At 69.6% G+C, this 396275-nt stretch carries 395 protein-coding genes, 5 tRNA genes, 1 other RNA gene and 2 pseudogenes (1 of these 403 cut by a window edge); 255 read left to right on the top strand and 148 right to left on the bottom strand.

The features are described 5' to 3' along the window. From AC07VM_RS04730 to AC07VM_RS04715, 4 genes are all read left to right on the top strand, one after another. The coding region (locus AC07VM_RS04730; protein WP_494910180.1) for a hypothetical protein at positions 1 to 185 on the top strand (185 nt) is incomplete at its 5' end. Positions 186 to 381: 196 nt separating this feature from the next. Beyond that, a complete protein-coding gene (locus tag AC07VM_RS04725) occupies positions 382 to 1410 on the top strand; it encodes a DUF3800 domain-containing protein (protein WP_494910179.1) in 1029 nt (342 codons plus the stop codon). Between the two features lie 456 nt (positions 1411 to 1866). After that, positions 1867 to 2772: a hypothetical protein gene (locus tag AC07VM_RS04720; RefSeq protein ID WP_494910178.1), complete on the top strand. Its 906-nt coding sequence runs from the start codon at positions 1867 to 1869 to the stop codon at positions 2770 to 2772. Between the two features lie 24 nt (positions 2773 to 2796). Continuing rightward, positions 2797 to 3420, top strand: coding sequence for a uracil-DNA glycosylase (locus AC07VM_RS04715; RefSeq protein WP_494910177.1), 624 nt, complete (start codon positions 2797 to 2799; stop codon positions 3418 to 3420). A gap of 14 nt (positions 3421 to 3434) precedes the next feature. Here the strand turns inward: AC07VM_RS04715 and AC07VM_RS04710 are convergent, their stop codons facing one another. From AC07VM_RS04710 to AC07VM_RS04695, 4 genes are all read right to left on the bottom strand, one after another. Then, the gene (locus AC07VM_RS04710; protein WP_494910176.1) at positions 3435 to 4124 is read right to left on the bottom strand and encodes an HNH endonuclease; all 690 of its coding nucleotides are present in this window, start codon (positions 4122 to 4124) and stop codon (positions 3435 to 3437) included. Continuing rightward, positions 4121 to 5218: a hypothetical protein gene (locus AC07VM_RS04705; RefSeq protein WP_494910175.1), complete on the bottom strand. Its 1098-nt coding sequence runs from the start codon at positions 5216 to 5218 to the stop codon at positions 4121 to 4123. Before AC07VM_RS04705 ends, AC07VM_RS04710 begins: the two co-directional genes overlap by 4 nt. 144 nt (positions 5219 to 5362) lie before the next feature. Further along, a complete protein-coding gene (locus tag AC07VM_RS04700) occupies positions 5363 to 5746 on the bottom strand; it encodes a hypothetical protein (protein ID WP_494910174.1) in 384 nt (127 codons plus the stop codon). A 36-nt stretch (positions 5747 to 5782) separates the two neighbouring features. Continuing rightward, on the bottom strand, positions 5783 to 6217 hold the full coding sequence (locus AC07VM_RS04695; protein WP_494910173.1) for a hypothetical protein: 435 nt from the start codon (positions 6215 to 6217) through the stop codon (positions 5783 to 5785). Positions 6218 to 6747: 530 nt separating this feature from the next. On the opposite strand from AC07VM_RS04695, the gene AC07VM_RS04690 reads away from it, so the two are divergent. Together AC07VM_RS04690 and AC07VM_RS04685 are read left to right on the top strand one after the other, a co-directional pair. Next, complete coding sequence (locus AC07VM_RS04690) at positions 6748 to 7287, top strand: hypothetical protein (RefSeq protein WP_494910172.1); 540 nt, start codon at positions 6748 to 6750, stop codon at positions 7285 to 7287. Further along, positions 7280 to 7669, top strand: a complete 390-nt coding sequence (locus AC07VM_RS04685) for a UCP033725 family protein (protein ID WP_494910171.1) — start codon at positions 7280 to 7282, stop codon at positions 7667 to 7669. Before AC07VM_RS04690 ends, AC07VM_RS04685 begins: the two co-directional genes overlap by 8 nt. Positions 7670 to 7685: 16 nt before the next feature. On the opposite strand, the gene AC07VM_RS04680 is transcribed toward AC07VM_RS04685, so the two are convergent. Continuing rightward, complete coding sequence (locus AC07VM_RS04680; protein WP_494910170.1) at positions 7686 to 8627, bottom strand: LysR family transcriptional regulator; 942 nt, start codon at positions 8625 to 8627, stop codon at positions 7686 to 7688. A gap of 124 nt (positions 8628 to 8751) precedes the next feature. Here AC07VM_RS04680 and AC07VM_RS04675 point away from each other — a divergent pair, with 124 nt between their 5' ends. The 6 genes from AC07VM_RS04675 (at position 8752) to AC07VM_RS04650 (ending at position 12854) form a co-directional block, all read left to right on the top strand. Beyond that, positions 8752 to 9744 (top strand): DUF1852 domain-containing protein, encoded by a 993-nt coding sequence (locus tag AC07VM_RS04675; protein ID WP_494910169.1) that lies wholly within the window; start codon positions 8752 to 8754, stop codon positions 9742 to 9744. 20 nt (positions 9745 to 9764) lie between these two features. Continuing rightward, positions 9765 to 10802 (top strand): methionine synthase, encoded by a 1038-nt coding sequence (locus AC07VM_RS04670; protein WP_494910168.1) that lies wholly within the window; start codon positions 9765 to 9767, stop codon positions 10800 to 10802. A 67-nt stretch (positions 10803 to 10869) separates the two neighbouring features. Continuing rightward, positions 10870 to 11418 (top strand): TetR/AcrR family transcriptional regulator, encoded by a 549-nt coding sequence (locus AC07VM_RS04665; protein ID WP_494910167.1) that lies wholly within the window; start codon positions 10870 to 10872, stop codon positions 11416 to 11418. Continuing rightward, entirely contained in the window at positions 11415 to 12002 is a 588-nt protein-coding gene (locus AC07VM_RS04660; RefSeq protein WP_494910166.1) for a dihydrofolate reductase family protein, read from the top strand. The genes AC07VM_RS04665 and AC07VM_RS04660 overlap by 4 nt, the downstream gene beginning before the upstream one ends. Before the next feature lie 32 nt (positions 12003 to 12034). Then, positions 12035 to 12526, top strand: a complete 492-nt coding sequence (locus AC07VM_RS04655; protein WP_494910165.1) for a hypothetical protein — start codon at positions 12035 to 12037, stop codon at positions 12524 to 12526. 58 nt (positions 12527 to 12584) lie between these two features. Next, a complete protein-coding gene (locus AC07VM_RS04650; RefSeq protein WP_494910164.1) occupies positions 12585 to 12854 on the top strand; it encodes a hypothetical protein in 270 nt (89 codons plus the stop codon). Here the strand turns inward: AC07VM_RS04650 and AC07VM_RS04645 are convergent. The 3 genes and pseudogenes from AC07VM_RS04645 to AC07VM_RS04635 all read right to left on the bottom strand — a co-directional run bounded on the left by AC07VM_RS04645 (position 12812) and on the right by AC07VM_RS04635 (position 14800). Next, positions 12812 to 13303 carry an SRPBCC family protein gene (locus AC07VM_RS04645; protein ID WP_494910163.1) on the bottom strand — a complete coding sequence of 164 codons (492 nt, stop codon included), beginning with the start codon at positions 13301 to 13303 and terminating at the stop codon, positions 12812 to 12814. The genes AC07VM_RS04650 and AC07VM_RS04645 overlap by 43 nt on opposite strands. Positions 13304 to 13322: 19 nt before the next feature. Beyond that, a pseudogene (locus AC07VM_RS04640) lies at positions 13323 to 14272 on the bottom strand (manganese catalase family protein). A 123-nt stretch (positions 14273 to 14395) separates the two neighbouring features. Further along, a complete protein-coding gene (locus AC07VM_RS04635; protein WP_494910162.1) occupies positions 14396 to 14800 on the bottom strand; it encodes a GNAT family N-acetyltransferase in 405 nt (134 codons plus the stop codon). A gap of 150 nt (positions 14801 to 14950) precedes the next feature. On the opposite strand from AC07VM_RS04635, the gene AC07VM_RS04630 reads away from it, so the two are divergent. Further along, a complete protein-coding gene (locus tag AC07VM_RS04630; protein WP_494910161.1) occupies positions 14951 to 16354 on the top strand; it encodes a DUF1254 domain-containing protein in 1404 nt (467 codons plus the stop codon). Positions 16355 to 16459: 105 nt separating this feature from the next. Here AC07VM_RS04630 and AC07VM_RS04625 read toward each other — a convergent pair whose 3' ends face one another. The 3 genes from AC07VM_RS04625 to AC07VM_RS04615 form a co-directional block, all read right to left on the bottom strand. Then, complete coding sequence (locus tag AC07VM_RS04625) at positions 16460 to 16612, bottom strand: hypothetical protein (RefSeq protein WP_267415914.1); 153 nt, start codon at positions 16610 to 16612, stop codon at positions 16460 to 16462. A gap of 105 nt (positions 16613 to 16717) precedes the next feature. Continuing rightward, positions 16718 to 17083 (bottom strand): DoxX family protein, encoded by a 366-nt coding sequence (locus AC07VM_RS04620; protein WP_494910160.1) that lies wholly within the window; start codon positions 17081 to 17083, stop codon positions 16718 to 16720. Between the two features lie 132 nt (positions 17084 to 17215). Then, entirely contained in the window at positions 17216 to 18016 is an 801-nt protein-coding gene (locus tag AC07VM_RS04615) for a TSUP family transporter (protein WP_494910159.1), read from the bottom strand. Between the two features lie 83 nt (positions 18017 to 18099). Between AC07VM_RS04615 and AC07VM_RS04610 the strand changes: the two genes are divergently transcribed. After that, the gene (locus AC07VM_RS04610) at positions 18100 to 18888 is read left to right on the top strand and encodes an AraC family transcriptional regulator (RefSeq protein WP_494910158.1); all 789 of its coding nucleotides are present in this window, start codon (positions 18100 to 18102) and stop codon (positions 18886 to 18888) included. A gap of 49 nt (positions 18889 to 18937) precedes the next feature. Here AC07VM_RS04610 and AC07VM_RS04605 read toward each other — a convergent pair whose 3' ends face one another. Continuing rightward, positions 18938 to 19729: a hypothetical protein gene (locus AC07VM_RS04605; RefSeq protein ID WP_494910157.1), complete on the bottom strand. Its 792-nt coding sequence runs from the start codon at positions 19727 to 19729 to the stop codon at positions 18938 to 18940. Positions 19730 to 19894: 165 nt separating this feature from the next. Here AC07VM_RS04605 and AC07VM_RS04600 point away from each other — a divergent pair, with 165 nt between their 5' ends. Continuing rightward, positions 19895 to 21661: an RNA polymerase sigma factor gene (locus AC07VM_RS04600; RefSeq protein ID WP_494910156.1), complete on the top strand. Its 1767-nt coding sequence runs from the start codon at positions 19895 to 19897 to the stop codon at positions 21659 to 21661. Between the two features lie 129 nt (positions 21662 to 21790). Here the strand turns inward: AC07VM_RS04600 and AC07VM_RS04595 are convergent, their stop codons facing one another. Continuing rightward, a complete protein-coding gene (locus AC07VM_RS04595) occupies positions 21791 to 23194 on the bottom strand; it encodes a threonine/serine exporter family protein (protein WP_267415909.1) in 1404 nt (467 codons plus the stop codon). Between the two features lie 70 nt (positions 23195 to 23264). Further along, on the bottom strand, positions 23265 to 23540 hold the full coding sequence (locus tag AC07VM_RS04590; RefSeq protein WP_494910155.1) for a hypothetical protein: 276 nt from the start codon (positions 23538 to 23540) through the stop codon (positions 23265 to 23267). A gap of 188 nt (positions 23541 to 23728) precedes the next feature. Between AC07VM_RS04590 and AC07VM_RS04585 the strand changes: the two genes are divergently transcribed. Beyond that, positions 23729 to 24049 carry a DUF7882 family protein gene (locus AC07VM_RS04585; protein WP_267415907.1) on the top strand — a complete coding sequence of 107 codons (321 nt, stop codon included), beginning with the start codon at positions 23729 to 23731 and terminating at the stop codon, positions 24047 to 24049. A 72-nt stretch (positions 24050 to 24121) separates the two neighbouring features. On the opposite strand, the gene AC07VM_RS04580 is transcribed toward AC07VM_RS04585, so the two are convergent. The 7 genes from AC07VM_RS04580 to AC07VM_RS04550 form a co-directional block, all read right to left on the bottom strand. Further along, positions 24122 to 24418, bottom strand: coding sequence for a hypothetical protein (locus AC07VM_RS04580; RefSeq protein ID WP_494910154.1), 297 nt, complete (start codon positions 24416 to 24418; stop codon positions 24122 to 24124). A 290-nt stretch (positions 24419 to 24708) separates the two neighbouring features. Beyond that, the gene (locus AC07VM_RS04575; protein WP_267415905.1) at positions 24709 to 24834 is read right to left on the bottom strand and encodes a hypothetical protein; all 126 of its coding nucleotides are present in this window, start codon (positions 24832 to 24834) and stop codon (positions 24709 to 24711) included. A 122-nt stretch (positions 24835 to 24956) separates the two neighbouring features. Then, positions 24957 to 25586 (bottom strand): TetR/AcrR family transcriptional regulator, encoded by a 630-nt coding sequence (locus tag AC07VM_RS04570; RefSeq protein WP_494910153.1) that lies wholly within the window; start codon positions 25584 to 25586, stop codon positions 24957 to 24959. A gap of 29 nt (positions 25587 to 25615) precedes the next feature. Further along, on the bottom strand, positions 25616 to 27796 hold the full coding sequence (locus tag AC07VM_RS04565) for a YhgE/Pip family protein (protein ID WP_494910152.1): 2181 nt from the start codon (positions 27794 to 27796) through the stop codon (positions 25616 to 25618). Continuing rightward, positions 27793 to 30753 (bottom strand): YhgE/Pip family protein, encoded by a 2961-nt coding sequence (locus AC07VM_RS04560; RefSeq protein ID WP_494910151.1) that lies wholly within the window; start codon positions 30751 to 30753, stop codon positions 27793 to 27795. The genes AC07VM_RS04565 and AC07VM_RS04560 overlap by 4 nt, the downstream gene beginning before the upstream one ends. 39 nt (positions 30754 to 30792) lie before the next feature. Next, the gene (locus AC07VM_RS04555; RefSeq protein WP_494910150.1) at positions 30793 to 31479 is read right to left on the bottom strand and encodes an NADPH-dependent F420 reductase; all 687 of its coding nucleotides are present in this window, start codon (positions 31477 to 31479) and stop codon (positions 30793 to 30795) included. Between the two features lie 11 nt (positions 31480 to 31490). After that, positions 31491 to 32591 carry an LLM class flavin-dependent oxidoreductase gene (locus tag AC07VM_RS04550; RefSeq protein WP_494910149.1) on the bottom strand — a complete coding sequence of 367 codons (1101 nt, stop codon included), beginning with the start codon at positions 32589 to 32591 and terminating at the stop codon, positions 31491 to 31493. A 97-nt stretch (positions 32592 to 32688) separates the two neighbouring features. Here AC07VM_RS04550 and AC07VM_RS04545 point away from each other — a divergent pair, with 97 nt between their 5' ends. Then, the gene (locus AC07VM_RS04545) at positions 32689 to 33165 is read left to right on the top strand and encodes a MarR family winged helix-turn-helix transcriptional regulator (protein WP_267415899.1); all 477 of its coding nucleotides are present in this window, start codon (positions 32689 to 32691) and stop codon (positions 33163 to 33165) included. Here the strand turns inward: AC07VM_RS04545 and AC07VM_RS04540 are convergent. Next, entirely contained in the window at positions 33138 to 34205 is a 1068-nt protein-coding gene (locus AC07VM_RS04540) for an alpha/beta hydrolase (RefSeq protein ID WP_494910148.1), read from the bottom strand. The two genes, AC07VM_RS04545 and AC07VM_RS04540, sit on opposite strands and share 28 nt — an antisense overlap. Before the next feature lie 113 nt (positions 34206 to 34318). Here AC07VM_RS04540 and AC07VM_RS04535 point away from each other — a divergent pair, with 113 nt between their 5' ends. From AC07VM_RS04535 to AC07VM_RS04520, 4 genes are all read left to right on the top strand, one after another. Further along, positions 34319 to 35356 carry an AraC family transcriptional regulator gene (locus AC07VM_RS04535; RefSeq protein WP_494910147.1) on the top strand — a complete coding sequence of 346 codons (1038 nt, stop codon included), beginning with the start codon at positions 34319 to 34321 and terminating at the stop codon, positions 35354 to 35356. Between the two features lie 121 nt (positions 35357 to 35477). Further along, positions 35478 to 36815 carry a flavin-containing monooxygenase gene (locus AC07VM_RS04530; protein WP_494910146.1) on the top strand — a complete coding sequence of 446 codons (1338 nt, stop codon included), beginning with the start codon at positions 35478 to 35480 and terminating at the stop codon, positions 36813 to 36815. Further along, the gene (locus AC07VM_RS04525; protein WP_267415893.1) at positions 36812 to 37687 is read left to right on the top strand and encodes an SDR family NAD(P)-dependent oxidoreductase; all 876 of its coding nucleotides are present in this window, start codon (positions 36812 to 36814) and stop codon (positions 37685 to 37687) included. The genes AC07VM_RS04530 and AC07VM_RS04525 overlap by 4 nt, the downstream gene beginning before the upstream one ends. Beyond that, complete coding sequence (locus AC07VM_RS04520) at positions 37684 to 39096, top strand: aldehyde dehydrogenase family protein (RefSeq protein ID WP_494910145.1); 1413 nt, start codon at positions 37684 to 37686, stop codon at positions 39094 to 39096. Before AC07VM_RS04525 ends, AC07VM_RS04520 begins: the two co-directional genes overlap by 4 nt. 61 nt (positions 39097 to 39157) lie before the next feature. Here AC07VM_RS04520 and AC07VM_RS04515 read toward each other — a convergent pair whose 3' ends face one another. Then, a complete protein-coding gene (locus tag AC07VM_RS04515) occupies positions 39158 to 39463 on the bottom strand; it encodes an NIPSNAP family protein (RefSeq protein ID WP_494910144.1) in 306 nt (101 codons plus the stop codon). A gap of 60 nt (positions 39464 to 39523) precedes the next feature. On the opposite strand from AC07VM_RS04515, the gene AC07VM_RS04510 reads away from it, so the two are divergent. Together AC07VM_RS04510 and AC07VM_RS04505 are read left to right on the top strand one after the other, a co-directional pair. After that, positions 39524 to 40435: a formylglycine-generating enzyme family protein gene (locus AC07VM_RS04510; RefSeq protein WP_494910143.1), complete on the top strand. Its 912-nt coding sequence runs from the start codon at positions 39524 to 39526 to the stop codon at positions 40433 to 40435. An 87-nt stretch (positions 40436 to 40522) separates the two neighbouring features. Next, on the top strand, positions 40523 to 42022 hold the full coding sequence (locus AC07VM_RS04505) for an arylsulfatase (RefSeq protein WP_494910142.1): 1500 nt from the start codon (positions 40523 to 40525) through the stop codon (positions 42020 to 42022). 39 nt (positions 42023 to 42061) lie between these two features. Here the strand turns inward: AC07VM_RS04505 and AC07VM_RS04500 are convergent, their stop codons facing one another. Beyond that, complete coding sequence (locus tag AC07VM_RS04500; RefSeq protein WP_267415889.1) at positions 42062 to 42364, bottom strand: hypothetical protein; 303 nt, start codon at positions 42362 to 42364, stop codon at positions 42062 to 42064. 190 nt (positions 42365 to 42554) lie between these two features. Between AC07VM_RS04500 and AC07VM_RS04495 the strand changes: the two genes are divergently transcribed. Next, positions 42555 to 43871, top strand: a complete 1317-nt coding sequence (locus AC07VM_RS04495; RefSeq protein WP_494910141.1) for an MFS transporter — start codon at positions 42555 to 42557, stop codon at positions 43869 to 43871. Between the two features lie 3 nt (positions 43872 to 43874). Here AC07VM_RS04495 and AC07VM_RS04490 read toward each other — a convergent pair whose 3' ends face one another. The 3 genes from AC07VM_RS04490 to AC07VM_RS04480 are packed head-to-tail and all read right to left on the bottom strand — an operon-like array spanning position 43875 to position 47201. Beyond that, complete coding sequence (locus tag AC07VM_RS04490; protein ID WP_494910140.1) at positions 43875 to 45077, bottom strand: LCP family protein; 1203 nt, start codon at positions 45075 to 45077, stop codon at positions 43875 to 43877. Between the two features lie 58 nt (positions 45078 to 45135). Beyond that, positions 45136 to 46539 (bottom strand): sensor histidine kinase, encoded by a 1404-nt coding sequence (locus tag AC07VM_RS04485; protein ID WP_494910139.1) that lies wholly within the window; start codon positions 46537 to 46539, stop codon positions 45136 to 45138. Beyond that, a complete protein-coding gene (locus tag AC07VM_RS04480) occupies positions 46536 to 47201 on the bottom strand; it encodes a response regulator transcription factor (protein WP_494910138.1) in 666 nt (221 codons plus the stop codon). Before AC07VM_RS04480 ends, AC07VM_RS04485 begins: the two co-directional genes overlap by 4 nt. A gap of 139 nt (positions 47202 to 47340) precedes the next feature. Here AC07VM_RS04480 and AC07VM_RS04475 point away from each other — a divergent pair, with 139 nt between their 5' ends. Beyond that, entirely contained in the window at positions 47341 to 47709 is a 369-nt protein-coding gene (locus tag AC07VM_RS04475) for a hypothetical protein (RefSeq protein ID WP_267415884.1), read from the top strand. Positions 47710 to 47737: 28 nt separating this feature from the next. Beyond that, entirely contained in the window at positions 47738 to 48574 is an 837-nt protein-coding gene (locus tag AC07VM_RS04470) for a hypothetical protein (RefSeq protein WP_494910137.1), read from the top strand. 32 nt (positions 48575 to 48606) lie between these two features. Here AC07VM_RS04470 and AC07VM_RS04465 read toward each other — a convergent pair whose 3' ends face one another. Continuing rightward, positions 48607 to 49326, bottom strand: coding sequence for a GDSL-type esterase/lipase family protein (locus tag AC07VM_RS04465; RefSeq protein ID WP_494910136.1), 720 nt, complete (start codon positions 49324 to 49326; stop codon positions 48607 to 48609). 85 nt (positions 49327 to 49411) lie between these two features. Here AC07VM_RS04465 and AC07VM_RS04460 point away from each other — a divergent pair, with 85 nt between their 5' ends. After that, a complete protein-coding gene (locus tag AC07VM_RS04460; protein WP_267415881.1) occupies positions 49412 to 50173 on the top strand; it encodes a glycosyltransferase family 2 protein in 762 nt (253 codons plus the stop codon). 1 nt (position 50174) lies between these two features. Here AC07VM_RS04460 and AC07VM_RS04455 read toward each other — a convergent pair whose 3' ends face one another. Both AC07VM_RS04455 and AC07VM_RS04450 read right to left on the bottom strand, forming a co-directional pair. Next, complete coding sequence (locus AC07VM_RS04455) at positions 50175 to 51065, bottom strand: alpha/beta fold hydrolase (protein WP_494910135.1); 891 nt, start codon at positions 51063 to 51065, stop codon at positions 50175 to 50177. Positions 51066 to 51136: 71 nt separating this feature from the next. Continuing rightward, the gene (locus AC07VM_RS04450; RefSeq protein WP_494910134.1) at positions 51137 to 51751 is read right to left on the bottom strand and encodes a TetR/AcrR family transcriptional regulator; all 615 of its coding nucleotides are present in this window, start codon (positions 51749 to 51751) and stop codon (positions 51137 to 51139) included. Positions 51752 to 51785: 34 nt separating this feature from the next. Between AC07VM_RS04450 and AC07VM_RS04445 the strand changes: the two genes are divergently transcribed. From AC07VM_RS04445 to AC07VM_RS04430, 4 genes are all read left to right on the top strand, one after another. Beyond that, positions 51786 to 52733 (top strand): DMT family transporter, encoded by a 948-nt coding sequence (locus AC07VM_RS04445; protein WP_494910133.1) that lies wholly within the window; start codon positions 51786 to 51788, stop codon positions 52731 to 52733. Positions 52734 to 52872: 139 nt separating this feature from the next. Then, positions 52873 to 54174 (top strand): aspartate--tRNA(Asn) ligase, encoded by a 1302-nt coding sequence (aspS, locus tag AC07VM_RS04440; protein ID WP_494910132.1) that lies wholly within the window; start codon positions 52873 to 52875, stop codon positions 54172 to 54174. 163 nt (positions 54175 to 54337) lie between these two features. Continuing rightward, entirely contained in the window at positions 54338 to 55378 is a 1041-nt protein-coding gene (gene trpS, locus AC07VM_RS04435) for a tryptophan--tRNA ligase (protein ID WP_494910131.1), read from the top strand. A gap of 157 nt (positions 55379 to 55535) precedes the next feature. After that, positions 55536 to 57344, top strand: coding sequence for an oleate hydratase (locus AC07VM_RS04430; protein WP_494910130.1), 1809 nt, complete (start codon positions 55536 to 55538; stop codon positions 57342 to 57344). Positions 57345 to 57395: 51 nt separating this feature from the next. On the opposite strand, the gene AC07VM_RS04425 is transcribed toward AC07VM_RS04430, so the two are convergent. The 10 genes from AC07VM_RS04425 to AC07VM_RS04380 all read right to left on the bottom strand — a co-directional run bounded on the left by AC07VM_RS04425 (position 57396) and on the right by AC07VM_RS04380 (position 69364). Further along, positions 57396 to 59771, bottom strand: coding sequence for an arylsulfatase (locus AC07VM_RS04425; RefSeq protein WP_494910129.1), 2376 nt, complete (start codon positions 59769 to 59771; stop codon positions 57396 to 57398). Positions 59772 to 59844: 73 nt separating this feature from the next. Beyond that, on the bottom strand, positions 59845 to 60951 hold the full coding sequence (locus tag AC07VM_RS04420) for a Gfo/Idh/MocA family protein (RefSeq protein WP_494910128.1): 1107 nt from the start codon (positions 60949 to 60951) through the stop codon (positions 59845 to 59847). Further along, the gene (locus AC07VM_RS04415; protein WP_494910127.1) at positions 60936 to 61640 is read right to left on the bottom strand and encodes a ThuA domain-containing protein; all 705 of its coding nucleotides are present in this window, start codon (positions 61638 to 61640) and stop codon (positions 60936 to 60938) included. Before AC07VM_RS04415 ends, AC07VM_RS04420 begins: the two co-directional genes overlap by 16 nt. Then, complete coding sequence (locus tag AC07VM_RS04410) at positions 61637 to 62509, bottom strand: aldose epimerase family protein (RefSeq protein WP_494910126.1); 873 nt, start codon at positions 62507 to 62509, stop codon at positions 61637 to 61639. The genes AC07VM_RS04415 and AC07VM_RS04410 overlap by 4 nt, the downstream gene beginning before the upstream one ends. Next, positions 62506 to 63792: an ROK family transcriptional regulator gene (locus AC07VM_RS04405; protein ID WP_267415871.1), complete on the bottom strand. Its 1287-nt coding sequence runs from the start codon at positions 63790 to 63792 to the stop codon at positions 62506 to 62508. Before AC07VM_RS04405 ends, AC07VM_RS04410 begins: the two co-directional genes overlap by 4 nt. Continuing rightward, on the bottom strand, positions 63789 to 65045 hold the full coding sequence (locus AC07VM_RS04400) for an enolase C-terminal domain-like protein (protein ID WP_494910125.1): 1257 nt from the start codon (positions 65043 to 65045) through the stop codon (positions 63789 to 63791). The genes AC07VM_RS04405 and AC07VM_RS04400 overlap by 4 nt, the downstream gene beginning before the upstream one ends. A 27-nt stretch (positions 65046 to 65072) precedes the next feature. After that, positions 65073 to 65957 carry an NAD-dependent epimerase/dehydratase family protein gene (locus AC07VM_RS04395; RefSeq protein ID WP_494910124.1) on the bottom strand — a complete coding sequence of 295 codons (885 nt, stop codon included), beginning with the start codon at positions 65955 to 65957 and terminating at the stop codon, positions 65073 to 65075. After that, positions 65954 to 66949, bottom strand: coding sequence for a carbohydrate ABC transporter permease (locus tag AC07VM_RS04390; RefSeq protein WP_267415868.1), 996 nt, complete (start codon positions 66947 to 66949; stop codon positions 65954 to 65956). The genes AC07VM_RS04395 and AC07VM_RS04390 overlap by 4 nt, the downstream gene beginning before the upstream one ends. After that, a complete protein-coding gene (locus AC07VM_RS04385) occupies positions 66946 to 67911 on the bottom strand; it encodes a carbohydrate ABC transporter permease (RefSeq protein ID WP_494910123.1) in 966 nt (321 codons plus the stop codon). The genes AC07VM_RS04390 and AC07VM_RS04385 overlap by 4 nt, the downstream gene beginning before the upstream one ends. A gap of 73 nt (positions 67912 to 67984) precedes the next feature. Further along, positions 67985 to 69364: an ABC transporter substrate-binding protein gene (locus AC07VM_RS04380; protein WP_494910122.1), complete on the bottom strand. Its 1380-nt coding sequence runs from the start codon at positions 69362 to 69364 to the stop codon at positions 67985 to 67987. Positions 69365 to 69562: 198 nt separating this feature from the next. On the opposite strand from AC07VM_RS04380, the gene AC07VM_RS04375 reads away from it, so the two are divergent. The 3 genes from AC07VM_RS04375 to AC07VM_RS04365 are packed head-to-tail and all read left to right on the top strand — an operon-like array spanning position 69563 to position 72350. Continuing rightward, the gene (locus AC07VM_RS04375) at positions 69563 to 71281 is read left to right on the top strand and encodes an MDR family MFS transporter (protein WP_494910121.1); all 1719 of its coding nucleotides are present in this window, start codon (positions 69563 to 69565) and stop codon (positions 71279 to 71281) included. Positions 71282 to 71285: 4 nt separating this feature from the next. After that, a complete protein-coding gene (locus AC07VM_RS04370; protein ID WP_267415864.1) occupies positions 71286 to 71738 on the top strand; it encodes a MarR family winged helix-turn-helix transcriptional regulator in 453 nt (150 codons plus the stop codon). Between the two features lie 54 nt (positions 71739 to 71792). Further along, positions 71793 to 72350, top strand: coding sequence for a MarR family winged helix-turn-helix transcriptional regulator (locus AC07VM_RS04365; RefSeq protein ID WP_494910120.1), 558 nt, complete (start codon positions 71793 to 71795; stop codon positions 72348 to 72350). Here the strand turns inward: AC07VM_RS04365 and AC07VM_RS04360 are convergent. Then, the gene (locus AC07VM_RS04360; protein WP_494910119.1) at positions 72333 to 73058 is read right to left on the bottom strand and encodes a MerR family transcriptional regulator; all 726 of its coding nucleotides are present in this window, start codon (positions 73056 to 73058) and stop codon (positions 72333 to 72335) included. The genes AC07VM_RS04365 and AC07VM_RS04360 overlap by 18 nt on opposite strands. A 104-nt stretch (positions 73059 to 73162) precedes the next feature. Between AC07VM_RS04360 and AC07VM_RS04355 the strand changes: the two genes are divergently transcribed. From AC07VM_RS04355 to AC07VM_RS04345, 3 genes are read left to right on the top strand one after another with little or no spacing between them, the layout of a single operon-like run. After that, a complete protein-coding gene (locus AC07VM_RS04355; protein WP_494910118.1) occupies positions 73163 to 74326 on the top strand; it encodes a PrsW family intramembrane metalloprotease in 1164 nt (387 codons plus the stop codon). A gap of 8 nt (positions 74327 to 74334) precedes the next feature. Continuing rightward, entirely contained in the window at positions 74335 to 75423 is a 1089-nt protein-coding gene (locus tag AC07VM_RS04350; RefSeq protein ID WP_494910117.1) for an alkene reductase, read from the top strand. Between the two features lie 36 nt (positions 75424 to 75459). Beyond that, positions 75460 to 75636: a hypothetical protein gene (locus AC07VM_RS04345; protein ID WP_494910116.1), complete on the top strand. Its 177-nt coding sequence runs from the start codon at positions 75460 to 75462 to the stop codon at positions 75634 to 75636. Positions 75637 to 75695: 59 nt separating this feature from the next. On the opposite strand, the gene AC07VM_RS04340 is transcribed toward AC07VM_RS04345, so the two are convergent. Beyond that, on the bottom strand, positions 75696 to 77213 hold the full coding sequence (locus AC07VM_RS04340; protein ID WP_494910115.1) for a glycoside hydrolase family 76 protein: 1518 nt from the start codon (positions 77211 to 77213) through the stop codon (positions 75696 to 75698). Between the two features lie 197 nt (positions 77214 to 77410). On the opposite strand from AC07VM_RS04340, the gene AC07VM_RS04335 reads away from it, so the two are divergent. The 5 genes from AC07VM_RS04335 to AC07VM_RS04315 all read left to right on the top strand — a co-directional run bounded on the left by AC07VM_RS04335 (position 77411) and on the right by AC07VM_RS04315 (position 83189). Beyond that, complete coding sequence (locus AC07VM_RS04335) at positions 77411 to 78736, top strand: glycoside hydrolase family 125 protein (RefSeq protein ID WP_494910114.1); 1326 nt, start codon at positions 77411 to 77413, stop codon at positions 78734 to 78736. Between the two features lie 110 nt (positions 78737 to 78846). Then, positions 78847 to 79698, top strand: a complete 852-nt coding sequence (locus AC07VM_RS04330; RefSeq protein WP_494910113.1) for a carbohydrate ABC transporter permease — start codon at positions 78847 to 78849, stop codon at positions 79696 to 79698. Next, entirely contained in the window at positions 79698 to 80651 is a 954-nt protein-coding gene (locus AC07VM_RS04325; RefSeq protein WP_494910112.1) for a carbohydrate ABC transporter permease, read from the top strand. The genes AC07VM_RS04330 and AC07VM_RS04325 overlap by 1 nt, the downstream gene beginning before the upstream one ends. Positions 80652 to 80733: 82 nt before the next feature. Continuing rightward, complete coding sequence (locus AC07VM_RS04320) at positions 80734 to 81981, top strand: ABC transporter substrate-binding protein (protein ID WP_494910111.1); 1248 nt, start codon at positions 80734 to 80736, stop codon at positions 81979 to 81981. Positions 81982 to 82076: 95 nt separating this feature from the next. Next, positions 82077 to 83189, top strand: a complete 1113-nt coding sequence (locus tag AC07VM_RS04315) for a glycoside hydrolase family 76 protein (RefSeq protein ID WP_494910110.1) — start codon at positions 82077 to 82079, stop codon at positions 83187 to 83189. Positions 83190 to 83249: 60 nt separating this feature from the next. On the opposite strand, the gene AC07VM_RS04310 is transcribed toward AC07VM_RS04315, so the two are convergent. Both AC07VM_RS04310 and AC07VM_RS04305 read right to left on the bottom strand, forming a co-directional pair. Further along, positions 83250 to 84353 carry a GntR family transcriptional regulator gene (locus tag AC07VM_RS04310; RefSeq protein WP_494910109.1) on the bottom strand — a complete coding sequence of 368 codons (1104 nt, stop codon included), beginning with the start codon at positions 84351 to 84353 and terminating at the stop codon, positions 83250 to 83252. 102 nt (positions 84354 to 84455) lie between these two features. Further along, positions 84456 to 85241 carry a DNA/RNA non-specific endonuclease gene (locus AC07VM_RS04305; RefSeq protein WP_494910108.1) on the bottom strand — a complete coding sequence of 262 codons (786 nt, stop codon included), beginning with the start codon at positions 85239 to 85241 and terminating at the stop codon, positions 84456 to 84458. Positions 85242 to 85482: 241 nt separating this feature from the next. Here AC07VM_RS04305 and AC07VM_RS04300 point away from each other — a divergent pair, with 241 nt between their 5' ends. The 6 genes from AC07VM_RS04300 (at position 85483) to AC07VM_RS04275 (ending at position 92427) form a co-directional block, all read left to right on the top strand. Continuing rightward, positions 85483 to 86571, top strand: a complete 1089-nt coding sequence (locus tag AC07VM_RS04300; RefSeq protein ID WP_494910107.1) for a LacI family DNA-binding transcriptional regulator — start codon at positions 85483 to 85485, stop codon at positions 86569 to 86571. Then, entirely contained in the window at positions 86568 to 88193 is a 1626-nt protein-coding gene (locus AC07VM_RS04295) for an FAD-dependent oxidoreductase (RefSeq protein ID WP_494910106.1), read from the top strand. The genes AC07VM_RS04300 and AC07VM_RS04295 overlap by 4 nt, the downstream gene beginning before the upstream one ends. Positions 88194 to 88257: 64 nt before the next feature. Further along, entirely contained in the window at positions 88258 to 89565 is a 1308-nt protein-coding gene (locus tag AC07VM_RS04290) for an ABC transporter substrate-binding protein (RefSeq protein ID WP_494910105.1), read from the top strand. A 4-nt stretch (positions 89566 to 89569) separates the two neighbouring features. Beyond that, positions 89570 to 90511, top strand: a complete 942-nt coding sequence (locus AC07VM_RS04285; RefSeq protein ID WP_494910104.1) for a carbohydrate ABC transporter permease — start codon at positions 89570 to 89572, stop codon at positions 90509 to 90511. Continuing rightward, positions 90501 to 91436 carry a carbohydrate ABC transporter permease gene (locus tag AC07VM_RS04280; protein ID WP_494910103.1) on the top strand — a complete coding sequence of 312 codons (936 nt, stop codon included), beginning with the start codon at positions 90501 to 90503 and terminating at the stop codon, positions 91434 to 91436. Before AC07VM_RS04285 ends, AC07VM_RS04280 begins: the two co-directional genes overlap by 11 nt. A gap of 19 nt (positions 91437 to 91455) precedes the next feature. Further along, the gene (locus AC07VM_RS04275; protein WP_494910102.1) at positions 91456 to 92427 is read left to right on the top strand and encodes an acetylxylan esterase; all 972 of its coding nucleotides are present in this window, start codon (positions 91456 to 91458) and stop codon (positions 92425 to 92427) included. 8 nt (positions 92428 to 92435) lie between these two features. Here the strand turns inward: AC07VM_RS04275 and AC07VM_RS04270 are convergent, their stop codons facing one another. Both AC07VM_RS04270 and AC07VM_RS04265 read right to left on the bottom strand, forming a co-directional pair. After that, entirely contained in the window at positions 92436 to 93143 is a 708-nt protein-coding gene (locus AC07VM_RS04270) for a cache domain-containing protein (RefSeq protein ID WP_494910101.1), read from the bottom strand. Between the two features lie 37 nt (positions 93144 to 93180). Beyond that, positions 93181 to 93972, bottom strand: a complete 792-nt coding sequence (locus AC07VM_RS04265) for a FadR/GntR family transcriptional regulator (protein ID WP_494910100.1) — start codon at positions 93970 to 93972, stop codon at positions 93181 to 93183. A gap of 116 nt (positions 93973 to 94088) precedes the next feature. Here AC07VM_RS04265 and AC07VM_RS04260 point away from each other — a divergent pair, with 116 nt between their 5' ends. The 10 genes from AC07VM_RS04260 (at position 94089) to AC07VM_RS04215 (ending at position 104499) form a co-directional block, all read left to right on the top strand. Further along, a complete protein-coding gene (locus tag AC07VM_RS04260) occupies positions 94089 to 95156 on the top strand; it encodes an ABC transporter ATP-binding protein (RefSeq protein ID WP_267415855.1) in 1068 nt (355 codons plus the stop codon). A 60-nt stretch (positions 95157 to 95216) separates the two neighbouring features. Beyond that, entirely contained in the window at positions 95217 to 96398 is a 1182-nt protein-coding gene (locus AC07VM_RS04255) for an extracellular solute-binding protein (RefSeq protein WP_494910099.1), read from the top strand. Then, positions 96365 to 97300, top strand: a complete 936-nt coding sequence (locus tag AC07VM_RS04250) for an ABC transporter permease (protein WP_494910098.1) — start codon at positions 96365 to 96367, stop codon at positions 97298 to 97300. The genes AC07VM_RS04255 and AC07VM_RS04250 overlap by 34 nt, the downstream gene beginning before the upstream one ends. A gap of 7 nt (positions 97301 to 97307) precedes the next feature. Further along, positions 97308 to 98120: an ABC transporter permease gene (locus AC07VM_RS04245; RefSeq protein WP_267415852.1), complete on the top strand. Its 813-nt coding sequence runs from the start codon at positions 97308 to 97310 to the stop codon at positions 98118 to 98120. 117 nt (positions 98121 to 98237) lie between these two features. Beyond that, on the top strand, positions 98238 to 99629 hold the full coding sequence (locus AC07VM_RS04240) for a flavin monoamine oxidase family protein (protein WP_324170117.1): 1392 nt from the start codon (positions 98238 to 98240) through the stop codon (positions 99627 to 99629). A 118-nt stretch (positions 99630 to 99747) separates the two neighbouring features. Beyond that, complete coding sequence (locus AC07VM_RS04235) at positions 99748 to 101109, top strand: aminotransferase class I/II-fold pyridoxal phosphate-dependent enzyme (RefSeq protein WP_494910097.1); 1362 nt, start codon at positions 99748 to 99750, stop codon at positions 101107 to 101109. Next, positions 101106 to 102356 carry a pyridoxal phosphate-dependent aminotransferase gene (locus AC07VM_RS04230; protein WP_494910096.1) on the top strand — a complete coding sequence of 417 codons (1251 nt, stop codon included), beginning with the start codon at positions 101106 to 101108 and terminating at the stop codon, positions 102354 to 102356. The genes AC07VM_RS04235 and AC07VM_RS04230 overlap by 4 nt, the downstream gene beginning before the upstream one ends. Before the next feature lie 11 nt (positions 102357 to 102367). Then, positions 102368 to 102438 (top strand) — tRNA-Cys (locus AC07VM_RS04225). Positions 102439 to 102482: 44 nt separating this feature from the next. Beyond that, complete coding sequence (locus tag AC07VM_RS04220) at positions 102483 to 103595, top strand: DegT/DnrJ/EryC1/StrS family aminotransferase (RefSeq protein ID WP_494910095.1); 1113 nt, start codon at positions 102483 to 102485, stop codon at positions 103593 to 103595. A 124-nt stretch (positions 103596 to 103719) separates the two neighbouring features. Continuing rightward, positions 103720 to 104499 (top strand): hypothetical protein, encoded by a 780-nt coding sequence (locus AC07VM_RS04215; RefSeq protein ID WP_494910094.1) that lies wholly within the window; start codon positions 103720 to 103722, stop codon positions 104497 to 104499. Positions 104500 to 104514: 15 nt separating this feature from the next. On the opposite strand, the gene AC07VM_RS04210 is transcribed toward AC07VM_RS04215, so the two are convergent. Further along, complete coding sequence (locus AC07VM_RS04210; protein WP_494910093.1) at positions 104515 to 105366, bottom strand: AraC family transcriptional regulator; 852 nt, start codon at positions 105364 to 105366, stop codon at positions 104515 to 104517. 123 nt (positions 105367 to 105489) lie between these two features. Here AC07VM_RS04210 and AC07VM_RS04205 point away from each other — a divergent pair, with 123 nt between their 5' ends. Next, positions 105490 to 106035 carry a carboxymuconolactone decarboxylase family protein gene (locus tag AC07VM_RS04205; protein WP_494910092.1) on the top strand — a complete coding sequence of 182 codons (546 nt, stop codon included), beginning with the start codon at positions 105490 to 105492 and terminating at the stop codon, positions 106033 to 106035. Positions 106036 to 106091: 56 nt separating this feature from the next. On the opposite strand, the gene AC07VM_RS04200 is transcribed toward AC07VM_RS04205, so the two are convergent. Continuing rightward, positions 106092 to 106835 (bottom strand): glutamine amidotransferase, encoded by a 744-nt coding sequence (locus AC07VM_RS04200; protein WP_494910091.1) that lies wholly within the window; start codon positions 106833 to 106835, stop codon positions 106092 to 106094. A 58-nt stretch (positions 106836 to 106893) separates the two neighbouring features. Between AC07VM_RS04200 and AC07VM_RS04195 the strand changes: the two genes are divergently transcribed. After that, positions 106894 to 107571, top strand: a complete 678-nt coding sequence (locus AC07VM_RS04195; RefSeq protein WP_494910090.1) for an HAD-IA family hydrolase — start codon at positions 106894 to 106896, stop codon at positions 107569 to 107571. A gap of 4 nt (positions 107572 to 107575) precedes the next feature. Here the strand turns inward: AC07VM_RS04195 and AC07VM_RS04190 are convergent, their stop codons facing one another. Then, the gene (locus AC07VM_RS04190; RefSeq protein ID WP_494910089.1) at positions 107576 to 108910 is read right to left on the bottom strand and encodes an aminotransferase class III-fold pyridoxal phosphate-dependent enzyme; all 1335 of its coding nucleotides are present in this window, start codon (positions 108908 to 108910) and stop codon (positions 107576 to 107578) included. An 81-nt stretch (positions 108911 to 108991) separates the two neighbouring features. Between AC07VM_RS04190 and AC07VM_RS04185 the strand changes: the two genes are divergently transcribed. Continuing rightward, complete coding sequence (locus AC07VM_RS04185) at positions 108992 to 109771, top strand: YggS family pyridoxal phosphate-dependent enzyme (RefSeq protein ID WP_494910088.1); 780 nt, start codon at positions 108992 to 108994, stop codon at positions 109769 to 109771. A 6-nt stretch (positions 109772 to 109777) separates the two neighbouring features. Continuing rightward, on the top strand, positions 109778 to 110650 hold the full coding sequence (locus tag AC07VM_RS04180) for a heme o synthase (RefSeq protein ID WP_494910087.1): 873 nt from the start codon (positions 109778 to 109780) through the stop codon (positions 110648 to 110650). A 30-nt stretch (positions 110651 to 110680) separates the two neighbouring features. On the opposite strand, the gene AC07VM_RS04175 is transcribed toward AC07VM_RS04180, so the two are convergent. Both AC07VM_RS04175 and AC07VM_RS04170 read right to left on the bottom strand, forming a co-directional pair. Further along, on the bottom strand, positions 110681 to 110887 hold the full coding sequence (locus tag AC07VM_RS04175) for a CDGSH iron-sulfur domain-containing protein (RefSeq protein WP_494910086.1): 207 nt from the start codon (positions 110885 to 110887) through the stop codon (positions 110681 to 110683). Next, positions 110884 to 111933, bottom strand: a complete 1050-nt coding sequence (locus AC07VM_RS04170) for an iron-containing redox enzyme family protein (RefSeq protein WP_494910085.1) — start codon at positions 111931 to 111933, stop codon at positions 110884 to 110886. Before AC07VM_RS04170 ends, AC07VM_RS04175 begins: the two co-directional genes overlap by 4 nt. A gap of 296 nt (positions 111934 to 112229) precedes the next feature. On the opposite strand from AC07VM_RS04170, the gene AC07VM_RS04165 reads away from it, so the two are divergent. From AC07VM_RS04165 to AC07VM_RS04145, 5 genes are read left to right on the top strand one after another with little or no spacing between them, the layout of a single operon-like run. Beyond that, on the top strand, positions 112230 to 112604 hold the full coding sequence (locus tag AC07VM_RS04165; RefSeq protein ID WP_494910084.1) for a DUF427 domain-containing protein: 375 nt from the start codon (positions 112230 to 112232) through the stop codon (positions 112602 to 112604). A gap of 29 nt (positions 112605 to 112633) precedes the next feature. Continuing rightward, entirely contained in the window at positions 112634 to 114187 is a 1554-nt protein-coding gene (locus tag AC07VM_RS04160; RefSeq protein ID WP_494910083.1) for an ABC transporter substrate-binding protein, read from the top strand. A gap of 3 nt (positions 114188 to 114190) precedes the next feature. Continuing rightward, the gene (locus AC07VM_RS04155; RefSeq protein WP_494910082.1) at positions 114191 to 115234 is read left to right on the top strand and encodes an ABC transporter permease; all 1044 of its coding nucleotides are present in this window, start codon (positions 114191 to 114193) and stop codon (positions 115232 to 115234) included. A 1-nt stretch (position 115235) separates the two neighbouring features. After that, positions 115236 to 116156, top strand: coding sequence for an ABC transporter permease (locus AC07VM_RS04150; protein WP_494910081.1), 921 nt, complete (start codon positions 115236 to 115238; stop codon positions 116154 to 116156). Continuing rightward, positions 116153 to 117715: an ATP-binding cassette domain-containing protein gene (locus AC07VM_RS04145; protein WP_494910080.1), complete on the top strand. Its 1563-nt coding sequence runs from the start codon at positions 116153 to 116155 to the stop codon at positions 117713 to 117715. The genes AC07VM_RS04150 and AC07VM_RS04145 overlap by 4 nt, the downstream gene beginning before the upstream one ends. Positions 117716 to 117801: 86 nt before the next feature. Here the strand turns inward: AC07VM_RS04145 and AC07VM_RS04140 are convergent, their stop codons facing one another. From AC07VM_RS04140 to AC07VM_RS04130, 3 genes are read right to left on the bottom strand one after another with little or no spacing between them, the layout of a single operon-like run. Continuing rightward, entirely contained in the window at positions 117802 to 119040 is a 1239-nt protein-coding gene (locus tag AC07VM_RS04140; RefSeq protein ID WP_494910079.1) for a catalase, read from the bottom strand. A 4-nt stretch (positions 119041 to 119044) separates the two neighbouring features. Next, positions 119045 to 119434 (bottom strand): DUF427 domain-containing protein, encoded by a 390-nt coding sequence (locus AC07VM_RS04135; protein ID WP_494910078.1) that lies wholly within the window; start codon positions 119432 to 119434, stop codon positions 119045 to 119047. Next, positions 119431 to 120459, bottom strand: a complete 1029-nt coding sequence (locus AC07VM_RS04130; RefSeq protein ID WP_494910077.1) for a DMT family transporter — start codon at positions 120457 to 120459, stop codon at positions 119431 to 119433. Before AC07VM_RS04130 ends, AC07VM_RS04135 begins: the two co-directional genes overlap by 4 nt. Before the next feature lie 179 nt (positions 120460 to 120638). Between AC07VM_RS04130 and AC07VM_RS04125 the strand changes: the two genes are divergently transcribed. From AC07VM_RS04125 to AC07VM_RS04105, 5 genes are all read left to right on the top strand, one after another. Further along, on the top strand, positions 120639 to 121673 hold the full coding sequence (locus AC07VM_RS04125) for an LLM class flavin-dependent oxidoreductase (protein ID WP_494910076.1): 1035 nt from the start codon (positions 120639 to 120641) through the stop codon (positions 121671 to 121673). Next, positions 121670 to 122998, top strand: a complete 1329-nt coding sequence (locus tag AC07VM_RS04120) for an LLM class flavin-dependent oxidoreductase (protein WP_494910075.1) — start codon at positions 121670 to 121672, stop codon at positions 122996 to 122998. The genes AC07VM_RS04125 and AC07VM_RS04120 overlap by 4 nt, the downstream gene beginning before the upstream one ends. After that, positions 122995 to 124335: an NtaA/DmoA family FMN-dependent monooxygenase gene (locus AC07VM_RS04115; RefSeq protein ID WP_494910074.1), complete on the top strand. Its 1341-nt coding sequence runs from the start codon at positions 122995 to 122997 to the stop codon at positions 124333 to 124335. The genes AC07VM_RS04120 and AC07VM_RS04115 overlap by 4 nt, the downstream gene beginning before the upstream one ends. A gap of 11 nt (positions 124336 to 124346) precedes the next feature. Then, positions 124347 to 125189, top strand: a complete 843-nt coding sequence (locus AC07VM_RS04110; protein WP_494910073.1) for a helix-turn-helix domain-containing protein — start codon at positions 124347 to 124349, stop codon at positions 125187 to 125189. A gap of 89 nt (positions 125190 to 125278) precedes the next feature. Continuing rightward, a complete protein-coding gene (locus tag AC07VM_RS04105) occupies positions 125279 to 126130 on the top strand; it encodes a phytanoyl-CoA dioxygenase family protein (RefSeq protein ID WP_494910072.1) in 852 nt (283 codons plus the stop codon). Positions 126131 to 126152: 22 nt separating this feature from the next. Here the strand turns inward: AC07VM_RS04105 and AC07VM_RS04100 are convergent, their stop codons facing one another. From AC07VM_RS04100 to AC07VM_RS04080, 5 genes are read right to left on the bottom strand one after another with little or no spacing between them, the layout of a single operon-like run. Further along, a complete protein-coding gene (locus tag AC07VM_RS04100; RefSeq protein WP_416383349.1) occupies positions 126153 to 126980 on the bottom strand; it encodes an endo alpha-1,4 polygalactosaminidase in 828 nt (275 codons plus the stop codon). Next, the gene (locus AC07VM_RS04095; protein WP_267415826.1) at positions 126977 to 127672 is read right to left on the bottom strand and encodes a DUF899 domain-containing protein; all 696 of its coding nucleotides are present in this window, start codon (positions 127670 to 127672) and stop codon (positions 126977 to 126979) included. The genes AC07VM_RS04100 and AC07VM_RS04095 overlap by 4 nt, the downstream gene beginning before the upstream one ends. A 58-nt stretch (positions 127673 to 127730) precedes the next feature. After that, complete coding sequence (locus AC07VM_RS04090) at positions 127731 to 129128, bottom strand: MFS transporter (protein ID WP_267415825.1); 1398 nt, start codon at positions 129126 to 129128, stop codon at positions 127731 to 127733. A gap of 38 nt (positions 129129 to 129166) precedes the next feature. Beyond that, complete coding sequence (locus AC07VM_RS04085) at positions 129167 to 130291, bottom strand: carboxylate-amine ligase (RefSeq protein WP_494910071.1); 1125 nt, start codon at positions 130289 to 130291, stop codon at positions 129167 to 129169. A gap of 8 nt (positions 130292 to 130299) precedes the next feature. Then, the gene (locus AC07VM_RS04080) at positions 130300 to 130566 is read right to left on the bottom strand and encodes a DUF7218 family protein (protein WP_494910070.1); all 267 of its coding nucleotides are present in this window, start codon (positions 130564 to 130566) and stop codon (positions 130300 to 130302) included. Positions 130567 to 130687: 121 nt separating this feature from the next. On the opposite strand from AC07VM_RS04080, the gene AC07VM_RS04075 reads away from it, so the two are divergent. Continuing rightward, entirely contained in the window at positions 130688 to 130852 is a 165-nt protein-coding gene (locus AC07VM_RS04075; RefSeq protein ID WP_017201713.1) for a hypothetical protein, read from the top strand. A gap of 74 nt (positions 130853 to 130926) precedes the next feature. On the opposite strand, the gene AC07VM_RS04070 is transcribed toward AC07VM_RS04075, so the two are convergent. Then, positions 130927 to 131133, bottom strand: a complete 207-nt coding sequence (locus tag AC07VM_RS04070) for a CsbD family protein (protein ID WP_494910069.1) — start codon at positions 131131 to 131133, stop codon at positions 130927 to 130929. A gap of 249 nt (positions 131134 to 131382) precedes the next feature. Between AC07VM_RS04070 and AC07VM_RS04065 the strand changes: the two genes are divergently transcribed. Beyond that, positions 131383 to 131739 carry a four-helix bundle copper-binding protein gene (locus AC07VM_RS04065; protein ID WP_494910068.1) on the top strand — a complete coding sequence of 119 codons (357 nt, stop codon included), beginning with the start codon at positions 131383 to 131385 and terminating at the stop codon, positions 131737 to 131739. Positions 131740 to 131772: 33 nt separating this feature from the next. On the opposite strand, the gene AC07VM_RS04060 is transcribed toward AC07VM_RS04065, so the two are convergent. Next, entirely contained in the window at positions 131773 to 132120 is a 348-nt protein-coding gene (locus tag AC07VM_RS04060; RefSeq protein ID WP_494910067.1) for a hypothetical protein, read from the bottom strand. Positions 132121 to 132417: 297 nt separating this feature from the next. Between AC07VM_RS04060 and AC07VM_RS04055 the strand changes: the two genes are divergently transcribed. Continuing rightward, complete coding sequence (locus tag AC07VM_RS04055; protein WP_267415819.1) at positions 132418 to 132903, top strand: FBP domain-containing protein; 486 nt, start codon at positions 132418 to 132420, stop codon at positions 132901 to 132903. A gap of 4 nt (positions 132904 to 132907) precedes the next feature. Here the strand turns inward: AC07VM_RS04055 and AC07VM_RS04050 are convergent, their stop codons facing one another. Genes AC07VM_RS04050 through AC07VM_RS04035 form a run of 4 tightly spaced genes read right to left on the bottom strand, consistent with a single transcriptional unit; the run spans position 132908 to position 138360 of the window. Continuing rightward, on the bottom strand, positions 132908 to 135232 hold the full coding sequence (locus tag AC07VM_RS04050; RefSeq protein ID WP_494910066.1) for a beta-xylosidase/alpha-l-arabinosidase: 2325 nt from the start codon (positions 135230 to 135232) through the stop codon (positions 132908 to 132910). A 44-nt stretch (positions 135233 to 135276) separates the two neighbouring features. Further along, on the bottom strand, positions 135277 to 136155 hold the full coding sequence (locus AC07VM_RS04045) for a carbohydrate ABC transporter permease (RefSeq protein WP_494910065.1): 879 nt from the start codon (positions 136153 to 136155) through the stop codon (positions 135277 to 135279). Then, positions 136152 to 137090 carry a carbohydrate ABC transporter permease gene (locus tag AC07VM_RS04040; protein ID WP_494910064.1) on the bottom strand — a complete coding sequence of 313 codons (939 nt, stop codon included), beginning with the start codon at positions 137088 to 137090 and terminating at the stop codon, positions 136152 to 136154. Before AC07VM_RS04040 ends, AC07VM_RS04045 begins: the two co-directional genes overlap by 4 nt. Next, complete coding sequence (locus AC07VM_RS04035) at positions 137071 to 138360, bottom strand: extracellular solute-binding protein (RefSeq protein ID WP_494910063.1); 1290 nt, start codon at positions 138358 to 138360, stop codon at positions 137071 to 137073. Before AC07VM_RS04035 ends, AC07VM_RS04040 begins: the two co-directional genes overlap by 20 nt. A 167-nt stretch (positions 138361 to 138527) precedes the next feature. Between AC07VM_RS04035 and AC07VM_RS04030 the strand changes: the two genes are divergently transcribed. Next, entirely contained in the window at positions 138528 to 139529 is a 1002-nt protein-coding gene (locus tag AC07VM_RS04030) for a LacI family DNA-binding transcriptional regulator (RefSeq protein ID WP_494910062.1), read from the top strand. On the opposite strand, the gene AC07VM_RS04025 is transcribed toward AC07VM_RS04030, so the two are convergent. The 6 genes from AC07VM_RS04025 to AC07VM_RS04000 form a co-directional block, all read right to left on the bottom strand. Then, positions 139498 to 140340, bottom strand: a complete 843-nt coding sequence (locus AC07VM_RS04025) for a PaaX family transcriptional regulator (RefSeq protein WP_494910061.1) — start codon at positions 140338 to 140340, stop codon at positions 139498 to 139500. The two genes, AC07VM_RS04030 and AC07VM_RS04025, sit on opposite strands and share 32 nt — an antisense overlap. Next, complete coding sequence (locus AC07VM_RS04020; protein WP_494910060.1) at positions 140330 to 141604, bottom strand: kynureninase; 1275 nt, start codon at positions 141602 to 141604, stop codon at positions 140330 to 140332. The genes AC07VM_RS04025 and AC07VM_RS04020 overlap by 11 nt, the downstream gene beginning before the upstream one ends. 1 nt (position 141605) lies before the next feature. Beyond that, a complete protein-coding gene (locus AC07VM_RS04015) occupies positions 141606 to 142565 on the bottom strand; it encodes an amidohydrolase family protein (RefSeq protein ID WP_494910059.1) in 960 nt (319 codons plus the stop codon). Continuing rightward, positions 142565 to 143416, bottom strand: a complete 852-nt coding sequence (locus tag AC07VM_RS04010) for a tryptophan 2,3-dioxygenase (protein WP_267415811.1) — start codon at positions 143414 to 143416, stop codon at positions 142565 to 142567. The genes AC07VM_RS04015 and AC07VM_RS04010 overlap by 1 nt, the downstream gene beginning before the upstream one ends. 72 nt (positions 143417 to 143488) lie before the next feature. After that, positions 143489 to 144544 carry an alpha/beta hydrolase gene (locus tag AC07VM_RS04005; RefSeq protein WP_494910058.1) on the bottom strand — a complete coding sequence of 352 codons (1056 nt, stop codon included), beginning with the start codon at positions 144542 to 144544 and terminating at the stop codon, positions 143489 to 143491. Between the two features lie 72 nt (positions 144545 to 144616). Then, positions 144617 to 145141 (bottom strand): TetR/AcrR family transcriptional regulator, encoded by a 525-nt coding sequence (locus AC07VM_RS04000; protein WP_494910057.1) that lies wholly within the window; start codon positions 145139 to 145141, stop codon positions 144617 to 144619. An 80-nt stretch (positions 145142 to 145221) separates the two neighbouring features. On the opposite strand from AC07VM_RS04000, the gene AC07VM_RS03995 reads away from it, so the two are divergent. After that, positions 145222 to 145932 carry an MBL fold metallo-hydrolase gene (locus AC07VM_RS03995; protein ID WP_494910056.1) on the top strand — a complete coding sequence of 237 codons (711 nt, stop codon included), beginning with the start codon at positions 145222 to 145224 and terminating at the stop codon, positions 145930 to 145932. Positions 145933 to 145951: 19 nt separating this feature from the next. Here the strand turns inward: AC07VM_RS03995 and AC07VM_RS03990 are convergent, their stop codons facing one another. The 3 genes from AC07VM_RS03990 to AC07VM_RS03980 all read right to left on the bottom strand — a co-directional run bounded on the left by AC07VM_RS03990 (position 145952) and on the right by AC07VM_RS03980 (position 149323). Further along, positions 145952 to 146539, bottom strand: coding sequence for a cysteine hydrolase family protein (locus tag AC07VM_RS03990; RefSeq protein ID WP_494910055.1), 588 nt, complete (start codon positions 146537 to 146539; stop codon positions 145952 to 145954). Continuing rightward, positions 146536 to 147978 (bottom strand): purine-cytosine permease family protein, encoded by a 1443-nt coding sequence (locus AC07VM_RS03985; protein WP_267415806.1) that lies wholly within the window; start codon positions 147976 to 147978, stop codon positions 146536 to 146538. The genes AC07VM_RS03990 and AC07VM_RS03985 overlap by 4 nt, the downstream gene beginning before the upstream one ends. Positions 147979 to 148039: 61 nt before the next feature. Next, positions 148040 to 149323 (bottom strand): M18 family aminopeptidase, encoded by a 1284-nt coding sequence (locus AC07VM_RS03980; RefSeq protein ID WP_494910054.1) that lies wholly within the window; start codon positions 149321 to 149323, stop codon positions 148040 to 148042. Positions 149324 to 149592: 269 nt separating this feature from the next. On the opposite strand from AC07VM_RS03980, the gene AC07VM_RS03975 reads away from it, so the two are divergent. Together AC07VM_RS03975 and AC07VM_RS03970 are read left to right on the top strand one after the other, a co-directional pair. Next, positions 149593 to 150456: an EamA family transporter gene (locus AC07VM_RS03975; RefSeq protein WP_494910053.1), complete on the top strand. Its 864-nt coding sequence runs from the start codon at positions 149593 to 149595 to the stop codon at positions 150454 to 150456. A 109-nt stretch (positions 150457 to 150565) separates the two neighbouring features. After that, positions 150566 to 151771, top strand: a pseudogene (locus AC07VM_RS03970) (DUF222 domain-containing protein); the annotation flags it as partial. Between the two features lie 255 nt (positions 151772 to 152026). On the opposite strand, the gene secA2 reads toward AC07VM_RS03970, so the two are convergent. Together secA2 and AC07VM_RS03960 are read right to left on the bottom strand one after the other, a co-directional pair. Beyond that, a complete protein-coding gene (gene secA2, locus AC07VM_RS03965) occupies positions 152027 to 154363 on the bottom strand; it encodes an accessory Sec system translocase SecA2 (protein WP_494910052.1) in 2337 nt (778 codons plus the stop codon). Between the two features lie 20 nt (positions 154364 to 154383). Then, positions 154384 to 155040, bottom strand: a complete 657-nt coding sequence (locus tag AC07VM_RS03960) for a response regulator (RefSeq protein WP_267415802.1) — start codon at positions 155038 to 155040, stop codon at positions 154384 to 154386. Positions 155041 to 155338: 298 nt separating this feature from the next. On the opposite strand from AC07VM_RS03960, the gene AC07VM_RS03955 reads away from it, so the two are divergent. Then, positions 155339 to 156409 carry a sensor histidine kinase gene (locus AC07VM_RS03955; RefSeq protein WP_494910051.1) on the top strand — a complete coding sequence of 357 codons (1071 nt, stop codon included), beginning with the start codon at positions 155339 to 155341 and terminating at the stop codon, positions 156407 to 156409. A gap of 251 nt (positions 156410 to 156660) precedes the next feature. Here the strand turns inward: AC07VM_RS03955 and AC07VM_RS03950 are convergent, their stop codons facing one another. Further along, positions 156661 to 157404: a GntR family transcriptional regulator gene (locus tag AC07VM_RS03950; RefSeq protein ID WP_267415800.1), complete on the bottom strand. Its 744-nt coding sequence runs from the start codon at positions 157402 to 157404 to the stop codon at positions 156661 to 156663. A 169-nt stretch (positions 157405 to 157573) separates the two neighbouring features. On the opposite strand from AC07VM_RS03950, the gene AC07VM_RS03945 reads away from it, so the two are divergent. The 6 genes from AC07VM_RS03945 to AC07VM_RS03920 all read left to right on the top strand — a co-directional run bounded on the left by AC07VM_RS03945 (position 157574) and on the right by AC07VM_RS03920 (position 164140). Next, entirely contained in the window at positions 157574 to 158503 is a 930-nt protein-coding gene (locus AC07VM_RS03945) for a phosphate/phosphite/phosphonate ABC transporter substrate-binding protein (RefSeq protein WP_494910050.1), read from the top strand. Positions 158504 to 158622: 119 nt separating this feature from the next. After that, positions 158623 to 159447 carry a phosphonate ABC transporter ATP-binding protein gene (gene phnC, locus AC07VM_RS03940; RefSeq protein WP_267415798.1) on the top strand — a complete coding sequence of 275 codons (825 nt, stop codon included), beginning with the start codon at positions 158623 to 158625 and terminating at the stop codon, positions 159445 to 159447. Then, a complete protein-coding gene (gene phnE, locus AC07VM_RS03935; RefSeq protein WP_494910049.1) occupies positions 159444 to 161201 on the top strand; it encodes a phosphonate ABC transporter, permease protein PhnE in 1758 nt (585 codons plus the stop codon). The genes phnC (AC07VM_RS03940) and phnE (AC07VM_RS03935) overlap by 4 nt, the downstream gene beginning before the upstream one ends. After that, positions 161198 to 162337 carry a TIGR03364 family FAD-dependent oxidoreductase gene (locus AC07VM_RS03930; RefSeq protein ID WP_494910048.1) on the top strand — a complete coding sequence of 380 codons (1140 nt, stop codon included), beginning with the start codon at positions 161198 to 161200 and terminating at the stop codon, positions 162335 to 162337. The genes phnE (AC07VM_RS03935) and AC07VM_RS03930 overlap by 4 nt, the downstream gene beginning before the upstream one ends. Next, entirely contained in the window at positions 162334 to 163041 is a 708-nt protein-coding gene (locus AC07VM_RS03925) for an HAD family hydrolase (RefSeq protein ID WP_494910047.1), read from the top strand. The genes AC07VM_RS03930 and AC07VM_RS03925 overlap by 4 nt, the downstream gene beginning before the upstream one ends. 10 nt (positions 163042 to 163051) lie before the next feature. After that, the gene (locus AC07VM_RS03920) at positions 163052 to 164140 is read left to right on the top strand and encodes an alcohol dehydrogenase catalytic domain-containing protein (RefSeq protein ID WP_494910046.1); all 1089 of its coding nucleotides are present in this window, start codon (positions 163052 to 163054) and stop codon (positions 164138 to 164140) included. An 8-nt stretch (positions 164141 to 164148) separates the two neighbouring features. Here the strand turns inward: AC07VM_RS03920 and AC07VM_RS03915 are convergent, their stop codons facing one another. From AC07VM_RS03915 to AC07VM_RS03905, 3 genes are read right to left on the bottom strand one after another with little or no spacing between them, the layout of a single operon-like run. Then, positions 164149 to 164691, bottom strand: a complete 543-nt coding sequence (locus AC07VM_RS03915; protein WP_494910045.1) for a CinA family protein — start codon at positions 164689 to 164691, stop codon at positions 164149 to 164151. Then, the gene (locus tag AC07VM_RS03910; protein ID WP_494910044.1) at positions 164688 to 165101 is read right to left on the bottom strand and encodes a CBS domain-containing protein; all 414 of its coding nucleotides are present in this window, start codon (positions 165099 to 165101) and stop codon (positions 164688 to 164690) included. Before AC07VM_RS03910 ends, AC07VM_RS03915 begins: the two co-directional genes overlap by 4 nt. Beyond that, the gene (locus AC07VM_RS03905; protein WP_267415790.1) at positions 165098 to 165577 is read right to left on the bottom strand and encodes an FHA domain-containing protein; all 480 of its coding nucleotides are present in this window, start codon (positions 165575 to 165577) and stop codon (positions 165098 to 165100) included. Before AC07VM_RS03905 ends, AC07VM_RS03910 begins: the two co-directional genes overlap by 4 nt. Before the next feature lie 152 nt (positions 165578 to 165729). Here AC07VM_RS03905 and AC07VM_RS03900 point away from each other — a divergent pair, with 152 nt between their 5' ends. The 3 genes from AC07VM_RS03900 to AC07VM_RS03890 all read left to right on the top strand — a co-directional run bounded on the left by AC07VM_RS03900 (position 165730) and on the right by AC07VM_RS03890 (position 168162). Further along, positions 165730 to 166077, top strand: coding sequence for a DUF7882 family protein (locus AC07VM_RS03900; RefSeq protein ID WP_267415789.1), 348 nt, complete (start codon positions 165730 to 165732; stop codon positions 166075 to 166077). A gap of 223 nt (positions 166078 to 166300) precedes the next feature. Continuing rightward, positions 166301 to 167185 (top strand): SDR family oxidoreductase, encoded by an 885-nt coding sequence (locus tag AC07VM_RS03895; protein ID WP_494910043.1) that lies wholly within the window; start codon positions 166301 to 166303, stop codon positions 167183 to 167185. A gap of 59 nt (positions 167186 to 167244) precedes the next feature. Beyond that, positions 167245 to 168162, top strand: coding sequence for an EamA family transporter (locus tag AC07VM_RS03890; protein WP_267415787.1), 918 nt, complete (start codon positions 167245 to 167247; stop codon positions 168160 to 168162). On the opposite strand, the gene AC07VM_RS03885 is transcribed toward AC07VM_RS03890, so the two are convergent. Together AC07VM_RS03885 and AC07VM_RS03880 are read right to left on the bottom strand one after the other, a co-directional pair. Beyond that, positions 168134 to 168913, bottom strand: a complete 780-nt coding sequence (locus tag AC07VM_RS03885) for a YidC/Oxa1 family membrane protein insertase (RefSeq protein ID WP_494910042.1) — start codon at positions 168911 to 168913, stop codon at positions 168134 to 168136. The genes AC07VM_RS03890 and AC07VM_RS03885 overlap by 29 nt on opposite strands. Positions 168914 to 168976: 63 nt before the next feature. After that, complete coding sequence (locus tag AC07VM_RS03880) at positions 168977 to 169249, bottom strand: DUF6412 domain-containing protein (RefSeq protein ID WP_494910041.1); 273 nt, start codon at positions 169247 to 169249, stop codon at positions 168977 to 168979. A gap of 97 nt (positions 169250 to 169346) precedes the next feature. Here AC07VM_RS03880 and AC07VM_RS03875 point away from each other — a divergent pair, with 97 nt between their 5' ends. Further along, positions 169347 to 170453: an NAD(P)H-dependent flavin oxidoreductase gene (locus AC07VM_RS03875; RefSeq protein WP_494910040.1), complete on the top strand. Its 1107-nt coding sequence runs from the start codon at positions 169347 to 169349 to the stop codon at positions 170451 to 170453. On the opposite strand, the gene purU is transcribed toward AC07VM_RS03875, so the two are convergent. Then, on the bottom strand, positions 170443 to 171294 hold the full coding sequence (gene purU / locus AC07VM_RS03870; RefSeq protein ID WP_267415782.1) for a formyltetrahydrofolate deformylase: 852 nt from the start codon (positions 171292 to 171294) through the stop codon (positions 170443 to 170445). The genes AC07VM_RS03875 and purU overlap by 11 nt on opposite strands. Positions 171295 to 171380: 86 nt before the next feature. Between purU and AC07VM_RS03865 the strand changes: the two genes are divergently transcribed. Both AC07VM_RS03865 and AC07VM_RS03860 read left to right on the top strand, forming a co-directional pair. Further along, positions 171381 to 172595, top strand: a complete 1215-nt coding sequence (locus tag AC07VM_RS03865) for a cation:proton antiporter (RefSeq protein ID WP_494910039.1) — start codon at positions 171381 to 171383, stop codon at positions 172593 to 172595. After that, positions 172592 to 173062, top strand: coding sequence for a glutaminase (locus tag AC07VM_RS03860; RefSeq protein WP_494910038.1), 471 nt, complete (start codon positions 172592 to 172594; stop codon positions 173060 to 173062). The genes AC07VM_RS03865 and AC07VM_RS03860 overlap by 4 nt, the downstream gene beginning before the upstream one ends. A 16-nt stretch (positions 173063 to 173078) precedes the next feature. On the opposite strand, the gene AC07VM_RS03855 is transcribed toward AC07VM_RS03860, so the two are convergent. Genes AC07VM_RS03855 through AC07VM_RS03840 form a run of 4 tightly spaced genes read right to left on the bottom strand, consistent with a single transcriptional unit; the run spans position 173079 to position 176520 of the window. Beyond that, complete coding sequence (locus AC07VM_RS03855) at positions 173079 to 173795, bottom strand: glutamine amidotransferase-related protein (protein WP_494910037.1); 717 nt, start codon at positions 173793 to 173795, stop codon at positions 173079 to 173081. Between the two features lie 40 nt (positions 173796 to 173835). After that, entirely contained in the window at positions 173836 to 174576 is a 741-nt protein-coding gene (locus tag AC07VM_RS03850; RefSeq protein WP_494910036.1) for a LysR family transcriptional regulator substrate-binding protein, read from the bottom strand. 10 nt (positions 174577 to 174586) lie between these two features. Then, positions 174587 to 174913 carry a hypothetical protein gene (locus AC07VM_RS03845; protein ID WP_267415777.1) on the bottom strand — a complete coding sequence of 109 codons (327 nt, stop codon included), beginning with the start codon at positions 174911 to 174913 and terminating at the stop codon, positions 174587 to 174589. Then, positions 174910 to 176520, bottom strand: a complete 1611-nt coding sequence (locus AC07VM_RS03840) for a PspC domain-containing protein (RefSeq protein WP_494910035.1) — start codon at positions 176518 to 176520, stop codon at positions 174910 to 174912. Before AC07VM_RS03840 ends, AC07VM_RS03845 begins: the two co-directional genes overlap by 4 nt. Positions 176521 to 176634: 114 nt before the next feature. Here AC07VM_RS03840 and AC07VM_RS03835 point away from each other — a divergent pair, with 114 nt between their 5' ends. Next, entirely contained in the window at positions 176635 to 177882 is a 1248-nt protein-coding gene (locus AC07VM_RS03835; protein WP_494910034.1) for an ATP-binding protein, read from the top strand. Next, on the top strand, positions 177875 to 178534 hold the full coding sequence (locus tag AC07VM_RS03830) for a LuxR C-terminal-related transcriptional regulator (RefSeq protein WP_494910033.1): 660 nt from the start codon (positions 177875 to 177877) through the stop codon (positions 178532 to 178534). Before AC07VM_RS03835 ends, AC07VM_RS03830 begins: the two co-directional genes overlap by 8 nt. Before the next feature lie 22 nt (positions 178535 to 178556). On the opposite strand, the gene AC07VM_RS03825 is transcribed toward AC07VM_RS03830, so the two are convergent. The 5 genes from AC07VM_RS03825 to AC07VM_RS03805 form a co-directional block, all read right to left on the bottom strand. Next, the gene (locus tag AC07VM_RS03825) at positions 178557 to 178964 is read right to left on the bottom strand and encodes a DapH/DapD/GlmU-related protein (RefSeq protein ID WP_183150821.1); all 408 of its coding nucleotides are present in this window, start codon (positions 178962 to 178964) and stop codon (positions 178557 to 178559) included. Between the two features lie 80 nt (positions 178965 to 179044). After that, the gene (locus AC07VM_RS03820; RefSeq protein ID WP_494910032.1) at positions 179045 to 179818 is read right to left on the bottom strand and encodes a DNA-formamidopyrimidine glycosylase family protein; all 774 of its coding nucleotides are present in this window, start codon (positions 179816 to 179818) and stop codon (positions 179045 to 179047) included. Next, a complete protein-coding gene (locus AC07VM_RS03815; protein ID WP_494910031.1) occupies positions 179818 to 180693 on the bottom strand; it encodes an EI24 domain-containing protein in 876 nt (291 codons plus the stop codon). The genes AC07VM_RS03820 and AC07VM_RS03815 overlap by 1 nt, the downstream gene beginning before the upstream one ends. A gap of 22 nt (positions 180694 to 180715) precedes the next feature. Continuing rightward, positions 180716 to 185296 carry an ATP-dependent helicase gene (locus tag AC07VM_RS03810; protein ID WP_494910030.1) on the bottom strand — a complete coding sequence of 1527 codons (4581 nt, stop codon included), beginning with the start codon at positions 185294 to 185296 and terminating at the stop codon, positions 180716 to 180718. 148 nt (positions 185297 to 185444) lie between these two features. Beyond that, positions 185445 to 187049, bottom strand: a complete 1605-nt coding sequence (locus tag AC07VM_RS03805; RefSeq protein WP_494910029.1) for an ABC-F family ATP-binding cassette domain-containing protein — start codon at positions 187047 to 187049, stop codon at positions 185445 to 185447. A 294-nt stretch (positions 187050 to 187343) separates the two neighbouring features. Here AC07VM_RS03805 and AC07VM_RS03800 point away from each other — a divergent pair, with 294 nt between their 5' ends. Next, complete coding sequence (locus tag AC07VM_RS03800) at positions 187344 to 187622, top strand: glycine zipper domain-containing protein (protein WP_494910028.1); 279 nt, start codon at positions 187344 to 187346, stop codon at positions 187620 to 187622. On the opposite strand, the gene AC07VM_RS03795 is transcribed toward AC07VM_RS03800, so the two are convergent. Further along, a complete protein-coding gene (locus tag AC07VM_RS03795) occupies positions 187623 to 188279 on the bottom strand; it encodes an alpha/beta hydrolase (RefSeq protein WP_494910027.1) in 657 nt (218 codons plus the stop codon). It lies immediately after the preceding gene. Positions 188280 to 188351: 72 nt separating this feature from the next. Here AC07VM_RS03795 and AC07VM_RS03790 point away from each other — a divergent pair, with 72 nt between their 5' ends. The 8 genes from AC07VM_RS03790 to AC07VM_RS03755 all read left to right on the top strand — a co-directional run bounded on the left by AC07VM_RS03790 (position 188352) and on the right by AC07VM_RS03755 (position 197749). Next, the gene (locus AC07VM_RS03790; protein ID WP_267415760.1) at positions 188352 to 188957 is read left to right on the top strand and encodes an NUDIX hydrolase family protein; all 606 of its coding nucleotides are present in this window, start codon (positions 188352 to 188354) and stop codon (positions 188955 to 188957) included. A 227-nt stretch (positions 188958 to 189184) separates the two neighbouring features. Continuing rightward, positions 189185 to 190672: an APC family permease gene (locus AC07VM_RS03785; RefSeq protein ID WP_494910026.1), complete on the top strand. Its 1488-nt coding sequence runs from the start codon at positions 189185 to 189187 to the stop codon at positions 190670 to 190672. A gap of 30 nt (positions 190673 to 190702) precedes the next feature. Then, on the top strand, positions 190703 to 191476 hold the full coding sequence (locus tag AC07VM_RS03780) for a gamma-glutamyl-gamma-aminobutyrate hydrolase family protein (protein ID WP_494910025.1): 774 nt from the start codon (positions 190703 to 190705) through the stop codon (positions 191474 to 191476). A gap of 23 nt (positions 191477 to 191499) precedes the next feature. Beyond that, a complete protein-coding gene (locus tag AC07VM_RS03775; protein ID WP_494910024.1) occupies positions 191500 to 192264 on the top strand; it encodes an SDR family NAD(P)-dependent oxidoreductase in 765 nt (254 codons plus the stop codon). After that, entirely contained in the window at positions 192261 to 193634 is a 1374-nt protein-coding gene (locus tag AC07VM_RS03770; RefSeq protein ID WP_494910023.1) for a glutamine synthetase family protein, read from the top strand. The genes AC07VM_RS03775 and AC07VM_RS03770 overlap by 4 nt, the downstream gene beginning before the upstream one ends. A 1-nt stretch (position 193635) precedes the next feature. After that, positions 193636 to 195078 carry an aldehyde dehydrogenase family protein gene (locus AC07VM_RS03765; RefSeq protein WP_494910022.1) on the top strand — a complete coding sequence of 481 codons (1443 nt, stop codon included), beginning with the start codon at positions 193636 to 193638 and terminating at the stop codon, positions 195076 to 195078. Between the two features lie 14 nt (positions 195079 to 195092). Continuing rightward, positions 195093 to 195815: a FadR/GntR family transcriptional regulator gene (locus AC07VM_RS03760; protein WP_267415754.1), complete on the top strand. Its 723-nt coding sequence runs from the start codon at positions 195093 to 195095 to the stop codon at positions 195813 to 195815. Positions 195816 to 195958: 143 nt separating this feature from the next. Beyond that, positions 195959 to 197749 (top strand): sunset domain-containing protein, encoded by a 1791-nt coding sequence (locus AC07VM_RS03755; protein WP_494910021.1) that lies wholly within the window; start codon positions 195959 to 195961, stop codon positions 197747 to 197749. A gap of 87 nt (positions 197750 to 197836) precedes the next feature. On the opposite strand, the gene AC07VM_RS03750 is transcribed toward AC07VM_RS03755, so the two are convergent. After that, positions 197837 to 198904, bottom strand: a complete 1068-nt coding sequence (locus tag AC07VM_RS03750; protein ID WP_267415751.1) for a threonine aldolase family protein — start codon at positions 198902 to 198904, stop codon at positions 197837 to 197839. Positions 198905 to 198986: 82 nt separating this feature from the next. Here AC07VM_RS03750 and AC07VM_RS03745 point away from each other — a divergent pair, with 82 nt between their 5' ends. Continuing rightward, positions 198987 to 200444: an MFS transporter gene (locus AC07VM_RS03745; protein ID WP_494910020.1), complete on the top strand. Its 1458-nt coding sequence runs from the start codon at positions 198987 to 198989 to the stop codon at positions 200442 to 200444. A gap of 25 nt (positions 200445 to 200469) precedes the next feature. Here the strand turns inward: AC07VM_RS03745 and AC07VM_RS03740 are convergent, their stop codons facing one another. Beyond that, a complete protein-coding gene (locus tag AC07VM_RS03740) occupies positions 200470 to 201129 on the bottom strand; it encodes an SDR family NAD(P)-dependent oxidoreductase (protein WP_494910019.1) in 660 nt (219 codons plus the stop codon). Positions 201130 to 201260: 131 nt separating this feature from the next. Beyond that, the gene (locus tag AC07VM_RS03735; protein ID WP_494910018.1) at positions 201261 to 202700 is read right to left on the bottom strand and encodes a DUF6421 family protein; all 1440 of its coding nucleotides are present in this window, start codon (positions 202698 to 202700) and stop codon (positions 201261 to 201263) included. Positions 202701 to 202772: 72 nt separating this feature from the next. On the opposite strand from AC07VM_RS03735, the gene AC07VM_RS03730 reads away from it, so the two are divergent. From AC07VM_RS03730 to AC07VM_RS03720, 3 genes are all read left to right on the top strand, one after another. Further along, positions 202773 to 203231: an Lrp/AsnC family transcriptional regulator gene (locus AC07VM_RS03730; RefSeq protein WP_267415747.1), complete on the top strand. Its 459-nt coding sequence runs from the start codon at positions 202773 to 202775 to the stop codon at positions 203229 to 203231. A gap of 122 nt (positions 203232 to 203353) precedes the next feature. Next, a complete protein-coding gene (locus tag AC07VM_RS03725) occupies positions 203354 to 203644 on the top strand; it encodes a DUF4287 domain-containing protein (protein WP_267415746.1) in 291 nt (96 codons plus the stop codon). A gap of 51 nt (positions 203645 to 203695) precedes the next feature. Further along, positions 203696 to 204670: a 1,4-dihydroxy-2-naphthoate polyprenyltransferase gene (locus AC07VM_RS03720; protein ID WP_494910017.1), complete on the top strand. Its 975-nt coding sequence runs from the start codon at positions 203696 to 203698 to the stop codon at positions 204668 to 204670. Positions 204671 to 204700: 30 nt separating this feature from the next. On the opposite strand, the gene AC07VM_RS03715 is transcribed toward AC07VM_RS03720, so the two are convergent. Both AC07VM_RS03715 and AC07VM_RS03710 read right to left on the bottom strand, forming a co-directional pair. After that, positions 204701 to 205006, bottom strand: coding sequence for a DUF4229 domain-containing protein (locus tag AC07VM_RS03715; protein WP_267415744.1), 306 nt, complete (start codon positions 205004 to 205006; stop codon positions 204701 to 204703). A gap of 9 nt (positions 205007 to 205015) precedes the next feature. Then, a complete protein-coding gene (locus AC07VM_RS03710) occupies positions 205016 to 205933 on the bottom strand; it encodes a hypothetical protein (protein ID WP_494910016.1) in 918 nt (305 codons plus the stop codon). 358 nt (positions 205934 to 206291) lie between these two features. On the opposite strand from AC07VM_RS03710, the gene AC07VM_RS03705 reads away from it, so the two are divergent. From AC07VM_RS03705 to AC07VM_RS03685, 5 genes are all read left to right on the top strand, one after another. After that, positions 206292 to 207272, top strand: a complete 981-nt coding sequence (locus AC07VM_RS03705; RefSeq protein WP_494910015.1) for a glycosyltransferase family 2 protein — start codon at positions 206292 to 206294, stop codon at positions 207270 to 207272. Next, entirely contained in the window at positions 207269 to 208639 is a 1371-nt protein-coding gene (locus tag AC07VM_RS03700) for a polysialyltransferase family glycosyltransferase (protein WP_494910014.1), read from the top strand. The genes AC07VM_RS03705 and AC07VM_RS03700 overlap by 4 nt, the downstream gene beginning before the upstream one ends. Before the next feature lie 25 nt (positions 208640 to 208664). After that, positions 208665 to 209825, top strand: coding sequence for a cytidylyltransferase domain-containing protein (locus AC07VM_RS03695; RefSeq protein ID WP_494910013.1), 1161 nt, complete (start codon positions 208665 to 208667; stop codon positions 209823 to 209825). Between the two features lie 94 nt (positions 209826 to 209919). After that, the gene (locus AC07VM_RS03690; RefSeq protein ID WP_267415738.1) at positions 209920 to 210792 is read left to right on the top strand and encodes an N-acetylneuraminate synthase family protein; all 873 of its coding nucleotides are present in this window, start codon (positions 209920 to 209922) and stop codon (positions 210790 to 210792) included. After that, on the top strand, positions 210789 to 212183 hold the full coding sequence (locus AC07VM_RS03685; protein WP_494910012.1) for a DUF6716 putative glycosyltransferase: 1395 nt from the start codon (positions 210789 to 210791) through the stop codon (positions 212181 to 212183). Before AC07VM_RS03690 ends, AC07VM_RS03685 begins: the two co-directional genes overlap by 4 nt. An 80-nt stretch (positions 212184 to 212263) precedes the next feature. Here the strand turns inward: AC07VM_RS03685 and AC07VM_RS03680 are convergent, their stop codons facing one another. Together AC07VM_RS03680 and AC07VM_RS03675 are read right to left on the bottom strand one after the other, a co-directional pair. Further along, positions 212264 to 213043 carry an ABC transporter permease gene (locus tag AC07VM_RS03680; protein WP_494910011.1) on the bottom strand — a complete coding sequence of 260 codons (780 nt, stop codon included), beginning with the start codon at positions 213041 to 213043 and terminating at the stop codon, positions 212264 to 212266. Beyond that, positions 213040 to 214095: an ABC transporter ATP-binding protein gene (locus AC07VM_RS03675; protein ID WP_494910010.1), complete on the bottom strand. Its 1056-nt coding sequence runs from the start codon at positions 214093 to 214095 to the stop codon at positions 213040 to 213042. The genes AC07VM_RS03680 and AC07VM_RS03675 overlap by 4 nt, the downstream gene beginning before the upstream one ends. Before the next feature lie 63 nt (positions 214096 to 214158). Here AC07VM_RS03675 and AC07VM_RS03670 point away from each other — a divergent pair, with 63 nt between their 5' ends. Continuing rightward, positions 214159 to 215145: a helix-turn-helix transcriptional regulator gene (locus tag AC07VM_RS03670; RefSeq protein ID WP_494910009.1), complete on the top strand. Its 987-nt coding sequence runs from the start codon at positions 214159 to 214161 to the stop codon at positions 215143 to 215145. Positions 215146 to 215232: 87 nt separating this feature from the next. Beyond that, positions 215233 to 215308 (top strand) — tRNA-Met (locus AC07VM_RS03665). A gap of 54 nt (positions 215309 to 215362) precedes the next feature. Here the strand turns inward: AC07VM_RS03665 and AC07VM_RS03660 are convergent. Continuing rightward, positions 215363 to 215584, bottom strand: coding sequence for a tyrosine-type recombinase/integrase (locus AC07VM_RS03660; protein ID WP_494910008.1), 222 nt, complete (start codon positions 215582 to 215584; stop codon positions 215363 to 215365). 792 nt (positions 215585 to 216376) lie between these two features. On the opposite strand from AC07VM_RS03660, the gene AC07VM_RS03655 reads away from it, so the two are divergent. The 5 genes from AC07VM_RS03655 (at position 216377) to AC07VM_RS03635 (ending at position 220989) form a co-directional block, all read left to right on the top strand. Beyond that, a complete protein-coding gene (locus AC07VM_RS03655; protein WP_494910007.1) occupies positions 216377 to 217177 on the top strand; it encodes a DUF8453 domain-containing protein in 801 nt (266 codons plus the stop codon). Between the two features lie 106 nt (positions 217178 to 217283). After that, positions 217284 to 217646 carry a hypothetical protein gene (locus tag AC07VM_RS03650; RefSeq protein WP_494910006.1) on the top strand — a complete coding sequence of 121 codons (363 nt, stop codon included), beginning with the start codon at positions 217284 to 217286 and terminating at the stop codon, positions 217644 to 217646. 571 nt (positions 217647 to 218217) lie between these two features. Continuing rightward, the gene (locus tag AC07VM_RS03645) at positions 218218 to 219210 is read left to right on the top strand and encodes an Abi family protein (protein ID WP_494910746.1); all 993 of its coding nucleotides are present in this window, start codon (positions 218218 to 218220) and stop codon (positions 219208 to 219210) included. Positions 219211 to 219330: 120 nt separating this feature from the next. After that, positions 219331 to 220821 carry a YopA family protein gene (locus AC07VM_RS03640; protein ID WP_494910005.1) on the top strand — a complete coding sequence of 497 codons (1491 nt, stop codon included), beginning with the start codon at positions 219331 to 219333 and terminating at the stop codon, positions 220819 to 220821. A gap of 92 nt (positions 220822 to 220913) precedes the next feature. Beyond that, positions 220914 to 220989, top strand: a tRNA-Thr gene (locus AC07VM_RS03635). Positions 220990 to 221016: 27 nt separating this feature from the next. On the opposite strand, the gene AC07VM_RS03630 is transcribed toward AC07VM_RS03635, so the two are convergent. The 9 genes from AC07VM_RS03630 to AC07VM_RS03590 all read right to left on the bottom strand — a co-directional run bounded on the left by AC07VM_RS03630 (position 221017) and on the right by AC07VM_RS03590 (position 230904). Next, positions 221017 to 221208, bottom strand: coding sequence for a hypothetical protein (locus tag AC07VM_RS03630; RefSeq protein ID WP_494910004.1), 192 nt, complete (start codon positions 221206 to 221208; stop codon positions 221017 to 221019). Between the two features lie 332 nt (positions 221209 to 221540). Further along, a complete protein-coding gene (locus AC07VM_RS03625; protein ID WP_494910002.1) occupies positions 221541 to 222431 on the bottom strand; it encodes a siderophore-interacting protein in 891 nt (296 codons plus the stop codon). After that, the gene (locus AC07VM_RS03620; RefSeq protein WP_494910001.1) at positions 222428 to 224221 is read right to left on the bottom strand and encodes an ABC transporter ATP-binding protein; all 1794 of its coding nucleotides are present in this window, start codon (positions 224219 to 224221) and stop codon (positions 222428 to 222430) included. Before AC07VM_RS03620 ends, AC07VM_RS03625 begins: the two co-directional genes overlap by 4 nt. Then, on the bottom strand, positions 224214 to 225851 hold the full coding sequence (locus AC07VM_RS03615) for an ABC transporter transmembrane domain-containing protein (RefSeq protein ID WP_494910000.1): 1638 nt from the start codon (positions 225849 to 225851) through the stop codon (positions 224214 to 224216). The genes AC07VM_RS03620 and AC07VM_RS03615 overlap by 8 nt, the downstream gene beginning before the upstream one ends. Further along, entirely contained in the window at positions 225848 to 226636 is a 789-nt protein-coding gene (locus tag AC07VM_RS03610; protein ID WP_267415731.1) for an ABC transporter ATP-binding protein, read from the bottom strand. The genes AC07VM_RS03615 and AC07VM_RS03610 overlap by 4 nt, the downstream gene beginning before the upstream one ends. 11 nt (positions 226637 to 226647) lie before the next feature. Next, positions 226648 to 227751: a FecCD family ABC transporter permease gene (locus tag AC07VM_RS03605; protein WP_494909999.1), complete on the bottom strand. Its 1104-nt coding sequence runs from the start codon at positions 227749 to 227751 to the stop codon at positions 226648 to 226650. Next, a complete protein-coding gene (locus AC07VM_RS03600) occupies positions 227748 to 228821 on the bottom strand; it encodes a FecCD family ABC transporter permease (protein WP_267415729.1) in 1074 nt (357 codons plus the stop codon). The genes AC07VM_RS03605 and AC07VM_RS03600 overlap by 4 nt, the downstream gene beginning before the upstream one ends. An 8-nt stretch (positions 228822 to 228829) precedes the next feature. Next, the gene (locus AC07VM_RS03595) at positions 228830 to 229891 is read right to left on the bottom strand and encodes an iron-siderophore ABC transporter substrate-binding protein (protein ID WP_494909998.1); all 1062 of its coding nucleotides are present in this window, start codon (positions 229889 to 229891) and stop codon (positions 228830 to 228832) included. A gap of 170 nt (positions 229892 to 230061) precedes the next feature. Next, a complete protein-coding gene (locus AC07VM_RS03590; protein ID WP_494909997.1) occupies positions 230062 to 230904 on the bottom strand; it encodes a helix-turn-helix transcriptional regulator in 843 nt (280 codons plus the stop codon). A gap of 116 nt (positions 230905 to 231020) precedes the next feature. On the opposite strand from AC07VM_RS03590, the gene arfB reads away from it, so the two are divergent. Then, complete coding sequence (arfB, locus tag AC07VM_RS03585; protein ID WP_494909996.1) at positions 231021 to 231461, top strand: alternative ribosome rescue aminoacyl-tRNA hydrolase ArfB; 441 nt, start codon at positions 231021 to 231023, stop codon at positions 231459 to 231461. A 1-nt stretch (position 231462) separates the two neighbouring features. Here the strand turns inward: arfB and AC07VM_RS03580 are convergent, their stop codons facing one another. After that, complete coding sequence (locus tag AC07VM_RS03580) at positions 231463 to 232341, bottom strand: TetR/AcrR family transcriptional regulator C-terminal domain-containing protein (RefSeq protein ID WP_267415723.1); 879 nt, start codon at positions 232339 to 232341, stop codon at positions 231463 to 231465. 69 nt (positions 232342 to 232410) lie between these two features. Here AC07VM_RS03580 and AC07VM_RS03575 point away from each other — a divergent pair, with 69 nt between their 5' ends. After that, positions 232411 to 233622 carry an FAD-dependent monooxygenase gene (locus AC07VM_RS03575; protein ID WP_494909995.1) on the top strand — a complete coding sequence of 404 codons (1212 nt, stop codon included), beginning with the start codon at positions 232411 to 232413 and terminating at the stop codon, positions 233620 to 233622. 13 nt (positions 233623 to 233635) lie between these two features. Here the strand turns inward: AC07VM_RS03575 and AC07VM_RS03570 are convergent, their stop codons facing one another. Next, positions 233636 to 234250, bottom strand: a complete 615-nt coding sequence (locus tag AC07VM_RS03570) for a TetR/AcrR family transcriptional regulator (RefSeq protein ID WP_267415721.1) — start codon at positions 234248 to 234250, stop codon at positions 233636 to 233638. A 71-nt stretch (positions 234251 to 234321) separates the two neighbouring features. Here AC07VM_RS03570 and tet(42) point away from each other — a divergent pair, with 71 nt between their 5' ends. Then, positions 234322 to 235608, top strand: coding sequence for a tetracycline efflux MFS transporter Tet(42) (tet(42), locus tag AC07VM_RS03565; protein ID WP_494909994.1), 1287 nt, complete (start codon positions 234322 to 234324; stop codon positions 235606 to 235608). 3 nt (positions 235609 to 235611) lie between these two features. Here tet(42) and AC07VM_RS03560 read toward each other — a convergent pair whose 3' ends face one another. From AC07VM_RS03560 to AC07VM_RS03545, 4 genes are all read right to left on the bottom strand, one after another. Next, a complete protein-coding gene (locus AC07VM_RS03560; protein ID WP_494909993.1) occupies positions 235612 to 236427 on the bottom strand; it encodes a nucleotidyltransferase family protein in 816 nt (271 codons plus the stop codon). A 72-nt stretch (positions 236428 to 236499) separates the two neighbouring features. Continuing rightward, positions 236500 to 236928, bottom strand: a complete 429-nt coding sequence (locus AC07VM_RS03555; RefSeq protein WP_494909992.1) for a phosphatidylglycerol lysyltransferase domain-containing protein — start codon at positions 236926 to 236928, stop codon at positions 236500 to 236502. Beyond that, the gene (locus AC07VM_RS03550; RefSeq protein ID WP_494909991.1) at positions 236883 to 238580 is read right to left on the bottom strand and encodes a phosphatidylglycerol lysyltransferase domain-containing protein; all 1698 of its coding nucleotides are present in this window, start codon (positions 238578 to 238580) and stop codon (positions 236883 to 236885) included. Before AC07VM_RS03550 ends, AC07VM_RS03555 begins: the two co-directional genes overlap by 46 nt. Before the next feature lie 56 nt (positions 238581 to 238636). Continuing rightward, on the bottom strand, positions 238637 to 239443 hold the full coding sequence (locus AC07VM_RS03545; protein WP_494909990.1) for a tyrosine-protein phosphatase: 807 nt from the start codon (positions 239441 to 239443) through the stop codon (positions 238637 to 238639). 83 nt (positions 239444 to 239526) lie between these two features. Between AC07VM_RS03545 and AC07VM_RS03540 the strand changes: the two genes are divergently transcribed. Then, positions 239527 to 241329 (top strand): glycerophosphodiester phosphodiesterase family protein, encoded by a 1803-nt coding sequence (locus AC07VM_RS03540; protein ID WP_494909989.1) that lies wholly within the window; start codon positions 239527 to 239529, stop codon positions 241327 to 241329. A gap of 140 nt (positions 241330 to 241469) precedes the next feature. Here the strand turns inward: AC07VM_RS03540 and AC07VM_RS03535 are convergent, their stop codons facing one another. Further along, positions 241470 to 242123 (bottom strand): DsbA family protein, encoded by a 654-nt coding sequence (locus tag AC07VM_RS03535; protein ID WP_494909988.1) that lies wholly within the window; start codon positions 242121 to 242123, stop codon positions 241470 to 241472. Positions 242124 to 242195: 72 nt separating this feature from the next. Further along, complete coding sequence (locus AC07VM_RS03530; RefSeq protein ID WP_494909987.1) at positions 242196 to 242624, bottom strand: hypothetical protein; 429 nt, start codon at positions 242622 to 242624, stop codon at positions 242196 to 242198. A gap of 74 nt (positions 242625 to 242698) precedes the next feature. On the opposite strand from AC07VM_RS03530, the gene AC07VM_RS03525 reads away from it, so the two are divergent. From AC07VM_RS03525 to AC07VM_RS03515, 3 genes are read left to right on the top strand one after another with little or no spacing between them, the layout of a single operon-like run. Further along, entirely contained in the window at positions 242699 to 243049 is a 351-nt protein-coding gene (locus AC07VM_RS03525) for a PLD nuclease N-terminal domain-containing protein (protein WP_267415713.1), read from the top strand. Between the two features lie 14 nt (positions 243050 to 243063). Then, complete coding sequence (gene menD / locus AC07VM_RS03520; RefSeq protein ID WP_494910745.1) at positions 243064 to 244713, top strand: 2-succinyl-5-enolpyruvyl-6-hydroxy-3-cyclohexene-1-carboxylic-acid synthase; 1650 nt, start codon at positions 243064 to 243066, stop codon at positions 244711 to 244713. Between the two features lie 16 nt (positions 244714 to 244729). Beyond that, a complete protein-coding gene (locus tag AC07VM_RS03515) occupies positions 244730 to 245572 on the top strand; it encodes a PPK2 family polyphosphate kinase (RefSeq protein WP_267415712.1) in 843 nt (280 codons plus the stop codon). Positions 245573 to 245685: 113 nt separating this feature from the next. On the opposite strand, the gene AC07VM_RS03510 is transcribed toward AC07VM_RS03515, so the two are convergent. Then, on the bottom strand, positions 245686 to 246927 hold the full coding sequence (locus AC07VM_RS03510; RefSeq protein WP_494909986.1) for an isochorismate synthase: 1242 nt from the start codon (positions 246925 to 246927) through the stop codon (positions 245686 to 245688). 56 nt (positions 246928 to 246983) lie between these two features. Here AC07VM_RS03510 and AC07VM_RS03505 point away from each other — a divergent pair, with 56 nt between their 5' ends. The 5 genes from AC07VM_RS03505 to AC07VM_RS03485 are packed head-to-tail and all read left to right on the top strand — an operon-like array spanning position 246984 to position 251873. After that, positions 246984 to 247547, top strand: a complete 564-nt coding sequence (locus AC07VM_RS03505; RefSeq protein ID WP_267415710.1) for a DUF402 domain-containing protein — start codon at positions 246984 to 246986, stop codon at positions 247545 to 247547. After that, positions 247544 to 248263 carry a class I SAM-dependent methyltransferase gene (locus tag AC07VM_RS03500; protein ID WP_494909985.1) on the top strand — a complete coding sequence of 240 codons (720 nt, stop codon included), beginning with the start codon at positions 247544 to 247546 and terminating at the stop codon, positions 248261 to 248263. The genes AC07VM_RS03505 and AC07VM_RS03500 overlap by 4 nt, the downstream gene beginning before the upstream one ends. Positions 248264 to 248309: 46 nt before the next feature. After that, complete coding sequence (locus tag AC07VM_RS03495; RefSeq protein WP_494909984.1) at positions 248310 to 249371, top strand: polyprenyl synthetase family protein; 1062 nt, start codon at positions 248310 to 248312, stop codon at positions 249369 to 249371. Positions 249372 to 249431: 60 nt separating this feature from the next. Beyond that, the gene (locus AC07VM_RS03490; protein ID WP_267415707.1) at positions 249432 to 250805 is read left to right on the top strand and encodes an FAD-dependent oxidoreductase; all 1374 of its coding nucleotides are present in this window, start codon (positions 249432 to 249434) and stop codon (positions 250803 to 250805) included. 60 nt (positions 250806 to 250865) lie between these two features. After that, a complete protein-coding gene (locus tag AC07VM_RS03485; protein WP_494909983.1) occupies positions 250866 to 251873 on the top strand; it encodes an alpha/beta hydrolase in 1008 nt (335 codons plus the stop codon). Positions 251874 to 251879: 6 nt separating this feature from the next. Here the strand turns inward: AC07VM_RS03485 and AC07VM_RS03480 are convergent, their stop codons facing one another. Continuing rightward, entirely contained in the window at positions 251880 to 252512 is a 633-nt protein-coding gene (locus tag AC07VM_RS03480; protein WP_267415705.1) for a GntR family transcriptional regulator, read from the bottom strand. A gap of 238 nt (positions 252513 to 252750) precedes the next feature. Continuing rightward, positions 252751 to 253239 (bottom strand): YajQ family cyclic di-GMP-binding protein, encoded by a 489-nt coding sequence (locus tag AC07VM_RS03475; protein ID WP_267415704.1) that lies wholly within the window; start codon positions 253237 to 253239, stop codon positions 252751 to 252753. 188 nt (positions 253240 to 253427) lie between these two features. Here AC07VM_RS03475 and AC07VM_RS03470 point away from each other — a divergent pair, with 188 nt between their 5' ends. The 12 genes from AC07VM_RS03470 (at position 253428) to AC07VM_RS03415 (ending at position 263669) form a co-directional block, all read left to right on the top strand. Beyond that, positions 253428 to 254639, top strand: coding sequence for a sugar ABC transporter substrate-binding protein (locus AC07VM_RS03470; RefSeq protein WP_494909982.1), 1212 nt, complete (start codon positions 253428 to 253430; stop codon positions 254637 to 254639). A gap of 70 nt (positions 254640 to 254709) precedes the next feature. After that, complete coding sequence (locus AC07VM_RS03465; protein ID WP_267415702.1) at positions 254710 to 256314, top strand: ABC transporter permease subunit; 1605 nt, start codon at positions 254710 to 254712, stop codon at positions 256312 to 256314. A 1-nt stretch (position 256315) separates the two neighbouring features. Beyond that, positions 256316 to 257254, top strand: a complete 939-nt coding sequence (locus tag AC07VM_RS03460) for a sugar ABC transporter permease (protein WP_494909981.1) — start codon at positions 256316 to 256318, stop codon at positions 257252 to 257254. A 37-nt stretch (positions 257255 to 257291) separates the two neighbouring features. Beyond that, complete coding sequence (locus tag AC07VM_RS03455) at positions 257292 to 258149, top strand: chitosanase (RefSeq protein WP_494909980.1); 858 nt, start codon at positions 257292 to 257294, stop codon at positions 258147 to 258149. Between the two features lie 44 nt (positions 258150 to 258193). Then, complete coding sequence (locus tag AC07VM_RS03450; RefSeq protein ID WP_267415700.1) at positions 258194 to 258526, top strand: PadR family transcriptional regulator; 333 nt, start codon at positions 258194 to 258196, stop codon at positions 258524 to 258526. Beyond that, positions 258523 to 259176 carry an HAAS signaling domain-containing protein gene (locus tag AC07VM_RS03445; protein ID WP_494909979.1) on the top strand — a complete coding sequence of 218 codons (654 nt, stop codon included), beginning with the start codon at positions 258523 to 258525 and terminating at the stop codon, positions 259174 to 259176. The genes AC07VM_RS03450 and AC07VM_RS03445 overlap by 4 nt, the downstream gene beginning before the upstream one ends. 49 nt (positions 259177 to 259225) lie before the next feature. Then, positions 259226 to 259378, top strand: coding sequence for a hypothetical protein (locus tag AC07VM_RS03440; RefSeq protein WP_267415698.1), 153 nt, complete (start codon positions 259226 to 259228; stop codon positions 259376 to 259378). 114 nt (positions 259379 to 259492) lie between these two features. Then, a complete protein-coding gene (locus AC07VM_RS03435) occupies positions 259493 to 260521 on the top strand; it encodes an ABC transporter (RefSeq protein WP_494909978.1) in 1029 nt (342 codons plus the stop codon). Next, positions 260521 to 261018, top strand: coding sequence for a DUF6121 family protein (locus AC07VM_RS03430; RefSeq protein WP_494910744.1), 498 nt, complete (start codon positions 260521 to 260523; stop codon positions 261016 to 261018). Before AC07VM_RS03435 ends, AC07VM_RS03430 begins: the two co-directional genes overlap by 1 nt. 91 nt (positions 261019 to 261109) lie before the next feature. Then, entirely contained in the window at positions 261110 to 261757 is a 648-nt protein-coding gene (locus tag AC07VM_RS03425; protein WP_267415695.1) for a spermidine/putrescine ABC transporter substrate-binding protein, read from the top strand. Positions 261758 to 261840: 83 nt separating this feature from the next. After that, entirely contained in the window at positions 261841 to 262839 is a 999-nt protein-coding gene (locus AC07VM_RS03420) for an ATP-binding cassette domain-containing protein (protein ID WP_267415694.1), read from the top strand. Further along, the gene (locus tag AC07VM_RS03415; protein ID WP_267415693.1) at positions 262836 to 263669 is read left to right on the top strand and encodes an ABC transporter permease; all 834 of its coding nucleotides are present in this window, start codon (positions 262836 to 262838) and stop codon (positions 263667 to 263669) included. The genes AC07VM_RS03420 and AC07VM_RS03415 overlap by 4 nt, the downstream gene beginning before the upstream one ends. A gap of 27 nt (positions 263670 to 263696) precedes the next feature. On the opposite strand, the gene AC07VM_RS03410 is transcribed toward AC07VM_RS03415, so the two are convergent. Further along, on the bottom strand, positions 263697 to 266906 hold the full coding sequence (locus tag AC07VM_RS03410; protein WP_494909977.1) for an ATP-binding protein: 3210 nt from the start codon (positions 266904 to 266906) through the stop codon (positions 263697 to 263699). Between the two features lie 233 nt (positions 266907 to 267139). On the opposite strand from AC07VM_RS03410, the gene rpsL reads away from it, so the two are divergent. The 37 genes from rpsL (at position 267140) to rplQ (ending at position 296874) form a co-directional block, all read left to right on the top strand. Continuing rightward, positions 267140 to 267508 (top strand): 30S ribosomal protein S12, encoded by a 369-nt coding sequence (gene rpsL, locus AC07VM_RS03405; RefSeq protein ID WP_017201609.1) that lies wholly within the window; start codon positions 267140 to 267142, stop codon positions 267506 to 267508. Between the two features lie 5 nt (positions 267509 to 267513). Then, positions 267514 to 267984 (top strand): 30S ribosomal protein S7, encoded by a 471-nt coding sequence (rpsG, locus tag AC07VM_RS03400; protein ID WP_017201608.1) that lies wholly within the window; start codon positions 267514 to 267516, stop codon positions 267982 to 267984. Positions 267985 to 268071: 87 nt separating this feature from the next. Continuing rightward, on the top strand, positions 268072 to 270186 hold the full coding sequence (gene fusA / locus AC07VM_RS03395; protein ID WP_494909976.1) for an elongation factor G: 2115 nt from the start codon (positions 268072 to 268074) through the stop codon (positions 270184 to 270186). A 160-nt stretch (positions 270187 to 270346) separates the two neighbouring features. After that, complete coding sequence (gene tuf, locus AC07VM_RS03390) at positions 270347 to 271537, top strand: elongation factor Tu (protein ID WP_017829210.1); 1191 nt, start codon at positions 270347 to 270349, stop codon at positions 271535 to 271537. Between the two features lie 152 nt (positions 271538 to 271689). Beyond that, positions 271690 to 271902 (top strand): hypothetical protein, encoded by a 213-nt coding sequence (locus tag AC07VM_RS03385; RefSeq protein WP_045264638.1) that lies wholly within the window; start codon positions 271690 to 271692, stop codon positions 271900 to 271902. A 224-nt stretch (positions 271903 to 272126) separates the two neighbouring features. Further along, positions 272127 to 279083 (top strand): DUF5979 domain-containing protein, encoded by a 6957-nt coding sequence (locus tag AC07VM_RS03380; RefSeq protein WP_494909975.1) that lies wholly within the window; start codon positions 272127 to 272129, stop codon positions 279081 to 279083. Between the two features lie 804 nt (positions 279084 to 279887). Further along, positions 279888 to 280196 carry a 30S ribosomal protein S10 gene (gene rpsJ, locus AC07VM_RS03375; protein WP_017201594.1) on the top strand — a complete coding sequence of 103 codons (309 nt, stop codon included), beginning with the start codon at positions 279888 to 279890 and terminating at the stop codon, positions 280194 to 280196. An 8-nt stretch (positions 280197 to 280204) separates the two neighbouring features. Beyond that, positions 280205 to 280864: a 50S ribosomal protein L3 gene (gene rplC, locus AC07VM_RS03370; protein WP_267415688.1), complete on the top strand. Its 660-nt coding sequence runs from the start codon at positions 280205 to 280207 to the stop codon at positions 280862 to 280864. A 2-nt stretch (positions 280865 to 280866) separates the two neighbouring features. Beyond that, complete coding sequence (gene rplD, locus AC07VM_RS03365) at positions 280867 to 281529, top strand: 50S ribosomal protein L4 (protein WP_021201122.1); 663 nt, start codon at positions 280867 to 280869, stop codon at positions 281527 to 281529. After that, positions 281526 to 281849 carry a 50S ribosomal protein L23 gene (gene rplW / locus AC07VM_RS03360; RefSeq protein WP_017829206.1) on the top strand — a complete coding sequence of 108 codons (324 nt, stop codon included), beginning with the start codon at positions 281526 to 281528 and terminating at the stop codon, positions 281847 to 281849. Before rplD ends, rplW begins: the two co-directional genes overlap by 4 nt. A 20-nt stretch (positions 281850 to 281869) precedes the next feature. Beyond that, a complete protein-coding gene (gene rplB / locus AC07VM_RS03355) occupies positions 281870 to 282709 on the top strand; it encodes a 50S ribosomal protein L2 (protein WP_017201590.1) in 840 nt (279 codons plus the stop codon). A gap of 12 nt (positions 282710 to 282721) precedes the next feature. Continuing rightward, the gene (rpsS, locus tag AC07VM_RS03350) at positions 282722 to 283003 is read left to right on the top strand and encodes a 30S ribosomal protein S19 (protein ID WP_017201589.1); all 282 of its coding nucleotides are present in this window, start codon (positions 282722 to 282724) and stop codon (positions 283001 to 283003) included. Then, positions 283003 to 283401 carry a 50S ribosomal protein L22 gene (gene rplV / locus AC07VM_RS03345; RefSeq protein ID WP_144874271.1) on the top strand — a complete coding sequence of 133 codons (399 nt, stop codon included), beginning with the start codon at positions 283003 to 283005 and terminating at the stop codon, positions 283399 to 283401. Before rpsS ends, rplV begins: the two co-directional genes overlap by 1 nt. Continuing rightward, positions 283401 to 284156 (top strand): 30S ribosomal protein S3, encoded by a 756-nt coding sequence (rpsC, locus tag AC07VM_RS03340; RefSeq protein WP_017201587.1) that lies wholly within the window; start codon positions 283401 to 283403, stop codon positions 284154 to 284156. Before rplV ends, rpsC begins: the two co-directional genes overlap by 1 nt. Then, entirely contained in the window at positions 284156 to 284575 is a 420-nt protein-coding gene (gene rplP / locus AC07VM_RS03335) for a 50S ribosomal protein L16 (RefSeq protein WP_017829203.1), read from the top strand. Before rpsC ends, rplP begins: the two co-directional genes overlap by 1 nt. Beyond that, positions 284575 to 284892 carry a 50S ribosomal protein L29 gene (rpmC, locus tag AC07VM_RS03330; protein WP_017829202.1) on the top strand — a complete coding sequence of 106 codons (318 nt, stop codon included), beginning with the start codon at positions 284575 to 284577 and terminating at the stop codon, positions 284890 to 284892. The genes rplP and rpmC overlap by 1 nt, the downstream gene beginning before the upstream one ends. Continuing rightward, complete coding sequence (rpsQ, locus tag AC07VM_RS03325; RefSeq protein ID WP_267415684.1) at positions 284892 to 285224, top strand: 30S ribosomal protein S17; 333 nt, start codon at positions 284892 to 284894, stop codon at positions 285222 to 285224. The genes rpmC and rpsQ overlap by 1 nt, the downstream gene beginning before the upstream one ends. Further along, positions 285221 to 285589 (top strand): 50S ribosomal protein L14, encoded by a 369-nt coding sequence (gene rplN / locus AC07VM_RS03320; RefSeq protein ID WP_017201583.1) that lies wholly within the window; start codon positions 285221 to 285223, stop codon positions 285587 to 285589. Before rpsQ ends, rplN begins: the two co-directional genes overlap by 4 nt. A gap of 2 nt (positions 285590 to 285591) precedes the next feature. Beyond that, positions 285592 to 285951, top strand: coding sequence for a 50S ribosomal protein L24 (gene rplX / locus AC07VM_RS03315; protein WP_017829200.1), 360 nt, complete (start codon positions 285592 to 285594; stop codon positions 285949 to 285951). Continuing rightward, complete coding sequence (rplE, locus tag AC07VM_RS03310) at positions 285951 to 286541, top strand: 50S ribosomal protein L5 (RefSeq protein WP_267415683.1); 591 nt, start codon at positions 285951 to 285953, stop codon at positions 286539 to 286541. Before rplX ends, rplE begins: the two co-directional genes overlap by 1 nt. A 132-nt stretch (positions 286542 to 286673) precedes the next feature. Continuing rightward, positions 286674 to 287072, top strand: a complete 399-nt coding sequence (gene rpsH, locus AC07VM_RS03305; protein ID WP_017829198.1) for a 30S ribosomal protein S8 — start codon at positions 286674 to 286676, stop codon at positions 287070 to 287072. Between the two features lie 6 nt (positions 287073 to 287078). After that, on the top strand, positions 287079 to 287615 hold the full coding sequence (rplF, locus tag AC07VM_RS03300) for a 50S ribosomal protein L6 (protein ID WP_017829197.1): 537 nt from the start codon (positions 287079 to 287081) through the stop codon (positions 287613 to 287615). 2 nt (positions 287616 to 287617) lie between these two features. Then, positions 287618 to 287977 carry a 50S ribosomal protein L18 gene (gene rplR, locus AC07VM_RS03295; protein ID WP_017201578.1) on the top strand — a complete coding sequence of 120 codons (360 nt, stop codon included), beginning with the start codon at positions 287618 to 287620 and terminating at the stop codon, positions 287975 to 287977. Continuing rightward, a complete protein-coding gene (rpsE, locus tag AC07VM_RS03290) occupies positions 287974 to 288672 on the top strand; it encodes a 30S ribosomal protein S5 (protein WP_416383321.1) in 699 nt (232 codons plus the stop codon). Before rplR ends, rpsE begins: the two co-directional genes overlap by 4 nt. Continuing rightward, on the top strand, positions 288672 to 288857 hold the full coding sequence (gene rpmD / locus AC07VM_RS03285; protein ID WP_017201575.1) for a 50S ribosomal protein L30: 186 nt from the start codon (positions 288672 to 288674) through the stop codon (positions 288855 to 288857). The genes rpsE and rpmD overlap by 1 nt, the downstream gene beginning before the upstream one ends. Then, a complete protein-coding gene (gene rplO, locus AC07VM_RS03280) occupies positions 288857 to 289477 on the top strand; it encodes a 50S ribosomal protein L15 (protein WP_494909973.1) in 621 nt (206 codons plus the stop codon). The genes rpmD and rplO overlap by 1 nt, the downstream gene beginning before the upstream one ends. Positions 289478 to 289660: 183 nt before the next feature. Then, complete coding sequence (gene secY, locus AC07VM_RS03275) at positions 289661 to 290983, top strand: preprotein translocase subunit SecY (RefSeq protein ID WP_267415680.1); 1323 nt, start codon at positions 289661 to 289663, stop codon at positions 290981 to 290983. After that, complete coding sequence (locus tag AC07VM_RS03270) at positions 290980 to 291585, top strand: adenylate kinase (protein ID WP_494909972.1); 606 nt, start codon at positions 290980 to 290982, stop codon at positions 291583 to 291585. Before secY ends, AC07VM_RS03270 begins: the two co-directional genes overlap by 4 nt. Position 291586: 1 nt before the next feature. Further along, positions 291587 to 292438: a type I methionyl aminopeptidase gene (map, locus tag AC07VM_RS03265; protein ID WP_494909971.1), complete on the top strand. Its 852-nt coding sequence runs from the start codon at positions 291587 to 291589 to the stop codon at positions 292436 to 292438. Then, positions 292438 to 293097: a DsbA family protein gene (locus AC07VM_RS03260; protein WP_494909970.1), complete on the top strand. Its 660-nt coding sequence runs from the start codon at positions 292438 to 292440 to the stop codon at positions 293095 to 293097. Before map ends, AC07VM_RS03260 begins: the two co-directional genes overlap by 1 nt. A 320-nt stretch (positions 293098 to 293417) precedes the next feature. Next, positions 293418 to 293567 (top strand): hypothetical protein, encoded by a 150-nt coding sequence (locus tag AC07VM_RS03255; RefSeq protein ID WP_494909969.1) that lies wholly within the window; start codon positions 293418 to 293420, stop codon positions 293565 to 293567. A 245-nt stretch (positions 293568 to 293812) separates the two neighbouring features. Next, complete coding sequence (infA, locus tag AC07VM_RS03250; protein WP_017201569.1) at positions 293813 to 294034, top strand: translation initiation factor IF-1; 222 nt, start codon at positions 293813 to 293815, stop codon at positions 294032 to 294034. Positions 294035 to 294098: 64 nt separating this feature from the next. Beyond that, positions 294099 to 294215, top strand: coding sequence for a 50S ribosomal protein L36 (gene rpmJ / locus AC07VM_RS03245; RefSeq protein WP_005050492.1), 117 nt, complete (start codon positions 294099 to 294101; stop codon positions 294213 to 294215). Between the two features lie 148 nt (positions 294216 to 294363). Further along, positions 294364 to 294738 carry a 30S ribosomal protein S13 gene (gene rpsM, locus AC07VM_RS03240; protein ID WP_017201568.1) on the top strand — a complete coding sequence of 125 codons (375 nt, stop codon included), beginning with the start codon at positions 294364 to 294366 and terminating at the stop codon, positions 294736 to 294738. Positions 294739 to 294769: 31 nt separating this feature from the next. Further along, positions 294770 to 295168, top strand: coding sequence for a 30S ribosomal protein S11 (gene rpsK, locus AC07VM_RS03235; RefSeq protein WP_017829189.1), 399 nt, complete (start codon positions 294770 to 294772; stop codon positions 295166 to 295168). A 131-nt stretch (positions 295169 to 295299) separates the two neighbouring features. Next, positions 295300 to 296289, top strand: a complete 990-nt coding sequence (locus tag AC07VM_RS03230; RefSeq protein ID WP_017201565.1) for a DNA-directed RNA polymerase subunit alpha — start codon at positions 295300 to 295302, stop codon at positions 296287 to 296289. Between the two features lie 33 nt (positions 296290 to 296322). Further along, complete coding sequence (gene rplQ / locus AC07VM_RS03225) at positions 296323 to 296874, top strand: 50S ribosomal protein L17 (protein WP_494909968.1); 552 nt, start codon at positions 296323 to 296325, stop codon at positions 296872 to 296874. A 100-nt stretch (positions 296875 to 296974) separates the two neighbouring features. Here the strand turns inward: rplQ and AC07VM_RS03220 are convergent, their stop codons facing one another. Both AC07VM_RS03220 and AC07VM_RS03215 read right to left on the bottom strand, forming a co-directional pair. Further along, positions 296975 to 298549, bottom strand: a complete 1575-nt coding sequence (locus AC07VM_RS03220) for an AMP-binding protein (RefSeq protein WP_267415674.1) — start codon at positions 298547 to 298549, stop codon at positions 296975 to 296977. A gap of 92 nt (positions 298550 to 298641) precedes the next feature. Beyond that, positions 298642 to 299862, bottom strand: coding sequence for a PAS domain-containing protein (locus AC07VM_RS03215; protein ID WP_494909967.1), 1221 nt, complete (start codon positions 299860 to 299862; stop codon positions 298642 to 298644). Positions 299863 to 300025: 163 nt separating this feature from the next. Between AC07VM_RS03215 and AC07VM_RS03210 the strand changes: the two genes are divergently transcribed. Genes AC07VM_RS03210 through AC07VM_RS03175 form a run of 8 tightly spaced genes read left to right on the top strand, consistent with a single transcriptional unit; the run spans position 300026 to position 306472 of the window. After that, positions 300026 to 301045: a Bug family tripartite tricarboxylate transporter substrate binding protein gene (locus tag AC07VM_RS03210; protein WP_267415672.1), complete on the top strand. Its 1020-nt coding sequence runs from the start codon at positions 300026 to 300028 to the stop codon at positions 301043 to 301045. A gap of 1 nt (position 301046) precedes the next feature. Further along, positions 301047 to 301616, top strand: coding sequence for a tripartite tricarboxylate transporter TctB family protein (locus AC07VM_RS03205; RefSeq protein WP_494909966.1), 570 nt, complete (start codon positions 301047 to 301049; stop codon positions 301614 to 301616). After that, positions 301616 to 303163, top strand: coding sequence for a tripartite tricarboxylate transporter permease (locus tag AC07VM_RS03200; protein WP_494909965.1), 1548 nt, complete (start codon positions 301616 to 301618; stop codon positions 303161 to 303163). The genes AC07VM_RS03205 and AC07VM_RS03200 overlap by 1 nt, the downstream gene beginning before the upstream one ends. Positions 303164 to 303199: 36 nt before the next feature. Then, on the top strand, positions 303200 to 303997 hold the full coding sequence (locus AC07VM_RS03195; RefSeq protein WP_267415669.1) for a sulfite exporter TauE/SafE family protein: 798 nt from the start codon (positions 303200 to 303202) through the stop codon (positions 303995 to 303997). A gap of 30 nt (positions 303998 to 304027) precedes the next feature. Continuing rightward, positions 304028 to 304495: an FAS1-like dehydratase domain-containing protein gene (locus AC07VM_RS03190; RefSeq protein WP_267415667.1), complete on the top strand. Its 468-nt coding sequence runs from the start codon at positions 304028 to 304030 to the stop codon at positions 304493 to 304495. Then, positions 304495 to 304896, top strand: a complete 402-nt coding sequence (locus AC07VM_RS03185) for a MaoC/PaaZ C-terminal domain-containing protein (protein WP_494909964.1) — start codon at positions 304495 to 304497, stop codon at positions 304894 to 304896. Before AC07VM_RS03190 ends, AC07VM_RS03185 begins: the two co-directional genes overlap by 1 nt. A gap of 10 nt (positions 304897 to 304906) precedes the next feature. Further along, a complete protein-coding gene (locus AC07VM_RS03180; RefSeq protein WP_494909963.1) occupies positions 304907 to 306040 on the top strand; it encodes a UDP-N-acetylmuramate dehydrogenase in 1134 nt (377 codons plus the stop codon). Between the two features lie 30 nt (positions 306041 to 306070). Further along, positions 306071 to 306472 (top strand): VOC family protein, encoded by a 402-nt coding sequence (locus AC07VM_RS03175; RefSeq protein WP_267415664.1) that lies wholly within the window; start codon positions 306071 to 306073, stop codon positions 306470 to 306472. Here the strand turns inward: AC07VM_RS03175 and AC07VM_RS03170 are convergent. From AC07VM_RS03170 to ald, 4 genes are all read right to left on the bottom strand, one after another. Further along, complete coding sequence (locus AC07VM_RS03170) at positions 306430 to 306867, bottom strand: hypothetical protein (protein WP_494909962.1); 438 nt, start codon at positions 306865 to 306867, stop codon at positions 306430 to 306432. The genes AC07VM_RS03175 and AC07VM_RS03170 overlap by 43 nt on opposite strands. Positions 306868 to 306939: 72 nt before the next feature. Further along, the gene (locus AC07VM_RS03165) at positions 306940 to 308139 is read right to left on the bottom strand and encodes a pyridoxal phosphate-dependent aminotransferase (protein WP_494909961.1); all 1200 of its coding nucleotides are present in this window, start codon (positions 308137 to 308139) and stop codon (positions 306940 to 306942) included. A 119-nt stretch (positions 308140 to 308258) separates the two neighbouring features. Next, positions 308259 to 308408, bottom strand: a complete 150-nt coding sequence (locus AC07VM_RS03160; protein ID WP_494909960.1) for a hypothetical protein — start codon at positions 308406 to 308408, stop codon at positions 308259 to 308261. A 53-nt stretch (positions 308409 to 308461) separates the two neighbouring features. Then, positions 308462 to 309556: an alanine dehydrogenase gene (gene ald, locus AC07VM_RS03155; protein ID WP_494909959.1), complete on the bottom strand. Its 1095-nt coding sequence runs from the start codon at positions 309554 to 309556 to the stop codon at positions 308462 to 308464. Positions 309557 to 309661: 105 nt separating this feature from the next. Between ald and AC07VM_RS03150 the strand changes: the two genes are divergently transcribed. After that, on the top strand, positions 309662 to 310180 hold the full coding sequence (locus tag AC07VM_RS03150) for an Lrp/AsnC family transcriptional regulator (protein WP_494909958.1): 519 nt from the start codon (positions 309662 to 309664) through the stop codon (positions 310178 to 310180). A 25-nt stretch (positions 310181 to 310205) separates the two neighbouring features. Here the strand turns inward: AC07VM_RS03150 and AC07VM_RS03145 are convergent, their stop codons facing one another. From AC07VM_RS03145 to aceA, 3 genes are all read right to left on the bottom strand, one after another. After that, a complete protein-coding gene (locus AC07VM_RS03145; protein ID WP_494909957.1) occupies positions 310206 to 310637 on the bottom strand; it encodes a hypothetical protein in 432 nt (143 codons plus the stop codon). A gap of 94 nt (positions 310638 to 310731) precedes the next feature. Next, positions 310732 to 312387: a malate synthase A gene (aceB, locus tag AC07VM_RS03140; RefSeq protein ID WP_494909956.1), complete on the bottom strand. Its 1656-nt coding sequence runs from the start codon at positions 312385 to 312387 to the stop codon at positions 310732 to 310734. Between the two features lie 49 nt (positions 312388 to 312436). Next, positions 312437 to 313777 (bottom strand): isocitrate lyase, encoded by a 1341-nt coding sequence (aceA, locus tag AC07VM_RS03135; RefSeq protein WP_267415654.1) that lies wholly within the window; start codon positions 313775 to 313777, stop codon positions 312437 to 312439. A 133-nt stretch (positions 313778 to 313910) separates the two neighbouring features. Here aceA and AC07VM_RS03130 point away from each other — a divergent pair, with 133 nt between their 5' ends. Together AC07VM_RS03130 and AC07VM_RS03125 are read left to right on the top strand one after the other, a co-directional pair. Then, a complete protein-coding gene (locus tag AC07VM_RS03130) occupies positions 313911 to 315362 on the top strand; it encodes a helix-turn-helix domain-containing protein (protein WP_494909955.1) in 1452 nt (483 codons plus the stop codon). Between the two features lie 65 nt (positions 315363 to 315427). After that, positions 315428 to 315898 carry a sporulation delaying protein family toxin gene (locus AC07VM_RS03125; RefSeq protein WP_494909954.1) on the top strand — a complete coding sequence of 157 codons (471 nt, stop codon included), beginning with the start codon at positions 315428 to 315430 and terminating at the stop codon, positions 315896 to 315898. 39 nt (positions 315899 to 315937) lie between these two features. Here the strand turns inward: AC07VM_RS03125 and AC07VM_RS03120 are convergent, their stop codons facing one another. Further along, positions 315938 to 317671, bottom strand: coding sequence for a sensor histidine kinase (locus tag AC07VM_RS03120; RefSeq protein ID WP_494909953.1), 1734 nt, complete (start codon positions 317669 to 317671; stop codon positions 315938 to 315940). A 184-nt stretch (positions 317672 to 317855) separates the two neighbouring features. Here AC07VM_RS03120 and AC07VM_RS03115 point away from each other — a divergent pair, with 184 nt between their 5' ends. From AC07VM_RS03115 to AC07VM_RS03090, 6 genes are all read left to right on the top strand, one after another. Further along, a complete protein-coding gene (locus AC07VM_RS03115) occupies positions 317856 to 318503 on the top strand; it encodes a response regulator (RefSeq protein WP_267415649.1) in 648 nt (215 codons plus the stop codon). A gap of 337 nt (positions 318504 to 318840) precedes the next feature. Beyond that, complete coding sequence (locus AC07VM_RS03110) at positions 318841 to 319944, top strand: ABC transporter substrate-binding protein (protein ID WP_494909952.1); 1104 nt, start codon at positions 318841 to 318843, stop codon at positions 319942 to 319944. After that, positions 319944 to 320741: an ABC transporter ATP-binding protein gene (locus AC07VM_RS03105; protein ID WP_267415647.1), complete on the top strand. Its 798-nt coding sequence runs from the start codon at positions 319944 to 319946 to the stop codon at positions 320739 to 320741. Before AC07VM_RS03110 ends, AC07VM_RS03105 begins: the two co-directional genes overlap by 1 nt. Beyond that, on the top strand, positions 320734 to 321582 hold the full coding sequence (locus AC07VM_RS03100) for an ABC transporter permease (RefSeq protein WP_494909951.1): 849 nt from the start codon (positions 320734 to 320736) through the stop codon (positions 321580 to 321582). Before AC07VM_RS03105 ends, AC07VM_RS03100 begins: the two co-directional genes overlap by 8 nt. A 110-nt stretch (positions 321583 to 321692) precedes the next feature. After that, positions 321693 to 323072, top strand: a complete 1380-nt coding sequence (locus AC07VM_RS03095; RefSeq protein WP_494909950.1) for an NtaA/DmoA family FMN-dependent monooxygenase — start codon at positions 321693 to 321695, stop codon at positions 323070 to 323072. After that, positions 323065 to 323949, top strand: coding sequence for a ribokinase (locus AC07VM_RS03090; protein ID WP_494909949.1), 885 nt, complete (start codon positions 323065 to 323067; stop codon positions 323947 to 323949). Before AC07VM_RS03095 ends, AC07VM_RS03090 begins: the two co-directional genes overlap by 8 nt. A gap of 3 nt (positions 323950 to 323952) precedes the next feature. Here the strand turns inward: AC07VM_RS03090 and AC07VM_RS03085 are convergent, their stop codons facing one another. Continuing rightward, positions 323953 to 324558 carry a PadR family transcriptional regulator gene (locus tag AC07VM_RS03085; protein WP_494909948.1) on the bottom strand — a complete coding sequence of 202 codons (606 nt, stop codon included), beginning with the start codon at positions 324556 to 324558 and terminating at the stop codon, positions 323953 to 323955. A 103-nt stretch (positions 324559 to 324661) separates the two neighbouring features. On the opposite strand from AC07VM_RS03085, the gene AC07VM_RS03080 reads away from it, so the two are divergent. Together AC07VM_RS03080 and AC07VM_RS03075 are read left to right on the top strand one after the other, a co-directional pair. Continuing rightward, complete coding sequence (locus tag AC07VM_RS03080) at positions 324662 to 325171, top strand: flavin reductase family protein (protein WP_494909947.1); 510 nt, start codon at positions 324662 to 324664, stop codon at positions 325169 to 325171. Then, positions 325168 to 325572, top strand: a complete 405-nt coding sequence (locus tag AC07VM_RS03075) for a riboflavin kinase (protein WP_494909946.1) — start codon at positions 325168 to 325170, stop codon at positions 325570 to 325572. Before AC07VM_RS03080 ends, AC07VM_RS03075 begins: the two co-directional genes overlap by 4 nt. Here AC07VM_RS03075 and AC07VM_RS03070 read toward each other — a convergent pair. Next, positions 325569 to 326222: an amino acid deaminase gene (locus AC07VM_RS03070; RefSeq protein WP_494909945.1), complete on the bottom strand. Its 654-nt coding sequence runs from the start codon at positions 326220 to 326222 to the stop codon at positions 325569 to 325571. The genes AC07VM_RS03075 and AC07VM_RS03070 overlap by 4 nt on opposite strands. Positions 326223 to 326340: 118 nt before the next feature. Here AC07VM_RS03070 and AC07VM_RS03065 point away from each other — a divergent pair, with 118 nt between their 5' ends. From AC07VM_RS03065 to AC07VM_RS03040, 6 genes are read left to right on the top strand one after another with little or no spacing between them, the layout of a single operon-like run. Beyond that, positions 326341 to 326979, top strand: coding sequence for an HAD family hydrolase (locus tag AC07VM_RS03065; protein ID WP_494909944.1), 639 nt, complete (start codon positions 326341 to 326343; stop codon positions 326977 to 326979). Positions 326980 to 327021: 42 nt separating this feature from the next. Continuing rightward, positions 327022 to 328011, top strand: a complete 990-nt coding sequence (gene phnD, locus AC07VM_RS03060; RefSeq protein ID WP_267415637.1) for a phosphate/phosphite/phosphonate ABC transporter substrate-binding protein — start codon at positions 327022 to 327024, stop codon at positions 328009 to 328011. A gap of 1 nt (position 328012) precedes the next feature. Further along, complete coding sequence (gene phnC / locus AC07VM_RS03055; RefSeq protein ID WP_267415636.1) at positions 328013 to 328837, top strand: phosphonate ABC transporter ATP-binding protein; 825 nt, start codon at positions 328013 to 328015, stop codon at positions 328835 to 328837. After that, positions 328834 to 329646 carry a phosphonate ABC transporter, permease protein PhnE gene (gene phnE / locus AC07VM_RS03050; protein ID WP_494909943.1) on the top strand — a complete coding sequence of 271 codons (813 nt, stop codon included), beginning with the start codon at positions 328834 to 328836 and terminating at the stop codon, positions 329644 to 329646. Before phnC (AC07VM_RS03055) ends, phnE (AC07VM_RS03050) begins: the two co-directional genes overlap by 4 nt. After that, entirely contained in the window at positions 329643 to 330455 is an 813-nt protein-coding gene (gene phnE / locus AC07VM_RS03045; protein WP_494909942.1) for a phosphonate ABC transporter, permease protein PhnE, read from the top strand. Before phnE (AC07VM_RS03050) ends, phnE (AC07VM_RS03045) begins: the two co-directional genes overlap by 4 nt. Beyond that, positions 330442 to 331308, top strand: a complete 867-nt coding sequence (locus AC07VM_RS03040) for a MurR/RpiR family transcriptional regulator (RefSeq protein WP_494909941.1) — start codon at positions 330442 to 330444, stop codon at positions 331306 to 331308. Before phnE (AC07VM_RS03045) ends, AC07VM_RS03040 begins: the two co-directional genes overlap by 14 nt. A 9-nt stretch (positions 331309 to 331317) precedes the next feature. Here AC07VM_RS03040 and AC07VM_RS03035 read toward each other — a convergent pair whose 3' ends face one another. Next, positions 331318 to 332826 carry a PucR family transcriptional regulator gene (locus tag AC07VM_RS03035; protein ID WP_494909940.1) on the bottom strand — a complete coding sequence of 503 codons (1509 nt, stop codon included), beginning with the start codon at positions 332824 to 332826 and terminating at the stop codon, positions 331318 to 331320. Between the two features lie 96 nt (positions 332827 to 332922). Between AC07VM_RS03035 and gabT the strand changes: the two genes are divergently transcribed. The 6 genes from gabT to AC07VM_RS03005 all read left to right on the top strand — a co-directional run bounded on the left by gabT (position 332923) and on the right by AC07VM_RS03005 (position 341089). Next, on the top strand, positions 332923 to 334290 hold the full coding sequence (gene gabT / locus AC07VM_RS03030) for a 4-aminobutyrate--2-oxoglutarate transaminase (RefSeq protein ID WP_494909939.1): 1368 nt from the start codon (positions 332923 to 332925) through the stop codon (positions 334288 to 334290). A gap of 106 nt (positions 334291 to 334396) precedes the next feature. Further along, positions 334397 to 335779 (top strand): flavin monoamine oxidase family protein, encoded by a 1383-nt coding sequence (locus tag AC07VM_RS03025; protein WP_267415630.1) that lies wholly within the window; start codon positions 334397 to 334399, stop codon positions 335777 to 335779. Then, the gene (locus AC07VM_RS03020) at positions 335779 to 336663 is read left to right on the top strand and encodes a universal stress protein (RefSeq protein WP_267415629.1); all 885 of its coding nucleotides are present in this window, start codon (positions 335779 to 335781) and stop codon (positions 336661 to 336663) included. The genes AC07VM_RS03025 and AC07VM_RS03020 overlap by 1 nt, the downstream gene beginning before the upstream one ends. After that, entirely contained in the window at positions 336663 to 338210 is a 1548-nt protein-coding gene (locus tag AC07VM_RS03015; protein WP_267415627.1) for an APC family permease, read from the top strand. Before AC07VM_RS03020 ends, AC07VM_RS03015 begins: the two co-directional genes overlap by 1 nt. A 22-nt stretch (positions 338211 to 338232) precedes the next feature. Beyond that, entirely contained in the window at positions 338233 to 339699 is a 1467-nt protein-coding gene (locus AC07VM_RS03010) for an NAD-dependent succinate-semialdehyde dehydrogenase (protein WP_494909937.1), read from the top strand. A 25-nt stretch (positions 339700 to 339724) separates the two neighbouring features. After that, the gene (locus tag AC07VM_RS03005) at positions 339725 to 341089 is read left to right on the top strand and encodes an NAD-dependent succinate-semialdehyde dehydrogenase (protein ID WP_494909936.1); all 1365 of its coding nucleotides are present in this window, start codon (positions 339725 to 339727) and stop codon (positions 341087 to 341089) included. A 72-nt stretch (positions 341090 to 341161) separates the two neighbouring features. Here the strand turns inward: AC07VM_RS03005 and AC07VM_RS03000 are convergent, their stop codons facing one another. After that, complete coding sequence (locus AC07VM_RS03000; protein ID WP_494909935.1) at positions 341162 to 342235, bottom strand: DUF4062 domain-containing protein; 1074 nt, start codon at positions 342233 to 342235, stop codon at positions 341162 to 341164. A gap of 325 nt (positions 342236 to 342560) precedes the next feature. Between AC07VM_RS03000 and AC07VM_RS02995 the strand changes: the two genes are divergently transcribed. Next, positions 342561 to 342998, top strand: a complete 438-nt coding sequence (locus AC07VM_RS02995; protein ID WP_494909934.1) for a pyridoxamine 5'-phosphate oxidase family protein — start codon at positions 342561 to 342563, stop codon at positions 342996 to 342998. 64 nt (positions 342999 to 343062) lie between these two features. Further along, positions 343063 to 344787: a ubiquinone-dependent pyruvate dehydrogenase gene (poxB, locus tag AC07VM_RS02990; RefSeq protein ID WP_267415623.1), complete on the top strand. Its 1725-nt coding sequence runs from the start codon at positions 343063 to 343065 to the stop codon at positions 344785 to 344787. Between the two features lie 7 nt (positions 344788 to 344794). On the opposite strand, the gene AC07VM_RS02985 is transcribed toward poxB, so the two are convergent. After that, complete coding sequence (locus AC07VM_RS02985; RefSeq protein ID WP_494909933.1) at positions 344795 to 347593, bottom strand: hypothetical protein; 2799 nt, start codon at positions 347591 to 347593, stop codon at positions 344795 to 344797. 23 nt (positions 347594 to 347616) lie between these two features. Then, a complete protein-coding gene (locus tag AC07VM_RS02980) occupies positions 347617 to 349440 on the bottom strand; it encodes an HSP90 family protein (RefSeq protein ID WP_494909932.1) in 1824 nt (607 codons plus the stop codon). A gap of 193 nt (positions 349441 to 349633) precedes the next feature. On the opposite strand from AC07VM_RS02980, the gene AC07VM_RS02975 reads away from it, so the two are divergent. The 9 genes from AC07VM_RS02975 to AC07VM_RS02935 all read left to right on the top strand — a co-directional run bounded on the left by AC07VM_RS02975 (position 349634) and on the right by AC07VM_RS02935 (position 355317). Continuing rightward, a tRNA-Trp gene (locus AC07VM_RS02975) sits at positions 349634 to 349706 on the top strand. A gap of 40 nt (positions 349707 to 349746) precedes the next feature. Beyond that, on the top strand, positions 349747 to 350019 hold the full coding sequence (gene secE / locus AC07VM_RS02970) for a preprotein translocase subunit SecE (RefSeq protein ID WP_267415619.1): 273 nt from the start codon (positions 349747 to 349749) through the stop codon (positions 350017 to 350019). Positions 350020 to 350061: 42 nt separating this feature from the next. Beyond that, entirely contained in the window at positions 350062 to 351099 is a 1038-nt protein-coding gene (gene nusG, locus AC07VM_RS02965; protein WP_267415618.1) for a transcription termination/antitermination protein NusG, read from the top strand. Positions 351100 to 351323: 224 nt separating this feature from the next. Next, the gene (gene rplK / locus AC07VM_RS02960; protein WP_091027467.1) at positions 351324 to 351755 is read left to right on the top strand and encodes a 50S ribosomal protein L11; all 432 of its coding nucleotides are present in this window, start codon (positions 351324 to 351326) and stop codon (positions 351753 to 351755) included. 11 nt (positions 351756 to 351766) lie between these two features. After that, a complete protein-coding gene (gene rplA, locus AC07VM_RS02955) occupies positions 351767 to 352456 on the top strand; it encodes a 50S ribosomal protein L1 (RefSeq protein ID WP_267415616.1) in 690 nt (229 codons plus the stop codon). A gap of 175 nt (positions 352457 to 352631) precedes the next feature. Beyond that, positions 352632 to 353453, top strand: a complete 822-nt coding sequence (locus AC07VM_RS02950; RefSeq protein WP_494909931.1) for an amino acid ABC transporter substrate-binding protein — start codon at positions 352632 to 352634, stop codon at positions 353451 to 353453. A 3-nt stretch (positions 353454 to 353456) separates the two neighbouring features. After that, positions 353457 to 354122, top strand: coding sequence for an amino acid ABC transporter permease (locus AC07VM_RS02945; RefSeq protein WP_267415614.1), 666 nt, complete (start codon positions 353457 to 353459; stop codon positions 354120 to 354122). Beyond that, complete coding sequence (locus AC07VM_RS02940; protein ID WP_494909930.1) at positions 354109 to 354912, top strand: amino acid ABC transporter ATP-binding protein; 804 nt, start codon at positions 354109 to 354111, stop codon at positions 354910 to 354912. The genes AC07VM_RS02945 and AC07VM_RS02940 overlap by 14 nt, the downstream gene beginning before the upstream one ends. Before the next feature lie 48 nt (positions 354913 to 354960). Further along, entirely contained in the window at positions 354961 to 355317 is a 357-nt protein-coding gene (locus AC07VM_RS02935) for an iron chaperone (RefSeq protein WP_494909929.1), read from the top strand. A 6-nt stretch (positions 355318 to 355323) separates the two neighbouring features. Here the strand turns inward: AC07VM_RS02935 and lysE are convergent, their stop codons facing one another. Further along, positions 355324 to 355983: an L-lysine exporter gene (gene lysE, locus AC07VM_RS02930; RefSeq protein ID WP_494909928.1), complete on the bottom strand. Its 660-nt coding sequence runs from the start codon at positions 355981 to 355983 to the stop codon at positions 355324 to 355326. Between the two features lie 70 nt (positions 355984 to 356053). Here lysE and AC07VM_RS02925 point away from each other — a divergent pair, with 70 nt between their 5' ends. Further along, positions 356054 to 356998 carry a LysR family transcriptional regulator ArgP gene (locus AC07VM_RS02925; protein ID WP_494909927.1) on the top strand — a complete coding sequence of 315 codons (945 nt, stop codon included), beginning with the start codon at positions 356054 to 356056 and terminating at the stop codon, positions 356996 to 356998. On the opposite strand, the gene AC07VM_RS02920 is transcribed toward AC07VM_RS02925, so the two are convergent. Both AC07VM_RS02920 and AC07VM_RS02915 read right to left on the bottom strand, forming a co-directional pair. After that, positions 356937 to 357425, bottom strand: a complete 489-nt coding sequence (locus AC07VM_RS02920; protein WP_494909926.1) for a MarR family winged helix-turn-helix transcriptional regulator — start codon at positions 357423 to 357425, stop codon at positions 356937 to 356939. The two genes, AC07VM_RS02925 and AC07VM_RS02920, sit on opposite strands and share 62 nt — an antisense overlap. Further along, a complete protein-coding gene (locus AC07VM_RS02915) occupies positions 357412 to 359133 on the bottom strand; it encodes an MDR family MFS transporter (RefSeq protein ID WP_494909925.1) in 1722 nt (573 codons plus the stop codon). The genes AC07VM_RS02920 and AC07VM_RS02915 overlap by 14 nt, the downstream gene beginning before the upstream one ends. Positions 359134 to 359411: 278 nt before the next feature. Here AC07VM_RS02915 and AC07VM_RS02910 point away from each other — a divergent pair, with 278 nt between their 5' ends. From AC07VM_RS02910 to AC07VM_RS02890, 5 genes are read left to right on the top strand one after another with little or no spacing between them, the layout of a single operon-like run. After that, positions 359412 to 359969: a SipW-dependent-type signal peptide-containing protein gene (locus tag AC07VM_RS02910; RefSeq protein ID WP_494909924.1), complete on the top strand. Its 558-nt coding sequence runs from the start codon at positions 359412 to 359414 to the stop codon at positions 359967 to 359969. Continuing rightward, positions 359936 to 360601, top strand: a complete 666-nt coding sequence (locus tag AC07VM_RS02905) for a SipW-dependent-type signal peptide-containing protein (protein WP_494909923.1) — start codon at positions 359936 to 359938, stop codon at positions 360599 to 360601. Before AC07VM_RS02910 ends, AC07VM_RS02905 begins: the two co-directional genes overlap by 34 nt. 8 nt (positions 360602 to 360609) lie before the next feature. Then, positions 360610 to 361197: a signal peptidase I gene (locus AC07VM_RS02900; RefSeq protein ID WP_494909922.1), complete on the top strand. Its 588-nt coding sequence runs from the start codon at positions 360610 to 360612 to the stop codon at positions 361195 to 361197. Further along, positions 361194 to 361844, top strand: coding sequence for a hypothetical protein (locus AC07VM_RS02895; protein WP_494909921.1), 651 nt, complete (start codon positions 361194 to 361196; stop codon positions 361842 to 361844). Before AC07VM_RS02900 ends, AC07VM_RS02895 begins: the two co-directional genes overlap by 4 nt. After that, positions 361841 to 362383 carry a hypothetical protein gene (locus AC07VM_RS02890; protein WP_494909920.1) on the top strand — a complete coding sequence of 181 codons (543 nt, stop codon included), beginning with the start codon at positions 361841 to 361843 and terminating at the stop codon, positions 362381 to 362383. The genes AC07VM_RS02895 and AC07VM_RS02890 overlap by 4 nt, the downstream gene beginning before the upstream one ends. A gap of 12 nt (positions 362384 to 362395) precedes the next feature. Here the strand turns inward: AC07VM_RS02890 and AC07VM_RS02885 are convergent, their stop codons facing one another. Continuing rightward, on the bottom strand, positions 362396 to 363076 hold the full coding sequence (locus AC07VM_RS02885) for a YqaJ viral recombinase family protein (protein WP_494909919.1): 681 nt from the start codon (positions 363074 to 363076) through the stop codon (positions 362396 to 362398). A 304-nt stretch (positions 363077 to 363380) separates the two neighbouring features. On the opposite strand from AC07VM_RS02885, the gene AC07VM_RS02880 reads away from it, so the two are divergent. The 3 genes from AC07VM_RS02880 to rplL all read left to right on the top strand — a co-directional run bounded on the left by AC07VM_RS02880 (position 363381) and on the right by rplL (position 365668). Beyond that, positions 363381 to 364355: a hypothetical protein gene (locus AC07VM_RS02880; RefSeq protein ID WP_494909918.1), complete on the top strand. Its 975-nt coding sequence runs from the start codon at positions 363381 to 363383 to the stop codon at positions 364353 to 364355. A 392-nt stretch (positions 364356 to 364747) separates the two neighbouring features. Next, positions 364748 to 365236: a 50S ribosomal protein L10 gene (gene rplJ / locus AC07VM_RS02875; protein WP_017829129.1), complete on the top strand. Its 489-nt coding sequence runs from the start codon at positions 364748 to 364750 to the stop codon at positions 365234 to 365236. Positions 365237 to 365284: 48 nt separating this feature from the next. Beyond that, a complete protein-coding gene (gene rplL / locus AC07VM_RS02870; protein WP_017829128.1) occupies positions 365285 to 365668 on the top strand; it encodes a 50S ribosomal protein L7/L12 in 384 nt (127 codons plus the stop codon). Between the two features lie 145 nt (positions 365669 to 365813). Here rplL and AC07VM_RS02865 read toward each other — a convergent pair whose 3' ends face one another. Further along, on the bottom strand, positions 365814 to 366818 hold the full coding sequence (locus tag AC07VM_RS02865) for a LacI family DNA-binding transcriptional regulator (protein WP_267415596.1): 1005 nt from the start codon (positions 366816 to 366818) through the stop codon (positions 365814 to 365816). A gap of 286 nt (positions 366819 to 367104) precedes the next feature. Between AC07VM_RS02865 and AC07VM_RS02860 the strand changes: the two genes are divergently transcribed. The 8 genes from AC07VM_RS02860 to AC07VM_RS02825 all read left to right on the top strand — a co-directional run bounded on the left by AC07VM_RS02860 (position 367105) and on the right by AC07VM_RS02825 (position 376225). Next, complete coding sequence (locus tag AC07VM_RS02860) at positions 367105 to 368445, top strand: ABC transporter substrate-binding protein (RefSeq protein WP_267415595.1); 1341 nt, start codon at positions 367105 to 367107, stop codon at positions 368443 to 368445. A 124-nt stretch (positions 368446 to 368569) separates the two neighbouring features. After that, positions 368570 to 369703: a carbohydrate ABC transporter permease gene (locus AC07VM_RS02855; protein WP_267415594.1), complete on the top strand. Its 1134-nt coding sequence runs from the start codon at positions 368570 to 368572 to the stop codon at positions 369701 to 369703. Then, entirely contained in the window at positions 369703 to 370662 is a 960-nt protein-coding gene (locus tag AC07VM_RS02850; protein WP_494909917.1) for a carbohydrate ABC transporter permease, read from the top strand. The genes AC07VM_RS02855 and AC07VM_RS02850 overlap by 1 nt, the downstream gene beginning before the upstream one ends. Before the next feature lie 80 nt (positions 370663 to 370742). Continuing rightward, entirely contained in the window at positions 370743 to 372131 is a 1389-nt protein-coding gene (locus AC07VM_RS02845) for a cystathionine beta-synthase (RefSeq protein WP_494909916.1), read from the top strand. Positions 372132 to 372217: 86 nt separating this feature from the next. Continuing rightward, positions 372218 to 373372 (top strand): cystathionine gamma-synthase, encoded by a 1155-nt coding sequence (locus tag AC07VM_RS02840; protein ID WP_494909915.1) that lies wholly within the window; start codon positions 372218 to 372220, stop codon positions 373370 to 373372. Positions 373373 to 373529: 157 nt separating this feature from the next. Next, positions 373530 to 374930: a multidrug effflux MFS transporter gene (locus AC07VM_RS02835; protein WP_494909914.1), complete on the top strand. Its 1401-nt coding sequence runs from the start codon at positions 373530 to 373532 to the stop codon at positions 374928 to 374930. Positions 374931 to 374961: 31 nt separating this feature from the next. Next, entirely contained in the window at positions 374962 to 375591 is a 630-nt protein-coding gene (locus AC07VM_RS02830; protein WP_494909913.1) for a phosphatase PAP2 family protein, read from the top strand. A gap of 31 nt (positions 375592 to 375622) precedes the next feature. Next, entirely contained in the window at positions 375623 to 376225 is a 603-nt protein-coding gene (locus AC07VM_RS02825) for a GNAT family N-acetyltransferase (protein WP_494909912.1), read from the top strand. A 136-nt stretch (positions 376226 to 376361) separates the two neighbouring features. Here the strand turns inward: AC07VM_RS02825 and AC07VM_RS02820 are convergent. Beyond that, positions 376362 to 376449 (bottom strand) — tRNA-Ser (locus AC07VM_RS02820). A 203-nt stretch (positions 376450 to 376652) separates the two neighbouring features. Between AC07VM_RS02820 and mpaB (AC07VM_RS02815) the strand changes: the two genes are divergently transcribed. The 13 genes from mpaB (AC07VM_RS02815) to trhO all read left to right on the top strand — a co-directional run bounded on the left by mpaB (AC07VM_RS02815) (position 376653) and on the right by trhO (position 387306). Next, positions 376653 to 377711, top strand: coding sequence for a daptide biosynthesis RiPP recognition protein (gene mpaB, locus AC07VM_RS02815; protein WP_494909911.1), 1059 nt, complete (start codon positions 376653 to 376655; stop codon positions 377709 to 377711). Then, on the top strand, positions 377711 to 378760 hold the full coding sequence (gene mpaB / locus AC07VM_RS02810; RefSeq protein WP_494909910.1) for a daptide biosynthesis RiPP recognition protein: 1050 nt from the start codon (positions 377711 to 377713) through the stop codon (positions 378758 to 378760). The genes mpaB (AC07VM_RS02815) and mpaB (AC07VM_RS02810) overlap by 1 nt, the downstream gene beginning before the upstream one ends. Beyond that, on the top strand, positions 378757 to 380019 hold the full coding sequence (gene mpaD, locus AC07VM_RS02805; protein ID WP_267415584.1) for a daptide-type RiPP biosynthesis aminotransferase: 1263 nt from the start codon (positions 378757 to 378759) through the stop codon (positions 380017 to 380019). Before mpaB (AC07VM_RS02810) ends, mpaD begins: the two co-directional genes overlap by 4 nt. Then, the gene (gene mpaC, locus AC07VM_RS02800) at positions 380016 to 381218 is read left to right on the top strand and encodes a daptide-type RiPP biosynthesis dehydogenase (protein WP_494909909.1); all 1203 of its coding nucleotides are present in this window, start codon (positions 380016 to 380018) and stop codon (positions 381216 to 381218) included. Before mpaD ends, mpaC begins: the two co-directional genes overlap by 4 nt. Next, positions 381205 to 381336, top strand: a complete 132-nt coding sequence (gene mpaA1 / locus AC07VM_RS02795) for an MpaA1 family daptide-type RiPP (protein WP_267415581.1) — start codon at positions 381205 to 381207, stop codon at positions 381334 to 381336. The genes mpaC and mpaA1 overlap by 14 nt, the downstream gene beginning before the upstream one ends. Positions 381337 to 381370: 34 nt before the next feature. Then, entirely contained in the window at positions 381371 to 381496 is a 126-nt protein-coding gene (gene mpaA2 / locus AC07VM_RS02790; protein WP_324170138.1) for an MpaA2 family daptide-type RiPP, read from the top strand. A 34-nt stretch (positions 381497 to 381530) separates the two neighbouring features. Continuing rightward, positions 381531 to 381650 (top strand): MpaA3 family daptide-type RiPP, encoded by a 120-nt coding sequence (gene mpaA3, locus AC07VM_RS02785; RefSeq protein ID WP_324170113.1) that lies wholly within the window; start codon positions 381531 to 381533, stop codon positions 381648 to 381650. 63 nt (positions 381651 to 381713) lie between these two features. Continuing rightward, positions 381714 to 382541 (top strand): daptide-type RiPP biosynthesis methyltransferase, encoded by an 828-nt coding sequence (mpaM, locus tag AC07VM_RS02780; protein ID WP_494909908.1) that lies wholly within the window; start codon positions 381714 to 381716, stop codon positions 382539 to 382541. Continuing rightward, complete coding sequence (gene mpaP, locus AC07VM_RS02775; RefSeq protein ID WP_494909907.1) at positions 382528 to 384189, top strand: daptide biosynthesis intramembrane metalloprotease; 1662 nt, start codon at positions 382528 to 382530, stop codon at positions 384187 to 384189. The genes mpaM and mpaP overlap by 14 nt, the downstream gene beginning before the upstream one ends. Before the next feature lie 18 nt (positions 384190 to 384207). Further along, positions 384208 to 384930 carry an ATP-binding cassette domain-containing protein gene (locus AC07VM_RS02770; protein WP_494909906.1) on the top strand — a complete coding sequence of 241 codons (723 nt, stop codon included), beginning with the start codon at positions 384208 to 384210 and terminating at the stop codon, positions 384928 to 384930. Beyond that, positions 384927 to 385655, top strand: coding sequence for an ABC transporter permease (locus AC07VM_RS02765; RefSeq protein ID WP_494909905.1), 729 nt, complete (start codon positions 384927 to 384929; stop codon positions 385653 to 385655). Before AC07VM_RS02770 ends, AC07VM_RS02765 begins: the two co-directional genes overlap by 4 nt. After that, complete coding sequence (locus tag AC07VM_RS02760) at positions 385652 to 386386, top strand: hypothetical protein (RefSeq protein WP_267415575.1); 735 nt, start codon at positions 385652 to 385654, stop codon at positions 386384 to 386386. Before AC07VM_RS02765 ends, AC07VM_RS02760 begins: the two co-directional genes overlap by 4 nt. A 29-nt stretch (positions 386387 to 386415) precedes the next feature. After that, positions 386416 to 387306 carry an oxygen-dependent tRNA uridine(34) hydroxylase TrhO gene (gene trhO / locus AC07VM_RS02755; protein ID WP_494909904.1) on the top strand — a complete coding sequence of 297 codons (891 nt, stop codon included), beginning with the start codon at positions 386416 to 386418 and terminating at the stop codon, positions 387304 to 387306. Positions 387307 to 387327: 21 nt separating this feature from the next. On the opposite strand, the gene AC07VM_RS02750 is transcribed toward trhO, so the two are convergent. The 4 genes from AC07VM_RS02750 to AC07VM_RS02735 form a co-directional block, all read right to left on the bottom strand. Beyond that, a complete protein-coding gene (locus tag AC07VM_RS02750) occupies positions 387328 to 389589 on the bottom strand; it encodes a transglutaminase TgpA family protein (RefSeq protein ID WP_494909903.1) in 2262 nt (753 codons plus the stop codon). Further along, the gene (locus tag AC07VM_RS02745; RefSeq protein WP_494909902.1) at positions 389576 to 390766 is read right to left on the bottom strand and encodes a DUF58 domain-containing protein; all 1191 of its coding nucleotides are present in this window, start codon (positions 390764 to 390766) and stop codon (positions 389576 to 389578) included. The genes AC07VM_RS02750 and AC07VM_RS02745 overlap by 14 nt, the downstream gene beginning before the upstream one ends. Positions 390767 to 390777: 11 nt before the next feature. Then, on the bottom strand, positions 390778 to 391767 hold the full coding sequence (locus tag AC07VM_RS02740; protein ID WP_267415571.1) for an AAA family ATPase: 990 nt from the start codon (positions 391765 to 391767) through the stop codon (positions 390778 to 390780). 115 nt (positions 391768 to 391882) lie between these two features. Continuing rightward, complete coding sequence (locus AC07VM_RS02735; RefSeq protein ID WP_494909901.1) at positions 391883 to 394819, bottom strand: DEAD/DEAH box helicase family protein; 2937 nt, start codon at positions 394817 to 394819, stop codon at positions 391883 to 391885. A 67-nt stretch (positions 394820 to 394886) separates the two neighbouring features. Here AC07VM_RS02735 and ffs point away from each other — a divergent pair. The 3 genes from ffs to AC07VM_RS02720 all read left to right on the top strand — a co-directional run. Then, positions 394887 to 394983, top strand: an RNA gene (ffs, locus tag AC07VM_RS02730) — signal recognition particle sRNA small type. Positions 394984 to 395071: 88 nt separating this feature from the next. Continuing rightward, positions 395072 to 395683: a rhomboid family intramembrane serine protease gene (locus AC07VM_RS02725; protein ID WP_494909900.1), complete on the top strand. Its 612-nt coding sequence runs from the start codon at positions 395072 to 395074 to the stop codon at positions 395681 to 395683. Further along, positions 395680 to 396275: the 5' portion of a hypothetical protein gene (locus AC07VM_RS02720; protein WP_494909899.1), read on the top strand. The gene runs 121 nt beyond the window's last position; 596 of the gene's 717 nt are visible here — the first part of the coding sequence; the start codon lies at positions 395680 to 395682; the stop codon falls past the right edge of the window. The genes AC07VM_RS02725 and AC07VM_RS02720 overlap by 4 nt, the downstream gene beginning before the upstream one ends.

The following is a 396275-nucleotide window of genomic DNA, read 5'->3' as shown; positions in this document are numbered from 1 at the left end:
TGATGCTGATGCTGATGCTGATGCTGATGCTGATGCTGATGCTGATGCTGATGCTGATGCTGATGCTGATGCTGATGCTGATGTGGAAGCGAGGCCCGAAGTCAGCACAGATGCGGGTCCGAAGTCGTAGCCCTGGCTTCGTCGATTCGTCACGATTCAGGCTCAAAGGTCCGCCAACCGGGTAGGACGTCAATTAACCACCTCCCCGGACGTTGCCGACAGCCGGATTCGCCTTCCACCCGAGTGGTCGCGGGAAGGAAGTACTCTGAAAGCGAGGGTCACCGAGAGTATCTCAGTGAAACTGGGTGATGTCGGCATTCTCGGGACAAGTCACGGTGAAAGATGAGGTGAGTCAGATTGACCGCACCAATACCTCTTGAGGTGGCTTGCGATGAATCTGGCAACGACGGCGAAAACGTCCTCTCCGGAGAATCGCCTGTTTTCGCGCATGCGAGCGTGACACTATCGCGTGGCGCTGCTTCAGACTTGATCGATGAGATTCGAGAGCGCACTCGTAGCCAGAGTGCGGAGCTGAAGTCCAGGACAATCCTTCAGCCTAGGCATCAGGCTACAGCTAGATGGTTGCTCACACATCCGCTGGTCGAGCATTGCGCGTCCGTGCACCTCACCCACAAGAAATACTTCCTGGTATCGAAGCTCTACGATTCTACAGCGGAAGAACTTGCTCACGAGCACGGCCACGATATCTATGCGACCGGGATCGCGCTGGCGGGGGCGAATTTGCTGTTCTTCCTCGGCCCGGAAAGTTACGGCGAAGAATGGGAGCGACTCCTGATGTCGTTCCAACGCTTCATGCGCGCAAGTGATGCAAGCGAGGCACAGGTTCTGTTGGCGCGGCTGGTGCAGATCACGAGGGGGCTGCTCGCCAATGAAACCGCGATTGTGCGGAGCGTTCTGGACGCAGTTTTCGCTGGGTTCGGTCACCTTGCCTCACTCTCGCAACTTCAACTCGGGGAAGGCCTGGAAGAGCGGCTTCGCACGACGGACCCACTTATCTCAGCAGTTGGTGCGGCCGTGCGTTATTGGGCTTCAACCTCGGGAAAGCCCGTGATACTAGTCCACGACGCGGCGAAGGAGCTGACGCCGGTGAAGATCGAGTGGGCGAAGCAGTCCCTGGCGCACCCGGAGGAGGTGATCCCGTCGCGACGGGACTTGTCCAGCAAACTTGAAGACGTTCTACTTGTCGACTCGAAACAGGATCCTCGAGTCCAGGTGGCGGACTTACTTGCTGGCATTGGCCGAGTGGTCGCAGAATCTATGGCGGACCATCAACAGCATCCGCTGCTTGCGAGTCTTGCACCGCTCGTGAGTGGCGCAAGTATCTGGCCGATCCCCGCGAACATGAACGTTGAGAATGCTCGTGAGGCGATATCTTCTCAGTTCTCGTAGGTGAAGATCTCGGCGGCTCTGAGCGCGCTCGGACGTCGCCTAGCTGGCCTACCTAACGTTCACGGTACTTGCGATTAGCCGCCTCACTCGCGCTGGCTAGTGGCTCAAGCTGAGCGAGTCCGAGTCCCGAGGGTGCTGAGGGTAGCGCGAGTTCTAAGCCGACCTCCCTCCCGAAGAACCAGTGTCCTTGAAGTTGCCTACCGCCAGGAAGCGAAGTCCAGCCTGGGCGTAGTTGGAAGGATCCCGGAGAACTGACGCTAGTCAAGTCGACTACAGTCACCGGGAATGTATCAGAACTCAGCGGGATCGCAGCAGGCCTCATTTTGGGGTAGGCGCGACTGAAGGATTCCCGGTTGACATATTCGGCGAACTGTACAGCCAAGCGGTCACCGTTCTTATGGCGAACATCAAGCGAGCGCCCACCGGGTTTGCAGATCACCTGATCGAGCTGGTCCTGTGGCACTTCCCAACCTCATGGAACACTGTTTGTTCGCGGAGGTCGACTCGCAGCTGGGGTGCGACCTAGATCGCAAAGAGGCGGCCCTGATCGAGGTGCCGGCGAAGCTCTCAGCGGAAGCGTTCGATGACTGGGCCTCCGATGAGCGACGCAAATCGTTAGGCGTCTTCGCCCGCGGGAGCGAGCTGTACGAACGCCTTCACCGGCTCCAGCCTTTCCACCGCCGAGATGTGGACGTGCACCCCATGAGACGTCTCGCAGAGCACACGAACTTTGCGAAGCATCGAGAGCCGAGCGTCACGCTGACCCGAGTCGGTCGGGTCGACCTCGAGGACGGATCACACAGCGCATTGCGCGCCGGCGAGCAACAGGTCGCTGAAGTTGGCAGCGTTCTTGCTTCCGTTCCCCGAGGTATGAAGATGGGCGTCTCTATCTGGCCGGGGGTGGTTGTCCGAAGACCTCACACCGGCACAGTGCACACCCTCATGCACGAACTTGGACAGCTGGAGGAATGGGTCCGAGAGCAGTCTGTTCCAATCCTGGTGAGAGGTCGCGCAGACCTACCGAAGATCCCGCCGAACCTGGATCTGTCGCGCGGACACGCGTCGTTCTCCGAGGCGTGGAATGCCGCCAGTCGGGACGCAGCCCACACGCGCCTCACCCGACGTATGGCCGGTGAAGGAGTCAGACGCGATCTCCTCGAGATGATGGCCGATTTCTGCGGCGACGATAAGCGACCAGCCTTCGCGGGCTGGCTCAGCACCCTTGACGAGTCGGACGTGCTGGCTCTTTTCACGCCCGTCAGCGAAGCAGCGCTTCGGGGGGATCATTTGACCAGCGAGCATCACCTTCAGCTCTGGCGAGAGCGAGCTGGCGTCGAGATCGACGACGACTCCAAGACGTGAGCGGCACACCGCTACGGTCAGGCCATGCCGAAGCAGATGGCCATCGAGGCGTTCCGGGAACAGCAGTGGGTTGATCGCTATGCGCCACACATCGCGCCGGTGAACGAGTACGTCGACGAGCTGCGCGAGGCGGGACGAGGCTGGGCGCCGTACGTCGCACCCCTTCACGGTGGTGTCGAGGCCCGGGTGCTGAGCATCCTGCGCGACCCGGGGCCGGCGACGCAAGATGAGGTCGGCAGTGGGTTCATCTGTGTCGAGAACAACGACGGCAGCGCCGAGCTGCAGGCGGTCTTGCTCGAGGAGGCCGGGATCTCGCCCTTCGAGTTGCTCCCGTGGAACGCCTACCCCTGGTACATCAACCGTGCCGCGAAGGCGTCAGAGCTGGATGCCGGAGTCGAGACGATCCTCCATTTGCTGGAGCTCGCGTCGAAGGTGAGGGTCGTTCTGCTTCAGGGCGGTGACGCAGACCATGCGTGGCGCCGGCTGTTGCGCATCGCGCCGAACATCGAGCGGGATCGTGGGCTCATGGTCGTGCGCACGTTCCATCCGTCGCCGCAGGCGCTGTTCGTGCGAGATGTCGAGGAGCGGGCAGGCCGTGTGGCGCGTCGACGCGAGGCATTCCACGAGGTGGTGGCGCTGCTTGCCTGATCGTCGCGAGGGTGTCAGCGCGAGGTCGAGGCCTCGCGTACTCTCGCGGCGTCCGCATGGCGGTCGAAGCGCTGCAGCCACTGGAGGTGGTAGCCGGAGGCTGAGTGACGGCGACCGCGGTGGTTGCCCGCGATGACGATGTCGGCGTATCGCGAGAGGAGCCCGTCCCAAGGGATCTCGGCGGCCGGCGGGACGAGCTGCGCCTGGGGGAGTGACTCTGCAGCGAGGCTCGACTTCCGGGTGTTGCACATCGCGTGCAAGGTGGTGAGGTTGTCGACGTCGCTTGAGCCGCCGCTGGCGTGGGCGAGCTTGTGGTCGGCTTCGGGGGCGACGGCCCAGTAGGCCGGGTGCACAGTTCCGCGGCGGTAGTGGGCGTAGTAGGGGAGCGCTTCGGGGAAGACGTCGCTGATCGCGACGAGGATGCAGCGCGGGATCGTCCGGCCGCCGCAGTAGGTGCAGCGGAATCCGTCTCGGAGGAACACCTGCGCTCTCGTGCGGTCGGAGACACGGCGCGACGAGCGATCGGTGATGCCGGCGGCGGTCGCGCCGTGGAACGTCAGCGCACCTGTCCACACTTCGCCGGCGATGGGGGCAAGGCGTTGCTCAGCCAATTCGAGCGACGGCAGAGCCTCGGCGACGCCGGCGAGAGTCTCGCTGTACAGGGCGACGGCGTCGTAAGGCAGAGCGTCAACCGCGACCGTCACGCGGGATCCAGCTCTGTCGTCGAGGGGTCATCCGTCGCGAATTCGCGGGATCGCATGACGGCACCGACTCCGAGGAAGCCCGCAAGACGGACGACGTCGTTGCCTCCCATGACGCGGTTCAGCGTGAATTTGTTCGGGAACTGCTCAAGGAGCTGGTTCTCGCCGTCGAACGCGCGCTCGTTCTTGAGAGCGAAGATGCGGGTGGTGTCGAGGGCCCGGAAGCTGTCGATGGAGAGAATCGATGAGGTGACGTTACCCCAGATGAGGCGGTCGAACTGCTTCTGGGTGGTCCAGTGCTGGCGGATGCGCTTCGCGATCCCCGTCGACGAGTTGGCCACGCCGACATAGACCTGGCAGTACTCGTCGAGCACCATGATGTAGAGCCCGGCCGCGCCGTCCCACTTCGGCAGATCCGTGACTTCGACCGTGCCGCGTCGGCTGGCGACAGCTGACTGCAGAGCGCGTTCGAACTCCTCGCGATCGAGGGAGGCGAAGTGCGCCATGTTCAGGTCGAAGTTCTGCAGCGCTCTCTCGCGATGCTCTTCGCACCATTCGTCGGAGTGGAAGCGGTGTTCGGCGTCTTCGTACGACCAGTCGAGGGAGTCCCACAGCTCTGGGTTGTCCTCACGGTGCCACCGAGGGAGCGATGAGCGCTTGTTGATCGTCGCGTAGACGTCGCGGGAGATGCGCAGACCGAGTCCGCAGGTGCTGCGGACGGTGGTGCCGAAGTGCGTCGCGGTCTCGGTGCCGCCGGCGCGCGGTCTGCCTCGGCGGGGGATCGCCACGGGGACACCCCAGACCTTCCGAGAGAGCCGTGTCTGCCAGCGATGCCAGATCAGTGTGTGGCCGGAGTCGACGAGTGCATGCAGGGTCGCGTTCGCATCAGCGCCGATGCCGACGTCGAAGATGCGCGCGGGGTCGAACTCGAGGTGCTCGCCGTCAGGGATGAAACCTGCGTTCTCCAGGCCCCACTGGTCAGCGTCGCGGACGAGGTAGCCGGCCTCGGTGAGTTCCCGGCGCAGCCCCTGCGACGTCTGGGGACGCGGCACCCACACGTGGGTCTCGCGGGGCGTGACGGTGATCTCGAGTTCCATGGTCGTTTCGTCCGAGTCATGCTCGGTCAAGGTCTCGCCCCCCAGTGGGTACGCCTATCGCGACCGCCGTGAAAGGCGGGTGGAGGCCTGTCACAGAGCGCATGCTCCGACCCTATCGAGGGACCGGGGAGCCACGAAGCGGTGTTAGAGGAACACCACGACCCAAGTGAGCAGCGTCAGCGCAGCGGGAATGAGCGCGGCGAGAATGCTGCGCGGCCGTCGACCTCGAATCGCGAGCACGGTCATCCAAACAATGATGAGGGTCGCAACGCACGCGACGATGGTTGTGATCCAACCGGTCTGATAGGTCAGAGCTTCGCCCGAAGCATTCTCCCACTCGCAGTACCTGCCGGCGGGGAAGGCTGTCTTATGCCCTTCGGTGAGCGACACCTCTCCTCGGGGCACCACGTTCGGCGGCACCGGGCCTGTGATGCACGCGTACTCAGCGTTGCCGGAGACGCTGAAGTACTGGAGGACAGGCATCGCCAGCACGGGCAGCACAGCGAGGCAGGCGATGATGAAGTACACGAGGGAACTTCGGGGCGTTGCGTCTCGGGACATCGCTCAGTGGATTGCGGCGTTGGTCCAGATTCCAATCCAGCCCAGACCGAGGAAAAACACCGCTACACCAGGGAGGAGGCGCCGCATCGGAGTGAGTCGTTTCCAACGTGTCCATGCAGCGATAGCGGCGATAAGACACAGCGTCGTACCGATGATCGCAAGTGCCGTTACAGCCAGACCTGTCTGCACGGTGACGATTCCGCCGGTTGTGGCTTCGTAGACGCACGCTCGCCCGATTGGCATGAATGTCACGTCCGTCACGACCTGCGGATATTCACCGATGTATGCAGCGGTGTCCGGCGCACTGCGGAAGCATGCGCGATCTATCTCGCGAGAGTCGCCGTACTGAGACACGAAAGCGACCCAGACCGCCAATTGGCTGAGGAGGCTCACGATTATGAGCCATGTCGCCTGGGCCGTCTGAGTCGCCTTCGTCATCTGACCAGTGTTCACGCACGAACCTGTGAGGTCGCACCCCTACGGATCCTGCCGCCACGCCCATGCAGTCCGTGTTGGACAGCAGCGGAGCATCCTCGCACCAGGATTCGTTGACGGACTGGACGACCCCGCTGACCGGACCAGTGTTGTCCAGACCGCGAGGCGCATCAATAGTGATGAGCAGTTCGGTGATGCCCGAGGGATTCGCGGGCAGTGCCTGCGGTGTGCGGAGTCCGATCGCCATCGAGTTGATGTCGCACTCGTTCAAGGCATCGTTGTAGTCGGCGGGATGAGCAGTGATGCCGTCGCAACGCTGCGCCGCGGTCTGATGCCGATGAGGGAATGAGGCGCGACGTGCATCGCGAGGCCGAGCTGGTCGCCCTCCGGACGCTCCCGCTCTTGGCTACGCTGAGTCGGATGAACGGTTCCGTGTCGTGAGTTTCACTCCGCTGCAATCCCGATCCCGGTCACTGGGAGCCTGGTTCCGTACGCACCCGGAGCGGTTCGTCGCGGAACGGTCCCGGCGGCAGATGCTGATCTGGATGGTCGTGGCCGCTGCCGCGGTCGTGGTCGCCCTGCTGGTCTACCTGAACCAGGACGCGACGGTCGAGCTCTTGGGTGGTCGCGTGCGATCCGGGCTGGCGGTCGCCGGGGCCTTCGTCTTGCCGCCGGTGATCTTCGCGGTGTGCATCGTGATGATCCTTCGGCCGTCGCAGCACTGGCGGGTCCGTGGGGGTGGTGTGCTCGCGAACCCGGTCGTGGTCGGCGTGGATGCGACATTCCCGGTCGGATCTCTGGTCTCGGCGATCCGTGAAGGTACCGACGAGGAGATCGTGTCGGGGCTCACGGCCGCGCACCGGCGCGTGGCCGACTCCCGGGTGCTGACCGTGTTCTCGTCCGAGGCGGACGAGGTGATGTACATCGGGGTTCTGCGCGTGGACGGCAAGACCGTGTGGATCGACGAGGAGCCGGTGCGCGTGGACCGGTTCGTGGACCTGAAGCGGTTGAACGCGCTCGCGCTTCGCGCATCGGGGAGACGTCCCGAGCAGAAGGGCACTGCGGATGGATGATCTGAAGTCGGGTCTGTTCGCCCTGCTCGACGGCGCGGAGTACGAGGTCGTCAGCACGTTCGGCTGGTCACTCCGGTCGTGGACGCCGGCGCCGGGATTCACCAAGAGAGCGGGGAAGACCGGCTACTTCCGGGCCATCGATCGGCAGGAGGGTCTTGCCGTCTTCCGCATTGCTCACGGAGGGACGTATGCCGGCGTCCCGATCCAGATCGCCTCGAGCGGTGACGGCCGAGTCGTCGCGGCCTCCCACGACCCCGGTGCCGGTGACGCGGGGTTCACACAACACGGCCGCAGCGAGTGGTACAAGACGATCGACCGCTCCGACCCGAAACTGCGGATCGAGACGACGCGGACACCGGTCCGCGCCCCCTGGCTCGCATAGAGCCGCGCGCGCACGCTCAGCCGAGCAGTTCCACCCCGAAGCCCGACACGACGGTCCGCAGCTCGGCGAGGTAGCGCTGTGCCTGCTCCGTGAGCGGGATCGCGGAGTGGCCGATCCAGCCGATCTCGATGCGCTCGTCGATGTCGAGCGGGATGGCGACGATCTCGGGGTCGAGGTCATCGCTGATGATGCCCGTCGAGATGGTGTAGCCGTCGAGCCCGATCATCAGATTGAAGATGGTCGCGCGGTCGGACACGCGGATATCGCGCGGGCTCGAGAGGGTGGAGAGGATCTCCTCGGCGAAGTAGAAGGAGTTGTTCGCGCCCTGGTCGAAGGTGAGCCTCGGCACGTCGGCGAGATCGGCGAGGGTCACGCGATCTCGAGTGGCGAGGGGGTTCTTGCGGGAGATGAAGATGTGCGGTTCCGCGACGAAGAGCGGGTGGAACGCGAGCCCGGAGTCGCGGAGCAGCTTGTCGATGACGTTGCGGTTGAAGTCGTTCCGGTAGAGGATCCCCAGCTCGCTGCGGAGGGTGCGGACGTCTTCGATGATGTCCCACGTCCGCGTCTCCCGCAGCGAGAACTCGTACTCGGCCGCCGAGGTCGCCTTCACCATCCGCACCAGAGCGTCGACCGCGAACGAGTAGTGCTGCGTCGACACCCCGAGCAGGCGCCGTGACGGTGGTCGGCCGAGGTATCGCTGTTCGAGGAGTGCGACCTGCTCGACGACCTGCCGGGCGTACCCGAGGAACTCCACGCCGTCCGTGGTGAGGGTCACGCCCCGGGCGGAGCGGAGGAGGAGCACGCGGCCCACCCGGCTCTCCAGGTCTTTCATCGCCGCCGACATCGTCGGCTGAGCGACGTAGAGCAGATCGGCGGCGGCGCTGATCGATCCCTCCGCGGCGACCTCGATGTAGTAGGTGAGCTGCTGCAGCGTGATGCCGCTCGAACGCTTGTCCATAGTTGCAGACTATGCCATCGCATAGTCAGAGCACATTTCTCGATAGGGGCCCTCGGGTCGCACCATGGAGGTACCCCCTTCCGCGAGGCCGAGCCCGGCCGATCAGCACACCGATTGGCCCCTCATGGCACATGAATTCACGTTCCGCATCACGACGACCCGGTTCGACGAGGACTACTCGCCGTCGGACAACTCCCGGATCACCACGAACTTCGCCAACCTCGCACGGGGGGAGCACCGTCAGCAGAATCTCCGCAATGCCCTGACGATGATCGACCGTCGGTTCAACGATCTGGCGCGCTGGGACAACCCGGGCGGGGACCGCTACACCGTCGAACTCGAGATCGTCTCGGTGGCGGTGCAGTTCGCCGCCGAGGGTGAGGACAAGGAGTTCCCGCTGCTCGAGGTGCTGGACATCCAGGTCGTCGACCGTCTCACCGGGAAGCGCAGCCACGGGATCGTGGGGAACAACTTCTCGTCCTACGTCCGCGACTTCGACTTCAGTGTGCGACTGCCGGCGGCCAGCGAGGCCGCAGGAGGGTTCAGCGTCCCGGCCGACTTCGGCGACCTGCACGGCAAGCTCTTCCAGCACTTCCTGGACTCGGAGACCTATCGGGAGCGCTTCACCGTGTCGCCCGTGATCTGCATCAGCGTCTCGACGAGCAAGACGTACCGTCGCACCGAGAACCACCACCCGATCCTCGGTGTCGAGTACGAGCAGAAGGACCCCTCCCTGACCGATGAGTACTTCGGCAAGATGGGGCTCGCGGTCCGGTACTTCATGCCCCGCGGCAGCGTCGCGCCGCTGGCGTTCTACTTCCGCGGCGATCTGCTCGGCGACTACACGAACCTCCAGCTCATCGGCACGATCAGCACGATGGAGACGTTCCAGAAGATCTACCGACCCGAGATCTACAACGCCAACTCGGCCGCCGCGAGCATCTATCAGCCGAGCCTCGAGCAGCAGGACTACTCGGTGACGAAGATCGCCTACGACCGCGACGAGCGCAGTCGGCTCGCGGCCGAACAGGGGAAGTACGCGCACGAGCACCTCGTGAAGCCGCACGGACACATCCTCGAACAGTGGGCCGCCACCTACCCCGTTCCTGTCGGATGACCACCGGAGAATCACCGCTCATGAACACTCTTCTTCCCACCTCGATCGTCGGCAGCCTGCCCAAGCCGTCCTGGCTGTCCCAGCCCGAGACCCTCTGGTCCCCGTGGAAGCTGGAGGGCGATGCCCTGGTCGAGGGTGTGCAGGATGCGCTCCGCATCACCGTCGACGAGCAGCGCCAGGCCGGCATCGACATCATCAGCGACGGCGAGCAGTCCCGCCAGCACTTCGTCACGACGTTCATCGAGCATCTCTCCGGCGTCGACTTCGACCAGCGGGAGACCGTCCGGATCCGCGACCGGTACGACGCCAGCGTGCCGACGGTCGTCGGTGCCGTGAGCCGCGAGAAGCCCGTGTTCGTCGAGGACGCGAAGTTCCTCCGCCAGCTGACCGATCAGCCCATCAAGTGGGCCCTGCCCGGTCCGATGACGATGATCGACACGCTCTACGATCGCCACTACAAGAGCCGCGAGAAGCTGGCCTGGGAGTTCGCGACGATCCTCAATCAGGAGGCGAAGGAGCTCGAGGCGGCCGGGGTGGACATCATCCAGTTCGACGAGCCCGCATTCAACGTCTTCTTCGACGACGTGCGGGACTGGGGCGTGGCGGTGCTCGAGAGGGCGGCCGAAGGGTTGCGCGCGGAGACCGTGGTGCACATCTGTTACGGGTACGGGATCAAGGCCAACACGGACTGGAAGGCGACTCTCGGAGCGGAGTGGCGGCAGTACGAGACCTCGTTCCCGCTGCTGCAGCAGTCGAGCATCGACACGATCTCGCTGGAGAGCCACCACTCGCACGTCCCCCTGGACCTCATCGAGCTCATCCGGGGCAAGAAGGTGATGCTCGGAGCCATCGATGTGGCCAGCGACGTGATCGAGACTCCGGAGGAGGTCGCCGAGACGCTCCGGAACGCGCTCCGTTTCGTCGACGCGGACAAGCTCATCCCGAGCACGAACTGCGGCTTGGCGCCGTTGTCACGTGACGTCGCCCGCGGCAAGCTGCGAGCGCTCAGCGCGGGCGCCGCCCTCCTTCGCGAGGAGCTCGCTTCCGCGAAGCGCTGAGGTCCTCGCTGGGTTCCGACGATCCCACCGCGGATCCGGGATTAGTGAACTGCGATTTACTAATGGGGTGAGCCGCCCTCCTCGTTCCTCCGATGCCGAGCTGCTGGAGCGCATAGACGACGCACTTCGTCGTCGCGCCTCGACCGATCCCTGGGGACTCGGTGACGTCGCGCCCGCCGCGGGGATCAGCGCGGCAGGGCTGATCAAGCGGTTCGGGTCGAAGGAGCGCCTGCTGCATGCGCTCTCCCGGCACTGGATCGACGGGATACCGGTGGCGCCCATCGATCCAGAGCATGCACGGGATGAGCTCCACGCGTACGGTCGAGCGCACTTCGCGACGGCCTCGTCATCGGCGGCGGTCACGGGACTCGGAGAGTTGATGCGCGACCTGTGGTCTCCCCAGGGCGGCGAACTTCTCCGTGAAGGGTGGGATCGGCAGGCCCGCTACTTCGAGGCGCTGCTCCGGCACCTGCCGCTCCGCGACGACGTCGACTGCCGGGCTGCGGCCCTGACCTTGCTCGACGCCCTGCACGGCAGCCTCTACCGGCAGGCGGTGTCGCTCGAACCCACTTCGCCGGAAGACACCATCGACCACCTCGTGAAAGGCTGGACATGACCCTCGAACGCACCTGGCGCGGATGCGCCTTCATCGGAGTGAGCCTCGACGGCTACATCGCCAAACCCGACGGAGACCTCGCCTGGCTCACCGACCCCGAGCCCCGTGGGCACACCGCCGAGACGGGTGCGCACCCCGGGCTGGTCTGGGAGACCTTCTTCCCGACGGTCGACACCATCGTCATGGGGCGGACCACGTACGACACCGTGTCGGGCTTCGAGCAATGGCCCTTCGAGGGCAAGACGGTCGTCGTGCTCAGCTCGACGCTCGACGCGAGTCCGCGTGCGCAGGTCGCTCATTCCGTGGAGCACGCCGGCGGCATCCTCGCGGCGACCGGCGCGAAGCGCGTGTACGTCGATGGCGGTCGGACCATCCAGTCCTTCCTCGCAGCGGGGCTCATCGACGAGATCACGGTGTCGATCGCACCGGTGCTGCTCGGCCGTGGAAGTCGCTTGTTCGGCGAACTCGACCGTGACGTCCTCCTCACCCTTCGCGGCCACCACTCCACCCCGGGCGACGGTCTCCTCCGAGTCACGTATGACGTGGCGCGGCCGGAGGCGCCGAGCATGGCCGCGCCGCACTGAGCAGGCCTTGCCCTCGTGGGAGGATCGAGCCCATGACAGCCACGGAACACCTCCGGCGCGAAGAGCCGTCCTTGACCGTCGGCGTCCGCAACGTGCGCACGGCGCTGTGGGCACTGGCCCTCTCATGGCTCGCGGGATCCGCGGTTCAGCTGGGCGTCGTCGTGCACGAACTGCCCTTCGACCTCGAAGCGGCCTTCGGCGTCATGGTGTGGTACCAGCTGTTCAGCATCCCTCTCGCCGTGTGGTCCGTCCTCGTGGTCCTGCTCGCGGTGCTCGCGAGCGCTCGATCGGGCCGCCGTTGGATCGTCGTGGTCGTCAGTCTCCTCGCGGCGCTGATCGGACTGGGACTCAGCATCGTGGTGATCGTGCAGCTCACCCTCATAGGGTCCGATACGACGACGTTCTCGACTCTCCCCGAAACAGTCGTCGCGCTGGCAGCGTTCCACCTCATCGCCTGGGGTGTCTTCGCAGCGGCGCAGTCTGTCGCCCCGCCATCTCACACGCCGTCGACGCGCGGCGGCTGATCACGCACGATGAGGGCGTGATGGCCGTCGTGCGGCAGCCATCGGCTATGGTTCGGCTATGCGCGCACGGTCGATGATCGATATCAAGGAATCGGATCGAGACGAGCACCCCTGTTACCGAGTCGACTTCTGGGCGCGACCGGCGCCCGGCTACGCATGGAACAGCGACATCTGGCTGATCGACGATGCGGAGAGCGTCTCGAGCGTCATCGAGTGGGCCGAGGCTCACGCCGAAGGCCGCAGGTACGAGCTGCTCGTCAAGAATCGCTCCACTACCGAGGACAGCTACGTGCTGCTGGCCGGCAGCAACCCCAACGTGGGCTCGTAGCCCGTCGCGGCACGAGGCCGGTTGCCCTCGGCGATGTAGGCGAGGCGGCGGAGCGTCTCGGCGTTGCGCACACGGAGCATCGGAGTGGTCGGGAAGCGGGGGATGAGCGTCGCCGGACCGCTGCGGGGTTCCTCATCGATGCGCACCACACAGCCGTCCTCGTCGGAGCGGACGCGGATGGTGATATCGGCCTCGCCGAACGGCCAGCCTCGCGCGATGAGTCGCATGCGGTGAGGAGGGTCCCAATCCACGCTCCGCGTGGTGTCGTCGAGGACGAAGGGCCAAGACCCCACCGTGTGGTGGAGCTCGGCGTCAGGGCGGGGCCAGGCGTCATCCACCTCGCGCATGCGCGTGGCGCCGACGACCCAGCTCGGGTAGAGCCAGCCGTCCTGCAGCACGCGGAACACGTCCTGTGGTGCGCACCTCATCCGGCGGGTGTTGGTCGCCATCACACGCCTCGATCCGTCGTCATTTCATGCGCCCGAAGGTCGCATCGATGTCGGCCATCTCCATGGCGGCCGTCGCCTCGATCAGTGCCCGGAGCTCGTCGTCCGCACCGGGAGCGAACTCCTCGAAGCGCTCCGGCGCGATCGTCATGGGATGCCCGACCGGTGCCTGCTCGCTGGCGTCGAGCTCTGTCCCGTCGTTCGACGGCGACGCCCCCTGGAAGATCTTGCCGGCCTCGGACTGGGCCGTGAGATCGAACGAGTACTGCTTGCTCTGCAGACCGAGATCGAGGAGCTTCTTCACCTCGGGGAACTGCTCGGCATTCGTCTTCGGGATCGGCAGGGAGGTGCGCCAGTTCACGCCGAGCGTCTCGAGCGCCTTGGCGTAGGCGTTCTCGTGCGCCTGATCCCGCACGATGAGGTACGAGATCGTGCTCCGGGCCATCTTGTTGTCCGTCATCTCGTACAGGCGACACTTCTGCAACCGGCCGGTGGATTCGAGCATGAGGTTGTAGAGCAGATCGAGCACGAGGTTGCCCGAGTTGTAGACGTAGCTGCCAGACCACGGGTTCCGACGGCGTCGACGGGAAGAGCTCCCTGAGCTCCGACGAGATAGTGATGGATGTTGCTCGTGTCGACAGCGATGCGCAGGGGTGTCGCGCCGCCCGCACCCGGCTCATCCAGGGAGTCGGTCGGCGTGCCCTGATACTGCGGGGAGCCGTCGAGGAGGCGGGAGATGGTCGTGCCGATGAGTTCGACATGACTGATCTCCTCGGTGCCGATCCCCTGGATGAGGTCCTTGTACGCCTTGCCGTCCGGCCCCCGGAAGTTGATGCTCTGGAAGAGGTACTGCATCATCGTCCGCATCTCACCGAACTGACCACCCAGCCCTTCCTGAAGCGCATTCGCCGCAGCGGGGTCCGGCTCGTCGTGAGCGATCGCGTTGATGAACTCCTGGACGTGGAAATACATGTCGGCCTCCGGTGCGTGAGTCGTGCGGTGTGGAGTCACACTGCACCCGGGGACGGCTTTCTCCGCCTCCCTCGACCAATCGCGAAGTCAGACGTACTATGCGGAGCTTTTCGCAGCAGACCGCTAGGGGTGAGGGGTGGAGATGTCCATCCCGGGAGCGTCGGAGGGGCGGCGGCTGAAGCCGTTGCGCTCATAGAATTCCGCGCGGCCGCGTGCGGCGAAGAGTTGGATGTCGTCGACGCCTCGTGTCTTCGCGGCGGCGACGAGAGCATCGAGGATGAGAGCGCCCGTTCCGTTGCCGCGCGCATGCTCGGTGACGAGCATCTCCGCCACGAAGGCGTGCAGGGCTCCGTCGCTGATCAGGCGGCCCATACCGAGCAGCGAGCCGTCGGCCTCACGTGCGGTGCACACGATCCAGGTCCCGGCCAGTGCGGATTCGAACGTCGAGAGGGGGATGTCCGCCCAGCCCGTCTCGTCGTAGAGGGCCTTGAACTCCGCGGCTGACGGCGGGGTGAGTGACAGATCCACGTGAGGAGCCTAGCGCTGCCCATGACCGTCTCCTCGGGCCGCTGGGTCGCGATACCGGGGGTCGGCCGCGAGAGGGTTCCGATTCGCCGTCGACACCCTCGACGCGCGGGGGTAGCGTCTCTCGCAACGGTCCGCGCAGAAGGGGATGTCATGTTCGACGAGGCGAGGTACGTGATCGAGGGCGGTTTTCCGACGGCCGAGACGGCAGCCGTCGCCTTCGATGAGGCTGACCTGGTGCGGGCGTTGCACGCGTATCGGTTCTTCTACCCGACGGTTTCCTTCGAAGCGACATGGCGCGGCAACCTCGCCGGTGGCGTGGTTCCGAATCATGTGTTCCCCGCGTTGAAGGGAACACCACGACAGTTCGTCTTCACCCCGAATTCGGACACGCCCTACGGCGCGGTGGCGCTCGACCTGTCCGACGGCCCGATCGTGTTGGAGGTCCCGCCGGGACCGATCATGGGTACCTTCAACGACCTCAATCAGCTGTGGGTGATGGACTACGGTCTGCCGGGTCCGGCGAAGGCTGAGGGCGGAAGGCATGTCGTGCTGCCTCCCGGATGGACCGGCGAGGTGCCGGACGGGATGTACGCAGCGCACGCGACGACCAATCGTGTGCTCGGACTGATCCGAGCGATGCCGATCGGCGGCGACATGGATGCTGCGGATCGGCTGATGCAATCGGTCAGGGTCTACCCGCTCCAGCCGCGCGACGAGTGGCCCGAGACCACGTGGGTGGACCTCTCCGTTCTGGACGGAGCGGATTTCACCCCGGTGCGATGGGAGACGAACCTCGAGTTCTGGCGGGTGCTGCACGACACCCTGCAGCAGGAACCTCCGAACCCCGCGTACCGCTATGAGTACGGCGAGCTCGCCCAGCTCGGCATCGCCCGCGGTCTGTCATTCGAGCCGGATGATCGGCTGGTCGGTATCCTCGAGAAGGCGGCGGTGATCGGGCATGCGCATCTGCTGGCACAGTCGTTCGCGGACCGGAGCGCCTCGAAGCAGGTCTGGGCGGACACCCAGTGGGAGTGGGCTGTGCTGCAGTCGCAGAACGGAACCTTCGACACCGCTGACTACACCGACCTCTACGCCCGGGAGAAGTGGTTCTATCAGGCCCAGGTCGAGTCGCCCGCGATGTTCGCTCGCGCACCCGGAGCCGGCTCCCTGTATTGGCTCGGGCTGCGTGACGCCGAGGGCGAGTATCTCTACGGGCAGAACTCCTACAGCCTCGACGTTCCGCTGCCGGTGCCCGCGACACTCTTCTGGTCGGTCACCGTCTACGACGCCGAGACCCGCAGCGAGATCCTCACCGAGCAGAACTCTGCCGCACTCCGCTCGATGTACGAGCTGACCGACCTCGTCGGCGACACCGTTCGACTCCACTTCTCGCCCGAGCGTCCTGACGAGGACGCCGAGGCCGCGCATTGGATCAAGACGAAGCCCGGTAGCGGATGGTTCGTCTACTTCCGCATCTACGGTCCTGAGCCGGCCGCATTCGACGGTACCTGGCAGCTGCCGGACTTCGAGCTCCGCTCCCGACCGCGGAGTTGATGCGCGAGCCGTTCATGCACCCGGAGTCGGGAGCGCGCGCCGCGTAGCCGGTGGTTCAGGAGCGGCCGGGAGGTCCTCACCGGCCGCTCTCCGCTCGATTCCTGCTCACCCGCCGGAAGGGTTCTCCAGGGGCTTGCCGTTCTCGTCGGTGGTCTCCTCCTCGAGCACCTTGTCGGTGTCGTCGGGGGCGCCGCCGGATGCGGTGTCTGCCTCTTCCTCGGGTCCGGGCGTGCCCTGGGTGTTCTTCGGATCGCTCATCGTGTCTCCTTCATTCGTTCCGGTGACCGTACGCCCGCTCGCCCCGACCCGTCAGGGGGTTGACCTCGGGCGCCCGGGCCTCCGGTTCGGTTTCGGGCCGTCCGTCTAGAGAGCGATGAAGCGGAAGACCGCGACGAACGCCGCGAGCAGCAGGAGCGTGGCGTTGAACGGCACCGACTTCGCCTCGCCGATGCGGATGTGCACCACGATCGCGCCCGCCTGGAGGAGCACGAGCCCGACGGCCGCGATCGGCGTCAGGATCGGGACGATGCCGGTGAGCCACGGCAGGATCAGCCCGACAGCCCCCAGGATCTCGAGGATGCCGACGGCCTTGATGACCCCGGGCTTCGCGGAGCGGGTCCAGCTCATCGTGGGCGCCAGCGCCTCCTTCGAGCGGAGGATCTTCGTGCCGCCCGTGAACACATAGAGGAGGGCGAGCAGGCCGGACACGATCCAGACGGCGATGTTCATCGAGGTCCCTGCTTCCGTGGTCGCGGTGAGGCCGATGGCCTCAGCGTGAGTATCGTCCCCCACCCTCGGCTCGCGCAATCACCGTGTTCTTCGAGGAGATCGATGCCCCGGGCGCCGTCCGCTTCGCGCGCGCTATCCGGCGACCGCGACGGTGGTCGCCGCCGTGGCGAGGAGCGCGACGTAGGTCCAGGAGTGGACGCGATCGGGGATCCGAGGCGGACGCCGACGCAGCAGGATGACGACGGGGATGGAGCCGAGGAGAAGCGCCGCCGCGGAGACGACGTCCACCGATCCGATCAGGCCCTCGGAGTGGGGGAGGGCTCCGGACGTGCACAGCGACACGATCAGCGCGGGGAGGACGATCGCGAGAGTGAGCGGATTGGCCAGAGCCGCGGCGATCTGCATGCTGGCGCCGGCCCGGCGCATCATCGGCACGGTCATGACGCTTCCGCCGACACCGAGGAAGGCCGCAACCGTCCCGATGGGGAGGCCGAGCCAATCCGGAACGCCGCCCGTGCGCACAGCTGCGCCCGCGATGCGGTGCGGGGGGAGGGGTCGGAGGAAGCCGGGACGGACCACGAGATCCGCGATCGTGAGAACGATGTAGGCCACGAAACCCCACTTGAGGAGCGCGACCGGTGCGAATCGAGAGGCCGCGGCTCCCGCCGCCCCGCCGACCGCGAGCAGCGCGAACAGTCCTCGCCGTCCGCCGAGACCGCCCAGTACCGAGCGGGAGGTCGCGGCGGTCGCGACGACGGCGTTGACGAGCATCACGAGAGCCGAGGTCGCGGTCGCCACTCGCACGCCGTCGCCGCCGAGCGAGGCGTCTATCAGGGTGATGACCGGGACCGTGACGAATCCACCGCCGAAACCGAAGAGAACCGTGGTGATGCCGACAGCGAGGCCGACGAGGAGGAGAAGAGCGAAGGACACCACTCCAGTCGATCGCGTCGAGCTCCGGCCGACAATCTCGTATCGGCCGATGACTATAGAGTCTCAGCCAATAGGATCGGAGGGTGAGAAACGTCCGGCTGGAGAGATATGACGCGCTCCCCGTCGACGTCCTCCCGATCGGCACGGACTATCCGCCCGACCACCTGCTGGCGCATCACGCGCACCGCCGGGCCCAGCTCCTCTACGGAGCCACGGGCATCATGCAGGTGGAGACCCTCGACGGGTCCTGGACCATCCCCACCAACCGCGCCGTCCTCATCCCTCCGCAGACCTCCCATCAGGTGCGGATGCGGGATGTCACGACCTGGAGCCTCTACATCGAGCCGAGCGCCGTGCCGTGGTGGCCCGCCTCCTGCACGGTGATCGAGGTCGAGCCGCTCCTCCGAGAGCTCCTGCGGGAGGCGAACGACTTCGATGCCGGATATGACGCCTCCGGCCGTGATGGTGCCGTCGTCCAGCTGATCCTCCAGGAGCTGCAGCGGGTGACTCCGCTTCCGCTCTCCGTGTCGCTCCCTCGGGCGGAGCCGTTCCGATCCCTGTGCACGGAGTACCTCGGGCGCCCCGACGTCGCCCTCACGAACGTCGACTGGGCGCGCGCAGCGATGATGAGCACGAGGAACTTCGACCGCCGTTTCCGGGAGGCCACCGGGATGAGTCCGTCGATGTGGCGCACGCGGGCCCGGCTGTTGGCGAGCATCACACTCCTGCGCCGGATGCCGGTGGCCCAGGTGGCGGGCGACCTGGGCTACGCGTCTCCGGCTTCGTTCACCGCCGCGTTCACTCGCACGTTCGGTGCACCGCCTTCGAGCTTCCACGAGCGTCGGACACCGCGCTCGCAGACGCACGGCTGAGACCCCGCAGGGGAACGGCCCTGCGGGGTCTCGCCCTACTCCGTCCCGGTCAGAGGGCGCAGGCCGGGTTCAGCGCGGTGAAGCTGAACGGCCCGACCCAGATGTTCTGGTTCGGGCGCTCTCCGAGGGCACGGCCGGAGTTGTTGGCGGCGAAGGTGAGGCTGAACGCGCTGGCGGATGTCGCCGTGACATCGACGTTTCCAGCCGCGCTGCCGGGCGCGACCTCCGCGTTCGGCGATCCGGTGAAGGGACGCCAGGGGTTCGTCCCCGTGCCCTGGCCGCGGATCCAGTCCGCGTTGTAGGTGCCGGTGCCCGCCCCGTCGGACAGGTAGACCCGCTCCGCGCCGCCGAGCCCGTCGACGGCCTGCATGCCGTCGATGTCCTTGATCTTGTAGGACAGGTTCTCGACCGTGGTGGGCACACCGTCGAGGGCGAAGCTGAAGGTCACCCGCTGGCCGCCGCCGATGTTGCGGAGGTCGGCGGTGTCGAGCGACAACCGCACGCTGGGCTCTGCCTCCCCGCCCTGCTGGCTGCTTTCCAGCACGAAGTTGTTCGCCTGGTTGAGGGTCATGTTGTTCGCGCCGTTGGGGACGGTGGTGAGGGTCAGCGTCAGATCCTTGCCGTCTCCGAACACGTCTCCCCAGGTGAACACCGATGAGGTGGCGCTGAGTCGCGAGTATGTCGCGGTGCTGGTGCTGATCGTCGCGGTGCACAGGACGGATGCCGCGGCCAGCGGTGTCGCGACGGCGGCGGCGATGACCGGCAGCGACCAGGCCGCGCCCTTCACGACAGACCTCCGGGACAGGCCACCCACCTGGGCCGTCGTGTCATTCTCATTCATCGGTTCGAACTCCCCTCAATCGGACGGATATGCGTCGTTGCAGAGGTAAGGAGTCGGCAGGCCGTGAAAGGTGACGCGGGATTCCTCCGTGTCGCCGAGCAGAACCGCGGACCCCGTGGATGCCCTACGTTGGTCCTGACGGAGAGTGCGAGCGGGGGAGACGGCGTGTCGGACGCGCGCAGCGATGCGGAACTTCTTCACGGTCTGCGCGGCGGAGATGCCCGCAGTTACGAGGCGCTGTGGCGTCGCCATTCCGGTGCGGCGTACCGCTACGCCCACCGGCTCTTCCCCTCGCGCGCCGACGACCTCGTGTCCGAGTCGTTCCTCGCGATCTACCAGCAGGTCACAGCGACGGACAAGGGTCCGCGGTATGCGTTCCGCTCGTACCTGAAAGCCGTGATCCGCAACCTGGCGATCAAGTGGAACCGGGAGGCCGAGCGCGTCCTGAGCGCCGAGGACCTGGATCAGGTCGACCCGCACGATGGCCTCAGCCGGCTGGAGCAGCAGTCCGATTCGGCAGAGGTGATCTCGGCATTCCGCGAGCTGCCCGAGCGATGGCAGCGCGTGCTCTGGCTCGCCGAGGTCGACGACCGGAGCCGACCGGAGATCGCCAAAGAGCTCGGGATCAGACCCAACGCGGTGTCCGCCCTGCAGCGGCGAGCGCGGGCGGGACTGAAGTTCCAGTGGCTCAGCACACAGATCCCCCTCGCGCTCCGCGAGGACGTCGCCCACGTCGCGCGGCTGTTCCCGCAGTACGTGACCGAGCCGCGGAACGCCGCGCTGGCCGTCGAGGTCGACACCCACCTGACGATCTGCGACAGCTGCCGAGACCTGCTCCACAGCCTGCGCGGCGGATCCGCACGTCTCGAGGGCAAGACGCTCGCGATCCTGCTGGGATCCGCCGGGCTGGGCGTGCCGTCGCTGGCATCCCTGACCTCGGGGACGACCGCCGCTGCCGTCGCCGCGGTGACCGCCGGCGCCGGGCTCACGGGCTGGCTCATCGCCGGGGGCCTGAGCGTCCTCACGGTGAGCGGGGTCATCGTCTCCACGCTTCTGCTCCCTCCCGCCCCGTCGCCGGCTGTGGCGGGAGTGGACCCGACGACCGCCCCGAGCGTGATCCGGGTGGTCGTCCCGCAGACGCCGGCGCCGACGACCCCGCGGGCCGAACCGGTGGAGCCGGCCATCGGGCCGGGCGTGAACGATCCCCGCATCCCCGTGGTGGAGCTCACCGACGACCCCGACAGGCAGGGTCCGATCGCCCCCACCCGTCCGGGTCCGGCCGGCCCCGACACCCCCGGCCCCGGTATCGACCCCGCGACGGGAGGATCCCCCGGGGTCACTACTCCCTCCGCCCTCTCGGGATACCTGGCGCCCGTCGTCCAGGGGAAGACGACACCGGGGCGCGCCGTGGTGGTCGAGCTGGGGGCGCAGCGCTACACGCCACCGGTCGCCGGCGACGGGAGCTGGAGCTTCGATGCGCGCGGGCTCGAGCTCGAACCGGGCGTCTACGACTATCGGGTCTGGACGTACGACGCCGTGTCGCCGTCGGCAGCCATGTCGGGCACCTTCACCGTGCTGCCCCTGACCGTGCAGGGGTTCGAGCACATCGAGGGGTTCGAGGACATGCTCCTGAGCGAGGCGCAGACCACGGGTGTCGTGATCGCGATCACCGGCCCCGCGAACGGCACGGTGTTCGTCGACACGATGCAGGGCGTCTCCGCGACGATCACGCTGGACCAGAGCGGATACACGCGCAAGCGACTCGTGATGAACGGCGTGGGCTGGTACCACTTCACCTTCCGTGCCCTCGACGGCGACGGATTCTGGGGACCAGCCCACGAGACCTCGGTCGACGTGTACGACCCGGACGTGATCTGGGGCCCCTGGGGTCCGGACGCGGAGGACATGACGTTCGACCTCGTCGACCCGTAGGACGGTGAGGCCCGCTGTCTGATCAGCACCTGGTGTGCGCCAGCCTCACGGCGATCGACGACTATCTGGAACGCACATGCACCGTCGCGACCTAGGGCATGTCCGCCCGCTCCCGGGGCGGAGAACTGCTCAGCGCCGCACGCGGGCGCGGGTCTTCGCGACGCTCGCGAGCGTCGCCCGCACCGGGGTGCCGAGGTACAGGCCGAGGGAGGCGCCGGACGCGAGACCGATGCCGATCACCGCGGCGTCGATGAGCGATCCGCCCGACACCAGCACGCCCGCGGAGGAGGTGCCGGCGGCGTGCACCATCTCCAGCAGCCCCTGGAACACCGCGACACCGGGGACGAGCGGCACGATCGCCGCGGTCGTCACCGCCACCGACGGCACGTGCAGGTTCCGGGCGATCAGCATCCCGAGGAAGCTCGCGAGCAGGGCGCCGATCGCGCTCGCCGCGGCGGGGTGCACGTTCAGCGCGATCGTGGCGGAGTAGCCGGCGAGGGTCACGGCACTGAGCAGTGCGCTCACGAGGATGATCCGGATGCCGGCGCCGTTGAACACGGCCACGGCCACCGCGACGATGATCGCGCCGACGAACTGGTTCAGCAGCGGACCGAACGGCGCCGGGTCGTCGGGCAGGTCCATCGTGAAGCCCAGGGCGCTGCCCAGCTCGAGTCCGACGAGGATGCCGATGACGACACCGAGCGTCTGCATCGTGAGGTCGAGGATGCGCCCGCCCGCCGTGAGAGCGAAGCCGTCGATCGCGTCCTGCGCGGCGCCGACCACGGTGAGGCCGGCGAGCATCAGCACGATTCCCGAGGCCACGATGATCGACGGGCGGATGCCCACGAACGGCTCGATGCCCGCGGCACCGAGCGCCGACACCGCGAGTGCCACGACCGTCGTGACCAGGCCTCCCGCGATCTGGCTGAAGAACAGCGGGACCCGGAGCCGGGCGAGCCCGGCCTGCGTCAGGGCCGCACCGAGCGCGGCGACGAACGTGAGGCCGACAATGATCGGCGAGGCGCCGAGCATGATGCTGACGCCGACCGCGAGCAGCGCTCGGGCCACGATCACGACCGGCTGCTGGTAGCGGAACGGCATCCGACGGATCGCGCGGAACGTCGTGCGGGCGGATTCGAGGTCGAGCCCGTCGTCGATGTCGGCGACGAGAGCCTGCACCCGCTGCAGCTTCGCGTGATCGGGAGCTGTCACCCGGACGACCCGGACGAGGGTCTCCGGCCAGACCTCGCCGCTCAGGTGGAACGACACCGTGATCGAGTTGTACGTGACGTCGACCTGCACGCCCCGCATCCCGTACGCATCGCAGACGCGCGTGATCGCGAGCGTGACCTCGTGGGCGGAGGCGCCGACCGCGAACATCGACTCTCCGATGCGCGTCGCGAGATCGAGCACCCGGGGGACGGTGCGCTCGTCGATGACGGGCATGGCCTCGGTGTGCGCGACGGCCGAGGGGTCGGTGTGCAGCAGCCTTCGCACGGAGGAGAGGAGCGGCCGACGGGATCTCGCGGACATGTCCTCCATTCTCCCGTCCGCGCCGACACTCCGTCACGAGGGGCGGGGCGCGTCCGCGAGCCCGAACCGTTCAGGCGGTGGCCAGCGGCGGACGGTGCGGAATGGGGATCGGGCGACCGGCACGGCGCGGTGTATGGAACCGCTGCACGTCCTCGAGCACGTCCATGGCGGACATGTAGCAGTTCGCCAGCGGGAGGTCCCGGAGCCACAGGACCTCGACCTCGACGGCATCCACCTGGTAGACGCAGGCGACCGTCTGCCGAGAATCGTTCGACGCGTACCGGTGGTCGAGGATCAGCCACTCGGTATCGGTGATCTTCCGAAGCTCGAACCGGGGATCGGGCATCGCAGACATCTCAACACTCCCATCAGTCAGCCTTGGCTGCCGAGGAGCGCACCGCACCCGAGGGGGCAGAATCCTGCACCGCCTGGTCGAACGGGCGCCCGTCAGCCCGCCAGAATTCACCAGAATTGTACGACGTGCCGAGGGGCTCCTCAACTCGGTCGTCGGTCGATTCCGGCTAGGGTTCTGACATGGGAACGGTCCAGTACGGCAGCGGTGACGAGATCCATATCGAAGACCGGGCGCTCGCTCATCTGAAGGTGGTCATCGCCACCAAGCTGCGTCGCAACGAGAGCTTCACCCTCTCGTGGAAGCACCCCGAGGGCGACCCCGTCGGCCGTTCCACGATCTGGCTGCACCCGTCGATCCCGCTCCGCTTCACGTTCGACGAGCCGGAGACGCCGCAGCTCAACGTGCGATGGATCGAGGAGCTCATGCACTCCGCCAACTCGACCGGCGGCATCATGCTCGTCGACGAGGTGCTCGACACTCCGGACGGCTCTGAGAGCTGACCGCCGCCACCCGGTGTCGGCCCGGATGCACTCACCGGCGGGCGCTTCCGATCGGACGTCGGACCGACGACGTCAGTCGCGCGTCGTGATGGTTGCCGCCCAGGTCTGGCCCGCTTCGGACCGGATACCGACCCGGAACTCGTCGTACTCGCTGACCTGGAACTGATTCTCTGACGCGAGCGTCGTCGCGCATTCCAGGGGGAAGGTTCCCACTGGATCGATCTCGATCACGACGATGCCCTCGCCGGTGCAGGTGAGGTAGACCACGGCGTTCTTGTGCGTCACAGGGAACACGCCGATCTGGTTGGCTGCCTGCTGGTTGTCCACGCTCGCGAGGATGTCCTCGCCATCGGGCACGTAGTGCACCACGTCTGTCGGTGTCGGTGTCGGTGTCGGTGTCGGCGCCGCCGTCTCGCCGGCCCGCGGGGACGCGCTCGACGTCACCGTCGGGCTGGGGCTCGCTATCGCCTCACCCGTGCACCCGGTCATGGTCGAGCTGAGCAGAAGCAGTCCGCCGATGGCGGTGACTGCGGCGGTTGCCCTGGCCGACCCGGGACTTCCCTCCCCGAGTCGACGCACGATACCCCCCGGTTGTCGCCCTGTTCGAGCGTGTGGGACCTCATCCTGGTGCAGGGGATGAGTGCGCGTCAAGGCGCGCGTCAGGCGTCGGCGTCGTCGTCCTCGTCGGGATCGGTCGAGCCGTCGTCGGTCGACGGGAAGTCGGGGTCGATGCCCTCCGCTTCCACTTCGCTCTCGCCGTCGGGGTATGCCTGAGCGTCTGACATGGGAGTCTCCAATCGCTGGGGTGGGTGACGAGTCTCCCTCCGGAGCCGGCGTCTCCGCCAGGCGTTGACACGGGCGAGGGCAGGTCTGAGAATGGGCGACCCGCGCCGCCCGACCGGAGAGGTCAGTCCTGGGCGAAGATCTCGGGGTGTGCGCGGAGGAGCTCGGCCTGCTCGGTCCAGGAGAGGCCGACGATGCTCAGCACGACGCGGACGACGGTCGAGTCGGCGTCGTCCGTGGTCAGACGCAGCTCGCGCAGCGTGGCCCGCGCGGTCTCCTCGATGAGGAACGCCAGGAGGACGGGAGGCATGTCGCCGCGGAACGCCCCCGACTCCACACCGGTCTTCGTCAGATCGCGGATGCGGCGGCGCAGTGGTGTGAGGGCGAGCACGGTGTCCGCGAGATGAGCGTCATCGAGGGCGATGTTGGCCGAGGCGCGCACCGCGGAGGCCTCCCGCCACAGGCGCGTCGCCATGCGGGCCAGAGTCACCCGCGGATCGGGGTCGTCGGTGGTCTCGGCGATCGTGTTGAAGCGTTGTGCGCCCACGGCGATCACCTCCCGCAGGAGGCTGTCGCGGTCGGCGAAGTGGCCGTAGACGGCTCGTCGCGTGAGCCCGGCTGCCTGCGCGATCGCATCGAGGGAGGCATGCGGGTTCGTGGCGAGCACGGCCTGCGCCGCGCGCAGCAGCGCCTCGCGGTTCGCCAGAGCATCGCGCCGACGGCCGCGGGGGGCCGGAGTGTTCGCGGCGGTCACAGCGGGGTCCTTTCCCGCAGGCGCACCGGTCACGACATCACCTTGGTCGAGGCGAGTGCTTCGACGAGCTTGCGGTTGTAGGTCATCAGCGGGCGCCGGAGCACGAGGCCGAGGAGCAGCGCCGGGATGATGAACAGCGCGAGCGCGCCCAGGGACAGCCAGAAGTCGCCCTGATAGACGCCGGCGATCGCCGACCGCACCATGTTCACCGCGTAGGTTGCCGGGAGGAAGGGGCTGATGCTCTGGAACCATTCGGGCAGCAGCTGCAGCGGGTACGCACCGCCGGAGCCCGAGATCTGGATCACCAGGAGCAGCACCGCGAGCGCCTTGCCGGCGTTGCCGAACGCGACGACCGCCGTGTAGACGATGAGGGTGAACACGGTCGAGATCACCCATCCGGCCAGGATGAGCAGGAAGGGATGGGCGGGTTGCACCTGCACGAACAGGATCAGTCCGAGCGTCAGGAGCGTGCTCTGCGCGAGGCCGACCAGCCCGAAGATGCCGTAGCGGCCGAGGTACTTCTGCGTCGGGGTGAGCTCCGGCCGGTCGGGCAGCGTCTCGGCGTTCACGTCGACGCGGATCGTCACGGTCATCAGCAGCGCGCCCACCCACAGCGCGAGGATCATGTACAGCGGGGCCATGGCCGCGCCGAAGCCCGCCACGGGGAAGACGGCCGTGCGGTCGAGGCGCACCGGCTCGGCGAGGGAGGTGGCGAGCACCCCGGGGTCAGCACCGATCAGCTCGCTGAGGTCGCCGGTGTCCGCGGCCTTCGCCATCGCCTGCTGCACCTCGTCGAACCGGTCGGCCATCGTGTTCAGCGAGGTGGACAGCTGCGTCGTCGCCTCCTGCGCCCGCGACAGCGTCGACCGCACGGAATCCGAGGCGCCGGAGAGGCCGGACGTGATCCCGGACAGGTCGGAGCGAATCGCCGACACGTCGGAGCCGATCTGCGTGAGCGTGGACGACAGGGCGTCCAGCTGCGTCTTCAGACCGTTGTCATAGGTGCTCCGCGCATCCGCGATCGCCTTCTTCGCATCCGCGATCGCGGCCTTGATCTCCTGGTGGGAGCTCTGCGCCGCGTCGTTGCCCGCCGCGATCTCGGTCGCCGACTTCTGCAGCTGCTCCTGCAGCGCCTGCTGCCGGGCGATGGCCTCGTCGAGCCGCGAGATCACGGCGGCGAAGGCCGGCTGTGCCGACTCGGGAAGCTGCGGCCCGACTTGCGTCTCCAGCGTGTCCTTGAGCGCGGTGTACTGATCGATCTGCTGCTGCACCCGCTGCGCGAGCGTGGTGATCGCCTGCACCTGGCTGCCGCTCAGCGAGTCCGCTCCGGCATACAGCTCGTCGATCCGCCGGCCGACCGCGTCGTAGCTGTCCGAGGTCGCCGCGAGGGCATCCGCCAGGGACTGCGTCGCCGACTGCAGGGTCGACTTCAGCGTGCCCGCTGCGTCGACACCGCTGCCGAGAGCGCCCGACGTGTCCCGGAACGCCTCGCCGGCCGTGCCGACGAGGGCCGAGGCGCTGTCGAGCAGCGGTTCGCTCGCCTCGATCAGGGCGGTGAACGAGTCGGCCGTGTGGGCGCCGGAGCGCAACTGGTCGGCCACGCTCCCGAGGCGCGCCTCGACGCGGGTCAGCGCCGCCTGCGTGTCCTCGTCGGTGAGGTAGTCCGACATCGACGAGATGAGGCCGAGGGCGACGTCGCCGAGCGTCTGGGTGAACTCCTCGCTGATCGCGGAGGAGACGCCCTCCGCGCCCTGGCCGGTGATCTTCGGGGCCAGCGCGTTCTTCTTCTCGTTCGTGTAGAGCGCGATGTGCGTCCGGTCGCCGCCGTCCGCGTAGAACGTCAGCATGTCGGCGCTGAACGTCTCCGGCAGCACGATGGCGGCGTAGTACTCGCCCGACTTCGTCCCGTCGATGGCGTCGTGCTCGTCGGTGATGATCCAGTCGAGCTGGTCGTTCCCGCGGAGCTGGGAGAGGACCTGCTCGCCGACGTTGATGCGGATCGGGACGAGGTCGCTCTCGTATCCGGCGTCCGTGCTGGCGACGGCGATCTTCAGGTCCTTGGTGTTCGCGAACGGGTCCCAGCTGGCGATGACGTTGAACCAGGTGAACAGCGAGGGGATGACGACGAGACCGAAGACGACGATGCAGGCCATCACGTTCTGAGTCGCGTGACGCACGTCGCGGAGCGTCAGTTGCAGGATGTTCTTCACGCGCGGTGCTCCCCTTCTTCCGTCTGTCCCTCTTCGTCCGGTTCTTCCGGGTGCTCCGGGGTTTCCGGGGCTTCCGGTTCGTCCGGGGCTTCCGCCGACTCGGGCGCATCCGCCTCCTCCGGCGACGTCGTCTCTGCCCGTGACGTGGTCTCCGGCGCGGACTGGTCGTCGGATTCGGGCTCGGGCTCGGACTCGGGACCGGACTCGGGCTCGGACTCGAACCATTCGGTGAGCAGCGCGTCGGCGTCCGTCCCGGAGGCCGGGTCGTCCGGCTCCGCCGCGACGATCGTCGTGACGCGGGTGGTGGCCTCGGCGGCGACGGCGTCATCCGCCGTCGGGTCGTCGATGAGCAGCGGGCGAGTCGCCGCCTCCGCCTGCGAGGGGAGGGGAGCGGACGCCTCCGACGGCAGGACCGCATCGCGGCCCGCGCGGCCGGCGAGAGCGAGGTCGCGCAGATCGGCGTCGTCGAGTGTGGCGATCTCCTCGCCGCTCTCGAAGCTGTGCTTGATGTACTCGATCGTCACGAGGAACCCGATGACGAGCAGGATCCAGAGGGTCCACAGGCCCAGCAGCAGCGCCTTCGATCCGGGCAGCGCCCAGGTGATCACGCCGAGCACGACGAGTCCCGCGACGCCCGTGAGCACCGTCGCCTTCAGCAGCACCGGGTACCGCCGTGTGAACAGCTCGGCGCGCTGAGCCAGGTCCGCGCGGTACTCCCCGCGGTTCGACAGGGCGCGGATCACATCGGTGAGCCGGTACCCGCGACCGACGACCTGCACCTTCTCGCCGATCAGCAGGTCGGTCGAGAGGACCTGGCGGTTGAAGAGCAGGTTGAAGTTCGCGAGCCGGCGCCGCAGCACGAGGCCGAGGAGGAACGCGAGCGCGACGAACACCGCCAGGGCACCCAGGAAGCGCCAGTAGTGGGCGCCGTAGAAGCCGCCGATCGTCTCGCGCAGGGCGTCGATGCCGTAGGAGAACGGGAGGAGCGGATAGATCGCGCGGAAGAATCCGGGCATCAGCTCGATGGGGTACAGCCCGGATGCGCCCGGGATCTGCATGATCACCAGGAGGATGCAGAGGCCGCGGCCCACGTGTCCGAACGCCACGCAGAGCGCGTAGATGATGCTCACGTAGGCGAGGGCGATGAGCACGCCGGTGCCGACGAAGGCGAGCGCGCTGACGGTCTGCACGCCGATGATGAGGTTTCCGATGCACACGATCAGCGCCTGGCCGATGGCGAGCGTCGCGAAGAGGAAGAAGCGTCCGAGGTACGCCTCGCGCACCGTGACGCCCTCGACATCCTCGGTGTCGACCTCGACCCGGAAGATCACCATGAGCACGAAGGCGCCGATCCACAGCGACAGGTTCGTGAAGAGCGCGGCCATCGCCGACCCGTAGGTGGCGACGGGGAACACGAGGTGCTCGTCGACCTCGACGGGCGAGGCGACGAACTGCGCGATCTGCGCGGGGTCCAGGTCGGTGAGGGTGCCGAGCAGGCCCCACTCGGATGCGGCGCTGAGCGCGACGACGTCGGTGCGCGACGAGCGCACGCCCTCCTCGATGCCGGCGAGATCGCTGTCGAAGCTCTGCAGGGACGACGAGGTGGCGACGAGCTGCGCGTCCAGCCCGGCCAGCAGCTGGTCGGCCTGCGCGAGCACGTCCTTCTGCGCCCCCAGTGCCGCCGAGAAGGAGCCGACGCTCGCCGACAGCTGCGACATCGCGGCGTTCAGCGAGGGAACGGTGCCGGTGAGGATGTCGCGCATCGCCGAGGAGGCGTCCCTCGTGTCCTGCATCGCCTTGTCGACCGCATCCGCCGTCGCCTGGACGGAGCGGACCGTGTCGGACGCGCCGGCCTTGAGGTCGGTGAGGTCGGCGAGCAGCTGCTGGTCGGTGGCGTTGCGCTCCTGCAGGGAGGCGGTGACCTCGCTCAGACGCTGCTTCGTCTCGTCGCTCAGATCGGTGTCGTCGAGCAGGGTCTGCAGACGGTCGACCGCGGCCTCGTTCGCCTCGAGCACCTTCGAGACGTCCTCGATCCCGGCGTCGATGCGCACACCGGCCTGTTCGAGGCTCTGGGTGAGACGGGTGATCGAGACGTTCGCCTTCGACGAGGCGTCGGCGAGCAGGGTGGTCCCCTTGAGGAAGGCGGTGGTGGCGCTGTCGGTGAAGGCGATCACCTCCTTCTGCGTCTCGGCGATGATCGACTGCGTCTGGACGAGCGACTTCTGAACGTCGCCGAGTGACCGGTCGACGTCGGCCAGCGTGTTCCGGGCGGAGGAGAGCGTGCCGCGCGACGAGGACAGGCCGTCCTGCACCTCGGCGAGGTTCCCCCGGGCCGAGGTCAGCGTCTCCGTCGCCTTGTCGAAGGCGTTGAGGGTGCTGTCCCTGGCGTTCAGCAGGCGCAGCTCGGTGGAGTCGCCGACGTCCTTGAGCGCGTTCGTCGCCGCGAGGGCCACCTGCTCCTTGAAGGCGCTGGTGATCTGCTTGTCGAGCTCGGAGGCGCCGACGTCGGTGATTTTCGGTGCGATCGCCCCGGCCTTCTCGTTCACGTAGTACTGCAGCGCGGGCTGCGTGAAGTCGCCGCTGGTGATGCTGAGCAGGTCTTCGCTGAACTGCGCGGGGATGACGATGGCGGCATAGACGTCGCCCGTCCTGACCGCCTCCTGTGCCTCGTCCTCGCCCATGAAGGTCCAGCCGAGCTGGTCGTTGTCCTGGAGCTGGTCGGTGACCTGATCGCCGATGTTGATGCGACCGGTGAGATCGGACGTGGCGCCGTGGTCGAGATCGACGACGGCCACGCGGATGTTCGCGGTGTTGGCGTAGGGGTCCCAGAACGCGTTGATGTTGAACCAGGCGTACAGGGCGGGGGTGATCAGCACCCCGATGATGATGATCCAGGCCTTGGGTACGCGGGAGAGTCTCTTGACGTCGCGCTTGTAGACTCTCCAGCTCTGTTTCACAGGACGAGTTTACACAATACGTGCACACCAACGTGCAAGTTAGCTGAGGGGAAGCGGATCTCCCTCCGTCGCGGGCGACGCGATGCCGATCAGGCCCCGCAGCTCCGCGGCGGTGACGTCGGCGCCGAACGCGGGGTTCCCGGGCTGGAGCACCGCGCCGGCGGCGAGGGCGTCGAGGGGGAGGGCGTCGAAGCCGAGCCGATCGATCACGTCCGCGACCACCGCGACGTCGGCGGGTCGGTCTCCCGCGATCGCGATCGCCTTGCGCCCCTCGGTGCCGGAGGCCCGGGACTCGTCTTCCAGGTCGTGATAGCCCATGTGGTTCAGGGCCTTCGCGACGCGCGACTCGGGCAGGAACTCCTGCACCAGCTCGCTGGTCGAGGTGCGCGGATCGCTCAGGTCGTCGCGGATGCCGTCGGTCTCCCACCAGTAGTTCATGGCGTCGAGCACCAGCTTTCCGCGCAGCTGCTCGACCGGAAGCGTGCGGTACTTGCCGAGCGGGAGCGCGAGGATCACCGCATCCGCCCCGGCGGCGGCCTCCTCGGCGCGCACCGCGGTGGCCCCCGGCGCGAAGACGTCGATCGTGAGCGCGATGCGCTCCGGTGCCCCCGAGCCGGCGATGAGCACCCGGTATCCCGCGGCGAGGGCGAGGCGGGCGATGGTGGTGCCGACCTTCCCTGCGCCGAGGATGCCGATGGTCTCGATGGTCTCGATGGTGTCGTTCATGCGTGCCCTCCTCAGGCGTGGACGGCCTTGCCGTCCTTCGTGATCCGCGCGAGGCCGGGGTCGCCGAACGCGCCTTCGCCCGGTTCCTCGGCGAGGAGCTCGCGCACGCGCGGGGCGACCTTCTCTCCGAAGAGGCGGATGCTGCGTTCGCGCGCGTCCTTCGGCAGGTGCAGGAGGTCGTACTTCAGATCGAACCGGGACAGGTGGTTGAAGCGCACGGCTGCGGCGAGCTTCCGCGCGACCGTCTCGGGAGAGCCGACGTAGAGGGCTCCCGTGTCGACCTCCTCTTCATAGCGCTCGAGTGTGGGCGGGTAGAAGCCGCGCTCCTTGCTCATCTGCGTCACGACCGGCTCCCAGTGCTTCCAGTGCACGTTCTTCGCCTCGTCATCGGTGTCGGCGATCAGGCCGAGGGAGTGCTGCCCGATCGGGAGCTCCGGACGCCCGAACTGCTCCAGGGCACGCAGGTACAGGCGGGCGTGACCGGCGAAGCGCTCGGGGCGCCCGCCGATGATCGCCATCATCAGAGGCAGCCCGTGCTCGGCGGCGCGGATGACCGAGTCGGGGCTGCCGCCGATGCCGATCCAGGCCGGGATGCCGCCCTCCGGCATCCGCGGCTGCAGTCGCACGTTCTCGAGGGGGCTGCGGTAGGAGCCGCTCCAGGTGACGCGCTCCTCCCGCATGAGACGCAGGAACAGGTCGAGCTTCTCCTCGAAGATCTGCTCGTATTCGGCGATGTCGTACCCGAACAGCGGGAAGGACTCGATCGCCGACGCCCGGCCGAGGATGAGCTGCGCCCGTCCGTCCGAGAGTCCGTCGACCGTCGCGAACTCCTGGTAGAGCCGCACCGGATCCTGTGTCGACAGCACGGTCACCGAGGAGCCCAGTCCGATCGTCGAGGTGGCCTGTGCCGCGGCCGCCAGCACGACCGGCGTCGCGGAGTCCATGTGACCCTCGCGATAGTGCTCGCCGATGCTGAACACGTCGAGCCCGACCGACTCGGCCAGCTGCGCCTCCTCGACGAGCAGCCGCAGCGTCTCGCCGTCCGACATCACGCGGTCGCCGTCCGTCGCCAGCTCGCCGAAGGAGTTCAGCCCGAACTCGACTTCCGTCATCTCCACCACGACCCTTCTGCACGCCCCGGTGTCTCCGGATTGACGTATCACCTCGATGCAACCGTACAATTGACATATCAATTCCCGGGAGGGCGAGATGACCGCAGAGCACCGCCGCAGCACGCCGACGCCCGATCAGCTGCGGGTCTGGCGGAGCTTCATCGAGACGTCGGAGACGCTGCGGGCGCGCCTCGCCGCACAGCTGCAGGCCGAGTCGTCCCTGTCGTCCGGTGACTACCAGGTGCTCCTCGCCCTGAGCGAGGCCGAGGGGCACACGGCCCGGTCATCCGCGCTGGCGGCCCTCATCGACTGGGAGCGCAGTCGCCTGTCGCACCACCTGGGGCGGATGGAGAAGCGCGGTCTGGTTCGACGTGTTCCGTGCGCGGACGGGGTGCACGGGGTCGACGTGCTCCTCACCGACGCCGGAGCCGAGGCCTTCCGTGCCGCGAACGTGCCGCACCTCCGCGCCATCCGCGCCCTGTTCGTCGACGCACTCTCCGCCGAGCAGCTCGCTCAGGTCGATGACATCACCGCGGCCCTGCGGAGTCACCTCGGACTCGATGCCGACGTCTGAGCCGGACCGCCCATTCCCCGCACGAGCGCCTGCGCGGATTCGGCGAGGGCGCGGGAGCTGTGCCGCCCCACGCCGGTCGCGTTGACGAACGCGTGGATGTGCCCCTCGACCAGCTGCGTCGTCGTCGGCACCCCGGCGCCCCGCAGCGCCTCCGCGTAGGCCAGTCCTTCATCGCGCAGCACGTCGAATCCGGAGAGGGCGACATGGGCCGGCGGATGCCCGTTCAGGTCGGCGAACAGGGGAGACGCGCGAGGGTCGGTCCGGTCCTCCGGGTTCGGCAGGTAGTGGTCGATGTACCAGTCCATCTGAGCGGCGGTGAGGAAGTAGCCGTCGGCGAAGAGCTCGTAGGAGCGGGTGCGGCGGGAGGCATCGGCGACGGGGAAGAAAAGGAGCTGGAAGTCGGGGCGCCCTGACTCGTCCGCGATGGTCTCGGCGCACACCACGGCACTCAGGTTGCCACCCGCGCTGTCGCCGGCGACGGCCACCGGGAGCTCGGGGGCGGTCGGCGTGCGGACCCAGCGGAACGCGTCGACCGCGTCGTGCACCGCTGCGGGGAAGGGGTGCTCCGGCGCCAGGCGATAGTCGACCGAGTAGATCTCCAGCCCCGTGCGCGCGGCCAGGAACCGGCAGACCGCATCGGTCGAGGTCAGCCCGCCGACGACCCAGCCCCCGCCGTGGAAGTAGGTGACGGCACCCCAGGGCCGCGTCCCGGCGGCGTGCTGGTAGCGACGGGCGCCGACCGACCCCGCGCGCGTGGGGATCCGCAGCTCCTCGACGATGTCGACGTGCTCCCGGTCTCCGAAGATCAGTGCTTCGGCGTCGACCTGCGCCCGCGCATCCGCCAGCGGCAGCTCCTCGAAGCTCGATCCGGGCAGAGCGTTGAGCAGGCGCAGTGCCATCTGCACCTCGGTGAGCAGCGACTGCCCGTCGATCTGCACGGGCTTGCCGGCGATCAGGCGCTGCGCGGGTTCGGGCAGGGCGCCGAGCGTCTTGATCACGAGCCGGATGATGCGCTGCTGCGCCGTGAGCGTCTCCGCCATGGCCGCCCTTTCGTCGTCGAGGAGGGGAACCGCCAGGATAGGGCTGCCCCTCGGGGGGACCCGGACGCGGGGCGTCCGTTGACCGGACATCATCGGACAGCCAGACTGTCCAGATGCCCACCCTGCCGAGCCCGCCGGCGCCCTCGGCGACGATCAGCCCGCACGTCATCCGGTATCTCGTGCAGGAGGCGGAGCGTCGCGGCATCTCCCTGGAGCGGCCGCTGCGCGAGGCGGGGCTGACACCGGAGGTGCTGGATGCGCCGTCGCTGCGCGTGTCGTTCCGGCAGGGCAGCGCCGTGATCGACGCGGCCCTCCGGCTGTTCGACGATCCCGCCGCGGGGCTCGCCGTCGGCGGTGCGCAGCCCATCACCGCATCGGGGGTGCTGGGGCTGGGGATGATGAGCAGCCCGCGCGTCGTGGACGCCATCCACCTCGGCCTACGGTTCCAGAACCTGGCGGGCTCCATGGTGCGGTGGTCGACGGCCGCGCGCGGCGACCAGCTGTCGGTCGTCGCCGAGGTGGCCGAGGGGGACGATCGCGTCGGCGCCTTCCTCATCGACGAGGGATTCGCGAACATCACGCGGATGGCGCGCGACGTGACCGGGAAGCGGTTCCACCCCGTCCGTGTCGAACTCGCCCGGCCGGCCCCCGCGGACGCCGCACGCCACGGCCGCTGGTTCGGATGTCCGGTCGAGTTCGGGGCGCACCGCAACGCCTGGACGCTGTCGGAGGATCAGTGGCGTCTGCCGAGCCCGTTCGCCGACGAGTGGACGCTGCGTGCCGCGCTCGCCCTGCTGGAGGAGGAGTCGGCGGGCGTGGTCGACCGCCAGGAGCTGGCGGCGGTCCTCGCCGCGCGTATCGATGCCGATCTGCCCGAGATCGCCCCGCTGGGCCACCATGCGAGGGCACTGGCGCTGAGCGAGCGCACCCTGCGTCGCCGGCTCGCGGATGTGCAGGCCACGTACTCCGCTCTGGTGGACGACGTCCGCCGACGGGCGGTGACCCGGATGCTCGCGCAGGGTGCGCTGCCGATCAGCGACGTGGCGGCCGCGGCCGGATACGGAGACGACCGCTCGCTGCGACGCGCCGCGCGCCGCTGGTTCGGATGCTCGCCCGCCGCGATGCGCGAAAGGCTCCAGAGCGGCCATTGAGGATGGCCGCTAGCGTCCGGTGAGCTGGCTCTCCGGGCCCGTGCCGCACCGCACCCGAATCGTAGGCTCACGGAATCCGCCGCACCATCCGACGGATCCCCCGCCTACGAAGGAGTCTGCGATGTCCTCGCCCATCTGCGTCATCGGCGCCGGCCCCGCCGGTCTCGCCGTCGCCCGTGCCCTCACCGAGCGCGGTCTCGACTACGTGCATCTCGAACGACACAGCGGCGCCGGCGGAGCGTGGGACATCGACAACCCGGGCGGGCCGATGTACGACTCGGCGCATTTCATCTCCAGCCGGACCGTCTCGGGCTTCAGCGGGTACCCGATGCCCGATGACTATCCCGACTATCCCGGCCACGCCCAGATCCTGCAGTACCTGCGGGCCTTCGCCGACGCCTACGGGCTCACGGAACGCATCCGCTTCGACAGCGAGGTGACCGACATCGCCCGGGACGGAGCGCTCTGGCGCGTCACCACGGCGGCGGGGGAGGAATCCCTGCATCAGAGCGTGATCGTCTGCACCGGTGCGCAGTGGCATCCGAACATCCCCGAGGTGCCGGGCACCTTCGACGGCGAGGTCCGACACAGCCAGAGCTTCCGGTCGGCATCCGAGTTCGCGGGCAAGCGCGTGCTGATCGTCGGCGGGGGCAACTCCGCGTGCGACATCGCCTGCGACGCCGCGCGCACAGCGGAGTCCGCGAGCATCAGCATGCGGCGCGGCTACTGGTTCATCCCGAAGCACGTGTTCGGGGTTCCGAGCGACATCGTGGGCGGGAAGGGCTCGTTCCTGCCCAAGCGCCTCGAGCGGGCCGTGCTGCAGCCGCTGCTGCGTCTGCTCGTGGGCGACCCGACGCGCCTCGGCCTGCAGAAGCCCGACCACAAGCTGTTCGAGACGCACCCGGTGCTCAACTCCCAGCTCATGCACTACCTGCAGCACGGCGACATCACCGCCCGCCCCGGCATCCGCGACACCGCCGGCCGCACGGTCACCTTCACCGACGGCACGTCCGACGAGTTCGACCTCATCCTCCTCGCGACCGGCTACCGGCACCGCGTCCCCGTCGCGCAGGAGTACTTCGGCGACGAACAGCACCCCGATCTGTACCTGAACTTCGCCTCGCGGGAGCATGCGGGCCTCTTCGGAGTGGGCTTCATCGAGACCAACAGCGGCGCCTACCAGCTGTTCGACCAGCAGGCGCACCTGATCGCGGCGTTCCTGGCGGACAGTGCGACCGGCAGCGGGGCGGCCCGTCGGTTCCAGGAGCGGATCCGCGCGGATCACCCCGACATGTCGAACGGTCTGCGCTTCGACTCGTCACCCCGGCACCGCGGCTACGTGGACTCCGACGCCTATGCGAAGTACCTGCGCACGCTGTCGCGCGAGCTGGGATGGCCGCTGCAGTCACCGCCGTTCTCCGGAACCCCGGTCGGCGATCGCACGGCGGTGCGCGCATGAGCTTCGACTTCCGCGGCACGGTGATCGTCGTCACGGGCGGGGCCGGTGACATCGCCCGCGCGTTCAGTGCGCGGGCGGCCGCGGCCGGGGCCGTGCTCGCGCTCGTGGACCGGCGCGAGGGTGCCCTGCAGGCGGCGGTCGACCTGCTGCCGGGAGCCGGACACAGCACGCACCTCTGCGACCTGACCGACGAGAGCGCGGTGCGCGCCCTGGTCGACGACATCGGACGCGTCCACGGTCGCATCGACGTGTTGGTCAACAACATCGGCATGACGAACTCGGAGCGGTTCGATCAGCGCAGCGTCGACAGCATCCGGCAGGAGATCGAGGTGAACATGGTCTCGCCCCTCGTGCTCACCCGCCTGGCGGTGCCGCTGCTGCATCGGTCCGACGACCCCCGGGTGGCGACCACCGTGTCGCTGGGTGGGATCTTCCCGCTGGGGGAGACGCCGATCTACACCGCGAGCAAGTTCGGACTCCGCGGCGCGATGCTGTCGATCGGCCTCGACCTGCGTGCCCGCGGCATCATCGCGGGGTCGGTGATGCCGTCGGCGACGGATACCCGGATGCTGCGGCAGGAGGCCATCGACGGCGGCAACTCCCTGCAGTTCCAGGATCCTCCGCAGCCGCCGGACGCGGTGGCCCGTGCTCTGGTCTCCCTGCTGGATCGCCCGCGGCTGGAGGTCTACCCGCGCCGCGGCGAATCCGTGCTGCTGCGCGTCGCGATGCTGTTCCCCAACGCCCTGCCCCGGCTGATGGCGCTGTTCCGTCGACGCGGCGAGCGGGGCCTGGCGACCTACCTGCGTCAGCTGGAGGATGCAGGACACATCGTGCGCCGCGACGGCGTGCCCGAACTGGTGGAGACCCCGTGACGAACACCGACACCCTGACCATCCGCAACCCCGGCGACGGCACCGAGATCGCCCGGATGCCGGTGACCACGGCCGCCGAGGTCGCCCGCCACACCGCGGATGCGCTCGAGGTGCATCGCTCCGGCGTCTGGTCGGGTGCGTCGCCGCGGGAGCGCGCCGCCGCGCTGCTGCGCCTGGCCGAGCTGATGCAGCGCGACGCCGAGACGCTGGCCCGTCTCGACAGCGAGGATGCGGGCAAGCCGATCATGGAATGCCGTGACAACGACGTGCCCGGCGCGATCGAGTCCATCCGCTGGTTCGCGGAGGCGCTCGACAAGCAGTACGGACGGGTCTCGACGACCGCCGCCGACGTCCTGGCCTTCACCGAGCGCGAGCCGTACGGCGTGGTGGCGGCGATCCTGCCGTGGAACTATCCCCTCGCCATGGCGTGCTGGAAGATCGGTCCGGCGCTCGCCGCCGGGAACGCGCTGATCCTGAAACCGGCCGACGCGACGCCCCGCTCGACGCTTCATCTCGCCGGGCTCGCCGAGGAGGCCGGCATCCCCCGCGGCGTGCTGCGTGTGCTTCCCGGTACCGGGGCGGAGACCGGGGCGGCGCTCGCCGCGGATCCGATCGTGGAGGCGATCTCGTTCACCGGATCGACGGCGACCGGACGGAAGATCCTCGCCGCGTCCGCGGCCACGAACCTCAAGCGGGTCAGCCTCGAGCTGGGCGGGAAGAGCCCGCAGGTGCTGATGGCCGATGCGCTCTCCTTCGGCGACCGGCTGATCGAGGGGCTCGTGGAGGCGGCGTTCCTCACGGCGGGGCAGAACTGCACGGCGGGTTCGCGGATCCTCGTGCACGAGTCGATCCATGACGACGTCGTCGAGCGGCTGAGCGCCGCCGCCTCGGCATTGCGGATCGGGTCACCGGCCGACGAGGCCACGCAGATCGGCCCAGTGATCGACGACGTCGCGGCGACCCGCATCCTGCGCGCGATCGACGAGGCGGTCGCCGCGGGTGCCCGCCTCGCGACCGGGGGCGTCGAGGTCGCCGTGGGGTCGGGTGGACGGTACATCGCCCCGACCGTGCTGACGGACCTTCCGGATGACGCCGCGATCCTGCGGACGGAGATCTTCGGGCCGGTGGTCACGGTGCAGCGCTTCGCCGCGCGGGACGAGGCCATCGCCCTCGCCAACGCCGTCGACTACGGGCTGGCCGCCTCGGTGTGGACCAGGGACCTGGACGACGCGCTCGCGCTCGCCCGCGGCATCCGTGCGGGTCTCGTCTCGGTCGGCGCCTACAGCGAGGGCGACATGACGGTGCCGTTCGGCGGATGGCGTCAATCGGGCTTCGGCGGGGTGGAGAAGTCCCTGCAGGCGTTCGCCCAGTGGAGCCGCGAGAAGACGATCTGGGTGCAGACCGCATAGGCGGAGACCGCGCGGTCGGCCCGTGCGAGCGATGCACCGGCCGACCGACGCCGGGCTCCCGCTACTCGAAGACCGGGGTGAGGAAGCGGCGCTCGTAGCGGCGGATGCACTTCGTCGTGCGCGCGAACTCGAACGCGGCGATGCATTCGGGGTCGGTGCGCGACGCCGTCCGGTAGGCCTCGTACTCGGCCAGGGAGGGGAACGTGAACAGGGCGAACGCCTCGTCGCTGTCGCCCTCGCTCGGCATGAAGTAGCCGTGGTGGTCGCCGCCCAGCTTCTCCACCAGCCGGATCCAGGTCCGTCCGTACTCGGTGAACTCGTCGAGCTTGTCGGGGTCGATCTCGTAGCGCAGGTGAACGGTGATCATGCGGATGATCTTCCCAGATCAGCCCACCCGGCGGGGAACCCCGACACTACGCTGAGTCCCGTGACGAACTCTCGCGACATGGTCCTCATCCCCGGGGGAAGGTTCCTGATGGGGTCGGACGACTTCTACCCCGATGAGCGGCCCGTGCACGAGCGGGAGGTCGCCTCCTTCTTCATCGACCGCTACGAGGTGACGAACGAGCAGTACGCCGAGTTCGTCGACGCGACCGGGTATGTGACGGTCGCCGAGCGTCAGCTCGACCCCGCGGCCTTCCCCGGCGCCGATCCTGCCGACCTCGTTCCGGGAGCGATGGTGTTCACCACCACCGCCGGCCCCACCGACCTGGGCGACTGGCGCAACTGGTGGCGATGGCAGCCCGGAGCGTACTGGCGTCGTCCGTTCGGACCCGACTCCTCGATCGACGATCGGCTGCGGCATCCGGTCGTGCACATCGCCTTCGAAGACGCCGTCGCCTACGCGGACTGGGTCGGGATGCGGCTGCCCACCGAAGCCGAGCACGAGTACGCCGCGCGCGGGGGAGTGGAGGGTGCACCGTTCGCGTGGGGCGACGAGCCCTACCCGGACGGCATCGCCCAGGCGAACTCCTGGCTGGGGCGCTTCCCCTACGACAACCAGGGCGTGGGCGGCACGGCTCCCGTCGGCTCCTACCCGCCCAACGGCTACGGCCTGTACGACATGATCGCGAACGTGTGGGAGTGGACGACCGACTTCTACACCCCGCGGCACATCCGTCTCTCGGACGCCCCGGTCGACGCGGGCAAGCGGACGAACCTCCTCGCGGCCGCCAGCGCCCAGGAGGGGTTCCCGGACATTCCGCGTCGCGTCCTCAAGGGCGGCTCGCACCTGTGCTCGCCGGACTACTGCCTGCGCTTCCGACCGGCCGCGCGCTCGCCGCAGGCCGAGGATACGGGCATGTCGCACATCGGATTCCGCCTCACCCGTTCCGAGTGAGGTGCCCCTGGGCGCACCCGTGAGGGAGTGCTTGGCTTCGACCGAGGGCGATCGCCCCCGTCTCACGCGTCGAAGCAAGGAGTCGGTATGTCCGAGAAGCCCAACATCCTCATCATCTGGGGCGACGACATCGGCATCGCGAACCTCAGCACGTACTCCGACGGCCTCATGGGCTATCGGACGCCGAACATCGACCGGATCGCCGACGAGGGCGTGAAGTTCACCGACTACTACGGCGAACAGAGCTGCACCGCGGGGCGCGCGGCCTTCATCACCGGCCAGAACCCGTACCGGACGGGGCTCACCAAGGTGGGCATGCCCGGCGCGAAGCTGGGGCTCCAGCCCGAGGACCCCACGATCGCCGATGCGCTCAAGCATCACGGCTACGCGACCGGGCAGTTCGGCAAGAACCACCTCGGCGACCGCGACGAGCATCTGCCGACCGCCCACGGCTTCGACGAGTTCTTCGGGAACCTGTACCACCTCAACGCGGAGGAGGAGCCCGAGCACCCGGACTACCCCACCGATGCGGAGTTCCCCGGGTTCAGTGAGAAGTTCCGTCCCCGCGGCGTCATCCACTCCTGGGCGAACGACGACGGCACGCAGCGGATCGAGGACACCGGTGCTCTGACCAAGAAGCGGATGGAGACCGTCGACGAGGAGTTCCGCGATGCGGCGGCGGACTTCATCCGTACGCAGGCGGCCGACGACACCCCCTTCTTCGTCTGGTTCAACTCGACGCACATGCACTTCCGCACCCACGCGAAAGAGGAGAGCAAGGGGCGGGCCGGGCGCTGGCAGTCGGAGTACCACGACACGATGCTCGACCACGACGACGTCGTCGGGAGTCTGCTCGATCTGCTCGACGAGCTCGGACTGGCCGAGAACACCATCGTCATGTACTCCACCGACAACGGGCCGCACATGAACAGCTGGCCGGATGCCGGCATGACCCCGTTCCGAAATGAGAAGAACTCCAATTGGGAGGGCGCGTACCGGGTGCCCGCGATGGTCCGCTGGCCCGGGCGCATCCCGGCGGGAACCACGCTCAACGGGATCGTGAGCCACAACGATTGGTTCGTCACGCTGCTGGCCGCGGTGGGCGACGACGACATCGCCGAGCGTCTGGCCTCCGGTGCCGAGCTGCACGGCACCGAGTACAAAGTTCATCTCGACGGACACGACCAGCTCGACTACATCACGGGTGCCGTCGAGCAGAGTCCGCGTCGGCACTTCTTCTACGTCTCGGACGACGGCGACCTCACGGCCCTGCGCTTCGACAATTGGAAGCTCGTGTTCCTGGAGCAGCGTGCGGCCGGAACCCTGCAGGTCTGGCAGGAGCCCTACATCGAGCTGCGGTTCCCGAAGCTCTTCAACCTGCGCACGGATCCGTTCGAGAGGGCCGACATCACGTCGAACACCTACTGGGACTGGGTGCTCGACCACGTCTTCCTGTTCGTGCCCGCGCAGGCCTACGTCGGAAGGATGCTCGGCACGCTGGCGGAGTTCCCGGCGCGGCAGAAGTCGGCGTCGTTCACGATCAACCAGGTCATGGCGAAGCTGGAGTCGACGGTCGGCAGCTCCTGAGTCTCCCGCTCCTCGGCGGAGGCTGCGACCGTCGGGCTGTCAGGCGCTGCGGTCCCGGAGTGCGACTCGCCGATTGTGCAGGGCGAGCGCCACGAACGCGATCCCCGGAACGGCGAGCACGATCAGCACCGGCCACCACCAGCCCTCAGCGGTGAGCATCACGGCTCCGAAGACCAGGAAACCCGCGCCGATCGAACGCATCGCGACCGAGCCGACGGGGGTCACGACCGGGTTGCGCCAGAACGGCACCGTGCTCGTCGCATTCGCACGCAGCGTCATCGCCAGGGCGGTCAGGAAGAGGATCGAGCCGGCTACGGACAGGAGCACACCGAACACGTTCATGCCTCGAACGTATCAAGGACGTCGCGAGGGCCGGTCGTAGAGGGTGGAGCGACGGCGCGGAGGGGGCTCGCGCTCGGGCGTCTCGCCCGTCCCGCCACCGGCTGAGACCCGACCAGGCGAGTCCACTGCCGGGCCACCTTGATACATTGGGAGTTCCCCCTCTCTCCCCGGCAAGCAAGGACGGTTCCGCGTGGCGGCTCAGCAGTCAGGAACCGCCGATGCTGCGGGCCGACCGGAATCCGCATCGCGGTACATCCTCCGTTCGCGGCTGCTCCGTGGGGCGTTCCTCAGCCTGGTCATCTCGGGGATCGGGATCTCGATCACGGTTCCGCAGATCACGCTGTTCCTCGTCGACGAGCTGCACCTCTCCATCGCGCAGGCGGGGCTGTACTTCCTCACCAACCTGACCGCGCCCATCGCCGGCTACGTGGTCGGTTCCCTGTCCGATCGTGCAGGGTCGCGGCTGCTCGTGTTCCGGCTGTGCGCTCTCGCCGGCTTCCTCGGCTGGGTGCTGATGGCGTTCGCGATGCAGCCCTGGATGCCGTTCGCGATCAACATGCTGCTCCTCAGCATGGCCGGCGCGGGTGCCGCCCAGCTGCAGGCCGCGGTGCGCGATGAGCTGAACCGGACGCCCACTCCCGCCGACAACGAGGTCGTCGCGGTGATGCGGATGGCCATGGCGTTCGGATGGATCGTCGGCCCGGTCATCGGCGCGGTGCTCGGAGCCGTGCTGGGCCTTCGTCCGCTCCTGCTCGTGACCGGGATCTCCGTGCTGATCTCGATCCTGCCTCTGATCGGGGCGAAGGCGCCGTCCCTCGCGGAGCGCAGTGCGGCCGTGACGCGCCTCCGGCATCCGGACGACGCGACGGCGGCGGGCGAACCCGGCGTCGCCCCCACGCGGCCGGCCGTCAGGCGCGACGCGTCGATGCTGCCGCTCCTCGTCTTCACCGGCATCTACGTGCTGATCATGTGCGGCGAGACGGTCAAGCTCGCCTACCTGCCGCTGTACATGGACGGCGAGCTCCGCGTCGATGCCGGCGTCCGCGGCGCGATCATCGGGTTGCAGCCGCTCATCGAGCTCCTCCTCATGCCGTTCGCGGCGCGGCTGGCGAGCCGGTTCGGGGTGATGCGCGTGCTCTTCGTCGGCGCCCTGATGGCCGTCGCCGCCCATGTGTCCTACGCCTCGGCGGACTGGGTGGAGCCGCACCTTGTTATGCTCGTCGTGGGGCAGCTGCTCATGGCGGGCGTGATCGCCTCGTTCGGCGTGCTCGGGATCACCGTGGCGCAGCGACTGGTCCCGACGCGGGTGGGGATGGCGACCAGCGTGTTCCTCAGCGCCTACGCGATCAACGCCGCCGTCGGAGGTTTCCTCGGCAGCGTCGGGTCGGCGTGGCTGGGACTGCCTCTGCTCTTCTGGATCCCCGCCGCGATCGCTGCCGTGGGAGCCATCGCGCTCGTCGTGCTCAACGCGCGGGTGCCGCTCGGCGCGCCGCCGCGCGCCCGCTGACCGCTAGCCGCCGTAGGGGCGCACGCAGGTGTCCTGCGCCGCGCTCTGGCCGTCGAGGTTCTCGGGGAGCGGGTCGGCGTCGGCCGGCGGTCCCTCCTCGGTCGCACCGTCGTCGGGCTCCGTGGTCGGCGGGGCGGCGTCTTCGGACAGCTCGCTGCCGCGGCCGGTGCGGTCGGCGCTGATCGACACGGTCTCACCGGCGCGCACCCGCTCCAGCAGCGCGGCCGCGGCGGCCTCGTCGGGGACCACGCGGTCGCCCGCGGGCAGGTGCGGGTACGACACGAAGGCGATGTTCTCGAGGGGGAGGTCGCTGAACACCTTCGCCATCGACGTCAGCGTGCCCAGGTTGGCCAGCTGTGTCGACAGGGTCATGCTCCGCGTCGCCGCATCGGCGATGCCGTAGAGCTTCACCGGATCGGTCAGGGTCGACTGGTCGCGCAGTGTGCGCACGAGCGAGGACAGGAACACCTGCTGGGTGGAGATGCGGGCGAGGTCGCTGCCGTCGCCGACGCCGTAGCGGGAGCGCAGGAGCGCCAGGGCCTGCTCGCCGCTCAGGTCGTACGTCCCCGCGGCGGGGATCTCCAGCCCGGAGTGCCGATCGTGGATGGGGCCGGCGAAGCAGATGGGGATGCCGCCGACGGCGTTCGAGGCCTCGATGACGCCGGTGAAGCTGATCTCCGCTGCGTAGGCGAGGTCGATGCCGGTCAGCGCGGTGACGGTGGAGGCGACGCATCCGAGTCCGCCGCGGGCGAGCGATTCGTTGAACTGCACCCGCCAGCCGGCGTTCCAGGTGCTCCCCGTCTCGGGGTCGGTGCACGCGGGGATGTCGACGAGCAGATCGCGCGGGAAGGAGATGACGGTGGCGGCGTCGTGCGCCTCGTTCACGTGCAGCAGGAGGGTGACGTCGTTCCGGCTGCCTTCGACGTCGCCGCCCTCCCCGTACTGGGCGCCCTGCCCGGCGCGGCCGTCCGATCCGACGAGCAGCACGTCGAACTCCCCGTCGAAGTCGGCCACGGCGGGAGGCTCCTCGCTGTCGCGTACCGGCTGCAGCTCGACCGTGGTCACGTTCTGGGAGAGCCGGATCGCCGCGATCGCGACCGTGCCGCCGGCGATGACCAGGATCCCGATGACGGTCAGCGTGAGGAACCTCCGCAGGCGACGCCGACGTCGCCGACGGGACGAGGGAGCGGGTGGGGGCAGGCTCATGGGAGGACCTCTCGACATCGGCGAGCAGCCAGTGTCGGCGAGGAATGTCACACGAGTGTCACACGCGGGGGAGCGTCACCCGGAACGTCGCTCCGGACATGCCGGGCAGCAGCACCAGATCACCGCCGAGCAGTCGGGCGTTGTCGCGGGCGATCGCGAGTCCGAGACCGGTGCTGACGCCGTCGGAGCGGGAGCGGTCCGAGGTGACGAAGCGGTCGAACACCCGCTCGGCGTCGGCCGCCGCGACGCCGCCGCCGCTGTCGGAGACGTCGATGTGCACGGCCTCGCCCTCCTCGTGCACGCGGAGGGTCACCGGCGGGCTGCCGTGCCTGGCGGCGTTCGTCAGGAGGTTCGCGACCACGGTGTGCAGCCGGCTCGGATCGGTGCGGATCCGCAACCGGGGCGCGACCACCCGCTCGGCCACGTCGACGCCGGTCGCATCCACGACGTCGGTCAGCAGCTCCGCGAGCACGACGGTCGTGCGGTTCACGCGCGCGACCCCCGCGTCCAGCCGGGAGAGTTCGAGCAGGTGCTCGGTCAGGGTGTGCAGGCGGCGGGTCCCGGTGCGCACGACGGCCGCGGCGACCGCCCGCTCCTCCGGGGTCGTCTGCTCGTCCTCGTCGAGGAGCTCGTCGACCGCCAGCATCGAGGTGAGGGGTGTGCGCAGCTCGTGCGCGACGTCGCTGACGAGCTGCCGCGACTCCGCCTCGCGACGCTGGAGCTGCGCGATGGTCGCGTTGAGCCGGTCCGAGGAGAGATGCAGCGCCTCGGCCACACGGTCCACATCGTCGAAGGACGGCGTCCACGCGGGTGGGCCCTCGCCGGAGCCGACCGCGTGCGCGGTGTCGACGAGTCGGCGGAGCGGACGCGTGAGGGCACCGCCGAGCAGACGCTCCAGCAGGACCACCACGACGACGACGCCGGCGCTGAGGAGGATGCCGGAGACGACGAGCTCGCGCACCTGGATCTGCTGCGGCTCCATCGAGTAGGCGGTGACGACGGCGAGCCGGGCGCCCGGATCCTGCGCGAGATCGTCTCGCACGACGGAGACGAAGAACACCTCACGTCCGTCGAGCGTGGTGCGCAGCGAGGTCAGCTCTCCGGGGGAGCGAGAGCCGTCGAGGTCGAGGTCGTCGGGGACCTGATCGGGGCGGAGCTCGCCGGCGCTGCGGCCGCTGTCGAGATCGATGATGACCGTCTCGCCGGGAAGGATCTCCGCGTAGTACTTCCACGTCTCCTCGGGGGACGCGGTGGAGATGGAGGTGAACAGCGCATCCGCGGTCGTGGAGAACTCGTCGAGGAGCCCCTGCTGGCGTGACTCGAACACGATCCTGCTGGCCGTGAACACGACCACCCCCGTGACGATGACGGACACCGCGATCGTGCTGCCGACGAGGGCGAGGGCGATCGCCGCACGGAGGGTGAGGCGGTGACGGGTGAGGCGGTGACGGTGAGCGGTCATCGAAGCCGGTAGCCGATCCCGCGGACCGTCTCCAGCTGCGGCGAGGAGATCTTCGCCGCCGTCAGCTTCGCGCGCAGCCGCTGGACGGCGGTGTCGACGACCCGCGGGGTGTCCGGCGGCGACTGCGCCCACACCGCGTCGATGAGTCGCGAACGGCTCAGGGCGTGCCCGTCGTTGAGGGCGAGCTCGTGCAGCAGGCGGAACTCCGTGGCGCTCAGCGGCAGCACCCGGCCCGCGGCCTTCGCCTCGACCGAGGCCTCGAGGAGCTCGAGCTCGCCGACGCGCAGGGCCTCGCCGGCCGGACGGGCGCTGCGGCGGAGCACGCTGCGCAGCCGGGCTTCCAGCACCGCGACGCTGACCGGCTTGGAGATGTAGTCGTCGGCGCCGGCATCCAGTCCGACCACGATGTCCGCGTCCTCGTCCCGGGCGGTGAGCATGACGGTCGGGAACCCCCACCGGGCACGGATCTCGCGGCACAGCGCGAACCCGTCGCCGTCGGGGAGCATGACGTCGATGATGGCGACGTCGGGCGTCGACCGTTCGGCGAGCAGACGGGCAGAGGCGACGTCCTCCGCCGTCTCCACCGCGTGGCCGCGACGCCGCAGCGCGGTCGTGAAGCCGAGACGGATGTCCGCATCGTCATCCACGAGCATGACCTTCATCAGGCGCCCACCTCCCCGGCATCCGCGCGCTTGCGATGATAGACGGCCGCGCCCGTGCAGGCCCTGTCAGCCGGGTCTGTGACCGGGGATCAGGGCTGAGGTGCATGATGCCCTCAGGCCGAGCGGCTACCCTCGGGGCATGCGTCGAATCGTCGTCCTGCCCGTCGTCCTCGCCATCGGTCTGCTCGCGGGATGCTCGCAGGTGACGCAGATGGCCGGTGACGCGCTCGGCGTCGACGTGCAGGCGACCTGCTCGACGATCGACGACGCCTACACGCAGTATCAGTCCCTGCTCGACCAGGGGCAGGTGTCGGCCGAGCAGGCGGATGCGGCGCGCGACGACCTCGTCGCCTCCCTCGATGGCCTCGCGACGAACGTCGACGGACAGCTCGGCGACCTCATCCGTTCCGGTGCCGAGAAGATCGGCGGGATGACCGACCTGCAGGCTCCGGAGACCATCGAGGCGATCGACCAGCTCAAGGACTCGGTCTCGGCGTTCTGCGGCTGACCGTCCGGCTCGTGAGACGATGCCGGGGATGAGTACTGCTGCCGACGAGGAACTCCGCGTGCTGCGGGCTCGCGCGTATGGACCGAAGGCGGACATCGAGAGCGATCCGGCGGCGCTCGAGCGTCTCCGGCACCTGGAGGAGCAGCGTCAGGGGCGGCCGTCTGATGTCGACGCACCGCTGCCGGACGCGACGGCCGCACCGGTGATGCAGGAGGCGGCGGAGCCGGACCCCGGTGCGCGCGCCCCCGGCGCCGACTCCGACGCGCGGGAGCACCCGTTCGTCGCGCTCGATCTGCCGATGCCGGAGCAGACCTCAGCGGAGGGGGAACCCGCGACACGAGCGTCGTCGTCCCGGACGCCCGCGCGGATCGGCAGGATCCTGTGGGTGGCCGCGATCGTGGCGGCTGCCGCCGCGGCCTCGGCGGTCACGTACGCGCTGGTGGCGATCTCGCCCATGCCGGCCTCCTCCGGTGCTCCGCAGATCGACACGCTGGAGGCGTCCTCGACCCTGGAGATCCCGAGCGGGTGGATGGGGGCGGGCCCGAGCTCGGCGGTCTTCGACTTCTTCGGGCTGGCCCTCGTGCAGACGGCCGGCGGGTACATCAACGGCTCCACCGGAACCGACTGTCTCACCGTCGTCCGCGCCGACCAGGTGCCGGACAAGGGCGAGTATGACTCGTCTTCGGGGTGGAGTTCCAATGGACCCGTCTACGCGGCCTGCGGCGTCGGCGTCTTCCCCGCGACCGTCGAGGTTCCGATCGACAGCGACGTCCCGAAGGAGCTGAGCGAGCGCTTCCCCGGCGGACGGGCCCTCCAGTTCGTGTTCGACGGCGAGCGCGTCGGCGTCTTCCTCGACAGCGAATAGGTCGACGGCGGGCGGATCGCGACCGCCCCGCGTCAGCGCAGCGCGGCCGCCACCGTCTCCGCGACCAGACGGCTGGAGCGGGCGTCGAGGTGGATGCCGTCCGGGTGGCTCCTCACGGAGCGCGCGGTGACGTCGAACACGTCGATCAGATCGACGCCGAGGGACTCGGCGACACGTCGCACGATGGGAGCGACCTCCTCCTCGATGATCCGCGCCGAGACGCCGCCGCGGTTCGCGAACGCCACCGGTGGGGTGAGCAGGTGGACGGCGGCACCGTGCGAGCGGTACCTCTCGACGAAGTCGATGAGCTCGGCCTCGTACCGTTCCGCGTTCCAGTTGTCTCCGCGCGCGTCGTTCGAGCCGAGCATGATGAGCACGATGTCGGGGCGGGCGCGGAGGGAGGCATCGGCGAACGGCGTCGCGTCCCAGGGCCAGTCGCCCTCCTGCTGCAGGGTGCAGCGGTTCACGCCGTAGTTGAGGACCTGGTGGCGCTCCCCGAGGATCCTCCCGAGCTGCGCGGGATAGGAGCGTCGATGGCGGCCGAGGAGGAGCACGCCCGCGCCGTAGGTGTTGCTGTCGCCGATCGCGGCGACCCTGATCCGGTCGGATCGCGGACGAGGCGGCGGCGGATACATGATGCGCAGGAAGAGGATCGAGCCGACACCCGCGAGGAGGCCGATGACCGCGGCGGCGACGGCGAGCAGTGTCCGCGCGCCTCGCCCGTCGAGTGCGGGACGGAGGGAGCGGATCATCCGTCCATCCTCTCTCAATCGGCGCCGGCGGGGGCCGAGCGGTGGAGACTGTCCCTGAGAGCGTGATGTGCAGAACAGGAGAGCGATGACGACCGTCTTCCCGCGTTCCGTGTCCGTGGTGATCCCGGTGCGGAACGACGCCGTCCTCCTCGAACGCTGTCTGCGCGCACTCGAGGGCCAGACGCGCAGACCCGACGAGGTCGTCGTGGTCGACAACGGCAGCAGCGATGCCACGGTCTCCGTCGCCGAGAGATTCGGCGCGCGCGTCGTGTCCGAGCCCATCCAGGGGATCCCGCGCGCCTCCTCGGCCGGCTATGACGCGGCGACGAGCGACATCATCGCGCGGCTGGACGCCGATTCCCTGCCGGGACGGGACTGGATCGAACGGATCGAGCGCACGTTCCGCGACCGCGACGACCTCGACTTCCTGACCGGTGATCCGCGGTTCTACGGATCGACGCCGCTGGTGCATTGGATGGGGGAGCACCTGTACATCGGCGGCATGTATGCGGTGATGACGCCGTTGCTCGGTCATGCGCCGCTGTTCGGGTCGAACATGGCGATGCGCGCCGCCACGTGGCGGAGTCTGAGCGGCGAGGTGCATCGTGAGGAGCAGAACATCCATGACGACTTCGACCTGTCGTTCCATGTGCGCCCGGGGATGACGGTGCTGCGCGACCGGAGCCTCGTCGTCGAGGTGTCGGCGCGCCCGTTCCAGGACTGGGCGTCCCTGCGCCGGCGGCTGAGCTACGTGCTGCCCACCGTGCGGCTGCATCTTCCGCAGCAGGCGCCGCACCGCCGCCGGCAGGCCCGGCGGGAGGCGACCGCGTCCACGGTCGAAGGGTGACTCAGGTGCGGGCTCGCGCGTAGAGCTCGAGCAGATCGGCCGTCAGCTGATGCGGGGTGGTCTCGCTCGGACTGTGGCCCGTCGCGTAGGCGCGGAACTCGGCATCGATGTCGCGGGCGTATCGCTCGTGGGCCGAGAGCGGCCAGAGGTCGTGCGAGCCGGCGGCGACCAGCTTCGGCAGGGCCAGCTCCCGCACGTCGCGGCGCAGGTCGGGCGACGCCATCATCAGGCCGATGATCTCGTCGACGCTGCGGCGGCTCGTGAACGCGAACCGCGAGCGGACGAACTCGAGCCGCCGCGGCGGGACCCGGTTCTTGTTCGTCACGATGCCCCAGATCATGAGCCCGGCGCCGCGGTGCGGGCTGGCGATCGGGGCCACCGGGCCCAGCCACTTCATGCTCGCGAAGACGTTGCCGCTGCCCGGCGGAGTGGTCAGGAGCGCGAGGGAGAGTACGAGGTCCGGGCGACGCACGGCCACGATCTGTGCGATCGTCCCGGCGAACGAATAGCCCAGCAGATGCGCGGGTGCTCCGGCTTCGAGGAAGGCGATCAGGTCGGCGATGAACAGCTCATGGGTGTACGGCCGGTCCGCGCCGGCCGCATGCGACTGGTACTGCCCGGCGAGGTCGAACGACTGCACGAAGTAGCCCTCCTTCGCGAGGAGAGGCAGCATCAGGGCGAAGTCCTCCTTCGACCCGGTCGCGCCCGGCACCAGCACCACCCGGGGATGCGCGGGGTCGCCGAGCGACACGACGGCCAGGTCCCCACTCGGCGCGGAGAACCGCGAGCTCGTCGATCCGGTCGGTGCCACCGTCCAGTCGATGTCGCCGATGGCCGCGTCCAGGGATGCCGGGGCGATGGGCGCCCGTCCGCTCCTCGAATCTGTCGACACGCTCACAAGCTACCCCTCGCCTGCCGCCCGCAGAAGGATCGCGCGCCGCCGTGGACGGATGCCCGTGACGATCAGCGGGACGGCGTGCGCAGCCCCGGGTCCTGCTCCAGCATCGTGCGCGCGAGACCCCGAGCGACCTCGAACGGCTGGGAGAACGTCTCCATGCCGACCGTGACGATCGCTCCTTCGTAGAGCAGCATCATCGCCCGCGCCATGAGGTCGGCATCCGCGGCGCCCGCCTCGGCGCACAGGTCGGTGAAGAGCTCGAGCAGCCAGGTCTTCTGGCGCGAGACCTCGGGGAACACGGGATGACCGTCGTGTCCGTCGCCGATCTCCGCGCGGGCATTGATCGCGCTGCACCCCTTCGGGCTGTTCTCGTCCGACCACGCGATGGCCGCGGTGAACACGGTGAGGATGCGGTCGACGCCGGGCTCGGGCACGCAGGAGAGGTGCTCGGCCACGTGGGCGCGCCACCGGGCGTCCCGATGCTGCAGATATGAGACGACGAGCGCCTCCTTCGAGCCGAAGCGGTCGTAGAGGGTCTTCTTCGTGACGCCCGCGGCCTCCGCGATCGTGTCGACGCCCACCGCATGGATGCCGCGCTCGTAGAAGAGCAGCGACGCGGCGTCGAGGACGCGGGTGGCGCCCGGCGTGAGGGGGGCGAGTTCGGGGACGGGAACGGCCATGGCATCGAGTATACCAACCTGTATAGTCGAACAGATGAGTAAACAGATCGGTGTACTTCGCCTGGGTGTGACCGTCGGGGCCGCGGTGGCGTTCGTGGTGACCTGGAGCTCCGGCTTCCTCGTGCCCGCGATCGCCGTGGTCGACGTCTCGCCGCTGACGCTGCTCGTGTGGCGGTTCGTCCCGCTGGCCGTGATCCTGATCGTGATCGTCGTGAGCAGCGGCGCCTCGCGAGGGGTGACCCGAGCCGACGTGCGACGACAATCGCTCATCGGCCTCTTCGCCCAGTTCGGGTACTGCACCGCGGTCTACGCGGCGATCGCGTCCGGTGTCGCCACGGGGACCACGGCGCTGATCGACGCCGTGCAGCCCCTCATCGTCGCCGTCCTCGTCGGCCCGTTGCTCGGGTTGAAGGTGCGCGGGGCTCAGTGGGCGGGGCTCGTCGTCGGGGCGGGAGGGGTCCTGCTGGTCGTGCGCTCGCAGCTCGACGACTCCGTGGCGCATCCCGCCGCGTATCTCTGGCCCGCGCTGGCGATGGGCTGCCTCATCGTCGGCACCTTCCTCCAGCGGCGCTCCGAGCCGCGGACCGGAACGCTCGTCACCCTCACCATCCACGTCACCGTGACCGCCGTGGCGCTCGTACCGGTCGCCGCCGTCTTCGGGGCGCTCGTGCCTCCGGCATCCGTCTCGTTCTGGCTCGCCACCGGCTTCGCCGCCGCGTTCCCGACGCTCGCGGCCTACGGCCTCTACTGGTGGCTGCTGCGTCGCGTGGGCATCACCGCGCTGAACGCTCTGCTCTTCCTGATCGCCCCGACCACGGCGCTCGCCGGAGCGCTCCTCCTCGGAGAGCCCCTCACGATCGTGACGCTCCTCGGCTTCGCCCTCTGCGGCGCGGGTGTGGCGGCCGTGCTCGTGAGCGAGGCACGGGCCGGACGTGAGGCCCGCGGCGGTGTTAGCATGACGGCGGTATCTGTGGGGGAGTGACGCCCCTCGGCTCTCGGGCAGGCAGGACCCGCGCGTCCGGCGTATCGACGTGAGGCCGATGAACGATCGGCGAAGGTGTGGTGGCACCGCGATCTAGCCCCCGCCCGCACCTCCAGGGCTTTCGCCATCTGGAGGAATCATGTCGCCATCCGACCCCGTCCGCACACTCGCCGCCCAGCTCGCCGACACGCCACCGGGGAACAGGATCACCCTCCTGGGGCACGTCCATCGCCGCAGAGAGCTCGCGAAGGTCTCCTTCCTGATCGTCCGCGACCGCTCGGGCCTCGCCCAGGTCGTGGTCCGTCCGGACGAGATCCCGATCGACGGCCTCCCCGGCGAGGAGACGGTCGTGCGCATCGACGGCACCGCGACGGCGAACCCGCATGCTCCCGGCGGCATCGAGGTGACGGCTCCCGAGGTCTCCCTCCTCTCGGAGCCCGCTCGCACCCCGGTCGTCGAACTCTGGCGGCCCACGCTCGACGCCGCCCTGCCGACCGTGCTCGACCATGCCGCGGTGACCTGGCGCCACCCGACGCAACGGTCGAAGTGGGAGCTGGCCGCAGCGAGCCTGCGTGGCTTCCGTCGCACGCTCGACGCCGCGGGATTCACCGAGATCCATACGCCGAAGCTCGTCGACTCCGTGACCGAGTCCGGCGCGAACGTCTTCCCCGTCGACTACTTCGGGACGACCGCGTATCTCGCGCAGAGCCCGCAGTTCTTCAAGCAGCAGCTCGTCGGCGTCTTCGAGCGCGTCTACGAGACGGGGCCCGTGTTCCGAGCGGAACCGCATGACACGGTCCGGCACCTCGCCGAGTACGTGTCCCTCGACGCAGAGCTCGGCTTCATCCGCGACCACCGCGATGTGCTCGCCGTGCTGCATCAGGTGCTGCTCGGCATGCTCGACAGCATCCGCAGCGAGAGCGGGGACGCCGTCGAGCGACTCGGGGTGGCGCTGCCGGCCATCGCCGACGAGATCCCGGTGATCCACTTTCAGGACGCGCTGCGCCTGGTCGGTGCGCCGGAGGACGAGCCCGACCTGGCACCCGCGCACGAGCGCGCGCTCGGCGAATGGGCCCGGGAGAAGCATGGCAGCGACGTGCTCGCGGTCGAGGGCTATCCGATGCGCAAGCGCCCCTTCTACACGCACCCCCAGCCGGACGACCCGCGATGGAGCAACAGCTTCGACCTGATCTTCCGAGGGCTCGAGCTCGTCACTGGCGGGCAGCGGCTGCACCGGCACTCCGACTACGTCGCCGCGATCGAGGCACGCGGTGAATCGCCGGAGGCCTACGCCGCGTACCTCGACGCGTTCGCGCACGGGATGCCGCCGCACGGCGGGTTCGCGATCGGCCTCGAGCGCTGGGTGTCCCGCCTCATCGAGGCATCCAACATCCGGGAGGTCACGCTCTTCCCGCGCGACCTGCACCGGCTCTCGCCGTGAGTCCGGTGGTCGCGTCGAGCGATAGCATCGGTTCCATGAACTTCAACCGCTCCGCATGGTGGTGGCTGCGATAGCAGCCGGTTGAAGCATGTTCACGGGCTGCACGGCAGTTCGTGACAGCACCCGAGAACTCCGTGTGGCTCCCGATCGTTGGGAGAGACAGATGGATTCATTCACCACCACGGCGCGGCGCTCGACAGAGGTCGCCGCCGCGGTCGCCGCGCATCCGGAGCGATTCCGAGTGCTCACGGGTGAGCGGCCGACCGGTGCGCTGCACCTGGGGCACTACTTCGGCACCATTCGAGAACGGGTGCGTCTGCAACGAGCCGGGGTGGAGACGTTCCTCGTCCTCGCCGACTACCAGGTCATCACCGACCGGGACACGACCGCGAACGTCCGCGACAACGTGTACGGGGCTGTGCTCGACTACCTCGCCGCGGGGATCGACCCGGAACGGACGACGATCTTCACACACTCGTCGATCCCTGCACTGAACCAGTTGCTGCTGCCGTTCCTCAGCCTCGTCACGGAGGCGGAGCTGCATCGGAACCCGACGGTCAAGTCCGAGTTCGAGGCTTCGGGTCGCGCGCTGAGCGGACTGCTGCTGACCTATCCGGTGCACCAGGCCGCCGACATCCTGTTCTGCAAGGGCAACCTCGTCCCCGTGGGGAAGGACAATCTGCCGCACGTGGAGATGACGCGGGTGATCGCCCGGAGGTTCAACGAGCGTTACGGGGCGATCTTCCCCGTTCCGGATGCGCTGATCACCGCCACCCCCGAGGTTCCCGGTCTGGACGGGCGGAAGATGTCGAAGAGCTACGGCAACGCGATCTCCCTGTCGATGACGGCGGATGAGACGGTGGCAGCGATCCGTCGCACGCGAACGGACCCGGACCGACGGATCACGTTCGACCCCGAAGGACGGCCGGGCGTCTCGGCGCTGCTGACGACGGCCGGGCTGTGCCTGGACGAGGCGCCGGAAGGGGTCGCCGACCGCATCGGCGACGGAGGCAGCAGTGCGCTGAAAGCCGTGACGGCGACGGCGGTCAACGAGTTCCTGACCCCGCTGCGGGAACGGCGTCGGGAGCTCGCTGCGGATCACGAACTCGTGCGGTCCGTCCTCGCGCGGGGCAACGAGCACGCCCGCGCCATCGCGGACACGACCCTCGCCGAGGTGCGGGAGGCGATGGGGACCGTGTACTAGGAGCACAGACCGGCTCGTCACAGAGGACGGTGTCGACGGCGATCCGCTGATCCACCTCGGTCTACTACGGGTGAGATGACGTGCTCCGCCTTCCGTTCCTCGCGGTCCTGCGGTCTACTGGACGCGAATCGACCGGTGGGTGGGAAGGAAGATCCAGATGTATCGCAGCAACGGAAACTACGAAGCGTTCGCACGGCCCCGCAAGCCCGAGGGGGCGGACGACAAGACCGTGTGGTTGGTCGGGGGAGGGCTCGCCGCGATGGCGGCGGCGATCTTCCTGATCCGCGACGGGCAGATCGCGGGGGAGAGGATCGCGATCCTCGAAGAGCTCGGGCTTCCCGGCGGAGCTCTCGACGGCATCAAGTATCCGGAGAAGGGGTTCGTGATCCGCGGCGGACGCGAGCTCGAGGACCACATGGAGTGTCTGTGGGACCTGTTCCGCTCGGTGCCGTCGCTCGAGATCGACGGCGCCAGCGTGCTCGACGAGTTCTACTGGCTGAACAAGGACGATCCGAATTCGTCGCTCTGCCGCGTCACCGAGAAGCAGGGGCAGGACGCGCACACGAACAAGCTGTTCACCCTCTCCGAGAAGGCGCAGAAGGACATCATCGACGTGATCCTCGCCACGCGGGAGCAGATGGAGGGCAAACGCATCGATGAGGTGTTCGGCGAGGAGTTCCTCGCGAGCAACTTCTGGCTCTACTGGCGCACTATGTTCGCCTTCGAGGAGTGGCACTCGGCTCTGGAGATGAAGCTGTACCTGCACCGCTTCATGCACCACATCGGCGGACTCCCCGACCTGTCGGCGCTCAAGTTCACGAAGTACAACCAGTACGAATCGCTCGTGCTCCCGATGCGGAAGTACCTCGACGATCACGGGGTGCGGTTCCGCTTCCATCACACCGTCACCGACGTGCACTTCGACATCACGGACGGGCGCAAACAGGCGACGCGTATCGACTGGATCGCGGACGGCGAACCGGGAGGCGTCGACCTCGGGCCCGATGACCTGTGCCTCATGACGATCGGGTCGCTCACGGAGAACTCCGACAACGGCGACCAGGACACGGTACCGCGGCTCCTCGACGGCCCCGCCCCCGCGTGGGACTTCTGGAAGCGGGTCGCGGCGAAGTCGCCCGACTTCGGCCGCCCCGAGGTTTTCTGCAACGACATCGACAAGACGAAGTGGGAATCGGCGACGGTCACCACGATCGACGAACGCATCCCCGCGTACATCGAGAAGATCGCGCAGCGTGATCCCTTCTCGGGCAAGGTCGTCACCGGCGGCATCGTCACCGCGAAGGACTCGTCCTGGCTGATGAGCTGGACCGTGAACCGGCAGCCGCACTTCAAGTCGCAGAAGCCCAACGAGATCGTGGTGTGGGTGTACGGGCTGTTCGTCGAGACGCCGGGCGACTTCATCAAGAAGCCGATGCAGGACTGCACGGGTGAGGAGATCGCGCAGGAGTGGCTGTACCACCTGGGCGTCCCCGTCGCGGACATCCCCGAGCTCGCCGCCTCCGCCGCGAAGACGGTGCCGGTGATGATGCCGTACGTCACCTCGTTCTTCCTGCCGCGCAAGGCCGGCGACCGCCCGCAGGTGGTTCCGGAGGGCAGCGTGAACTTCGCGTTCCTCGGCCAGTTCGCCGAGACGACCCGTGACACGATCTTCACGACCGAGTACTCGGTGCGCACCGCGATGGAGGCGACCTATCAGCTGCTGGACATCGAGCGCGGTGTGCCGGAGGTGTTCAACTCGACCTACGACATCCGATACCTGTTGAAGGCGACAGCTCGGCTGCGGGACGGCGAGGCGGTGCACATCCCCGGACCGAACTTCGTGAAGGGCAAGCTGCTCGACAAGCTCGACAACACCCAGATGGGTGAGCTCCTCACCGACTTCGGGTTGATCCCCGCGCACGGGAGCACGACGAAGCGGGAGCGCGCGGACGACGCCATCGAGTGATCCGCTCCGGGGAGCGAGGCATCGGCCCCGCTCCCCGGAGACACTCGCGCCCTACTGGGTGCCGAAGGCGACCGTGAGGTGCAGCTCGTGCTCTGCGGCGTGGTGCTGCGGGTCGAGGTCGCCGGTGTCGATCTGCGCCCAGGCGATCGCGCCCGTGAACGAGTTGCCCCTGGCTCCGTAGTCGGGGCTGACGGGGGAGCCGGTGTCGATCCCGACGTCGAGGGTCTCGTCGGCCGAGAAGCGCCCGGGCTCCGTGCGCTCGACCCGTCCGGAGCCGACCGCGACCTCGTCGACGAACAGCGTCACGGTGCCGCCCTTCGCCAACCCGCCGCCGTCGTAGTCGAACTCGAAGCGCAGCAGGTGATCGCCGGGCGTGAGGGGGCTCTCGGCGCGGACGATGCTGTGGTCGATGCCGAAGAAGTTGTAGCAATACGTCAGTGCGCCGTCGTGCGCGTACAGGGCCCAGCCGCCGGCCACACCGCCCTGCGCGATCACCACGCCTTCCGCGCCGGCATCCGGAACCGTGACCTGCGCGGTCACCGCGTGCGAGCGGTTCTTGATGTTGAGCACGGCCTCTTCCGTCAGCCGCGTCATCCGACCGCGCAGGCGCTGCGTCGTGCCGTCGACGAGCTTCGGGCGCCCGGCGAGGTCAGGGTTGGCGCGCTCGGCGAATCGGTCGTCGAGCGGGAGCACGTTGTACTTGACCGCCTCGATGAGCCATAGCCGCTGCAGCTCGTGCAGGCGCTCGGGGTGCTCGGCGGCGAGGTCGTTCGCCTGGCTCCAGTCGACCGTCGTGTCGTACAGCTCCCACACGTCGTCGTCGAAGGCGGCGAGTTTCTCCTCGCCGGTCTCCCACGGGGTGCGGTGCTTCGTGACCGCGGTCCACCCGTTGTGGTAGATCCCGCGGTTGCCGACCATCTCGAAGTACTGGGTGGTGTGACGCTCGTCGGCGTCTCCGTCCTCGAACGTGTAGGCGAGGCTGACGCCCTCGTAGGGCTTCTGCGTCACGCCGTGCACGGACGTCGGCTCAGGGATGCCCGCCGCTTCGAGGATCGTGGGGGCGATATCGATCACGTGGTGGAACTGGTTGCGCACCTCGCCGCTCGCCGCGATCGCCGCGGGCCAGCGCACGATCGTGCCGTTGCGGGTTCCGCCGAAGTGGGACGCCACCTGCTTGGTCCACTGGAAGGGGGTGTTCATCGCGTGGGCCCAGCCGACCGCGTAGTGGTTGTACGAGGCGGGGGTGCCGAGCTCGTCGATGCTGGCGGCGAGACGTTCCGGCGTCTCGAGGGCGCCGAAGCCGTTGAGGGTGATCATCTCGTTCAGCGTCCCTTGCAGGGTGCCCTCCGCGGAGGCGCCGTTGTCGCCGATGATCGCGATGACCAGGGTCTCGTCGAGGATGCCGAGGTCTTCCAGGGAGTCGAGGACGCGGCCGATGTGGTGGTCGGTCTGCTCCATGTACCCGGCGTAGACCTCCATCTGGCGCGCGAGCACGGGCTTCATCGCCTCGTCGACGTCCTCCCAGGCGGCGATGCCCTCGGGGCGTTCGGTGAGCACGGTGTCCGCCGCGACGACGCCCAGCTCCTTCTGACGAGCGAGCGTGTGCTCGCGGACGGCATCCCATCCCCCGTCGAACTGGCCGGCGTAGCGGTCCGACCACTCGGCCGGCACATGGTGCGGCGCGTGCGTCCCGCCGGGTGCGTAGTAGAGGAAGAACGGCTTGTCCGGCGTCAGGGACTTCTGGCGCTCGATGTACGCGATCGCGTGATCGGCGAGGTCCTCGTTCAGTGTGTAGCCCTCTTCCGGCGTGCCGCTCGGCTCGACCGGGTTCACGTTCTCGTAGAGAGCGGGGTAGTACTGGCTGGTCTCGCCGCCGAGGAAGCCGAAGAAGTACTCGAACCCGCCGCCGGGGTGCGGCCAGCGGTCGAACGGTCCCACCGGGCTCGTCTCCCACACCGGCACCTCGTGGCACTTGCCGAACTGCGCGGTCGAGTAGCCGTTCAGGCGCAGCGTCTCCGCGACGGGCGCGCAGGTGTTCGGCCGCACGCTCGTCTGACCGGGAGCGGATGTCGCGCCCTCGGTGATGCCGCCCATGTTCACCGAGTGGTGGTTGCGACCGGAGAGGAGGGCCGCCCTGGTCGGCGAGCAGAGGGCCGTGGTGTGGAACCGCGTGTACCGGAGTCCCTCGCCGGCGATCCGCTCGAGGTTCGGGGTGGCGCACGGGCCGCCGAAGACGCTCGACGAGCCGTAGCCCGCGTCGTCGATCAGCACGACGAGCACGTTGGGGGCGCCGGCCGGAGGGCGCACCTGCTCGATCGGCGGATGCGCGGCCTCAGGGTCCTTCGCGTCGTACACCGTGAGGTGCGGTCGGTCCAGATCCGGAACCGGAAGGACGTTTCTGAACACGGAGTCCTGGCCAAGAGTCATGCTGCACCTTCCCGTCGTGGTTGCTCTCACGATACGAGCGCGCGCGGCGCGGCTCTCCGGCCCGGAGAGGGAATCACCCTGGCGACTTTGCCGACCTCTGCCGTGCTTCCGTCAGCGGCACGAGGGCGGGGCGCTCGCAGGTGCTGGTGACCTCGACGGTCTCGCCCGAGTCCGCGGCGGCCAGGAGCGAGGTCATCACATCGAGCACATGGAGGGCGAGATCGCCGTTGGCCCGGCCGCCGGTCCCCGGCTCCGCCGCGGCGAGGTCGGCGACGCCGAAGCCGCGTCCCGCTCCGACGTATCCTGCGCTCGGCTCGACCGTCGTCCACTCGCCACCCAGCGGGTGCAGCAGCACGTCGCCCGCGAAGCCGTTCGGGTCCGGCACCTTCATCGATCCGTGCTCGCCGTGCACCTCGATGTTCGACGCGTGCGTGGCGACCGTGTCGAAGCTCATGACGATCGTCGACAGGGCGCCGGAGGTGTGCCGGAGCACGCCGGTGACGTGCGTGAAGATCTCCACGGGCACGGTCTCCCCGGCGCGCGGGCCGGAGCCGATCGTGCGGGTGTCGCGGCTGCGGCTGGCGGAGCCGACCACCGACTCGACGGGGCCGAGGAGGGTGATCAGCGTCGACACGTAGTACGGCCCCATATCGAGCAGCGGGCCGCCGCCGGGCAGGTAATAGAAGTCCGGGTTCGGATGCCAGCGCTCGTGGCCGGGCGTCACCATCGTGGCGGTGGCGGCGATCGGACGGCCGATCGCTCCGTCGTCGATGGTCTTGCGCGCGGTCTGCACGCCCGTGCCCAGGACCGTGTCGGGCGCGCACCCGAGCGAGACCCCGGCGCGACGAGCGGCGTCGACCACCTCGCGGGCCTGGTCGATGGTCGCGGCGAGCGGCTTCTCCCCGTAGGTCGCCTTGCCGTGCGCGATCGCCTTGAGCGCGATCTCCGCGTGCGCCGCCGGGATGGTCAGGTTCAGGACGAGATCGACCTCGGGATCGGCGACCAGCTCGTCGACGGTCAGCGCGCGGACGCCCTGCTCGGCAGCCACCTCCGCGGCCCGCGACTCGACCATGTCGGCCACGGCGACGAGCCGCACGGTGTCGAGCGTCGCGAAGGTCTCGAGATACTGGCCGGAGATCGCTCCGAGTCCGACGATGCCCACGTTCAACGGCTTGCCCACAGGATGCCCCTTTCGATGATGGTTCTGACGTTCGTGTCCGCGAGCGTGTGGAGGTCGTGACCCGGGGTCGCGACGAAGATCCGCCCGTCGCCCCAGCGGCGGGTCCAGATCGCCGGGACGACGATCTCGCTCTGCCACGGCTCGAAGTCGGGCGCCGCGACCGTGGTGGTGGCGAGCACGTCGTTGTAGGAGTCGGAGAGCACCCAGTACTGCTCGGTCGTGAGGTCGAAGTCGGCGATCCCCGTGACGATCGGGTGGTCCGCCTTGGCGGGGTCGATCACGATGCGGTAGTCGACGAAGCAGTCGGTGCCGTCACCGGGGAGGTCTGCGGGTGCGGCCTTCGCCCGATGCGTGGCGAACTGGCCGCCGGTGAGCTGGAGGTACTCGCTCGACGCGCGGTACGAGTCGACGATGCCGCCGTGCCATCCGGCCAGCCCGGTGCCGGCGCGGACGGCGGCGGCCAGGCCGCGCACCTGCTCGGTCTCGATGGTGGACATCGTGACGCACTGGACGATCACGTCGACGGTGCGCAGGTAGGCCGCATCCTCGTAGATCGCCGGGGAGTCCTCGACGCGCACGTCGTAGCCGTGGTCCCGGAGGAACGGCACGAACGAGTCCGTCGCCTCGACCGGATGGTGACCGTCCCAGCCTCCGCGCACGATGAGCGCGGTCTTGGATGCGGTGGTCATGGATTCTCCTTCGTGGGGGATGGGGTGATGTCGAGGAGGAAGGCGGTCTCGATCTCCTCGCCGGCGGGGAGGACGATCGGTCCGAGCAGATCTCCGGTCTCGGCGTAGGGGCGGGAGGCCGGTTCGAGGGCGACTGTGTCGGCTCGTCCCCACCACGGGAACGTCTGCGTCTGGCGGTGCTCCTGCCACACGTGCAGGTGGGGGAGCAGGACGGGATCCCAGCGCAGGGTGACGGTCCAGGCCGGGGCCGCGATGACGGCGGATCCGCGCCCGCCGACGGGGAGCGAGCGGAACGCGCCGTGCCGATGGCCGGGCTCGGGGAACATCACGGTGAGCTGCTCGTCGCCGAGGAGTACGCGCGTCGCCGGGTCGACGACCGCGGACGAGAAGGCCGGATGCTCCGTCCAGGTGAAGGCGACCGGCTGCGCGGCCGTGTTGAGCACCCGCTGCCGGACGTGCAGTCCCTGCTCGGTCACCGTGGTGGTGCGGCTGACCCGCAGCGGGACGGTCCGCAGCGCCAGTTCGAGCGTCACGGCGTCCGACTGCACCGTCGTCGTGGTCCATCGTCGCCAGGCGGCCTCGCCGTGGAACGGGTGGTCGACCCCGTCGATCGTGCGGTGGTCGCCGGCATTTGGCACGAGGGTGTGCCAGCCGCCCGCGTACCGCTCATGCCATTCGCGGTTCGAATCGGAGGCGCCGGGTGCGACCGGTGTCTCGACGTCACGCCCGTCCACACGGAACAGCAGCTCCGTCCCGCTCTCCGCATGCACGAGCGACGCGATGCGCGCGCCGGTCTCGTCGACGGCCGCGAGGAACGAGCCGTGCGGGGAGTGCAGGGTGTGGCGGCGTCCGGCGGTGCCCCCGGTCACCGGAGATCGTACGGTCGCGTGCGACGCACGACCGGGGCGAAGGAGGCGTGGAAGATGGTGGATGCCGCGCCGACGGCTCCCGCTTCCCCGGACACGACCGACCGCTCGACGCTCACATGCCGGGCACGATGCGCGGTCGGGAACGTGTTGACCGCACGGTCGATCGTCTCCATGACCATCTCGCGCAGCTCCGGCTCGAACGTGGGACCGCCGACGACCACCATGGGCAGGTCGAGCAGATCGATGAGCGCAGCGGCGCCGAGCGCGATGACGTCCGCCACCTGCTGCACGGCGGCGATCACGGTGGCGTCGCCCGCTGCGACCTCGGCGCAGAACTCCCGGTACGTGCGGGCGGGGCCGTCGTAGCCGAGCTCGCGCGCGATCTCCGGGATCGCCACGGTCGGGTTGCACTCCCGGACGAGCTCGGGGCGCCCGTCGCCGTCGGTCCGCCCGAGGCGGACGGCGCAGAGCTGGCCGAACTCGCCGGCGTTCCCGCTCATGCCGCGGAACGCCTCGCCGTTGAGCACGAGGCCGGAGCCCATGCCGGTGCCGAAGTAGAGGTACGCGAAGTCGGTGGACCGCGCCGTGCGACCGAGCCAGCGCTCGCCGACCGCCGCCGCCGTCCCGTCCTTCTCCACCACGACCGGGTAGGGCAGGCGCTCCTCGAGCATCCGCTCGAGCGGGACGTTGCGCCACACCTCCGACAGCGGCAGGTCGAGCAGCGAGCCGTCGCCCGTGATCGGACCGGGAACGGCCACGCCGACGCCGAGGAACGTGGTACGGTCGACGGCCGCGGCCTCGAGCACCTCCTCGACCTGCGTGGCGATGAACTCCACGAGCCCGGTGGGGGAGACCTCGTGGTCGAGCCGCACGCTCCGGTGCTCCAGCACGCGCCCGTCGAGGTCGACGAGCACCACCGAGATGACCTCGGGGTCGACGAGGATGCCGGCCGCGTGGGCGGCCTCGGGGCGCAGCCGCACGGGGGTGCGCGGCTTGCCGAGCCGTTCGGTGCGCTGCTGCTCGCCCTCCGCGAGCAGGCCGCGCTCCAGCAGGACGCGCAGGATACGGGAGACCGACTGCTGGGTGAGTCCGGTGCGCTCGGCGATCTCCGTGCGGCTGATGGTGCCCGCCTGCCGGATGGTCTCGATGATGGCGACCTCGTTGAACGAACCGAGGTCGTGCTGGTTCGCGCCCGGACGGTCGCCCACCGAACGGGGATCGCGCGTCGAGTACGTCCGCGCCTCCGCCCGCCGCGGAGCGATCGGTTCGGTCGTGTCGGTCACGGTGCCTCCAATGCTCCGTCGGGTCGGCGCACACCGGCGGCCCACTCGTCGTGTCCCGAGAGTTCGGCGGGATAGCGCGCAGCGGCATCCTCGTCGATGTCGATGCCCCACCCGGGGGCGTCGTTGGGTGTCAGCCAACCGTCCACGATCCGAAGCGTACCGGGGAAGACCTCGTGCGTCGCCTCGGCGTAGACGTGTCCTTCCTGGATGCCGAAGGCGGGGGAGACCACGTCGAGCGTGACGTTGGCCGCCGCGCCGATGGGCGAGGTGTCGCCGGGGCCGTGCCAGGCGGTGCGCACGCCGCACAGCTCCGCGAGATCCGCGATCTTCTTCGCGGGGGTGAGTCCGCCGATGTCGGAGACGTGGCTGCGGATGAAGTCGACGCCGCCGTCGCGCACGAGGCGCACCGCGTCGGTCAGCGAGGTCGTGAGCTCACCGACCGCGATCGGGGTCGCGGTCGCGGCGCGCACCTCGGGGAGACGGTCCCAGTGCTCGGGCGGCAGGATGTCCTCGAGGAAGAACAGGCGGTAGGGCTCCAGGGCCTTCGCCAGCCACAGCGCCTCCTTCGGGGTCAGCCGCGAGTGCACGTCGTGCAGCAGCTCGATGTTCGCGGGGAGCTGTTCGCGAGCGGCCTCGAAGAGCTCCGGTGTGCGGCGCAGGTAGTCGCGCGCACTCCAGCCGTTCCGATAGGGGGAGTCGGGGTAATCGGTGGGCACGGCGGGGGCTCCGTAGCCGCCGCCTCCCGGTGTCGACATCTGCAGGCGGATGTGGCGCCAGCCCTGCGCGATCAGCTCGTGCGCGTGATCGAGGGTCTCCTCGATGGTGCGGCCGGACGCGTGCAGGTAGGTGTCGGCCGCGGCGCGGACCTTGCCGCCCAGCAGCTCGTACACGGGCATCCCCGCCCGCTTGCCCGCGATGTCCCAGAGCGCCTGGTCGATGCCGGAGATGGCGTTGTTCGTGACCGGGCCGCCGCGCCAGTATCCGGAGAAGGCCGCGAGCCGGGTGAGGTCGCCGATGTCGCCGGGGTAGCGGCCGATGAGGAGCCGGGCGAGGTGCTCGTCGATGAACGTCTTGACCGCCTTCCACCGCTGGGTGAAGGTCGCACACCCCAGGCCGTACAGTCCCGGCACGTTCGTGTCGATCCGCACGACGACGAGGGCCGTGCCGAACGGTGCGGTCGTGATCGCCCGCACCGACGTGATGCGGATGTCCTCCCGGGGCTGCCAGGGGTTGGCGAAGGTGTCGATGGGCATCGGGGTGCTCCTGTCTCCAGTCATGGGTCAGACGTCGTCCGGCAGGTCGAGCGTGGGGAGGTCGATCTCGTGCTGCGCGGCGAACCCGATCAGTTCGCGTGCCGGGGTGAGATCCATCGGGACCTCGCGCTCGACGAACCGCCGCAGACGCGGGGTGCCGGGGGCGAAGCGGTCCAGCATCTCCTCGGTGCGGTACGGCGCGAGGGTGCGGTCCGCGGCGAGGAAGAACGCGTGCGCGCCGGTGGTGGAGGCGGTCAGCCCGAGTTCGATCGCCCGCGCGGCATCCCGCACGTCGAGGTACGACCACGCCTCGGTGACTCCCGTGCGGGGATTCGCGCGGAGGCCGTCGGCGACCTCGCGCAGGCGCTCCGCCGTGTTCACGTGCGGGAACCGCAGGGTCACGATGTCGATGCCCCAGTGCCGTGCGGCCATGCGGCTCGTCGCCTCGTCGTTGCGCTTGGACAGCGAGTACCAGTCCGCGATGTCGGAGGGGATGTCGGTGTCGAGCGGGAAGTACGCCGGCACGAGCCCGGGGTGGATGTTCTGCGGCAGCCCGTACGCGTTGATCGACCCGGCCACCACGGCCCGGCGCACGCCCGCCGCCCCCGCCTGTGCGAGCACGTTGAAGGTGGACACCACGTTCGTGGAGTACACGTCGTACGCCGGGGCGATGTCGCGGTGGGCGAGGGCGGCGAGGTGCACGACCAGGTCGACGCCGTCGAGGGCGTCCGCCACGTCGGCCTCGGAGGTGGTGTCGCCGACCAGCACGCGGTCGGCCTCCAGGTGGTCGCTCGGACCGGCCGAGAGCGTCGTGACGTGGGCGCCGCTGTGCCGCAGGAGTGCGGTCGTGACCGTGCCGATCCGGCCGGATGCGCCCGTGACCAGCACCCGGCTTCCGTGCAGAGCGCTCATCCCTTGATTCCTCCCGCCGTGCCGACTCCGCGGAGGAACTGCTTCTGGAAGATGAGGAACAGCACCACGGGGATGAGAAGGGTGAGGAACACCGCCGCCATCTGCACGGCCAGCGGGGTGGGGCCCTTGGCCAGGGCGGGCAGCACCACGGAGACGGGCTGCAGCAGCGGGTCGGGGAGCACGAGCATCGGCCACAGGAAGTCCTTCCAGGCGGCGATGGCCGCGAGGAGGGAGACGACGCCGACGATCGGTCGCGAGAGCGGCAGGACGATGGTCCAGAGGATCCGGAACGGGCCGGCTCCGTCGATCTTGGCCGCTTCGAGGATCTCCCGGGGGATGGAATCGAAGAACCGCTTGAGGACGACGACGTTGAACGCGCTGGCGCCGGCGGGCAGCCAGACCGCCCAGAAGGTGTTCAGCAGGCTGACCCCGAAGACGGGGAGGTCGAGCACGGTCAGGTAGAGCGGGACGAGCGAGATCACCCCGGGGAGGAACAGTGTCGCGAGGATCGCCCCGCTGAGGACGGGGGCCCACTTCGGCTTGAGCACCGACAGGATGAACGCCGCGAGGATCGAGATGACGAGCGTCGAGATCGTCGCGCCGACCGCCACGAAGACGGTGTTCCGCAGGGACTGGCCGATCTCCGCGCCGTTCCAGGCGAGGATCAGGTTGCCCCACTCGTTGGGGGCGAAGAAGATGCCCATCGGGTCGGTGATGATGTCCTGCGTCGAGGTGATCGACGCCTTGGCGGACCAGATCAGCGGGCCGAGGCCGGCGAAGATCAGCCCGGCGAGGGCGAGGGACTGGATGATCCGGAGCCAGATGCGCACGGTGCGGCGCTTGCGGTCGGCGAAGGAGATGACCCCGCGTTCCTTCGCTTCGGCGGGGCCGCGGCGGCCGAACCGTCGGCGTCCTCGTCGGGCCTGCGTCTCCTCGGCGATCACGAGGGTCGCGGTGTCGCTGGCGGGCGCGGCGTCGTGGAGGTAGCTCATGACGGGCTCCATCTCTTCGTCGCCCACAGATACACGGCGGAGAGCAGGCAGAGGAATGCCGCCAGCATCACGCTCAGCGCGGTCGCTGCACCGAAGTCGCCGTAGACGAAGGCGTAGTTGTAGATCTTCAGCAGGATGGTCTGGGTCGCGTTGTTCGGGCCGCCTCCCGTGAACAGGAACGGCTCGGTGAAGATCTGGAACGTGCCGATGAGCTGGAGGAGCATCATCACGAGGATGACTCCCCGCAGCTGCGGCACGGTGACGCTCCACATGCGACGCCAGATGCTGGCCCCGTCGATCTCGGCGGCCTCATACAGCTCGGTGCTCACCGTGCGGAGGGCGGCGATGTAGATGATGGCCGTGGAGCCGGCGCCCGCCCAGGTCGCATAGAGAACGATCGATGGCATCGCGAGGGCTTCGGAGTTCAGCCACGGCAGGGGGCCGAGCCCGATCCAGCTGAGCATGGTGTTGAACATGCCGGTCGTCGACGGATCGTAGAAGAACTTCCACAGCAGGATGGCCGCCACCGGTGGCACGATCGCCGGCAGGTAGGCGAGGGCGTTGTAGACGCCGTCGTATTTGCGCAGCTCGTTGATGAGCACCGCGAGGATGATCGGAACGGGGAACCCGAACACGAGCGCGAGGAACGCGAAGTAGACGGTGTTCAGCACGGCCTGTCCGAGGCCGGGATCGCTGAGCACGTACTCGAAGTTGGACAGACCGACCCAGCTCGGCTCCGCGACCAGGTTCGTCTTCTGGAAGCTCAGGACGAGTCCCTGCAGGATCGGGCCCCAGCTGAAGTACGTGAAGATCAGGACGACCGGTATCGCGAACAGGACCGAGGTGAGGCCGCCGCCGTGGAACCACGTGGAGGGGGTCCGCTTGCGTCGGGGGGAGGGCGGGGGCGTGGCCGGGGAGGGGGATTCCTGCGGCGGCGTCGCGGCGTGGACAGTGGTGCTCATATGAACCTCGATGCTCTCCGCGGGTATCGGACTCGGACTCCCGAGGAGCGGAGTCCGATACCCGCGTTGATGATCAGCGTCCGGCCTGGGCGATGATTCCGTCGACGGTGGTGGTCGCCTCGGCGAGCACCGCATCGATGTCCGCGTTCTCGTCGGTGAGGATCTTCTGCACCACCGGGTCGAGTGCGGCATACGTCTGCTGCGTGGCCGTCGGCGGCTCGGCGATCAGCGGGAGGGTGGACGTGATGTACCCGTCGAAGTGCTCTCGCGGCACGTCGATGTAGTCCTTGATCCATCCGAGGTAGCGCTCGTCGATGTCGTTGGCGACGGGAGGCAGACCCGGGATGCCGACGGGGTTGCCCGCCGCCTGGTCGCTCTTCGCACGGGCGACGGCGTCCGCTTCGTCGAAGTACTTCTGGAACTCGTAGAACTTGATCCACTTCGCGGCGGCGAGCAGCTCGTTGGGGGAGGCCTTGACGTTGAACAGCTTCAGTGTGCCGCCGGTGAGGGTGCCGTTGGTGCCGTTCGCCTGGGGCAGGGCGCCGACACCGAGGGCGTCCTTGTCCATGCCGTACGTCTGGATCGCCGGCTGGTAGATGTCCGGCGCCTGGAGGACGATGCCGATCTTGCCCGCGGCGAAGTCCTGTCGCACCGCGTCCTGGTCGTAGAGGAACTGCTCGCCCATCGAGTTGTCCTCCCAGCGCATGTCGTGGAGGAGCTGGAGGGCCTGCTTGGTCGCGTCGCCCATGACGGACTTCGTTCCCGCGTCGTCCTGGATGCTGCCGCCCATCGAGTACGTCATGGTCGTGAGCATCCAGCCGCCCGTGTTGTTCTTCGTCATCTGCGCGTAGCCGGTGACGCCGGGGACCTTGTCGGAGATGGTCTTCGCGTACTCGCGGACCTCGTCCCACGTGGTGGGCGGGGCATCCGGGTCGAGCCCGGCCTTCTCGAAGAGCTCCCGGTTGTAGGCGACGCCGACCGAGAAGAGCCCGGTGGGGATGGCGTAGATCTTGCCGGAGTCGTCGGAGACGTTCTTGAGGGCGAGCGGGTTGAGGTCCTTCACGAGGTCGAGTTCCTCGAGGTACGGAGTCATGTCCGGCACCTTGTTGTTCGAGATCAGCTCGTGCGCGTAGGTGAGGGAGACGCCCATGACGGTCGGCAGCGTGCCGCCGGCGAGCTTCGCCTGGAAGGTCTGCGCATCCCACGTCTCGGTCGACGGCTTCAGCGTGATGTTCGGATTCGCCTTCTCGAACAGTTCGATCTGCTCGTCGAAGGCGGCGCGTTCCTCGGGCTTGTCGGCCGTCGGGTAGTCGCCGATCGTGATGGTGACATCGGCCTTCGGGTCGAGGTCACCGCCTGCGTCGGGGGTGGTGCCGGTGGAGCACGCGGTCATCGCGGTGAGTGCGACGATCGTGCCCAGCGCGGTCGTCGCGCGGAGTGCTTGTTTCCTCATTGAAACTCCCATCGTGGTTGCAAGGTGGTGCGGATCGTGCAGGCATCGATGCCTTGCAGAGACTATAAAACCAAGAGTGTTATTAAGTCAACGATGGTTTCGGAATGCTTGTGGTGCAGTCCGGGCCGATAGTTGCGCTTTCGCAACTATCGGCGTATGGTTGACCTCGATCAACTTTCTACGCAGGAGCGTTTCCCCTTGACAGACATCTCATCCGCAGCCCCCGAGACCACGCGCTCGGCACGCGAGGTCTTCACCGCGATCTCCGGCCTCATCGTCGGCATGTTCGTCGCCGTGCTCTCCGGCACGGTCGTGTCGACCTCGATGCCGGTCATCATCGCCGACCTCGGCGGCACCCAGTCGCAGTACACCTGGGTCATCACCGCGAGCCTGCTGGCCACCGCGGTCTCCACCCCGATCTGGGGCAAGCTGGCCGACCTCGTCGACCGCAAGGTCCTGGTCCAGATCTCCCTCATCCTCTTCACGGTCGGTACCGTGATCGCCGGCTTCTCGACCGACACGAACATGCTCATCGCGGTCCGCGTCATCCAGGGCATCGGCGTCGGCGGCCTGATGTCGCTCGTCATGATCGCCGTGGCCCTCATCATCTCCCCGCGTGAGCGCGGTAAGTACATGGGCGTCGTCGGCGGCATCATGGCCCTCGGCACCATCGGCGGCCCGCTGCTCGGCGGCCTCCTCACCGATGTGTGGGGCTGGCGCTCCAACTTCTTCGTCGGCGTGCCGTTCGCGATCCTCGCCCTCGTGCTGCTGCAGTTCACCCTGCACCTGCCGAAGCCGCAGCGCGACACCAAGGTCTCGATCGACTACTTCGGCATCGTGCTCCTCGCCGTCGGCGTCTCGACCCTGCTCATCTGGGTCTCCATGGGCGGCAACCAGTTCGACTGGGACTCCTCGACGAGCATCATGCTCGCCGTCACCGCCGGTGTCGCGATCGCGGCCTTCATCGCGGTCGAGTTCTTCGTCAAGGAACCGATCGTCCCGATGTCGCTGTTCCGCAACCGCACCTTCACGCTGTCGGTCATCGCCTCGATCGCGATCGGCGTCTCGATGTTCGCCACCTCGGTGTTCCTCGCGCAGTACTTCCAGCTCGCCCGTGGCGCCACGCCCACCGAGTCCGGCCTCATGACCATCCCGATGATCATCGGCCAGATGGGTGCGTCGATCATCATCGGCCAGCTCGTGAGCCGCTTCGGCAAGTGGAAGGGCTGGATGCTGACCGGCTCGGTCCTCGCGACGGTCGGTGTGAGCCTCATGGCCACGCTCCGCTACGACACCCCGTTCCCGCTCGTCGCCGTCTACATGTTCGTGCTCGGTGCAGGACTCGGCATGGTCATGCAGAACCTGACCCTCATCGTGCAGAACGACACGGCTCCGCAGCAGCTGGGCGCGGCCTCGTCGAACGTGAACTTCTTCCGCACGATCGCCGGCACCATCGGCGTGACCGTCATGGGCTCGCTGCTGTCCACCAGCGTCGCGACGTACATCACCGACGGGCTCGACGGTTTCACGCCGACGTCGCCCGCCGAGCTCGAGGCGCTGAAGCACCTGGCGTCGGGTGACGTCCCGAAGGTCGGCCAGCTGCCCGACACGATCCGCGCGATCGTCGAGAGCGCCTACGGGCACGGCATCGCCGACGCCTTCATCATCGCCATCCCGCTCGCCGTGATCGCCATCATCGCCATCGCGTTCATCAAGAACAAGCCGCTGTCGACGAAGAACGCCGCCGAGCAGCTGCGCGAGCAGGCCGAGGAATCGATGATCGAGGTCTCCGAGGCCGAGGTCGGCGTCCCGCTCTCCACCGGATCCATCCGGCTCGAGGGCACGGGTTCCGCCCCCGCCACCGGATCGGTGCGCGTGCTCGAGCGTGAGCGCGAGGACCGGGACGGGGAGCGCTGACATCATGGCCCCTGCCGCGGTCGTGCCGACGGATGTCGACAGCGCGCTCGGCGACCTCCAGGCGCACCTGAACCTCATCTTCGCGAGGACCAGGTCGCTGTGGAAGGAGTCGGCGGCCCGGGTCCACCCCGAGCTGCAGGTCGCCGGGTACAAGCTGCTGACCTTCATCGATCGGGCGGGCACGGCGAATGCGCACGAGCTCGCCGAGCGGTTCGAGATGGACAAGTCCGTCATCAGCCGCCAGGTGCGGATGCTGGAGGAGCTGGAGCTCCTCGAATCCCACCCCGACGAGCGAGACGGACGGCTCCGGGTGCTCACGGTCACGAGCGCGGCGTGCACGGCTCTCGCGGAGGTCCGCCGTGAGTACGGCACCCGCCTCCAAGCCGTGATCGACGAGCTGACTCCGGACGAGATCCGGGCGGCATCCAAGGCCTTCCGTCTGCTCGCAGAGGTCTGACCCGAAGCCCCGCTGTCACGAACGACAGCGGGGCTTCGCCGTACACTGACGAGCATGAGCGCCCCTTCCGACGCCCCCGCTGAGCCCTCTGCTGAGACCCCTGCTGTGAGCCCCGCCGAGACCCCTGCGTCCGCCGCCGGATCGGCCCTACTGGGGGATGCGGAGCTCGATCAGGCCGTCACGCGAGTCGAGCAGGAGCTGGGGCGGCTCTTCGCCCGGATCCGCGTCAGCTGGCGCGAGGCGGCCGCGACCGTGCACCCCGACCTGCAGCCGCTCGGCTACCAGGTGCTGACCTCGATCGCGACCGGGAAGGCGACGTCCGCCGGCGCCATCATCGAGCGGCTGCAGACCGACAAGTCGGCCGTGAGCCGACAGGTGCGCCAGCTCGAGCAGCTGGGACTCGTCGAGAGCGTGCCCGACCCGGATGACCGTCGCGCACGCGTCCTCGTCGCCACCGATCTCGCCCAGGAGCGCATCGCCCTCGCGCGCTCCCGATACGAGGGGCGCATCGGGGAGCGACTGCGCCGATGGACGGCGGCCGACCTCGACCACTTCGCCGACCTGCTCGCCGGGCTCGGCGGCAACACCGGCGAGTCAGGCGACGCCGGCTGAGCGCCAGATTCGGGCGATCACGTCGAGCTGGGCCGGGTTGTAGAGATCGAGCATCGCCTCGATCACTGTGCGGGCCAGCGCGGACTGCTCGCGCACGCTCGCCGGCACAGCGCCTTCCGGCAGCGGATGCTCCGCGAGGAGCGTCGCCGTCTGCGGGGCGAGCAGGTCGGCGATGCGCTGGCGGGTCGCCTCGTCGGCGTCGGCGTCGAGGGTGTCGAACTCGTCGGCCGCCGGAGTGCGAGCGGAGCCGCGCAGAAGCGCACTCCAGTGTGGAAGCCCCTCTTCTCCGGCCATCTGCGTGATCACTGCGTACAGTGACCGGTCTGCGGGGGAGAGGGCGGCGTCGCGGGCGGCGACGGCCGCTTCGAAGGGCAGATCGGTCTCGACCGGGGTGCGCCGCAGCTTGGCGACCTCCTGCTGCGCGCGTTGCAGCTGGGCGATCCGCGCGACGAGGTCCGCCTCGACGGCATCCAGGGTGCTCTCCAGATCCTCGGACTCGTGCATCACCTTCCCGATGCTCGCGAGCGGCAGGCCGAGCCCGGTCAGCCGTCTGATCTCGAGCAGGCGCACGAGATGCTCCGTGCGGTAGGCCTTGTAGCCGTTCGACATCCGTTCCGGCTCATCGAGCAGACCGATCTCGTGATAGTGGCGGACCGTCCGCAGGGTGGTCCCGGCGAGCCGGGCGACCTCGCGTGTGCTCCACGCCATGCGGTACCTCCTTTGCTCGTCTTGAGTATGCCGCAACGGCACAGTGTCTGCTGAGGTCGCGACTCCGCGCCGGACGGAGTCGAACGGACGAGGAAAGGCACGACATGGCCTTGGAGAAGAATCGAGACGGGCGAGGTCGGCCGCGACTGGTCTGGCCGCTGGCGGCAGCCGTCACGTGGGTGGCATCGCTGGTCTGGGTTGCCGGTCAGATCGGGGTTGCCGGGGTAGGAGCGGGGCTGACGCTGTCGGTCTTCGTCACCGCCCCGATCGTCGCCGTCTTCCTCTGGCTGGACCGCTGGGAGCGCGAACGCCCCAGTCTGCTGTTCTCGGCGTTCGTGTGGGGTGCGTCGGTGGCGGCGTTCTGCTCGATCTGGTCACAGCAGTGGCTCCATGCCCTGGTCGACCTGACCTTGGGCACGGATGCGGGGGCATGGATCCGCCCGCTCCTGATCACGCCGATCACGGAGGAGGTGCTGAAGGGACTTTTCCTGGTGTGGCTCCTCGTGCGTCGACGGCGCGAGATCACCTCGGTCTTGGACGGCATCGTCTATGCGGGGTTCGCCGGGGCCGGTTTCGCCTTCACGGAGAACAGCCTGTACTTCGGCCGCGCCCTGACTGACTTCGCGTCCGCGGGCACGTCCGACGTCAACGCGGTCGCTGTGCTGGGCGTGACGTTCTTCCTGCGGGTCGTCATGGTTCCGTTCTTCCACTCCCTCATGGTGGTGCTCACCGGTATCGGTGTCGGCCTCGCGGCGACCGGGAGGGGATCCCGCGTGCGTGCGCTGCCCGTCGTCCTGGGGATGCTGGCCGCCGTCGTCCTGCACGGCGTCTGGGACTGGGCTGGTCTCGCCAGCACGGACCCGTACCTGATCTACAAGATCTACGGCGCCGTCATGGTGCCCGTCTTCCTCGCCGTGCTCGTGCTCGCTCTCATCCTCCGTCGTCGCGAGGGAAGGATGGTGCTCGCCGGGCTGCCGATCCTCGCGCGCGACGGCGTCATCGCAGCCGGTGAGCTGCGCCCCCTCGGGAACCTTCGCGAGCGTCGGCGCTGGCGTGCGAAGGTGCGGCGGGATGCAGGGCGAACGGCCGCCCGAGCCACCGCCCGTTACCAGGCGGCGGCAAGTGCGCTCGCGATCCGCGTGGCTGGGGAGCCGTACGGCGACGACGCTCGGCTCGTCTCGCAGCGGGAGGCGGTCGCTGTCGCACGCTCCGCGATGCGTGACGCTGCGCGACGCGACGGGGAATACAAGACCCGGACGGAGCCTTGACTCCCACTGTGACTCTCTTCGAACCGGCCGTCTTCGGCGCCCTGCAGCTGTCCAACCGCGTCGTCATGGCGCCCCTCACCCGCACGCGCGCGGATGACGACGGGGTGCCCACCGGCGTCATGGTGGAGTACTACCGCCAGCGGGCGGGGCAGGGCCTCATCACCTCCGAGGGTGTCTGGCCGGCGGTCGAGGGCAAGTCGTATCCCGGGCAGCCGGGCATCGTGACGGCGGCGCAGATCGAAGGCTGGCGCCGCATCGCCGACACGGTGCACGCGGCCGGCGGCACGATCGTGATGCAGCTCATGCACGGCGGCCGCGTGGGGCACCCGGACATCTCCGGGCAGCCCCGCGTCGTCGCGCCGAGTGCGCTCGCCGCACCTGGCCAGACGCGCACGCCCCAGGGGAAGGCCGATCTGCCCGTCGCCCACGCCCTCACCCTCGACGAGATCCCCGAGGTCGTGGAGCAGTTCGCCCAGGCCGCACGCAACGCGATCGCCGCGGGCTTCGACGGGGTCGAGGTGCACGGGGCCAACGGCTACCTCGTCCACGAGTTCCTGTCCCCGGTGTCGAACATCCGCGAGGACCGGTACGGAGGGTCGCCCGAGAACCGGGCGCGCTTCGCGATCGAGGTCACCACGGCCGTGGCTGCCGCGGTCGGCGCGGACCGCACCGGAATCCGCCTCTCGCCGCAGCACGGCATCCAGGGAGTGCTGGAGGAGGACGACGCGGATGTCCGCGCGACGTACACCGCGGTCGCCGAGGGGCTCGCGCCGCTCGGTCTCGCCTTCATCGACGTGCTCCACGCCGACCCGAAGAGCGAGCTCGTCCAGCGCATCCGGCGCACGGCGGGCGCGCCGCTGATCGTGAACACCGGCTTCTCGGTCGCCACGACACGCGAGGCCGCCGAGGCGCTCCTCTCCGACGGGTTCGCGGATGCCGTCGCGGCCGGACGCCCCGTGATCGCGAACCCCGACCTCGTCGAGCGCTGGCGCCAGGGTGCGGAACTCAATGAGCCGCGGCCGGAACTGTTCTACGGCTCGACCGCCGAGGGCTACATCGACTACCCCTCGCTGGAGGACGCGCGCGCGGGCGTCTGACCCGCCGCCGAGGCTCGCACGCCGTAGGCTCGGGCCATGTTCACAGGATTCGTGGGTTGGCACTTCGTCATCATCATCGTCATGTACCTGGTGGTGCTGGCCGTGGTGGGGGCGGCACTGTACGTCGTGGTGAGGCTCGCGGTCCTGCACGCCCTCAAGGCGCACACCCGATGGCTGAACCAGGAGTCGCCGCCGCGCGTCTCGGACGTGTGAGCCCTTCGTCGGATGTGTGAGCCCCGGTCCCGTGGAATCGGGGCTCACACGCGGCACCGTCAGTCCGCCACGATCATGCGATCCAGGTTCACGTAGTTCGTGCTGCCGCTGCCGACGTCCATCCGAAGGTCGATCCGGTTGTATCCGGCGACGAGGGGCACGCTGACCGTCTTCGTCTGCCAGTCTCCCCAGCTCGATGTTCCGGGGAAGGCGACCCCGGTCGAGGTCCCGTTGACCGTCAGTGCTCTGACCGCGTTTCCGGCGGCCGCCGTGTAGTGGAACCGGAGCTCGTAGGTACCGGGATCGACGACGTTCGCGTGGAAGGTGACGCCGGAGCCGTCGCCGATCCACCCACCGATGTAGCCGCGGGCGCTGTATCCGCTCTGGCTGCTCTCCGAGATCACGCCGGAGCGCTCGGCGTTCTCGGCTTCGTACGTGCGCGTGCCCTCGACGGGACCGGCGTAGCCGTCGGGCGCGGCCTGATGCATGATGGCGACGCTCGCGGCTGCGGCGAGGCTCTGCGTGGCCGAGGTGCTCAGCTCCGGGGCGGGGGCGGTCAAGTCGTAGGCCCCGATGCCTGCGCTGTTCAGGTGGTTCGCCGCCTGCGTCGCGTTGTCGGTGAGCACCTGTTCGTACTGGGTCTGACCGCCCTCGTCGATGAGCGCGCGGATGTTGCGCGTGAGGATCGCCTTGAACCCGCCGGTGTCGTCCACGCCCTCGCGCAGGAAGGTGCCCGAGGAGGTCAGGTTGTCGACCGCCCAGTCCACCGCCGCGACAGCCCGCGCCAGCTGTGTCGGGTCGCCGGAGTCGAGGTGCATCTCGAGCGCGGCCCCGGCGTAGTTGCCCTGGTTGTAGGTCCAGTCCCAATCGACGAACTGCCCCGTGCCCTCGATGTGGTCGCGGAGCTTGCCGTTCACGTAGAAGTTCGAGTCGAGCCAGCTGAACAGGCTCTGCGCCATGGTCTTGTAGGTGGGGTCGCCGGTGGCGGCGTAGATCCTCATCGCGGTGTAGACGGCGGTCGCGTTCGTGGCGACGTTCTTCTCGTTGCGGTCGCCGTCGCCGATGTCGACGTTCTTCCACCAGATGCCTCCGCCGTACGTGGTGTCGGCGTACTGGGCGATGAAGTCGAACATCTCGATCGCGTCGTCGCGGTACTCGACGTCGCCCGTCAGCTCGAAGGCCCGGATGGCTCCGCGGGCCCACCACCCGATGTCGTCGTTCCAGTCGTTGTCCCGGAAATCGGGGTACTGCGTCTGGAAGCCGTCGTAGACGTCGTCGATCATCTGCCGCGACTCGGCGCTGCCCGTGCGCTCATAGACGTCCATCACCATCTCCCAGAGCTGCGCCTCCCACCAGTAGTCGGTGTAGAGGCCGCCCTGCGGTCCGTGCGCATGTTCGGGATGGATCTGGTGGTCGCTATAGGTGAAGAAGTAGTTCGCGCTGTCGTCCCAGTAGACGTCGACGAAGTCGCTGAACGAGTCGGCGGCCTGCGGAGCGGTGAGTGCCTGGGCCGGCTGAGGCACCAGGAGAGCGCCGACGAGCAGCGCAGTCCCGGCGAGGACGGTGGGTCTCTTCATTGAAATCTCTCCTCCAGAAATAAACATATTGAATGCGGTCAAGGTATCCCCGTCTTGGCGGGCGCACAAGGTTTCCGGCGTCGCAGATTTCTCAATCCACATATTTAAAGCTTTTAATAGACGGATTTGGATTTTCGTCCTATACTCGGCCGTGTCGCCCAGTGCCGGGCGAGTCCTGACACCTACCGAGGAGCACCGTGGCTCACACCCATTCGGCCTTCGTCCAGTCCGTCGTCGAGCGCGTCGAGGACCGAGTGGATCCGGCGATCGCCGACGTCTTCGCTCGCTGCTTCGCGAACACTCTGGGGACGACGCTGACCGAGATGCCGGACGGCACCCTCTTCATGCTCACCGGTGACATCCCGGCGATGTGGCTGCGGGATTCGACGGCGCAGCTCACGCCCTATCTGCACTTCGCGGCCGAGGATCCGGGTATCTCCGACATGATCGCCGCCGTGTCCCGTCGCCAGATCGAGTACATCCGCCTCGACCCGTACGCCAACGCCTTCAACGCGGAGCCGAACGGCGCCGGGCACCAGTCCGACCTGACCGAGCAGTCGCCCTGGGTGTGGGAGCGCAAGTACGAGGTCGACTCGCTCTGCTACCCGGTCCAGCTCGCTCACGACCTCTGGAGCGCGACCGGACGGACCGACCATCTCGGGGCGGCGTTCGCCGATGCCGCCCGTCGCATCATCGCGCTCTGGCGCACGGAGCAGGACCACGACGCCCGCTCCCGCTATCGGTTCCAGCGATTCGACTGCCCGCCCAGTGACACCCTCGTCCGCGACGGCCTCGGAGCAGCCACCGCACCGACGGGTCTCACGTGGTCGGCCTTCCGTCCGAGCGACGACGCCTGCACCCACGGGTACAACGTGCCGGGAAACATGTTCGCCGTCGTCGAGCTCTCCCACATCGAGGTCATCGCCCGGGAGGTCCTCGATGACGGCGACCTCGCCGGGAGCGCGCGTGACCTCCGCGCCGAGATCGAGCGCGGCATCGCGGAGCACGCCGTGACCGCCGTCGCGGGGCACGGCGACATCTACGCCTACGAGATCGACGGCCGCGGCGAGATGCTCCTCACCGACGACGCGAACGTGCCCAGCCTGCTCTCGCTGCCTCTCCTGGGCTGGTGCGGGACGGATGACCCGCTCTACCTCGCCACGCGAGGATTCCTCCTGAGCCCGGCGAATCCCACCTACGTGTCCGGTGCGCTCGCGTCGGGCACCATCGCGCGCGGCATCGGCAGCCCGCACACGCCGGAGGGCCACATCTGGCCGATCGCGCTGTGCGTGGAGGGACTCACGACCGGAGACCGAGACGAGAAGGAGCGCATCCTCCGGCTGCTGCTCGAGACGGATGCCGGCACCGGACTGATGCACGAGTCGTTCCTCGCCACCGACCCCGGCGTCTACACGCGTCCCTGGTTCTCCTGGGCCAACGCGATGTTCTGCGAGCTCGTGCTCGACGTGGCCGGGCTCCGCACCGTGGTGCGTCGCCCACTCACGGAAGCACGACCGGCATGAGCGCGCCGACCGCGACTCCGCCCCGGCCCGCACCGGGAGCGGCGCCGAGCCAGCGGACCGAGACGACGCCGCCTCGCCGCCGGAGAGGCGGCAACCCGTCCGCGAGGCAGATGACGCGGAACGCCTGGCTGTTCCTCCTCGTTCCCGGCGTCCTGTTCCTCGTGTTCATGGCGCTGCCGATCGTGATGGCCCTGGTGCTGAGTTTCACCGACTATGCGATCGTCGGCGATTTCGAATGGCTCGGGCTCGAGAACTACGCCGAGATCGCCGTCGACCCGTTCTTCTGGATCGCTCTGCGGAACACGGTGTACTATACGGTCCTCTACGTACCCGCGGGACTCGTCGTGGCCTTGGGCACGGCGATGCTCCTGAACCGACGGCACCGAGCGGTCCGCCTCTTCCGCACGCTCTTCTACATCCCGGTCGTCGCGTCGACCGTCGCGACCGCCACCATCTGGTTCTGGATGCTGAACCCGCAGAACGGGCTCCTGAACGTGGTCCTCGGCTGGTTCGGCATCGACGGCCCGGCGTGGCTCTACGAGTCGCAGTGGGCGATGATCGCGATCGTCATGATGAGCGTCTGGGCGGGTTTCGGCGCGAACATGATCATCTTCCTCGGGGGACTGCAGGGGGTGCCCGGCGAGCTCTACGAGGCGGCACGGCTCGATGGCGCGAACTCCTGGCAGCAGTTCCGGTACGTGACGCTGCCGTCGCTCACCCGCACGACGTTCCTCGTGTCGACGCTGCTCATCATCGGTGCCTTCCAGGTGTTCGACCAGGCGTACGTCCTGACGAAGGGCGGCCCGGGGAACTCGACCGTCACGATGGTCTACTACATCTACAACAAGGGCTTCGGGGCCCTCGAGATGGGCTACGCGTCCGCCCTCTCGTTCGTGCTCTTCCTCATCATCCTCGTGTTCTCCCTGCTCAACGCGAAGCTCACGAACAGGAAGGACGTCTGATGACCAACACGCTCAACGGCGGTCGGGCCCTGGAGACGGCGCTCGCGGCGAGCACCGCCGTGCGTCCGATCCCGACGACCCGACGCAAGACCCCGAGGCAGCGCCTCGGCACGATCGGCTGGTACGTCGGTGTGGTGCTGCTCAGCATCGTCACGGTCGCCCCACTGGTGTGGACCATCTCGACATCGCTGAAGCCGGCCACCGAGATCCTCTCCGGCGCGCTGAACCTCATCCCCGCGAACCCGACCATCGAGAACTACCTCCAGGTGTTCGAGGAGGTGCCGTTCGGGCGCTACTTCGTGAACTCCCTCGTGCTCGGCGTCGGCGGAGCGGCGACGAACATCTTCTTCGGGGCTCTCGGGGGATATGCCCTCGCGAAGCTGCGGTTCCGGGGCCGTGCGGCGGTGTTCGCCGTGTTCCTCTCGTCACTCATGATCCCTGGGATCATCACCATGATCCCGTCGTTCCTGATCCTGCGTTCGATCCCGTTCGCCGGCGGCAACGACGTTTTCGGACAGGGCGGACTCGGGCTCATCAACACCTACTGGGCCGTCATCATCCCCGGCGCTGCCGGCGCCTTCGCCGTGTTCTTCATGAAGCAGTTCTTCGAGACGCTGCCCGACGAGCTCGGAGAGGCCGCGCGCATCGACGGGGCGAGCGAGTTCCGGATCTTCGCGATCATCTACTTCCCCCTCGCGAAGGCGGGACTCGCGGTGCTCGGCATCATCAGCTTCCAGGCCGGCTGGAACAACTTCCTCTGGCCGCTCATCGTGCTCAACAGCCAGGACATGATGACCGTCCAGGTCGGACTCGCGTCGTTCGTGAACAACTACGAGACCGCTTTCGGCCCGCTCATGGCCGGCACCGTCGTCGCAAGCCTCCCCGTGCTCCTCGTCTTCCTCTTCGCCCAGCGCTACATCATCGAGGGCGTCGCGCACGTGGGGACGAAGTAGCTCTCGTCCGCCGCACCAGCATCCCTGTCCGAACCTTCCCTCAGCACACCCGAGCACCATCCGAACCACCAAGGAGATTTCGATGAAGAAGCATCTGCGAGCCCTCGCCCTGCTGGGCGCGGCGACACTGGCGGTGACCGTGGCCGGCTGCTCAGCCGGTGACACCGGCGCGGGCGACGGCCCCGAACCCGTCGTCATGTGGGGGTCCTGGTCCGGCGACCAGGTGAAGCAGCTCGAAGAGCAGGCCGCGCGGTTCAACGATTCGCAGGACGAGTACGAGGTCAGCTACGTGCCGCAGGAGCTGGTCGAGGAGAAGCTGCTCACCGCGCTGGCCGGCGGACAGGTGCCGGATGTGGTGCTCTGGGACCGCTATCAGACCTCGCTCTACGCGCCGAAGGGCGCCCTCGCGACGATCGACGAGTTCGTGAAGGAGGACGACATCGGCACCGGAGTCTTCTACGAGCCGGCCCTCGGCGAGATGGAGGTCGACGGCAAGCTGTACGGCCTGCCACTCCTCGTCGACAACCGCTCCCTGATCTACAACCAGTCGCTCCTCGACGGAGCAGGGGTGACCGCTCCGACGAACTGGGATGAGCTGCGGACCGCGGCCGAGGCCCTCACCGTGCGCGACGGCGGCAAGCTCGCCCAGGCGGGCTTCGACCTCAGCGACCCCGGTCTGTTCAGCATGTATCTCGCCCAGGCTGGCGGAAAGCTGCTGAACGACGACGAGACGAAGACCGCGTTCAACAGCCCCGAGGGGCTCGAGGTGCTCGACTTCTGGCAGAGTCTGCTCGACGCGGGGGTCTACGAGCAGGGCTTCGGTGACACCGGCGACGCCTTCGCCGAGGGGCGCACCGCCATGAAGCTCGATGGGCCCTGGGCGCTGTCGACTCTCGACAAGGTCGACGGACTCACCTACGGCGTCGCCCAGCCTCCGGCGGGCCCGGATGGGGACACCGGTGCGTACATGGGCGGCTTCGGACTCGTCATCCCCGAGGGGGCGAAGAACGCCGAAGGTGCGTGGGAGTTCATGAAGTGGTGGACGACCGAGGCCGAGAACGGCGTCGCCTTCGGTGAGATCTCGGGCTGGATCCCCGCCAACATCGATGCCGCGAACGACCCGTACTTCACAGAGGACGAGCACTACGCCGCGTTCATCGAGACGATGAACTACGCCCAGGCCCGCCCGAACGTCCAGGGCTTCTCGGACGTCGAGGGCAAGGCCCTCGTGCCGGCGCTCGAGCGCTTCCTCTCCGGTGAGATCTCGGCGAAGCAGGCGCTGTCGGACGCTCAGACCCAGGGGGATCAGATCCTCGCGAAGAACCGCTAGGCCGGTATCCGCCCGCTCTACCCGGTCGGGCGGCGGCCTCCCGGCTCGTCGCCCGACCACCCGCACGTCGCCCCGGCGACACAGGAAAAGGAATCATGACCAGCACTCCCGCGCAGACCTGGTCCGCACATGCGGACGTCGCCCAGCGCAGCCTCGACTACTTCTTCGGTGTGGCGGGCACGCAGTACCTCGCCAACAGCCACCCGCACGATCGCGGGAACACCGAGGTGTTCAACTACTGGTGGCTCGCTCACGTGATCGATGCGCGAGTCGATGCGTGGGCGCGGACCGCCGACCGTACCTGGCTCGCGGAGGCTGACCGCGCCAGAGCGAACATCATCGAGCGCAACGGCGGTCAGCTCTTCAACGACTACTTCGACGACATGCTCTGGTTCGCGCTCGCGCTGGAGCGGATGCACGCGGCGACAGGGGAGCAGCGATACCTCGATGAGGCCATCGCGATCTGGGACCACGTCGTCGCCGAGGGATGGAATGAGACCCTCGGCTGGAGCCTCGCATGGCGCAAGCAGCAGCTCGCGTACAAGAACACCCCGGCGAACGGGCCGCTGGCGATCCTCGGGGTGCGGCTCAGCCGCGTGGATGCCTCCCGCGATTCCCTGACGTATGCGCGGAGGGCGTTCGACTGGCTGACGGCGAACCTCGTCGGCGCCGACGGGTTCGTCGAGGACGGGATCAACCGGAACGACGACGGAGCCGTCGACGCGCAGTGGCGGTTCACGTACAACCAGGGGCTCTATGTCGGCGCGGCCGTCGAGCTGTATGCCGCGACGGGGGAGCGCCGCTACCTCGAACGTGCGGTGCAGACCGCGGTCACCGCTGTGCGGGAGCTCAGCGACGGGTCGGTGTTCCGCGACGAGGGCGACGGTGGTGACGAGGGGCTGTTCAAAGGCGTGTACTACCGCTATCTCGGTGAGCTCCTCGCCGTGCTGGCGGGGGAGGACGGCTTCGAGGACGAGCGCGGGGTGCTGGAGAGCTTCCTGCGGGCGAGCACCGACGTCCTGTGGGCGAACGGGCAGGTCGACGGTCTGCTGCGTCCGGGCAACGACTGGTCGGAGGCGCCGGCGGAGTGGATCCCGTACTCCACGGCGCTCAGCGCGATCTTCGCCGTCGAGCAGCGTGCCCGGCTCGAGGCTCGTGCCGAGGGAGCCGATGCGGTGACGGTCGGGGCGGATCGCGCCGCCGAATAGTCCCCTGTCGCCTCGTCGATGCCCATCGTGCTGCCCTCGCAGCCCGATGGGCATCGTGCGTCAGGAGCGAGGGGCGGCGGTCGAGGCGCCGAGCACGAGTTCGGTCGGCAGGACGACCTTTTCGATCGCGTGCGGAGCGGAGAGCTGACGCTGCACGGACTCGACGCCCTTGATCCCCAGGTCGCGCTGCGCCTGGCGGATGTGCGTGAAGCGGAAGATCCCGGTGTCGAAGAAGGCGTCGGGGTGGTCGAAGCAGACCACGGAGATGTCCTCGGGGATGCGCAGTCCGATACGGTCGCAGGCCTCGCGCATCATCAGGGCGATGTTGTACTCCGCCGCCACGTATCCGGTGATGTCCGGGTGCTCCCGCACGAACTCGACCAGACGCTCGATGTCGTCCTCGACGGTGTCCGTGCTCCCGGGGACGGTGGAGCCGATGGTGTGCAGCTCTGCACGGTTCTCGAGCGGGAGGTGATTCGTCGCGTGCGCGTGGATGTACCCGTTGCGTCGATCGTCGCTCGAGGAGACGTGGCTCGCCGAGCTCACGAAGCCGACGGTCTGGTGCCCCAGCCCGAGCAGGTGCTCGGTCGCCGTGCGTCCGCCGCCCAGGTTGTCCGAGCACACCGCGGAGACGGGGATGCCGTCGAAGAGGCGGTCGAGGATCACCACGGGGAATCGTCGGGTGACGAGCTCGAGCGCGGCCGGCGGGATGTACTCCGACGAGCTGGGCAGGAGGATGATCCCCTCGACGCCCGCGTCGACGAGGGCGCGGATGCAGGCGTCCTCCTCGGACAGATCGCCGCCGGAGCGCTTGATGATGATGTGCGTGTCGGCGCCGGCGGCCGCGAGGATGCCCTCGATGATCTTGTTGCCGAAGGTGTCGTCGAAGCTCGTCAGGACGCAGCCGATCAGACGTGCCGAGCTCTCCGGGTTCGCCCCGGCGCGAGCGATCGTGGGGGTCGAACTCGTCACCACGGTGCCGATGCGGGGGCGGCGCATGATCATGCCGTCGGTGCGGAGCAGCTCGAGCGCGCGCTTGACGGTGATCGGGCTCACGTCGAATTGCTTCGAGAGCTCGGCCTCGGAAGGCAGCTTGTCGCCGACGGGGTAGGTTCCCTGAGCGATCGCTTCTCGCAACGACTCGTAGACCTGTTTGTAGAGCACTGTTGATCGTCCCCCTGCGCCGAATAGTTATATTAAATCTACAGCGCAAACCCGCGATCTGTCTCTTCGCGCGCGGATACGGTGCTTTCTGCCCGCCCCGCGTCACAGCACGATGTCATCCGCCGAGGTGAGGCTCCGCCATCCGGATTCCCTCGCCTCCGGGCGGTCGAGTGCATCGGCCTCGATCAGCGGTCCGAGGTCGATGCCGGTCAGTCCGGCGATGTCCGCGATCGGCACCTGGAACGTGCGGAACGCCCCGAGCGGAGGGACGGTGAGCGCCTCGCCCCGTGTGTCGACCAGGTCGGACTGATCGAGCACGAAGCCGGCGGCGGCGAGTCCGGACGGACCCCGCCACGCGGCGACTTTCCAGAACCGGAGCGGAATCCGGATGCCGCGATAGGGCGGATCGTCGTCGCCGAGGACCGGGGCGGTGAAGACCGAGAGGCGCTGATCGGTGGCCTCGGCATAGGCGATCACGTGGTCCTCCAGGCCGAGCCAGAGCTCCTTCGACTGATTGAAGCCGGCGGCCTGCGGCGCGGCGTTGGGATAGAAGAAGGTCGACTCCGTGGCGGTGCGAGCCTCCTCGGCGTCGCCCCAGCCAGGGTCGCGCCGGCGCACGAGATGACCGCGATCGAGGTCGTTCCGCGCATACACGTCTGGACCGGTCTGCTCGTCCGGCGGGAGGCGATCATCGAGCCGCCACTCGCCCGTGCGGGGCAGATCACGCAGCAGTGCTCCGTCGATGTTCACGCCCGTGACGGCCGCGAGCCGCCGCTCCGGATCCAGCAGCACGGAGAAGCGCGAGTAGGGCAGCGTGCGGACCGGCTGGGTCGGGCGCGGGAGGGGAAGTCGCGTCCCGAGGAAGGCGGGGTCGTAGCCGTCGGTCATGCTCCCATCGTGGACCCGGTCTCCGACGTGCGCACCCCGGATCGCTAATACGCATGATCGCTCCGGGGCCTCCTCTTTCCCGGGCATCGAGTCGATCGCTGGAGATCAGAGGGCATGGCGGGGGAGTGCCGGCATCGGAGCCGCTAATAATGCGCATTATCGTCTTGACCCCGCTCGACCGCAGCGCCGAGACTCAGGTGTCGTTCGGGTGAGGGCCCGACACCCGATCAAGGAGGATGCGATGCCGCATCGTCGTTTCACCCAAGCAGATGTCGCCGCCATGGCAGGCGTCAGCCAGTCGACGGTGAGCTTCGTGCTCAACGGAGGCGCCTCCGCGGGCGTCCGCATCTCGGAGGAGACGCGGAACCGGGTCATCGAGGCGATGCGCATCACCGGCTATTCGGCCAACCCGATGGCTCAACGTCTGGCCGGCGGCCGGAACCAGATCCTCGGTGTCTTCACCTACGAGAAGACCTTCCCCCGGGGAGGACAGGACTTCTACGGCGGATTCCTCAACGGGATCGAGCAGGCGGCCGAGCAGCTCGGCGTCGACATGCTGCTGTTCACCTCTGCCCGCGTGGTCGACGGACGACGTCGGCTCACCCGCGACGGCTGGCAGCGGCTGGGCATCGCCGACGGCTGCCTGTTGCTCGGTCAGCAGGAGGATCAGGGCGAGCTGCAGCACCTCCTCGACACCAACTATCCGTTCGTCTTCATCGGGAAGCGCACCAGCGAAGGACGGATGCTGCCCTTCGTCGGCGCCGACTACGTCGAGGCGACCGCCCGCCAGGTCGCGCGCCTGACCGAGCGCGGTCACGTCCGCATCGGCTACGCCGGGCCGCGCGGCACCGACCAGCCGACGCTCGACCGCATCGAGGGTTACACCCGCGCGATGCGCCAGGCGGGTCTTCCCATGCGGCTGGTCGATGTCGACGACGTCGCGGACGCCGCCGACGAGATCATCGAGCGCGGACTCACCGCGATCCTCGTCGCACCCGAGCACCATCCCGAAGACCTCGCCGACGAGCTCGTCGCGCGCGGCCGCTCCGTCCCTGACGACGTCTCGATGCTGCTGCTCGGTCAGCCCCTGCACCCCCGCAAGGGCGGACGGGCCTGGTCCGGGTTCGTGGTGCCGCGCGAGGAGATGGGTGCCCGGGCTGTCGTGCTGCTCTCTCGGATCGTCGAGCAGGAGGCGCGTGCCGAGAGTGCGTCCCGTCGAGATCCCGTGCTCGACGACGCCGACTACCACCAGCTTCTTCCCTGCCCTGACATCGACGGTTCGACGATCGCCGACGTCGTCTCCTCCTCCTCCGAAAGGAACCCCGCGTGACCGAGCACGACATCCACACCGACATCCTCATCGTCGGAGCAGGACTCGGCGGCGTCGCCGCCGCCCTCGCCGCAGCGGATCGAGGTGCCCGCGTCGTGCTGACGGAGGAGTTCCCTTGGATCGGCGGTCAGCTCACATCGCAGGCGGTGCCACCCGACGAGCACCCCTGGGTCGAGGAGTTCGGGGTGACGGCGCGCTATCGCGCGCTGCGCGACGGCATCCGCGACGTGTATCGGCGCCGCTATCCGTTGACTGACGCGGCTCGAGAGCGCGAAGAGCTGAACCCGGGTGCCGGGTGGGTGTCCAAGCTCTGCCACGAGCCGCGCATCGCCGTGGGCGTCCTCGAGGAGATGCTGGCGCCGCATCGCTCGACCGGACGCATCCGTCTGCTCGAGCGGATGCGACCGGTCTCGGCATCGGTCGCCGACGACGAGATCGGAGCCGTGACGCTCTCCTCCGTGCTCGACGGGAGCGCGACGACGGTGCACGCCCGGTTCGTGCTGGATGCGACCGAGACCGGTGAGCTGCTGCCGCTCGCCGACGTCGAGCATGTGACCGGGTTCGAGTCCCGGCACGAGACCGGAGAGCCCAGCGCTCCCGAGGAGGCTAAACCCGACAACGTCCAGGCGTTCAGTGTCTGCTTCGCGATCGATCATGTCGACGGCGATCACACCATCGCGCGTCCGGCGGAGTACGACTTCTGGCGGGAGTACGCGCCAGCCGCCTGGCAGGGCGAGAAGATGCTCTCCTGGCAGGCACCGAATCCCCGCACCCTCGAGATGGGCACCCGCGGATTCGCGCCGAACCCCGGAGACGACGTCCTCGACGTCGACGCCGATCAGTCGCGCAACGCGGGCGACGCCAATCTCTGGACGTTCCGCCGCATCGCGGCGCGCGACCTCTTCGCCGACGGGTTCTATGCGAGTGACATCTGCCTCGTCAACTGGCCGAGCATCGATTATTTCCTCGCTCCCGTTCTGACGGCGGATCGTGACGAGGAGGTCGCCCACTACGAGCACGCCCGCCAGCTCAGCCTCTCGATGGTGTACTGGATGCAGACGGAGGCTCCTCGTCCCGATGGAGGGTTCGGCTTCCCCGGGCTGCGCCTCCGCCCCGACGTGATGGGATCGGACGACGGCCTCGCCCAGGCGCCGTACCACCGGGAGTCCCGCCGCATCCGCGCGCTCACGACGGTGACCGAGAACGACGTCTCGTACGCGGTGCGCGGCGACGACGGAGCGACGCGCTACCGCGACTCGGTCGGCGTGGGCATGTACCGGATCGACCTCCACCCCTCCACCGGCGGAGACACCTACATCGACGTCGCCTCCACTCCGTTCGAGATCCCCTTGGGGGCCCTCATCCCGCAGCGCGTGACCAACCTGCTCGCGGCGAACAAGAACATCGGCACGACGCACATCACCAACGGGTGCTACCGCCTGCATCCCGTGGAGTGGAACATCGGCGAGGCCGCCGGGCACCTCGCGGCCTACTGCCTCGCGGAGGACACGTCCCCGCGCGCCGTGCACGACGACGACGAGGTCCTCGCCGACTACCAGCGCGAACTCGACGGGACCGGTGTCGAGCGGCACTGGCCGGAGGGACGCGTCCACGCCTATTGAACCGATACCCCACCTGCAGAACATGCCCGATCACCATGAGCACGATCACCACGAAGGAGTGAGCATGACCCCCAACCTGACGCGCCGCGCGCGCGCCGCGATGGCCCTGGGCGGCGGCATCGCCGCCACCGCCCTCGTCCTCGCCGGATGCAGCAGCAGTCCGAATGCCGCCGAGACCCCCGACGAGCCCGTCGCCCTGCGGATGACGGTGTGGACCGCCGACGAGACCCAGCTGGCGATGTTCCAGGAGATCGCCGACGCCTACGTCGCCGACAACCCTGAACTCGTCTCGGAGGTCTCGTTCGAGCCGATCCCGTTCGAGGACTACACCACCACTCTCACGACTCAGTTGGCCGGGGGCAATGCCCCCGATCTCGGCTGGATCCTGGAGAGCTATGCCCCGGAGTTCGTCTCCTCGGGAGCGCTGGCCGACATCACCGACACTCTGAAGGACGCGGAGGGCTACGACTACGACGATCTCGTGGATTCCTCGCTCGCGCTGTGGCAGCAGGATGAGCGGCTGTACGCGTATCCGTTCTCGAACAGTCCGTTCGCCGTGTTCGTGAACACCGACCAGGTGGCCGCTGCCGGGCAACCGAACCCGGCGGACCTGGTCGCGTCGGGAGACTGGACCTACGATGCCGCGCGGGACATCTCGGCGGCCGCGTCGCAGACGTCCGGCAAGCAGGGCCTGGTGGTACGCGACTTCGACTACCGGGTGTGGGAGAACCTGGCCAGCATCTGGGGCGGTTGGGGCGCATCCCCGTGGAGCGCCGACGGCAGCGAGTGCACGCTGACCGACCCCGCCATGGTCGACGCTCTGACGTGGATCCACGACGCCGCGTTCGTCGACAAGGCCATGCCCGGCCCCGGTGTGACGGCGGACTTCTTCGCCGGAGACGCCGCGATGACGATCACGCAGATCAGTCGCGCCTCGGCTCTCGACGACTCGTTCGCCTGGGACATCGTGCCGCTTCCCGCGGGACCAGAGGGGCAGCAGAACGTGATCGGCCAGGCGGGTATCGGCGTGTTCGCCAACGCGAAGCATCCGAAGATCGCCGCCGACTTCCTCGCGTACTTCACGAACCCCGAGAACGCGGAGAAGCTCGCGACGTACTTCCCGCCGCCCCGCGAGACGCTGCTGAACGCTGACACGCTCGCCGCAGCGAACCCGCGCCTGAGCGAGGAGCAGCTGCAGGCGGTGGTGGTCGAGGGCATCCAGGACGCGATCACCAAGCCGGCGCACGTCAACTTCGCCAAGTTGCAGGATGCGGTGCGCGCCGAACTCGACGCGCTCTGGGTCGCCGACGCCGATGTCGAAGCGGTGCTGGCGTCGACCTGCGAAGCGATCGCACCCCTCCTGGAGGGCTGACCGGATGACTGCATCCGCCCTTCAGGCGGTCGATGCCGCGGAGCGGAGGGGGCCACGTCCTCGCCGCTCCGCGGTGGCCCGCCGTGACTGGATCGTCGGCTACACCATGGTCGCCCCCGTGGTCCTCGGCTCGCTCGCCTTCGTGATCGCGCCGCTCATCGCCGTCGTCTGGTTCTCGCTCCACGACTGGAATGTGCTGGCCAACACCTTCGTGTTCTCGGGGACCGACAACTACGAGCGGATGCTCGCCGACCCCGGGCTGCACAACTCGCTGCTGGTGAGCCTGTGGTTCTCGATCGGACTCGTCGTGTTGAATGTGACGCTGGCGCTGTTCCTCGCGGTGCTGCTCAATCAGAAGCTGCCGGGGACCACGACCTTCCGCACCTTCTTCTTCTCGCCCGTGGTCGTCTCTCTCGTCGCCTGGACCATCGTCTGGAGCTTCCTTCTGCAGGCGGATGGGGGGATCAACGGCTTCCTCGCCGTCCTCGGCATCGAGGGTCCGAACTGGCTCCGCGGTGATGTGACCGCCATGCTCGCGGTGATCGTCGTGCAGGTGTTCAAGAACGTCGGACTCAACATGATCCTGTTCCTCGCCGCACTCCAGGCGGTGCCGGAGGAGATCAGCGAGGCGGCGCGCATCGATGGTGCAGGGGCCTGGCGTCGGTTCCGTTCGATCACCATGCCGATGATCAGCCCCACGATCCTGCTCGTGATGATCCTCACGATCGTCGGCTCGCTCGAGGTCTTCGCCCAGATCGCCGTGCTGACCGGTGGCGGCCCCGGTAACTCGACCACGGTCCTCGTCTACTACCTGTATCAGCAGGCGTTCCGTTTCAACGACTTCGGCTACGCGAGTGCGATCGCGGTGCTGTTGTTCTTCATCGTTCTGGTGCTGACCCTGATCCAGTGGCAGACCAGGAAGAGGTGGGTCTTCCATGAGAATTGACATCGACGAGCGCACGCACGGCGACGCGGTCACCACGCGGGCCGTGGTCACCGGTGGCAGTGCACGCCCGATCCGCTCGAGTGGCGCGAAGACGAAACGTCGCTGGGTCGCGGCCGGTTTGATCACGCTGATGGCGGTGCTGAGCATCCCGTTCGTCTTCCCCACGCTGTGGATGGTCACGAGCAGCTTCAAGCCGATGAGCGAGATCCTGCAGAAGGTGCCGACACTGTGGCCCCAGGATGCGACGACCGCGGCGTACGGCGAGGTGTTTCGGCTGCAGCCGTTCGCGCAGCAGTACTGGAACAGCCTCTACATCGCGGCTCTCGTCACCGTGGGCACGATGCTGGTGGCGGCGATGGCCGGATATGCGTTCGCGAGGATCCGGTTCCCCGGTGCGAATGCCCTCTTCCTCGTGGTCCTGGTCGGACTGCTGGTGCCCAGCGAGGTGACGATCGTTCCGCTGTTCCGGTTCGTGAACGGGCTGGGGCTGATCGACACGCATTGGCCGCTCATCGTCGTGCCGATCTTCGGCGCACCCGCGGTGCTTGCCGTGTTCATCATGCGGCAGTTCTTCCTGGGGCTCCCCGCCGAGCTCGAGGAGGCGGGCCGGATGGACGGGCTCGGACGCTGGGGCATCTTCTGGCGGATCGCCTTCCCGCTCTCGCGGTCGGCGCTCGCGGCGGTCGCCATCTTCACGTTCCTGAAGTCGTGGAACCTGTACCTGGAGCCGATCGTGTACCTCTCGAGCAAGGACATGTTCACCCTGCCGCAGGCTCTGACGCAGTACGTCGACGCCTACGGCGGGCCGATGTGGAACGTGCAGCTCGCCGCCACGACACTCACCGTCGTCCCCGTGCTGCTGGTTTTCCTGGTCGCGCAGAAGCAGTTCGTGCAGGGGCTGGCGAACACGGGACTCAAGGGCTGACGCCTGGAAGGATGCTGTCATGCCCCGCTTCGATCTGAGTCCCGAGGAACTGCGCGTCTACCGGCCCGAGGTCGCTGAGCCCGACGATTTCGACGACTTCTGGTCGGCGACGCTGGCGGAGTCCCGCGAGCGGTCCGAGCCGGTCCGACTGCGACGGGTCGACTCTCCGCTGCGGACGGTGGAGGTCGATGACGTGACGTTCTCCGGGTTCGGAGGCGAGCCGATCCGTGCATGGCTCACTCGTCCGGTCGGCCTGCCGGGCCCCCTCCCCGCGGTGGTCGAGTACAACGGCTACGGCGGAGGACGGGGGCTGCCGCACGAGCGGCTCGCCTGGGCGGCGGCCGGGTATGCGCACCTGTTCATGGACACGCGCGGTCAGGGATCGGGGTGGGGCACCGGCGGCGATACTCCCGATCCTCACGGTGCGGGACCGTCGTCTCCCGGGTTCATGACCCGGGGCATCCTCGACCCGCACGAGTACTATTACCGTCGCGTGTTCACCGACGGCGTGCGCGCCGTCGACGCCGTGCGCACGATCGACGGGATCGACCCCGAGCGCGTCGCCGTCACAGGTACGAGTCAGGGCGGTGGCATCGCGATCGCCGTCGCGGGGCTGTCGGAGGGGCTGGTGGCCGCGATGCCGGATGTGCCGTTCCTCTGCCACTTCGGCCGAGCGGTGGGGATGACCGATCACGATCCGTATCAGGAGATCGTGCGCTACCTCTCGGTGCATCGCGCGGACGCCGAGAGCGTCTTCGGCACGCTCTCGTACTTCGACGGCGTGAACTTCGCGAAGCGCGCGACGTCACCCGCCCTGTTCTCCGTCGCTCTTCTGGATCAGACCTGTCCGCCGTCGACCGTCTACGCCGCACGCAACACCTGGGCCGGTGGTCGCGCGGACATCGACGAGTACGCCTTCAACGGTCACGAGGGTGGGCTCGGAGTGCAGTGGGAGCGGCAGGCGTCGTTCCTCGCTGAGCTGCTCGGTTAGCGCACCCCTCAGGCCGGATCGACGATCACGTCGAGCGCCACGCCCCGACATGCCGCCCGTGGCAGCTCGGCGAGGCCGCTGCCGCGCACGGAATCGCCGGTGGCCCAGCGCGGGTCCGTCGACACGACGACGCGGCCGACGCCGTTCGTCAGGGTCACCTCGCACCCGAGGGAGGCGAAGCGCCGCGTCAGGTCCTGTTCGACCGCGGAGACCAGCAGGTCGAGCCCGGCGACGCCGATGCGCGTCCCGTCCACCTCGGCGGGGACCGCGATCGTGATCGTGTACTCGTCGCTGCAGAGGTAGTCCACGTAGGGTCCCGCGACGTGGGGCTCACCCGTGGCCATCGGCACCCGGTACCACTCGAGGGCGCTGTAGTCGATGTTCTCCTTGTTCACCGACTGCGAGGCCAGGACGAGCTGCCTCCGGTCCTCGCCCTGCCACCACGCCAGGTGGCTGTGCGCGTCCGAGAGCAGGTCGATCGCCGCGATGAACCCCGCGCCGTAGACGGGCACGCCGCGCAGGTCGAGCGTGCGCAGAGCATGCGGCTCCACGAGCGCGTCGACCTTCGAGCGTGTGAGCGGGCCGCTCGTCCTGGCCTCGGCGACCTGGGCGGCGAAGGGCTCCACCCAGTCGAGCAGCGTGCGCACGGGGGCGGAGAAGTAGTCCTCCACGATCGCGGCTGCTGCCTGGATGGCGGTGTCGCTTGCTGTGTTCATCGCGTCCTCCTGTGCACGTCGATGCGGGTCCTCTGATCTATCCGGTCGTCGCCTGGAGCCGGATGAGCGCGTCGATGGTCTCGGCGGCCATGAGCTCGGTGCGTGCGCCCGCGGCATCGGGATCGCCGGCCTCCACGGCGTCGATGACGGCGGCGAGGTGCTCGGCCTGCCGTCGCAGGTTCTCGGTCTCGTGCGCGACGAGGCGCAGGAGGGGCGAGAGCTCGGCCTGCAGCTTCATCTGCTCGCGCGTCAGGCGTGCCGACTGGCTGAGCGCGACGATCTCGATCTGCACGTCGTCTAGCAGGCGCCGCTGCTGCTCCACGTCGAGTTCGTCGATCCGCTCCATCCGGCGACGGACCCGCTGCGTCTCGCTGGGGTCCGCGCGCCTCGCCGCGAGTCGGACGCAGGCGCCCGTGATGGCGGCGTAGTGGGCGCCGAGGTCGCGCAGCGCGAGGCGCGAGGTGCGGCGCACGGCCTCCCGGGCGAACGTCAGCGGATCGGCGTGCGCCGCGACGAAGCTGCCGCCGTTGCGCCCACGGCGTGTGACGACGAGGCCGCGACCGCGCAGGGCGAGCAGCGCCTCGCGCACGGTCACCGGCGCGACGCCGAGGCTCTTGCTGAGGTCGGCTTCCGAGGGGAGGCGCTCGCCGGCGCGGAGGTGTCCGCGGGTGATCGCATCGACCAGGCGGCGTTCGACGAGCTCCGCACGGCCCTCGTCGCCGATGGGCTGGAACAGCGCCCCCTGGAGGCGGTGCGGCTGCTCGTGCTCGGGATCGGGGGAGGGCTCGGCGGAAGGGTGCGTGGCGTGCGTCGTCGAGCTCGATCCCATTCTGCGATTCTCCCTTCCGCGATCACGATACCCAAGAAATCGCTGTTGACATATTACCTCTGGGTTTATATGTTTTGGGAATCTTCCGAGTTCGACGATGTTCCGAGGAGCGCGAGATGATCGCCACGGCACCCGCAGCACCCGCAGTCCCCGAGACCGCCCGTTCCGAGGGGACCGTGACCCTCAGCGGGGTGACGAAGTCGTTCGGCGAGTTCACCGCGGTCCGCGAGCTCGACCTGGAGGTCGCGTCGGGGGAGTTCCTCTCGATGCTCGGCCCGTCCGGCTCCGGCAAGACGACGGTGCTCCGGATGATCGCCGGGTTCGAGGACGCGACGAGCGGCAGCATCCGCCTGTCCGGGACGGACGTGACCCGCACCCCGCCGCATGCGCGGCCGGTGAACACCGTCTTCCAGGACTACGCGCTGTTCCCGCACCTGACCATCGCGGACAACGTCGGTTACGGACTCCGGGTGCGCGGCGAGGGCAAGAGCGCTCGGGCGGAGCGGGTGCGCGCTTCGCTGGAGCAGGTGCGGCTCGACCACGTCGCCGACCGCCTGCCGCACCAGCTGTCCGGCGGGCAGCGGCAGCGCATCGCCCTCGCCCGCGCGCTGATCCTGCGCCCCCAGGTGCTGCTGCTCGACGAGCCGCTCGGCGCCCTCGACAAGCAGCTCCGCGAGCAGATGCAGATCGAGCTCAAGCAGATCCAGCGCGAGGTCGGCATCACCTTCATCTTCGTCACCCACGACCAGGAGGAGGCGCTCACGCTCAGCGACCGCGTGGCCGTGTTCAACGGCGGTCGGATCGAGCAGATCGGCACCGCCCGCGACGTGTACGAGCGCCCGCAGACGGAGTTCGTCGCGCGCTTCCTCGGCCTGTCGAACCTCATCGGCGGAGACCTGGCCGAGAACCTCACCGGGGACCGCCGCACCATGAGCGTGCGCCCGGAGCGCATGCGGCTGACCGATCGGGATGCCGCGCTCGCCGCGGGCGAGGTCTCGCTCGACGGCACGATCAGCGAGGTCGTCTACACGGGTCCGGCGACGCGCTACCTGGTCGCGACCGACGCGGGGATCGACCTCATCGCCGAACGCCCCAACGCCCGTCACTCCACCGACGCCGATCTCGGGCGAGGACACCACGTCCGTGCCGTCTGGTCGCCCGACCACGCGGCCCGGCTCCCCTGAAACACCGCACCATCCGAACACCCATGCACACCTGCAGCACCGATCACGAAGGAGCGATCCATGCGTAAGAAGATTCTGGCCACCGCGGCGATGACCGCGGTCGCCGCCCTGGCCCTGTCCGGCTGTTCCACCGGCGGAGAGACGGCGGAGGGATCCGGCGAACTGCAGATCGATGTTCCCGACATCGCGATGCAGGAGTCCCTCGGCGACTACGAGGGCGAGGTCAACATCGTCGCCTGGAGTGGTTTCGTCGAACCCGCCTGGAGCGATGCCTTCACCACCGAGACCGGCTGCGTCGTGAACCGCCGCGTCGCCGGCACCAGCGATGAGATGGTCCAGCTCATGCGCACCGGCGACTACGACCTGGTCTCGGCCTCGGGCGACGCGAGCCTGCGTCTGATCGCCGGTGGAGACGTGCAGCCGCTCAACCTCGAGCTCATCCCGAACTTCGGCGACGACATCGTCGAGGGGATGAAGGGGCAGATCTACGACACCATCAACGGCAAGTCCTATGGCATCCCCATCGGACGCGGCGCGAACATCCTCCAGTACAACAGCGAGGTCGTCACCGAGGAGCCCACGAGCTGGGACGTCGCGTGGGAGAAGGACAGCCCCTACGCCGGCAAGGTCATCGCCTACGACGCCCCGATCTACATCGCCGACGCCGCCGTGTACCTGATGGCGCACGAGCCCGACCTCGGCATCACCAACCCGTACGCGCTCGACGAGAAGCAGCTGAAGGCCGCGGTCGACCTGCTCAAGCAGCAGAACGACCTCGTCTCCGAGTACTGGTCCGACCCGGCGGCGCAGATCACCTCGTTCGCGGGCGGCACCACCGTGCTCGGCACGTCGTGGGAGGTGCTGCGCAAGCTCACCGAGGACGACAAGTTCAAGAGCGTGCTGCCGAAGGAGGGCTCGACCGGCTGGTCGGACGCGTGGATGCTGGCGACCGAGTCGAAGAACCCGAACTGCGCGTACGCCTGGATGGACTACTCCTCCTCGCCCGAGGTGAACGGCGCGATCGCCATGAACTTCGGCATGGCGCCCGCGAACGCCGCGTTCTGCGACACGAGCGACGAGGCCAAGGCGCACTGCGACTACTTCAACGCCACCGACGAGGAGTACTTCAAGAAGGTGTGGTTCTGGACGACGCCGATCGAGCAGTGCATCGACGGTCGGACGGATGTCACGTGCACCAACTTCCAGCAGTGGACCGACGCCTGGATGTCGGTCAAGGGCTGACCCGCATCGAGGGGGCGGGTCGCTCGATCCGCCCCCTCACCCCGCAGACCTCCGCCACCACGAACGGGATCGACATGAAGCGCCGCCTCCGGATCGCCGGGCTCCTGGCCCTTCCGATGACCTGGCTCATCGGGATCTACATCTTCTCGCTGGTCATGCTCCTCGTGACCGCCTTCTGGATCACCGACCCCTTCACCTCGAAGGTGAAGCCCGGATTCACGCTGCGCAACTTCGAGCAGCTCTTCGTCAATCCGGCGTACCTGTCGACGTCGCTGCGCACCCTCGGGATCGCGCTCGCCGTGACCGTCCTGGCCGTGCTCATCTCGGTGCCGCTCGGCATCTTCATGGCGAAGGTCGCGTCGCCGTGGCTGCGCGCCCTGCTCGCGGTGTCGATCACGCTGCCGCTGTGGGCCGGATACCTGGTGAAGGTGCTCGCGATGCGGATCACCTTCACGGAGCAGGGCTTCGCGAACTGGGCACTGGCGCCGTTCGGGCTCTCGGGGCCGGGCTTCACGGTGGTCACGGTGGTGCTCACGCTGACCTACCTGTGGCTGCCGTACATGGCGGTCCCCGTCTACACCGCGATCCGGCAGCTGCCGCCGAACCTCTTCGACGCCTCGGCCGACCTCGGCGCCGGATCCTGGCGCACGATCGTGTCGGTGGTGCTCCCGCTCATCAAGCCGGCGCTGATCGCCGGATCCGTCTTCACGTTCTCGCTGAGCCTGGGCGACTACCTGGTCGCGCGGTTCGTCGGCGGGGACACGCAGATGATCGGCAGCGTGATCGCGTCGAACATCAACCTGAACCCACCCCTGGCGGCGGCCTACTCGCTCGTCCCCATCGCGTTCGTCGTCATCTACCTGGTGAGCGTGCAGCGCACCGGTGCCCTGGAAAGGATGTGAGTCGCGCATGCTGAGACTGTCCCGCACCTCCAAGATCGTCCTCGGGATCATCGTCGCGATCGTGCTCGCGTTCATGTACATCCCGCTCGCACTCGTCGTGCTCAACTCCTTCAACGCCGCCCGCATCGTGAGCTGGCCGGTCACCGGCTTCTCACTCGAATGGTGGGGCAAGGCGTTCACGAGCGAGCCGGTGCGCGCGGCTCTCCTGAACTCGGTGCTCGTCGCGTCGGGCGCGACCGTGATCGCCGTCATCCTCGGCACGCTCGTGGCCTTCGCGCTGCAGAGGTACTCGTTCTTCGGCCAGCGCGCCGTGAACCTCCTCGTGGTGCTGCCGATCGCCCTCCCCGGCATCGTCACCGGCGTCGCCCTGAACAACACCTACAACCAGATCCTGGAGCCGATCGGCATCCAGGTCGGCTTCTACGGCATGATCATCGCGCACGGCACCTTCTGCATCGTGATGGTGTTCAACAATGTGCTCGCGCGTCTCCGTCGGATGAATCCCGGCATCGAGGAGGCCTCGAAGGACCTCGGGGCGAGTCCCTGGCAGACGTTCCTGCTGGTGACGCTCCCGCAGTTCCGCAGCGCCCTGATCGCCGGGGCCATCCTCGCCTTCGCCCTCAGCTTCGACGAGGTGTACGTGACGATCTTCACCGCTCCTCCCGGCGTCGACACGCTCCCGCTGTGGATCATGAACCAGATGGCGAGGCCCAACGAGGCCAACGTCGTCAACGTCGTCGCGACGGTCGTCATCGTCGCGTCCTTCATCCCGGTGTGGATCTCGCAGCGGCTCGGAAGGGAGGTCGACGAGCGCGACTGACGCCGCGCACGAGGGCTTCGCCGGACACGGCGCTCGTGACATCTGGGGGACTGCAGGGGGCTGCAGTCACACATTCAGCTGTTTACACGGTCTTTCCACGATCAAAGGAGTTCGTTGATGGAAAAGCGCATGAGCGACGTCGTCTTCTCACGGCGTGCATTGTTGGGCGGGATGCTCGGAGCGGGAGCGATCATGCTCGTCGGCTGCGGACCGGACGAGGCATCCCCCTCGCCGTCCGCGGGAAGCGGGGGAGGGTCCTACGACGTCATCGTCATCGGGGCCGGCTCCGCCGGCATGGCGGCCGCGCGGGAGCTGATGGACGCCGGCAAGAAGGTGATCGTGCTCGAGGCGCGCGACCGCGTCGGCGGGCGCATGTGGACCGACCGCACGCTGCTCTCCATCCCGCACGAAAGAGGCGCGTCGCTGTGTCACGGCGGCCCGGACACCGAGACGTGGGCCTGGGCGCAGAAGCTCGGGATCGAGGGCCGGAAGTTCGAGAACACCTTCTCCCGCTACAGCCCGAGCACGCCGTGGGTGGGCTGGGATACGCCCGACTTCTATGCGTTCCCGGAGGGCGCCCCCGCGCTCTCCGTTCCGCTGCCGGAGCCGACGGCCAAGGAGTCCGCGCTGCAGTACCTGGAACGCCTCGGCATCGCCCCGACGAACTACCCGCTCGCGCTGCTGGGTATCCAGGTCGACACCGAGCAGTTCGCTGTCTATCCCGCTTCCGGGGTGGTCGACACTCTCGCGGCATGCCTCACGGTGTCGAAGACCGGGAAGATCGAGCCCGACGGGTACGCGGGCGACTTCAAGCTGCTCGCTCCCTACGTCGACATCCTGAACGCCGTCGGCGAGGGCGTGGAGGTGCGTCTGGAGACGCCGATCGAGACGATCGACTACTCCGGATCCGGGGTGAGCGTGCAGGCGGGGTCCGAGACGTTCGAGGCCGACGCCTGCATCGTCACCGTGCCGATCGGAGTGCTGCAGGAGCGGTCGATCACGTTCTCGCCGCCGTTGGAAGACGATCGGATGGCGGCGATCGACGCGGTCAAGCAGACCGTCGCCTACAAGACGATCCTCGAGTTCGATCACCCGGTGCGCCCGGAGAACTTCGACATGGTGAACCAGCATGACGAAGGACCGTGCCAGTTCTGGGACGAGTCCACGGGCATGCCCGGATACGACGGCCAGCTCATCGTCGCCTGGGACACCGGCGACCGCGCCCGGGAGCTGCTCGCACTGCCGGAGAAGGAGCGGTTCGACGCGGCCCTCGCCGGTGTGCGCAAGCTCGCGGGAGATCAGGGGCTGAACTACGTGAACGCATCGAACTACGACTGGCGCGACGACAGGTTCGCCCTCGGTGCGTATGCGACGGGCGAGCGCGACCAGGACACGATCTACCGGCCGTCGAAGGACACGCTGTTCTGGGCGGGTGCGATCAAGAGCTCGGTCGCGAGCGCGCATTCCAGCGGACTCGAGGCAGCGCAGGCGGTTCTCGTCGCGTCCTAGCCGAACGCCTCGACGGCAGGTGAGTGCGGAGGGGGGAGCGACCCGATGGGCTCCCGCCTCCGCCCGCCCCGGTGCGTCAGATTTTGACATAGGCCAAAAATTCGCATACCGTCGAGCCATGGTTCCAGCGGGCGATCTCGACGACATGTCACACGGCATCGCGGGAGCGACCGCCGCCGAGATCTCCGAGAGCGTGCGCGATCTCGTCGAGCGCGGGGAGTTCGCCCCCGGAGACCACCTTCCGTCCGTCCGGGCGCTCGCCGCGCACCTCGGCGTCAACCGGAACACGGTCCTGGCCGCCTATCGTGCGCTGGTCGTCGCGCGCATCGCGGCGACGGGTGGGCGCACCGGGACCACCGTGCTCGGGCCGGAGCAGAACGCCGACGAGGGCTTCACCCCCGGCTCGGTGCTGCGCGACATCGGCAGCGGCAACCCCGACCCCGCTCACCTCCCCGACCTCGCCGCCGCTTTCGCCGCGGTCACCCCCGGGCATGTGCTGTACGGCGAATCCGTGATCGATCCGGACCTGGCGGAATGGGCGACCGAGTGGATCGCCGCCGACCATCCGCGCGCCTTCCGCCTGTCCGTCACCGCGGGAGCCGTGGATGCCGTCGAGCGGCTGCTCGCCCAGACCCTCGTCCAGGGCGACCGCGTCGGCCTGGAGGATCCGTGCTTCCTCTCCAGCATCCACACCGCTCGCCTCGCCGGGTACACGCCGGTCCCGATTCCCGTCGACCGGGAGGGCATGACGGTGCAGGGTCTTCGCGCAGCCCTCGAGAGCGGAGCGCGCGCGATCGTCTGCACGCCGCGCGCCCAGAACCCGACCGGCGTCGGAACGTCCCCCTCCCGTGCACGGGAGCTCCGCGAGGTCCTCGCCGACCACCCGCACGTGCTGGTCATCGAGGACGACCACTTCTCGCTCCTCGCCCCGGAGCCGTATTCGAGCATCATCGCTCCGACGCACGAGCGGTGGGCGCTGGTGCGCTCGGTGTCGAAGTTCCTGGGACCCGACATGCGCCTCGCGATCACGGCGTCCGATCCGGTCACGGCGCAGCGGCTCGCCCGACGGCTCAGCCCGGGGACGATGTGGGTGAGCCACGTGATGCAGCGTCTCGCCGCCGCCATGCTGCGCGACGAGGGCACGCGGACGCGGATCGCCGAAGCGGGCGAGCACTACGTCCGCCGCAATCGCGCCTTCCTCTCGCTGCTCGGGGTGCGCGGAGTGCCCGCGCAGAGCGACGGCGGGCTCAACGTGTGGACGGACGTGCGTCACGACGCCGCCGAGGTCGGCCGCCGGCTCGCGACGCGCGGATGGCTCGGGCGCTCCGGTGACGAGTTCGCGCTGGAGCCGGGCAGCTCCACCGGATCCACCCGGCTGCGCCTGACCGTGCACGACCTCGACGACGCGGATCAGCGTCGTCTGGCCGACGATCTCGCGGCGGCCGTCCGCGAAGCCCGCTCGGCGGGAGCGGACGGATGAGCGCCGGCGGTCCGGTGGACGACGGGTACCGCGTCGGACGCTCCTCCCGACTGGACGGGGTGCTGTACGACCTGCGCGGTCCCGTCGCCGAGCGCGCGGCCGAGTTGGAGAAGCGCGGCGAGTCTATCCTCCGACTCAACATCGGCAACCCGGCGCCGTTCGGGTTCGAGGCGCCGACGGTCGTCGTCGAGGCTCTGCGCGCCGCGCTCCCGCAGGCCCACGGCTACTCGGAGTCCGCGGGGCTGCCCGAGACCCGCGAGGCGATCAGCGCGCACTATGCGCTCCGTCCCGGATTCCCCGCTCTCGGCATCGATGACATCACGGTCGGCAACGGGGTCTCCGAGCTCGTCGGGCTGACGCTGCAGGCGCTGCTCGAGCCCGGCGACGAGGTGCTGATCCCGAGCCCCGACTACCCGCTGTGGACCGCGTCGACCATCCTGGCCGGCGGACACGCGGTGCACTATCCCTGCGTCGAGACCGACGGCTGGACCCCCGACCTGGAGGCGATGGAGGCGCTGATCGGCCCGCACACCGCGGCGATCGTCGTCATCAACCCGAACAATCCGACCGGCGCGGTCTACGGGCGGGCGGTGCTCGAGCAGATCGCCGAACTCGCTCGACGCCACGGGCTCCTGCTGCTCTCCGACGAGATCTACGACCGCGTGGTGTATCCGGGATTCACGCACACCTCCACGGCGCAGGTCGCCCCGGATGTCCCGTGCATCACCTTCGCCGGGCTCTCCAAGACCCATCGCGTCGCGGGGTACCGGGCCGCGTGGATGGCGGCGACCGGATTCCACCGCGACGACCCCTTCCTCTCCGGCGTCCGGCTGCTGGCATCGATGCGGATGTGCGCATCCGTCCCGGCGCAGCACGCCATCACGGCTGCCCTCACGCACGACGACTCCCTGGATGCGCTGGTGGCTCCCGACGGGCGGCTGACACGGCAGCGGGATGCGGCGCTCGAGGCCCTCGACGCGATCACCGGGGTCCGCACGCAACCGGCGGGCGGCGGGCTCTACCTCTTCCCGCGCCTGGATCCCGAGGTGCATCGGATCGCCGACGACGAGCGGCTCGTGCTCGACCTCCTCGATGCGGAGCGCATCCTCCTCGTGCACGGCAGGGCGTTCAACTGGCCCGCCCCCGACCATCTCCGGATCGCGTTCCTGCCGGAGACCGATGTGCTGACCGATGCGCTGCAGCGGTTCGGCACGTTCCTGAACGGATACTCCCCGCCCGGCGGCTGAGCATCCGACCCGGTGGAGTGACCGAGTGGCCAGGTCGCGGTCCGCAAGACCGTGCACGCAGGTTCGAATCCTGCCTCCACCTCAACCGGGCTCACACGAGCCGAGACCGACGAAGGGCATCCCGCGATGGACCATGCATTCATTCCCGCCGCCAAGCCGATCATCGGAGACGAGGAGGTCGCGGCCGTCGAGCGCGTGCTGCGCAGCGGCATGCTCGCTCAGGGCGCGGAGGTCGCCGCTTTCGAGGAGGAGTTCTCGGCGCACTTCCTCGGCGGCCGCACGGCGGTCGCGGTCAACGCCGGCACGAGCGGTCAGCTGCTCGGCCTGATCGCCGCCGGTGTGGGCGTGGGCGACGAGGTGATCGTCCCGTCCTTCACCTTCGCCGCGGTGGCGAACTCCGTCGTGCTCACGGGCGCGACTCCGGTCTTCGTGGACATCGAGCCGGCGCACTTCACGCTCGATCCCGCACGGGTGCGCGAGGCGATCACTCCGCGAACGAAGGGGATCATGCCGGTGCATCTCTACGGCCACCCGTTCCTCGTCGATGGGATCGAGGCGGTGGCCGCCGAGCACGGTCTGGCGATCTTCGAGGACGCGGCGCAGGCGCACGGCGCGAAATGGCGCGGACGCCCGGCCGGCACGATCGGTGCCTTCGGGATGTTCAGCCTGTACCCGACCAAGAACATGACCGCCGTCGAAGGCGGGATGGTCGCATGCGCGGACGAGGACATCGCCCGAACCGTCCGTCTCCTGCGGAACCAGGGGATGGAGACGATGTACGCGAATGAGATCGTCGGATACAACAACCGCATGAGCGAGGTGCATGCGGCCGTGGGGCGCGTGCAGCTGCGCAAGGTGGAGGAATGGACGCGGCAGAGGCAGCGGAACGCCGCCCTGCTGGACGCGGAGCTCGCCGGCATCGACGGCCTCACGGTGCCACCCGTCGCCGACGGAGCCGAGCACGTCTATCACCAGTACACGATCCGGATCGCCGACGGGGAGCGCGATCGGGTGCGCGATGCCCTGCGCGACGAGCATGCGGTGGGCGCGGGCGTGTACTACCCGATCCCCAACCACCGACTGCCCTCGCTGCAGCGGTATGCGCCGGATCTGGATCTGCCCGAGACGGAGCGTGCGGCGGACGAGGTGCTGTCGATCCCGGTGCACCCCTCGCTCACGCCCGCAGACCTCGACCGCGTGATCGGCGGACTCACCGCCGTGCTCTCCGCCGGGCGGTGATCCGAGCGGCCCTGCTCCTCCCTGGATCTCCCACAGACAGGTGCGCCGGCGCCGCCGAGAGGCTACGCTGACCAGCACTGATCGCCGTGGATGCCGAGTCCTCGGAGTCGAGAGGCAGGTCCTGATGCGCACATCATCCATCGTCCTCACCTTCGCGGTGGCGTTCGCCGGTGTGGTCGCCGGGGGAGCCGTCGTCGACACCGTTCGAGCGAGCGACTCCGCCGTGACGCCCTCCGCGCCTCCCGCGGCGGCGTCGGCGGAAGACCTGGAGCGCCTCGAGGACGTGCTGGCGGGTCAGGGTGGCGGCGGAGACGCGCAGTGGCTCGACCGGACGCTTCGCGAGACGCTTCCCAACTTCACCATCTCCCGGGATGGTGCGCCGGGGACGCGTGTCTTCGAGGCGACGATCGACGGCGTGGTCCGCGACGTCCGGCCCGGCACCGGCGCCCGGGACAGCGTGCGCGACGATGACACCGTCCAGCGCGACGAGCTCGCGTTCGACGATCCCGCCGCGAACTGGCGCACCGTCGTCCTCACGGTCGAGGTGCGGGACGACTTCGACCCGGAGACGGCGATGCCCTCGGAGATCGACGTGGTCCTGTGGCTGGACGGAGCGACCGACCCCGACGTGGTGCGCGAGGGCTTCTCGGGGCAGCGGATCTTCGCCGTCCTCGAAGAGCCCGGTCGTCTCGCGCCCGCAGACGCGTACCCGGTCGCCCGGAACGGCGCACTGATTGGAGTGGTCCGTGACGACGGATCCCTCTCCTTCCCCGGCCTCGGCGTCGATGAGGGTCTGTACGTGGACGGGCTCACCACGATCTCGGCGATCCAGGCGGCCGCCGAAGCCCCCGCCGTCGTGCTTCCCCTCTCCCTGGAGAACGGCTCCTGGGAGCGGACGGACTAGCGGCGCCGGCAGGACTCAGGCGGCCAGCGTCAGCCACGCGCGCGGCGAGTGTCCGATGCGCTGGGCGAAGACCCGTGAGAACGCGGAGGAGCTCGCGTAGCCGAGCTCTGCCGCCACGGAGCTGACCGACATGCCTGCGCGCAGCTGCTCCTGCGCGATCGTGAGCCGCCATTCCGTGAGGTAGTCGCCGGGCGAGCGCCCGAGCACCTCCTTGAACCGGGCGGCGAAGGCACTGCGCGACATGTTGGCGGTGCGGGCGAGGGAATCCAGGTTCCAGGGATCGCCCGGGGACTCGTGGACCGCGACCAGCGCAGGTGCGAGTCGCTCGTCCGAGAGTCCGGGGATCAGTCCCGGGGGCAGGTCGAGCTCCTCCGAGTGATCGAGCATCCACCGCAGCAGCTGGATCAGGACGACCTCGAACATCCGGTCGGCGAGCAGAGGGCGCCCGCAGCGGACGTTGTCGACCTCGGCGAACAGCAGGTCGAGTGCGGGGGCGAGGGTCACGACCTCGTCGAGGGGGAGGACGATCGTCGAGGGGAGTGTGCGTACGAGGGGGTGCGTGGCGCCGCCGTCGAAGTCGAGTGTCGCGCACGCGAAGTCGGATTCGTCGGTCGGGGCGTTGATGAACGTGTGGTCGATCGGCCGGGGGAACAGCAGCAGGCTCGGCTGTGTGATGCTCTCGCGCTCGATGGTGCCGTCGGCTGCCCGGTGCGTCACCTCCATCTCGCCGCGCCGCAGCACGTGGAGGAAGCCGTGACCTCCGCTCGCGGGGAAGACGTTCGTGCCGCACAGCGGGCCGCTGTGGAAGAGGCGGGTGCGCACGTGGAAGCGCTCGAGCAGGGGAGTGAGACGGTCCAGCGGCGGCATGTCTCCAGTATCTGGACGATCTGTCATGAATGCAAGACTCTTTGCTGCGTATCGTCCGAGCATTCTCGGAAGACTGGAGGGGTGGTCGGACCCGGCCGTATCCCACGATCGAAGGAGCACCCCGTGCCCAACGTCCCCCTCATCGACAGCGAGAACGCCACCGGAAACGTCAAGGAGCAGCTCGACCAGATCTCCGGCGCCTTCGGCAGCGTTCCCGCGATGTTCCGCGCGGTCGCCAACTCTCCGGCCGCACTCACGAGCATGTGGAGCGCTTTCGGCGCCTACGGCGACGGCACGCTCGGTGCCGCGATCGGCGAGCAGATCGCCGTCGCCGTCGCCAACCGCAACTCGTGCCAGTACTGCCTCGCGGCGCACACCGCCCTCGGCAAGAAGGCCGGCCTCACCCGGGAGACGCTCGCCGCCGCCCAGGACGGCGAGTCCGATGACCCGCGCACCGCGGCGCTGCTCGCCTTCGCGGTGAAGCTCGTGGAGGACCGCGGTCAGGTGTCGTCGGCCGATGTCGACGCCGTGCGCGCGCAGGGCTGGAACGACGAGGAGATCGTCGAGACGATCGGCCAGGTCGCGCTGAACCTCTTCACGAACTACCTGAACATCGCCCTGGACGTCCCCGTCGACTTCCCGAGCGTCGCGCTTCGTCGCAAGGCCTGAGCGCCCCCGCACCAGAAGGGCCGGATCCTGGGGATCCGGCCCTTCGTCGTGCGTGCCTAGCGGCTCTCGTCGCGGAGCTTCGCCGCGGACTCGATCTCCTCCAGCCAGCCGCCGATCGCCGCACGGGCCGCGACTTCGAGCTGCGCACCATGGCGCCTGGCCTGCTCGCGGATGGTACGGGGATCGATCCCGTGGTGGTGCAGCTCATGGGCGTGGCCGATGAGCCAGCGGCCGATCGCCCGAGGATCCGCCTCCACGTGGAACTGCAGGGCGAGCACGGTGTCGGTACGGAAGGCCTGGTGTGGAAAGCCGGGAGTGCGGGCGAGATGGCGGGCGCCGGTGGGGATCGTGAACGCATCGCCGTGCCAGTGCAGGACGGGCACCCCGTCCAGGGGGTGCAGCGGGGAGTCGAGCCCCTCCTCCGTCAGCTCCAGTGGCGCGTAGCCGATCTCCACGGCTCCGGTCGGGCGCACGTCCGCACCCATCGCCTCGGCGATCAGCTGCGCACCGAGGCAGATCCCGAGCAGCGGCCGTCCCGCACGCAGGCGGTGCGCGATGGCCTCCTTCTCGGCGTGGAGAAACGGGTAGCCGTCGGTGTCGTACACGCCGATCGGACCGCCGAGGGCGATGAGCAGATCGGCCGCGTCGACCTGCTCGATGTCGATGGCTTCGACGCCGGGCTCGAGATACTCCACCCGGTACCCGCGCTCCGCCAGGAGGGGTTCGAGGACCCCGAGGTCCTCGAACGGGACATGTCGGAACGCGAGCGCGGTGCGTGGTCGAGGGTCGAGGATCGTCATGGCGCTGCAGCCTCACTGCCGCAGGTTCTGCGACTCCGCCGGGTGATAGGTTTGACCTATGCCAAAATTATCACATGAGCGGCGCGCGTCGTCCTGGGAGTTCGCGGGGGCCGGCATCCTGTTCGACTGCGACGGCGTGCTCGTCGATTCGGTGGACGCCGCCGCGCCCGCGTGGGAGGAATGGGCGCGTCGGCATGCGCCCGCGTTCGACTTCCGACGGGATGCGCCGCACGGCATGCGCCCGAGCGAGGTCGTCACCGGTCTCGTCGGGCCGGAGGCGGCACCGGCGGCGATCGCGCACCTGATCGCCCTCGAGGTGGAAGCGTCCGCCGAGACGCGGGAGATCCCCGGTGCGGCACGGCTCGTCGGCTCGCTGCCCCGGGGTGGGTGGGCGGTCGTCACGAGCAGCAACCGCGTCGTCGCCACGGCGCGGCTGCGCAGCGCGGAGGTGCCGCATCCGTCGGTCCTCGTCGCGGCGGAGGACGTCTCCCGGGGGAAGCCCGAGCCTGACCCCTATCTGCTCGGTGCGCAGCGGCTGGGCCGCGCCCCGGCGGACTGCATCGTGTTCGAGGACTCGGTCCCCGGCATCCGCTCGGCACGTGCGGCCGGCATCGGCGCCGTCATCGGGGTCGGATCGGGCTCCCGGGCGGGAGGTCCCGATCTTGTGGTCGCCGACCTCGACGGCGTGCGGTGGCACGAGGGGGTCCTCGTGGTCGACGTCGCTGAGGCCGGCTGAGGGATCAGTCGAGCGTCGCCAGGGCCCGGTCGATCACGTCGAGGGCGATGCCGAGGTGATCGTCGGTCGTGGTGAGGGTCGGCAGGAAGCGGATGACGTTCGAGTCGCTGCCCGCGGTCAGCAGCAGGATGCCGTGCTGTGCGGCGAACTCGGCGATCGCGGAGGCGGCGCCCGCCGCCGGTCGCGTGGTGCCCGGCTCGCTCAGCTCGAACGCGTACATCGCACCGACGCCGCGCACGTCGCCGATCAGGGGGTGGCGGGAGGCGAGGTCGGAGAGGCCGCGCTGGAGCTTCTCGCCGATGCGCAGGGCCGCGGCGAAGAAGCGGCCGTCGTCGAGCTCGTCGAAGACCGCCAGGGCCGCGGCGATCGACACCGGGTTGCCGCCGAACGTCCCGCCCAGGCTGCCCGGATCGGGGGCGTCCATGATCTCGGCTCGCCCGGTGACTCCGGCCAGCGGGAGGCCTGCCGCGATCGCCTTCGCGGTGAGCACGAGGTCGGGGACGACGCCGAAGTGCTCGCTCACGAACCAGGTGCCCGTCCGGGCGAGGCCGGTCTGGATCTCGTCGGCGATGAAGACGACGCCGTTGCGGGTGCACCACTCCTGGAGCGCGGGGAGGTAGCCGTCGGCCGGCACGACGAAGCCGCCCTCGCCCTGAATGGGCTCCGCGATCACGGCGGCGAGGTCGGCCACGCCGATGCGCTGCTCGAGGTGGGTGATCGTGCGCTGGGCCGCCTGCTCGCCGGTGAGACCGTCGCGGTACGGGTAGGAGTTCGGCACCCGATGGATGTCCGAGGCGAACGGGCCGAATCCGGTGCCGTAGGCGGCCTTGTGGTTCATGGCCAGCGTGAGGTTCGTACGTCCGTGGAAGGCGTGGTCGAGGGCGGCGACGACGCGGCGACCCGTGTGCCGGCGGGCGATCTTGACCGCGTTCTCGACGGCCTCCGCGCCCGAGTTCACGAAGATCGAGCGCTTCTCGTGGTCGCCCGGCGTCTTCTCGGCGAGCCGCTCCGCCAGGCGCACGTAGCCCTCGTAGGGCGTCACGGTGAAGAGGGTGTGCGTGACCCGGTCGAGCTGGGCGGCCGCGGCAGCCGTCGCCGCCGGATTCACATGACCGAGCGTGGTGACGCCGATGCCGCTGCCCAGGTCGAGGAAGCGGTTGCCGTCGACGTCGGTGGCCCAGGGGCCGTCGGCGTGCTCGATGTACACGGGGAGGATGCTCCCGACACCGCGGGCGACGGTCCGCATCCGGCGCTCATGGATGGCCCGGCTGCGCGGGCCCGGCACCTCGGTGCGCACGGAGGGGGCGGACGGGTCTGGAAGCGTGCGGACAGCGGGCATGGCGGCTCCTCGATCGTGCGGCGTCGGGTGACGGATTCCACCCGGATCTGATCGGCCTAAGACTATGTTACTGTTTGGCCTATGTCAAAGATGGAAGGGCCGGCCGGAGCCGAGGATCGCTACCCCACGGCGTTCACCGTGGAGGACTTCCAGCACAACGTCGCGAGCGTCCATGCCCGCATCGCCGCCGCTGCTCTGCGGGCGGGGCGCGCGCCCGAGGAGGTGACGCTGCTCCCCGTGAGCAAGACGGTGCCGACCGACCGCGTGCGCGTCGCGATCGAGTCGGGGCTGCGGCTGCTGGGGGAGAACAAGGTGCAGGAGGCGGTGCGCAAGCACGGCGAGACCGCCGATCTCGACGTCGCGTGGTCGATCATCGGGCACCTGCAGACCAACAAGGCCAGAGACGTCGCCGCGTTCGCGACCGAGTTCCAGGCGCTCGACCGGCTCCGCGTCGCCGAGGCGCTCGACCGGCGGCTCCGGGCCGCCGGACGTCGCCTCGACGTCTTCGTCCAGGTCAACACCTCGGCGGAGGACTCCAAGTTCGGCATGCCGCCGGAGGAGCTGCCCGCCTTCCTCGAGGCGCTGCCGTCCTACGAGACGCTCCGGGTACGCGGCCTGATGACCCTCGCCATCCTGACGCCGGACGATCTCCGGGTGCGGGAGTGCTTCGCCCTGCTGCGCACCCTGCGCGACCAGGCCAGGGAGGACGCGCCCGATCTCATCGGCGCGGGGGAGCTGTCGATGGGCATGTCGGGGGACTACGAGATCGCCGTCGAGGAGGGGGCGACGTGCGTGCGCGTCGGCCAGGCGATCTTCGGTGCCCGCGCCCTGCCCGACAGCCACTACTGGCCGGAGGGCTGAGCACACGTGCTGCGGATCCTGCGCGCGTATCTCGAACTCACCAAGCCCCGCATCCTCGAGCTCCTCCTCGTCACCACGATCCCGGTCATGGTGTTCGCCGCGGACGGGCGGCCCGACCTCGGCCGGATGGCGGCGGTCCTCCTCGGCGGGGCGCTGAGTGCGGGCTCTGCCGGGGCCTTCAACATGTACCTCGAGCGGGAGAGCGACGCGCTGATGGAGCGCACGGCGGGCCGACCACTGGTCACCGGGGTCATCTCCCCGCGAGCGGGTCTGATCTTCGCGTGGGTGCTGGCCGTGGCATCCGTCGTCTGGATGGTCGCGGCGGTCGGCCCGCTCCCCGCGGCGCTGTCGACGGCGGGGCTCGTGCTGTACGTGGTGCTCTACACACTCGTGCTCAAGCGCCGCACCGAGCAGAACGTGGTCTGGGGTGGGATCGCGGGATGCATGCCCGTGCTCGTCGGATGGAGTGCGGTGCGAGGCGGCATCGAATGGCCGGCGATCGTGCTGTTCCTCGTGGTGTTCTTCTGGACGCCCGCGCACTACTGGCCGCTCTCGATCCGCTACCGCGACGACTATCGACGCGCGGGCGTGCCCATGCTCGGGGCGACCCGCGACGCCGGATACGTCGCCGTCCGGGTGATCGACTTCGCGTGGGCGACGGTGCTCTGCTCGCTCGCGCTGCCCTTCGTCGCCGAGGTGAGCCCGGTGTATTGGGCCGCGGCGCTGGTCACCGGAGCGGGCTTCCTGTTCTCCGCGCACCGCCTGCACGCACGGAGCAGGCAGGGCGCCGAGCTGCGGCCCCTGCTCGTCTTCCGGACCTCGATCGTCCAGCTCGCGGTGCTCTTCCTCGCGGTCGGCATCGATCCTTTCGCACGCTGACGTCCGGTGCCCCGGGGAGGGATGCCGTGATCAGTCGTCGGTGCGGAACCCCGCTGCCTTGTGGGTCCCGTCGCAGAACGGCTTGAGCGTGGAGAGGCCGCACCGGCACAGCGCCACGGTGCGACGGTGCGGCGCGATCGTCTCGCCGTCGGCGGTGCGCAGCTCGACGTCGCCGCGCACCAGCAGCGGGCCGTCGGGGTAGGGGGTGATCGTCGCGTGCTCGTCCGACCCGCTCATGATCCGGCCCGTGTCCGGAGCGACGAGGCACCCTCCGTCCACGCCTCCAGGGTGGCGGCTCCGCCCCAACCGTCCACGGTCAGACAGGCGGCGGCGCCGAACAGGATGTCCGGGAGGAGCTCGGGGTGGTCCTCGGCGAGGCTGCCCGCGAGATCGCGCGCGGCGATCTGCTCGTGCACCGCATCCGCCTCGACGTGCTCCTCGAAGTAGGCCGCGACCTCGGGATCGAAGTCCAGGCGATGCAGGCCGTCCGCGTAGAGCCGGCACGGGATGGACGAGGTCATCTCGTAGGCGGCCAGGTGTCCGACGATCGCACCGACCAGGCGGCGGTTCAGTCCGAACAGCGACATCATGTTCAGCGAGGCGAGGGTGACGGCCGGCACCTCGTCGACGTACGCGCCGTAGGTGTCGTCGAGGCCCGCGGCGCGCATCGCGCGGGCGAAGAGCACGGCGTGCACGCGCTGCGGGCGTCCGCCGCCGTACTCGTCGGACTGGATCTCCACGAGCGCAGCCTTCGCGCGCCCCTCCAGCCGGGGGATCGCCCAGGAGTGCGGATCCGCCTCGCGCAGCGTGTACACCGAGCGCAGGACGAGCATCTCCTCCGCCTGCTCCCTGGTCGCCTTCTTGGCGAAGTATCGGGAGAGGCTCGGCCCGGTGTCTGCGGCGGCGAGGGCGAACAGGGCGCGGCCGACGGCATCCACGGTCGGTTCGGGGAGTTCCGGCATCGGCACCGCGTCGCGCAGCGCACGCTCGAACTCGACCTCCAGGATGCGGCGCGTCGCGAGCAGCGCGGGGTCCCACTCCCGATCGGGGTCGAGCGCGGGCAGCGATCCGTACGCGGAGGCGTAGAGGACGAAGAGGGCGAGCTGCAGGTCGTCGTCGCGGACGATGTCGGTGCCCGTCGCGACGGCCGTCGCAGCGAGCGCCGTGTGGTCGGCGGCGTCGTCGTCGCCCGTCAGATGGGAGATGACGGCGCGGCTCACCGGCCCGCGGTCGCGGAAGGCGAGGGATGCGGCCGGGGCGGATGCCGGGGCGGATGCGGTCATGAAGGGAGCTCCCATCGGTGCGGTCCCTCGCATCCTCCCGTGCCCGGACCGGCAGCTCCAGGGACTTGACGCAGACGCGCGCACGGGGCATACGCACCGCGCGGCGAGGGTGCGGCCGTCCCGGAGGTGTCGCAGAACGGCGTCGGAGGACACGCGAGGAAATGAGTCGTCATCACGGGGAACCTCGTGACGGCTCCGGCGCCCTTCGGGACTTATATGGGCGTACGACGCACCGCGGAGCGCGTCGATCCCGTCCCGCTCGACGACCAGAGCACCCGAACATCCGAGGAGCGACCATGTCCGACACCACCGCAGAGCGCACCCACAGCGTCACCACCGAGCCCGCCGCCCACCGCGTGCGCGTGCTCGCCGGAGACCAGGTACTCGCCGACTCCACCCGGGCCATCGTGCTGCACGAGTCGAACCACGCCGACCGCTACTACCTGCCGCGGGAGGACGTGAACTGGGAGCTGCTGCAGGAGACCACGTCGAAGAGCCACTGTCCCGTCAAGGGCGACGCCGACGACTACTGGTCGTTGAAGAGCGATCCCTCCGTCGACGTCGCCTGGTCCTACCCGACCCCGTTCGACTACCTGCAGCCGATCGCCGGCCACGTCGCCTTCTACTCCGAGCGCGTCCAGGTGGACGCCGCCGAACTCCTCCCGCAGTAACACCGCACCCGAACCCAAGGACACCTCCCATGACCGCTCTCCTCTCGCCCCCGACGGGGCGTCGTCGACCGCTCGCGATCGTCGCGGCCCTCAGCGCGACCCTGCTGGCGCTCGCCGGATGCGCGACCGCCACCGCCTCCGACACGAAGACGGATGCCGCGACGCCCGTGTACCGCATCGGCATCAGCGACCCCGGCGCGGAGCTCGACCCGCTCACGGTCGCCGACGGCGACGCACAGCTGATCACGGGACTCGTCACGGAGCAGCTCGTGAGCTTCACGGCCGACGGCGAGGCGCTGCCGCGGCTGGCGACCGCATGGGAGGCCTCGGACGACGGCCTCACCTGGACCATCACGCTGCGCGACGGCGCGACCTTCAACGACGGCGACCCGGTCACGGCCGACGACGTCGTGGCGACGTTCGACGCGATCATCGGAGAAGACAGCATCTCGCCGGCGAAGAGCGCGTTCGCCGACATCCTCGACACGGTCGCGGCGACCGACGACAGCACGGTGACCTTCGCGCTCGCCCGGCCGTTCTCGGACTTCCCGCGGCTGCTCGCCGGCAGCAACACCGGCATCCTCCCCGCCGACTACGAGCCGGGGACCTGGCTCGACAACCCGGTCGGCGCCGGGCAGTTCCTGCTCGAGGACTACGAGGTCGGGCAGAGCGTCACCTACGTGAAGAACCCCGACTACTGGAATGCGGACCAGATCGACCTCGACGGCGTCGAGCTCAAGATCTACAAGGACCCCCAGGCGATCGTGCTCGCGTTCCAGGCCGGGGAGATCGACCGGATCACGGTGTCGCCCGAGGTGCTCGCGACCGTAAACGTCGACGACTACGACACCCTCTCCGCCGGGTACAGCCACTTCTACGGCGTGCACCTCAACGTCACGAAGCCGCCGTTCGACGACGAGACGATCCGTCAGGCGCTGGCCTGGGCGATCGACCGCGACGCGATCGTCGACCTCGTGTTCGGAGGGACTGCGTCGGTCGGCAACGACTTCCCGGTCCTGCCCGACTACCTGCCGCAGCCGGTCGGCATCGAACAGCGGAAGCAGGACCTCGACAAGGTCGCCGAACTGCTCGACGGGCGAACCGTGTCGTTCACGATCACGACCTCGTTCCAGCTCTACGGCGAGGTGCTGCAGCAGCAGCTCAACGCGATCGACGGCTTCGACGTGAAGCTCGAGGTGCTGTCGGACGAGCAGTACTACGCGGAGGGCGACGACTCGCCCTGGCTGAACGCACCGCTCACCATCACGAGCTGGGGCAAGCGCGTGCCGTCGCAGTACTACGGGCTGTTCTACGCCGACGGCGCCGCCTGGAACGCCGCGCACTACGCCAACCCCGCGCTGGGAGCACTCGTCGCCGACTTCGACGCCACGACCGACGACGCCGAGCGCGAGAAGCTGCTCACCGAGATCTCGCAGACGGAGTGGACCGACGTCCCGACGATCATCCCCGCCCTCGTGCGGTCGGAGGTGCTGCAGAACAAGCGGGTCCGCGGCGAGTTCATCGCGCCGATCGACTTCTGGTCGGGCTACAACTTCGCCGGCATCTCGATCGCGAGCGAGTGAACCATGACCGTCAGCTTCTCGTCGGGCGGGACCGCCTCGACGGCGTCGTCCGCCCGGCGAGGGCTGGCGGTGCTCAGCTCCCGACACAACCGGGTGCCGCGACTGATCGGCCAGCGCCTCATCCAGGTGCCGCTCGTGCTGCTCGTGGTGTCGGTGCTGGTGTTCTGGCTCATCGAGGTCGTGCCGGGTGATCCGGGACGCAACGCCCTGGGCCAGTACGCGACGTCCGAGCAGGTGCAGGCCTGGAACGAGGCGCACGGACTGACCGGGTCTCTCGTCGGACGCTACTTCTCGTGGCTGATCGGCTTCGTCACCGGCGATTGGGGCACGAGCCTCATCTACGGCGCCCCGGTGCGGGAGCTCGTGCTCGGGCGACTCGGCAACTCGCTCTTCCTGGGAGCCGTCGCGTTCGTGATCCTCGTGCCCGTGGCCTTCGCCCTCGGCGCGATCCAGGCCCGACGCGAGGGATCGCGCACCGACCGCACGCTCACGATCGCCCTGATGTCGCTCGCCTCGGTGCCGGAGTTCGTGGTCGGCGTGCTGCTGCTGATCGTGTTCAGCCTGTGGCTCCGGTGGTTCCCGATCCAGTCGTCGATCAGTCTCGACGGTCCTCCCGGGGACGTGCTGCGGGCGCTCGTGCTGCCCGCCGTGACGCTCGCCCTCGGGTACCTGTCGGTGCTGGCCCGGATGACCCGCACGGGAGTGCTCGACACGCTCGACTCGCAGTACTACCGCACCGCCGTCATCAAGGGGCTGCACGGCCCGCGGCTCGCGGTGGGACACGTGGCGCGCAACGCGCTGATCCCCACCGTGTCGCTGCTGGGCATCTACGTCGGCACCCTGCTGGGCGGCAGCGCCATCGTCGAGACGCTCTTCGGCTACCCGGGGCTCGGCGCCCTCCTCGTCTCGGCCACGGTGGAGAAGGACATCTTCCTGCTCGAGTCGGGAGTCATGGTCACCGGGGTCGTCGCGCTCCTCGCCCTGCTGATCACCGACATCGCCCTCGTGCTCATCGACCCGCGCGTGCGCTTCGACGAAGGAGAATGACATGGCCCTCACCGAGGCGGTGCGCGGCTCCGACGCGACGACCATCGACCCCGTCGATCCGGATGCCGTCGCCCCGAGCATCCGGCCCGACGCCGCCCCGCGCGGACGACGTCCCCGGCGCTGGGTCGCACTCCTGCGCCGACCCACCTTCGCCCTCAGCGCCGTGATCGTGCTGTTCTGGATCGCGGCGGCCGTGGGCTGGCGGCTGGTCGGCCTCGATCCCTTCGCCGACAGCGGCGCCCGTCTGTCTCCGCCGAGCCCCGAGCACTGGTTCGGCACCGACCGCATCGGTCGCGACGTGTACGCGCGCGTGCTCGCCGGGGCGGAACCCGCCCTGCTCGTCGGACCGTTCGGGGCGGCGCTCGCGACCGCTCTCGGGTCGACGCTCGGACTCATCGCCGGGTACCGCCGCGGCTGGGTCGATCAGCTCTTCATGCGCGGCTTCGACGTGTTCCTCACGCTGCCGACCCTGATCTTCCTGCTCGTGATCGTCGGGGCGTTCGGCGGCAGCCCGCTCACGATCATCGTCGCGGTCGGCATCCTCTTCGCCCCCGGCATCGCTCGCATCGTGCGTGCCGCCGTGCTGGTGGAGATGGGCAAGCAGTACGTGACCAGCGCGAAGATCCAGGGCGAGCGCGCCGGACGGATCGTGTTCCGCGAGCTGCTGCCGAACGTCTGGCCGCAGGTGCTCGTGCAGGCGACGCTGAGTGTGGCCGGCGCCATCTTCATCTCGTCGTCGCTGTCCTTCCTCGGTCTCGCCTCGGCCCCGCCGTCGCCGGACTGGGGCCTCGCGGTCAACGAGAACCGCACCTACCTGCAGGCGGCGTGGTGGACGCTGGCGTTCCCGACCCTCGCGATCGCGTCGCTCGTGGTCTCCCTCAACCTGATCGCAGACAACTTCCGAGAGGTGTTCCGACGATGACCGAACCACTGGTGAGCGTGCGCGGGCTGAGCGTCGACTACGAGGTCGAGGGGCGACTGCGGCGGGCGGTCGACGGCGTCGACTTCGACATCGACGCGGGGGGATCGCTGGGGCTGGTCGGCGAATCGGGCTCGGGCAAGAGCACGATCGCGTTCGCCCTCGCGCGGTACCTGCCCGAGGGCGCCCAGGTGCGCGCCGCGCAGATCACGGTCGACGGCCACGACGTGCTCGGCCTCGGCACCCGGGCCCTGCGCGACTATCGCCGCACCGCCATCGGCTTCGTCTACCAGGAGCCGGCGCGGGCGCTGAACCCCACCCGATCGGTGGGCAGCCAGGTCGCGGAGACCTACCGGCTGCAGGGACTCCGCACCGGTGCCGCCCGCACGGCGACCGTCGCGGCCTTCGCCGACGTGGGCCTGCCCGATCCCGAGAACCTCGTGCACCGGTTCCCGCATGAGCTCTCCGGCGGACAGCAGCAGCGCGTCGTGATCGCGATGGCGCTCGCCGCCGACCCCCGCCTGCTCATCCTCGACGAGCCGACCACGGGTCTGGACAGCCGGGTGGAGGCCGACGTGATCGCGCTCGTCGACCGGCTGCGCCGCAAACGCGGCTTCGCCACCCTGCTGATCAGCCACAACCTGCCGCTGGTGGCGAGCCACACGGAGCGGATCGGCGTGCTCGAGCGCGGGATCCTCGTCGAGCACGGTGCCGCCGCGGGGATCGTGGAGACCCCGCTGCACCCGTACTCGCGCCTGCTCGTCGACGCGGTGCCCTCGCTCGATGCCACGTCGCGACCGGTGGAGCCCGAGCACGCGCGGCCGCTGCTCGCCGTGCGGGGAGTCAGCAAGCGCTACGGGACGCACCTCGCCCTCGACGGCGTCGACCTCGACATCGGCCGCGGCGAGGTGCTGGGCCTGGTCGGCGAATCCGGCAGCGGCAAGACCACGCTGGGCCGCGTGATCGCGGGGCTCGCGCGCGCGGAGGGAACGGTCACCCTCGACCGGGACGATGCCCCGACCGCCGTGCCCGTGCAGTTCGTGTTCCAGAGCCCGGATGCCTCGCTCAACCCCCGGCGCACCGTGCGGCAGACGCTCTCCCGGTCGATCCAGCTGCTGCACGGCGACACCGATGCTGAGGAGCTCGCCCTCTCCACCGGCCTGCCCGGCGAGGTGCTCGACAAGCTCCCGGATGAGCTCTCGGGCGGGCAGAAGCAGCGGGTGGCGATCGCCAGGGCCTTCGCCGGACGCAGCCCGCTCGTCGTGTGCGACGAGCCCACCTCCGCCCTCGACGTCAGCGTGCAGGCACGCGTGCTCGACCTGCTCGTCGAGCTGCAGGAGCGCACCGGGGTGTCCTACCTCTTCATCACGCACGACCTCGCCGTCGTCCGTCGCATCGCGCATCGCGTGGCCGTGCTCAACGGCGGACGCATCGTCGAGACCGGCGCCGTCGATGAGGTGCTGGGCGATCCTCAGCATCCGTACTCGGCATCCCTCGTGGCTGCCGCCCGCAGCCTGCGCGGCAAGACCACGCGGAGTCTCCGCGACGTCGTCGCCGCCTAGGACTGCGAAGGACCGGGCGCGACCAGCGGGTGGTCGCGCCCGGTCATCTCCTCTCCGCGTCCTCTCCGCGGTGCGGACGCGCCGGCTCAGCCCAGGGCAGCGGCGATCGCGGCGCCCTCGGCCTCGTCGATGCGGCGCCAGAAGTCGAGGGCGCGCGCACGCAGGCCCGGGTCGGTCAGCTCGGCGAGCTGCGCCACGACGGTCGCCCGCAGACGCTCGCGTCCCTCGTCGTCCAGGACCCGGCGCACGAGGTCGCCGGCCTGGCGGAAGTCGTCATCGGGGTCCCAGGTGCGGGCGCGCCGGGCGAGGTCCTCGTCCCACCCCTCGACGGATGCCGTGAAGGGGATGGGCGGGCGGCTCGCGAAGCCGTCCTGCACGCGGTGTCGGTGGAAGCGCCAGTACGCGTCGATGCGCGAGAGCAGCATCGGGTCGGGGCTCGGGCCGATGCCCGGCACGAAGCTCGACGGTGCGAACGCGGCCTGCTCGATCTCGGCGAGCTCGTCGTCGGGGTTGTGGTCGAGCACGAGGCGGCCGACCTCGATCAGCGGGTAGGCGGCCTTGGGCCAGACCTTCGTCAGGTCGAACGCGTTGAACTCGTCGGTGCGCGCGTCCTCGTAGGGCATCACCTGCACGGAGAGGGTCCAGGACGGATGCTCGCCGCGGTCGATCGCGGCGCGCAGATCCGCCCGCTGATGGTCGACCTCGGTGGCGTCGACGGCGTCCGCGTCGTGCTCGGCGAGGTTCTCGATGCCCTGGTCGGTGCGCAGGTGGTACTTCACCCAGAACCGCTCGCCCTCGGCGTTGGTCCACTGGAACGTGTGGGAGCCGAATCCGTCCTGGTGCCGCCAGGAGCGGGGGATCCCGCGATCGCTCAGCAGCCACGCGACCTGATGCGCCGACTCCGGGTGCGTGGTCCAGAAATCCCAGAGCCGGTCGTAGTCGAAGACCGCGCCGTCGGTGTACATCTTCTGCGCGACGACGAGCGAGGCGAAGGCCGCCTCGTCGCGGAGGAAGAACACGGGGGAGTTGTTGCCGACGAGGTCGTACTCGCCCTCCGCGGTGAGGAACTTGACGGCGAAGCCGCGGAGGTCGCGCCACGCCTCGCGGCTGCCCCGGTACCCGAGCGTCGCCGAGAACCGGACGACGACATCGGTGCGGATCCCCGGTTGGAAGAGGCCCGCGTGCGTGAAGGCACGGACGTCGCCGGTGGTCTGGAAGTGCCCCCGCGCACCGCCGCCCTTGGAGTGGCGGATGCGCACGGGGACCGGACCGGGATCGGCGGCCGGACGGTCGACGCGTCGAGGTGCGGTCCCCGTGCGGCTCACGGGGTCACGCCCGCTCGGCGGCCGGGCGGATGTCCAGCGAGTCGTAGAACGCGACGTGCCCGCCGATGGGGGCGAACGCGCTGATCGGATCCGGGTACGACCACGCCACCGGGGCGTCGTCCGCCGAGGATCCGAGCGCCCAGTAGTCGCTCGCGACCCCCTTGAACGGGCAGAAGGTGGTGCCGTCGATGACGCGGAGGCGCGACAGGGCGACGTCTTCGCGCGGGAAGTAGAGGCGCACGGGTACGTCGACCTCGTGCAGCTCGATCACCCGGGTGCTCGAGGCGATCCGTTCGTCGCCGCTCCACACCTCGACCCTGCCCTCGTGCCGTTCGAGATGCACGAGGCCGTTCGTCGCGATGCCGGGGGCATCGAGGACTGCGGTGTTCGTCATGATCCTGCTCCTTGTCTGTGCGGTGCTGCGGTACGGCCGATGCGGACCGACCGGTCGCGCGCCGGGAGGGCGGCGACGACGATGCCGACGAGCGCGAGCACGCCGCCGACGACCTTGATGGCCTCGACGGGCTCGCCGAGCGCGACGGCGAAGGCGTATCCGAAGGCGGGCACGGCACCGGTGGCGGTGCCGGCGACAGCCGCGGGCACCCGCTCGGCGCCGTAGTTGTAGAGCGCCATCGTGGGTCCGGTGACGACGAGCGCCAGGAAGAGGATGCTCGCCCAGGCGGGCCCGCCCGACGGCCAGGTCGCGGTGTCGGTCGACACCTCCCACAGCAGCCACGGGGCGAGGAGCGCGGCGCCCCAGACGGCCGTGGCCGTGGCGAGGACGAGCGGGTCGGTGAGGGCCGGATCCCGTGTCGAGCCCCCGGTGCGCCGCAGCAGCACGGTGTACAGCGCGTAGGAGGCGAGGCCGGCGACGAGCAGGACCGCGCCGAATCCGAGTCGGACCGCGCCGGCGGAGGCGATCGCGACACCGAGGGCGGTCAGGACCAGGCCGGCCGTCACGCGCCCGGTGATCCGCTCCCGGATCACGCGCCAGGCGATCAGGGCGGTGAGCACGGGGAGGGAGGCGGACATCAGCGAGGCCGTGCCTGCGGTGGACAGGGTCAGCCCCAGGTTGCTCGGCAGGTAGAACAGCGCGACTCCGGTGAGAGCCAGGACCACGGCCATCGGCTGTCGCAGTGCACGCCCGAGAGCGGGGAGGCCGAGCTGCGGTCGCAGCACCACGACGAGACCGAGCAGCAGCGGGACCGCGAGCACGAGACGCAGCTCCGCGAGCACGGCCGGCGACGCCGTGACGAGGGCGACGGCGCTCAGCCCGTAGGTCGTCGACCAGAGCGCGACCGACACGAACACCGCGACGACCGGGAGCCAGGGCCGCGATCGACCGTCACGGGACGGACGTTCCGCGCCGTACAGGAACGTCGCGTGAGCGGCGGTGAGCGCCGGACCGGGATCGGACATCGCTCCTCCTGAGAATGGTGACCCGCTCATCCAACGGCAGGGCGACGATCCGCGCGACGATGGTTCCCCACGGTGACAGCACATGTCGGCGGATGACGCCGGTCGACGGGTCGTGACGCGTGTTGACGCCGGATGACCGCACCGCCCGCCGCTGCGTCCCGGCGCTCTAACGTGGCGCCATGTCTTCCACGCACACGCCTGCCGGCGCCTCCGACTCCCTCCGCATCGGCCTGTTCGCGCACCTCGCCGATCATCGCGGTGCCGTCGAGCAGACCTACCTCGACTACCTCGACCTGTTCGTGCACGCGGAGGACCTGGGGGTCGACTCGGCGTGGGTGCGCCAGTTCCACCTGGCGAAGCCGGATGCCGGACGTCTGGGCGGCCTGCCCTCGCCGTTCGTCTTCCTGGGCGCGCTCGCCGCCCGCACCCGGACGCTGCGGCTCGGCACGGCCGCGATCACGCTCCCGCTCGAGCAGGTGCTGCGGGTGGCGGAGGACGCCGCGGTGCTGGACGCGATCAGCGACGGCCGGCTCGAACTCGGCCTCGCCAACGGCGGGCAGCCGCAGACGGCCTCCGCGTTCGGCATCCCGCACATCGACGACCGCTCGCAGAGTCGGAAGGCCTATCTGGAGGCGGTCGACCGGCTGACCGCCGCGCTCCGCGGCGAACCGGTCACCACCGACGGCGAGGTGCTCGCGCCGGCACGGCCCCGCGTCGCGGACCGCGTCTGGCATGCCACGCTCACGGCTCAGAGCGCTTTCGAGACGGGACAGCGCGGGGAGGGCGTGCTGGTCGGCACCACGCAGGTCGTGCCCGGCGAGGTGTCGGCCGAGGCGTATCACCGCGGACTCGCCGAGGGGGCGACGCCGCGGCTCGGACTGTCGACCTGGATCTTCCCCGGGGCCAGCCGTGAGGAGGCGCTCGCCCGTGCCGAGGAGGGCCTCGTCGCGAAATGGAACTGGGCGCGGGACTTCCTCCCGAAGGCCGATTCGAGTGCCCAGATCGCCGAGCGGCTCAACCTGCACTACGGCACGGCCGACGACATCGCCGCGTCGATCGCGCGCCACCCCGCGTTCGCGTACACCACCCAGCTCCAGCTGCAGCTCGACGGGCTGTATCACTCGCTCGAGGAGCAGAAGGATGCGCTGGAGCTGTTCACGACCGAGGTCGCGCCCGCCCTGCACCGGGTGTCGCGCCGCGCGGTGGCCGCATGAGCCGCGCGCCGCTCGTCCTCGCCGCCGGGGTGTTCTACCCGGGCGGCGAGCACATCACCGGATGGCGCGGCGCGAGCGCCGAACCGCACTCGTACCTCGATCTGGACTACTGGACCCGGTTCGCGCAGACCGCCGAGTCCGGGCGCTTCGCGACGCTGTTCCTCGCCGACGAGCTGTACGTCTGGGACCGCTTCCGCTCCGGCATCGACCACGGCACCAATGTCCGGCTCGAACCGTTCACCCTGCTGAGCGCGCTGTCCCAGCGGACCACGCGCATCGGACTCGCCGCGACCGTCTCGACCACGTACAACGAGCCGTATCACGTGGCCCGGAAGCTCGCCTCGCTCGATCACCTCAGCGGGGGACGCGCGGCGTGGAACCTGGTGACGAGCGCGAGCGACGAGGAGGCGAGGAACTTCGGCAGGGACGCGCATCTCGAGCACGGCATCCGCTACGAGCGGGGCGCGGAGTTCGTCGACGTCGTGAACGGGCTGTGGGACGGCTGGGACGACGACGCCTTCCTGTTCGACAAGGCGTCGGGCCGCTTCGCCGACCGGTCCAAGCTGCACCTGCTGGAGCATCGCGGCGAGCACTTCTCGGTGCGCGGACCGCTCAACATCCCGCGACCCGTGCAGGGGCATCCGCCGCTCTTCCAGGCCGGCGCCTCCGAGGCGGGACGAGCGCTCGCCGGCCGCACGGCGGACGCCGTGTTCACCCTCGGCGGCGGCTCGCTCGAATCCGCGCAGGCGCTCTACGCCGACTACCGGCGGCGCGCGGTCGCGGCCGGTCGGCAGGCGGACGACCTGAAGGTGCTGCCGTGGTTCTCGCCCATCATCGGCGACACCGCGGCGGATGCGGAGGAGCGTTTCCGCGAGCTCGCGGAGCTCACCCCCGAGCGGGTGCAGGTCGACCTCCTCGCGCACTACCTCGGCGTGGACCTGGGCGAGCGCGACGTCGACGAGCCGTTCACGTTCGACTTCGACGTCGACGGCTTCAACCAGTCGAAGTCGGGGTACCAGGCGATCGCCGACCTGCTCGCCCAGCGCCCCTACACGCTCCGCGAGCTGGCCTGGGAGGTGCTGCGTCGCCGCTTCACGGTGGGCACTCCCGATTCCCTGGCGGACGACCTGATCGCGCGGTACGAGCAGGGTGCGGCCGACGGGTTCATCCTGATGGCTCCGACCCTGCCCGACACGCTCACGCGCTTCGTCGAGCACATCGTGCCGCGGCTCACCGACCGCGGCATCTACCCCGCCGAGTACGCGGGCAGCACGCTGCGCGAGAACCTCGGACTCGAACGCCCCGCCGGAAGGTATGCCGCATGACCCGTCGACTGCTCCTCGGAGCCTTCCTCTTCCACCCGGGCGGATCGCACGTCTCGGGCTGGCGGCACGAGAGTGCGGAGCCGCATCGGCACGTCGACATCGACTACTACGCCGAGTTCGCCGCGACCGCCGAGCGCGGCGTGTTCGACACGATCTTCCTGGCGGACGGCCTGTACTTCTGGGACCGGTTCCCCTCGGGCGTCGACCACTACGGCCAGACCCGCCTCGAACCGCTCACGTTACTCTCGGCGCTCGCGGCCAGGACGCAGCACATCGGCCTCGCCGCGACCATCTCGACCAGCTACAACGAGCCGTACCACGTGGCCCGCGCCCTCGCCTCGCTCGACCACATCAGCGGCGGCCGTGCGGCGTGGAACCTGGTGACCTCGCGCTACGACGAGGAGGCGCGCAACTTCGGCGGCGACGGGCACCTCGACCACGCGCTGCGCTACGAGCGCGGGGCCGAGTTCGTCGACCTCGTGCAGCAGCTGTGGGACAGCTGGGCCGACGACGCGATCATCGCCGACCGTGAGAGCGGACTGTTCGCCGACGCCGACAAGCTGCAGGTGGCCGACCATCGCGGGGCGCACTTCGCGGTGCGGGGACCGCTCAACATCTCCCGACCGCCGCAGGGGTACCCGGTGCTGTTCCAGGCCGGGGGCTCGGAGGCCGGACAGGAGCTCGCCGCCGCGACCGCGGATGCCGTGTTCGCCCGCGCCCTCCCGCTCGCCGAGGCGCAGCGGTTCGCCGCCGGGCTCCGGGAGCGGGTGGTCGCGCACGGGCGGGAGGCCGACGAACTGGCGATCCTCCCGCAGCTGCGTCCGGTCGTCGCCCGCAGCGCCGCCGAGGCGCACGACCTGGCGTCCGGGATCCTCGCCTCCACGCCCGCCGCGATCATCGTGGAGGACGTGGCGCACTCGATCGGGCAGACGCTGTCCGAGGACCCCGACGCGGTGATCGTGCTCGCACCGGACACCGACATCTCGAACGAGTCGCGTTCGCCGAACCGGCGGCTGGCACGACTGCAGGCGGGGGAGCGGCTGACCGCCCGCGACCTCTACGCGCAGTCGTTCTGGGAGTCGGTGACGGTCGGCTCGGCATCGCAGATCGCGGACGAGGTGCAGGAGCGGTTCGAGTCGCACGCCGCCGACGGCTTCGTCGTGCAGGCGCTCACCCAGCCGTCGGGGTTCCGCGAGTTCGTCGATCTCGTCGTGCCGGAGCTGCAGCGCCGCGGACTGACACGCACGGCCTACGAGGAGGGCACGCTGCGAGAGCGGCTCGGGCTGGCTCGACCGGCCGGGCGCGTGCGGGTGGGAGCGGCATCGTCGTCGCACTAGGCTGACGGGCGATGACTCAGCCCGCGTCGTGGTCCCGCTACGCGTCGCCGCGCGACACGACGCAGCGGCTCCTGGTCTCGTGTCACGGCGCGGGGGAGCAGAGCGGGCCGGTGCAGCCGTTCGCCGGCCGCTCGCTGCCGACGCACGCACTGGTCTACATCTCGGCGGGGCGGGGGACCTATCAGGAGTTCCACCCGAGAGCGGTCCGGATCGCGGTCCAGGCTCCGGCGGTGCTGTGGCTGCGCCCCGGCGTGCAGCACGGCTACGGCCCCGATGCCGACGGCTGGACCGAGCACTGGGTGCTCTTCACCGGGCCGCCGTTCGCGGTGTTCGAGGAGCTGGGCCTCGGCAGCCGGCACGATCCGGTGCAGGCCCTCGCCCGTCCGGTCGAGGCGGTCGACGAGCTCTTCGGGACGCTGCGGGAGTCGCTGTCCGCGGTCGGCCCGCGGGCGGAGATCGCGGCCTCGGTCGCGACGCAGCGGCTCCTCCTCGCGATCCTCGACGCCGGCGAGGGGGCGCCGGCGACCACCTCGCCCACCGTCGACCTCCTCGTCCGCGGGGCGGCGCGGCCGCTCTCGGTCGCCGCACGGGCGCGCGAGGCCGGGCTCACCGTGCGCGAACTCGCCCAGGTCGTGAAGGCGTCGACGGGACTCACCGTCAACGAGCTCGTGATCGAGGTGCGGATCGCCCAGGCGCAGACGCTGCTCGCCGAGACACGGGATGACGTGGGGCGGATCGCGGCGCGGGTCGGCTACGACGACCCGGCCTACTTCTCCCGCCTGTTCCGTCGCCGCACCGGGGTCTCCCCGACCGTTTTCCGCGACCAGCAGTCCCGCGTGGGCGTGGGCGAATAGTTCAAGCTGCCCATACGGGCCCCCGGAAATCCAAGGATCCGGAGCGAAAGTCCATGGACGGAAGTCCAAGTGTCGCGGATTCTGGATTCATGTTCACCTCCAACGGATACACCCTCGACGAATCACCCACGCGGATGGGCCGGATGGAGCCCGTCCCGGACGCGATCCGCGACGACAAGGAGGCGCTGTGGAGCCGCCTGCGTCGTGACGGGTACCTCTTCCTGCCGCAGCAGCTCGATCCCGCACTGGTGAAGGAGTTCCGCGAGTACTACTTCACAGCGATGGCCGACACCGGCATCGTCGCTCCGGGCTCCGATCCGGCCGTCGGCGTCGGTGCCCAGGGTGAGATCGACCGCGCGAAGATCCGCTCCGCCCTGTTCGACGACATCGTGCCGGGGGAGCGCTACGCGGCGCTGACCGGCCACCCCGACGTGCGCGGCTGGTTCGAGTGGTTCCTCGGCGAGGACGTGCACCTGCACAAGCGGAAGATCATCCGGCACATCCGACCGGGCGAGTCCGGGATCGGCACCGCGACGCAGGCCCACTACGACCTGGTCTACCTCCGCGAGGGGAGCGAGCGCGTGCTCTCGATGTGGATCCCGCTCGGCGACTGCCCGGTCGAGCAGGGCGGGCTCGCCTACCTCGAGGGCAGCCACCACTGGGCGCTCGCGGAGGAGCGCGAGCGCTGTGACAAGCGCCCGGCCGCGTCCATCACGGCCGACCTTCCCGGGCTCGCCGACGCGCACGACGCCCGATGGCTGCTCGCGGACTACCGGGCCGGCGACGTCATGGTCCACTCCTCGTACGTGGTGCACGCCAGCACCGACAACGTCGACCCGCTCGACCGCATCCGACTGTCCACCGACATCCGCTACCAGCGCGCGTCCGAGCCGATCGACTGGCGCTGGCAGGAGCACTGGAGCGACGACGACGGCCTCTGATCCACGGGACGCCGCGGCGCGACTAGGGGCAGATCTCGAACGCGTAGCCGGCGGCGTCGGGCGTGCGCAGATCGCGATCGCGGAGCACCATCGAGGCGGGGGACTCGTCGTCGGCGCACATCTCGGCGAATGGACGGGGGAGCTCGTCGGTGTACTCGATGTCGATGACGTGGTCGCCGTAGACCGCGGTGTACGCGCCGCACTCCGTGTAGGCCGCGCACTCCTCGGTCACCGCGAAGTCGAAGCCGGCCCGGGATCGCAGCGCCTCCGCGTCCTCCGCGGCGTTCTTCTGCCCGGCGGCGAGCCCCGCCGCATGCGCCGCGTCGACGAACAGCGTCGCCAGCGCGAGATTGTCCTCGAGGGTGAGCGACCCGTCCGAGCGCGTGTACGAGTCGAGGTTGTCGAACTCGACCGCGTCGAAACCGGCGTCCGCGCAACCCTCGATCCAGGGGACGGCCAGGGCGGCGATCCGCTCCCGGCGGTCGTCCGTCGACGTGTCCAGGAGTGCCTCGTCCGGCCAATCCGGATCGAAGACCACTGCGCCGTCGTGGTGCAGGAGGAGATCCTCCGCCCACAGATCGAGCTCGCCGGGCTGTGTCTGGAAGCCGTTGACGTAGCAGATCGAGTACACGCCGGGAGCGGGGTCCGCACTCCGGTCCCGGCCCACGATGCCGACCTCGGCAGCCGGATCGTACGCGCCGCCGAGCTGGTAGTCGGGAACGGCACCGGCGGGCGGGAGCTCGAACGACGCGGTCGGCGACGGCGGCTCCGCCGGGGCCGCGCATCCTCCGAGTGCGAGCAGCAGCGCGGCGACGACCGACAGTGTCGCGCCCCGGAACCGGCGGTTCAGTGCGTCGCCCCGTACAGCTCCGCGATCTCCTTCGAGCCCATGCCCTGGGCGTAGGTCGGATGCTGGGGCCAGCCCTCCGGAGAGTCCTCCCACTCCTCCTGCCGTCCGTAGGGGAGCAGATCGACCAGTCCCTGCAGATGGCTCAGCCGCTCGGTCCCGCGACCCGCGGTGTGCCAGGTGCGGTAGACCGTGTCGCCGTCGCGCAGGAAGACGTTGACGCCGAAGCCCGCGTTCGGGGGCGCATCCATGTCGGCGCCGAAGGTGCTGTCGGCGCTGGAGTACCAGTCCATGCGGTTGCCGACCCGGTCGCGATAGGCGAGCGCCTCCTCGATCGGTCCGTTCGTCACGATCACGAAGCGGGCGTCGTAGTAGCGCTCGAGCACGTCGAGTCGCGTGAACTGCGAGGTGAAGCCGGTGCACCCCGCGCACTGCCATTCGCTCCCGTCCGACCACATGTGGTTGTAGACGATGAGCTGCGAGTGCCCGCCGAAGAGGTCGGCGAGGCGCGCGGGGCCGTCGGCGCCCACGAGCGTGTACTCCGGGAGCTCGACCATGGGCAGCCGCCGTCGCTGCGCGGCGATCGCATCGAGCTCGCGGGTGGCGGCCTTCTCGCGCACCCGCAGGGCGTCGAGCTCGCGGCGCCACGTCGCGGCGTCGACGACAGGGGGAAGGGGCGTCTGTGCGGTGCTCACGGTGACCTCCGGATGCTGAGCGACGGTGCGTCCAGTCTGCGCGCGGCCGCCGACACGGTCAATGCGGGTCGGACCCGGAGGCGGCTACGTCGGCCGGCACCGCTTCCACCGGATTGCGGCGGATGCCGATCCACGACACCACGCCGCCGATCACGAGCAGGCTCGCGGTGACCCACGCCGCGCTGTGGAAACCGTCGAGGTCGAGGGTGCCGCCGACGATGGTCGACAGCATCGCGACCACCAGCAGACCGGCGACGCGCGAGACCGCGTTGTTCACGGCCGAGGCGATGCCGGAGTGGTTCTCGTCGATCGCCCCGAGGATGGCAGCGGTCAGCGGTGCGACCGTGAGCGAGAGGCCGAGGCCCATCACGATCATGGCCGGGAGCACCTGCCACCAGTAGTCGAAGTCGGCGGCGACGAGGAGCAGCATCAGCGCGCCGACCGCCATGATCAGCGGGCCGACCGTCATGAAGATGCGCGGACCCCATCTGCCGGCCCACTGCCCGGCGCGGGAGCTGACGAGGATCATCAGGATCGTCATGGGCAGGCTCGCGAGTCCCGCGGCGGTCGCGCTGAGACCCGCGCCCTGCTGCAGGTAGACGCCGACGACGAAGCCGTTGAGCGACAGCGCCGCGTACACGAAGAGGGTGGCGAGGTTGCCCCAGCCGAAGTCGCGCACGCGGAACAGCCACAGCGGCATGAGCGGCGAGGTGGAGCGCTGCTGGCGCACGAGGAACAGCGCGAACAGGGCGGCACCGCCGAGCGCCGGGATCCAGATCGCGGGCGACTGCCATCCCATGTTGGGCTGCTCGATCAGCGCGAACACCACGGCGCCGAGTCCGATCGCGCAGAGGGCACCGCTCCACCAGTCGACCTTGATGCCGCGGGGGTGCTCCGGCAGCTTCAGGCGGGCGAGGAGCAGCAGGGTGATCCCGATCGGGATCACGTTGATCAGGAAGACGAAGCGCCAGGAGAGGAAGTCGACGAACAGCCCGCCGAGCAGGGGGCCGACCAGCTGCGCTCCGGTCGTGAACGCGGTCCACACGCCGATCGCGCGGGACTGCACATCGGCGCGCATCGTCGCGGTGATCAGCGCGAGCGAGCTCGGCACCAGCAGGGCTCCGGCCGCTCCCTGCGCACCGCGCGCGATGATCAGCATCAGCGGATCGAATGCCGCGGCGACGGCGATGGACGCCACACCGAAGGCGATCAGTCCGATGCGCATCACGAGCACGCGGCCGTACGCGTCGGACACGGAGCCGGCGAGCAGGATCAGGGCGCTCAGGGTGATCAGATACGCGTCGACGACCCACTGCTGGGTGGTGATGCCGCCGCCGAGCTCGCGGCTGATCGCGGGCAGCGCGACGTTCACGACGGTGCCGTCGAGGAAGGTCACGAACGATGCGAGCACCGCGATGGAGATGACGAGCCGCTGGAGCGGGGCGAAGGATGCCACAGGCCGACACTACTCCCGGTGGCGGACGTCGGGGCGGGTCAGGGGACCGGTGACGGCTGCGGATCGGGCCGCGGGGGCGAGGGCGGTACCGGGTGCGGTACCGGGGTGCCCGCGACGAGGAGTCGCGCGAGTCCGGCGGGTCCCTCTTCCGCGACCGTACGACGCTGCCGGTCGGCGCCGGTGCCGAGCGTGCGCAGCCGGGCGAATCCCTCGCCGACGCGATCCTCGTCCCCGCTCTCGCGGAGCGCGGGAGCGATCACGGCCAGCATCCGGTCGGCGACGGCCCACGCGTCGTCGACCTCGCCGGTCGTCGGGTCGATCAGCCGGGCGTCCATGCCGCGACGGGCCGCCGTCCACAGCGAGGCGTCGATCCCGTCGACGCCGACGTGCTCCTGCCGGTGATCGTCGGTCAGCACGATCGCGCGGGAGAGCAGCGCCGCGAACACGGAGTCCTCCGCGGTCAGCTGCGCGTCGAACACCCGCACCTCGACGGTGGGGAAGCGCTCCGAGATCCGCACGGCCCAGGAGAGCGAGGCGGTCTCGGTGATCGCGCGCAGGTCGATGAGCCGTCGCACCTGCGCACGGTAGTCGTCGTAGTCGCGGAAGCGCGGCGGGCACCAGGACGAGGGCAGTCGTCGGATCAGGATGCTCCGCCAGCTCGCGAAGCCGGAGTCCCGTCCGTGCACGAACGGGCTGTTGCCGGTCAGCGCCAGCAGCACCGGGAGCCAGCCCCGCACCCGGTCGAGCGCGCGCACCCGCTCCTCGTCGTCGCCCACCTCCACGTGGACGTGGAGCCCGTTCACCTCGTGGTCGCGGGTGAGGTGGCCGAGCTGCTCCGCGACGTCGTCGTAGTGCGGAGAAGGGGAGACCGCGGAGGAGCGGGTCGTGGCGTAGGGAGTGCCGGTGCCGGCGGCGATCGCGTGCTGCTCCTGGGCATGCCAGCCGATGAGGCCGCGCAGGTGGCGCAGCTGCGCTTCCGCGTCGGCCGCCGTCGACACCGGCTCGGTGAGGCATTCGATCTGCGAGCTCAGGTACTCGCGCGTGACCTCGCCGCCGGTCCGCATCCGGGTGATGCGCTCGCGTGTGCCGGAGGCCAGGGTGACGGGCACCAGCGAATGCTCATCGAGGAACAGGAACTCCTCCTCGATGCCGAAGCGCGCCATCCGGAGCCTCAGTGATTCCTGAGGGCGGAGATCAGCTCGGACTTCCGCTTGCCGCTGTAGCCGGTCAGCCCCAGCTCCTTGGCTCGCTGGCGCAGCTCCGGCACGGTCCAGTCGTCGTAGTCGCCGTGCTCTCCGCCGCGACGACCGACCGCGCTGCGTCCCTCCGTCGCCGCCGCGTTCGAGATGCGCGCGGCCTTCTCCTTGGAGGCGCCGTCATCCCGCAGCTCTTCGTACAGCTCGGGATCCTTCAGTGAATTGTTGCGTCGTCCTGGCACGTGCTCTGCTCCTTCGCGCACTCGGAGGGTGGAAGTCAACCCCCTCGGGCAGATCGGCTCCCGCGGCTAGCGTGGAGGCACCGCAGTCGGGCGTTCGCGCCCCGAAAGAAGGGAAAGACCGATGAACATCCTCCTGATCATCGTCATCGTCGTCGCAGTGATCCTTGCGATCACCGGAGGACTGGTGCAGTCGCTCCAGTTCCTTCTGTGGGTCGGGCTCGTCCTCCTCGCGATCGCTGTGATCGCCTGGCTGATTCGAGCCATCAGCGGCAGCCGCAAGGTCTGACACCACTGAAGGTCTGACCCGATCGAGGTGAGACCCGCCACTGGCGGGTCTCACCTCTTTCCATGTGGGGAGCGTTACTTGTCGAACGCGTCCCGCACACTGTCTCCGGTCTTCTGTGCGGCGTCCTTCACGTTCTCACCGGCCTGCTTGGCCGAGGCCTTGACCTGATCCGCCTTGCCCTCGGCTTCGAGCTTCTCGTTGTCGGTGAGCTTTCCGACGCCTTCCTTGACCTTTCCGGCGGCCTTCTCGGCGGCGTTCTTGATGTCATCTGCGGCACTCATGTGCTGCTCCTCTCGTAGGCGGATCGATTGGTCACGAGCCTTCCACTCCTCCCGAGAAGGGGCCACGGGATTGACAATCCGCGCGGGCCATGTCAACGTTCCGCCCCATCGATGGCGGCCCATCGACGCGGGCCCGTGGAACGACTAGCCTGGCGCCAGGCGGGTGGTCCTGCCCGCGGACCTCGATGAAGGAAGCGGTGTGCGATGGACTCGATGATGATGGGCGCCATGTCGAAGAACATGGAGTCGATGCCCGACATGCAGATGATGGACATGGCCGTCATGCAGGCGTGCATGGATGCGTGCGCCGCGTGCGAGCAGGCCTGCACGGTGTGCTCGACGCAGATGATGGACTGTTCGCCGGCGTGCATGAACTGCGCGGACATGTGCAACACGATGATGCGGTCGATGATGCGGATGCAGGGCATGACCCCGGCGTCGATGATGGCGATGCTCAACGCCTGCATCGCGATGTGCAAGACGTGCATGGACGCGTGCGCCCGGCACGCCGACGAGAGCGACGTGTGCCGGATGTGCGCTCAGGCGTGCCAGGCCTGCATGGATGCCTGCACGGCCATGAAGGACATGCTGATGGTGAGCGCCTGAGCGCCCGATCCGGTCAGGGGGCGACGCGAGAGGTCAGACGGCGGCGACGTTGAACGGCGTGCCGCCGACGGCCAGCACGCCGTAGCGCGCATGCAGGGCGACCGGAGTGCCCGGAACGGCCTCGAGCGCAGCGCCGGAGCCGTTCCAGAGCGCGTGGGCGTCGCCGTCGAGCGTCCGCACGACGAGGTCGCCGGAGACGGCGTCGGTGGATTCGACGAGGGCGTCGACCCAGTCGGTGGGCGTCGCCGAGGCGAGGCGCGCCTGGATCAGATGCAGGGCGTGGCCCGGGGCGAACGAGGAGCACCGACCGCCGTGACTGCACATGCACGCCGCACGCTCACGCACCGGGAGGGGCGAAAGGCGGTTCAGCGGCGTGGACACGGTGGTCTCCTTCTTGTTCGACGTTCCGGAAAGACTAGGTCGCCTTCTCCGCGGTGCCCAGGCGGGCCGACACGGAGTGAAACAAACAGGTGTAAGCTCGCCGGGTGCTGTCGTCGATGAGCGCCCTCGGGGCGCAGAACGGAGCCGCAGGCGCCTTCCGCGCCGCGGACAGAGGCTGAGGACCCACCGGAGGCGGAACCCCCGTCCCCGGTGTCGCGTCGTACCCGGCATCCGTCGCCGGGATCCTTCCTCCGATCGACTCGCCCTCGCGGCGACCACTCCGAAAGCACCACTCCCATGCGTCCCATCGACGAGCGCGGCATCCGCGCCTCCTTCCTCAACGCCTCCCGCAAGGAGGTCTCCGACCTCACCCTGCCGCCCGGTTTCGCCGAGCTCGACTTCGAGCCGCTCGACTTCCTCGGCTGGGTCGACCCGAAGATGCCCCGTCGGGCCTACGTCGTCACCTGGATCGACGACGCCCCGGTCGGCGTCTTCCTGCAGCGCGCCGAGCAGCGTGTGATCGCCAGAGCCCAGTGCTCGTGGTGCGAAGACGTCACGCTCCGCAACGACGTCCAGCTGTTCGTCGCCCGCAAGGCCGGGCCCGCCGGGCGCAAGGGCGACAGCGTCGGCGTGCTCACCTGCGCCGAGTTCGGCTGCAACCGGAACGTGCGGATCCTGCCGCCGCTGGCCTACCAGGGCTTCGACCGCGAGTTCGCCCGCGACCTGCGCATCCTGCGCCTGCAGGAGCACGTCGCGGGGTTCCTCGCCGAGGTCGCCGGGTAGCGCGTCAGACGATCGGGGCGGTCTCGACGATCTCGAACGTCGAGACCGCCTCCTCGTCGTCGCAGGCGCCGCCCACCCACAGCCGGATCCGCCCGGGCTCGACCACGCGCTCGCCGTCGACGGCGGTGAAGGACAGGCGCTCGATCGGCACGTCGAAGCTCACGCGCTCCTCGGCTCCCGCGGCCAGGGCGATCCGTCGGAAGTCGAGCAGCTGGGCGACCGGGCGGGTCACGCTCGCGACCTCGTCGTGGGCGTAGAGCTGCACGACGTCGACGCCCTCGCGCCCGCCCGTGTTCCGGACCAGGACGGATGCGCGCAGCCGTCCCCCGGGAGCGACGACCGGGTCGACCGTCAGATCCTCGTGCGCGAACGACGTGTAGGTGAGCCCGAAGCCGAAGGGGCGCACGGGCGTCGGGTCGGCGCTGGTCACGTCGGCCCGACCGCCGAGCACCGGGTGCAGATAGGAGTACGGCTGAGCGCCGGCCGACCGCGGCAACGACACGGGCAGCCGACCCGACGGCGAGACGCGACCGCTGAGCACCCTCGCGAGCGCCGGTCCGCCCTCCTCGCCCGGGAAGAACGTCTGCAGCACGGCGACGGGGCGGGCGGCCTCGGGCTCGGCGGTCCCGGCCGTCGGAGCCGGGGAGTTCACGGCGCCGAGGCCGACCATCGCGCCGACCGCTCCGGCGCGGGCGGGAAGCGCCCAGTCCAGCACATAGGGGCGTCCGGTCATGGTGATCAGGATCACCGGCGTCCCGGTCGCGATCACCGCCTCGACCAGTTCGCGCTGGATGCCGGGGAGCTCGAGCGACTCGACGTCGTTCCCTTCGCCGACCGTTCCGCGGCCGAAGAGCCCGGCGCGATCGCCGACCACCAGGATCGCAAGGTCCGCCTGGTCCGCCGCAGCGACCGCACCGGCGATCCCGTCGCGCTCGGTGCCGTCCACGGTGCATCCGGCGGTGTGGGTGATCTCCGCGTGCGGGAACTCCGTGCGCAGCGACTCGAGGACGGTCGGCAACGCGATCCCGGGCGGCGTATCGGGGTGGTGCGCGAGGACGTGATTGACGAAGGAGTAGCAGCCCATCAGCGCCTCGGCGCTGTCGGCGTTGGGGCCGATCACCGCGATGCGGGCGGCCGTCGCGGGGTCCAGGGGGAGGACCGCGTCGTTGTGGAGCAGCACGACCGACTCCTCCGCCAGTCGGCGCGCGAGCGCACGGTGCGCGGGAGAGTCCAGGTCGATGTCCGTGGGCGGACGCGAGAAGTCGGCGTCCAGCAGCCCGAGATCCTCCTTCTGGGCGAGGACGCGGCCGACCGCCGCGTCGAGGACCGCGGCGGGCAGCCGACCGTCGCGCACCTGATCCGCGAGGGTGAGGTAGGCGTCCGGCGAGGGGAGCTCCACGTCGATGCCGGCCGTGAGCGCGAGTCGTGCGGCGTCGGCCGAGTCCGCGGCGACCCGGTGCATGCTGCGCAGGAAGTCGACCGCGAAGTAGTCCGACACCACGACGCCGTCGAAGCCCCAGCGCTCCCGCAGCACCCCGGTGAGGTAGCGCGGGTCCGCGGCGACGGGCACGCCGTCGATGTCGGTGTACGAGTTCATCACGCTGCGGGCTCCGCCCTTGCGCACGGCCATCTCGAAGGGAGGGAGGAGGATGTCCTCGATCTCTCGCGGCCCGGCGTGCACGGGGGCGTGGTTGCGCCCGGCGCGGGAGGCCGAGTAGCCGACGAAGTGCTTGAGCGTCGCGTGGACCCCGGCGCTCTGGAGTCCACGGACGTAGGCCGTGCCGATCGTTCCGACCACCAGCGGATCTTCGGCGATGCACTCGTCCACCCGCCCCCACCGGGGGTCGCGGATCACATCGAGGACCGGTGCGAGCCCCTGATGGATGCCCAGGGCCCGCATGGAGGCACCGATCGCGGCGCCGACCTGCTCCACGAGCTCGGGGTCGAAGGAGGCGCCCCAGGCCAGCGGCGTCGGGAAGGTCGCCGCCTGCCAGGCCGCGAGGCCGGTGAGGCACTCCTCGTGGACGATGGCCGGGATGCCGAGCCGCGTCTCCCGTTGCAGCCGTGCCTGCTCCGCCCACAGCCAGTGCGCGCGCTCCCGCGGATCGACCGGCCGGGTGCCGTAGACGCGGGTGAGGTGCCCGATGCCGTGCACGCTCGCCTCCTCGTACCTGGTCGAGCTCTTCTTCTCGCCCGCGAGCGGGGCCACCACCTCGTCGCCCTGGTCGACCCAGAACCCCACGAGCTGTGCCTGTTTCTCCTCGAGCGTCATCTGCCCGAGGAGCGCCTCGACGCGGGGGGAGAGGCGGGGAAGGCGGTGAGGGGACACGGTTCTCTCTTTCTGATGCGGGGTCGTGCGGTGCGGCTGCGCGGTCAACCCTTGACCGCGCCCGTGAGGCCGCCGACGATGCGCCGTTCGAACAGGCTGAAGAAGATCAGCGCGGGGATCATCGACAGGGAAGTGAACGCCAGCACCTTCGCGGTGTCGACCGAGTACTGCGAGGCGAACGACTGCACCCCGAGCGGCAGGGTGAAGGAGGCGGCGTCGTTGAGGATGAACAGCGGGAGCAGATAGCCGTTCCAGCTCCCGATGAACGCCAGGATGCCGGTCGTGATCACCCCGGGGAGGGAGAGCGGCAGCACCATCCGCCAGAAGAAGCCGAGGCGGCTGCATCCGTCGATGAACGCCGCCTCCTGGATCTCGTCCGGGATCGCGCGCAGGAACGGCACCAGGATGATGATCGTCGTCGGAAGCGCGAACGCGATCTGGGGGAGGATGACCCCGCCCAGCGAGTTCATGAGACCGAGGCTGCGGACGACGATGTAGAGCGGTGTGATCGCGACGGTCAGCGGGAACATCAGACCCGCGGCGAAGAACGCGTAGAGGACTCCGCGCCCGGCGAACCGATACCGCGCGAGCACGTAGGCGGCCATCAGCCCGAGCGCGACGACGCCCAGGGTGGTCGACAGGGCGACGACGAGCGAGTTGAGCACCTGGCGCCAGAAGATGTCGCCCGTGAGCACGTCGAGGTAGTTCGCGAACACCCACGGCTGCGGCAGCCCGGCGGGGTCGGCGGTGATCTGGGCGTTGGTGCGGAACCCGCCGACGATGATGTACGCGATCGGGGCGAGCATCAGCCCGACGGCGATCAGAGCGATGAAGTACACCGCCGGGTTCGCCCAGGGCAGCCGCGGGCGTGCGCGCCCCCGGAGGCCGCGGGGGCGCGTGACGATTACGGAGGTGGCAGTCATCGGTCCTTCTTCTTCCGTCGGGTGGAGGATCCCGTCAGCGCGCCCTGGGTGTCACGTCGCAGGACCGCCCGCTGATAGATCAGGGCGACGACGAGGGAGATCAGGAAGAGCACGACCGCGACGGCGTTCCCGTATCCGTAGTTGCCGGCGTTCCGCCCCTCGGAGACCATGTACGTGGCCATGGTCGAGGTGCCGGCGGTGGAGGCGATGTACTGCCCCCAGATGATGTACACGAGGTCGAAGAGCTGCAGCGACCCGATGATCGACAGGAACGCCCAGATGCGCAGCGTCGGTGCCAGCAGCGGCAGCGTGATGCGCCGCTGGATCTGCCAGTACGAGGCGCCGTCGATCGCCGCCGCCTCGAACAGCTCCTCGGGGATCCCCTGGAGGCCCGCGAGGAAGAGGATGACGGCGAAGCCCACGTACTTCCACGTGATGATCGCCATGAGGGTCCAGATGGCGATGCTCGGATCGGACAGCCAGTCGTTCGCCAGGAAGCCGAGTCCCATGTCGGTGAGCAGGGCGTTGAAGGCACCGCTGGTCTGGAGCATCAGGCTCCAGCCGGTTCCGACGACCACCTCGGAGATCACGTACGGGACGAAGATCAGCACACGGATCAGCGACTGCCCGCGCATCCGCCGGTTCAGCAGCAGCGCCAGCGCGATCGCGACCGGCCCCTGCAGCACGAGCGACATCACGAGGATGATCCCGTTGTGCGTGAGGGCGTCGTGGAAGAGCGGGTCCTGCAGGATCGTGAGGTAGTTCTTCAGGCCGACGAACTCCGTCGGCGGTCCGTATCCCTGCCAGCTGAAGAAGCCGTAGAACGCGGCCATCAGCACCGGGAAGATGACGAAGGCGAGGAAGACGAGCAGGGCGGGCCCGGCCAGAAGGATCACTTCCAGCCGGGCGGTCGCCTCACGCCTTCGCCGCGGCATCCTTGACAGCCTTGACGATGTCCTCCGGTGTTCCCTGTCCCGCCAGCATGCTGACGACGGCGACGTTCAGGGCGTTGCCGATGTTCTGTCCGTAGACGGTGTCGAGCCACTGCGACGCGTAGGGGGCCGCGTTGTAGGTCTCCAGGATGGTCTTCAGGTACGGCTCGGTGACCGCCTCCTGCGCCACCGTGTTCACGGGCGGGGCGTTGAACGCCTTGTAGTACGCGGTCTGCACCTCGGACGTGCCCAGGTAGTTCAGGAAGTCGCCGCACGCGGCGGGGGCGTCGACCGAGCAGGAGAACCCGTCGACACCGCCCATCATCGATCCGGGGAGTCCCTCTCCGCCCTCGATCTCAGGGAAGGGGAACCAGCCTAGGTCGGGGAGCGGCTTCTGGTCGGGGGTCAGCGAGCCGATCACGCCCGGATCCCAGGCGCCCATCAGCTCCATCGCCGCCTGGTGGTTGGCGATGAGGCCGGCGGAGCTGCCGGCGCCCTGCTGCGCCGTGGTCGTGAGGAATCCCGAGTTGAAGGGCTCGGTCGCTGCGAAGTCCTGCAGGTCTTCACCGGCACGCACCCAGCAGTCGTCGCTGAAGTCGCCCTCGTCGGCGGCCTTCGCGAGCGTGTCGGGGCTGCACTCGCGCAGCGCGAGCCAGTAGTACCAGTGGGCGGCGGGCCAGGCGTCCTTCGCGCCGAGGGCGATGGGCTCGACGCCGGCGGTGCGCAGGGCCCCGGTCGCCGCCTCCAGCTCGTCCATCGTGGTGGGGTTCTCGGTGATCCCCGCCTGGTCGAACAGGTCCTGACTGTAGAAGAGCCCGCCCGGGAGCACGGCGATCGGCATCGCGTAGATCTTGTCGTTCAGGCTGCTCGCCGAGTACGCGGCATCCGGGATCTCCTCGGCCGCCGGTCCGCTGATCACGTCGGTGAGGTCCTTGAGCTGGCCGGCCTTGACCATGGCGGCCATCTTGCCGCCGCCGCGCTGCAGGAAGATGTCGGGGGCGTCGCCCGAGTTGAGCGCGGTCTGCAGCTTGCCGTCGAGATCCTCGTTCTGGATGGACTGGATGTCGATCGTGACGCCGGGGTTCTCCTTCTCGAAGTCGGCGACGGTCTGCTTCCAGAAATCGACCCCGGGGCCGGTCGTCGAGTTGTGCCAGAGGGTCATGCTGGTCGAGCCGCCGTCGTCGCCGGAGTCGTTCGCCGTGCAGCCGGAGAGGGCGAGTGCCCCGACGGCGAGAACCGCCGCGGAGGCGAGGGGGAGCCTTCTGCTGATCATGTGATTGTTCTCCTCATCGAGAGTTGCGCGCCGCGTCGGTGCGGGCGCCCCACGACGACTCGGGCGAGGTCGCGGTGGGTAGCAGTCTTCTGGCGGGAGACAGAGCCGTCAAACGTTTTCGAAAACAGTTTCCTTCTGGCCGTCCCCGAGGTCTACGCTGACCAGTCATGAGCGGGAGAACGACGATCCACGACGTCGCCAGGGCGGCCGGGGTGTCGGTGTCGACCGTCTCCAAGGCCGTGAACGGGCGCTACGGGATCGCGGATGCCACCGTGCAGCGGGTGCTCGACGCGGTGCGCGAGCTGGGCTACGAGTCCAGCCTGGTCGCGAGCAGCATGCGCGCGCGTCGGACCGGGGTCGTCGGCGTGCTCCTCGCCGACTTCGAGCCGTTCAGCGCCGAGATCCTGAAGGGTGTCGGTGCCGCCATGCACGACACCGCCTTCGACCTCCTCGCGTACAGCGGCTCCCGACACGGCGCCAGCGAAGGATGGGAGCGCCGCTCCCTGAGCCGCCTCTCGGGCACGCTGATCGACGCGGCCATCATGGTGACACCGACGGTCGTGAGTGCGGCCACCGAGATCCCGGTCGTCGCGATCGACCCGCACACCGGCCGCGCCGATCTGCCGACAGTGGAGTCGGACAGCTTCGGCGGCGCCCTCACGGCGACCCGCCACCTCATCGAACTCGGCCATCGACGGATCGGGTTCCTCGGCGGACGGCCCGACCTGCGCTCCGCCGGGCTGCGCGACGCGGGCTACCGGCGGGCGCTGTCCGACGCGGGCATCCCGGTCGACCCGTCGCTGGTCCGGCTGGGCCGCTACGAGCTGGAGACGACGAGGGAGGCGGCCCGGGTGCTGCTCGCGGGCCCTGCGCGCCCCACCGCGGTGTTCGCCGCGAACGACCTGTCGGCCATCGCGGTGATCGACGTCGCGCACGATCTGGGGCTGCGGGTGCCGGAGGACCTCTCGGTGATCGGCTTCGACGACGTGCCCGAGGCGTCCCGGCGTGCGCTGCCGTTGACGACCATCCGTCAGCCGATGCAGCGGCTCGGCGCCGTCGCCGCCGACATGGTGTTCACGCTCCTCGGCGGGGGAGAGGTCGAGCAGACGCACGTCACGCTCCCGACCCGTCTCGTCGTCAGGGCGACGACCGCCCGTCTGCACGGCTGAGGTCGCGCACGCGCTCCCACGCGGGTTCGGCGAGAGCCGCGGACAGGCGGGCGAACTCGTCGAAGCTGCGGCGTCCCGGCCAGTCATCCGGCAGCATCGACGGGGGCAGCCCGGGGTCGGTGTAGGGCAGCACCCGCCACCGGTCGATGAGCTGCACATAGGCGGCGAACGGCTCGGCGGGGAGCGCGTCGAGCGAGGCCTGGAAGGCGAGGTGGTCGGAGCGCAGCGCCTCCAGGTCCCACCACTGCGCCGCGGCGTCGACGAGCGTGCCGGCCGGCGCGGGGGCGGACGCCTGGAAGAGGGTCGCCCAGCGGCGGGCATCCAGCTCTTCGAGGATCTGTGCGGCCTCGTCCCGGAGGTGCCCGGGGCAGATCCACAGCGCGGGCGAGACGACTCCCGCGCCGATCCACTGCAGCCGACGGCGGAGCTGATGCCGCACGCTCCGCGCGCTCTCGGGGATCGAGAACGACACCAGGCACCACGGATCCGCGTCCGTCATCTCGCGCATCTCGAAGATGCGGCGATCGCCGCGCTCCAGCATCCCGACCGCGGCCGGATTCAGCCGGTAGCCGATCGCGTCGCCGCGCTCGGCGAGCAGCAGCCCCTTTTGCTTGAGTCGGGTGATACCCGTGCGTGCCTGCGCGGGCGGGATGCCGAGCTCACCCGCGAGCGTGACCAGGTCGGCCGCCGAGATCCACCCGCCGAGCGGGCGCAGGAAGACGCCGACGAGTGTCCGCAGCAGCGAGGCGGTGCTGCCGGGACGCGCATCGATGTCGTCCAGGACGGGCGCATCCCCGCGGTCAGAAGTCACCGGACTCCAGGGCGTCGCGCACCGCGAGCACGCCCGTGATCGTCTCGACGTGCGAGGTGCTCAGCGGGGAGAGTCCGAGGCGGATGCCGTCCGGGAAGCGGAAGTCGGGGATGATGCCCTCGGCCCACAGCCGGCGCGTGACCTCACGGAAGTCGGGGTGGCCGATCGTCACGTGACCGCCGCGGAGATCGGCATCCCGCGGGCTCAGCAGCCGCACGCCGAGCGGCGCGAGGACCTCGTCGTAGGCGCGCACCGCGAGGTCGGTCAGCGACCGGGACTTCGCCCGCACGCCCTCGATCGTGGACTGCTCGATGAGGTCGAGCATCCCCTGCATCGCGAGCATCGAGGTCACCGGCGGGGTGCCGCTGAGGAGCTGGCGGATGTCGTCGGACGGGACATACTCCGGGCCCATCGCGAAGATGTCGGCCGCGCTCCACCACCCCTGGATCGGCTGGCGCAGCACGCCCTGGAGATCGCGGCGCAGGTAGGCGAAGGCGGGCGAGCCCGGCCCTCCGTTCAGGTACTTGTAGGTGCAGCCGACGGCCATGTCGACGCCCCACTCGTCGAGCTGCATCGGGACGACGCCCGCCGAGTGGCACAGGTCCCACATCATCAGCGCGCCGACCTCGTGCACGGACGCCGTGATCGCGCGCATGTCGGCGAGAGCACCGGAGCGGTAGTCGACGTGGCTCAGCGACACCAGGGCGGTGCGCTCGGAGACGACCGCCTCGATGTCCGCGACCGTGACGCCGGACACCGGGTCGGGCTCGATCCACCGCAGCGTCATCCCCGTCTCGGCGGCGACGCCCTCGGCGAGGAACCGGTCGGTGGGGAAGTTGCCCGCCTCGATCACGAGCTCCGTGCGGGGCGTCCCTCCGTCATCGGTTCCCTCGACCCGTCCGAGGGCCGCGCGCATGAGCTTGTAGATGAGCACGCTGGTCGAGTCGGCGACGACGGTCTGACCGGCCGCGGCGCCGAGGGCTGTGCGGGCGATGCGGTCGCCGAGCTCCATCGGCAGCGCCATCCACTGCTCGTCCCAGGAGCGGATGAGCCGCGTGCCCCAGTCCTCGCGCACGAACGCCGCGAGCTTCTCCGGGGCGTCGCGCAGGGGACGGCCGAGCGAGTTGCCGTCGAGGTAGGCCGTCACGCCGGGGGCCTCGGCGAACGCGTCCAGGTGGCCGCGCAGCGGATCGGCCGCGTCGAGGGCGCGGGCCGCATCGAGCAGGGCGACGTCGCGGGGGTCGGATTCACGGGGAGCGGTCATGTCACACCTTCAGGTCGGCGGGGGTGAGCGGGCGGGCGCTGCGGATGTCGGCGGTCGCGGAGGCGCGACCGGGGAGGAGCAGCAGGAGGGAGGAGGGGTCGAGGGGGTCGACCGGGGCGAGCGCGCGCAGGAGGGCGTCGTCGTCGAGTCCGGCCGCGCGCAGGGCCGCGATCTCGCTCTGGTTCAGGTCGACGGGGGTGGGGCCGTTGCCCATGTCGGTGCCGTAGAGCACGGTGCCGCCCGCCGCATGGAAGCGTCGGACGTTGTCGATGGCGGTCGCGCGATCGGCGCCGTCGTGGATCGACAGGGTCGAGATCCACGCGAGGGACGAGGCCTGGAGGGCGATCTCCGCGTCGTCGAGGCGCTCGCTGAACGGGGCGTGCGCGAGCCTGGCGGCGCCGAGGCGGGCGGCACGCTGCGCCTCGCCGGGTCCCTCCGCGTGCACCACGACCGGCAGCGTCCGGGCCGCCGCGAGCTCGACGATCGTGCGGAGGAGCGCGTCCGGGAAGACGGGTCCTGCCGTGCTGTTGTCGGCGACCTTGAGGCAGGAGGCGCCGGCCTCGGCCATCTCGGCGACCGCGTCGGCGGCAGCATCCGCATCCGGGATCTCGCGCACGGATCCGGCCGGAGCCCAGGAGCGATCCGAGGGGTAGCCGCCCGGAGGGGTGAGGAAAGCCCCTGCGAAGTCGAGGCGGGGCGAGACGAGGCGTCCTGCGAGATCGCGCAGCACCCCGGGGCTCCCGCCGAGGTCGACCACCCGCCCGAGCAGCGAATCGGCCAGCAGCGCGTGGTCGACGAGCTGCAGGTGCACGTGCTGGTCGGTGAAGCCGCCGGTGACGACGCCGTCGAGCCGCGGGAGTCCGACCGCCGGGGTCTCGGCGCGCAGCCGCACGCGCCCGTCGACGACCTCGGCGACGCCCTCGCGCCAGCCGTCGCCGTCGAAGAACGTGGCGGCCCGCATCAGCTGCCGATCTCCGTCCGCACGGTGTAGAGCTCGGGGAAGAAGGTCAGATCCAGGGCGCGCTGCAGGAAGCCCACGCCGCTGGAGCCGCCGGTGCCGACCTTCATGCCGATCGTGCGGGCCACGGTCTTGAGGTGCCGGAAGCGCCAGAACTGGAAGTTGTCCTCCAGATCGACCAGGTCTTCGCACGCCTCGTACAGGTCCCAGTAGCGGCTCGGGTCCTGGTAGATCTCGCGGATCGCGGGAACGAGCCCCGGCGTCTCGCGGTAGGGCTCGCGCACGTCGCGCTCGAGGATCTCGGTGGGGATCGGCAGTCCGCGACGGGCGGCGAAGCGCAGGAACTCGTCGTACAGCGTCGGCTTCTCCCACTCGGCGGTGAGCAGCGCGAGGTTGGCGGGGTGGTCGGCGAAGACCTTGAGCATCTTCTCGTTCTTGTTGCCGAGCGCGAACTCGACGGCGCGGTACTGCACCGACTGGAACCCGGACGAGTTGCCCAGCGCGCCGCGGAACTGCGCGTACTCGGTGGGGGTGAGGGTCGCCAGCACCGACCACTGCTGCGTCATCACGTCCTGGATGCGCTTGACGCGGGCGATGCGCTTGAGGGCCTCGCGCAGGTCATCGCGCGCGAGCAGCTCCCGTGCGGAGGAGAGCTCGTGCAGGAGCTGCTTGAGCCACAGCTCGGTCGTCTGGTGCTGGATGATGAACAGCATCTCGTCGTGGTGCTCGGGCTCGCTCACCGGATGCTGCGCCGTGAGCAGCTGGTCCAGCGCCAGGTACGACCCGTAGGTCATCCGGCCCGACAGGTCGGTGACGATGCCGGACTCGAGGGCGCGTTCGTTCTCGGTGTGCATACGCCGAACATATCACTTCCGTGGCGCTCGTCACAGGTGTGAAATGTTCGTGCGGCAGAGGGAAGGGCGGCGTCAGCGGGTCGTGTGCGTGTCGAGGAAGTCGATGGTCTTCTGCAGCGCGGTCCGCGCATCGGGCAGGTCGAGGTGGAACTGGTACTCGTGGGGCAGCTGCGGCTCGTGCGGCGCCGGCCAGAACTGGGTCGTCACCTCGACGCCGAGCTCATCGAGGCGCTGGGCCATCGGGATCGACTGCAGCCAGGTGAGCCCGTCGCCGTTGCCGCCCGAGATGTACGTGGCAGGGAAGTCGGCGGTGACCCAGTCGATGGTCGACATCGTCGCGCCGGTGGAGTCCTCCGCCCAGGTCTTGGTGCCCGAGTACGCCCACATGGCCGACTTGAATCCCCATCCGGCGATGCCGTCGAGCTGCGCGAGCGCCGACAGGTCGTACACGCCGCAGTTGAGGACGGTCGCCACCAGCTGCTCGGGCTTGAGGGAGGGGGCGATGTCCATGATCTCGGCATAGTCGGGGCTCGTGATCAGGGTGGCCATCTGGCTGGCGAGCTGCCCGCCGGCGGAGTCTCCGGCGAGGACGATCTGGTTCGCGTCCACGTCCAGCTCCTCGGCGTGCTCGTCGATGTAGGCGAGGGCGGTGTCGAGCTGCTGGACGGCGAGGGGGTACACGCCCTCCGGGCCGATCGTGTAGTTGACCGCGATGGTCGTGTATCCCTCGGCGGCGAGGATACGCATGTACGGGTCGACGTTCTCCTTCGCGCCCGAGATCCAGGCTCCGCCGTGGATCCACACCACGGTGGGCAGCGGGCCGGTCGCGGATGCCGGGCGGAAGACGTCCATCGTGGTGTCCGCGCCGTCGTCGCCGTAGGCGACGTCCTTCTGCACCGAGAGCTTCGTGTCGGGCACGTGTCGATCCATCTCGGCGGCGGTGTCCTCGCCGCCCTTGGTGAACACCGCCCGGATGACCATGGCCGAGGGCCACGGCGTGAGTGCTCCGATGAGCGCGACCACGGCGACCACGGCGACGATGATCCCGAGCGCCACCTTCGCCCGGTGCCAGGGCTTTCGGGCCTTCTTCGGGCGTGCGGACTCTTCGGCGTGCGCGTCGATGCTCATGGACCCCTCCCACCGCTCAGTGTGGCAGCATTCCGGTTCGGTGCGCGGGGGAGGGTCGGGGCGGGGGCGGCCTCAGTCCGTGAGGCCGGCGAGGAGCCTCCGCAGGCCGTAGTCGAACGCGCGGTCCACGTCGCCGCCGAGTCGGAAGGCGCCGGAGAGCTCCATCTGCAGGAAGCCCGTCGCCCAGGCGGTGAGGAGTCGTGCCGCGTCGAGGGCGTCGTCCTCCCCGACGAGGGCGGATGCCGCGTGGATCAGCGGCGCCGCCGAGCGCTCGAGGGCGTCGTGCGGGGCTGCCACCGTGAACATGATGCGGAAGCCCTCCGGGTGCTCGTGCGCGAACGAGCGGTAGGCGTTCGCGAGGGCGGTCAGGTCGTCGCCCGCCGCCTCCAGCCGTGCCGTGAGCGCGTCGATCGACGCGGCGGCGACCGCGGCCAGCAGGGCATCCCGATCGCGCACCCGCTTGTACAGCGAGGGTGCGCGCACGCCCACGCGTGTCGCGACCGCCTGCATCGTGAGGCCGGCGGGACCGGTCGTCTCCAGGATCTCGCGTCCGGCCGAGACGATCTCCTCGATCGACGTGCGTTCGGGTGTCGGCATCGCGCCCTCCTCGATGGCTATTGACAATAGCCATGATAGCTACGTAACGTAGCCATCGCAAACATCCCGAGAGGATCGCCATGAAGCTCGCACCGCACCTGCACCGCCTCGGCAACGACATCGTCGCCTCGTACCTGGTCGACCTGCCCGAGGGGATCACCCTGATCGACGCCGGTCTCCCCGGCCACTGGCACGACCTGCAGCGCGAGCTGGCCGATCTCGGGCGCCCGCTGTCCGACATCCGCGGCCTCGTCCTGACGCACGGCGACAGCGACCACATCGGTTTCGCCGAGCGCCTGCGTCGGGAAGCGGGCGTGCCGGTGTTCATCCATGCCGCGGACAGCCATCGCGTCCGCACCGGCGAGAAGCCCAAGACCTCGATGGGGCCGGCGCGGCTCGGCCCGACGCTCGGGTTCTTCGCCTACGGCATCCGCAAGAACGCGCTGCGCACGCACCACGTCGCCGAGGTGGTCGAGGTCGCGGACGGCGAGGTCCTCGACCTGCCCGGCGCACCGGTCGTGATCGGCATGCCTGGGCACTCGCCGGGCAGCATCGCCGTGCACGTCCCGGCTGCCGATGCCGTGTTCGTCGGCGACGCTCTGACGACACGTCACGTGCTCACCGGGCGCACCGGTGCGCAGCCCGCGCCGTTCACGGACGAGCCGGCGGAGGCACTCGCCTCCCTCGACCGCCTGGCGGCCGTCTCGGCGTCCTGGGTGCTGCCGGGGCACGGCGCTCCGTGGCACGGAACGCCGGCCGACATCGCCGCCGCCGTCCGCGCGTCGGTCTGAACCGCCGCGCGGAATCCGCTCAGCGCGCGTCGAGGATCGCGGACGAGTCGCTGATCGTGATCTGCGGCGGATAGAGGCCCATCACCTGCAGCGCCGCCGCGTGGTTCTCGGCGGTCGATCCGGCGCACGCATCGGCCGCGATCGTCACGTGCACTCCGGCGTCGGCCGCGGCCAGGGCCGTCGAGATCACGCAGCAGTCCGTGGCGACCCCCGCGAGCACCACCCGCGCGCCGTGCCCGACGACGGACTCGAGCTGCGGGCCCCACTTGCCGAACGTCGGAAGATCGATCGTCGGATGCGGGGACAGCGCGGCGGCTTCGGGGACGAGGTCGAAGAGCGGGTCGTCCGCAGGCTGATCCGCGAACGGCCAGGCGGCGAAGTAGTCGCCCCACGACGTGGAGCGGTCGGCCGTCGGCATCCACCGGGTCACGAGCACGCGCTCGCCGAAGGTCGCGGCCAGGGCGTGGATGCGCGGCATCGCCTCCGCGAAGAACGGCGACCCCCATGCGGAGTCGGAGGACGCGAAGATCGCCTGCGGATCGATCACCACGAGCCAGGGGGCCGTGGTTGCCGAAGCGGGGGTTCCCGAGACGGTCGAAGAGGTCACGCGCTCTCCTGGCGACGGATCTTCCCCGCGCGCGCGAAGTACGTCACGAGGAACGAGAGGACCAGCGCGAAGAAGACTCCGAGGTTCGCGAACGCCCAGGCGCCGTCGCGTCCGCCGATGAGGAAGAGCAGGTAGCCCTGCCAGTTGTTCCAGGGCGCGTCTTCGGCGAAGCCGTTCACGACCAGTCCCCAGCCGATCACCGTGGTGACGACCATGGTGCCGATCGAGGTCCAGTCCCAGGCGCCGTAGCGGCCGCGGCTGTCGAACAGTGCCGCCTCGTCGTAGTCCTTGCGGCGGCGGAGGATGTCGGCGATCAGGATGCCGGCCCAGGAGGCCAGCGGCACCCCGAGCGTGATCAGGAAGCTCTGGAACGGGCCGAGGAAGTCGGTCGCGAAGAACACCACGAAGATCGTGCCGATCGTGAGGATCACGCCGTCGATCGCGGCGGCCGAGGGGCGGGGGATGCGGATGCCGAGGCTCAGCAGCGTCAGCCCGGAGGAGTAGATGCCCAGCACCGCGCCCGAGACGAGCGCGAGCACGGCCGTGAGCAGGAACGGCACGAGCACCCAGGGAGGAAGGATCGAGGCGAGCGCGCCGATCGGGTCGTCCCGGACTGCGGCGAGGAGCGCGTCGTTCGACCCGGCGAGCAGCAGACCGAACACCACGAGGATCACCGGGGCGACCGAGCCGCCGATCGTGTTCCAGGCGACGATCGCGCCGTCGGATGCCGTGCGCTTCTGGTACCGCGACCAGTCGGCGGCGATGTTGATCCACCCGAGCCCGAACCCGGTCATGACCATGACGAGCGCGCCGATCACCTGTCCGATGCCGCCGTCGGGGCGGGCGAGCACGGCGCTCAGGTCGATGGTCGGTGCGGCCAGGATGATGTAGAGCACGGTCACGACGCCGGTGACCCACGTCAGTACCGACTGCAGCTTCATGATCGTGTGATAGCCGAGCACGGAGGCCGTGACGATGAGGGCGGCGACGATCACGGTGGCGATGATCTTCAGCGCGATGCTGTCGCCGTCGCCGCCGAGCTGCGTGATGATCGTCGCGGTGGCGAGCACAGCCATGATCGCGAGGAACGTCTCCCACCCGATCGAGGTGAGCCACGAGACGATGCCGGGGATCTTCTGGCCCTGCACCCCGAAGGCCGCGCGGGAGAGCACCATGGTGGGGGCGGAGCCGCGTTTGCCGGCGATCGCGATCAGCCCGCACAGCAGGAACGACACCACGATGCCGATGACCGACACCAGGGTCGCCTGCCAGAACGAGATCCCGAAGCCCAGCACGAACGATCCGTAGGACATGCCGAACACCGACACGTTCGCGGCGAACCATGGCCAGAACAGGTCGCGGGGCTTCGCGGTCCGCTCGGACTCGGGGATGATCTCGATGCCCGCGCGCTCGATGAGAGCCGGCTTGATGTCCGTCATGGTGACATCCTGGCACTGCCGGGGCCCCGGTGGGCGGATGTGCCGCCGCGGGACGACCGACTCAGCCGGCGAAGAACGACTGCGCGGTGCGGGTCAGGTCATGCAGGTCGGAGACCCCCGCGAGCTCGCGCGCCGAGTGCATCGACAGGATCGGGATGCCGACGTCGACCGTGCGGATGCCGAGCCTGGTCGCGGTGATCGGGCCGATGGTCGATCCGCACGGCACGCTGTTGTTCGACACGAACTCCTGCGTGGCCACGCCCGCCCGCTCGCACCAGGCCAGCCAGGACGCGGTTCCGACCGCATCCGTCGCATACCGCTGGTTGGCGTTGATCTTGAGGATCGGACCGGAACCGAGGACCGGCTGCACCACCGGGTCGTGCTTGGCGGCGTAGTTCGGGTGCACCGAGTGACCGACGTCGCTCGACAGGCACCACGACGAGGCATAGGCCTGGCGACGCTGGGAGGCGTCGGCCCCGAGCCCGGCGTAGAGACGCTCGAGCACGTCCTCCAGGAACGGTCCGGCCGCGCCGGAGCGCGACTCCGATCCGAGCTCCTCGTGGTCGAAGGCCGCGAGCACGGCGATCGGCCCTCCCGCTGCCGGCTCGTGCGCTTCGAGGGCGACCACGCCGGCGTGCACGGAGGCGAGGTCGTCGAGGCGAGCCGAGGCGAAGAAGGCACTGTCCTTGCCGAACACCGCACCGCGGGCCGAGTCGGCGATCACGACGTCGTAGCCGCGGACGTCGGAGGCTGCGACGTCGGCGGACGCGGCGAGCTCGGCGAGGATGTCGGCCTCGCTCGCATCGCCCAGACCCCACACCGGCTGCGTCTCGACCTGCTTGTCGAGCGCGAGACCGTTGTTGACGCCGCGGTCGAGGTGGATCGCGAGCTGGGGCAGGCGCAGCAGGGGGCCGGTGTCGGCGAGCACGACGCGGCCGTCGGCGAGGGCGAGGCGTCCGGCCAGGCGCAGCTCGCGGTCCAGCCAGGAGTTCAGCAGCGGCCCGCCGTAGACCTCGACGGCGGCCTGCAGCCACCCGCGGGATCCGGTGGTCGGCTGCGGCTTGAGCTTGAAACCGGGGGAGTCGGTGTGCGCGCCGAAGATCTGCACCGGCGTCGTGGCGGTCGCATCCTCGGGGACCGTCCAGGCGATCGTCGCACCGTCACGGACGACGACGTAGCGTCCTCCGGCGGGAGTCGGCCAGGCGTCCTCCTCCTGCAGCCGGGTGAACCCGGCGGCCTCCAGGCGGCGGGCGACCTCGGCGGCTGCGTGGTAGCTGGAGGGCGAGGCGGCGACGAAGTCGGCGAGATCCTCGGCGTGCGAGAGGGCGACCGGGGTGACGGGCATGGAGTGCCTTCCTGGAGACGGGCTTGCTTCGAGCGTACTCGCGGCGCTGGGATCCCTCCCCCCGCCCGGAGAACGCGGCGCGGCCGTTTCCCGTCTGTTCATCCGCGCGCGTTAGGGTTGCCCTCGATAGCGCCTAGGGTTCCGGGGTCTCGCACCCGCCTGGTCCGAGCGGCGCCACGGTCCTCCTCCGCAGGAGGGCCGTCATCTGACAGGACAAAAGCCCGGAGGACCCTGTTCGTCGCGCCCGCGCCGAACGGAAGGGTCTCATCGTGTCGGCACTCGCGTTCGTCCTCGTCTTCGGGGCGGCGGTCGCCCACGCCGCGTGGAACATCATCGCCCACGGCATCAGCAGGGCCGGGGTGCCGTTCCTCTGGTGGGGCGCCGTCGGCAGCACCCTCGTGTGGGTCGGGGTCGTCCCGTTCACCGGCGGCCTCGGCACCGACGATCTCTGGTCGTTCGCCCTCGGGGTCGTCGTGTCCTCGGTGCTGCACGTCGGCTACATGGCGGTGCTGCAGCGCGGATACCGGGAGGGCAACCTCTCCACGGTGTACGCCACCGCGCGCGGCACCGGACCCTTCCTCTCCGTGATCGTGGCGGTGCTGCTGCTCGGCGAGAGGCCCTCGCTCATCGCGCTGATCGGCGTCGCCGCCGTGATCGTCGGTGTGGTGGCCATCGGACTCGTCGACCGCGGACGCGGTGGCGGCGCCCGCCGCATCGACCCCGGCATCCTCTTCGGTCTGCTCACCGGCGTCACGATCGCGATCTACACGATCTGGGATGCGCACGCGGTGCGCACCTGGAACCTCTCGCCGGTCGCGTTCATGGTCGGCACCACGCTGCTGCAGATCCCCTTCTACTCCATCGCGGTCCGGCGCCGGTGGGGAGCGGTCTGGGCGCTGGGCCGCACGCAGTGGCGCCGCATCGTCGTGTTCGGCATCCTGTCGCCGCTGTCCTACATCCTGGTGCTGACGGCGATCCAGATCGCGCCGGTCGCGCTGGTCGCGCCACTGCGCGAGGTGAGTGTCGTGCTGGTGAGCCTGTTCGGGGTGTTCGTCCTGCGGGAGTCGAAGCCGTGGTGGCGGATCGGCGCGTCCCTCGTGGTGGTCGCGGGGATCGTGCTGCTCGCGCTGTGAGCGTGGGGCGCCGGCTCTGTTCGACTGCATTCCGATATTCCGCAAAAGGGCTGCTGAACAGGGCTGTTTCGGGGGCGGAATGTCCGTGGCCCGGCGTTGAATCGAGGGTATGAACTCCCTCGCGGATGCTGTGGATCAGGTCGTCGCCGATCTCGATCGCGTGCTGTCCGTCGATGTGTTCACCGCGCTCACGGATGCCGAGCGGATGGACGCCCTGCGCGCTGCGGGTGACGCGCTCCGCCGCGTGGAGGCGGTGATCGTGGCGACGGTGGCCTCGGCCGAGCCGCGGTTCTCCGACGGCTTCGGCTGCCGCTCGACGAACGAGCTTCTGCAGCGGGTGGCGCGGGTCGACGCTCCCGGTGCATCGAAGATGCTCAAGGCGGCATCCGCCGTGCGACGTGAGGTGGCGTTGTCGTCGGGGGAGCGGCTTCCTGCACGCTACCCCGAGGTTCGTGAGGCACTCCTCGACGGTGCGATCGGGGTGGCCGGGGTTCTCGCGGCGACCGGACCGATCGATCAGGCCGGGGATCGGATCGGCGTCACCGACCGGTTGACGGCGGATGCCGCGCTCGCCGCGTTCGCGCGCGGGTGTCCTGCCGATGCCGATGCCGATGCCGATGCCGATGCCGATGCCGATGCTGGTACGGCGCCGCCGGCGACGCCGGACGACATCCGTCAGTTCGCGCAGGCCTTGGCGATGGCCCTCGACCCTGATGGCGCGGAGCCCTCCGACCTCCGGGCGCAACAGCAGCGGTTCGTGACGGTCGGGCGGTTGCGCGACGGCGTGCACCCGCTCCGAGGGAATCTGCTGCCGGATGCCGCGGCGCAGCTGCAACTCATCATCGACGCGCAGTGCAATCCGAAGACCGACGGTCCGCCGCAGCCGGGCGTCGTGTTCCGAGACTCCGACGCCGTGGCGGCCGAAGGCGATCCCGGGAACACCGATCCTGGGAACACAGATCCGTGGAACACGGATCCGTGGAACACCGATCCGCGCGCCGTGATCGATGCCCGCACCGCGGCGCAGAAGCGTCACGATGCGCTGGCCGCGGCGATGGGGATCGCAGCTCGTCACGATGAGATGCCGAAGCTGGCCGGCGCCGCACCCACTCTGGTGGTGCAGGCGGATGTGAAGGACATCGCGACAGGAGCAGGGTGGTCGACAATCGCCGGCTCGCAGGCTCCTGTCCCCCTCGGGGTGGCGAGACAGGCCGCGTGCGGCGGGGCGATCCAGCGTGTGCTCCTCGATGCGGGACGCATCATCGGTGTGTCCGTGACCGACCGGGTTTTCACGGTTCATCAGCGGCGTGCCATCGTCGCCCGTGATCGTGAATGCCTGATACCCGGGTGCCATGTTCCCGCTTCCTGGTGCGAGATCCATCATGTGATCGAGCACGCCAGGGGTGGCGAGACGCACACCGACAACGGTGTGCCGTTGTGCTGGTGGCACCACCGCTCGCTGGACCGGTCGGGATGGGAGATCCGGATGGACAGGGGCATCCCGCAGATCCGCGGACCCGCATGGTGGGACCCGGACCGTCGCTGGCGCGCGCCGCAGCGCTCCCTCCGGCTACTCCAGGTCGAGGAGTCGGGAGCGGACGAACTTCCCGATTCGGCGGACGAAGCGGTCGCCAGGGGAGCCGTAGGGGTCATCGGTGACCATGTAGGTCCAGGTGGCCGACGGCCGGCGGAGGCCCAGATCCACGAGGTCGCGTCCGACGTCGTCCGGGGTGAGTTCGCGGAGGAAGTCCGCGGTGCTGCCGTACGCGCCGTCGAAGAAGCCCTGGAACTCGCGGAGTGCGAGCCGGTGGAACTCGTCGGCCGGTTTCTCGCCACCGAGGGCGCGGAGGTGGATGCCGTCGCGCAGCTCCTGGAGGACCATGAGGTGCGTGACCCACTGCTCGTCCAGGAAGTGCACCGCGACGGCGCGCGCGGTCTCGGACACGGCATCCGCGCCCCGGGCCGCCACGAGTCGGCGCCACTGCTCGGGGACGAGCTCGCGCATCCGGGCGTCGGAGACATCTCCGTCGACGACGTCGCTCCGGTGCCGCAGCACGGCGTCGCGCTGTGCCGCGATGGCGCGGTTGTAGACCCAGGTCGCACGATGACGGTCGGTGCGCATGCTCTCGGCGATCGACTGGCACTGGTCGGCGATGCGCCGGCGCTCGAGGTCGGGCAGGGCGTTCCGCTGACGGTCGATGCGGGCGAGCATCTCGGCGGTCGCATGCATCCGCACGAGGTCGTCGTCGAGGCTGAGGAAGGTGCGGCTGACACCCGGGTCGCCCTGCCGTCCCGCGCGCCCGCGGAGCTGTGCGTCGAGACGGCGTGAGGGGTATCTGCCGGTCGCGATCACGGCGAGACCCCCGGCTCCCACCGTGCGGTCGCGGTCCTCCTCGTCGGGGCCGCCGAGCCTGATGTCCGTGCCGCGCCCGGACATCTGCGTCGAGATCGTCACGGCCGCGTATTCGCCCGCGCGGGCGATGATGGCCGCTTCCTCCGCATCGTTCTTCGCGTTGAGCACCCGCACCGGGATGCCCGTCGCGCGGAGGCGATCGGCGAGCGTCTCGGATTCGGCGACACTCTGGGTGCCGACCAGCACCGGTTGTCCCGAGCGGTGGCGTGCGGCGATCTCCTCGATCACGGCCGCGGTCTTCTCGTCCTCGCTCATGACGATGACATCCGGTCCGTCGACCCGACGGTTCGGCTCGTGGCGTTCGACCCTGCCCGCCGGCAGGCGGTAGAACTCGAGGAGGTCCTCCGCCACCGCGGTGACCGTGCCGCTCATCCCCGATCGGGTCTCGTAGCGGAGGAGGAGGTCCTGGACCGTGATCTGGTCGAGGATCGCGCCGGGAGCGGACGCGGCGAGGTGTTCCTTCGCCTCGAGCGCGGCGTGGAGCCCGTCGGGCCAGCGCTGCAGGTGCGCTGTCCGCCCTCGCGTGGTGTTGATCAGGGTGATCCTGCCGTCCGTCACCAGATAGTCCACGTCGCGGTGGACGAGGACCCGCGCGTGCAGGGCGAGGTTGATGCGGGTGAGCATGCCGAGATGCTCCAGGTTGTAGAGGTTGATCCCGCCGAGCCGCTCCTCCACCCGGTCGAGCCCGTCGTCGGTCAGGCTCACGGTCGCCTGTTCGCCGTCCACCGTGAAGTCCGCGTCCGGCACGAGGCTCTCCACGAGCGCCGTGGCCTCCTCGAACGGGTCCGCCTGATCGTCCGTGGCGCCCGCGAGGACGAGGGGGACCATCGCCTCGTCGATCATCACCGCATCCACCTCGTCGACGATCGCCGCGTCGAACACCGGTCCGACCCGTTCGTCGTCGGCGACGGCGAAGCGATCGCGGAGCACGTCGAACCCGATCTCGCTCACGGGCGCGTAGACGACGTCAGATCGATAGGCGGTGCGCCGATCCTCCGGAGGGGTGTGCTGGCCGACCCAGCCCACGCTCACCCCGACCAGACCGAAGAAGGCACCCATCCAGGTGGCGTCGCGTTCGGCGAGATAGTCGTTGACCGAGATCACGTGCACCCGTCTGCCCGCGGTCGCGAACCCCGCGGCCGCGAGAGCGCCGACCAGGGTCTTGCCCTCGCCGGTGTCCATCTCCACGGCGTGGCCGGACAGCAACGCGCAGCACGCGAGGAGCTGCTCGTCGAACGCCCGCAGGCCGAGTGTGCGATCGGCCGCTTCGCGCGCGATCGCGAGATACCGGGCGGTCGCGTCCGGCGGCAGCTGCCGGACGCCGGTGCGGAGGTCGAGCGATCCGGCCTCAGCCCGGAGAGCAGCGTCGTCCAGCGCCCGCATCCGCTCTCCGAGCGTGCCCGCGGCGCGGACGATCGGCAGGTATCGGCGGAACGACACCGCCCCCGGGAGCCCGAGGAGATGAGCGGCCCATCCGGGAACGGGCGGCCTCATCGTCGTGTCCGAACCGCGTCTCAGCGGAAGCTGACCAGTCCGGCGTGCGCGGCCGTGACCAGGATCTGCACGCGGTCGCGCAGGTGCCACTTCGACATCATGCGACCGAGGTGCGCCTTCACGGTGCCCTCCGAGACGATCAGCGCCTTGGCGATCTCTGCGTTGGACATCCCCTGGGCGAGACACTGCAGCACCTCGGCCTCGCGCTCGGTGAGCGGTTCGAGGGCATCCACGTCGGCCGCGACCGGGGTGGAGTCGCGCACGTGCTTGATGAGCATCGACGCGATGCGCGGGGACAGCGAGCTCGCCCCGCTGTGCACCTCCCGCACGCCGGTGACGATCTCCTCCGCGCTGGAGTCCTTGAGCAGGTAGCCGGAGGCGCCGGCGCTCAGCATCGGGAGCACGGTGTCACTGCCGTCGAGGGTGGTGACCGCGAGGACGCGGACGTGCGGCCAGCGCTCGGCGATCACGCCGGTGGCCTCGATGCCGTCCATCTCGGGCATCTGGACGTCCATCATCACGACGTCGGGCTGCTCTCTCTCGACGGTCGCGATCGCCTCGATCCCGTCCTCCGCCTGCGCGATCACGGAGATCTCGGGGTCGCGGGAGACGAAGTGCGACAGCGCTGAGCGCACGAGGGGATCGTCATCGACGATCACGACACGGATTTCCTGCATGGGGGAAGCCTAACGGCGCGCGCGACGCGCGAGAGCGATGTAGACCTTTGGCCAAAAAGGTCTGGACCAGAGTCCGATGTGCCCGCGGGGATTCGCCGAGAAGATGAATACAGACATCAACGAACGGCTAGTAAATGGAGGTGAATCCTATGTCTTTCTGGCAGCAGGTTGGCAAGCTTTTTGGTCTCTACCGCTAGGATAGCTGGCATATAGGAGATAGTGCACCATGGCCTTTGACCAGTCGACTCGGGCAACGCCCGATATCTTCCGACTCGGTCGAGGCGAGCGGCTCAGCCGTGTGGAACGCATCGTCATCCTCGCGATCATCTGCGTGATGATCGCCGTCGACGTCATCGGACTCTTCACCGATCCGAACGTCAACCCGTTCACCTCCGCGGTGAGCATCGCCTCATCGGCCGTGTTCGCCCTCTACCTGTGGTCCCCACTCATCGCGACATGCGCGCTGGGGGCGGCCTTGGGGCTCTCCTTCCTCACCGGAACGGAGACCCAGGTGTTGATCACGGCGGCATTCGCTGCTGCCTTGGTCATGCGGCTCGGGTGGACATCCTTGATCCTGTCCTACACAGCAGGGTTCCTCGTCGCCACCGGCGTCATCGCCTACGGCGATTCCGAGGTTCCTGTGAATGTGGGCATCTACCTCATCTTCGCGACAGTGGCGGGAGCAGTCGGGCTCGCTCTGCGACTGGCGTTCGCTCGCGGACGCCGACTGGAAGGTGAACTCGAAGCGGCGGCCGAGCAGGAGCGTCAGGCCGTACTCGCCGAGCGACGATGGATCGCCGGCGAACTGCACGACAGCATCGCGCACCACCTCACGGTGGTGTCGCTGCACGTGCAGATGCTCGAAGACCCGCAGACGAGCAGCGACTCGCAAGAGGCGATCCGCGTCGCGGCCCGCAAGGCCATGACCGATCTCCGCTTCGTGATCGAGCTCGCCGACGACGGACCGCAGTCGTCGAGTGTGCAGACCGGCGACCTCGCCGAGGCGATCGACGAGGCGCAGGGAGAATTCCAGTCGGCCGGCCACACCGTGGTCCGAGAAGGAGACCCCGCCGACGAGCGGATCCCGCGGGCGGTCGAGATCGTCCTCGCGCGCATCGTGCGCGAGTCCGCGACCAACATCCTCAAGTACGCAGGTCCGGGCCAGGTGGAGATCCTTCTCCACGTCGACGACGAGGTGGCGCACCTCACGTTGCGCAGCCCGCTCCCGACGACACCGCGCCGCGAGCTCTCCTCCAGCCGTACCGGCCTCAGCCGCATGGCCGAGCGCGTCATGGGCGCGAGCGGCGAGTTCAGCGCCGGAGAGGTCGAGGGACATTGGGTCGTGTCGGCACGTCTTCCGGTCGTGTGATGCCCTAGAGTGTGGGGGCGCGCTTTTTCTCCGTCTCCGAGACCCTGGACGAAAGTCTAGGAGAGTCTCGACGTTCGACTCTTCAGAAGCGCTTGCCCGCTCCCGTAATCTGGAGGCTCCCCAGATAAAGCGTCCCCAGCGCTGCGATCGCGGGCGCGGTCTTTCTGGCTTCTGAAACACTTGCGCGCTCGCGATCGCCTTCTGCGTTAACGGGCCGATTCTCCGGCTCTCCGCGGCGGCTCTCCCGCTCGCTACGCGCCGACCGCCCGCATGTAGTGGCCGTCGGTCGAGATGCCGGATGCGGCCACCGTGAAGCGCACCACCTCGCTCAGGTAGCGATCCTCGGAGGCCTCGAAGATCCTCCCCTCGGCATCGCGGGAGGTGCGGTTGAGCCGCAGGATGGGAGTCCCGCGCGGCACCCGCAGCAGCGCGGCGTCCTGCTCATCGGCAGCCACCGCGTCGATGACGTGCTGCAGTGTGACGATCGGGTGGCCGACCGACGACAGGTACTCCGTGATGGAGATCTCGTCGAGGTTCACCTCGAACAGTCGGCGCCCGACGGCCTCCGTGTAGTTGAGGCGCTCGAGCATGGTCGGCCGGCCGTCGAGCAGGCGCAGCCGCACCACGCTCACGATCGTGTCGGTCGGCTCGACGCCGAGGGCCGCCGCCATGTCGCCGGCGCGCCTCAGGCTCAACTCCTGCGTCTGCGCGCCGGGCGCGACGCCGAGTTCGCGCGCCCAGCGGGTGAACGGGACGGACACGTCCACGGCCTGGTTGGCCTTGCGGGCGACGACCCGCGCCGGGCGCCCTCGGCTCGTCTCGAGCAGACCCTCGCCGCGCAGGGCGGCCAGGGCGTTGCGGATCGGGCCGCGCGATGTGCGCCACCTCTCGGCGAGCTCGGCCTCGGTGGGCACGTCATCGCCCGGGCGGAGCGTTCCGGCCGCGATCTGCGCGCGGAGGTCGTCAGCGATCTGGGTGTACACAGCTTCGGCCACATAGGTACATTACTTCGTCAGCCCGTCCGGCGTGAGCACGTTACAGGAGTGTTCATCCAGGCTAATGCTGGGTAAACGAGCCCTGAACTCTTCCGAGTTAGGTACATATCTCGGCTCAGCACCTGCGAGAGTCTTCCGTGGATCACCCCTCACACCCTGAAAGGTCCTCATGAAGCTTCGCGCTCTCCCCGCCCTCGCCGGCGTCGCGCTCCTCGCCCTCGGCCTCGCCGCGTGTTCCGGCTCGGCTGACGCGTCCGGCACCCCCGGCGCCGACGAGTCGTCCTCCACCAGCGGGTTCGCGGTCGACGAGAACACGCTCGTCTTCGGCGTCGTCCCCGACTCGGTCGACACCGAGACGAACTACCAGCCCCTCATGGACTACATCGCCGAGATCACCGGCAAGACGGTCGAGTACCACGAGTCGACCGACTACGCCGCCCTCATCGAGGCCGCCGTCGCCGGCAAGGTCGACGTCGCGTCGTTCTCCGGCTTCACGTACGTCACCGCCACCAACAACGGCGCCAAGCTCACCCCGATCTCCTCGATCGTCACCGCCGAGGGCCAGGAGCCGGGCTACTACTCGCAGGCGATCGTCCCCGTGGACAGCGACATCAAGAGCCTCGAGGACTTCAAGGGCAAGAAGGTCTGCTTCGTCGACCCGTCCTCGACCTCCGGCTACCTCTTCCCGTCGTACAACCTCCTCAAGGCGGGCGTCGACCCCAAGACCGACATCACCCCGGTGTTCGCGGGCAAGCACGACGTGAGCGTCACCAAGGTCGGCGAAGGCGTCGAGTGCGAGGCGGGCTTCGCCGAGGACTCCGAGGTCGCCAAGTCCGACAAGGTCAAGGTCATCGACGAGACGATGGTCCCCGGTGCGCCGCTCGTCTACTCGTCCACGCTTCCCGACGACGTGTCGAAGAAGCTCATCGACGGCCTCTCCGAGATCACGATCGACGACATCATCGCCGCCGGCATCGACAGCGCCGACTCCGACGCCTTCCGCAGCGTGTTCTACGCCACGAAGCCCGTCGACGACGCGTACTACGACCTGATCCGCGACATCTGCAAGGAGACCGAAGCGGAGCAGTGCAAGGCCTGACCCGCTGAACCGCCCCACCCGGCGTCTCGCGCCGGGTGGGGCGTTTCGACTCGCTTCGCTCGCTCCACGACCGGGAAGCTTCGCTCGCTCCACGACCGGAAGACCGACAGGAAACTGACATGACTGCATCCGACGCCCTCATCCGTCTCGACGGCGTGACGAAGACCTTCGGGACGACGACCGCCCTGAAGGACGCCTCGCTGGAGGTCTCCCGCGGCGAGATCGTCGTGCTCCTCGGGCTGTCCGGCTCGGGGAAGTCCACCCTGCTGCGGCATCTCGACGGCCTCGAGATCCCCACGTCCGGCTCCGTCGAGGTGCTCGGGTCCCAGGTCCCCGCGCTCAAGGGGAGGGCGCTGCGCGATCTCCGCAGCCGCGTCGGCTTCATCTTCCAGCAGTTCGAGCTCGTGCCGTCGCTCACGGTGCTCGAGAACGTGCTCACCGGCTCCCTGTCCGGTGTGCGCGGACCGCGTCTCGGCCTCTGGGGCTACTCGCGGGCCTCGAAGCTCACCGCGCTCGAGCACCTCGACCGCGTCGGACTGCTCGACCGCGCCTACCAGCGCAGCGACACGCTCTCGGGCGGACAGCAGCAGCGGGTGGCCATCGCCCGCGCCCTCATGCAGAAGCCGGCGATCCTGCTCGCGGACGAGCCGGTCGCGTCGCTCGACCCCGAGTCGAGCGAGCAGGTCATGGCGCTGATCCGCGAGATCGCCGCCGACGAGGGCCTCACCGTGGTGTGCAGCCTGCACCAGGTCGACCTCGCCATCTCGTGGGCCGACCGCATCGTCGGCCTGCGTCACGGCGAGGTCGTGCTGGACACCCCGACCGGTGACCTCACCAAGGCCGAGGTCATGGAGATCTACGGACGCGTCGCGACCACGACCGCCGAGATCCGTGCCGTGCAGGAGGAGCTCGTGGAAGCCGCGGCCCAGGTGGCGGCATCATGACGGCTCTGGACGCCTCGACGGACTCCGCGATCCACGGTGGCGGATCTGCGCCTCAGGGCGGCGGACGCGGTGTCGCGGAGCGCGCCCCGAAGCGCCCGATCTCGCCGGAGCGGATCGCGGCATCCCTCACGCTCGTAGCCCTCGTGGTGCTCGGCATCCTCGCCGTCCGCGACGTCGACATCTCGATCCCGGCGATGGTGCAGAGCTGGGGCAACGCCGAGAACTTCATGGCGCGCGTCGGCGGCCTCACGTTCCCCGAGCCCGGCGACCTCGCCTGGCTGATCGCGCTCACGGTGGGCCTGGTGCTCGTGGGCACGCTGCTCGCCGCCGTGCTGTCGGTGCCGATCGCCTACCTCGCCGCCTCGAACACGACGCCGGGGAACGGGTGGCGCGCCGCTGCCCGCTTCGTCGGCGTCCTCACGCGCGCCCTCCCCGACGTCGTGCTCGCGATGGCGTTCGTGCTGATGTTCTCGCTCGGCACGCTTCCCGGCATCCTCGCCATCGGCATCCACTCGATCGGCATGATCTCGAAGATGTTCGCCGACGCGATCGAGCAGATCGACGAAGGCCCCCGTCTCGCCATCCGGGCGGCCGGCGGTTCGAAGATGCAGGAGTTCACGTCCGGCATCCTGCCGCAGGTGCTGCCCAGCTGGGTGGCCACCGTGCTGCACCGCAACGACATCAACCTGCGCGGCAGCGTCGTGCTCGGCTACGTCGGCGTCGCCGGGCTCGGCCTCGAGATGTCGTACGCCTTCAAGTCGCTCAACTACGGCAAGGGCCTCGGCATCGCGCTGGTCATCTTCGTCCTCTGCATCGTCATGGAGATCATCTCCAGCATGGTCCGAGGGGCGATGCTCGGCGAGCAGAAGCACACCCGCTCGTGGATGGACCGCCTCCTGCACCCGCGTCTCGGAGCGAGCGCCGCCGCAGCTCCCGCGGGGCGCCCGGCCTGGGCGGCCAGTCCGGAGTCGGCCGTGCGTCGGCCCTGGACCGCGCAGCGCGTGCGACACACGATCGCCGGCGTCGTCGCCGTGCTCGTGGTGATCGGCAGCGTCGTGGTGAGCCAGATCAACTGGATGGACCTCCTCACCTTCTGGGCCAAGCTGCCCGAGGTCGCCGCGAAGTTCTGGCCGCCCTCGTTCGGCAACTACGACGCGAGCACCATGTTCCAGGCCATGCGCGACACCGTCGCCATCGCCCTCGCCGCGACCGTGCTCACCCTGCTCCCGTCGCTCGTGCTCGGCTCGCTCGCGGCCCGCAACGTCGCTCCGAGCTCGGGGGCGCGGGGCACGGCGAGACTGCTGCTCGTCGGCATCCGCGGCATCCCGGAGCTGATCCTCGCGATCGTGCTCGTGGTCATCACCGGCCTCGGTGCGCAGGCCGGCGTCATCGCCCTCGCGATCGGCGGCATCGGCCTGCTCGGCAAGCTCATCGCCGACTCGTTCGAAGAGGTGGACCGCGGCCCCGAGCGCGCGCTGCGCGCCGTCGGGGCGACACGTCTGCAGACCTACACCTCGGCCACCGTGCCGCAGGGCATGCAGGCGCTCATCGGCCACAGCTTCTACATGCTCGACACGAACATCCGCGCGGCGACGATCCTCGGCATCGTCGGCGGCGGAGGTGTCGGCTACTACCTGCTCAACGCCAGCCAGGGCTCGCGCTACGAGACCGTGACGGCGATCGTGCTGATGATCCTCGCCACCGTGCTCGTCGTCGAAGGGCTGGCCATGTGGATGCGGAAGGTGTTCCGATGAATCGTCCCCTCGACACGGCCGACCTCGTCGTGGTCGGCTCCGGCATCGTCGGTCTCGGTGCGGCCTACGCGGCGGTGCGGCGCGGTCTGCGCGTGATCGTGGTCGACCGCACCGAGGCGCCGATCGGCGCCACGATCCGCAACTTCGGGCACCTCTGCATCGGTGCGCAGGGCGGGGAGGCGCGACGCTACGCCGACGCCTCGCGCGACCTGTGGCTGCGTCTCTCCCAGGATGCGGGCTTCTGGCTGCGCGAGTCGGGCACACTCGTCGCGGCCCGCCACGACGACGAGCTCGCCGTGCTCGAGGCCGCGGCCCGTGACGGCGGCATCCGGATGCTGGAGGCCGCCGAGCTCCTGCGCCTCGCACCGCTCCGTTCCGAGGGGCTCGTCGGCGGCGCGCACATCGAGACCGACCTGCAGACCGATCCGCGCACGGCGGCCGACGCGATCGTCCGGCACCTGGCGGAGCGGGGCGTGGAGTTCCGCTTCCGCACCGCCGTCACCGCGGTGGGGGAGGGTCGTGTGGACACCACCCGCGGTCCGATCAGCTGCGCGAGCGTCGTCGTCGCCGTGAACCACGACATCGATCAGCTGCTGCCCGACGTCGCCGAACGCCACGGGGTCGTGCGCTGCGCCCTCGACATGATGCGGGCGGCGGTGTCGTTCCGGCATCCGCTCGCCGCACCGCTGCTCACCGGCTGGTCGCTCGTGCGCTACGGCCGGTTCTCGGACGGACCGGAGGCCACCGCGCTGCGGGAACGTCTGCACGCCGAGCGCCCCGACCTCGCCGCGATCGACCTCAACCAGATGTACACGCAGCTGCCCGACGGCACGCTCATCATCGGCGACTCGCACACCACGGCCGTCGCGCCGGCGCCGTTCCAGCCCGAGGCCGCCTTCTCCGCGTTCCTCACCGAGGCGGAGGCGCTGTTCGATGCGCCGGCACCCCGCGTGCTCGAGCGCTGGCAGGGCGTGTACGCGAAGGGCCGGCAGGAGTTCCTGATCGACCGGGGCGACGACGGCGTGCTCGTGCTCGCTGCGACCACCGGCATCGGGATGACCACGGGACTGGGGCTCGCCGAACAGAATCTCACCGCCGCCTTCGGGTGGGCGGCAGCAATGGAAGGAACATCATGACCACTCCTCTCGAACTCGTCGTCCTCGACATGGCGGGAACCACGGTGCTCGACGACGGCGTCGTGGAGCAGGCGTTCCAGCGCGCCGCCGAGCGCACCGGCGTCGCCGACCGGATGCCGTGGGCCGAAGCGCTCGACTACGTGCGCGTGACCATGGGGCAGTCGAAGATCGACGTCTTCACGCATCTCGCCGGCGGCGACGTCGTCGCGGCGGAGCGCGCGACCGCCGCCTTCGAGGGTGCCTACGCCGAGATCGTCGCGGAGCAGGGCGTCTCGGAGATCCCCGGCGCGGCCGACGCGATCCAGGGACTCAAGGATGCCGGGCTGAAGGTCGTGCTCACCACGGGCTTCGCGCCGGTCACGCGCGAGGCGCTGCTCGACGGCCTCGGCTGGCACGGACTCATCGACCTGGCGCTGTCGCCGATCGACGCCGGTCGCGGACGCCCCGCGCCCGACCTCGTGCTCAGCGCGCTGCTGCGCACGCAGACCTCCTCCGTCGCGGCCGTCGCGGTCGCCGGAGACACCGTGAGCGATGTCGAGTCGGGGCGTCGGGCCGGTGCGGGCTTCGTCGCGGGTGTGCTCACCGGTGCCCACGACCGTCCGGCCCTCAGCGGCGCGGGTGCCGATGCCGTGCTCAGCGACATCACCGCCCTGCGCGACGTGCTCGTCCAGCGCGAGCTGCTCCCGCTCGTCGCGGCCTCCTGAGCGGGCCGACATGGGAACCCTGCTGATCCGTCCTCCCGGCCACCACCGAGACGTCGCCCTGCGCCCGGCGGCGACCGCGATGGTGTGGATCGGCGAAGGCCACCCGCACGAGACGATCGCCGTCCCGGGGGTCGCGCTCGCCGACGGCGACGTGCTCGTCGCGGTCGAGATGTCGACCATCTGCGGTTCGGACGTGCACACCGTGCAGGGGCGTCGCCCGGCTCCGACGCCGCTCGTGCTCGGTCACGAGAGCGTCGGGCGCGTGATCGCGACCGGGGACACCGGCGCGCACACGGTCGACGGGACCCCGCTGCGCATCGGCGACCGTGTGGTGTGGTCGGTGACGATCTCGTGCGCGAGCTGCGACCGCTGCCTGCAGGGGATGCCGCAGAAGTGCCGCGCCCTGGGCAAGTACGGCCACGATCGGGTCGGCGCGCACGGCGATCTCACCGGGGCGTTCGCGAGCCACGTGCAGCTGCGGGAGGGGACGGCCATCGTCCGCGTGCCCGAGGCGCTGCCGGCATCCGTCCTCGCGCCCGCGGGGTGCGCGACCGCGACCGCCTGGGCCGCGGTGGCGCGGGCGGCGAAGGACCGCGACCTCGACGGTGCGGCCGTGCGGATCCACGGCGCGGGGCTGGTCGGACTCTCCGCCGCGGCCATCGCCGCGGAAGAGGGTGCGACGGTCGAGGTGCTCGATCCGAATGCGGAGCGGCGCGCGCTCGCGGCACGGTTCGGCGCGACGAGTCTCGACCGCGACCCGGACGTCGTGATCGAGGCGTCGGGGCACGCGGTGGGCGAGGCCCTCGCGGGGGTGGCGGTCGGCGGGACGGTCGTGCTCGTCGGCAGCGTGTTCCCGGCCGACCCGGTCCCGTTCGACGCGGAGAGCATCGTGCGGCGCCTGGTCACGGTCGCCGGCATCCACAACTACACGGGGGCCGAGCTGGCCGAGGCGGTCGCGTTCCTCGCCGGGCGCGGGCGGGCGTACCCCTTCGGCGATGCGGTCGGCGCCGTGCGCGCCCTCTCCGACATCGACGCGGCGCTCGGGGAGGCGGCGGCGCCGGGGGCTCCGCTGCGGATCGGGCTGCTGCCCGGCACCTGACGACCGCTCTACTCGGGGCTCCGCCCACCGCGGCGGGGTCCGAGCGGGCGCAGGCCCTCCGCGTGGAAGGCGAGCAGTCGGACGGCGGCGTCGACGCTCGCGACCAGGACCTCCTCCGGGTCCCCGACCAGCGCCAGCCGTCGATGGCCGACGCCGTCCGCGGTCGCCCATCCCAGGTACACGGTCCCGGCGGGGTGGCCGCCCTGACCACCGGGGCCGCCGACCCCGGTGGTCGACACGCAGAGGTCGGCGTCGAAGAGGCGGAGTGCGCCCCGGGCGAGCTGCTCGGCGCACTCGGCGGAGCAGGGATCGGTCCCGGGCGCCACGCCGAGGACGCGCTCCTTCACGTCGGTCAGATAGGTCACGATGCCCCCGGCGAACCAGTCGGACGCGTCGTCGCCGGCGCCGACCGTGCTCGCGAGACGGCCGGACGTGAGGGACTCCGCGACGCCCACGCGCACGCGTCGCTCGACCGCGAGCCGGCTCAGGTGCTCGAGGGCACTCGGGCCATCGGACCCGGGCGGCTGAGAGCGGTCGTCCTGCCCGGTCACCGCGAGATGCTCTCCACGGTCTTGCCGGTCGTGGCGGCGGACAGCGAGCGGGCGATGTCGGCCTGGCTGACGATGCCGACCAGCCGATGGTCGTCGATCACGGGGAGCCGACGTATCTGGTTCTCCTGCATCCGGTCGAGCGCCACGCGGATGTCGTCGTCGGCGTCCACGGTGATCGGCTTGCCCTTCGCGAGCGCCTCCGCCGGGGTCGTCTCCGGATCCATCCCCAGGGCGATGGCCCCGACCACGATGTCGCGATCCGTGAGCATGCCCTTGAGTCGGCTGTCCTCGCCGCAGATGGGCAGCGCGCCGACATCGAGGTCGGCCATGACCGACGCCGCGATGCGCAGCGAGTCGTTCACACCGATGCAGCGCGGGCTCGGGGTCATGAGGTCGCGCGTGGTCGTCATCGCTCTTCGCCTTCGTCGTAGTCCGGGCGCGGAGGCTGCAGCGGCTGGTCGGAGTACTCGCCGCCCGATCGGCCTCCGAAGGGCCGTCCGTGATCGGCGAACTCGTCACGGGCGAACACGAGCGTCCACGGGCCCGCCGTGAAGTGCGCGCCGGTGCGGAGCGTCTCGGAGTCGTCGCCGGGGTGGGTCGCATCCGCCCCCAGGCTGGCGTTCGTCTCACCCTCGCCGTGCAGCGTGAGCACGTACTCGTCCCGGTCGTCGTGCGTGATCGTGGCGTGCACGGGGTCGGTCTCGGGCAGCCGGAGCTCGTTGCCGTCGGCGGAGCCGATCCGCACCACATCGGCCTCGAGCGCGAACTCGGTGCGCTCGTCGTCGCGCGTGATCCGCAGTCGCGGATTGCCCGCGCCCCACTGGGCGTGCGTGGTGGTCGGGGTGTAGCCCTCGTCGGGACGGTCGTCGATGTGTCGTGCGTTCATGGCAGTGCCTCCTCGAGCTGGGACTCCGACGTTAGGACCCGCGTCAGGTTCCGCCGAGGGGGTTGACTTCCGCCGTCGATGGTTCGACCCCGCATGCGCGAGAATGGGGGCAAGCCCCTGTCCCGGTGCGACAGAGAACCAAGGAGCATGGAATGGGAAAGTTCGTCTACGAAGGCGGAGTCAAGACCGAGATCGAGGATCGCGCTCTCACTCATCTGCAGCTCGTCATCACCGCGAAGCTGCGCCGAGGCGAGCCGTTCCCGTTCAGCTGGCGCGAGGATGCGAGCGTCGGCGGCGGGCGCACGACGGTGTGGATCCAGCCCGGCAGCTCCCTCGTCTTCAAGTACTTCGGCAGCCGTCAGCCCTCCATCAACCGCGCATGGATCGAGGCGCTCGCCTTCACCGCGAACGCCCCGAGCGGGCTGTACCTCGTGCCCGAACCCGCCGAGGCGGGCGACGAGCCCGGCGGCGGAGAGGTCCCGGTCACGCCTCCGCTCTGACCCCGAACACCTGAAGCCGACACCCGTCGGCACCACCGAGACCCACCCGTGGAGACGCCTCCGCCGGTGGGTCTCGGCGTTCCCCGGGACCTCGACCGCCTTCCGGGTCGGAGCGGAGGGATGTCAACCCCCTGACGCCAGGCGAGGGGCATCGGGGAGGCTGGGTCCTGTTCGACCAGACGAGTTCGACCAGACGAGTTCGACCAGACGAGGAGGACCGGCCATGACCGACGACACACCCGACCCCCGGCACGCGCACCGCGAGGAGGGCTTCCCCGCCCAGCACCAGGACCAGCCGGGACTGACCGAGAAGACCCGCCCCGAACCCGACCACGGCGAGCAGACCTATGCCGGTCACGGTCGACTGGAGGGACGCCGCGCCCTCATCACGGGTGGCGACTCCGGCATCGGCCGCGCCGTCGCGATCGCGTTCGCCCGGGAGGGAGCCGACATCGCGATCGCGCACATGCCCGAGGAGCAGGACGACGCGGAGGACACGCTCGCCCTGGTCCGCGAGACCGGGCGCACCGGCGTGGGCTTCGCGGGCGACCTGCGCGACGAGGCGTTCGCGACCGAGATCGTCGCCGGCACGCGCCGCGAGCTGGGCGGACTCGACGTCCTCGTGCTCAACGCCGGCTACCAGCACGACATCGACGGGTTCGAGAACCTCGAGACCGAGCGGATGCGCCGGGTGTTCGACACGAACCTCGCGGGGCTGCTGTTCTCGGCACGGGCGGCCTATCCCGACCTCGAACCGGGCGCGAGCATCATCGTCACGGCGTCCGTCCAGGCGTACAACCCCTCGCCGGGCCTGATCGACTACGCCATGACGAAGGCCGCCCAGGTCGCGTTCGTGAAGGCGCTCGCCGAGGAGGCGGGCCCTCGCGGCATCCGGGTCAACGCCGTCGCCCCCGGCCCGATCTGGACGCCGCTGATCCCCGCGACCGGATGGGACGCCGAGCGTCTGGCGACCTTCGGCGCGGACACCCCGCTGGGCCGGGCGGGGCAGCCGGCCGAACTCGCGGGCGCCTACGTGTACCTGGCATCGGCGGAGTCGTCGTACACCTCCGGATCGGTCATCGCGGTCACGGGCGGCAAGGCGCTCTGACCGGGACGCTTCGCGCGGAGGCGGCGGTTCCCCCGGGGGCCGCCGCCTAAGCTTGTCTGGTGCAGAAGCCCGCCGCCTCCGGCCCCCTCGTCGGGGTGGCACTCGTCATCGGATCGTGCCTGTCGCTGCCGTTCGGCGCGGCGGTCGCGGCGCAGCTGTTCCCGGTGCTCGGCCCCTGGGGCGTGACCTCATTGCGCGTGGCGATCGCCGCCATCCTCCTCGTGGTGCTCGTGCGGCCGCGACCGGGGAAGTGGACCCGCGCGCAGTGGCTCGCCGCGGTGCTCTTCGGCGTCTCCTTGGCCGCGATGAACGGCTTCTTCTACGCCGCGATCGACCGCATCCCGCTGGGCCCCGCAGTCGCGATCGAGTTCCTCGGACCCCTCGTGCTCGCGGCCGTGCTCACGCGTCGGCTCGCGGATGCCGCGTGGGTCGGTGTCGCCCTCCTCGGCATGGTGGTGCTCGGCATCGACGGCCTGATCGGCGCCGAGCCCCTCGACCCGCTCGGCGTGGTCTTCATCCTCATCGCCGCCGGCTTCTGGATCATGTACATCCGGATGAGCGCCCGCGTCGGCGCTCTCATCCCCGGGAACAGCGGCTTGGCGATGGGACTCGTGGTCGCGGCCGTGCTGCTCATCCCTGTCGGCATCCCGGCGGTTTCGACCGTGGCGATGGACCCGCAGCTCCTGCTGCTCGCGGCGATCACCGCGGTGCTGTCGTCGGTCATCCCGTACACCTTCGAGCTCGCGGCGCTGCGCCGTCTGCCGCAGCGGGTGTTCGGGGTGCTGCTGAGCCTCGAACCGGCGTTCGCGACCCTGGCCGGCTGGCTGATCCTCGGGCAGGACGCGACCCCGCTGCGCATGCTGGCCGTGGGCCTCGTGATCGCCGCGAGCGTCGGGACCACGCTCGGTGTGCGGAGGGACCGCCGCGACGGTGGCCCCTCCGGACCGTTCACCGCGCCGATACCGCTGCCCGACTGACCGCCGGGACGGGCAGGGGGTACTGGCGGCGCAGGATGACCCGCTGCACGAGCGTCCACACCACCGTGACGGTGAGGTACAGCGCGGCGGCGAGCGGCACGAACGCGGCGAACACCGCCGTCAGGTAGTGCATCGCCGACATGACGCGCATCATCGTGGGCGAGTTCAGGGGCGAGTCGTCGCCCTCGACGGGAGTCGGGCGGAACACGCGGCGGGTGACCTCGGCGACCGCGATCATCACGGCGAGCAGCACCCCGAAGACCAGGAACGTCGCCGGGGTGGCCGTGCCGCCGAAGAGCGCCGAGACCAGACTCGTGCCCAGCGGAGCACCGAACAGGTCGTGCGCGAGCAGGGCGTTCGGGTGTCCGGCGATCTCCGGGCGGAGGAACAGCGTGTAGAGGAGGCCGACGACCGGGGCCTGCGCCAGCACCGGGAGCATCCCCGCGAACGGCGAGGTGTTCTCGGCCTTGTAGAGCGCCATCATCTCCTTCTGCAGGCGCTCGGGGTTCTTCTTGTGGCGGCGCTGCAGCTCGCGCAGCTTCGGGGCGAGGCGTGCCCTGGTCTGTTCGGCCTTGGCCTGGGAGATGCCGACGGGGATGAGGAGCGCCCGCACCAGCAGCGTGACCAGCACGACGGCGAGGGCGGCGGCGGAGGCCCCGGCGATCGGGGTGAGGAGATCGGAGAGTCCGGTCAGGGCGCCGTAGGCGGCGTCGAGTAGGGCGGTGAGTGGGGGAAAGGCAAAGGGGTCCATGGAAGTGTCCGTTCGTGGCGTCGGGAAGGGTCGGCGAAAGCCGCGTCGTCCCGTCGGAACGGACTACGCGGCGGTCGCGACTCCCGGCGCCCGAGGGCGCGGATGCCCGGCGGCATCAGGATCGCTCTGCGTGAGGAGGGTGCCGACGTCGATCGCCCGCAACGGATGCGGGGAGTCGGACGAGGCCTCCGGGCGCACGCTCAGCACGATGGCGAGCGTGAGGGCGGTCACGGCGAGGAGCGCGATCGCGAGGCCGAGGGCCGCGGCGTCCGGCATCGAGACGAGGCCGAGCGCGGTCGCGACGAAGCTCAGCATCTGCCCGAACCACTCGCTCATGTGCGCGCTCCCTTCTCCAGCGAGGGTAGCACCGGGATCCGGGGCTCCCTCCGTCACGGGTGGCCTCGCGGGTACGCCGCGGGCGTAACGTCGAAGCATGAGTGACCTCCGCGCCCTGCTCGGGATCGAGCATCCGATCATCCTCGGCCCCTTCGGCGGGCTCTCCTCCACGACGCTCACCGCGGCGGTGAGCGAGGCGGGCGGGCTCGGCTCCTTCGGCCTGTACGGCTATGACGGCGACCGCATCCGCGCCACCGGGGCGGAGCTGCGTGCCCTGACCGACCGACCGTTCGCGCTGAACATCTGGCTCCCGACGGGTGACGAGGTCGAGCCGAATCCGCAGCACACGGTGTTCGCGCAGGCGCTGCAGCCGTTCTACGAGGCGGTCGGCGTCGACGTCCCCGCCCGCCCTGAGCGATACAACCCCTCGCTCGAGGAGCAGCTCGACGCGATCTGGGAGGTCGAGCCCGCGGTGCTGAGCGTGGTGTTCGGCGTGCCGTCCGCCGCCCTCGTCGAAGAGGCGCATCGTCGCGGCATCCGGGTCGTCGGCACCGCGACCACCGTGGCGGAGGCAGTCGCGCTCGCCGAGGGCGGGGTCGATGCGCTCGTCGCGACCGGGGCGGAGGCGGCCGGCCACCGGGTGTCGTTCCTGCGCCCCGCCGAGGAGTCGCTCGTCGGGACGTTCGCCCTGGTCCCGCAGGTCGTCGATGCGGTCGACGTGCCCGTGATCGCGGCCGGAGGTATCGCCGACCGACGAGGCGTGGCCGCCGCTTTCGCTCTGGGCGCCTCCGGCGTGCAGGTGGGGACCGCCTTCCTCGCGACCTCGGAGTCGGCAGCCAACCAGGCGCACCGCGACGCGATCCGCACGACGGCGGCCGACGAGACCGTGCTCACGCGTGCGATGAGCGGACGTCTCGCCCGCGGCGCGCGCAACCGCGTGGTGCGGGCGATCGAGGCGAGCGGCACGATCGCGCCGTTCCCGATGCAGAACTGGCTCACCGGACGATTCCGCACGGCGGCGGGGGAGCAGAACCTCGGCGCGCTGCAGTCCCTGTGGATGGGGCAGGCCGCGCCGCTGGTGGAGTACGACACCGCCGCCGAGGTGTTCGCCGAGCTGGCGGCGGGGGTCCCCGATGCGGCCCGGATCGACGCCCGGAGCGACGAGAACCAGAATGCCGGGGAGGAGCCGGCCGCTAGAGGATGACGGTGGACTTGCCGTGCACGATCACGCGGTCCTCGGAATGCCACTGCACGGCGCGCGCGAGCACCAGGCGCTCGACGTCGGCTCCGCGGCTCTGCAGCTGTGCCGCCGATTCCGAGTGGGTCACGCGCGTGACGTCCTGCTCGATGATCGGCCCCTCGTCGAGGTCCGCCGTGGCGTAGTGCGCGGTCGCGCCGATCAGCTTGACGCCGCGGTCCTTGGCACGCGCATAGGGGTTCGCACCGATGAACGCGGGCAGGAACGAGTGGTGGATGTTGATGACCGGGACCTCGAGGCGGGTGATGAAGTCGTCGGTGAGGATCTGCATGTAGCGCGCGAGCACGACCAGGTCGACGTTGCCGCGCAGCAGCTCGAGCTGACGCTCCTCCATCGCGGCCTTGTCACCGGAGGGGATGTGCACGAACGGCACCCCGAACGAGCGGACGGACTCCGCCAGGTCGGGGTGGTTGGAGACGACCATCGTGATGTCGATGTCGAGCTGCCCGCGCTGCGTGCGCCACAGCAGCTCCATGAGGCAGTGGTCGTACTTCGAGACGAAGATGGCGACGCGCTTGCGGCGGGCGACATCGTGCAGCGACCACTCCATGCCGAAGCGCTCGGCGACGGCCGCGATGTCGGCCTCGAGCGCGGGGCGCGCGGCGGACAGGCCGTCGAGGTGGATGACGGTGCGCTGGAAGAAGCGTCCGCCCTCGGAATCGGTCGAGTGCTGGTCGAGCGAGATGATGTTCGCGCCGTGCTCGGCGAGCACCCCGGCGACGGCGGCGACGATGCCGGGCTGGTCGTCGCAGGCGATGAGCAGGCGGGCGGTATCGGGCTGAGACATGGGGGCTCCTCGAGGGTGTGCATCGATTCTGCCGTGGATGCGACGAGCGGGCGAATCGCGCGGGCGCAGTCGCTACTCTGAGAGTCGTGGAAGCGAGCGACCTCGGCCTGGTGCTGATCCCCCTGCTGGCCGTCGCCGCGCCCCTGCTCGCCCGCGGGGTGCGCCCCGTGGTGCGCGTGCCGATCGTGGTGTTCGAGCTGGTCCTCGGCATCCTCGTCGGTCCTGCCGTGCTCGGCTGGGTCGAACCCGGTCCGCTGCTGGAGAAGCTCAGCGACTTCGGCCTGGCGCTGCTGTTCTTCGTCGCGGGCACCGAGATCGACTTCAAGACGGTGGCGGGCAAGCCGCTGGCGCGCGCCTCGCTCGGATGGCTCCTCAGCGTGCTCCTGGGCATCGGCCTGGGCTTCTTCTTCGCCCCGGGTGAGGGCATGGTGGTGATCGGCATCGCGCTGAGCTCCACGGCGCTCGGGACGCTGATGCCGATCCTGCGCGATGCGCGCGAACTGGACACGCCGTTCGGCCGCGCGATCAGTGCGATCGGCGCCGTCGGGGAGTTCCTGCCGTTGATCGCGATCTCGATCTTCCTCAGCACCCGGACCACGCCGATCGCGACCGCCGTCCTGCTCACCTTCGTGGTGCTGGCGGGCCTCGCCGTGCTGTTGGCGCATCGCGTGCCGCACGGCCGGCTGCACCGCATCGTCCGCGCCACCCTGCACACCTCGGATCAGTTCGGCGTGCGGTTCGTGATCCTCCTGATCGCCGCGCTCGTCGGGCTCAGCGTGATGCTCGACCTCGACATGCTGCTCGGGGCGTTCGTGGCCGGGGCGATCTGGCGCATCATCATGTCGCGTGCGCCGAAGAAGGATGCGGAGGAGGTGGAGAGCAAGATCGAGGCGATCGCGTTCGGTTTCCTCGTGCCGATCTTCTTCCTCTACACGGGGGTCACGTTCGACCTGCAGGCCCTCCTCACCTCGCCGGCGGCACTGGCCCTGGTGCCGATCTTCCTGATCGCGCTGCTCGTGATCCGCGGCTTGGCCGCGCAGCTCTCGGCCCCGGCCGGGATGAGCGTCCGCGACCGCGTGGCCCTGGGGCTCCTCGCCGCGACCGGCCTCCCGATCATCGTCGCGGTCACCGCGATCGGCGTCGACCAGAAGATGCTCGACACCGGCACGGCCGCCGCGCTCGTCGGTGCCGGCATGCTGTCGGTGCTGCTGTATCCGCTCATCGGCATGACCCTGCGCGGTGACCGCGAGGAGGTCGCGGGTCCCGCCCGTGCGAGCCGAACGACCCAGGGAGAGCTGTGAGCACCGCATCCGATCTGCTGACCCAGGCCGTGCGCGACCTCGCCGACGCCCCGAAGGAGGGGCTGGGGGAGCAGCGGGATTCGCGGTGGCGCGGGCGACGCATCGTGCGGGTCGGCGAGGCCTGGCACCTGGGCGTGCTGCTGCTCACCGACACGCATGCGCTGGCCACGGCCGAGGTGCTGCGCGCCGCCGATCCCGGGCGTCGGGGGTACACGGCCGAGTCGGCCAGGGAGCGTGCCGAGCGTCGCGCGGAGGCGCTGCGCGGCGGCTTCGACGAGGGCGACGTCGTGCACGTGGGGTGGAGCGTGATCGACGTGGATGCGGTGGATGCCGGGGGCACGTCGGGTCCGCTGGCCCTGATCGACGGTGTTCCGTCGGTGCGCTGGAGCACGGCCGGCGGTTACATGCCCCTGGAGGCATACCTGCGCGAGCGGGTGGCGCTGCTGCGGGGCTCGGCCGACAGCTGAGCTCAGGCGAGCCGACTCAGGCGAAGGTCTCCGCGAACCGGCGGAGCAGCGCGGCGCCCTCGGTGACGGATGCCGCGAGCACCTGCTGCTGCACCGCGTCGAACTCGTCCGGGTCGAAGTAGCCGGTGGTGCGGTAGAACGTCATCCGGTCGGCGAAGTCGCGGGGCGTCGGCTCGGGGTGGAACTGCGCGGCGTACAGGTGCGTGCCCACGCGGTAGGCCTGCACCGGGCAGACCTCGTTGGTCGCGAGCAGCACGGCGCCGGGTGGGGTGTCCGCCGCGCTCTCCTTGTGGGCCGTGAACACCGTCAGTGCGGAGCCGCTGGGGCCGAACACCGGGTCGGCCGCGCCCTCCGCGGTCGTCGTGATCACGGTGGCGCTCGCGGGCTCGGGGGTGTCCGTCACGACCTCGCCGCCCAGCATCCTCGTGACGACGCCGATGCTGAAGCAGGTGAAGAACACCGCGATCTCGGCGGCCATCGCGGCGTCGGCGAGCGTGCGCAGATCGGCCTCCACACGCAGCTGCTCCGCGGACTTCACGGTGTCCGAGACGTTGAAGGGCGAACCGCCGACGACGACACCGCGGTAGCCCCGCAGGCGCTCGATGTGCAGCGGCGTCTCCAGGAGGTCGAGCCGGTCGACCACGTCGACGCCGAGCGCCCGCCGGAAGGAGGCATGCTCGGCATCCGCCGCCCCGATCTCGGGCCGCACGCAGACGTAGAGAAGCGAGGCCATCAGGAGATTCTAACGAGCGTGCGGCGGCTGTCCGACGCGGTCACCGCGAGGAGTTCGCCGTGCGGCCGCGGACGATGCCCACGAACGTCTCGACATCGGGCGTCGTGCGGTCCCGCGGCCAGACGAGGGCGACCGTCGACTCCGGGCCGCCGTCGAGCACGCGGTGATCGGCATCCTTGCGGTGGTGCAGGCGGGCCAGCGACATGGGGACGATCACGATGCCGACGCCGGAGGCCGCCGTGGCGATCGCCTCTTCCGTCGGCAGTGCGGCGAACGCCGCCGGGACCGTGCCGGGGAGGTCGAACGTGCCGAGCACGTCGTCGGTCAGACCGATCACGACCTCGCCCTCCAGATCCGCGGCGGTGAGCTTCTCGGCCGCCATCAGGTGCGAGTCGACGGCGGCGACGACGACGGGCACCTCGTCGTAGAGGGCGATGATGTGCAGCGAATCGTCGGCGAGGGGCAGTCGCACGAGTGCCGCGTCGACCTCGTCGAGTGCGGCGCGCTGTGTCGCGGCCTCGATCGGGACGAGCTCGAGCGGCACCCGCGGCATCCGCTGCTTCCAGGCGCTGATCCACTTGCCCGGGGTCGCACCGGGCACGGCGCCGAGGCGGAACGTGCGCGGCTCCTCCGACTCGGGGGCCGGGGCGTCGAACACGACCTTGGCCGTCTTCTTCTTGGGCTTCTGCGACGGGAACCTCTCGGCGGGAGCGGCCTTGTTCCGGCGCACCGGTGTGCCGCGCCCTGCGCCCTTCGCGGGCCGTCTTCCCTGATTCGCCATGGGATCCAGGCTACTCGGCGAGAGAGCCGGGCACCTCGACCCGGGGCACGACACCGTCCTGCCGGGTGTCCGTGGACGCGAGCTTCCGCTGCACCCGGCGGACGAGGCCCACGGCGCCGTTCGCGAGGAGCAGCACGCCGATGGTCAGCAGGATGATCGTGACGATGGTCGTCGGCGTCAGGGCCAGCAGCCCGTCTCCGATCGTGGCCCGCCGGTCGGCATCGCTGAGCATCCAGAGGGCGGTCGCGGCGGTCGCAGCGAACAGGAGGCCCCAGATGATGCCTGCCCAACGCGTGCGAGGAGTGGTGGTGGTCTCGGTGATCGTCGGAGTGCTCATCGCTGTTCTTCCTTCGCGGGTTCGACGACGGTGATCGAGATGTCGCCGCTGTCCTGATCGATGGTGACGGGCTGGATGGTCTTCGGGGAGCCGGTCTCCGCGGAGATGTCCTCGACGATGACCGATTCGCCTCCTCGGCGCGTGCCCTGCAGGACGCCGGAGTCGAGGACCTCGCCGTCGCCCTCCGCGACGCGCGTCCAGTCCACGTTCGCGGTGTCCACCGTGGCGCGCAGCTGCAGCTCGACGCCGGCGTTCACGTAGATGTACGTCGTGCCCGTCCCCTTCTCGACGACGATCGGTCGCGGTCCGTCCTCATGCGGATAGAGCGTCATCGAGAGGTCCCCGAACGGTTGACGGATGTGCGCGGCCTGGTTGTTCTCGATGGATGCCCAGCCCAGCGTGAAGCCCTGGAGGGTCGAGAATCCGCCCGCCACGAGTCCGCCGATCAGCGTCAGCACGGTGGCGAAGGCCAGGAAGCCGCTGCGGCGCCGGAACGCTCCGGCCACGATCATCCCGAGTGCGAGGATGAGCGCTGCCGCGAGGAGGCCGAGGGTACCGGCGAGCGCGTCTCCGCCACTGGTGAGTCCGACGGCGGCGCCCGTGATGATCGCCAGGCCCAGGAAGGTCGCGGCGAAGGCGAAGCCCGCTCGCGGGTTCGATGAGCGACGGATGCGCCGACGCTCGGCCGCTTCCGCGGCGAACACGGCCGCTTCGGCCTGGCGCTCACGGCGCAGCTGCTCACGGGCGGCGCGCTCGACATCCTGCTGCTGGCGGCGCCAGGCCTGGTCCTGCTCCTTCCAGGCCGCGTGCTGGGCGCGCCACGCTTCGAGAGCGGCGGGATCCTGCGACCCGGGCGGCAGCGGAGCCGGCGGGGCTGGGGGCGTGGCGGTGAGCGTCGCGGGGGCGGCGGGCGCCGGCGGATAGAAGCTCGACGCCTCCGGGCTCTCGGACACGACCGTCTCGGCATCCGTGGAGGCCTGCTGCGAGAGTGTGGCGTCCGCCCCCTCGGCGGTACCCGAATCACCGAGGGGAGCGGACGCGGCCGGGGCCGTCGGAACTGCGGAAGCCATCGGCAGGTCCGACGCGGAAGCACCCGGGGTGCGGCTCGCAGCACGCACGATCAGGAAGAGCAGGCCGGCGACGAGGACGAGCCCGACGACCCAGCTGGTGAGCGACAGGGCCGACCAGCCGTCGTAGCCGAGGCCGAACAGGCGGCCGGCGAGCGGGGCGGTCGGGAACAGTCCGATGACGGCCATCGCGAGGATGCCCCACTGCACCGGCTGGTAGTCGCGGCGCAGCAGGTCGCGGACGTGGACGCGTCCGTCGACATCGGGCAGCAGCGCCCAGGCTGCGGCGTAGAGGAAGATCACCGGCAGCCCGAACAGCGCGGCGACCACGAGCACGCCGCGCACGATCAGGGGGTCGATGCGCAGACGTGCGGCGATGCCCGCGGCGACGCCGCCCAGCCATCCTTCGGACCGTGCGACGCCGAGTCCGGCGACCCAGAGCAGGAATCGATCGGCGCCGCGGGGGATGTCGGCGCCGGGGGTGCCGACGGCCGGAGCGGCGTGATCGGCGGGGGGCGGTGGCGCAGTCGGAATCGTCATGCTTCGATCCTGGCGGCATCCGCCGGTGCCCTGCCATGGGGGGAACCCCTGAGCGACCCCTGATTCCGGGCCGGGGAGGACCCGGATGACCCGTGCGGATGATTGGATGGCGACATGTCCTCTTCGGCGCACGCTTCCGCGCGACCCCCGCGCGTGGCTGCTCCGCCGCGCCCCCCGCTGACCCGCGACCGCGACTGTCTGGTGGCGGGCGTCAGCGCGGGCCTCGCACGACACCTGGGCGCGCGGGTGTGGGTGGTGCGAGCGCTCTTCGTCGCCCTGACCCTGTGCGGCGGCGCCGGCATCCTCCTCTACGCCTGGTGCTGGATGTTCACCCCGTGGGCGGAGGGAGAGGATGCGCCGACGCGACGCGTCCCGGTCGCCTGGCTTCTGCTCGCACCGGCCGCCGTCGGGATGCTGGTGGTGCTCGTCTGGCGTGGCGGCAGCGACTGGCTGAGCGGATCGATCCCGCCCGGCCCCGCCGCCCTGGTCGTGGCGGGCACGGTGGCGTGCGCGACGGGTGCTGGACTGTGGGCGACGCTGATCGACCGCACCGACACCGCCCGCGGCCCGCGGCACACGATGAGCATCCGGATCCTCTCGATCCTGCTGCTCGCCCTGCTCTTCTCGGTCCTGCTGTCGTGGCCCGTCGCCCGATCCGGAGTGGCGCTCGTGCTGGTCCCGCTCGCCGGGCTCGCCGCGGTGATCTCGTCCACGCTGATCCCGCGGTGGCGCGAGCTCTCCGGTGAGCGCATCCGCCGCATCCGCGAGGAGCAGCGCAGCCAGATGGCGGCCCACCTGCACGACTCGGTGCTGCAGACGCTCGCGCTGATCCAGAACCGCGCGGGCGCCTCCAGCGAGGCCGCGCGACTCGCGAGGGCGCAGGAGCGCGAGCTGCGCGCCTGGCTGTACGACGGCGACGCACCGGCCGACAGCGACCTGCCGACCGATCTGCGCGACTATGCCGGTGCGCTCGAACTCGACTACCCGGTGCGGATCGATGTCGTGTCCGCCGGGCTGTCGGCCGAGCGCGCGAGCGGAGAGCTCGCGGCGGCGGCGAGGGAGGCGATCCTGAACGCCGCCCGTCATGCGGGTGGCGAGATCTCCGTCTACATCGAGGGCAGCGCATCCGGTGTCGAGGTCTTCATCCGCGATCGGGGCGCGGGCTTCCAGCTCGACGACGTGCCCAGCGACCGTCTGGGCGTCCGCGAGTCGATCATCGGCCGGATGCGCCGAGCCGGCGGCACGGGCGCGGTCCGCAGCGATGAGAACGGCACCGAGGTGCACCTCCGCATCACGACGGGGCTTCCGCACGACCGCACCGCCGGGCGACCGGCATCCGCACGGGAGGAGAACCGTGGCTGACAGCATCCGGGTCGTGATCGTCGACGACCACTCGATCTTCCGCTCCGGCCTGCGTGCCGATCTGGACGCGAGCGTCGAGGTGGTGGGGGAAGCGCCCGACGTGCCGTCCGCGATCGCCGTGATCGCGCAGACGCAGCCGGATGTGGTGCTGCTCGACGTGCACCTGCCGGGTGGGAGCGGTGAGGACGCCACCGGCGGGGAGGACGTGATCCGCGGGTCTGCGCCCACGACGGCCCGGTTCCTGGCGCTGAGCGTGTCGGATGCCGCGGCGGATGTCGTCCGGGTGATCCGCGCCGGTGCGAGGGGATACATCACCAAGGGCTCGTCCGGCATCGAGGTGAGCAGGGCCGTGCACGCCGTGGCCGAGGGGGATGCGGTGTTCTCGCCGCGGCTCGCCGGTTTCGTGCTCGATGCGTTCGGCGCGGTCGCCGGGGAGACCGCGACGGCGACGGACGAGCTCGACCGGCTGTCGGCGCGCGAACAGGAGGTGATGCGCCTCATCGCCCGGGGCTACGCCTACAAGGAGGTCGCGTCCGAGCTGTTCATCTCGATCAAGACGGTCGAGACGCACGTGTCATCCGTGCTGCGCAAGCTGCAGCTGTCGTCGCGGCATGAGCTGACAGCCTGGGCGTCGGAGCGACGCCTGCTGTAGTCGGTGCGAGGGGTGGCTGCGGTCAGGCCGCGAGCCACAGCCCCTTCTGATCCGTCGCGATGGTGAGCCCGGCGGCGACGGTCTCGTCGTCGCCGATGCGTGCGCCGCGGACGATGCGCGCTCCGGCGCCGACGTCGGTGCGGACGCCGACGTAGGCGTGATCGCCGATCGCGGCACCCTGGCCGATGTGCGCGTGCGCGTCGACGAACGCGCCCTCGCCGATCACGGCGTCTTCGTCGATCCAGGCGCCGCGGGCGATGGTCGCCCCGGCGCCGACGCGCGCGCCCGGTTCGATATAGGCACCCGCCTCGATGTGCGCCTTCGGATGCACCTTCGCGCCATGCGCGACGAGACCTCGACCGTTCGCGTGCTTGCGGTAACGCAGCGTCGCTCCCTGGTCGTTCTCGATGTCGACGTAGTTCTTACCCACGATTCCTCCCGTGCTCCGGAGTTCTCCGGATATATCAACAACCACGGGTGGGGCGGATTCATTCCCTCGGATGGATGTGGTCACCGCTGGCAGGACGGGCACCAGAAGGTGAGGCGTTCGCGAGTCGGATCCGCGCCCTGCTCACCCCGTCGGATGAGGGTGCCGCAGCGGCGGCACGGGCGCCCGGCACGGCCGTAGACCCACGTCGCCTGGCCGGGGCGATCGATGCCGGTGAAGGTCCGATTGCGGCGGTCGCGGTTGGCGCGGATCGTGCGGACGCCGAGGTCGAGGAGCGCGGCGACGTCGACCTCAGGTGTGGGCGTGGTCGGCAGGATACCGCGCAGGAACAGGAGTTCTGCGGCGTACTCGTTGCCGAAGCCGGCGACGTTGCGCTGGTCGAGGAGCGCCACGTGGATGCTGCGGTTGTCGGCTCCGAGCCGCCGCACGGCCTCCGCCGCGTCCCAGTCGTCGGCGAGGGGATCGGGACCCAGGTGGCCGACGAGCTGAGCTTCGTCGCGGGTGGGCACGACCTCGATCTCGGCGATGTCGACGCCCACGGCCTCCCGCTCGGCGGTGCCGACGATCGCGCGGACCTTGAAGGCCGGATGCCGCCACCTCTCGCCGGCCCGGTAGACGAACCAGACACCGTCCATGCGCAGATGCGAATGCAGTGTGCTGTCGCCGATGCGCATCAGCAGGTGCTTGCCGCGCGGGGCGACTCCGTGCACGGTCTGCCCGGTCAGATCGACCGTCGCGGCCTGAGGCACCCGCAGGTCGAACCGCGTGACGTCGGCACCGGCCAGCGCCTCGTCCAGGCGCCGCGCGGTACGGAAGACGGTGTCGCCCTCGGGCATCAGGGAGCCTCGCGGGATGCCGGGGATGCCGGGGATGCCGGGGATGCCGGGGATGCCGGGGGTGCCGAGGGCGCCGGCGGTGGCGGCCAGGAGCCGGAGCCCGGGGTCATCGCACCGGTCGCAGGGCTCGCGACGCTCGGGGCACCGGTGCGTGCGAGCATGTCGCGGGCGAGCATCGTGCTGCCGGCGACCGCTGCGGGCATGATCGCGACCGCACCACCGGGGATCAGGAAGCAGAGCTGGGTCGCGACACCGAAGCCGAGCACGCGGGCGCGGCTCCCGGAGAAGAGCGCAGCCCGATCGGCGGGACTGAGCTCGCGCGCGTCGAACGCGCGCCCGGTGAGCTCGCGGGCGAGCAGGCGGCCGGTCAGGACGACACCGGCGATCGGGCCGAGGAAACCTCCGACGGCCGGGATGAGGCCGATCAGCAGGACGAGGATCGCGATCAGGATGCCGAGCAGCACCAGTCGCAGCCCCTCGCCGAGAGTCGTCCAGAAGCTGCCGCCGTCGGCCGGGGGAGCCTCGCCGAGGTCGGCCTCGACCGCGTGCCAGATGCGCTGGTAGAACGGGTCGCCGATGGTCAGCGTGAGCGCGCTGAAGACGACGCTCGCGAGCGCGAGTGCGGCTGCCACGACCACGAAGCCCACCGCGGCGCGCAGCAGACCCTTCCACGGCTCGAACCACCCCTCGGCGAACGGCGTCAGCCAGGCGGACACCGAGGGCATGCCGATCACCAGCGGCACGAGCGCGGCGGCGAGGACCACGAGGGCGATGAGCGCGGGGATGAGGCCGAGCCCCATGAGGCCGGGGCGGGTCCGCCACAGGCCGAATCCGCGCAGCAGCGTGCGGATGCCGGTGGCGAACTCTCGGATCATGGCTTCCAGCGTAGGCGCATCGTCAGACCGCCTTGCGGAGGGTGTAGCCCCGCGGGGTCGCCACGAATCCGGCCTCCTGGAGGGCCAGCGCCAGTTCGGTGCCGTAGACGCCGTCGCCGTTGACCTTCTCGACCGTCAGGGTGTCCAGGCGACGGGCGCGCGCGGTGGCCGCGAGGTCGGACGCGGCGGCGCGCAAGGTCTCGCCGTCGTCGCTGAACGACAGCACCGTGCGCCCCCCGCGTTCGAGGGAGAGCACGAGGGCGCCGTCGACGAGCACGACCAGACCGCCCGCCTTGCGACCCGGACGGTGGGAGACGCCGTCGAGCTTGGGCCAGCCGAGCGCTGCGCCGTAGGGGTTGGCGGGGTCTGTCGCGGCGAGGGTCACGGCCTTCCGCGGCGCCGGGTCGGCGAGCCCGGCGTAGGTGCGCAGCCGGTCGACCGTGGCCGAGGCGGCGAACTGCGCGGCGCCGAGCTTCTCGATCACATAGCCGCGTCGGCAGTGCCCCGCCTCCTCGAAGCCGGCCAGCACCCGATACGCCTGGGCGAAGCCGCCGGGCACCCCCTCCGCCTGCACGGCACCGCGGGTGACGACGCCGTAACGGTCGAGCAGGAGACCGGCGGTGACGGTCGCGCGGCGGGCGGCATCCGTCTCGAGCATCGGCAGCAGCGACCAGCGCCCCCCGATCGACGGAGGCCGCGGGGCGGCGGAGCCGGTGAAGGACACGCCGCGGTAGGTGCGGGCGCGGGGTGCGCGGCGCTTGACCTTGTGCGCCTGCGAGCCGCCGGCGAGCAGCGACCGGATGGGGGCGAACGTGTCGTTGGTCACATAGCCCGACCAGGTCAGCGACCACAGCGCCTCGAGCACGGACTGCTCGTTCTCGGCCGCGGCCATGTCCTTCAGCTGCGCGGCGAAGTAGGCGCCGCCGACGTCGAGCGCGATGAGGATGCGCGACTCCAGGGAGTCCGATGCGATCTCGGCGTCACGCTCCGGGAGGGTGAACGGCGCGAGATCGACCGGATGCAGCGACACCCAGCCGTCGCGCCCGGGGAGCGTGCCGTGGCCCGACCAGATCACCTCGCCCGCCGCCGTGAGCTCGTCGAGCATCGCGGGGGAGTAGTCGCGCACCCGGGAGGGCAGGACCAGCGACTCCCAGGCGCTCGCGGGGATCGGCACCCCGGCGAACTGCTCGATCACGGTGAGCACACCGTCGACGCCCTCCAGCGGCCGCCCGAGGTGCTGCCAGTCGGGGAGGAAGCGTGCGTACGCCTCGGGGGAGACCGGCTCGACCGACCCGCGGATGGCCGCGAGCGAGCGCATCCGCAGCCGCCGCAGCACCTCCGTGTCGCACCATTCGATCGCGTCCCCGCTGCCCGCGGCCTCGGGGAGGAAGTAGCCGCTGGTGAGCCGGCCCGTGGTCTCCAGGCGCTGCAGCGTGTGCCGGGCGACGGCGGCGCCGAGTCCGAACCGGGAGGCGATCGCGTCCGTGGTGAAGGGTCCGTGGGTGCGCGCGTGGCGGGCGACGAGGTCGCCGAGCGGATCGGCGACCGGCTCGAGGAAGGCGACCGGGATGCCGGTGGGCAGCGCGGCGCCGAGCGCATCGCGCAGTCGACCCGCATCCTCGATCGCGGCCACGCGGGGAGCACCCGCGATCGTGACGGGGATCGCCCGACGCGCGGTGATGAGGTCGTCGAGCAGAGCGGCGGGCGAGGTGCCATCGATCGATTCCGGATCGAGGCGGGCCGCGACCTCCTCGGCGTCGAGGGGGCCGAGCATCCGCAGCAGGTCGGCGACGCCCTCGAGCCCACGGGCGCGGCGCTCGGGATCGAGGCGCTGGGCCTCCCGCTCGAACTGGGCGATGACCTCGGGGTCGAGCAGCTCGCGGAGCTCGACCGTGCCCAGCAGCTCGCCGAGCAGCGCGGGGTCGACCGACAGCGCGGCCGCCCGGCGCTCGGCGAGGGGCGAATCGCCCTCGTACATGAACGCGCCCACGTAGCCGAACAGCAGGTCGCGGGCGAAGGGCGACGGCTGTCCGGGCTCGGTCTCGACCAGGCGGATGCGGCGGTCGGCGATCGACGTCGCGAGCTTGCGCAGCGAGGGCAGGTCGTAGACGTCCTGCAGCACCTCGCGCAGCGTCTCCAGGATCACCGGGAAGGTCGGGTGCCGCCGTGCCACCTCGAGCAGCTGGGCCGACCGCTGCCGCTGCTGCCACAGGGGCGTGCGCTTGTTCGGGTTCATGCGGGGCATGAGCAGCGCCCGTGCCGCGCACTCGCGGAAGCGGGAGGCGAACAGGGCGGAGCCGCCCACCTCCTCGGTGACCAGGTGCTCCAGCTCGTCGGGGTCGAACACGAACAGCTCGGCTCCGGGCGGCTCGGCCTCGGCATCGGGGATGCGGACGATGATGCCGTCGTCGCTCGCGACGGCCGATCCCTCGACGCCGAGGCGCTCGCGCACCCGGGCGTTGATCGCCAGCGCCCACGGAGCGTGCACCTTCATGCCGTACGGGGAATGGAGGATCACGCGCCAGTCGCCGACCTCGTCGCGGCCGCGCTCGACCGTGAGGGTGCGGTCGGTCGGGAGCGTGCCCGTCGCCTCGCGCTGCTCGGTCAGGTGCGCCATGAGGTTCGCCCGTGCCTGCTCGTCGAGACCCGCATCGATCAGTCTCTGGGCGGCTTTCTCGGGAGTGGCCGCCGACACCTCGCGGGAGAAGGCGCCGAGGGCCTCGCCGAGTTCGAACGGGCGGCCGATGCCGTCGCCGTGCCAGAACGGCACCTTGCCCGGCTGGCCGTAGGCGGGGATCACGTTGACGCGGTCGTGGGTGATCTCGGCGATCCGCCAGCTCGTCGTGCCGAGCGTGAACACGTCGCCCACCCGCGACTCGTAGACCATCTCCTCGTCGAGCTCGCCGACCCGGGCGCCGGTCGTCTCACCGGCCACGAAGACGCCGAACAGGCCGCGGTCGGGGATGGTTCCGCCGCTGGTCACCGCGATGCGCTGCGCCCCCGGGCGTCCGGTCAGCGTGCCCGCATCGCGGTCCCACACGAGTCGCGGCCGCAGCTCGGCGAACTCGTCGGAGGGGAAGCGCCCGGCCAGCAGGTCGAGCGTCGCCTCGTAGGCCGAACGGGGGAGCGACTGGAACGGCGCGGAACGGCGGACCGTCTCGAACCACTCCTCCACGCTGATGGCGCCGAGTGCGCTCGCCGCGACGGTCTGCTGGGCGAGGATGTCGAGCGGATTGCGCGGCACCTGGATCGCCTCGATCTTGCCCGCCAGCATCCGCTCGGTGACGATCGCCGTGTGCAGCACGTCGCCGCGGTGCTTCGGGAAGAGCGCGGCGCGGCTGATCTCGCCCACCTGGTGCCCGGCGCGGCCGACGCGCTGCAGACCGGACGCCGCGGACGGCGGGGCCTCGACCTGGATCACCAGGTCGACCGCGCCCATGTCGATGCCGAGCTCGAGGCTGCTCGTCGCGACGACGCACCGCAGCACCCCCGACTTGAGCTCCTCCTCGACCTGCGCGCGCTGCTCCTTCGACACCGAGCCGTGGTGCGCCTTGGCGAGCACCGGATCGGCCCCGGCGGTGGCTCCGGCCTGCGCCATCATGGCCGCGGGCACGGTCGCGGCCGGCAGCTCGACGCCGATCCGCTCGGAGTAGATCTCGTTCAGGCGACCGGTGAGGCGCTCGGCCAGGCGACGCGAGTTGGCGAACACGATGGTCGAGTTGTTCTGCAGGATGCGGTCGACGATCGCCTCCTCGACGTGTGGCCAGACCGACCCGGTGACCTCGGAGTACTCGGCGTCTTCCGCATCCCCTGGCACGCCGGGAGGGGGTGGCGGGTTGGTCATGTCGTCCATCGGCACGACCACGCCGAGCTCGAAGGTCTTGGACGCGGGCGGTGCGACGATCTCGACCGGTGCCGATCCTCCGAGGAACCGCGCGACCTCGTCGATCGGGCGGACCGTGGCCGAGAGCCCGATCCGCTGGGCCGGCGTCTCGGTGCCGTCGGCACGGCGCAGGGCGTCGAGCCGCTCCAGACTGACCGCGAGGTGCGCACCGCGCTTGGTGGCGGCGACGGCGTGCACCTCGTCGATGATCACGGTGTGCACGCCGCGCAGCGTCTCGCCCGCGCGGCTCGTGAGCATGAGGTACAGCGACTCGGGGGTCGTGATCAGGATGTCGGGCGGATCGGAGACGAGCTTGCGGCGGTCGCTCGACGTGGTGTCGCCCGAGCGCACGCCGACCGTCACCGCGGGGGCGGGGATTCCGAGCCGCCGGGCCGACTGCCCGATGCCGATGAGCGGGGAGCGGAGGTTGCGCTCGACATCGACGCCGAGCGCCTTGAGCGGCGAGATGTAGAGGATGCGCGTGCGCGGCTCGCCCTTCGCGGGAGGGGTGGTCTCACCCATGCGCTCACGGAACACGCTGTCGATCGCCCACAGGAACGCCGACAGCGTCTTGCCCGAGCCGGTCGGGGCCACCACGAGCGCGTGCTTGCCCGCGGAGATCGCATCCCAGGCCCCCGCCTGCGCGGGCGTGGGCGCGGGGAACGCACCCCGGAACCAGTCCTGCGTCGCGGGGGTGAAGCGGTCGAGCACGTCGCTCATCCCTCCATCTTCGTCGACGGCACCGACATCGGGGTCGGACATCGGGGTCGGACATCGGGGTCGGACATCGGCCGCGACGAGGCCACGCCTGCCCGGGTCGAACGGTGATTCGGCCGGGCAGGCGTGACTCGATCGTGCGGCTGCGACGTCACCCGACCTCGTGCAGCGCGCCCTCGCCGTCGATCTCGAGGGTGAGGTCGAGGTCGAGCCGGCGCAGGAACGCGTCGTCGTGGCTCACCACGAGCACCGCACCGCGGTACGCGCGCAGAGCTTCGACGAGCTGGTCGACCGTGTCGAGGTCGAGGTTGTTCGTCGGCTCGTCGAGCACCACGAGGTGCGGAGCGGGGTCGGACAGCAGCAGCTTCGCGAGGGCGACCCGGAAGCGCTCGCCGCCCGAGAGCGCCGCCACCGGACGCTCGGCGGTCGCCCCGCGGATCAGGAATCGGGCGAGCCGGTTTCGCAGCTCCTTCTCCGGAACCTGGGGCGCCGCGGCGGCGATGTTCTCGAACACCGAGCGCGTCTCGTCGAGACCGTCGACCCGCTGCGGCAGGTAGCCGATCAGGTCGGTGTGCGCCTCGGCGGACAGTGCGCCGATGGTGCCGCCGTCCGTGACCAAACGTTCCAGCAGCGTCGTCTTCCCGGCGCCGTTCCGGCCGATCAGGGCGACGCGCTCCGGCCCCTGGATCACCCAGGACCGTTCTTCGTCGCCGATCGTCGCGATGCGGCGGCTGCGGGACACCTGCGGGTCGGGCAGCTCGATCTTCATCGAGGCATCCGAGCGCACGCGGCGTCCGGCCTCTTCCCGCGCGGCGTGCGCCGCGTCCTCCTTCGCCCCGACCTCGGTGCGGAGCTTTCCCGCCGACACCTCGGCGGCCATCTTGCGACCGTGCGCGACGATCTTCGGCACTCTCTTCTCGATCTCGGCCTTCTTCGCGGTGCGGCTGCGGTGGGCGAGCTTGACCTCGGCTTCGATCCGCTGCCGCTTCTCCTTGCGGAGCGCCTGCGCCGCGGTGGCCTCGGCCTGCTTCGCCGCATCCTGCTCGGCATCCAGCCAGGCACGCCACTCCGAGTACGGCCCACCGAACACGCTCAGATCCTGGGCGTAGAGCTCGGCGGTCTCGTCCATCAGCTCGAGCAGCGACAGATCGTGACTCACGACGATGAGCGTGCCATTCCAGGCACGCACCATCGCCGCGAGCTTCGCCCTGGCGTCGCGGTCGAGGTTGTTGGTCGGCTCGTCGAGGAGCGTGATCGGTGCACGGCGCAGGCGGATGCCGGCGATCGCGACGAGCACGGCTTCGCCGCCGGACAGCTCGCCGACGCTGCGGTCGAGGAACTCCGGATCGAGGCCGGCCTCGGCGAGCGACGCCTCGGCGCGGGCCTCGATGTCCCAGTCGTCGCCGACCGCATCGAAGTGGGCGGGGTCGACGTCGCCGGCGGCGATGGCACGCACCGCGTCGAGTGCCGCGGACACCCCCAGCAGCTCGGCGACCCGACGGTCGACGTCGAGCGTGAGCTGCTGCGGGAGGTAGGCGACCTCGCCGGAAGCGGTCACGCCGCCCGAGGTGGGGTCGAGCTCGCCGGCCATCAGTCGCAGCAGGGTGGACTTGCCGGCGCCGTTGCGGCCGACCAGGCCGGTGCGACCGGAGCCGAACGCCCCGGAGATGCCGTCGAGCGCGGTCGAGCCGTCGGGCCAGGTGAACGTGAGGCGGTCGAGGACGACCGCTGCGTGCAGGGTGGTGGGAGTTGACATGAGTGTCTCCTGTCGAGTGCGAGGGTGCACTGACACCGGACCTCTGTCGGGTCCTCGACCGGACGCGGAAGCGTCGCGGGAGGAGGGAGGTCAGCCGTGGAGTCGGCGATCGTCGGGTCAGCGCGCGGAAAGAGGAGCGCGGAGGCGACGGATCAGATCAAAGGACTTCCAGACACGGCGGACAGGACTCCCCGACGATACCCGGGCGTGTCGGCGTTCCGCAACCCCGGGCGTGTCGCGGTTGTCCGTCGAGCGGGGGATGCCGGCGAGCCGACGTGTCCGTACCGTGGAGGCATGGCAGATCATGACCCGAGTCCGCAGGAGTCCCGTTCGCGCATGGGGCTCGGCATCGGGCTCGCGCTCGGAATGGCGATCGGAGCGTCGCTGGGAGCCGCTCTGCAGAACTGGGCTCTCGGCATCGGGATCGGGTTGGCGATCGGCGTCGCGCTCTCCGTCGCCATCACCTCGGGTGGCGGCCGCACACGGAGCGACCCCGGGAGCGAGGCTGAGGAAGACCCTGACGGCGATCCCGACGGCGATCCCGCTGCGTCCGACGAGAAGCCCGAGCGCTGATCAGCTCGCGGCGATCCCGTCGAGCCACTTCGTGAGGAACCGGTGCACGTCGGTCAGCTCCTCCTCCGAGATGCTGTGCGTCAGCCCGGTGTAGACCCGGCCGGACAGGTCGGAGTGCCCGGGCAGCCACTGCGCGGTGTGCGCGACCAGTGCGGGCGGGATGACCTCATCGTGCGTGCCGCGGCCCCAGAACACCGGCGGGCGCAGCTCGGCCAGGGCGTCGTCGTTCGGCAGCTCGCCCGGTGCCGCGTAGCCGCTCAGCGCCACGACCGCCCCGAGGCGGTCCGGCGCGAGCCGCAGTGCCTGCAGCGACACCGCCGCGCCCTGCGAGAAGCCGAGCAGCGCGATCGAGGGGGCGTCTCCGGCGGTGGCGTCGAGCCAGCGCAGGAACGCCTCGGCGGCGACGGTCACGGCCTCGGGGCTGCGGCCGTCGAGCCCGTCGATGGGGTACCAGGACCGGCCCGGCATCGGCCACGGAGGTGCGAGGGGCGCGGCGACGGACGCCACGGCGATGCCCTCGGGGAGATAGGGGATGAGGCCGAACAGGTCGTGCTCGTCGGCCCCGTAGCCGTGCAGCAGCACCAGCAACGGCTTCCCGTCGCGGTCGGCGGACGACCATCGGGTCGCGGTGTCGTCGATCGTCAGGTTCTCGCTCACACCGTCATCCTGCCAGGCGCGACCGACGTGCACCCGGTGTCGGCCGGCGAGGGCGGCTGGTAGAAAGGACACATGGCGGTCCGCACACCTGATCCCGATCCGGAGCCCGAAGACGACGGTCTCGGAGGCTTCCGCGATGCGAATCCGCCGGCGCCCGACGCGAATCCCGGCTGGCTGAGCGAGTTCGAGCTCGAAGAGGCACGGCGCCGACTGCCGATGCTCTACGTCGAGGCGATCCCCGTGCGCACCGACGGCTCCGGCCAGGTGACCGAGATCGGCATCCTGCTGCGCTCCACGCCCATGGGCGAGATGACCCGCACGATCGTGTCCGGCCGCGTCCGCTTCGGCGAGACCATCCGCGACGCCCTGTTCCGCCACGTCGAGAACGACCTCGGTCCGATGGCGTTCCCGCTGCTCCCGCCGCAGCCGCTGCCGTTCACGGTGGCCGAGTACTTCCCGATCCCGGGTGTCAGCGCGTTCCACGACGACCGGCAGCACGCCGTGTCGCTCGCCTTCGTCGTGCCGGTGACCGGCACGTGCGAGCCCCGCCAGGACGCTCTGGAGGTGACCTGGTTCTCGCCGGAGGCGGCCGGATCCGACGCGGTCGCCGCCGAGATGGAGAACGGTCGCGGCACGCTCATCCGCCAGGCTCTCGCCAGTCTCGGCCTGCTGCGCTGACGTCGACCGACGGACTCCGTCGCGACGTCGACCATCGCGTCGACCCCCGGGCGCGGGGACGAGCCGGTGCGGCTCTCGACGGCCGCGGGTCTGCACGGCCACGGGTCTGCACGGGCGCGGGTCTCGACGTGACGTCGGACCCCGGGTCGCGAGGGCGACTCTTGCGTCGATCCGACTAATGGGCTAGAAAGTAGACCATTAGTCCAATCGGCAAAGGATGCTTCGACATGGATGCTTCGACAACGACGTCGCGCAGCGCAGCAGCAACTCCTCCGGAGCGCAATCTCCGCGGGAATCTCGGGGCGGTGTCGGTCACCTTCATGGTGATCGCGGCCGCGGCCCCGCTCACGGTGGTCGGCGGCCTCGTGCCGATCGGCTTCCTCGTCGGCAACGGCATCGGATTCCCGGTGATGTTCCTCGTGGCCACCGTGATCCTGCTGCTCTTCTCGGTCGGGCTCACGGCGATGAGCCGCTTCCTCCCGAAGGCCGGCTCCTTCTTCGTGTTCGCGACCCACGGGCTCGGTCGCACGCCCGGCCTCGCCACCGCCTACCTCGCCCTGGTCTGCTACACGACCGTGCAGATCGCGGTGTTCTCCTATCTGGGCGCGACGATCAGCTCGAGCATCGTCCTCCTCGGCGGGCCCGAGATCCCCTGGTGGCTGCTCACCCTCGCCTCGGTCGCGCTCGTGGGTGCTCTGGGCTACCGGCAGATCGAGCTCAGCTCCCGCGTGCTCGTCGTGGTGCTGCTCGCCGAGATCGGCATCGTCGTGCTCCTGGGGATCGTGATCCTCGTCACGGGCGGCGCGGAGGGCGTGACCTTCGGGTCGTTCCTGCTGCAGAACGTCCTCTCCGGCGCCCCCGCGCTCGGCCTCATGTTCGCGATCGCGAGCTTCATCGGCTTCGAGTCGACCGTCGTGTACCGCGACGAGGTGCGCACCCCCGAGCGCACGATCCCGCGCGCCACCTACGCGTCCGCCATCGTGATCGGCGTCTTCTACGCCTTCGCCGCCTGGGCGATCGTGGTCGGCGTCGGCGAGGGGAACGTCATCGACGAGGCGGCGGCCGACCCGACCACGCTGATCACCCGCGTGACCGAGCAGTACCTCGGCCCGATCGGCTCCATCGCGGTCGCCGTGCTGTTCCTCGGGAGCATGTTCGCCGCGGTGCTGTCGCTGCACAACGTGCTCACCCGCTACCACCACGCGATGGCCAACGCCCGGGTGCTGCCCGACCGGGTCGGGACGGTGCATGCGCATCACGGTTCACCGCACATCGCCTCGATCGTGCAGGTGGCCACCTCCGGCGTCGCGATCATCGTCCTCGCGCTGATCGGCTTTGCACCGGAGAACATCTTCTCCTGGTTCGCCGGCATCGGCACCCTCGCGATCGTGATCCTGATGGCGGTCACCTGCCTGTCGGTCGTCGTCTACTTCGCCCGCACCCGCGTGCTGCGCAGCCCCTGGCACACCACCATCGCCCCGATCCTCGGCTTCCTCGGCCTCGCCGTGTCCGCCGTGCTGATCGCGGCGAACTTCCCCCTGCTCGTGAGCGACGTCGACGCGGAGGGGAACCCGGCCTGGGGGCCGATCAGCATCACCCTGGTCGGCGTGGTCGTGATCGCGCCGGTGATCGGCCTCGTGCAGGCCGCGATCATGCGGGCGAAGGCTCCCGAAGCCTACGCGCAGATCGTGCGCCGCTTCGACGAGAACGCCTGACGCTCGACACCCGCCCGCCGCACACGAAGGATGGACATCATCAGCACTCCCGCCCCGACCCGCCCCCTGATCGGCATCTCCGGACGACGCCTGCGCGCCGCCGCCATGGGCGCGCCGCACGGCTTCGCCGACGCCCCGCTCGAGGCGTACCTCAGCGAGTACGCGACGTCCGTGCTCGGTGCCGGCGGACTGCCCGTGCATCTGCCGATGGACGCCGCGCCCGCGGAGCTCGTCGAGCGCCTCGCCGGTGTCGTGATCGTGGGCGGTGACGACGTCGACCCGCGTCGCTACGGCCAGGCGCCGGGGCCGTTCACCGCCCTGGTCGACCCGCAGCGCGACGAGTTCGAGTCGGGGCTCATCCAGGCCGCGATCGACGGCGGCGTGCCGCTGCTCGGCGTGTGCCGGGGCGCCCAGCTCCTCAACGTGGTCCGCGGCGGAACGCTCCACCAGCACCTGGCGCACGGCGAGGGGGAGTCCCACGGCTCCTACGCTTACCCGCGTGCACACCGCGTGCACGAGGTGCGCATCGCCCCGGGCAGCGTGACGCATGCCCTCTACGGCGAGACCACCCGCGTCAACTCGTTCCACCATCAGGCGGTCGACGTGCCGGGGCGCGGGATCGTCGTGACCGGCTGGGCACCCGACGGGGTCGTGGAGGCCATCGAGCTCGAAGGGCTCCCCGTCGTCGGCGTCCAGTGGCACCCGGAGACCTTCGACGCCGACCCGATCTTCGGCTGGCTGGTCGCGCAGGCCGCCGCCCGTGCGACGCTGAGCGCCGCGCCCGAAACGCAGAACGTCGCCTAGGCGTCATCGAACAAGGAGAAGAAATGCGACACGCAGACAAGAACGCCTTCCTCACGGGCGCGGGTTCCGGGATCGGACGCGAGACGGCCCTCCGCCTCGCCGGGGAGGGGGCGCGCGTCCTCGTGACCGACGTCTCGGCGGAGGGTGCGGCCGAGACGGTGCGCCTCATCGAGGAGGCCGGCGGCACCGCGCTCGCGGCCGTGGTCGACGTACGCTCGCGCGAGCAGATCCGCGCGGCCGTCGACGTCGCCCGCGAGGCCTGGGGAACGCTGCACCTCCTGGTGAACAACGCCGGTGTCGTCACGGAGCACTCCTTCGAGACGCTGACCGAGGAGGCGTGGGACTTCGTGTTCGACATCAACCTCAAGGGGCAGTTCCTCGTGGCACAGGAGGTCGCCCCGCTCATCGCCGAGTCCGGCGGCGGCGCGATCGTGAACCTCTCGACCGTCGAGGCCCTCGTCGTCGTCACCAGCACCGGAACCGCGCAGCCGCACTACAACGCCAGCAAGGGCGGCGTGCCCATGCTCACCAAGGCGCTCGCAGTGGAGCTCGCCGCCAAGAGCATCCGCGTCAACTGCGTGGCACCCGGCCCCATCGCGACGGACTTCTTCGACTACGAGAGCGTCACGAGCCCGGAGGCCCTGGAGTTCATGAAGCAGCGCCTGCTGGTGCCGCGGGTGGGTGTGCCGGCCGACATCGCCTCCGCGGTCTCCTGGCTGCTCAGCGACGAGGCCTCCTGGATCGACGGCATCCAGCTCCCCGTCGACGGAGGGTGGCTGACGCGATGATCGATGACGTGCGCCTCGCCCCGGAGGAGTTGGAGGCGGCCGGCATCCGCACCGTGATCGTCGCGACGCCCGACATGCAGGGCCGGCTCGTCGGCCGCCGCATCCCGGTCGAGGGCTTCGGCCGCGTGGTGGAGAACGGCGTCGACATCTGCACCTGCGCGTGGGCGTGGGACATCGACCAGGGGCTGGAGCTCATCGACGCGAACCGGTTCGCCCTGTGCGGCATGCACAACGGCGTCCCCGACGTCACGCTGATCCCCGACCTCGAGACGCTGCGCCCCGCGGCCTGGCTCGAGGGCGTGGCGATCTGCCTCGCCGATCCGGTGGATGTGCACACGCACGCGCCGATGCCGATCTCGCCCCGCGTGATCCTGAAGCAGGAGCTCGCGCGCATCCGGGAGCTGGGCCTCACCCCGCTGGCGGGCACCGAGCTGGAGTTCTACCTGTTCCGCAACGACCCCCGGGAGCTGCGCCGCTCGGGCTTCCGCGACCTGGACCCGACGACGCTCACGCCCTCCGACTTCATGATCCACGAGGGGAACCTCTACGAGCCGTTCTTCCAGAAGCTGCGCTCCGACCTCCGTGCCAGCGGCATCCTCGTCGAGGCGGCCCAGAGCGAGTGGGGGCTCGGACAGTGGGAGATGACGTTCGAGTACGGCGATCCGCTGGAGATGGCCGATCGCCACGCCCTCTACAAGCTGGCCGTGCGCGACACGGCCGCGCGCGCCGGCATGTCGGCGACGTTCATGGCCCGGCCGCTCAACGACCAGCCCGGATCCTCCTGCCACGTGCACGTGTCGTTCGTGGACGAGGAGGGGACGGCCGTGTTCTGGGACGAGTCGGCCGACGACCGCCTCAGCGGACGGATGCGGTCCGCCATCGCCGGCGCCCTGGAGCACGCTCCGGCGCTGATGGCCTGGTACGCCCCGACCGTCAACTCCTACCGCCGCAGCAACTCCTCCGACGTGGCGGGGAGCGGGCGCACCTGGGGCTTCGACAACCGCACTACCACCGTGCGCGTGGTGGGGCACTCCCCGAAGGCGCTGCGCTTCGAGTTCCGCCTCCCCGGCGCCGACACCAACCCGTACTTCACCCTCACCGGCGTCCTGGCGTCGGCGCGCGACGGCATGGAGAGGCAGTCCGTGCTCGGGGACCACGTGGTGGGCAGCGCCTACGACCTCCCGGCCGACGGCGCGATGCCCGCGGATCCGCGTCAGGCGAGCGCCCTGTTCGGCGAGAGCGCGCTCGTGCAGGACCTGCTCGCGCCCGAGCTCATCTCGCACCAGCAGGTGCTGCTCGACCACGAGTGGTCGACGTTCATGTCCCGCGTCACGGACTGGGACCTGCACCGCTACTTCGATCGGATCTGACATGACCTACCCCGCCCTGCGCACCTGGATCGGCGGTGTCGCCGAGGAGAGCCCGGAGAGCGACGGCACCTGGCTGCACGACCCCAACACCGGGGAGGCTCTGGTCGCCTCCGCGTCGAGCTCGCTCGATCAGGTCGGCCGGGCCGTGTCGGCGGCGCAGGACGCGCACGACGACCGTCGGTGGCGGGGACTCGCTCCCGAGAGCCGTGCCGAGAGGCTGACCGCCCTCGCGGACTGGATCGACGCCCGCGCCGAGGAGATCGCGCACCTCGACGCCCTCAACAGCGGGGTGCCGATCTCGGTCACACGGCTGTTCGGCGGGGCGAACGGGGCGACCCTGCGGGATGCCGCTCGGCGTGCGGTCGCGATCGGCGATGTCCGTGATCTTCCCTCCGCGCAGGGCGGTGTGCGCGGGCATCGCGTGCCGTGGGGGCCGACCGCGCTGATCCTGCCGTGGAACGCTCCGTCGGCCATGGCCGTCAAGAAGGCCGCGTTCGCGCTCGCCGCAGGGGCGACCGTTGTGCTCAAGCCCTCGTCGTTCTCCCCATGGAGCGCGCAGCTCCTGCTGGAGGGCGTGCACGCGGTCGGCATCCCGGATGGAGTGGTCGGGCTGGTGCAGGGCAGCGGCGGAGTCGGGCGCGCCCTCGTCGCGGATGAGCGCATCGGCGCGATCTCGATGACCGGCTCCACGCCGACCGGCCGTGCGATCGCCGCGACGGCCGCTCCGCGGTTCGCCCGTCTGCAGCTGGAGCTGGGATCCAACAACGCCGCGATCGTCCGCGCGGATGCCGACCTGCCCGCCGCCGCGAAGGCACTGGCGGACGGTGTGCTCAAGCTCTCCGGTCAGTGGTGCGAGGCGCCGCGCCGGGTGCTGGTCGATCGGCGACGACGTGACGAGCTCGCCGGACTCCTGATCGCCGAGTTCGGTCGTCGGACGATCGGGTCGAGCCTGGACGAGGACACCGAGGTGGGCCCGGTCGCGTTCGCCGCGCGCCGCGAGGAGCTCACCGTGCAGCGCGAGCGGTTGGCCGGCGCCGGCGCCGAGATCCTGCGGGTCGCGGCGGTGCCGGCGCAGGGATGGTTCTTCGAGCCGACGGTCGCCGTGCTCGACGGGCCCGGCCTCGCCGACGAGGTGTTCGGCCCGATGCTGCTCGTGGGTGGATTCGACACCGAGGATGAGGCCGTGGCCCTCGCGAACACGGGTCAGGTCGGGCTCGCCGGCTACGTCTTCGGCGATGATGAGGGCGCGGCGGCCGCGCTCGGCACGAGACTCGTCGCGGGCGAGGTCAAGGTCAACGGCACGAGCGTGCTCGACATGTCGCCGGAGTCGTCGCAGAGCTTCTTCGGCGCGAGCGGTCTGGGCGGCCACGGCGACGACGATGTGCTTGACTTCTTCGTGGGGAAGCAGATCGTCGGCTCCGACCGCCCGGGGCTTCCCCTCTGACCGGAGGAGCCAGGATGAGCGAGCGTGACGACGCGCCGCACGACTTCTCCCGTGCCGTGCTCCAGCCCGTCTCGGGATATCAGGCGGTCGCCGGATTCCTGCGGCGCGAGATGGCGCTCGGCCGCATCCGCCCCGGAGACCGGCTGCCGCCGGAGCGACGGCTGGCCGAGCAGCTGGGCGTCTCGCGGGAGACCCTGCGCCAGGCTCTGCGCATCCTCGAGGGCAGCGGGCAGATCGTCATCTCGCGCGGTGCATCCGGCGGGGCGTTCGTGCAGGACACGGCGCTCGATCCGCGCCTCATCCGCGAGGAGGTGCGCACCCGCTCCGCCGAGATCGGCGAGCTCACCGAGTTCCGCTCGATCGTGGAGTCCGGCGGAGCCGCACTGGCCGCCGCCCGGCGCAGCGATGCAGACCTCGAAGCCATGATGCAGGCGCAGCGGGATCTCGCGGCGGCCGTCACCAAGGCGGAGTCGCGCATCGCCGACACCGACTTCCACATCGCGCTCGCCGAGGCCTCGGGCAACTCCTTCGTCCGCGATGCCGTCGAGGAGGCGCGGGTGCGCATGTTCGAGCCCGTCGACCTGATGAGCTTCGACTTCGTGAAGGAGTCGAGCTGGCACGCGCACGAGCAGATCCTGGAGGCGGTGCGCCTCGGCGACGCCGCAGCGGCGGACGCCGCGATGCGCGCGCACCTGCGCACCACGCGCGAGGAGTTCACCCGCGTCGTCGAATCCTGACGTCGCGCCCCGGCCGTCTCGGGAGTTCCTCCGCCGAGCTTGTCCCGGCAGCGCTTTCCCGTGTATTCATGACGGAGGTGATCTGCTCAGAGCGCCACGACTTTCGCGGTCACCGACCGCGTCCTGCCCGAGAAGGATGCTCCATGGTGTTCGCCGCCCCGATCCGTTCGATCCGCGCTGCCGCCGGCGCTGTCGCCGTCGCGCTGCTGGCCTCGATGTTCGTCGCCGTCGCCGCGCCCGCCGTGGCATCGCCGGTGCCGACCGCTGTCGTCGCCGACCCGGCGCATGCCGGCATCGCCGACCGGCTCCCGCTTGCCCTCGCCGCGGCGGCCGCCGTCGCGGCGCCGGAGCCGGGGGAGGGCACGGCCGTCGTGGCGGGGACGATCACGTTCCCGGGCGGCACCGATCTGACGCGGGGCCGCACCTTCGTCGTGGCCTACGCCCCGGGGGCCGACCCGCTCTCGCCGCTCGCGTCGGCCGCCGTCGCCGCCGACGGAAGCTACGTGATGAACGCGCCCCTCGGCGACGTCGTCCTCGGCGTGCTCTCCGAGGGACGCGCGGTGTTCGACCGTGGCGGTCCGCTCGCCGCGGGCAGCTCTGACCGCCTCACGCTGGGCGCGGACGGGGCGTCGTACGACGTCGCGCTCGAGCGGTCGGCCCTCGTCGCGGGATCGGTGACGGCACCCGTCGCCCTCGGCGGCCAGCGGGTCGCGGTCGCGGTCTACCCGGCCGACGGCACCGGCGCCACCGCAGCCGCGGCGAACTACGTGACGGATGCCGGAACCTTCGCGGTCGGCGGTCTGCCGGCGGGGAACTACCGCGTCGCCTTCGTCTCGGCCGCCGCCGGCGCCGCCTCGGAGTGGTGGGACAACGCTCCCGGCTTCGCGAAGGCGAAGTCCTTCCCGCTCGCGGCGACCGAGTCGCGCACCGGTGTCGATGCGAAGCTCGAGGCCCTGCGTCTGATGGACACGTCGGTCCCGACGATCAGCGGCACCACCACGGTCGGGCAGACGCTCAAGGCCGCGCCGGGCGCATGGACCGCCGGAGCCGCCTTCACCTACCAGTGGTACGCGAACGGGGCGGCGATCGCGAAGGCCACCGCGTCATCGCTCGTGCTCCCCGCCGCCGTCGCCGGCAAGAGGATCACGGTGCGCGTCACCGGCACCAAGACGTCGTACTTCCCGACGTCCGCCACCTCCGCCGCGACGGCCGCCGTGCTGCGTCCGCTGGTCGCGCCCGTGCCCGCGATCACCGGCACCGCGACGGTCGGACAGACCCTCAAGGTCAAGACCGGGACCTGGACGGCCGGCACCCGGTTGACCTACCAGTGGTACATCAACGGCGTCGCGGTCGCGAAGGCCACCGCCGCGTCGTTCAAGCTCCCGGCAGCCGCCGCGGTGAAGCCCGTCACGGTCGTGGTCACCGGGACCAAGGCGGGCTACGCGACGGCCGCCAAGCGCTCGAAGGCGACGGCCGCGGTGAAGGGCATCCTGACCGCTCCGGTTCCGCGGATCACCGGCTCGACGATCGTCGGATCGAAGCTCACGGCCGTTCCGCAGACCTGGACGAGCGGCACGAAGCTGACCTATCAGTGGTACCGCAACGGCAAGGCCATCAGCCGGGCGACGGGTTCGACGCTGGTCGTCACGGCGGCCATGGTGAAGGGGACCATCACGGTGCGGGTCACGGGCACGAAAAGCGGCTACATCGCCGCGGCCCGCACGTCCGGCAAGACCGGGGTCGTGAGCTACCCGGCGCGCACCAAGCCGATCTCGGCCTGGAACTGCCCCTCCTGGGCACCGATCAAGGGCAACGCGAGCTCGATGATCTACCACGTGCCGCGTGGCCAGTACTACAACAAGACCAAGCCTGAGGCGTGCTTCTCCAGCGAGAGCGCAGCCGTCAAGGCGGGCTACCGCAAGTCGAAGCGCTGACGCCGGACCCGCGGCCTCCCGCCTCGGCCCCACCGTCGCGACCGACGGCCATGGGGTTCGAGGCGACGCCCGAGGGCGCCCGGTGGGTCAGCGCGTGGTGAGGCGGGAGAGCTCGGCGACGAAGGCGTCGACGTCGGCTTCCTCGGTGTCGAAGCCGCACATCCAGCGCACTTCCTTGCGGGCCGCATCCCAGTCGTAGAAGCGGAACGAGTCGCGGAGCTGGTCGGCGACGCCGTCGGGGAGCGTGGCGAACACGCCGTTCGCCTGGGTCGGCTGCGTGAAGCCCACGCCCTGGATCGACCCGTCCGCGATGCCGGTCTCGATCTCCGACCGCAGGCGCGCCGCCATGGCGTTCGCGTGCTGCGCGTTGCGCAGCCAGAGGTCGCCTTCGAGCAGGGCGATCAGCTGCGCCGACACGAACCGCATCTTGGACGACAGCTGCATGTTGAACTTGCGGGAGTACTTCAGTCCGTCGGCGGCGTCGGGGTTCAGCACCACGATCGCCTCACCCAGCATCGCGCCGTTCTTGGTGCCGCCGAACGTGAGCACATCGACGCCGGCATCGCGCGTGAAGGCCCGCAGCGGCAGGTCGAGGGCCGCGGCCGCGTTCGAGATGCGGGCGCCGTCGAGGTGCAGCTTCATGCCGCGCTCGTGCGCGTGGTCGGCGATGGTGCGGATCTCGTCGGCCGTGTACAGGGTGCCGAGCTCGGTGGACTGGGTGATCGAGACGACCAGCGGCTGCGCACGGTGCTCGTCGCCCCAGCCCCAGGCTTCGCGGTCGATCAGCTCGGGCGTGAGCTTGCCGTCGTCGGTGGGGACCGTGAGCAGCTTGAAGCCGCCGATCTTCTCCGGGGCCGCAGCCTCGTCGACGTTGATGTGGGCGGTGGACGCCGCGATCACCGCGCCCCAGCGCGGCAGCATCGACTGCAGGCCGGTCACGTTCGCACCGGTGCCGTTGAAGACCGGGAACGCCTCCACGCCCTCGCCGAAGTGCGCCTGGAAGACCTCCTGCAGGCGGGCGGTGTACGCGTCCTCGCCGTAGGCGCTCTGGTGACCCCCGTTCGCCGCGGCGATCGCCGCGAGGACCTCGGGGTGGATGCCGGAGTAGTTGTCACTGGCGAAGCCCCGGATCGCGGGGTCATGCTGGATGCTCACCTCTCCAGCCTAATTGGCCGATCGGCACCTGCCGGCCGGAGAGGGGGTTCCGGATGTCGGCGGCCGGTCCTACCCTCAGTGCATGGAGCGCACCGCAGCGAAGACGGCCTTCGCCAACGTCCTCGTCAACACGCTCATCGCGAATGTGACGACGAGCTTCCTGTGGTTCGCGCTCACGTTCTGGGTCTACATCGAGACGCGGTCGGTGCTCGCCACCGGGATCATCGGCGGGGCCTACATGCTCTTCGTCGCGTTCTTCGCGATGGCGTTCGGCACGATCGTCGACCGGAACCGCAAACGCACGGTCATGCTGATCTCGAGCGTGATCTCCGCGGTCGCGTTCCTGGTGGCGGGAGTGCTCTACCTCTGGCAGCCGGAGGCGGTGCTGCTCGACCTGGGCGGCCCCTGGTTCTGGCTGTTCTCGGGCATCATCCTGTTCGGCGGCGTGATCGAGCAGCTGCGCAACATCGCGCTGTCGACCACCGTCACCCTGCTCGTCCCCGCGGAGAAGCGCGCGAACGCCAACGGTCTCGTCGGCACCGTGCAGGGCATCGCGTTCCTCGTGACGAGCGTGTTCTCGGGTCTCTCGATCGGCTTCCTCGGCATGGGATGGACGCTCGTGATCGCGATCGCCGCGATGGCGCTCACGTTCGCGCATCTGCTGTTCGTGCGCATCCCCGAGGGCACTCCGGAACACGACCCGAACGCGTCCAGCGCCCTCGACTTCCGGGGCAGCGTGCAGGCGATCAGGCTCGCCCCCGGGCTGTTCGCCCTGATCATCTTCTCCACGTTCAACAACCTCATCGGCGGCGTCTACATGGCGCTGATGGACCCGTACGGGCTGACGCTGTTCAACGCGCAGACGTGGGGGTTCGCGCTGGCCTTCGCCTCGACCGGCTTCCTGATCGGCGGCGGACTGGTGGCGAAGTTCGGTCTCGGGCCCCGGCCCATGCGGACGATGCTGCTCGTGGTCATCGCGATGGGACTGCTCGGCGCGGTGTTCATGCTGCGCGAGTGGTGGCCGTTGTACGTGGTGGGCATGTGGGTGTACATGGCCCTGGTGCCACCGGTCGAGGCCGCTGAGCAGACCGTGATCCAGAAGGTCGTGCCGTTCGAGAGGCAGGGGCGGGTGTTCGGCGTGGCCGCGGCGATGGAGGCGGCCGCAGCTCCGATCACCGCGTTCCTGATCGCGCCCATCGCCGAGTTCCTGATCATCCCGTACATGAACACCGCCGAGGGGCAGCGGCAATGGGGGTGGCTGCTCGGCGAGGGCGAGGCCCGCGGCATCGCCCTCATCTGCCTGTTCGCCGGCCTGATCATGGTGGTGGCCGCCACGCTCGCGTTCTTCACCCGGTCGTACCGCAAGCTCACCGAACTCTACGCCGAGGCGCCGGAGCAGGAGATCGACCACGGCGACGAGAGCGACGACGTGTCGTCCGGCGAGGTCGCCGACGGCGCCGACCGGAGCCGCGACGCGGTCGAGACGCGTCGCGCCGATGCGCCGCCCATCGTGCCGGGGATGCCACCCGAATCGCGCTGATCACCGAGCGGTGACCTGCCGCCGATCAGTCCAGGTCGAACACCCGGTCGTTGAGCTCGGTGGCGTCCTCATCCCACAGCGCGGCGATCCGTGCGGCCAGCACCTCGGGATCGAGCGCCTTCGCGCGGAACACGATCGATGCCGCGCGCAGCGGCTCTCCGGCCTCGCGTGCGGCCTTGGCATACCCCTGGGCGACGGCGCGGGCCCAGGCCTCGCTCGCGGCCTTGACCGCGGCGTAGTTCGCGCCTCCGGCCAGCGGTCGCGCGACCGCGGTGGACGAGACGATCGCGAAGCGGCCGGCGGTGGACGCACGCAGCGCGCCGTCGAACGCCCGGCTCGTGGCGCGGACGGCTTCGAGCGCGGGCAGCAGCGCGGCGAAGTCCTCGTCCGACTGCCCGGCGAGGCCCCCTCCGCCGCGCCAGCCGCCGACCAGCGGGACGACGGCGTCCACGGGTCCGAGGCGTGCGGCGAGAACGGTCATCTCGTCGAGGGAGCTCGCGTCGGCGACCTCGACCTGCGCCCCGGCATCCGCCAGTTCCTGCAGGCGCTCTGCGGAACGACCGGTCGCGATGACGCGGGCGTCCGCAGTGATCAGGGCACGCGTCACGGCGAGGCCGGCGGCGCTGGTCGCTCCGGCCAGGACGACGGTGCGGCCGGCGGATCCGGCGTCGGTGTGTTCAGCCATGTGGTCCACTCTCCCGGGTCGGAGGGGCTTCTGCGGCCGGAACCCGCGGAGACATCCGCAGATCGGGTTCCGGCCGCAGCGCGGTGCGCCCCAGCGTCACACTCGGAACGCGCGCGGTGCGCGCGTGGTCATCAGTCGTCCGTGCCCCGGATGCCGACGGTCGACTCGATGACCGGCTTCATCTTCTTGTCGAGGGTCTCGAAGAACATCGACAGCGGGAACTCGTCGTCCATCACGGCGTCCGTGTAGCCCTTCGGCGCCCCGGCGAGGATCTCGTCGGACAGGCCGCGGGCCCACTGCGACGCGGGATGCGGGGTGAGCGTGCTGCGGACGAGGTCGTACGCGGCGAGCCAGTGCGCGACCTTCGGGCGGTCGATCGAGTGCCAGTACAGGTCGTCGATCGCGTCGCCCAGGGCCACCACGGCATCCGGCACGGCGTCCCAGTCGAACGTGAGGGCCGTGTCGGTCCAGTGCAGCACGCCGCGCTGGTGCAGCCACGCGAACAGGAGCTGTCCGCCGACCGCGTCGTAGTTGCGGGTGCGGGTACCCGTGATCGAGAAGCGGAAGATGCGGTCGAAGATCACCGCGTACTGCACGAGGTGCGCGTAGTCGTGCATCTCCTGCTCGGTCGCTGTGAGCTCTTCACCGGCGGCGATGCGGGCCGCGAGGGCACGCTCGATCTTCACCGACTCGCGGAACGCCGTCATGTCGCAGCGCATCTCCTCCAGCGAGTAGAGGAAGAACGGCATCCGCTGCTTGATCATGAACGGATCGAAGGGCAGGTCGCCGCGCATGTGGGTGCGGTCGTGGATGATGTCCCACATGACGAAGGTCTTCTCGGCCACCTGCTGGTCGTCGAGCATCGCGGCTGCGCGCTCGGGCAGGTCGAGGTTGGTGATCTCGGCCGCGGCCCGGGTGACGCGCCGGTAGCGGGCGGCCTCGCGGTCCTGGAAGATGGCGCCCCAGGTGAAGGTCGGGATCTCACGCATCGCGACGGTCTCGGGGAACAGCACGGCCGAGTTGGTGTCGTAGCCGGGGGTGAAGTCCACGAGGCGCAGCGAGACGAACAGCTTGTTGCCGTAGTCGCCCGCTTCGAGCGCCGCGATGAACTCCGGCCAGATCGTCTCGACGATCAGCGCCTCGACGAGGCGCTCGCTCGAGCCGTTCTGCGTGTACATCGGGAACACGACGAGATGACGGATGCCGTCGACGCGGTGCTGCTGCGGCTGGAAGGCCATGAGCGAGTCGAGGAAGTCCGGCACGCCGAAGTCCGAGGCGGACCAGCGGTCGAAGTCGGCGACGGATGCGGCCAGGTACTCGGCGTCGTGCGGGAAGGCGGGGGCCAGGGCGCGGATCGCCACGGTGATCGCACCGACGAGCTCGCGCGCCACGGCGTGGTGCGCGGCGTCCGGGATCGAGCCGTCCTTGATCTGCATCTCGCGGATCGCGATCGCGGCGTCCTTGAGCTGCGCCCAGGCGGCGGACTGCTCGGCGATCGACGCGTCCTCGACGACCTCGGGTTCGCCGACGATGGCCTGCACAGCGGAACTGTTGGCGGAAATGAGGGACATGGGAACCTCCGATCGCGGAAATCAACGGAAAGATTCCGGCATATACGGAATCCTGACGATAATCTTACAGCCATGGATGATTCTGTCGACCGCGCGATCCTGGCCGCGATCTCCCGTGACGGCCGCGCCACGCTCTCTCAGCTCTCGGACGCCGTCGGCCTGTCGGTCTCGGCCGTCCAGTCCCGTCTGCGCCGGTTGGAGACCCGGGGAGTGATCTCCGGCTATCGCGCGATCCTCGACCCCGAGCAGGTGGGCACACCGCTCTCGGCGTTCATCGAGATCACGCCCCTCGACCCCGCCCAGCCCGACAACGCCCCGGAGCTGCTCGAGCACCTCGATGCGATCGAGGCCTGCCACTCCATCGCGGGCGACGCGAGCTACATGCTGTTCGTCCGGGTCCCGTCGCCCCGAGCGCTGGAGGAGCTCGTGCGCGACGTGCGGCTCGCGGCGAATGTCAGCACGCGAACGACCGTGGTGCTGCAGACCTACTACGAGCACCGTCCGATCATCCCGGTGGCCTCGGCGGAGTAGGGGAGCGGCGGAGGAATCCGCGAGAGGGACTCCCGGACGTCGGGGGCCGGTGCTACGTTTCGATGCAGATCCGGCCCCTCATCCAGACGTTCCTCGACGAGGACTGAGCACCAGGAGCACCCGTGTCCTTCCAGGCATACCTCGACAACATCGAGACCAAGACCGGTCTCACCCCGCGGCAGTTCATCGAGCTCGCCACCGAGAAGGGGTTCGACAAGACGACCAAGGCGGCCCCGATCGTCGCGTGGCTCAAGGAGGACTACCAGCTCGGTCAGGGGCACGCGATGGCCCTCGTGCACGTGATCACCAAGGGCCCGCAGATCAGCGCCAAGCACGTCGGCACGGAGGGCACGCACGCGGATGCATCCGACACGCTCTGGCTCGACGGCAAGGACAGCAACCCGAACGCCTGATCGTCGGTCTCGCTGAGGTCGGGCATCGGCTCGGCCAGTAGGATTCCCTGCGTGGCAGCATCCTCCCAGCGCAAGAAGAAGACCCCCAGCGCCAAGCGCACCCCGGCCCGCACCAGCGGCAACCCGGCGAAGCGTCCGGTCATCGAAGCGGGTCCGGTGACGGCATCCGATTGGATCGGAGCCGCTCGTCTGCGCACGTTGCCCCTGGCGATCGCGCCCGTGATCATCGGCACGGGTGCGGCACGCAGCACGGGGCCGGAGTTCCACTGGGTCATCGCGCTCGCCTGCCTCGCCGTCGCGGTCCTGTTGCAGATCGGCGTCAACTTCACGAACGACTACAGCGATGGCGTCCGAGGCACCGACGCCCACCGGGTCGGCCCGGCGCGACTGACGGCGTCCGGTCGGGTGAAGCCGCGCACCGTCCTGATCATCGGACTGGTCTTCTTCGCGCTCGCTGCGCTCGTGGGACTGGCGATCGTGGTGCGCACCGGGCAGTGGTGGATGCTGGCCGTCGGCGCCGCCTGCATCGTCGCCGCGTGGTTCTACACCGGCGGCAAGCGCCCCTACGGCTACTACGGCCTGGGCGAGGTCTTCGTGTTCGTGTTCTTCGGGCTCGTCGCGACGCTCGGCACGACCTGGGTGCAGGTGTTCGAGTTGCCGCAGCAGGCCTGGCTCGGAGCGATCGCCGCCGGCCTGTTCGCCTGCGCCGTGCTGCTCGCCAACAACCTGCGCGACATCGATCAGGACCGCGAGGTCGGCAAGCGCACCCTGACGGTGCTGATCGGACGCCGGGCGACGCAGGTGCTGTTCACGCTCTTCGTGCTCGCACCCTTCGGCATCGCCATGTTCCTGGCGCTGCTGTTCCCGATCGCCTGGATCTCCCTGCTGGCGCTGCTCGCCGGGCTTCCGGCCATCACGATCGTGTGGCTGTACCGTCAGCCCAAGGAGCTGGTCACCGCGCTCGCGCTCACGTCGTTGACGTCGCTGCTGTACGCGGGCGCCCTGTTCTGGGCGTTCGTGGGCTGATCCGACTCGGGCTGATCCGACTCGGGTCGCTCAGGCCCGGACGTCGCCGTCGCGCGGCTCGTCCGCGTCGTCGATCGCCTGATCCTCGGCATCCGCGTCGGCCTGGCCACCGGACGAGCGGCTCTCGCGACGCTCGTGCAGTCGCGCGGAGGCGTCGGTGAGGGGCGTGCGCAGGAACAGCATCGAGATGCTCATGCCGATCAGCGCGGCGAAGATGGCGGCGAGCCACCAGAACTCGCGGAAGATCGGGAAGAAGATCCAGAGGATCGCGAGCGGGACGAGGAACGCCAGCAGCCGCAGCACGGTGTAGACGAGGATGGGCGCGGGCTTCTTCACTCCACCAGTCTACGTTCGCCGCGCGGGGGCTCCGTCGCCGATGCCGAGGCGGGCGAGGGGGATGCCGCGCACCACCCGGCGCCACGGATGCTCGCCGAGCGTCCACAGCAGACCCGCCTCGAGATCCAGGGCCAGATCCTCGCATCCGACCGGCAGCGGCACGGCGTCCCGCTGCAGCGTCGTCCGCCCACCGCTCCACAGCGTGCCGGGGCGCAGGTGGTCGGACTGCGACACGAAGTACCGGTCTCCCCAGCGGACGGCGCCCTGCATGCTCGTGATGTCGGGGGAGAAGCGGTCCTCCTCGACGAACCCGTCGTGCTCGCTCTCGGGGAGCGAGAACTCGCCGATCCGGCCGCTCCCGTCCGGGCGGTGCTCGCCGATGAGTACACGACGCACCGGCTCGCCGGCGTCGTCGTACACCCGACCCAGGAACGAGCAGCGCAGGGCCACCGGATGCGCTCGCGTGCGCGCCACGACCAGTGCCGTCGAGCGCCGTCCGCGCCCCTGCCCGCCGGAGAGCCGATGCGCGAGCGCACCGTGCACCTCCCGGATCTCAGAGAGGTCGAACTCCCAGATGCCGCGGCCGGTCGCGGCCGCGAACAGCCGATCCCCGAACCAGGCGAGTCCACCGGCGTGGATCGGGGCCGGCTGCAGCTCCCCGTCGTCGTCGGCGGTGACGAGGAAGACGTCGAGGTGACGCGAGCGCTCCAGGTCCACGAACGTGACGCGCGACGCGAGGTGCACGCCCGAGAGCTCCTGCCGGAACCAGCTCACCGCGAGCGTGCGCCGACCGCGCCACTCGCCGAGGTCGACGCCCTGCGGATACCAGCGTCGCGTCCAGGTGCGGGCGCTGAGCCATCGCAGATCGACGGTGTCGCGTCGACGCTGCCGCACCGGGCGCCACGTCGATCCGAAAGGCCAGAGCATGGTCCCATCGTCGCCGATCCGACGAGGCGGTGCGAACTTTGGGATTCTCCTCCAGCGACATGTATCATGTTACCCATCGGTCGCGACCGCTCCCTGAGCGGGCGAGACCGTGCCAACGTTCGTGGTCCGCTGATGGGGGTCAGCAGTCCACGGCGACGGGAACACCTTCGGCGGTTCCCGTTCCCCGAACGTCCGCGTTCGGCAGTGCGAAGCACTGGGAGGTGTGGCTCCGTTCGGGTACGGGGCCACACCTCAGTGCTCTCCTCCTGTCCGAGGACACCCGGCGTTCACCTGCGGGTCGCCGACCGGCAACGATGGCCTGGCACTCTTCCGGGACACCGCCAGCCCCGGGAGCTCCGTGCGCACACCCCTCGTCACCGTCATCCTGCCCGCCAAGGACGCCGGCGAGTACATCGGGACGACGCTCGAGACGCTCGCCCGCCAGTTCGCGCACGCGGACGCCCTCAAGCTCGTCGCGATAGACGACGGCTCCCGCGACGACACCGGCGCGCTCATGCGGCAGTACGCGGAGCGGTTCGCGCACGCCGAGGTGGTGCGGAACGCGACCGCCCGTGGACTGGCGAGCGCACGCAACCAGGGCCTGGAGCACGTCGAGGGGGACGCCTTCTGCTTCCTCGACGGCGACGACTGGATGCAGCCGCGACGGCTCGAGGTGCTGGTGTCGCGGCTGCGGGAGCTCGACTGCGACTTCCTGCGCACCGATCACGTCGCCGTCACCGGGAGGGAGCGGACCCTCGTGCGGGCGCCGTACCCCTGGCGCGAGCGTGTGCTCCCGCCGCGGGAGGCGATCCTCCCGGAGGGCGAAACGACGATGGTGGACTACCCCTTCGCGTGGGCGGGAGTCTTCCACCGCCGGGTCATCGACCGCGGGCTCGCCCACTTCCCTCCGGGACTGTTCACGGCGGAGGACCGGCCGTGGATCTGGCGCCTCCACCTGCAGGCCGCGTCGTTCGCCGTCGTCGACGCCCCGGCGCTGCTGTATCGCCGTGGGGTCGCGACCTCGCTCACCCAGGTGCGGGACCGGCGGCAGCTCGACTTCGCCCGGGCGATGGGTCAGGTGATCGACGTGGTGGAGCAGGATCACGAGGCCGAGCGCTTCCTGCCGAAGGTCGTCCGGACCGCACTCGCCCTCAGCTCGCACCACCTGGTGCGCGCGCGTCGGATGAGTCCGCAGCTCCGCGCCGAGATGCGGACGGGCATCCGCGACATGCTCGGCCGACTGCCCGCCGACGAGGTGGGCGCGGTGCTCGGGCGCCTCGACGGACCGCGGCGCCGGGTGCTCGCGCGCATCCTCCGGCAGGCGGGGCGGGCGACATGACGCAGATCTTCGCCCTGCACAGCGCCTACGGGCTCGCCACCGCCGTCGCCGCGATCGGCGCGGGACTGCTCGACGACGGTTCGTCCGGGAGCGCCGGTGGGCGCCTGCTCGTGCCGTTCACCTCCTCCCGCGTGCCCGAGACGGCGGTGGGCATCGCGGACGAGCCCGTGCTGCGGACGCTGCGGGCGCGGTTCGACCGCATCGAGCCGCTCGAAGCGCTGCTCGGCCCCCTGCATCCGAGTTCGTGGGAGCCCGCGGACGCCGACCTCCCGATGCTGGAGAGGCTGTTCGCGCGCGCCTGGCACCTCGATCCGGGCGAGCTGGAGCTGTTCGTGCAGAGCCCGCAGGTGGCGCCGGCCCGCACGCTGATGTCGCTGTTCCCCCGCGCGCGGATCACGATCGTGGGCGACGGGCTCATGACGTACTCGCCGATGCGGGTGCGGCTGCCGTATTCGGTCGCGGCGCGCGTCGGACGGGTGGTCCACGCCGACGTCGTCCCCGGCGTCCGGCCGCTGGTCGGGGCGCCCGACGCCGAGATCGTGCCGGTGCCTCCGGCGGCCTTCGCGGCCGCACTGAGGGAGACGGATCCGGGCGGCAGCGACTCCGCCCTCGACCCCGCGTCGGATGGTGTGCCGACCGTGCTCGTGCTCGGCCAGTATCTGTCGGCGCTGGGCCTGATCACGGCCGCGGAGGAGATCGAGCTGCAGCGGCAGCTCATCGATCGGGCGGCCGGATGGGCGCCGGGGCGCATCGTCTTCAAGCCGCATCCGGCTGCGCCGCCCCTGGTGACCTCCGCGGTCCGGGCCCGGGCGGCCGCGCACGGCATCCCCCTCGTCGAGTACCGCGGACCGCTCGCGGCCGAGCTGCTCGCGGAACGGCTCGATGCGGTCGCGGTCGTCGCCGGCTTCTCGACCGCGCTTCCGACCGTCCGCACGCTCTTCGGGCGCGCGATCGGGTCGGCGGGGAACGACACCGTGCTCTCGGTGCTGACGCCGTACGAGAACAGCAACCGCATCCCCGTGACGCTGGTCGATGCGCTCACGCGCGAGTCGTCTCCGTACGCCGATCCTGAGAGGCTGCAGCTGCTGGTCGACGCCGTCGGCTATGCGATGCAGCCGGAGATCGCCGGGCATCTGCGCGGGCGGGCCGAGGAGCTGCTGGCCGAGCTCGACCCCGCCGAGCGGGAACGGTACTTCCCCCCGCGACGGCTGGCAGAGCTGGGCCTGCCGGGGGCCCCGCGGGAGAACGCCCTGCGTCGCGCACTGCGCCCCGCCGGCGGAGTCGGCAGGATCGAGGAGTGGCGACTCCACGCGCTGGGCGCGCGGCGACGAGCCGGGCGGGCCTGGCGGGCGATACGAGGACGCTGACGAGAAGATGACGAGGATGAGGACCATGGACGAGCAGAGACCCCTGACGGTGGCGATCATCCCGGCGCGCGGTGGATCGAAGCAGGTGCCGCGCAAGAACCTGCAGCGCGTCGGCGGGGTCCCCCTGGTCGAGCGGGCCGTCCGGGCCGCGGCGACGGCGCCGGGCATCGACCTGGTGGTCGTCTCCACCGACGACGACGAGATCGCGGCGGTGGCGTCCTCCGCCGGCGCCCGCGTCATCCGGCGCCCGGCGGAGATCTCCGGAGACACCGCGACGTCGGAGAGCGCGATCCTGCATGCGCTGGACGCGCTCGAGGCGGACGGCCCGCGGGTCGAGATCGTCGCCTTCCTCCAGGCGACCTCGCCGTTCATCCCGAGCGAGGCGCTCGCGGCGGCGGTGGAGGAGATTCGAACCGATCGCGCGGACAGCGTCTTCGCGGCACACGAGACCTACGGCTTCCTGTGGCGGGAGGGCGACGCCGGAGACGCGATCGCGATCAACCACGACGCCGCGCACCGTCCCCGTCGACAGGACCGCGAACCGCACCACCTCGAGACCGGGGCGTTCTACGTGTTCCGGGCCGCGGGTTTCCGGGAGAGCAGGCATCGGTTCTTCGGCAGGATCCGCATCGCGGCGGTGCCGGAGTGGACGGCCATCGAGATCGACGACGCGGATCAGCTCCGTGTCGCCCGCGCGCTCGCCACCCTGCACGAGGTCCCTCAGCCGATCCCGGTGCGCGCGGTCGTGACCGACTTCGACGGCGTGCATACCGACGACACCGCGATCATCGACGCCGACGGGGGCGAGCGCGTGCGGGTCAGCCGCGAGGACGGGATGGGCGTCGCCCTGCTGCGTCGAGCGGGGGTGCCGCTGCTGATCCTCTCCACCGAGGTCAACCCCGTCGTCCGCGCGCGTGCCGACAAGCTCCGGGTCCCCGTGCTGCACGGCATCGACGACAAGGAGTCCGCGCTGCGGAACTGGGCGGAGGAGAACGAGGTGGCTCTCGCCGACATCGCCTACCTCGGCAACGACGTCAACGACCTCCCGGCGATGCGGATCGTGGGATGGCCGATCGCCGTGGCGAACGCGCATCCGCGGGTGCTCGAGGAGGCCCGGGTCGTGCTGAGCCGCCGGGGCGGAGAAGGCGCCGTCCGGGAGCTCATCGAACGGGTGTTGTCGAGCTGACCGACGCCGGTAACCCGGTCTTTGCGCGGTGTTCATCCTCGGCCCGTAGTCAGGAGGGAGGGGTTTGCACCAACGCTCGACGACCGGAGGAACCATGACTGTCAGCATCGGATCACGCGTGATCGGCGGTGGGCGTCCCGCCTACGTCATCGCGGAGATCGGCCTGAACCACAACGGCGACGTCGACATCGCGAAGAAGCTCATCGACGTCGCGGCCCGTGCCGGCGCCGACGCCGTGAAGTTCCAGAAGCGCACGCCGGAGATCTCCACTCCCGAGCACATGCGCGACGTTCCGCGTGAGACGCCGTGGGGCGTCATGAGCTATCTCGACTACCGTCGTCGCGTCGAGTTCGGCCGCGACGAGTACGTCGAGATCGGCGACCACGCCACGATGCTGGGCCTGGACTGGTTCGCGTCGCCGTGGGATGTTCCGAGCGTCGAGTTCCTGGAGGACCTCAACGTCGTGGCGCACAAGGTCGCCTCGGCCAGCCTCACCGACACCGAGCTCCTGGTCGCCCTGCGTGAGACCGGCAAGCCCGTCATCCTCTCCACCGGGATGTCGACCATCGAGCAGATCGACCGTGCGCTCGACACCCTCGGCACCGACCGGGTGGTCCTGATGCACGCGACCTCGACCTACCCGCTGGAGCCGGAGGAGGCGAACCTGCGGGTGATCGCGACACTGCGCGACCGCTACCCCGGCGTGCCCGTCGGCTATTCGGGGCACGAGCGCGGACTCCAGATCTCCCTCGCCGCGGTGGCCATCGGAGCCGTCGCCGTCGAGCGCCACATCACGCTGGACCGCACGATGTGGGGCTCCGACCACGCAGCCTCCCTCGAGCCGACCGGCCTCGAGCACCTCGTGCGCGACATCCGGGTGATCGAGCGCGCGACCGGTGACGGGGTCAAGCGGGTGTTCGACAGCGAGCGCGCGCCGATGGCGAAGCTGCGCCGCATCTCCGCATGACGACCGCCCCCGGCATCCGCGTCGTCGCCATCGCGGACGCCGACTCGTTCGTGAAGTGGGCGGCGTCGCTGCTCAGCTCCGTGCCGGGACTGCGCCCGCACCTGCTGCTCGTGCACACGCCGCTCACGGCCAGCCCGGCGCAGGAGCGCACGGCCCTCGCCGGCACGACACTCGGCGCCGAAGACGTCACCCGGATCGGGTTCGCGGAGGCCGCCGCCTGGCTCGAGGGTCAGCGCCCCGACGTCGTCCTCCTCGCGGGACGCGGACCGTTCGTGCGACTGATGGGGCGCGTGATCGACGCGCTGCAGCATCGGCCCGTCACGGTCTCGGGACTGCCGGGCATGGCCATCCCCGCACAGCGCGGGGCGCTGGACTACCGCCGGCACACCGACCTGCTGGTGGTGCACTCGCATCGCGAGGTGCGGGCGTTCGAGGAGCTCGGCCGTCGGATCGGCGTGCAGACCCCCGTGGCGCTCGCCACCCTGCCGTTCGCCCGCCGGCGGCAGCGGATGCTGCACCCGGAGCGGGCCCGTGTGGATGCCGCCTTCGGAGCGCGCGGCGGTGTCGCCGTCGCCGTCGCCGACCGCCCGGCCTCGATCGCGCCGGTCCGGCCTCCGGCGACGGACATCGTCTTCGCCGCGCAGGCTCTCGTGCCGGTCGCGCGCGAGGAGCGCGCCGAGGTCGCAGCCACTCTCGTCCGAGCGGCCGAGGCCGAGCCTGGCCGTCGCGTCGTGGTGAAGCTGCGATCACGGCCGGGGGAGTCCGAGACGCACCTCGAGCGCGAACCGTACGCGGGGCTGCTGCCCTCGCGCTTGCCCGCGAACCTCGTCTTCTCGTACGACTCGATGAGCACGTCGCTGGAGACGGCCGCGGGACTGGTCACGGTGAGCTCGACCGCCGCCATCGAGGCCACCGCCCTCGGGGTGCCCGTCATCGCCCTCGACTCGTTCGGAGTGAGCAAGAGCCTGCTGAACACGGTGTTCGTGGGGAGCGGGCTGCTCGGCGGTCGGAGCGAGGTCGTGGCCGGGCGCTTCCGGCATCCGCATCCGGACTGGCTGCGCGAGAACTACTTCCACCCGGAGGCGGAGTCGACCTGGTGGGAGCGCGTCGAGCAGCTGGTGGCTCTGCGCCGTTCGGGCGCCCTGCCGGCCCGACGGGTGCCCGCGCCCCGCGGCGGATCGCTGCACGAGGCCTGGCACCGCGCGAGTGTGCTCGGGGCGGAGGACCGCACGGTGCGCGGGACGGTCGCGCTCGCGGTGGGCGCTCCGGCGACGCGGGCGCTCGCCGCGCTGCGTCGGCGCACGGCACCGGCCGGCGGAGACACCTGGTCCGACGCCTCGACGGACTACACGCTCGAGCCGAACCCGTTCGAGGACTCGATCCGGCGCTGAGCGGGCGGGTGCGGGTCGGTGCCCGTGGGCGGTGCGACACGGCGTCCGGGTTTCGCCCGCCGCACCGCACCGCCTCCGACTCAGTTGCTGCGACGGATCGCGCGCACCCCGACGACCAGTCCGACCACCGCGACGGCGAGCGCCGAGACCCAGCCCCACAGCACGGTCACGTCACCGAGGTCTCCGGCGAACAGCGCGCGCTCGGCTTGGACGACCCAGTTGACCGGGTTGACGGAGGCGACGACCCGCATCCAGTCCGGCGCCGCGTCGAGGGGCAGCAGCATCCCCGACAGGATCAGTAGGGGGAAGATCAGCGACTGCTGCACGCCCCAGAACAACCACTCGCGGTCTTTCGTCGCGAGTGCGAGGGCGTAGGAGAGCGAACCCAGGCCCACCCCGAACACGGCCAGCAGTGCGAGCCCGATGAGCAGTCCGGGGATGTCGGCCGCGAAGCCGAACGGCCAGGCGACGGCGATGATCACCAGCGCCTGCACGACGATCGGCGCGATCTCCTTGAGCGCACGCCCGACCAGCAGCGAGGAGCGGGCGAGCGGGGCGACGAGGGTGCGCTCGTGCGAGCCGGTCATCATCTCGTACTGGAGGTTCGACCCGGTCGCGCCGGTGCCGAACAGCACGATCATCACCAGCACGCCGGGGACGAACCAGGCCAGGGTCTCGCCGGCCGGCTGTCCGGAGTCGCCGATCAGCAGCGGAGCGAACAGCCCGAGGAAGACGAGCGGCTGCAGCAGGCTGAAGATCAGTGTGAACGGATCCCGGAGCACGGGCTTGAGCTCGCGCGTCAGCACGTTCCGAGTGTCGCGCGCGAGGTTCGGGCGTACGAGGGTGTCGTTGGCGGTCATGAGCGGACTCCTGTCGTGGTGTTCTCGGAAGCGGGGCTGCTCCCGGGCGTCATGGCGGATTCGGATGCGTCGGCCACGGTGTCCGAGCCTTCTCCGGCGTCGCGCAGGGTGCGGCCGGTGAGAGCGAGGAAGACGTCGTCGAGTGTGGGCGGCACTCCCGTCGCGCGTCGGACGAGGAAACCGGCAGTATCGAGCTCGCGCACGACCACCGGTAGCAGTCGGTCGCCGTCCTGCACCGCGAGCGAGATCTCGGCGTCGTCGACCGTGACCTCGGCGGGGCTGAGGCGGGCGACCACGGCACGGGCGCTCGCCGCCTCGGCGGCATCCGCGAATCCGAAGGTCAGTACGTCGCCGGCGAGCGTCGCCTTGAGGGAAGCGGCGTCGTCGTCGGCGATGATGCGCCCCTTGTCCATCACCATCACGCGCTCGGCGTAGCGGTCGGCCTCTTCCAGGTAGTGCGTGGTGAGGAAGACCGTCGTGCCGTGCTGGGTCCGGAGGTCCAGGATGTGCTCCCACAGGTTCGCCCGGCTCTGCGGGTCGAGCCCCGTTGAAGGTTCGTCGAGGAAAATGAGCGGCGGCGCGTGCATGAGGCCGAGCGCGATGTCGAGCCGGCGCTTCTGCCCGCCGCTGAGCTGCTGCACGCTGCGAGTCGCGAACGAGGAGAGGTCGAGCGATTCGATGAGCTCGTCCGCCCGCCGCGCGCTGTCCCGTCGCGACATGCCGTAGAACGCGCCCTGGCTCAGCAGCTCGTCGCGCACGCGCTGCGAGAAGCTGCCGCTCGTGAGCTGACCGACGTAGCCGATGCGGGCGCGCACCCCGGCGGAGTCGGTGCGGATGTCGTGCCCGACCACGGTCGCGCGCCCCGAGGTGGGCGGGATCAGGGTGGTCAGCATCCGCAGAGTCGTCGACTTGCCGGCGCCGTTCGGGCCGAGGAAGGCGACGAGCTCTCCGCGCACGGCGGTGAAGGAGACATCGGTCACGGCGTGGACCGGTGTCTTCTTGACGGTGAAGACCTTGGTCAGGCCTTCGGTCTCGATGAGGGATTCGTTCATGGAAAGGAGCGTAGATATCGATGCGGACAGCTCCTGTCCGCATCGTCTGGCAATCTGAAACGCATGACCGACACCACCTCCCGTGCACTCGCTCTGCTCAACCTGCTGCAGACGCACCGGCACTGGCCCGGGAACGAGCTCGCCACCCGACTCGGCGTGACCGAGCGCACCGTGCGCCGTGACGTCGATCGCCTCCGCGAGCTCGGGTACCGAGTGGAGTCGACGCCCGGCTCGGCTGGTGGCTATCGGCTCGAGGCCGGAAGCGCCGTGCCGCCCCTCCTGCTCAACGACGACGAAGCGGTCACCATGGCGATCGGGTTGCGGGTCGCCGCCACCCAGCAGCTGGTCGGCGGCCCCGATGTGACGCTCACGGCACTGGCGAAGCTGGAACAGGTGCTCCCTTCGGCGCTGCGACAGCGGGTGAACGCGCTCGCCGCGTCGGTGCAGGCGCCGCGCATCGGGGACGGCCCTGTCGTCTCGCCCGAGGTCCTCGGGGAGATCGCCCTCGCCACCCGCGACACCGAGCGGCTGCGGCTGCGGTACGTCGACGGGGAAGGGCGGGAGAGCGTCCGCCGGGTCGAGCCGCACGCCCTCGCGCCGGCCGGCCGCAAATGGTTCCTGCTCTGCTGGGACCTCGACCGCGAGGACTGGCGCACATTCCGCGTCGACCGCATCGCCGCCGTCGAGCACACGCGCGTGCTGTTCACGCGGCGCGAGATCACGGAGGAGGAGATCGAGGAACGGGTGCTGATCGCCTCGTCGTGGTCGCCGCAAAAGGTGGAGGCGGCCGCCGTGATGGAGCTGCCGTTCACCGACATGCAGGAGCGCTTCGGGCCGTGGTCTCAGGGCGCGACGGCGGTGGGAGAGGACCACACGCGATGGCCCGTCGGTGGCTCGGACTGGCGCGAGGCCATGTACGGACTGCTCTGGATTCCCGAAGGCGTCGAGTACACGGTCGCTCTGGCGGATCCGCATCGGAGCGAGCTGCGAGAGGCCGTCGGACGGCTGCTCCGCGCCCTCGATGCCCCGGTGCCTGATGACGCCGGGTGACCGGCATCCGTCATCCTCAGACTCATAGGGTTATCCCAGGGAACGGTCCTGGCGGGTCAGATCACGGCCGGGTAACGTCATTCCCATCGCGGCGATCCGGGCGGTCCCGGGCCTCAGTTCATACCTGATGGCGTTGCGGGTTCGACTCCCGCCGTCGCGTCCAAGTTAGAAGCCCCGTAGCCCTGAGAAATCAGGGATTGCGGGGCTTCTCTGGTGCTCAGGCGTCGCGCCGTGACAACGCTTTGGCAACCCTTGACGCCGCACGAGCCTGATCGAGCGCATCTGAAACCGCGTCCAAGTCGTCGTCGAACAGGTCGGCGTAGACGTCGAGAGTCATCGCTGCGGGCTTGTGGCCCAGCATCCGCTGCACGGCTTTGACGTTCGCGCCGGCCGAGATTGCGAGCGACGCGGCGGTGTGGCGGAGGTCTTGGATCGTCATGCGGGGGAGTCCGGCATCCTTGAGGGCGGTGACAAACCCAGGAGCGGGAGCCTTCGCTCGTGCGCGGCCGCGGCAGGCGTACGAGTCACTCGCCGAACAGCAGGGCGTCGTGAGGCTTGCCCTCGCACTATCTGGCTCTCGGCACTGGCAGGAACGCGGGGTGGGGACGGTGCGGCGCTCGTCGGACTTGGGTGTACCGACATGGATGTCCGCGCCGACCTTCACGGCGTTCTCCTGGACGCTCAGTCGACGTTTCAGGGCGTCAACGCCCCGAACCCTAGGCCCCGTGAGTTAACCCCACCCGAGCCCGTGTAGGCCGCGACGTAGATCAACGTGCCGAGGCGCCCGAGGCGTCCGCGAGTGCGTCGACCTGCCCGTGCGAGGTACACGTGAGGCTTCGATGTCTCGACATCACGATCGAGATCGTCAATCACGTGCCACGAGTCACCGGCCTGCACTTTTGGCGGTACGCGGCCGAGAGGAGCGCAATCGCGATCTAGACCTCGATCTCGATCTCGAGAGCCTGGTTGGGCAGGCTGTGGCGATCGTGGGCACGCGCATCGACGAGGCCGGCGTCAGTGTCAGACGGACGCCGAACCCTCTCGGGATCGTCCGTACATGGAGTGGGTGGAGGCGCGCGGTGGAGCGCTCAAGGTGCGTCAGCGGGCCAGGGAGCTCGCGCAGGCCAACCTGCACTTTTTAAATACGGATACTGAGGCGCGCGGCGGTGGGGTCTTCTTCGGAGGGCTGCGCGGGACTTCTGTCGCCAGTGGTCCCAGTAGACTCCGGCTCATGTCTGAATGGTGGCGTTGGGACGGGTGGCCGACGGCCGCCGAGTGGCAAGCGTGGTGGGCTTTAGTCGCGTTGATCGTTGCTGGAGTGTTGCTCTACGTCGCATGGAAGCAACTAAGTGGCCTCGCGCAGTCGAACGAGGAACTCTCGCGATCGAACGAACTCCTCACCGCCTCGAACAGGGCAATCTCTCGACCAGTGATCGTCGTGGAGTACAGCTTCGAAGCTTTCAGCGCGAGGAACTTTGCTGACACCGAAAGTCGGAACGTCGTGTACATCGTGATCCGGAACATAGGAGCGTCCGCGGCGCGGGACGTACGCCTATCCGTTTCCCCACCGTTTCAGAGAGCAGGCACGATCGTCACTCTCCCCACTCCGGACGACCTGAACGAGCTGTTTAACGGGGTAACAACGATCAAGATGCTCGCCCCGAACCAGCAGCTGAAATACCCCTTTGACGGAGGGAAAGCGGCTCTAAATAGTAAGGCAGTCCCCGCTGAATACACTGTCAGCGCCGCCTATACGGACTTGCAGCGCTCGGAAGAGTTCAGTGACGACTTCGTTCTCCACATGGCGCCCTGGGGGTTCACGCCCGTCGAGGAGGACCCTCTTCAACGGATTTCCAAAGACATCCAGTTCATGACTGAAAGTCTGCGTGAACCATTCGTCGGTATGCCGGGGCTGGTGCGAGAGATGCGTGACCTCTCCATGAAGATTCACCTCCCAGCGTCTGCCGTCAAGACGACGCGCACGCCTGTAGGGCGTCCGAGGTTGCGGAGTCGTATGCGCGGGCGGCGCTAACAGACGCAAGCGCAGTAGCTTCCTTGCCGCACACGCGTACGCGCCTCACGCGTGCGCGCGTAGGTGTGACCGATCGTATGCTGAGCGTCGAGCAAAGGAGGACCCTATGGAGGGGTGGACGATTGCCGCGGTTGCGATCGCGGTCGTGTCGGTGTTGGTGGCTGTGTGGCAGGGATGGATGTCAAAGCAGCAGTTGGAATTGGCGAAGCAGACTGAGACGCGCACGGAAAAGGCGCTCGACGCGATTCGAACTGAGTCGGCGGAGACACGGCGGATCGTGCAAGACATCAAGGCCAACGTGGATGACCGGATTACTAGGTTGCTTGACACACAGGTGAGTGCTGAGCAGCAACGGCAGGCCAGTGCGAAGAGCATCACGGACGCTTTGACCGCTCAGCTCATGGGTGGGATGGCGAAGAACTTCGGTGCAGCTGGCGGCGCGGTGCGTGGTGGACCAGATCAGGAGTGATGGCGCTGTAGGTGGCTCCGCATCGTCTGGGAACCCTGCAACCACCTTCTGATAACACAGTGATAACAGCCCGCGGGAACTGAGCGGAGACGTCTCGTGCTCGGGTAGTCGCAGAACGCCGCAATCACGAGAGGAAGCGACGGGCGCTACACCATCACTCGCGTCCGCGTAGGGTTCGACTCTCGCCGTCGCGTCCACTTTGAAGTCGTCCGTCACACCCTCAGTCTTGAGAAGGCAGGGCATGCCGGATCTTGTCGATGCTCCTGCGTCGAGCCGTGACGTGTTTCGGAGATGCCAGCGCCTCGTTCTGCCGCGCATCGCGGGACAAGTCCTGAGATGCCTAGCAGACTCGATGAGTGCCCCTCCGAGAACGCTAAGCGCAAAGCTGTAGGGGATCTATAACTGAGACTGCGAGAAGCTGTAGAAAGTCATGAGAATTCCTAGCTAGCTTTGAGGATGTCTAAGCAGCGGGTAGCGTGGGTCGCATAAACACCAGCCCCTCTGTCGCTCACTGACTCTCGAGTCGCCGAGACAACATGGGCTGGTTTTCTTCTTTCCGGCGTTGGACAGCGTGAAACCTCATCTCCCCTATGACGATCAGCTCGCAAAGATGCTTGCTCGTGGCCTCACGAGCGCTGACCGTCCGGGTGCGATTGCGGCACTGAAGCGGATCGGCTACTACCGGCTTTCGGCGTACACATACCCGTTCAGGGAACCGCCGTCTGAGGAAGACATCTTCGCCAACCGCCCTCGCGCCGCGAGTTTCCGGTCGGGGGCGCGCCTGGAGGATGCTCTCCATCTCTACGAGTTCGATCGCAGGCTCCGGGCGGTGCTATTGCAGGCGCTTCAGGAGATCGAGGTGGGATTTGCGGCGAAGCTCGGCTATACCCTCGGCAAGCGAGCCGGCGACGGCCACCTCCAAGTGGAGCATCTCGACGCAACCGCTTGCCAGCGCATCAATCAGGAAGGGATGACGGAGCACAAGGCATGGGTGCAGCGCTACGAGAAGCTCCGCAAGGATGCGAAGGATGAGGAATACGTCAAACATCACATCCTGCACTACGGCGGCGAGATTCCAATCTGGGTAGCGACCGGTTTCATGGACTTCGGCTGTCTGATCCGGCTGTACTCGCTAATGGATGCTCGTGACCGGAAGAAGATTGCCTATGAGCTGGGTCTAAAAGGCAACGGCTCGGACACGCTCTATCGATGGCTGCGCGCGCTGAACATCTTCCGCAATAACTGCGCGCATAGCAACAGGATCTGGAACCGCGCCACGGTCGACGTGCCGCCGAAGTTCTCGCCTCAGGTTGCCCCCGACCACCTGCACCATCTCAACGATCTTGATAATGATCGGCGTCAGAAGATCTATCTTTTGATCGCCCTGACTGCATACCTTGAGCGCGCGGTGAACCCGTCGAGTAACTGGGCATGGTCGGCGCTTCCGACTCAAGCTAAAAAGCTCGGCAATGTCGGTGGCATGACGCTTGAGAACACGATGGGGTTCCCCGAAGGGTGGCGCGATCTCCAACTCTGGAAAAAGGCGGACGGCGCAGCTGAGTAAGAGCGCGCTGCGTCGTGTCGAGTGGCCCATGCGGGCGTTCTGTATCGCGTGATTGAAATCGTGGTTGCCGTTTTGGGTTGAGCTGATTGCAGCACAAAGAGTGAAGGGATCGCTGGTTCCATGTTTGACTACGAGAGATGCGGTCACGCGTACCCAACAGGTCGTCAGGACGGGCAACCCGTTGGATTGAGGCACAACAGTTGGACCCCGATTCGTCATCTCTACTATCCTCCGCCGTTAGGGCAGGAGGAGGCCGGCATTTCGTTGTTTCGTGGTGAGTTCGTACTGAACGATCAGGCGTGGGACGGCGAGATCCGGTTCGAAACGCGGAAGCACCCAGAGCCGCTCGCTTCGGGACGGCGGTCTGTCGCTGATCTCAGCAATGTTGGCACGCTCGGCCTCGAGGCCTTTTTCGCCGACGATCCCGGCTGGGAGGTCCCGTCGTGCTTGTCCTTACCTGATCGCAGGCGAGTACCAGCGCCACCTGTACCCTCTGCCGTCGTGTCCACGAGAGACGATGGAACGCCTGCCCCCGGCCATCGAATCGCCGGACATCACGTCGGTCCGGCCGAGCTCGGAATCGGAGATCGGCTAGATCGACTTAGCTTCCTCGTTCCTAACGGTCGCTGGGTCGACGATGGCCTCAGCATCTGCGACGCGGGAAGAATGAGGTTCGGGGTCACTGTCGTCGAGGCGGACGGATGGTCTATCCGGATAGACCCCCGCACCGACGCCAGTCAGCGAGAACTTTCTAAGCATCAGCGCGAAACCGCAGCCCACACAATCACTCACGTTGGAGAAGTCAGAAGGTCCGACGGGTCCGAGTTCACCTCGTCGTCTGCATCTGACGTGATTCGTGTGGTGGAGACAGCGCTGAGTCTCTACCTTGGCCGCGCGACGGCATGCGTGTTGCCCGTTGGATGGCTCGGTGCAGAGCCGCTGTGGACGCGCTGGGGTCGTGAGCGCGTCATTGATCGTCGCGAGTCCGACTTCAGTTGGTTTGATCAAGCCGATGGGGCCGCCTCACTCGGTGCACTCATTCGTTGTTGTCTAAAGGTCGCTCGGCGTTCGGATGGGCTCTGGGAGCTCGTAGAACTGGCCATTGGGTACTTGCTCTCGGCGCACAGAAGTACGGTGCAGCTGCGCGTATCGCTCCCGGTGGCAGCGATATCGCTCCTTGCGGAAGAGTGGTTTGTCTCGTTTGCGCCGAGCAATGAAAGACATTCACGGGCGGCGATGGAGAAGCTGGGTGCCGCGGACAGGATCCGGGCGATGCTGCTGAAAATCGGACTGCCTCCGGACATTCCAGTGAGCCTGCGGCACCTCGAAAAGGTCCAACTAGCGCTTCATGGTTCTGATGAACTTGCGGTCGACGCAGTCAAGTGCATTGTCACGCTGCGCAATGAGGTCGAACACCCAGGAAAGCGCCGCAAGGTGCAACGCGATCCACGTGAATGGGCGGAGGCCGGTTTCTTCGCGACAGATGTTCTTCTGCTGTGTGTGCTGTTTCTCGTGGGCTACGACGGCACGTACCTCGGCTTGAGCTCGAGCAGCCGCAGCGCTGGAAGCGGACATCGAGTCCCGTGGGCTGGGGCGAACGGGGCGGCGTAAACCCAGTTCACCTATGCCTCGTCTGGTTCCATGCCCGCGGTTGGACATGTCGCCGGGGCATCCCTTGTCAGGGGCAAATCACTCATTTCCATCGCGGCGATCCGGGCGGTCAAGGGCCTCAGTTCGTACCTGATGGCGTTGCGGGTTCGACTCCCGCCGTCGCGTCCACTTCAGGTCAGCCGTCGGGCGGAACCGTCAGCGGTTCCGCCGCTTCGTGCGGATCACGAGCGCCTGAGAGAGCACCAGACAGGCCATCGCGGCGACGGTGAACCATAGGGTCGGGCTCAGCACCTCCGTGAGGATCAGCACCGCGCAGGCTATCCCGAAGAGGGCGCCGAAGGCGAGCAGCCCCCAGTGGATGCTGGTGCTGGTTCCGTTGCCTCGCATCCCTCCACCCTGTCAGTCGGGTGCGTCGATGTCGACCGGGGAGGCTCCCGAAGAGGCGCTTGCTTGAGCGGGGCGTGCCGGTCTGGCGGAACAACCGAGCGTCAAATAGGTTTGAAGCAAATGGATGGGGAATGCTCGATCGGCGTTCGGCCTCCGGGAACCTCGGAGGCCTTTCGCTTTTCCGGGTAGACCTTGAGCCCATAGCCCTCCACCCGCCCGTCGCCCGCGCCCCTCCTGCTCCGGTCGCACTTTCTGTCGCGCCCGCGCTCCGCGAGCGACAGAAAGTACGACGGGAGCAGAGAGAAGCTGCCGAGCGGAGGAACCGCCGGGACTCACAAACCGAGCTGATCCAACCGCTCCTCGAAGCGCACCTGCACGTCCTCCGGCTCGTCGCCCTCGGCGTCGGCCCAGATCGCGTCCAACTCCTTCTGCACGGACTCGGGCAGGGCGGCGAATTTCTCGTCCCAGGCGGCGACCGGCGTCCAGTAGCCGACGACCTTGAACCGGGTCGCGGGCATGCCGAGCTCCTTGCGCAGGTACTTGCGCACGTCGCGCAGCGCCACGGTCTCGCCGGCCACCCACACGTAGCCCTCGCCGAGCGACAGCCGGTCGTCGACGATGCCGCGCACGAGCGGGCCGAGCGCACTGGGGCCGTGGCCGTTGCCGCCGATCACCCAGGTGACCTCGACATCGGCGCCCACCTCGAGCGGCATGCGGTCCGCCTCGCTCGGCACCTCGAGCACGACCCGGGTGCGCACGCCTTCCGGCGCCTCGGCGATGATGCGCGCCACGGCCGGAAGCCCGGTCAGGTCGGCGACGAGCACCTGCCACATGATGCCCGCCGGCGGCGAGTACAGGCCGGTCGGCGAGTTCAGCCCGAGCACGTGGCCGGGCTCCGCACGCGCGGCCCACGGGCCGGCGACGCCCGCCTCGTGGATCACGAAGTCGATGTCGAGCTCGCCGGCATCCGGGCGCACGCCGCTGATCGTGTACGTGCGCATCGGAGCCTCGGGTGCTCCCTCCGGCGTCTCCCACCAGTCGCCCGCGGGCACGGGCAGCGACACCTCCTCCGGGTCGTCGCCGTGCGGGAAGAACACCCGCACGTACTCGTCCCCGATGCCGGTGCTGAGGAAGTCGGCGACGCCCTCGCCGCCGAGGGTGATGCGGACCAGGGTCGGGGTGAGGGTGGTCGTGCTGCTGACGATGCCGCGGTGGATGCTCACGGAGTCTCCGTCTCTTCGTGGGGGGATGGATCGGTGGGGGTCGGGTGGGAGGTGCTGCGGGTCTGCGCGAGCCAGGAGTCGCGGTAGGGCCCGTCGGTCGCGAGGAGCTCGTCGTGCGTGCCGCGCTGCGTCGCACGGCCGTCGGCGAAGACGATGATCTGCTCGGCGGTGACGGCCTGCTGCAGGCGGTGCGCGATGAGCAGGGCCGTGCGTCCTCGGCGCAGGGCGGCGATCGCCTCCTCCACGGCCTCGCGATGGTGGAGGCCGACGTCGGCGGTGGCCTCGTCGAGGATCACGACGTCCGGATCGGCGAGGAACGCCCGCGCGACGGCGAGCTGCTGGATGCGGCCCTCGTCCATCGGCACGGCGGGCTCCGCGGAGGAGTCGTCGATCTCGATCGTCAGTGCCTCGACCGCCCACTGCGCGCCGACCGCCTGCAGTGCCGCGACCATCTCGTCGTGACTCGCCTGCGGAGCGACCAGCCGCAGGTTGTCGGCGATCGTCCCGCGGAACTGGTGCAGCTCCTGCGACAGGTAGTAGGGGGCCTCCGTGCTCGACGCGAGGTGCACGCTGCCCGCGGTCGGCGGATGGTGCCCGGCGATCACCCGTGCGAGGGTGCTCTTGCCCGATCCGGACGTGCCGACCAGCGCGGCCGTGGTTCCGTGGTCGACCTGGAGCGTCACGTCGCTGATGCCGCGACCCGTGGTCGGGTAGAGGAAGGTCAGTTCGCGCACCTCGATCCCGGCGGACGACGACAGCGCGGCATCGGGCGCCGTCTCGCGGGCGACGGATGCCGGAGCGAGGTCGATGACCCCGACGAGACGCGCGAGTCCGATCGCCGCTCGCTGGATGTCGTTGAGTCCGAAGATCAGCTGTCCGACCGGGCCGAACAGCCGGTGGAAGAGCAGCGCCGCCGTGGTGACCGCTCCCACCGTGATCGCGCCGGCGGACTGCAGCAGGAATCCCGTGCCGAGGATCGCGGCCAGACCGACGAGTTCGCCGCCGTTGATCCACCGGAACAGCCGGTTCGTCACTCGCACGCCCTCGATCTGCATGCTGATCGAGGCCTCGGCACGCTCGCGCACGCGCTCCAGCGCCTGCTCCTGCTCGTTGAAGGCGGTGAGGGTCTCGATGCCCTCGACCGCATCGAGCACGGCCTGGCTGCGTGCCGCCTCCCGGACCCGCACCTCGCGGAACACCACGCGCGACTTCCGCAGGAACGCCCGTGTCCCGAGGAGGTAGAACGGCGCCGAGGCGATGCCCGCCAGCGCCAGCCAGGGGTCGAGAGCGGTCAGCGCGACCACGGAGACCCCGATCGCGAAACCCGCGGACAGCAGCGTCGGAGCCACGTTCCCTCCGGCCTCCGCCACGGCATCCACGTCACCGGTGACGCGGGAGAGGAGGTCGGCGCTCTCGCCGTCGTCGACCGAGCTCACCGGAAGCCGCATCGCCGAGGCGAACACGTCTTCGCGCAGGCTCGCGAGCATGTCCTGCACCAGACCGGTGAGAACGCGGACCGCCCACAGCATCACCACGGCCGCGCCGATGGCGCCCAGACCCGCGCCGGCGACCCACCCGGCGATGGTCGCGAAGCCCGCGTCGGATGACACGGCATCCACGATGCGCCCCAGACACGCGGGCATCACGATGCCGAGACCGGATGCCGCGAGGAAGAGCGCGGCCACGGCAGCGGTGCGACCGGGGTGCTGTCGCAGCAGCCCGCCCACGACCGCACGCACCCGGGTGCTGGAGGCGATCGGCAGCAGCGTCGTCGAGGTCTGGTCACTCATGGCGTGCGTCCGATCCTTCGGAGGGGAGGTCGACCACCCGATCGCAGGCGCCGAGGAGCACGGGCGAGGTGGTGATCACGATCACGGTCTCGTCGTGCTCGGCGAGCGCGCGGGCGATGTGCGCCTCGGTGATGGCGTCGACGGCCGAGGTGGGCTCGTCGAGCACGAGCACCTCGGCATCCGCGTGCAGGGCGCGGGCGATGCCGATCCGCTGCCGCTGTCCGCCCGAGAGCCGTCGTCCGGCCTCGCCGACCTCCGACTCCCAGCCGCCGACCTGCGCCACGGTGTCGTGCAGGGCCGCCATCTCGATGAACGGCGCGTGCGGGAGCTCCTCCGCGCCGTGGCCGCGCACGGCCTCGCGCAGGGAGCCGCTCACGATCGTCTGCCCGTGCGGCGGAGCGACGACGCGACGGCGGTACTCCACCGGATCGAGGTCGGTCAGGTCGCGCAGCTCGCCGTCGACCGCGAGCGAGACGAGGCCGTGGTCGGGCCGGGTGCGCAGACCGAGGAGCCGGGAGAGGGCGCGAGCCGTGTCGCTGTCGGCGGGACGGATGCCCAGCAGCTCGCGCTCGCGCACCTCGACGGGCGCGGAGGTGGAGCCCGTCCGGAAGGTCAGCACGACGTCCTCCGCCGGGCCGACCGAAGCGGACGAGGCCGCGGGCGCATCGAGCAGATCCTCGGCGTCGATCACCTCGGCGAGACGCTTGGCGGAGGCGAGCTTGTGGATCCAGTTCGAGGGGAACGACCCGGCGTACGCGAGGTAGCCGCTGATGAACTGCGCGAGTCCGAGCACGGTCACCAGCTCGCCGATGCTGATGCGTCCTTCCGCGGCGAACCACGCAGACATGCCCGCGAGCGCGGTCGTCGCGACGGCGGCGAGGGTGCCGCTCACGGCCTCGTAGGAGGCGAGGGAGCGACCCGCGGCCGTCGCGGCGCGGCGGGAGGTGTCGCTGGCTGCGACGTAACGCCGCACGGCTTCCTCGCGCGCACCGATGCCGACCAGCACCCGGAATCCGCTCATGAAGTCGGCGGCGACGGCCCCGGCCTCGGTCGCCGCCTGCTGCTCGACGAAGCCTCGGCGTTCCAGCGGCCGCGACACGACCTGCATCACGAGCATCATCGCGATGGTCGAGCCGAACACGACGAGCGTCGCGACGGGCGAGATCACCAGCATCGCGAAGCCGGCTCCGATGATGGCGGCGATCGTGGAGCACTGCTGCGCCACCGACCAGGCGACCCCGGCCACGCGGTAGGTGTCGGAGGTGACGAACGTGAGCGCCTCACCCGGAGTGACCGTGCGGCGCGAGAGCCGAGGGCGCAGCATCCGGGAGAGCGTGAGGTGCCGCAGCGCCTGCTCGCCGTAGCCGTAGATCGACACCATGAGTCGGGAGGCGGACTGGTAGCTCACGGTCAGCACGAGGAACGTGCCGACCAGCACCCCGATCCAGATCGCGAGCGCGACCGGGTCGGCGGGGAGCACGGCGCGGTCGATCGTCGCTCCGATGATGACGGGGATCGTGGCCTCGGCGAGGGCGTGCACGACGAGCAGCGCGGTCGCTCCGGCGAGGGCGACGCCTCGCCCATCCGACCTCAGCGCGATCCCGAAGAGCCTCCGCGGCGTGGCCGTCACGGTGTCCGCCGACCGAGCGGGAGCACCAGCGGGGTTCCCGAGACGGGGTCGGTGATGACCTTGCACGGCAGGTCGTACACGGCCTGCACGAGCTCGGCGGTGATGATCTCGCGCGGGTCGCCCTGCGCCACGATGGCCCCGTCGCGCATCGCCACGAGGTGCGTCGCGTAGCGGGCGGCGTGGTTCAGATCGTGCAGCACGGCGACGAGCGTGGTGCCGCTGCGGTGCAGGTCGGCGAACAGTTCCATGAGATCGATCTGGTGCGCGATGTCGAGGAAGGTCGTCGGCTCGTCGAGCAGCAGGTGCGGGGTCTGCTGGGCGAGGGCCATCGCCACCCAGACGCGCTGCCGCTGCCCGCCGGAGAGCTCGTCGACCAGGCGCCGTGAGAGGTCGGTGACGCCGGTGGCGGCCATCGCCTCGGAGACCGCGCGCTCGTCGGCGCTGCTCCACGTGCGCAGGGCGCTCTGGTGCGGGAACCGTCCGCGCCCCACGAGGTCCGCGACCGTGATGCCGTCGGGGGCGATCGACGACTGGGGGAGCAGCCCCAGCTTGCGGGCGGCCTCCTTCGGCTTGAGGGAGCGCAGCTCGTCGCCGTCGAGCAGGACGGTGCCGGTGGTCGGACGCAGCAGGCGGGCGAATCCGCGGAGCAGGGTCGACTTGCCGCACGCGTTCGGTCCGATGATGATCGTGAACGAGTTGTCGGGCACCTCGAGCGACAGGTCGGAGACGATGGGCGTCTCTCCGTAGCCCAGCGTGATGTCGCGGGCCAGCAGCGAAGTGGTCATGGGTGTTCCTTTCAGGTGCGGCGCGCGTACTGGGCGGCCAGCAGCCAGGCGAGGTAGAGGCCGCCGACCGAGACCGTCACCACGCCGACCGGCACGGCGAGCAGCTGGGCGACCGCGTCGGACACCACGACGAGGGCGGCGCCGGTCAGCATCACGGGCACCGTGCCCATCGGGGTGTTCGAACGGGTGAGGCGCTGGGAGATCTGGGGGGCGGCGAGGGCGATGAAGGAGATGGGACCGGCGGCGGCGGTGACGAGCGCGACCAGTGCCACACCGAACACCATCGCCGCGAGGCGGGTGCGTCCCGGACTGATGCCGAGGGCGGTCGCCGCGTCGTCGCCCATCTCCAGCACCGGAAGCGTCCGGGCGAGGGGAAGGGAGAGCAGGGTCACGACCGCGAACACGATCGCCGCGGGGACCAGCTGGTCGAAGCCGAGCGAGGCGAGCGAGCCCGCGCCCCAGGTCGCCGCCATCATCGCCTTCTCGACGCTGACAGAGATCAGGATCCAGGAGGTGAGGGACCCGAGTCCGGCGGAGACGCCGATGCCGACGATGATCAGCCGGAACGACGACATGGTGTTCTTGTTGGCCAGCACGTAGACGAGCAGTGCGGTGAACAGGCCCCCGACGAGCGCGCCGGCCGCCTTGAACATGTAGGTGTTCAGCTCGAGGACGATCATCACGAGGGTCACGCCGAACTGGGCGCCGATCCCGAAGCCGATGATGTCGGGGGAGCCGAGCGGGTTGCGCGTGAGCGACTGGAAGATGCCGCCGGCGAGCGCGAGCGCGGCCCCGCACAGTACCGCGAACAGCACGCGCGGCAGTCGCCACTCGAACACGACCTGGCGGATGTCGGGGTCGGATGCGGGGTCGACGATCGCCCGGATGACCGAGGGGAAGTCCACCTCGTAGGCGCCGAGCGTCATGGAGGCGAGGCCCGCGGCGACGATCACCACGACGAGCACGATGCTGACGACGACGGCGCGCACGGAGACGAGGGCGGCGATCCGCGACGTCTCGATCCGGAACAGGCGGCGTCCGTGGTCGACGGGGGTGAACGCGGTGGGCGCAGAGGCGGTGTCCGGGAGCGTGACCGGCTTCTGGTCGATGCTCACAGTCCGCTCACCCGCTTGCGGCGAACGAGCAGGATCAGGATGGGTGCTCCCAGGAGGGCGGTGACGATCCCGACCCGCATCTCCCCGTTCGGGAGCACGATGCGGCCGAGGATGTCGGCGAACAGGAGGAACGCGGGACCGATGATCAGGGAGTACGTCAGCACCCAGCGCTGATCGGGCCCGGTGAACCAGCGGACCACGTGGGGGATCATCAGTCCGACGAAGGCGATGGGGCCGGCGGCGGCGACGCTGGTGCCGGCGAGCAGCGTGACGGCGATGATGACCAGCACCCGGGTCACGCGCACGCGCGCGCCGAGCGCCTGGGCGAGATCGTCGCCCAGAGCGAGGGCGTTCAGGGAGCGGGCGCAGAGGAGTCCGATGAGCAGGCCGGTCACGATCAGCGGCACGGCCCAGGTGAGCTGATCGAGGGTGCGTCCGCCGATCGAGCCGACGCCCCAGAAGCGCATGACCTGAAGGGTGCTGTGATCACGCAGCACGATCGCGGTGGTGAAGCCGGTGAAGGCGGCACCGAGGGCGACACCGGCGAGCGTGAGCTTCATGGGGGTCGCGCCCGAGGCACCGAACGAGCCGAGGATGTAGACGAGCATGGTGAGGACGAAGGCTCCGCCGAGGGCGAAGGGAACGTAGGCGCCGGGGGTGGTGAGCCCGAGCACGCCGACCGCGAAGGTGACGGCGAACGATGCTCCGGCGTTCACCCCGAGGATGCCGGGGTCGGCCAGCGGGTTGCGCGTGAAGGCCTGGATGAGCCCGCCGCACACGGCGAGGGCGGCACCGACGACGATGCCGAGCAGGGTGCGCGGAACCCGGAGCTCCATGACCATCAGATGCAGGGGGTTCTCGTCGTCGTAGGAGAACAGGGACTGGAGCACGGTGATCGGGTCGATCGCGCGGCTGCCGACGGCGAGCGAGGCGATGGCGGCGACCACCAGCACCACGGCCGAGAGGACCAGACCGGCCACGAGCGTCCCGTTGCGATGCGGGGAGTCGTCTGCACGACTCCCCGCATCCGTGTGCGAGACGTCCACGTCGTCTTCCGTCGCCGGGGACATCTCTCGGATCACTTGCCCGTGATGGTCGGCTCGCCCTGCAGCGCGGCGGCCAGGTCGTCGACGTACTTCGGGAGGATGTACTTGAGCGACAGCACGGTGGGCGCGCTGATGGCCGAGGCCTCGGCGTCGTCGGCGTAGATCACGTAGGAGTCGTTGGCGATCGGGTTCCAGCGGGACACGACCTTGTTCTCGACCGTGTAGGTGCCCTCGTCGGCGCTTCCGCCCCAGGCGGCGAACAGGTCGGCCTCCACGTCGTAGAGGTTCTCGAGGCTCACGCCCGTGTACCAGTTGTCGCCCTCGGCGGTCTTGAGGAAGCTGTCCATCGCCGAGGTCGACGTGAAGCCGAGCGCCTCGGTGATGCGCACGCGGGGGTCGTACTCGAGGTACACGCCGAGGTCGGTGCCGCCCTCGTTCAGGGTCAGGCCCCAGACGAAGGTCTTGTCCTTGAACTCCGGGTGCTCGCCGGCGAGGGTGGTGACCTGCTCCTCGGTCTCGGCGATCAGCTCCTCGGCCTTCTCCTCCTCCGACAGCGCCTTGCCGACCGTGCGGGTCATGTCCTCCCAGGTGCCCGGGTTCCAGGGGCCTTCGATGTAGGGGACGGTCGGGGCGATCTCGGTCAGGCGCTCGTACTCGATGTCGGAGATGCCCGAGTAGAGGCTCAGGATGAGGTCGGGCTTGAGCTCCTTGATGGCCTCGTAGTTGGGGCCGTCCTCGAGGAAGGGGATGATCTCGGGGGTCTCGCCGTACTCCTCGGTGACGTAGTCCTCGAACCACGGCTGGTAGCCGCTCTCGCCGGCGCCCCAGACCTCTTCCATGCCGACCGGGTTCGTGCCGAGCGCGGCGACGATGTCCGAGGTCATCCAGCCGAGGGTGACGATGCGCTGCGGCTTCTCGGGGATCACGGTCTTCCCGTGGCCGTGTTCGATCACCACGCCGTCCGCGGCGGCGGAGGAGGAGCTGGAGTCCTCGGGGGTGGACGAGCACCCGGCGAGGGTGAGGGCGGCGGCGACGGCCGCGGCGACGAGGGCGGAGCCTCGGCGGATCTTCGGGCGCGCAGAAGCGAGCGACATGGTTCTCCTTCGGGAAGGGGGGAGGGGTGTTGCCGCGTCCACGCGGCGGGAAGTTAGGTAAGCATGCCCTAACAGAACGATGCTAGAACGCGGATGCCGCGGTCAGTGTCGCGGGAGCGACGACTTGTGTCGCTGATCCGACATCGCCGGGCGGATTCGGCGCCGGAGGGTCAGCGCCAGTAGAGCTGGTGGGCGGCGTCGGCCTGCACGCGAGCCACGTGCTGGCGCGGTGTCATGCCGAACCGCTCCTTGAAGGCCGCGGAGAAGGCGCTCGTCGTGGCGTAGCCGCAGCGGTGCGCCGCCGCGCCGATGGGGGTGCCGTCGACGATCAGTCGCGCACCCAGAGTCATCCGCACCCCCGTGCGCCAGCGGCCGAAGCTCATGCCCACGTCGTTCTGGAAGACCCGCAGCACCGTGCGCTCGTGGAGACCGTGGGCGAGGAAGAGCTCCGTCGCACTGCGAGGGTCGCCCGGGTCGGCGAGCACGGTCTGCACGAGCGGAGTGACACGTTCGTCGGAGGGGATCGGCACCTCGCCCCACTCGCTCGCGGCCTCCGGCAGCGGCTGCTGCAGCATCTCGATCAGCACCGACTGGATGCGCACGCGCAGGTCGGTGGGCATGTCGTTGATACCGAGATGGAGCAGCATCTCCTGCACCGCGCGGGGCACGAGCACGCGGGTGATGCCGTCGATCGGTGCGAGGAGCGAGGCATCGGGGATGTAGGTGTAGCAGCCCGTCGAGTCCGGCTCGTGGTGCGCGGTGTGCGGCGTGTGCGCGGGGATCCACACGCCCTGCCCGGGGGCGAGGCGCCACCGGGCGTCCTGCAGATGCACCCACACGGTGCCGCGGTAGCACCAGGCCAGCATCGGGTCGGCGTGGCTGTGGGGAGGGGAGAGCGGGCGCGTGCCGGTGTCCTCCGCGGTGACGACGCCGGTGCCCATCAGGTACGGCTCGTTCACGGTCGACGGATACGACGGACTCGCGTTCCAGTCGTCCTGCCGGTATGAGTTCATTCGTGCTCCGCGTGAGACGGCTGCCGGCATCGTCGTGACGAGGGGCCGCCGAGCCTGCCGTACTCCGCCATGCTATCCGGGGTGATGCGCGGGACCGGATCGGTGATGATGGAGGCATGCCTTCCGCCCATCGCCCCGGTCTTCGCGTCTCGGCGGGTCTCACGATCCCCGAGTCCGAGCTGTCGTGGCGCTTCTCGCGATCGTCGGGGCCGGGTGGGCAGGGCGTCAACACCGCCGATTCCCGCGTGGAGCTCGTGTGGGATGCGGCGAACTCGGCGGTGCTGTCACCGCATCAGCGGGACCGGCTGCTCGACCGGCTCAGCGGGCGTCTGGTCGACGGCGTGCTGACGATCGCGGCGTCCGAGCACCGTGCGCAGCTGCGCAACCGGGATGCGGCGCGGGATCGGCTCGTCGCGCTGGTGACCGAGGCGCTGCGCCCGCCGGCACCGCCGCGCCGCCCGACCAAGCCGAGTCGCGGATCGAAGGAGCGACGGCTGAAGGAGAAGCAGCGGCGCACCGACGTCAAGAGTCTGCGTCGGCGTCCTCGCGACGAGTGAGTCAGCGCCGCAGCCAGCTCTCGATCCCGTCGAGCAGTCGCTGCAGCCCGAACTCGAACAGGGCGTCGAGGTCGAGGTCGAAGTCGTCCGACCGGACCAGGGAGGCGAGCAGCGGCAGATCCGTCGGCGACACCATCGCGGCGATGTCCGTGGATCGCGTCGTCATGTACTCGTCCGCCGTGAGTCCCGTGTCCTGCCGCTGCTCCGCCTCGAAGGCGATGTCGGTCGCCAGCGACTTGACGTGGCTGAACACGATGACGCTGATGTACATCATCGTCTCCATGCTGAGCTTCAGCGGGGCGAGCGCCCGCAGGCACCACTCCGTGTAGCGGAACCCGTTCGGGACCAGTTGCGGCCGGGAGATCGACATCACTCCCGCGAGCCAGGGGTGCCGCTGGAACCCCGCCCACTGCAGCCGTGCGGACACCTCGAGGTCGGCGCGCCAATCCGCCGACGGCTCGGGGAATGACTCCTCCCCGAGGACCGTGTCGATCATGAGCAGGACGAGGCCGTCTTTGCTGTCGACGTGGCGGTAGAGGGACATCGTCGGGGTGCCGAGCTCGGCGGCGATGCGCCGCATCGAGATCGCCTCGATGCCCTCGGCGTCGGCCATCGCGACGGCGGTGTCGACGACCTTCGCGGTCGTGAGCCGGGGAGAGGGTGCGGTGGCGGGGGAAGTGACGACGCTGCCGATGCCGGGCGTGGAGACGATGAGGCCCTGCTGCTGCAGGAGTGCGAGGGCCTTGGTCGCGGTGGCGATCGCGACGCCCCAGTCGCGGGTGATGCCGCGCGCCGAGGGCACCCGGTCGCCCGGACCCAGATCGCCGGACGTGATCCGTTCGGCGATCTCCATCGCGATGGTCTGAGAAGTGACGCGCATCGTACTAGTACACCACGATTCCAAATAGAACACTTGTACGCCGTACATCTGCGTATTAACCTGCAGGGCATGAACGAATACAGCGTACTCATCTCCGGCGCAGGCATCGCAGGACCCGCACTCGCGCACTGGCTTCACCGGCAGGGCATCCGCTCCACGATCGTTGAGCAGGCATCCGATCTCCGCCTCGGCGGCCAGGCCGTCGACCTCCGCGGTCTCGGCGAGGTGGTGGCGCAGCGGATGGGCATCATGCCCCGTGTGCGCGAGCGCATCGTGCATGAGAAAGGACTGCGCTACATCGACAGCGCGGGTCGCGAACTCGCCACGATGCCGGCCGACCTCTTCGTCGGCGACGGAAGCCCCGTCACCGAGATCGAGATCATGAAGGGCGACCTGACGGAGATCCTCCACGACCTCGTGGCGGATCACACCGAGATCATCTTCGGTGACCGCATCGCCGGGTTGGCGGACGGTCCCGACGGCGTCGAGGTCTCGTTCCGCAGCGGGATCATCCGCACCTTCGACGTGGTCGTGGGCGCCGACGGCATCCACTCCGGTGTGCGGGCGCTCGTCTTCGGTCCCGAATCCGACCACGTCGTGCACCTCGGTGCCTACCTCGGCTACTGCACGGTGCCGGATCCGGGTCCGCTCGACTCCTGGTTCGACATGTACAGCGAGCCGGGGAGGATGCTCGCGCTGCGGCCCGAGCGCGGCGGATCCGCGAAGGCGATGCTCGCGTTCGCAGACTCCGGCGTCGACGTGGACCGGCGTGACGTCGACGGCCAGAAGCGCCTGCTGCGCGAGGTCTTCGCGGGCATGGGCTGGAGAGCCGAGGAGCTGCTCGCGGCGGTCGACGCGGACGACGACTTCCACCTCGACACCGTCAGCCAGGTGCACATGGACGGATGGACCCGCGGCCGGGTCGCGCTGCTCGGTGATGCGGGCTACTGCGGCTCCCCGCTCACCGGCATGGGGACGAGTCTCGCCCTGGTCGGCGCGTACGTGCTGGCCGGCGAACTCGGGCATGCGCGTGGCGACCACGCGGCGGCGTTCGCGCGCTACGAGGAGATCATGCGTCCGTATGTCGCGGCCTCGCACGCGCTTCCGCCCGGCGGCGTCGACGGGTTCCTTCCGCGCGGACGCGTCATGCTCCGGATGCGGGTCCTGTCGGCGCGGCTCATGCATCACTGGCCGATGCGCCAGGTCGTCGCCCGGATGCTCGACAAGTCCGACGCGATCGAGCTGCCGGACTATCCGTGGCGGGCCCTCGCCGCCGTCTGATCGGCGCGTGAGGTCAGTCGGACGAGCCGGCGAGGTCGGCCTCGACCGGCGCCCAGCCGGTCTCGAGGATGCGGAACCCGGCATCCAGGGTGGCGAGCTGATCGTCGGTGTCGTTCACGAGCAGCTGCATCTGCAGGACGAATCGGGCATACACCCGGATCTCGGGGGTGGGCTCGGCGAGGCCGAGCTCGTCGGCGATCGCGTCGGCGAGGGCGTCTTCGTGGCGGAGCCACATCTTGCCCGCGTACTCCCGCAGGGCCGGCGTCTCGTTGAGGAAGCGCATGAAGACGCGGGTGACGTCGTTGCCGTGCTCGTCCACGTTGGCCCGGATCTCCGCGGAGTAGAAGTCGTGGATCGCGTGGTTGATCGTGCTTCCCGCGGGCCGATCGCGGACCGCGGAGACGAGCCGGTCGCGCTGCTCGTCGTCCTCATCGAAGACCAGCGCCTCCTTCTGCGGGAAGTGCGCGAACACGGTCGTCGGAGAGACGTCCGCGGCATCGGCGACCTCGCGGATGCTCACGTTGTCGAAGCCGCGCTCGAGGAACATCGTCGTCGCGACGTCGGAGATCGCCTTTCGGGTCGCGGCCTTCTTCCGTTCGCGGCGCCCGAGGGGCTCTGAAGTCGTCATGGAGAACAGCTTACCGTGAACCGACTACAAAACTGACTTGACACCAAAACTGGTACCGATACACTTTCGGTATGACTTCACCCAACTCCCTCACGCGACGGGATCAGAACCGCGCGTGGATCATGCTCATCGTCCTCACGATGCTCACCGTCATCGGCATGACGGTCGTCCTCCCCGTCCTGCCCTTCGTCGTGCTGCAGTACGTCTCGCACGAGAGCGACCTCGCCATCTGGGTGGGCGTGCTCGAGGCGATCAACGGGCTCTGCGCCTTCCTGGTCGCCCCCTTCCTCGGCCGCCTCTCCGACCGCTTCGGCCGTCGCCCGGTCATCATCGCCGCCGCGTTCGGTGCCGCGTTCTCGATGGCGCTCTTCGGCATCGGCGGCGCCATCTGGGTGCTCGTGCTCGCCCGCGTCATCCAGGGGCTGACCGCCGGAGACCTCCCCGCCCTCTTCGCCTACCTCGCCGACATCACCCCGCCCGAGCAGCGCGCGAAGCGCTTCGGCCTGCTCGGTGCGCTCTCCGGCATCGGCACCATGATCGGACCGGCGATCGGCGGCCTCCTCGCCGCCATCAGCATCCAGCTCCCCGTGTTCCTCACGGCGGCCACAGCCCTCACGATCGCGATCCTCAGCATCTTCCTGCTCCCCGAGAGCCTCAAGCCCGGGAACCGCATCGCCGCGATCACGATGCGCGACGTGCAGCCGTTCGCCGTCTTCAAGGATGCGTTCGGCCGCAAGGAGCTGCGCGGACTCATGATCGGCTTCGGTCTGCTCGCACTGCCCTTCGGCTTCTTCGTGAACAACTTCAGCGTCCTGGCGCTGGACTCGATCCAGTGGGGACCCACGCAGATCGGACTCCTGACGGCGGCCGTCGGCATCATCGACATCCTCATCCAGGGCGTGCTGCTCGGCATCCTGCTCCCGCGGATCGGCGAGCGTGGCGTGATCGTGAGCGGCATCGTCGCGCAGATGTTCGGGCTCGCCGCCCTCGCCATCGTCGCCTCGGTCTTCGCCCAGCCGTGGGTCTTCATCGTCGGCGCGCTCATGCTCGCCGCCGGCCAGGGCGCCTCGCAGGCCGCCATGGACGGCGCGATGTCCAACGCCGTCGGCGACGACGAGCAGGGCTGGCTCGGCGGTGCGACCCAGTCGCTGAACGCGGCGATGGGCACGGCCGCTCCGCTCATCGCGGGTGCGCTCTACGCACTGGTCAGCCACGCCGCCCCGTACTGGCTCGGCGTCGCACTCATGATCGTGGCCGTGATCGTGGTCAGTCGTGCGCACATCGCGAACACCGCGAAGCGCCCGGCCGACGAGGCCCCGGACGGTGCTCCGGTCGCCCTCGCCGAGACGGTCGGCTGAGCGTCAGTCTGCGGGAGCTGCCGGGCGCGGCAGCTCCCGCAGGCGCACGATCGTCGCGAGCAGCTCGGCCGGCGTCGTCCCGAGGTTCCCGAGGGCCGCGGCGGCGGCTCCGCTGAAACCGTCGGTATCGATCTCCAACCGAGCGACGTTCGTCACGAGACCCTTCTCGTTCGTGACCCACCGGCCCGCAGCGGCATGCCACGCGTGGGCGGTGAGCATCGTCGTCGTGGTGCCGCACAGCGAGACATACGCGACATCGCCCGCCTTCGCCCCCTTCGCGGCGGCGTTCAACAGGAAGTCCACCTGCCACAGGTTCGCGAGGAACGCCTCGCGAAGCGGCACCGGATAGGGGGAGACGGTGCGCGCGAGTCCGGTCAGCAGCCCCTCCGGGTCGTGCAGCGGCACACTGGTCGCGACCTCACCCGCGTACGCCACATCGAGGAAGCCGAGCGGATGCCCCGGCTGCGGATGGAAGGCGAACTCGCCCCGCGCGGCACGAGCGCACTGCTCGGCCACCCGAGCCACGTCGCGCAGGATCAGGTCGACGGGGACGCCGTCCACGATCAGCCAGGCGCCGCTGTCGACCCACGGACCCCATCCGCCGTGCTCGGCGATCTGCACGGGCTCGCTCGTCCAGGCGCTCGCCACTCGTCCGAGACCCGCGCGGTCGACGTCGGCATCCACGTACAGCCCCAGGTCGATGTCGGAATCGGGTCGATGCGTGCCTCGGGCGCGGCTGCCGCCGAGAGCGACGGCGCGCACTCCGTGCACGGCGCACAGGTCGGCGGCCATCGAGCGGAGGCGGTCTTCATCGAGCACGAGACCGATCGTACTCACGTGGTCCCCGCACGGCCGCGGCGCGCGCCATCCGGAGATCGTGACGGCGCGCCCTCAGTCCTTCCCGCCGCCGCGCACGAGCTCGAGCCCGGCGCCGGCGAACTGCCGCAGCGTCGCATCCGGCAGGAACGCCCGGGTGAGCGCGCCGCCGATGCGGGTGAGGTCGCTCTCGTCGCGGAACAGGAGGTACATGGTCTCGTATCGCGGATGGAACTTCTGCTTGAAACGGTGCAGCGACCCGAAGCCGTAGACCGGCTCCAGGGCCTCGGCCAGTCGATCGCTGAGCGCGGCGATCACGCCCGCATCCGGCGGATAGTCATGGGCGAGCGGTGCCCCGGAGAGCGACATGATCTCGGCGCCCTCCTCGGAGAACTGCTTCGCGGACGATCCGATCAGGTACTCCATCACCGGCCCGAACCCGCCCTCGCGGCGGCGCATCAGGTCGAGCGTCCAGCCGCGCACCGCGCCGTCGCCGCCGTACACGGGGAGCCCCAGGACAGGAAGCCGTCGACGTCGCCGTTGGGGGCGAGCGCCAGGGCGAGGCGCACCTCCGGATCCTCGGCCTCGTCGAGAGTCCCGAGCGTGAAGCGCATCTCGGGCAGATCCTTGTCGCCCACCCAGGCCTCGGAGATCGCCCGCAGCTGCTGCTGCACGCCCCACGACTCCGCCTTGAGGTGCGTCAGGCGGAACGTCATGTCCTCCCGGCCGGCCTTGTTGAGGGAGGTGCGCACCGAGTTCCAGCGTTTGCCCGTGAATTCCAGGCCCGGCAGGTCGACGATCGTGTCGTCCGCCACGACGATGCTCCGCCACGTCGAGGGGACGGCCGCGCGCGTGGCCTCGTCCGCACTGAAGAAGCAGGGCACGAGACCGGCCAGCTCCGCGGCGTGGATGAAGTCGGTCACCGCCTCGGCGCGCCTCTCCACCGGGCCGATCGGATCGGCCAATGCCAGCGCGACGCCGTTCCGCCGCTGGTACGCCACGATGCCACCGGTCACGCGGGCGTAGCTGTTGCCGTCCCAGGTCGTCATCCAGGACAGCGTCCCGCCGCCGTGGGCGCGCAGCTCGCGCTTCATGTCCTCCGCCGTGGGGGCGGGCTGCGCGCCGAGCCTCGCCCGACGCTTGGCGCGGAAGGCCCGGCGCACCCAGATCAGGTACACGAGCACGATCAGCCACAGGAAGCCGTTCGCCAGCGCGAGCTCGGTCTCGCCGTCCCAGCGGAAGTCCACCTGAGCCTGGCTGAAGACCGTGATCAGGGTCAGCACGAGCGCAGCGACCAGCACGTTGAAGATGCCGAGCAGGAGAGCGAGCACCCAGGTCCAGCGCCGGCCGCGACGCAGACCGTTCACGAGCACCAGGATCACCACGAGGTCGATCGCCAGGTCGATGAACCCTCCGGAGGCCGGGTCGGTCGGTCCGAACGGGCCGTCGGTGGGCACGAGGGTCGTGATGATCTCGACCGCGCCGAGCACGAGGACCGCGATCACCGCGATCAGGCGCTGCTCGCGGACGGTGGTGTGCCGCACCCGCAGCGACCTGTCGACCGCGAGGATCAGCAGTACGGCGAGCAGATGCTCGAGGTCGGCGACCTTGCCCCAGAACAGCATCGCGATGAACACGAACCCCAGCAGGATGAGCCAGCCGCGCACGCGCCACGGTGGACGGAACAGCCCCACGGCCGCGGCGATGCAGGCCATGGTCCCGCCGGAGGCTCCGACGTCGAGCGCCTGCGCCTGGTCGGCCGCCCACTCCCACGGGAACTGGGAGAGCACCAGCAGGAGCAGCGCGGTGGCGAAGATCGCGAACAGCTGACCGACCCAGTAGTACGCCAGCGCGACGCGCGTCCCGCGACGGAACTCCAGGAACGCCATGCCCCAGAATCCGGCGATCGTGAACGCGTAGACCCACGGCTGGTTCACGAAGAACGTGCCGGTGAGGGGCGTCCACCACTTGCCGTCGGTGAGATTCGGCAGACCGTAGGCGACGGTCTGGAAGAGCGTCGTGTCCTCGAACGGCGCCCACAGGCCGTTCCAGACGACCCCCACCACGAGGATCATCAGCACCATGGTCAGCGTCGCCGGGATGCGGCGGGCGACGGCGATGGCCGGGTGGGGCGAGGGGGAGCGCTCCTCAGTCATGCGCTCAGCGTAGCGAGCGGGTGCCTCCTCCGACGGGGAGTGGTCGTGCCGAGTCGCTATTCCCCGCGCAGCACGCGACGCAGGTCGACGATCTCCGCCGCGGTCATGCCGCCGCTGCGCAGGTAGCCGGCCACGTCGCCGTGGTTCGCCGCGATCCAGTCCATCGCGGCCTCGATCGCGGATGCGGGAGACTCGGTCGCCAGGGTCTTCAGTGCCGGGGTGAGGGGCACACCCAGCGAGGTGATGAGCGCGGTCAGCGCCTCGGCGAATCCGTGCGCGAGGTTCTCCCCGGTCTCGGTGTAGTCGGCCACGATCTCCTCGCGCGGCACCTCGGCGACGAGCAGGAGGATCGCGGCGGCGAGACCGGTGCGGTCCTTGCCGGCGGTGCAGTGGAACAGCACGCCGGGTCGCTCCGTGCGCGAAGCCTGGAGCACGGTCTGCGCCACCGTCGCGAACGGCACGGCGCTGGCCTCCAGGATCGAGACGTACAGATCCTCCAGCGTCGGCACCTGCTGCAGGATGGTGGCGACCTGGGTCACCGACAGGCTCGCTCCGCCGGCGGCGGGCAGCAGGTGCTTCACCATCTCGTCCATGGCGCCGCCCTGCATGGGCAGCGGCAGCAGGGTCACGCTGCCGTCCGCCGGAAGACGATCGGCCGCGCGCGAGCGCTCGCCGTCGGTGCGCAGGTCGATCACCGTTCCGATGCGGAGATCGACGAGTGCCTGCAGTCCCTCATCCGTGAGGGTGGCGAGGGCATCGGATCGGAAGAGGAGACCGGAGGCGAGCGTTCCGCCTCCGGAAGTGGGCAACCCGGCGAGCTCGCGAGCGTTGTGCGTTCCCTGCAGAACCGAAGTCAATTCCATCGTCGTCCGGGCCCTCTCCCTGATTCTGGTCTCAGCGTATCGGGATGGCGGAGCGGTTCGGCGCCGGACGCTACTCTCTGACCATGCAGACCGACGTCGCGGGCTCTCGTCCGCCCTCCGCCTGGTCACTCGTCCGTTCCGCCGTCGTGATGGCGGGGAGCATCCTGCGTCGACGGCTCCTCCTCGTGGTCGTCTTCACGATCCTCGTCGAGGGTCTCTACGTCTGGGGCGTGCTCCCGCTCCTGCTGACCCTGTTCCAGGCAGCCCTGCGCGCGGCCGGTGTCGACGGGATCAGCACGGCTGGCCTCCCCGGATTGTCGAGCAGTCCGGTCGCGATCCTCGCCCTCGTCCTGATCGCTCTCGTCGCGACGCTGTTCGCCCTCGTCGCCGTCAGCGTCTTCACCGTCGTCGCCGAGCTCTGTCTGCGCGGCGAGGCTCCGTCCGCGCGGGCGCTGCTCCGTGGCCTCGCGCGCATCGGTCGTCGGGCGCTGAGCTGGCAGATCGTCCTGTTCGCGGGGTACGCACTGCTCCTCGTCCCGCTGTCGCACATCGGCGTCGGCACGACCGTCACCTCGCACATCGCCATCCCGAAGTTCATCAGCGGAGAGCTCACGAAGACCGTCCCCGGCACCGTCGCCTACACGGTGGTGGTCATCGGACTGGTCTATCTGGGGCTGCGTCTCGCCGGAACCGCGGCCGCGCTCGCCGGGGAGCAGGAGACCGTGTGGGCGGCGATGCGTCGGAGCATCGCGCTCACCCGGCGGACACAGGTGCTCGTGGCGGTGCTGTTCCTCCTGACGGGAGCCGCGGCAGCGGCGGTCTTCACGCTGACGGGGCTGCTCGGTGCGGTGCCCGTCGCGTTCGCCGGAGACGGCGGGGCGGCCGTGGCGGGGACCATGCTCGCGATCCTCGATCTCGTGCGCTTCGTCGTGACCGGTGTCGTCGCGGCGTTCCTGTCGTTCTTCTTCGTGGCCCTGAACCGCGGCGCCGTCTCCCTCCCCGCCCCGGCCCCGGTGCGGGACCGACCGTCGCGGGTGCTCGCGACCGTCACGCTCGTGCTGTTCGGGGTCCTCGCCGTTCCGCCCACGGTGTTCGCGACGCTGGCGACGGCACCGTCGGCCCCGCCCCTGGTGATCGCCCATCGCGGGTACGTCGCCGGGGGAGCGGAGAACACGCTCGGCTCCCTGCGCGCCGCGGCGGAGGCCGGAGCCGATGTCGTGGAGATGGACATCCAGGAGACGGCGGACGGCGGATTCGTCGTCATCCACGACGTGAACCTCGGGCGGCTGACCGGCGACCCGCGGAACGTGTACGACCTCGACACCGAGGAGGTCACGCGGCTCGTGGTGCGGCAGGGGGCGTTCAGCGATCGCATCCCGACGCTGGAGGAGTATCTGCGCACCGCCGACGAGCTCGGCATCCGCGTCCTGGTCGAGGTCAAGCCGCACGGACACGAGGAGCCGGGCCTCGCGGATCGCGTGGTGCGGGAACTGGATCGGCTGGACCCCGCGCGGCATCATCTGATCCAGTCGCTCGACGTGGACATCGTCGCGCGGATCACCGCCGCCGATCCGGAGCGCCCCGTGGTGCTGGTCACCGGGTTCCAGATCGGCGATGCTCCGCGCACCCCGGCGCAGGGTGTGGCCGTCGAGGACTGGTCGTACTCGGACGAGATGCTGGTCGGCCTCCACGGCGAGGGGAAGCAGCTCTTCGTGTGGACCGTGGACGACCCCGGGCTGCTCGCCGAGTACATCGACCGGGGCGTCGACGGCGTCATCACCGACAGCGTCGACGAGGCGGTGGCGATCCGGGAGCTCCGGCAGACGATCACCAATCCGGTCACGCGGTATCTGTCCGCCGCGTCGCGGAGGATCGCGGTGTTCTGACCGCGACGGATCTCCGACGAGTCCGAAGGCCGGGGGCGCTATCAGGCTGCGCGGCGCCGCCTCGCCGACATGCTGGCACCCGCCCTCTCCGACTCAGGCGCCCACGGCGGCGAGGACGCCTGAGTCGGAGTCGCGCGGCCTCAGCCCTCGAGGGCCTTCTCGATGGCCTGCTCGAGGTCGTCCCACTCCTGCAGCTCGACCTTCTCGCCGTCGACGAAGAACGTCGGGGTGCTGTTCACCTGCAGCTTCTCGCCGTCGCTCTTGTCGGTCTGCACGCGCGCGGCGGTCGCGGGATCGGCGACGGCGGCGTCATAGGCGGCCATGTCGAGCCCGAGCTCCTCGGCGAAGGCCCGGAACACCTCGGGGGTCTCCTCGGACTGCTCGCCCCACTGCGCCTGGGTCTCGAACAGCCGGTGGTACATGTCCTCGAAGCGGTCCTGCTGCGCCGCGGCCTCGGCGGCGAGGGCGGCCTGGGTCGAGTTGATGTGCCCCGGCAGCGGGAAGTACCGGACGACGTAGGTGATCTCCCCGTCGAACTTCTCGCGGAGCTCTTCCACGATGGGGTAGAACGCCCCGCACGCCTCGCACTCGAAGTCGAGGAACTCGACGACGGTCACGGCACCCTCGCCTCCGTCGTCGAGGACGTGGGAGTCGGTGCGGACGGTGGGCTGCGAGCCGCCCTCGGGCGAGGCGGCAGGCTGCTGCTGCTGGGTGATGGCGAACACGATGCCGACGATCAGCAGGACGATGGCGACGGCGATGGCGATCAGGGTCGCTTTGACAGAGTTCTTCACAGGGGTCTCCAGACACACGGGTACGACAGGGGAGGGATGCCGCGCGGGGCGGCTCGATGCGCACGTCGCGGGTCAGGTGCGGGAGATCGAGAGCTGTGTCAGGGAGAGGGCGTGGACGAGGGGGAGGGGACCGGCGCGGCTCGGTGCCACGGCGCGCGGGGCGCGGGCTCCGAGCGGACGGGTGCCATGACCGACGAGTCGACGGAAGAGCAGGACCAGAGCGACGCCGCAGAGCACCGCGAGGAGGCAGACCCCCAGGTCGGAGCCGAGCACGTCGACCGCCGTCGCGCCGTCGGTGACGGACGCGGTGGGGGCGGCGCCGGCCGGGGCCGAGACACCGGAGGCGAGGCACAGCGAGGCGTGCCCATCGGCGGATCCGCCGGAGGTGGACCACGCGCCGATCACGAGCAGGAGCGCGAGGCCGACCGCCGTGATCACCCGGGCGATCAGCATCCGCTCGGCCCGCGCTCGCGGTATCCGATCCGGCGATGAGGGCAGCATTTGCCGCGAAGTCTAGCAACCGCGCCTTGGTCCCGCCGGGGCCGGGGTGCCGCGGACACGCCTACACTGGAGGGGTGGCGAGACTACTGATCATCGGCGGCTTCCTCGCCGCCGTGTTCTGGGTGTTCAGCATCGTCGACTGCGCAGTGCAGCCGGCGACGCGGCACCGGGGTGTGTCCAAGACCGCCTGGATCTTCATCGTCGTCCTGCTCCCCGTCATCGGCGGCATCCTCTGGTTCGTGATCGGCCGACGCCGCGCGAACGATCCCGGCGTCCGCCCCGTGATCGCTCCCGACGACGACCCCGCTTTCCTCCGCAGCATCAGCAAGACCGAGCAGGATGCCCGCATCCGTCGTCTCGAGGAAGAGCTCGCCCGGCTGGATGAGGAGACCGACGAGCCTCCCGCCACGGATCAGCGCCCGTGACCTCGTCGCCGGCCATGGATGCTGCGGCGTCCCTGCTCGCCGACCTCGTCGCCCACGGCGTGCGCGACATCGTGCTGTCTCCCGGCTCGCGCTCGCAGGCCCTCGCGCTCGCCGCGGTCCGTCTCGCGGATGACGGGCACCTGCGGCTCCACGTGCGCATCGATGAGCGGGTGGCCGGGTTCACGGCGCTCGGTATCGCGCGGGAGACGGGCGTGCCCGCCGCGGTCGTCTGCACCTCGGGGACGGCCGTCGCCAACCTGCTGCCCGCGGTCATGGAGGCGTTCCACGCGGGGGTGCCGCTGCTCCTGCTCACGGCCGACCGCCCGCCCGAGCTGCGCGGCGTCGGCGCGAACCAGGCGACGCTGCAGGACGGCCTGTTCCACCCGTGGGTGCGCGACCAGGTCGATGCTCCCGTGCCGGGCGACGGAGGATGGGCGGGCCTCGCCGAGCGAGCCGTGTCCGCCGCGACCGGCGCCCGTGAGGTCGAGGGCGGCGTCCCCGGTGTCGCGGGCCCGGTGCACCTGAACCTGCCCTCCCGTGAGCCGCTCTCGGGCGGGCTGCCACCGATCGTCGTCACCCCGGGGGAGGCGCCCGCCCCGCTCGGGGGTGAGCCGTTCGAGCTCGATCGCGGTCCCCGCACGGTCGTCATCGCGGGTGCCGATGCCGGTGCCGATGCCGAGGAGATCGCGCACGCCGGCGGCTGGCCGCTGATCGCCGAGATCGTGAGCGGGGCGCGGTTCGGACGCCAGGTGGTGCACGGCTACCGTCGCCTGCTGGCACGCGACGACCTCGGCGGACGCGTCGAGCGGGCCGTCGTGCTCGGGCATCCGACGCTCAGCCGCGAGGTCGCCGCCCTCCTCGCCCGCACCGATGTCGACGTCATCGCGGTGCGCCGCGGCGGCGAGGAACTGAACCTCAACCACCGCTCGCGCGGCGTCGGCGCGGTCGTCGTCGCCCCGGGTGCCGCCGACCGCGTCTGGCTCGGCGAGTGGCTGCAGGCGTCGGCCGCCGAAGCCGTCGACCTGAGCGAGAGCGCCCCGGACCCGGAGGGCCTCGCATCCACCGACTTCGCCGCGCGCAGGGAGGCCGTGAAGGCCGAGCTCGACGCGGTCCGCCGTCCGCTCGATCGCGCACTGCTGGCCGACGCCGTGTGGCGCGCCACCTGGCCGCACGACCGCCTGGTGTTCGGCTCGTCGCGGCTCGTGCGGGTCGCCGACCAGGTGCTCGGCGGCAAGAAGGTCCCCGTGCACGCCAACCGGGGTCTCGCCGGCATCGACGGCACGATCGCCACGGCGACCGGGATCGCGCTCGCCAGCCAGGCCGCGGGCGCGCCGGGCGTGACCCGCGTGCTGCTCGGAGACCTCGCGTTCCTGCACGACGTCGGCGCCCTGCTGCTGCCCCCGGACGAGACCGAGCCGCGGCTGCAGGTCATCGTCGGCAACGACGGCGGCGGCACCATCTTCGACTCGCTGGAGGTCGCGGCGTCCGCGCGTCCCGGCGATCTCGACCGCGCCTTCTACACGCCCCACACCGTGCGCCTGGAGCACCTCGCGCTCGCCTACGGCTGGGAGTACCAGCGGGTCACCACCCGCACGGCGCTCGACCAGGCGCTGACCTCGCCACGCGGCGGGCGTCAGATCATCGAGGTCCCCCTGGCCCGTTGACTGGCAGGATGTGCGTATGAACGCGCACACCTGGACGCAGAAGCTCCGTGTCGACGAGGGGTTCCGTCTCGCCGACGTCGACCCCGACACCAAGCCCGGCTACGTCGGCGGGAAGTCGCACGGCGCCCGCGATCTCGCCGCCGGGCTCGAGACCCTCAACGACCTTCAGGAGCGCCTGTTCGCCGAGAGCCGGGTCGGCGTGGCGAAGGATGCGGTGCTGCTGGTGCTGCAGGCCATGGATTCCGCGGGCAAGGGCGGGATCGTGCGGCACGTGGTCGGCGGTGTCGACCCGCAGGGCGTCGCGCTCGCCGCGTTCAAGGCGCCGACCGCGGAGGAGCGCGAGCACGACTTCCTCTGGCGCGTGGAGAAGCGGCTGCCCGAGCCGGGGTTCATCGGCGTCTTCGACCGGTCCCACTACGAGGACGTGCTGATCGGGCGCGTCCGCGAGCTCGCCGCGCCCGAGGAGATCGAGCGCCGTTACGACGCGATCAACGAGTTCGAGGCCCGTGTCGCGGCATCCGGCACCCGCATCGTCAAGGTCATGCTGCACATCTCGCCCGAGGAGCAGAAGTCCCGCCTGATGGAGCGCCTCGACCGCCCGGACAAGCACTGGAAGTACAACCCCGGCGACGTGGACGAGCGGCTGCTGTGGCCGCAGTACATGGAGGCCTACCAGACGGTGTTCGACCGCACCTCGACCGAGGCCGCGCCGTGGCACGTGATCCCGGCGAACGCCAAGTGGTACGCGCGCCTCGCCGTGCAGGAGCTGCTGCTCGCGGCCCTGGAGGACATCGATCCGCAGTGGCCGGTCGCCGACTTCGACATCGAGGCCGAGAAGAAGCGCCTCTCCGCCAGCTGAGCGTCGTCTCCTCTCGCTTCGCTCGCTCGACGACCGGTTTTCCTCCCAGCGAGGAGCCCCCGGTCGTTGAGCGAGGAGCGCAGCGACGAGACGAAACGTCCGCGCCGTCGCTCTCAGGCCAGCGCGTCGACCAGTGGTCGGAACTTCACGCGCGTCTCGAGCAGCTCGCTCTCCGGGTCGGAGCCGGCGACGATCCCGGCGCCCGCGTAGGCGGTCACGCCGATGTCGCCCTGGCGCACGGTGAACTGAGCGCAGCGCAGCGCGATGGCCCATTCGCCGTTGCCCGCGGCATCCACCCAGCCGACCGGACCGGCGTAGCGCCCGCGATCGAAGGGCTCCAGCTCGCGGATCGCGGCGATGGCCGCGGGGGTCGGGGTTCCGGCGACCGCGGCGGTCGGATGCAGCGCCCGCACCAGGTCGAGCGCCGACTCGCCGTCGGCCAGCTCGCCCTCCACGTCGGTCGCGAGGTGGAAGAGGTTCGGCAGCTTCAGCAGGAAGGGCTGCTCGCTCGCGGCCAGCGCCCTGGTGTGCGAGCGCAGGGAGGCGAGCACGCTCTGGACGGCGTACTCGTGCTCGTCGAGGTCCTTGGTGCTGGAGGCGAGGTGGGCGGATGCCGCGGTGTCGGCGTCCGCATCGGCTCCGCGGCCGATCGTGCCGGCGAGGACGCGCGCGGTGACGGTCCCGCCGTGCACCGTCACCAGGGTCTCCGGGCTCGCGCCGATCAGTCCGTCCACGGCGAAGGCCCACGTGTCGGGGTAGCCGGTCGACAGGGCGCGCACGAGACGGCGCAGGTCCGACCCGGCGGGGATGCTGCCGGTCAGGTCCCGCGCGAGCACGACCTTGCTCAGCTCGCCGTCGGCGATGCGGGCGAGGGCGTGGCGTACCGAGTCCTGGTATCCCTGCGGGCTCTGGGCGCCGGGGCCGACGGTGCCGGCCCAGTGCGGTCCGTACGGCTGGGTGGCGAACTCCTCGTCGGGGTCCGATGATCCGGCGAGGCGGATGCGGGTCTCCCAGAATCGGTCCCCGTGCCGGCCGAGCACCTTCGTGGGCACGACGAGCACGCTGTCGGCGGTCGACTCCTCGTCGAAGGTGAACGCGCCGAACGCGACCAGTCCGGTCCCGGGAAGCCCGAGCGGGTCGCTGATCTCCGCCTCGGCCGCCATGCCGCGCCAGGTCGTCGCGATGGGCACCCGGGAGCCCGGGCGCGTGCGCAGCTGGGCGAGCGGTGCGCCGACCGCCACGATCCCGTCTCCGCGGCGCAGCCACGCGAGAGGACGGGCGGGGTCCGCGTAGGCCAGGAGGTCTTCGACCGGGTCGATCTCTCGGGTCTCCACGACCAGGTGGGTGGTGTGCACGAACCCAGCCTATTCCGCTCAGGGGGCATGGATCCGCGTGGTCGTAGGGTGAGCGGATGAGCGACGCACGCCCCGCACCCGGCACCGAGATGGTCTTCCAATGGCGCAAGTGGGACGGGTCGCCGCACTGGCGGCACGAGTGCGTGTACCTCGGCGCCGACGAGTGGGGCGACTGGATCGGGCAGCCCGTCGGCTGGCACAGCGTGCGACCGGGCGCCGAGTTCCACGCGGGCGGACCGAACGTCACCCTCGTCCCGGCGAGCGGCGACCACGCGCTGACGGTGAACCGCCGCCACCGCAAGGGCATGCGGATCTACATCGACCTGGGGTGGGACATCCGCTGGTCCGATGACCCGCTGCTCGCGACCGGCATCGACATGGACCTCGACGTGGTGCGCGTCGAGGGCGCGCGCGGCACCTGGGTCGACGACCGCGACGAGTGGGCCGACCACAGCGCCCGCTACGGCTATCCGGCCGATGTCATGACACACCTCGAGGCTCTCGCGCTCGACCTCGAGGATCGGGTGCGCGCACGGGTCGCGCCGTTCGACGACGCCACCGCCGATCCCTGGCTCGACCGCCTCGAAGCGCTGGGCCTCGCGCCTAGACTGAACCCGTGACCCCGAACGAGAAGAACCGCGCCGATCTCGGCAAGGACCCCGCCCGCGTGAGCGGCATGTTCGACCAGGTCGCCGCAGGGTACGACCGCACGAACACGGCGATGACCTTCGGCAACGACGTCCTGTGGCGTGCGGCCACGACCCGTGCGGTCGCGCCGAAGCCGGGGGAGCGGATCCTCGACCTCGGAGCGGGAACCGCCTCGTCCTCCGCCTCGCTCGCACGCAGCGGCGCCGAGGTGGTCGCCGCCGACTTCTCGCCGGGGATGCTCGCCGAGGGCGAGCGCCGCCACGGCACGATGCGCAACCTGTCGTTCGTCCAGGCCGATGCGACCGATCTCCCGTTCCCGGATGAGACGTTCGACGCGGTCACCATGTCATACGCGCTGCGCAACGTCAACGACCCGAAGAAGGCGCTGCGGGAGCTGTTCCGCGTGACGAAGCCGGGCGGTCGGCTCGTGATCAACGAGTTCTCGACCCCGCCGGCCAAGCTGTTCCGCGGTGCGTACCGCTTCTACAACGCCCAGGTGCTGCCCCGGGTCGCCCGCGTCGCCGGCACCAACGGCGACGCCTACGACTACCTCAACGAGTCGATCCGCGAGTGGCCCGACCAGAAGCGGCTCTCCGCCTGGATCCGGGAAGCGGGCTGGGGCGACGTCGCGTACCGCAACCTCTCGTTCGGCATCGTCGCCCTGCACAGAGCGCGCAAGCCCGAGTGATCCTCCCGGGCGAACCGCGGCACCGCGACGCAGGTAGGCTGGGGACGTGACTTCGAGCCCCATCGCCCCGGGTTCGCGACTGGCGAGCCGTCTCGGCTTCAGCGATCGCGTCTTCATCGGCCCCGCCGCGCGTCGTGTCGCCCACGCGATCGAAGACGGCCTCGAGCTCGTCGAGACCGGACTCGCGGAAGACGTGCGCGTCGCCGACCCTCTGGCCGATGCCGCCAGCCGCTACCTGTACGAGGCCGGTGGCAAGCGCATCCGTCCCGTGCTCACGCTCCTGGCCGCTCAACTGGGAGACGGCAACCGGACCGAGGTGATCGACGTCGCCAAGGCGCTCGAGATCACGCATCTCGGATCCCTGTACCACGACGACGTCATGGACGGCGCCGATCGCCGCCGCGGAGTGCCGGCCGCGCACGCGGTGTGGGGCAACAACATCGCGATCCTCACCGGCGACATCCTGTTCTCCCGTGCCAGCCAGCTGATGTCGCGTCTCGGCGAGCGTGCGATCCGGCTGCAGGCCGACACGTTCGAGCGTCTCGTCCTCGGACAGATGCACGAGACGCTCGGCCCGCAGGAGGGCGACGACCCGATCGCGTTCTACATCCAGGTGCTCGCCGACAAGACCGGCTCGCTGATCGCCGCCGCCACGCAGGGCGGGGTGATCTTCTCCAACGCTCCCTCGGAGTACGAGGAGCCCCTGCGCGTCTACGGCGAGAAGATCGGCGTCGCGTTCCAGCTGCTCGACGACGTGATCGACCTGTCGGCGAAGCCGGAGGAGACCGGGAAGGTCCCCGGCACCGACCTGCGCGCCGGCGTCCCGACCATGCCCTACCTGCTGCTCAAGGCCGAGGGCGATGCGGCATCCGTCGACCTCGCGGCGCGGATCGACGACGGGGTCGCCCTCATCGCCGACGGCGCCGATCCCGCGATCCTCGACGGACCGCTGGACGAGCTGCGCGACCACGCCATGACGCAGAAGACCCTGGAACTCGCCCATACCTGGACCCAGGATGCGATCGATGCACTCGGACCGCTGCCGCGCGGCACGGTGCGCGAGGCGCTGACCCGATTCGCTGAGACCCTCGCCGAACGCTCCAGCTGATCTCGCGCGGCGGCCCGTCGGGTCGCGCGCCGGCTGCGACGGCACACGAAAGGACCTCCCATGACCAAGCTCCGACTGGCCATCGTCGGTGCGGGCCCCGCCGGCATCTACGCCGCGGACATCCTCCTGAAGGCCGAGCGCAAGTTCGACGTCTCGATCGACCTCTTCGAGCAGCTCCCCGCTCCGTACGGGCTGGTGCGGTACGGGGTCGCTCCCGACCACCCCCGCATCAAGGGCATCATCACGGCTCTCCGCGACGTGCTGGACCGCGGTGACATCCGCCTGTTCGGCAACGTGCGCTTCGGTGAGGACATCACCCTCGAAGACCTCAAGAAGCACTACAACGCGGTGATCTTCGCGACCGGTGCGATCCGCGACACCTCGCTCGAGATCCCGGGGATCGACGCGGTCGGCTCCTACGGCGCGGCCGACTACGTCAGCTGGTTCGACGGGCACCCCGACGTGCCGCGTGAGTGGCCGCTGGACGCCGCCTCGGTGGGTGTGCTCGGCAACGGCAACGTCGCGCTCGATGTCGCGCGCATGCTCGCCAAGCATGCCGAGGATCTGCTCGTCACCGAGGTTCCCGCGAACGTCTACGAGGGCCTCCAGGCCAGCGAGGTCACCGACGTCCACGTCTTCGGCCGTCGTGGCCCCGCGCAGGTGAAGTTCACGCCCCTCGAGCTCCGCGAGCTCGGGGAGCTGCGCGACGTCGACATGGTCGTCTACGACGAGGACTTCGACTACGACGACGCCGCGAAGGATGCCGTCGCCAGCAACAAGCAGGTCATGGTCATCGACCGCATCCTGCAGTCCTGGCGCAAGCGCGACTCGGTCAACAACGCCGGAGGCACGGCGTCGCGTCGTCTGCACCTGCACTTCTGGGCCAAGCCGGTCGAGGTCCGCAAGGACGAGAACGGTCGCGTCGCTGCCCTCGTGTACGAGCGCACCCAGCCCGACGGGCAGGGCGGCGCGGTGGGCACCGGCGAGCTGCGCGAGGTGCCGCTCCAGGCGCTCTACCGTGCGATCGGCTACTTCGGCTCGCCGCTGCCCGGCGTGCCCTTCGACAAGAAGCACGGCGTGATCCCGAACCGCGAGGGCCAGGTGCTCGCGAAGGACTCGAACGAGCGCGTCCCCGGCATCTACGCGACCGGATGGATCAAGCGCGGACCGGTCGGCCTGATCGGTCACACCAAGTCCGACGCCATGGAGACCGTGCGGCACATCATCAACGACCAGGGTTCCTGGTGGCACGCGGAGGACCCCTCGGAGGAGGCCATCCCGGCACTCCTGGAGGAGCGCGGCGTGCAGTGGACCGACCTGGACGGATGGCACCGCCTCGACGAGCACGAGATCGCCCTCGGTGCGCCGGCGGAGCGCGCTCGCGTCAAGGTCGTCCCGCGCGACGAGATGGTCCGCGTCTCGCGCGGCGAGTAGTCCGTCCGTTCGCCCTCCTCGGTCGCCTCGGCTAGCCTGGCGACGACGGGGGAGGACCGCATGGCCGACTGGATGCCCGATGTGCTCGGCGACGAGTTCGAGCAGCTGACGCTCGACCTCGGCTCGGACGATCAGGGACCGGTGGTGGCGACCCTGGTCCGTGCCCTCCCGACCGAGCCGCGGTGGTGGGACCGCGTGCGTGGGGAGCGTCCCCTCCTCGACGGCGTCGATGTGCTGTACGTGCACGGCTGGTCGGACTACTTCTTCCAGAAGCGGCTGGCGCGGTTCTGGACCTCGCGGGGAGCCCGTTTCTTCGCTCTCGACCTGCGCAAGTACGGCCGCAGCCTCCGTGACGGCCAGACCCCCGGGTATATCGCCGACCTCGCGACCTACGACGAGGACATCGCGGCGGCCCTCGACGCGATGGGTCGGGGCGAGGGGGGAACCGATACCGGGCGACGCCTCGTGCTGCTCGGGCACTCCACGGGCGGACTCACGCTGAGTCTGTGGGCGTCCCGGCATCCGGATGCGGCGGACGCGGTGATCCTGAACAGTCCGTGGCTCGAGTTCCAGTTCGCACCCGCCAGGGCGGCGATCGCGCCGATGGTCGAGCTGCAGGCGCGGCTCCGTCCGCTGGAGGCCGCTCCGCAGGTCGACCTGGGGTTCTACACGCGCGCGCAGCAGGAGGTCGCGGATCCCGACGATCCGATGGACGTGAACCTCGAGTGGCGCCCGACCCAGACCATGGCCGTGTATGCGGGCTGGCTGCACGCGATCCTCTCCGGACACAAGGCGGTGGCGGCCGGCCTGTCGATCACGGCTCCGGTGTGCGTTCTGCTCTCGGCGCGCTTCGTGCCCCCGACCCGGTGGTCGGAGGATCTCACGTCCGCCGACTCGGTGCTGGTCGTCGACGACATCGCCCGCGCCGCTCTCCGTCTCGGGTCCACCGTCACGGTGGAGCGCATCGACGGTGCCCTGCACGACGTCTTCCTGTCCCGCCACGAGGCGCGGGAAGACGCCTATCGCCGTCTGGAGCGCTGGGTCACGGGCTGGTGCGCCGCCGGCTGATCCGGGTCACAGGTAGTACATCGCCCGGACCAGGTGCTCCGCACCCGCACCGTCGCCCTTGCGGACGGCGTCGCTGAAGTCGATGTACACCTGACGCATCCTGCCGCGGTCGGCCGTGGGCACAGCCCAGTCGCGCAGGTTCCGGAACAGCACCGTGCTCGCATCCTCCATCAGCGTGCGGTGCTGCGCGTTGCCGCTGTGCTCACCGAGGTACGCGAACACCGCCCAGCGCGCGTCCGAGGTCCGTGCGGCGTCGTCGAGCGAGGCGTGCATCCCGACGGCGAGCCGTACGACGTGCTCGCGCTCCGCCGCCGTGAGCCGCGGGATCGCGAGGCGCGCGGCGACGCCGGCCTGGTAGCCCGCGAACTCGAGGGACTGCGCGATCGTCTCCGCGGTGACCTCCGTGACCTCGGTGTACCGGCTCGGATACATCGTCACCATGCCGAGCCGCTCCAGCCGTTGCAGCGCCTCGCGCACCGGCGTGCGTGAGACGTGCAGCTCCTCGGCGACGTCGACGTCGCGGATGCGTTCACCCGCGGCCAGCGTGCCGTCGATGATCTGTCTGCCGACGTAGTCGAAGACCTCTTCGGCCAGGAGCTGCTTGCTCTCGCCGACGCTCGTCGATCCCGTGGTTCCCATGGATCCGCCCCCAGTCGTCCCTCGTCGGAGTGTGCTCGATCGCGCGCCCCTGCGACCGTCCCCATGAGCGATCGCGGGAGCGACAGCACGGCTCCGGTTCTGCTTCCAACATTTCACATGCCGCACTTTACTCGGTTCACCCCAGAGCGGTATATCAGAATGCGATCGGTCGACGGCACGAGAGAGGGCCCCCGCGGATCGATGATCCTCGGGGGCCCTCCGTGCCGGAGCTCTGCGCTCAGCGGTAGTTGATGAACTGCAGGTCGAGGTCGAGGTCCGACCCCTTCAGCAGGGCGATGACCGACTGGAGGTCGTCGCGGCTCTTGGACTGGACGCGCAGTTCGTCGCCCTGAATCTGGCTCTTGACGCCCTTGGGGCCCTCGTCGCGGATGATCTTGTTGATCTTCTTCGCGTTCTCCGAGGAGATGCCGTCCTTGAGCGTCGAGACGATGCGGAACTCCTTGCCGCTGGCGAACGGGTCGCCGGAGTCCAGGCTCTTCAGGGAGATGCCGCGCTTGATGAGCTTGGACTGGAACACGTCGAGGACGGCCTTCGCCCGCTCCTCGGTGTTCGCGATGATGAGGATGCTCTCGCCGCTCCAGGCGATCGACGCACCGGTGCCCTTGAAGTCGTAGCGCTGCTCGATCTCCTTGCGGGCCTGGTTCAGGGCGTTCTCGGCCTCCTGGTGATCCACCTTGGAGACGATGTCAAATGAGCTGTCAGCCATACAGGAAGTGTATCGAGCCTGCCGATTTCCCGATGGCGTGGAAGCGTTTTCACACCGTTCTCGGCGAATCAGCTCGGTCACGGGTTGATATCGACGCCCTCGTCCGTTGCAAATGCCGTCGAGTTCGATGCATACTGTAAGCGCTTGCAGTCCATGCAGGCCCACAGCACTGAGAGAGGCACACACCAATGAAGGTGAACAAGAGGGGCATCGTCGCCGCAGGCGCCATCGCCATCGTTTCGACTCTGACGCTCGCCGGCTGCGCCGCAGGGACCAGCGGCGACGACACCTCCGGCTCGAAGGACAGCAGCGGGAAGCTGGTCGTCTGGGTCGACGCCGAGCGCGTCGACGCACTCCAGAGCGCTGCCGACTCGTACCAGGACAAGACCGGCGTCAAGGTCGAGCTGGTCGGCAAGTCGGTCGACGACATGAAGGACGACTTCATCCAGCAGGTCCCGACCGGCAAGGGCCCCGATGTCGTCATGGGCGCCCACGACTGGCTGGGCGAGCTCTCCACGAACGGCGTCGTCGCGCCGATCGAGCTGGGCGACAGCTCTGAGGACTACCTCCCCGTCGCGCTGCAGGCGGCCACCTACGAGGGCACGGTCTACATGCTTCCGTATGCCGTCGAGAACATCGCGGTGCTGCGCAACGCCGACCTGGTCCCGACCGCCCCCACGAGCTTCGACGACATGGTCTCCAAGGGCACGTTCGTCGTGGAGCAGGGCGCCGAGGGCAACCCGTACCACCTGTACCCGTTCCAGACGGCTTTCGGTGCTCCGGTCTTCGGCACGGATGACAGCGGCAGCTACGACCCCACCGACCTCCAGCTCGGCAGCGCGGGCGGCTTCGCCTTCGCCGACTGGCTCGGCGCGCAGGGTGCCGCGGGCGTGCTGAACACCGACGTCGACGGCGAGATCGCCAAGCAGCAGTTCCTCGACGGCACCGCCGCCTTCTGGCTGACCGGTCCGTGGAACGTCGGCGCGGCCACGGATGCCGGCATCAACGTCGCGATCGACCCGATCCCGAGCCCGACCGGGGAGACCGCGTCGCCGTTCGCCGGCGTCAAGGGCTTCTTCGTGAGCTCGGAGTCGAAGAACAAGGTCGCCGCGAACGACTTCCTCGTCAACTACATCGGCACGGAGGACGTGCAGCTCGAGCTGTTCAAGGCCGGCAACGTCCTGCCCGCGCTGACGGCCGCGGCCGACACCGCCGCCTCCGACCCGATCATCGCCGGCTTCCAGGCCGTGGGCGCCGACGCCGTCCCGATGCCCGCCATCCCGGCCATGGGCTCGGTGTGGCAGTACTGGGGCGTCGCCGAGGCCGCGATCATCAACGGCGCGGACCCGAAGGCGACGTGGCAGAAGCTCGTCGACGACGTGACCGCCGCGATCAAGTAACGACACAGCGCACAGACCCGGCCGGGGCGAGCGGATTCCGCCGCCCCGGCCGGATCATGACGAGGACGACATGACAGACACCGAAGAGCGCACCGCTCCTCCGACCCGACGCCAGCGACAGGCCGCGAAGATCGCGGAGGCCGCATCCGGCCCGATCGGCTGGATGCTGCTCAAGATCATCCTGCTGGCCATCGTCGACGCGATCGCCCTCTACGCCGCGTTCGTGCTCTTCCTGCATCAGGAATGGCTGATCCTCGGCATCGTCGTCGCGGTCGCGATCCTCGTCAACTACATCTACTTCTCGCGCAAGCGCATCGCGGCGAAGTATTTGACGCCCGGCATCATCTTCCTGATCGTGTTCCAGGTGTTCACACTGCTCTACACCGGCTACATCGGGTTCACGAACTACGGCACCGGTCACAACGGCACCAAGGACCAGGCGATCTCCTCGCTCCTCGCCTCGGCGCAGGAGCGGGTCGAGGACTCGCCGACGTACCCGGTGAAGGTCGTCGAGCAGTTCGGCACCTACGGTCTGCTCGTGACCGACCCGGAGTCGGGCGATGCTCTCCTCGGCACGGCCGAGCAGCCGCTGGCGGACGTCGACGCCGAGTTCGAGGGCGGACAGGCGGTCGCGGTCGACGGGTGGACGACGCTCCCGCTCGCCACCGTCTTCACCCTCTCCAGCGAGCTGGAGCAGCTGTCCGTGCCGTTCAGCGACGACCCGAACGACGGCAGTCTGCGCGCGCCGGACGGGCAGAAGGGCTACCTGTACGTCTCGACGCTCGAGTACGACGCGGCCGCCGACACGATCACCGACAGCACCACGGGGACGGTCTACGCGGATACGGGCGACGGAGCCTTCACGGCGGAGGACGGCGAGCAGCTGCTGCCCGGCTGGCAGACCACCGTCGGCTTCGACAACTTCGTGCGCGCGGTCACCGACTCCTCGATCCGCGGGCCGCTCATCTCGGTGACGCTGTGGACCTTCGCGTTCGCACTGATCTCGGTCGCGACGACGTTCTTCCTCGGGCTCCTGCTGGCACTCGTCTTCAACAACACGCGGATGCGGTTCCGCAACGGCTACCGGATCATCCTGATCCTCCCCTATGCGTTCCCCGCCTTCCTCTCGGCCCTCGTCTGGGCCGGCATGATGAACGAGAGCTTCGGCTTCATCAACCAGGTCATCTTCGGCGGAGCAGCCATCCCGTGGCTGACGGATCCGACGCTGGCCAAAGTGTCGGTGCTGCTCGTGAACCTCTGGCTCGGCTTCCCGTACATGTTCCTCGTCTGCATGGGCGCCCTGCAGGGCATCCCGGAGGACGTGAACGAGGCGGCCGTCATGGACGGCGCGAACCCGTGGCAGGTCTTCCGCCGGATCAAGCTCCCGCTCCTGCTCGTCACGGTCGCCCCGCTGCTGATCTCGTCGTTCGCGTTCAACTTCAACAACTTCAACCTGATCTACATGCTCACCAACGGCGGGCCGCGGTTCAGCGACGTGTCGATCCCGGTCGGGCACACCGACATCCTGATCTCGATGGTCTACAAGGTCGCGTTCACCGGCCAGACGCGCGACTACGGCCTCGCATCCGCCTTCACCATCCTGATCTTCATCGTGGTCGCGACCATCTCGATCATCAGCTTCCGCAAGACCAAGGCCCTCGAGGAGCTGAACTGACATGAGCACCGCCGGCCCCGCCACCACCCGCTCCGCCGCCACTCCCGTCGACGCCGACCTGCAGCGCCTCGCTCCGCGTCGCCGCAGCTTCGGCGCCTGGTTCGCCGACACCGGATGGCGACACGTCGTCGCGATCGTCGTGAGCGCCTTCGCCCTGTTCCCCCTGCTGTACGTGGTCTCGGCGTCGCTGAATCCGAAGGGGACGCTGACCGGCTCGAACCAGCTGTTCTCCGCGATCGGCATCGACAGCTACGTGCGCATCCTGAGCGACCCGCAGAACCCCTACGGGACCTGGTTCCTCAACACCCTGCTGATCGCCGTGGTCACCGGAGCCGTCACGGTCTTCATCGGCGCCTGTGCGGCATATGCCTTCTCGCGCATGCGGTTCGCCGGGCGTCGCGTCGGACTGGTGACGATCGTGGTGGTGCAGATGTTCCCGCAGCTGCTCGCCGTGGTCGCGATCTTCCTGCTCATGTCGACGCTGGGGGACTGGTTCCCCGCCATCGGACTGAACACGCACACGGGTCTGATCCTGGTGTACCTCGGCGGCGCGCTCGGCGTGAACACCTACCTGATGTACGGGTTCTTCAACACGATCCCGAAGGAGATCGACGAGGCCGCCCGCATCGACGGCGCCGGCCATGCGCGGATCTTCTTCACGATCATCCTGCGTCTGGTCGCACCGATCCTCGCGGTGGTCGGGCTCCTGTCCTTCATCGGAACGGTCAACGAGTACGTCATCGCGAGCGTGATGCTCGTCGATGTGGACCAGCAGACGCTCGTCGTCGGACTGACCAAGCTGGTGGCGAACCCGCGGTACGCGGACTGGTCGGCCTTCTCGGCAGGCGCCGTCATGGCCGCGATCCCCGTCATGATCCTGTTCCTCTTCCTGCAGAAGTACATCGTCGGCGGGCTGACGGCCGGCGCGACGAAGGGCTGAGCGCACGACGCACGGCGGGGTTGTCTACGATGCGTGGATGACCCCGCATCCGTCCGCCTCCGCAGCTCCTCCCCGCCGACGTGGCCTGATCGCGCTGGTGGTGGTGCTGGCAGTCGTCGTCCTCGCCGCCGGCGGAGTCGCCGTGTGGGCGACGGTCCGCGGTGCCGCGGCCGCCGCCGTCACGCTGCGGGATCCCGTCAAGCGCGAGATCGCGATGGAGCTCGTCGCCTCGGCGGAGAACTCCACACTCGCCTGGTACGACCGCTACGACTACATCGAGGACATCGGCGACGAGCGGGGCTACACCGGCGGACTGGTGGGCTTCACCTCCGGCACGCACGACATGCTCATGCTCGTCGAGCGCTACACGGAGAAGGCGCCGGACAACCGGCTCGCGGAGTTCCTGCCCGCGCTCCGGGCGGTCGACGGCACCGACTCGCACGAGGGTCTCGGCGAGGCGTTCGAGGAGGCATGGCGTGCAGAGGCCGCTCAGCCCGCATTCCAGCAGGCGCAGCGCGACGAGGTGGATCGGCTTTACTTCGAGCCCGCGGTCGGACAGGCACTCTCCGACGGGCTCGGCGTGCTCGGACAGTTCATCTACTTCGATGCGATGGTGATGCACGGCGATTCCGGCTTCGCATCGATCCGCGACGCGGCCCTGCGCGCGCAGACGACTCCGGCGGACGGCGGCGACCAGGTCGCCTATCTCCACGCCTTCCTCGACGCGCGCGCCGACGAGATGCGCGCCGAGGCGGCGCACGAGGACACCAGCCGGATCGACACCGCGCAGCGGACGTTCCTCGACGCCGGCAACTTGTCGCTCGATCCGCCGTTGCGCTGGTCGGTGTACGGCGACCCCTACGAGATCGAGAGCGCCCCGCCGTCCCGGTGGTGAAGCGGGCTTCCCACTAGCTTGCCTGACATGCTACCTTGTCATGCATGACAGCTGACATCGGCGCCCAGATGCGCAAGGGAGTGGTCGAGTACTGCGTGCTCGGTCTCCTCTCGCGCGAGCCGATGTACGGCTGGCAGCTCGCGGACGCGCTCAGCGGCGCCGGGCTGATCGCGAGCATCGGCACGCTCTACCCGCTGCTGGGAAGGCTGCGGGACAACGGCTGGGTCAGCACGTTCGACCTGCCGTCCGAGAGCGGGCCCGTGCGCAAGTACTACCGGCTCACGGAAGCCGGGATCGAGCAGCTCGAGCGCTTCCGCGCGCAGTGGACACCGTTCGCCCGTGTCGTCACGGGCATCGTCGGAGAGGGACGACCATGACACAGATCACCGCAGACACCCTGCGCGAGGAGTACCTCGCGCGCCTCGACGAGGCCATGCGCGGGCTGCCGCACGGTGTCGCCTCCGACATCCGCGGGGGCATCGTGGAGGAGCTCGACGGGCTCGACGCCGACGCGACCGCCGCACGCATCGCCCAGCTGGGGGATCCGGTGGCCATCGCCCGCGAGGCGCAGGACGAGGTGCCGTCCCTGCCTCCGGTCGTGGTCGCGGCACCCATGACGGCTCCGTCCGCGCCGCGTCCGGCGACGACCTCGACGCGAGGGTTCGCGATCGCCGCGGCCCTGACCCTCAGCTTCGGCGGGATCGTGCTCCCGATCGTCGGATGGTTCGTCGGCGCCGTGCTGGTCAGCCTGAGCTCGCTCTGGAAGACCTGGGAGAAGGTCGTCGCGATCGTCGTGCCGTTCGTGGTGGGCACGCTGTCGCTGCTCCTGCTCACCACGATGGCCGGCTTCGCCGCGTGGGAGTCGACCGGCAGCTCCTCGGGGACGGGCACCCCGCCGGCCCCGAACCCGCTCGTGCCCGCGTGGTACGACGTCATCTGGATCGGGGCGATGGGGCTCGGGCTCCTCCTCATCCCGGCATCCGGTCTGTGGCTGCTCTGGCGGCTCCGGGGTCGCTCCGCCCGCTGATCGGCGTTGCGCCCGCGCACCGCACGCCATCGGCCCTAGCGTGGGAGTCATGGCACGGGTCGGAGGGCGCAACCTCGGGATGAGCTGGTTCGCCGGCATCGTGTGCGTCGGCATCATCGGGGCGCTCATCTGGCTGTCCCTTCCCATGCTCCCGGTGCTCGCGGAGTTCGCCGGCACCGCGTTGCGCAGCGCCCTTCCCTGAGCACGCGGGACCGCGCGGGGAACCGCGTATGACGACACGTCGGCACGCCTGCGGGAGCGGTCGTCGGCCCGGCGGTACCCTCGCAATGCACACATCCGATGAGAGGCGCACCCCATGAGTGACCCCGACGCTCCCCAGCCCGAGAAGCCGGCTGACGTCGACGACGTCGTCGGCAGCGCGAACGCCGGTCTCGACGCCGCCGCCGCCGCGGGTGCAGACGTTCCCGGCACCGTCGGCACGCCGGAGGGCGAGCCGACCGACGCCGCCGCAGACAAGACCATCGATCCCGACCTCGCCGCGTTCGAAGCCGCCGAGCGCGATCACCCCGGCACGTTCGCACCGCCGCCTCCCGCCGCGTCCTCCGTGCCGGAGGAGGAACCGCGTCCGTGGACCGAAGCGCCGCGCGAGGAGGAGGTCGACTCGTCGTCCTTCTACCCCGAGGCGAGCGTCGCCGCCCCCGTCCCGTTCGGCCACGAGGGCTCGGGTATGACGGGCACGCCCTACGCGCAGTACGGTGACGAGGTCGAGACGCGCATCGTCCCGTCCGAGCCGCTGGTCGCCGCATCCGCCTCCCAGCCGCAGCCGATCTTCGTGCAGGCCCCTGAGCCGCCCCGCGACCGCGGCAACCGCGGCACCGCCGGCCTGATCGGGCTGCTCGCCACCCTCGTCTTCGCCGTCCTGTACCTCGGAGCGGCGCTCGGCTTCGGCGCGATCGCCGGCGACGTGAGCGGCGAGAACATCGGCGAAGCCGCTCTCGCGCCGCTGACCACGTGGGGATACTGGACGCCCGTCGTGGTCTTCTTCCTCGGCTTCTGGCTTCTCGGCGCGATCATCAACCGCGGCCGCTGGGGCCTGTGGGTCGTGTTCGGCATCATCGTCGGCGTCATCGCCTACGCGGGGCACATCCTCGGACAGCTGTTCGAGGCGCCCTTCTGGAAGCTCACCGCCTCCCAGGGCCTCGACCTGGTCGGCGAGCAGCTGCTGGCACCGCTGGCCATCGCCGCCTTCGTGTTCGCCCGTGAGCTGACCATCTGGTTCGGCGCCTGGGTCTCCCGCAGCGGCGCCCGCAAGACCGAGCTGAACGCCGAGGCCCAGCGCGAGTATGAGCGGACGCTCGAAGCCGGTCCGACTCTGCCGAGGTAATCACGAACTCCACCACGCCGAACCCCCGCGGGCCCGAGTCCGCGGGGGTTTCCGCTGTCCTCGCCGTCGCTCTGGCCACCATCAGCTACTTCGCCCTCGCGGTGTTCGGGCTCGGCGCGCTGAGCGTGGCCACAGACACCGACATCATCGCGGTGCCGGATCTGGGGCAGGCACCCGGGGTGATCGGCATGGCCGTCGCCGTCGTGGTGTTCGGGCTCATGCTGTGGTCGACGCTGCGCCGTCACCGCCCGTCGTACGTGGCGACCATCGCCATCAGCCTGCTCGCCGCGCTCGCCCACCTGATCGCGGTGTGGCTCGTGGTGCTCACCGGCTCGGGCATCGTCCTCGCGACAGCGGTGGTCGGCGATCTGGTCCGCGGCGGCGCGAGTGCGATCCTGGTGGCGGCCGGGCTGATCGCCGCGTGGGGTGGCATCGCCCTCCGTCGCACCCGCGCCGAGCATCCGCGCTGGCCGTGGGAGCGCGACGAGGAGGAATGACCTCGCGGCGCCGACTCGCACCGGAGCGGGTCGCCCCGCCGAGACGCGGGAAATCGCGACCGTGACGAGCGACGCGCCGTACGCTGGTGGGGTGGAGCGCTCATTGGAGACGCAGGTGGACCAGGCCGTCGAAGCCTGGTTGCGCTGGGTGCCGCGCTGGGAGCCGGCGACCCACCGCGGCCGCGTCGCGCCGTGCCGCCGCTGTCTCGGCTCTCCCATCCTCTCCGCGGCCGGTATCGGCGCGAACACCCCGCACGGTGTGCAGCACGGGCTCTCGACGCGGATCAAGACGATCGTCGACCATGCCGTCGCGGAGTACACGGCGCGCAACCTCCCGATGCTGCAGCGTGAGCTCGACCAGCAGGCCGCGCGCAACCGCGCCCGCAGCTACCGCCCCGCCGAAGACCTCGACCCCGAGTTCGACGGTCTCCCTCTCGACCCGGAGCCCGTTCCGGGGGCGCCGTTCCTGTTCACGATCGCCGGTCTCGCCGACGACTCCGCCGCCGCGCTGCCCGCGCTGCCGCCCCTCACCGAGGAGGCGAAGATCGCCCTCCGCCAGGAGGTCGCCCTCGCAGACGAGTACGCGAACCTGGTCGGCCGCGAGATCTGCGGCATCCTGCTGCGGCACCGTATCCACATCCAGGCGGCGATCTCCCAGCACGTCGAGCCGCAGATCGAGGCGCTGCTCGCGGAGCTGACCGAGTCCCTGGACTCCCCGTTCGACCCCGATCTGCCCTGAGCCGCGGCCGCCCACCGACGTCGTGACAGTCGCTGTCACCGCGACGACAGCGCCGTGAAAGCGGGGCGGCGGATGCTGTGGGCATGACAGATCTCACATCAGACTGGGCCGTCGAGGCCGAGGGGCTCGTGAAGGTGTTCGGTCAGAACCGGGCGGTCGACGGCGTCGACCTCCGGGTCAAGACCGGCACCGTCTACGGCGTGCTCGGTCCGAACGGCGCCGGCAAGACCACGACCATCAACATGCTCGCCACCCTGATGCGCCCGGACGGCGGCACCGGCCGCGTCTTCGGCCACGACGTCGTCCGCGAGCCGCAGGTGGTGCGTCAGCTCATCGGCGTCACCGGGCAGTTCGCCTCGGTCGACGAGACGCTCTCCGCCAACGAGAACCTCATGATCTTCTCCCGCCTGCTCGGACTCTCCCGCGCCGAGGCGCGGAGCAAGTCCGTCGAGCTGCTCGAGCGGTTCGGGCTGAGCGAGGCGGCGCGGCGTCCACTCAAGGACTTCAGCGGCGGCATGCGTCGTCGTCTCGACCTCGCGGCGTCGCTCATCGCGCAGCCGCCCCTCATCTTCCTGGACGAGCCGACCACCGGACTCGACCCCCGCACCCGCGGGCAGATGTGGGACACGATCCGGGAGCTCGTCGCGACCGGCTCGACCGTCCTGCTCACCACGCAGTACCTCGACGAGGCGGATCAGCTCGCCGACCGCATCGCCGTGATCGATCGCGGACGCGTGGTCGCCGAGGGCACCGCCGACGAGCTGAAGGCGTCCGTGGGCAGCTCGAGTCTGCAGCTGCGGCTCGCCGACGCCGCCGACACCGCGGACGCGCTCGTCTCCATCGAGCGGATCCTGGGGGTGCGTGGCACGCTCTCGCCGGAGGCCGCCCGGATCACGGCGCCGATGGCGGATGCCGATCGCATCGCCGACCTGCTCATCGCCCTACGCGAGTCCGGGATCGGGGTCTCCGAGCTCAGCGTGCAGAAGCCGACCCTCGACGAGGTTTTCCTCACCATCACCGGGCATGACGCCACGGACCAGGACGCGCCCGCCGAGGCGCAGAAGGAAGAGGTGCCCGCATGAGCGCCATCGCCGAAGCTCCGCGCCGGATGATCGTCCCCGCGTCGGAGCGCCGACTCAAGAACCACACCAGCATCGTCCAGACCGTGCAGAACACGCTCACGATGGCGTATCGCGGACTCGTGAAGATCCGGCGCACGCCCGAGCAGCTGTTCGACGTCACGCTCCAGCCGATCATCTTCACGCTCATGTTCACGTACATCTTCGGCGGGGCGATCTCGGGGGACGTGGCCTCGTACCTGCCCACGATCATCCCGGGCATCCTCGTGCAGACGGTCATCACCACCTCGGTCGTCACCGGCACCCAGCTGCGTGAGGACATGGACAAGGGGGTGTTCGACCGCTTCCGCTCGCTGCCGATCGCCCGCATCGCCCCGCTCTCCGGGGCGCTGCTGGCCGACACGATCCGCTATGCGATCGCCACCACGCTCACCTTCACGATGGGCTTCATCATGGGTCTGCGCCCGGAAGGCGGTATCGGCGCGGTCATCGGCGCGGGGCTGCTCGTGATCGCGTGCTCGTGGGCGATCAGCTGGATCTTCGCCTTCTTCGGAGTGATCGCGCGCACGGCGTCGAGCGTGCAGGGCATCTCGATGCTCGTGCTGTTCCCGCTCACGTTCCTCTCGAACGCGTTCGTCCCGGTCGACACCATGCCGGGCTGGCTGCAGGGCTTCGTGAACATCAACCCGGTCTCGCACTTGGTGACGGCGGTGCGGGAGATCGTCAACAACGGCGTCTTCGGCGCCGACGCCTGGATCTCGCTCCTCGGCGCGGCCGTGATCGTCGCGATCTTCGCGCCGCTCACCGTGCGGGCCTACATGCGGAAGGCCTGATCCCGTCCCTCGAAGCGCCCCGCGTGGTCAGACCGCGCGGGGCGTCTCGCGCATCCGGAACACGTCGAGCGCCCGGGTGGCGAGCTCGTCCGACGGGTAGCCCGCGACGGCGGCACGGACGGTGGCCACGGCATCCCGGCCGAGGATCGAGGTCGCGCGGGCGAGCAGCACGTCGAGGTGCAGGCTCGGCAGATCCTGTCGACCGCCCAGAGCCTCGGCCAGGGCGAGCGCCAGCAGCCCGCGGTCCTGCAGCGCCGGTTCCGTGAGGGCCCAGGTCGACCACCCGGCGAGGGCCGTCCCCAGCACCGGACGGTCGATGTACTCCGAGCGCATCCGCGCGATCGCCAGCATGCGGGTGCGCAGTCGTCGGGCCCAGTGCGCCGCGCTCTGCGAGGTCTCGAGACCGTCGAGGACGGATGCCGAGACGAAGCTGGCCATCACGAGCAGGAACCACGGCGAGGCGCGCTGATCGTGCGAGCGGAACGTGGTCATCGATCGCTCGTAGTGCATCGCGGCGATCTCGGTCAGTCCGCGGGCTCGGGCGACCTCGGCCAGCCCGACCCATCCCACGGAGGCGAACTCCAGCCCTTCCGGGGTGAGCTCGCTCACGTGGGTGAGCTGCTCGAAGAGCTCCTCCGCCTCCTCCCGCCTGCCCAGGCTCACGAGGCTGACGCCGCGGGTCCAGTCCTGCTGGCGCCGTTCGTCGAGGATGTCGAAGGACTCGGACCCGCGCCGGGCGCGATCGAGCCAGATCAGGGCCTCCGTGGGGCGAGCGGACTGGCTGGCCACCTGCGCCGCGGAGCTGGCCGACAGCGAGGCGAGCCAGCGGTCGCCCGCGTGCTCCGCCAGCTCCCACGCCCGCTGCGCCGCTGCTCCGGCGGCGGCCGCCTCGCCCTGATTCTCGGCCGACTGGGCGGTGAGGAACTCGCCGACGAGGCGGACCGACGCGTCGGGGGAGAGCCGCTGCATCGCGAGGATCTTCGACATCCTGGCCGGTCGGGCGGCGGCACCGGCGAGAGCGGCGAGGGCGTCCCAGGCCGGGCTCGGACCGGGGACCTCCTCCCGGAGCTGCCGGATCCGCCGGAAGATGCGCAGCCCGCGCGGATCGTCCCCGACCAGCGCGAGGAGCGCGCACACCAGCACCACGGGGGCCAGCACGTCGGCCGGCACCGCCCCGTCGGGGAGGTGCTCGACGAGGGGGAGCATCGACGGGGCGAAGCCGATCAGCTCGGTGAACGCGCCGCGCACCACCCACGACGAGGTGAGCACGGCGAAGATGCCGACCGCCTCGGGGGCCAGCCCGCCGTCGAGCGCGTGTCGCAGCGCGGCGACGAGGTTGTCGTTCTCGGCGTTCAGCTCGCGCAGGACGCTCGGCTGCAGGGGTGAGAACTCCCCGAAGATCCCGGCACCCGGCATGCGGGTGAAGCTGCAGGCCCAGGCGAGCACCGCCGCCCAGGCCGCGTCCTCGCCGCCGTCCTCGACGAGTCGCGCGAGCCCGAACTCGCGCACCGTCTCCAGCATGCGGAAGCGGATGCCGTCGTGATCCGCGGTCTCGACCACCACGACCAGCGACTGACCGGCGAGACGGTCGAGCAGGTCGTCGGCCGTGTCCTGACCGAGCACGGCCGCCGCGGTGCCGGCGGAGAACCCGGCGGGCAGCACCGCGAGGCGGGCGAGCGCGTGACGCGCATCCGGGTCGAGCAGGTCCCAGCTCCACTCGATCACCGCCTGCAGGGTGCGATGGCGGGCGGGCGCTGCGCGATCGGCGGTGGTGAGCAGCGCGAAGCGGTTCTCCAGTCGCGACTCGATCTGCTCGACGGTCATGGTCCGCATGCGGGCGGCCGCGAGCTCGATGGCCAGGGGCAGGCCGTCGAGGCGTCGGCACAGGCGCGCGACGACGGCCGGGGGGAGCGCGGCGCCGGGACGCACGGCCGCCGCCCGCTCGAGGAACAGGCGCACCGCCGGGCCCGGGTCGCCCGCCTCTTCGATGGGGAGGGGAGCCAGCGGGTACACCGACTCGGCGGAGATCGCCACGGGGGTGCGACTGGTGGTGAGGATGCGCAGGCTCGGGAGCGTGGAGAGCATCTCCGTGGCCCAGGCGGCGACGGCGTCGATGATCTGCTCGCAGTTGTCGAGCACGAGGAGAGCCGGCCGCTCGCCCAGCATGGCGACGATGCGCGTGCGCAGATCGGGCTGCGCGCGGGCGTCGGCCAGCGTGCCGCCGGTGCGGGTCTCGCTGATGCCGAGGGCGGCGCCGATCGCCGGCTCCAGGTCGGCGGCGTCGCGGATGCTGGCGAGCGGGATGACCGCGACGAGCGGGGCGTCGGAAGCGGCGGCCACCGCCTGGGCCAGCCGGGTCTTGCCGAGGCCGCCCGCGCCGAGAACGGTCACCAGGCGTGAGCCGGTGAGCTGGTCGGAGATGCGGGCCAGGTCGTCGTCGCGGCCGATCAGCGCGTTGGGTGCGGAGCGCAGCCCGATCCGCACGGGCGCGGGGCCGGCGGTGGCCTCTCCCCGGAGGAGGCGGGTGTTCAGGGCGGTGATCGTCGGCCCGGGGGAGGAGCCGAGGTCGTCGCGCAGACGCTCGCGCAGCTGCGCGAACACCGCGACGGCCTCCTGCGGACGATCGGCCGCGGCGAGAGCCTCCATGAGGCGCGCGTGGGCGCCCTCGTCGTAGGGCTGCGTCTCGGCGAGCGAACGCAGCGCGGGGATCGCCTCCTCCGCTCGGCCCAGGACGACCAGCGTCCGACCGCGCATGTCGTCGAGACGGGCGCGCAGGGCGGCGGCCATGTCCCTCAGCTCCGCGCCGACGGGGGAGCGATCCAGGTCCGCGCCGATCTCGCCCTGCCAGAGTGCGAGTGCCTCGTCGACGAGCGTCAGTCGCGCCGGGTCCCCGTCGGGGAGTCGCGTGGCCTCGCCCTCGAGAGTCCGAGCGCGCGCCAGGTCGGTGCCGCCCGCGTCGGCAAGCGCGTAGCCGGCGGCGGTGCTGCGGATCAGGTCGGTGCCGGCGACCGCCCGGAGGCGCGAGATCAGTGTCTGCACGGACCCTCGCGGATGGGCGGGCAGGTCGTCATCCGTCCAGATGTCGGCGGCCAGAGCCTCGATGCCGCGCGGGCGTCCATCGCCCAGGACGAGGGCGACCAGGAGCGCGCGCGTGGTCGGACCGGGAAGCTCGACCACCCCGTCGCCCGAGGTCACGGTCGCCGGACCCAGCACGGCGACCCGGGGCGGCTCCTTCATCACCACGCCAGCCTAGCCGCGGCCGGACTTGCGTTCATTTGACCGTCACGTTACGCGGCATTACACTTGACCAGGTGTGTGCACGTCTCGACGTGCGCACTGGGCGTCGGCACCATGCCGGTCCGCCCCCACGGCATACCCATCACACCAAAAGCTCGTCGATTCCGGCGTGCCGGTGGGTCATGATGTGAAACCCATCACGCTGTCACCGTGCAGCACTATGAGGAGAGAACGTGCCAACCATTCAGCAGTTGGTTCGCAAGGGTCGCTCGCCCAAGGTCACCAAGACCAAGGCACCGGCGCTCAAGTCGAACCCGCAGCAGGCCGGGGTCTGCACCCGCGTCTACACCACCACCCCGAAGAAGCCGAACTCGGCGATGCGCAAGGTCGCTCGTGTGAAGCTCCGTAACGGCACCGAGGTCACCGCGTACATCCCCGGTGAGGGCCACAACCTGCAGGAGCACTCGCTGGTGCTCGTGCGCGGCGGTCGTGTCAAGGACCTCCCCGGTGTGCGTTACAAGATCGTCCGTGGCGCCCTGGACACCCAGGCTGTCAAGAACCGTAAGCAGGCTCGTTCCCGCTACGGCGCGAAGAAGGGTTGAGTTAGATGCCTCGTAAGGGTCCCGCCCCCAAGCGCCCCGTCGTCAACGACCCGGTATACGGCGCGCCGATCGTCACCTCGCTGGTGAACAAGATCCTCGTCGACGGCAAGAAGTCGCTGGCCGAGTCGATCGTCTACGGCGCCCTCCGCGGTGTCGAGGCGAAGAACGGTCAGGACGCCGTCGCCACGCTCAAGAAGGCGCTCGACAACGTGCGCCCCACCCTCGAGGTCCGCAGCCGCCGCGTCGGTGGCTCGACCTACCAGGTGCCGGTCGAGGTCAAGCCTCACCGCGCCAACACGCTCGCTCTGCGCTGGCTCGTGAGCTACGCGAAGGGCCGTCGTGAGAAGACGATGACCGAGCGTCTGCAGAACGAGATCCTCGACGCGTCGAACGGTCTGGGTGCCGCGGTCAAGCGCCGCGAGGACACGCACAAGATGGCCGAGTCGAACCGCGCGTTCGCTCACTACCGCTGGTAAACAGCTTCGCCCGCCCCTCGGCCACTCGCCGAGGGGCGGGCACCCCCTCTTCGCAGTACGACTGCTCCAAAAGATAAGGACACTCCTGTGGCACAAGACGTGCTCACGGACCTGAGCAAGGTCCGCAACATCGGCATCATGGCGCACATCGATGCCGGCAAGACCACGACGACCGAGCGCATCCTGTTCTACACGGGCGTCAACCACAAGCTCGGCGAGACGCACGATGGCGCCTCGACCACCGACTGGATGGAGCAGGAGAAGGAGCGCGGCATCACGATCACGTCTGCCGCCGTGACCTGCTTCTGGAACAAGAACCAGATCAACATCATCGACACCCCCGGCCACGTGGACTTCACGGTCGAGGTGGAGCGTTCGCTCCGCGTCCTCGATGGTGCGGTCGCCGTGTTCGACGGCAAGGAGGGCGTCGAGCCCCAGTCCGAGACCGTCTGGCGTCAGGCCGACAAGTACAACGTCCCGCGTATCTGCTTCGTCAACAAGATGGACAAGCTCGGCGCGGACTTCTACTTCACCGTCGACACGATCATCAACCGTCTGGGCGCCAAGCCCCTCGTCATCCAGCTGCCCATCGGCGCGGAGAGCGACTTCATCGGTGTCGTCGACCTGATCGAGATGCGTGCGCTGGTCTGGGCCGGTGACTCCAAGGGTGACGTCACCATGGGCGCCTCCTACGAGATCCAGGAGATCCCGGAGGACCTCAAGGAGAAGGCTGCCGAGTACCGCCAGCAGCTCCTCGAGACCGTCGCCGAGACCGACGACGCGCTGCTCGAGAAGTTCTTCGGTGGCGAGGAGCTCACGGTCGCCGAGATCAAGGGCGCGATCCGCAAGCTGACCGTCGCCTCGGAGATCTACCCGGTGCTCTGCGGCTCCGCGTTCAAGAACCGTGGCGTCCAGCCGATGCTCGACGCGGTCGTCGACTTCCTCCCGAACCCGCTCGACGTGGGCTCGATCGAGGCGCACGACCCGAAGGACTACGACACGATCATCGAGCGTCACCCCGACGCGAAGGACCCGTTCGCGGCCCTCGCGTTCAAGGTCGCCGTGCACCCGTTCTTCGGTCGTCTGACCTACGTCCGCGTCTACTCGGGTCAGCTCGAGTCCGGTTCGGCCGTCGTCAACTCGACCAAGAACAAGAAGGAGCGCATCGGGAAGATCTTCCAGATGCACGCCAACAAGGAGATCCCGGTCCCCTCGGTCACCGCCGGCAACATCTACGCGGTCATCGGTCTGAAGGACACCACCACCGGTGACACCCTGACCGACCCGGCGCACCCGGTCGTCCTCGAGTCGATGACGTTCCCCGAGCCCGTCATCGAGGTCGCCATCGAGCCGAAGACCAAGGCCGACCAGGAGAAGCTGGGTGTCGCCATCCAGAAGCTCGCTGAAGAGGACCCGACCTTCCGCACGGAGCTCAACCCCGAGACCGGTCAGACGACCATCAAGGGCATGGGCGAGCTGCACCTCGACATCCTCGTGGACCGCATGAAGCGCGAGTTCAACGTCGAGGCCAACGTCGGCAAGCCGCAGGTGGCGTACCGCGAGACGATCCGCAAGGCCGTCGAGAAGCACGACTACACGCACAAGAAGCAGACCGGTGGTTCTGGACAGTTCGCAAAGATCCAGTTCACCATCGAGCCGCTCGACCTCGACGCCGAGCAGACCTACGAGTTCGTGAACGCCGTCACCGGTGGTCGCATCCCTCGTGAGTACATCGGCTCGATCGACGCCGGTTTCCAGGACGCGATGAACGTCGGTGTGCTCGCGGGCTACCCGATGGTCGGCGTCAAGGCGACCATCGTCGATGGTGCGGCTCACGACGTCGACTCCTCGGAGATGGCGTTCAAGATCGCGGGCTCCATGGGCTTCAAGGAGGCCGCTCGTCGCGCCAACCCCGTTCTGCTCGAGCCGCTGATGGCCGTCGAGGTCCGTACGCCCGAGGAGTACATGGGCGACGTCATCGGCGACCTGAACTCGCGTCGTGGCCAGATCCAGTCGATGGAGGACGCCGCAGGCGTCAAGGTCGTCCGTGCTCAGGTGCCGCTGTCCGAGATGTTCGGCTACATCGGCGACCTGCGGTCGAAGACCTCGGGCCGCGCCGTCTACTCGATGGAGTTCCACAGCTACGCTGAGGTTCCCCGCGCAGTGGCCGACGAGATCGTCCAGAAGACCAAGGGCGAGTAATCGTCCTTCTGGGAGCCGGCTCCTCGTGAGCGAGGCGCCGGCTCCCAGGACACCTACAACTTCACATTCCCTCTCTACTAAACTGAGAACCTAACCCGTAGAGAACCGGTCGCAAACCAGTGCCCGGTCACCTCTACAACGACGTCCTGAGGAGGACCCAGTGGCTAAGGCCAAGTTCGAGCGGACCAAGCCGCACGTCAACATCGGAACGATCGGTCACGTCGACCACGGCAAGACCACGCTCTCCGCAGCGATCTCGAAGGTGCTTGCTGACAAGTACCCGTCCGACACCAACGTGCAGCGTGACTTCGCTTCCATCGACTCGGCGCCGGAAGAGCGCCAGCGTGGAATCACCATCAACATCTCGCACATCGAGTACGAGACCCCCAAGCGCCACTACGCTCACGTCGACGCTCCCGGCCACGCCGACTACGTCAAGAACATGATCACCGGTGCTGCTCAGATGGACGGCGCGATCCTCGTGGTCGCCGCCACCGACGGCCCGATGGCTCAGACGCGTGAGCACGTGCTGCTCGCCAAGCAGGTCGGCGTGCCGTACCTGCTGGTCGCGCTGAACAAGTCCGACATGGTCGACGACGAGGAGATCCTGGAGCTCGTCGAGCTCGAGGTCCGCGAGCTGCTCGCCGGCCAGGGCTTCGACGAGGACGCTCCTGTCGTCCGCGTCTCCGCTCTCAAGGCCCTCGAGGGCGACGAGAAGTGGACCCAGGCGATCCTGGACCTGATGCAGGCTGTCGACGACAGCGTTCCGGACCCGGAGCGTGACCGTGACAAGCCGTTCCTGATGCCCGTCGAGGACGTCTTCACGATCACCGGTCGTGGAACCGTCGTCACGGGTCGCGCCGAGCGTGGCACGCTGGCCATCAACTCCGAGGTCGAGATCGTCGGACTCCGTCCGACCGTCAAGACCACGGTCACGGGTATCGAGATGTTCCACAAGCAGCTCGACGAGGCCTGGGCCGGCGAGAACTGTGGTCTCCTGCTCCGTGGCACGAAGCGTGAGGACGTCGAGCGCGGTCAGGTCATCGTCAAGCCGGGTTCGGTCACGCCGCACACCGACTTCGAGGGCACCGCGTACATCCTGTCCAAGGACGAGGGTGGCCGTCACAACCCCTTCTACACGAACTACCGCCCGCAGTTCTACTTCCGCACCACCGACGTCACCGGCGTCATCTCGCTGCCCGAGGGCACCGAGATGGTCATGCCCGGCGACACCACCGACATGACGGTCGAGCTGATCCAGCCGATCGCCATGGAGGAGGGCCTCGGCTTCGCCATCCGTGAGGGTGGACGCACCGTCGGCGCCGGTACGGTCACGAAGATCATCAAGTAAGCATCTGCTTCCTCGCAGAGGGGTCGGACCTTCGGGTCCGGCCCCTCTGTCGTTAACACCGCGTCTCGAGGGTTCCCTTTGCCCATGCGGACATGCACAATGAGTGTGGTCGCCCCGATCGGTCGGCGGCACACGTTCAGAAGGGGAATCACATGGGCATCGAAGACGCCGTGAACAAGGGCAAGGACCTGTACGAGCAGAACAAGGACAAGATCGCCGAGGCCGTGAAGAGCGAGCAGGCCGAGGACATCAGCGACAAGGTCCTCGACGGCGTCGCGGACTTCGCGAAGAAGATCGCTCCGGGTGCCGCCGACAAGATCGACGAGATCCGTGACAGCGCCGACAAGGCCGTCGGCAACGAGTAGTCAGATCTCCGGAAGGCGGTGTCCCGCGAGGGGCACCGCCTTCTTTCATGCCCCGATTCGATTTCGAAATGCGCAATATGCCAGTATGTGAATAGGGTCTTCTCCTTTCGTAAAGGAGGACCCTGACGTTCGGCCCCCTTCGTCGTGGTCCGATCGTCACCACTGGGGGCGGGGGCCCTTGGGGACGCTGCTGACATCGTCAGCGCCGATGAGGGGATACCGCTGTGCGCGCAACCAGCAAGCCGATGATCGCCGGACGCTCGCGGGGGGTGTGGGCCACTCTCGTCACGATCGCGCTCCTCGTCGCCGGATTGGTCGTTCCGACAGGAGCCGCCGTCGCGGCCGAGGGCGACCCGGAGTACCTCACAGTCTCCAAGAGCGTCTCGCCGGCTCAGGTCTCGCCCGGCCAGCCCTTCACCTACACGATCGCGGTGAACTGCTCCGAGCAGTCGTGCCTGGACGCGAAGCTGCACGACGCGCTTCCCGCCGGCCTCGCGGGTTACTCGATCCAGAACGTGGCGATGCAGCCCGCCGCCACCAACGTTCCGCGCGACGTGACATGGACGGTCGACGGCGCCGTCGGCACCACGGCGCCGTCCATCGTGACCGCCGACACCGTGCTCGACGTGGACTTCACCGGGGCCATCAGCGCTCCGGTGGGCACCGGCCTGCAGAACGGTCAGACGTTCACCGTGACCATCACGCTCCAGGTGCCGTCGGACCTGCCTCCCGGCACGCAGACCATCACCAACGAGGCCCAGACGGAGGCGACCAACTCCGCTCCGGCGAAGGACGACGCCACCATCACGGTGATCACGCCGGCGATCATCGACGTCGATGTGACCAAGGCCTGGTCGCCGTCGCCGCAGAGCTTCAACCCCGGCTCGCCCTCCACGATCGACCTCGCGGTCAAGAACGCCTCGAACGGCCCCGTCGAGAAGCTGATCGTGCAGGAGCCGTCGTCCGCGAGCGATGGCGCAGCGACGCTCGACGCGAGCAACCCGTTCACCATCACCGACTTCACCGGCTTCGGCAACGCCGCGCTTCCGGCGGGTGCCGACGCGGTGCAGGTCGACCTGTACCTGCAGCAGGCGGACGGCACGTGGCAGTGGGTCCCCGGGCCTCCCGCCACCACGCCCGAGCTCCCCTCCGGAGTGGACCCCGCCGAAGTCGGCGGTATCCGTCTGACCTACACCGGCACGGCGATCGCGGAGTCGGCCACCGGCACCGTCGCCATCCAGGTCGAGCAGCGCGACCGCCACCGCAACACGGATGCCGACCTCTCGAAGGCCGTGCACGCCGTCGACAACGTCGTCGTCGCGACCGCTGCCGTCGAGGGACGCGATCCCGTCACCGACACCGCCACCGCGAACTACCGCGTGATCCCCGCCTCCATCGCGGCGGCCACCAGCAAGAGCATCAACCCCGAGCGCATCGCCGCGGGCGACGACGCGGCATCCCGGATCGTCGGCACGAACACCTCCGACGTGGGTGTGAACGAGCTCCGGATCGCCGACCTCGACTTCTTCGACGACGACATCCGCTTCGACGGATTCACCGCTGCGCCGACCTGGCCGAGCGACGCCGAGGCCGGCGTGCTCCGCTACCACCCGCTCGACGGCAGCGAGCCGATCGAGGTGGCCCTCGTGGACGGCACGATCCCGGCCGCGCCGAGCGTCCCGATCTCCGGCTTCGAGCTGGTCTTCACCGCCACGGGGGGCGGCATCGCCTCCGGTGCCAGCAGCATCGTCGACTTCACCATCCAGACCACCGAAGCCGCGATCGGCGGCGCGCCGGAGCGGAAGGTCACCAACTCGGCCACCACATCGGTGCTCGCGCAGAACGGCGTGGACGCCGAAGACACCGACACCGCCGACCTGACGCTCCTCGAGCCGAAGATCGACGTCGCCCTCGCCAAGAAGATCCGCCCGTCCGGCTCGGTTGCACCCGGCGAGCCGGTCGTCACGGAGCTCGCTGCGAGCCTGACCACGACGTCGGACTACATCACCCCGAACAAGATCATCGTCGAGGACGCGTGGACGGGGACCGGCGGCTTCTGGGACGGCTTCAACCTGTCGTCGATCGCTCCGACGCAGGTGCCGTCGAACACCGTGCTGACCGTCGAGGTGCAGGACGAGAACGGCGCCTGGCGTCAGCTTCAGGTCTTCCCCGCACAGGGGCAGCCCCATCAGGTGTCGATGACCGCGGCCCAGATCGCCGCGGCGCTCCCCGGCGGGGTCTCCATCGACGATGTGCGCGGCATCCGCTTCACGTTCGAGAACACCGACCCGGCCGGCTTCGCCGCGGGGACGACGGTCACCCCGTACGTGATCTCCACGGCGCGCAGTGACCTGCGCAGCGGCGGACCGACGGTCCCGGGCGACGACAAGCCCACCGACTACCTCAACACGGCCACGACCACCGGCACCGGTGTGACCGGGAGCGGCACCGACCTCTCCGACGACGCGACCGACGAGGCCACCGCGACGATCGAGACCGTCGCGAACGAGGGCACGATCGGGATCGACAAGCGCTGGAGCGAGCCGACCGTGTCGGCGCAGTCCGGACAGCTGCGCGGCACGACCCTGAGCTGGCGCGTGGATGAGGGTTACGGGCGTGTGGCCATCACCGACCCGGCTCCCGCAGCGGACGCCTTCGACCCCGCGAGCGCTCCCGGCGCCGTGGCAGGCACGGTGTACGACGCCTTCGACCTCGCGCGAATCGACGCGATCCCCGCGAACAGCGCGCCGTTCAGCAACGGCTGGTACATGCAGTACGACGTCGTCGACGCCGTGGAGCTCTACCGCGGCGGCGCATGGCAGACGGTGACCGAGCCCTCGGGCGGATGGATCCAGGGCGGTGCCTTCGTCGGATACGTGCTGACCGATGCGGAGCGTGCGGATGCCACCGGGTTCCGCATCGCCCTCTCGCCGAACGACCAGGCCCGGGCGGATGCTGCTGCGGCCGGCGACCCGTGGGTCACCGCGATCGGTGCCGGTGTCGGCTCGAGCAGTGCGGTGCGCACGTTCGACCTGACGTGGCAGATCCGTGACCAGAAGCGCTCGGACGGCGAGTGGGTGGTCGACGACGTCGTCTACAACACCGCGGATGCCGGCGCGGTCGAGAACACCGTCCGCATCGACGGGCAGCCGCTCGGAACCGGTCCCGTCGCGACCGACGCCGACGGCGACACGATCATCATCACGAACCCCGGCCCCGGTGTCACGGTGCGCAAGTCCGTGACGCCGACGACGCCGCTGCACGTGCCTCGTGCGGGCACCGACCCGACCACGTACCCGACGGCGCGCTTCACCCTCGAGGCGCGGAACGACTCCGTCGCACGGGCGTCCTACATCCGGGTGACGGATCCGCCCGCGTGCGCCGACGGCGACGCGATGACGGTGTGCCAGAGTGCCGGAACGGCTGCGGGCGCGAAGTCCGACCCGTACACCGATGACATCGAGTGGCTGACGGCCCCCGGACAGGGGAACCCGTTCGAGCGGTTCGACCTGCGCAAGGTGACGATCTCGGCCGCAATCGCGGACCAGGTCGACCTCGCAGCGAGTGTCGTCTGGCTGCTGCGCTATGCCGACGGCGACTACTCCACCGTGCAGACGACAGCCGCCGCGGTCAACGCGATGAATGCCGCGGCACTGAGCGACGTCGTGGGTGTCAGCGTCACGCTCCAGGGCACCGACCCCGCGGTGAGCGGCGGGACGATCACCCCGGCCAACGTGCTGCGCGTCGTGATGGACACGCAGCTGCGCCCGACACTGCGCAGCACGGGCGCGGCGCAGACCGTCGCCGCGAACGAGCGCGTCGGCGTCGCGAACCGCGTGTTCGCCCAGTCGTACGACCCGATCCTGAGCGACGGGCGACTGACCGGCGCGCGTGACGCGGTGGCCGTGACCCTGACCGGTGGCGACCTCAACGTCGCACCGACCAAGACGGTGTCGCCGAACGCCCTCACCGAGCCGACCAAGGACACCCCGGTGACGGTGACCCTCGGCGCCAACCAGGGTACGAACCCGGTCAGCACGCTGTCGCCGGCCGAGGTGCGCCTGACCGACGACATCGCCGGCTCTCCCGAGTTCTGGGATGCGTTCGACTTCACCGGACTCGGCGCGATCACGCCGCCCGCCGGCGCCGACCGGGTGACGGTCGCGGTCTACGGGCCGTTCGCCGCCGACGGCTCCGACGAGTGGGTCTCGTCCGCTCCGACGACCATCGCCGGCGCCACCGTTCCGGTGGCGGCGGACCGCTTCGGTGAGATCGAGGGCGTCCGCTTCTCGTTCTCGCGCGCCGACGGTGCGTTCTTCTCGCCGACCGTCCCCGCGCCGCGCTGGAGCACCACCGCGGCCTTCACCGTGCAGCTCCGTGAGGAGCACCGGGGGAGCGGGGAGGCGATCGCCCTCCAGGGAAGCGTTCCCAACACCGTGACCGTGATCAGCGATCGCCTGAACGGTGAGACGTCGGCCGAGAAGTCGACCAGCGCCGCCGTCGCGCTGAGCCCCGGCACCTTCCGGATCTCGGTGAACAAGCAGGTCAACGACGGGCTGAGCCACGTCGCGACCGCCGGCGACTCTGTCCCGTGGGACCTGTCCTTCACCAACACCGGAACGGGCTACCTGACGATCGACGAGCTGCGCGACCTGCTGCCGTCGCACCTTGTCTACCTCGGCGACGCCCCCGTCTACACTCCCGACCCCGCAGGTCTGCTGCCGGAGCCGACGAGCATGGTCCAGGACGGCTCGGAGCTCGTGTTCGCGTGGCCCGCCGGCTCCCGCATGGCGCCCGGCGAGACCTTCTCGGTGCGCATCCTGCTGCAGCTGCAGCCGGGACTCGGCATCGGCCAGCAGGCCATCAACCAGATGACGGTGCACACGGGGGAGAACCTCGAGTCCTGCACCAACTCCCTCGCCGGCGGATCGGTCACCGGAGCATGGGCCGCGGACATCACGACCTGCGGCACCACCGACTACGTGACCCCCACCAACGCGACGAGCCTGTTCGTCGTGAAGGGCGTGCGTGGTGAGCGACAGGGCGCGATCCTGCCGGGTCGCCCCGACGTCATCTGCCAGCAGAACCTCGTCGTGACCGGTGGCGCGTACTTCCGTTCGCCCTGCGCGGCCAACAGCGAGATCGGCGGCACCGACTCCTGGGTGCTGCGCGCGCAGAACGGCGGAACCAGCGAGATGGCGGAGATGGTGCTGTTCGACCAGCTCCCCGTCGCGGGCGACCGCTCCCTCATCTCCGGAGCGAGCCGCGGTTCGGCGTACCGTCCGCAGATGCTGGACGACCTGGCCGTGAACGCGCCGCAGGGCACCACGACCGTGATCGAGGTGACCACGTCGACCGGCGTCTGCACCGGAACGTGGGCGAACCTGGTGAATCAGACGCCGTGTGCCCAGAACGGCGAGGTGTGGACCGTCGCGGACGCCGACACGGATTGGTCGGTCGTCTCCGGCATCCGGGTCAGCCTCGACTTCCGCACCTCGACGGCGGGCGCGCTGACGCCCGGTCAGTTCGTGGACGTGACGTACAGCTCCACCAACGTCGTCGCCTCGGCGGATGACGCCACCGGTGCTCCGGCCGTCGTGCCCGCATCCGACTCGTTCGCCTGGAACCAGTTCGGTGTGAAGTTCCGCGATGCGGACGAGACGCGGTTCCAGCGCATCGCGCCGTCGCCCGTGGGCGTGCACCTGGTGGTCGGCGCGCTGCGCGTCGACAAGCAGGTCACCGGACCCGCGGCCGATTACGCGGCCGACGCGTTCCGTGCCGATGTGGACTGCACCATCGACGGCGTCCCGCTCGACCTGGGCGCCGACGCGGTGCTCGTGCTCGACGAGGGCGACGACTTCTCCCGGCGCATCGACGGGATCCCGTTCGGGGCGTCCTGCACCGTCTCCGAGCAGGGGACGACGGGGTCGTACGGAGAGGCGAGCCGCTCCGGTTCGCCGACGACGGTCACGATCGACCAGGTCACCGCACCCGGCGACCCGGTGCCGTCGTCCGCCGTCGTGGAGCTCGTGAACACCTACGAGTACTCCGGGCTGTCGGTCACGAAGACCGTCGACACGGATGCCGCGGCGGGAGTCTTCGGACCGTTCGACTTCACCCTCTCCTGCACGAGCGCGACCGGCATCCCGGTCACGTTCGCCGGAGGAGCCACCGAGCTGACCTTCACGCTCGAGGACGGCGAGACCTACACGGCGCCGACGAACACGATCCCGGCGCGCTCGACGTGCGAGATCGCGGAGGTCGACAGTGCCGCGGCGAACGGCATCACGGTCACCGGCACCGGCGTCACCGACCTCGGCGACGGCACGGCCGAGGTGGAGGTGGGGACCACGGCCTCGGCGGTGTCCTTCACGAACAGCTTCGACACGGGTGTGCTCACGGTGGTCAAGAACGTGGACGGCGACGGGGCGGCGCTCTACGGGGCCGGACCCTTCACCTTCAGCGCGGTCTGCACCTACCGCGGGCAGGAGATCCTCTCCCTGGAGTTCGAGCTCGAGGCGAACAGCATGCGGTCCTTCGGTCCCTACCCGACCAGCACCTCGTGCGTGGTCGAGGAGATCGGGGCGGGCGGCGCGACCAGCACGGTGCTCGATCCGACGGACGGGACCGTGACGATCGGCGAGGGCACCGACCCGGCCTGGACCGTGACGGCGACGAACACGTTCGACCTCACGTCCATCGTCGTGACGAAGAAGCGCATCGGCGACCTGGACGCGGAGGGGGCCGACGGCCCGTTCGCCGTCGAGCTCCAGTGCGTGCTCCCGACCGACGGTGAGGACCGGCCGATCGCCGTTCCCGGTGGCGCGGTCCGTGAGCTGACGGCCGCCGGCGGGTACACGGCCGGCTACGAGTCGCTGCCCGTCGACGCGAAGTGCGACATCGTCGAGACGGATGCCGGGACGGCGGTGCGCACGGCCATCACCGTGACCACCTCGGTCGACCCGGCGACGACGACGGAGGGCATCCGCGCCGCCGTGGACCTCACGGACGCCGTGGCGCCCACCGAGGTCGAGGTGACCAACACCTTCGTCAAGATCCTGCCGCAGACCGGCCTCGCGGGCGGTGTGCTGCTCTGGACGGCGCTGCTCCTGCTCCTCGGCGGGGGATCGTTCCTGCTGATCCGCGGCGTGCGTCGTCGCACCGATTCCGCAGCGGAGTGAGTCATCGGGGTGGGTGCCACGCGCACCCACCCCGACAGACCGATCTCGGGTGTGGCGATTCCGCACTCGGATCAAGTAGGATGACGGAAGCCGCCTGGGGATCTTGCGGCCTGGTACGTCGAAGGGGTTCGACGCACCGAAGTTGCACGGATCATGCCGTGCTAAAAACTGGGGAACTGATTTTGGGGATCATCGTGCGTAGCGCGCCATCTGTGCGCCGCCACTTCGCCCCGCCCGCGCGGCGGGTCTTCCGCCGCGCCCTCGATCGAGGAGCTCGGCGTCCCTTCACGCCGAGCTACTCGCGTTCGGTGTGCCCCCTCGCACTGAACGCCCTCCCCAAGCGGGGCGAGGCATGGGGATGCCTCGCCCCGCTATCTCCTGCGATCTGACCCGTTTTCCGGCCGCTCGGAGCCCCGCGCGGAGAGCGCGACACGCCCGGGTTTGCAGAAGTGAAATCGGGCATGGCAGAATAGACAGGTTCGATATTCCGTCGCCGCTGTGCGTGCGTCGGATCACTGCCAGGGCAGTGCATAGACGGCGTCACCTCAGGGATGGCGCAGGGTTCTAGGCCGCGGGTAGCAGAACACACCCCGACACCCCTTCTCCGAGAAGGGTTCCGCCGTGCGCGGCGGACGTCGGCATCCGATCGCCTCATGGCGTCCGGCTGACAGAAGAACAGTGGTGCAGCAGATCGACTCGCGAGAGTCGTTCTCGTGCCGAGGCGCGAACAGCGCCGACGTGCGTCCAATGCCCCAGGGCCACCCGGTCCCGGACGGTATGACGCCTAAAGAGAGAGAGCAGACAATGGCGGGACAGAAGATCCGCATTCGCCTGAAGTCGTATGACCACGAGGTCATCGACACGTCCGCACGCAAGATCGTCGACACCGTGACCCGTGCGGGTGCAACTGTCGTCGGTCCCGTGCCCCTTCCGACCGAGAAGAACGTCGTGTGCGTCATCCGGTCGCCGCACAAGTACAAGGACAGCCGCGAGCACTTCGAGATGCGCACCCACAAGCGTCTGATCGACATCGTCGACCCGACGCCCAAGGCCGTCGACTCGCTGATGCGCCTCGACCTGCCGGCCGATGTCAACATCGAGATCAAGCTCTGAGGTTCGACATGGCTGACATCAACTCCAAGATTTCCAAGGGCATGCTGGGCACGAAGCTCGGTATGACCCAGGTGTGGAACGAGAGCGGCAAGCTCATTCCCGTCACCGTCATCGAGCTGGCGCCCAACGTGGTCACCCAGGTCCGCACGCCCGAGAAGGACGGCTACAACGCCGTGCAGATCGCGTACGGCCAGATCGACCCCCGCAAGGTGAACAAGCCGCTCTCCGCGCACTTCGAGGCAGCCGGCGTCACGCCGCGTCGTCACGTCACCGAGATCCGCACCGCGGACGCCGGCGACTACAGCCTGGGCCAGGAGCTCACGGTCGACGGCACCTTCGAGGCAGGCCAGCTCGTCGACGTCGTCGGCACGAGCAAGGGCAAGGGCTTCGCCGGTGTCATGAAGCGCCACAACTTCAAGGGCGTCTCGGCTTCGCACGGTTCGCACCGCAACCACCGCAAGCCCGGCTCGATCGGCGCATCGTCGACTCCGAGCCGCGTCTTCAAGGGCATGCGCATGGCCGGCCGTATGGGTGGCGAGCGCGTGACCGTCCTCAACCTCACGGTGCACGCCGTCGACATCGAGAAGGGTCTGCTGCTCGTCAAGGGCGCCGTCCCCGGTGCTCGTGGCCGCATCGTCTATGTCCGCAACGCAGTGAAGGGTGCCTGATCATGGCTGACTCCACTCTCGCGCTCGACGTCCTCAAGGCAGACGGCAAGAAGGCAGGCTCGATCGAGCTTCCCGCCGCGCTGTTCGACGCCAAGACGAACATCCCGCTCATCCACCAGGTCGTCGTCGCGCAGCTCGCGGCGGCTCGCCAGGGCACGCACTCGACCAAGCGTCGTGGCGAGGTCTCCGGTGCCGGCCGCAAGCCCTTCAAGCAGAAGGGCACGGGTAACGCCCGTCAGGGTTCCATCCGCGCGCCGCACATGACCGGTGGTGGCATCGTCCACGGCCCGAAGCCGCGTGACTACTCGCAGCGCACCCCCAAGAAGATGATCGCCGCCGCCCTGCTGGGCGCGCTCAGCGACCGCTTCCGCGGTGACCGCATCCACGCCATCGAGTCCTTCGGGATCGACGGCACGCCCTCGACGAAGACCGCGGTGAACTTCCTCACCAACGTCGTCTCGTCGAAGAACGTGCTCGTCGTGATCGAGCGCAACGACGACGTGACGCTGAAGAGCATCCGCAACCTGTCGAACCTGCACGTGCTGACGTTCGACCAGCTCAACGCATACGACGTGCTCGTCTCCGACGACATCGTCTTCACCCAGGCCGCGCTCGAGGGCTTCATCGCCTCCAAGTCCGGCGCCAACCAGGAGGTCTCCGCATGAGCGAGCAGGCATCTGTTCTCCAGACGGCCCTGAACAAGGACCCGCGCGACATCATCCTGAAGCCGGTCGTGTCCGAGAAGAGCTACGGGCTGATCGATGAGGGCAAGTACACCTTCCTCGTCGACCCGCGCGCTTCGAAGACCGAGATCAAGCTCGCCATCGAGAAGATCTTCGGCGTCAAGGTCGCAGGGGTCAACACCCTCAACCGCGTCGGCAAGGCTCGCCGCACCCGCTTCGGAACCGGCAAGCGCAAGGACACCAAGCGCGCCATCGTCACCCTGAAGTCGGGCACCATCGACATCTTCACGGCAATCGGCTGATCCGGGGGATAAGGACAATCATGGCTATTCGCAAGTACAAGCCCACGACCCCGGGCCGTCGCGGCTCGTCGGTGGCTGACTTCGCCGAGATCACTCGATCGACGCCGGAGAAGTCGCTGCTGCGCCCGCTCTCGAAGACCGGTGGTCGCAACAACCAGGGCCGCATCACGACCCGTCACATCGGTGGTGGCCACAAGCGCCAGTACCGCGTCATCGACTTCCGTCGTAACGACAAGGACGGCGTCAACGCCAAGGTCGCTCACATCGAGTACGACCCCAACCGCACCGCGCGCATCGCGCTGCTGCACTACTTCGACGGTGAGAAGCGCTACATCCTCGCTCCGGCGAAGCTGAAGCAGGGCGACATCGTCGAGTCGGGTGCCGGGGCTGACATCAAGCCGGGAAACAACCTCCCGCTGAAGAACATCCCCACCGGTACCGTCATCCACGCGATCGAGCTCCGCCCCGGTGGCGGCGCGAAGATGGCACGTTCGGCCGGTGCATCCGTCCGTCTCGTCGCCAAGGACGGCCCCTACGCCCAGCTGCGTCTCCCCTCGGGCGAGATCCGCAACGTCGATGCGCGCTGCCGCGCGACCATCGGCGAGGTCGGCAACGCCGAGCAGTCGAACATCAACTGGGGCAAGGCCGGCCGCATGCGCTGGAAGGGCGTCCGCCCGACCGTCCGTGGTGTCGCGATGAACCCGGTCGACCACCCGCACGGTGGTGGTGAGGGTAAGACCTCCGGTGGTCGTCACCCCGTCTCCCCGTGGGGCCAGGCTGAGGGTCGTACCCGTCACGCCAACAAGGAAAGCGACAAGTACATCGTGCGTCGTCGTAACGCCGGCAAGAAGCGCAAGTAGGAGTAAGAGAAGATGCCTCGCAGTCTTAAGAAGGGCCCCTTCGTCGACGAGCACCTGCTTCGCAAGGTGGTCGTGCAGAACGAAGCCGGCACCAAGAACGTCATCAAGACCTGGTCCCGTCGGTCCATGATCATCCCGGCCATGCTGGGTCACACGATCGCGGTCCACGACGGACGCAAGCACATCCCTGTGTTCGTGTCCGAGACCATGGTCGGTCACAAGCTGGGCGAGTTCGCGCCCACCCGCACCTTCCGCGGCCACGAGAAGGACGACAAGAAGGGGCGGCGCCGCTAATGGTCGAATCGATCGCACGCGTGAAGCACATCCGCGTGACCCCGCAGAAGGCTCGTCGTGTCGTCGCGCTCATCAAGGGCAAGCAGGCCCAGGAGGCTCTGGCGATCCTGAAGTTCGCACAGCAGAGCGCCAGTGAGCCGATCTACAAGCTTGTCGCGTCGGCCATGGCCAACGCGCAGGTCAAGGCGGATCGTGACGGCGAGTTCCTCGACGAGCAGGACCTGTACGTGGCCAACGCGTACGTCGACGAGGGCACGACGCTCAAGCGTTTCCAGCCCCGTGCACAGGGTCGCGCTTTCCAGATCAAGAAGCGCACGAGCCACATCACGGTCGTGCTCTCGACGCCTGAGGCGGCTCCGGCCGCTGCGGGCGACAGCAACAAGAAGGCGAGCAAGTAATGGGACAGAAGGTAAACCCGTACGGCTTCCGTCTCGGCATCACGACGGACCACGTCTCGCGTTGGTTCTCTGACTCGACGAAGCCCGGTCAGCGTTACGCCGACTACGTCGCCGAGGACATCAAGATCCGCAACCTGCTCAAGACGCAGCTCGACCGCGCCGGTGTCTCGAACATCGAGATCGAGCGCACCCGTGACCGCGTCCGCGTCGACATCCACACCGCCCGTCCGGGCATCGTGATCGGTCGTCGTGGCGCCGAGGCCGAGCGCATCCGCGGCGACCTCGAGAAGCTCTCGGGCAAGCAGATCCAGCTGAACATCCTCGAGGTCAAGAACCCCGAGGCCGACGCTCAGCTCGTCGCGCAGGGCATCGCCGAGCAGCTCTCTGCTCGTGTGGCGTTCCGTCGTGCGATGCGCAAGGGTCTGCAGGGCGCTCAGCGCGCCGGCGCCAAGGGCATCCGCATCCAGGTCTCCGGCCGCCTCGGCGGCGCCGAGATGAGCCGTTCGGAGTTCTACCGCGAGGGTCGTGTGCCGCTGCACACGCTGCGCGCGAACATCGACTACGGCTTCTACGAGGCGAAGACCACCTTCGGCCGCATCGGCGTGAAGGTCTGGATCTACAAGGGCGACCTGACCGCGAAGGAGCTCGCTCGCGAGCAGGCCAACGCACCCAAGGCTCGTCGTGACGACCGTGGTGGCGACCGCCGCCGTGCCCCGCGCAACGAGGCACCTGTCGCAGAAGGAGCGTCGGCATAATGCTCATCCCCCGTAAGGTCAAGTTCCGCAAGCAGCACCACCCGGGTCGCTCGGGTCAGGCCACCGGCGGCACGAAGGTCTCCTTCGGCGAGTACGGTATCCAGGCCCTCACGCCCGCTTACGTGACGAACCGTCAGATCGAGTCCGCTCGTATCGCGATGACCCGTCACATCAAGCGTGGTGGCAAGGTGTGGATCAACATCTACCCCGACCGTCCGCTCACGAAGAAGCCTGCCGAGACCCGCATGGGTTCCGGTAAGGGTTCCCCCGAGTGGTGGGTCGCGAACGTCAAGCCGGGCCGTGTCCTCTTCGAGGTCGCGGGTGTCGACGAGGAGCTCGCTCGCGAAGCTCTGACCCGTGCAATTCACAAGCTGCCGCTCAAGGCACGCATCATCAAGCGCGAGGAGGGCGACGCGTAATGGCGATCGGCACCAAGGAGCTCGCCCCGGCAGAGCTCGACACATTCGAAGACCAGCGCCTCGTTGAGGAGCTGCGCAAGGCCAAGGAGGAGCTGTTCAACCTCCGTTTCCAGTCGGCCACCGGCCAGCTGGAGAGCCACGGCCGCATCCGCGCCGTCAAGCGCGACATCGCGCGCCTCTACACCGTGATCCGCGAACGCGAGCTGGGCATCCGTGCGACGCCCGCTCCGGTCGAGGCTCCGGCCAAGAAGGCGACCAAGTCGAAGGCGAAGAAGGCGGACTCCGCCGACGACGCCGTGAAGGAAGAGGCTGAGTGATGGCCACCAAGAAGGAAGCGACTGTGGAGACGCAGGCCGCAGGACACGAGTCGTCCGAGCACGACGTCCGCGACACCGCTGCCCGCGGCTACCGCAAGGCACGTCGCGGCTACGTCGTCAGCGACAAGATGGACAAGACCATCGTGGTCGAGGTCGAGGACCGCGTGAAGCACCCGCTTTACGGCAAGGTCATCCGCCGCACCTCGAAGGTCAAGGCGCACGACGAGGCGAACTCCGCCGGCGTCGGCGACCTGGTCCTCATCAACGAGACCCGCCCGCTGAGCGCCACGAAGCGCTGGCGTCTGGTGGAGATTCTGGAGAAGGCCAAGTGATTCAGCAGGAATCCCGACTCAAGGTCGCCGACAACACCGGCGCCAAGGAGCTGCTCACCATCCGCGTTCTCGGTGGCTCGAAGCGTCGTTACGCGGGTCTCGGCGACACCATCGTCGCGACCGTCAAGGACGCGATCCCCGGTGGCAACGTGAAGAAGGGCGACGTCGTCAAGGCGGTCATCGTCCGCACCAAGAAGGAGGTCCGTCGTCCGGACGGCTCCTACATCAAGTTCGACGAGAACGCCGCAGTGATCCTGAAGAACGACGGGGAGCCCCGCGGCACCCGTATCTTCGGGCCGGTCGGTCGTGAGCTTCGCGACAAGAAGTTCATGAAGATCGTCTCGCTGGCGCCGGAGGTCATCTAATCATGGCGAAGATCAAGAAGGGTGACCTGGTTCAGGTCATCACCGGTGCCACGCAGGAGCGTGGCGGCGACCGCGGCAAGCAGGGCAAGGTCCTCGACGTCCTTGCCGAGAAGAACCGCGTGATCGTCGAAGGCGTGAACTACGTCACCAAGCACACCCGCGTCGGCCAGACGCAGCGTGGCACCAAGACCGGAGGCATCGAGACCGTCGAAGCCTCCATCCACATCTCGAACGTCGCACTCGTCGACCCCTCGACCAAGAAGCCGACCAAGGTCGGCCACCGGGTCGAGGAGCAGACGAAGGACGGCGTGAAGCGCACCGTCCGCGTGCGCTACGCGAAGAAGAGCGGTAAGGACCTCTGATGAGCACCGACACTGCCGCGCCGGCTGGCAAGATCCAGCCGCGCCTGAAGCAGAAGTACAATTCCGAGATCAAGAAGGCCCTGCAGGAAGAGTTCGGCTACGCGAACGTCATGCAGATCCCCGGACTGGTCAAGGTTGTCGTGAACACCGGTGTCGGCGAGGCAGCTCGCGACAGCAAGGTGATCGATGGCGCGGTCGACGATCTCACCAAGATCACCGGCCAGAAGCCGATCGTCACGAAGGCCCGCAAGTCCATCGCGCAGTTCAAGCTGCGTGAGGGCCAGGCCATCGGCGCTCACGTCACCCTCCGTGGTGACCGCGCGTGGGAGTTCGTGGATCGCCTCGTCTCGCTCGCACTGCCCCGTATCCGCGACTTCCGCGGTCTCTCGGCCAAGCAGTTCGACGGCAACGGCAACTACACCTTCGGTCTCCAGGAGCAGAGCGTGTTCCACGAGATCGATCAGGACCGCATCGACCGGGTTCGCGGTTTCGACATCACCGTCGTCACCACCGCGAAGACGGATGACGAGGGTCGGGCGCTGCTCCGTCACCTCGGCTTCCCGTTCCGCTCGGAAGACGCACAGGCGTAACACCCTTGACGGGCTCAGTGGTCTCGTGTCACTGAGCCCGTCGATGTGCACGTACAATTGAAAATTGCGTGTCATCGCAGGCCGTCTGTCGTGTAACGGCAGCCGGAACCTCATGAACAAAGGAAAACAACAATGACAATGACAGACCCGGTCGCAGATCTGCTGACCCGTCTGCGTAACGCGAACTCGGCGCACCACGATTCCGTGACCCTGCCGTCGAGCAAGCTCAAGACGCACATCGCCCAGATCCTCCAGCAGGAGGGCTACATCGCCGGCTGGGAGACCTCTGACGCTCGCGTCGGGAAGAACCTCACGCTGACGCTGAAGTACGGCCCGAACCGCGAGCGGTCGATCGCCGGCATCAAGCGCGTGTCGAAGCCCGGTCTCCGCGTCTACGCGAAGTCCACCGAGCTCCCCACGGTCCTCGGCGGCCTCGGCGTGGCCATCCTGTCCACCTCCTCCGGTCTTCTCACCGACCGTCAGGCAGAGCAGAAGGGCGTGGGCGGAGAAGTTCTCGCCTACGTGTGGTAATTCGAAATGTCGCGTATTGGACGACTTCCCATCGACGTTCCCGCGGGCGTGACCGTTTCGGTCGACGGCCGTGAGGTCGCGGTGAAGGGCCCCAAGGGTGAACTCACCCTCACGGTGGCCAGCCCCATCGAGGTCGCGGTCGAGGAGAACCAGGTTCTGGTCTCCCGTCCCGACGACGAGCGCGAGTCGCGGTCGCTTCACGGCCTGACCCGCACGCTCATCAACAACAACATCATCGGCGTGACCCAGGGCTACACCAAGGGTCTCGAGGTCGTCGGCACCGGTTACCGCGTGCAGCAGAAGGGCAGCTCGGTCGAGTTCGCCCTCGGCTTCTCGCACCCGGTCCTGATCGACCCGCCCGCCGGCATCACGCTCACGGTCGAGGGCACCACGAAGCTCACCGTCAGCGGGATCGACAAGCAGGCTGTCGGCGAGGCAGCTGCCAACATCCGCAAGATCCGCAAGCCCGAGCCGTACAAGGGCAAGGGTGTGCGCTACGCCGGCGAGAACGTGCGTCGCAAGGCCGGAAAGAGTGGTAAGTAACCATGGCTCTCAAGTCAAAGTCTGACGCCCGCGCGCGTCGTCACGCCCGCCTTCGCAAGAAGGTCGTCGGCACCGAGGCGCGTCCGCGTCTCGTCGTCAACCGCTCGGCCCGCCACGTCTTCGTGCAGCTGGTCGACGACAGCAAGGGTCACACCGTGGCGTCGGCTTCGACGCTCGAGACCGACCTGCGCTCGCTCGAGGGTGACAAGACCGCCAAGGCCCGCAAGGTCGGCGAGCTCCTCGCCGAGCGTGCGAAGGCTGCCGGCGTTTCCGAGGCAGTGTTCGACCGTGGCGGCAACCGCTACGCCGGTCGTGTCGCCGCCATCGCCGACGGCGCCCGCGAGGGGGGTCTGGCACTGTGAGTGACAACAAGGAGAACGAAGTGACCGAAGCGGCTGCTGCCACTTCCGAGACGGCTGCCGGCACCACGCAGGCTGAGCCGGCTCGCGACTCGCGTGATGGCCGCCGCGGCGGTCGTGACCGCAACCAGGGTGGCCGCGACCGCAACTCGCGCGACCGTGGTGACAACCAGTTCCTGGAGCGCGTCGTCACGATCAACCGTGTCTCGAAGGTCGTGAAGGGTGGTCGTCGCTTCAGCTTCACCGCTCTCGTGGTCGTCGGTGACGGCAACGGTCTGGTCGGCGTCGGCTACGGCAAGGCCCGTGAGGTCCCCCTGGCGATCTCGAAGGGTGTCGAAGAGGCCAAGCGCAACTTCTTCCGCGTTCCGCGCGTCGGCAGCACCATCCCGCACCCCGTGCAGGGTGAGGCCGCCGCTGGTGTGGTCCTGCTCCGCCCGGCCGCTGCCGGTACCGGTGTCATCGCCGGTGGTCCGGTCCGCGCCGTGCTCGAGTGCGCCGGTATCCACGACGTGCTGTCGAAGTCGCTCGGCTCGTCGAACACGATCAACATCGTGCACGCGACGGTCACCGCCCTGAAGCAGCTCGAGGAGCCTCGTGCGGTCGCCGCACGTCGTGGCCTCGAGTTCGACCAGGTCGCCCCTGCGCGCCTCGTGCGCGCCGAGGCCGAGGCCATCGCCGCACAGAAGGTAGGTGCCTGATGGCCGCGCGACTGAAGGTCACGCAGATCAAGTCCAAGGTGAGCGAGAAGCAGAACCAGCGCGACACGCTGCGCAGCCTCGGTCTGAAGCGGATCGGTGACACCACCGTTCGCCCCGACGACGCGCAGACGCGCGGTTACGTCAAGACCGTCGCACACCTCGTCAAGGTTGAGGAGATCGACTAATGGCTGAGAAGAACGAAGCCGTCGAGGCTGAGAAGGCCACGAAGAAGGCTGCAGCTCCCAAGGCTGCCGCCGAGAAGAAGCCCGCTGCGAAGAAGGCTCCGGCCAAGACCGCCGCGGCTGACGCCAAGGCTGAGGCTCCTGCCAAGAAGCCGGCTGCGAAGAAGGATGCTCCGGCATCCCGCCCCGGCGTGCTGAAGGTCCACCACCTGCGTCCGGTCCCCGGATCCAACACCGCCAAGACTCGCGTCGGCCGTGGTGAGGGCTCCAAGGGCAAGACCGCCGGTCGCGGCACCAAGGGCACCAAGGCGCGCAACACCGTTCGCGTCGGCTTCGAGGGTGGGCAGATGCCGCTGCACATGCGCACCCCGAAGCTGCGCGGGTTCAAGAACCCGTTCCGCGTGGAGTACCAGGTCGTGAACCTGGAGAAGCTCGCGGAGCTGTACCCCAAGGGTGGCGACGTCACCATCGGCGACCTCGTCGCCAAGGGTGCCGTTCGCAAGAACGAGAAGGTCAAGGTTCTCGGTAATGGCGACATCGCCGTGAAGCTCACCGTTTCGGTCGACAAGGTCTCGGGTTCTGCCGAGCAGAAGATCGTGGCGGCGGGCGGATCCGTCAAGTAACCGCTGCACAAGAGGGGCCGGAGATTCTCCGGCCCCTCTTGTGGTTGCACACTCCGAGACCTCGCTCTGGGGCCGCATCCGGCGGGCCTGGTATCGGTGGCGAATTCCGAGAACCCGGGATTGCGTTACCCTGGTCTTTCAGCCGTCCTTCGGGAATCGGCAACCTTTTCAGGAGGAACGTCCTTGTTTAGCGCCATCGCGCGGATCTTCCGCACCCCGGACCTGCGCCGGAAGATCGGTTTCACTCTCGCCATCATCGCGATCTACCGACTGGGCTCCAACGTCCCGGCGCCGTTCGTGAACTTCCCGAACGTCGAAGAGTGTCTTGCGGCGAACGCGGGCACCGATGGTCTGCTCGGACTGGTCAACCTCTTCTCCGGCGGTGCACTGCTGCAGCTGTCGATCTTCGCGCTCGGCGTCATGCCGTACATCACCGCGACGATCATCACGCAGCTGCTCCGCGTGGTCATCCCGCACTTCGAGGCGCTGCACAAGGAAGGACAGGCCGGTCAGGCCCGTCTGACCCAGTACACGCGTTACCTCACCATCGCCCTCGCGCTGCTCCAGTCGACGACTCTCGTCACGGTGGCGCGCAGCGGGCAGCTGTTCGGGTCGACCGACCTGGCCGCCTGCCAGCAACTGCTCACGAACGACGTGTGGTGGGCGCAGCTGCTCATCATCATGGCGATGACCGCCGGCACCGGCCTCATCATGTGGTTCGCCGAGCTCGTCACCGAGCGCGGCATCGGCAACGGCATGTCGCTCCTCATCTTCACCTCGATCGCCGCGACGTTCCCCGGCGCGATGGGCCTCATCTGGCAGACGAAGGGCTTCGAGATCTTCCTTCTCGTCCTCCTCGTCGGGATCATCGTGATGGGATTGGTCGTCTTCGTCGAACAGTCGCAGCGTCGCATCCCGGTGCAGTACGCCAAGCGCATGGTCGGTCGCCGCACCTACGGCGGCACGAACACCTACATCCCGATCAAGGTCAACATGGCGGGTGTGATCCCCGTGATCTTCGCCTCGTCGCTGCTGTACATCCCGGCACTGATCGCCCAGTTCAACACCCCGCAGGACGGTTCCACGCCGCCGGAATGGGTGACCTGGATCACGACGCACTTCACGACCGGCAACAGCCCGTTCTACATGGCCGCGTACTTCCTGCTGATCATCGGCTTCACGTACTTCTACGTCGCGATCACGTTCAACCCGGTCGAGGTCGCCGACAACATGAAGAAGTACGGCGGCTTCATCCCGGGCATCCGCGCAGGACGCCCGACGGCCGAGTACCTCGACTACGTCCTCACGCGCATCACGCTTCCCGGTTCTCTGTACCTCGGTCTGATCGCGCTCATCCCGCTGATCGCTCTGGCCACGGTCGGCGCCAACCAGAACTTCCCGTTCGGCGGCGCGTCGATCCTGATCATCGTCGGCGTCGGTCTCGAGACCGTCAAGCAGATCGATGCGCAGCTGCAGCAGCGTCACTATGAAGGGCTTCTCCGATGACAGCATCCGCACGTCTTCTCATCGTCGGCCCGCAGGGCTCCGGAAAGGGCACGCAGGGCGTGCGCATCGCCGAGTCCTACGGCATCCCGGTCGTGTCGACCGGTGACATCTTCCGCGCGAACATCAAGGAGGGGACGCCCCTCGGCCAGCAGGTCACGGCGATCCTCGACAAGGGTGACCTCGTTCCGGACGAGTTGACGAGCGAGATCGTGCGCGACCGTCTGTCCCAGGACGACGCGGCGCAGGGGTTCCTGCTCGACGGGTACCCGCGCAACACCGCCCAGGTCGTCCACCTCGAGTCGTTCCTCGCCGAGAAGGGGGAGGCGCTCGACGCCGTCATCCTGCTCGACGTGCCGCGCGAGGAGAGCCTGGAGCGCCTGACGCTCCGCGCGACCGAGCAGGGGCGTTCGGACGACACCCCGGAGGCCATCGGGCACCGACTCGACATCTACGAGCGCGAGACCGCTCCGATCCTCGAGGTGTACGGCGCCAAGGGCATCGTCGACCGCATCGACGGCGTCGGCTCCCTCGACGAGATCACCGAGCGGATCTTCGCGGCGCTGGCCGCACGCGGTCTCCGCCTCCCGGCCTCCGCCTCCTGAGATGTTCCGCCGGTCGATCTACAAGACCCCGGCTCAGCTGCGAGCCATGGTCGAGCCCGGCCGGATCACGGCGGCGGCGCTCGACGCCGTCCGACCGCTGATCAAGGCGGGCGTCACGACGCTCGAGCTGGATGCCGTCGCGAACCGCACGATCCTCGCCCGTGGCGCGGAGTCGAACTTCCAGCTGGTGCGCGGCTACCACCACACCACGTGCATCTCCGTGAACGAGCAGGTCGTGCACGGGATCCCGGGGGACCGGGTGCTCCAGCCGGGTGACATCGTGTCCGTGGACTGCGGTGCGCAGTTCCACGGCTGGAACGGCGACAGCGCCATCACCGTGGTCGTACCGGACCCGGAGCGACCCGAGCTGGTCGCGCAGCGCGAAGAGCTCTCCCGCGTCACCGAGGGGTCGATGTGGGCGGGCATCGCCGCCATGGCATCCGTCTCCTCGATCGACGAGATCGGGGCCGCGATCCAGGACTACATCGAAGCCCAGGGGCCCTCGGCGGTCTCCGGAGAGCCCTACGGCATCCTGCGCGAGTACGTCGGCCACGGCATCGGGCGCAAGATGCACGAGGCCCCCAGCGTGTTCAACTACCGCACCCCGGACCGGGGCGAAGAGGTCAAGCCGGGCCTGGTGCTCGCGATCGAGCCCATGGTCACCGCGGGCGGCGACGCGACGTTCATCGAGGACGACGACTGGACCGTCACGACGGTGGACGGCACAGACGGCTCTCATTGGGAACATAGCGTCGCCCTGCATGATGGTGGTATCTGGGTGCTCACCGCGCCCGATGGCGGAAGAGCCGGACTCGCCCCATTCGGGGTCGAGCCTCGAGAGATCGGAAAGTAATGGCAGCGGCGAAGAGCAACACCAACTGGTTCGCGATCGGCGTGTCCATCGCCGTGGTCGTGGTGCTGGTGGCGATCGGTGGACTCGTGGTGTTCCTCAACAACCAGGCGACCGCGCCCGGTGCGACCCCCAAGGGCGACATCATCAACCAGGAGACCGGGGCCATCGCGATCGGTGATGGAAAGGACACGGTCGACACCTACATCGACTTCATGTGCCCGATCTGCGGTCAGTTCGAGAAGCAGTACGGCGAGCAGCTCCAGGCAGCGGCGAACGATGGAAAGATCACGCTCAACATCCACCCGATCGCGATCCTGGACTTCCGATCGACCACGGAGTATTCGTCCCGCGCCGCTGCGGCGATGTATTGCGTCGCAGAGAACGACCCCGATGTGGCCGTGGACTACATGACGACGCTGTTCGACAACCAGCCGGCGGAAGGTTCCGCGGGACTCGACGATGCGCAGCTGATCGATTACGCGAAGCAGGTCGGCGCGGATACCTCGATTGACTGCATCACGGATAAGACGTACATCAAGTTCCCCGTTGCTCAGGCGAAGGCACATGACATCAAGGGAACCCCCACCATCGAGGTCAACGGCAAGCGCCTCGATCTCCAGGCCGGCGAGATCACCCAGATGGAGAAGCTTCTCGGCTGACTTTGGTCAGCGGGGCCGTGTGACTTTGGTTCAGACTTCTCCGCTGCCTCGGGTGTTCCCCGCGTGAGTCCACGCCTTCGAGTTACGTTTCTTCCGGATCGTCCGATCGATCCGAAAGAACCGGAGGAAGTATGCGTAATTCACACGTTCGATTTCGATTCAAGGCGTTGACGGCACTTGCCGTGGTGCTCGGGGGGCTCGGCGGGGGGCTTCTTGTGGCGGCTCCTGCGAGTGCCGCGACCTATTGCTCCAACCTGAGTTGGGACGGCAAAGATGACAACGATGTCGTGGGCACCTGCTATGTCGACACTGGCCGGTCGGTGACCGTCAAGATCTCCTGTCAGTCCCTCCCGGGTCATCAGGCGTTCACGAAGACGAAGGTCATCAAGTCGTCGCAGTCGTTCATCTGGAACACCGGGTGCCACAGCCCGTTCTACTCGAAGGGCGTACTGAGCTACAAGGCGAACTGATCGCTGTCGCGGGTCCCGCCCGGGGCGCCGCGACTCCTATGTGAGCGGAGTGGGTTCGCGTGTGCGCGCGGACCCACTTCCGTCTCGGGCCTTCCCGCCCGGTGGCTCAAGTTGCCGGATGGCTCCAGAGCGTCTAACATAGATCTTTGGTGCTTTGTGCCTTGATTCGGCGTGTCCGTCGGCGCAGCACCACAAACCATTCACCCACCGCAGATCGACCGGTCTGCAGAAGCGTCAGCGAGGCTATGGCTAAGAAAGACGGTGTCATCGAGATCGAGGGCGTGATCTCCGAGGCTCTGCCCAACGCGATGTTCCGCGTTGAGCTCAGCAACGGACACAAGGTCCTTGCAACGATCTCCGGCAAGATGCGGCAGAACTACATCCGCATCATCCCCGAGGACCGTGTGGTCGTGGAGCTCAGCCCCTACGACCTGACCCGCGGCCGTATCGTCTACCGCTACCGCTGATCGGTCGAGAAGTAACGGCCTGCCCCTGACTGGGGCGGTACGAAGACAGCGAACAGGAAACATCATGAAGGTCAACCCCAGCGTCAAGCCCATCTGCGATCACTGCAAGGTGATCCGCCGTCACGGCCGCGTCATGGTGATCTGCAAGAGCAACCCGCGTCACAAGCAGCGCCAGGGCTGAGGCCCCCGCTGTGCGGCACCGCTCGCGCACATCTCACAACTGAATACACACAACGGCAGGATCAGAACCCGCGGAAGCGGGGGACACCTCGGGCGGAGGCCCGGGCACCGATCCTGTTCCACACCTCCACAACACCCAGGAGAACCGCATGGCACGTCTTGCCGGCGTTGACATCCCGCGCGACAAGCGCGTGGTGATCGCCCTTACCTACATCTACGGCGTCGGCCGTACCCGCTCGGTCGAGATCCTCAAGGCGACGGACATCGACGAGAGCATCCGCGTGAAGGACCTCAGCGACGACCAGCTGATCGCCCTCCGCGACCACATCGAAGGCAACTACAAGGTGGAGGGCGACCTGCGCCGCGAGGTTGCAGCAGACATCCGCCGCAAGGTCGAGATCGGCTCCTACGAGGGCATCCGCCACCGTCGTGGTCTCCCGGTCCGTGGTCAGCGCACCAAGACCAACGCCCGTACCCGCAAGGGCCCGAAGCGCACCGTCGCAGGCAAGAAGAAGGCCCGCTAAGCGCGGCCCCAGGGACTAGGAGAACACTTTCATGGCTGCACCCAAGGCCGCCGCGCGCAAGCCGCGCCGCAAGGAAAAGAAGAACATCGCGCTGGGCCAGGCCCACATCAAGTCGACGTTCAACAACACCATCGTCTCGATCACCGACCCGTCCGGCGCCGTCATCGCCTGGGCATCGTCGGGTGGCGTGGGCTTCAAGGGCTCCCGCAAGTCGACCCCGTACGCCGCCGGCATGGCTGCCGAGTCGGCCGCTCGCCAGGCTGCGGAGCACGGCGTCAAGAAGGTCGACGTGCTCGTGAAGGGTCCGGGCTCCGGCCGCGAGACCGCGATCCGCTCGCTGCAGGCCGCCGGCCTCGAGGTGGGTTCGATCCAGGACGTCACCCCGCAGGCGCACAACGGCTGCCGCCCGCCGAAGCGTCGCCGCGTCTGACGCGCGTTCGAGCCGCTCGGTCCTTCGGGTCCGAGCGGCTCGACGCCCGCACGCGGGCATCGACTTCCACAACTCAAAACCTCACCCCACCACATGTCATATAGCGGGCATGTGATCGAAAGGAACACAGAGTGCTTATTGCACAGCGTCCCACACTGACCGAGGAAAAGATCGTCGAGAACCGTAGCCGGTTCATCATCGAGCCTCTGGAGCCCGGCTTCGGTTACACGATCGGCAACGCGCTGCGCCGCAGCCTGCTGTCGTCGATCCCCGGTGCTGCTGTCACCAGCGTTCGCATCGACGGCGTGCTGCACGAGTTCAGCACCATCCCCGGCGTGAAGGAGGATGTCACCGAGATCATCCTCAACATCAAGCAGCTCGTCGTCTCGAGCGAGCGCGATGAGCCCATCACCGCGTACCTGCGCAAGACCGGTGCGGGCGAAGTCACCGCCGCTGACATCTCGGCTCCGGCCGGTGTCGAGGTGCACAACCCCGAGCTCGTCATCGCGACGCTGAACGACACCGCGAAGTTCGAGCTGGAGCTCACGATCGAGCGTGGCCGTGGCTACGTCTCGGCGACGCAGAACCGCAACGAGTACGCCGAGGCCGGTCAGATCCCGATCGACTCGATCTACTCGCCGGTCCTCAAGGTCAGCTACCGCGTCGACGCGACCCGTGCCGGGGAGCGCACCGACTTCGACAAGCTCGTCCTCGACGTCGAGACCAAGTCGGCGATCAGCCCGCGCGACGCCGTCGCCTCGGCTGCGAAGACGCTCACCGAGCTGTTCGGTCTCGCCCGCGAGCTGAACGTCGAGGCCGAGGGCATCGAGATCGGCCCGGCGCCGGTGGAGGCTGTGAACTCCAGCGAGCTGTCGATGCCGATCGAGGACCTCGACCTGTCGGTCCGCTCGTACAACTGCCTGAAGCGTGAGGGCATCAACACCGTTTCTGAGCTCGTCGCCCTGTCGGAGACGCAGCTCATGAACATCCGCAATTTCGGCCAGAAGTCGGTCGACGAGGTGCGCGACAAGCTCATCTCGCTCGGTCTGTCGCTCAAGGATTCGGTGCCCGGTTTCGACGGCGCCCACTTCTACGGCGGCAGCGAAGACGAGTCCTTCTGATACCCGACCTTTCTGACCAGGAGTTAGACGATTATGCCCAAGCCCACTAAGGGTCCCCGCCTCGGAGGCGGCCCCGCACACGAGCGCCTCATGCTTGCCAACCTCGCGGCGGCGCTCTACACCCACAAGTCGATCAAGACGACCGAGACCAAGGCCAAGCGCCTTCGTCCGCTCGCCGAGCGTCTGATCACCTTCGCCAAGCGTGGCGACCTGCACGCGCGTCGTCGCGTGCTGTCGGTCATCGGTGACAAGGAAGTCGTGCACATCCTGTTCTCCGAGATCGCGCCGCTCGTCGCCGAGCGCGAGGGTGGCTACACCCGCATCACGAAGGTCGGCAACCGCAAGGGCGACAACGCTCCGATGGCCGTGATCGAGCTCGTCCTCGAGCCCGTCACCCCGAAGGCGAAGTCGACCAAGAAGGCCGCCGCTCCGAAGGCCGAGAAGGCTGAGAAGCCGGCCGAGGTCGCCGAGGACGCTCCCGCTGAGGAGGCTCCTGCTGAGGAGACCGCCGGCGCCGAGTCGCAGGCCGAGGGCGAAGCAGCCGAGGCTGCCGCCGAGGACGCTGTCGAGAAGAAGTCCGAGTAAGGACCTCGCTCACGAAGAAGCCCGCCGCCCCTTTCCGGGGTGGCGGGCTTCTTCGTCTGCGTGGGGGCTTCGTCTGTATCTCCAGCGGAGCGTCCACCCGTCAGCGGGCGCGAAGGTCCTTGCGGAGGATCTTGCCCGAGCTGGACTTGGGGATCACGTCGATGAACTCGACCTGCCGCACCTTCTCATGCGGCGCGACGTGGGCCGCGACATGCGCCATCACGGCGTCCTCATCGAGCTCCGCGTCGGGCTGACGCACCACGAACGCCTTCGGCACCTCCTGCCCGTCTTCGTCGAACGCGCCGATCACGGCGGCGTCGGCGATGGCGGGATGCTCCAGCAGCACGGCTTCGAGCACGGCGGGGGCGACCTGGTAGCCCTTGTACTTGATGAGCTCCTTGAGCCGGTCGACGATGCGGTAGATGCCGTCATGCGTGACGGTCGCGACGTCGCCGGTGTGCAGCCACCCGTCGGCGTCGAGCATCTCGGCCGTGGCCTCCGGGCGGTTCAGGTAGCCGACCATGACCTGGGGTCCGCGCACCCACAGCTCGCCGGGCTCGCTGGCGCCGTCATCGGGAACGGTCACATCCGTCCCGGTGTCCGGGTCGACCAGCCGTGCCTCGGTGTTCGGCACGAGGGGGCCGATGCTCGAGCGATCGATGTCGCCGCGCGTCTCCGAGATGAGGTTCACGGCCGGGCTGGTCTCGGTCATCCCATAGCCCTGCGTCACGATGCAGCCGAGGCGGTTCGCCACGGCCGACGCGAGCGCTCCATCGAGGGGCGCGGCGCCGGAGAAGATCACCTTCACCGCGGACAGGTCGTACTGGTCGACGATCGGATGCTTCGCGAGGGCGACGGCGATCGGCGGGGCGACGAACACCCACGTGGTGCGGTGTTCCGCGATGATCCGGAGGAACTCGGGGAGGTCGAACCGGGGCATCGTGACGAGTCCTGCACGCTGCCGCAGGGCGAAGTTCAGCAGCACGGTCATCCCGTAGATGTGGAAGAAGGGCAGCACGGCCAGGACGCGGTCGCTCGCCTCGACGCCGAGGACCGGTCGGCACTGCGACACGTTGGCGACGAGGTTCCGGTGCGTGAGCATGACGCCCTTGGGCCGCCCGGTCGTGCCGGAGGAGTAGGGGAGCACGGCCAGATGCGTGGCCGGGTCGAAGGAGACATCCGGTGCACGGTGTCCCTCGCCCAGCAGCTCGGGGAGCGACGGGTGACCCTCGGCGCCGTCGAGCACGATGACGCGGTCGGCCGGGAAGCCGAGTCTCTCCGCGGCGGCCTGGGCACCGGGCAGCAGAGGGGACACCGTCACGAGCCAGGTCGCACCCGCATCGGTGAGCTGGTTGGCGATCTCGTCCGCGGTGTAGAGGGAGTTGATGGTGGTCGCGGTCGCTCCGGCGCGGAGGATGCCGTGGAACACGGTCGCGAAGGCCGGGATGTTCGGGCACAGCACGCCGACGGTGGTGCCCACGCCCACGCCGCGCTCGGCGAGGGCGCCGGCGAAGAGGTCGATCTGCCCGACCAGCTGTCGGTAGGTCGTGGTCGCTCCGCTCACCCCGTCGACGAGGGCGACCGTGTCGAGTTCGGCGTCGTCGAGGCCGCCGAAGAGGAACTCGTGGATGGAGACCTCGGGGATCTCCACGTCGGGATAGGTGCTGCGAACCATGAGATCTCCTTCGATCCGGGGTGGCCGACGACGTCGTCGAATGCGATCCAGTGTCGCATACAACGGCACTGCGTCCCAGGGGTGTCCAGGGCTCAGAAGGCGCCGTTCATCCGGTAGCGGGTGCTCGGCCGGCCCTTCGTCGAGTAGTCGAGCGCGCGGGTGGCGCGCCCGGAGCTGGCGAGGTGCTCCAGATAGCGGCGCGCGCTGACCCGGGAGATGTCGAGGTCGTCGCCGATCTCGCTCGCCGAGGCATCCGGTCGGGCGGAGAGCGCCGTCGACACGCGTTCCAGCGTCTCGGCGCTCAGGCCCTTGGGGATGCCGAAGCGCTGACGGAAGGCGATGATCGCATCCGCGGCCTCCACCCGGCGCACGACGTCGTGGAGCTCGGTGTGATCGCGCAGCAGCAGCGTCGCCCCGATGCCGCCGCCGTCCGCATCGCTGCCCGTGCTCCGCGCGACTAGGACGTGCGAGCCGACGATCACCGGTCGCCCGGCCGATTCGCCCTCCCGCAGGACGGTCGTCAGCTCCTCGCCCAGCACGTCGCTCGCCGGGGCGCCGTCGAGCTCCGCCGCATCCGTGCCGAGGAAGCGCGCCGCGGCGTCGTTGACGAGGGTGATGCGTCCGGCGCCGTCGACCGTGATCACGCCTTCGCTCAGACCGTGCAGCGTCGTCTCCTGGTTCTTCACGAGGGCGGCGATCTGGTGCGGCTCGAGCCGATAGATGCGGCGCCGGATCACCGACGTCACCCAGGCCGACCCGAACACGCCGAGTACGGCCGCAGCGAGCATCGCCGAGATGAGCCAGGTGAGGTTGCCGGCGAACTCCTCGCTCAGCTCCGTCTCCAGGATCCCGACCGACGCGGTGCCGATGACCTCGTCGCGATCGTCGCGGATCGGGACCTTGACCCGCCAGGACGTCCCGAGCGTGCCCGTCTGCGTTCCCACGTAGACCTCGCCGGAGAGCGGGATGGAGGGGTCGGTGGAGACCTTCTCGCCGATCCGTGCCGGGTTCGGGTGCGAGTACCGGATGCCGTCCGCGTTGGCCACGACGACGTAGGCGAGATCGGAGGCCTCGCGGATCACCTCGGCGATCGGCTGGATGGTCGTCGACGGCTCGAAGTCGTCGAAAGCGGCGAGGACGACGGGGAGCGCCGCGATCGACTGGGCCACGGCCTGCATCCGGTCCTTGTACGCCTCGCGGAGCGCCTGCTCCTGGAAGGCGCCGGCGACGATGCCCGTGGCCAGGGTCACCAAGAACACGATCAGCGCCTGCAGCACGAGCAGCTGCACCCGGAGCGTCATCTTCGAGGCCACCTGATCATTCTCGCGGTTGCGCCCCCGCCGTGCGAGCGGGCGACGACGCCGTCCTCGACCAATAGTTCCGAAACTCCGACCAATGGTTTCCGAAGCTTGAGCGGTGGTGTCGCGGCTCCCAGTGTGGACCCACAGCATCACGAACGCTCAAGGAGGAGCGCACATGAAGAACGCACGCATCGGCACCCTGGCCGCCCTCGCGGCGGTGGCCGCACTCACCCTCACCTCCTGCGCCGGAGGCAGCGCAGCGACCGATGACGGCGGGGGAGACGCCAAGGCCGCCGAGGTCACCGACGTCTCGATCGTCGTCCCGGCCGATCCCGGCGGCGGGTGGGACCAGACCGGCCGCGCCCTGTCGCAGGTGCTCACGGAGGACGACCTCGTGAACTCCGCGCCCGTGACGAACGTGGGCGGCGCCGGCGGCACCGTCGGCCTCGCCCAGCTCGCCAACGAGAAGGACCCGAACACCCTCATGGTGATGGGGCTCGTCATGGTCGGCGCGGTCGAGACGAACGCCTCGGCGGTGCGGATCGAGGACACCACCCCGATCGCCCGCCTGACCGACGAACCGCTCGTGGTGGTGGTGCCGGCCGACTCGAAGTACGACACCCTCGAGGACCTCGTGGAGGACATCGTCGACAACGGCCAGGCGGTCACGATCACGGGCGGCTCGGCGGGCGGCGCCGACCACATCCTCGCGGGGCTCATGCTCGAGGAAGCGGGCCTCGACGGGGCCGAGATCGCCGAGAAGCTGAACTACACCCCGAACTCCGGTGGTGGCGAGGCCGTTCCGCTGCTCATCGGCGGCAAGGTGGCCGCGGGCATCTCGGGTGTCGGCGAGTTCGCGCAGCACATCGAGAGCGGTGCGCTCAAGGCGCTGGCGGTGTCGAGCGAGGAACCGGTGTCGCAGCTCCCCGACGTCCCGACCATCACGGAGGAGGGCTACGACGTGGTCCTGACCAACTGGCGCGGCGTGATCGCGCCCGGGGGGATCTCCGACGGGGAGAAGGACGAGCTGGTGCGGGTGATCACCGAGCTGCACGAGTCGGCGGCGTGGACCGAGCAGCTGGAGACCAAGGGCTGGACGGATGCGTTCCTGGTCGGCGCGGAGTTCGACGAGTTCCTCACCGGGAACATCGAAGAGGTCACGGCGACGCTGAAGAACATCGGTCTGGTGCAGTGACATGAGGGTCCCCGCATCGTCGGGGACCGAGGAGCAGGGGGTGCGGGTCGACCACGACGGTCGGCCCGCACGCCGCTCTCCCTCCGTCCCCGTCGGCGAACTCGTGTTCGCCGGAATCATGGTCGCGCTCGGTGTCTTCGCCGTCGTCGGCATCTTCCTGATCCATGTCCCGGTCGGCATGAAGGCCGGTCCGACGGTCTTCCCGATCTTCGTCTCGGTCATCCTGCTCGCCTCCGCCGTCGCCGTGCTGATCGGCGTGCTGCGCGGGGAGCGCGGCGGCGGGGAGGAGGCGGAGGACATCGACGAGAGCCTCCCGACCGACTGGGTCACGCTCGCCAAGCTGGCGGGTCTCGTCGTCGCGCACCTGCTCCTGATCGAGCCGCTGGGATGGGCTCCGGCCGCGGCCCTGCTGTTCGGCGGCGTCGCGTGGTCGCTCGCCGCTAAGCGCTGGTGGATGGCCTTCCTCATCGGGATCGTGGTCGCGCTCGTGATCCAGGTCGTCTTCGGCGGTCTGCTCGGCCTGTCGCTGCCGTGGGGCCCCGCCCTCGGCTGGCTCGGAAGGATGTTCTGATGGACAGTTGGACCCTGCTCCTGGAGGGGTTCGCGACCGCGCTGCAGCCGCAGTACCTCGCCTTCGCCTTCCTCGGCGTCTTCGTCGGCACCGCGGTCGGCGTGCTGCCGGGCATCGGCCCGGCGATGACGGTGGCGCTCCTGCTTCCGCTCACCTACACGCTCGATCCCGCCGCCGCGCTGATCACCTTCGCCGGGATCTACTACGGCGGCATGTACGGCGGCTCGACGACGAGCATCCTCCTGAACACACCGGGGGAGTCGGCCTCGATCGTCACGGCGATCGAGGGCAACAAGATGGCCAGGATGGGGCGGGGCGCTGCCGCACTCGCCACCGCGGCCATCGGATCGTTCATCGCCGGCACCCTGGCCACGCTGGGGCTGACGCTGCTGGCACCGCTGCTCGCGCAGTTCGCGGTGAACCTCGGTCCCGCCGACTACGTCGCCCTCATCGTGATCGCGTTCATCACGGTCGGCGCGCTGATCGGCAGCTCGATCTCGCGGGGCATGCTCTCCCTCGGGGTCGGGCTGTTCCTCGGGCTCGTGGGCACCGACTGGCTCTCGGGACAGCAGCGGTACACGCTCGGACTGCCCGCGCTGTCCGACGGCGTCGACATCGTCCTGGTCGCCGTCGGCCTGTTCGCGGTGGGGGAGACCTTCTACATCGCCGCGCGCCTGCGCCACGGCGGCGTGGACGTCATCCCGGTCACGCGTGGCTGGCGCTCCTGGATGACGAAGGCCGACTGGCGGAGGTCGTGGAAGCCGTGGCTGCGGGGCACCGCGATCGGCTTCCCGATCGGCACGATCCCGGCCGGCGGCGCCGACGTGGCCACGTTCCTGTCGTATGCGACCGAGCGCAAGCTGTCGAAGCACCGCGACGAGTTCGGACGCGGTGCGATCGAGGGCGTGGCGGGCCCGGAGTCGGCGAACAACGCCGCCGCCGCCGGCGTGCTGGTGCCGCTGCTCACGCTCGGCCTGCCGACCACGGCGACCGCGGCGATCATCCTCACCGCGTTCCAGTCGTACGGCATCCAGCCGGGGCCGCTGCTGTTCGAGAGCCAGTCGAACCTGGTGTGGGCGCTCATCGCGAGCCTGTACATCGGCAACGTGATCCTGATCGTGCTGAACCTGCCGCTGGTGGGCATGTGGGTGAAGCTGCTGCAGATCCCGCGGCCGTACCTGTACGCGGGCATCCTGCTGTTCGCGGTGTTCGGGGCCTACGCGCTGCACAGCTCGCCGTCCGACATCGTGATCCTGCTGATCGTCGGCATCCTCGGATACTTCATGCGGAGGTACGGCTATCCCGTGGCTCCGCTGGTGGTCGGGATGATCCTGGGACCGATGGCGGAGGAGCAGCTGCGGAAGGCGCTGCAGCTGAGCCAGGGCGACCTGAGCACCCTGGTGATGCAGCCGTTCGCGGCGATCGCCTACGGTGTGCTCGCGCTGCTGATCGTCGGCGGGCTGTGGCTGCGACGCCGTCAGCGCCGGTACGAGCAGGCGCTCACGGAGTCGATCGCGGTACCGATCAAGGCGGACTCCGAGGTGTGATTCGGACCGGGAGGAGGCCGAGAGTAGGCTGATCCGGTGACTGACGTACAGGCCCCCGCACGAGGGCCTCGTGCCTACACCGCGTTCATCGGCATCGGCCTCCTCGCCGGTCTCCTCTCCGGCCTCTTCGGCGTCGGCGGCGGCACGGTCATCGTCCCCCTCCTGGTGCTGCTGCTGCACTTCGACCAGCGCCTTGCCGCCGGGACCTCGCTGGCAGCGATCGTGCCCACGGCCAGCGTCGGCGTCATCTCCTACGCCACGACCGGGTCGGTGGCGTGGATCCCCGCGATCATCCTCGCGGCCGGAGCCGTGGTCGGTGCGCAGATCGGCACGCGCCTGCTGCCGCGCATCTCGCAGACGGCCCTGCGCTGGGGCTTCGTCGGCTTCCTCGTGGTCGTGATCGTCAGTCTCTTCCTGGTCATCCCCTCGCGCGACGCCGCGTTCGAGCTCACCTGGCTGACCGGCATCGCCCTGGTCGGGGTCGGCATCGGCACCGGCATCCTGGCCGGGCTCATCGGCGTCGGCGGCGGGGTGATCGTCGTGCCCGTGCTGATGCTGGCCTTCGGCACGAGCGACCTGGTCGCCAAGGGCACCTCGCTCCTCATGATGATCCCGACCGCGATCTCCGGGACGATCGGCAACGTCCGCAACCGCAACGTCGACCTCCTCGCCGCGGCGCTCATCGGCGTCTCCGCCTGTACGACCACGGCCCTCGGCGCGTGGCTCGCGACCATCGTCGACCCGACGCTGGGGAACATGCTGTTCGCGGCATACCTCGTCGTGATCGCGGTGCAGATGGCGATCAAGGCGATCAGGGGACGCAAGCGCGGCTGATCCCGCAGGGTGGCCAAGTAGGATCGAGGGGTGGCAGTGAACCAAGATCTGGTCGGCCGGGAATTCCCGCCGACGGCCCCGTACCTCGTCGGCCGCGAGAAGGTGCGCGAGTTCGCTCGCGCCGTCTTCGCCGACGCTCCGCAGCACACCGACGTCAAGGCGGCCCGCGCGGCCGGCTTCAACGACGTCGTCGCCCCGCCCACGTTCGCGATGGTGATCCAGGACCTCACGCTGCAGCAGCTGCTGGCGCAGGAGGACTCCGGCATCGTGCTCGCCCGCACGATCCACGCCGAGCAGCGCTTCACCTACACGCGCCCCATCGTCGCCGGTGACGAGCTCACCGCGCAGCTGCGGGTCACCGGCATCCGGATGATGGGCGGAAACGCCATGATCACCAGCGAGGCCGAGATCACCGATCCCGCGGGCGCCCACGTCGTCACCGCGACCAGCGTGCTGCTCGTCGGCGCCGAGAGCACGGATGAAGGGGAGGCCGCCTGATGGGCTACACCGTCGGAGACGTCCTCGCCGAGCGCACCGTGCACCTGACCCGTGAGTCGCTGGTGCGCTACGCCGGGGCTTCCGGAGACTTCAACCCGATCCACTACCGCGATGACGTCGCGGCCTCCGTCGGGCTCCCCGGTGTGCTCGCGCACGGCATGCTCACGATGGGCATCGCCTCGTCGGTCGTCGTCGCGGCGCTGGACCCGGCCACGCGGATCCTCGACTACGGCGTGCGCTTCACGAAGCCGGTCGTCGTCGACCCGGTCGACGGTGCGGACATCCACGTCGTCGCCACGGTGGGCGCGGTCGATGACGAGGTCGCGCGCATCGACCTCAAGGTCACGTTCGGCGAGACCACCGTGCTCGTCAAGGCGCAGCTGCGCGTCGCCGTCCGATGAGGGCGGTCTGATGCGGGAGATCGAGTCGATCCGGCTCGCGGAGCTGACCACCCTCCGCACGGGCGCGGCACCGGAGCGGATGTTCGAGGCGACGACGACCGAGGGGCTGGTCGAAGCCCTGCGGGAGACGTGGGGGCGCGGCGACGAGTGGTTCGTCCTCGGCGGCGGCTCCAATCTCTTCGTCGGCGACGAGCCCTTCGAGGGCACGGTCATCCGGGTGCGCACCGAGGGCATCGAGGAGCTTCCCTCCCCGCATGCCGGTCGCATCCGTCTGCGCGCGCAGGCCGGACACGGCTGGGACGACCTGGTCGCCTACGCCGTCGCCCACGGTTACGCGGGGCTCGAGGCCATGAGCGGCATCCCCGGCACCGTCGGCGCGGCCCCCGTGCAGAACATCGGCGCGTACGGGCAGGAGATCCAGGAGACGCTGGTCGAGGTCGAGCTCATCGACGAGTCGACCGGCGAGATCTCGACCGTTCCCGCCGCCGAGCTCGGACTCGGCTTCCGCACCTCCGTCCTCAAGCACCACCACGGGAGCGTGCCCCTGCGTCGGGCCGTGATCCTCTCGGTGACGGTCGACCTCCTGGTCGCGGGCGAGCGCGTGGTGCGCGGCGAGCAGCTGCGTCGCGCCCTGGGTCTGACCGATGACACCCCGGTTCCCCTGGGCTGGGTGCGCGAGCGCATCCTCGCGACCCGGGCGTCGAAGGGGATGCTGCTCGATGCGGACGACCCCGACACGCACGGCGTCGGCTCCTTCTTCCAGAACGCGATCGTGACGGCCGCGGTGGCCAGGGCCCTGCCCCCGGAGTGCCCGCGCTGGCCCGTCGCCCCCGACCTCGATGCGGTGACCGTGATCCCGCTCGCGTCCTACGACGGGCAGGTGCCGCCGTCGAAGCCCTCCGTCGTGTCCGACGTGAAGGTGAGTGCGGCCTGGCTGATCGAGCAGGCCGGCATCCGCAAGGGGTTCAAGCTTCCGCGCTCGCGCGCCTCGGTCTCGACGAAGCACGCGCTCGCGCTGACCAACCGCGGCGGCGCCACGGCCGGTGAGGTCGCCGAACTGGCCCGGTTCATCCAGAGCCGCGTGCACGCCGAGTTCGGTCTCGTGCTGCAGCCGGAGCCGGTCCTCGTCGGCGTCGACCTCTAGGGCGTCGGCGGTCGGGACTACACTCGCGGCATGAGCGGACTGATCCCGTACCTGCTGTTCCCCGGCAACGCCGCGGAGGCGCTGCGCCACTACCAGGCCGTGTTCGGCGGTGACCTGCAGTTGCTCGACTACGCCACCGCCGGCCGACACGACGGTCCCGGCGATGCCGTCGCGCACGGGCAGCTGAGCGGACTCGTCGAGCTCGCGGGAGCGGATGCCGGTGCCGATGACGACGCCGTGCAGATGGGCGGCATGTTCCTCTCCCTGCTCGGCACCGCCGACGCCCTCACCCTCACCGGCTGGTTCGACGGGCTCGCCGCCGGCGGCCGGGTGCTCGACGCGCTGCAGCAGCGACCCTGGGGAGACTTCGACGGCACGCTCGTCGACCGCTACGGCATCCGCTGGCTGATCGGCTTCCACCCCGAGGACTGAGGCGTCCCGCTGTCGAAGTAGGGACGAGACGACGGCACGAAGATCAACACGACCGCCGCGGTGGTGAGGGCGAGGCCCGCAAGGCCGGCCCAGAACTCCCAGATCGGGGCCCCTACCGCCGGAACGTAGAGCGCGAGCGGAAGCGGGAACAGCAGGGTCGCGTACCGGGCCCACGACTTTCGTCTTATCACGAGCACCGTGATGGTCGCATAGACGGCCACCGGTACGAAGGGGAGCACACTGAGCACCTGTCGCCACTCTCCTCCCCAGTACCAGAGGAAGGGAGCGACCGCGAGGGCGAGGAAGAAGACCAGCACGGTCACCGTGCTCAGGATGGGGAAGGCCACCCGCAGAGTCACCGGCATCTGCTCATCCTCCTGCTCGCCGTCCGCCATTCCTCCAGTATCCGCGATGTGCTCCTCGCATGCGTCGAGACCCATCGGCGAGTGCAATGGGTGCCGACGAGGTCAGGCGAACAGGCGCTGCAGGCGCTGCACGCCCTCGAGCAGCTGGTCGTCGCCCAGGGCGTACGACATGCGGATGTAGCCGGAGGGGCCGAAGGCCTCGCCGGGGACGACGGCGACCTCGGCCTGGTCGAGGATCAGGTCGGCGAGCTCGAGCGAGGTGGTCGGCGTCACGCCGCCCCAGGTGCGTCCGAGCAGACCCTGCACGTCGGGGTAGACGTAGAACGCGCCGAGCGGGTTCGGCACCACGAGGCCGTCGATCTTCGAGAGCTCCGAGACGATGAGCTGCCGGCGGCGGTCGAAGGCCTGGCGGAACTGCTCCGACTCGTCCTGCGGACCGTTCAGGGCGGCGATCGCAGCCTTCTGGGCGACGTTGTTCACGTTGCTGGTCAGGTGCGACTGCAGGTTCCCGGCGATCTTGATGGCGTCGGCCGGACCGACCATCCAGCCCACGCGCCAGCCGGTCATCGCATAGGTCTTCGCGACGCCGTTGACCAGGATCGTCTGGCCGGCGACCTCGGGCACGGCCTCGACGATCGAAGTGGCCTTGACCCCGTCGTAGGTGAGGTTCTGGTAGATCTCGTCGCTGATGATCCAGATGCCGTGCTCGAGCGCCCACTCGCCGATGGCCTTTGTCTCCTCGGCCGTGTACACCGAGCCGGTGGGGTTCGACGGCGACACGAAGACGAGAGCGGTGGTGCGTGCGGTGCGCGCGGCCTCGAGCTGCTCGACAGTGACCTTGTACTCCTGGTCGGCGCCGGCGAAGACCTCGACGGGCGTGCCGTCGGCGAGGCGGATGGCCTCGGGGTACGTGGTCCAGTACGGCGCGGGCAGCAGCACCTCGTCGCCGGGGTTCACGACGGCCTGGAACGCCTGGTAGACGGACTGCTTGCCGCCGTTGGTGACGATCACCTGGCTCGGGGAGACCTCGAGTCCGGAGTCGCGCAGCGTCTTCGCGGCGATCGCCTCGCGCAGCGCCGGAAGACCCGGAGCGGGCGTGTACCGGTAGCTCGCCGGGTCGGCCAGAGCCTCGGCGGCGGCATCCACGATGAACTGCGGCGTCGCGAAGTCGGGCTCGCCGGCGGCGTACGAGATGACGTTCTTGCCTTCGGCCTTGAGGGCCTTGGCCTTGGCGTCGACCTTGAGGGTCGCGGACTCGGCGATGGCGGACAGCTTGCGGGAGAGAGGTGCGCGTTCGGTCACGATTACGAGCGTACTCGGGTCACCCGTCGGGCCGCCTGGCGAGTCGTCATGAAGAACCTGAGTTCTTTCGCGTCGGAGGAAGAGTCCGGGGAGTCAGCACCGGGAGCGTCGCTCGACGATCACTCCCGCCAGCCGGCGAGCAGTATCCACGGCCACGACAGGAACAGCGCGATCGCCAGTCCGACCTCGACGTGCGCGAGCAGTCGGAGCAGCATGCGCATCGGCAGCGAGAGGGTGGGCTCCTCCGTGTCCGACGCCTCGGTCTCCATGCGCCGATGGTAGCCGAGCACGGCGTCCGTCGTGCGGTAGAGCCGTCCTGAGGTCAGTCCGTCTCGAAGCCGTGCGCCTGAGCGACGGCCGGCAGCGTGATGCGCCCATCCTGCACGTTGAGACCCTTCGCGAGCGACGGGTCCTCCGAGGCCGCGCGCTCCCAGCCCTTGCCCGCGATCGCGGAGACGTAGGGGAGGGTCGCGTTGGTCAGGGCGCGGGTCGCGGTCTCCGGGACCGCGCCCGGCATGTTCGCCACGCAGTAGTAGATCGAGTCGTGCACGGCGAACGTCGGGTCGTCGTGGGTGGTGGGCCGCGACCCCTCGAAGCATCCGCCCTGGTCGATCGCGATGTCGACCAGCACCGAGCCCGGCTTCATCGCGGCGACCATGTCGTCGGTGACGAGCTTGGGGGCGGCAGCGCCCGGGATCAGCACGGAGCCGATCACGAGGTCGGCGGTCTTGAGCTCCTCGGCGATGTCGTAGCGACTCGATGCGCGGGTCTCCAGTGCGCCGCCGTAGCGGTGCTCGAGCTCGCGCAGACGCGGCAGGGAGACGTCGATCACGGTCACCTTGGAGCCGAGACCGAGCGCGTTCGCCGCCGCGTGCTCTCCCGCGACACCGCCGCCGATCACGACGGTCTTGGCGCGCGGGGTGCCGGCGATGCCGCCGAGCAGCATGCCGCGCCCGCCCTGCGAACGCAGCAGCGAATACGAGCCCATGGTGACCGAGAGCCGACCGGCGATCTCGCTCATCGGCACCAGCAGCGGCAGGGAGCGGTCGGGCAGCTGCACCGTCTCGTACGCGACAGCAGTGGTCCCGGCCCCCACGAGGGCCTCGGTCAGCGCGCGGTCGGCGGCGAGGTGCAGGTAGGTGAACAGTGTGAGGTCGGCGCGCAGGAAGCCGTACTCCTGGGCGATCGGTTCCTTGACCTTGATGACCAGCTCGGCGTCGCCCCAGGCCTCGGCGGCGGTCGCGACGATCTCGGCACCGGCGGCGCGGTAGTCGTCGTCCGTGATGCGCGACCCCAGGCCCGCACCGGACTGCACGAGCACGCGGTGGCCCTCGTGGACCAGGCGGTCGGCGCCGGCGGGCGTGAGCGCGACGCGGTTCTCGTTGTTCTTGACCTCGGTGGGGACGCCGATCTTCATTGATCCTCCAGGGGTGCATTGTGCGGTCGGCACCAGGATCGCAGAAACGTCGAAGTCTCGACAGAATCACTGAAGATGATTCGGCAGGAGCTGCGATCCTGAATAATGCTTCGTATGGAGACGACGTCAGAGGTCCCGGAGCCGAACAGCGTTCGGGCGCCCGCACTCGACCCGCTCGACGCCAGGATCGTGCGACTCCTCACGGCGGACGGGCGGATGACCAATGCCGAGCTCGCCGCGCGCCTCGGCGTCGCACCGTCGACGGCACACACCCGACTGCGCGCACTCGTCGACCGCGGTGTCATCACGGGCTTCCACGCGAGCGTGGACGAGCGGATGCTGGGCGCAGGGCTGCAGGCCATCATCGGCGTGACGCTGCGCCCGAGCGGTCGGCGGGAGAGCATCGTGGAGTTCGCGGAGCGCGTGCGCGTGCTGCCCCCGGTGATCCAGGTCTTCTTCCTCGGCGGAGACGACGACTTCCTGCTGCACATCGCGGTCGCGGACTCCTCGGAGATGCGCGAGTTCGTGCTCGAGCACCTGTCTGCGCAGAGCAGTGTCGCCTCCACGCGCACGAGCATCGTGTTCGACTACCACCGCAACTCGGTGGCCGCGTCGTTCCACTGAGGCGAGCGCAGAGGACCGACGGGCGTCAGGCGCCGTAGGACGCGGGCAGCGCGCAGTAGTCGGCGAACCGCCGGGCCGGATGCGCGGGGTCGGTCACGTCGACGATCGCCCCGGCGACCGTGTGCGGCGGCTCGTCACCGGCGAGCTGCCACACGGCGTAGTTCCACATGCCCCGGGTGCGCTCGCCGAGCAGCGCCGCGGGTCCGGAGAGGAGCAGGATGCTCTCGGTCTGCGGTCCTTCGCGGAACGCGGTGACCACCGCCCGCACGCCCGGCTCATCGCCCTCCGCCGAATGCTCGCGGACCACCTGCTGGCCCACGGCGGTCAGAGCCGCGGACAGTGCGTCGGCGGCGAGACGCGAGCGCTCCGCGTCTGCTCCGGCCACCGCCAGCAGCCGCCTGCCGCGCGGGTAGAAGTGCAGGAACTCGGAGGCGATGTCCGCCCAGACGTCGGTCATGCCTCCAGGCTACGCCCGCTCGACGGCACCGGCTCCGGACAGGGGAGAGCCCCTCGGCCACGGCATCCTCCGCGGCCGAGGGGCTCTCGCGCGTTCAGTCCTCGTCGATCAGGAACCGGCTGTAGGCGCCCAGGGTGAGGAAGGTCGGGAACTCTTCCTGCAGGGCGACCTCGCGGAAGATCTCCGCCGCGTCGTCGTATCGGTCGCCGTGGCTGCGCGTCGCCTGGGCGAGCACCTGGGTGATCAGGCCCTCGACGTACTCCGCGGTGATCGGGGTCCCGTCCTGCGTGGTGCGGTCCTGGTGGATCCACTGCCACACCTGCGAGCGGCTGATCTCGGCGGTCGCGGCATCCTCCATCAGATTGTCGATCGCGACGGCGCCGAGCCCGCGCAGCCACGCCTCCAGGTAGCGGATGGCCACCGACACGTTGTCCCGGACGCCCTGCGCCGTGATGGGGCGGCCGATGTGCAGGTCGAGCAGATCACGCGCCTCCACGTGCACGTCGGGCCGCTGGCGGTCGACCTGGTTCGGGCGGTCGCCGAGCACGGCGTCGAACTCCGCCTGCGCGGTCGGGATCAGGTCGGGGTGGGCCACCCAGGTGCCGTCGAAGCCGTCGCCGGCCTCGCGGTTCTTGTCGGCCGCGACCTTCTCGATCGCTCGTGCCGTCGCCTCGGGGTCGCGACGGTTCGGGATCGATGCGCTCATGCCGCCGATCGCGAAGGCCCCCCGCTTGTGGCAGGTCTGCACCAGCAGCTCGGTGTAGGCCCGCATGAACGGGACGGTCATCGTGACCTCGCTGCGGTCGGGGAGCACGAAGCGGGCCCCGCGGCCGCGGTAGTTCTTGATGATCGAGAAGATGTAGTCCCAGCGGCCGGCGTTCAGGCCCGCGCAGTGGTCGCGCAGCTCGTACAGGATCTCGTCCATCTCGAACGCGGCCGGCAGCGTCTCGATCAGCACGGTCGCGCGGATCGTGCCGTGGGGGATGCCGATGTACTCCTCACTGAACGAGAACACGTCGTCCCACAGCTTCGCCTCCTCGCTCGACTCGAGCTTGGCGATGTAGAAGTACGGCCCGCGGCCGCCGTCGATCAGCGCCTGCGCGTTGTGCAGGAAGTAGAGACCGAAGTCGACGAGCGAACCGGATGCCGACGTGCGGCGCCCGGCGCGATCGATGAACGCGATGTGCTTCTCCGGCAGGTGCCAGCCGCGCGGACGCATCACGATCGTCGGGGTGCGCTCGGCGGTGACCCGGTACTCCTTGCCCTCCGGCGAGGTGAACGACAGCTCGCCGCGGATCGCGTCGCGCAGGGACAGCTGGCCCTCGATGACGTTCTTCCAGGTCGGGCTCGTGGCGTCCTCCTGGTCGGCGAGCCACACCCGGGCGCCGGAGTTGAGCGCGTTGATCGTCATCTTCGGGTCGGTGGGCCCTGTGATCTCGACGCGGCGGTCCTCGAGGCCGGGCCCGGCCCCGGCGACCCGCCACTCGGTGTCCTCGCGGATGTGCGTGGTGTCCTCGCGGAAGCGCGGGTCGTGCCCGTTGCCGATCTCGAAACGGCGGCGCATCCGGTCGGCGAGCCGGTCGTGGCGACGCGACGCGAAGCGGTGGTGCAGCTCGGTGAGGAAGGCGGTCGCCGCGGGGGTGAGGATCTCGTCGTAGCGGTCGCGGAGGGGGCCTTCGACCTCGATCGCCGGACCCTGCTGGGTCGTCTGGATCGGAGCCGTGGTCGGGGGAGCGGTGGGAGTGGTCATGATCGTGAGTCCTTCGGTATGCGTCGCGATGCGAGGAAGGCGGCGGGGATCAGTGGAACTGCGCGGCTTCGGTGGAGCCGGCGAGGGCGAGCGTCGCGCTGTCGGGGTTGAGCGCGGTGGAGATGACGTCGAAGTAGCCGGTGCCCGCCTCGCGCTGGTGCTTGGTGGCGGTGTAGCCGTCGGCCTCGGCGGCGAACTCGGCTTCCTGCAGCTCGACATACGCGCTCATGGCGCGCTCGGCGTAGCCGCGGGCGAGGTCGAACATGGAGTGGTTCAGGGCGTGGAAGCCGGCCAGGGTGATGAACTGGAACTTGTAGCCCAGGTCGGCCAGCTCCTGCTGGAACGTCGCGATCTCGGCGTCCGACAGGTGGCGCTTCCAGTTGAAGCTCGGCGAGCAGTTGTAGGCCAGGAGCTTCCCGGGGAACTGCGCGTGGATCGCGGCGGCGAAGTCGCGGGCGAGCTCGATGTCCGGCTCACCGGTCTCGACCCACAGCAGGTCGGCGTAGGGGGCGAAGGCGAGGCCGCGGCTGATGACCGATTCGAGACCGGGGCGGATCCGGTAGAACCCCTCGGTCGTGCGCTCGCCGGTGGTGAACTGCTGGTCCCTCTCGTCGACGTCGCTGGTGAGCAGGTCGGCGGCGAGGGCATCCGTGCGGGCGATGATGACGGTCGGCACCCCGGCGACGTCGGCGGCGAGCCGGGCCGCGTTCAGGGTGCGGATGTGCTGCTGGGTGGGCACGAGCACCTTGCCGCCGAGGTGACCGCACTTCTTCTCGCTCGCCAGCTGGTCCTCCCAGTGGATGCCGGCGGCACCCGACTGGATGAGCGACTGCGCGAGCTCGTACGCGTTCAGCGGTCCGCCGAAACCGGCCTCCGCGTCGGCCACGATCGGGGCGAGCCAGTCCTGCGTGATCTCGCCTTCGCCGGCGAGCGACTCCGCGTGCTCGAGCTGGTCCTGGCGGATCAGCGCATTGTTGATGCGGCGGACGACCGCCGGCACCGAGTTCGCGGGGTAGAGGGACTGGTCGGGGTAGGTCTGGCCGGCGAGGTTGCCGTCGGCCGCGACCTGCCAGCCGGAGAGGTAGATGGCCTTGAGGCCGGCCCGCACCTGCTGCACGGCCTGACCGCCGGTGTAGGCGCCGAGCGCCCGGACGTAGTCCTCGGTGTGCAGGAGGTTCCAGAGGTTCTCGGCTCCGCGGTGCGCGAGCGTGGACTCCTCGCGGACCGAACCGCGGATGCGGATGACGTCTTCCGCGGAGTAGGTGCGCTCGACGCCGTCCCAGCGAGGGTCCGTGTCCCAGATCTCCTGGAGCTCGGCGGCCGTCTGAACCTGGTCGCCGGCTCGCAGACCGGCGGGGCGGGGCGTCGGGGTGTGGGCGGTGTTCGTCATGGTGTCTCCTCCGTGGATCCGGCGACTGTGCCGGTGTGGCGTGGTTCCACTGTGAGTGAAGTTCACGGCTCTGAACGACCGAATCCGGGGAGAAGATCGACCGAAATTCTGTTTCTGTGACAGAATCGCCCGCATGAGCACCATCGACGCGGCAGAAGAGACCGACGCCCTCACGATCGGGCGCCGCATCCGGCAGCTCCGCACGGCGAAGGGCATGACGCTCGACGACCTCGCCTCCGCCGTCGATCGGGCGCCGAGCCAGATGTCGATGATCGAGACCGGCAAGCGCGAGCCCAAGCTCACGCAGCTGCAGGTGATCGCCCGGGCGCTCGGCGTCACGATCGATGCGCTGCTGGAGGGGGAGCCGCTCGATGAGCGCAGTGCGGTCGAGATCGCCCTGGAGCGCGCGATGAAGGGCCAGACCTTCCAGGCGCTGGGGATCGAGCCGTTCCGGATCGCGAAGAGCGTGCCGACGGATGCGCTGAAGGCGCTGCTCGCGCTGCACGGGGAGATCGACCGGCTCAAGGACGAGCGAGCGGCGACGCCGGAAGAGGCCCGGCGGGCGAACGTCGAGCTGCGGCATCTGATGCGTCGGCAGGACAACCACTTCGCCGACCTCGAGACGAAGGCCGCCGAGATCCTCGCCGCGGTCGGCCACCCCGGCGGTCCGCTGACCCAGCGCACGGCCTCCGAGATCGCGGCGTACCTCGGCTTCACGCTGCACTACGCTCCCGACCTGCCGCAGACCACCCGCAGCGTGGCCGACCTCGCGAACGGACGGCTCTACCTCTCGAGCAGCGTGCCGGCGAAGGGCGATGCCCGCACCGCCGTGCTGCAGGCGCTGTCGAGTCGTATCCTCGGTCACTCCGAGCCGCGCAGCTACGCCGAGTTCCTGCGGCAGCGCGTCGAGACGAACTACCTCACCGGCGCGCTCCTCATCCCCGAAGCGCACGTGGTCCCGACGCTGAAGGACGCCAAGCAGCGGCGGGCGATCTCGATCGAGGATCTTCGCGACGCGTACTCGGTGTCGTACGAGACGGCCGCGCACCGCTTCACGAACCTCGCGACGCGGCACCTCGACATCCCGGTGCACTTCCTCAAGGTGCACGAGTCGGGCACGATCACCAAGGCGTACGAGAACGACGACGTGAACTTCCCGACCGACCGTCTCGGCGCCATCGAGGGGCAGATGTGCTGCCGCCGGTGGACCTCGCGCGTGGTGTTCGACGAGGATGACCGCTTCAACCCGTACTACCAGTACACCGACACCGGCAACGGCACGTACTGGTGCACGGCGCGGGTGGAGGCGTCCAGCGAGGGGCTGCATTCGGTGAGCGTCGGGGTGCGCTTCGACGACACGAAGTGGTTCGTGGGGCGCGACACCACGCACCGCGGGGTCTCGAAGCACTCGGTCGAGGTGTGCTGCCGTCGCGCACCCGCCGAGCTGGAGGACCGCTGGCGCGAGCACTCCTGGCCGAACGTGAAGACGCCGCGCACCCTGCTCGCGACCCTCCCCACCGGAGCCTTCCCCGGCGTCGACACGACCGACGTCTACGAGTTCCTGGACGCACATGCGCCGCGATGAGAGCTAGAACGTTACCTTCCACTCGTGCTACGGTGCTCGCATTCGCGATCGATCCAGGGGGCACCGTGCGCATTCTCAAGTTGACGACATCCATCGCAGCCACCGTCGTGGCGCTGACGATCTCGCTGGCGGGCGTGACGACCGCGCACGCCGCGACCGGTCCGGGAGCGGAAGCCGCCGGGGTGATCGCCGGGCCTCGCGTCGTGGCGGTCGACGCCGGTCTCGACCCGCGGCTCGCCGCGGCGACCGACCTGGAGCTGCTGTTGTTCCTGATGACGGGAGCGGGCCCCCTCGCCGACGCGCATCCCGAGCTCCTCGCCGAGTTCGGTATCCACTCGGTGTCGCCGCCGGAGCAGGTCGAGCAGATCACACCGGTGGCGGAGGCCTTCCTGGCCGCGTATCCGCCGTTCTCCACGACCTGGGGGCCGGCGATCAGGAGTGCGGATCCGCTCGTCGTCACTCAGGGGACGCGCGGATTCCTGACGGACTTCATCGAGTTCGTGGAGTCCTCCTGCCGTCCCTCCTGCAGCGTGTGAGGGGCGCCGGCACCGGATCCTGCGGGGGGCTCGAGTCCCTCATCCGTCGCCGGCACCGGCGGCACCGACGACACCGGCGGAACCGGCGGAGCGCGGCACCGTCCAGCGTGCCGCCGTCCCACGATCGGCCCGGTCGGTCAGAGTGAACGAGCCGCCGTGGAGAGCTGCACGTTCGGCGAGATTGGCGGTGCCGCCGGAGCGGCGACGCGCTCCGGCGAGTCCCTTCCCGTCGTCCTGCACGGTGACGGAGACCTCGTACTCGGAGACGGTGATCGTGATGGCGCTGTTCCGGGCGTCGGCATGATGAGCGATGTTGGCGAGGGCCTCGCGGGCCACGGCGATCACATCGTCCGCCAGCCGGCCGGTGACGACGGTGTCGACGGGGCCGACGAAGGTGACGGTCGGCGTCGTCGGCAGCACCGCGGCCAGTCCCGCGATCACCGCGAGCACGCGTTGCGACGCCGGACGGTCCTCCTGCCTCGCCCTCCGCGTGCGGAGCGAGAAGATCCCGGAACGGATCTCGGTGATGGCGGTGTCGATCTCCGTGACGTGCCGCTCGAGCTCGTCGGCGTGGGGCGGATCGGCGGCAGCGAGCGCCTGCAGACTCATCCCCGTCGCGAACAGGCGTTGGATGACGTTGTCGTGCAGGTCGCGAGCGACGCTCTTCTGCTCCTCGGAGCTGTCCGGGTGCGGGTGGTCCTGTCGCGCGCCGGCGAGGGAGATCGCGAGGCCCGCCCGAGCGGCGAACTCCGCGATCGCCTCGATCTCGTGCTGCGTGAAACCGGCGTCGGAGGCGGCGCGCGTCACGCAGAGCGCGCCGACGGCGTGACCGGCGGCGACGAGGGGGACGGCGACCGTCGGTCCCGCGACACCGCCGTCGCCCGCCAGCGTCCGCTGCGTCACCTCGTCGGTCAGGGGCCCGCACACGCTGCGTCCGGTGCTGATCGCTCGGGCGGCGACCGAGGTCGCGGCCGGGAGGATGCCGTGCTCGAACGGGGCGGCGCGCGGGCCGCGCGCGGTCTCGACGCGGAGGCGGTCGTCGTCGACGGGGACGACGATCGTCACGAGATCGCCGGGGACGACGCGGGTGGTGTGGTCGGCCACGAGGTCCAGGACGCCGTCGCTCGGCCCGGTGACGAGTGCGGCGTCGACGTCGGCCAGCGCGCGACGCAGGCGCGCGTGCCGTTGCGTCTCTTCGCACCGGCGCACGTTGAGGATCGAGACGCCCGCGGTTGTCGCGAGGGATTCGGCGAGCTTCTCGTCCTCCGCGGTGAAGACGCCGGCGCGGCGGTTCGTGAGCAGGAGGACGCCGTGGATCTCGCCCTGCGCCCGCACGGGCACCCCGAGGACGGAGTGCAGGGGCGCGGTCGGGCCGTCGCGGTGGCGGCTGCCGGCATCCGTCGTGTCGCGCCGGATCGTCCGGCCGGTGTCGGCGATCGCGTCGAGCAGGGCGCCGGCAGCGGACAGGTGGCCGATCGCCTCCTCCGTGCGTCCCTCCGCCGCGACGTGCACGAGGGGGCGGAGCTCGCCCGAGTCGGTGACCAGCAGGAGGCTGCCGTACCGGGCATGCGCAAGGTCGACGGCGGCCTGGAGGATGCGGCTGAGCGTGCCGTCGGCGTCGAGTTCCGTCGCCGTCTCCCGCGAGGCGCCGTGGATCCCCCGCAGTCCGCGACGGGTCGCGAGGATGCGGGTGGGGAGCGCGGCCAGCGGATCGTCCCGGATGCCGCGGCCGGTGCCGGGCGGAGTATGCGTCTGTCGGCATCTGTCCTGCATTCCTCCACCTTCCCCGGAGACCGAGGCGTCTGCAACGATCAGCCGGTATATGGCAGGCGTGGCGCGCGTCGCGTCCGAGGTCCGCGGGTTCGCGCTCGCCGCGAGGGGGACCATGGTCCCGTGCCGGCGGCTCCCGGTTCGCTAGCGTGCCCGGAGGCATGTCTTCAGCGGGAAGAGGGATGAGATGACCGGAGTGTTCCTGGTCGACGACCACGAACTGGTGCGCAGGGGAATCGCCGGGGTGATCCAGGCCACGCCCGACCTCGAGGTCGTCGGCGAGGCGGCGGCCTGCCGGGAGGCGACGAGGCGCATCGCCGCCACGCTTCCCGACGTCGTCATCCTCGACGTGCATCTGCCCGACGGGAGCGGAATCGACCTGTGCCGGGCGATCCGCCAAGAGTACCCGGAGATGCGCTGTCTGATCCTCACTGCCTATGACGACGATGATGCGGTGATCGCGGCAGTCATGGCCGGAGCGCAGGGGCACCTGCTCAAGACCGTCCGCACCGCCGATCTCCCGGAGGCCGTGCGCGCCGTCGCCGCGGGACGACGGCTGCTGGATCCGGAGGCGGTAGGTCGTGCCACCGCGCGGCTTCTCCCCGACCGTGCCGACGCCGGAGACCCGCGGGTCGCGTCGCTGAGCATGCGCGAGCGGCAGATCCTCGCCCTGATCGCGGATGCCCGGACGAACCGCGAGATCGCGAGCAGCCTCGGCCTCGCGGAGAAGACGGTAAAAAACTACGTCACCTCGATGCTCGGGAAGCTGGGATTCACGCATCGCACGCAGGCGGCGGTGTTCGAGCTCTCCCGGCTCCACGGCGAGGAGCGATAGCCGCACGCGCCCGGGCGGGAGGGGAGAGCCCGCGGGACGAATGGCCCGAGGGCGGCGGCTCATCCGGGGGAGCATGGCATACGCCGAGCTCGGTGACATCCTCTGCACGGTGCCTGGGGGTCCGTGCGGAAGATGGGGGACCGTGCCCGCGGCGGAGGGGGACGCGCGCACCGGTGCTGTCCGCGCGGCGATGGGGGCCGCGCGGGCAGGAGCTCGTCTATGCCCGACGGCGCTCTCGTCGATGTTTCGTCAAGCTTTAGTTTGTTCTTGCTTAGTCAATCTTGACTATGTTACTTTCAACGAGCCATCAACGACGAACGGCCGAGAAGGGACCCTCATGGCTACTTCCTCTGCGGAAACCCGATTCCGCATCACTGCCACCCTGACGTGCGTTCTCGCCGCCACGCTGACGCTCGGAGCATGCTCCGCGCAGACGCCCGGCGGCGATACCGCCCCCACGAGTGCGAACGACACCGACGCCTGCACGCGCAATCAGGATGCCGGCACCATCACCTACATCTCCGGCTACGGCTACTCCGCCAGCGCCGGGCAGCTCGACGTGTTCCTCGCCGAGGAGCTGGGCTACTTCGACGATCTCTGCCTCGACGTGGAGATCAACGCCTCGGGTGCGAACGGGCAGCAGCTCGTCGCCTCCGGGCAGGCGCAGTTCACCGCGCTCGGCTCCGCATCCGATGTGATGCTGGCGGCGGCGAACAGCAAGAACCTCACGGCGGTCGCCACCTACGGCACCACCCCGCCGTTCTCGATCTTCGGCAACGAGAAGCTCGACAGCCTCAAGGACCTCGAGGGCGGATCGCTCGGATACTTCATCAACCTCACCCCGATCGCCTCGGCGATGCTGGACGAGGCGGGGGTCGACGTCTCGAAGGTCGAGATGGTCAAGATGACCAACTACGACCCGACCGTCGTGGTGCGCGAGCAGGTCGACGCGATCGTCGGCTACGCCTCCAACCAGCCGCAGTCGCTCAAGGCGCAGGGTCTGCCGTTCAGCGAGTTCCTCCCCGCCGACCTCGGCGTGGAGGGCACGTACAACGTGATGGAGGTCAACTCCCGCTTCCTCGACGAGCACCGCGAGGTCGCCGCCGACTTCATGCGCGCGAGCCTCAAGGCGCTGCAGTACTGCCTCGACGAGTCGGATGCCTGCATCGACAAGCTCGCGAAGCTGGCGGAGGACAACAACCAGGGCGCCGCGTTCCCGCGCGACCAGCTCGCCCGCACGTGGGAGGTGGAGTCCGCCTGGGTGCGCGAGAGCGCCGGTGGCAACCCCGGTGTGCAGACGGAGGCCATGTGGGAGCCGGAGCACAAGCTCGTCAAGAAGTACGGCGACGTCAAGGACCTCCCCGCGATCGCCGACATGATGGACGCCGACCTGGTCGCCGACCTCTACGACGGCGACACCCTGATCTGGACGGCGAAGTGATGACGGCCGCACAGGGAGCAGGCGTCGAGGTCAGGGGCGTCTCGAAGTCCTTCGGCGTCGACGGCGCCCAGGTCACCGTGCTCGACGACGTGAACCTCACGATCGGCATGGGCGAGTTCGTGTCGGTCATCGGTCCGAGCGGCTGCGGCAAGTCCACGCTGCTCAAGGTCGTCGCCGGACTCCTCGACGCCGATTCCGGCACCGTCACGATCGACGGCGAGAGCGTCACGGCGGCGTCGCGGGACAAGAAGATCGGCCTCGTGCCGCAGTCGCCCGCCCTGCTGCCGTGGAAGACCGTGCGCGAGAACGTCGAGCTGCCGGTGCGCATCAACGCCCAGGCGAACACCGGACGGGCACTGCGCGATCCGGCGGAGCTGCTGGCGACCTTCGGGCTCGGCCAGGCGATGAAGAAGTACCCCGGCCAGCTCTCCGGCGGCATGCAGCAGCGCGCCGCGATCGCCCGGGCGTTCGTGTTCGACCCGGCCATCATGCTGATGGACGAGCCGTTCTCGGCGCTCGACGAGATGAACCGCGACCTGCAGCGCATCGCCCTGCTGGAGTTCTGGCAGTCCAACCGCAAGGCCGTCATGTTCGTCACGCACTCGGTGCCGGAGGCGATCATGCTGTCCGACCGCATCGTGGTGATGGCCGCCCACCCCGGGCGCATCGCCCAGGTGATCGACGTGAACCTGCCTCGGCCGCGCACCGAGGAGGCCTACGCGACCGAGGAGTTCCGCGAACTGGAAGCAGTCGTGCGCGGTGCGCTGCGCGCGCAGACGGAGAAGGCCCATGTCTGAGCTGACGATGAGAGACACGACCGCGACCCTCGCGACCGCCCGCCTGAAGGGCCAGCCGCGCAGCGGCATACCCGCGTGGCTGCGCTGGGGCTCCTGGGGCCCGACGCTGATCACGTTCGTGATCGCCGCGCTGCTGTGGCAGATCGTGGCCTGGACCAACCCCTACGTGCTCCCCACGCTCGAGGCGATCGGCGGCAGCCTCGTGGACGACGCCGGCATGTACTGGTCGAACTTCCTGGTCACGCTGCTCGAGGTCGTCGTCGGCGCGTCCGCCGGCATCCTCGCCGGCTTCCTGCTGGCCGTGGTCATGGCGGAGTTCCAGATCATCGAGCGGGCCGTGATGCCGCTGGTCATCATCGTGATGGTGACCCCGATCGTGGCGATCGCGCCGGCCCTGGTGGTCGCGTTCGGCTTCGGCATGGTGCCGAAGTTCATCGTCACCGGGCTCGTGGTCTTCTTCCCGATGCTCGTGAACTCGCTGGCGGGTCTGCGCGACGTCGACCAGAAGGCGCTCGACGTCTTCAAGACGCTGCACGCTTCGCGGTGGGAGATCTTCCGCGAGCTGCGCTTCCCCGGCAGCATGCCCTACGTGTTCGCCGGTCTCCGCATCGCCCTGCCGCTCGCAGTGGTCGGCGCCGCGGTCGCCGAGTTCGTCGCGGCCGGACAGCAGGCCGGTCTCGGCTCGCTGGTCACCACGTCCGCTGCGCAGGCGAACCTCCCCGTCACCTGGGCCAGCATCGCCCTGCTCTGCCTGCTCGGCGTGCTCCTGATCATCGTCCTCGCCCTGGTGCGCAAGCGCGTGCTCTGGTGGAGCGACGGCGAGGTCACGGCCAAGGGCTGACGCGACATCCGGATCCCGGGACGGGCGCCCCCACCCGTCCCGGGGTTCCTCCGGCGTGCCCGGAAGCATCCCCGAACGACCAGAACCACCCACAAGGAAGGCACCCGCACATGACCGATCAGACCACCGTCAAGCAGCTGCGCCTCGGCCTCTTCGAGAACGCCCAGGCGAACGACTCCGGCACCGCGACCTGGCGGCACCCCGACAACGGGCGCTACCTGTTCGACAAGCTCGAGTACTGGCGCGACACCGCGCGCATGGTCGAGGACGCCGGGTTCGACTTCCTGTTCCTCGCGGATGCCTGGGGCTGGGCCGACGTCGCGGGCGAGCGCCCCGACATCTGCTCGGTCGAGGGCCTCGACCTGCCGCGACTCGACCCGGCGATCATCCTCGCCGCCCTCATCCCCGAGACCACGCGCCTGGGGCTCGTCGCGACCGGGTCGACCCTGCTCGAACCGCCCTACTCCTTCGCGCGTCGCATGGCCACGCTCGACATCCTCTCCGGCGGGCGCATCGGCTGGAACGTGGTCACCACCGGCACGGCCGACACCGCGGTGCAGGGCTTCGGCGTTGCGATGGTCGGCCACGACGAGCGCTACCTCATGGCCGACGACTTCATGCAGGTCGTCTACAAGCTGTGGGAGCAGGCGTGGGAGGAGGGCGCCCTGGAGCGCGACAAGTCCGGCCGCTTCGCCGACCCGTCCAAGGTGCACCGCATCGCCCACGACGGTCCGTACTTCCGCTCGCACGGCTACGGCAACACCTCGCGCTCGCCGCAGGGCACGCCGGTGCTGTTCCAGGCGGGGGCATCGCCGGCCGGCCGAGAGTTCGGCGGCAAGCACGGTGAGGCGATCTTCGTCGGCAGCGGCTCCGTCGAGCAGCTCCGCAGCCACTCCTCGGCGATCCGCGAGGAGGCCGTGAAGAACGGACGCGCGGCCGACGACGTGAAGATCATGTCGGCGTTCGCCGCCGTGGTGGGCAGCACCGAGGAAGAGGCCCGACGCAAGTACGCCGAGGTCGCCGATGCGCAGAACCCCGATGTCACGGTGGCCTCGTACGCGTGGTTCACCGGCCTCGACCTGTCGGCGTACGCCCCGAACACGCCGATGTCGGAGCTCAGCACCGAGCTCTCTCAGACCCAGGTCGCCCGCTTCGCCGACAAGACCGTCGGCGACGTGCTCGGCGACTGGCACGCGCACGGCGTCGGTGCGCGCCCGATCGTCGGCACACCCGAGCAGGTGGCGGACCGGATGATCGAGCTCGCCGACGGCGCCGACCTCGACGGGTTCCTGTTCGCCCCGGTCATCCCGCCGGCCTCCACCGTCGACTTCATCGAGCACGTGCTGCCCATCCTCAAGGAGCGCGGCGCGATCGCCGAGCCCTCGGCCGAGCCGCAGTCGCTGCGCGAGCGCCTGGTCGGCACGCCGACGCCGGCACTCGCCGACTCGCACACGGGTTCGCAGTACCGGCGGACGATGTCGCGTGTCTGACACCCTCGCCGGTGTCGCCGTCGTGGGGAGCGCGAACCTCGACCTCGTGGTCGAGGTGGCGCGCCCCCCACGCGTCGGCGAGACTCTGCTCGGTCGGGCCGGCGGCCGCTTCTCCGGCGGCAAGGGGCTGAACCAGGCCGTCGCCTCCGCACGCAGCGGGGCGCCGACGCGCTTCTGCGGCGTCGTCGGGCGGGACGAGGCCGGCGACGTGCTCGAGCGGACCCTGACGGATGCCGGCGTCGTCGCGGCCCTGCGCCGCAGTGCCGAAGCCCCGACCGGGGTGGCCCACGTGCTCGCGCTCGACGACGGCGACAACAGCATCGTCGTCGCGGCGGGGGCGAACGCCGAGCTGGATCCGGAGGACGCGGTCGCCGGGATCGCCGGAGCTGCCGTCGTGCTGGCGCAGCTCGAGGTGCCCGCAGCCGGTGTGGCCGCGGCACTGCGGGCGGGACGCGCGGCCGGAGCCCTCACGATCCTGAACGCCGCCCCGGCGCACGAGGCGGCGCTCGGCATGCTCCCCGACGTGGACGTGCTCGTGGTGAACGAGACCGAATGCGCCGAGCTCGGCGGGATCGACCGGCTGCAGGATGCCGGCGCCGGGACGGTGGTGCTGACGAGGGGTTCCGGGGGAGTGACGCTGCACCGCCGCGGTCTCGATCCGCTCGCCGTCGCCGCGTTCCCGATCGAACCCGTCGACACGACAGGGGCCGGTGACGCGTTCTGCGGGGCCCTGGCTGCGACGCTCGCCCAGGGGGAGCCGATCGAGGATGCCCTGGTTCGTGCGTGCGCAGCGGGCGCCGTCGTGGCGCAGCACCGTGGTGCGACGACCCCCGCACTCTCGCCCGAGGCGATCGCGGTCCTGGTCGCCTCGCGCTGAGGGCTAGGTCGAGGGTGCGGCGTCGGCGGGCGCGGCGTCCTCCGCCGTCTCTCCCGCGAACGTGTACTCGCCGGTGCGCAGCCGCTCCAGCAGGTCGAGCAGCCACTGCTTCTCGGCCGTGAGCCGGGCCGTCGAGAGGTCGAAGATCTCCCGCACGTACTTCGGCGTGGTCTCGGAGCGCAGCGTGTCCTGCACATCGAAGCCGTTCTGCGTGATGATCGCGTCGCTCTTGATGAGGCGGTGCTCGAGCCCGGCGATCACCTCCTGCCGGCTCAGCACGAACATGAACGAGGCCACGGTCATGATGGCCTGCGTGTCGAAGGCCGCGACGTTCCAGAGGTTCTCGCGCAGCATCCGCTGCAGCTCGACCTCGCCCGCCGGAGTGATGCGGTAGGTCGTGCGTGCGGGGCGCTTGCCCTCCGCCTCGGTGCCGCTCTCGGCGATGTAGCCGTCGACCTCGAGGGCGCGCAGCGCGTTGTAGATCGAACCGGGCTGGATGTGCGCCCATTCGTCGACGTGCCAGGTCATGAGCTCGCGGCGGAGGAAGTACCCGTGCACGGGCTGGAACTGCTTCACGGCGCCGAGGACGACGAGGCGGGTGGTCGACATGCCCCTCATGCTAACGGCTGACATCACAGATTCCTGTTGTTTGCATGATCAAACTTGCCTATTATCGGAACTAGTCAAAGTTGACTAACGAAAGGAAGCCGAAATGACGACTGCCGTGACCGACGCCCTGCCGCGCGACCTCGCCCTCCGCCGGGCGTTCTCGGTGTACCCGACCGGCGTCGTGGCCCTCGCCGCGCACGTCGACGACCGTGCCGTCGGGATGGCCGTCAACTCCTTCACGTCGATCTCGCTGGAACCCGCGCTTGTCGCGATCAGCGCGGCGCGCACGTCGAAGACCTGGCCGGTGCTGCGCGAGGTCCCCGAACTCGGCATGAGCGTGCTCGCCGCCCACCACGAGCCCCTCAGCCGGTCCCTCTCGGCCCGCGACGGCGACCGCTTCGGCGGACACGCCTGGCAGCGTACCGACGGCGGCGCGGTGCTGATCTCGGATGCCGCGCTCTGGCTCACCTGCCGCCTGCACAGCACCGTCGACGGCGGCGACCACGAGATCGCGCTGTACGAGATCGCCGACATCACCCTGTTCGACGACGTGGAGCCGCTCGTCTTCCACCAGAGCCGCTACCGCTCGATCGCCGCCCCCGAGAGCGCGTGAGCACGCCGCCGCTCGGGGAGATCGCGGGCGTCGTCGTCCCGGGTGACGGTCGGGGACGCGAGCTCGGCTTCCCGACGGCGAACCTGGCGACGGACCCCGGCGACCTCCCCGCCGACGGCATCTACGCGGCCTGGGTGCGGATCGACGAAGATCCGCAGCCCCGGGCGGCGAGCGTCAGCGTCGGAGCGAATCCGACGTTCGCCGGCGCACGGGAGAGGCGGGTGGAGGTGCATCTGCATGACGCGGACCTCGACCTGTACGGGCGGCGCCTGGCCGTGACGCTCGTCGCCCGACTGCGGCCGACGCTGCGGTTCGACGGCGTCGACGCGCTGATCGCTCAGACGGCGGACGACGTCGTCCGCTGCCGTCGGCTGCTGGCCGCGGTGCGGATGGTGCCCTAGGCGGCGTTCCAGCGCAGGCGCACGTCGGTCGTGAAGTCCGCGAGCGGGCCGGTCGCGTCCGCGACGGGGAACATCGTGACCAGCAGCGGCGCGGCGTCCGCGGTCGGGGCGACGGCATAGGCGAGCGCGGTCGGACACTGGGCTGCGCCGAGAGCGAGCACGGTGCGCCGTGCGTCGACGCTCCGGGTGGCGCCGGCCGCGGGTGTCGCGAGGAGGGCGGATGCCGCGGCGGTGGCCCGCGCGAGCAGGGTCGGCCCCTCGAGCCAGGGATGGAACGCGTCGGTCGTCAGGCCGCACGCGCGGGCCAGTGCGCCCTCGGTCCAGCGGTCCCGCTTGAGTCCGTAGGGCGTCGCCTCGAGCGACAGCAGGTAGCCGTAGCAGTGCAGCACTCCGGCATTTCCGACCGGCCAGTCCGACGCCACGCCGGCCCGCGCATGCAGCTCCTCGAACAGGGGTCGGGGGATCACCGCGGTGCCCGTGTTCTCGTCGATGACCGTCGATCGACCCCATGCGATGAAGCGGTCGGTGCGGTGATCGTCGTCGAGCGCCGCGCCGAGCCAGGGGAGGGCGTCGAGGGCGAGGCGTGCGCCGGTGGCGGTGCCGTCGGCGGCGAGGTGCGCCGCGCGGGTGAGCTGGTCGAGTTCGGACACGGCGCTCACCATACGCGACTCCTGTGGACGGATTGTTCACACGGCGTTCACACGCTCGGGACCTTCTGTCCACAATCGTTCCTGATGATGGACGGAGCGTCCCCACAGAAAGAACTCCGTGAACTCCATTCTCCTCTTCGATTTCGACGGCACGATCGCCCTCGGCGACGGTCCGGTCCTCGCCTACGCGCAGCAGGTCGCCGCGGCCCTCGGCGACGACGGCTCCCTCATCGACGACATCCGCTCGGTCCTGGCCGCCGCCGATGACGACTCCCTCGACGGCTACGACGCGGTGCGCCGCGTGGCCGAGGCCAGGGGAGCGGATGCCCGCCTCCTCAGCGCCGCGTACCTCGCCAGCCGCGCGCAGCTGGGGACCGAGGGCGCGCCGATCAGCGCTCCGGACGGTCTCGCCGACTTCCTCGCGTCAGTCGACGCCGAGCGGATCCTCGTCACGAACGCGCCGGACATCCGCATCGGCGACGCCCTCGACGCCCTCGGCCTCGGCGGGCTGTTCGACCGGATCGTCACCGGCGCCGGCAAGCCCCGCGGGCTCGACACCCTGCTCGCCGAGCTCCCCGCCGATGCGCGGGTGCTGAGCATCGGCGACATCTGGCACAACGACCTGGCTCCCGCTCATGCCCGTGGCCATGCGACGGCTCTGATCGGCGGGTTCTCCGACCCCGACGCCACCCCCACCTTCCGCGCCGCCGAGTTCTCGACGCTGGTGCCCCAGCTCGAAGCCTGGCTGCGCGGCTGAGACCCCTCCCTCCCTCACACACCCACCCATCGAAGGATGAACATGCGTACCTCTCTCTTCCGCTCCTCCGCAGCGGGCCTCGTCGCGGTCGGCGCCCTGCTGACCGTGGCGCTCGCGGGCTGCTCCGGCAGCACCGCCGCACCCGGCGAGTCCTCCGCTCCGGCCGCCGACCCCGACTCGATCGTGCTCGCACTCGTCCCCTCGCAGGACCAGGACGGGCTCGTCGACACCGCGGCGCCCCTGACCGACTACCTGACGAAGGAGCTCGGCATCGAGGTCACCGGCGTCGTGTCGAAGGACTACCAGGCCGCCGTCGAGGCGATGGGTGCCGGCCAGGCGCAGATCGGCTTCCTGCCGTCGCTGCAGCTGTGGCAGGCGAACGACATGTACGACGCGAAGGTCGTGCTGCAGACCGAGCGCAACGGCAACATCACCTACCCGGCGCAGTTCATGACGAACAACCCCGACAAGTACTGCGACGACGAGCCGGTCGAGCGCGACGGGATGCTGTTCTGCAACGGCGCCGACGCGATGACGGGCCCGGCGGGCCTGGACAGCATCGACAAGGTCAAGGGCGCGAAGGTCGCCGTCCTCGGCCCCGGTTCGCCCGCCGGCTACATCTACCCGATCCTCGCGCTGCAGGAGGCGGGCCTCGACACCGACACCGACATCCAGCAGATCCCCGTCACCGCGAACGACGCCTCGGTGCTCGCGGTCTACAACGGCGACGCCGAGGTCGGCTTCAGCTTCTGGGACGCGCGCACGATCGTCGCGAAGGACACCCCCGACGTCGGCCAGAAGGTCGTCGTGTTCGCGATGACCGAGGAGATCCCGAACGACGGCGTCGCGCTCTCGTCCGACCTCTCGCCCGAGCTGCAGGACCGCATCACGAAGGCGCTCGAGGACTTCTCGAACACCCCCGAGGGCTCCGAGATCCTCACCAGCATCTACTCGATCACCAAGCTCGCCCCGGCCGACCCCGACTCGCTCGACGTCGTCGCCCGTGCCGCGCAGGCCCTGGGGCTCCAGTAAGTTGTCCGATCAGATCCAGCACGTGGACGCCGCAGCTCCGGCTGCGGCGTCCACGCCGTGGTCCATCCGCCTCGACGAGGTCACGGTGCGCTATCCCAACGGCACCGTCGGCCTGAACCGGGTGTCGCTCGACATCGCCGCCGGCGAGATGGTCGCCGTCGTCGGGCTCTCCGGATCCGGCAAGTCCACGCTCATCCGCACGATCAACGGCCTCGTGCCCGTCACGAGCGGCACACTCGATGTGGGGGAGCACCGCGTGAGCGGCGCCTCGCCGCGCACCCTCCGCCGGCTCCGCGGCGACATCGGCATGGTCTTCCAGGGCTTCAACCTGGCGGGACGCGCGAGCGTGCTGCAGAACGTGCTCGTCGGACGCCTCGCCCACACGCCCCTGTGGCGCACGCTCCTCGGCGCCTACCCGGAGGCCGACAAGCAGCTCGCCTACCAGGCACTCGATCGCGTCGGCATCCTGCCCAAGCTGCACTCCCGCGCCTCCGAGCTCTCGGGCGGACAGCAGCAGCGGGTCGCGATCGCCCGCGCCCTCGCGCAGGAACCCCGCATCGTCCTCGCCGACGAGCCCGTCGCGAGCCTCGACCCGCCGACCGCGCACGGGGTCATGAACGACCTGCGCCGCATCAACCGCGACCTCGGCATCACGGTGCTCGTCAACCTGCACCTGCTCGACCTCGCCCGCGAGTACGGCGCACGGATGATCGGCATGCGCGCCGGCGAGGTCGTCTACGACGGGCCGGCCACGAGTGCGACCGACGCCGACTTCGAGAGCATCTACGGCCGCTCGCTCACCCCCGACGACCGGCTGGACGTATGAGCATCGACCCGAACCCTCCGGTCCTCGACGTCCCCGCCCGCCCGGCAGGCGCGTGGAAGGGCCCGGTGATCGTCGCCGCGGTCGTGGCGGTCACCGTGCTGATGTGCCTGCCGGTGATCGGCATCGGCGTCGACTTCTCGGCCATCGCACGCAACTGGCAGAACGGCGCCGACAAGATCATCCAGCTGCTCCTGCCCGACTGGAGCTTCTTCCCCCGCACCATCCCGCCGCTCATCGAGACGCTGCAGATGGCCGTGATCGCCACCGCCATCGGCGCGGCCGTCTCGCTGCCGCTCAGCTTCTGGGCCGCGCGCGCCACCAACCCGAACGCCCCGGCGCGCATCATCGTGCGCGGCATCCTCAACGTGATCCGCAGTGTCCCCGACCTGCTGTACGCAGCCATCCTCGTCGCGATGGTCGGCGTGGGCGCGCTCCCCGGCATCCTGGCGCTGCTGCTGTTCAACGTCGGCATCATCGTGAAGCTCGTGTCCGAGGCGATCGACACCAACGACCGCGGACCGCTCGAGGCCGGGCGTGCCGTGGGCGCGACGCAGGCCAAGATCAACCGCACGCTCGCGCTGCCCGACGCCTGGCCGGCGTTCGCGAACCAGACCCTGTACGTGTTCGAGCTGAACGTGCGCGCGTCGACGGTGCTCGGCCTCGTCGGCGCCGGCGGCATGGGCCTGCTCATCGACGCGGTGCGCACCTTCTACCGCTACGACCAGCTCTCGCTCATCATCCTGGAGATCCTCATCGTCGTCATCGTGATCGACCTCGTCTCGGACGCCATCCGACGGAGGCTCGTATGAGTGCGGCGCTCACCGTCCCCGCCAAGCCCCGGCGTCCCTGGCTGATCGCCGGGTGGGCGCTCGTCACCGGCATCGTGGTCCTGGCGTTCTGGTCGATCGACATCGACTGGACCCGCCTCTCCGATCTGCCGTCCGAGATCGTCCGCTACACGTTCCTGATGTTCTCCGCGCCGAACTGGGAGAAGCTGCCGGAGGCGCTGTGGCAGACGTGGCGCAGCATCGAGATGGCCTGGGTCGGCACGATCCTCGGCATCCTGCTCGCCACCCCGCTGAGCCTGCTCGCCGCCCGCGGGTTCGGGCCTGCCTGGCTCCGGGCGCTGCTGCGCGGACTCTTCTCGCTGATCCGCGCCGTGCCGGAGATCATCATCGCGATCGTGATCCTCTCGGTCACGGGCCTCACACCGTTCACGGGCGCGCTCGCCCTCGCCATCAACGGTGTCGGCACCCTCGGCAAGTGGGGGTACGAGGCGGTCGAGGCCGTGCCCCGTGGGCCCATCGAAGCGGCGCGCGCGGCCGGCGGCGGCACCCTCCAGGTGCTGCGCTGGGGAGTGTGGCCGCAGGCCGAACCGGCGTTCTGGTCGTTCTGGCTCTACCGCTTCGAGATCAACGTGCGCTCCTCGGCGGTGCTCGGGCTGATCGGCGTCGGCGGAATCGGCGACATGCTGACCTCGTACACCCAGTACCGTGAGTGGTCGACGGTGGGTGTCCTGCTCATCGTGGTCGTCGTGGTGACGATGCTGATCGATGCCGCATCCGGAGCCATCCGCCGCCGGATCATGGAGGGAGCCCGCAGCCGTGTTCTCGCCTAGCGCCCCGCCCACCGCGCGCATCGCCGCGGTGCTCAACACCCTGCAGCCGGCCGAGCGCCGCGTCGCCGAGCTGATCGTCGAATCCGCCGATGAAGTCGTGGAGTGGACCGCGCAGGAGCTCGCCGACCGCGCCGGAGTCGGCCGCGCCACGGTCGTCCGCACCTGTCAGAGCTTCGGCTACCGCGGGTACCCGCAGCTGCGCGTCGCGCTCGCCGCCGAGCTGGGCAGCAGCCCGGGCGAGGCGGCGGTCGACCACGGACCGGGCGTGCTCGGTCGCATGCGCGGCGAGATCGACCGACTCGCCGGCTCGCTGCCCGCCCTCGCCAGCCTGCTGGATCCGGATGCGGTCGCCGAGGCCGTGCGCCTCTCGGCCTCCGCCCGTCGCCTGCTCGTGCTGGCGAACGGACTGTCGTCGCCGATCGCGAACGACCTCGCGATGCGGCTGACCGCGGCCGGACGCTCGGCCGAGTTCATCGCGGATGCCATCGCACAGCAGATCGCCGCCCGTCACCTCACGGCGGAGGACGTGTGCCTCGTGGTGAGCGGCTCCGGAGCGAACGAGGCGAGCCTGCGCGTCGCGACCGCGGCGGCCCGCGGCGGAGCGACCGTCATCGCGCTGACGTCGTTCGCCGCGTCGGCACTGACCGAAGTCGCGACGCTGTCCCTCGTGATCGCCCCGACCGGGGTGAGCTTCCGTGACGAGCTCGAGCACACCTCCCGCGTGGCGTACCTCGTGTTCGCGGAGGTCTTCGCCGCGGCCGTCACGACCGAGCGTGGCGAGGATGCCGTCCAGGCGCGCGCCCATGCCCTCGAGGTCGTCTCCGCCAACCTCGGGGAGAGCGCCGCGGACTAGCTCCCGCGCTCAGTCCCGAGCCGTCTGCAGGATAGTCCAGAGCTCGGCGCGGGCGGGGAAGGTCGAGAGGTCGATGTCGAGCAGGGCGCCGGCCTGGGCGATGCGGGAGCGCAGGGTGTGCCGGTGCACGCCGAGCGCGGCCGCGGCGGACTCGGCCCTCGCGTCGTGCTCGAGCCAGGTGCGCAGCGAGCGCTCCAGCTCGGCACCCGTGCGGGCGTCGTGCTCGCGCACCGGTGCGAGGCGCGACTCCGCCACCAGGCGCGCCTCGTCCGTCGCCAGCGCCGTGAGGATGCTTGAACCCACGGTGTCGGCGTAGCGTGCGACGCCGTGCACCCCCTGCTGGCGCAGGGCTGTGAGCGCCTGCGCGTGCGCCCGGCCGAACGCGTCGTAGCCGTCCGGATCCGAGACGCCGATGCGGATGCCGAAGCGCGCCGCGACCTCGTCGAGCAGGCCCTCGTCACCGGCGGACAGGCACATCGTCACGCCGTCCTCGGACTCGGCCAGGAAGACGGGGATGCCGTGCTCCACGCGGTGCCGCTCCCACCAGTCCGTGAGCGCGCCGGCCGGTGCGTCCGCGGCGACGGCCACGACAACCGGTGCGGGCGGCAGGCTGCCCAGCACCCGCCGGGCGAGGGTCGGATCGTCGGAGAGCAGCGATCCGAGGAGCTGCGCGTGCAGACGACGACGGCTCCGGGCCAGCTGCTCGCTCTGCTCCATGGCGAGCCCGGCCATCGCGATCACCGAGGTCACGACCGACCGCGCCTCGGGGTCGAGGGCGTCGACGGCCAGGGCAATCACGCCGCGGAGATGACCGCCACGCCCCACCGTGAACAGCATGAAGGTGTGCGCGCCGAGGGTGAGCGACTGTCCGGCCTCGAGCCCGCGGGTGAGGATCTCCATCACCCGCTCGCCCAGGGCGTCGAGCACGCGGTCGTCGATCCGGTCCCGCGGATGCGAGACCAGCACGGCCCCCGCGGCGTCGAACATCCCGGCCCAGACGTCGAGCCGCCGCGCGAGCTCGGCGATCGTCGCCTCGAGCCCGCTCGGACGCAGTGCCGCGAGGGCCAGCGCGCGCTGGGTGTCCAGCGCCCAGGACCGTCGAGCGTAGGCCTGCGCGGCGATGGCCTCGGAGTGCGCGCGGGCGACCGCGATGAACGGCGTGCGGTACGGCACCGTGAACAGCGGCATCCCGTGGGTGGCGCACGCCGCGACGAGCTCCTCCGGGATGCCGGCGCGGTGCACTTCGGTGCCGAAGCCGAGGCCGAGGACGCCGCGGTCGGAGAGGCGCCCGACGTACGTGTCGATGCCGACCGCCTCGTCGAACTGCGTGCCCGTGGTCAGCAGCGCCAGATCCTCCGACAGGAACGGGGTCGGATCGGCGAGGTCCGAGCTGTGCACCCAGCGCAGCGGGCGGTCGAGTGCGCCGTCCGCCAGATCGGCCTCGCGGGGGACGAGCGCGAGCCCGAGGTCGCGACGGCGGAGCAGGGACCGCAGCGTCGGGTGATCCTCTCCGGCCATGCGAACTCCCGAAATGTACAGTGGGGCGAAATCCTCATCTAGATTGTACGACCCGGCGAGTGCGAGGCGCTTCCCCGCCGCCGTACGCTCGCGAACATGGCACTCCTCGACACCGCAGCCCCCGCAGTCCCTCTCGGCGGACCCGACCTCCCGCAGGAGCGTCGCCTGGTCACGGACCTCCCCGGCCCTCGCTCGGCCGAGATCCTCGCGCGCAAGGCGGATGCCGTGGCGGCGGGTGTCGGACACACGGTCCCGATCGCAGCGGTCGCCGCGGGCGGCGGCGTCGTGGTGGACGCCGACGGCAACTCGCTCATCGACCTCGGCTCCGGCATCGCCGTGACCACGGTCGGCAACGCGCACCCCAAGGTCGCCGCGGCCGTCGCCGCGCAGGCCGCGCAGTTCACGCACACCTGCTTCATGATCTCGCCGTACGAGTCGTACGTCGGTGTCGCCGAGGCGCTCAACCGCGTCACCCCCGGTGACTTCGCGAAGAAGAGCGCGCTGTTCAACTCCGGTGCCGAGGCCGTCGAGAACGCGATCAAGATCGCCCGCAAGTTCACCGGCCGCCAGGCCGTCGTCGCCTTCGACCACGGCTACCACGGCCGCACCAACCTGACGATGGCGCTCACCGCCAAGTCGATGCCCTACAAGAGCGGCTTCGGACCCTTCGCGCCCGAGGTGTACCGCGCCCCGATGTCGTACCCGTTCCGCGATGGGCTCGACGGCCGCGAGGCCGCCGCCCGCGTCATCCTCCAGCTCGAGAAGCAGATCGGCGCCGACAACCTGGCCGCGGTCATCATCGAGCCGATCCAGGGCGAGGGCGGCTTCATCGTCCCCGCCGACGGCTTCCTCCCCGCGATCGTCGACTGGTGCCGCGCGAACGGCGTCGTCTTCATCGCCGACGAGGTGCAGACCGGCTTCGCCCGCACGGGGCACATGTTCGCGAGCGAGATCTTCGGCATCGAGCCCGACCTGATCACGACGGCCAAGGGCATCGCGGGCGGCCTTCCGCTCGCGGCGGTGACCGGCCGTTCCGAGATCATGGACGCCTCGCACTCCGGCGGACTCGGCGGCACGTACGGCGGCAACCCGATCGCCTGCGCTGCGGCCCTCGCCTCGATCGACGTGTTCGAGAACGACGGCGTGATCGAGCGTGCGCGCGAGATCGGCACCATCCTCACGGACCGCCTCACCGCGATCCAGCAGAACGACCCGCGCGTCGGCGACGTCCGCGGCCACGGCGCGATGATCGCCGCCGAGTTCGTCGACCCCGAGACCAAGGCCCCGAACGCCGCTCTCACGGCAGCCGTCGCCAAGGCCTGCATCGCCCAGGGCGTCATCGTGCTCACCTGCGGAACGTACGGCAACGTCATCCGCTTCCTTCCTCCGCTCTCGATCGGCGACGACCTGCTGAACGAAGGCCTCGACATCGTGGCTGCCGCCCTCGCCGCGGCCACGGACTGACGTGCGGCCGCGCACCCGCGCGGCCCACACCCCTGTCCGGTCGCGACCCCAATCGGGGGATTTCGGGTCGCGACCGGCACTACTTCACCCAACGAAGGAGTTGCAGATGGCTGAGATCACTCGCGACGTACTGATCGTCGGCGCCGGAGCCGCAGGGCTCACCGCGGCGAACGACCTGCGCAAGGCCGGCCTGTCGGTCGCCGTCCTGGAAGCCCGCGACCGCGTGGGCGGACGCCTCTGGACCGACGTCATCGACGGCGCCATGCTCGAGATCGGCGGCCAGTGGGTCTCGCCGGATCAGGACGCGCTCAAGGACGCGATCGAGGAGCTCGGGCTCGAGACGTACAGCCGCTATCGCGAAGGCGACAGCGTCTACGTCGGCCCCGACGGGAAGGCGCACCGCTTCACCGGCGAGATGTTCCCCGTCGCCCCGGAGACCGAGGCGGAGATCGCCCGGGTCACCGACATCCTCGACGCCCTGGTCGCCGAGATCGACCCGGACCGCCCGTGGGCGCACCCGAGCGCGGCCGACTGGGACTCCATCTCCTGGGACGCCTGGCTGCGTCAGCAGACCGACGACGACGAGGCCGTGCGCAACCTGGCCTTCGCCACCGGATCGGCGATGCTCACCAAGCCGACGCACGCGTTCTCGCTGCTGCAGTCGCTGCTGATGGCGGCATCCGCCGGCTCGTACTCCAACCTCGTCGACGCCGACTTCATCCTGGACAAGCGCGTCGTCGGCGGACTGCAGCAGGTTCCGCTGCGACTGGCCGAGCGCCTGGGCGACGACGTGCTGCTGAACCAGCCCGTGCGCACCCTGGAGTGGTCGGACGCCGGCGTCGTGGCCACCACGGACGAGCTCACGGTCCGCGCCCGCCACGCGATCCTCGCGCACGCCCCCGTGCTGTACAGCCGTATCTCGTTCGTCCCGCCGCTGCCGCGTCGTCAGCACCAGCTGCACCAGCACCTGTCGATGGGCTTCGTCATCAAGGTGCACGCCGTCTACGACCGCCCGTTCTGGCGCGAGCAGGGCCTCAGCGGCACCGCGTTCAGCCCCTACGAGCTCTCGCACGAGGCGTACGACAACACGAACCACGGCGACGAGCGCGGCACCCTGGTCGGCTTCGTCTCCGACGCCAACGCCGACGGCGTGTTCGAGCTCTCGGCCGAGGAGCGCAAGGAGCGCATCCTCGAGTCGCTCTCGCACTATTACGGCCCCGAGGCCAAGAACCCGGTCGTCTACTACGAGAGCGACTGGGGCAGCGAGGAGTGGACCCGCGGTGCCTACGCCGCGAGCTTCGACATGGGTGGTCTGCACCGCTACGGCGCCGACCTCCGCACGGCCGTCGGTCCGATCCACTTCGCGTGCAGCGACATGGCCGGTGCCGGATACCAGCACGTCGACGGGGCGATCCGGATGGGCCACCTCGTGGCTTCGAACATCGTCGAGGCCGGTCGCGACGCCGGCGCTGTCGAGAGCGGCAGCTGATGACCGGCTCGGTCGTCGTGGGCTACACGGCGACGGATGCGGGAGCGGATGCCGCGGCGCTCGGTGCGCGGCTCGCCCGCAGCCTCGGTGCGACGCTGCACCTGGTGATCGTGCTGCCCAACGAGGGCACGCGCAGCGCCGCGGTCCCGCCGGAGCGCGCCTACGAGGAGCACATCCGGGCCCAGGCCAAGAAGTGGCTGGGCGACGCGGTCGTCCGGCTGCCGCAGGAGCTGACCCGCAGCGGTCACGTGCGCTTCTCGGAGTCGTTCGCCGAGGGTCTCATCGCCGCCGGCGAGGAGTTCGGCGCCCGGGTGATCGTGATCGGCGCGGCGGGAGGCGGCATCCTCGGACGCCACCGGCTCGGCAGCGTCGCGTCGGAGCTCCTGCACTCGTCGACCATCCCGGTCGCGCTGGCACCGGTGGGTGCGGCGCTCCAGGACGACCACGTCATCCCGCGGGTGACGGTCGCCGTCGGCTCGCGCCCCGGCGCCGATGCGCTGCTCGACGAGGCGGTCGCCCTCGCCGGGGACAGCGGCGTCGATCTCCGGCTGGTGTCCCTCGTGCCGTTCGACGTGCCGCCCGGTCTCGACACCGGGGCGATCCGCACGGTCGGCGACACGCACGCGCAGGAGGTCCTCGCGATGGCGACGGAGCTGCTGCCCGACGGTCGCACCGCCGCCGTCGAGAAGGCACCGGGCGACTCCGTCGAAGACGCCGTCGCGCATCTGTCCTGGCTTCCCGGCGAGGTCGTCCTGGTCGGCTCCAGCCGACTGGCCCAGCCCCGCCGCCTGTTCCTGGGCTCCACGGCAGCGAAGATGCTGCACGAGCTGCCCGTCCCCATGATCGTCGTCCCGCGTACCCGCAACGAGGCAGGAGAACGCTGATGAGCAGCACGAACCGGGCGACGGAGCCCGAATCCGGTGTCACGACCGGCATCTCCACGAAGGGTCTGAGCGCCGGAACCGTCGGCCTCATCGGCGCGGTCGTGATCGGCATCTCGTGCATCGCCCCCGCGTACACGTTCACCGCGGCCGTCGGCCCGGTGGCCTCCACGGTCGGTGCGCAGATCCCGGCGATCATCCTCGTCGGCTTCATCCCGATGCTCCTGGTGGCCTTCGGCTACCGCGAGCTCAACAACCGGATGCCGGACTCCGGCACCTCTTTCACGTGGGCGGCGCGCGCCTTCGGGCCGTGGATCGGCTGGATGGCGGGATGGGGGCTGGTGGTCGCGACCATCCTGGTGCTCTCGAATCTCGCCGGCATCGCCGTGGACTTCCTCTTCCTGCTCATCTCGCAGGTCACGGGGAACGCCGACATCGCGGGCATCGCGAGCAACACCTGGATCAACATCGGCGTGTGCCTGCTGTTCATGCTCGGCGCCACCTGGATCTCGTACCGCGACATGCAGACGACGCAGAAGCTGCAGTACTGGCTCGTCAGCTTCCAGATCCTCGTGCTGGTCTTCTTCGCGGTCGCCGCGATCGTGCAGGCGGTGAGCGGCAACGGCTTCGACTACCAGCCGTTCGACCTGAACTGGTTCAACCCCTTCGCGATCTCGTCGTTCAGCGCCGTGGCCGCCGGCCTCTCCCTCTCGATCTTCATCTTCTGGGGGTGGGACGTCACCCTCACCATGAACGAGGAGACGAAGGACCCGGAGAAGACCCCCGGGCGCGCAGCCACCGTCACGGTGCTCACGATCGTCTCGCTGTACCTGCTCCTCGCGGTCGCGATGATCATGTTCGCCGGCGTCGGCACCGGCGCGCTGGGCCTCGGCAACGAGGACATCCAGGAGAACGTGTTCTTCCACCTCTCCGGTCCGATCCTCGGCCCGCTGGCGTTCCTCGTTTCGCTCGCCGTCCTCACCAGCTCGGCATCGTCGCTGCAGTCCACGTTCGTGGGCCCCGCGCGCACCCTGCTGGCGATGGGGCACTACGGCGCCCTGCCGAAGTCGTTCGCGAAGGTCAGCCCGCGCTTCTTCACCCCCGGGTACGCGACCATCGTGTCGGCCATCGTCGCCTCCGCCTTCTACGCCGTCATGCGCGTGGTCAGCGAGGACACGCTCTGGGACACGATCCTCACGCTCGGCATGATGATCTGCTTCTACTACGGCATCACCGCGTTCGCGTGCGTCTGGTACTTCCGCAAGCAGTGGTTCGACTCGACGAGGAACTTCTTCTTCACGTTCCTCTTCCCGCTCGTCGGCGGCGCCATCCTCGCGGTGCTCTTCTTCACCACGCTGATCGACTCGATGGATCCCGCCTACGGCTCCGGCTCGAACATCGGCGGCGTCGGCATCGTGTTCATCCTCGGGATGCTGATCATCGTCGTCGGCATCGCGGTCATGATCTGGAATGCGGTCCGTCGGCCCGCCTTCTTCCGCGGCGAGACGCTGGGCATCGACGCACCGCCCAGCCGACGCAAGCGCTCCTAGCCCTCCTCACAGAAAGAGAATCATGAGCACTCAGACCGAACAGGCGCTCCTGGACAGCATCCCCACCGGCCTCTTCATCGGCGGTCAGTGGATCGACGGCGAGACCGGCGACACGTTCGACGTGCAGGATCCGGCGACCGGGGCTGTCATCCGGACGATCGCGGACGCGACGCCGGCCGACGGCATCCGCGCACTCGACGCCGCGGTCGCCGCTCAGGACGAGTGGGCGGCGACCGCGCCGCGCGTGCGCAGCGAGATCCTCCGCCGAGCCTTCGACCTCGTGCAGGAGCACAAGGAGGACCTGGCGCTGCTCATGACGCTCGAGATGGGCAAGCCGCTCGCCGAGGCACGGGGAGAGGTCGTCTACGGTGGCGAGTTCCTGCGCTGGTTCAGCGAGGAGGCCGTGCGCATCAGCGGCCGCTACGGCATCAACCCCGAGGGCACCGGCCACATGGTCGTGTCGCAGCGACCGGTCGGGCCGTCGTTCTTCGTGACGCCGTGGAACTTCCCGTTCGCGATGGCGACGCGCAAGATCGCGCCCGCCCTCGCCGCCGGCTGCACCGTCGTGATCAAGCCCCCGGCACTCACCCCGCTGACGACGATCTACTTCACGAAGCTGCTCGAGGAGGCCGGCCTGCCCGCCGGTGTCGTCAACGTCGTGCAGACCTCGAAGTCGAGCGCGCTGTCGGCGCCCATCATCGCCGATCCCCGTCTGCGCAAGCTGTCCTTCACCGGCTCGACCGAGGTCGGGCGCAAGCTCATCGCCCAGGCGGCGGAGGGCGTGCTGCGCGTGTCGATGGAACTCGGCGGCAACGCCCCGTTCGTGGTGTTCGACGACGCCGACCTCGACAAGGCGGTGGACGGCGCGCTGGCCGCGAAGTTCCGCAACATCGGCCAGGCGTGCACCGCGGCCAACCGCTTCATCGTGCACAAGGACGTCGCGGGCGAGTTCGCCAAGCGCGTCACCGAGCGCGTCAACGACATGAGGATCGGCCGCGGCACCGAAGACGGCGTGGCGATCGGACCGCTCATCGACGCGGATGCCGTCGCCAAGGCCGGCGAGCTCGTGGACGACGCGGTCGGCCGCGGTGCGACGCTGCTCGCCGGTGGAAAGGCGGTCGAGGGGACGGGGACGTTCTACGAGCCCACCGTGCTCACCGACGTGGTCGCCGGCAGTGCGATCCTCCGCGAGGAGATCTTCGGACCGGTGCTCGCGATCGCGACCTTCGAGACCGAGGAGGAGGCCGTGCGCCTGGCGAACGACACCGAGTACGGGCTCGTCTCGTACGTGTTCACCGAGAACCTGCAGCGCGGCCAGCGGATGATCGACGGCCTCGAGACCGGCATGATGGGTCTCAACGTGGGCGTGGTCTCCAACGCGGCTGCTCCCTTCGGCGGCGTCAAGCAGTCCGGCGTCGGCCGCGAGGGCGGCTTCGAGGGTATCCACGAGTACCTGTCCACCAAGTACACGCTGATCCCGGTCTCCTGACCGAGCAGCCAGAGGAGGAGAGAACATGACCGATTACGCCGTCATCAACCCCGCCACCGGAGAGACGCTGGCGTCCTTCGACACCTTCACGGACGCTCAGATCGACGAGGCCGTCGCCGCTGCCGACGAGGCCCACCGCGAGTGGTCCCGCTCGTCGACGGTCGCCGAGCGCGCGGCCCTCGTGCGCCGCGCGGCCGAGCTGCATCGTGAGCGCCGCGAGGAGCTCGCCGACATCTTCGTGCGCGAGATGGGCAAGCCCCGCGAGGCCGCCCTCGGCGAGGTCGACTTCGCCGCCGACATCGCGGAGTACTACGCCGACCAGGCGGAGTCGATCATGGCCGACCAGCCGATCGCGATCCTGGGGGAGGGGTCGGCCATCATCCGCCGCTCCTCGCTCGGCCCGCTCGTCGGCATCATGCCGTGGAACTTCCCGGCGTACCAGATCGTCCGCTTCGCCGCACCCAACCTGACCGTGGGCAACACGATCCTGCTCAAGCCGGCGCCGCAGTGCCCGGAGTCGTCGACCGCGATCGAGAAGATCTACCACGACGCCGGTTTCCCGAAGGGCGCGTACCAGAACGTGCTCGCCACGAACGAGCAGATCGCGACGATGATCGCCGACCCGCGCGTGCAGGGCGTCTCGCTCACCGGATCCGAGCGGGCGGGCGCGGCCGTCGCCGAGATCGCCGGCCGCAACCTCAAGAAGGTCGCGCTCGAGCTGGGCGGCTCCGATCCGTTCATCGTGCTCTCCACCGACGACCTCGACGCGACCGTGCAGGCCGGCGTCGACGCGCGTCTCGACAACAACGGGCAGGCGTGCAACGGCGCCAAGCGCTTCATCGTCGTCGACGGCCTGTACGACGCGTTCGTCGAGAAGTTCACCGCGGCGATGGCGGCGGTCCAGGCGACCGATCCCACGCTCGACGACACGGTCCTCGGCCCGGTCTCGTCCGAGACGGCCGCGGAGAACCTGCAGAAGCAGATCGACCAGGCCGTGGAGCAGGGGGCGACGCTGCTGACCGGCGGAACCCGTGACGGTGCGTTCTTCGCCCCGACCGTGCTCACCGACGTCACGCCCGAGATGAACGTGTACCGCGAAGAGCTCTTCGGCCCGGCCGCGGTCGTGTACCGCGTCGCGGACGAGGACGCGGCGGTCGAGCTGGCGAACGACACCACGTTCGGTCTCGGCTCCTACGTCTTCACGACGGATGCCGAGCAGGCCGAGCGCGTGGCCGACAAGATCGAGGCCGGCATGGTCTACGTCAACCTCGTGCTGGCCGACAGCCCCGAGCTGCCGTTCGGCGGCGTGAAGCGCAGCGGCACCGCTCGCGAGCTGGGTCACCTGGCCGCGGACGAGTTCGTCAACAAGAAGCTCATCCGCATCGGCTGAGCGCCTCGGACGAGGAAAAGGGCGGATGCTGCGGCATCCGCCCTTTCTTTGTAATGCGGAAAGCCAGACCTTCTACGCCTCCAACTGTGAAGCCTCGCTGCTGTCTGAATCGGCAAACGCGCCCTGTGGAGCGAGGCCTGCCATGAACTCGATTCGCTGTCGCTCTTTCAGCAACTCCGTTCCACGTGCGGTCAACGACCAATACTCCGTCTTATCTGACACCGGATGACGACGAGCCGACGGCTCCATGACGTCTAGAGTCATGAAGTCGGCAAGAAGTGCATTCCTGACGTTGACCGGGATCTTTTGAGCCTGTCGACGGTCGTCGTCCTCGTCTGCATCGTCGATGTGTACGGCATTCATCTCGAGAAGAGTGTCGACGAGATCGATAGTGATTTCGACCAGCATGTTTGGGGCAAGGATCGAAAACAAAGTGGAGTATGGCATAGGTCTCGCTTGAGCCCAGCCTGCATCCCCAGGGAATCTTGCAGTAAAGCGCCACTCCGCTTTTCGCATCTGGGACCAAAGCTCTGAAAGCTCGGCGGCCTCGTCGCGTTTGCTTTGCTCCTCAACTTCAACGATCCTCTTCCGGAGGACGGAGTTTTCTGCGCTCAGCCTGGATATCTCCGCCGTAACCTCGGGGCCGAGGGCCGACGTTGCGCGAACCCATCCCACGCGAGGCTGCGCGGTCATCGCCTTCACGAGGGCGACCGTGGACTTGCCATAGAGATCGTCGGCGTTCGTCCAGTATCCAATCGGCTTCTTTTCAACCAGAGTCCTGAAGTCTGCCAAGTGCGCGATCGCATCGGCGTCGGAGTCCATCCGATCAGCTTGCCAGGACGCTGCTGGATCGATCACAAACCCGATTGTGGGGACACCTTTGGCGACCGCGTACTCGTACTCCTTCCGGGTAAAGCTCACGCCTCCGTCCATCGATCCGTATCGATGCGCGAGAATCACAACGTAGTAGTCGCTCTCTTCAATGTGCCGAGCGATAATTGGCCATTGAGCTTCGTCGGCAGCGCTAAACATCTCCATCCCGACCGGGATGTGTCCCATCTCCAAGATGCCTTGGATGACGCGATCGCGTTCGGCCTTGAGATCTTCATATGTCGAGCTCACGAAGATCTGGTACTTCACGGCCACTGTGGTCTCCAATCGACTCGTGACAGCAGGCTAGCGTGTTGATGAATGCCTCGTTGACGTCTGTGCGACGGACTGGCGGATGCTGAGCGCCTCACGATCAGATTCCCGCGGGCAGGGGGCCTAGGCGAAGGTGTTTGGGCGCGGTCCTGCTTTGCCTCTCAGCGGCACGGCACCGCTCGCGAGCTGGGGCACCTGGCCGCGGACGAGTTCGTCAACAAGAAGCTCATCCGCATCGGCTGATCACGGCGGCTTCGCACAGGGGGACGGACGCGACCGCGTCCGTCCCCCTGTGCGTGCCGGCGGCGGGTGGGGCACAATGGGCGGCATGAGCGCGCACACCGACCCCATCGAGACGCTGACCTCCGAGCAGAGTTGGGAACGGCTCGGCACGCAGGAACTGGGGCGACTCGTCACCCACGTCGGGGACACGATCGACATCTTCCCGGTGAACTTCGTGGTCGACGGCGACGGGATCCTGTTCCGCACCGCTCCGGGCAGCAAGCTGTTCGAGCTGACGGTCAACACCGATGTGCTGTTCGAGGTCGACGACCACACCGACACCGACGCGTGGAGCGTGATCGTCCGCGGACACGCGACCGCGCTGGAGACGGACGCCGACGTGCACCGCGCAGATGCCGCGGGACTGCGCCCGTGGATCCCCACGCTCAAGCGGGTCTACGTCCGCATCGCGCCGGCTTCGGTCTCCGGTCGTGCGTTCCGTCGGAGCCCCGAGCCGGAGCGCGACGGCGCCCAGGAGTACTGACGCCTCACCCGCGACAGGCGGTGCCGTCGAGCCCCGCGTCCTGCCCCGGGCGTAGGGTCGAAGCATGGCCAACGTCGCTGAGAACATCGTCAAGACTCTGCACGCCAACGGGATCGACCGTGTCTACGGCCTTCCCGGGGACTCGCTGAACGGCTTCACGGACGCGCTGCGCAAGGACGGCACGATCCGCTGGGTGCACGTGCGGCACGAGGAGTCCGCCGCCTTCGCCGCGGCCGCCGATGCCGCGACGACCGGTGAGCTCGCGGTCGTCGCCGGCTCCTGCGGCCCGGGCAACCTGCACCTCATCAACGGCCTCTACGACGCCAACCGCTCGCGCGTCCCGGTGCTCGCGATCGCCGCGCACATCCCCACCACCGAGATCGGCACCGGGTACTTCCAGGAGACGCACCCGCAGGAGCTGTTCCGCGAGTGCAGCGTCTACGTCGAGTACGTCGCCGACCCGAAGCAGATGCCGCGCCTGCTGGAGATCGCCATGCGCGCTGCGATCGAGGAGCGGGGTGTCGCGGTGCTCGTGATCCCGGGCGACGTCGCCCTCGCCGAGATCGCCGACGACCGCGCCGTCGTGATCGAGCGCGCCCGACCCGTCGTCGTCCCCAGCGGACCCGAGCTCGAGAAGGCCGCGACGCTGCTGAACGCCGCGAAGAAGGTCACGATCCTCGCCGGAGCGGGCGTCGAGGGCGCGCACGACGAGGTCATCGCGCTCGCCGACAAGCTGGGCGCACCGATCGTGCACGCCCTCCGCGGCAAGGAGTTCATCGAGTACGACAACCCCTTCGACGTCGGGATGACGGGGCTGCTCGGCTTCGCCTCCGGTTTCCGGGCCATGGAGGCCGCCGAGGCACTGCTGGTGCTGGGCAGCGACTTCCCGTACGAGCAGTTCTACCCGGACGGCGCCACGACCATCCAGGTCGACATCCGCGGCGCACAGCTCGGCAAGCGGCATCCGCTGGACCTGGGGCTCGTCGGCGATGTGCGTGCGACCGCCGAGGCACTGCTGCCCCGGGTGGCGAGGAAGGACGACCGCGGCCACCTCGACGACTCGATCGCCCACTACCGGAAGACGCGGAAGAAGCTCGACGAGCTCGCGGTCCCGGCCAAGGGCAAGCGCCCCATCCATCCCCAGTACCTCGCGCGGCTCCTCGACGAGCTGGCGGCCGACGACGCGATCTTCACGGCCGACGTCGGCTCGCCGACCGTGTGGGCGGCGCGATACCTGTCGATGACAGAGGGCCGTCGCCTGATCGGGTCGTTCACCCACGGCTCGATGGCGAACGCGCTGATGCACGGCATCGGGGCACAGGTCGCGCACCCCGACCGGCAGGTCGTCGCGCTGGCCGGGGACGGCGGACTCGCCATGATGCTCGGCGAGCTGCTCACCCTGACGCAGAACAAGCTGCCGGTGAAGACCATCGTCGTGAACAACTCCTCGTTGAACTTCGTGGAGCTGGAGATGAAGGCCGCCGGTTTCGTCACCTACGGGACGGGACTGGACAACCCCAGCTTCGCGGCGATCGCGGAGGCGATGGGGATCTTCGCGCGCCGGGTCGAGCGAAGCGAAGACCTTCCGGATGCCGTCCGCGAGGTGCTCGCGCACGACGGGCCCGCCCTGCTCGACGTCGTCACCGAGCGGCAGGAGCTCTCCATGCCGCCCGCGATCGAGGCCGCGCAGGTGAAGGGCTTCGCGCTGTACGCGATCCGGACCGTCATGTCCGGTCGCGGCGACGAGCTCCTCGACCTCGCGAAGGCGAACTGGCGTCAGCTGTTCTGAGCCGCGCTCAGCTCTGCACGTGCGCGCGGACCTCGGCGGCCTCGCCGTGCCGGCCGAGCGCCTCGAGCACGTCGCCGAGCTCGAGCGAGGCCACCTGCAGCAGCGGCGGGTGACCGGCCGCGTGCTCGATGGCGCTGCGGTACACGGGCACGGCGTCGGCTGAACGCTCGTTCCCGGCGAGCACCCGTCCGGCGAACAGCTCCGAGCCGCCGGCGGACCCGACGTCGCCGAGGGCGGCGAACCCGTCGGCGGCGGTGAGCGCGGCCGAGACCGCCTCGTCGATCCGCCCGAGCTCGGCCAGGGCGCGTGCGCGCGAATCCGTCACGTCGGCGAGGAGCCAGCCGGCCTCGTGCTGCTGCGCGAGTGCGGCGACCTCGTCGAAGAGGGCGAACGCCCGCTCGTCGCTGCGACCGCCGTAGGCCTGACCGAGGCTGTGCAGCACCTCGGTCAGAGCGCCGACGGCATCCGGGTCACGACGCACGATCTCGGCCGCGGACTCGAGCAGCGCGATCGCATCGTCGTGCTCGTCGAAGCGCGCCAGGATCTTGGCCTGCTCGGTCATCGACATCGCCTGATCCGCATGCTCCTCGGCCTGGCCGAACAGCTCCGAGGCGTAGCCGTGGGCGCCGACGGCCTGGCCGAACTCGCCGGAGGCGCCCAGCGCCCGCGCCAGCATCGAGGCCGTCATCGCGCGGGAACCGGCGGGGACGTCCGCCTCCTCCTCGCGCTGCAGCACGTCGCCGAACAGCTCGGCGGCCTCTTCGGCGTCGCCGGCCCGCAGCATGGCGCGGGCGAGGCGGAAGTCCACGCCGGTCGTGTCTCCGCCGGCTTCGCCGCCGAGTCGCGCCGCGAGACGGTAGCGGGAGACGGCCTTCTCGGGCTCGTCCGCGTCTTCCCAGAGGGCTCCGGCGAGGAGGTGGGCTTCGCCGAGCGCGCGCGTCGCTCCGAGCTCCGCGAGCAGACGGCAGGCCTCGTCGGCGTCGGTGGCGCCCTCGAGGTAGGTGCTGCCGCCGCCGCGCACGCGTGCCCTGGTCTGCAGAGCCTGCGCCCGGTGTCCGGCGCTGAGGTCGTCCTGCTCGAGGAAGCGGTCGAGCAGCGAGCTCCCCGCCTCGAGGTCGCCCTTGCGCAGCACGGCGGAGATCGCGACGAGCGTCGTGGTGTTCGTCAGGCGGGTGTCCTCGGCCTCGGCGAACGATCGCGCGGCGACCTCGGCGTGGTCCAGCGCGGCATCCGCTTCGCCCGCCTGCAGGTGCAGGGCGGCACGGCTGATCGCGAGGTCGCCCCGGGACCAGGCGGGAAGCCCGTCGGAGACGGCGATCGCCTCTTCCAGCGCGGCGGTCGTCTCCGGGGTGTTCAGCCCGAACGTCGCCAGGCCCAGACGCTCCTCCAGGTCGGCCTGCGCGTCGAGGCCGGCGGATCGCAGCGCCGCGATGCGCTCGGGCAGCAGCTGCAGCGCCTCGTCGGCGCGGTCGAGCGCGATCAGGATGCCGAGGCGCATCGACAGCAGCTGGGCGCGCTTGGCCGGATCCTCGACCTCGAGAGCGCGGGGGAGGGCTTCGAGCGTCTCGTGCTCGGCGCCGAACTGGGCGAGCTGCATCACGCGCTCGAACCATCCGTCCGCGTCGACCGGGGTGGTCGAGGGGGCCGGGGCGACGAACGCATCGGACCGGATCGGCACGTCGTACTGCTCGGCCGCGAGTGCCCGCATCCGCTCCAGGCTGCGCGCGTGGCCGTCGGTGCCGTCGCGCTCGTCGAAGGCCGCGCCGATGCGGTCGGCGGCGGCCCAGGCCGATGCTGCGAGCTCGGCAGCGCTCCAGGCGCCGTCGTGCTCGCCGAAGAACGCGACCAGGGCGGGCGAGTCCGCGCCGCGCACGGGGGTGTCGCCGTGTCCGGCGGCCGTGACGCGGTCCAGGGCGACGGCGAGAGCGGCCAGGGCGGCGAAGTGCGCGTCGACGTTGAGTCCGTCGTGCGCCAGCCAGGCGATGTGCTTCTCGACGAGCGCCAGCGCGCGGGCCTCGTTGCCGGTGATCGCCGCGAACACGATGTTGTTGGCCACGATGCGCAGGTTGTCGGGGTTGTCCTTCGCCAGCCGGTAGCTGCGCAGGTGCGCGGTCTTCGCCTCGTCGACGCGCCCGGCGCGGAGGTAGGGGAGCAGCACGCGGGACAGTGCGTGCTCCGGCTCCTCACCGCAGGAGAAACCGCCCTCGATCATCTCCTCGACGAGGACGATCGCCTCCGCGTCGCGGTCGGTGTCCGCGAAGAAGCCGGCGATCTGGCTCCGGCCGCAGGCGTCGCAGTGGCTGTGGTCGTCGCGCGGGGTCGCCTCCAGCTGCACGCGCAGGGCTTCGGCGTCGTCCATGCGCCCGGCGTCCCAGGCGTCCTCGAAGCGCGCGGTGAGCACGCCGCTCACGCCCAGGCCGGCCGAGCGGTAGTGCGACTCCATGTCCTCGAGCACGGCCGCGATCTGCTCCTGCGAGAACGCCGGCGAGGAGCGCAGCGACGACGCCATCCACTTGAACTGCCACATCAGGTCGGCGCCGCCGTTGTCGAGGTCGGCGGGGAAGCGCTGCGGGTCGGCGTCGTGGTGCGCGAGGCACCACGCGAACGAGTTGAGCATGACGTCGGTGGCGCCGTTCATGTTGGCCGACGCCGTCTGGCGCATCCGGGCCTCGTACTCCAGCCGGTCGTCGCCGATCTCGACGGCCAGCGCGACCGCCTCCGACACGAGCGCCTGCTCGGCCGGGCCCCAGGGGGTGCGATCGATCTCCTCGATCAGCTGCTGGAAGCGCTTCTTCGGACGTGCCATGGACGGGGCCTTTCGGTGGAGGTTCAGCGGGCGTCGCCGAAGGGGATCGCGTCCCCTTCGAGTCCGGCCGAGAGCGAGACGAGGTCGGCGAGTGCGCTGGTCATCAGCGCACGGTCGGCGTCGGCGAGCGGATGATGCCCGGCGAGCAGCGCCTGGATGTAGAGGAGCTGCACGGTGCGGGCGAAGACGGCGTCGTCCTGCACGCGCACCAGCGCGCGCACGACCCGGTTCGACCAGTTCAGGCACAGTCGGGCGCGCAGGTCGTCGTCGCGCGCGGAGGACAGCGTCTGGTCGATGCGGTCCAGCACGCCGCCCCACAGTGCGCCGGTGACGCCCTTGGTCCGCCCGCGGTCGATCGCCCGCAGCACCTCGGGGTCGGCCACGTAGAGCCCGGCGAGGTCGGGGCGGTCGATCGCGCGCACGACGACGGAGCACTCCGACGCGGCGAGCACGGCGCCGGCGCGGGTCTCCAGGGCGACGGCGGCATCGCGGTCGTCGAGCGGAGGCGGGTCGAGGCGGTCGAGCTCGCCCGTCACATCGACCTGCTCGACCGTGACGTGCGGGTAGAGGTCCGGCAGCATCCGCACCAGGTCGGCGTCGTAGAGGTAGCCGCCGTTGACGAGCACCTCGTCGGCGGGCGAGATCCCGGCGACCTGTCGGAACTCGTCCACGGTCTGCGCGTAGCGGACGTGCGGGTACCGCTCCACCAGGTCGCCGACCCGCAGGGTGCCGTGGGTGGTCTCGACGGTCAACCAGCGGGAGATGAACTGCGCGAGCTCCTCGTCGTGACGCACCAGCGACTTGAGGCCGACCTCGTGGACCGCGACGAACTGCGCGAGTCGGTGGGGCTCGCGGAGGCCCAGTTCGAGCACCCAGCGGCGGATGCCGGCGCCGAGCTGCTCGCGGACGCGCTCGAGTGCCGCATCCTCGACCAGCGACTCCCTGCTCGCGGTCGGCGCGAGGCCGGTGGAGTCGATCACGGCGCGGACGAAGAACGCCCAGTCCGGGAGGACATCGTCCACGCGCTCGGACAGCAGCATCCGCCCCAGGTACATGCGGGTGGCCTGGCGGGCGCCCGGGGGAGGGGCGAAGGGCAGCACGTAGGCGAGTCCGCGGGTGCCGGTGGCCGGCTCGTTGAGCTCGATGATGTCGAGCGGGCTCGCGCCGAGGAGGTCGCGGCCGTATCGGACCGCCGCCTCGGGATCCTGCGCGGCGTCGAGGAACGGGGCGTCCCTGGTGATGTCGATGTCGCCGCCGGGTGCGTCGAGCGTGACCCGCACCGGCAGGAACTCGCCGAACGTCGTCGCCAGCTCGTGCACGGCGGCCGGGCGCAGGAGCTCGTCGGCGTCGAAGCGCGGCACGAGGTGCACGCTGGTGCCGATCGGGAGCTCCTCCTCCAGCTCGGCCACCTGGAAGGTGCCGTCCGCGCTGCCGGTCCACTCGACCGAAGCGCCGCCGCGGGCACTCCGCGAGCGGATCACGATGGTGTCGGCGACCATGAAGCAGCTGAGCAGGCCGATGCCGAACTGCCCGAGGTAGTCGCTGCGGGGCAGGTCGAAGATGTCGCGTTTGGAGCTGCGGCCCACGGTCGCCAGCAGATCGGCGACCTCCGTGGCGGTGAGGCCAACGCCGTCGTCGCGCAGCACGAACTCGCCGTTCTCGGCGGTCAGCGGGGTGATCCGGATGCGTCCGCCTCCGCCGTCGACCTCGCGGCGGGCGGTGATCGCGTCCCGCGCGTTCTGCATGAGCTCGCGAAGGTACACCCGGGGGCTGGAGTAGATGTGCCTGCTGAGCAGATCGACGACACCGCGCAGATCCACCTGGAACTGCTGCACATCCGCGCTCACACGCGCCCCTTTCCCCCGACTTCCGCTCGCCGAGCCTAGCAACAACGCGGGTTCCGCTCCCGGTTCGGCGCCACCGGATCGATGCCGTATGCTTGTGGGGCAGTTGTTCTCTGCATTCTTTCGCCATGCCTGGGGCTCACGCCCCGCCGGATCGTGAAAGGGTGGAGAGGCACCCCGAGTCCTCCCGGACTCTAGGGCGGTAGCTCAATTGGCAGAGCAGCGGTCTCCAAAACCGCAGGTTGCAGGTTCGATTCCTGTCCGCCCTGCGCGTCAGCGCAACGCTGACACACGAAAGGTACATTCAGGATGGATCAGGACGAACCGCGCGGCGAGGTCGTCGCGGCCGGCGCCACCCGCGAGAAGAAGGGCAACCCCTTCTCCCGGTTCTTCGGGGGCATCGCCCTGTTCCTCCGCCAGGTCATCGCCGAGCTCCGCAAGGTCGTCACCCCGACTCGCAAGGAGCTGTTCAAGTTCACCCTGGTGGTGCTCGTCTTCGTTGTGATCGTCATGGGCATCGTCTACGGCTTGGACACGCTGTTCGCATTCGTGACGCACTGGGTGTTCGGAATCCCTGGCTGATGACGCCCGCGGCTCGTGCCGCAGCTATGGAGAAGAAGCAACGTGTCTGAACGATATTCCGACGACGCCGACTGGGCGACCGCCGCAGAGCAGTCCAGCGAGGAAGACGAAGCCCAGGAGGGCAACGTCCTCGCAGAGGAAGAGCTCTCGGCCACCTCGGCTGAGCACGTCGCTGTCCACGTCGAGGGCGAGGACGGCGAAGAGGACGACACGGATGACACCGACATCGACATCGACGACCCGGAGGCGGACGCGATCGTGAACGACGCTCTCAACCTGGACGAAGCGGCTGAGTCTGAGGCTGCCGCTGAGGTCCTCAACGAATCTGTGGCCGAGGAGGTCGCCGAGCTCGACGCGGCTGCGGCCGACGAGGTCACGCCCTACGACGGCCCCGACCTCGGTGCTGACGAGGAGCAGGGCGACGAGGAGTCCTCTGCGGACGACGAGGACGCCGAGGAGGACCCGTACGAGGCCTTCCGCCTGGACCTCCGCATGCTCCCGGGCAAGTGGTACGTCATCCACTCCTACGCCGGCTTCGAGCGCAAGGTGAAGGCCAACATCGAGCAGCGCAAGTCGACGCTCGAGGTCGAGGACGAGATCTACCAGGTCGAGGTCCCGATGGAAGACGTGGTCGAGATCAAGAACGGCCAGCGCAAGATGGTCACCCGCGTGCGCATCCCCGGCTACGTGCTGGTGCGCATGGAGCTCACGGAAGACACCTGGTCGGTCGTGCGTCACACCCCGGGTGTCACCGGCTTCGTGGGCAACGCCCACAACCCGACGCCGCTGCGCTTCGAAGAGGCCTTCAACATGCTGAAGTCCCTCGTCGAGGTCAAGGACGTCCCCACGGCCAAGAACATCGCGTCGAAGGGCGGCGTCGCCGTCGCTCGCCCGCTGCCGGCCGAGGTCGACTTCGAGGTCGGCGAGACCATCACGATCAAGGAGGGCTCGTTCGCGGGTCTTCCCGGTTCGATCAGCGAGATCAAGCCCGAGAGCGGCAAGCTCACGGTCCTCGTCTCCCTCTTCGAGCGCGAGACCCCGGTCGAGCTGTCGTTCGACCAGGTCACCAAGATGGTCTGACACCAGTCCTCACGAGAACGGCCGTCCCTTTCGGGGCGGCCGTTCTCGCGTCGGGGGGCGCCGTGACCGTCGCGTAGCCCGCGGCAACGAGTGCTCTCCTGATCGGGTAGACTTGTGTGGTTTGTGCGGCGCTTCGGCGTGCGCGGAGACGACCACGGTCCGGAACCGCCGGATCTGTGGGAGAAGCGGATGCCCCGGCATCCGATTCGATGAAAGGAAAGAGAATGGCACCGAAGAAGAAGGTGACCGGCCTGATCAAGCTTCAGATCAACGCCGGTGCAGCCAACCCGGCGCCGCCGATCGGCCCCGCGCTCGGTCAGCATGGCGTCAACATCATGGAGTTCTGCAAGGCGTACAACGCCGCGACCGAGTCGCAGCGCGGCAACGTCATCCCCGTCGAGATCACCGTCTACGAGGACCGCAGCTTCACGTTCGTTCTGAAGACCCCGCCCGCTGCGGAGCTCATCAAGAAGGCCGCCGGCGTCCCCAAGGGCTCCGCGACCCCGCACACCGTCAAGGTCGCGAAGATCACCAAGGACCAGGTCCGCCAGATCGCCGAGACCAAGCAGGCCGACCTGAACGCGAATGACATCGAGGCCGCCTCGAAGATCATCGCCGGCACCGCCCGTTCCATGGGCATCACGGTCGAGGGCTGAGGAGAATAATCATGGCTACCAAGTCCAAGGCTTACAAGGCTGCCGCCGAGAAGATCGAGGCAGACCGTTTCTACACCCCGACCGAGGCTGTCGCCCTCGCGAAGGAGACCGGCTCGTCGAAGTTCGACTCGACCGTCGAGGTCGCGCTGAAGCTCGCCGTCGACCCCCGCAAGGCAGACCAGATGGTGCGCGGCACCGTCATCCTGCCCCACGGCACCGGTAAGACCGCCCGCGTCATCGTGTTCGCCACCGGCCCCGCGGCCGAGGCAGCGATCGCCGCAGGCGCCGATGAGGTCGGCGGCGCCGAGCTCATCGAGAAGGTCGCCGGCGGCTGGACCGCGTTCGACGCGGCCGTCTCCACCCCGGAGCTCATGGGCCAGGTCGGTCGTCTCGGCAAGGTGCTCGGCCCGCGTGGTCTGATGCCGAACCCGAAGACCGGCACCGTGACCCCGAACCCGGCCAAGGCCGTCGAGGAGATCAAGGGCGGAAAGATCGAGTTCCGCGTCGACAAGCACGCCAACGTGCACTTCGTCGTCGGCAAGGCCTCCTTCACCGCCGAGCAGCTGAACGAGAACATCGGCGCAGCGCTCGAGGAGATCGTCCGCCTCAAGCCGTCGAGCGCCAAGGGCCGTTACATCCAGAAGGGTGCGGTGTCGACCACGTTCGGCCCCGGCATCCCGCTGGACGTCAACGCCATCTGAGTCTGACTCCCTGAAACGCCCCCGGGTCCGCCCGGGGGCGTTTCTGCGTCCTGCCCCGGACACCGCGAAACGCAACGTCATCGGATGCGGGGAACCGCCGCAGGCCACGTACTGTGAGGGAGTTCCCGCGGCGGTCGCGTAAACTCGCACCGCGCATCACACCCCAGGAGGGTCCATGTCCCGTCGTCTCATCGCCGTCACCGCACTCGTCATCGCCGCCGCGACGCTCACCGCCTGCAGCGGATCGAGCACTCCCGCGAGCACCTCGGGCGGCGGGGAGAGCTCCGCGAGCTCTGACTTCGGCCTGGTCAAGGACGGCACGCTCACGGTCGCGACCGAGGGCACCTACCGCCCCTTCAGCTTCCACGGCGACGGCGGATCCGGCGACCTCACGGGCTTCGACGTCGAGATCATCCAGGCCGTCGCCGACAAGCTCGGCCTCGAGGTCACCTTCCAGGAGACGCAGTGGGACGCGATCTTCGCCGGCCTCGACGCCGGGCGCTTCGACGTGATCGCGAACCAGGTCTCGATCAACGAGGACCGCGAGAAGAAGTACCTCTTCAGCGAGCCGTACACCGTCTCGCCCGGCGTGATCGTCGTGGCCGACGATGATGACTCGATCTCCTCCTTCGCCGACCTCGACGGCAAGACGACCGCGCAGTCCCTCACCAGCAACTGGAACGATCTCGCCAAGGAGTCCGGCGCGAAGGTCGAGGCCGTCGAAGGATGGGCGCAGGCCGTCGAGCTGCTGCGCCAGGGCCGTGTCGACGCGACCATCAACGACAAGCTGACCTTCCTCGACTACGAGAAGACCAACAGCCCGTCCGGGCTCAAGATCGCGGCGGAGACCGAGGACGCGGGCACGCAGGCCTTCGTGTTCACCAAGGACAAGAAGTCCCTCGTCGAGGCTGTCGACGGCGCGCTCGACGAGCTCCGTGCCGATGGGACCCTGGCCGAGATCAGCGACAAGTACTTCGGCGAAGACGTCACCAAGTAGTCGATGGAGAACCCCTGGCAGCTGTTCCTCGACTCGCTCGGGCCGATCGCCTGGGCGGGTCTGACGGCGACGGTGCCCCTCGCGCTGGCCTCCTTCGCGCTGGGGCTCCTCATCGCCGTCGGTATCGCCCTGATGCGGATCTCGGTGCATCCGGTCGTGTCCGGGTTCGCCCGGTTCTACATCTCCGTGATCCGGGGCACGCCGCTGCTCGTGCAGCTGTTCGTGATCTTCTACGGCATGCCGTCGATCGGGATCACGATCGACCCGTGGCCGAGCGCCATCATCGCGCTGTCGCTCAACGTGGGCGGCTACGGCGCCGAGGTCGTGCGGGCGGCGATCCTCTCGGTCCCGAAGGGCCAGTGGGAGGCCGCCTACACGGTCGGCATGAACCGCACCCGCACGCTCACGCGGATCATCCTCCCGCAGGCCGCACGGGTGTCGGTGCCGCCGCTGTCGAACACCTTCATCTCCCTCGTGAAGGACACGTCCCTCACCTCGCTGATCCTGGTCACGGAACTATTCAAGGTGGCCCAGCAGATCGCCTCGACCACGTACCAGTTCATGGTGCTCTACCTCGCGGCGGCGCTGGTCTACTGGGTCTTCTGCCTCCTGCTGTCCTTCGGGCAGAGCGCCCTCGAGAGGAGGCTCGACAGTCGTGTCGCAACCTGAGAACACCCCGCAGGCACTCCTCACCGCCCGGGGGCTGCGCAAGAGCTTCGGCGACAACGAGGTGCTCAGCGGCATCGATCTGACGCTGCATCGCGGCGAGGTCGTCGTGCTCGTCGGCCCCAGCGGCTCCGGCAAGACCACGGTCCTGCGCGCGCTCAACGGCCTCGAGACGCCGGATGCTGGGACGATCGTGGTCGCGGGAGGCCCCGACATCGACTTCGCCCCGGCCGCGAAGCCGAAGCCGCGCGTACAGAAGCAGCAGCGTCTGGCGTTGCGCGACCGTTCGGCGATGGTCTTCCAGCACCACAACCTGTTCCCGCACCTCACGGTGCTCGAGAACGTCATCGAGGGGCCGTGGCGCGTGCAGGGCCGCCCCAAGACCGAGGTGGTGGCCGAGGCGCTCGCTCTGCTCGACCGCGTGGGTCTCGCGGACAAGGCGGATGCGCGCCCGCATCAGCTCTCCGGAGGACAGCAGCAGCGCGTCGGCATCGTGCGCGCGCTCGCCCTCAAGCCCGATCTGCTGCTCTTCGACGAGCCGACGAGCGCGCTCGACCCCGAGCTGGTGGGGGAGGTGCTGCTCGTGATCAAGGAGCTCGCCGACGAGGGATGGACCATGGCGGTCGTGACGCACGAGTTGAGCTTCGCGCGCGAGGCCGCCGATCATGTGCTGTTCATGGACGGCGGCGTGGTCGTGGAGCAGGGGCCGCCGGTCGAGCTCTTCCGTGCGCCGCAGCACGAGCGCACGCAGCGCTTCCTCACCCGGATCATGCGCCCCCTCGACGGGGCCTGATCCTGCGGAGTCCTCGCCCTGCGCGCCGATCGGTGGCAGGATGCGGTCGTGGGAACCATCGACGACTACCTGACCGACCTCGCCGCCTCGGACCGCGAGGCGATCGATCGTGTGTACGCCGTCGCACGGCAGGAGGCGCCCGAGGCCGAGCAGGGCAAGGGGTACGGGATGCCCGCGCTGGTGTACGGCGGCAAGCCGCTGCTCTCGGTGATGCGCGCCAAGAAGCACATCGGGATCTATCCGTTCAGCCCGGATGCGGTGGCCGCTGTCGCCGGTTCCCTGGAGGGGCATCCGGGTGTCAGCGTGGACAAGGGGACCATCCGGTTCCAGCCCGAGAGTCCGATTCCCACGGGCGTGCTCGAGAGTCTCGTCCGGGCCCGGCTCGCCCAGATCGACGGCGCCTGAGTCCGGTCAGCCGCCGAGGACCGGCAGCACCAGGCTGATCGCGATCGAGATCATGATCACGGCGATCACGGCGTCGAGGATGCGCCACGAGCGCGGGGTGCGCAGCCAGCGGCCGAGGTAGCGGGCGCCGAAACCCAGTGCCGTGAACCACAGGAGGCTGGCGGCGATCGCCCCTCCGGCGAACAGCCAGCGCTGGTCGCCGTGGGTGGCCGCGATCGAGCCGAGCATTAGGACGGTGTCGAGGTACACGTGCGGGTTGAGCCAGGTGAGCGCGAGGGTCGTCAGCACCACGGGCGCCAGGCGGGTGCGGGTGAGCGTGGTGGCGTCTCCGGAGGCGGGTGACTCGGGCGCTCCGGGATCCGCGCCCTCCGCCGTGAGCTCCTCGCCCCCGCGCCAGGCACGACGCGCGGCGAGGATCCCGTAGCTGAGGAGGAACAGCGCGCCCGCCCAGCGGGCCACGACGACCAGCCAGGGGGCGGCGGACAGGACGAAGCCGAGTCCCGCGACACCCGCGGCGATGAGCGCCGCGTCGGAGAGCGCGCAGATGATCACGACGGCGAAGACGTGCTCGCGGCGGATCCCCTGACGCAGCACGAAGACGTTCTGCGCGCCGATCGCGACGATGAGGGAGAGGCCGAGTCCGAGGCCGGCGAGAACCGTGAGCATGTGTCCAGCCTAGGAAGGTCAAGGCATGAACAGAAGCGAAGATTCCTTTCGAACCATTAGCATCGCTTATGTGAGAATCGACCCCGAGCTCGCCGGGACCCTCGCCGCGATCGTCGACGAGGGGACGCTGGATGCCGCGTCCAAGCGGCTGCGGATCACCCCCTCCGCGGTCAGCCAGAGACTGAAGACGCTCGAGCAGCAGCTCGGTCGCATCCTCGTCGTGCGGACCAAGCCCGCGCGATTGACGGAGGCGGGAGAGGCCGTCGTCCGCCTGGCGCGGCAGATCGCCCTACTGGAGCACGACGCGCTCGTGGGCGTGGGGATCGACGAGGACGGTTCGGCCCGCCGCATCACCATCCCGCTCGCCGTGAACGCCGACTCGATGGCGACGTGGTTCCTGGCGCCCCTCGCCCGCCTCGCGGCCGACTACGACATCGATTTCGACCTGCACCGCGACGACCAGAACTTCACCGCGCGGCTGCTCGAGTCCGGCACGGTGATGGCTGCGGTGACCAGTGAGGAGTCGCCCGTCGCCGGGTGCTCGGTGTCGCCGCTCGGGGTGCTCGAGTACCGTGCGATGGCCGAGACGGCGTTCGCGGCGCGCTGGTTCCCGGACGGGGTGACGACGGCCGCGCTGACCGCCGCGCCGTTCGTCGACTTCGATCGCCGCGACACGCTGCAGCACGAATGGCTCCGCGCCATGTCGGTGCCGCACGAGGGCGTGCCGCGGCATTACGTACCGGCCTCCCACGACTATGCGCTGGCCGTCGGGCTCGGGCTCGGGTGGGGGATGGTGCCGCTGCTGCAGGAGTCGGCCGGGCTGGTCGCGCTCGGCGGACCGACGCTCCGCGTGCAGCTGTACTGGCAGCAGTGGAACCTGCGCTCGGACCTGCTCGACACGATCGCCGCGGAGGTGGCCGCCGAGGCGCGAGGCGTGCTCGGGGGTGCTCCGGTCAGTCGTCCGCGTGCATCCCCGGCGTCACGCCCGAAGCGAGGGCGTGCAGCAGCCGGGTGAGGTTGCCGATGTCGGTCAGGCTCCAATCCTCGAGCGTGCGCAGCAGCCGACCCTCCTGGGGGAGCCGCGCCTGGGCGAGCCGCTCCACACCCAGGGACGTCAGCTGCAGGAGGAACGAGCGCCCGTCGGACGGATCGGCGGATCGCTCGATCAGACCGAGGTCCTCGAGCTCGCGCACCATGCGGCTGACCTGGCCCTTGTCCATCAGCATCCGCTCCGACAGCGTCGACACCGTCACGCGCTCGCAGCGCGCGATCGTGGTGAAGATCTTGTAGGCGCCGGGCAGGAGACCGGGACTCACCCGATGGGCGTTCTCCATGATCACCCGCCGGAAGTGCGTGATCAGCTCGCCGAACTCCGCCTCGAGGGCGCGGACCGCTTCGGCCCGCGCCTCCGGGGTGTCCTCGGGGTGCTCAGCGTCGGGCATCGGAGCCCGCATCGCCGTGGTCGCCGTTCCGGTCGATCACGGTGACGGTGCCGGTGGTCGGTGCTCCGGACAGCGCGGTCGCATCGGCCACCGCGACGTCGGCCGCACCCTCCACCGTGCCGTCGACGGGCTTCTTCTTCGCAGCATCCGCCTGGGCCCGCTCCGTCGTCGTCATCGTGGTGAGCGGACGGTTCGGCAGGAACAGGATCGCGATGAGGCTGATCACCGCGAGCGGGATGCCGATCAGGAACGCGTGCGAGATGGCCTGTGCGTAGAAGTCCTCGATGATCGAGCGCACGGGCTCGGGGAGGAGACGGACCTCGGGCAGGGTGCCGCTGGAGAGCTGTGCGGCCACCTCGGCGCCCTTGTCGCCGAGCTGTGCGATCGCGGCGCCGATCCGCTCCTTGCCGTCGGTGAACAGGCTGGTGAGGCTGTTCGCGAGCACGGCTCCCATGACCGAGACGCCGATCGTGCCGCCGAGGCTGCGGAAGAACGTGACGCCGGAGCTGGCGACGCCCATCTCGCTGGGCTTCGCGACGTTCTGCACGATGAGGACGAGGTTCTGCATCGTCATGCCGACGCCGGCGCCCATCACGAACATGTAGATCGAGACGAGGACGAAGTTCGTGTCGTAGTGCAGCGTCGACAGCATGACGGAGCCGGCGATCAGCAGCACGGAGCCGAGGATCAGGTAGCCCTTCCACTTGCCGAAGCGGGTCACGAGCTGGCCGATCACCATCGACGAGATCAGGAGCCCTGCCATCATCGGCAGGGTCATCAGACCGGCCTCGGTCGGCGTGGCGCCGCGGGAGAGCTGCATGTACTGCGCGAGGTAGACCGAGGTGCCGAACATCGCGACGCCGATCGAGATCGACGCGAGCACCGACAGGGTGAACGTGCGACCGCGGAAGAGCGTGAGCGGGATGAGCGGCTCGCGCACCTTGAGCTCGACGACGATGAACGCTATGGCCGAGACGATCGCGCCTCCGACCATGAGCACGGTCTCGGTGCTCCACCAGTCGAAGGTCGATCCGGCGTTCGTGATCCAGATGAGGATCAGCGAGACGGCCGCCGAGAGCAGCACGATGCCGACGTAGTCGATGGAGACCTTGCGGGTGCGCGCGGTGCTGATGTGCAGCGTCTTCTGCAGGATGATCAGTGCGGCGACGGCGAAGGGGAGGGCGACGAAGAAGTTCCAGCGCCAGTTCGCGACGTCCGTGATCCATCCGCCGAGCAGCGGACCTCCCACGGTGGCGACGGCCATGACGGCGCCGAACAGGCCCATGTACCGACCGCGCTCACGCGGGCTGATGATGTCGGCCATGATGACCTGGCTGAGGGCGGCGAGTCCGCCACCGCCGATGCCCTGGATGGCGCGGAAGGCGATGAGGGTGTTGGTGTCCTGCGCGAAGCCGGCGGCGGCAGTCGCACCGACGAAGATGATGATCGCGATCTGGATCAGCAGCTTCCGGTTGAACAGGTCGGCGAGCTTGCCCCAGATCGGGGTCGAGATCGCGGTGGTGAGCAGCGTCGCGGTGATGACCCAGGTGTAGGCGGCCTGGTCGCCGCCGAGGTCGTGCACGATGACCGGCATCGAGGTGGAGACCACCGTGGTGGCGATCATCGAGACGAACATGCCGAGGAGGAGGCCGGTGAGGGCTTCGAGCACCTGGCGATGCGTCATCTTGACGGGAGAGTCCGTGGTCATTCGGGACCTTTCGCAGTCGGGAGGGGGATGCTGCGACAGCTCTGGCGCGCACGAGATGGTTGAACTGGGTCAACTATACGTCGATCGTTGATCTTCGTCAACCAATCCTCCGCGGGCTCTTCCGGCCTGCGCGGAATGAGCGACGGACGTGCGCGAAATCGCCTTGTTCTGCCTGAGGGGGTCGGTGAGGATGAGGCACAAGCGAGGATGCGGGGCCTCTGAGGGGCGGCCGTTCTCCGGCATCCCCGCGATCGCCTGATTCCTGAGGGGGACATCCCATGGCTACGAAAGACACGAATCGCAAGGTCCTCGCCGTCCTGGCCGGGGGGCTCGTCCTCGGGGTGGGGGCCGCCGTCGTCCTCGCCGCCTGGAACGACTCCGAGTTCGCGAACGGCACGTTCACCGCCGGCTCGTTCACCTTCACGGGTTCGACCGACGGCGCGACGTTCAGCGATCACGCCACCACGGGCGACGCCGCGTCGCTGACGTTCGAGCTCGATCCCACGAACCTGAGCCCCGGCGACGTGGTCTACGCGCCCTATGCGCTGCGGCTCGGCGGTACCTACGACGCCACGCTCGACTCCGTCGCTCCGATCGGTGCCGGCGACTTCGCCACCGCCGGGAAGCTGACCTACGACGTGGTGTCGACGGGGACCACGTTCGGCTGCGACGCCGCCGCCTTCGCGGCCGGTACCGCTGTGCCCACGACGATGACGACGGCTGCGGACGTCAACCTCTGCATCCGGGTGACCGCTGCGGCCGGCGCGGGAGGAATCGAGCAGGGCGACACGGGAACCGTCACATGGCAGTGGAACGCGACCTCGGTGCAGCCGTAGCTCTCCATCGTCGTCCGCGTCGAGGGACGCCGCGTCCGCGATCGTCACGCGCGTTCCGGCGTGTGCGGGCGCTGCTCGCGGGAGGACTGGTCCTCGGCGTCGGCGCGACGATGACGATCGCGGCATGGACCGACCAGGAACTCGCGACGAGCACGGTGAGCGCCGGCACCTTCTCGATCGTGTCGAGGTCGGATCAGGGTGCGTTCGCGTCGCACGGGCCGTCCGAGACGGTGCTGACGGTCCCGCTCGATGCCGCCGGGCTGTATCCGGGCGTGAAGAAGGCCGCCTACGTGCAGGTGCAGGCGTCCGGCACGCTCGGCGGCACGGTCAACCTCACCGCCGTCACGGTGACGAACAACGCCGGGGGTGCGCCGACCGGTGCGGACCTCGCGCTGCAGAACGCGATCAAGGTCAACATCGCCGTCGTCGCGGGCCCGGCGAACTGCACGACCGGCGCGACCGCCGCCGCGGCGCTGACCGCGGTCCCCGCTCTGCCGGCGCAGACGCTCACGGTGAGCCCGCTGAACACCATCACGTACTGCATCGTGCTCGAGCTGCCCGCCGATGCGACCGGGACGGCACAGGGCGGCACGGTGAAGCCGACCTGGACGTTCACCGGAAGCACGAGCTGAGCGACGCCATGGTCACCATCGCACGCGGCGCTCGTGCCGTCGGACGCGGGATGCGCGAGGTGCTGCTCACCCTCGCCGCGCTGGGCGGTGTCGTCTGCATCGTGCTCGTGTTCCTGGCCTTCACGGGCGGATACTCGCTGATCATGTTCAAGACCGGATCGATGAGCCCGACCATCCCGGCGGGGTCCGTGGCGCTGGTGCAGAAGATCCCCGCCGCCGAGATCGCGATCGGCGACGTGGTGACGGTCGATCGGGACGATGCGTTGCCGATCACGCACCGCGTCCTGAGCGTGCAGCCGGCGGGAGCCGAGGGCACGCGGACGATCACGATGAAGGGTGATGCGAACGACGTGGAGGATCCGGCGCCCTACACGGTCGCCGACGTCAGGATCGTCCGCGGCTCGGTGCCGGGTCTCGCCTCGGTGATCGTGTGGTTCGGGAGCCCCTGGGTGCTCGGCGGCGTCACGATCGGAGCCTCTCTCCTGGTCGTCTGGGCGTTCTGGCCGCGGAGGGAGCGTCGCCCGGCAGAGGTGCCTGCCGCCGCGGCGGAGGAGCTCGTGGTGTCGGGCGGCCTGCGAAGGGACCGTCGACCATGAGGCGCCGAGCGATCGGGGTGGCGGTCGTCGTCCTCGTGATGCTCGGCTCCGCGGTTCCGGCCTGGGCTGCTCCCACGACGGAGGTCATCCAGGGGCGCGTCCTGCGCCTGGTGTCGGTCGCCGACTGGGACGCCGCCGGGGCGCTGCTCCCCGGGCAGCAGGTGCGATGGGACGTCACCGTGAGTGCACGTGCGCCGGACCCGGGGCGGGTGACGATCGCGCTGAGTGCGACCGGCGGCGCGGGCCTCGTCCTCGACGTGTCGATGTGCCGGAGGGCATGGGAGGGGAGCGGATGTCCGGGCGGAGCCGTGAACCTGCGTTCGGCGTGGGAGATCCCGCGCGACGGGGCGGAGGTCCGACTCGTCGATGTGGCCGACAGCGAGGTCGCGAACGTCCGGCTCACCATCGGCCTGGCCGACGGCGCGGAGGTCGGCTCCACGAGCATCCGCCTCCACGCCAGCGGGCAGGGCGAGACGGTGGCGGTGGGACCCGACGGCGGACTGGCGACGACCGGGCTGACGCCGCAGCTTCCCTGGGTCCTCGCGGGCGGAGGGGTGCTGGTCGTGACCGGTCTGCTGCTCGTGGCTCGCCGACGGCGACGGGGCCGGTCCGACGCCCTCGGCCACGAACCGGGAGGCGCCCGGTGAGCCGCGTGCGACGCGGTCGGGTCGCCGCCGCCGTGCTCGGGATCTCGGTGCTCGCGCTCGTCGGGCTGATGCCGCCGGTTCCCTCGACCGAGGCGGCATGGACGGATGCCGAGCGGGCCACGGCGACGGGGACCTCGATCAACGTTCCCGAGCCCATCAGCTCCGGGAGCCCGGGATGCGTGGCGAGCAGCGGACTCCTCGGAGCGAACCCCCAGGTCTCGATCTCGTGGCGGGCGCCCGCCACCGCGACGGGCTACGACCTCACCAAGGCGGAGTTCGGCCAGATCGTGAACCAGGGGCTGCTCGAGCCCATCCTCAGCAACCTGCTCGGCAACGTGAAGACCACGGGGAACGCGGCGGCCTACGTGACGGTGATCGACGGAGGCCTGCTCACCGGCCTCCTCGGGGCGTCGAAGACCTTCGGCATCCGGTTCATCGGTCCCGGCGGATGGCGGTCGGACTGGCTCGTCGCGAATGCCACGATGGGGCTGCTCGGAGCGAATCCGCAGTGCTCCATGTCGACGGCCCCCAGCTACTAGGGGCGGCGTCGCTCAGTCCGCGAGGGCCAGCGCCCGGAAGGCGTCGCGCTCGCGCAGCTGCTCACGGCGGCTGGTCGCCGCGTCCATCGCGCGCGTCGGAACCTGCTGGCCGGTCGTGCGGCGGTAGAGCTCGTCGATCAGGTCGGTGGCGAGGCTGACGAGTTTCGCGATCTCGCGGTCGTCGCGGTCGATCCACACGCAGCGCGGCTCGTCGTGGATCGGGGCGAAGTCGACGTGCTCCTCCCACACGAACAGCGTGCGCTCGGCGCCGAGCACGTGCTGCTGCCACCACACCTGACGGAGGTAGGTGCGCGGGATGCCGCGGAAGGCCTTGTTCGTGGTCTTGATCTCGGCGAGCTTCACGCGCCCGTCGGCGTCGACCGCGATGCCGTCGGGCGTGGCGAGGTGACGGTGCTCGACCTCGGCGCGGAAGAGCGCGGACGACGGCAGGATGCCGTGGGTCGCGGCGACCCAGGCGGCGATCTCGGGCTCGCGACGTCGTCCGTGATCCGTGTAGGCGTTGCCGCCGAAGCGTGGTCCGCCGCCGAGCTTCGAGTCGGCCGCGCGGGCGATCGACTTCTCGGAGGTGAGCCCGGCGACGTCGGTGGCCGTGATGCCCCGGGACCGTGCCCGCATCCACGCCACGCGGTCGCGAGAGTCCGCGACGATGCGTGCGGCGAGTTCCGGTGTCACCCTTCGACCCTAACCCCGCCCGCCGACCCCGCCGCCCCGTACACGCCGCCTCCGCCCCGCATCCCCCGCCCTCCGCCCTCCCTCCCTCCGCCCCCCGCCCCCCTCCGCCGCCGAGTGCACGGGTTCTCGCCGAGTGCACGGCTTCTGTGCGCCGATGAGCCGTGCGCTCGGCGAGTTGTCGTGCTCTCGGCCGTCGGGGCACTGTTCCTGCACGGGAGCGCGGGTGCGGGGAAGTTGAGAGAGGGGTGGGGGAGAAAGGGGGAAGGAGGGGAGGGGGAGAGGTGGGGGAGAGGAACGATGGGGCATGCCGACCACCGCACCCGTCCTCGCTCAGCTCGTCCGGTCACGGACCGACCTTCTCCAGAACGGGTGGACCGATCGCCGGATCACCGCTTCCGTGCGGGACGGCTCGCTCTTCGCCTTCCGCCGCGGGTGGTTCATGGCGGCGGCGGATCGGAACAGGCTGTGGCCGGAGCAGAAGCACCACGCGCACGTCATCGCGGTGGCGCGCGACGCACGGGGGCCCGCCGTCATGTCCCACTCGTCCGCTGCGGTGCTCTGGGGTCTGCCCCTCTACGCGATGCGGCTCGTCCGGGTGCACATGACGACGGCGACGCCGAGGCGCATCTCGAGCGCACCGGATGTGTTCCGTCATGTCGCTCCGCTTCCGGCGGCCGATGTGGCGGTGCGCGGGGGCATCCGGTGCACGTCCCTGGCGCGCACGGTGTTCGACCTCATCCGCACGCTTCCCCTCACCACGGCGGTGGCGGTGGCGGATGCGGCCGAACGGCAGATGGCGGATCGGCAGTGGGAGTGGGATCTGGATGCCGTCGTCGCCTGGCGCCGAGGCCTCGGGCAGAGGCTGAGCGAGGCCGGGGGCGCGCGGGGGATCCGGCAGGCGCGGTGGGTCGCGGATTTCGCCGACGGACGTGCGCAGCTTCCCGGCGAGAGCGTGAGCCGGCTGCATCTGCGCAGACTCGGGTTCGCCGATCCCGAGCTCCAGGTTCCGGTGGGCGGGCCGGACGGCACCGTGTACTTCGTCGACTTCGGGCTCGCCGACGTCCGGAGCTTCGGCGAATTCGACGGCAAGACGAAGTACCTCGACGAGGCCCAACGGTCGGAACGCACCCTCGAGCAGGTCCTGCTGGAGGAGAAGCAGCGGGAGGACTGGATCCGTGGTCGCACGCGATGGGGGTTCGCGCGGTGGGGCTCCGAACACATCAGCACTCCCGCAGCCCTCGCCGCCCGCCTGTCCGCCTTCCACATCACCCCACCCTGACCCCCCTCTCTCCTGTTCCCCGCCTCCGCACCCCCCACCCCGGCCGCGCGCCGAGTGCACGCGAACTCGCCGAGCGAACGGCTCCTTCGCGCCGATACCCCGTGCACTCGGCGACAACCCGTGCACTCGGCGGCGGGCGCGGGCGCGGGGGCGGGCGGGGGAGCGGGGATTTGGGGGACGGGGGCGGGTGGGGTAGAGTTGTGGCAACCGAAGACCGCTGGTCATCGTCGTGTGCGCAAGCACGCAGCGATCGAAGCTCTGCATCGCAGGGGCCCGCGCAGGACACGAACTTTCAAAGCTCCGTGCGCTTGCGCCGGAGCTTTTCTCTTTGCAGGTGGTCCAGGTCGGCGCCTCACCACCGTGCGGCGCCTCGTACACACCAAGGAGTGACCATGGCGCAGAAGGATGCATCGGTCGCCGAGCTCACGAAGTCATTCGAGAACTCGACTGCCGTTCTGCTGACCGAGTACCGCGGTCTGACGGTTGCCCAGCTCAAGGAGCTGCGCAACAGCATCCGTCAGGACGCTGAGTACGCCGTGGTGAAGAACACGCTGACCAAGATCGCCGCCAACAAGGCTGGCATCTCCGCGCTGGACGACGACCTCAAGGGTCCGTCGGCTGTCGCGTTCGTGCACGGTGACTTCGTCGCCACCGCCAAGGCTCTGCGTGACTTCGCCAAGGCCAACCCGCTTCTCGTGATCAAGTCCGGCATCTTCGAGGGCAACGCCCTCACCGCGGACGAGGTCAACAAGTACGCCGCGCTCGAGAGCCGTGAGGTTCTGCTGGCGAAGGCTGCGGGCATGATGAAGGCGACGATGGGCAAGGCTGCCGCCACCATCGACGCTCTTCGCGAAAAGCTGGAGACCGCAGAGGCCGCGTAAGCGACCGGCGATCTCGTCTACAAACCCCATCTATCTAGGAGATACATCATGGCGAAGCTTTCCACCGAGGAGCTGCTTGAGCAGTTCGCCGGCCTGACCCTCATCGAGCTCAACGAGTTCGTGAAGGCGTTCGAGGAGAAGTTCGAGGTCACCGCTGCTGCTCCCGTCGCCGTTGCCGGTGCCGCGGGTGGCGCAGGCGCTGCTGAGGCTGAGGAAGAGAAGGACTCCTTCGACGTCATCCTCGAGGCTGCCGGCGACAAGAAGATCCAGGTCATCAAGACCGTCCGCGAGCTCACCTCGCTGGGTCTCGGCGAGGCCAAGGCTGTCGTCGACGGTGCCCCGAAGGCCGTCCTCGAGGGCGCCAACAAGGAGACCGCCGAGAAGGCCAAGGCTGCTCTCGAAGAGGCAGGCGCAACGGTTACCCTCAAGTAATCGCGACGCTCACGCGTTTCTCAACGAAGGCCCCGGGTTCGTCCCGGGGCCTTCGTGCGTTCCGGGGCGGGTTGCGTTCCCGGACCAAGACGGAGCGGCGCGAGGTACGGGTCAGTGCGGGGTACGGGTAGGCGCGGGGTAGAGGTCAACGCGGGGGAGCGGTCGAGTTGCGCACCACGAGGGCGGATGCCGCGGCGACGTGCTCGAGCGGAGCATCGGGATCGTCCATCCGGTGCGTCAGCAGGCGCACGGCCTCGTGCCCCTGCTCCCGGGGTGACTGCCCGATCGTGGTCAGGGCGAACATGTCCGCGTGCTCGTGGTCGTCGATGCCGACGACGCTGAGCTCGGTCGGCACGGCGATGCCCAGACGGCGGGCGGCGATGATCGCACCGATCGCCGCTTCGTCGCACACCCCGACGATCGCCGTCGGACGGTTCCGGCGGTCGCCGAGCAGACCGGCCGCCGCCGCGTACCCGCCCGGCATGGTCGGCGCGGCCCCTGCGACCCGCGCATGATCGGCGAGGCCAGCGGCCTGCAGCGCGCCCCGGTAGCCGTCGAGTCGCATGGCGTCGCCGAAGCTGAGCTCCGTGGCATCCGTCGACCCCCCGACGAAGGCGATGTCGGTGTGCCCGAGCTCGATGAGGTGCTCGGTCGCGATGCGCGCCGCCGCGGCGTCGTCGATCGAGACCGCGCTCGAGCCCTCCCCGTACGGGCCGACGCTCACGAGCGGACGTCCGGTGCGCTGCAGCCGCTCGAGCTCGCGGGCGCTGGGCTGGATGCCGACCGCGATGATCCCGTCGAAGCGACGCCCGGGGAGCACCGTCTCGAACAGCCGCTCCCTGGTCTGCGAGCCCTCGGGAACGCCGTAGAGCGAGAGGTCGTAGTCGAGCGCCAGCAGGGACTCCTGGATCCCGGCCAGCAGCTCGGCGAAGAACCAGCGGTCCACGGGTGGCATCACGATGCCGATGGTCTGCGTGCGCCCGGTCGCCAGGCTCGTCGCAGAGGAGTGGGCGACGTAGGACAGATCGCGCGCGGCATCCTCGACTCGGGTCCTGGTGTCTTCGGAGACGTAGCCGCGTCCGCTCAGCGCACGGCTCGCGGTGGCCTTCGAGACTCCGGCACGTGCCGCGACGTCCGCGATCGTGCTCATCGGTCCTCCTCGACCTGATCCCACGGCGGCGTGGGTGGCGGCGGTGAGCGCGCCGGGTGTCAGCGTAGTCTTCGCCGGGGAAAAAAGGAACCGGTTCCACATCGCGAGCGAGGGAGCGCTCCCATTCGAGCGCGCGAGGAGCGGCGAATGGTTGTCAGCTTGTGACCCTTGCTTGTTGTGCGGGGCGGGCGAAGGACAGTAGGTTGGCCTGGAATCGGTTCCCGAACGACGCCGGGGGTGGCGTCGGACGAGGTAGGGGCCGTGAAACTCGAAGAGGAGAATTCACATGGGTCTGTCACAGCGTTCCAGGCGGTTCGCACCGCTCGCCCTGCTGGGCGTCGCGGGCATCGTTCTGGCCGGTTGTTCCGGAGAAGGCGACGGGGGCGGTGACGGCGGCCCGGGCGATGCGGGTGAAGCCGACGGCGTCGTCACGATCTACGGCACGATCATCGACTCCGAGGCCGAGCTCATGGAGGAATCCTGGAAGGACTGGGAAGAAGAGAACGACATCGACATCCAGTACGAGGGTTCTCAGGAGTTCGAGGCGCAGATCGCCGTCCGCGCGGCCGGAGGCAACGCTCCGGACCTCGCCATCACGCCGCAGCCCGGCCTCGTCTCCGACCTCGCCAAGCAGGGGTACCTGCAGCCGGCGCCGGACGGCGTCGCCGACAACGTCAAGAAGTACTGGTCCGAGGACTGGGCGAACTACGCGACGACCGATGACGTGCTCTACGGTGCGCCGCTGATGGCGAACCTGAAGGGCTGGGTCTGGTACTCGCCGGAGCAGTTCACGGAGTGGGGCGTCGACGTCCCCGAGACCTGGGACGACCTGCTCGCCCTCACCAAGACGATCCAGGAGAAGACGGGCAAGGCACCGTGGTGCGCCGGCTTCGGATCCGACGCCGCGACCGGTTGGCCGGGCACGGACTGGATCGAGGACCTCATGCTCCGTCAGTCCGGTCCGGAGAACTACGACAAGTGGATCTCGCACGACATCCCCTTCACGGACAAGACCGTCGTCGACGCCTTCGACTCGGTGGGCGAGATCCTTCTCAACCCGGACTACGTCAACGCCGGCTACGGCGACGTCAAGACGATCAACGCCACGCCGTTCGGTGACGTCGCTCGTGTGATGGGCAGCGGCGAGTGCGCGCTGACCCACCAGGCGTCGTTCTTCGACGGCTTCCTGCAGGACCCGAAGAACGGCAACGTGACCGTCGGTCCCGACGCCGACATCTGGGCCTTCATGACGCCTCCGGTCGAGGCCGGCAAGGGTCTCTCCGTCACCGGTGGTGGCGAGATCGTGGCCGCGTTCTCCAACGACGCCGACACCATCAAGGTGCAGGAGTACCTCTCCAGCCCCGAGTGGGCGAACAGCCGCGTCAAGCTCGGCGGCGTGATCAGCGCCAACAACGGCCTCGACCCGGCCAGTGCGTCCAGCCCGATCCTCCAGGAGTCGATCAAGATCCTGCAGGACCCGGAGACGACGTTCCGCTTCGACGCCTCCGACCTGATGCCCAGCGTCGTCGGCGCCGGCTCCTTCTGGAAGGGAATGATCGACTGGGTCAACGGCACCTCGACGTCGGACGTGCTCAGCACGATCGACTCCTCCTGGCCGTCCGACTGATCGACCCCGCTCGGGCGGGCATCTGACGCCCGCCCGAGCAGGGTGACGGATGTGGGGGCCGACCGCGAGTCGGCTCCCGCCTCTGTCTCCGGAACGTTCACCGTCGAACGCGAAAGGGACGCGTATGTCCGATTTCTTCAAATGGGTCGCAGGAATGCCACCGCTCGTGCAGGTCCTGGTCGTCGTCCTCGCCTTCGGGGTCGTCGTCGGGATCGTCATCTTCCTGCTGGAGATCGCGCCCCGCGCGGGCCGGCTCTACACCGGCATCCGGCTCGCCGCCTGCATCGTCGTGCCGCTGCTGGTGTTCATCGCCCTCGGCTCGGTCTGGTGGGCCGCCGCTGTCGCGGCCGTGCTCGGCGGGCTGTTCTTCTGGCTCGACTTCCGGTCGAGGCAGGGAGCGGGCTACATGTTCCAGCTCGTCGGCTTCCTCGCACCCGCCATGGTGCTCCTGGCGATCGGTCTCGTCTACCCGTCGATCGCCACGATCATCCAGTCGTTCATGAACTCGCGCGGCAACCGCTTCGTCGGGCTCGAGAACTTCGTCTGGATCTTCGCCACGCCCAAGGGCATCAGCACCGTCGCGAACACGATCGTCTGGGTGCTCGTCGCCCCGATCGTCTCCACGGCGATCGGTCTGGCCTACGCGGTGTTCATCGACCGGTCCCGCGGCGAGAAGGTCTTCAAGTCGCTCGTGTTCATGCCGATGGCGATCTCGTTCGTCGGCGCGAGCATCATCTTCCGCTTCATCTACACGGCCCGTCCTGCGGATCAGCCGCAGATCGGTCTGCTCAACCAGATCGTCGTGTGGTTCGGCGGCCAGCCCGTCGACTTCCTCGCGGTGCAGCCGTGGAACAACCTGTTCCTGATCGTGGTGCTCATCTGGGTGCAGACCGGATTCGCGATGGTGATCCTGTCGGCGGCCATCAAGGGTGTGCCCGCCGAGCTCAACGAAGCCGCCTCGCTCGACGGCGCCAATGCCTGGCAGCGGTTCCGGAGCGTGACGATACCCGGCATCCGGCCGGCGCTGATCGTCGTGATGACGACGATCTCGATCGCCTCACTCAAGGTGTTCGACATCGTCCGCACCATGACCGCCGGCGCCAACAACACCTCGGTGCTCGCGAACGAGATGTACTCCCAGTTCAAGGGCTTCGAGGCCGGACGCAGCGCCGCGCTCGCCGTGGTGCTGTTCATCCTGGTGGTCCCGATCGTCGTGTACAACGCGCGCAACCTTGCCAAGCAGCGGGAGATGAGCTGATGACCACGCAGACCACACCCGGTACGGACACGGCCACGCTGGTCGCGGGCGGGCACGAACCCACGAGCAGTCTGGGCCGGGTCAAGAAGCGGCTCACGTCTCCGTGGGCGACGCTCGCGGCCCTCATCATCGCCGTCATCTGGACGGTCCCGACCCTGGGCCTGCTGATCTCGTCGTTCCGCGATCCCGCGCAGATCACCCGCAACGGGTGGTGGACGATCTTCCAGAACCCCGGCTTCACCATCGACAACTACGTCGAGGTGCTCGGGGCGGGCAACAGCCAGCTCACCATGGCCCAGTCGTTCATGAACTCGATCGCGATCGCCATCCCGGCGACCGTGTTCCCGCTCGTGATCGCGAGCCTCGCGGCCTACGCGTTCGCGTGGATCGACTTCAAGGGGCGCAACGCCCTGTTCATCGCGGTGTTCGCGCTGCAGATCGTGCCGATCCAGATGGCCCTGGTGCCGCTGCTGTCGCTGTTCTCGCGCGGACTCAAGATCGGCAACGTGACCCTGTTCGAGTCGCTGAGCGCGTCGAACTCGTTCACGCAGGTCTGGATCGCGCACACGATCTTCGCGCTGCCGCTGGCGATCTTCCTGCTGCACAACTTCGTCTCGGAGATCCCGCGCGACGTGATCGAGGCGGCCCGGGTCGACGGCGCCGGGCACGGACAGATCTTCTTCCGGATCGTCCTGCCACTGACGGTGCCGGCCATCGCGTCGTTCGCGATCTTCCAGTTCCTGTGGGTGTGGAACGACCTGCTGGTGGCGCTGGTGTTCGCCGACGGCAAGCAGGCGCCGATCACCAAGCTGCTGGCAGAGATCACCGGAAGCAGGGGACAGGACTGGTACCTCCTGACGGCCGGGGCGTTCGTGGCGATCATCGTGCCGCTGATCGTGTTCTTCGCCCTGCAGCGCTACTTCGTGCGCGGGCTGCTGGCGGGGTCGACGAAGGGCTGATCCATCGACAGGATCCGCGGATGCCGCGGTCGGGTGCAACACAACCCCGGTCGCGGCATCCGCGCGTCTACCCTGAAGTCATGAAGTATGCGGACTCGATCGTCGACCTCGTCGGCGACACGCCCCTCGTGAAGCTCCAGCACGTCACCGAGGGCGTCGCGTGCACGGTGCTCGTGAAGCTCGAGTACCTGAACCCGGGCGGGTCGTCGAAGGACCGGATCGCGGCGCGGATCATCGATGCGGCCGAGGCCTCGGGGGATCTGAAGCCGGGCGGAACGATCGTCGAGCCCACCAGCGGGAACACCGGAGTCGGCCTGGCGCTCGTCGCCCAGCAGCGCGGGTACAAGTGCGTCTTCGTGCTGCCGGACAAGGTCGGCGAGGACAAGATCGACGTCCTGCGGGCCTACGGCGCCGAGGTCGTGGTGACTCCGACCTCGGTCGCGCCGGACAGCCCGGAGTCGTATTACAGCGTGAGCGACCGGCTGGTCCGCGAGATCCCCGGGGCGTTCAAGCCGAACCAGTACGAGAACCCGAACGGTCCGCGCAGCCACTACGAGACCACGGGTCCGGAGATCTGGCGCGACACCGACGGCCAGATCACCCACTTCGTGGCCGGCGTCGGCACGGGCGGCACCATCACCGGAACCGGGCGGTATCTGCGCGAGGTGTCGGAGGGGAGCGTGCGCATCGTCGGCGTCGACCCCGAGGGCAGCGTGTACAGCGGCGGCACCGGACGTCCATACCTCGTCGAGGGCGTGGGGGAGGACATCTGGCCCGGGGCCTACGACCCGACCGTGCCGCACGAGATCGTGGCGGTCGGCGATGCCGAGTCCTTCGCGATGACCCGGCGTCTCGCCCGCGAGGAGGGCATTCTCGTGGGCGGATCCAGTGGCATGGCCGTCGTCGGAGCTCTGCGCATCGCGCGGGAGCTGCCGGCGGATGCGGTGATGGTCGTGCTCCTCCCGGACGGCGGCCGCGGCTACCTCGGCAAGATCTTCAACGACGGCTGGATGCGCTCCTACGGGTTCAGCGATGTGGAGGAGGGCGAGACCGTCGCCGACGTGCTGACGGCTCGGGCCGTCCGACAGGCGCAGGGACCCGGCTCGGGCATCCCCGACCTCGTGCACGCCCACCCGACCGACACCGTGCTCGAAGCCATCGGCATCATGACCGAGTACGACGTCTCGCAGCTCGTGGTGCTCAGCGCCGAGCCGCCCGTCATGATGGGCGAGGTGGTCGGCACGGTCGACGAGAAGGGTCTGCTCGACCTGCTGTTCCGCGGGGAGGCGAACGCGACTGACGCGGTCGGAGCGCACGTGGGGGAGCGGCTTCCGCTCGTCGGCATCCACACCCCCGTCGCCCAGGCCCGAGCCGCGCTCGCCGATGCCGATGCGCTCCTGGTCACCGAGGACGGCAAGCCCCACACGGTGCTGACGCGGCAGGATCTGCTGGCGTACCTGTCGCGCTGAGGCTCCCGCGGAGACGCTGCCGACGGCGGCCGACCCGGGGCGTAACGGGAGAGCCCCGGTCGTGAGGGCGGACGTAGGCTGAGGGCATGTCCGATCACGCCTTCGCCACGCGAGCCATCCACGCGGGACAAGCCCCCGACCCCACCACGGGGGCGATCATCCCGCCGATCTACCAGTCCTCCACGCACGTGCAGGACGGGATCGGCGGCTTCCGCGAGGGCTACGAGTACAACCGCGCCGGCAACCCCACGCGGTCGTCGCTGGAGACCCAGCTCGCCGCGCTCGAGGGCGGCGCGAGCGCCCTCTCCTTCGCGTCTGGGCTCGCGGCGGAGGATGCCCTGCTGCGCGGCATCCTGAAGCCCGGCGATCACGTGCTGCTCGGCAACGACGTGTACGGCGGCACCTACCGACTGCTCACCCGGGTCCTGGCGCCGTGGGGCATCGAGACCACGACGGCCGAGCTGTCCGACGTCGACGTTCTCCGCGCCGCGATCCGTCCCGAGACGAAGATCGTGTGGTTGGAGACGCCGAGCAATCCGCTGCTGAAGGTCGTCGACATCGCCCTGATCGCCGAGATCGCGCACGCGGCCGGACTGCTCGTGGTCGTGGACAACACCTTCGCGTCGCCCGCGCTGCAGCAGCCGCTCGCGCTCGGGGCCGACCTCGTGGTGCACTCGACCACCAAGTATCTGGGCGGCCACTCGGACGTTCTCGGCGGTGCCGTCGTGTTCGCCGACGACCGCTTCTTCGACCAGGTGAAGTTCCAGCAGTTCGCGGTCGGCGCCGTCTCCGCGCCCCTGGACGCCTGGCTGACAACTCGCGGCATCAAGACCCTGGCGCTGCGGATGCGTCAGCACTCCGAGAACGCGCAGGCGATCGCCGAGTGGGCCGCGGCCCGCCCCGAGTTCGCGCAGGTGTTCTACCCGGGGCTCGCCTCACACCCCGGCCATGAGATCGCGGCCAAGCAGATGAGCGGCTTCGGCGGGATGCTGTCATTCGGGCTCGCCGCCGGCGCCGATGCCGCGCGGGCCTTCGCCGAGAGCACCGAGCTGTTCCAACTGGCCGAGTCGCTGGGCGGCGTGGAGTCGCTCATCGGCTATCCGCCGGACATGACGCACGCCTCGGTGCGCGGCACCGAGCTCGCGGTCCCGGAGAACGTGGTGCGGCTCTCGGTCGGCATCGAGGACATCGGCGACCTGATCGCCGACCTGGAACAGGGGCTCGACCGCATCTCCCGCTGACCGCGCGAAGCAGGATCGAGGACGCACCTCCGGCACGTTCGGGGGTGCGTCTTCGCGTTCGCGGCGGGCGGGCGGGGACGGCCCGGCGGTAACATGGGGGCTTCCCCTGGCCGAATCGATTCGACCGCGCACCCCCCCCGAACTCTGGAAGGACGTCGTGTCCGACGCTCCCCGCACTGACTCCATCCCCGTCGTCGCGTCGGAGGACTCCGCCGCCGACGAACCGCAGACCCCGCAGCCCGAGCGCACCGCGACCGGGAGCATCCGCATCCCCACGGCGACGGGGGCGATCCGCACCCTCGGCTCGAACCCGGCGACCGCGCCGATCATGCTGCACCCCGGCGATGCGATCTCGCTCGGGCGACGCACGCTCTACATCATCCTGCTCGGCGCGCTTACGGCCCTCGGACCGTTCACGATCGACCTGTACCTCCCCGCCTTCCCGGTGCTGGAGCAGGACTTCCAGACCACGGCCGCCGCGATCCAGCTGACCCTGACCGGCACGATGATCGGGTTCTCGCTCGGGCAGCTTGTGGTCGGGCCGCTCAGCGACAAGGTCGGGCGTCGCGTGCCGCTGATCGCGGTCACCACTCTGCATGTGCTCGCCAGTGTCGGCGCGTCCTTCGCTCCGGACCTGGGACTGCTCAGCGCCGCACGCGTGCTCATGGGCGTCGGTGCGGCGGCCGGCGGTGTCGTGGCGATGGCCATCGTGCGCGACCTGTTCGGCGGTCGTCGACTGGTCGTCATGCTCTCGCGCCTCGCCCTGGTGTCGGGCGTCGCGCCCGTCGTCGCCCCGCTGATCGGCTCATGGCTCCTCACGCTCATGCCCTGGCGCGGGATCTTCGTCGTCCTCGCCGCCTACGGCGTGCTGATGCTGCTCTCGACGATCCTGTTCATCCCGGAGACGCTGCCCGTCGCGCGTCGCCAGGGGAGCGGCGGCGCCACCATGCTGCAGCGCTACCGCTCGGTGCTCTCGGACCGGGTGTTCATCGGCGTGCTCGTGATCGGCGGCATGACCTTCTCCGGTCTGTTCTCCTACCTGTCGGCCTCCCCGTTCCTGTTCCAGGTGACGCACGGGCTCGACGCGCAGCAGTACGGCCTGCTGTTCGCCGTGAACTCGCTCGGCGTGGTCGTCGGCGTGCAGACCGCGTCCCGACTCGCCGCACGCTTCGGTCCGCAGTGGGTCATGGCCTACTCGACCGCGGTGCTGCTGCTCGCCGGGATCGCGATCATCGTGACCGACCAGCTCGGGCTCGGGCTCTGGGGAACGGTCATCCCGCTGTTCGTCTTCATGACGGCGTGCGGCTTCACCTTCCCCAACGTGCAGGTGCTCGCGCTGGACCGTCACGGCAAGGCCGCCGGAACCGCCGCGTCGATCATCGGTGCGTCGAACTTCGGCGTCGCGGCTCTCATCTCGCCCATCGCCGGCTGGCTCTCCCACGACGCCGGGATCACGGCGACGACCATGGCCTCGGTCATGGTGGTCTGCGCGGCGATCGGCACGCTGTCGCTGTGGTTCGTGGTGCGACCGCGCACGGTCGGGATGCTCGCTCCCTGAGTATCCAGGTGTCGTCCGACAGAATGGGACGATGAACAGGCGGATGCTGCTGTGGTGGGGAGTGGGCCTCCTCGCGCTCGCGACGGCTGTCGGCGCCCTGGTGGTGTTCGCTTACCCGCAGACGCCCGGGTTCGACCGGTGGTGGAACGACACGATCGCCGGCGCGCGGGCGGACTGGATGCTCGACTTCGCTCTGGTGCTGAACTGGATCGGCGGCGGGTGGGTCGCGATCCTCGGCGTGCCGGTGCTCGCGATCCTCGCGCTCGTGATCGCCGGGCGATGGCGCGGTGCGGTGTTCGCGGCCCTCTGCTTCGCCGCCAGCGCGGGGGCCGTGCAGCTGCTGAAGCAGCTCTTCGGTCGAGCGCGGCCGGAGGACATGCTGGTGGCGAGCGACTACGGCTCGTTCCCCTCGGGGCACACCGCCAACGCCGCCACGATCGCCCTCGTGGTCTGGGTGCTCTTCCCTCGTGTCTGGACCGCGATCGTCGGTGTGCTGTGGGTGCTCGCGATGGCACTGTCGCGCACGTTCCTCTCGGTGCACTGGGCCAGCGACACCCTCGGCGGTGCGCTCGTGGGCGCAGGGGTCGTGCTGGTGCTCGCCGCGTGGCTGCTCCCGTGGGCGCAGCGGGCGAAGGCGGAGGTCGGCGCGCCGATAGGCTGAAAGGACCCCGTTCCCTCCAGAGGAGTCCGTCTTGTCTCGCATCCGTCCGTACCGCCCCACCGATCGTGCCGCGCTGTACGAGATCTGCGTGAAGACGGCCGATGCCGGAGCCGACGCGAGCGGCATCCTCTCCGACGACTCGCTCTGGGGCGACCTCTTCGCCGTCCCCTACGCCGAGCGGCATCCCGACCTCGCCTGGGTGGTCGAGAGCGACGACGAGCGCACGATCGGCTACATCGTGGCGACGGATGACACCGACGCGTTCTACACCTGGTTCCGTGAGGAGTGGTGGCCGACGCTGCAGGGGCGGTATCCGCGCCCGACCGAGATCGTCACGCGCGAGGATCGGATGATCGACTACGGCTACAGCCGGGAATCAGGCATCGAGCCGAACGTCGCCGACCACCCCGCGCATCTGCACATCGACCTGCTCCCGGAGACTCAGGGTCAGGGCCTCGGGCGACAGCTCATGGAGACGCTGTTCGCCGAGCTGACCCGACGCGGTGTGCGCGGACTGCACCTCGGCATCGACCCGAACAACGCCGGGGCCGCCGCCTTCTACGAGCGGCTCGGGATGACGCGCCTCCCGGCTGCGCCCGGCGGACAGATCTACGGGGTCCGCTTCGACGGCTGACGCCTCGGTGAGGTCCCGCGCCCCGTGTGTGGCGGTGGCGGCGGGACTCCGGTGCTCGCTGCGCTCGCTCCTCCCCGATTTCCTGTGCTCGATAACCAGGAAAGAGCCCCCGCTGGCGCGGAGGCTCTTTCTTGTTTGGCGGTGACGGCGGGATTCGAACCCGCGGTTGCTTGCACAACACACGCTTTCCAAGCGTGCTCCTTCGGCCGCTCGGACACGTCACCAAGGAACAACCTGTCCATCCTATCCGATCCGCCGGGGGTCCCGTGACAGAAGCCTGAGGGCGCCCGCGGGGGCGATTCGGACGTGTCGGGGTAGCGCCGTGCGTAGCATATTGCATCTCAGATGCCGACGTTCTACCCTCAGGTGAGGACGCGAGTTCTCGCGAACATGGATCTTCTGGGGGGGAAGCATGCAGGCCAGTCCGATGACGGAGTCGCGACCCAGCCGCCGCACCGCGCTGGCCTTCGAGCAGTACGTGAGCGGGCGGCGAGCGATCCCGGACGGCACCGCGTTCTTCCTCGAATCCGCGGAGCACGTCGAGGCGGTGCTGGCGGTGGCCGAAGGCGATGACGTCGTCTTCGCTCCGCTCGAACACCCGCAGCACACGGACGCGAGACTCATCGGCTACCGCGGCGACTTCCGTGAACCCGGCAGTGAGATGACCCTCGACGGCACGCAGCGGTTCGAGCTGCAGGACTATGTCGCGGCCCTCTTCGTCTCGATCGTGGGACCCACCGTCATCCGCCAGGGCAGCGCGGAGGGGCTGGCAGCGTTCCTCAGCGACGCCGACACCGCGCGGGATTCCGGGGTGTTCGTCGACCAGCTGCTGAGCCGGGCCGTGCTGCTCGACTCCTGGGCGTCCTTCATCGGAGCGGCCCCGGCCGACGACGCACTGGTGCGCGTGCACGTGACGGCGAACGGGGAGTACCGCGATGGTCCGGACGGGCTGCTGCTCGGCGCGGTCGGTGAGGAGCGGGCCGACATCGAGGCGCGGGCGACGGCGGGTGCGGGGCGGGGTCGGGCCTTCGCGCGGATCATCGATCCGGCCGTCCTCGAGGCCGACCTCGACGACAGGCCGTGGCTCGCGCGGTACGCCGCCGCCGTCGACCTGCTCCGGGAATGGGACGGGGTGCCCGCCCGGCCCGCCATCTCGGGTTTCGGGGGCCACCTCGTCCGCGCGCTCGACGCACTCCGGGGCGTCCCCGGCATCGTCTCGGCGGACGCGCCGTACCTGCTCACCGGCGACGGGGAGGAGTACATCCTGGTCGACCGCGCGAGTCGGCGACGGTTCCGGCTGGATGTGGACGTGGCGCGTGCCGCCGAGTGCCTCATCGCGACGAGAGACGAGGCTGCGGCCACAGCGCTGCTCGCGGCGGAGCTCCGATGCGCGACGCGCGACGTCGCGGAGGCGGTCGTCACGATCCGGGGGAGATTCGCCGCCGTGGGCATCGACCTCTTCGCCGCGACCGGAGACGTCGCCTGATGCGGGACCACGGGGCGGCGTCCGGACCGGAACTGAGCGGAGCGCGGGCCCTCCGTGAATGGATCACCGGCGAGAGGGAACGGTATGCCCGCGTGTTCCTCGTCGAGAACGGAGCCGCGGTCGACGGCGTCCAGGACGCGGCTGTCGAGGGGGACATGATCCTCCTGCCGGTGGGGAGCGGACCGTATCGTGGTTCCGCCGAAGCCGTCCATTACAGCGGCGCACTGCGTGACGTCGGAGACGAGCTGTTCCTGGGAGAACGCGGCGTCGAGCTCCAGGACTACGTCGCCGCGGGGTTCATCCAGATCGTCGGTCCGACGGCGGTGTGCCTCTTCGACGCTTCGAGCGGGCAGGCCTTCCTCGACGACGCGGACCTCGCGCGTCGCACGGGAGTCTTCCCCGCGGCGCTGATCGATCCCCGGGTGCTCCTCGCCGACCGGAGTGCTCTCGCACGGCCGGACGAGAGCGCGACCCCGAGCATGATCAGGGTGCGCGCCGACGGCCGGGTCAGCGTCGGTGTGCACGGTGACGTCATCGGCTCGGTCGACGAACTGCCGTCCCTGCTCGCCGTTCCGCGGCCCCGTGCCACGGCGGTGACCGTCGTCACGCCGGGAGGGGAGCTGTACTCCGAGCTGAGGAGTCGGGAATGGATCGGGCGGTACCTCCGCGCGACCGACCTGATGAAGATGCTCCGCTTGGCGAACGGCGCCGCCAGGATCTCCGGGTTCGGCTGGACCCTCGTCGACGACGGCCTCGCGGATGCCGAACCGCCGGCCGAGGATCCCCTGCTGATCGAGAACGAGGACGGCTTCGTCCTCGCCGACACCGTCACGCTGCGCCGCCAGTTATTGTCGCCGACCACAGCACAGGTCGTCGCCGTCACGCAGACGTCGAGCACCCTCGAACGCGCGGCCGAGCGAGTGGCCCGCCAGCTCGACGTCGCCGCCTCCGAAGCGCGCATCCTGTGTCTCGAAGCCGTCACCGCCCTCGGCATCCATCCGGGTGGTCGCGCGGAGAGCGCACGCCGGACGATCGGCGTCGACGGATGAGCGCCCCGCACGCGCTGTGGACCTCGATGCTCCCGGCGGACGCGACCTTCAGCCCGGATCGCGTCGCCGTCGCAGCCACCGGCCATCGGATCGAGTTCGCCGACGGGTCCACGCGCCTGTGCGCGACGAGCGGACTGTGGAACGTCCCTCTCGGATTCGGCAACGCCGCGGTCGCCGATGCCGTGGACAGGGCGACGCGCGACGCCTCGTATCTGTCCCTCTTCCGCGCACCGCACCGGTACGCGGAGGTCGCGGCCGACGCGCTCATCGAGCTCGCGGGCCCGGCCGGATACAGCCGGGTCATCTTCTCCACATCGGGCGGAGCGGCGAACGACGCCGCGATGAAGCTCGCACGACAGTACTGGGCGCAGAAGGGCGTCGGATCCCGTTCGCTCGTCGTCGGTCTGCGGGGCAGCTATCACGGCACCATGTACGGGAGTCATGCGCTCAGCGGAGACGACCTCGTCCAAGCCGTCTACTCCGTCGACCGCCGGTCGGTGAGGCACGTCTCGCACGCGGACGACGGCGAGGAGCTCGAGACGCTGCTGAAGCGTGAAGGCTCCCGAGTGGCGTCGGTCGTCGTCGAGCCGGTCATGGGCAGCGGCGCGTACGCCCTGTCCGAGTCGTTCGTGCGTCGCCTCCTCGCCCTGCGCGAGGAGTACGGGTTCCTGCTCGTCGCCGACGAGGTCGCGACCGGATTCGGCCGCACCGGCACGATGCTCGCGACCGACCGATGGGCCGCCGCGCCCGACGTCCTCATCCTGTCGAAGGCACTGACGAACGGGGCGATGGGCGCCGCCGCGCTCCTCGTGGGCCCGCGCATCGCCTCCGCGTTCACGCGCGGGGGCTGGACCTTCGTCCACGGGGAGACGCAGGCGGGGACGCCGGCGTGCACGGCGGCCGTCCTCGCGGTGATCGCCGAGCTGCGCCGCATCGACGTGGAGCCGACGACGCAGGCGCTCGCGGCCGATCTGTGGCGGCTGGCCACGTCGTTGCTGTCGGACGGCGTGGTCACGGACGTGACGGGCAGCGGCTGCTTCCTGGGACTCGGGCTGCGCGGAGGGGACGAGAGTCCGCTCACCGGCCCGGAGGTCCTTCGCGTCGTGTCCGCCATCGCGGAGAACGGCGTCCTGGTGCAGCCCGGTCCCAGCTCCGTGCAGCTGATCCCGGCGTACGGCTTCACGCCGGGTGAGCTCGCCGACGTGGGTGCGGCGGTGCGCGCGGGCGTCGCACAGGCCCGGGCCCAGGAGGCGGCATGACCTCCGCGTTCGCCGGGCGAGTACCCACCCTGTGGCACGGTCGCGGTGTCGCGCGTCGGATGGCGGAGCGCCTGACCGCGGGGCGGGAGACCCTCGTGATCGCGGATTCCGCGGTCGCGGTCCCGTTCCCGGCCGGGCGTGCGGCGAGGACGATGCACGTGGACGCACCCTCGATGGATGTCACGGTCGTCGTCTCCATCGCGCGGGAGATCGTCCGTCGCTCGCCGAACGTGATCGTGGCCGTCGGCGGCGGGACCGTCCTCGACGCCAGCAAGATCGCGGCGCTCACGCTCGCCCCGGGGCGGGTGTTCGAGTACGCCATCGGACACGCGTCGGGGTCGGCGCTGACGCTCCTGCCCGACGCCGCGCCGCCGGTGGACCTCGTGGCCGTGCCGACCACGCTGGGCACCTCGTCGGAGACGAACAGCGTCGGGATCCTCAAGAACGCCAGCGGCTACCGGCTCATCGTCGGGCGCTCGCTGAGACCGCGCCACGCCCTCATCGATCCGTGTAACCTGACGACCCTCACGCAGGCCGCCGTCCGCGAGGGCGCGCTGGAGGCATTCCTCCGACTGGCGGGCGCGTCGACGAGTGCGCGGCGGAGCGCCCGGGCGAACAGCGACGCGGTCGCCCTCGGGCGGACGCTCCTCGAGACGGTCGGTCGCGACGCGGCCTCCCCGGCGGGACGGCTGCGGCTCGCGCGGGTGAGCGCGGCCACGCAGCGCAGCGCGGCACTCCGTGGGCATGATCCGTACAGCGCCCGCCATTGGTACATGGCGAACGAAGTCTCCTTCGCGCTGGGGGTCCGCAAGATGGTCGCCTCAGCGGCGGTCGTCGCGGCGATCTGGCGTCGCATCTGCTCGGGAGACTCGCGCTGGGGAGATCAGGAGAGCCTCCACGACTTCTGGACGCGGGTCGCCGGCGGGGCGCTGCTGCCCCTCGATCCGTCCGCGGGCATCGGCGCGCTCATCGAGCGCTGGGGGATTCCGCGTCCGCCACAGCCGACCGCTCGCGACATCACCCGCATCGCCTCGGCCACGGAGAAAGCCTGGGGGAGACACCATCCGATGCTCCGCGACCTCGTCGCAGACGACTTCCGTGACGTGCTCCGCGATTCCTGCTGGAGCTCTCAACCGGTCGGCAATGATCACCGACCCTCGATCCGTCCAGGGGAGGTGAATGCACATGAAGGACGTTGAGAAGCGGATCCAGTTCCAGGAGCTGGAGCAGATGGAAGCCCCCAGTTGGGACAGCTTCTACAAGGGCGTGATCGGCGCGCTGGTACTCATCGGGATCGGCGCGGCGGCCGCGACCTGATCTCACCGACGAGAGGAAGGAGAACGAAGTGAGCATGCAGACCGCGATGCCCACGCTCGAGTTCACGGAACTCGAGGCCATGGAAGCGCTGAACGACACCGATGACTTCATGCGGGGATTCGCCGTGGGAGTCATCATCGGAATTCTCGCTCTGACGTAACGCGGCAGTCGGAGACTGCCCAAGGAGGTTCACCGTGCAGACGAATCCGCTCGAGTTCGTGGAACTCGAACACATCGACGCACCACTGGAATGGTGGGAGCACGCGAGCTACATCATCGCCATCATCGGCGGTGCGGCCGCGATCGCGACCTGATCGAACGGGTGCGGGCGTGCCCCGGCGCGTCCGCACCCCTGTCCGCTGAGAGGCGATGAGTGAATGTCAGGTTCGATGACCGCGGCCGTCCGGGCGCGCCTCGACACGGTCCGCGCGGTTCCGCGGGTACAAGACCTGTACACCGGGGTCGGCACGGACTTCTATGAGCGGCTGGTCGGTCCCGATCGTGCGGAGATCCGCGAGGTGCTGGCGCTCGCGAGAGCCACCGCCGGCCCCGTCCTCGATCTCGCAGCGGGCAGCGGACGGCTCACGGTTCCGCTGGTGAGATCCGGCAGACAGGTGACCGCCCTCGACCTCTCCGACGACATGCTCGTCCATCTTCGCCGTGCGCTGCCCGGGCACGCGATGGTGGACTGCGTCGTCGCAGACATGCGCCGCTTCTCCCTGGAGCATCGATACGGGCTCATCGTCATCGGTGCGACATCGATCACGCTGCTCGACCGCGCGGGGCGGTCCCTCCTCTACGCGAACGTCCGTCGCCACCTCGCCGCGGACGGCGTCTTCGCCTTCACCGTCGCGGGAGGCGCGTCCGCCGAGAGCCTCTCGGAGCCGAGGGAGCTGGAGATCAGCGTCCCCGGTCCCGACGGAGAGGAGACGTATCTCTTCTCGCAGCAGATCGAGGAGGACGGGGCGGCCCGCGTCGTCAACTGGGTCCGGGTCGCCGACCTCGAGGACGGCGGCGAGGTGACCGTGCTCGCGAGCCGCCTGCGTGTGCTCCCCCCGGATCTCCTCTCCCGGGAACTCGTCGACGCCGGCTTCGCGGCACCCGCGGTGTCTCCCGTCCGCACACACCGCGGCGAGGAGATCCTCCTTCTCACGACGTCGTGGGCGGGATCTCCGGATGCGGGGGACGACGATGGCCCTGAGTAGCTTCGCCCGCCGCCGCGACTCACCCATAACCGCACCGCTCTGCCCCGACGCGTGTCCGCTCCTCGCCGCCGACGTCGCCTTCGAGGAAGCGGTCGGGGGAGCGACGTGGACGGCGATGCTCCACGGGGTGCCTTCGTCGAGGGTCTCGCGGGCGGTCGTCGACCTGCTGACGGCGATGGACGGTGAGACCTCGCTGCACGATCTGCATGGGCGCTTCGCGGCATCCGCCTCGCTCGAGAGCTTCCTCGAACTCGTGCAGCGCTTCCGCGCCACGGGACTCCTCGCGGGGGACACGAAGCTCCCGCCCGGCCGGCTGACCTATCGGCCCCCGTTCACCCTCCAGTTCGCGACCCTTCGGGCGCCCGCGATCTTCACGCGGATGAGCCGGCTGCTCGTCCCGCTCTCCGGCCGGCCGGTGCGGGTGTCCGTCGGCGTCCTGCTCTCCCTGGGGCTGTGCGCGGCGGTCCTCCAGGCGGGACAGCTGCGGGACGTCCTCACCGCGCCCGTGCCGCTGCCCGGGCTCCTGGTCCTCGTCGTGACGCTCGCGCTCCTGACCCTGCTCCACGAGTGCGCCCACGGGCTCACGCTCACGCGCTTCGGCGGGAAGCCCCGTCGGGCGGGCTTCATGCTCTTCTACCTCACCCCCGCGTTCTTCGTCGACGTCACGGACGGGTGGCGCCTCCCGGATCGCCGGCAGCGGGTGGCGATCGCGCTGGCCGGGCCCGCGGTACACGCGGTCGTCGCCGCGCTCGCGCTCCTCGCCGCCCTCGTGGTCCCTCCGTCGGTGGTCCGCGAGACGCTGCTGCTCCTCGCGCTCTCCTGCGTCGCGGTGGTCTTCGTCAACCTGATCCCGTTCGTGCGCTTCGACGGGTACATCGCGCTCATGAGTGCGCTGGACGAGCCGAACCTCCGGAGCCGGACGATGCGGGACGGCGCGGACTTCCTGACCCGCCTCCTGTTCGGCGGGCAGCCGAGTAGCAGGAGCGTGAACACGTGGTGGAGCGTGCCGTTCGGTCTAGCGAGCCTGATCGCCCCGGCCGTGCTGGTGCTGTTCGCCGTCGCCCGCGCGGCTCGCGCGCTCGCAGGAGGGGGACCGGTGCTCGGTCTGCTCGTGGTCGCGCTCGAGGCCGGAGTCGTCCTCGTCGGCGTGGTGCTCGTCTCGAGAGCACTGTTCCGTGTCCTCCGGTCGGGGGTGCCGCGGCTCCGGTTCGCCTTCGTCTGCACGGTGCTGGTCGCGTGCCTCGGGATCGCCGGTGCCGTCATCTCCGTCCCCGCGACGGCGACGTTCGGTTACGCCACCGACGGACGCCGGGTGGTCCTCGTGCATGCCGGGGACGAGACACGGGCGCACCTGCCCGAGGGGGCCCCGGTCATGCTGATGAGCAGCGGCATCCTCGCGAACGTACCGGTCGGTCGCGGAACAGCGAGGGCTCAGCCGCCGGAGCCGACGACGGTTCCGCTCCCCGCGGTCATCCCGGTGCGGGCGGACGGCGTTTCGGTCGCCGCCGTGATCGTCGCCGAAGTGGACGTCGCCGCGGGAGGCGGGCGCGTGCCGGCGACGGGGCAGGCACGTGTCGAGCTCGGTACGAGAAACCTGTGGGAGACGCTCTGGGCGACCGGCGTGCTCGCGCCGCTGTCGGCTCTGTAGGGGAAGAGGGAGAAAGGGATGAAGATGAACGATCACGCGATCGAAGTCCGAGGACTCACGAAGAGGTACGGTCACCGGACCGCGGTCGAAGACCTGTCCTTCGCCGTGCCGCGCGGGTCGATCGTCGGCCTGCTGGGTCCGAACGGTGCGGGCAAGTCGACGACGCTCCGGGCGATCGTCGGTCTGCTCCTGCCGACGGCCGGCGACAGCCTGATCGATGGTGCGCCGTTCTCCGCCCTCGACAACCCGGCGGCGCACGTCGGCGTCCACATGGACGGCTTCGGTTTCGAGGCGGGCATCTCGGCGCGGCGGCACCTGGAGATCTGCCGCCTCGCGACCGGAGCACGGCGCGGACGAGTCGAGGAGGTGCTCGAAGAGGTGGGACTCGCCGCGGACGCCCGTCGCCGCGTGAAGTCGTTCTCGACGGGGATGGTCCAGCGACTCGGGTTGGCGACCGCCCTCATCGCCTCCCCGCGAACACTCATCCTGGACGAGCCGGCGAACGGGCTCGACCCCGACGGCATCCGCTGGCTGCGACGGTTCCTCCGCGGGTACGCCGAACGCGGCGGCACCGTGCTGCTCGCCAGCCACCAGCTCGCGGAGCTGCAGCAGGTGGTGGACGAGGTCGTCGTCATCAAGCGTCGTGCGCTCTTCGCCGGGCGGCTCGGCGACCTCGTCACGAGTGACGCCGACTCGCTGGAGAGCAAGTACTTCGATCTCGTCGAGGGAGCGTCGGCATGAGGGGCGTCATCCGCAGCGAGGTGCTGCGCTCCGTGAGCGGGATCTCCCTCCTGGCGGTCTACCTCGTCGCCCTGCTCCTGCCCGTCTTCGTGCTCTTCTCCGACGGGTCGCGCTTCGGCCTCGGTGGCCTCGACGCCGGTGCGGCCACCACGCGTCTGCTGGAACCGCTCGCGTGGTGCGCCATCGCCGCCGCCTACGTCGGCGCCTACGCCGTCACGCGCGAGTACTACTACGGCTCGATGGACAGGACGCTCGTCGGCGTCGGCTTCCCACGGGCGTTCGCGGGCAAGCTCGTCGCCGGTGCCGTGACGGCGGTCGCGCTGTCGATCGGCATCTTCGTCGTCTGGACGGCGGGCGTCTCGCTCCTCCTGAGGAAGGACGGGCTCGCGCTCGTTCTCACCCCGGATGCGTGGCGCATCTATGCCGGCGCGCTCGTCGGCACGGTGCTCGGCGCCCTCATCGGGGGAGCGATCGGCTGGCTCACCCGCAGCTACTACGTGACCGCCGCCCTCGTCCTGATCCTCCCGATGGTCGTGGAGTTCGCGCTGCTGCGCACGGCCCCCGAGGTGGCGAGGTTCTCGCCCGGGCTGGCGCTGGCCGCCGTGAGCGTTCCCGGATACCAGGACCGCCTGCTCGATGTCGTGCCCGCCCTCGGCGTCGCGCTCGCGTGGACGGTCGGACTGGCCGCGGTCGCCTGGATCCGGGGACGCCGGAGGGTCGCGTGATCGATCGGGCTGTTCGTGCTCAGGCGCGCGGCTTCGTCGGCGACGTCGTCCTGCTCGGGATGGCGGTCGCGGCCTTCGTGCTGTCGCTGTCCCTGGCGACGAGCATCCCTCCGGAGTTCGCGGCGGCGCCGGCGGACGCGCGAGCGGCGCTCACCGCCCCGTTCAGCGCCGTGCTCGCGACGTACGGAGCCATCCTCGCGGCCGTCTACGGTGCCTTCCGCCACACCCTCGATCTGCGGGACGGCGTCATCGCGCAGCGGCTGACGATGCAGCATCGGTGGACGCTGCTGCTGGTCCGCGCGCCTTCATCGGCGCTCGGTGGTGCGGGCGTCGCGCTCGCCGGCGTCCTCGGCGGCCACACGGCGCTCGCCGTGGCCATGGGCGGCGTTCCGGTGGACGGGCGGTCCTTCGGAGCCACCCTCGCGGTCGGCGCCGCTGCGGGCCTGTGGGGGATGGGACTGGGGATCATCGTCCAGGCCCATCTCGTGGCTCCTTTCGTGGCCTCCCTGTCGATGGGCGCGGCGATGCTGGTCGCGATGTTCTGGGGCGCCGGTGCCGTCTACCTCCCGCTCCTCGCACTGCTCGAGGCCTTCGGATTCGACCTCTCGGTCGTGGGGATCCTGCCGGAGGACCGCCTCGACAGCCCCCTGGCCGTGCTGGTCGCCAGCGGCTGGGTGCTGGCGGCGCTCGCCGTCGGAGGGGCCTCGTTCATGAACCGCGATGTGACGTAGCACGCGGCGACTCCACGTAGGATTCCTGGGTGGCAACCCCCAAGATCGTCCTCTTCTATGCGTTCACACCCCTGGCCGACCCCGAGGCCGTGCGGGTCTGGCAGCGCGATCTCGGCGAAGCACTCGGCCTGCGCGGACGACTGCTCATCTCGAAGGACGGCATCAACGGCACGCTCGGCGGTGACATCGCCGCGCTGAAGAAGTGGCGGCGCTCCTTCCGCTCCTACGCGCCGTTCGCGGACGCGGACATCAAGTGGAGCGACGGGACCGGGCTGGATGCCGACGGCCGCAGCCTCGACTTCCCGAAGCTCAGCGTGAAGGTGCGCGACGAGATCGTCTCCTTCGGTGCACCGGGCGAGCTCCGCGTCGACGAGGGCGGTGTCGTCGGCGGCGGCACACGACTGACCCCGGAGGAGCTGCACGGGCTGATCGACGAGCGCGGCGAGGACGTGGTGTTCTTCGACGGCCGGAACGCCCTCGAAGCGCAGATCGGACGGTTCCGCGGCGCGGTCGTGCCCGACACCGAGACCACCAGGGACTTCGTCCGCCTCCTCGACTCCGGCGCCTACGACGACCTCAAGGGCAAGCCCGTCGTCACGTACTGCACCGGAGGGATCCGCTGCGAGGTGTTGTCGAGCCTCATGACGGCCCGGGGGTTCGGCGAGGTCTACCAGCTCGAGGGCGGCATCGTCCGGTACGGGGAGAAGTACGGCGACGACGGCCTCTGGGACGGATCGCTCTACGTCTTCGACGGACGGGGTTCGGTCGACTTCTCCGACCACGCCGCGGTCATCGGGGAGTGCGCGGGCTGCGGGGCGCCCACCAAGCGCACCGCGAACTGCCCCGACCCGTCCTGCCGATCGCAGTTCGTCGTGTGCGAAGCCTGCGTGGCCGTCGCCTGCGACGTCCACGCCGCCTGACCACGAGCCCCCGCCGGTGGATCAGACGGTCACACCGGGCTCGGCCGCGCGCGGCGCGTAGAGGGAGCGCGGCAGCAGCGCCGCGCGCACCCGCGTCGGTCGGTCGACGCTGCGGTGCAGCTGGGCGAGCACCTCGCGCAGCGGCACCGCGAGATCGGTCGGCTCCTCACCGGAGCGCGCGTAGTTGGCCTGCTCGACGGCATCGGTCAGTCGTCGCAGCGCCGTCGCATCCGCGTTGCTCCCCCGCACCAGTCCGGCTGCGCGGACTCGCGGGGTGTCGGCGTCGGACACGGGCAGCTCGAGGTCGATGAGCGTGTCACGGAGCTCGGCCCAGGCCGCGGCCGGATCGCCGCGGCGGGCGCGGTTCAGACGGCTGCGACGCTCCACGAGACGGATCAGCGCCGGCAGCAGGAGCAGCACCACGACGCCGAGCGCGGTGAACACGACGGGCATCGCGTCGAGGGGGCGCTGCCCGTTGCCGCCGGCCGACTCGCTGCCCGGGTCGCCGCGGTCGACCTCTGCCCCGGGGGTCTGCTCGGCCTGCGGGCTGGTGGTCGGGGCGGGGCTCGTCGGGGTGTCCGGACCGCCGCCCTGCGTCACTCCGGCGCGGAACGCGGTGGGAACGCCCAGCGACGCGGTCGGCTCGAACGGCACCCAGCCCACACCGGGGAACAGGACCTCGGGCCAGGAGTGCAGCTGGTCGCTGGTCACCGAGAAGACCGATTCGTCACCGCGCTTCTCGTCGGTCAGCGTGCCCGGGAGGTAGCCGACGACGATGCGCACCTGCATCCCCAGGCTCTCCGCCATCAGCGCGAAGGCCCCGGCGAAGTGCACGCAGTATCCCCGTCGCACCTCGAGGAACTGTGCGACGGCCTCGGCGCCGGTGCCGTCGAAGCCCTCTTCGACCGGCGTCTCCAGGGAGTACGCGAACTGCGTGCGGAACCAGCTCTGCAGGGCCACGAGGCGGTCGTAGTCGGTGCTCGCGTCCGCGGTGACCTCGGAGGCGAGATCGCCGATGATCGCGGGGAGTTCGACCGGCTCGGCATCCGGGTCGACCGTCGGCGCGGCCGCGTCGAGGGCACGGATCTGCTCGAGCGTCGGGAGAGGGCGCGACGAGGTGACGGTGTAGTCGTTGCCCACGGCGTCGGCGCTGCGGGAGAAGAGGGTGCGGTTGTCGGGGGAGACGCGCCAGGAGCCGGTGAGCCCCTGCACCGCGGTGGCGGGGTACGGCACGGGCAGCCACGAGCTCGACATCCGCAGCACCCGGATGGAGGTGTTCTGCTCCTCCACCGTGATGCCCTCGCCCCACTCCGGTGCGCCGAAGCCCTCGTCCTGCGACTGGAGGTTGCCGCGGTCCGGCTGCCAGACGCGACCGTCGAAGCGGGAGAGCGTGGTCAGGCGCAGGTACGGAGCGGAGTCGCCCTCCTCGGCCACGGTGAGCACCTCGACCGGGTTGGGCTGGCGCAGGTCGTCGCCCAGGCGCAGCGAGGCGTCGACCGTGACGCCGACCCCGGTGCCGGCCACGTTCGAGGCGACGGGCAGCACCGGCGCGATCACCAGGGTCGTCACGAGGGCGGCGGCCCCCACGGTGACGGCGAGGGGGACCGAGGAGCCGCGGGGCGATTCCGGATGCCGCCTCGCGGTGTACCGGAACAGGACGAGGGCGATCACGCCGAACAGCACGAACCAGAAGATGTTGGTGTCGCCCAGCGTGACGATCATCGGGATCGCCCCGATGGCGCCGGTCAGCAGGACGGCCAGCACCGCCGAGCGATGCGCGACGAGATGATCGAGCAGGATCGCGACGAGCGCGAACCCCGCTCCCATCACGGCGGCGAGTGCGGGCGTGGCATCCAGCGGTGCGGAGCCGAACACGACCGCCTCCGCGGCCGCGGCGCCGAGAGCTCCGAACAGGGCCAGCGTGGTGGCGGTCGGGAAGATCCCGAGGATCGCGGTCGGGCCCGCGATGAGCATGGTCAGGAGGGCGATGGTGGCCAGGACCTGCGCCGCGAACGTGAGGAGATCGCTGATCCAGGGGGTGCGTCGTCGCAGCAGGTGCCGGGCGAGCATCCCGGTGCCGGCCACGACGATGATCACGCCGAGCACCGTGATCGACCATCCGCCCGGGGAGATCACCGACGTGAACGGCCACATCGCCACGAGCGCGGCCGTGGCGGCCAGGACTCCGGGGCCGCCCACCCCCGTCCGCTCCTCGCGGTCGCGATGCCACTGCGGAGCAGAGGGTGCGGCCGGCGCAGACCGCGACTGCTCAGCGCGGAACATCGCCGACCCCGATCCGCGCGGACACCGCGTCCTCCCACGCCTCGGCGATGTCGGCGCCGAGCGGCACCACGGTCCAGCCGTGCGGGGCCGCGGCCTCGGCCGCCCCGGGCTGCAGATCCGCGCTGAACAGCATGGGGGCGGTGGCTCCGGCCGGACGCAGCAGGACCGCGTCCTCTTCGTCGAGGCGACCGGTGATGTACACGAGCGGGCCGGGCGGCGTCCCCCCGATGAGCGTCGCCAGATCGCGGCTGTCGCCCCGCGGAGCGACCATCGCGAGGGCCACCAGCAGACCGTCGCGGTCGTCCTCATGGCCGCGCAGCTCACCCAGCAGGCCGCCCGCGCTGTCGATCACGTCGACGCTGTAGCCCTCGGCGGCGAGGTGCACGGCCGCGGATGCGCACAGCGAGACGGCCGCCTCGAACGCCGGGTCCGCCTCGGAGCCCGGTGCGTCCCAGCCGCGGCTGCTGCGGTCGAGCACGACGACCGCATCCGGGCTCGACTCCTCTTCCTCCTGGCGCACCATGAGCTGTCCGCGGTGCGCGGTCGCCCGCCAGTGGATGCGACGCATCGAGTCGCCGGGGATGTAGCCGCGCGGTGACAGGTTGTCGCTGCCCTGGCCGAGCCGGGTCGACGAGGTGTGCGCGGTCCCGCCGGCGGCGCCGACGCGCACGGCGAGCGGGGCGAGGGCGAACACCTCCGGGACGACCGTCACGCTCCGGGTGTCCCCGAACGACTGCTCGCGCTGCGCCAGCCCGAACGGGTCGACGGTGCGCAGCATCAGCGGACCGAGCGGCCAGACGCCGCGACGGATGCCGGTGATCTGGTAGCTGAGCTGGCCGTTCGTCGGGGGATAGTCGCCGCCGGCGTCTCCGGAGACCGCGTCGGGCAGCACGTCCCGCCACAGACCGCGGGGCACGCGCAGGGCGCGCAGGGAGAACCGCACCGTCACGCGGGAGGTCTCGGACACCGTCAACAGGTCGGTGGAGATCTGGCGGGTCACGGTGCCGGAACGCCGGGGGAGGCGGACGGCGAGGAGGGAGAAGAGGGTGAGGGCGGCCAGCAGGATCCCGATGTAGAGCAGGATGCGGGCGCCCGCGACGTTGGCGGCGATCATGCAGCAGAGCGCGGCGACGAGCGCACCGGCGCCGCGGCTGGTGAGGGATCGGCGTCTGCGCATGAGCGGCTCGGTCAGGAACGGGTCGCGACGGGCACGCGCACCCGCTCGACGATCTGGGTGAGCGCGGCCTCGACCGGCTGTGCACCCGCGCGGTGGGCTCCGCGGGCGGGGAGCAGGCGGTGCGCGAGGACCGGGATGAGCAGGGCCGTGATGTCGTCGGGGATCACGTACTCGCGCCCGTCGAGCGCGGCCCATACCTTGGCGGCCCGGATCAGCTGCAGCGTCGCCCGAGGGCTCGCGCCCAGGTGGAGGTTCGGGTCGGAGCGGGTGGCCTGCGCGAGGGCGACGGCGTACTCCTCGAGCGCGGGGGCGACGTGGACCGAACGCGCCCACGCGATGAGCTGGGCGATGGATGCGGCATCGGCGACCGGCGTCACGGCGGCGAGCGGGCTCACGACGTCACGCTGGCGGAGCATGAGCGCCTCGGCCGCGGCATCCGGATATCCCATCGAGATGCGCATCATGAACCGGTCGCGCTGTGCCTCGGGGAGCGCGTAGGTGCCCTCCATCTCGAGCGGATTCTGGGTCGCGACGACCAGGAAGGGCGAGGGGAGCAGGTGGGTGGCGCCGTCGACGGTGACCTGGCCCTCCTCCATCGCCTCGAGCAGAGCGGACTGCGTCTTGGGGGAGGAGCGGTTGATCTCGTCGGCGATCACGATGTGCGCGAACACGGCGCCGCGCTTGAACTCGAACTCCCGGTCGACCGGGTTGTACACCGAGACGCCCGTGACGTCGCCGGGGAGCAGGTCGGGCGTGAACTGGATGCGACGCACGGTCGCGTCCACGCTCGCGGCCAGAGCCCGGGCGAGCATCGTCTTGCCGACCCCGGGGACGTCTTCGATGAGCAGATGCCCCTCGGCCAGCAGGCAGACCAGGGCGCTGCGCACGGCATCCGGCTTGCCGTCGATCACCTGGCCGATGGAGCCGAGGATGGCCGACGTCTGCACGGCGAACTTCTCGGCGTCGATCGTCACCGGGCTCAGGGGGGCGTTCTCTGGCATGCGTTCCCTCTCACGTCGGCGCTGCGGTGCGCGTTACTCGATCGTAACGCTGTGGAGCGGGCGTCGCTCTGGCAACCTCCCCTGAGGATGAGGGCGCCCGGGGTCAGTCGCGGGGTCAGCCCCACACCCGACGTCGCGGCTCCGAGCGGTCCAGCAGGCTCGGCGTGCTCCGGGCGATCTGCAGCAGGGCGAGTCCCGTGGTCCCCTGGAGCTCGTGCAGCACGCCGTGGCCGACCGCGGCTCGCCAGCGCTCGGCGAACGCCTCGGCGTCGGCCCGGCGGCGGGAGAGCGACTTCGGCACCGGGAGCAGGCGTCGCCCGGGGACCGCCCGGTCGACCAGGGAGCGCAGTCCGTCGGCCAGGGGGCCGGAACCGCCGAACACCCCCTGGTCCACCCGGAGCAGGAAACGGGGGTTCTCGGCGGGCGCGAACAGCTCCTGCACGGCGTCCGCGATCAGACGGCGCTCACGCGGAGTGCCGGAGACCTCGATCCAGAACTCGTCGCCGCCTTGGCTGTGCACCTCGATCGCGCCGTGGCCGAGTGCCCGGATGCGCCCGGCGTCGTGCAGGCCCGCGGCGACGGCGACCGCGGCGCCGCGGTACAGCGAGGCGGGGTCGCGGAGCGTGCGCAGAGCGCGCAGCACGCTCGAGCCGCAGAGGATCGCGGTGGAGGCGAGGGCGCCGACCGCTGCCATGCCGATGCCCGCGCCGACCGGGAGCGAGAGGGCGCCCACCGCACCGAGCGCTCCCATGCCCGCGGCGAGACCGACCCCGCTGACGCCGAACGTCAGCGGAACGGCAGCGCCGAGGGTCGGTCCGGTGCGCAGCATCTGCGCCGCGGAGGAGGTGCGGATCGACACCACGTCGCGCTCCTGCGACACCCAGGGCTCGCCGACCCGCCAGTCCTCCGCGGTCTGCGCCCTGCTGCGGAGCCGGGAGAGCATCTCGTCGTTGATCCTGCCGATCGCCGCGCCGTCGGTCTTGTCGATCACCGCGTAGAGCGCGATGATCGCCGCCGGCGGGAGCGCGTGCTCGAGACCGGAGACGATCCGGGTGTCGTCGTCGGCGCTGAGGCCCCAGAGGTGACCGTGCCGGCGGCGCAGGCGCTGCATCTCCGCGGGGCTGTCGAGGTCGACCGCGGCCGGGACGAGACAGGCCACCGACCAGTTGTGCGCGACCTTGCCCGGCCACGCGGGATCGAGGCGCAGCGTGCGTCCGCGCAGCTGCTGGGTGCCCGCGCTCGTCGCGACCGCGGTGAGGTCGATGAGGGTGTTCACCGATGGACAGTCCCAGCCCTCGCCGAGGAGCCCGCGGGTGCCGACGAGCACGCGCACGGATCCGCGGCGGATCAGCTCGGAGACGGCGGCGACCAGGCGGCCGCGCCCCGCCTCGGCCACCTGGAGGTCGCAGCTCGGGCCCGGGGTGCGGATCACCGTGACGTCGGATCCGAGCAGGGACTGCAGCTGCTCGGCGATGGCATCGGCGTCCTCGGCGCGCACCCGCAGATGCCGTGCCGTGAGCAGGACCGGACGCAGCCCTCCGGTGACCCGGTCGGCGATGAGGCGGTCGAACACGCGCAGGGCGCCGGCGGGCTCTCCCGCGAGGCCGCGATGGTTCCCGTGCTCGACGAAGTCGGTGACGACCACGGCCCGCACGTGCTCGGCGGAGTCGCCCGCCAGCTCCCGGTGCAGGATGTCGATCGCCGCGCGGTCCTTCGACGCCGAGTAGGTCAGGGTCGTCTCCACCGGGTTGCGGCCGCGCCGGAGCCCGCGGTCGGTCAGGTGGTGCCCGAAGTCGGCGAGTGCGCGCCGCACGTACTCCCACTGGCCGCGAGCCGTCGGATCGGTCAGCAGCTTCGTCTGGGCGAACCGGGTCAGGACGGTGAGGAGGTCGTCGGTCGTGCAGCGGCCGAACAGCACAGGTGGAAGCAGGGCCGTCAGCGGATGCGTCGGCGCCACGACCCGCAGCACCACTCCCGCGGAGCGGGTCAGGGCGAAGTCCGCGGACAGCGCGCGCTCGAGAGCCACCCGCCGCGCGAGCTCCGGATCGGGCTCCGCGGATGCCGTCGGTCCCGGCGCCGTGTCGGCCGCCGGCTGCAGCTGCTCCTCCAGATACGCGATGCCGTCCGCCGAGGACAGCACCCGCAGCACCAGATCCTCCAGCAGCGACTCGTGCCGACGGATGAACGCCGCCTCGGCCGGTTCCGGTTCCGTGAACCACACCCGGTCCCGGTAGGGCGCGAGATGCCCCTCCTTCACGACCGCGGGGGCGGGCACCTCGTAGTCCACGTCGCCGAGCAGCTGCGAGTAGTTCTCGTACTCGGTCTCGTCATCGGGGGAGGGGAGCGTGGCCGTGAGTCCGATCACGACGGGGGTCGTCCCCGTGGCGCGGATGCGGGCCGTCAGATAGGCCACCACCAGCGCCCAGTGGTCGAGCAGGTGGTGGCATTCGTCGAGGACGATCGTGCGGATCCCGGCAGCGACGATCGCATCGATGAGCGCGACGGCGTTCGGATGCAGGACCAGAGCGAGCTCTTCGGGCCGCTGCTGGGCGAACCGGCGGCGGAGGCCGCGCACGCGTCGTCGGATCCCCGACCGGTACTGCCCGGCGTTGTCCGTCTCCAGCACCGCGAGCCAGGTCGCGGCATCCGCCTCCGAGCGATCGGTGTCGGCGAGCTCCGTGATCCACTGGCGTCGGGCCAGCTCCTCGAAGGGCGAGCCGTCGCCGGTGACGCTGAGGAGCTGATAGGTCAGCACCGTGAGGTCCCCGAGGGACTGCGCGTCGTCCGAGACGGAGCCGGCATCGGGGGCGAGCTCCTGAGCGGTGCGCAGCCACTGCTGCCGGATGGTGACGGTGGGCGCCAGCACCAGCGTGCGATGTCCCTCGCGCGCGGCGAGCAGCAGCCCGAGCAGCGTCTTGCCGGACCCGGGCGGCGCGACGATGTGCATCTTCTCGTCCGTCCCCGCCGGGATCCGCTCGAGCACCTCGGCCTGATACGTGCGCAGGGTGCCCGTGAACCGCCACGACGAGAGGGGGAGGGCGAGAGCATCCATGACCCGCCCAGTCTGTCAAACGGTCGGGTGGTGTCATCGCACCCGACACGGTCGGGTTAGGATGGTTGACGGCTCTCCGCGTGGCGGCATCCAGGCCAATTCCCCCAGGGCGGAAACGCAGCAAGGGTAACCGGGCTCTGCTGGGTGCGCGGAGAGTCATTTTCTTTGCCCGGACATCGGCGCCGTCCTCGCGGGCGACCGCTTCGAGGCACGCCCAGCCGAATCGTCGGTCGCACCTGAGACAATCGTCCGGTGACCGTCACCCCGCCGCCGCAGGCGCAGCATCCGCTCGGCCGATTCGCCTCGCCGGTGCTGCTGCTCGTCGCGATGTGGGTCGTCCAGTTCGCCGACGCCGTCCTCCCCGGCTCGTTCACCGACTTCGGGCTGCGGTCGTGGGATCTCACGGGACTCGGCGGCATCGTGCTCGGACCCCTGCTGCACGCGAGCTGGCAGCACCTCATCGCGAACTCCGTGCCCTTCCTGGTGCTGGGCTGTCTGGTCGCGGTCGAGGGAGCCCGGCGGTTCTGGGCGGTCACGGCGGTCGTCGCGCTCGTCGGCGGCATCGGCACCTGGGTCGTGAACGCCCCCGGCACGCTGACCGTCGGCGCGTCCGGTCTCGTGTTCGGCTACTTCGGCTACGTGGTGATGCGGGTCTTCGCCCCGGGGCGGGTGGCGCACCGCATCCTGTACGCCGTGATCGCGGTCGTGGTGATCGGACTGTACGGTGGCACGATGCTCGCCGGCGTCTTCGGGGCGGCCGAGGGCGTCTCCTGGCAGGGGCACCTGTTCGGGGCCATCGGCGGCGGCGTCGCCGCTCTCCTCGGACGCAGACCCCGCGCGGATCGCGGAGCCCTGACGGCATGAGCGCCGCGCGCGCGAAGTCGCGGCCCCAGCGCTCATCCGCAACGAAGAAGAAGCCTGCCGCCAAGAAGCCCGCGGCGCGAAGGAAGAGCGCCTCGAGACGGCGCCGGCCGGGTGCCCGACGCCAGGCCGCGACGCGCCTGCGCCGCCGGAGGATCCTGCAGCGGGTGCTCCTCTCGGCTGGTGCGGTGGTCGTCCTCGGCGGGCTGCTCGCGCTCATCCCGCTGGGACTCGCTCGCGACCCCGCACCCGTCTGCATCGACCGACCGCAGACGTTCCCCGAGGTGGGCGTCGAGGGATGGAGCGGCGAGCAGCTGGAGAACGCGGCGACCATCGTGCGCACCGCGTCCGCGCTCGGCTTCCCCCGCGAGGGGCAGATCCTCGGGGTGATGACGGCGATGGGGGAGAGCAGCCTCCGTAACATCGACTACGGGGACTGGGAGACGAGAGGGTTCACGAACCCCGACGGATCGCGCACGACGAGCATCGGCCTGTTCCAGCAGCAGGACTGGTGGGGCAGCGCCGAGCAGCGGATGGACCCGGCGACGGCGACCACGCTGTTCTTCGACCGGCTGGGACGGCTGCCCGACTGGCA

It is taken from the genome of Microbacterium sp. GW821-FHT01D02 (assembly GCF_059422585.1).
This window is presented reverse-complemented; position numbering and strand designations above follow the sequence as displayed.

Excerpts from the sequence above, each read along its gene's own strand:
- AC07VM_RS04315 (WP_494910110.1), top strand. The coding sequence starts at position 82,077 with ATGACCAGCACTCCCGCGCAGACCTGGTCCGCACATGCGGACGTCGCC.
- AC07VM_RS03885 (WP_494910042.1), bottom strand. The coding sequence starts at position 168,913 with ATGGACCCCTTTGCCTTTCCCCCACTCACCGCCCTACTCGACGCCGCC.
- rpmC (WP_017829202.1), top strand. The coding sequence starts at position 284,575 with ATGGCGATCGGCACCAAGGAGCTCGCCCCGGCAGAGCTCGACACATTC.
- AC07VM_RS04185 (WP_494910088.1), top strand. The coding sequence starts at position 108,992 with ATGTCAAAGATGGAAGGGCCGGCCGGAGCCGAGGATCGCTACCCCACG.
- AC07VM_RS04395 (WP_494910124.1), bottom strand. The coding sequence starts at position 65,957 with ATGAGCGCTCTGCACGGAAGCCGGGTGCTGGTCACGGGCGCATCCGGC.
- AC07VM_RS04300 (WP_494910107.1), top strand. The coding sequence starts at position 85,483 with ATGCCGCATCGTCGTTTCACCCAAGCAGATGTCGCCGCCATGGCAGGC.
- AC07VM_RS02745 (WP_494909902.1), bottom strand. The coding sequence starts at position 390,766 with ATGCGCAGACGCCGATCCCTCACCAGCCGCGGCGCCGGTGCGCTCGTC.
- phnE (WP_494910049.1), top strand. The coding sequence starts at position 159,444 with ATGACGGCTCTGGACGCCTCGACGGACTCCGCGATCCACGGTGGCGGA.
- AC07VM_RS02895 (WP_494909921.1), top strand. The coding sequence starts at position 361,194 with ATGAGGCGCCGAGCGATCGGGGTGGCGGTCGTCGTCCTCGTGATGCTC.
- infA (WP_017201569.1), top strand. The coding sequence starts at position 293,813 with ATGGCTAAGAAAGACGGTGTCATCGAGATCGAGGGCGTGATCTCCGAG.
- AC07VM_RS03800 (WP_494910028.1), top strand. The coding sequence starts at position 187,344 with ATGGCAGATCATGACCCGAGTCCGCAGGAGTCCCGTTCGCGCATGGGG.
- AC07VM_RS04075 (WP_017201713.1), top strand. The coding sequence starts at position 130,688 with ATGAACATCCTCCTGATCATCGTCATCGTCGTCGCAGTGATCCTTGCG.
- AC07VM_RS04290 (WP_494910105.1), top strand. The coding sequence starts at position 88,258 with ATGACCCCCAACCTGACGCGCCGCGCGCGCGCCGCGATGGCCCTGGGC.
- AC07VM_RS03455 (WP_494909980.1), top strand. The coding sequence starts at position 257,292 with ATGACCCCGCATCCGTCCGCCTCCGCAGCTCCTCCCCGCCGACGTGGC.
- AC07VM_RS03680 (WP_494910011.1), bottom strand. The coding sequence starts at position 213,043 with ATGACCGCCAACGACACCCTCGTACGCCCGAACCTCGCGCGCGACACT.
- AC07VM_RS04195 (WP_494910090.1), top strand. The coding sequence starts at position 106,894 with ATGCCAAAATTATCACATGAGCGGCGCGCGTCGTCCTGGGAGTTCGCG.
- AC07VM_RS04055 (WP_267415819.1), top strand. The coding sequence starts at position 132,418 with ATGCGTCCCATCGACGAGCGCGGCATCCGCGCCTCCTTCCTCAACGCC.
- AC07VM_RS02855 (WP_267415594.1), top strand. The coding sequence starts at position 368,570 with ATGTCCGATTTCTTCAAATGGGTCGCAGGAATGCCACCGCTCGTGCAG.
- AC07VM_RS04675 (WP_494910169.1), top strand. The coding sequence starts at position 8,752 with ATGGCACATGAATTCACGTTCCGCATCACGACGACCCGGTTCGACGAG.
- AC07VM_RS03675 (WP_494910010.1), bottom strand. The coding sequence starts at position 214,095 with ATGAACGAATCCCTCATCGAGACCGAAGGCCTGACCAAGGTCTTCACC.
- AC07VM_RS04355 (WP_494910118.1), top strand. The coding sequence starts at position 73,163 with ATGGCCTTGGAGAAGAATCGAGACGGGCGAGGTCGGCCGCGACTGGTC.
- AC07VM_RS04220 (WP_494910095.1), top strand. The coding sequence starts at position 102,483 with ATGGACCATGCATTCATTCCCGCCGCCAAGCCGATCATCGGAGACGAG.
- mpaB (WP_494909911.1), top strand. The coding sequence starts at position 376,653 with ATGACGGAGTCGCGACCCAGCCGCCGCACCGCGCTGGCCTTCGAGCAG.
- menD (WP_494910745.1), top strand. The coding sequence starts at position 243,064 with ATGGATGCTGCGGCGTCCCTGCTCGCCGACCTCGTCGCCCACGGCGTG.
- AC07VM_RS04270 (WP_494910101.1), bottom strand. The coding sequence starts at position 93,143 with ATGAACACAGCAAGCGACACCGCCATCCAGGCAGCAGCCGCGATCGTG.
- rplK (WP_091027467.1), top strand. The coding sequence starts at position 351,324 with ATGGCACCGAAGAAGAAGGTGACCGGCCTGATCAAGCTTCAGATCAAC.
- trpS (WP_494910131.1), top strand. The coding sequence starts at position 54,338 with ATGGATTCATTCACCACCACGGCGCGGCGCTCGACAGAGGTCGCCGCC.
- rplD (WP_021201122.1), top strand. The coding sequence starts at position 280,867 with ATGGCTGACTCCACTCTCGCGCTCGACGTCCTCAAGGCAGACGGCAAG.
- AC07VM_RS04430 (WP_494910130.1), top strand. The coding sequence starts at position 55,536 with ATGTATCGCAGCAACGGAAACTACGAAGCGTTCGCACGGCCCCGCAAG.
- AC07VM_RS03850 (WP_494910036.1), bottom strand. The coding sequence starts at position 174,576 with ATGGCGAATCAGGGAAGACGGCCCGCGAAGGGCGCAGGGCGCGGCACA.
- AC07VM_RS02740 (WP_267415571.1), bottom strand. The coding sequence starts at position 391,767 with ATGCCAGAGAACGCCCCCCTGAGCCCGGTGACGATCGACGCCGAGAAG.
- AC07VM_RS04005 (WP_494910058.1), bottom strand. The coding sequence starts at position 144,544 with ATGAGCATCGACGCGCACGCCGAAGAGTCCGCACGCCCGAAGAAGGCC.
- AC07VM_RS04425 (WP_494910129.1), bottom strand. The coding sequence starts at position 59,771 with ATGACTCTTGGCCAGGACTCCGTGTTCAGAAACGTCCTTCCGGTTCCG.
- AC07VM_RS04535 (WP_494910147.1), top strand. The coding sequence starts at position 34,319 with ATGCCCACCCTGCCGAGCCCGCCGGCGCCCTCGGCGACGATCAGCCCG.
- AC07VM_RS03840 (WP_494910035.1), bottom strand. The coding sequence starts at position 176,520 with ATGACGATTCCGACTGCGCCACCGCCCCCCGCCGATCACGCCGCTCCG.
- AC07VM_RS03470 (WP_494909982.1), top strand. The coding sequence starts at position 253,428 with ATGAAGGTGAACAAGAGGGGCATCGTCGCCGCAGGCGCCATCGCCATC.
- ald (WP_494909959.1), bottom strand. The coding sequence starts at position 309,556 with ATGAAGATCGGCGTCCCCACCGAGGTCAAGAACAACGAGAACCGCGTC.
- AC07VM_RS02905 (WP_494909923.1), top strand. The coding sequence starts at position 359,936 with ATGGCAGTGGAACGCGACCTCGGTGCAGCCGTAGCTCTCCATCGTCGT.
- AC07VM_RS04540 (WP_494910148.1), bottom strand. The coding sequence starts at position 34,205 with ATGGCGGAGACGCTCACGGCGCAGCAGCGCATCATCCGGCTCGTGATC.
- AC07VM_RS03505 (WP_267415710.1), top strand. The coding sequence starts at position 246,984 with ATGAGCGACGCACGCCCCGCACCCGGCACCGAGATGGTCTTCCAATGG.
- AC07VM_RS04135 (WP_494910078.1), bottom strand. The coding sequence starts at position 119,434 with ATGACGAACACCGCAGTCCTCGATGCCCCCGGCATCGCGACGAACGGC.
- AC07VM_RS02950 (WP_494909931.1), top strand. The coding sequence starts at position 352,632 with ATGTCCCGTCGTCTCATCGCCGTCACCGCACTCGTCATCGCCGCCGCG.
- AC07VM_RS04175 (WP_494910086.1), bottom strand. The coding sequence starts at position 110,887 with ATGAGCGGGTCGGACGAGCACGCGACGATCACCCCCTACCCCGACGGC.
- AC07VM_RS03920 (WP_494910046.1), top strand. The coding sequence starts at position 163,052 with ATGGGAACCCTGCTGATCCGTCCTCCCGGCCACCACCGAGACGTCGCC.
- AC07VM_RS03785 (WP_494910026.1), top strand. The coding sequence starts at position 189,185 with ATGGATGCTTCGACAACGACGTCGCGCAGCGCAGCAGCAACTCCTCCG.
- rpsM (WP_017201568.1), top strand. The coding sequence starts at position 294,364 with ATGGCACGTCTTGCCGGCGTTGACATCCCGCGCGACAAGCGCGTGGTG.
- AC07VM_RS04010 (WP_267415811.1), bottom strand. The coding sequence starts at position 143,416 with ATGCACACCGAGAACGAACGCGCCCTCGAGTCCGGCATCGTCACCGAC.
- rplP (WP_017829203.1), top strand. The coding sequence starts at position 284,156 with ATGCTCATCCCCCGTAAGGTCAAGTTCCGCAAGCAGCACCACCCGGGT.
- AC07VM_RS04385 (WP_494910123.1), bottom strand. The coding sequence starts at position 67,911 with ATGAGCACCACTGTCCACGCCGCGACGCCGCCGCAGGAATCCCCCTCC.
- AC07VM_RS04650 (WP_494910164.1), top strand. The coding sequence starts at position 12,585 with ATGCGCGCACGGTCGATGATCGATATCAAGGAATCGGATCGAGACGAG.
- rpmJ (WP_005050492.1), top strand. The coding sequence starts at position 294,099 with ATGAAGGTCAACCCCAGCGTCAAGCCCATCTGCGATCACTGCAAGGTG.
- AC07VM_RS04085 (WP_494910071.1), bottom strand. The coding sequence starts at position 130,291 with ATGGCGCGCTTCGGCATCGAGGAGGAGTTCCTGTTCCTCGATGAGCAT.
- AC07VM_RS04555 (WP_494910150.1), bottom strand. The coding sequence starts at position 31,479 with ATGAACGACACCATCGAGACCATCGAGACCATCGGCATCCTCGGCGCA.
- AC07VM_RS03620 (WP_494910001.1), bottom strand. The coding sequence starts at position 224,221 with ATGAGTGACCAGACCTCGACGACGCTGCTGCCGATCGCCTCCAGCACC.
- AC07VM_RS02920 (WP_494909926.1), bottom strand. The coding sequence starts at position 357,425 with ATGCCCGACGCTGAGCACCCCGAGGACACCCCGGAGGCGCGGGCCGAA.
- AC07VM_RS03880 (WP_494910041.1), bottom strand. The coding sequence starts at position 169,249 with ATGAGCGAGTGGTTCGGGCAGATGCTGAGCTTCGTCGCGACCGCGCTC.
- AC07VM_RS03130 (WP_494909955.1), top strand. The coding sequence starts at position 313,911 with ATGAGCACCATCGACGCGGCAGAAGAGACCGACGCCCTCACGATCGGG.
- AC07VM_RS04690 (WP_494910172.1), top strand. The coding sequence starts at position 6,748 with ATGCTGATCTGGATGGTCGTGGCCGCTGCCGCGGTCGTGGTCGCCCTG.
- AC07VM_RS03010 (WP_494909937.1), top strand. The coding sequence starts at position 338,233 with ATGAGCACTCAGACCGAACAGGCGCTCCTGGACAGCATCCCCACCGGC.
- AC07VM_RS03205 (WP_494909966.1), top strand. The coding sequence starts at position 301,047 with ATGAGGGTCCCCGCATCGTCGGGGACCGAGGAGCAGGGGGTGCGGGTC.
- AC07VM_RS02850 (WP_494909917.1), top strand. The coding sequence starts at position 369,703 with ATGACCACGCAGACCACACCCGGTACGGACACGGCCACGCTGGTCGCG.
- rplX (WP_017829200.1), top strand. The coding sequence starts at position 285,592 with ATGGCGAAGATCAAGAAGGGTGACCTGGTTCAGGTCATCACCGGTGCC.
- AC07VM_RS04275 (WP_494910102.1), top strand. The coding sequence starts at position 91,456 with ATGCCCCGCTTCGATCTGAGTCCCGAGGAACTGCGCGTCTACCGGCCC.
- AC07VM_RS03610 (WP_267415731.1), bottom strand. The coding sequence starts at position 226,636 with ATGACCACTTCGCTGCTGGCCCGCGACATCACGCTGGGCTACGGAGAG.
- AC07VM_RS03480 (WP_267415705.1), bottom strand. The coding sequence starts at position 252,512 with ATGGGAACCACGGGATCGACGAGCGTCGGCGAGAGCAAGCAGCTCCTG.
- mpaA1 (WP_267415581.1), top strand. The coding sequence starts at position 381,205 with ATGAAGGACGTTGAGAAGCGGATCCAGTTCCAGGAGCTGGAGCAGATG.
- AC07VM_RS04460 (WP_267415881.1), top strand. The coding sequence starts at position 49,412 with ATGACGACCGTCTTCCCGCGTTCCGTGTCCGTGGTGATCCCGGTGCGG.
- AC07VM_RS02865 (WP_267415596.1), bottom strand. The coding sequence starts at position 366,818 with ATGAGCACGATCGCGGACGTCGCGGCACGTGCCGGAGTCTCGAAGGCC.
- AC07VM_RS04545 (WP_267415899.1), top strand. The coding sequence starts at position 32,689 with ATGACCGCAGAGCACCGCCGCAGCACGCCGACGCCCGATCAGCTGCGG.
- AC07VM_RS04030 (WP_494910062.1), top strand. The coding sequence starts at position 138,528 with ATGAGCGGGAGAACGACGATCCACGACGTCGCCAGGGCGGCCGGGGTG.
- secA2 (WP_494910052.1), bottom strand. The coding sequence starts at position 154,363 with ATGAGGCCGCCCGTTCCCGGATGGGCCGCTCATCTCCTCGGGCTCCCG.
- AC07VM_RS03015 (WP_267415627.1), top strand. The coding sequence starts at position 336,663 with ATGAGCAGCACGAACCGGGCGACGGAGCCCGAATCCGGTGTCACGACC.
- AC07VM_RS04515 (WP_494910144.1), bottom strand. The coding sequence starts at position 39,463 with ATGATCACCGTTCACCTGCGCTACGAGATCGACCCCGACAAGCTCGAC.
- AC07VM_RS03640 (WP_494910005.1), top strand. The coding sequence starts at position 219,331 with ATGTTTGACTACGAGAGATGCGGTCACGCGTACCCAACAGGTCGTCAG.
- AC07VM_RS03755 (WP_494910021.1), top strand. The coding sequence starts at position 195,959 with ATGGTGTTCGCCGCCCCGATCCGTTCGATCCGCGCTGCCGCCGGCGCT.
- AC07VM_RS04365 (WP_494910120.1), top strand. The coding sequence starts at position 71,793 with ATGAGCGCCCCTTCCGACGCCCCCGCTGAGCCCTCTGCTGAGACCCCT.
- AC07VM_RS03670 (WP_494910009.1), top strand. The coding sequence starts at position 214,159 with ATGACCGACACCACCTCCCGTGCACTCGCTCTGCTCAACCTGCTGCAG.
- AC07VM_RS04045 (WP_494910065.1), bottom strand. The coding sequence starts at position 136,155 with ATGACTGCCACCTCCGTAATCGTCACGCGCCCCCGCGGCCTCCGGGGG.
- AC07VM_RS03270 (WP_494909972.1), top strand. The coding sequence starts at position 290,980 with ATGACAGCATCCGCACGTCTTCTCATCGTCGGCCCGCAGGGCTCCGGA.
- rpsJ (WP_017201594.1), top strand. The coding sequence starts at position 279,888 with ATGGCGGGACAGAAGATCCGCATTCGCCTGAAGTCGTATGACCACGAG.
- AC07VM_RS03685 (WP_494910012.1), top strand. The coding sequence starts at position 210,789 with ATGACGACCGCCCCCGGCATCCGCGTCGTCGCCATCGCGGACGCCGAC.
- AC07VM_RS04475 (WP_267415884.1), top strand. The coding sequence starts at position 47,341 with ATGCGTCGAATCGTCGTCCTGCCCGTCGTCCTCGCCATCGGTCTGCTC.
- AC07VM_RS04325 (WP_494910112.1), top strand. The coding sequence starts at position 79,698 with ATGACCAACACGCTCAACGGCGGTCGGGCCCTGGAGACGGCGCTCGCG.
- AC07VM_RS03530 (WP_494909987.1), bottom strand. The coding sequence starts at position 242,624 with ATGCTGCCCTCATCGCCGGATCGGATACCGCGAGCGCGGGCCGAGCGG.
- rpmD (WP_017201575.1), top strand. The coding sequence starts at position 288,672 with ATGGCCGCGCGACTGAAGGTCACGCAGATCAAGTCCAAGGTGAGCGAG.
- AC07VM_RS04115 (WP_494910074.1), top strand. The coding sequence starts at position 122,995 with ATGACCCGTCGACTGCTCCTCGGAGCCTTCCTCTTCCACCCGGGCGGA.
- AC07VM_RS04000 (WP_494910057.1), bottom strand. The coding sequence starts at position 145,141 with ATGCCGACACCCGAACGCACGTCGATCGAGGAGATCGTCTCGGCCGGA.
- AC07VM_RS03415 (WP_267415693.1), top strand. The coding sequence starts at position 262,836 with ATGAGCGCCATCGCCGAAGCTCCGCGCCGGATGATCGTCCCCGCGTCG.
- AC07VM_RS03445 (WP_494909979.1), top strand. The coding sequence starts at position 258,523 with ATGACACAGATCACCGCAGACACCCTGCGCGAGGAGTACCTCGCGCGC.
- AC07VM_RS04660 (WP_494910166.1), top strand. The coding sequence starts at position 11,415 with ATGACCCTCGAACGCACCTGGCGCGGATGCGCCTTCATCGGAGTGAGC.
- AC07VM_RS03550 (WP_494909991.1), bottom strand. The coding sequence starts at position 238,580 with ATGACTGAGGAGCGCTCCCCCTCGCCCCACCCGGCCATCGCCGTCGCC.
- mpaM (WP_494909908.1), top strand. The coding sequence starts at position 381,714 with ATGTCAGGTTCGATGACCGCGGCCGTCCGGGCGCGCCTCGACACGGTC.
- rplC (WP_267415688.1), top strand. The coding sequence starts at position 280,205 with ATGGCTGACATCAACTCCAAGATTTCCAAGGGCATGCTGGGCACGAAG.
- AC07VM_RS03095 (WP_494909950.1), top strand. The coding sequence starts at position 321,693 with ATGACCGATCAGACCACCGTCAAGCAGCTGCGCCTCGGCCTCTTCGAG.
- AC07VM_RS03170 (WP_494909962.1), bottom strand. The coding sequence starts at position 306,867 with ATGGCGGACGGCGAGCAGGAGGATGAGCAGATGCCGGTGACTCTGCGG.
- AC07VM_RS03515 (WP_267415712.1), top strand. The coding sequence starts at position 244,730 with ATGAACGCGCACACCTGGACGCAGAAGCTCCGTGTCGACGAGGGGTTC.
- AC07VM_RS02830 (WP_494909913.1), top strand. The coding sequence starts at position 374,962 with ATGAACAGGCGGATGCTGCTGTGGTGGGGAGTGGGCCTCCTCGCGCTC.
- aceB (WP_494909956.1), bottom strand. The coding sequence starts at position 312,387 with ATGACCACTCCCACCGCTCCCCCGACCACGGCTCCGATCCAGACGACC.
- AC07VM_RS04130 (WP_494910077.1), bottom strand. The coding sequence starts at position 120,459 with ATGTCCGATCCCGGTCCGGCGCTCACCGCCGCTCACGCGACGTTCCTG.
- AC07VM_RS03815 (WP_494910031.1), bottom strand. The coding sequence starts at position 180,693 with ATGATCCGAGAGTTCGCCACCGGCATCCGCACGCTGCTGCGCGGATTC.
- AC07VM_RS04645 (WP_494910163.1), bottom strand. The coding sequence starts at position 13,303 with ATGGCGACCAACACCCGCCGGATGAGGTGCGCACCACAGGACGTGTTC.
- AC07VM_RS03200 (WP_494909965.1), top strand. The coding sequence starts at position 301,616 with ATGGACAGTTGGACCCTGCTCCTGGAGGGGTTCGCGACCGCGCTGCAG.
- AC07VM_RS03770 (WP_494910023.1), top strand. The coding sequence starts at position 192,261 with ATGATCGATGACGTGCGCCTCGCCCCGGAGGAGTTGGAGGCGGCCGGC.
- AC07VM_RS04210 (WP_494910093.1), bottom strand. The coding sequence starts at position 105,366 with ATGCCGCCGCTGGACCGTCTCACTCCCCTGCTCGAGCGCTTCCACGTG.
- AC07VM_RS04380 (WP_494910122.1), bottom strand. The coding sequence starts at position 69,364 with ATGAGGAAACAAGCACTCCGCGCGACGACCGCGCTGGGCACGATCGTC.
- AC07VM_RS03875 (WP_494910040.1), top strand. The coding sequence starts at position 169,347 with ATGAGTGACCTCCGCGCCCTGCTCGGGATCGAGCATCCGATCATCCTC.
- AC07VM_RS03260 (WP_494909970.1), top strand. The coding sequence starts at position 292,438 with ATGGCAGCGGCGAAGAGCAACACCAACTGGTTCGCGATCGGCGTGTCC.
- AC07VM_RS04285 (WP_494910104.1), top strand. The coding sequence starts at position 89,570 with ATGACTGCATCCGCCCTTCAGGCGGTCGATGCCGCGGAGCGGAGGGGG.
- AC07VM_RS04575 (WP_267415905.1), bottom strand. The coding sequence starts at position 24,834 with ATGTCAGACGCTCAGGCATACCCCGACGGCGAGAGCGAAGTGGAAGCG.
- AC07VM_RS04620 (WP_494910160.1), bottom strand. The coding sequence starts at position 17,083 with ATGAACATCGCCGTCTGGATCGTGTCCGGCCTGCTCGCCCTCCTCTAT.
- AC07VM_RS04550 (WP_494910149.1), bottom strand. The coding sequence starts at position 32,591 with ATGACGGAAGTCGAGTTCGGGCTGAACTCCTTCGGCGAGCTGGCGACG.
- AC07VM_RS04215 (WP_494910094.1), top strand. The coding sequence starts at position 103,720 with ATGCGCACATCATCCATCGTCCTCACCTTCGCGGTGGCGTTCGCCGGT.
- AC07VM_RS03835 (WP_494910034.1), top strand. The coding sequence starts at position 176,635 with ATGTCCTCTTCGGCGCACGCTTCCGCGCGACCCCCGCGCGTGGCTGCT.
- AC07VM_RS02845 (WP_494909916.1), top strand. The coding sequence starts at position 370,743 with ATGAAGTATGCGGACTCGATCGTCGACCTCGTCGGCGACACGCCCCTC.
- AC07VM_RS04490 (WP_494910140.1), bottom strand. The coding sequence starts at position 45,077 with ATGAGCCTGCCCCCACCCGCTCCCTCGTCCCGTCGGCGACGTCGGCGT.
- AC07VM_RS04170 (WP_494910085.1), bottom strand. The coding sequence starts at position 111,933 with ATGACCGCATCCGCCCCGGCATCCGCCCCGGCCGCATCCCTCGCCTTC.
- AC07VM_RS03210 (WP_267415672.1), top strand. The coding sequence starts at position 300,026 with ATGAAGAACGCACGCATCGGCACCCTGGCCGCCCTCGCGGCGGTGGCC.
- AC07VM_RS04585 (WP_267415907.1), top strand. The coding sequence starts at position 23,729 with ATGGGAACGGTCCAGTACGGCAGCGGTGACGAGATCCATATCGAAGAC.
- AC07VM_RS03905 (WP_267415790.1), bottom strand. The coding sequence starts at position 165,577 with ATGAACGCACGACACATCGACGACCGTCCCGACGAGGGCTACACCCCG.
- AC07VM_RS03025 (WP_267415630.1), top strand. The coding sequence starts at position 334,397 with ATGGCTGAGATCACTCGCGACGTACTGATCGTCGGCGCCGGAGCCGCA.
- rplE (WP_267415683.1), top strand. The coding sequence starts at position 285,951 with ATGAGCACCGACACTGCCGCGCCGGCTGGCAAGATCCAGCCGCGCCTG.
- AC07VM_RS03995 (WP_494910056.1), top strand. The coding sequence starts at position 145,222 with ATGAAGCTCGCACCGCACCTGCACCGCCTCGGCAACGACATCGTCGCC.
- AC07VM_RS04525 (WP_267415893.1), top strand. The coding sequence starts at position 36,812 with ATGAGCTTCGACTTCCGCGGCACGGTGATCGTCGTCACGGGCGGGGCC.
- AC07VM_RS03660 (WP_494910008.1), bottom strand. The coding sequence starts at position 215,584 with ATGACGATCCAAGACCTCCGCCACACCGCCGCGTCGCTCGCAATCTCG.
- mpaB (WP_494909910.1), top strand. The coding sequence starts at position 377,711 with ATGCGGGACCACGGGGCGGCGTCCGGACCGGAACTGAGCGGAGCGCGG.
- AC07VM_RS04445 (WP_494910133.1), top strand. The coding sequence starts at position 51,786 with ATGAGTAAACAGATCGGTGTACTTCGCCTGGGTGTGACCGTCGGGGCC.
- AC07VM_RS04230 (WP_494910096.1), top strand. The coding sequence starts at position 101,106 with ATGAGCGCCGGCGGTCCGGTGGACGACGGGTACCGCGTCGGACGCTCC.
- AC07VM_RS03475 (WP_267415704.1), bottom strand. The coding sequence starts at position 253,239 with ATGGCTGACAGCTCATTTGACATCGTCTCCAAGGTGGATCACCAGGAG.
- gabT (WP_494909939.1), top strand. The coding sequence starts at position 332,923 with ATGGCACTCCTCGACACCGCAGCCCCCGCAGTCCCTCTCGGCGGACCC.
- rpsQ (WP_267415684.1), top strand. The coding sequence starts at position 284,892 with ATGGCCACCAAGAAGGAAGCGACTGTGGAGACGCAGGCCGCAGGACAC.
- AC07VM_RS04400 (WP_494910125.1), bottom strand. The coding sequence starts at position 65,045 with ATGCCCATCGACACCTTCGCCAACCCCTGGCAGCCCCGGGAGGACATC.
- AC07VM_RS04145 (WP_494910080.1), top strand. The coding sequence starts at position 116,153 with ATGACCGAACCACTGGTGAGCGTGCGCGGGCTGAGCGTCGACTACGAG.
- AC07VM_RS03115 (WP_267415649.1), top strand. The coding sequence starts at position 317,856 with ATGACCGGAGTGTTCCTGGTCGACGACCACGAACTGGTGCGCAGGGGA.
- AC07VM_RS04680 (WP_494910170.1), bottom strand. The coding sequence starts at position 8,627 with ATGGACAAGCGTTCGAGCGGCATCACGCTGCAGCAGCTCACCTACTAC.
- AC07VM_RS03700 (WP_494910014.1), top strand. The coding sequence starts at position 207,269 with ATGACGCAGATCTTCGCCCTGCACAGCGCCTACGGGCTCGCCACCGCC.
- AC07VM_RS03435 (WP_494909978.1), top strand. The coding sequence starts at position 259,493 with ATGAGTGACCCCGACGCTCCCCAGCCCGAGAAGCCGGCTGACGTCGAC.
- AC07VM_RS04240 (WP_324170117.1), top strand. The coding sequence starts at position 98,238 with ATGGAAAAGCGCATGAGCGACGTCGTCTTCTCACGGCGTGCATTGTTG.
- rplW (WP_017829206.1), top strand. The coding sequence starts at position 281,526 with ATGAGCGAGCAGGCATCTGTTCTCCAGACGGCCCTGAACAAGGACCCG.
- AC07VM_RS03185 (WP_494909964.1), top strand. The coding sequence starts at position 304,495 with ATGGGCTACACCGTCGGAGACGTCCTCGCCGAGCGCACCGTGCACCTG.
- AC07VM_RS03730 (WP_267415747.1), top strand. The coding sequence starts at position 202,773 with ATGGATGATTCTGTCGACCGCGCGATCCTGGCCGCGATCTCCCGTGAC.
- AC07VM_RS03790 (WP_267415760.1), top strand. The coding sequence starts at position 188,352 with ATGGCGGTCCGCACACCTGATCCCGATCCGGAGCCCGAAGACGACGGT.
- AC07VM_RS03160 (WP_494909960.1), bottom strand. The coding sequence starts at position 308,408 with ATGGAGACCGAGGCGTCGGACACGGAGGAGCCCACCCTCTCGCTGCCG.
- AC07VM_RS04415 (WP_494910127.1), bottom strand. The coding sequence starts at position 61,640 with ATGACCACCGCATCCAAGACCGCGCTCATCGTGCGCGGAGGCTGGGAC.
- AC07VM_RS03220 (WP_267415674.1), bottom strand. The coding sequence starts at position 298,549 with ATGGTTCGCAGCACCTATCCCGACGTGGAGATCCCCGAGGTCTCCATC.
- AC07VM_RS04155 (WP_494910082.1), top strand. The coding sequence starts at position 114,191 with ATGACCGTCAGCTTCTCGTCGGGCGGGACCGCCTCGACGGCGTCGTCC.
- AC07VM_RS02750 (WP_494909903.1), bottom strand. The coding sequence starts at position 389,589 with ATGTTCCGCGCTGAGCAGTCGCGGTCTGCGCCGGCCGCACCCTCTGCT.
- AC07VM_RS04330 (WP_494910113.1), top strand. The coding sequence starts at position 78,847 with ATGACGCGGAACGCCTGGCTGTTCCTCCTCGTTCCCGGCGTCCTGTTC.
- AC07VM_RS03740 (WP_494910019.1), bottom strand. The coding sequence starts at position 201,129 with ATGGCTGAACACACCGACGCCGGATCCGCCGGCCGCACCGTCGTCCTG.
- aceA (WP_267415654.1), bottom strand. The coding sequence starts at position 313,777 with ATGACGAACACCGCCCACACCCCGACGCCCCGCCCCGCCGGTCTGCGA.
- AC07VM_RS03410 (WP_494909977.1), bottom strand. The coding sequence starts at position 266,906 with ATGAAGGAGCCGCCCCGGGTCGCCGTGCTGGGTCCGGCGACCGTGACC.
- purU (WP_267415782.1), bottom strand. The coding sequence starts at position 171,294 with ATGTCTCAGCCCGATACCGCCCGCCTGCTCATCGCCTGCGACGACCAG.
- AC07VM_RS02735 (WP_494909901.1), bottom strand. The coding sequence starts at position 394,819 with ATGGATGCTCTCGCCCTCCCCCTCTCGTCGTGGCGGTTCACGGGCACC.
- AC07VM_RS04670 (WP_494910168.1), top strand. The coding sequence starts at position 9,765 with ATGAACACTCTTCTTCCCACCTCGATCGTCGGCAGCCTGCCCAAGCCG.
- AC07VM_RS04480 (WP_494910138.1), bottom strand. The coding sequence starts at position 47,201 with ATGAAGGTCATGCTCGTGGATGACGATGCGGACATCCGTCTCGGCTTC.
- AC07VM_RS04625 (WP_267415914.1), bottom strand. The coding sequence starts at position 16,612 with ATGAGCGATCCGAAGAACACCCAGGGCACGCCCGGACCCGAGGAAGAG.
- AC07VM_RS04485 (WP_494910139.1), bottom strand. The coding sequence starts at position 46,539 with ATGACCGCTCACCGTCACCGCCTCACCCGTCACCGCCTCACCCTCCGT.
- AC07VM_RS02915 (WP_494909925.1), bottom strand. The coding sequence starts at position 359,133 with ATGACCACGGACTCTCCCGTCAAGATGACGCATCGCCAGGTGCTCGAA.
- AC07VM_RS04280 (WP_494910103.1), top strand. The coding sequence starts at position 90,501 with ATGAGAATTGACATCGACGAGCGCACGCACGGCGACGCGGTCACCACG.
- AC07VM_RS04685 (WP_494910171.1), top strand. The coding sequence starts at position 7,280 with ATGGATGATCTGAAGTCGGGTCTGTTCGCCCTGCTCGACGGCGCGGAG.
- AC07VM_RS03900 (WP_267415789.1), top strand. The coding sequence starts at position 165,730 with ATGGGAAAGTTCGTCTACGAAGGCGGAGTCAAGACCGAGATCGAGGAT.
- AC07VM_RS03085 (WP_494909948.1), bottom strand. The coding sequence starts at position 324,558 with ATGTCGACCACCCGCCTCGTCGTCCTCGGCGCCGTGAAGCAGTTCCAG.
- AC07VM_RS04235 (WP_494910097.1), top strand. The coding sequence starts at position 99,748 with ATGGTTCCAGCGGGCGATCTCGACGACATGTCACACGGCATCGCGGGA.
- AC07VM_RS03600 (WP_267415729.1), bottom strand. The coding sequence starts at position 228,821 with ATGTCCCCGGCGACGGAAGACGACGTGGACGTCTCGCACACGGATGCG.
- AC07VM_RS03180 (WP_494909963.1), top strand. The coding sequence starts at position 304,907 with ATGCGGGAGATCGAGTCGATCCGGCTCGCGGAGCTGACCACCCTCCGC.
- rplR (WP_017201578.1), top strand. The coding sequence starts at position 287,618 with ATGGCTCTCAAGTCAAAGTCTGACGCCCGCGCGCGTCGTCACGCCCGC.
- AC07VM_RS04190 (WP_494910089.1), bottom strand. The coding sequence starts at position 108,910 with ATGCCCGCTGTCCGCACGCTTCCAGACCCGTCCGCCCCCTCCGTGCGC.
- AC07VM_RS03485 (WP_494909983.1), top strand. The coding sequence starts at position 250,866 with ATGGCCGACTGGATGCCCGATGTGCTCGGCGACGAGTTCGAGCAGCTG.
- phnC (WP_267415798.1), top strand. The coding sequence starts at position 158,623 with ATGACTGCATCCGACGCCCTCATCCGTCTCGACGGCGTGACGAAGACC.
- AC07VM_RS04120 (WP_494910075.1), top strand. The coding sequence starts at position 121,670 with ATGAGCCGCGCGCCGCTCGTCCTCGCCGCCGGGGTGTTCTACCCGGGC.
- mpaA2 (WP_324170138.1), top strand. The coding sequence starts at position 381,371 with ATGCAGACCGCGATGCCCACGCTCGAGTTCACGGAACTCGAGGCCATG.
- AC07VM_RS02840 (WP_494909915.1), top strand. The coding sequence starts at position 372,218 with ATGTCCGATCACGCCTTCGCCACGCGAGCCATCCACGCGGGACAAGCC.
- AC07VM_RS03100 (WP_494909951.1), top strand. The coding sequence starts at position 320,734 with ATGTCTGAGCTGACGATGAGAGACACGACCGCGACCCTCGCGACCGCC.
- AC07VM_RS03845 (WP_267415777.1), bottom strand. The coding sequence starts at position 174,913 with ATGAGCACTCCGACGATCACCGAGACCACCACCACTCCTCGCACGCGT.
- AC07VM_RS03460 (WP_494909981.1), top strand. The coding sequence starts at position 256,316 with ATGAGCACCGCCGGCCCCGCCACCACCCGCTCCGCCGCCACTCCCGTC.
- AC07VM_RS03945 (WP_494910050.1), top strand. The coding sequence starts at position 157,574 with ATGAAGCTTCGCGCTCTCCCCGCCCTCGCCGGCGTCGCGCTCCTCGCC.
- AC07VM_RS04345 (WP_494910116.1), top strand. The coding sequence starts at position 75,460 with ATGTTCACAGGATTCGTGGGTTGGCACTTCGTCATCATCATCGTCATG.
- phnE (WP_494909943.1), top strand. The coding sequence starts at position 328,834 with ATGAGCATCGACCCGAACCCTCCGGTCCTCGACGTCCCCGCCCGCCCG.
- rpsS (WP_017201589.1), top strand. The coding sequence starts at position 282,722 with ATGCCTCGCAGTCTTAAGAAGGGCCCCTTCGTCGACGAGCACCTGCTT.
- AC07VM_RS04265 (WP_494910100.1), bottom strand. The coding sequence starts at position 93,972 with ATGGGATCGAGCTCGACGACGCACGCCACGCACCCTTCCGCCGAGCCC.
- AC07VM_RS03910 (WP_494910044.1), bottom strand. The coding sequence starts at position 165,101 with ATGACGACCACGCGCGACCTCATGACCCCGAGCCCGCGCTGCATCGGT.
- AC07VM_RS03440 (WP_267415698.1), top strand. The coding sequence starts at position 259,226 with ATGGCACGGGTCGGAGGGCGCAACCTCGGGATGAGCTGGTTCGCCGGC.
- AC07VM_RS03810 (WP_494910030.1), bottom strand. The coding sequence starts at position 185,296 with ATGAGCGACGTGCTCGACCGCTTCACCCCCGCGACGCAGGACTGGTTC.
- AC07VM_RS04070 (WP_494910069.1), bottom strand. The coding sequence starts at position 131,133 with ATGAGTGCCGCAGATGACATCAAGAACGCCGCCGAGAAGGCCGCCGGA.
- AC07VM_RS02860 (WP_267415595.1), top strand. The coding sequence starts at position 367,105 with ATGGGTCTGTCACAGCGTTCCAGGCGGTTCGCACCGCTCGCCCTGCTG.
- rplJ (WP_017829129.1), top strand. The coding sequence starts at position 364,748 with ATGGCGCAGAAGGATGCATCGGTCGCCGAGCTCACGAAGTCATTCGAG.
- AC07VM_RS04260 (WP_267415855.1), top strand. The coding sequence starts at position 94,089 with ATGATCGCCACGGCACCCGCAGCACCCGCAGTCCCCGAGACCGCCCGT.
- arfB (WP_494909996.1), top strand. The coding sequence starts at position 231,021 with ATGCCTTCCGCCCATCGCCCCGGTCTTCGCGTCTCGGCGGGTCTCACG.
- AC07VM_RS03110 (WP_494909952.1), top strand. The coding sequence starts at position 318,841 with ATGGCTACTTCCTCTGCGGAAACCCGATTCCGCATCACTGCCACCCTG.
- AC07VM_RS04065 (WP_494910068.1), top strand. The coding sequence starts at position 131,383 with ATGCCCGACATGCAGATGATGGACATGGCCGTCATGCAGGCGTGCATG.
- AC07VM_RS03745 (WP_494910020.1), top strand. The coding sequence starts at position 198,987 with ATGGAGCGCACCGCAGCGAAGACGGCCTTCGCCAACGTCCTCGTCAAC.
- AC07VM_RS03820 (WP_494910032.1), bottom strand. The coding sequence starts at position 179,818 with ATGCCCGAGGGCGACACCGTCTTCCGTACCGCGCGGCGCCTGGACGAG.
- AC07VM_RS03780 (WP_494910025.1), top strand. The coding sequence starts at position 190,703 with ATGGACATCATCAGCACTCCCGCCCCGACCCGCCCCCTGATCGGCATC.
- AC07VM_RS04340 (WP_494910115.1), bottom strand. The coding sequence starts at position 77,213 with ATGAAGAGACCCACCGTCCTCGCCGGGACTGCGCTGCTCGTCGGCGCT.
- AC07VM_RS02995 (WP_494909934.1), top strand. The coding sequence starts at position 342,561 with ATGAGCGCGCACACCGACCCCATCGAGACGCTGACCTCCGAGCAGAGT.
- AC07VM_RS04450 (WP_494910134.1), bottom strand. The coding sequence starts at position 51,751 with ATGGCCGTTCCCGTCCCCGAACTCGCCCCCCTCACGCCGGGCGCCACC.
- AC07VM_RS04390 (WP_267415868.1), bottom strand. The coding sequence starts at position 66,949 with ATGAGCTACCTCCACGACGCCGCGCCCGCCAGCGACACCGCGACCCTC.
- AC07VM_RS02880 (WP_494909918.1), top strand. The coding sequence starts at position 363,381 with ATGCCGACCACCGCACCCGTCCTCGCTCAGCTCGTCCGGTCACGGACC.
- AC07VM_RS03690 (WP_267415738.1), top strand. The coding sequence starts at position 209,920 with ATGACTGTCAGCATCGGATCACGCGTGATCGGCGGTGGGCGTCCCGCC.
- AC07VM_RS04370 (WP_267415864.1), top strand. The coding sequence starts at position 71,286 with ATGGCCCCTGCCGCGGTCGTGCCGACGGATGTCGACAGCGCGCTCGGC.
- rplO (WP_494909973.1), top strand. The coding sequence starts at position 288,857 with ATGGCTGAGAAGAACGAAGCCGTCGAGGCTGAGAAGGCCACGAAGAAG.
- rplA (WP_267415616.1), top strand. The coding sequence starts at position 351,767 with ATGGCTACCAAGTCCAAGGCTTACAAGGCTGCCGCCGAGAAGATCGAG.
- AC07VM_RS04320 (WP_494910111.1), top strand. The coding sequence starts at position 80,734 with ATGAAGAAGCATCTGCGAGCCCTCGCCCTGCTGGGCGCGGCGACACTG.
- AC07VM_RS03710 (WP_494910016.1), bottom strand. The coding sequence starts at position 205,933 with ATGCTCTGGCCTTTCGGATCGACGTGGCGCCCGGTGCGGCAGCGTCGA.
- AC07VM_RS03855 (WP_494910037.1), bottom strand. The coding sequence starts at position 173,795 with ATGGCCTCGCTTCTCTACGTCTGCGTGCGGCCCGAGATCGGGGCGGCG.
- rplV (WP_144874271.1), top strand. The coding sequence starts at position 283,003 with ATGGTCGAATCGATCGCACGCGTGAAGCACATCCGCGTGACCCCGCAG.
- rpsC (WP_017201587.1), top strand. The coding sequence starts at position 283,401 with ATGGGACAGAAGGTAAACCCGTACGGCTTCCGTCTCGGCATCACGACG.
- AC07VM_RS03570 (WP_267415721.1), bottom strand. The coding sequence starts at position 234,250 with ATGACGACTTCAGAGCCCCTCGGGCGCCGCGAACGGAAGAAGGCCGCG.
- AC07VM_RS04505 (WP_494910142.1), top strand. The coding sequence starts at position 40,523 with ATGTCCGAGAAGCCCAACATCCTCATCATCTGGGGCGACGACATCGGC.
- AC07VM_RS04630 (WP_494910161.1), top strand. The coding sequence starts at position 14,951 with ATGTTCGACGAGGCGAGGTACGTGATCGAGGGCGGTTTTCCGACGGCC.
- AC07VM_RS04655 (WP_494910165.1), top strand. The coding sequence starts at position 12,035 with ATGACAGCCACGGAACACCTCCGGCGCGAAGAGCCGTCCTTGACCGTC.
- AC07VM_RS04105 (WP_494910072.1), top strand. The coding sequence starts at position 125,279 with ATGTTCACCTCCAACGGATACACCCTCGACGAATCACCCACGCGGATG.
- AC07VM_RS03895 (WP_494910043.1), top strand. The coding sequence starts at position 166,301 with ATGACCGACGACACACCCGACCCCCGGCACGCGCACCGCGAGGAGGGC.
- AC07VM_RS03035 (WP_494909940.1), bottom strand. The coding sequence starts at position 332,826 with ATGGCCGGAGAGGATCACCCGACGCTGCGGTCCCTGCTCCGCCGTCGC.
- AC07VM_RS03960 (WP_267415802.1), bottom strand. The coding sequence starts at position 155,040 with ATGCAGGAAATCCGTGTCGTGATCGTCGATGACGATCCCCTCGTGCGC.
- AC07VM_RS04255 (WP_494910099.1), top strand. The coding sequence starts at position 95,217 with ATGCGTAAGAAGATTCTGGCCACCGCGGCGATGACCGCGGTCGCCGCC.
- mpaD (WP_267415584.1), top strand. The coding sequence starts at position 378,757 with ATGAGCGCCCCGCACGCGCTGTGGACCTCGATGCTCCCGGCGGACGCG.
- AC07VM_RS04715 (WP_494910177.1), top strand. The coding sequence starts at position 2,797 with ATGCCGAAGCAGATGGCCATCGAGGCGTTCCGGGAACAGCAGTGGGTT.
- AC07VM_RS04500 (WP_267415889.1), bottom strand. The coding sequence starts at position 42,364 with ATGAACGTGTTCGGTGTGCTCCTGTCCGTAGCCGGCTCGATCCTCTTC.
- secE (WP_267415619.1), top strand. The coding sequence starts at position 349,747 with ATGGATCAGGACGAACCGCGCGGCGAGGTCGTCGCGGCCGGCGCCACC.
- AC07VM_RS03540 (WP_494909989.1), top strand. The coding sequence starts at position 239,527 with ATGCAGACCGACGTCGCGGGCTCTCGTCCGCCCTCCGCCTGGTCACTC.
- AC07VM_RS04200 (WP_494910091.1), bottom strand. The coding sequence starts at position 106,835 with ATGACGATCCTCGACCCTCGACCACGCACCGCGCTCGCGTTCCGACAT.
- AC07VM_RS03930 (WP_494910048.1), top strand. The coding sequence starts at position 161,198 with ATGAATCGTCCCCTCGACACGGCCGACCTCGTCGTGGTCGGCTCCGGC.
- AC07VM_RS03735 (WP_494910018.1), bottom strand. The coding sequence starts at position 202,700 with ATGTCCCTCATTTCCGCCAACAGTTCCGCTGTGCAGGCCATCGTCGGC.
- AC07VM_RS03150 (WP_494909958.1), top strand. The coding sequence starts at position 309,662 with ATGCTTCGTATGGAGACGACGTCAGAGGTCCCGGAGCCGAACAGCGTT.
- AC07VM_RS03080 (WP_494909947.1), top strand. The coding sequence starts at position 324,662 with ATGACGACTGCCGTGACCGACGCCCTGCCGCGCGACCTCGCCCTCCGC.
- AC07VM_RS04605 (WP_494910157.1), bottom strand. The coding sequence starts at position 19,729 with ATGAATGAGAATGACACGACGGCCCAGGTGGGTGGCCTGTCCCGGAGG.
- phnE (WP_494909942.1), top strand. The coding sequence starts at position 329,643 with ATGAGTGCGGCGCTCACCGTCCCCGCCAAGCCCCGGCGTCCCTGGCTG.
- AC07VM_RS04040 (WP_494910064.1), bottom strand. The coding sequence starts at position 137,090 with ATGCCGCGGCGAAGGCGTGAGGCGACCGCCCGGCTGGAAGTGATCCTT.
- AC07VM_RS03005 (WP_494909936.1), top strand. The coding sequence starts at position 339,725 with ATGACCGATTACGCCGTCATCAACCCCGCCACCGGAGAGACGCTGGCG.
- aspS (WP_494910132.1), top strand. The coding sequence starts at position 52,873 with ATGTCGCCATCCGACCCCGTCCGCACACTCGCCGCCCAGCTCGCCGAC.
- AC07VM_RS04160 (WP_494910083.1), top strand. The coding sequence starts at position 112,634 with ATGACCGCTCTCCTCTCGCCCCCGACGGGGCGTCGTCGACCGCTCGCG.
- AC07VM_RS03465 (WP_267415702.1), top strand. The coding sequence starts at position 254,710 with ATGACAGACACCGAAGAGCGCACCGCTCCTCCGACCCGACGCCAGCGA.
- AC07VM_RS04110 (WP_494910073.1), top strand. The coding sequence starts at position 124,347 with ATGACTCAGCCCGCGTCGTGGTCCCGCTACGCGTCGCCGCGCGACACG.
- mpaP (WP_494909907.1), top strand. The coding sequence starts at position 382,528 with ATGGCCCTGAGTAGCTTCGCCCGCCGCCGCGACTCACCCATAACCGCA.
- AC07VM_RS02770 (WP_494909906.1), top strand. The coding sequence starts at position 384,208 with ATGAAGATGAACGATCACGCGATCGAAGTCCGAGGACTCACGAAGAGG.
- AC07VM_RS04245 (WP_267415852.1), top strand. The coding sequence starts at position 97,308 with ATGCTGAGACTGTCCCGCACCTCCAAGATCGTCCTCGGGATCATCGTC.
- rplQ (WP_494909968.1), top strand. The coding sequence starts at position 296,323 with ATGCCCAAGCCCACTAAGGGTCCCCGCCTCGGAGGCGGCCCCGCACAC.
- AC07VM_RS03020 (WP_267415629.1), top strand. The coding sequence starts at position 335,779 with ATGACCGGCTCGGTCGTCGTGGGCTACACGGCGACGGATGCGGGAGCG.
- AC07VM_RS04020 (WP_494910060.1), bottom strand. The coding sequence starts at position 141,604 with ATGACCGCTCCCCGTGAATCCGACCCCCGCGACGTCGCCCTGCTCGAT.
- lysE (WP_494909928.1), bottom strand. The coding sequence starts at position 355,983 with ATGCTCACGGTTCTCGCCGGCCTCGGACTCGGCCTCTCCCTCATCGTC.
- AC07VM_RS04150 (WP_494910081.1), top strand. The coding sequence starts at position 115,236 with ATGGCCCTCACCGAGGCGGTGCGCGGCTCCGACGCGACGACCATCGAC.
- AC07VM_RS04165 (WP_494910084.1), top strand. The coding sequence starts at position 112,230 with ATGTCCGACACCACCGCAGAGCGCACCCACAGCGTCACCACCGAGCCC.
- AC07VM_RS03420 (WP_267415694.1), top strand. The coding sequence starts at position 261,841 with ATGACAGATCTCACATCAGACTGGGCCGTCGAGGCCGAGGGGCTCGTG.
- AC07VM_RS03590 (WP_494909997.1), bottom strand. The coding sequence starts at position 230,904 with ATGAACTCATACCGGCAGGACGACTGGAACGCGAGTCCGTCGTATCCG.
- rplF (WP_017829197.1), top strand. The coding sequence starts at position 287,079 with ATGTCGCGTATTGGACGACTTCCCATCGACGTTCCCGCGGGCGTGACC.
- AC07VM_RS04705 (WP_494910175.1), bottom strand. The coding sequence starts at position 5,218 with ATGGAACTCGAGATCACCGTCACGCCCCGCGAGACCCACGTGTGGGTG.
- AC07VM_RS03630 (WP_494910004.1), bottom strand. The coding sequence starts at position 221,208 with ATGCGAGGCAACGGAACCAGCACCAGCATCCACTGGGGGCTGCTCGCC.
- poxB (WP_267415623.1), top strand. The coding sequence starts at position 343,063 with ATGGCCAACGTCGCTGAGAACATCGTCAAGACTCTGCACGCCAACGGG.
- AC07VM_RS04695 (WP_494910173.1), bottom strand. The coding sequence starts at position 6,217 with ATGACGAAGGCGACTCAGACGGCCCAGGCGACATGGCTCATAATCGTG.
- AC07VM_RS04465 (WP_494910136.1), bottom strand. The coding sequence starts at position 49,326 with ATGATCCGCTCCCTCCGTCCCGCACTCGACGGGCGAGGCGCGCGGACA.
- AC07VM_RS04035 (WP_494910063.1), bottom strand. The coding sequence starts at position 138,360 with ATGATCAGCAGAAGGCTCCCCCTCGCCTCCGCGGCGGTTCTCGCCGTC.
- AC07VM_RS02945 (WP_267415614.1), top strand. The coding sequence starts at position 353,457 with ATGGAGAACCCCTGGCAGCTGTTCCTCGACTCGCTCGGGCCGATCGCC.
- AC07VM_RS03760 (WP_267415754.1), top strand. The coding sequence starts at position 195,093 with ATGAGCGAGCGTGACGACGCGCCGCACGACTTCTCCCGTGCCGTGCTC.
- AC07VM_RS02910 (WP_494909924.1), top strand. The coding sequence starts at position 359,412 with ATGGCTACGAAAGACACGAATCGCAAGGTCCTCGCCGTCCTGGCCGGG.
- AC07VM_RS03580 (WP_267415723.1), bottom strand. The coding sequence starts at position 232,341 with ATGCGCGTCACTTCTCAGACCATCGCGATGGAGATCGCCGAACGGATC.
- AC07VM_RS03120 (WP_494909953.1), bottom strand. The coding sequence starts at position 317,671 with ATGCAGGACAGATGCCGACAGACGCATACTCCGCCCGGCACCGGCCGC.
- AC07VM_RS04360 (WP_494910119.1), bottom strand. The coding sequence starts at position 73,058 with ATGGCGTGGAGCACACGCGAGGTCGCCCGGCTCGCCGGGACCACCCTG.
- rplL (WP_017829128.1), top strand. The coding sequence starts at position 365,285 with ATGGCGAAGCTTTCCACCGAGGAGCTGCTTGAGCAGTTCGCCGGCCTG.
- rpsK (WP_017829189.1), top strand. The coding sequence starts at position 294,770 with ATGGCTGCACCCAAGGCCGCCGCGCGCAAGCCGCGCCGCAAGGAAAAG.
- AC07VM_RS03385 (WP_045264638.1), top strand. The coding sequence starts at position 271,690 with ATGGGCATCGAAGACGCCGTGAACAAGGGCAAGGACCTGTACGAGCAG.
- AC07VM_RS03575 (WP_494909995.1), top strand. The coding sequence starts at position 232,411 with ATGAACGAATACAGCGTACTCATCTCCGGCGCAGGCATCGCAGGACCC.
- AC07VM_RS03545 (WP_494909990.1), bottom strand. The coding sequence starts at position 239,443 with ATGGAATTGACTTCGGTTCTGCAGGGAACGCACAACGCTCGCGAGCTC.
- AC07VM_RS04590 (WP_494910155.1), bottom strand. The coding sequence starts at position 23,540 with ATGCCCGATCCCCGGTTCGAGCTTCGGAAGATCACCGATACCGAGTGG.
- AC07VM_RS03490 (WP_267415707.1), top strand. The coding sequence starts at position 249,432 with ATGACCAAGCTCCGACTGGCCATCGTCGGTGCGGGCCCCGCCGGCATC.
- AC07VM_RS04305 (WP_494910108.1), bottom strand. The coding sequence starts at position 85,241 with ATGACCGACGGCTACGACCCCGCCTTCCTCGGGACGCGACTTCCCCTC.
- AC07VM_RS02900 (WP_494909922.1), top strand. The coding sequence starts at position 360,610 with ATGGTCACCATCGCACGCGGCGCTCGTGCCGTCGGACGCGGGATGCGC.
- AC07VM_RS03980 (WP_494910054.1), bottom strand. The coding sequence starts at position 149,323 with ATGCCCGTCACCCCGGTCGCCCTCTCGCACGCCGAGGATCTCGCCGAC.
- AC07VM_RS03765 (WP_494910022.1), top strand. The coding sequence starts at position 193,636 with ATGACCTACCCCGCCCTGCGCACCTGGATCGGCGGTGTCGCCGAGGAG.
- AC07VM_RS03775 (WP_494910024.1), top strand. The coding sequence starts at position 191,500 with ATGCGACACGCAGACAAGAACGCCTTCCTCACGGGCGCGGGTTCCGGG.
- rplB (WP_017201590.1), top strand. The coding sequence starts at position 281,870 with ATGGCTATTCGCAAGTACAAGCCCACGACCCCGGGCCGTCGCGGCTCG.
- phnD (WP_267415637.1), top strand. The coding sequence starts at position 327,022 with ATGCGTACCTCTCTCTTCCGCTCCTCCGCAGCGGGCCTCGTCGCGGTC.
- AC07VM_RS04015 (WP_494910059.1), bottom strand. The coding sequence starts at position 142,565 with ATGCGGGCCGCCACGTTCTTCGACGGCGACGGCTGGCGCGAGGGCGTC.
- AC07VM_RS02765 (WP_494909905.1), top strand. The coding sequence starts at position 384,927 with ATGAGGGGCGTCATCCGCAGCGAGGTGCTGCGCTCCGTGAGCGGGATC.
- mpaC (WP_494909909.1), top strand. The coding sequence starts at position 380,016 with ATGACCTCCGCGTTCGCCGGGCGAGTACCCACCCTGTGGCACGGTCGC.
- AC07VM_RS03145 (WP_494909957.1), bottom strand. The coding sequence starts at position 310,637 with ATGACCGACGTCTGGGCGGACATCGCCTCCGAGTTCCTGCACTTCTAC.
- AC07VM_RS03650 (WP_494910006.1), top strand. The coding sequence starts at position 217,284 with ATGGAGGGGTGGACGATTGCCGCGGTTGCGATCGCGGTCGTGTCGGTG.
- AC07VM_RS04595 (WP_267415909.1), bottom strand. The coding sequence starts at position 23,194 with ATGTCCGCGAGATCCCGTCGGCCGCTCCTCTCCTCCGTGCGAAGGCTG.
- AC07VM_RS04470 (WP_494910137.1), top strand. The coding sequence starts at position 47,738 with ATGAGTACTGCTGCCGACGAGGAACTCCGCGTGCTGCGGGCTCGCGCG.
- AC07VM_RS03655 (WP_494910007.1), top strand. The coding sequence starts at position 216,377 with ATGTCTGAATGGTGGCGTTGGGACGGGTGGCCGACGGCCGCCGAGTGG.
- AC07VM_RS03450 (WP_267415700.1), top strand. The coding sequence starts at position 258,194 with ATGACAGCTGACATCGGCGCCCAGATGCGCAAGGGAGTGGTCGAGTAC.
- AC07VM_RS04530 (WP_494910146.1), top strand. The coding sequence starts at position 35,478 with ATGTCCTCGCCCATCTGCGTCATCGGCGCCGGCCCCGCCGGTCTCGCC.
- rpsG (WP_017201608.1), top strand. The coding sequence starts at position 267,514 with ATGCCTCGTAAGGGTCCCGCCCCCAAGCGCCCCGTCGTCAACGACCCG.
- rpsH (WP_017829198.1), top strand. The coding sequence starts at position 286,674 with ATGACAATGACAGACCCGGTCGCAGATCTGCTGACCCGTCTGCGTAAC.
- AC07VM_RS03695 (WP_494910013.1), top strand. The coding sequence starts at position 208,665 with ATGGACGAGCAGAGACCCCTGACGGTGGCGATCATCCCGGCGCGCGGT.
- AC07VM_RS03985 (WP_267415806.1), bottom strand. The coding sequence starts at position 147,978 with ATGACGGACATCAAGCCGGCTCTCATCGAGCGCGCGGGCATCGAGATC.
- AC07VM_RS03175 (WP_267415664.1), top strand. The coding sequence starts at position 306,071 with ATGAGCGGACTGATCCCGTACCTGCTGTTCCCCGGCAACGCCGCGGAG.
- AC07VM_RS03595 (WP_494909998.1), bottom strand. The coding sequence starts at position 229,891 with ATGTCGCTCGCTTCTGCGCGCCCGAAGATCCGCCGAGGCTCCGCCCTC.
- AC07VM_RS04125 (WP_494910076.1), top strand. The coding sequence starts at position 120,639 with ATGTCTTCCACGCACACGCCTGCCGGCGCCTCCGACTCCCTCCGCATC.
- AC07VM_RS03805 (WP_494910029.1), bottom strand. The coding sequence starts at position 187,049 with ATGTCAACTCCCACCACCCTGCACGCAGCGGTCGTCCTCGACCGCCTC.
- map (WP_494909971.1), top strand. The coding sequence starts at position 291,587 with ATGTTCCGCCGGTCGATCTACAAGACCCCGGCTCAGCTGCGAGCCATG.
- AC07VM_RS03925 (WP_494910047.1), top strand. The coding sequence starts at position 162,334 with ATGACCACTCCTCTCGAACTCGTCGTCCTCGACATGGCGGGAACCACG.
- AC07VM_RS02985 (WP_494909933.1), bottom strand. The coding sequence starts at position 347,593 with ATGGCACGTCCGAAGAAGCGCTTCCAGCAGCTGATCGAGGAGATCGAT.
- AC07VM_RS03105 (WP_267415647.1), top strand. The coding sequence starts at position 319,944 with ATGACGGCCGCACAGGGAGCAGGCGTCGAGGTCAGGGGCGTCTCGAAG.